Origin of the sequence: Halalkalicoccus paucihalophilus (assembly GCF_001593955.1) — an archaeon.
Taxonomy (GTDB): Archaea; Halobacteriota; Halobacteria; order Halobacteriales; family Halalkalicoccaceae; genus Halalkalicoccus; species Halalkalicoccus paucihalophilus.
Genome location: NZ_LTAZ01000004.1, coordinates 1 through 436382, shown reverse-complemented (window position 1 = coordinate 436382; position 436382 = coordinate 1). Strand labels below are relative to the sequence as shown.

Sequence of the window (436382 nt, the reverse complement as noted above, 5' to 3'; positions counted from 1 at the left end):
CCCTTCGAGGTCGGTCGCGCCTACACACGGATCGACGCCGATCCGACCCCCGAGTCGGTCGTCGAGGCGATCCGGCGGGGTCGCGTCGAACCCGAGGTCGCGGGCGGACCGTTCGCCCGCCTCCTTCGGCGGGGCTATCAGCAGGTCCACGAACGCAAGGGCCAGCTCACGGAGACCACACCGGGGATCGGGACGCCGCCGGAGAGCTAGCGGGCTAGCGCTGCTCGTCGAGGATCAGCCGTGTCGTGGTACTGACGATCTCGTCCATGTCCCGGGCACGCGTGATGAGGTCGTTGACGCCGGTCGTGTCGGCGGCGTCGACGATCAGGACGACGTCCGCCTCGCCGCTGACCTGCCAGACGAAGTCCACAGGATCCCACTCGGCCAGTCGCCTGGCGACCCCGGTGGTGTCGACCGCGACGTCGACGCCCAGTTCGATCATCGCCTTGATGTTTCCCGTTCGCGTGGCGACAGTAAAGCGCTCGATAACGCCCGTCTCGAGCATCCGGTCGACCCGGTTTCTGACCGTCCCCTCGCTGGTGCCCACGCTATCGGCGATTTCGGTGTAGGGGATTCGCGCGTCGCGTCGGAGCACGTCGAGGATCTCCCGATCCAACTCGTCCATTGAGGTCTTCGGCTTAGTCGCCCGGCCGCTTTATCGTTACGAAATTCGTAACTTCGCTTCGAAAGCAAGGTTTATACCCGGTCTGTTCATACGCTTCTCGTAATGTCGGACGCCTACCTGGCACTCGAGGGGGGTCGTGTTCTGGAAGCGCGCGCGCGTGCACCGGGGACGGCCCGAGGGGAGCTAGTCTTCACGACCGCGTATACGGGCTACGAGGAGAGCCTGACCGACCCCTCCTACGAGGAACAGGTGTTGACCTTCTCCTATCCCCTGATCGGGAACTACGGCGTTCGAGACGAGCGATTCGAATCCGACCGGATCCACCCCACCGCGGCCGTCGCGCTCGAACTGACCGACGACGTCGCCGAGTGGCTCACGGCGGAAGGAGTCCCCGCGATCGACCACATCGACACGCGCGATTTGGTCACCGAGATCCGCGACGAGGGGGCGATGAAGTGTGGGATCGCTGCCGGTCCCGAGGTCACGCCCGAGGACGCACTCGCGGAACTCGACGCCTGCAAGGGGATGAGCGAGCACACTGATATCGGCGCGCAGGTCAGTGTCGACGAGCGCTACGTCGTCGAGGGTGAGGGCGAGTACGACGTCGCGCTGATCGACTGTGGCGCGAAGGGGTCGATCACCTCCTCGCTGACCGACCGGGGCGCGGACGTCCACGTCCTGCCCTACGACACGACACCCGCGGAGATCCGCGAGCTGGATCCCGACGTGCTCTTCATCTCGAACGGGCCGGGCGATCCAGCGAACTTCGGGGCCGCCCAAGAGTTGGTCGAGGAGTTCGTCGGCGACCTGCCGATCGCGGGGATCTGTCTCGGCCAGCAGGTCGTCGCCCGGGCACTCGGCGGCGAGACCGAGAAGATGGTCTTCGGCCATCGCGGCGTCAACCAACCAGTCAGGGATCTGCGCTCCGGACGGGTGGTGATGACGACGCAGAACCACGGTTACACCGTCTCGGAACCCGGTGATCTCGACGTGACGCAGGTCAACGTCAACGACGACACGCCCGAGGGACTCGACAGCGACGAGTTGGGCGTCCTCACCCGCCAGTATCACCCCGAGGCCAACCCCGGGCCCCACGACTCGCTGGATTTCTTCGACAGGGTCCTCGAACTGGTCGACAGGCCGGTCGCGACCGCCGATTAGGGCTTCCGGCAGGGGTGGTATCGTTCGTCGAGTCGTGGGCGACACCCCAGCCGAGGGGCGATCAGAACGGTGGTCGCCGCGAGGAGCGCCAGGAGTATCCAGTCGGGCAGGTCCCCCAGAACACCGAGATCTGAGAGGAATCGACGAGCACGAGTACCCCTCCGATGGTCACAGAGAGGTCTCCAACGAGACTCCCGACGAGGGGAGCGGTTCTATCGTCCTGTGATACGAGGGCAGTCGTCTCACTGATGAGCCACGTCCAGTGGCGGTGTTTGACGAGGTATCCGACGACGAGGAGGACGCCACCGACGACTAGATTCCCGCCACCAGTTGTCAGTCCGAACGCCACACTGGACGGTGCGCAAAACGGGCTATTAACCCTTCGGCCGGGAGAGCGCCCGAAGCGGAACGCCTCCCGAATCGAGAACGGGGGTCCGGTGTTTTAGCGACGGTCGTCCGGTCGGATTCTAGACCGCGCTCGGTTCGGTCCACGTCATCCGAACCGTGTTTCGGGGCGTGCCCCTGAGCCCCTCGTGGCTCACGACCTCGAGGGTGCGATCCTCCGCGTCGGGCGTGAAGGGTGCAGCGATCATGAGGCGGGCGACGTCGGCCCGCGGGATCCGCCCCGAGACCGAATCGCCGCCCTCCCCGACGACGACCTCGCCGGTCGGCGGGCCGTTCGTCAGCCCGCCGGGCCGGAGGATCGTATACGTCAGCCCCGACTCCCGGAGGTGGCTCTCGGAGTCGTCTTTCGCCCGCAGGATCGGCCCGATGAGGAGCCGAGCGGGAAGCGGTAGCCCCGCCTTCGCGTCGCCGACGCCAAGCGAGGACTCGAAGACGAAGTGTTCGACGCCCTCCTCGCTCGCGGCGTCGACGAGGTTGATCACGCCCTCGCCGTCGACGAACTCGCCGAAAAGCGCGTCGAGCCCGGGTGTCGTCCCCACGGCACAGAACACGGCGTCGACGTCACGCACCGCCCGGTCGGCGTCGGCCAGATGCAGGAGGTTCCCGACGATCACCTCGTCGGCTCCCAGGCGCTCCAGTCGACCGACGTTCGCCGGGTCGCGCGTCATCGCGCGCACGTGGAGGTCGGTGTTCCGAAGGAGGTTCAGGACCTCGCGACCCGTCTTCCCGCTCGCGCCCGCTACCAGGACGGTTTCGATAGCCATGGCTCGACTGAGAGGCCCGAGCGGGTTGAAGGTTTACCCGGCAGTTACCGGCCCCACTCGGCCTCGCGCACGGGGCGATCGGAGACCGCCCGCACGTCGAGGGGATCGTCGCGCGCACGGAGCGCCTCGAGGGCCGCCTGCACGCTCGGGGCCGTCGAGTAGTAGGTGACGTCCTCCTCGACGGCGGTGTGGAGCGACTCACGGTCCCGCGTGATCACGAGATCGACCTTGCCCTCGCGGATCGCCTCCGGCACGTCGTCGAACTCCTTGACCTCGTAGAACTCCTCGAACCCGTCGACGTCGAGGTCGATCACGGCGGTTCCACCCCGCGGCAGGACGGCCCCGGCGGCCTGCTGGGCCTTCCAGTAGGCCTTGCCGAAGGAGTCAGCGGTGCCCATGACTTCCCCGGTCGATTTCATCTCGGGGCCGAGTCGCGGGTCGGAACCGGGCAGGCGGTCGAACGGCAGAACGACCTCCTTGACGCTGGTCTGTTCGGGAATCCCCTCGTGCACATCGAGATCGTCGAGGCTCGACCCGGCCATCACCTGTGCGGCGACCTTCGCGATCGGGACTCCGGTAGCTTTCGAGACGAAGGGAACGGTACGCGAGGAACGCGGATTGGCCTCCAAGACGTAGACGTCTCCCTTGTAGACAGCGAGTTGGACGTTGAGCAGTCCTACCGTGTCGAGCGCGCGGGCGATCTGTTCGGTCACCTCGCGGATGCGCCCCATCGCGTCGGCCTCGAGCCAGCGCGGCGGGATCATACACGCCGAATCCCCCGAGTGGACGCCGGCGCTTTCGACGTGCTCCATGATCCCGCCGATCAGCACGCGCTCGCCGTCGGAAACGGCGTCGACGTCGAGTTCGACGCCGCCTTCGAGGAACTTGTCGACGAGGATCGGCTTGTCGGGGGCAACCCGCACCGCCTCCTCGATGTACTCCGTGAGTTCCGCGTCGGAATCGACGACCTCCATCGCCCGCCCGCCCAGCACGTAGGAGGGGCGAACGAGCACGGGATAGCCGATCTCGTGGGCGAGATCGAGCGCCTCGGCCTCGCTCGTGGCAGTGCCGCCCTCGGGTTGGGCGATGCCCAGTTCGTCCATGAGTCCGTTGAACCGGTCGCGATCCTCCGCGAGGTCCATCGCGTCGACGGCCGTACCCATGATCTCACAGTCCAGCCCACGACGCTCGATCTCCTGCTCCAGCGGTTCGCCGATGTCGACGGAGGTCTGGCCGCCGAACTGGATCATCGCGCCGTCGGCACCCGTGGCCTCGATCACGTCCGCGACCTCCTCTGCGGTGATGGGTTCGAAAAAGAGCCCGTCGGAGGTGTCGTAGTCCGTCGAAACGGTTTCGGGGTTGTTGTTAACAACGTGGGCCTCGATGCCGTTCTCGCGGAGCGCCTGGACGGCGTGAACCGTACAGTAGTCGAACTCGACGCCCTGCCCGATGCGGATGGGGCCACCCCCGACGATCACGACGCTCTCGACGTCGGTATCGACCTGCACCTCGTCGCGACCCAGCCGGTCGCCGCGGGCGCGTGCGGAGTAGTAGTACGGCGTCGAGGCGGCGAACTCGCCGGCGCAGGTGTCGACCTGTTTGAAGTCCCGCTCGGGCGCACTCGCCTCGACTGCGTCGATCGCGCCGCCGTCGGCCTGTGGGATCGTCGAGGCCTCGCTGGCGTCGATCCCCGCGGCGACCTGTGCGTTCGTAAAGCCGATCTCAGCCGCACCCGCGAAGTCGCCGTTCTGAGCGGCGTCGGCCGCCTCGGCGACGTTCTCGTAGCGCTCCGTGTACCACTCCTGAATGCCGGTGAGCTCGCACACTTCCTCGACCGAGTAGCCCCGCGAGAAGGCCTCGAACATCCCGTAGTGGCGATCCGGCGAGGGCGTCTCGAGGTAGTCCCGTTCGAGTTCCTCGTCCGAGAGGTCGTCCCACTCGACGTTGGGGTCGTATTCGGTGGAACGAAGCGCCTTCAACAGCGACTCCTCGAAGGTCCGCCCGATTGACATCGCTTCTCCCGTACTCTTCATCGCGGTGCCGAGTTCGAAGTCGACCTCGTCGAACTTGTCCTTGGGCCAGCGCGGGACCTTCGTCACGACGTAGTCGATCGCGGGCTCGAAGGCGGCGGTGGTCTCGCCGGTGATCTCGTTGTCGATCTCGTGGAGCCGTTTGCCCAGCGCGACCTTCGCGGTCACGCGCGCGATCGGGTAGCCCGTCGCCTTCGACGCCAGCGCCGACGAGCGAGAGACCCGTGGGTTGACCTCCACGACGCGGTACTCGCCGCCGGGCGTGCCGTCGTCGCGCCAGGCGAACTGGATGTTACAGCCGCCCTGGATGCCCAAGTCCCGAATGACCTCCAACGCGGCCGAACGCATCTCCTGGTGGCCGTCGTCCGGGATCACCTGCGAGGGCGTGACCACGGTGGACTCGCCGGTGTGGATGCCCATCGGGTCGATGTTCTCCATGTTGCAGATGATGATACACGAGTCGTCGGCGTCTCTCATTACCTCGTACTCGAGTTCGACCCAACCCGAAATGGACTCCGTGATCAGCACCTCGCCGTTCCGGGAGAGGCGAAGCCCCTTGCGAACGGACTCCTTTAGCTCGTCCATTTCCTCGACGACGCCCGATCCGCTCCCACCGAGCGTGTAGGTCGTACGCATGATCACGGGCAGGCCGCCGACGGCCTCGACGGCGTCCTCGACCTCGCCGACGGACTCGATGGTCCGCGAGCGGGGCATCGGCTGTCCCAACTGCTCCATCCGGTGGCGGAACTGGTCGCGGTCCTCGGTCGCGTAGATGGTATCGAGGGGCGTGCCCATGATCTCGACGTCGTGTTCCTCGAGGATGCCCTCTTCCGCGAGCTCGGCGGTGACGTTCAATCCGGTCTGGCCGCCCAGCCCCGCGATCACGCCGTCGGGCTGTTCTTTCCTGATTATCTCCCCGATGGCTCCAGTGGTGATGGGTTCGATGTATACTTTGTCGGCCATCTCGGGGTCGGTCATGATCGTCGCGGGGTTCGAGTTGACGAGGACGACTCGGACGCCCTCCTCCTGTAGTGCTCGGCAGGCCTGCGCGCCCGAGTAGTCGAACTCGGCGGCCTGTCCGATCTGAATCGGGCCGCTCCCGATGAGAAGGATCGTCCGTTGCTCCCCGTCGACCGTGTCCTCGTCGGTCATCACCCGAACCCAGTTCGCACATCGTAATAAGAGAAACGATACGTTGTGAAAAGCGAAGCCGAATTTCGAGATTCGAAGCCTACTCCGAGGGTTCGACTTCGACCTCGACGGCGTTCGGCAGAAAGGCGTTCGCGGCGTAGCCGCCCTCGTTCCAGGGATACCGGCCCGAATCGAGGGCCCCAAAGCCTTCCTCGGGCGTGCCGATCGTTGCGGGCTGGGTTCGGCCCCGGTCGTCGCTCGCCCGCGAGACGAGCGTGTGGGCCCCCGGCGTCGCCTCCCACGAGGTCCGAAAGAGCCGCCACGCGCCCGCATAGTCGGGACCGAAGCGCTCGGCTTCCGTCCAACTGTCCCCGCCGTCGAACGAGACTTCTACCTTCTCGACCGAATCGTCGCCCGCCCACGCGACCCCGCAGACGTCGACCGAGCCCGCGCGGACCGGTTCCTCGCCGTCGGGCGCGCCGATCAGCGACATGACATGCTGGTCGAACGTGTAGGGGTGATCGATTTCTTCGGAGCGCAGTTGGTCCCACGTGTCGAACGTCTCGACGGTCGCCATCGGCTCGGGACTCTCGCCCGCGGGGTGGATCCGGTAGTCCTCCTGTTGCCATCTCGCGTGACTCCCCGGCCTGTCGAGAGCACCCTCCGTCACCATCGAATCGGCCAGACGGAGCTCGTCGAGCCATTTCACGCTGTTGACGCCGTACCAACCGGGGACGAGAAGCCGGACGGGATAGCCGTGTTCGGCGGGGATGGGTTGCCCGTTGACACCCACGGCGAGGATACACTCGTCGGTCGCCTTCTCGAGGGGGATCGACCGGGCGAAGACGCCCTCCTCGCCGGGGTCACCGCCGATCGCGGTCAGCCAGCCCGATTCGGGGAGGTCCTCGGCATAGGCGCGTAGCACCGAACTGAGGGGAACGCCCGTCCAGACGGCAGTGGCGGCGGCCTCGAAGCCCCACTGAACGCTTGCGGTCTCGGGGTCGTGCTGTCCGCGACCGTTTCCCGCACACTCCATCGTGTGGGCGACCGCGACCGTCGGGAAGCGCTCAGTGAGCTCGGCCACGGAAGCCTCGCCGTCGAGACCGCCCGAAAAGGAGACGGTCCACGAGTCGTCCTCGATCTCGGGGATCGCGTTGCGATGACAGACGAAGTGCTCCTCGACGGGCGTCAACCAGTTCGCATACGTTCCCCGGCTCGCGGCCCCGACGACGGTGTAGCGGTCGGCCTCGTCGCGGACCTCGCGGACGCCGGGTTTCCGTTCGAGGATCGCCTCGATCTCCTCGCGGCGTTCCCGCGAGCGGTCGATGGTAGCCATACATCCAAATGAACGTTCGGCCACAAACCGTTTGTCCCGCCTCAGGCCGGCCGGTCGTATTCGCTCTCGAACTCGCGAGCCTTTCGATAGTCGTCGACGAACGCCTCGACGTCGAACTCGAGCATCTGCTCCTCGAACGAGGTGGCGGCCTCGTCGTCCTCGCTGTGGCTGATCGCATGATCCATCAGCTCGACCAGCAACTCGACGACAATGACGTGGAGTCTTCGAGAATCGAAATCCGTCAGCCAGAGCATCGAGTAGCCCACCTGGCCGTTCTCCGAGACGTCCTCGGCGACGACCTCCTCGGGGAACTCCTCTAGGACGATCCCCATGACGTGGGGCGTGCCGAACTCCCCGAACTCGTCTTCGGTCTCGACGGTCTCTCTGAGCACCTCGACGATCGCCTCGGGGACGAATCTGGATGGAGGGTGGACGTCCATCACGACGGCGTGGCGCTCCCCGCAGGAACAGGCGTACTCGCGCATCCCCATGTCCAACTGGGCGAGCGAGACCGACTCGCCACAGGGGAGTTCGATCGCCTCGTCGCCGGGAACCCGGGGCGTTGCCATCGCTCTTTCTTACCTCGTCAATCGGTTAAAGGGCGCGTTTCCTACCACTCGACGCCGGCGGGGTCGTCCCACTTGTCATCCGGCTCGAAGTCCGTGGTCTCCGGTTCAGGATCGGCCGGCTCGCGAAGCTGGACGAACGCTCGGGCCGAGGCGGCGAGCCAGAAGACGTTCGCGACCGCCGCAAAGGCGATCGAGACGACGGTCCCGACGACCGAGACCATCGCTCCCGCGACGGGAAGCGCCGAGAGGGCAAGCGCGCCGAGCGAGCCTGCCAGCGAGATCGCGACGTAGACGACGACCGCGCCGAGCAGTACCCCGAGGATCGCGACCCGATCGCCACGCGAGAGCCGCCAGCTCTCGATCATCGAGTCGATCGCGTTGCGGTCCTCGATGGCGATCAGCGGCCGGACGAAGTAGAAACAGATCGCGAGGAAGATCCCCGGGAGAACGAGGGCGACGAACCCGATGGTGATGAGCGTGAGGACCACGATCCGGGCGAAGACCTCGTTGACCGTCGCGAACGCCAGCCGTCGCGAGAGCAGGTCGTCGGGGATCCCGCTCGTGTGCTCGCTCGCCATGACGCGCACGGCGAGGACGCTCGTCGCGGCCCACGCGAGCAGCCAGATCAGAAGGAGGAGGGTAATGACCGCGCCGGGGAGATCGAGAGCGAGCGGCGTCGCCCCTTCGGGCAGGGTAGTCGGCGGAGGCTGGCCCGTCTCGGCGGCCAACTCTGCGGTGAGGGCTTCGAGCGCGACCGTCGCGCTGTCGAGGGCGACGTTTCCGACGACCGCGATCAGCGCGAAGGCGACGACGAAGGCGAGGCCATTGCGACTCGCCAGTCGGCCGAGCCCTTCTTTCAGGGCCCGCGAAACGTCGAGTTCCATACTAGTCGCTTCCTCGTCGATACAATAAACCTGCCCGGTTCAGGGCCAGTCGTCCCGTTCGTCCTCCGTGGGTTCCGGTTCGGGGGCGTCGGCCGCGAGATCCCAGCCCGCCGCATCGGCGGCGTCCTCGACGGGCAGGTACTCCCAGCCGACGCGCTCTGCGAGTTCGCGGTCGTCATCGCCCGTGCCGACGAAGACGTGCCGGTCGGTGTCGAACTGCTCGCGAACGCTCTCCAGACTCTCCTCGCGTCCGCGCGGGCCCGAGAAGAAGTCCTGTCGGATCCGGTGTTTGCGCGTGAAGTTCGTCACGACGTAGGTCGGCTTCTCGCTGACGACCCCGACGTACTCGGTCCACTGCCGGGCGTCGGTGAACACGCGGTCAGGTTCGGCCAGTTCCTGTAAGGCCGCCAGGTCGAACGCGAGGGTCATGTCGGCGTCCCCGTTCATACCCGTACTCCGCCGGGGCGACCGAAAACGGTACCGCTTCCTACTCTAGCCTGTTCATCTCGTCCTCGGAGAGTTCGATCCCCGAGGCCGCGACGTTCTCCTCCAGATGGTCGACGCTCGAGGTTCCCGGGATCGGCAGCGTCACCGGCGAACGCTGGAGCAGCCACGCCAGCGCGATCTGCGAGTCGCTCGCGTCGTGGGCCTCGGCGATCTCCGCGACGACGTCGGCCTTGTCCCCGAAGTCGTCGTCGCCCGAGCCGATGGGCGACCACGGGATGAAGCCGACCCCGGCGTACTCACACGCTTCGAGTACATCCTCGTCGCTCCGGTCGCCGACGTTGAACTCGTTCTGGACGGTCGCGACCTCGACGATGTCGCATGCGGTCTCCAACTGTTCGACCGAGACGTTGCTCACGCCGACGTGCTCGATCAGCCCTCGATCCTTGAACTCCGCTAGCTGCTGGACCGACTCCTCGAAGGGCACCTCGGGGTCGGGCCGGTGGAACTGATAGAGGTCGATCGAGTCGACGCCGAGGCGATCCAGACTCCCCATCAGGGCGTTCTGGAGGTACTCGGGGTCGCCACAGGGCGGCCAACTCCCGTCCAGCGTGCGCCAGAGCCCGCCCTTGGTGGCGACGACGACGTCTTCGTAGTCCGGTCCGTAAGTCTCGCCGATCAGACGCTCGCTGACTGCGGGACCGTAGGAATCGGCCGTGTCCACGAAATCGACACCGATCTCGCGGGCGCGTTCGAGGACCTCCCGAGCCACCTCCTCGTCCTCGGGCGGGCCGATGATCTCCTCGCCGGTGATCCGCATCGCGCCGAATCCGAGTCGGTGGACGGTCAACTCGCCGCCGATGTCGAACGTGTCGCTCTCGTTTTCTACCATCGCCTCGGAACACGGGCCCCGGGGACTTCGGTGTGCGGCTTGAAGCGGGCTTACCAGTAGTCGTAACGTGATTTCGTCGTTCCGATATGGGCTGATCCAGCGAACTGGTATGTATCGCTGCGAACGGAACGTTAAGTGGTCTATCAGATACCGGTGATACCGCGAGAGTCGTGTTGAACACAGGGCACGAGTCAGTCACTGGCGATTGCGTCCTCTGCCTCGATCAGAATTGCTACAAACAGAGTCCTTTATCGTTACAGGGGAAGGATGTACGCACCGATGGGAGTCCCTGAGATAGGTCCGGCCGTGGCATTCGGATCGCTGACGATGGTTTCGTGGGGGATCTGGATCGTCATAGGGAACGCTGCCTCGGAATCCATCGACCCGACGACGGCTGCCGCCATATCGTATCTCGTCGCAACCTTCCTTGCAGTCGGGTTCGTTCTCGTGTCAGGTGCCTCGCTGGCCATCACGCCACGGGGCGGGGCGCTCGCTGGCGTGGCTGGACTGTTCGCCGGAATCGGCTTCGTCTCGATGTACGTCGGTCTCTCACAGGGATCAACGACGGTCGTTTCGACCCTCGGAGCCATGTATTTCGTCGTCGCAGCGTTCATCGGGATGGTTGCGCTCGGAGACGAGATCACCACGACGAGAGTCGCAGGGCTCCTGCTCGCAGGTGTCGCTGTCGTCCTCGTGGCTCAATAAACAAGCCGCTCGCACTTCGCCCAGAGGGACGATCAGTTGACGAGTTCGGCGACGATCGTTCGTCGTTTCAGAACACCGAACCCCGCTGCAATCAATACGAAGCCCACGAGTGCTAACGACGGGAGCGCCTCGCCGAACAGCACGTACCCCGCTACGATCGCCACGACCGGGAAGAGATAGTGGATCAGGTTGGTCTCCACGGCAGATCGCCGGTCGATGAGGATGAAGTAGATGACGTATGCGAGCGCGGTCGAGGCCACCGTCAGATACCCGAGGGCGAGTACGACCGTGGCGTTTACTGTCACGTCCGCCGGCGACTCGCCAATGACTGGACTGAACGCGTGCATCAGTCCGGCGCCGAGAAGCATCGACCATGCGGTCACTGCAGGGGTAGAGATACCGTTCTCTGCCCGTCGGATCAGGACACTTCCCAGCGCGGTTCCGATTGCCGAAACGAATATCACCAGTTTACCGACGGCGCCCTGGTTGACGAGCGAGGTGGCTCCGGGCACTAAGGTGAGGAGTACACCCACGAACCCGATACCGAGCCCCACGAGGCTCTCCCTCGTCACCCGGTCTTCGGGGATGAGCACCCACGACCAAGCAGCGGTCAACAGCGGGATGAGGCTGGCCATCAATCCGGAGAGGGCGCTCGTAGTGAGCGCCTGACCGATGTACCAGATGCCCTGTCCGAACGGGAAAAACAGCGCCCCACCACCCACGATAGCGAGCAGATCACCGCGAGTGGATGGCCGCCAGCTATCGGTGGTCATGATGGCGTACCCCAATAGAAACACCCCGGCGAGGTCAAACCGGAACGCCGCGATTAGCAACGGAGGCATGTAGGAGAGGGCTGTCTCGACGGCAGGAAACGCTCCACCCCCCATCAACGAAAGGGCGACGAACAGCGCGAGATCGCGGCGCTGGGTCGGATCCACGACCGAATACTCGAAAGGAGGAGTCATAAAAGCAGGCCCGGTCGTTGACACCTGTAGCGTCGATGGGCCGACTGGGCCCCAGAGATACTGCCAGATAAATCGGCCGTAGACGAGCGTCGGAAACGCGAGAATCGCCAAACCGACGAGCACGACCGGGGCGAAGAGATACAACAGCCACCATTCACGTGTGCCGGTGTCGGGGAGCGCGGTTTCTACACGTCCGCTGGCTCACGACTCGCTCACATCCAGTCGCCACGTCGTACTCTTCGAGCGACACGCCGCTGAGTTCCTCCTCGACTGGCTGAGATACTGGGCGGCAGCTTTCGGTGGTGCGTTTAGACCACTGGCGATCTCACAAGCGCGGGTACGTCGGCTCAGTGCTGGCCGTCTCAACGAGATACGCGTGCAGCGTTTGGCGGGAAATGTTGGACATCGGTCGAGCGGGTGACGTTCAGCGGAGTCGACCGAGCAACTCGTAATCGTGGTCGGGGGTGTACCGGCGGAACAGCAGGCTGTTCGACAGCACCGACACGCTAGAGAACGCCATCGCACCAGCGGCGAGCACGGGCTGGAGTAGACCCATCGACGCCAGCGGGATCATCGCCGTGTTGTACCCGAGCGCCCACACGAGGTTCTGCTTGATCTTTTTGAGCGTCGCGTCCGAGATACGGATGGCCTTCACCACGTCGAGCGGGTCGTCGCGCATCAGCGTGACGTCCGCCGCCTCGATGGCCACGTCCGTGCCCGAGCCGATGGCAGTCCCGACGTAGGCGACGGCGAGCGCTGGCGCGTCGTTGACGCCGTCGCCCACCATCATCGCCTTGCGCCCCCCGTCTTGGATGGCCTCGACGGCATCGGACTTGTCCTCGGGGAGGACCTCCGCGTGGACGTTCTCGGGGTCAATCCCGACCTGCTCGGCGACAGCACGGGCCGTCCGCTCGTTGTCGCCCGTGATCATCATCACGTCGACGCCGCGCTCTTGCAGTTGGCTCACGGCGTCCTTCGCACTCTCTTTGATCGTATCGGCATCGGCGACCACGCCGACGAGTTCACCCTCTGCTCGCGGCGAACCGCCGCTCGCATCGCGGTTCTCGCTCCGCTCCGAACCGCGCAATGCGACCAGCATCGCCGTCTTCCCCTCGTTCTCGAGGCGTTCCATCGTCTCCTGAGCTGGCGAAGGGTCGATCCCGTTGTCACGGAGGAGCTTCCGATTGCCGACCAGCACCTCGTCGTCACCGACAGTCGCTTCGATACCGTGTCCGGGGACGTTCTCGAAGTCGTCGGGGTCGGTCACGTCGAGACCGCGGTCTTCGGCCCCGTTGACGATGGCCCGGGCGAGCGGGTGTTCGCTCCCGCTCTCGGCGGTGGCCGCGAGTCGAAGCACGTCGTCCTCGCTGAGGCGCTCCTGTGCAATTAGCTGGCCCCCATCGGTAGCGGGATCCCCGCCGTCCGCGACGGGCTGGCCGTCGCCATTGAAGACGACCACGTCGGTCAGTTCCATTTCGCCTTTCGTGAGCGTCCCTGTCTTGTCGAAGACAACGGTGTCGATGTCTTTCGCGCGCTCAAGGACGTCGCCGCCCTTGAACAGGACGCCGTTCTGTGCACCAAGGGTCGTCCCGACCATCGTCGCAGCGGGCGTCGCCAATCCCAGCGCACAGGGACAGGCGATCAACACGGCGGATGCGAACACGATGATCGCGAACTCGAAGACCGAGACCCCGCCGGCGGCGACGGGACCGCCCGCAACGAGGCCCCACAGTGGGAGCCCGTTGACGACCCCGGCGAGGACCGCGGGGAACAGGTACCAGACGACGCCCCACAGCAGGGCATTCAGGATGACTGCGGGCACGAAGTACGCCGAGATGCGGTCGGCGAGGTTCTGGATGTCGGGCTGGCGCGACTGCGCTTCCTTCACCGTTTGAACGATCTGCTGGAGGGCCGTGTTCTTCCCGACCTTCGTCGCTTCGATGACGAGGACGCCGTTCTCGTTGATCGTGGAACCGACGACTTCGTCGCCCTCGCTCTTCTCGACGGGGACGGACTCGCCAGTGACCATCGACTCGTCGACCGCGCTCTGCCCGTCGGCGACGATGCCGTCCGTCGGAATCTGTTCGCCGGGGCGGACCTTCATCCGGTCGCCGACCTCGACGTCTTCGAGCGGAACTTCCTTTTCGTTTCCATGGTCGTCAATGACGGTAGCGGTGTCTGCCTCCATCTCGAGGAGCTTCCGGAGCGCCTCGCCGGCCTGGCCCTTCGAGCGGGCCTCGAGGTAGTTGCCGAGCGTGATGAACACGAGGATGAACGCCGCCGTGTCGAAGTACAGCCCACCAGCGATCATCCCGAGCAAGACCGCCACGGAGTAGACGTACGCGGTGGTCGAGCCCAGCGCGATCAGCACGTCCATGTTGGCACGGCCGTTCTTGACGAGCGCCTTGTAGGAGTTCCTGTAGAACGGCTTGCCGAGCACCAGCTGGACGGGCGTCGCCAGCGCGAACGCGATCCATCCGGACGGAAGGCCGAAGAGCTCGTCTCCGACGAGCCTGAGCGCCAGCAGGTGATCGGCCATGAACACCAGCAGGGGCAGGGACAGTACGGCGCCGAACAGCGTCAGGCGCAACTGTCGTCTGATCTCGTCTTGCCGGGCGGCCTCTCGGGCATCTCCTTCCGACCCGTCCTCGGTTTCAGCGTCCTCGCGGACGGGCGAGTAACCCGCGTCCTCGATGGCGTCGTAGAAGTCCGTGCGGCTCGCCTCGGCCGGGTTGTACGTGACCTGTGCCTCGTCGGCCGCGAAGTTCACGTCCGCCGTGACGACGCCCTGCGTCCGCTCGAGTGCGTCCTGCACCGTGTCCGAGCAGTTCGCACACGACATGTCCGTAATGCCGATCGTCACCGAACCCGTGATTGGCGTGTATCCAGCCTCCTCGATGGCGTCGAAGATCCGAGCGAGTGAGATCTCGTCCGGGTCGTACTCGACACTCCCCTCGTCGGTCGCGAAATTGATGTTCGCGTTCGAGACGCCGTCTAGGGACGTGACGGCGTCGGCGATGGTCTGCGAACAGTTCGCGCAGCTCATCCCCTGGATGTCGATTTGGCTTCGGCGCTGATTCATTAGATACTCATACGGGCCCCTCGTTCAATCGGTTTCCCCTTTCAAATGTTCGGTGACAAAGCGTCTAAAGTTTCGAATTCAAACCAGTCTGGCGAACGCACCCTCGAATCAATCGTATCCCGGCTGAAGCTGCTCGTATCGTTCCGCCAATCGGGACTCACACGACGGACAACAGAACTGGTACAACTCCCCGCCGATGCGGGTCGTTGTCCCCTCGCCGCGCCGAGTTCGCGCCGCTTGCCGAGCGGCACGCACAGCGCTGTAACTCTTTGACGGTGCCTGAGACACCACAGTCCGACTTCACGAGTCGGACTCCCGAGTTGCGAATCTAGATGGTATAACTGGGTGAGGAGTGTACCACGGATCTATATATCTGTGACCCTATACTAGTCTGCCGGTAGGGACCGGTTGTCAGAGGCACAACTATCCCCGTCTCAATTAAGCGATTGTCAGCCGGGGAAGGATGAGCTCATCCACGAGCCGACTCAGGGTGATGTCAGAGGCAGTCTGAGTCGAGATCGCCTTCCTCCCCTGGGATCCATCACGCCATGAGCGCACAGTGTGACGGTCCATCTACTCTATCGGCCTCCTCCAATACCAATCACCCACTTGGTCAACCAAGCTTAAGATTCAAACGACAATAAAAAGTGTTGGATTTAGTCTACTGACCACACACCCTCTGTGCCACGAGGCTGCGTACCGTCGTACGTTCCGTACGGCGACTGTGACAGACACATCATTTCCTTCGTGAGATAGCCGCAGTCTTCGATTTTCATAATCATTGGTAGCGGGTGGATCGGCTGAGAGGCACTGTGTTGCGTCTCGAGCGACGTCTCTGTGGAGTTGATCGGGATTTACCCGAAAAACGCACTCACTACGCACGTAGCGTACTACGGGTTCGAGATCAGTCGCCGCCGAGTTCGTTCCTCGTGGTTCATGATCGACTCTGTTTCGACTATTCGATTGGCGAGTTCATCTATCCAAACATATAGCACGTTTCCTGCACTACTGAGACATGGCTATCCAGTCGTGATAGTCCGGGGAAAACGGGCGGTGTGTCAGAGGCACCCGTGAACGCCCCATCACGTAAACCATGAGCGCAGGGGGGTGCTGTCTTCTACTCCCCTCCTCCCATCTGTGAAAGGCGTTCACTCGTAGGTAGGAGATTTGAGGCAGAAAGCAGTAGGGTTGACGAGGAAATACGTTTATATGAGTGGATCTCCGACGAGTGTACCAGCCACAGCTGCTCATGAGTATCATCGCCGAATTCACCGTTCCGGCGGAACAGTTCGCATTGTATGAGACACTGTGTCGGGCGACGGAGATGGTCGTTGAGGTCGAGCGCGTCGTCACGCATGGGCCTGATCGGATTATGCCCTATTTTTGGACGAGGGATGGGGATCGGGAGACGTTCGAGACGGCAGCGAGGAACGATCCCTCCGTCGAAGATCTCACGAAACTCGATGAGTTGGATCAAGCGGTGCTCTATCGGGCGAATTGGATCCAAGACGTCGAGTCAGTTGTGTACGCGTACACAGAGACAGGAGCGATACTGCTCGATGCAACAGGGCAGAACGAGCGATGGGAGCTGCAATTACGATTCGATTCAGAGGGCGACGTTACACAGTTTAACAACTATATTGACGAGAGCGAGTTCGTCCTCGATCTCACTCGCCTGTATCATCCATCACATCCGACAACAGATTCTCACTGCCCACTGACGGAGGTACAGCGAGAAACGCTCGTTGCAGGATTGAAATCGGGCTACTACGAGATTCCCCGCGAGACAACGCCGAGTGAGTTGGCCGAGCAGTTCGGGATTTCCCGACAAGCGCTCTCGAAGCGATTTAGACGAGTACACAAGACGTTAGCAGAGAACGAGGTCAATGCATCTCTTGATGGCGTGGATTAACTTCTCGAGCGGTATCTCCTACGTCATCGGGTCATCTATCAGATCTACCATCCTCTCTGAGTAGTGCTCGCCACTCGAGTCCAGCGGCGAGCCGAACGGTAGTGGTCGCAATGGCTAACCCCATACGGATCCTACACGATTACTCATGACTCATCGGAACGAGTGGCTCCGTGGCTTCACAGACGGCGTGCGTTCACTTGACTCCGGAGAGATCGCCAAATTCGTCTTCTATGCGTACGATGACCTCTTCCTCTCGCTGACGTCGAGACATCCCTTCGGGACGAACGTCTTTGAAAAAGAGTGGGACGTTCTCGTGGTACTCGATGCGTGTCGAACCGATGCGCTTCACGAGGTCGCCCCCGAGTATCCATTTCTAGGCGATCTCGGATCGATTTGGTCCGTTGGCTCGACGTCACACGAATGGTATGTCAAAACGTTCGTAGAGGAATACCGCGAAATCCTCGCTGAGACGGCCCTTATTTCGTCAAATCCGTTCGCAGAACACACGCTGGTCAATGGCGAGTATCCCCCCAGACATCCTCGCCCATTTGACCTCACTGCTTGGAGGACAGTATCCGACGGGGATCTGGCGTATTTCGAACAAACCCGCCGACACGACCGGCCGTTCGCTGACGTCACTGACCTGGCACCTCATTCGACAGCGGTCCAGGACCCCTCGTACGTCACGGATCGGGCAATCGTTGCTGGCCGCGAGGAGTTCGGGAAGGTCGTCGTTCATTACTTTCAACCCCATCGGCCCTTTATCCACAACCTCGTCACGAATAACGCGCGTATGACAGTGCTCGAAGACGAACCGTATGAGGCCGGCCGATCAGGCAACGCTGATATCACCGATATCTGGCCGTTGTATCTCGACAACCTTCGGCTGGTCCTCGATTCGGTTGGGGAATTACTCGAGAACATCGATGGCACCGTTGCCCTCACCGCGGACCATGGCGAACTGTTCGGTGAGTTCCATCAGTACGGACACTTCCAGAGCATCCCCCATCCAAAACTGAAGAAGGTTCCCTGGGTAGAGATGAGTGGGACGGACACGAAGACCAGACAACCAGAGCGTGCCTTTTCGCCGATTGAAAAACACGGGCTCAATGAACGACTGACAGACCTCGGGTATCGATGACGTACTATCTTATTGATACCTCCATTATCTGTTGATTTAGAGCAGTACAACTACAAGTCGAGAGTTGCCGGTTCTCAGGACTGATCGGAAGCGGTAACGGTTCCTCGTCGGTAGTGATCTATGCGATTTTCGAGGGCCAAACGCCCCCCAAGGACGACAACCCATCGGCCTACAAGACCGATTCCGTACGCGAGTGATCAGAATCGAAACTACGACCGTCAGCATGCCCGTGGGTGCACCGACGCCAACGACCACGAATACCGCGATTGGCCTCCTCACGCCGGTAGTGTCACAGCGTACCAAGCAAAAGTTCACTTGGACTATTTCAACTATATGTGTTCTTTTTTACCCACAATAACTATATTACTAATGAAATTAAATAAAATTATTATTTTTTTAATAGAATATAATTAACGCTATTACACGGGAGAACGACCATCGATTGTTGATGGTTAACAACAAACCGGGTCCCGGAGAGATCACAGAGCCAGAAGGAGGGAGGGCACAAAAACGATCCAAGAGGTTCGAGGTCCTCGATGATCGGCCCGTCAACGAGGACGGGATCGTCGAAGAGTGGCCAGAAGTGGGATTCGTCGCGATGGAATCCCCTGATGATCCGGACCCCTCGATAACAGTCGAAGACGGAACGATCGTCGAAATGGACGGAATTGAACGCGACGAGTTCGATTTCGTCGATCAGTTCATCGCCGACTACGCGATCGATCCGGAAGTGGCTGAAGAGGCACTCGAAATCGACTCGGTCGAGTTCGCGCACATGCTGGCGGACATCAACGTCCCACGCGAGGAGATCAAACGGCTGGCGACCGGGATGACGCCGGCGAAGCTCACCGAGGTCGTCAACCAGATGAACACCGTGGAGATGATGATGGCCCTCCAGAAGGTGCGCACCCGCAAAAACCCCGGAAACCAGTGTCACGTCACGAGCGTGAAGGACCATCCCGCACAGCTGGTCGCCGATGCGGCCGAATCCGCCCTTCGGGGATTCGACGAAGCCGAGACGACGGTCGGGATCACGCGTATCGCACCGTTCAATGCACTCTCGCTGTTGATCGGGACCCAATGTGGCCGAGGTGGCGTCCTGACCCAGTGTGCCGTCGAGGAGGCGACCGAACTCGAACTGGGTATGCGCGGGATGACCAGTTACGCCGAGACCGTCTCCGTCTACGGCACCGAGGACGTGTTCAAAGACGGCGACGACACCCCGTACTCGAAGGCGTTTCTCGCCTCCGGCTACGCTTCGCGCGGGGTGAAGATGCGATTTACGTCGGGATCGGGCTCCGAGGTGAACATGGGCCAAGCGGAGGGCAAATCCATGCTGTACCTCGAGACGAAATGCGTGCTGGTGACGAAGGGCTGTGGCGTCCAGGGGCTCCAGAACGGGTCGATCAGCACCGTCGCGATCCCAGCGGCGGTTCCCTCCGGGCTCCGGTGTATCCTCGCGGAGAACCTCATCGCGGGGATGGTCGACCTGGAGATGGCCTCCGGGAACGACCAGACCTTCACGCATTCGGAGACGCGCCGGACGGCCCATATGATCCCCCAGATGTTTCCCGGGACCGACTTCATCTTCTCGGGCTACAGCGCCGTGCCGAACTACGACGACATGTTCGCCGGCTCCACGTTTGATTCGTCGGATTTCGACGACTACAACCTCATTCAACGGGACTTCAAGGTCGACGGCGGGACCAAAGACGTCGAAGAAGAGGAGGTCATCAAGTATCGCAACCGGGCGGTCAAAGCCCTGCAAGCGGTCTTTGAGGAACTGGGCTTTCCGCCGATCACCGATGAGGAAGTCGAGGCCGCGACGTACGCTGACGGCAGCGACGACATGCCCGATCGGAATCAGGCCCAGGACATCGACGCCGCACAGGAGATGATGGAACGGGAGATCACCGGCGCCGATATCGTCTCCATCCTGGTCGACCGCGGGTTCGAGGAGATCGCGGAGAACATTCTCGGCGTGCTCAAATCGCGCGTCTCCGGCGATTACCTCCACACGTCGGCGATCCTCGACGAGGATTTCAACGTCGTGAGCGCGGTGAACAACCCGAACGACTACGAAGGCCCCGGCACCGGCTACCGGATGAGCGAGGAGCGCTGGGAGGAGATCAAGAACTACCGCCATGCCGTTGACCCAAAGGACGTCTAATATGCCTCTCAGCACTCGCTGCAGCGAGCGTCGGGGATCGCCGGCCGAGCACGAACGAACACGAGCACGAGGACGAGGACAGTCACTACCATGAGCCAAGCGACACAACGGGAACGAACGGTCACATTGGAAGACGCCGGCCCAGCCGAGAAGGGAACGGCTCCGGACGAAGTCATCATCGCCCTGAGCCCGGGCTTTGGCGAGATCAGTACGGAAACACTCTCCGGAGTTTCCCACGCCGAAATTCTCCGTGAGACGATGGCCGGTATCGAAGAAGAAGGCGCCTCGATGCGTGTCGTTCGGGTGTACGATACCGTCGATTTGGGGCGAATGGGGCTCGTCTCCTCGAACCTCAGCGGGTCCGGTATCAGTATCGCGATTCAATCGAGAGGGACCACCCTGATTCACCAAGAAGACCTGTTGCAACTCGACAATCTGGAGCTTTTTCCCCAAGGGCCGCTACTGGTGCCCGAGACGTTCCGCGCGATCGGGCGAAACGCCGCTCGGTACGCGAAAGGGGAGAGTCCCGCACCGGTCACGGTCGAAAACGACCCGATGACGCGACCGAAGTTCCAGGCGATGGCGGCGATCTGGCACATCAAAGAGACACAGTGTCTCGACGAGGAGCGTGGACAGATCGAACTAGACATCGACTTCAGCTAATACACTACTAATGAGCAATCCAGACGAGATCGAATACCCGCTGTCCGACAACCCGGAACAGGTCGAAACGCCGAACGGAACGGCGCTTTCGGAGATCACGCTCGATGCGGTCGTCGATGGCGATATCGACGGCGACGATATCGCGATCTCACCGAATACCCTCGAAAAGCAAGCACAGGTAGCCGAACAGGAAGGACGACCACAGTTAGCGGAGAACTTCCGACGAGCGGCCGAGCTGACGGCGATTCCCGACGAGCGCATCCTCGAGATCTACAACGCCCTTCGGCCCAGCGGGGCGGACAAGGAGACGCTCGAAGCGATGGCCGACGAACTCGAAACCGAGTACGACGCTCAGATCAACGCCGCACTGGTTCGAGAGGCGATCGAGGTGTACGAAAAGCGCGGCGTCGTCTGAACCGGATCGCGACCGACAGCGCATGGAAACGGGAACGAATTATCAGGGCGGAGCACGACCGGGACTTAATCAGAGAGAACATGGAGTACATCGCAGGCGTAGATATCGGCAATTCGAGTACCGAAGTCGCACTCGTTCGGAACGACGACGGCTACGAGTTCGTCGCAACCAGCCTCTTTCGAACGACCGGACTAAAGGGGACCGTAAAGAACGTCCCCGGGGTGGTAAACGCCCTCGAACGAGCGGCCGAGAAGGTAGAGATCTCCGTCGACGACATCGATCGAATCCTCCTCAACGAAGCCGCGCCGGTTATCGGGGACGTCGCAATGGAGACGATCACGGAGACCGTGATCACGGAATCGACGATGATCGGCCACGATCCATCGACACCGGGCGGGGCCGGGCTGGGGACCGGGACGGTCGTCGATATTACTGCGGATTGTGACACAATCACGGACGAGACGTCGGTGATCGTCGTCGTGCCGTCGGCGGTCGACTTCGCGGACGCCGCCGCGATCATCAACGAGTGGCTCGAATCGGGAACCGACATTCAGGGGGCGATCGTTCAGAAGGACGACGCGGTCCTGATCAACAACCGCATCGACCGGGAGATTCCCATCGTCGACGAAGTGAGTAAGATCGAGGAGGTCCCACGGGGCCAACCGGCCGCCGTCGAGGTCGCGAGCAAAGGCTCCGGCCAAACGATCGACCAGCTCTCGAATCCGTACGGTCTCGCGACCCTCTTCGATCTCTCCGCCGAGGAAACCCAAAAGATCATCCCTGTCTCACGAGCGCTCGTCGGGAACAAATCCGCAGTCGTCATCAAAACACCCGCCGGCGACGTCGAAGAGCGGACGATTCCCGCGGGTTCAGTGACTGTTATCAGTCAACACGGGAATTCGGTGTCGATCGATATCGATCGAGGTGCCGACGAGATCATGGCACAGGTCGAGGACCTCTGGCCGATCGCCGATATTCAGGGAGAGCGTGGATCGAACATCGGCGGTATGTTGAGCCGGGCGCGCGAACAGATGGGTGAGGTAACCGGACAGGAACTCTCGGAGATCAACATTCGGGACATCATGGCGGTCGATACGCTCGTCCCGCAAGCCGTCGAGGGATCGGTTGCCAGCGAACACAGCATGGAGACGGCCGTCGGGCTGGCGGCGATGGTCAAAACGAGCGAACTCCCCATGCAACAGATCGCCGACGAGGTCGAAAACCGGTTGGGAACGACGGTCCACATCCAGGGCATCGAGGCGAACATGGCGGTTTTGGGTTCGCTCACTACCCCTGGAACGGACGTTCCGTTCGCCATTCTCGATATGGGTGGTGGCTCCACTGATGCTGCCTACATCAATCCGGACAACGAGATCAGTTCGATTCACCTCGCTGGAGCGGGCGATATGGTGACGATGCTGATCGCCTCGGAACTCGGGCTTGACGACTGGGAACTCGCCGAAGGACTCAAGAAACATCCCGTCGCAAAAGTCGAGACGCTGTTCAGCATCCGCCACGAGGACGGTACCGTCACCTTCCTCGACGAGGCGGTTGATTCGGAGACGTTCGGACGGATCGTTCTCCTCAGGGACGATGACGACATGGAACCCGTTAGTATCGACGAATCCGTAGAGAAGGTTCGGCGTACCCGACGGCAGGCCAAAGAGCGAGTATTCGTTGCGAACGCCAAACGTGCATTACGGCAGACCTCACCCACGGAAAGCGTCCGATACCACTCGTTTGTCGTGATGGTCGGACGATCCGCGCTCGATTTCGAGATCCCGGAGATGATCTCCGATGCGCTCGCCGAATACGGCATCGTCTGTGGCCGAGGGAACATTCGTAGCACGACCGGTCCACGAAACGCAGTCGCGACCGGGCTGTGCCTCTCCTACGTCGGCGATCAAACGTCGCTTGACGGGACAGTCCCCGACGGCCTCGCGAAATCCGTTGGCGTGGCCGAACTCGCCAGCGACACTCACCCATGAACCTTCGATCGCTACCCCGGAGGTGGACCACGTGAGTACCTCCCGACGGTCGGAACCATCGGACGGTGATGTCCCACGGATCAGTATTCAGTATTGTGGGCCGAAGCCGGCGACTGTCGAGTATATCGAGTATGGTATCGAAGAGGAGGGCGTTCCATGGAGGAGCCGATCTATTGCGGACGAACCTCCCTCCGGAAGGACCGCCACCGAAGTCGCATATCGAGCGGCTTCGGACTCGGGATTGAAAATCGGAATCGGGATCGCCCCGGACGGTACCCATACGATCCATCATGCTCGCCTCCCACCGGAGGACCCGATCGCAAACGTCACCCCCACAACGAATGCACAAGCGAGGACGATCGGGACGAACGCGGCCCGACTGGCCAAACGGATGCCGCTCGAACCGATCGAATAGTCCCCCTCTTTGTGTCTCCGGATTCGAAGCGATAGTTCGTAGCGAATCACCGGGCCATAGCGGCCGTCCGTCGTACCTCGTTGATGACTATCTAGAGGTGGGGATGAGCGTCAACCGCTCGCATATGCCGACACCCGATCGTCCCGACGCCGATATCGGTACTACGACACGTACACCCGGATACCGTCCCACCCGAGAGTTCGACGGTGTACGTTCCGGTATCGTTTCGGCGTGATGTCACACGGACGATCCCGTCGCCACTCAACACGAACCGAAACAGCATCGAATACCGGTCCCAGGTATTCGGCTTGTTTCGATCGATCGTTTCTAGTATCCTCTCTATCGGTTCGCTTGGAGGGTTCCGTTCGGTCATGAGTCCCTCTCGTTCTCGGCGACCAATGATCCTTCCGTCGTTCAGATCCACCGTATTCGTTCGATTATTGCCGTCCATCGCGAGTACGCGACAGGTGGCTATTCGAGTGCGTCGAGACCCGCTCGAGCGACCGTCATGTCTTCGTCGGGCGACCCACCACTCACGCCGATCGCCCCGATCACGCTCCCGCCGGATTCGATCGGGAACCCACCGCCGAACGTCACGATACGACCGTCATTGGTGGTCCCGATACCGAACAGGGGCGCTCCGGGTTGGGCGGCCTCCCCGATCTCGTCCGTCGGCATCTTCAGGGTCACCGCACTGTACGCTTTGTTCCGTGCGATCGAGATACTCGCAAGCAACGCACCATCGACGCGATGGAACCCCACCAAGTTCGCTCCCCCGTCGACGACCGCGATACACATCGGTACGCCGATCTCGTCGGATCGTTCTTCTGCCGCCCGAATCATCCCCTTTGCATCGTCGAGTGTTATCTCATCCATAGTGTCACTAACTACGAGACGACCCGTAGTTCGATCCGATAACGAACCCCATCGTAGTATAACTACGCGTTGTGTGTTCTCGATTGACGACCGAACCGGCACGCGACATTGTCGTCGGTGCCGACCGGAGAGCACTGGTGGCCTATCCGTTCCTTTCCGGAGCCGCCAGTACTCGTTGGTTTGAGTCGCCGCGCAACGGTCTCGATCCGATCGTTGCGGTCGAGCACTGTCGTCATTGACACGACCGTCCTATTGAAGACACTAGTCGCTACTGTCCTCGTAGGGACACTCCGGTGGGAACACTAAGTAGTAACTTCATACGTTTCGTACGATGTGCTATGGCACCAGAGACGGGCGAGGACTGGGTTCGCGTATGGCTCGTTGAGCGTGGCTACAACGACCGGGATCTCATCATCCTCAAATACGCGACACCGAACGGGGAGCGAGTCTTCCGAAGGGAGGTCGCCTCACAAGCGCTCGATACGGTGACTGCTGCGAAGGACGTTTCTCCTGATGACCTCGGACGCGTTGATGAACCCGACGTACAGGAGCGCTACGCCGCTGAAGTGACACGAATGAAGGAGAAACACGAGCCGGACGATCCGGTGTAATCGATCCCGGCGAACAGGGAAGCGACCGCTCTCGACAGGGCGAACCACCGTCCGAGACACGATAGCGGTCGGTTGGCGGTGGGCGTGCAGCTATTTGTGAGTTGACGTGTGAGTACGAACCATGGTAGTTCTGCAGCTCGGGGATCCTCCGTGGGATCGTCGTCCATTCGGTGCGTGGCGTACGGACCGTTCTACCCCCGCACTCGGAGGGCGATGAACCGGTGTCCATTCACGTTACTCTCGACGTTATCGCCCTCGTCGCGGCCATCGTCGGCCTTGGCGTGGCAGCGCAGTTTCTCGCCGCGAAGTATCGGGTACCGAGCGTGTTGTTTCTCCTCCTTGCAGGTGTCGCCGTCGGTCCCGAGGGCCTCGGACTGATAAGGCCCGACACCTTCGGCGATTCGCTCTCAACTATCGTCGGCGTGAGCGTCGCCATCATCGTCTTCGAGGGAACGTTTCGCCTCGAATACAGGGCTATTCGAGACGCGTCGAAGGTGGTCGACCGGATGATCACTATCGGGGCGATCATCGCGTTCGTCGGGACAGCACTGACTGTACGCCTCGTGCTGGGAGCGAACTGGGACATCGCGTTTCTCATCGGCGCGCTGCTGATTGCCACCGGGCCGACGGTCGTCGCGCCGGTTCTCGCTGTGGTTCCCGTTCGCGAGGAGGTCGCGACGACGCTCGAAGTCGAGGGAATCGTCAACGACGTGACGGCCGCGGTACTGGCGACCGTCCTCTTCAAGGCGATGACGGCCCAGTACCTCGCACCGCAGGGATACGTGTGGCTTTTCCTCCAGCGTCTCGCATTGGGGATACTCGTTGGAGTCCTGATCGCCGGAGTCGTCTGGTATCTCCTCACACGGGTCGAACTCCCTTCGGAGGCCGCACCACAGACGGCTCGGTTGCTCGCGCTGGCCGGTGCCGTCATCGCGTTTGCCGCCGCCGACTCGGTGTTCTCGGAGGCCGGAATCGTGGCCGCCGCCACTGCGGGGTTCGTTCTCGGAAACCTCGACCTGCCCCATCAGGAGGGAATCCTGCAGTTCAAACGGGACGTAACGGTGTTGGTTCTCTCGTTCGTCTTCATCACGCTTGCAGCGTTGCTCGAGTTCGAGGAACTGTTCGCACTCGGGGTCGCCGGACTCGTGGTTGTCGCGGCCCTGATGACTGTGATCCGTCCGTTGGCTGTCTTCGTTTCGACGGCCGGGACTGGTTTCACGACGAGCGAACGACTGTTTATGAGTTTCGTCGGTCCGCGAGGGATCATCCCGGCGTCGGTCGCGACGTTGTTCGCGGTTCGGCTACAGACGGAGGCACCTCCGTCGGATCCTGCGGGGGCGACGATACTGCTCGGCACCGTCTTCCTCGTTATCCTCGTCACGGTCGTCCTCGAAGCGGGCTTCGCGAGACGGTTCGCCGGTGTGCTTGGAGTGACCGAGTCAGACTAGTGAGTCCCGAATTCGAGTTGTAAGTCTCGAGTACCCCCTGAGAGACGGAAAGACTGGGACTCCACACCATAGCGGAATAATCGTCATAATAGTTCGCGATTAGACTCGTATCTAACTCGGAGAACGCGGGGACCAAACCCGAGACGGCAAGTACCGCGATAGAGATTCGCTCTCCGAGCGGCGTGGTGGTACCTATGGCATCGCTGGCACGGTAGACGATCCGATCGAGCGGTTATACGAGAACGGGGCCGCCAATCGAAACTCGGCAGGATGTCTGTATCCGAGTAAGCCATCAGGAAGCTACGGGACAGAACTGTCTTCTCCCGGGCCCCAGTGACTTCGATAGTCGAACTCGGCGGATCGATCGTCGAACCGATCGAGTCGGAACTGAACCAGTGGAAACGGAGGGGTCTCACCAGTAATCAGTGATCGAACGGCACGTCCGGTGACGGGCGAGAGCATGACACCCCGACCGTGAAGGCCAGTCACGACCGTGAGCCCGTCGGGTCCCTCCTCGGGGGTGTCGATGACGGGACGGCCGTCGGGCGAGGCACAGTCCGCGGTCGGACAACAGTCCTCGCGACGAACCTCTCCCGAGGCCACGCCGCTGAGTAGCGGCGCGACGTCCTCGACCACGCGTTCTCGGAACGAGGGCTCGACACCCATCGGCGTCCCCTCGGGATCGCTGAGGAGGTGTTCGTTCCCGCCGACGAGCACGTTCCCCCGATCGGTGGGTCGCCAGTACACCCGCAGTGTCGGTTCGGACCCCATGGGACAGTCGGTCGGAAGCGGTTCGTCGGGTTCGATGACGACCGCGTTCCACCGAAGCGGTCGAACCGGGATCTCGACGTATTCGGCGAGGAGCTCGCGCGTCTTCCACCCGGTCGCATAGACGACGTGATCGGCGTCGATACGACCGTACTCCGTCTCGACACCGGTCACCGTGCCGTCTTCGACTCGGAGGTCCGTGACTTCGTGATCGCGGAAGACCTCCGCTCCGGCCCGTTCTGCGGCCCACTTCAGCGTCATCGCGTAGTCGAGCGCATCGAGGGAACCGGTCCCGTCGTAGACGAGCCCACCGCCGTATGCCGAGAGATCACTGAACGAGTCGGGATAGCGCCCCTCCAGTTCGGATCGAGTGAAAAAATTCCCACCGCCGGGCGCTTGATCGGTGTAGAGATCGGCGTTTGCTGCGGGAACGAGGCGGACCGTCTCGCGCTCGGTGAACGAGAAGATACCCTGTCCGTCGAGGTCGCGAAACTGCGAGAGGGCGAACGACGCCCATTCGTCGGGAAACGGTTCGAGCGAGAGCGAGATCATCCCGGAGGCTCGGGATGACGTATCAGCGGCGATACCGCCCTTGTCCAGGACGATAACGTCGTGATCGGGTGCGAGTTCCCGAGCAATGGCAAGGCCCGAGACGCCGGCTCCGACCACGACGATTCGATCGTTGGTTGTCGACATAGTGCTACCCGGTTCCTCGGAGAGGGACCACAAAACCCTACGGATCGCTCGGTGGGACTACGATGTCCGGAGCCACACGCAGTCATACGAGCGATCGATGCGTCACACGAGTACGTTCGAGAGTCGATGTCGTCGAGCGCGGTAGTGAAACGGAAACCCCATCGGCAGCGAGACCATCGGGTTGAAGAGGTAGACGCTCACGTACCGTTCTCGGGCATCGTACGCGTGTACCACCACGCCCAAAGAACGAGGACGCCTTGAAACGGGAGACGGGCCCACAACCCGACCCGGGCACTGTTCGTCGCCCAGTCTGGAACCGATTCAGGGACCATATCGCTGGTCGCCATATGGACGTTCGCTGGAAACACGGCGAGCAACAGGGCTATTACTCCCCACGCACAGCGGCGGCGCGTTCGCCGAAACAACAAGCCAATGCCGAGACCGATCTCCGCGATTCCGGAGAGGTAGACGAGTACGGTTGGACGGGGCAATCGAGGCGGGACGATTCGAGCGAAGGCTCGCGGAGTGACGAAATGCATCACGCCTGCAGCGGTGTAGAGGAAACTCATCACGTAGAGAAGCGGCCGTTTGAATCGAACGGAAACGCGATCGGTATCGGTACTCATCCTGTACTGTGAATTACTCGCCCGGGACCGATAAAGGACCGACGAACACGGCCCTGCTCTTATCGGGGATTCTCCTAGAAGATATACTCGACCCGACTTCGAGTTATGAGTTAACAGTGCATCTATGTGGTCCCATACCGTGATAGGAATATGGATACGGCAGAGACTCGTGGGATGGCACTCAGTATCGACACGCTCGACGGCATCCACTGGCTCGGCATCCTCTCCGCCCTCGTCTCGGCGGGCGTCCACCTCCTGATCGGGGCGTGGTTTTTCCCCGCGCCGCTCGGCATCAGTTTCGTCCTCGCTGGCCTCGGCTTCATCGGGGCCGTCGTCCTCGTGCTCGTCGACTTCCACCGGAGAGCGGTCTACGCCGTCGGCATTCCGTTCACACTGGTCCAGATCGTCCTCTGGTACTGGGTCAACTTCGTGGGAATGGACAAGTCTTTCCCCGCCGACATCGGCACGCTGGACGCCGTCGACAAGATCGCGCAGGTCGTCCTCCTCGCCGTGTTGGTGGTCCTGTTGCGCCGATAACCGGTGACCGCGCGTGTGGTCCCCATGAGTCTCGAGTAACGCGCTCGTCCGCCGCTGTCGTATCGGTGCTTCAACCAGTGAGATTAATCCGGCACGGCAAGTAGCGTCGGGGTATGGACGCCGTCCGTGCTGAACTACTGGAGTTCGTCGTGTGGCTCGACCACCGGGTCGTCGAGTTGACGTTAGCGGTGCGAAACCCGCTCCTGACGGAGGCGATGACGTCGATCACGGGCCTCGGGTCGGCCACCGCGGCGATCGTGTTCCTCGGTATCTGTTATCTCGCAGGGTGGACCGACGAACTCCGCGTGGCCACACTCGCGATTGCACTCACCGGCGTCGTCGTCGGAACGCTGATGTGGACGATCCACCGGCCGTTCCCCCCGGGCCCGGTTTGTGTGACTGGCGGGGCCGAAACGGTCACCTCGTCGTTTCCGTCCGGACACGCGGCCGCTGGTACGATCTACGCGATGAGCGCTCGTCGTTCTTCCCTGTTACCCTTCGGCGCCGTCACCGTCCTGGCGGCCGCGATAGCCGTCTCCCGGGTCTATCTCGGGACGCACTACTTCTCGGATACCCTCGCCGGCGTCGTGGTCGGCGTCGGGACGTTCGCACTCGCCGCCTGGCTCCACGATCGATTCGACCTCGACGCCGTTGTCGCGCAGTACCGTCGATAGAGCGCCTCTCGGGCTGGTCACGACGTCTCCCACACGATCACGACGTCCGACGAAACGGTTCACAGACCGGCTCGGGACCCGATCGAACGACAACACGACGTCACCACGAAAGCCCTGTCGCCTGGATAGGACGATCGGCCGCGGGGGATACCGACGACGGATTCGCCGATGGACGGGGCAAGGCGTTCAGGTCGGTTTCGCGACGTCACTACGATCGGCGGTCTCGTGGCCCCGTGTTCGACGGGACGACGATACATCCGACGGGTCGACGCTCCGCGAGCGAGGGGAGGCAGGTCAGTTCCCGAGCGGATCGTCGGTTATCGCGACCTGGCCGCGGTCCGCCGACTCGCCCAGCCCCGTGGGACTGATGTCGAACTCGAAGACGTCCTTGGGGATCGCGAGCGTCGAACAGGCGTTGGGGATGTCGACCATCCCGCTCTGGCGTCCCTCGACCGGTACGGTCGAAAGCAGCATGTAGGCCTGCTCGCCGGTGTAGCCGAATTTCTTGAGGTACTCGATGGCTTCGAGGGCGGCACGGCGGTAGGCGACGTGCGGGTCGATGTAGTGTTGCTCGCCGTCCTCGGTCACGGAGTACCCCTCGAAAACGACGTAGTCCTCGAAGTTGGGGCCGCGGTGGCCGGGTTCGAAGATCGGGTGGTCGATTCCATGCGTGTCCATCCCGTCCTTGATGAGATCGAGTTCGATATCGAGATAGCCCGCCATCTCGATGGCCCCACAGAACGTGATCTCGCCGTCGCCCTGCGAGAAGTGGATGTCGCCCATCGAGAGCTTTCCCCCCTCGACGAACACCGGGAAGTACACGCGAGTGCCGAGCGAGAGGTCCTTGATGTCGCAGTTACCGCCGTTTTCCCGCGGTGGAACCGTCCGGGCGGCCTCTTGGGCGGCCGCCTCGGCCTCGTCGTCGGTCAGCTCACCCATGATCGCCGCGTCCGTATCCGGCGGGTTGGCGACGGGCGGGTTCTCCTCGCCAGTGGGGTGGTTGTGGATCGATTCGGGGTCTTCGGCGTGCTGATCCATGAGCGCCTGCTCGCGGTCGTTCCACGCCTCGAGCAGTTCCTTCGAGGGCGCGGTCCCGACCAGTCCGGGGTGGATCATCCCTTCGAAGCGCACGTCGGGGATGTGCCGGGAACTCGTTTTCGTCCCGTGGAGGTCCCAGATCGCCTTCGCCGCATCGGGGAAGTGATCGGTGAGGAATCCCCCACCGTTCTGCTGGGAGAAGATGCCGGTAAAGCCGTACTCCCAGCGCTCGTTGAGCGCGCCGATATCGAGGATGTCCATGACGAGGAGGTCACCGGGCTCGGCACCCGCGACCTCGATCGGCCCACTCAGGTAGTGGACCTGATTGAGATCGACGTCACGGACCTCGTTTGCGTTGTCGTCGTCGGTGATCTGACCGCCGGTCCAATCGAGGCACTCGACACGAACCCGATCACCCGGATCGACCGTCACCACCGAGGGGATGTCCGGATGCCACCGGTTGTGGACCGACGTCGGTTGGTCGTCCGGTGGGGCCTCTACGTCGACTTCTATTACGGTTTCTGGCATACGACAACATACGACATGATACGAGACACCTTATAGATATCCAACTATTGTATTCCGAGCAGTATCCGTCTTCGGAGACACCCACACAGCACAGCACAGCAGGGTTCGCCGACGGGACGTCGTGCGATATCGGTCCGATCCGGAGCGTTAGTGTCCGATCGCCCACGGGTAGCCACCGCTGTCCGAACTCGTCCCGTGGTCGTGGCCGTGACCCTCCGCCGACCGGCTGGCTGCGATAACGTCGTCCACGCGCAAGAGCGTGTTCGCCGCTTCGGTGGCGTTTACCAACGCTCGCTGTCGCACACGGAGCGGGTCAAAGACCCGTTTCTCGGCCAGATCCCCGATTCGACGCGACTCGACGTCGATACCATCGTACTGGTTCCCTCGGTCGTGTTCGGTCCGGAGTGCGAGTATCGTATCGATGGGATCCATCCCCGCCGTGCTGGCGAGCGTCCGTGGAACGGATTCGAGGGCGTCCGCGAACGCCCCGACCGCGAACTGTTCGCGACCGTCGACACCGTCCGCATACGAGCGCAGACGGTACGCGAGTTCGATTTCGGGTGCGCCACCCCCCGGAACGACGGCCGACTCCTCCAGCAACGCCACGAGGCTTCGAATACACGTCTCGACGATCCGTTTCGTTTCTTCGGCGACGTGGACCGTCCCACCGCGGAGGATCAACGACCGGTGTTCGGCTGCAGGCGTCCGGACGACGATCAGTTCCGTCGTGTTGATCGGCCGCCGTTCGACGGTCGTCGCGCGTCCGACCGATCGGGGGCCGAGTTCGTCGGTCGATTGTACCGGCTCCGCTCCGGTCGTCCGAGCGAGTTTGTGCAGTTCGTCCTGCCGTGTGCGTTCGACCGGGACGATTCCCGCGTTGGCCAACAGCGATCGGACGGGTTCATCGATCGATTTCTGGCAGAAGACGACGTCGACACCGGCGTCGACGAGATCGGTCACGTACTCCGAGTAGATCGACTCCTCGTACTCGGTGAACGCCGTCCGGTCGTCCGGGCTATCGATACTGACCCGTGAGACGGCATCGGCCGTCTCGATGGTCAGTTGGTCATCGATCAGGGCGATCCTCGCGTCCTCGAAGACCGTCGGGAGTTCGGCGTCGGGCGAGACGAGCGTCGTCGAGGAACTCCCCAGATCGATCGCCAATCCCTCCACGAGTTCCGCGTCCGCGAGCGAACCGCCGGGAAACGCTTTCAGTGTCAGGCGATCGAGCCCCGCTTTACCGCCGCCCTCGACGGACCGAACCGCTCGCACGGTCAACGCCGCGAATCGCGCTGCTGCGTCCCGATCCCACTTTCCCGTAACCGCCGTCTGCACGGTTCGTTCGAGCGTGTCGGTGTCGTCCCGATCGACCTCGATCGCGTTCGCCGCCAGCGTTGCCGTCGCATGCTTCGACGCCAGTTGATAGCCGTTCGTTATCGCGGTCGGGTGGATCCCGCGATCGAGCAGGCCGGTCGCGTTCCGGAGGAGTTCGGCCGCGACGATCACCGCGGTCGTCGTCCCGTCACCGACGCGGGCGTTCTGGCTCGCCGCGGTCTCTACGAACACCTTCGCGGTCGGATGATCGATCCCCATCCGATCGAGGATGCTGGCTCCATCGTTCGTGACGACGATCCGTCCGGAATCGACGAGCATCTTGTCGAGCCCGTTCGGTCCCAGCGTCGTCCGAACCAGATCCGCGACAGCGATTCCCGCATCGATAGTGAACTCCTGAGCGTCGCGGTCTCGAAGGCGATGCAGCTCCCCGTTGAGGCGCGTCAACCCGATCTGCCCGTGATTCATGCTCTCACCAGTTCGGTTGCGGGGCTCGCACATAAAGATGACATTCGATTCACACCATTCCCCTCGTTGATTGTGTCACAGACCGTTATGGGTAGATCATAATTAATTATAAATGTGAATAGGACAACAGTTCAGCAACAGTCACGGCAGGTAGAGCGCGCCGTGAGACACGCCGGACACCGATACAATGCCATACGGAATACTGGGGATGGGACTGCTTTTCGTCGGAGCCGTGCTGATCATCAACGGGATCTGGTTGTTGGGTCGCGCAACGGGTGACGACGTTGCGATCTTGAACTTCTTCGTCGGCGCTCTCACCTTCCTGATCGCGATGTGGTGGGCGTTTGGAGAGCTCTGGGCGTTCGGCGAATACCGGACCGCCGACGCGTTCAACGCCGCCGGGACGCTCCTGTTCTCGTTTACGTATCTCTGGGTCGGCGCGAACGCGATTCGGGGGATCGATGATCAACGCTCGTTCGGATGGTACTGTGCGTTCGTGGCCGCCGTTGCGGCACCGACCGGCTACATCGTTCTGCTGAACGGCGATCTCGGACTCGCGGGGCTGTGGTGGATTTGGGCGGTCCTCTGGGCCGCGTTTTTCGTTCTCTTGGGCCTCGAGCGGAACGAATACACGACACCGATCGGGTGGTACACTGCGATCGTCGGTATCGTGACGGCGGGCGCTGGGTTCGTGATGGCGGGCGGTTGGTGGCCGTGGGCATAACGCCGACAGCGACTCCGACTCGAACGTTCCTCCCTCAGTTCCGCTCCCATAGTCCACGAGTGACCGTATTCGCCTCCGCGTCGGATTCGAACGCGAACTCTCTCACCGACTCCCCCACCCACCAGACGTAGAGACACGCGATTCCCAACCCGACTGTCAGCCCGATTGAGACCACCTCCTCCAACGAGAGCACGAACGGGACCGGACCGACCCACTCGATTGCGCCCGTTACCAGCAGTCCGTCAACCAGTACTGAAGCCATTAATTTTAGTTAAAAAATTATATTATATAATGGTTGCCGTTTCGTGGCTCAACTACGTACTCGAACCGACGTCACTCGTTTACGGGTCCAGCGAGCGACCCGGAGTGGCTGGGAGCCACGCCACGCTTCCCGCAGGGGCGACTGGCGGGACGGATCTCCCCCGGAACGAGGGTGGATTCGTCCACTACCGGGGGATCGATCACGACCGGTTTTCGGTCAGGCGGTCGCGCTCAGGGTTTGTCGGTTTCGTTCATCCACTCGATCGCCGCGCCTATCCCCTCGTTTTCGCGGATCTCGAAGAACGTCTTCCCGTACTCCGTCTGGTGTGACAGCGTCGCCATGTACCCGCTGTTTCTGACTGCCGGTCGGTATCCCTGCATCTCCACGACGTCATTGAGCATGTGCTTCGTGATCCGAAGGGTCGCACGCGGCGTCTTCTTGATCGCGTCGACCTCCTCGAAGGCCGCGTCCATGAGTTCCTCGTCCGGGACGGTCCGGTTCACCATGCCGATCCGCTCGGCCTCCGCGGCGTCGATCGTCTTGCCGGTGTACATGAGTTCTCTGGCGTGTTTGATCCCCATGACGAACGGATAGACGAGCGACAGCGACAGGCCACCCATCCGAACGCCGGGGTAGCCGAACGTCGCGGATTCGCCGGCGATCGTCAGATCACAGGTGAGTGCGAGGTCCGATCCGCCCGCGAGCGCGTGACCGTTGACCGCCGCGATCACCGGGACCGGGAGCTCGTGGATCGTCTCGAACACTGGAAGGACGCGTCGCTGGCGGTCGAGTCCGTCCTCGACCGATGGAAGCGATCCCGACTCGGGTGTGCCTCCGGACTCGGTCAGATCGTAGCCCGACGAGAACGCCTCGCCGGTGCCGGTCAGCACCACCGCTCGAACCCCGTCGTCGACCGCTCGGTGCATCCCCGCGTCGAGTTCGGCGACGAGCGCCTCGCTCAACGCGTTGAGCTTCCCGGGGCGATCGAGGCGAATCAGGGCCGTGCTGTCTTCGATCTCGTAGGTGAGGTGTGTCGGGTCGAACATCGGTCGACCGTCGGCGGCCAAACGAGTTATACGTGATAGACTGTGACGGGTGCACACGTATCACGATAATCGCCGTCGATCACGGGAGCATCGTGACCGTGTTCGGAACGCGCTCCGTCGGACGAACGTCAGACACATGTGCGATTTGTTACGATACATTGACAACATTCCGGCGCTATCGGTAATGTGCTGTGCGAAACGTCAGAGGCACTGCGATTCTCCCTCTCGAACCGGTCTCTCACTACGACTTCTCGTAGCCCGGCCCGTCACCGTCCAACCGGCTCCCGGCTGGTGTTTCGTCCTCCGAGACGTCGTCGGTGGTCGTCAGCGGCCGGGAAGCGTTCCGAGGGGTCACTCCCAGAACTTCGGCACCGTCGCATCGATCTGATAGCCCCCCGCCTGGAAACTGTCGGAGACGAGCGTTCGCCGGTCGCCGTCCATCGACAGCGGCCCCATGACGTTCGAGAGCAGGATCTCGCGGGTCTCGGTCCGGTGGAGTTCATACCACTCGTCGCCGTCGACGCTCGCGAGCACCACCGAGTCGCTCGCGGTGTCGTGCATGGTGGAGTACCCGAATGGCATCAGGCAGAGTTCGCGTCCCTCCTCGAGGTTTTCACGAACGTGCCAGCGCCGCCGGGCGTACAGCTCCATGACGTCATCGTCGGGGTCGGTCTCGATCTCGACGTGGACGCGCTCGAACGAATCGGCGCCGTCGGGCTCGTCGTCGGGACCGTCACGCTCCCAGCGCATGATCCCTTCGGGGACGCCGTCGGTATCGAGGACGACGCAGTCTTTGAACGCGGCGACCTGCGTGACCATCGTGATGTCGCCCCGGTCGTCGATCTCGCTCCACGAGTCGCCCAGATCGTCGCTCCAGTAGAGTTGGGAGTTGCCGTGATCGCCGATCGCGACCCAGATGCGTTCCGCGTACGGGTCGTACTCGACGTCGTGGATGTGGTGGTTCGCCGCGTCGGTGGTGTGGAGTTCGGGTTCGAGGACCTTCTCGAAGGATTCTCCACCATCGGTCGAGAGGATCACCTCGTTTGCGTGTCTGCCCGCACCGAACTGCGACAGCGCGTACGTGCCGACCACGACGATGTCGCCGTAGACGGCGTGACCGAACTCGTTCGAGACGCGTCCGTAGTCGAACTGGTAGAGCAGTTCCGCACCCTCGAGGTCCTCGTCGATGAGGTGGACCTTCCCGCCGGTCTCGCCTCGCCCCCCGGTCGCGGCGATGATCCGTCCGCTGTCGGGAACGATGACCATCTGGACGTACTCCTCTCTGGTCCCCTCCTCCTCGAAGGAGTAGAGCACCTCGGTGGTCTCCCACCAGTCGTCGCTGACCACCACGCGAGGACTGTCACGCCCGTAGATGCGTCCGTGCTGATCGACCCAGACGGGATGGCCCATCGATCGTTCGTCGAGAACGTCGAGGTCGTAGTGCGTGAACGGGCGACCATCGCCGCCTTCCGGTTCGGGTTTTTCCTCCTCGGACTCGTTTCCCGCGGGCTCATCGCCAGTCTCGATGTCGTTCTCGGCGGGCTCTCCGTCCTTGATCTCCTCGCTCGCCATACCTCCTGCAAGCGCGACGCCCGTTCCCGCCGTTGCGGCCGTCAGTTCGATGAATCGTCTCCTATCCATACGATATATAATATATTTCTAGACATATAGATATATTGACCGTTTCGCAAGCCGTCGGTCGGGGAAGCACTACACCGGCAATGCCACGGTAGGGGTTCTAGACGGCTTCTAACGGCGGTCTGTCGGGTCGGTGGTTCTCGCCGCTCGGGTCGCTCACTCGCGTCGGAGGTCGACGCTGAGCCGGCGGTCGGTCGCGGAGCGGGCCACGTCGACGACGAACGGTCCCTCCGAGTTCCGCCAGCCGTCGTCGCCGTATCGGACGAACGCCTGTTTGTGGAGGTCGATATCGACCGCGACCGACTCCCCTGCAGGGACACGCACGGACGCGAACCCGGCGAGTTCCCGTCTCGGTTCGTCCGCGCGCCCCGCTCCGGTCGAGCGCACATACGCCTGTACGACCTCGCGGCCCGCCCGCGAGGACGTGTTCTCGACGGTGACACGCACCGTCGAACCGTCCACCTGCTCGGCGTCGCGGTAGGCGAACGCCGCGTACGAGCGCCCGTGCCCGAACGGGTAGACCGCCTCGTGTTCGGTGGCCTCGAAGTGCCGGTAGCCGACCAGGCGTCCCTCGGTATACTTGACGACGCCGCCCTCACCCGGGAACCGGGCGGTCGTCGCCGTCGGATACGCCGACTCCGCCGCGAACGTCACCGGAAGCCGGCCGCCGGGGTCGCTGTCGCCGTAGAGCACCGACGCGATGGCGTCCCCGTGGGCCTGCCCCGGATACCAGTTCTCGATGATCGCGCCCACCTCCTCGCGCCACGGGAGTTCGACCGGCCCGCTCGAGTTGATAACGACGACCGTCCGGTCGGTGGCCTCGGCGACGGCCTCGATCAGGTCGTCCTGCTCTCCCGGGAGGCGCAGGTCCGGGCGGTCTCGGGCTTCGGTCGCCCGGTCCCGGACGAACACGACCGCGGTGTCGGCCCCACGGGCGGCCTCGACGGCGTCGTCGATCGATCGGTCGTCCGACGCGGCCGTTTCCCCGTCTTCGGACGTGGTCGCGTCGAAAAACGACGGGTCCGCGATCGGCGGGAGGCCGTGCGCGACGGTCACGTCCCCGTCGGCGCGCTCGGTCACGCCGTCGGCGGGGCTCGACCGGACGAACGGCGTGACCTCCGAGGACCCGCCGCCGCCGAGGATCGCGGTGTCGACGTTCGAGCCGACGAGTGCGACGTCCGCGTCGTCGTCGAGCGGCAACACGCCGTCGTTCGCGAGCAGGACGGTCCCGCGCACGGCGATCCGCTCGGCGAGCGTGCGGTGGGCGGGCGCATCAAGCGATCCCTCGGGGCGCTCGCCGTCGAGGCGGCCGATACGTTTCATCCCGGTGAGCACGCGTGCCACCATGTCGTCGAGTCGCTCGCGCGGGACGTCGCCGGCCTCGATTGCGGCGGCGAGGTTCGCCTCGAACCGCGCGATGTTCGCCATGTCCGGCATGCCGCCGTCGGACTCCCCGGACTGGTCGTTTTCGCCGTCGTCCATCCCGACGAGGGCCGCGAACGCCTCGCCGGAGATACCGGGCATTTCGACGTCGAGGCCGCCGGTCGCGGACCGGACCGCGTCCTCGGTGCCGAACCAGTCGGAGGTGACGAACCCGTCGAACCCCCACTCGTCCTTGAGAACCCCCCGAAGCAGACGCTCGTGCTCGCTCATCGGCGTCCCGTCGACGGCGTTGTACGCCGCCATGACCGACCCGACGCCGGCGTCGACGGCCGCGCGGAACGCCGGGAGGTAGAGCTCTCTGAGCGTCCGCTCGTCGACGGCGACGTCGACCGTCGTCCGGTTCGTCTCTTGGTTGTTCGCGACGTAGTGTTTCACGCAGGCGAGCACGTCCTCGGACTGGATCCCCTCGACGACCGCGCGGGCGAACGAAAGCGAGTGGACGGGGTCCTCCGAGAAGTACTCGAAGTTCCGACCGCAGTGGGGGACGCGCACGATGTTGGTCCCGGGACCGAGGAGGACGTCCTGATCGTGGGCGTTCGCCTCGCGGCCCATCGCCGCCCCCTGTTCGCGCCCCAGACTCGGATCGAACGACGCCGCGAGCGCGAGGGAGGCCGGAAACGCGGTCGCCTTCCGACCGGGGATCCGAACGCCGACCGGCCCGTCGACGAGGCGCAGCGGCGGGATGTCGAGACGCTCGACGCCCGGCAGATAGCCGGTTGCGGTGCCGGCGGGATCGATCGCGCCGTGGACGAGGCTGACCTTCTCCTCGAGGTCGAGTTCGTCGAGGAGGGCCGTCACGTGATCGGTCATTCCGATAGATGTGATCCGGGCCGGGATAAGGGTGGTCCTGTGTGGACGGTGGCGGCGGTTCCCGCCCACCGACCGACCGGGACCCGTTGGCCGGTCCAAACAGCCAAGGGGACGCCCCGCGGACGGGAACCGATGACCGATCGGTCCGTCTCACGCCGGGTTGCACGAGTCGAACCCCAACAGATCCGCCGGCTGTTCGACCTCGCGAACGAGCACGACGGCGACGACGTGGTCCACCTCGAACTCGGCGAGCCCGACTTCGCCACGCCCGAGCACGTCGTCGAAGCGGCGGTGGTGGCGGCGCGCGGCGGCGAGACGAACTACACGCCCAACGCGGGGATCGACCCGCTCCGGAGAGCTATCGCCGAGCGGGCGCGCGCCCGCGGGATCGATGCCGACGCCGAGCGGGTCGTCGTGACGACCGGCGGCGTCGAAGCGCTCTACTTGACGCTGCTGACGGTGACCGATCCCGGCGACGAGGTGGTCATGCCGACGCCGGCCTGGCCGAACCCGTTGTCGCAGGCGCGTCTGGCGGGCGCCGACCCCGTCGAGGTGTCGCTGTCCCCCGCCGACGGCTTCGCGTTCGATGCCGACCGGATCATCGAGGCCATCACCGACCGGACCGGCGCCGTCGTGCTCACCTCGCCGTCGAACCCCACCGGTCGCGTGTTCGACGTCTCGGAGATGAACCGGGTCGTCGAGGCCGCCGCCCGCCACGACGCCCATGTCGTCGCCGACGAGGTGTACCACGAACTCACCTACGACGGGACACCGAGGAGCCTCGCGGCCGTCACGGACCGTCCGGACCGCGTCGTGACGATCGACTCCTGCTCGAAGACGTATGCGATGACGGGGTGGCGCGTCGGCTGGCTCGTCGGTCCCGAACCGGTGACGGCGGCGGTGACGAAGATCCACGAGAGCACCACCTCGTGTGTGAACACGCCCGCCCAGCACGCCGCCCTCGCGGCGCTCACCGGCCCCGACGGACCGGCCCGGGAGATGAAGGCGGCCTTCGAACAGCGTCGTGACGCCGTCGTCGACCGACTCCGCGAGGTCCCGGGAATCTCGGTGACGCCGCCGGAGGGGGCCTTCTACGCGTTCGTCGACGCGAGCGGTCTGCCGGGATCGAGCATGGACATCGCCGAGCGACTGCTCTTCGAGTACGACGTGGTCGCCGCGCCGGGAAGCGCCTTCGGTCGCGGCGGGGAGGGACACGTCCGCTTCAGCTTCGCCAACGACCTCGAACGCCTCGAACTGGGTGTAGAGCGCTTCGAGCGGATGGTCCGTACCGAGACCTCGCCGGTGTGACGACCCCACTGAATCGGGGACGGGGCGACCGTTCACGGGCAACTCCACACAGCCGATCGCCTCGATCCGTCCTCGGATCGGTAGTCTCGGGCGGGGAACACTACCGAAGTGCCATTCGGCCGTCACGAGCCGAGACGGCGGTCTTCGGGACCGCGATACGCGACGATGTCGATTATGTGTGGCTTTAACGGGGACGTAGCTGAAGCGTACCGGTTTCGAGACGCTCTCCATCCACCGACTACTGTCGCCGGATCAACGACCGTTCTACACCGTCCGTGATCAGTATGGGTCGCCTGCAGTCGGCACCACGCTGGCGGTTCGGAACGACCGGCCGTTAAGGACCTGCTACGATCCCCGGACAGCACCGGCTCTCGTAGGCGACCAATTACAATCGGGCTGTCGCGAGTGGACAGGAGTGCTGGAAGCGGTATACCAGTATCGGAGGGAACAATGTCAGACAACTCGAAACAGCCTACAGCCGACGAGCCAGTATCGACACCGACGACCAACTCCTCACGGCGACGTGTGTTACAGGCGGTCGGTGGGACGGCCGCCGCACTCGCGTTCACGGGCAGTGTGAGCGCAATGGATGACGACGACGTCGAGTACACACCCAGTGAGCATCAGCGCCCCGAGGGCCCGCTCGGCGAGGGCAAAGGCCTCTCGTACAGTCGCTTCAGCGATCAGGTCACGGACGGCACGTACGTGATCGTCGACGAGGGCAACATCACCACCGAGGAGGGTGGATTCATGTCGGTCCATATCGCGCGTCCCGAGGAGGGGATCGCGGACGTGGGCTTCATCAATCCGGAGACCGGTGAACCGCAGAACGCTGCGGCGACGATCATCGGCTACTCGGAGTACCTCGAACCGGGACTCCATCAGAACATCAAGGTCCCGATCCTGCAGGACGAGGAACTCGACGCGGTCTCGGGCGAGCTCGACCGGCTCCCGGAGCCAGCCGTGTTAGTCTCGTTGCCCCACGTCGACAGCAACGAGAACGAGGAGTGGGACTTCTTCGACGAGGGTGACGAGGACGGCGCCTACGGCTTCGAGGACATCGGCGCGCCGACCGACGGCTCGTTCGCCCCGCCCGGACCCGACCGCCCGACCGACATCGCGGCGGTCGTCCCGCTCGAGGAGAACGAGGACGACTTCCACATCTCGCGTCCCGACGACGACCTTCACAACGGCGAGGTCGAGGACGACGACAACAGACACCCCGACCACGACTGAAGCCCCGTCCACAGGGCTTAGACTCTGAGACCGGACGACCGTGTCCACGGTACTGCCCCCGAGTGACGGGGGTGCTTTCACTACGGTATTCGTGAGCGAATCCCGACCGGCGGACTCGGAGCCGGGTCGCCCTTATAAGGCCGGTATCGACGGGGGAGAACAGTACCGACAGTCCATAATGTAACTAACACGGATCGTGAAACGGACGAATCCGCTCACGATCGGGGCCCGTCGTCACGTCCGAGATCCTTGGATCTGAATCGTTGAAACGGCGGTAGGTGGCACCCCTCGGGGACTCCGCTCTTGTGCCAGTTCCCCGGAGTGAGCCAGTCGTCCGACGAGCGGCCACTCCATCGCGGCTCTCACTCGCTCCGTGATCTCGACGCGAACTCCCCGGAGGGTGCCCGTCCGTTCGCGTCGGTTCCGTACCCCGAATCTCGGACGCCGCCCGCCGGATCAGTACTCGACCGAGACGAGGACGATGAGTACTACCACGCCAGCGAGCCCGGCGACGCCGAGAAACGCCTGGTCGAAGTACCCTCGGTCGGCGACCGCTCCGAAGAGAACCGGGCTCAATGCGCCGAGCCCGATGTAGACCGTTCGGAGCGCACCCAGATTCGTCCCCCGCGTTCCGTCCGGCAGTCGCCGGGTCAGATCCGAGATCACGATCGTCTCGAACCCGAGGACGCTGCTTACGAGTACGGTCAGGGGGACGAACAGCCACACCCCCTCGACGAACGGGAGCGCACCGAGCGCGATGCTGGTCACTCCCATGATCACCAACAGGGGGAACTGGACTCCGATCCGATCGTAGGCCCGGCCCGCGATCGGCTTCATCAGGATCCCGAGCGCGAAGAAGAAGCCGAACAGCACGGTCGCGACCGTCGCTGAGAGCCCCTTCTCGTCGATCAGATACGTCGGGTAGAACCCGATGAACACCTGCATGATAACGCTCCACAGCATGAGCAACACGGTTCCGCGCAACACGTTCGGCCGAAGCAACGTCGAGACGACGCCGTCGAGCGCGAGGCTCTCGCTCAACGAGGTGGTCGCAGACTCCGGTCTGGGAAGCGTCGCCCAGAGGCCGATCGCCGCGAACACGAACAGCGGAACGGCGGCCCCGAAACTGTACTGCCAGGCGACCGTCACGGCGATGAACCCCGCAGCGGGGGGCATGATCGCGTTCCCGAGGTCGCCGGCGGCCAGCGTCACACCCGTCGCCGTACCGAGCTGGTCGGGGTAGATCTCGTTGAGGATCGTAAAACGCGAGACGCCGTACAGCGCCGTTCCCAGACCGAACAGGGCCGTCGCGCCGAAGAGGACGAGCGACGAGTTCGCGACGACGACGAGCACGAGCATCGTCGCCGCCGAGAGGGAACTGGCGATCAACAACAGCCGTTCGCCGACCCAATCGGCGAGGATCCCGCCGGGGAGCTGTCCGCACGCGTAGGCGACCCACAGAACGGTCAGGAGCAGCCCGGCGGTCGTGAGCGTGAGGCCGTACGCATCGCGGAGATGCGGCAACAACGCCGGGTAGATCATCCGGACGCTGATCGACAGAAACCAGCCGAAGGCGACGGCGAGGAGCGCCTTCCCCCGCCCGCCGCCTCGGAGGTCCGCGATCGCCTGTTTCGCCGTCGAGATATAGCGCATGGACGTATCCGTTCCCTCGTCTATGCGTTCTCCCTCACGCTGTTCAGTCTTCCCGTTCGGGATCGTTCCGGAACGCTTACTGGCCGGTGTCCGATTCGCCTCGACCCCCTACACGCGGTCGACCCACCGCGTCACAGCCCGTCGACACCTCGACTTCGGAACTCCGACGGCGCGGTCTCAGTGGAGGCGATCGAGCCAGCGCTGGCCGGTTCGGAGGTCGTCCGGGATCGCTTCGCCGAACGCCCACCGTGCGCGTTCCGCTCCACACGGGGCGCCCATCCGGATCTCGATCACCGGCGAGCCCCCCTCGAAGACCGCCGAACTCGCCGTCGTCAGTTGCCCGAACGCGTGCGGTTCGTCCGTCCCGGGTTCCGGATGGCGACAGATCGACTCGTCGCCGGGGCCGTTCGCGTGATCCCGGGCGACCGCCCACAGGTCCTCACGACCGAGTCGGGCTTCGCCCGCGAGCAGTTCGAGCGCGCGTTTCCGCCGCTTGGTCGAACTCCCGGTCCGCGTCGAGGCCGAGTCCACGAAGTGGTTCGTTCGGATCGTGATGGGGCCGTCGTCGACGGTGATCCGCTCGGCAACCGGATCGATCTCGAGTAGGGCGCTGGCGCTGGCATCGGCCAGAAACAGCGTCTGGCCACACAACCGACGCGTCCGATGGGAGTCGAGCAGGCTTCGGGCTTCAGAAACGGTGGCACACTCCTCTAAGAGCCGCCGGATGACGGTCCCGTTTCGGAGTTGATCCTCCGGATCGATGTCGTCCCGGGTCCTGTCGATGTAGGTGTTGGCCGCGACCAGTCCCCGATCGTTGACGCCCTTGAACGTCGAGATCGTGCCACACGTATCGACCGTCAGGAAGCCGTGATAGTCGTCGATCGGGGGCTGTTCGATGACGGATTTCGGTCGCGTTCCCCGACCCGCGATGTCCCGGTTCTTGAGCACGAGCGCCCCGGGACCGTCGGATTCGGCGTCGGCGGAATCGGCATCGAATCCGGCGTCCGACTCGAGTTTCGACGGGGCGACCAGTACGTTCGTACACCCCTTCGGATGCTTCTCGGATCGTCCCGTCCCGTCGGCCAGTTCCTCACAGAGCTCCGCGTAGGCGAACACGTAGACGGCGTAGACGTCCGAGGAGACGTCGAGGACCTCAGCCATCGTCTCATACGCCCGCAGGTGGCGGTCGGGCAGGCTCTTTCGGCTTCGCCGGGCGTATTCGAGTAACGGTGCGAGGTCGACGTCCTGCTCGCCGATGACCCGTGTGAGTTCGTCGATGGCCCACTCGACGGCCTCCCGTTCGGTCTCGGCCCGCCGTCGTGCCTGTTCGGCGAAACCGACACCGTCTCCGCCAGCGACCTCGGTACTGTCGGCGGTCGTGTCGTCCATACCGGCCCGTTGAACTCCCGCGGATTGTATGTTTGGCCCGGCCGTGAGAGAGGCGAAGCGGTGATCGGCCGAGTCCAGCAGGTGAACGACGTCCAACTGGGGACCCGCCCATGTGTGCGTTCCGTTGACAGAACCCTTTTCCTTGTTCATCGATAGCTAGGATCATGAACGCATCCGTTCCGTCACCCTCGACCGTCCTCGAGGAAGTCGATCGGCTCGCCCCACCCGGGACGCCCCTCACGACCCCGGAGGTCGCCGACGGGTTCGACTGTACGGATCGCACCATCTACAACCGGCTGGACACGCTCGTCGACACCGATGTTCTCGAAACGAAGAAGGTCGGTGCGCGCGGGCGGGTGTGGTGGCGGCCCCCCGACGACCGCGGCTTCGCGTCCGCTGTCGAACCCGCGCCGGCGGCCTCCGTCACCGATTCCGGTGACTCCGACGGGACGGACGATCGAGCCGACGGGCGCGAGGCGGAACTCGCGGCCGAACTCGATGCAACGAAGCGGCTACAGGCGATCAGCACCAGACTGATCCAGAAGGACGATATCGATACCCTCTACGACGAGATCCTCGAGGCCGTCGTCACGGTCATGGACGCCGATTTCGCGCGCCTCCAGCTGCGCGATCCCGATCGGGGCGACCTCGAACTCTTGGCCCATCGGGGGTTCGACGAGACCACAGCGCTGTGGGATCGGGTGGGCCCCGAATCGAACGGGCCCTGTAGCGTGGCACTGGAGACTGGCCGTCGAGTCGTCGTCTCGGACGTCGAGACCTGTGGGTTCATGGCCGGGACGGAGGATCGGACGACGCTTCTCGAAACCGGCATTCGGGCCGTCCAGAGCACACCGCTCGTCTCGCGCTGTGGCGACGTCGTCGGGATGCTCTCTACTCACTGGGAAACCCCACACGAACCGTCCGAGCGCGATCTGCGCTCACTGGACGTACTGGCGCGCCAAGCCACCGACCTCATCGGACACCGTCAGGCCAAGGAGGCCCTGCGCAGGAACCGGGAGCTGTTGGCGGGAGAAAAGCGCGTCCTCGAGACGCTCGCTCGGGGTGCCAGCTTGGACGACGTACTGAGAACGCTCGTCGGCGTAATCGAAGGGTACACCGACGGGATGCAGGGGTCGGTCCTCGTGATCGAGCCGGGCGAGGAGCGGTTCGGGACGGTGATCGGGCCGAACCTCCCGCCGTCGTACGTGGCGGCACTCGACGGGGCGTCCATTTCGCCTCCGTACATGGGCCCGTGCGGCAAAGCGGCGCACGTGGGCGACGCCGTGGTCTGTGAGGACATCGCCCCCGACACACGCTGGGCGTCGGAGTGGCGCGATCTGGCGCTATCGAACGACCTCCACGGGTGCTATTCGACGCCCATCGTCGGTGCCGACGGCGAGGTGCTCGGTTCGTTCGGCCTCTATTCGACTCGATCCGGTGACGTGGTTCCCGACCCGGACGTCCGGGAGGTGGTCTCCGACATCGCCGGCGTCGCGATCGAGCGCAAACGAACCGAGGAGGCGCTGCAGAAAAGCGAGGAGCGCTATCGGGAGCTGTTCGAGTCGATGACCGAGGGATTTTGCGTTCTCGAGAAGGTCGATACCGCTCCGGAGGATCCGGTCGACTTCCGCTACGTCGAGGCGAACCCGGCGTTCGCCGAACAGTCCGGCCTCGAGGACGTCGTCGGAAAAACGAGGCGAGACGTGATTTCCGACGAGGCCTCCGACTGGGCCGAGGTCTACGACACCGTCGTTCGGACCGGCGAACCGATCCAGTTCGAGCGCGAACTCGCGTCACAGGGGAGGATCCTGAACCTCCACGCGTTTCCGGTCGGCGATGGAACGAAACGGCGGGTCGGCGTGGTCTTTCGGGACGTCACCGAGCGCAAGCGACGCGAGGAACGCGAGCGGTTCCGCACTAAGCTGATCGATACGCTCCAACCGATCTCCGACCCGATCGAGATCCAGTCCGAGGCCGCCCGCGTCCTCGGCGAGCATCTGGACGTCGATCGCGCCCTCTACAACGAGGTTCTCGCCGACGAAACCACCGGCGTCGTCCATACCGACTACCACTCCGAGGGGCTCTCGTCCGTCGTCGGTACCCACCGGTTCGACGACTCCGGCGAACACGTCTCCGAGGCGTTCCGGTCCGGCGAAACGCAGGTGATAACCGATTATGCGACCGTTCCCGGTCTGAGCGACGAGGAACGGGCTGCGTACCGAGAGCTGGACCTGCATTCGTACGTCGGCGTGCCGCTGGTCAAGGACGGTCGGCTCACCGCCTTTTTCGCCGTCAATCAGGCGACCCCTCGCGAGTGGACGGAGACCGAGATCGAGATGATCGAGGAGACCGCCGAGCGTACATGGCACGCCGCCGAGCGTGCCCACGCCGAACAGGCGCTCAAGCGGGCTAACGAGGGCCTCGAACGACTCACGACCGTCAGCCGCGAGCTGATGGACGCGAGTCCACGGACCATTAACCGAGCGGCCGAACTCACACGGACCGTCCTCGACGTCGAGTACACGGCCCTCTGGCGCTACGACGGGACCACCGGCGAGTTCTCCCGGCACGCCCACCATACCCCGTCGGGGACGGACCCCGACTCGGTTCGGCTCCCCGAGGGACTCTCGAAGCGGGTCTGGCAGGCCTTCATTGACGACGACCTCGCCGTCGAGAACGATCTCTCGACTCCTGAAGACGAAGGCGAACACGAAAGCGAGGGTGAATGCGCGTCGGGGACGCCGCTTCGGAGCCGAATGCTGATCCCGCTCGGCGGACACGGCGTCGTCTGTGTCGGGTCCACTCGCGCGGGGGCGTTCGACGAGCAAACGGTCGATCTCGCGACCACGCTCGGCGCGACCCTCGAAACGGCGTGGGACCGGGCGTCGGGCGAACGGCGACTGGCGCGGCAAAACGAGGAGCTGGCGCGTCTGGATCGTCTCAACGGCCTCATCCGTGAGATCGACAGCGCGCTCGTCGAGGCCGATAGTCGCGCTGCAATCGACCGGGCGGTCTGCGATCGGCTGGCGGCCTCGGATCACTACGAATTCGTCTGGATCGGCGAGCGCGATCCGGTCGCCGAAACGATCACGCCACGGGAGTGGGCGGGCGTCGACGGGGGCTACATCGACGAACTCGCGATCCCGATCGACGCGACCACGACCGGTCGGGATCCAGTCGCCGCCACGGTGCGCACACGCGACCTTCAGGTGGTCTCGGACATCGCGACCGAGACCCGGTTCACACCCGAACGCGAGGCGACCCTCGAGCGGGGTGCGCGCTCGTGTATCAGCGTTCCCCTGATCTACAAGGACTCGCTGTACGGCGTTCTGGCGGTGTACGCCGACCACCCCCAGCCCGACGAGCGCGATCACGCCGTGCTGGCGGAACTCGGTCGCACGATCGGCCACGCGATCAACGCCGTCGAGACGCGAGAGACGCGCCACACGAACCGTGTCGTCGAACTCACACTCACGTGTCGAGGGCGGATCACACCGCTGTGCCGCCTCGCACACCGAGTCGGGTGTGACGTCCGGTTCGAAGGACTCGCACACCGGTCGGACGGCGAGCCGGACGTCTTCTTCACTGCGAGCGACGTCCCGTCGGCGGAGCTCCTCGCGGCGAGCGAGCAGGTAAGCGCGATCACGGAACTCCTCTGTCTCGCCGACCGGGACGAAGAGGCTCTGTTCAGGGCGCGCGTGTCCGAGCCGACGCTCGCCTCACGGATCGTCGAGCAGGACGCGGTCGTGCGCACGCTCACGATCGAAGGCGGGGTTGCGACCGCGGTCGTCGACGTCCCCCACACCGCGACCGTCCGCGAGTTCGTCGACCGACTCCGACACGGTGGTCCCGATCCCGAACTGCTGGCCCGACGGACGCGGGATCGCCCTCTCAAGACACGAAGCACGTTTCGGACGATCTGTGCGGAACGTCTGACGGCCAAACAGCTGGCAGCGCTCGAGACGGCGTACTTCAGCGGGTTCTTCGAATCGCCGCGAACGCAGACGGGCCGGGAAGTCGCCGCGTCGCTGGACGTCTCACAGCCGACGTTTACGACCCAACTCCGGGCGGCCCAACGGGGGATCTGTGATCTCCTCTTCGCTGCGGGCGGGACGACTGTGGACTCCTGATCGTCCGCCGATCAGTCGCGTGCTAGTTCGTCCCGTCTCAGGCGGTCGACCCACGTTTCGAGGACGTGATGGGGCCAGTAGCGAACGAGCCCGTCGCGGGTATCGAAATCGACGACTCCGACGTCGGCGAGAACGGGGAGGTGCCAGTGGTACAGATCGGCAGCCGTCTCTCGGTATCATTCGCGGGTGAGCGCTGTGTGTGCGTGCGCTGCTTCGAGTGTCGCGACGTCCTCGATGAGCGTCTCGAAATCGCTGAGATCGTCGGTCGCATCGACGAGGACGTAGAGAGCGAACCGTCGACGTCGGTTCGCTGCGAGCTCTAAGACCGTATCGAGCGAAAGGGCCGCCCCGACTGCAGGGCTCTCTTCCGGGCTAGACTGGGTCATGGGGGACGAACGGTACCATTACTTCTCCGAAGAATATCTGTATGATATAACTCTGTTGTCTCGCTCCGAAGGGATGCAGCCGGTATCGAAGGTCGTGGACGCTCGAAGCCCGTTCCGTCATACGGCTCGCTCTCGGAGCCCCGCTCCGCTGGCGCCGTGTCGCTCCTATCGATCGCCCTGCATGGGACGGTTGCGAATTGCCTGCAGAGAGGTCACGGAGTAGGCCAAGTGGAGGCTAGTAACCCGAGTGGTTTAGTTGGCAGCACAGTTGTTCGGGCCGAGTTCGAGCGCCTTGACGTCATCGCCGGGTTGTTCCTTGCCCCAGTTGATCTGCTTGATCTCGTTGTAGTTCGCGGGTTCGTCCGCGAGGCTTTCGACGATGGTCTCGACGAACGCCTCCTCGTCGTCGTCCTCGACGTAACTCAGGAGCTCGTTCGTCGTTTCTTCGTGAAGTTTCCCGAGTTCGGTAGCGAGCGGACGGGTCTCTTCGTCGCTGAAGTGACCGGGGAGGACGACAGTCTCGTCCTCCAAGTCCGTCAGGGTATCGAGACTGTCGAACAGCCGGCCGGCAGCTTCACGGACTGCCTCTTCGGAACTGTCCTCGAGATCGGGGCGACCAACGCTGCGCAGAAACAGCGTGTCCCCGGAGAGAAGCCCATCGTCGAACCGGAACGAGACGCTACCGGGCGTGTGACCAGGGGTATGGATCACGTCGAGTTCGCGGTTTCCGATAGGAATCGTCCCTCCGTCTTCGAGTTCCGTGGCGCCGTCGAGTTCGCCAGCATCGTCCCCGTGGAGGTAGTACGGCACGTCGAGTTCACCGGCGAGCCGGCGAGCACCCGACACGTGATCGGCGTGGGCGTGCGTATCCGCCACGCCGACGATCTCGAGACCGCGGTCGTCGGCGATAGTGAGGTACTCGTCGATGTACTGGCTCGGGTCGACGACGACGGCCTCGTTACCGCCGTAAACGAGATGCGAGACACATCCCGTCCCGGGTCGGACGATCTGGACGATGCCATCGGCGTTCTCGAGGTCGTACTGGCGGTGGACGCGACCCCAGCCGTTCATTCCGTCGTCGATCGACTTCGCGTCGAAGCCACGTTCACGGAGGAACTGGGCGGCGCGCGACGATGTGACTCCAGCGACACAGACGACGACGATCTCCTCGCTTTCCGGCAACTCGTCTAGATGGGACTCCAGCGTGGAGTAGTCGTTCTCCAGCAGCTCGTCGTAGACGGGAATGTTCGTACTCCCGGGGATCTGCCACTCCTCGTAATCGTCTTCGTTGCGGACATCGAGGACGAAGAGATCCTCGGTCCCCTCTTCCTCGATGCGGCGGGCGACTTCCGAAGGGGCGATATCAGTATTGCTCATTACATCCAATACTATACAACGAAGGGTATTAAACCCATTGATCAGAATAACCGCGATCTTCCACGTTCGATTAACTCCACGCCGTTTGACGGCCAGAACCCGATATTCGATGGACGGACGGCTCGAAGCTTCGAGTGGGCAGGATCCGGTTTCTCGAAGTGATGCTGCTAGGCCGTTCGACGTTCGATCAGGACTGCGAACTACGGGCCGTCATTCGTTCCCGATCGAACGGCTCCAGTGGCCGGAAGACGCACCATTGCACTACCTGTGCCGCTTTGCCGAGGGACTCTCTTGGAAGGTCGCTCCCTGTGAACTACTTCGACCTGTTCCCCCGCGCCGAAGGCGCTCGTGAAGGAAGAAGGCTCATCCGCCTGCAACTCAGCTAAACGGTACCGTCACCGATCTCAAGGGCGGAATCGGTTTCCGGACCGACGATCTTGCACACCCGCAAGCTGGATGTCGCCATTAGCGACTGAGCGGCCGGAGTGACTCCGGGAAGCCGGCCCGCCGCTGGACGACTGATTCACGGACGAAAAGGCGGCGCCCTCGTGCCAGAACCGCGGCTTCGGGTCCGAAAGGAGGATGGAGGCTCCGAGACGTTCGTTCTCGCCTGTGTACGATACGAGAGACGGTTCAGCTTTCGACGGGGGATGGCGGGTTTAGTTCCTCCGCGTATTTTTCGCTGAATTCGCCGATGAGTTGGCCCATCTTCGCGTACCAGTCGTTGAGCATCCGCTGCATCTCCTGGGCGATCTCCTCGGCGTCCCGCGGCCGATAGACGTGATAATAGCCGCCCTGCTCGTAGTTGATCTGCTCTTTCTGGATGAACCCGACCTGCAGCAAGCGCTGAACGGATCGATAGGCCGTCGATCGCTCGCGATCGATTCGGTCCGCGATCTCGTCGACCGTGAGCGGGTCCTCGGTCTCGTTCAACATCCGAAAGACGTTCTTGTCGATTTCCTTGAGATCGTGGAAACACTCCAGTAGCCCCTCACACTGCATGTCCTGGCGGAGCATTTCACTCATCGAGTTAGCCATTGGTTACCAATATTATGTAATGGAGACTCAAAACTGTTTGCATAGTATGTACAATACTGCCGCTATCTATGACGAGACCAACTGACACCACGATTCGGCCCCATCGTAACGGAGCGCACAGATCGCAGCAAGTACGATCGCTGCGCTGACGAGGACCGTCGCACCGAAGATGAGCACGATACTCACCGTATTGAGCGCCTCGATACCGAGTTGACCGCTCAACTCGTTCGCTCCAACGGACAGGCTCCCCGCGAGTAACATGGCGGCGAAGTAGCCCTTGATGTCGTCCTCAGCGACCAGTTTCGTCGCGCCCGCCCCGATACGCGCGCCCATCGCACTCCCAGCGAGGAGCGACCCGACCACCGGGAGGGCGATCGAACCGGCCTGTGCGTAGACGAACGCACCGTACGCCCCGGAGACGGTGATTTGGAGGATATCGGTTCCAACCGCGACAGCAGCAGGAATGCCGAGGCCGTACATCATCGCCGGCATCAGCAGGAAACCGCCTCCGACGCCGAGGAACCCGGAGAGAACGCCGATCGCTCCACCGACGGCGAGGACGATCCAGACGGAGACGGTAACGCTACCGGACAGTGAAACCATCGGCGGAAGTCGGATCGATTGCACTCGCTCGGCGAGATCGGTACCGTCAGATCCGCCGGTCTCGGTACGTGCATCCCGTAGCGTGAACAGGCCAACCACGGCAAGTAGACCGACGTAGGCGATGCTGACTACGAGATCAGCCGAGCCGAGCTCCTCCAGGAGGAAGACGACTCGTTTGCCGAGTTCGATACCGATGGTCATTCCGAGGGTCATCAGTGCGGCGAGTCGATAATCGACCTGGCCGTGATCGCGATGTTTGAGTGCGCCGATAACGCTGGTTCCGAAGACGAACGCGAGCCCGCTTCCGACCGCAACCTTCGCCGGATAGCCCAACACTAGCAGTGCTGGCGTGATGAGGAACGAGCCACCCATACCGAAGAAGCCGAAGAGGATCCCGATGAGGAACCCGAACCCAACGAAGAGGGCGATCATCGCGAGACTCAATCCGAACACGTCCACGACTACTCACCTCCGAGCAATTCGAGAGCGGCTGGACTCACGAGACGAGTTACCGCGCCATAACCGAGGTACAGCGTAATTGCCTCCGCGAGGACGAATCCGACGGTCGTCACTGCCTGGACGGAGCTCCCTAGCACGTCGAGACCGATCATCTCACACCACCGTTAGTATCGACTAGTCGATCCATATCTGCACAATACTGCTGGCGAGAGGGTGATGACGAGTGTTGTTGGAGCATGATTGATCAGTCCGAGGGTGTTTCCGTGGCAGTCTCTGCAGTGGTTGATCGAAGCGTTCGCCAGTAACCCTGCGCATACGCGCCGATGAACATCCCGGCGATGGCCCACAGGATCGGGTAGTTACCGATTCCGACGCTCGCATAGGCTGCCCCGGGACAAATCCCCGAGAGGCCCCAGCCGACGCCGAAGATCGACCCGCCGATCACGACATTGCGATCGAACGATTTCAGCCGTCGTTTGTATGTGTCGCCGGTCAGTGGTGCGCGGTCGAGGTACCGTGTCGCAACGGCGAAGGTAATTCCGGTCACGATGGCAGCCCCGCCCATGACGAACAGCAGGCCGAAGTCCTCGAATTGGAGGAAATCCAGTACGACCTCAGGTTTAGCCATGCCGCTGATGGCGAGCCCGACCCCGAAGATCAATCCTCCGAGGTAGATCACCAGGAGGAACAACGAGTTTCGTCCGGTCCCGCTCATGGTGCCACCCCCAGGGCCTGAACCAGTTGTGCGGTCCCGATCGCGAACACGAGGAACGTCGCGACGTTCACCAGCGACGTATTCGAGAGCGAACCGACACCACAGACGCCATGACCGGACGTACACCCTTTTCCGAGGCGAGTACCGACGCCGACGAGGACACCGCCGACGAGCAGCCGCCACCACTGAACGTCAGTCGTCCAGACGCCGCTGCCAGAGACAAGCATATAGACGGTCGCGCCGCTGACGATACCCGCCGTAAAGACGAACCGCCAGCCCCGTGAGTTGACGTACTTGAAGCGGTTGAACCGCTCGACCGAGGAGACGTACGACAGGGTCGATTCGAGGAACGTGCTCGCGCCGGCGATGATCCCCGTCGAGAGGTAGATGACGGACGCTCCGAGGCCGACGAGGAGCCCACCGACGAGGTACGGAAGGACCCCTCGCGGGAAGGGGTCTCCGAGCGCGAGCAGCGAGACGAACGCGTTCATCTCAGTTCGTCAGCGCCTCCTCGCTGGCCGCACAGTTGTTCGGCCCGAGTTCGAGCGCGAATGCCTCCTCGTCATCGGGCGACTTTCGGCCGAGGTTCGTAGCGATGATCTCCTCGTAGTTGGCGGGCTGGGGGGGCATCCCTGATACGATGAACTCGACGAACGCCTCCTCGTCCATCGAGAGCGCATCCATCCGGTCGATCAGATCGCCGAGTTCGGCCGTGTAGGTACCATCATCACGAGGCGTCGCCGCGTCGCTGAAGTGTGCGGGCGCAACGACCGTCTCGTCGGGCAGTAAAAGGACCTTCTCGGTGAGGCTCGTGTACAGCGTCCGTGCAGCGTCCTTCGCTTTCTTCGGGTCCTCGAGGTCCGGACGGGCGACGCTCTCGGTAAAGAGCCCGTCACCGGTGAACAGCACGTCCCCGACCCGATAGGCGGTCATGCCGGTCGTGTGGCCGGGCGTGTGAATCACGTCGATCTCTACGTCGCCGACCGCGAGCGAGGCCCCGTCCACGACGGTCTCGTAGGGGACCCCGTAGTCGATACCGCGTGCCGCCGCCGGCTCGGGAACCACCACGGTTGCGTCCGTTCGTTCGGCAAGCGTCCGAACCCCGGAGATGTGGTCTGCATGGACGTGTGTATCGAGCGCGTATACGAGGTCGGCACCGAGAGTCCGCACGTCCTGGACGTACTCGTCGGTGAACGCACGTAACGGGTCGATGATCGCAGCTTCACCGTCTGAGACGACGAGGTACGCGAGACAACCGCTCGAGGGACGGCGGTACTGTGCGATCGTCGCGTGGCTGTCGACATCCAGCTCGGCGTACTCGTAGATCCCCGCCCAACCGTTCATCCCGCGTTCGAGATGGTCGACGTCATAGCCCTCTCGTTCGATATGCTCGGCAACCATCTCGCTGGAACCGCCTTTCGCACAGAGGACCGTGATCGTTCGATCCTCTGGAAGCTCTGCGAGAAGCTCTTTTGGAATTCCATCCAGAAGCTGGAAGTAAGGATAGTTCACGATCTCGACGTTTTCACCCTCGATACGCCATTCCTCGAAGTCACCACTCGAGCGGACGTCGAGGAGGAACACGTCCTCGTCGTCGTCAATACGCTCTTTCAGCGTCTCAGGCGTAGTCGACTCGACTTCTCCTGTTGTGGTAGTAGGGTTTCCGTCGGTCATTGTCACTTCCCTCTATAATCGACTCAGTAATAAGACTTCGCATAGTAATTCCATAGACAAGCAATACTATATCGCTATATAGCCGAATAATAGCGTCAAAGTCCTATTCACGACAGATGGGAGTGAACAGTTATGTACTCTTTTAGGATTTCCGCCGATGCACTTTTACTGGTGGGCGTAATATTGGGGAGTGAGGCCAATACCATGACTGAATACGACACAACCGAGACGCTCGACGTGAAGGGGCAGAACTGCCCGATGCCGGTCGTCAAGACCAAGCAGAGCATCGACCAGCTCACCGAGGACGACGTTCTCGAGGTCCTCGCGACTGACGCTGGGAGTATGAGCGACATCGCTGGCTGGGCAGACACCACTGACGGCGTTGAACTCGTCGATCAGAAAGAGGACGGCGACGTCTACAAACACTACGTACGGAAGACGGAGTAATCGATGAGTTCCGAGACCAACCAAGCAGCCGAGACGACGCCTACTTCGACCGATGGGAACGAGTCTCACAGCCGCGCAGAACTCGAAGCGCGTATCGAGCAGCTAGAGGATCGCCTCGCTGACATGGAGGCTGAGTCGGACGATGAGACGCCGAAAATGTCCATCATCGCCACGAAGGGGACCCTCGACATGGCCTACCCGCCGCTCATCCTCGCGAGCACCGCCGCCGCCTTCGGATGGGACGTAACGGTCTTTCACACGTTCTGGGGACTCGACATCCTCCACGAGGACCGCTCGAAGAACCTGAAGCTGAGTTCGGTTGGTAATCCGAACATGCCAGTGCCGAACGCGATCGGAGCACTGCCCGGAATGGATCGTGTGACGACGAAGATGATGGAAAAACGGATCAAAGACAACAACACCGCCACCATCGAGGAACTCCTCGAGACGTCGCTGGATATGGGCGTCGAGTTTCAGGCCTGCCAGATGACCATCGATCTGATGGACTACGACGAGGACGACTTCTACGACGGCGTCACGACCGGTGTCGGCGCCGCGACGGCACTCCAGGACATGGCTGACGCGGATATCCAATTGCTCATCTAGGATCGGTAGGCGAGCGTTCCCAAGAACTGTTCGATCAGCGCTAAACCGGTCAGAAGACTACTGGTGTCTTCGTCCGATGAGTCGACGCAGGTTGCTCGTGGAGAGTCGGTTGCACACGGTAGTTTAATTGCTGTATGCTAGTAGATGGACCCGAAGAGTGCATCCGGAGGAGCTCTGTCGTGCTGACCAACGCCCACTAGGAGCGTGTCGCCAGTCTCGAACTCTCGAAGTACCGCAGCACAGACCGTCGCAATAGCGGTATTATTCGCCGATTTCTGGAACAGCAGCCAGGCAGTCGTTTCGGAGTATATCGCGCCATACCGGGCTTTTACTGGTTTTTACCGGATTTGAGACCGGCCCGTCTATGCACAGTTCTCACCGGCTACCGGGGGACCATATGTTAGACGCCCGTTTCGACGTCCGTTGAGGCAGCGGTCGGTTGTCGTTACTGACCCGCTCTTCGATTCAGAAACGATGGGTACGAGTAAATCTCACGTCGACATCGAACAGTTCGTTACGAACCTTCTGGATTTCCACTACCGGGAGGTGATGATGACGAGTGCGACGCTCGCCGTCATCACAGCGGCAATCGTGTTCTTTCCCGGTGTGGAGAACATCACGCAGGGGATTCAATCGGACGTTTCAGTAGGACTCCTCGTCCTGTTCGTCGGCGTCGCGATCCTCGCCGGGACGGTCATGGGAATGCTCGGGTTCGGATTCTCGCTGATCGTGACACCCGTCTTCTCGAGCGTCATTGATCCGACGCTTACGGTTGTCGTTCTCGCCGTCCCGCCGTTGATGGTAAACGTGTTTCAGATGGGTGAAACGGGGACCGGTACCGAGTTCGTCCGCGAGGAGTGGCCATTGCTGGGTTTGGCGATCATCGGCACTATCATCGGTGTGGCCTTTCTCTCGTGGTTTAGTACCGGCCCGATCGTCCCATTTCTCATCGGCCTTATCGTCCTCGGCTATGTGTTATTTCAGGTGATTCGGAACTTCGTCGTCATCGAGGAAGCCCATCATCCAGTCGCACTCGGTGGTATCGGACTCATCGAGGGGTTCCTACTTGCTGCCGCAAACCTCGGTCCGGTTCTCCCGGCGTATTTCCATACCTTCGAACGCGACGCAGAGCGATACATCGGCGGATTGTCGATGACGCTCGGGACGATTTTCGCCACTCGTCTCGTGGTGATGACGTTCTTTACCGACCTGATGACACCGTATCGTCTCTGGCTCGGGTCGACTATCGCCGTCATTACGATCATCGGCTTGTTGCTTGGCACCTACTTACGGCGCCTCGAGATCGACGAGCAGAAATTTACCTGGTTCGTCATCGCGCTTCTGTTCGTCATCTCGCTTAACATCTTCCGGAACACGGTTCCGGCACTGTTCTTTTGACTCGTATGGGCGGCTGGAGGTCCGTCTCTCGAGGTAGGAGTGTGTGATTCGCCGTAACGTCCAACAAGGCCTGGGCACTCAAGTAGTCCGCAACGACTGCTTGACCTCCTTCAGTCAGCGTATAGATCGTCGCTGGAACCCCTGTCTCGTTGCGTTCCGACTGGCGCACTGATATCCCACGCGTCAAGAATCGAAAGCTGAGAGTCACTGTCTTTAGTTCGGGCGTGCAACCGGCTCACTATCGGGCTCGACGCTCCGATCATCGACCATATACATCGACTTGATAGCGCGTTCGAACTGGTCAACACCACGTTTCACTGCCACGGGGACGAGCACTGTCGTGAAAACCCTATCACTTGAGCTGAAAACACAGCAGTGAGCAGGGATTTTTTGGTGCGATCGACAGGATAGACAGTATGAACATTACACTCCTCGGGACAGGTGGGACTATCGCTAGCACCGACACTGACAGCGGTGCCACGCCGAACAAATCAGGCGCTGATCTCGTCGACGCAGTGCCCGAACTCGAAGACTACGCGTCGATTGCCGTCCAAGAGATCCTTCAAGTCCCGAGTTTCGAACTCGATGGGGAGGCTCTCGAAACGATCGGGGAAGAGGTAGCGAGAGCAGATCGTAATCAGGACGTCGATGCTGTTATTATCACCCATGGAACGGACACGATCGAGGAGACCGCCTACTATCTCGATGTCGCACTCCACCCCTCAACGCCAGTGTTCCTCACGGGCGCACAGCGGCGCCCGGATGAGACGAGCCCGGACGGGCCAGCGAATCTGCTCACGACAGTCCGGGCGGCGCGGGCCTTCCACAACCGTACTGCCAGTGGCGTTTTTCTTGCGTTCAACGAGGAAATACACGCTGCTCGACGGGTCACGAAAACACACACTTCCAAACTAGAGACGTTCAGTTCCCCGTCAGCGGGGCCGGTCGCTACTCTTGATCACGCTGGTGTTCGACTGCACCGCTCACCGACCAGCGAGAGTGACCACGTCCCGGCGACCGAATTGGACGCCGTCGTGCCAATGGTCAAGAGTGGGATCGGGGTGGCAGGCGATCGCATCAGAACCGCACCTGAGAGGGATGTTGATGGTCTCGTCGTCGAGGGAACCGGTCTCGGAAACGTGACGGCAGATATCGGCGCTGCTATCGAGCAGGTCGCGGCTGATCTCCCTATCGTTGTCACATCACGGTGTCTCGCCGGCCGAACGGCATCCGTCTACGGAAGCGTCGGTGGCGGTGACCGGCTCAACGACTATGGGGTCGTCTTCGCTGCCGACCTTCCCGCACACAAGGCCCGCATCAAACTCCAGTTAGCGCTATCCGCCTTCGATCGCGTTGAAAAAGTCAACGCAGTATTCGCCGATTAAACGTACTGTCCCTCTGGTTCGTAGACCGACGGGTCGTCCTTGTACTTGCGAGCCACTTCTTCAAGAGTCTTGAACTCGGCGTTTTCGTGCCCTTTGACGTACGTGATGAAGTCCTCTAAATGAGGAATCATGTGAGGCAACCCATGCAGATCCGGGTGGATCGTGAAGGTGTAGACGCCAGCTCCTCGCCGATTGTAGAGATAGTCGAACTGCTTCTTGTAGTACTGTTCGTACATCATTTCGGGATCCTTGTAGCCGGCGTGGTAGTTCGGCTGCTTGATGAACAACATCGCAGGGATGTCGTCACGATACCAGCTGATCGGGATCTCGACGATATCCGTCTCCTCTCCGTACTGGTAGGGTTCTGTCCACGTCTCGGGATCCTCCTCATACCTGATCTTCTCCCAGCTGTCGCCTTTGCGCATCCAGCCGGGTTCGAACTCACGTTCCATCAGGCTGCTATCGTACAGGAAGTCGTGTTTTTCGACGAGTTCCGGGGTGTTCTCGCTAAATTCCCACCAACTCGCCCGGTGGCCGACCGGTTCCTGTCCGGTTACGTCCTCGATGAGGTCCTTCGAGAGCTGGATGATTTCGTCTTCCTGCTCCCTGGAGAGGTCGGTCGGATTCTCGTGAGAATAGCCATGAACACCGATCTCATGGCCGGCGTCCGCGACAGCCTGCACCTCCTCGCGGAACGTTTCGATCGTATGTCCGGGGATGTACCACGACGTATCGATGCCCTCGTCCTCGAACAGTTGTACCATTCGAGGGATACCCTCAGTTCCGGCTGAAAGGCCCCGTGACAGATCTGCTGGCGAGTCTTCGCCACCATAGGAGCCTAACCAGCCAGCGACACAGTCTGCGTCGACACCGATAGTTACGTCAATATCACTCATGATTCACAAGGATGGTACTTTCCCGGAGGAAATAGTTGTATGTCTACCAGTACTTTTGTCTGATTCCACTGCTGGTCGACGAGTAGTTTGGGTTCGTTGCGTAACCCGTTGTCGAGGTCGAGTGCATAAGAGACTGGCACTCACCAGATCCTACTTGACGTCGAAGAGCAGGTCAAACGCTGGGCAATTGAGTGGTCGATCCACGAATTCGAGGGGGACCACGGTCTAAACGTCGCCAGTCCGTGTTTCCTGGACTTCCCTCAAAAGCGAACAGCGAGGGATCCGTCACCGAGAGGTAAGAACAGACAAGCGCATGAGTTCCACCGGACAACCGACTGAGGCTACGGATACCTCCGACAGCGACACAATGAGTTGAGAGCGAACACCAGTTGAACCGGTTATACGCTAATTAGAATCTCGGAACGGAGAGAGGTGGTCGAAAATCCCCTCAATTGAACGAACTGCCTAGCTTGCTTTTGCACAGTTATCGTCCTCGTCGTCACTGTCATCGCTGTCGCCATCGTCGGTCGAGCCCTCGTCATTATCATCACCGGCATCACTATCGCCATCATCGGTAGAGTCATTGCCATCTTCGTCCGATGTCTCGACTTCGAAGACGGTCTCTTGGACGCCGTTTTCTGCGTCACTCATGATCCCGAGCGTCTGTTCCTGGTCGCGCACTTCGACATCGAAGAAGGTAACGTCAGTCGGTTCGAACGAGCGGAGTTCGATCACGACCTCTCCATCGGCGTTCGTCTCGTGTGTTTCCGTACCGTCCTCCTCAACGGTGCCGGGCGGCCAGACCGTTACGGGCTCGCCCTTGACAGGGTCGCCGTTCTGATCGACCACGCGGATAATCCCGGTTGCCCGACCGTTGGTCGTGTCGAGTGTTACACTTACGTCGGTATCCCCATCATCGACAGTGACCGACGTGGACGCTGGGCCAATGACATCATCGTGGTTGACGATGACGTCGTACTCGCCGCTCTCGATGTCGAACGAAACCGTGCCATCGCTATCGGTGTCACCGCTCGCGATTTCGTCGCCGCCGTCGGACACAACGACGCTCACGTTCGCGTCCCCAACGGGATCGTCGTTCTCGTCGCGGACGGTCACGGTGATCGTATTCTCGTCGTCGGCCTGCGAATCTTCTGTCTCCATTTCGGCCGTGATGTCCGTATCCCCATCGACCTCAAAAGACGTATCCTCTGAAGCCTCCTCGTAACCGGGGATATCGTAGACGTTGTACGAGTATTCGCCCTCCTGGCTCACTTCCCACGTCGCCTGGCCGTCTTCATCGAGTTCTCGTTCGCCGATGATGTCGCCATCCGCACTGCCGATGACCGTTGCTTTTCCTTGAAGTGGATTGCCATCCTGATCGACAGCGGTGAGCGTGATTACGTAGTTCGAGTTTTCGTTGTTCTGGGCGAAACTAGCCGTTGAGAGACCAGCGACGCCGGTCGCAGCGACAAGACCAGTTTTCAAAATGGTACGTCGGCGATGCGTCCCGTCCGATTCGCTATTAGTTCGAACCATCGAAGTTCGTAATGATTCCCACAAACGAGGCAAATAAATCCTATTAAACTATTTGTTGTTTGTTTAGATTCATTGACCACCGATCGACAATATTGTACATAGATAGGTCACCTGACTACACAGTCTCTATGGATTACTCGAAAAAATCAACCAAACTACGTCCTTGTGGCTCAGTAAGGACCCCTTCGAATAGAAAACCGAATCCGCAGCGACTAGTACGCCTTACTGCGAGACCGCGAGCTGATCGAGGTCGATCTCCTCTTCGAGCAGGACGTCGGTCTGCCCCTCGACGCTCGTCTCCTCGCGCATGAGCTTCTTCAGGCGGGTCTGGGGGGCCAGATCCCCGATCAGCACGCCGCCGACGACCTTGCCGTCCTTGATGGCGATGCGGCGCCACTCCGTATCGGAGTACTTGCGCTCGACGTACTCGTCGCCGATGGTGGGGTGGCCAAACGAGAGGAAGGGAAAGTCGAAGTGGGTGATGGAGTACGACGATACCCAGCGAAACGCCTCGCTTTCGGCGTCGGCGGCCATGTTAACGCCCGCGACCTTGCCCTGTTCTTTCGCCGAGCCCCACGAACCGTTCTGGGCGTACTCGCCGAGGATCGTGTCGTAAAACCGGGTGAGGTCGCCCGCGGCGTAGATGTCGTCGACGTTGGTCTGCATGTACTCGTCGACGACGACGCCCTCGTCCTGTTCGATCCCCGACCCGCGGAGGTACTCCGTGTTGAAGTTCAGCCCGATGGCGATCCCGACGAAGTCGGTCTCGAAGCGCTCGCCGTTGGGGTCGATCGCCGCGGTGACACGCCCCGAGTCGTCGGTCTCGAAGTAATCGACGCCACTGTCGAAGACCGGCTCGACACCCTTCTCCCGCAGGCCGTCGTGGATGATCTCCGCGCCGTCGAGCGAGAGGGCATACCGCCACCAGCGGTTGCCACGCATCAGATACTTGCCCGCGACATCCTGTGCCCCGCAGATCGCTGCCAGATCGATGCCAAGCAGGCCCGCGCCGACGGCGACGCCCTTCTCGGCATTGCTCGCGTCCTCCTCGATTTTTCGAGCGTCTTGGAACGTCCAGAAGTGGTGGATCCCCTCCGCGTCGCTGTTCTCGACGGGCAGTTGGGTCGGAGTGCCGCCGGTCGCGATCAGCAGTTTGTCGTACCCGAGGTCGTCGCCCTCGTGGGTGTGGACGACGTGGGCTTCGGGGTCGATGTGCGTGACGTGGGTGTTGAGCGAGAGGGTGATGTCGCGGTCCTCGTACCAGCTCTCGTCGTGGATCGAGATCGGGGCTTCGGGGAGTTTGCCCTTGGCGAACTCCTTGATGAGGATACGGTTATAGAGCGGTTCGCCCTCGTCGGTTACGACCGTGATCTCCGCGTCGGGGTCTTTTTCCCGGAGGGTCTCGGCGGCGGAACTGCCCGAGATCCCATCGCCGATGATCACGTACGACTGGGTCATGTCGAGGGGATTCGACACGAGGGGTAAAGTCGGTTGCTATTCGGACGGCCGTCAGCGGGACGTTCAAGGTATTCGCGTCCCAACCCCCGTCCATGAAGATCCGACAGAACCCGCGCCACTGGGCCGCGAAAAAGGCGCTGTCGACCCCCGGCGTCAGCACCGTTGCCACGTACGGACTGGTCAAGATGCACACGCGGATCTTCCTCGGAAAGGCCGAGGAGAGCCGTCGGGAGGAGCGCCGCGAGCACCTCGACGCCTTCTTCGACGCGACGATGGACACCTACCTGCGCGCGCTCGAGGAGGACTTCGACGAGGCGAGCGCGCGCGAGATCACCCACATCCAGGCTAACTTCGACTTCTACAACCACGGCTGGACCGAGATGATGGAGATCCCGGTCGAGGAACTGGAAAAACACTACGAACGGTACGCCAACTTCTTCGAGCGTTACGACATCACTATCGACGATCCTCTCGGCGCATTTCGGCCCGAGGGGGGAATCCCCGAGGCACCCGCGACCCTCGAAAAGCTCGACGATCCCGAGCATCCTCACGCCGAGAGCGGGTTCGCCGACGACCTCTACGTTGAGGACGAACGCGGCGAGGTCGGTGTCGGCGGGGGCGAGGAACCCGAGGACGTGGACGTAGGGAGCGCGCCGGGCGTGCGCGAGGAAGGCGACGCGTAGGCGCGGAGACGCTACCTTTTTGCCCGCCCTCCGGGAACGAGGGGCATGGTCACCGTGCGGGCCCCCGCGACGAGCGCGAACCTCGGCAGCGGCTTCGACGTCTTCGGTGCGGCCCTCTCGCAGCCCGCCGACGTCGTCCGGGTCGAACCCGCCGCGGAAACGACGATCGAGATGTCCGGCGCGGGCAGCGAATTCATCCCCGAGAACCCCGAGAAGAACGTCGCGGGAGCGGTCGCGAAGGCACTGGACTCGCCCGCACGGATCGAGATCGACAAGGGGGTCCGACCCTCATCGGGGCTCGGTTCGTCTGCGGCCAGCGCCGCCGCCGTCGCCGTCGGGATCAACGCGGCGTACGATCTGGGACACAGCCGGGAGGAACTGGTGCCCTACGCCGCCGAGGGCGAGGCGCTGGTCTCGGGCGAGGCCCACTCCGACAACGTCGCGCCCGCGATCATGGGCGGGTTTACGATCGCCACCCCCGAGGGGGTCACGCAGGTCGACGCCTCGATCCCGCTGGTGGTCTGTCTGCCCGAGATCGTGATCTCGACCCGTGACGCCCGGCGGGTCGTCCCGCGCTCGGCGCCGGTCTCGGAGGTCGTCGAGTGCGTCGGCCGGGCGGCGACGCTCGTCGCCGGGATGTTCCGGGACGACCCCACGCTGGTCGGTCGGGGAATGGAGAACGGGATCGTTACGCCCGCGCGCGCCGAACTCATCGACGGCTACGCCGACGTGCGCGAGACCGCCCTCGAAGCGGGCGCGACCGGCGTCACGGTCAGCGGCGCGGGCCCGGCGATCGTTGCGGCCTGCGACGGGAACCGACGAAAGCGGATCGCGAGCGCGATGCTCGATCGCTTCGCCGAGGAGGGGATCGAGGCCCGCGCCTACCAGACGCAGGTCGGACACGGTGCGGAACTGTTCTGAGAGCGGTCAGTCGAGGGTAACGACTTCGCCCCGCTCGGCGCTCTCGGCGAGCGCGTCGATGGCCTCCATGTTTGCGACCGCCTCCGCGCCGTCGGTCTGCGGGGACTCGCCCGACTCGACCGCCGAGGCGAAACTCTCGACCTCGAGGCGGAACTGATCGACCGGGTCGAAGGTCTCGATCCCCTCGCGGCCGTCGACTCGATACGTGAGTTCGGTGAGTTCGTCGGTCGGCGCGTCGAAGGCGTCCTCGACCTCGATCCAGCCGTTTTCCCCTTCGACGCGGTAGCGCTGGACGAGCTGTGAGTCGAACCCCGAGGCGATCCGGGCCGAAGCGCCGCCCTCGAACTCCAATACTCCTGCGAGATCGGTGTCCACGCCGGCTCCCCGCGAGTCGTGGACGCTCGCGAAGGCTCTCTCGGGGTCTCCGAGGAAGAGCCGCGCCACGGAGACCGCATAACAGCCCACGTCCATTAGGCTCCCGCCGGCCAACTCCGGCGAGAGACGCACGTCCTCGGGATCCGAAAGCGGGAACTTGAACGTCGCCGACACCGAGTGAACGCCCTTGAGTTCCCCACGGGCGAGTTCGACCGCGCGCTCGGTGCGGGGGTGATACCGGTACATAAAGCCCTCCATCAGCGTCACGCCCCGCTCGCGGCAGTGCTCGACGACCCCGCGGGCCGCCTCGGCGTCCGCGGCGAGGGGCTTCTCACAGAGTACGTCGAGGTCGGCGTCCGCGGCCTTGCGGGTCCACTCGCCGTGCAGCCCGTTGGGAAGCGGGACGTAGACCGCGTCGATCCCTTCGTCACCTAACAGCGCCTCGTAGCTCCCGTAGTGGCGCGGAATCGCGTACTCCTCGGCGACGTTTCGCGCTCGCTCGCCGTCGCGCGAGGCGATCGCCCCGACCGTATGCTCGCTTGCCTCCACCGCCGGGAGGAACGCCTTCCGTGCGATACCCGCCGTACTCAGGACTCCGAACTCCATGCCGGACGGTTGTGCGGTCGGTATAAAAACCCCGAGACGATTCCCCGAGTCCCGTCGACCGGCCGTCCCGAAACACGAGTCGCGACGTAACGTATAAATTCCCCCATGCTAAATAGAGAATTAGAGATGTCTAATCCGTCTGGCGGAGCCTCGAACGAGGGGCGTGAGTCGTATGTCTGAACCGATCGAGATCCTCGTCGGGTCGGTTCGCGACGGGTTCGTTCAGGTGAGCGCGTTCGTCGCGATCACGGTGGTGGTGTTCAGCTACGTGCAGTACCGGACCGGCGGTCGCCTCGTCGAGCGCCTCGAACGCAACGAGCGCGCCCAGCCGCTGATCGGCTCACTGTTGGGACTGACGCCGGGCTGTGGCGGCGCAATTGTGATGATGCCGCTGTACGTCCGCGGGCGCGTCAGTTTCGGGACCGTCGTCGCGACACTGATCGCCACCGCCGGCGACTCGGCGTTCGTCCTCCTCGCGCTCGCGCCCGAGGCCGCGCTCTATGCGTATGGGATCTCCTTTGTCGCAGCGATCGTCTCGGGGTACGCGATCGACCGGTTCGGCCTCGGTGTCGGGCGAATCGACCGCGCGGTCGCGCGACTCCGCACGACCGCCACCGACGGCGGGACGATGGCCCGCGCGAACCCCGCGGCTAACCCGGGCCACGAGTACGACGGCGTCGCGTGTAGCCACGACCACGGGAAAAGTCGGGAGACGGGAGTCATGACGTGGCTCAGCCACGGGGCCCACGTCGCGTGGTGGGCCACCGCGCTCGTGGCGTTGGTCGCCGGCACCGTCTACCTCCTGCGGGGCGCACCCGACGTGGCGATGACCGTCGCGCCCACCTTTGCGGGGGTCTTTACCGTCGCCGGGATCGTCGGGTCGGTCCTCTCGATATACCTCTACGCGATCGGTCGGCGGTACATCGGCGAGGGCGGGGTCGGTCACGTCCGCGAATCCTTCGAAAGCGCCTACGACACCTTCCAGCACGCGGCGATGGAGACGAGTTTCGTCACGGTCTGGGTGATCGCGGGCTACCTGCTCTACGAGTACGTCGTCCTGTTCGGGAACGTCGATATCGCGGCCGCCGCGGCCGCGGCAGGGCTGCTCGCGCCGGTCGGCGGGGCGCTCGTCGGGCTGATTCCGGGCTGTGGTCCCCAGATCGTCCTCGCGGGCGTCTACGCCGAGGGCGCGATCCCCTTCTCGGCGCTCACGGCGAACGCCATCAGCCAGGACGGCGACGCGCTGTTCCCGCTGATCGCGATGGACAAGACCGCGGCGATCGTCGCCTCGATCTACACGACGGTCCCCGCGCTGGCCGTCGGAATCGCCCTCCACGCCGTTTTCGGGCCGCTGTTCGGGTTCGGGGTGCTCTGAGTTCGAGCCGATCGAAAACGGCGTCAGCTCGTTTAGACGCCCCGGCCCTGCATCTTTTCGTCCTCGGGGAGGTCGACGTTCGCGTCGCCCTTCATGCTCTTGCCGACGTTCGAGGCGATCTCGGCGAGTTTGTCAGGACTGTCCCAGTTGGTCGTCGCGGCGACGATGGCGTCGGCCATCGCCTCGGGGTTCTCGGCGCCGAAGATGCCGCTGCCGACGAAGATACCGTCACAGCCGTGGTGCATCATCAGTGCGGCGTCGGCGGGCGTCGCGATCCCGCCCGCCGCGAAGTTCACCACGGGGAGGCGGCCGGCGTCGGCGGTCTCGTGGACCAGATGGGCCGGCGCCTCGATCTCGCGGGCGAACGCCTCGCGCTCCTCGTAGGTCATTCCCTCCAACTTGCGGATCGCCCCCTTGATCCGGCGCTGGTGGTGGACGGCCTGGTTGACGTCGCCGGTCCCGGCCTCGCCCTTCGTGCGGATCATCGCCGCGCCCTCCTCTATCCTCCTGAGAGCTTCGCCCAGATCGCGCGCCCCGCAGACGAACGGCGCGGTGAAGTCGCGCTTGTCGATGTGGTAGGCGTCGTCGGCGGGAGTGAGGACCTCAGACTCGTCGATCATGTCGACACCCACCGCTTCGAGGATCTGGGCCTCCTTGGTGTGGCCGATGCGGGATTTTCCCATCACCGGAATCGAGACGCTCTCGACGATCTCAGAGACGTCGGCGGGATCGGCCATCCGGGCGACCCCACCGCGCTTGCGGATGTCGGCGGGGACGGCCTCCAGCGCCATCACCGCGACCGCGCCGGCCTCCTCTGCGACACGGGCCTGCTCGGCGTTGACGACGTCCATGATGACGCCGCCCTTCTGCATCCGTGCGAACCCGCGCTTGACGAGATCGGTTCCCCGCTTTAGCTCCTCGATGTCGGTCTCCGCGGCCATGTCGGGACGGTGGGACGGACGCGGGTAATACGTGTCGGTGTGCCATGCGTCGCCGCTTCGCTACCGGGTCCCCATGCCCACCCCGACGGCGACCCCGAGTGCGACCCCCATCGGGAGCCACAGCGCGAGGTCGTCCGTCGCGATTCCGATCGCAACCCCGAGCCCGATACCGATCGCCAGCCCGGACCCGAGGTTCGCATCGGACTCCTCGTCCGTCGGTTTCGACTCTCGACCCGTCGACATACGTTCTACTCACCGCGATCCGATATATCAGTTCTGCCGTCCCGAGATCAGTCGAGGACAGTGGCGAGCGCGTCCATCGCCCGATCGACCCGCTCGATGTCGGCGTTGTAGCCCATGTGACCGACCCGGAGGATCGTCTCCGAGTACTCTCCCAGGCCGGTCGCGAGGACGACGCCCTCCTCGGCGACCCGCCGCTGGAGATCGGTCGCGTCCTCGACCGAGAAGGCGGTGACGGTCGACGAAGCCGATGCCGGTGCGAATGGCTCCAGTCCGAGGGCACGCCCGCGCTCCCGACAGCGTTCGGCCGCCCGCTCGTGGCGCTCGAAGACGTCTTCAATGCCCTCCTCCAGCAGGCGATCGAGCGCCGCATCGAGCGCGTACAGGTCCGACACCGAGTGGGTGTAGGGGAAGGCGGCGGGCGGCTCCTCGAAGTCGAGGTCGCGCCACGGTTCGAGGTTCAGATAGAACGAGCACTGCTCGACGCGCTCGATCCGCTCCCACGCCGCCTCGCTCACCGACAGCGTCGCCAGTCCGGGCGGCGCGCTGAAACACTTCTGGGACGCCCCGAGACAGATATCTATGAATTCGGTCGGCACCTCGACGCCGCCCAACGAGGAGACCGCATCACAGATCGTGAGCACGCCCGCCTCGTCGAGAATTTCGAGAACCCCGTCGAGACCGTTCAGGACGCCGGTTGGCGTCTCACAGTGGACCATCGTCGCCACGCCGGGATCGTGTTCCTCGACCGTCTCTCGTACCGCCTCGGGATCGAACCCCTCCGTGGGCGGGACCTCGTGGAGCACGGGCTCGCCGCCGTGGAGTTCGGCGAGGTCCGCAAAGCCCGCCCCGTAGATCCCGTTGGCGAGACAGAGGACGGTATCGCCCCGCTCGATCAGGGAGGCGACGCTCGCCTCCAACCCGACCATCCCCTCGCCCGCCAGCACCACGAGGTCGTCGTCTGTGTCGTAGACGTCGGCGAGCTTTCCAAGCAGGTCGCGGTAGAACTCGGTGAACGCCGGTTCGATGTCGGGGTTCTCTATCGGGCGGGCCATCGCTTCGCGGACCTCCTCGGGGAGTGCGGTCGGCCCGGGGGTCATGACGAGCGTCTCTCGGTCCATGAGCGTTCGTCGGCCGTCGTCGCCTAAATCGGTATGGGTCGCGGGGAACCGGCAGGTCTTTGGTTCACTCAATCACCCTTCGGGATAATGACCGGGCCGACACTCCCCGCGTGGCTCGCGCCGCTTCCCCGCCGGCTGGAGGACCTCGCGCTTCGTTACGCGTGGGCCATCGTCGCGATCAACCTCGTAGGGACCGCCTTCGGCTTCTGGTACTACCGCTTCCAGTTCTCGGGGACGCCCCTCGCCATCTGGCCGTGGGTGCCCGACAGCCCGCTTGCCACCCTCTTCATCGCGGCGAGCCTCGCGCTCTGGAAGCTCGACCGGGGGAACGAACTCGTGGACATGCTCGCCTTCTTCGGCAACGTCAAACTCGGGCTGTGGACGCCGTTCGTCCTCGTCGTCTTCAACGACGCTTTCCTCGCGGGGACCGCACCCCCGATGTATGCCTTCCTGTTGGTCAGCCACCTCGGGATGGTCGCCCAGGCCTTTCTGATCCAGCGCTACAGCGACTTCTCGATCCCGGCGATCGCCGCCGCGCTCGCGTGGTACTCCTTCGACCTCACGGTGGATTACTTCGTCCCGATCTTCGGTGAGCCACACCACACGGTCCTGCCCTTTTCCGACCCGACGGCCGTCCCGATGGCGGGCAACACGACGGCGTTTCGGGTCGCCGCGCTGGGCGCGACGATGCTCACGATCTGGATTACCTTTTTCGCGCTCTCGACGCGCGCTGAGAAGGCGGCGGCCGAGTGAACTCACTCGGCGCTGGTGTGGGCCCGGACCCAGAGTTCGCCGATGCGCGAGAGCCGGGTCCGGTAGGACTTGCCGTGTTCCTCGCGTTCGACGTAGCCCTTTCCGCTCGGGCCGAGACGGTCGACGTTGTAGATGACCTTCGAACGGAAGCTGTCGGTGTACTCCTCGTCGAGTTCGTCGGCGAGGGCCTCGGCGAGTTCGCTGACGCTCTCGAAGACGCCGTCCTCGCCGAGTTTGAACAGGATGAGTTCCTCGAACGGTTTGACGTTCGAAAAGGAGGCGATCGGTAGTTCGACGATATGGCCGCCGTCGATCTCCTTCGCGCCGATGGTGGTGCCCCGCTCGTCGAACTCGCTGAGCAGTCCGCGGACCGATTCGAGGCGCTCGGCGATCCGTTCGGGGTCGACCTCGCCCGAATCGAGGTCCTCCAGTAGGCCGACCTCCCGGCGGAGCTCCTCGGCGAGTTCGGTCTCGAGGTACTTCTCGGGGGCGGTGTAGTAGGTGTGGACCTTCCGGCGGTCGTCCTCGCGTTCGACCATCAGCGAGTTGGCGGCGGTCGCGACCGCGAAACTCACGGTCCGAGGCATCGCGCTGACGTTGACCCAGACCTCGTTGCCGGCGTCGAGTTCTGCGTCGATCAGTCGGTAGGCCTGCTCGAAGGCCGCGTCGTAGTCGTAGACGTCCGCGAGCACGAGGCGTTCGGTATCGGCCCCCAGCAGGTTGCGAAAGTCCGTCTCGAGTTTCCGCGAGAGGTCCCGCGAGTACTCGACGTTGGCCTCGCTCCCGACCGCCCCCTCGATGAGGACCACGCGGTCGACGTCGAGTTGATCGCGCACCAGCGGCGCGATCAGCCGATCGTAGTCGAAGCCGACCGGCACGATGTGCGTCTGCATACACGCCGGTGTGCCCGTGAGGGGCTAAGGGCTGTCGGATAGGACCAGAACTAACACGGGTCGGGCCGACCGTCGGGTACATGACGATCCCACTCAGCGAAGCGCTCGAGGAGGCCCACTACGTCACCTTCAGCGGTGACCGACGGGTGATGGCCGTCTGGTATGGGGCACACACCGTCAGCTTCTTTCTGGCCGACGACCCGGCGGCGATCACCCACGTCGAGAGCGTCCCGATCGGGGAGTACCGCTTTGGCGAGACGAGCCGCGAGGATGCCGAGGGGACCATCGAATCGACCTTCGCGGAGTACCGAGGCGAAATCCCATAGGCACCCGTCGCATCGACCTCGGTCCCGGCGGTTCAGTACACCCGGCTTCCGTTTTCGACCTCGCGTTCGGGCTGGAGGTGGACGACCTCGCCACCTCCCGTGTCCACCCCGGTCACGAGACACTCGCTTTCGAAGCCCGCGATGGTGACGGTTCCGAGGTTCACGACGGCGACGACCTGCCTGCCGACGAGGTCGTCGGGGTCGTACAGGTCGGTCAGCCCCGCCGCCGACCGTCTGGTTTCGGAGCCGAAATCGACCGTCAGCTTGTAGACGTCCTTTCTGGCCTCGGGAAACCGCTCTGCGGAACGGATCTCGCCGATTCGCATCTCGACGTCCTCGAGGAACCGTTCGGGACTGATGTCGGCTTCGTCGATACCCATGTGTGATCGCTTCGTGTCGCCGTCTATAGTAGTTCCGTCGGCGACAGACGGCAATTATTTTCCCCGTCGGGCGCGAACTAGACGGCGTCATGGAGGCGTTCATGACAGTTACCAATGACACTCAACGATACTGCGAAATACCTCATTCACGCGGACATCACGGCCGACGGGGTGGTCGAGCGGAGTGACGTCGTCGGCGCGGTCTTCGGCCAGACCGAGGGACTTCTGGGCGACGACCTCGAGATCCACGACCTCCAGCAGTCCTCGAAGGTCGGGCGGATCGACGTCGAAATCGCGAGCCAGCGCGGCCAGTCCGCCGGGACGATAACCGTCGCGAGCAGCATGGACAAAGTCGAGACCGCCGTGCTCGCGGCGGCGCTCGAAACCATCGACCGGGTCGGCCCCTGCCGGGCGACCATCGAGGTGAGCCGGATAGAGGACACCCGTGCGGCCTCGCGCCGCGAGGTCGTCAGACGGGCGCGAGAGCTGCTCTCGACGGCGTTCGACGAGACGGTGCTCTCGAGCGACGAACTTCTCGATCGGGTCAGAGAGAGCATCCGAATCGAGGACATCACCGAATACGAGGGCTATCCTGCCGGGCCTCGCGTAGCCGACGGCGACGCGATCATCGTCGTCGAGGGGCGCTCGGACGTGCTTCAGCTGTTGAAATACGGGATCAAGAACGCCGTCGCCGTCGAGGGGACGAACGTTCCCGAGGCGGTGGCCGAACTCACCAAGGAGCGCACGACGACGGCCTTCCTCGACGGGGATCGCGGCGGCGAACTCATCATGAAGGAGCTAGAGCAGGTCGGCGAGATCGACTCCGTCGCCTTCGCCCCCGCGGGCCGCTCTGTCGAGGAACTCTCCCGCGAGGAGGTGTTCAACGCGCTGCGCGAGAAGGTCTCCTACGAGGCGCTCTCCGAGACCGGCACGCGGCGGTTCGTCGCCGCGACCGATGGCAGCGCCCGGCCCGCTCCCGACGGCGAGTCGGCGATCGAGACGACCGAGACGACCAAATCGCCCGAGACACCCGCCGAGCCGACGGATCCCGACGCGGATGTGTCGCCGGACGACGGGAATCGAACGGAGGCGAGCGAGGAGCCGGCGAGTCTGCGCGAACACGCCGAGGCGACCATCGGCAAGGGGACCGGAACGGTTCGAGTCCTCGATGGCGAGTTCCACGAGATGGCGAGCGCACCCGCCGAAGATGCGTTCGAGACGATCCGCGAGGCCGAGGAACCGCCATACGCACTCGTTATCGACGGCGAGTTGAGCCAGCGAGTTCTGGATATCGCCGCCCAGCGCGGCGTCTCGCAGGTGATTACACGCGAACGAGGACAGTACACGAAACGGCCCACCAGCGTTCGGATCCGCACCTTCGAGGAACTGGTCGGGCCCGCGTAGACCGGCCTTAGAACAGCCCGGCGAGCGCCGCGAGTGCGACGGCGACGAGCGCTCCAACAAGCGTCGCGAGGAAGTTCACGCCCTGATTGTCGAGCCAGCGGTTTTCGACGGTCGCACCCAACAGGCTGTCGGCGGTCATCCCCGCGACCCCGCCGGTGGCGATCAACGCCGCCCCAAGTGGGGAGATCACGTCGAACAGGACGAACGCCGGCCCGGCGACCGCGATCGCGCCGACGAACCCCGCGAGTTCGCCCTGCCACGTCACCGCACCGTCGGTGCCGGGCGGGACCCGCTCGCCCGTCGTGACGAGCCGAGGGCCGTCGTAGACACCGCCGATCTCGCTGGAGAGGGTGTCGGCCATCGCCGTCGCGATCGACCCCGCGAAGGCGAAGAAGAAGACGCCCGGCGGGACCGAAAGCGGATCGGGCGTCGCGGCGTACCCGAGCACTGCGACGAGCGCGACCGCGGAGTTGCCCAGCACGTTGCCACTGCCGCGTGCGCCGTCGTTGTCCTCGGCGACTCCTCGGGCGCGTTTCCGGTCGTAGCGGAACTTCGAGGAGAGCCCGCCGATCGCGAAAAACGCGATCAGGAGGACGAACCACGCGTAGCCCCCGAGGACGATGGTGACGAGCCCGAGCAACATCCCGGTGACCATTCCGGGGACGGAGGCGGTCCCGAGCGCGTACGAGACGTAGCCCAATAGTGCCGTCACCGCGATGGCGAGGGCGATCTCTGTCGGTGTGGTCTCGATGCCGAGGTCCGCGATCACCCACAGTACGAGCCCCACGCTGAGGAGTACCAGTGGATCGTCGCGCTGGTAGAGGACGCTCCGGAGCAGTGAACCGATAAGCGCACCACAGGCCGCGAGAAACGCCGCCGATGCGGGCGCGACGCCGAGCGAGAAGGGGGTGACGAGCAACTGGGCGGCGGTCCCGGCGAGGAAACCGCCGGCGACGAAGCCGACGGCGGACGCCAGATCGTCGGTACGGCGGGCTACAACCGTCTGCTGGAGGAGGTTACCGCCGGCGAGCAGGCAGACGGTTCCGGCGAACAGCTCCGGGGGGAAGCCGACGATCACGAGCAAGGCGAGGCCGGTCGCGGCCAGCGAGAAGCCCGCGAGCCCGTAGAGGGTGTGGTCCTCGTGGTCGCCGGGGCGCGCAAAGAGGTCGAAGACGGGGCCGCCGTCGATGACGAGGGCGGCAAGCAGGCCGACCGTGGCGAAGGGGACGAACGCGGCGGGGCCGAGAAACGGCGCAGCGAGCGAGAGGCTGCCCACGAACGCGAACGCGCCTGCACGCCGGACTCGGCCGGTCACACCGGTTCGGTTTCGGGGTTGAACACTTATACTATCGGATATGGTTCGAAACGCGGGGTCGGGCGTTCCGGCGAGGAGCGGAGACGGCGGATCCGACCTCGAATCCGGGTCGTGGGTCGTGAGACTTACGGGGCCACCGGCGAGAGCACGTGTGTGGGCCTGTACGACCGGTATCTCGCCGCCCGCGTTCGGCGTCACGACGGCACGCCGCCGAGCCACGTCGCCATCGTGATCACCGAGCGCGACCTCCTCGAACGCGGTGCCTACGAGACCCTCGAGGACGTCCTCGAATGGGCTTTCGAGTACGAGGCCGACCGCGTGACCGTCTACGTGAGCGTGCTCGACCCGGCGGCCGCACCCACGCTCGTGAGCGAACTCGAAGGGGTCGACGCCCCTCGGCCCGTCGACGTCCGCGGACCGGACGACACCCGGCGGGTGGATGCTCCGATCAGCGTCGGGATCGGGCTGGGCGGGAAACGCGAGTTCGCCCGCGCGGTGCGCGGACTCGCCCGTGAGGTCGAACGCGGCGAGCGCGACCCCGACGGCATCCGCGACGAGGACATCGAGTCCCAACTGGTCTTCCCGGACGAGCCCGATCTGCTGATCAAAACCGGGGCGGAACGGCTCTCGGATTTCATGATCTGGCAGTCGGTCTACGCCGAACTCTACTTCACCGACGTCAACTGGCGGGACTTCCGCAAACGGGACTACCTGCGGGCCGTCCTCGATTACAAGAAACGAAGCAGGCGATTCGGACGGTAGGTGGCCGGGAGCTACTGTTCGATCGGTGTCGTGGGTTCCCGTGTGGTCTCTCCTTCGCCGTCGAGCACGTCGCGGGCCTTCGGCAGGTCGACGTCCGAGAGCGCGCCCACAAGCGCCAGCGCACGCCGGATTCGCGTCCGCTGCCAGGAGGCCTCTCGGTACTGGTAGGTTCGGACGGCTCTGAGGAAGTCGACTTTCGAGAACTCGGGCCAGTAGGGTGCACAGAAGAATACGGCAGCCTCGTTGCCGTTTGCGTGCCACGGCAGGAAGTTCGAGGTCCGCTCGTCCCCGCCGGTGCGGATGATCAGGTCGACGTCCCGGAGCTCGTCGTCGTAGAGCTGACAGTCGATCGTTTTCGCGTCGATCTCCCCCGGTTGTAGTTCGCCCGCCTCGACCGCGCGGGCGACGTCGCGGGCAACACCCAGCAGTTCGGCTCGACCGCCGTATGCCAGCGCGATGTTGAGGACGAAGGTATCGTACTCCCGGGTGCGTTCCTCGGCGTACCGGGCGGCCTCGCGGACGCGTTCGGGGAGCAGGGAGAGGTCGCCGATCGCGCGGATCCGCACCCCGCCGTCGTGGACGCGTTCGGCGTCCGCGAACTCCCGGAGTTTCTCACAGAGCAAGTCATACAGCGCTTCTCGCTCCCCTCGGGGGCGTTCTAAGTTCTCCGTCGAGAACGCATACAGCGTGAGCTCCTCGATGCCGAGCTCCTCACACCAGTTGAGCACCCGTTCGGTGGTCCGCGCGCCCGCACGATGCCCGTCGGAGATTTCGGCGCCCTGTTTGCGGGCGTACCGTCGATTGCCGTCCTGAATGACGGCGACGTGGGTGGGTCCGTCGTCGATCTCGCGCAGGAGGAGGTTCTCGTACACGCGTGAACCAAGCGAGCGTGCGAGCGATGCCATCTACATCCGCCGACGCCACCCGGTGCAATGAGCCTTGTGCCCGGTCGATCCGTGCGCACATTTTTAAGGGTGGGTGTCGAAGAGGGAATTGCAATGGCGAAAGGTACGGTTGATTTCTTCAACGACACCGGTGGTTACGGCTTTATCGACAGCGAGGATTCCGAGGAGGACGTCTTCTTCCACATGGAGGACGTCGGCGGCCCCGACCTCGAAGAAGGGCAGGAAGTCGAATTCGACATCGAGCAGGCCGACAAGGGCCCGCGCGCAGTCAACCTGCAGCGACTGTAATCGGGTCGAACCGATCGTTCGGGGCATCCGCCCGTGAATCACGTTCTGTTATTTTCACCCACGAGAGCCGTGCGTATCGTGAACGGTATAGGGCCGGCGCGCCCACCGACCCTATGAGCGAGACACTCGACGACGACCTCTACGAGCGAACGAAACGGCTCCTCGAACCCGGCGAGATCGAGCTAGTAGGAGCGATCGTCCACACCGACCTGGGGAGCGACGAGGACATCGAGATGCACCAGGCGACGGTCGATATCGGCGAGATTATCGCCGAGGGGGCGGGCTACGACCCGACCGATACCTACGTCTATTCGGGGACGAACGATACGGACTTCTCGTCGAACCAACACCAGGGACTTGCTCTGGAGGACGACGGGTTCGTCTGGGAATGCCAACAGCTCCTGCGCGAGGGCACCTTCGACATCGTCTTCTACTACGAGGCGTCGGCCGACCACGAGGGGATCCTCGAGTCGATCCGCGAGGCGGGCTTTCGGGTCACCGGCGTCGAGGAGTAGCGAGACGCGAGCGCGACGCTTATCACACCGGAACCCCGAGCGTCGCGTATGACTCGGGCCAAGGTCGAGGAGCTCGATCGCGTCGACCGCGCCCTGATAAACGCCTTTCAGGGCGGGTTTCCGGTCTGTGAACGCCCCTTCGAGCGGGCGGCGGCGGCGCTGTCGGATCGGGGCGTCGGGATCGGCGGCGAGGGACTTCTCGAACGCGTCCAACGACTGGACGAGGCGGGTGTCCTCACCAGGTTCGGCGCGCTCGTCGACGCCCAAGAGATCGGCGGGACGGCGACGCTTGTAGCGATGCACGCCCCCGAGGAGCGCTTCGAGGAGGTCGCCGAAGCCGTCAACACCCATCGGGAGGTCGCACACAACTACGAGCGCGAGCACCCCCATCTCAACATGTGGTTCGTCGTCTCGGTGGCCGACGAATCGCGTGTCGAGGAGGTCCTCTCGGAGATCGAGGAGGAAACGGGACAGGAGACCTACAACCTACCCAAGCAACGGGAGTTCCGCGTCGAGGCGAAGTTCATGCTCGACGGGCCGATCCCGGAGGGCGATATCGATCTCTCGAATCTCGGCCCCGACGTGGAGCCGACGGACCGCGGGACGCTTTCGCCAGCCGAGCGCGACCTCGTACTCGCTATTCAGGACGGCTTTCCGATCGTCGCCGACCCCTACGAGGCGATCGCCGCGGAGCTCAGTATGGATCCCGACTGGGTCCGTGAGACGATCAAGCGGTTCGACCAGGAGGGGAAGATCAGGCGCGTGGGGGTAATCCCGAACCACTACGCGCTCGGCTACACGGAAAACGGGATGACCGTCTGGGACGTCCCCGACGACCTCGTGGGCGAGGTCGGCCCCGCAATCGCTTCCTTATCCTTCGTCACGCACTGTTACGAGCGCCCGCGTCACGAGGGCGTCTGGCCGTACAACTTCTTCGCGATGACCCACGGACGCAGCGAGGCCGAAAGCGAGGACCGCATCGAGCGGGTCCGCGACCGAATGAGCGAGTTCTGGGACGTGGGCGAGGACGATTGGGACACGCTATTCTCGACGCGCATCCTGAAGAAGACGGGCATCAGATTGGAGGAACGCGCCGAGGCCAACACCGAATGAGGGCACTATGATTCCGCTGCTTCACGACTTCACCGGCCGGACCGTACTGGTCTTCGGTGGCGGGCGCGTCGGTGCCCGAAAGGCCCGGCGGTTCTCGCGGGAGGCCCGGACCATCGTCGTGAGTCCCGACTTCACGGGGGAGTTCGACGGGAGCGAACTCGTTCGCGCGGCACCGGCCCCCGAGGATGTTCCGGGCTGGTTCGAGCGCGCGCGGCCGGGGCTGGTCGTCGCGGCGACCGACGACCGGAAACTGAACGCCGCGATCGAGCGTGAGGCGCGCGAGCGGGGGGTGTTGGTCAACCGCGCCGACACACACGGCTCCCGGGAGCCCGGCAGCGTCGTCGTCCCCGCGACAGTTCGGGACGGCCCGGTAGTAGTCTCGGTCTCGACTGGCGGGCGGAGTCCGGCGCTGAGTCGGGAACTCAGGAAACGAATCGAACCCGAACTCGCGGGTGCGGGCCGGATGGCCGAATTGACTGCCGAGTTGCGCGAGGAACTCGCGGAGCGACCGGCCGCGGACCGACGGAAGGCACTCAGGGCGGTGGTCTCCTCGTCGGCGGTTTGGAAGGATTTACGTAGGGGCGACACGAAGCGCCCGCAAGTGGTTGCAGACGTGATCGACAGTGTCGATATGGGGGGTGAATCGCCGTGAGTGCCGGTGTCATCACGGGCGTCCGGATCAGCCATAGGACCGCCTCCGTCGACGAGATCGACGCCGCCTGTACACTCGACCAGAAGGGACTCGTCGAGGACCTCCTGAGTCGCGAGGGGGTGTGTGAGGCCTTCGCCCTCCAGACGTGCAATCGCGCCGAAGCGTACGTCGTCACGACCGATCCGGCGACCGGACGGGCCGCGCTCGACCCGTGGGTCGAGGAACTCCCGACCGACTCCGAGATCTGGTCCGATCACGAGAACAGTTTGGAGCATCTCCTGCGGGTAGCCGCCGGCCTCGAATCGCTCGTGGTGGGCGAGGACCAGATCATCGGCCAGGTCAAGGAGGCCTACGCCGACGCCCGCGGGATCGGTGCGCTCGGCGAGATACTCGACGACGCCCTGTTGAAGGCGATCCACGTCGGCGAGCGGGCTCGAACGGAGACGGCGATCAACGAGGGCGTCGTTTCCCTCGGCAGCGCCGCCGTCTCGCTGATCGCGAGCGAGCGCGGGGTCGACGGTGCGAACGCGCTCGTGATCGGGGCCGGCGAAATGGGGACCCTCGCCGCACAGGCGCTCTCGCGCCACGACCTCTCGAAACTCGTCGTCGCCAACCGGACGCGCTCGCGGGCGACACGCGTCGCGGAGGACCTCCCGGTCGATGCCGAGGCCCGCTCGCTCGAGGCGCTCGCCGAGGTGGTCGCCGACTCGGACGTGGTGATCGCCGCGACCGGCAGCGACGAACCGGTGGTCGATGCCGGGGCGTTCGATCCGGGGACCTGTGTCGTCGATCTGGCGAAGCCGCGCGATATCGACCCCGCAACGGACGCACTCGAATCGGTCACGGTCCACGACTTAGACGACCTCCGGACGGTCACCGAGCGGACCGAGACTAAGCGCGCCGTGGCGGCCTCGCGGGTCGAGGCGATGATCGACCGAGAGCTCGAGCACCTGCTGACGCAGTTCAAGCGAAAGCAGGCGGACGACGCGATCGGCGGGATGTACGAGGGCGCCGAACGGACGAAGCGTGCGGAGTTATCGACGGCGCTGGCGAAACTCGACGCACAAGGGGGGGTGACCGACGAGCAGCGAGAGACCATCGAGGCGATGGCCGACGCCCTCGTCGGCCAGTTGCTCGCCGAACCCACACGGAGCCTCCGTGAGGCCGCCGCCGAGGACGACTGGGAGACGATCAACACCGCGATGCAGTTGTTCGACCCCACCGACGGCGGCCCGTCGGGACCGCCGAACGGGATCGACCCCGAGGAGGGAAGCGAGATGCCCCCCGGAATCGCCGCCCGACTCGACGACGATTGAGGCCCGACTTTTATCCGCTCGCGCGTTCTCGATCCGGTATGGCAGAACTACTCGACGACGAGGAGATCCAGTCACGGCTCGCCGAAGACTGGGAGCGCGACGGCGAGGAAATCGCCCGCACCTTCGAGTTCGACGACTACCTCGACGGGATCGAGTTCGCCCGCGAGGTCGGCGAACTCGCGGAAGAGGAGTTCCACCACCCGGAGATGATCGTCGGCTACCAGCAGGTCGAGGTCCGCTTTACGAGCCACGAGGAAGGTGGGATCACCGAACAGGACATCGAGATGGCGAAGCGGGTCAACGACGGGGCCTGATGGCACGCTACGTCTTCTCGGTGCGGTTTCGCCTCGATCCCGGATCGGGAGTACGGGTCGATCCGGCGACCTTCGAGACGACGCTCTCGAAGGAGGCCGCCCCGCCCGGCGAGGACGAGTGGCTCTTCTTCCGTGACAACCTCTGGCGTGGCGAACTGAACGCGCCGGGGCACATGCGCTCGCTCGCGGAGGAGACCCTCGGCGTCCCGGTCGAGGGCGTCGAGTACCGCCGGTTCGAAACCACGGAGGCGGAGTACGCCGCACTCAAGGCGGCGATCGCGTCGGATCTGGACCTCTTCAACGCCGAGGACGGAAGCGAGGTGCTGAACAAGTACTTCGGGAGTTCGATCGAGGTCGAACCCGAGGAGTGAGCGCCACGCAGTCACAGGCGATACGCTGATATGGTCGTGAGGGCGTAGGTACTCCCCTCGATGATCGGTAGCGCGCCCGACTCCGACTACGACTTCTGGTTGCTCGATCTGGACGGCACGCTCGTCGATGTCGAGTGGTCCTACGTCCGCGAGACGTTCGACCGCGTGGGCGAGCGCCTCGGGCGGGAGTTCTCGGATACGGACGCCCGGGGACTCTGGTACGGTCTGGGTGCCGACCGGGAGTCACAGATCGCCGCGCTGGGCCTCGACAGCGAGCCGTTCTGGGCCGCCTTCGACGCGGTTGAGGAGCCCGCAGAGCGCGTCGAGGCGACGGCACTCTACGAGGACGCGGCGTTCGTCGCGGACCTCGACGCGCCCGTCGGGCTGGTCACCCACTGCCAGCCATTTCTCACCGAGCCCGTCCTTGAACGCCTCGACATCGCCGACTGGTTCGATACGGTGGTCTGTTGTTCGGACGAGTTGGGCTGGAAACCCGATCCCACGCCCGTCGAGCGGGCCATGGGGGACCTCGGCGCCTCCGGCCGGGGCGTGCTCGCGGGCGACGGCGCGAACGACGTGGGCGCAGCGTGGAACGCCGGGCTCGACGCGATCCACGTCGAACGCCACGGTGCGGAGAGTCGCGGCGTCTGCGTGCTGGGCAACCACCGCGTGCGGAACTTCTCGGAACTCGAACTCTCAGCGCCCGACACCCGGTAGCTCTACCGGGGCGTTCTCGAGTGCTTCCCGGAGCGCCTCGACGCCCGGTTTTTCGAGTCTATCGGCGTTCGCGAGCACGCGTACCCGTTGCTCGTCCAACGAAACGAATCCCAGATCGAGTTTTTCGGCTGTCGCGCGCAGTCCGAGCCCCGCGTCCGCGCTTCCGTCGGCGACCTTGCGTGCGGGACTCTCTAGTGCGCGGGCGGCGAGTTCGAACCCGTCGATCAGTTCGATCAGCTCGGTTCGGGACTCCCCGCGCGAATCGGCGAGCGCGTCGAGCGCCTCCGAAAGGGCCGTTCTGAGCCCCGAGTCGGTCGGCCGGTTGACGAATCGCAGATCGCGATCGACGAGGTCCGTGAGCCCCTCGATCCCCTCGGGGTTGCCCGCCGGGACGACGAGCCCCCACTCACGGGTCCAGTCGCCGAGTTCGGTCGCCTCGGTGTCACCACCCTCCCCGGTGACGACGGCGAAGTCGGGCACGCCCTGAGCGAGTCGTCGTCGGCCCTGACGCGCGCCGATAGCGAGGTATCGCGGCCGATCGAGGTCGTCGAGGAGGATCGAAAGGAGGGGGTCGTCCTCGCCGACCCCGAATATCGTGGGTGGACGCACGTCCGGCGAGAAGAGCGTCACCGTGACGGATTCGCCCGCGCCGAGGTAGGCCGTGTCGGGGTCGACCTCGACGATCCCGTCTGCCTCGACGAGGCTGGTGGTCGCGCCCGAGCCCTTATCGACGGGATACGCGAGGGGGCGCCCACCGTTCCCGACGAGGCCGACCGGCATCAGCCGGGTTCGGCCCTCCCCGTAGCGCTCCTCGATGGCCATCTCGGCCCCCACGGTCGCCGTGGGCGGTTCGGGGACGCCCGCGGCACGGCGGATCGCGCCCGCGACGAAATGCCGGAAGATCATGAGCGCCGAGACGGGGTAGCCCGGCAGCCCGACGTATGCGGAGTCGGGGAACTCGCCGACCAACATGGGTTTGCCGGGCTTGATCGCCACGCCGTGCAGCAGGAGTTCGCCCCGTTCTTCGATCACACGGTAGATCACGTCAACGGCGCTGGCCGACGTCGAGCCCGACGAGAGCACAAGGTCACACTCCGCGGCGGCCTCCGTGAGGATCCGCTCCATCTCGTCGTAATCGTCGCCCGCGTGGGGATACAGGACGGCTTCGCCGCCCGCCTCCTCGACCGCGGTCGCGATCGTATAGCTGTTGACGTCGTAGATCTGCCCGCGTTCGCTGTGGAGTTCCTCGCCGGGCCGGACGAGCTCGTCGCCCGTCGAGACGATCCCGACGCGCGGTTTCGCACGTACGGGTACCTCATCGACGCCCAGCGCCGACAGCAGGCCGATTTCCCTCGATGTCAGTCGGATGCCGGGCCCGAGTGCGCGCTCGCCGGCGGCGACGTCGGCCCCGGCGAGCATGACGTGATCGCCCGGCGCGAGCGACGTGCGGATCTCGACCGCCTCGCCACCGTCCCGTTCGTCGGTCCGTTCGACCATCACCACGGCGTCCGCACCCTCGGGCATCACCGCACCGGTCGAGATCTCGGCCGCCGTGCCCTCCTCGATGCGGACGTCCGGTTCCTCGCCGGCATGGACCGCCCCGGCGAGTTCGAGGAATGCGGGGTCGGCCTCGCCGGCGCCGAAGGTGTCCCGGGCGCGCACGGCGTAGCCGTCCATGCTCGCGCGGTCGAACCCCGGCACGTCGAGGGTGGCGTCGACCCGCTCGGCGAGCACGCGTCGGCGCGCCTCGCGCAACGGGACTTCCTCGGTGTCACCACCGAGACCGAGCGATTCGATCGCCTCGTGGGCTTCCTCCGGCGGAACGAGATCGCGAAACTCCTTTCGACTGCTCATGCGAGTACCTCCGGTGCGAGCGTGAGTACGTCGGTCGCAGCCTCGCGAACGTCGTGAGCGAGTCGTCCGACGGAACTCATGGCGACCACTCCCAGTTCTCGACGGCGACAGTTTCGCCCTCGGCGATCCCCTCGCGGTCCTCGGGGACGACCACCCAGCCGTCCGCGAGCGCCACGCTCGAAAGCACTCCGGAGCCGCTGACGCGGGTAGGGCGGGCGGTCGTCTCGTCCCCTCGATCGAGTTTCACCCGCGCGAACGTCCGGATCCCGGGTTCGCTTCGGATCTTACGTTCGAGGGTCGCCTCGGTGGTCGGGTGGTCCTCGCAGGGCATCCCGCCGGCGCGTTTCAGCGCGGGCCGGAGGAACTGCACCGCGTTGACGATACAGGCGACGGGGTAGCCCGGCAGCATCAAGACGGGAGTGTCCTCGACGACACCCAACGCGACCGGGTGGCCCGGCTTCAGCGCGACGCCGTGGACGAGCACCTCGCCGATGTCGTCGACGACCTCGGGGATGAGGTCGCGTTCCCCGACCGAGGACCCACCCGTCGTGACGATCAGGTCCTTGGTCAGGTCACGCTGGATCGCCGCCCGTAAGGCCTCGTGGTCGTCGGTGACGATATCCCGGTAGGTGGGGCGAGCCCCCCAGCGATCCGCGAGCCGCGAGACCGTCAGGCCGTTGGTCTCGATCACTTCCCCGGGGGCGGGATCGGATTGGACGAGTTCCTCGCCGGTCGGGATCACCGAGACTGTCAGCCGCTCGTGGACTTCGAGTTCGGTCAGTCCCACCGACTTCAGCAGGCCGAGATCGGAGGGCCGGACCCGGTGGCCCGGCTCGTAGAGCGTCTGACCCGCCGCGACGTCTTCCCCTACCGGCCCGACGTTCTCGCCCTCGGCGACGGCGTCGCCCACCTCCAACTCCCCGCCCCGCTCGCCGACTTGCTCGATCATCACGACCGCGTCGGCACCTTCGGGCAGTTCGCTTCCCGTGTGGACCCGAACTGCCGTCTCGGGTCCGATGTCCTCGCCAGTCCGCAGGAGGTTCGGCGAGCGATCGCTCGCCCCGAAGGTGTCCTCGGCGCGCACCGCGTAGCCGTCCATCGCCGCCCGGTCGTAGCCCGGCACCGGGTTCGGAGCGTCCACGCGGTTCGCGAGCGTCCGGCCGTCCGCGCGCGCAAGCGAGACCCGTTCGGTCCGGTCGTGCGGCGTGACCCGATCGAGCAGGCGCTCGCGGGCCGCGTCGATCCGTGTGCGCTCTTTGAATCCCGAGCGCTGGAGGTCGTCGTGGCTCATACGGGTGGGTTACAGGCCCGGGAATAAAAGCCCCCGTCGCCGGTACGTTTATTTCACGAGTATAGATGCTAGTTCGTAGTGATTTCCTCGCCGTTCGTCCTCCTCGTGATCGGGCTGGGCGGGCTCGTCGCTCTGGGATCGGCCCTCGTCGCCGGCCGCGAGTTCCACACCGCCTACCGGGTGTTTTCGACGCCTACCGGGCGGGTGAGCAACCTGCTCACCGATGCGGAGGGAGTGATCGAACTCCACGGGACGGGACGACCCGCCGACCGGACCCTCTCGGGACTCGTTACCGGCGAGGCGTGTCTCGTCTGTGAAACCGTCGTCGAGGAGTACGAGTCCGGTCAGTACGGGGGTTTGTGGAACGAGATCGATTCAGCCGTCCAGTCGGTCCCGTTCCTGCTCGCTGACGACTCGGGGAGCGTGCTCGTCGGCCCCCGGATGGCCGACGTGCGCCTCGTCGCGGATACGGAACGGATCGAGGTCGACGGCGGGAGCACTCCACCTGAGCGGGTACAGGCGTACATCGAGGACAACGCCGGCGTCTCGTGTGAGAACTCCCGGCTCGACCTGGGACCGTTCTCGCTTCCGATGGGGTCGGATCGCCGCTACATCGAACGACGACTTCGACCGGGCGGCGAGGCGTACGTCCTCGGAGAAGCGCGATCCGGACCGGGACGGGCGGGCAGCGTCAACGCCGTGGTCGGGTACGGGACCGACGCCCCGGTGTTCCTGATCGCGGATCGCTCCCCGTGGGCGACGGGGCTTCGCACGCTAGCTCGCGGCGGGCTGTATCTCGTTCCGGGGCTGCTCGCTGGGGGCGTCTGTCTGCTCGTCCTCGTCGCATGACCGCGGGCTTTTTCGCCCCCGCAACCCTAGTCGGGGATATGTCAGCCCTGCGCGAGGCACTGCGAGAGTTGCCCGAGGCGGTCTTCGCGGATCTGCTCGACCGCGACGAGGAGTATCTAGTGGTGATCGACCTCCCGGGTGCGACGGGCGAGACCACCGACATCACCGCCGAGGACAGCCGCGTGCGGATCGAAGCGCGCCGCGAGAAGGACGCTCCACAGGGCTTCGAGTACCTCCGAGAGGATCGCCCGCTGTTTTTGGACCTCGAACTCCCGCTGCCCCCGGACGCGATCGGCGAGGAGTCCCACGCGACGCTCGAACAGGGCGTCCTCGAACTCTACGTTCCCCGTCGCGAGCCGGCCGGAGAGACGACCATCCCGATCGAGGACGCCTAGGCGGGGATGGTACGGCTCCGTGCGTACCGGCGATTCTTCGTCGTCGCCTGGCAGTTTCTGCCGTTGCTGTGGGCGTACACGCGTGATCGTCACCGGTTCGTGTTCTTCGGTCCCGGACGGCAGGTCGACGTCGAGACCCAGCGAGAGCGCGCAAACCGGCTGCTGGAGTCGCTTCTCACTCTCGGGCCGACGTTCATCAAGCTCGGCCAACTGCTCTCGACGCGCCCGGACGTCCTCCCGCCCGCCTACATCGACGAACTCTCGAAACTACAGGACGAGGTCCCGCCCGCCGAGTGGGAGGACGCGAGGGTCGTCCTCGAGGAGGATCTGGGCCCCGTCGAGGAACGCTTCGAGGAGTTCAACCGCGACGCGATCAGCGGTGCGAGTCTCGGACAGGTCTACCGGGCCTATATCGACGATCGGCTCGTGGCGGTGAAGGTCCGGCGACCCGACATCGAGTCGCTGATCGAGGCCGACCTGCGGGTGATCAAGTTCTCCCTTCCCCTCCTGCTTCGGTTCGTCCAGGACGCTCAGGCGTTCTCGCTCGAGAACCTCTCCGACGAGTTCGCGAAGACGATCCGCGAGGAGATGGACTATTCGAGGGAGGCCGACATGCTCCGGGAGATCCGCGGGAACTTCGCGGATAACGACCGGGTTCGGATCCCCGAGATCGTCGAGAGTCACTCGACGGGCCGCGTGCTCACGATGGAGTACATCGGCGGGACGAAGATCAGCAACGTCCGCGAACTCGACGAAAAGGGGATCGACCGCCACGAACTCGCAGAGACTCTGCAACGGACGTACCTCCAGATGATCGTCGACGACGGGGTCTTCCACGCCGACCCCCACCCGGGCAATCTCGCGGTCCGGGAGGACGGGGCGATCGTCTTCTACGACTTCGGGATGAGCGGGCGAGTCGATTCGTTCATTCAGCACAAGATCGTCGAGTTCTACATCGCGGTCGCGAACCAGGACATCGACGCCATTCTGGACACCCTGATCGAGATGGGGACCCTCTCTCCGGAGGCCGACCGGCAGGTGATGGGCGACGTGATGGAACTGGCGATCGCTGACGTCCGCGGCGAGGAGATCGAGCAGTACCGCGTCAACCAGATCATCAGCCAGATCGAGAACACCATCTACGAGTTCCCCCTCCGCCTGCCCTCGAACCTCGCGTTGGTCCTTCGCGTCGCGACGGTCGTCGAGGGCGTGTGTGTCACGCTCGATCCCGATTTCGACTTCATCGAGACGGCGACGGAGTACCTCACGGAGGAGGGCTATCGCGAGGAGACGGCAAAACAGGTCGCAGAGGAGACCGGCCGGGAGCTGTGGGACTCGACGCGGGCGTCGATCCGCCTGCCCCAGACCGCGGACCGCACGCTGACGAAACTCGAACGCGGGAACGTCGCGGTCAACGTCGACATCGAGGACCCCAACAACGTCTTCGACCGGTTCGCAAAGCGGCTGATCTATGGACTACTGCTCTCGGTGACGCTGATTTCGACCTCCATCATCTACGCGTTCCGGGCGTGGCAGCCCGCGCTCGTCCCTGCACTGATCTCCGTGTTCATCATATATGTACTGTACCGGTCGTTCAAAAAGCGCCGCAAGGGGATCCGCGCCCGGCCGCAGTTCACCCGCCAGAGCATGCGCCAACGCCGTGAGGAGTAATCGTCATGTCCCACCCATCCTTCGTTCAGCCGTGAGCTACGAGATCGAAACCGAACCGCCCACGCCCGCGGAGTTCGTCTCGCTTCGCCGGGCCGCGGGGCTGAATCCCCACACCGAGGCGGCGGCCGAGCGCGGACTGGGTGACGAGCTGTTCGCGGTGACGATCCGCGACGGGAGCGAGGCGGTCGCGATGGGACGGATCGTCGGCGACGGAGCGACCGTCTACCAGATCGTCGATATCGCGGTCCACCCCGACCAACAGGGCGAAGGTCTCGGCCGGCGACTGATGGAAGAACTGCTCGCGTATCTCGACGAGCACGCCCCCGAGACGGCCTACGTCAACCTGATCGCGAACGTTCCGGAGTTCTACGAGCGATTCGGGTTCGAGGTATGCGCCCCCGAACTTGTCGGAATGGATCGACGATAATCGGCAGGGTTGATAACCACTCCGGCGTAGCCGTTGTATGGAGATCGCTTCCTTCGGGCTCGAACGCTGGTTCGACGAGTACGAACACGACGCCGATATCATGCTCGCCGAGAGCGGGATCCGCAGTCTGGATGCGGATCGGTTCGACACCGATCCCGGCGAACTGGGCTACGTCATCCCCACGGACGGCGATCCCGACTTTCGCGCCGAAGTCGGCGAGCGCTACGACCGCTCGACCGAGGAGGTCTGCTTTACCTGCGGCACGCAGGAGGCGAACTACCTCGTCTTTCGGTCGCTGCTCGACCCCGATGATCACGCAGTGGTCGTCACGCCGACCTATCAGGCGCTTTCTGCGGTCCCCGAGTCGATCTGCGACGTTTCGAAAGTGAGCCTCTCGGTGCCCGACTGGGAGCTCGACCTCGATGCCGTAGAGGACGCGATCGAACCCGAAACCCGCCTGCTCGTGCTCAACAACCCGAACAACCCCACAGGGAAATACCACTCAGAGGAAACGGTACGGGCGCTGTACGAGTTGGCCGAGGAAAACGACGCCTATCTGCTGTGTGACGAGGTCTACCGACTGCTCGCGGAGGACCCCCTTCCTCCCGTCGCGTCGCTCGGCGAGTACGGGATCAGCACGACGAGCCTGACGAAGGCCTACGGGCTGGCCGGACTGCGTTTCGGCTGGATCGCCGGGCCCGAGGAGGTAATCGAGGGTGCGGTCCGCTGGAAGGACTATACCACGATCTCGCCCTCCGTTTTCGGCCAGCACGTCGCCAGACAGGCGCTCGGCGAGCAGGAAGACGAGATCCTCGCGGCAAACCGCGAGTTGGCCCGCGAGCATCACGACCGGGTCGCGGAGTGGATCACGGAACACGGCCTGTCGTGGCATGATCCAGTGGGAGTCAACGGGTTCGTGACCATCCCCGAGGCGTTCGGCTCCGGGAAGGGGTTCTGCCGGGCGGTCGTCGAGGCCGAAAGCGTCGTGCTCGCGCCGGGGGAGTTCTTCGGGTTCGAAGGCTATTTCCGGATCGGATTCGGCCTCGAAACCGAGGCCTTGAAGGAGGGTCTCGACCGGGTCGGGCGTGTGATCGAGCTCCACGAGTAGCGTGTTCCAAACCACTTATACAGCTACCGTGGATACCGAAGCCTATGGTAACGCAGCAAAAGCAGGTCCGCGATCTGCAGGAGGGCGGCTACGTCATGATGGACGAGGCGGCGTGTAAGATCACCCACTACAGCACTGCGAAACCGGGCAAACACGGCAGCGCAAAGGCCCGCGTCGAGGGCAAGGGCGTCTTCGACGGCAAGAAGCGCAGCTTCTCCCAGCCCGTCGACGCGAAGATCAGAGTCCCGATAATCGAGCGAAAGCAGGGCCAGGTCATCAGCGTCGAGAGCGACACCGTCGCGCAGGTGATGGACCTCGATACCTACGAAACCATCACGATCAGCACACCCAACGACGCGGACCTCTCGCCCGAGGACAGCATCGAGTACCTCGAAATGGAAGGCCAGCGAAAGATCGTCTGATGTTCCCCGGCGCGTCGGCACCGCGTTCGGAGGCGAACTACGTGGTCGTCGGCGCGCCGCTCGACGTCTCGACGAGCTTTCAGCCCGGCACTCGCTTCGGGCCCGACCGGATCAGGAAGTTCGCCGAAACGTTCGACGACTACGACGGACGAACCGATCGCCGATTCTCGGACCTCTCTGTTCACGACTACGGCGACGTTCACGCGTGGAACGACGTCCCCGAGTACGTCAAGCACCTCTCGGGCGTGCTTCGCGACGTCGTCTGGGACGACGCCGTCCCCCTCCTTCTGGGTGGCGAACACACCGTCAGCGCCGCCGGCGTCCGGGCGACCGACCCCGACCTGTTCGTCACGATCGACGCCCACCTCGACCTGCGCGAGGAGTACGACGGCGACGAGTGGTCCCACGCCTGCGTGACCCAGCGCGTCCTCGAAACCGCCGCGGAGGCGATCGTCGTCGGTGCGCGAACCGGTAGCGAAGCGGAGTGGGCGCGTGCCGCAGAAGGCGACGTCACCGTCGTCCCGCCCGAGGATACAGGTGCATGGCTCCGGGCGGTCGCCGAGGGGGAGCGCGATCCGTTTGCGGGGAACACGACGTATCTGAGCGTCGATATCGACGGTGCGGATCCCGGTTTCGCCCCCGGAACGGGAACCATGGAGCCGTTCGGGCTGACCCCCCGCGAGATGCGCGATGTCGTCCGGGCGGTCGCGCCCTCCTGTGTGGGGTTCGACGTGGTCGAGGTCAACGACCGCGACGACGGACAGGCCGCGGCGCTCGGCGGAAAACTGCTCAGGGAGTTCGTTTATGAGCGTGCGGCTACCCGAACTGGGAGTCGATAAAAGAACGCCGTCGATCGTCCGAGATCACTTCGAGGAGCCGTTTCGTCGGACGAGCCGCCGTGCTTTGCTCTTTATGCGTCGTCTGACGCTGCGCGGCAGTCGTCGCCATGTCCGCATGGCTTTCCGAAGCTTGCCCATCTGTCATCACCTCGTTGGATCGAGTACGTTCACGAACCGCACTGTGAGCTCACGGACACACGTTCTTAACGATAGCGATGGAATTCCCCGCCATGCAACAGTCGGAACTGTGTGAGCGCTACGACGAGCGGCTCCGAACCGACGACTTCGCCGGGATCGATGCCAGTGCGAACGGGTTACAGGTCGGCGGTGGGGGGGAAATCGAGCGCGCCGCGTTCGCGGTCGACGCCGCCGCAGAGACCATCGAGCGAGCCGCCGAGGCGGGCGCGGACGTCCTCTGCGTCCATCACGGCCTCTCGTGGGGCGGCATAGAGCGGGTGACGGGCCGGACCTACGACCGGATCGCCGCGCTGATCGAGAACGACCTCGCGCTGTACGTCTCGCATCTCCCGCTCGACTCCCATCCCGAACTCGGAAACGCCGCCGGGGTCGCCGACCGCCTCGGACTCAAGGCCCGCGAGCCGTTCGGCTCGCTCGGCGGCGAGACGATCGGTCTGGCCGGGCGTGCGTCCTCGACGTACGACGTGGAGGGACTCGAAGCCGGGCTCTCGGATCTCGATACCGGCACCGAGGAGGTCCGGGTGCTGGAGTTCGGTCCCGACGAGATCGAGGAGGTGGCGATCGTCACCGGAAGCGGATCCGACTGGCTCTCCGAGGCCATCGAGTCGGGTGCGGACGCGTTCGTGACCGGCGAAGGGAAACAGCAGGTGTACCACGAGGCCAAGGAAGCGGGAATCACGGTCGTCCTCGCGGGCCACTACGCGACCGAGACGTTCGGTGTGCGGTCGCTTCAATCGCTCGCCGACGACTGGGGGCTCGAAACGACGTGGATCGGCGCGCCGACCGGGATTTAGTCCATACGAGAGAACTTCAAAAATCGTCGGTGTTCGGGACGATAAATGGGTCACTAACCCGCTCCGAGATAAAATCTCCACCAAACTTTCTGTATTTAATTGGTGGATAGTAATAGGCTATCGGCGAGGAGGCTGTAGTGTATTCCCCGTCTGGGTCCCCCTGACCCGAACGGCGGAGTACGATCGGTCGACAGCACACATCGGACCTTCGTTCGCCCGACGACCGGGGCATCCTGGCAGAGCCCGATCCCGGCGAACGAACCGAGGAAACGACCCGTCCCATCCGACGGGTCCGTTCCCTGGCTACTCTCCCCTTTCCCATCCGAGTTTATCGAACGCTTGAAACCGCTCCCGGACACAGGTGTGTCATGACCGACGAAACCCCACCTCGCGAGGAGTTCTCACCCGACCCGATCGAGCACACGAGCGTTCACGCGGGGATGAGCGTCGGCGAACTCGCCGCCGAGTACGGCAACGCGGGCATCGGCGCGACCGATCTCAACCGGGCGGTCGGGATCACCGAGCGGATGTTCGGCGACGAAGACGTCAGCGTCTTCTTCGGGCTCGCGGGCGCGATGGTCCCCACGGGTATGCGCCAGCTCGTCGTCGACCTGATCCGCGACGGCTACATCGACGCGCTGGTGACGACGGGCGCGAACCTGACGCACGACACCATCGAGGGGATCGGCGGCAAACACCACCACGGTCGCACCGGACCACACGACCCGCACGAAGACGGGGAACACGAGGAGAGGACCGAGCGCGACCACGACGAGGCCCTCCGGGACGAGTGGGTCGACCGGATCTACAACGTCTACCTACCCCAGGAACACTTCACACTGCTGGAGACCCACCTCCGCGAGGAAGTGTTTCCGGCGTTCGAGGGGACCGTCTCGATCCGGGAACTCACCGCCGAACTCGGGCGCGCGACCGCCGAGGTGAACAGTACGAAGGGGATCGACGAGGACCCCGGGATCGCCGCGGCGGCCTACGAGGAGGACGTCCCGATCTACTGTCCGGCGATCCAGGACTCGGTACTCGGGCTCCAGTCGTGGATGTTCTCCCAGACCTCGGCGTTCTCGCTCGACGCCCTCTCGGATATGACCCATTTGAACGATCTGGCCTACCACGCCGACAGGGCGGGGGCGTTCGTCGTCGGCGGGGGCGTCCCGAAGAACTACGTCCTCCAGACGATGCTCGTGACGCCGACGGCCTACGACTATGCGGTTCAGTTGACGATGGACCCGCCCCAGACCGGCGGGCTATCGGGGGCGACGCTCGACGAGGCGCGCTCGTGGGGAAAAATCGAGAAGGCGGGCGAGAACGCGTCGGTGTACGCCGACGCGACGATCACCCTCCCGCTCGTGGTGGCGGCTGTCCGCGAACGGGTCGAACAGTAGGGAAGGTGGATGAACCCGGTCGGTGCCTCTGACATCACGTTCGGGTTCGGGCGGCGGTGACACACACACCCATACACGAATCCGACGAACGTACGGGGCGGTTTCTCGAGGGCTTCGTCGGGCCGCAACCGAGTGTAGCGGTTCTCGGGATATCGGTCTATCCGTTCATCCCTGAAGAGAGTTATATACTCACGCCGGAAACGCCGTCAGCCCGGCGTGTTCGAGCAGCGTGGCCTGGCCGCGTCTGAGTCGGCCCGCGACCGCCCGCGCGGAGATGCCGAGTTCCTCGGCGATGTCGCCCAGCGTCGCGCCACGAGGCTCCTCGAAGTAGCCCCGTCGATAGGCGACCGCGAGCGCCTCGCGCTGTTCGGCGGTGAGCCCGTAGCGCTCGGGTTCGGGAGAACACGACGTCGAGAGCCGGTGGAGGACGAGCGGGACGTCCCGTTCCCGGCAGAACGTTCGAAACTCGGCGGTGGCCGCCCGGTCGGCAAAGCGGACCTCGAAATACCACTCTTCACACGTCGCTCGCGCCTCGAGCAGCGTTCCCTCGCTTCGGACGATGGCAAAGAGCGTCCCGGCGGATTCGCGGTTCCACCGTGCGGCAAAGAGGGTTCCCTCCTCGACCCGATCGACGACTGTGAGCTTCTCGATCGCCGCTTCGGTCTCGGCGGCCGCGGCGAACACCTCTGGATCGAGGTTCCACACCCAGAAGAACGGCATGACGGTGTCGTCCGTCGGGACGACCCGGTCGAGCTCGAGGAGCGCGGCGGGGTCGTTGCCGAGCGACCGGCCGAGCGCACAGGAACTCGCGGGGACGGTGAACTCGATGACGGTACTCATCGGCACCACGTGGGTGCCCAACGGAAATATCCCTATCGCCTATCGGGAAATGGGATCGGAGGGGGAACCCTCTTTGTTCCGCCGCGGGAACTCGAACCCGGCCGATGACGAGCACCCCGCCCGAGCGCGTCTAGGCAGCGCGCGATGAGGAACCCTATGAGTGCCGAGGCCGCATTCTCTCAGAAGACGTCACGCCACGAAACGCGATCGCGTGTACTCCCGATGGACTCGTCCGTCTTCACTACTCACCCCGAACCCAAGCCTATACATCTCCGACGACAATGACGACCGATGTACGAGCGCATCCTGCTTCCCGTCGCCGAGGACGCATCGCCAGACGAGGGGTACGAGCCGATCTACGCGCTGGCCGAACACCACGGCGCGACAGTGATGGTCCTCTCGGTCGCCGACACCAACCGCGACAGCGTGACGAACCTCGGCGGCGAGGTGATCGACACCCTGGAGAGCGAGGCGACCGACGCGGTCGAGCGCTTCGCCGACCGGGCGCGCGAGCGCTCGATCGCGGTCGAAACGGAGGTCATACAGGGCGTTCCCGACGAGGAGGTCGTGGCGTACGCCGACGCCCACGACGCCGACCTGATCATCATGCGAAAGCGCGATCGCGGTCGGCTTCAGGAGGCGTTGCTGGGTAGCGTCACCGACCGCGTGATCCGGCTCGCCGACCCGCCCATGCTCGTCCTCTGAGCCGACGGTTCACGCCGCCGAGGCGGCGGTGGTCTCGTCGAGCTCGTCGAGCGGGTCCTCGAGTTCGCCGACGACGGCCTCCATCGCGTCCGTGGCGGTCACCAGCCCGACGAGATCGCCGTCGGCGGAGCGAACGAGCGCGAGTTCCTGGCTCGCCTCCTGGAACCGGTCGATGACGTCGCTGACGCTCGTCTCCTCGGGGACGGTCAGCGGCGCGGCGGCGATCTCCTCGAGGCTCGTTTCCCCTGTCTGGAGAGCGTCGATCTCGTCGAGAGCCGCCGAGACGTAGACGATCCCGCGGAAGTCGTCGGGGTCCTCGCCGATCAGCGGATAGCGGTTGTGCAGCGACCCCGAGAGGCGTTCGAGGTTCTCCGCAAGGGGCAGTTCCGTCGAGAGGAAGACGACGTCCTCCCGATCGACCATGATGTCACCAACGGTCATCCGACCGGCCGCGAGCGCGCTCAGTACCTCCTCGTAGCGCTCGTCGTCAAGGTCACCCTCCGCGAGCAGCGAACGCAGCCGGTTGCGCAGGTCGGCCCGGCTCTCGATGCGGTCCTGTTCGGTCTCGAGCCACGCGCCGGTCATCTCGATGCCGAACAGTTTGAGGGTCCCCTTTGCCACCCAGTCGCCGAGCGTGATCAGCGGGGAGATCAGCCAGTGAAACCAGTACAGGGGGGTCGCCCCGTACCGACAGACCCACCGTGAGCGCTCGACGCCCAGATACGTCGGGGTCTGTTCGCCGTGGGTCAGGTGGACGAGGTTGATGATCAGAAACGAGAGAATCGCGGCCGATCCGACTGACGCCAACAGGGTCCCCTCGAACAGCGGTTCGAAGAGCGCGGCCAGCGCGGGTTCGGCGACGATTCCGACCGCGATGCTCGAGGCCGTGATCCCGACCTGACAGGTCGTCAAGTACAGTTCGAGGTTATCGGTCATTTCCCAAGCACGTTCCAAGGCGGGGTTATCACCGATGAACTCCTCTTCGCTGAACTGCCGGGCGCGGGTTAGCGCGAACTCGATGGCGACGAAAAACGCGTTCGCGAGGATGAGACCAATTCCAGCGACGAGTCTGGCGCCGACCTCTAGAGTTACCATTCGCCCGGATCATGACGGCAGAGACTCAAAGGGCGTTCGATGGTCTCCCAGCGAGGTGACTCGGTAAATGAAAAGCCATATTGTCACGACCCCTAACAACGAGCCATGGTAACTGGACAGGGGAGCGACCCGGACACGACGCGTGAAGGACCGTGAGCGAGCGATCACCCACCGGACTCGAACGCGCGCGGTCGGCCGTCTCGCGCAACCGGGTCCGGATCCTCTTTGCGGCGCTCATCGTCCTCTCGGTCGCCGTCCTCGTCAGCGGCGCGACCGCGGGCGGGCTCTCGACGGCGACCGAGGAGGACGTGCCGACCGCACCCGAAAGCAACGGCCACACGGTCATCACCGAGTCGGGACGGGCCGGAACGATCACCGCCTATGAGCCTGACGGAAGCATCCTCTATTACGAGAACGAGCGCACCAAATACTTCGATGTCGACCCCGTGGAGGGTGAACCGCTGACCGTCGAGTACGCGGCGACCGACACCATCCATAGCGAGGGACCGACCTGTGGCTCGCCGCCGTGTTCGAAGAACGTCATCGAACGTACCGACCTCGAGACCGGCGAGACTGAGGTGCTCGTCGAACGCTACGAGCCCCAGGAGATCGCCGCCGAGTGGCACGACGTCGACCGGCTCGACGAGAACCGCTTTATTGTTGCGGATATCCATGCGGACGAGGTGTTCATCCTGAACACTGAAACGGGAATGAAAGAGTGGACCTGGGACGCCCAAGCCGACTACCCCGTCGAGGGTGGGGGACCGTATCCCGGTGACTGGACACATATCAACGACGTCGAGTACATCGAAAGCGAGGGCGATCCGATGGACGGCAATATTATGGTCAGCATGCGCAATCAGAACCAGGTCGTTTTCATCGATCCCGACGAGGGACTACAAGAGGAGTGGACGCTTGGTACGCAGGACGACACCGATCCGCTGTACCAGCAGCATAACCCCGATTACATCCCTACCGACCAAGGCGGCCCCGCGATCGTCGTCGCCGATTCAGAAAACGGCAACGTTGAAGAGTTCCAGCGTGAGAACGGCGAGTGGACCCAGACGTGGACGTGGTCCGACGAGCAGATACAGTGGCCTCGCGATGCGGATCGACTGCCCAACGGCAACACGCTCATTACCGATAGCCACGGCAATCGCGTCATAGAGGTAAACCCAGACGGCGAGATCGTCTGGGAGGTCGGCTCGACGATGCCCTACGAGGCTGAGCGACTCGAAAGCGGCGATGAGAGCGAGGGTGGCGAGAGCGCCCAGCAGCTCGGACTCAACTCCCGAACGCCCGACGAAGACACCGAGAGCGGAAGCGCCGGGAGCGAGAGCGGGTTCGATCCGCTTGGCGTGATCGTCGGGCTCTTCGACGAGATCGGCACGTTCGTCGAATCCCTGTTGCCCCACCGGATCCACAACGCGATCCTCTTCATCAGTCCGGTGTGGATGGGGACGGCCCACTTCGCGGCCATCGGCGTCGGGATCCTGACGGCGCTCGCGTGGGTCGGGACCGAGGTCGCCTGGCAGCTCCGGGATGCGGGGGTCAGGGCGCGCCTGCCGGTCTACCGGGAGCGATAGCCCGGAGCAGCGTTCAAAAGTAGATCCGTTTAGCCCGTTGAAATCCCGGCTACTACTAGGACGGAGCGAGGAATCGGTAGATAAAGGAGGAATGCTTATCGTCGGTGTTGTTCGATTAGATGATGAATGACCGATTGGGAATCGGTGAAACAGGAACTCCGAGAAGCGGACTACTCTGGGTTCAAGTTCGAAAGTGGAGAGACCCCTGTTCCGGGTTTATCAGGGGAGTGGATCGAAGGAGAGATTGCGCGTGAAGGTGGTCTAAAACGCGAGAATCAGCCGCTTTGGGCGAGGATTCTCGATACCCTATCATTTAGCGGCGGTGCTGTAGACGCTGACCCGAATCATGCCCCGGAATCCATTCGTAAAATTGCAACTCAATACGGATTGGAAGTCGTGATAATTAGTATCTCTAAAGATATGGCCCGTGTTGCACTCTGTGATCCTTCGGAGTGAAGCGCTTCCATACAGCGGTAGATTCGCACCAACTACCTACCGGCTATCGCACTCGTAGAAGCGGTGAACGACTAGGAATTCAACGGAGCCGTTCGTTTTCGCTCGACCGTTTCTCGTATCGGGGAACTCCTCAGACGAGCAGGTAGTTATCGAGGACGAACTGGTAATCGACCAGCAGGTACAGCGCCGCGAGGATCGACTGAAAGGAGAGCGACCCCAGCGCCGAGAGGACGACGAACACCCGACCGTCCATGTCCGAGAGGCCGGCGGGGACGGTGAGCAGGCCGCGGACGAACAGCATCGTGTTGCTCACCGGGACGGCGACCGGCCCCCAGCGTTCGAACCAGCCGTCGATCCGGTCGAGGCGGGACTCGCTGATGGGGAACCAGCGCTTCCGAAGGATGTAGTTCCGACCGCCGCGCCGGACGAGCGAGAAGAGGACGAACTGGCCGATCGTGGTCCCGACGACCGTCACAAGAACGATCGTGATCACCTCCGAGATCGACGAGCCGATCAGCAGGATAGCGGTCGGAACGACGAGTTCACTCGGCATGAACCGGAGCATCATCGCCCCCTCGAGGATGGCGATAGCCAACAGCACGGCCAGTGCGAACTCGGAGGTGAGCAGCGCCTCAACCTCCGTCGGGGTCCGGTCGAGTTGTAACGGGAACGGGTACACTGGCGAGACAGTATCGCGGAAGCGGGGTTAAGCCTTGTCTCTCGGCGGTCCGCCGACCGCTCAGGCCACCGTGCGGGCACCGAAGGCCGCCATCGAGCTTCCGCCGATCAGCACCGGCAGCCAGTAGATCGTCCCCCGATAGATCAGGACCGCGGCGGTGACGGTCGCGGCCGGGAGCCCCGTCGTCGGGACCAACAGGCCGACGAAGGCCGCCTCGATCCCGCCCAACCCGCCCGGCAGCGGGGCTGCCCCGGCGAGGTTGCCGAGCGGGATCACGAACAGCGCGACGTAGATCGGAACGCTGTAGCCGATGGCCGCGAACGCGGTCGACAGCGCAACGACCTGAAAGAGCCAGCCGAGCAACGACAGGCCGAACGCGACGGCCAGCCGGCGCCGTTGGGTCGTCATCCGCTCGATGTGATCGAAAAACCGGTCCAGCCGCTGCGAGAGGTCCTCGGCGATCGTCTCGGGGTCGGATCCCCCGATCGGAAGCCGGGCGACCGTGTCCGCGACGCCCGACGAGACGGACTCGATGAGCGTCTCCTGGTACTGCCAGGCGAGATACATGAGGAGCCCGACGGCGACGACGATCGCGAGTGCCGACGCGACCGCGGTCTGGAGGCGCTCGCCGATGATCGCGGTCGTCGCGTAGTAGCCGACGCCAACGAGGATCAGCGAGAGCGACGAAACGACGTTGAGCACGTCCACGGTCGCGATCCCGGCCAGTCCGGTCTCGTAGCGGGCATCGGAAACCTTCGAGATGAGCAGCGCCGCGATCGGCTCGCCGCCGGCCTGCCCGAACGGCGTGACGTTGTTCGCGAAGACGGCGCTGGCGTAGACGAAGAACGCCCGCACGACCGGGATCTCGATAGCGAGCGTTTCGAGGACGGTTCGGAGCACGAGGGCCCACGCACCGAGCCACAGGAGGGCAACGGCGAGCGTCGCCGCGACGAGCGTCGGGTCGGCGTGAGCGAGCGAATCGAGGACGTCGCCCGCGCCGACGAGGAAGAACAGGCCGACGAAGAGGGCGATCGCTCCCGCAAAACCGACGATCAGCGCCCGCCAGTTTCGACCGTTCATACCCGAGGGAGGTGTGAGTCCGTCTTGAAACGTCTGATCTCGACTCGCGTCCCGGTCCAGTCACGACCGGATGTCGACCGATTTATCGGCGCGGACCACCGAGTGACGGGGAAATGGGCCGCCACCAGCCATCCAACGTCCTCATGGTCGTTCTGGATACGGTTCGAAAGGACCGCCTCACGCCCTACGGCTACGACCGCCCGACGACCCCCGAACTGAACGCGCTCGCCGAGGAGGCGGTCGTCTTCGAGTCGGCCGTCGCGCCCGCCCCGTGGACGCTGCCCGTGCACGCCTCGATGTTCACCGGACTCTATCCGAGCCAGCACGGCGCGGATCAGGAGAGCCCGTATCTGGAGGACGCCCCGACGCTCGCGTCCGTACTCTCGGCGGCGGGCTACGATACGGCGTGTTACTCCTCGAACGCCTGGATCACGCCCTACACCGAACTCACGCGTGGGTTCGACGAGCAGGACTCGTTCTTCGAAGTCCTGCCCCAGGACCTGCTCTCAGGGCCGCTCGCGCGGGCGTGGCGCCTCGTCAACGACAACGATCGGCTCAACGAGATCGCGACCCGGCTCGTCAGGCTGGGTGCCCAGGCCCACGCCAAACTCGCAAGCGGCGAGGGAGCGGACTCGAAAACACCAGCAGTAATCGACCGGACGCGGTCCTTTATCGAGGGCAGCGAGAGCGAGGAAGGGTGGTTCGCGTTCGTCAACCTGATGGATGCCCACCTGCCGTACTACCCCCCGGAGGAGTACCGCGAGGAGTTCGCGCCGGGCGTCGATCCCTCGGCGGTGTGCCAGAATTCGAAGGAGTACAACTCCGGGGCGCGCGACATCGACGCCGAGGAGTGGGAGGCCATTCGTGGGCTGTACGACGCCGAGATCGCCCACATGGACGCCGAACTCGGCCGGCTGTTCAGGTGGCTGCACGAGACGTGCCGGTGGGAGGATACCACGGTGATCGTCTGTGCCGATCACGGCGAACTCCACGGCGAACACGACCTCTACGGCCACGAGTTCGCCCTCTACGACGAACTCATCAACGTCCCGCTACTCGTGAAACATCCGGAGATCGAACCGGGGCGAAACGAGGACCTCGTCGAACTACTCGATCTGTATCACACCACCCTCGATTCGCTCTCGGTCGAGGCCGAGGCGGTTCCGGGCGCGGTCGGGTTCGATCCCACCCGCTCGCTCGTCTCGGGCGAGTACCGGGCGTTCGACCGTGCCACTGACCCCGATGTCGGCCAGCGCGCGGTACTAGGCGGGGAGGGCGACGACGAGGACTACGCCTTCGTCGAGTACGCCCAGCCGGTGATCGAACTCCACCATCTGGAGGAGAAGGCGAGCGAGGCCGGGATCACCCTTCCCGAGGATCATCGGGCATACGCCCGGATGCGCGCCGCACGCAGCGAGGACGCAAAGTACGTCCGGGCCGACCGCATCCCCGATGAGGGCTACCGCCTCGACGACGATCCCGAGGAGGACTCGACGCTCGGACCCGAGGAAGACGAGCGGGTCGCGGCCGCCGAACGGGCACTCACCCGGTTCGAGGGCGAGGTCGGCGGGGCGTGGACCACGCCCGCGGAGGCGGGCGCGAGCGACGTCCTCGACGAGGCCGACGCGGAGACGAAAGACCGCCTGCGAGAACTGGGGTATCTGGAGTGAAAAACTCGAAAACGATTTCGCTCCGATCGGGTCGAAACCAATAGGAATACATGCTCATGACGGGAATCGACGGCAACTAATGGAGGACCACCGATTTCTCGAATCCGACTGGGACTACTGTGTGGTGCTCGATGCATGCCGGTACGACGTCTTCAGCGAGGTCTACGACGAGTACCTCGACGGCACGCTCGAGAAGCGCCGGAGCAACGGCTCCTCGACGCCCGAGTGGGCCTACCGGACCTTCACCGGCCAGCACGACATCGCGTACTTCTCGGGCAACCCCTTCATCAACAGCCTCGGCATCCCGCTGAACGAACTCAAGTGGGGGGCCAGTTGCGACTACGAGTGGGCCGCCGCCGACCACATCAGCGAGGTGTTCGACGTCTGGAAACACGGCTGGGACGACGAGTTGGGCACGGTTCCCCCCGAGAGCCTCGCCGCGTCGTTTCGCGAGCACCCCGAAGCCGTCGAGGACGCGGAGCGAACGGTACTGCACTACATGCAGCCCCACGCCCCGTATCTCGGGCGCGGGAAGGGCCAGAAGTTAAAGCAGATCCGCAAGGGGATCGACCGACAGGGCCGGGAGGCGAGCGCCGACGGCGGGGGCGCACTGTCGTCGGTGAGCGACGCCGTCCGCCCGAAGGTCGAGAGCGCCCTCGACGGGAGCAAACTCGCCCAGAAGGCGGGACTGTGGCTCGAACTCGACCCCGCCGATCTGGTACGAAACGGAACCCGCGAGGCGGCGATGGAACTCTACGAGGAGAACCTCCGGATCGCGCTCGAATCGGTCGCCGATCTCGTGGACAACCTCGACGGCCGAGTCGTCGTCACCGCGGATCACGGCGAGGCCTTCGGCGAGGAAGGCGTCTGGGAACACCACATCGAGACGCCGATTCCGGCGCTGATCGAGGTGCCGTGGCTCGAACTCGAGTGAGCCTCCGAACCGAGTAGTCCGGTCCAAGCAAAGAATTGATACTATCTGTTGACGATGCGAGATCGGGGAGGACGAGACGGTCGAGAACGGCGATCGGTGAGGTGATACTGAAAGATTCATACTGTCGCTTTCGAATCAGCTAGTGGGAACCGGGATGAACGTCAGTCACTACTTCGAGTTCGAGGACCACGTCACTGGCGGGATCCGCGAGTCGGTCAGACACCAGCGAAAGATGCTTCGTCGGGTCGGAGTCGATCCGGCGACGGCCCCGTCGCTCGACTCGGACGTGCTGCACCTCAATCTCATGGGACCACGATCGGTCTGGTACGCGAGGCGGGCTCGTGACCACGGCGTGCCGGTGATCGCCCACACCCACGTGACCGCCGAGGACTTCGGCGACAGCTTTCGCTTTACGAACGCCCTCGCAAAACCCCTCAAACCGTATCTCCGGTGGGCCTACGGGCTCGCCGACGCGCTGGTCTGTCCCTCGGAGTACAACCGCCGACTGATACGGGAGTACACCGACACGCCGACGACCGTGATCTCGAACGGCGTCGATCGGGAGAAGCTCGAAGGGTTCGAGGCGCTTGAATCGGAGTACCGCGAGCGCTACGATTTGGATCCACCCGTCGTCTTCGCCGTCGGACACGTCCTGAAACGAAAGGGGCTCGAAACCTTCGTCGAGACGGCTCGTCGGATGCCCGAACTGGAGTTCGCGTGGTTCGGCCCCCTCGACCGCTCGCTGAAAGGACGTGAGACCAAGCGGCTGATCGACAAGTCGCCCGAAAACTGTACGTTTACGGGCTTTGTCGACGACATCCGGGGCGCGTACGCCGCCGGCGACGTCTTCTTCTTCCCGACCCACGAGGAGAACGAGGGGATCGCGCTGCTGGAGGCGATGAGCACCGGCCACCCCGTGGTCGTCCGGGACATCGAGACGTTTTCGTGGCTGGAGGACGGCCACGACTGTCTCAAGTCGACGGGGTCGTTCGAGGACGAACTCGAAGCGTTGAAACGCCCCGAACACAGAGAGCGACTCGGAACCAATGCGGTCCGAACCAGCGAGCGCTTCGCCCTCTCGAATACGGCCGATCAGCTCCGAGAGCTGTACGAGGAGGTGATCTGAGTGCGGATCGGATTTTTCACCGACAGCTACTTCCCCGAGATCGACGGCGTGACCTACACCATCCAGCTCTGGCGCGAGCGACTGGAGCACGCCGGCCACGAGGTGTACGTCGTCTACCCCGACGGCGAGTACGAACCGGACGAGCGGGAGCTCCCCGTCGCCTCGCTGCCGAACCCGTTTTACGGCGGCTATCGGATCCCGCTGTTCAGACGGCCCTCGACCCTGCCGGAACTCGACCTCGTCCACTGTCATGGTCCGGCCCCGGTCGGGATGTTGGGCCGGTATTACGCGCGAAAACACGACCTCCCGACGGTCTACACCCACCATACCCCCCTCGAGGAGTACTTCCATCAGAGCGTCGGATCCGACACGCTGGCGCGAGTGTTGGGGAAGGCCTACGTCCCGCTTGAGAACGCCTTCCTGCGGAGTTTCGACGCCGTGACCGCCTCGACCTCGCGGATCGATCGCGACGTCGAGCACGTCGAACTCCCGGTCGGCATCGACATGGACTTCTTCCAGCCAACGGCGAAAGAGCGGTTCTCGGACCGGACGGTGATCGGCTACAGCGGTCGGCTCAGTATGGAGAAGAACGTCGAGGAGATCCTCCGACTGGCCGAGCGGCTACCGGAGTACGAGTTTCGTATCGTCGGTGAGGGACCGTTTCGCGACCGCCTCGAACGCGAAGCACCCGAGAACGTCGCTATCCGTGGATTCCTCCCGCGCGAACGGCTCCCGACGTTCTACAGTTCGATCGACACCTTCGTCACCGCCTCGACTGCGGACACGCTCGGGCTCTCGACGCTCGAAGCGAACGCCTGTGGGACGCCCGTCGCCGCGGTCGACGCCCCGCCGTTCGATCGGACTATCGGCCCCGAGAACGGTGAACGCTTCGAGCCGGGGGACATGGCGTCGATGATCGAGGCCGTCGAGACGTGTCTCGATTCCGAGAAACGAACGCGCTCGGCCGTCGAGCGATACTCGATCCACCACACGATCGACCTCCTTGAAACCCTCTACCGGGAGATCACGCCCGCGAACGACGCGTCCGCCGTCGAGACCCCCAGTCGAGTCGAACTCCCCGAACGATCCCGACGCTGATCGCGGTTCCGAGCGACCGAACGCCCGGCCCGACTCGCCCTCTGGCGAACCGCCCGTCGACCACAGCCAAACGGGTGAGAGGATTCCGACGGCAACAACCGAACCTACCCGAACATTCATTATAGTTCGTGCTCTCGGGTGAGATACAGATGTCGGTAGTACGTGTACACGACTGATTCTCGCCCCGATAGCATCGTTTCTCGACTACGGAAGCCGACAGCACATGAGTAGCACGTACCCACAATCCCAGCCAGCCACGACCGAATCACCATCGATCACCACCCCCGCGGACGATATCCGGGACGCCGACGCCGGCGCGCCAGCCACGTTCGATACCGGCTGTCGCCGACGGCTCGTCTGCCTGATGGACGCCGAAAACGAATCCGTCTCGCCCGCCCACACCACTCGACGCGAGTAACACTTCCGGTACCCGACGCACACGGACGTTCGTGGATTTCTATATGTCCTTCGTTTGTTTAAGGACTGTTCTTATATTCCTCCGAAAGAACGAGAATATCGTGAAAAGAGAACGTATCAACGGTATCTCGGAGATATATACGACGAACGATCGATTAGGAACTGATCGCCACGAGGAGGGGTTTCTGACGGACCCCATCGAGGCCGAGCGGGTTCGAGCGGAGGTCGTCTCGTTCGTTCGTCAGTGTGTCGAGGAGGCGGATGCGGAGGGCGTCGTCGTCCCGATGAGCGGCGGTATCGACTCGACGGTGACGGCAGCCGTCGCCGCGGCGGCGCTCGAACCCGACCGAGTACTGGCTTTGGGGCTCCCCTGCCACAAGACCGAGTATCCGGACACGAGCGACGCCCGGACGATCGCGACGGGGTTGGGAATCGAGCACCGGGAGATCCAGCTTCGGGGACTCCTCGACCGCTTCGAGGAGCGGGTCGCATCGACGTTGGGGTCGACGGCCGACCAAGACGTGACCGGGAACGTCGTCGCGCGGTTGCGAATGGTCTGTGCGTACTACGCCGCGAACACGCGCTCGGCGCTCGTGCTCGGAACGGCGAACCGCTCGGAACTCCTGCTCGGGTACTTCACGAAGTACGGCGACGGCGGGGCCGACCTGTTCCCGCTCGGCGACCTCTACAAGACCGAGATACGGGCGCTCGCGCCGCGCGTCGGCGTACCCAAACGGATCATCGAAAAGGATCCGACCGCGGGGTTCTGGGTGGGCCAGACCGACGAAGAGGACCTCGGTGCGACCTACGACGTGATCGATCGGATCCTGTTACGTCTCGTCGACCGGGACGAACACCCCGAAACGGTCGCCGCTGAACTCGATGTCAGGGTCGACGCCGTCGAGGAGTACGGCCACCACTGTGTGGCCTCCGCCCACAAGCGAACGTCGCCACCCACGCCCGGAATCGGTGACCGGGTGTCCTCGACACCGGCTCGATGAGCGAGACCAAATAGAGCCGTACCGATGCCGACTCCGTCTCCGTGACGGTCGTCACTGGCGGAAAAGTCTCTCCTGGCGTTTCGATACACGGTAGCTCCGGCCGCCGCGGAACGGCTCCGCCGGTGGCGGCCAATGCCGAGGATTCACATGGCAGGTGGGGTTCGGATCGCGGCCTCTACTGTTCTCCAAGCGCCGTTCGTGTGTGTTGTTCTATCATACCATGCCATGAGTCTCGAATCCACTCGTATAAACCTATCCGGTGTATGATATAGACGTATTAGGATTCCTAATATCGATCATACCGGCGCTCACAACGAGACCCGTCGGAGGTCGCTTTCGACCTCCTCGACGTGATCGTTGTACGCCTCGACGAACCCGCCAAACGCGGGGGTGTGTTCGCGGATGTCGGTCGCCGAGGGCGGTTCGTACTGCGAGAGCAGGTAGACGCCGCCCGAGCCGCCGATTCGGAGGTAGGAGGTCGTATCGCCCTCCCACTTCAGCTCCCAGCGCGTCCCCGACACCCGCGTCGTGAACGTCCCGTAGTCGCCGCCCTCGTAGCGGTGGAGTTCGCCCGCGATCCGATCACAGACCTTTCGGATCCGGTCGAGGACCCGATCCCGCTGGGCGACCACGTCGTCGGTCGTCTCCACGGCCGGGAACGACGTCTCCACGCCGTCGAGGACGCCGTCGAGCGAGCGGACGTACTCGTTGTACGCCTCGACGAAGGCCCCGTAATTCGAGAGGGCCTCCGCGAGCGCCTCGGGATCGGGCGGCTGTTTCGTCGAGACGACGTAGGTCTCCGAGCCGGAAGTCGGGTCGTATCGGAGGTACTGCAGGTCGCCGGCCTCGTACTTGACGGTCCACTCGCCGCGCGAGGTGGCAAAGGACCGCTGGCCGTAATCGCCGCCCTGCAGCCGGGCGAGCTGGTAGGCGACCTGCCCCGCGTGGTCGCGAACCGCCGCCACGAGGTCGTCGCGTCGAGCAGCGATCTCCCCGATATCTGCGTCGAGAGCCGGCAACGAGGTCATACCGGAACATAGGCATCGAGGGGGATAACGCGTGCGTCTCTCACGTCACCGGTCACCGGCGCGCACGCGTTTTCGTAGCGCTGGCGTCGGGATCCGGACTGCGACGGCGACGATAGCGACGCCCGCGATCAGCGCAACGGCGACCAACAGCGCGTGAATCGCGGTCAGTTCGCCGACCGGGACCGGCAGCAACGTCCAGAGGATCCCGATCGCACCGAAGACGACGCCGAAACCGGCGAGCCACTCGCCGATCGGCGTTCCCGTCGTCCACCGAGCGATCCGGATCAGCGCCCCACAGACGAGCGCACTGACGACCACGATCGCCAGCAGGAAGGTCCCGAACTCGAGAACCGAAACGGACGTCTCGGGCATCGAGATGCCCGCAAGCGTATCGATCGCCCACGCGATCGCTCGTCCGACCGCGGCGAATACGGCGTCGATCGCACCGGCGACGGCGAAAAACGCTCCTACTGACACATCGACGGCCGTTTCGCGCACGCTCGCGAGTGCGGCGGCGTCGAGGTACGCCGTCCAGTAGGCGACGGCGTGGACGGCCCCGATCAACCCGCCGACGGCGAGAATTGCCAGCGGCCGCTCCCATGCGGTTCGCGCGACGATCGCCACGAGCACGAGCGCGAGCACTACCGTTCCCCCCGTCACCGTGATCCCCCATAGTTCGAACATCGTTCCCCAGTCAACTGTCCGATTGATCACCCAGCGTAGAGAACCTTCCGCTCTCAGGGGTCCAGTTCCGTCCGCAGCGCCTGCAGGAGGTCCTCGCGGGTGATGATCCCGACCAGTCGACCGTTTTCGAGGACCGGCACGCGGTTGATGTCGCGCTCCTCGCCCGCGAGGATCGAGAGCACCTCGCCGACCCCGGCGTCGGCCTCGACGGTGACCACGTCGCGGGTCATGATCTCACGGACGTCCTTGCGGGCGTTCTTCACGAAGTCGATGCCCAGATCCAGTTCGTCGAGCGAGAAGTCCACCGCATAGGGCAGCGTCTCGCTGAACGGCGGCACTCCGATAGGGATCCAGACCAGCCGGTCCTTCTTGCGAAAGAGCCGCACGAGGTCGCCCTGCGTGACGATCCCGACCACTCGATCGCCCTCGACGATCGGAAAGCCGTTGAAATCCGCCTTCGCGAGGCGTTCGAGCACGTCGCCGACCTCGTCGTCGGGGTGGGCGGTCTCGACGTCGGTCGTCATGATGTCGCGGGCAACGAGGTCCATGTGAAGTGGTGGCCCGGCGGGGGGCTATGTCTTGTGGTCGGGCGGTGCAACGGAAAGCCTCATCGGCGTCGCGCGAGTAGCGCCGACAATGAGTACGGCCGCCGAGGGTGGCGACGAGGGATTTCTCACGTTCTACCGCGAGTACGCCCACACCGGTATCCACACCATCACCGCGACCGCCCTGACCGCCTTCGGGCTGTTGACGTTCGTCCACCGGGGATTCGTCGTCCTAGCCATCGCAGTCTACGTCCTCCCACCGGTCTACCTCTACCTGACCCGCAACGGGAAGACTCCGGAGCCGGTCGAGACGGACGGCACAACGGGCGAAGCGGCCGGTTCGGAACGGTCGGCCGTCTCCGAATCCGTCTCCGAGAGGAAATCTGTAGACCCCGACGACGGAACCGCAACGCGCGACCGAGGACCGTCACGGCCCGGAGAGACGGCGGACGCCGGGGATCACGGATCGACCGCCGCAGACGTGGCTGACACCAGCGAGAACGACGGGGAAACGCCGGGAGCGACGGGCGCGGGGGGGTCTGCGACCGCCGGGACCGAAACCGGATCAGCGAACGAGGGGAGCCCGGAGACCGCACCCGACCCGTCCGGCGAAGGTGCCGGGGACGAACCGACGCCGGCGGGCGCTACGGACGACGAACCCGCCGACGGGGACCTGCAGGACGAGGGATCGGACGAATGGACCGGGATCGACTCTCCGACCGAGGAGACGCTATTAGACGCCGTCGTGGCGGGCGAGAGCGCGTACGCGGTCGGAACGAACGGCGTCCTGCTCGCACGCGATCCGGTAGACGGGTGGGAGCTCGCACTCGAGAGCGGTCCGGGGGCCGCCTCGGAGACGCTCCGTGGGGTCGACCCGACCGCCGACGGCGGAGCGGTCTGGATCGCGGGCGACGGCGGCGTCCTCGGGCGCTACGATCCCGAGGCGGACCGTCATACGGATCACTCGGCGCCCGAGGGGATCACCGATAACTGGGCCGACCTCGCGGTCGCCGGGGCGGCCGGCGGCGAGCGCCTCGCGCTCGTCAACGGGTCGGGCCAGGTCCTGCTGGGTAGCTACGACGGGTCCGAGATCGAGTGGAACGACCCCGTCAAACCGGGCAGCGGCTCCTCGATGAGCGCCATCGAGTTCGTCGACGACTCGCTCGGCTACTGCTGTGACACCAACGCCGGTGTCTACCGGCTTCAAGGGGAAGAGTTCGAGCAGGTCGGAATCGAGGACGCGAGCGGGTTCGACGCGCTCGCGGTCACCGACGAGATCGTCGCCGTCGCGAACGGTTCCGGGGTCGTCCAGCGCTTCGACGGGAGCGTCTGGACGCCGGTCCGCGTCGCCGAGGCCGCGCTCTCGGGGCTCGCGGTCGGCGATAAGGAGTGGCTCGCGGCCGGCGCGGGCGGGGCGATCTACGAGAACCGAGAGGGGGACTGGGAGCGCGTCGATTCGCCGACGGAGGCGGACATCCACGGGATCGCCATCGGTGGGGTTTCCGTGGCGGTCGGCGAGGGCGGAACGGTCCTCGAACGGGATTAGCGTCCGCTGGTGACGTTCGTGCTGTTGCACTCGGGACACTGGGTGAGCCGCCCGAGTTTCGGTACCTCGACTTCGGCCCACTCCTCGCCCCCCGAGGCGGCGGTAAAGCCGCAGCTCAGACACCGCGAGTCGGTTCGTGCACTCGCCATACTGTGATCTACGGTAGCGGACCACATAGTCGTTTTCGTTCGGTCAGTTCGTCGAAACGATCTCGATAACGTCGCGGTGTTCGAGTTCGTGGCTCGAACCGACCTGTCGGTTGCTCCGGCAGTCGATCCCGTGGAGCAGCCCCTCGCCGATATCGGAGTGCAGGAAATAGGCGAAGTCCTCGGTGGTCGAACCCTCGGGCAGGACGAAACAGTCGCGCATGAACGTCCCGTCCTCGGGTTCACCGTTCGCCGAGCCCGGAAACACCGCGATGGCGTCGAGTTCCTCGAACAACGCGGTCTCCAGGGCGCGCTGGACGCCCGTGCCCTCGAACTCGTGGACGAACTCCTGTATCTGGCTCAGTCCCGCCTCCTGATCGGCCGAGAGCTCTCCCTGGATCTCGAAGTCGCCGTCGCCGGGCCGGTAGTCGACCGCACCCTGCTCGTCGGCGCGTTTCAGCGCCTTCTCGGCGTGGGCGCTCGCGGGGACGATCGTCAGGTGCTCGTAGTCGGGATCCGACGTGATCGCCTCGTAGTTCTCCCGGGCTTTCGGGGTGTCCATCTTGTTGGCCGCGATCACCATGGGCTTCGTCTCCGTTCGGATCTCGCGGGCGAGCGCTTCGCGATCGTCGGGATCCCACTCGATGGGGTCGAAGCCGATGTCGAGCCGGAGGATCAGCCGTTTGATCTCGTCCTTGTTCGTCCGGAAGGCGCTCATCTGTTCGGCGAGTTCGACCTCGATGGCCGCCTCCTTGCCCGCGTACCGGTTTGAGAACTTCTCGATACCCTTCTCGAGGATTTCGAGGTACCACATGTCGAGTTCGGTCTCTAGGAAGTCGATGTCGTCGCGCGGATCGTGGCCCTCGGTGGGTTCGCCCTCGGCGTCGGTCGTCCCCGAGAAGTCGACGACGTGGACCAGCACGTCCGTCTCGTTGAGGTCGGTCAGGAACTGGTTTCCGAGCCCGTTGCCCTCGTGGGCACCGGGGATCAAGCCAGCGACGTCGACGAGTTTCGTCGGGACGAACCGAACCTCGTCCCGGCAGAAGCCCGTCTCGGGGGTACACGCGTGGTCGAACTCGGGGGCGGCACACTCGACACGGACGTACGCCTCGCCCACGCTCGGGTCGATGGTCGTGAAGGGGTAGGCTCCCTCGGGGACGTCGTTCATGGTCGCGGCGTTGAAGAAGGTCGACTTGCCTACCGAGGGCTTGCCGACGAGGCCGATTCTGTAACTCATTACCCGAGGTGGTCGGACGGCGACCGAAAGGGTTGCGAACCCGTTGCTTAGCGGTCCGTGCTGGCACACCACCTAGCCGGGTTCGGCGAAGGAGACGACGGGAACCGTTTTGTATATGTTCGTTGTTAGCACACATATGTCCAGGGAACGAAGCTACGCGTTCGAGGGAGAAGAGCCGGAAATCGATGGGTCGGCCCGCGTCAGCCGCGAGTCGACGCTCGTGGGCGACGTGCGAGTCGCCGCGGACGCGAGCGTCTGGCCGGGGGCGGTCCTCCGGGGCGATATCGGTCCCGTGAGCGTCGGGGAACGGTCACACGTCGGGGACAACGCGACGATCCACTCCTCCACCCTCGGCGACCGGGTCATGATCGGCCACGGGGCGGTGTTGAACGACGCGACGGTCGAGGACGGCGCGCTCGTGGGATTCAACGCCTCGATCAACTCCCACGTCACCGTCGGGGCCGGTAGCATCGTTGCCAGCGGAACCACCGTACCGGAGGGCTACGAGATCCCCGAAAAATCGTTCGTTCGGGGGGTGCCCGCGGAGGTGACGCCGCTTTCGGAGACGACGATCGACCCCGAGGAGATCTTCGAAGAACACTCCTCGGGTGCCTATACGGACCTCGCCGAACGCCACGACGAACTGTTCGAGTGACTATCGGACCCGTTCGACGGTGTTCAGGACGTTGATCCGGCCCGCACCGAACTCGGGACCGGATCGCCCGTTGACAAGTTCGGCGCCGTGGGCGACGGCGCTCTCGACCCGGTTCGCGTTCATGTCGGGAGCGAGTTCGCGGACGAGGCCGACGAGCCCGGCGACCTGCGGGGCGGCCATCGAGGTGCCGGCCTTCCAGCCATAGGTCTCGTCGGGTTCCGTCGAGTAGATGAGATTCGTCGGATACGGCCACTCGACGTCAGCATCGGGATCGAGCGTCTCCTCCAGCGTTTCGTACCCGCCGCCGGGTGCGCCGACCTCGATCGCGTTCGTTCCGTAGTTCGAGTAGAACGCGAGTTCATCGTTCGGTGTCGTCGCCGAGACCGTCATCACACCCTGGACGGTGCCAGGGAGATAGTGCCAGTTGTCGCAGGTCTCCACCTCCACTTCCTCGCCGTCCTCGTTTTCTTCTACGAACGTTGTACACGACTGGCCCTGCTGGAGGTTCGTCTCGGCGTTGCCCGAGGAGACCGTCTGGACGGTTCCGCGCCGGACGGCGTCCTGCATCACCCGCTGGATCGCGACACGAAGCCCGTCGCTGTTGGCTTGCGGCGGGAACGGCCCCGCACCGAGGCTGAAGTTCGCGGCGTCGGCCCCGATCTCCGCCGCGTAGTCCGCCCCGGCGAGGACATCGGCGAAGGTGCTGCTATCGGGTCCGAGGACCCTAACAGAAACGAGTTCGGCGTTCGGGGCGGTACCGGTGACGCCGACGTCGCCGGTCGCCGCCGCAGTTCCGGCGACGTGGGTGCCGTGGTCGCCGCTATCGCCGATGTGGGGGCCTTCCTCGCCGCCGTTGACGAACGAGACGCTCAGCTCCTCGTTGAAGTTCCCCGCGAGATCAGGGTGGGTGCCGTCGACGCCGGTGTCGGCGATGACGATCCTGGAGCCCTCGCCGGTGGCGTAGTCGTGGGCCGCGAACGTGTCGGTGATCTCCTTGTCCCACTGGAGATCGGTGAAGGCGGCGTCCTCGGTCGTCTGCGGCGCGGTTTCAACCGGTTCAGAGAACTCGACCTCGAAGTTCGGCGTCACGCCGCTGACGCCGCCGACCGAACCGAGTTCGTCCGCCGAACCCGCCGGTCCCGAAACGATCAGTACCGAGCCGCCCGCGAGCTCCCGCGTCACCGAGAACTCGGCGTTCTCGATTCGATTCCGCGATCCACCGGTCACGATATACGTCTCCACGGAATCGGCGCTCGCCGTCCCGACCGTTCCCACTGTCAGTCCCGCCGCGGCGATCCCGCGGAGGAGTCGTCTTCGGGTCGTGTTCTCGTTTATCATTATTTCAGTCGATAGGAGAACATGTGAAACGAAAACTCTTTTCTAGTTTTGAGATTAATAAATATAAACTAATTATTTTATGAATGTTTCTAGAGGAGGTGGCGTGGCAAGCGAACGATTCAGGGGTGTTCGTCCCGTAGATCGGCCGTGTCCACTGCAGACGCCCCGACGATCGGGCTCGCCTACGACGACGACGGCTCCGGCCCACCGCTCGTGTTCCTCCACGGCGGGTGGCTCTCGGCCGAGAGCTGGGATCCCCAGCGTGAACGCTTCGGCGAGGAGTATCGAATCGTCACCCCGGACCTCCGGGGCCACGGCCGAACCGGTCCCTCCGAGGCGCGTCGCTATTCGATCGGCCTCCTGACCGAGGACCTCGATGCGCTCCTCTCCGAACTCGAAGTCGACGAGGCCGTGATCTGTGGGCTCTCGCTCGGGTCGATGGTCGCCCAGTCGTACGCCGCCCGACACCCCGAACGAGTCCGTGGACTCCTGCTCGCGGGCGCGGTTCAGACGTTCCCGCCGGTGTCGATCCCGGGGCCGATGAAACGCCTGCTCACGCCGCTTCCCATGCTGGCGAGTTCGCTTTCGTTTACCGGCAGCAGAACGACCTTTCGCTCGCTGCTCTCGACCATTCGTCCGTTGAACGGCGGGCCGTGGCTCGCCCACGACCCCGAGGTCCGGGCCGTGGCCCTCGAAACCGTCGATCGGATGCCCGAAGACGAGTTCAAGAAGGTGTTTGCGGCGCTCTATCGATTCCGCCCGCCCGAACTCGACGGGCTCTCCGTACCCGCCCGCGTCGTCTACGGCGAACACGAGGTTTCGCCGGTCAAACGCCAGAGCGCAGACCTCGCACGGGCGCTCGGCTGTGACGTCTACGAGATCCGCGACGCCGCCCACCTGGTCAACCGGGACAATCCGGAGGCGTTCGACGAGGTCCTGTCGGGACTGCTCGACGAGGTCGAGGGTTGAGGGCGTCGAACGACCCTACCGGTCCGGTTGCGCGACCCCGTTTCTGAGCGTGCCGACGCCCTCGTAGGTGATCTCGATTTCGTTTCCGGGTTCGATGGTTCCGGGATTTGCGGGGCTGCCGAAGGCGATCGCGTCGCCCGGCGAGAACGTGAAACGCTCGGAGAGATAGGAGACGACCTCGTAGGGGTCGAAGAGCATCAGTTCGGTGTTGGCCTCCTGACGGCGCTCGCCGTCGATCTCGGTGTGCATGTCGATCCCCCGCGGGTCGAGGTCCGTCTCGATCCACGGTCCCAGCGGGCCCGACCCGTCGAAGGCCTTTCTCGCAGTGCGCCCCTGCTGGTCCAGCGCGTCGACGTCGTTCATGATCGTATATCCTCGAACCACGTCGGGGACCTCCTCGATCGGGACGTTCTTACACTTCTGGCCGATGATGGCGACGAGTTCGCCGGCGTACGTGACCTCCTCGGAGAACGTCGGGTACGGAATCGGCGTGTCGGTTGGAATCACGGAGACTGGCGGCTTGATGAAGAAGTCGGGCTCTTCGGGGCGCTCGTAGTCCATCTGGTCGAGCGTCTCGGCGTAGTTGCGCCCGACACAGTAGAGCGCCGAGGGCACACAGGGCGCGAGCAGGTCCTCGCGGTCGATCTCGTACTCGTCGGTATCGGTACTGAGCGTGCCGTCCTCGAACTCCCCTTCCTTGGGGCCGTCGTCGGTCAGGGCGCGAGCGAGTCGCATACCTCTGCTCGGAACGGGGGGACCGTATGCTATTCGCTTGTGATCGGGATCACGAAGGCGGGCTACGTTGCCGACCCCGCGTCCGGCTGGAACGCCTCGTAGTCGCCCCGACAGATCACGGGCAGGTCTTCTAAACTTCCGATTTCGTAGGTCGGCGCGGCGGGCAGGTCGTAGTCCTCGCGATGCGGGCGGCGGATGAACGCACAGTCGAGGCCGACCTCGTTTGCCGCCAGCACGTCGACCCCGCTGTCGCCGACGTAGAGCGCGTTCCGGGTGTCGAGATCCGAAAGCGCGCGCTCGATGTAGTAGCCACTCGGCTTCTTCCGGTCGATCCCCGCCAGCGTGGGCTCGCGACCGTAGTGGGTCTCGAAGTAGGGGTGCAGGTCGTAGTGATCGAGGATGAACTCGATGGTGCGGTGTTGGTTGTTGCTGACGACGCCCAGCGCGGGCGAGAGTTCGTCGAGTGCGGCGATGTCCCCGTAGAGGGGCTTTCCGCCGTTTCTGATCGACTCGCACTGGGCGCGCGAAGTGATCATGTCGCGGCGATACCAGAGGTCGTCGGCATTCAGATCGTACTCGGCCGTGAGTTCGGCGATCGACTCGCGTGTGACCCCGAGCAGCGCTTCTACCTCCTCCTCGCTGGGCGAGACGCCGAACTCGTCGTAGGTCTCGCGGATCGCTCCGCGGAGCACCGCTCTATCAGTGCGTTCGACGAGCACGCCGTCGTTGTCGAAGACGACCGCGTCGTACTCGGCCTCAGACATCCGCGGCCTCCCGAACGAGTTCCGGCGAATCGTTTCCGGGGCTGTTGACCGCCGTCGAGACGGGGTACGTCCGTAACTCCTCGGCGGGCGCGAGCGAGAAGGGCTCTCCGGAGAGCCACTCGCGTTCGTGCTCGCGGGAGAGGATCACGGCCATCCGGTGGTGGAGTTTCTCGACCACCTCGTTGGGTTCGGTGGTGACGACCGCGAAGGTCTCGATCGCCGCGGGTTCCTCGGAATCGGGACCGCCTCCCGAGAACGAATCGAGGCCCGTCTGTTTCGTCGGGGGCTCCCAGCGTGTCCGGAGGCCGGCCATCGCGAAGGGGTCGCCGTCCCGGCGGGTGACGTAGTAGGGCCGCTTGCCGCCGTCGGCCTCGACCCACTCGTAGAAGCCGTTCGCGGGGACCAAACACCGCCGGGCGTCCCTGAAACTCGGCTTCTCCTCGATGGTCTCGGCGCGGGCGTTGATCAGGTCGCGTTCCTCGTCGGCCCATTCGGGGGTCAGTCCCCAGCGCGCGAGGCGGATCTCCTCGGCGTCGTCGGGGACGATCGGCAGGTGCTGGCTCGGCGCGGCGTTGTAGGTCGGGGAGGTTTCGGGAACGGGAACCGAAAACCGTTCGGCGAGTTCGTCGGGCGGGGCGAAGAGCGCGTAGCGTCCACACATGGGTGAACGGAGGCATCGAGACACCATAAGCCCCCGGCGTCACACAACGACACCGGTTTACTCGCGGGACGAAACCGGGGAGACGATGTGGACGCTCGCGTGGTTCGTGGCCCTCGCGCTGTTCGGAACCGCCGTCGTCTGGCGGGCCAGCGGCTGGCTCGAAACGTCCGCCGACCGGCTCTCGGCGTACTACGGCCTGCCCGCGATCGTTCAGGGGGCGATCGTCGTCGCGGTCGGTTCCAGTTTCCCCGAACTCATGACCGCCGTGATCGCCCCGCTGATCCACGGCGAGTTCGAACTCGGCGTCGGCGCGATCATCGGGTCGGCGATCTTCAACGTCTTCGTGATCCCGGGGCTGGCGGCGACCTTCAGCCCGGGGGCCCTGGACGTGGGTCGTGACGTCGTCTACAAGGAAGCGCAGTTCTACATCATCTCCGTCGCCGTCTTCCTGCTGATGTGCTCGTTCGCGGTGATCTACTACCCGGTCGAGAACGGCGTCTCGGGAACCATCACGCCGACGCTCGCGCTGATCCCGATCGGGACGTACCTCCTCTACGTCTTCATCCAGTACCAGGACACGATCGAACACGACGCGCCCGACGTCTCGGAGGTCGGTGTGAGGAAGCAGTGGGCGTACCTGCTCGCGAGCCTCGTGCTCATCACGGTCGGCGTCGAGGCGCTGGTGCGGGCCGCGATCGGGTTCGGCGGCGTCTTCGGGACGCCGAGTTTCGTCTGGGGGCTCACGGTTGTCGCCGCCGCGACAAGCCTCCCCGACGCCTTCGTCAGCGTCGCGGCCGCCAAACGCGACCACGACGTGACGAGCATCGCCAACGTCTTCGGGAGCAACGTCTTCGACCTCCTGGTCGCGGTCCCCGCGGGGGTGATCGTCGCCGGCGCGGTGACGATCGACTTCGGGGTGGCCGTCCCGCTGATCGCCTTCCTCACGCTCGCGACCATCGCGCTGTTCGCGCTCCTCAGGACCGAGTTCGCGCTTGCTGCCTGGGAGCCGGGTGTGGTTTTGGGACTCTATCTCGCCTTTCTGGTCTGGCTCCTCTTCGAGACCGTCGGGCTGGTCGGCGTGCTCGTATAGCGCAGGGGCTTTCACCCGAGCGCCTGTGTCTCCGGTATGAGCGTCTCGCGAACCGTCGAACTGGAGGGGCACATCATCGACTCGGGCGTGATGGGGCGGTGTATGGGCATCGTCATGGACATGGACGGCTGGTTCGACGTCGAGGAGTTCGACGTCGGAACACGGAAACACGAGGAGAGCTACGCCCGGATGCGCGTCTCCGCCGAGGAGGAGGAGACGCTTCACGAGATCCTCCACCAGCTCAACCAGACCGGCGCGACCCTCGAGGACCCGATCGACGCCGGGATCGAACCCGCGCCCGCAGACCGGGTCGTTCCCGCGGGCTTTTACTCGACGACGAACCACCCGACTGAAATCAGGTACGAGGGGAAGTGGATCGAGGTCGAGCGCATCGAGATGGACTGTGCGGTGGTGGTCGACCCGGAGGGGGGCGACCACGACGGCCCGCGCGCGTACACGAAGGTGCTCAACGCGATCGAGAAGGGGGACCTCGTCGTCACGGGCAACACCGGCATCCGCGTCCACCCGCCCGAGCGTCCACGCGATGCCGGGGGGGCGTTCGGCTTCATGCAGGGCGGGGTCAGCAGCGAGCGCCCCGCGACCACGCAGATCGAGAACGTCGCGAACGCGATCGCCGAAACCAAAGACCGGGGCGGGAACGTGATGGTCGTCGCCGGCCCCGCCGTGATCCACTCGGGGGCGCGAAACGACCTCGCGAGACTGGTCGGCGAGGGCTACGTCGACGCGATCAGCGCGGGCAACGGCTTCGCGGTCCACGACCTCGAGCGGGACCTGTACGGTACTTCACTGGGGATGGACGTCGAGACCTTAGAGCACCCTCGGAAGGGCCACAAGCACCACATCTACACGATCAGTGAGATCATCCGCTCGGGCGGGATCAGCGAGGCCGTCGCGGAGGGAAAGATCGACTCGGGAATTATGTACGAGTGTGTCGAAAACGACGTCCCGTTCGTGCTCGCGGGCTCGATCCGGGACGACGGCCCGCTTCCGGATACTATCACCGACTCGATCGCGGCCCAGAACGCCATCCGTGAGCAGGCCCACGACGCGGACCTCGTGTTGATGCTCGCGACCCTCCTGCATTCGGTTGCGGTCGGCAACTGCCTGCCCTCGACCACCCGGGTCGTCTGCGTCGACATCAACCCCGCCACTGTCACCCAACTACAGGACCGCGGGAGCGCCCAAACCGTAGGAATGGTCACCGACATCGGTACGTTCGTCCCGCTGCTTGCCGACGCGCTGCTCGACGGAAGCGAATGATACCGTCGGTCATGGGAGGATGACCTGCGATGGCATGATTCGACGGGCACCAGCACGTTTTCGACCGTCTCCACAGTCGATTCACGTAGTTATGACCGACAGTACGAGACGACGGCAGTGGCGGTCGACCCCGCCGACGGTGTGTCATATACTGCCAATATTATTAATTAACGATCATGGAGGATCCTTTGTCTATATAAAATGATTAATCGTTATAGTTAAGTAGCAGTTCGGAGTCCACCATATTGTCGTGAAAAATCGTGTACGAAAGCGATTCGCCGCCCGATCGCACCGCCCACAGACCGCCCGAAACCGACACCCAATGTACACCGACACCGACAACACCGGCGTCCCGATCGTTCCACAACTGACCCCCGCGACCACCCCGCGAGACCGCCGCGAGACCATGGAGGAAGAGGTCTGGAGCCACCTCATCGAGACCCCCACGGAGGAAGCGCGATGATAGAGAAGATCGGCAACACCGACACGACCCTCAGGGACATCGACAACCCGGCGGGACGAGAGTTCCGCCGCCAACTGGAGGATCAGCAGTTCGTCTTCGCGCCCGGCGCCTATCACGCACTGGACGCCCGGCTCGCCGAGATGACCGGTCACGACGCGATCTATATGAGCGGCTATTCGACCGTGCTCGGCCAGTTCGGCTTCCCTGACCTGGAGATGGTCTCGATGACCGAGATGGTCGAGAACGCCGAACGCATGGTCGACGCCTGCACTATCCCCGTGATCGCGGACTGTGACACCGGATATGGCGGCGTCCACAACGTCCGACGCGCAGTGCGCGAGTACGAGAAGGCCGGCGTCGCCGCGATCCACATCGAGGACCAGACCACGCCCAAGCGCTGTGGGCACATCGCGGGCAAGCAGATAGTCTCACGTGAGCAGGCCGAAGCCCGCTTCTCGGCGGCGGTCGACGCAAAACAGAGCGAGGACACCGTGGTCATCGCCCGAACGGACGCCTACGGCTCCGCGAACGGCGACTGGGAGGAACACTTGGAACGCGGTCGGCTGTATGCCGACTGTGGGGTCGATCTGGTCTGGCCCGAGATGCCCGATCCGAGCCGGAAGGACGCGACGAAGTACGCAGAAACGATCCACGAGACCCACCCCGATCTGGACCTCGCGTTCAACTACTCCTCGTCCTTTGCGTGGTCGGATCAGGAGGACCCGCTGACCTTCGAGGAGCTGGGTGACCTGGGCTATAAGTACATCTTCATCACCCTGTTCGGGCTGCACTCGGGTGCCCACGCGGTGTACGAGGACTTCAAGCAGCTCGCCGAGGAGGACGAACAGGCCCAGTTCGACCTCGAACAGCGGTATATCGGCCACCCGACCGAATCGCACCACGAACTCTCGCAGGTCAGTCGGTATCAGGACGTCGAGATGGAGTTCGACGCCGAGGCCCGCGCACGCATCGAGGGTTCCGAAGGGTTCGCCGAGGAGCGAGACACCCTCCAGACGACAGAGGAAGGGCCCGAAAACGCCGAAGCGGAGGGCGACGACTGATCGAGCGGTGGTAGGAGGGTACAAACAACTAATAATCGGGCGTCCCTAGGCGGAATCAGGGATCAATGCCCGAAATGGTAGAGAGAGACCACATCGAACAGAGTAAGGCGATTCACCGACGGACCGGTCGAACCTTCTACTACGCGACCCGGCTGCTTCCGGGTCGCGTTCGGGAGGCGACGTACGTCCTGTACGCGTTCTTTCGCGTCGCCGACGAGGTCGTCGACGACGCCGACGGAGTGCCCCCGGGGGAGCAGCGCCAACGGCTCGAATCCTTGCGCGAACAGGCGCTCGGGCGGGCCGACCCCGACGGCCCCGTTCTCGAGGCGTTCCAGTCCATCAAGGAACGCCACGACATCGCCGACGAGGACATCGAAGTCTTCATCGACGCCATGCTGACCGATATCGAGAAACGCCGGTACGGGACCTACGCGGAGCTCGAATCGTACATGAACGGCTCGGCGGCGGCCGTCGGGCGGATGATGACCGCCGTTATGGATCCCGAGGACCCCGAGGCCGCACTCTCACACGCGACCGCACTGGGTGAGGCGTTCCAGTTGACGAACTTCGTTCGAGACGTCCGCGAGGACGTGATCGAGCGCGACCGGATCTACCTGCCCCAGAGTACCCTCGAAGCGGAGGGCGTCTCCGACGAACGGATCGAACGCTTCGAGATGGACGAGAACGTCGCCCACGCGGTCAAGACGGAGCTCACGCGCGCGGAGTCGCTGTACCGCGAGGGCGTCGCCGGCATCAAATACCTCCCGCGGGACTGCCAGCTTCCCGTCCTGCTTGCGGCCGTCCTCTACGCCGAACACCACCGCCTGATCCGCAACTGCGAATACGACGTGTTGAACAACGAGCCCGAACTGGGGACGGCCAGAAAGCTCTGGTTGGTCGTCCGGGTTCGCTGGCACTGGCAGTGGACCACCGACCCCGAGGCGGTCTTCGACCGAGTCAGTGCCGTTCCCGACCGGACGGATCGACGGACCGAACGCCACGGCGAACGGCTCCCGACCCGTTAGGTCCCGAGCACGTTGAAGTCGAACCAGTCGCTCGCGAGGAGAGTCACCAGAAGCGACAACGACAGTGCCACCGGGATCCAGTTGCCGACGGAGGCGTTGATCAGCCCCCAGAGCACGAGAAAGCTCACCAGATCGTCGAGGAAGAAGCCACACCGTTCGAGACGGGCGAGGACGGCCTCGTGGTCGAACGAGAACTGGAGGATCGCGATGGCGACCGATCCGCTGAGAGCCCACCCGAGGTAGTTGATCGCGGGCACGCCGTAGTACCCTCCGGGCACCTCCCACCCCCAGAAGCCGAGCGCGACCGCGCCGGGATCGAGGATCAGATCCAGCGCGAGCACGATCCCGAGGGTGAGCACAAAGCGGCGGAGTAAGGAAGGAGTACCGAGGAACAACAGCGCGAGCAGGTAGCTGTTCAGGAGGATCGGGAAGTAGAAGACTGGAAGGCCGAGGGGTACCAGATCGAACAGCATCGGGCCGAGTTCCACCCCATAGGAGAACTCGCCGTAGGGAAGCCCGGTGAGGACGCCCGCCAGTTCGATCCCCCACGTAAAGAGCGCGAGCACGGAGAGGCCGATGGCAGCCCGCCGATCGATCAGCGGGACGAGTCCGGCCACGAGCGGCGAGACCATTACCAGATTGGCCCCGATCAGCAGGTAGGGGTTCATGGCGAGTTCGGCGGGGATCAGCTCCGCCCGCCCGGCGAGTAGCATCGCGACCCCGACCAGCGGAAAGGTGACGGCGATGGTAAACCTGTTTTCCTCGACGACGCGTTCGAGGGTCGATTCGACTCGCGCTCGCTGGGTCGCCACAGCCGTCTCGCTCACGACTCGCCACCCGTCGTCATATCGAGGCGTTCGGACGGCGGGCACTTAGCACCGTTCGTTTCCTCCCCGCTTAACTCACTCCGGACGTGTTGTAGGACCGATTGCCTGTTAGGTAGTTCGTGTGTGCAGTTCCCTTTACTATCCAGGCATGAACTCGTCCTGTCGAAAGGAAATAGCTATCACATTTACTGATTGGGATTGAACGCGTAAAAGAGAATAGCCAGTGTGAAACCCGTTGTGAGGGCCTCAATGATCGTTGAGTCACCAAAGAGGGCGCCAACAAGCAGGACAGACACCACGGATACGACGCCAACAAGACCAGCATAGCCAATACGCGACAGATTCCGTGCCCACTCATCTACACGATGATAGAGCCGTTTCGTATTGCCCATAGTTCATGTTTCAGTTACTAGGATCTTAGCGTTGTTTCTGACCAATATACGCTCTAACGGTAGACCAGCAGCCACAACCCACCCATCGTGAAGAGCGCACCGACGACGACGTTGATAACGGGAAACCACCAGTAGGCCCGTGAAACGTCGATCTCGGTGAGTGAGACGGCGAGAACGAGCGTCGGGTAGACGAGAAACAGCGCGCCCAGCCGACCGTCGAGCGCGCCGAAACAGAGCGCCGAAAGCGTCCAGCAGGCCCCACAGTAGGCGTAGGTCCAGGACTCGCCCAACAGGGTCGCTGTCGTCTCGATTCCGGCCGCGCGGTCGGGGCCGATATCGGGAATCGCGCTGAAGGTGTGCATCCCCATCGTCCAGAGCCACCCGCCGGCGATCGCGAGCAGGGGCGGCTGGCTCCCCGCGAGCGCGACGTAGGCCGCCGCACCCGGCGCGAGGTAGAGCCCGTTCGAGATCGAATCCAGCAGAGGTGTGGTTTTGAATCGGGCGGGCGGGGCGCTGTAGGCCGCCCCGAGGAGCAGAAAGACGGCGAGCCACACCCACGTGCCCGGCGGGAACAGGGAGAAGAACGCGAGCGGGACGAGCGCACAAACGACCACGGCGATTGGGACGACCCGCTGGCCCTCGAAGCGCGCCTCGCGACCCTCCTTTTTGGGGTTTTTCGCATCTATCTCCCGGTCGTAGACGTCGTTGATGCCGTACAGAAAGACGTTCGCGGGCAGGAGGAAGTAGAGGAACAGCGCGAGCAGGGGAACTGAGAGCAACTCGTTGACCCGCTCGGCCCCGAAAACCGCGCCCACGAGGACCGGTCCCGCGAGATAGAACCAGAAGCGCGGCCGAGAGAGCGCAAGCAGATATCGGAGGGTCACTGGTTCGGGTAGTCCGCGGCGACCGCCTCGGCGGTGAGTTGGCCGCTGATCAGACACATCGGTACCCCGATTCCGGGGGTCGTGTACGAGCCCGTGAAGTAGAGCCCGTCGACCTCCTTCGAGCGGTGTGGCGGGCGGAACACGGCGGTCTGATCGAGCGTGTGGGCCAACCCGAGGGCCGTTCCTCGCATGCTGTTGTAGCGCTCGGCGAAGTCGTCGATCGTGAAGACCTCCTCGAAGACGATTCTATCCTTCAGATCGACGCCGGTGTGCTCGGCGATGTCCCGGAGGACGAGGTCGCGGTAGCTCTCACGGATCACGGGCCGGTCGTCGAGGCCGGGCGCGATGGGGACGAGCGCAAAGAGGTTCGAGTGGCCCTCGGGAGCGACCGAGTCGTCGGTTTTCGAGGGAACACAGAGGTAGTACGCGGGGTCGTCGGGCCACTCGGGCTCCTCGAAGATCTTCTCGAAATGGGATTCCCAGTCGGTCGGCAAGACGAGGGTATGATGGGCGAGTTCCTCCACGTCGCCCTCGACGCCGAGGTAGAGCAGGAACGCCGAGGGCGCGTAGGTCCGTGATTCCCAGTACTCCTCGCTATACCCCCGCTTCTCCGGGGGGAGGAGGTCGAGTTCGGTGTGGGCGTAGTCGGCGTCCGAGACCACCAGATCGGGGAGGAACGTATCGCGGGCCTCGACCTTGAACCCGCCCGCCCGGCCCTCGATCGCGGTCACGGGCTGGTCGGTGCGGTAGGTCACGCCGAGCTCCTCGCCGAGGGAGGCGATGCCGTCGACGACGCCGCCCACCCCTCCGTCCGGATAGTGGACGCCGAGGTTGAAGTCGACGTGGCTCATCAGGTTGTAGAGCGCGGGCGTGTTGTTGGGCGATCCGCCCAGAAACACGAGGGTGTACTGCATGATCTGCTGGAGTTTCGGGTGCTCGAAGTACTCCTCGACGTGGTCCTGCATCGAGCCGATAAGCGAGAGCCCGCGAGCGTTTTTCAGCACGTTGAGGTCGGCCCAATCACGGAAGCGAGGACGGTCCTCGTAGACGAAATGCTCCATTCCGACCTCGTAGTTGAGCTCGCTCTTTTCGAGGTACTCTTCGAGGGACTCGCCCGCGCCCGATTCGTAGGTTTCGAAGGTCTCTTTGGTCTCCTCTATATCGGGCGAGATATCGACCTCGTCGCCGTCCTTGAAGAAGATCCGATAATGGGGATCGAGCTGTTCGGTCGTGTAGTAGTCGTCGGGTGAACGTCCAAAATCGCCGAAGAATCCCTCGAACACGTCGGGCATCAGATACCACGACGGCCCCATGTCGAAACGAAAGCCGTCGGTCTCCAATCGAGACGCGCGCCCACCGACCTGTTCGTTCTTCTCGACGACCGTCACGTCGGCCCCGGCGTCGGCCAGATAGCACGCCGTAGACAGGCCGCCGAACCCGCTCCCGATCACGACGACTGACTGCTCCGACAGCTCCATGTCGATACTCGGGACGACGACGGTATAAATCCGGGTGACGCGGCGTGACGGGAATTCGATACCCTACCCCGGATCTGTACCGATGGCGGCGAGCGAGCCGGTCGATCGCCGGTACTTTCGTCGAATCGACGCGTACGGTAATAACAAGAAATATATGTAAGTATGATATATATTATCTGCTGACATACGTCAGCCACGTGGGGAGCGTCGTACTGCCCGGTTCGACGCGTCCCCGTGTCTCTGACACTTCCGAACGCTCTAGCCGCCGGTGTGTCGTTGAGGAATTCCTTGGGAAGGGGGGACCGGTGGCCGAGTCGCGGATCGGGCGGAGCCGTCGCCCTGCGGGTCGAGTGTGGAGGGCGGGTCCGTCTCGATCACAGGGATGTTTAGTATACCGGTACGTACATCGAACCGATGAACGAGGGCAGCGACGGTTCGAACGATATCGACGGCTCTCGAAGGCGTCTTCTCCGGGCGAGCGGCGCGCTCGCCGGCGTGCTCTCGATGATGGCGGGGACGGCCGCAGGCGGGCCGATCGCTCGTGGCGGCGAGCGTCTCCCGTTCGAGGGCGAACCGGTCGGCGCGCCCCATCCGGCCTGCGAGGATCCGCCGCCGGAACCGACTGCGAGCGACCCCGACGAGCGATACCGCGAACTGCTCGAACGGGCGCTTTACATGCGCGAGTCGTACCGCTCCACCCTCGACCACGATGCGGTTCGGGCGGTGCTTCGGAATCGAAACGACGGGTTCGACGGCCATCTCGTGTTCTTCGCCGCGAGCGACTTCGGCGAACCGCTCGTGTTCCTCCCCGAGGGGGTATCGGATCGGGACGCGGCGCTACAGGCGATCCTCGACCGGCTCCACGAGCGCAAGTGGCGCGCTCGAAACCCCGAGCTCCGGGACGTGCGCCACCGGCTGTTCGAGGAGGTACGGGGGATCCACCAGGGACTGCCCGCGCTCTATCGGAGCGATGGAAACGCCGGCTACGACATCGATTACCCCTGGAACCGAACCTACAACTTCGTCACGATCCGACAGGCCGTCGGCCTCGTCGACTGGGTGACGAACGCGAACGAACCGTGGCTCGACGGGCTCCGTCGGACCTATTAGCCCGTGTTCTTCATGCCTGCGGCGATCCCCTTCACCGTGAGCCGGAGGGTCCGTTCCTCGGCGTCCGTGCGGTGGGTCTGACCCAACAGGTGGGTCTGCAGCAGGTTCAGCGGGTCGACGTAGGGATTGCGCCGATGGAGGCTCTCCTCGAGCCAGTCACGCCGTACCAGCGAGTCGCGGCCCGCGATCTCGGTCACCAGCTCCGCCGCGCGTTCGTACTCCCCCTCGATTCGGGGGAAGAACGTCTCGCGCAGCGAGGACTCGGCGAGGCCGGCGTACTCGGCGGCGATCTCCGGTTCGGTTCGGGCGAGCGCCAGCGCGGCGTTATCGAGCGTCGTCCGGAAGAAGGGCCACTCGTCGTACATCTCCCGGAGGGTCTCGATGTCGCCGCCCCGGTTCGCGGCGTCGCCGCTTGCCTTTTCGGCGGATTCCGAATCCCCACCCTTTAGGTAGGCGTCGATTCCGGCCGCGAGCGCGTACCAGCCCGGCAGGATACACCGCGACTGGGTCCACGAGAACACCCACGGGATCGCCCGCAGGTCCTCGACGGTGCGCTCCTCGCTTCGGGATGCGGGCCGAGAGCCTAGGTTGAGTTCCTCGATCACGGTGATTGGGGTCGCCTGCTCGAAGTAACGGACGAACCCCTCGCTCTCGAGCAGGTCGCGGTACTCCTCGCGGGCGGCACTCGCCATCGTCTCCATCGCCTCGACCCACTCCTGCTCGACCTCCTCTTCGGGCTCGTGCAGCGCGCGCTGGCGTGCGCGCACCTGCGCGTTGACCATCTGTTCGATGTTTCGCTCCGCGATCCGGGGGTTGGCGTACTTCTCGGCGATCGACTCGCCCTGCTCGGTGAACTTCACCTGCCCGGAGACCGACTCGTTGGGCAGTGCGAGCAGCGCCTCGTTCATCGGCCCGCCACCTCTGGAGATCGACCCGCCGCGCCCGTGGAACAGCCGCATCGTCACGTCGAAGTCGTCGGTGATCTCGGCGAGGCGGCGCTGGTTATCGTACAGCGACCAGTTCGCGGCCAGAAAGCCGTTCTCCTTGTTCGAATCGGAGTACCCCAGCATGATCTCCTGGGTATCGCCCCGCGCGGCCAGCGCCTGTTCGTAGGCCTCGTTCTCGAAGAGGGTACCCATGATCCGGCGGGCGCCCGACAGCGCGTACTCGGTCTCGAGGAGGGGCACGATGTCGATCCCCGAGTGATCGGGCAGGGCGATAACGCCGGCCTGCTCGGCCAAAAAGAGCACTTCGAGGACGTGACTCGGCTCCTCGGTCATCGAGATGGCGTAGGTGTCGATGGCGTCGTCGCCGTACTCGGCCTGCCAGTCGGCCAGCCGGGCGAACAGCTCCAATACCGTGCGGGCGGTCTCGGAGATGTCGGCGTCCTCGTCGCGATACAGCGCCGCGGGATCGATGACCGCCTCGTCCTGCAGGACGGCCTCGGTGAGCGTCTCGGTGCGTTCCTCTTCGGAGAGATCCCGATAATCGATCCCCTCGAGCGCGAGCGCTTCTGCGACGGCCTCGGTGTGGTTTTCCTGGTGGTCGCGCAGGTCGAGGCTCGCAAGCGAGAAGCCGAACGTGTCGACCTGCCGGCGAAGCGGGTCGACGTGGGCCGAAACGACGCTTTCGGCGCCGTTTTCCTCGGTACTCTCGGCGAGCACGTCGAGATCGGCGCGGAACTCCGCCGCGCTCTCGTAGCCGCCGGGACGGACGTCGTCGATCCGGTTTATCCGCTCGCGCATCAGCTTCAGCTTCTGGCGGTACGGTTCGCGCGGGTACCGCTCCTCGGCCTCGCGGGCGACCTCCGGGAGGCGCTCGCGATCGGCCGAGAGCGACTTCTCGAAGTCCTCTCCGACGTCGATCCGGCCCCCGTCCTGACTCAGCACTCCCGAGAGGCGTTTGAGCGCGTCCCGGTAGCGTTCGAGGACGACCCGACGCTGGCGATCCAAGGTTTCCGCGGTCACCTCGGGGGTGACGTAGGGGTTGCCGTCCCGATCGGAGCCGGCCCACGAGCGGAACTCGAAGAGTTTCGGTACGTCGATGTCGTGGCCCGCCTCCTCGAGGGCGCCCTCGAACTCGTCGTAGACCTCGCCGACCACGTCGAACAGCGTGTTCTCGAGGTACCACTGGACGTTGATCGCCTCGTCGGTGGGTTCGGGGCGGCGGTTTCTGACCTGCGGGGTCTGCCAAAGACTGACGACCTCGCTGTCGATGTCGCGCTCGACGTGCCCGCGCTCCTTGTCGGTGAGCGCACGCTCGTCGAGGGTCTCCAGATCCAGTGCGACCGTCCGGAGCTTGGATTTGACCGTCTTTCGTCGCGCTTCGGTGGGGTGGGCGGTGAACGTAGGTTCGATAAGCACGTCCTCGAGGATCCGTTCGGCCGTCCGCTCGTCCTCCTCGGCCAGCGCTTCGGCGGCGACCTCGAGGCTGTCCCCGAGCGAGCGTTCCTGAGAGCTGGTACGGATCGCGCGGACCCGCTCGCGCTCCTCGGCGAGGTTGATCAGTTCGAAGTAGGTGGTAAATCCGCGCGCGACAATGCTCTCTCGTTCGGGCGGGAGTCGGTCGAGGACCTGATGGAGCCCCTGTCTCGAGTCCGCCTCGCCGTCGCGGTAGGCGATCGAGGCGGTTCTGAGGGTCTCGACGGTCTCGAAGTCGTCGCGTGAGGCCTGTTCGCGGATCGTGTCCCCCACGAGCGCGCCGAGCTCCCGAACGTCCTGGTTGACGGTCCGGTTGTGCAACTCGTCGTCCATGCGTGTCCACAACACGGCCCCCCTCTAAAAGCCCCTGTTATCCGCGAACGTTGTCTCAAATTAGAGTTAATTATAATCGTCAAAATCGATAGCTCTCCACATAGTAGAATATAGACAGGGTCAGAAGAATAAAATAATTGGAAGGGGATCAGAAGAGAGATGGAGAACATTGAGGAACGATTACGCAAATACTCTGTCTCAATAATTTTCGTAGGAATTGCAATCATCATCTTACTAGATCTCATATTTCCAAACACAATTGTCATTGACTGGCCTACTGTAGCTCTAATTGGGTTACTCATCATTCTCCCCTACGTACAGTATATAAATCGGGTTCGTTGGCGAACATTCGAGGCTGAACTACAACCACAGATTGAGGAAGCAAAACAGAGCGCTAGGAGGATACCGGATATCGGTACGCAAGAACAAGCCAAACAGAAGCGTGATGAGGTCGCCCAGAAATTATACCGCTATCTAGAGGAAGATCCGAAGGTCGCTATCGCAATGTTGGGGATTGAACTCGAAAAACCTCTGCGAGAAATAGCAAAAGAAAACTCTCTACCACAAATAGAACACGCTCCATTGACCAACTTAGTTGAAGAATTGTCGCGTTGGGAGTCAGACATTATTACAAAGGATGTGTATGAGAACCTTCATAAGATCCAAAATTTGCGAAACAAAGCGATACATGGAGGTGAAATTAGTAGAGAAGACGCTAAAGAGATCATTGATTTAGGATTGCGGCTTCTTGGATATCTGTACTACTATACAGATGGTCCCGGAGATATAGAGGTTATAAACGAACCAAGGTACTGATCAGAGTCAGATTCAATTGTACTCGCGCCACCGATACCCACACTCCTTGCATTTGAAGAATCGCGTCGGCGGCTCGTCGGCCGCACCGGTCTGTTTGATGGTGTACCACGCCTCGCCGTGGCCACACTCCTCGCAGGTCACGTCCTTCGCGGTGGGTTTACCCTCGAACTCCACGCCCTCCTCGGTCTCGATGAGTTCGTCGCCGCTCTGTGTCTCCGTGGAGACGAACTCGGATTCGGCCTCGCGGTCGCGGGCGACCGTCTCCCCACACGAGCCACAGACCCACTCCTCGCCCTCGGCTTTCATCATCGACCCGCATTCGGGACAGAACTGCATGATGGCGGGCCTATGCGGGTCGAAGCCACAACGCCCCCGAAAGCGGCAACTTTCGTCGCCGCCGAGTCCGCGTGCGATTACATAACACGCCTGCGTCGGCAAGTAGGCGTTTCATTATCCTTCGTAGAGAGTATCGGGTGATGGTAACAGATCCCAGAGACGACGAGGAGACCGAGGAGGACGACGAGTTCCGGTGTGCAATCTGTGACGAGACGTTCGACAGCCAACAGGAACTGGAAGAACACGGCGAAGAAGAACACGAGGGGGACGAAGACTACAGTAAACAGCCCTGAGGGAAACCGGGAGACTCCCCAAAGGAAGCGAATCAGTCGATTCGAGCACCCTCGTTGCGACCCGCGACCACGCAAACGGCTCCCTCGACACCGGCACGCGAGAGCGCCCGGCGCCCGGCTTCGCGTGCGGTTTCGGCGCGCTCGCGGTCGGTGACGCCGTAGACGACCGGCCCCCACGAGGACTGGCCCGCCCCCTCGATCGCGGGATCGGATTCGAGTTCACGGACGACCTCCCTGACCGGCGGGCGGTACACCCCGCCCTGGGCATCGGCGTACCACGCGCCGTTGAGCCTGCCGACCGCCGCGACGCCCGAACCGAACGCGGCGAGATTGCCCTCGACGACCGCCGGCAGCACGTTTCGGAACGCGATGGCGGTGACTTCGTCCGCGATCCCCGGACTCGCGCGCTCGACGACCGCTCGCATGTCCTCGTCCTCCTGCTGACCGCTCTTTCCGGGTTCGAGGTCGGGAATCACGAGCAGGAAACGCCACTCCTCGGGGATCGAATGGCGCGCAAGGATCGGCGGTACCTCCCAGTCCCCATCGCTGGGTCGTTCGGCGGTAAAGCGCGTCGACGGGTGGCCCCCGTCGCAGACGAACCCTCCCTCCCGAAAAGTGGCGATCCCGACGCCGCTTCGTCCGCCGCGGCCGAGGCGGGGCGCGCGCTCGCGAACCCGCGTCTCGCGGTCGTACGCGCGGGCGACACCCGAGAGGACGGCGAGTGCGAACTGGGTGCCGCTGCCGAGACCGGCGTGGCGCGGTAGCGTCTCGTGGATCGAGACGCGCGCGCCGGGCACGTCGAGGAGGTCGACGACACGCCGGGCGTAGCGCTCGGCGTCCGGGTGGTCCGTGTGGATCCCCTCGGCACGCTCGCACTCGACGACCAGCCGCGGCCGCTCCACTGCGAGTCCCAAACTCCCGTAGAGGCGCTCATGAGCGAGCGAGAGGTTCTGGAACCCGAAGTGGAGCCTGCCGGAGGTCGTGACCCGAACCGTCATCGGCGGGGCTTCGGGGACCCGGAAGAAGGGCGTTTCGACGGTGGCAATCGGTCTACTCGTCGGGTCGGACCAGCATCACCGGCGTCGTGGCGTGGCGCGCGACCTTGCCAGCGACGTCGCCGAGCAGGAACTTCCCGACCGCGCTGCGCCCGCGCGCGCCCATGACGATGAGATCCATCCCCGCCTCGGCGGCGTAGTCGGTGATCACCTCGGCCGGATCGCCGCTTCTGACGACGCCTTCGGCATCGAGGCCCACCTCGCGTGCGCGCCCGGTGATCTCGTCGGTGAGTTCGGCGCCGGCCTCCTCGCGGCGCCGCTCCATCTCCTGGCGCTCGGGGGCGTCGTGCGAGAGTTCGTTGATCGACTGCGACATGCGTCCCGTGCTCCGATCGTCAAGCACAGAGAGCGCGTGGACGGTGCTTCCGAACTGGCGGGCGATCTCGATGGCGTGATCGGCTGCCTCCTTCGACTGGGGGCTCCCGTCGGTCGGGACGAGAATCGTCTCGTACATGGCTGTTACATCGACCATCCCACACATAACTGCTGGGGCGACGGGACCGACGAGACGGCCGTCCGCGGTCGAAGGGGTGCGAGCGTGAGCTAAGTGCGTTCCTACCGTCTCACGCGTCGTCTTCGGCCCCGAAATCGAGTCGCTCCATCGTCTCGCGTTCGGCCTCGAAGAACGCCGAATTACGGTACTTCTTGTAGAGGCGTTTCAACCCCGGACGATCGAGTTCCTGCTCGGCGCTCCACTCGCGGGCGAACGACCCGTTGTCGATCCCTTGGAGCTGTTCCTCGTAAAACTCCCGCAGCGGTTCGGGATCGAACTGATCGAACCGGCTGAGCTGGCCGTACTGGCTCGTCCGCGAGTGAAAGGGAAGCTGGCCGAGGTAGCCCCGTTCGGCCATCTCCTCGAAGATCTCGGCCATCTCGTAGGAGAGGTACAATTCCGACATGACGATCTTGGGGGGGATCCCGTGGGCGACCTCCACCTCGAACTTCGTGGTCATCGCGGCCATCATAATGGGCAACAGCGCCTGCTCGGAGAGGAGGTCGATCTTCGTCTCCATGTCCGCAGTGCCCTCGATCACCCCCGCACGGGTCGAGCCGATCCCCTTCGCCATCGCCAGTGCGGTGGCCTTCGCATCTCCCGTGTAATCCTGCTCGACCGCCAGCACGCTCGGGAAGCCGTCGCCGGACTCGTAGAGTTCTCGGACGGCCCATCCGCCCATTCGTGGGGCGACGAGCACGACGTCGGCGGTCTCGGGGGGCTGGAGCAGATCGTAGGTGAGGTTGTAGCCGTGGGAGACGTAGATCGCGTTCCCCTCATCAAGTCCGGGTTCGATCTCCGTGTCGAACACCTCAGGGGCGACCTCATCGGGAATGAGCAGACAGATCACGTCGCCGCGCTCGGCCGCATCCGCGATCGATAACGCCTCGAAGCCGTCGTCCTCGATCCGTTCGCGATACTCGTCGTCGCGATTCCCCACGACGACCTCGACGCCCGAGTCGCGGAGATTGAGCGCCTGAGAGCGCCCCTGATTCCCGTAGCCGATCATCGCTACGGTCGCGTCGTCGAGCACCGAGAGGTCGGCGTCCGAATCGTAGTACGTGGTTGATTCTGTCACACACGAATCCTAGATCCCAACCGCTTATCTTTACCGGTCACTCGACTATCCTGTTCGTAATCGAGCGACGATGATGGGCTCTCGACCCTCATATTTTATTATCCATGGTAGCAACACTCACGGAAAATGGTGCTCGAAAACCCGTTGATCCCGTTCACCGTGGGATTGCTGACCGTTATCGTACTGCTCGTCTGGTTGAAACTGCCCGCGTTCGTCGGGCTGATCATCGCGACGTTCGTCGTCGGGATCGTCACGACCGAGGTGCCGATCGTGGAGGTTCCAACGGAAACGGCCGAAGCGTTCGGCGGGATACTGGTCGGGATCGGGATCCCGATCCTGATGGCGGCGATCATCGGGAAGACCCTCATGGAAAGCGGTGCCGCCGAGCGTATCGTCCGTGGGTTTCTCGGACTCACGGGACGGGACAACTCCGAATTCGCCCTGCTCGGAAGCAGCTACGTCCTCTCGATTCCGGTCTTTTTCGACAACGTGTTCTACTTGCTCGCGCCGATCGGCCGGTCGATGCGCGCACGGACCGGCGGAAAGTACGCGATCTACATCTCGGTGCTCGGAGCCGGCGCGCTCGGCACACACATGCTCGTCCCGCCCACGCCGGGCCCGCTCGCGATGGCGGAGGAGCTAAACGTCGATCTCGGTCTCGCGATCGTCGTCGGCATGTCGGTCGCCCTGCCGACGACACTCGTCGGCGGCGTCGTCTATGGGCGGTGGATCGACCAGCGAATGGACATCCCGCTCCGGGAGGCGATGGGCACGACGACCGAGAGCATCCAAGAGACCGCCGACAAATCGACGGCCGATCTCCCGGGATTGGCCGAGTCGTCGCTGCCGATCGCACTTCCGGTGGCCCTGATCGCCGCGAACACCATCGCCGGCGTCGCGGTCCCGGAGGGCTCACCGATCCTCTCGGCCACGGGGTTTTTCGGCGATCCGAACATCGCGCTGACGTTGGCGGCGCTCGCTTCGATGGGGACGTTCTACCGGATGAGCGACCTCGACAAGGGGGCTCTCGGCGACGAACTGACGGAGGCGCTCAAAAGCGGCGGGAACATCATCGCGATCACGGCCGCGGGCGGTGCGTTCGGCGCGATGCTCCAGAACGCCGGCATCGGCGATTACATCGCCAACGGGCTCGGCGAGGTCGGCATTCCGCTGCTTCTGACGGGGTGGCTGATCGCCGGCCTGATCCGCGTCGCACAGGGCTCGGGGACGGTCGCGATCCTCACCGGCGCGGCGATCATGGCGCCGCTCGCCGGAGGGGCGTCGGTGCATCCGGTCTGGATGATGATGGCCGTCGGCACCGGCGGGATGCTCTTTGCATGGTACAACGACAGCGGCTACTGGATCGTCAAGGAGGTCTCGGGCATCACGCAGGCTGAAACGTTCAAGACCTTCTCGGCGGTGAACTTCGTCATGTCGGTCACCGGGATCACGGTGGTGTTGATCCTCTCGACGCTGTTCCCACTGACGTAACCCCGAAATCGGTCAGATCTCAAGCGCCCGGTCGACGGCCTCGCCGATCTCCTCGCGTGCGTCCTCATCGAGCGAGACCAACGGCGGCTTGACGTCCTCCGAGGGAATCACGTCCCGATGGACCAACGCGGCTTTCGTCGCCGGGGCGAAGCCGTACTCGACACAGAGTTCAAAGAGCGGCGCGACCGCCTCGGATTGGAGTTCGGCACCGCGCTCGGCGGCGGCCGAATCGAGCAGTTCGGCGAAAACCTCCGGGATGACGTTCGCAAGCGCGTGTACCCCGCCGTTCGAGCCCATCCGCAGAGCGGGCACCAGCAGGGTGTCGAACCCCTGAAAGAGGACGAACTCCTCGGGGGTCCGACGGTCGACCGAGAGGAAGTACGACAGATCGCCGCTGGTGTCCTTCATCCCCCGTACGGAGTCGTGTTCGGCGAGCGCTCCCACCGTCTCGGCGGGGATCTCGTTGCCGACATACATCGGGATGTTGTAGAGATACAGCGGCAGGGAACTCCCGTCGGCGACCGCCTCGAAGAATCGCTCGGTCCCCGCCGGGTCGTTCGCGGTGTGGAAATAGGGGCCGACGATCGCGGCGGCGTCCGCGCCCGCCGCCTCGGCCTCCTCGATACGCTGGAGGGTCTCGGGCACGCTCGTGCCCGCCGCGCCGGCGATCACGGGTGCGTCGCCCGCGGCCTCGGCGACGGTGCCGATAACGCGGCTTCGCTGCTCGGGCGCGAGGCTCGCGAACTCGCCGGTGGTGCCGCAGGGAAAGAGGCCGTCGACGCCGCCGTCGAGGATGAATTCCGTGAGCGAGGCGAGCGATTCCTCGTCGACTTCGCCCCCATCGAGGGGGGTGACGATCGGGCACAGGACGCCGGTGAACGAACTGTCGAGCGTTGGCATGTGTCCGGATCCGTGGACCACGATAAAAGACCTTGTCGTCCCGGTAACGTCACTCGAGCGGCGCGAGTGTCCCGTCCTCGAATCCAAGCGGTTCGGGCTCGCCAACCGAGACGTCCTCGCGACCCTCCAACTCGCGGGCGACGGGCTCCGAGACCAGCAGGTCGTCGGGCTCCATCGTGTTCTCGATTCGTGCCACCCGAAGCTCCGAGGGGCCGGCGACGCCGGTGGTCGAGCAAGCTAGTACGAGAGCGGTCAGGTCGTCGGGGACGAGGAGGGGGATGCGCGCCCGCGTGGTCTCGCCGCTGGTGACGATGTTGACGTACATGTCCTCGAGGTTCAGTTCGTCGACGACGCTCCGATGAACGAAGTCGGCGAGGCCCACTCCCACGCCGTTGCCGTGGGAGGCGGGCGTGAGCGAGCGCGCGTAGATCCGCGTGATTCGTGGAGAATCGGGTTCGTCCTCGCCGTGAAACAGCACCCGCCCGATCACGTTGGTGTCCATGCCCGTTCCCGAGACGTCCTTGCCCATCTCGTCGAGGATCAGAACGTCGAGATCGTCGACGGGGAGGGTCGGGAGTTCCTCCCGAGCGATATCGAGGAGTTCGGGCTCGCGCTCCGTAATCCTCTCGGCGGCCACACCCTCGATATGGGTCGCCCTGTCGGCGGCGTCCTCGATCAGCCCGATTCCCCCGATGACGGGGCTCTCCTCGAGTATCAGTTCGGCGCGTTCCTGGATGACCTCGCTGAAGTCGGAGGCTAGCCCTGCGTTGTGCAGCGACTCCGCCCCGCGGTGCTTTCCGAGGCCGATCACCGCCATCTTACAGAGCCCGCTCTCGACCGGTCCATGAAAGTCGGTGTGAGGTTTGATACGGTTCGCGAGGATCACCGCGTCCATCGCGAGGGCGTCCTCGGCGACGTAGACCGGCCGGCCCAAACTATCCGTTCCGACCTCCGCGACCTCCATCGAGGTGTGGATCGAGCAGTTCAAACGGTCCTCGGTGATCCCCAGCGCCGCGAGCGTCTCGCGCTGGCCCTCGCTCGTCGCACCTCCATGAGAGCCCATCGCCGCGATCACGGCGGGGTCGAACCCCCGCTCGCGCAGTTCGTCCACGGCCGCCTCCAGCACCGCGGGCATGTCGTGGATACCGCGGCTCCCGGCGGTGATCGCGACCTCCGCGCCGCGTTCGAGCGTGTCGAGGGGCAGGTCGGCGACGGCCTCGCGGGCGGCGCTCTCGACGTCCTCGATAGAGTCAAGGTCGCGCTCGCGGGTGGCGCGCGCGAACCGTGGCAGGTCGTCGGGTTCGACGTCGTTCGCGGCCCGGAGGGTGTCGCTGTCCGGAAACTCGAGGTTCACGCCCTCGCACCTCCCGATTCGACCCGCGTTCGGCCCCCGGCCATCCCGGCCGCGACCTCGACGGCCTGTAGCAGGCTCCGCTCGCTGGCGATCCCCTCGCCCGCGATGTCGAAGGCGGTGCCGTGGTCGACGCTCGTGCGGATGATCGGCAGGCCGATTGTGACGTTCACGCCCGAAACCGCTCCGCCCTCGGCGAAGCCCAGCATTTTGATCGGGATGTGCCCCTGGTCGTGGTACATCGAGACGACGCAGTCGGCGGCCCCGCGGGCCGCTTGCACGTAGACCGTATCCGGCGATTCCGGTCCGAAAACGTCGATTCCCTCTTTGCGGGCGCGCGAGACGGCGGGTTCGATCTCAGCGCCGTCCTCCGACCCGAGCAACCCCCCGTCACTGGCGTGGGGGTTCAATCCGGCGACGGCGATCGTCGGTTCCTCGACGCCCAGTTCACGGAGCGCCTCGTCGGTCACTCGAATGGTGTCGAGCACCGACTCCTCAGTCACGAGGTCGCAGGCCTCCCTAAGGGAAACGTGGGTGCTGACGTGGGTCACCCGGAGGTCTCCCTCGATCAGCATCATCGAGTAGTTTTCCGTACCCGTGTAGTCGGCGAGCATCCCCGTGTGGCCGGCATAGTCGCTGCCCGCGAGTTCGGTCGATTGCTTGTTGATCGGGGCGGTGGTGATGGCGTCGATCCCGCCCGACTGTGCGAGTTCGATCGCCCGCTCGATGTACTCGAGGCTCGCGTTCCCGTAGGCCTCGCGGACGACACCCCGCTCCAGGTCGTCGACGTTGGCCAGATCGAGCACGGGGATTCGGTCGTCCCTAAACGAGGCCTCCTCGGGCGAGCCGACCCGCTCGACCGCGAGGTCGGACTCGCAGACCTCGCAGGCGCTTTCGACGACCGCGGCGTCGCCGATCACCAGCACGTCGGCCGTCTCCCGGAGCTCGCGGTACCCCGTGACGACGATCTCCGGGCCGATCCCCGCCGGATCGCCCATCGTGATCCCGATCGTGGGCTTACTCATGGTCTCCACCGAGGTACCGCAGACAGTTAACCGCTGTCTCCCTTTCCCCGAACCCGCCCGCCTTGGTGACGACCGGGAGCCCGTCGGCGACCCCTCCATCGAGGCGACTCACGGGGATTCCCGCCTCGACGGCCTCGCCCGAGAGCGAGAGCGATCCGACGGCGAGCGCGTCGAAGACCGCCATCGCGACGTCCCCGCCGGTGACGAACAGTCCCGAGGCGTCCGCGATCCCCGCACGCGCCGCGCTCGCGAGCGCGGTGGCGACCCGTTTCCGGACTGCCTCGCCGACGAGCCCCCGCTCCCGGCCGAGTTCGAGGGTGCGCTCGACCGTTTCGCGGTCCGGCGCGGCCGTGACGACGGCGTGCTGGCCGCCCGCGAGACGCCCCGTGGCCCGTCGGCCCGCCTCGCGACCCGCTCGCTCAGGATCCCCGAGCAGCGTTTCCGGACTGATCGCGATCACCCAGTCCTCGGACAGGGCCGCGAGCTGGTCGAGCGAGCGCTCGCTGACGCTGCCGACGATCCCGAGCGCGCCGCCGTCGCCGATCGCGGTCGATCGTGGGGCGGTGCCGTCGGAATCGCCCGGCACGGCGACGCCCTCGGCGAGCCCCGAACTGCCGACGAAGAGCGCCGCGCGGTCGAGTTCGTCGCCCGCCCGTGCGATCGCTTCGAGGTGGCGCTCATGGGTCGAGTCGCAGGCCACGACCGCACCCGGCGAAACGGCGCCGAGCGCCTCTCGGACGGCCTCTGGGCCGGCGGCGACCGTCCCGATCCCGAGGTGCTCGACGGGGCGGCCCGATCCCTCGAACAGCGCCGGCAGGCGGGCGCTCGTGGGGCCATTCGGGTCGTCGACGTACTCGGTGTCGGCCAGCAGGCGGCCGTCAACGAGGTGGGTGCCGCAGACAGTGAACCGGCCGACGGCGGGCGAAGCAGGCGCGAAAATCGCGAGGTCGAACCCGCTCATGGCGGCCTCGACCTCGATCGTGATGTTTCCGCGAAGGGTGGAGTCGACCTTCTTGTAGACGACCGGCGCGTCGGTTCTCGAGATCGTCCGGCGGACCCGCTCGGCGGCTGTCCCGGGGTCGGCGTATCGGGAATCGGTGTTGACCGCGAGAACTGTCGAATCGGGCGGCGCTCCCTCGGGGGCGACCTGTACGTTCGTTCGGTACCCCCGCTTCGCGAAGGCGTGGGCGGTGTCGGTCGCGCCGGTGAGGTCGTCGGCGACGACCAGCGCGCGTGGCATGGGTACGCTTCGATCCCCCATCTGAAAACGGGTTCTATCGAGCCGATCCTACAGCGACACGAACGGGATCGTCGCGAGCGACTCGGCGTCGTACTCGAGCGCCGTCGATTGATCGATCCCGTCCGGCGTCAGGAGGTCGACGATCCGCGGGGCGTTCCCGACCGCGCCCTCGCGCGCGCCGCCGAAGACGAACGGTTCGGCCTCGACCGCGACCGGCCGGAGCGTGCCGTTGTCCTCGCTGCCGACGAGCGGTGCGATCTCGGCCTCGGTGATATCGAACTCGCCGAGCGCCTCTTTCTCGACCGAGACCATCACCGTGTCGCTCTCGAAGTCGACGACGAGGCCGGGCGTTCCCAACCCGGTGCCCTCGGCGTCGGTCACGCCGCTTCCGAAGCCGCTGGCGTCGGCCCGGTAGTGCCACGGTTCGGCGAACTCGGCGGTGAGTTCGAGGTCGCCCAGTTCCGTCGTCCGCCCACCCGAACGCGACGGATCGCGCAGGTAGAGCAAGAAGTAATGCGGCGAGAACGCCCCGCCGAATGTGTCGTAGAGGTTCTCGACCTCGAGAACGAAACGGTACTCCGCGTCGGTCTCGTAGACGCCGACCGACCGCAGATCGAACGCGCCGTCCTCGAAGGCGCCATCGGTCGGGTAGACGTACCCGCCGGGGCCGTGGTCGTCGCCGCTCGGGTCCGCGAACTCGGCGATGGACTCGCCCGGATCGACGCTAACGGTCCCCGAAGCGAGTTCGCTCCCGTCCTCAGGATCGCGCACGACCACGTCGTAGGTTCCGATGGAGTCGATCCGATAACCCAGTTCGACCGTTTCCCCGGATGCGCCCGGCGGGAGCCGGACGTTGTCGACGGTCGCGAGTTCGCCATCGACGATGATCTCGACGGTCGTCCCGCCGACGAACTTCCCGTCGTTCGAGCCGGTCGCCGTGATGAACGCCTCGTTCAGTCCGGCCTCCGAGTCGATCGCGTAGGTGAGGTCCTGTTCGGGGCGCTCGTAGGTCGGCAGCTCACCTCGCTCCCGGCCGCTGGCGGGCCGGAGGCGGATCGCCGTCCCGCCGCTCGGTGCCATCGAGGCTACTACTGTCGAACTCGGGTCGACGATCGCCTCGTCGATCCGCACGTCGGTGAGGTCGGCGTCGACGCCGCCGCCGACGCCGTCGGAGTAGATCTCGGCGACGTACTTCGGACCGCGCGGACCCCGCCCGCGGCCGGCGTCCTCGGACTCGCCAGGTGCGAGAAAGTCGAGGGGCACGTCGACTGCGCGCCCGCCCGCGCCGGTCATCGCGCCGACGTACCACTCCTCGCCCGTCCGGCGGGCGGTGACGTCGTACTCGCCAATCGCCGAATCGACCACGCGGGTCTCGTCCCACCCGGCGGCCGAGACCTGCTCGATGAACGCGAACTCCGGTTTCGTCTCGAAGTTCTCGTTCTCGGGCGTGTAACCCTCGTACTCGGCGGGAACCGGCGAGGGCGCACCCGGTTCGGTGACCGCCACGGTGTTCAGGTTGAACCCGCCGACGTCACCCTCGAAGGGCTCGCCGTCCTCGTAGTGCAGTTCGATGGCGACCTCGTTGTCGCCGGTCTCGAGGTCGATCTCGGTCGTGAACACGTCCCACTCGTCCCAGTACTCGGTGAATTCAGGGGAGATCTCCTCGGTCGTGTCGTTGACCCGTAGGGTCGCTTGCGGCCCGCCGGCCTCGATCACGCGCTCGGCGTTGTCCTCGGGCGCGCTCGCATAGCGCACGTGCAGGTCGTAGGTGCCCGCCGATTCGACGTTTTGCACCGTGAACGAGACCGACGACCCGCTCGGGACGCGGTTCGGGTCGACCGCGACGTGGTTCGTCCCGAAGGCGTTTCGCCACGAGTCGTCGGTGATCATCCCGTCGAGGTCACCGGAGGCCGCCTGGAGGCACTCCCCGACCGCGAAGCCCGAATCGACGTAGGCCTCGATGCGGTCGGCGGCCATCTGGAGCCCGCCGAGGTAGGTCGGGTACATCGCGAGCTGTTTGGCCCGCGTCGTTTGGATCCGCCCGCCGCGGTCGTCGTTGAACGTCAGATCGAAGATGCCGGGCTGGTAGCTCGTCGGCCCGGCGAGCATCCGCGTGAACGGGAGGATGACGTGGTGGTCCCGGCCGACGTCCGAGCCCAACTGGCCGAACCCGTCGTACTCCTGGGCCTTGACGACCTCGCGGGCCCCGACGTTGGGGTACGTGCGGATCTCGCCCGTGGGCTTGATCCCCTCGTGGATCTCGAGGATCTGGCGGTTCTTCGCCGCCTCCCGCATGACCAGTCGGTGGTGGTTGACCGCCAGTTGGTTGTGCTGGTTGTGCGTCGGCTGGGGGTTCGCGTCCTCGTCGGTGATGATGAGCCCCGGATCCGAGACGTAGCCGTTCTTGATCGTGTGGATCCCCTCGTCCTCGTACTGCGCGAAGATATCGTCCTCCGCGATCTGTTCCTCGTACTGCGGGAGGTTACCCGCCGTCTCGTTGTGAATGGTCATCTCGACTTCCTCGTCGAGACTCCGGCCGAAGTCGGTGACCTCGGGCACGTCGAAGTCGGGGTAGGAACCGTCGACCGAGAAGTCCAGTCCCGAACCGTCGCCGGGATACGTGTCCCAGCCCTCGTTCCAGCCCTCGACGAGCACGCTGTCGATGCCGTTCTCGCCCGCAAAGGTCATGTAGCGTTTCATCCGTTCGGTCCGCGCGCCGTGGATGTAGCCCGCGGCTTCCTCGGGGCTCTCGAAGGAGTCGTCGGGGCGGTACTCCCAGTTCGCCGACCCAGCGATCATCGTCCACCAGATGCCGACGTACTTCCGGGGCGTGATCCACTCGGTGTCCGATTCGCCGCCGACTTCCGGGAGCGCCGACTCGTCGAGCGGGTCGGCAAGCAGAGGGACCAACTGGGACTCCACGAGGTCGCCCGGCGAACTGCCGACTTGGATCGTCCGCCACGGCGTGGCGTGGGGCAGTTCGAGGGAAACCTTCGTCCCGTCGGGCAGCGGCGTGAGTTCGGTCGCGAACTCGGTCCCACCCTCCTCGCGGGGTGCGAGCGTCGCCGCGGCGTAGTCCGCGAGGTTCGACTCGTGGACGCTCAGGTAGACGTCACCGTCGCCCGCCTCGACCGTCAGCGGCGTGTGCGCACCGTTTCGCATCGGCGTGGCGGTCGGGCGCGTCTCGCGCGTGCCACCGGGGATCTCGCTCAGGGCCGACTCGGTGTACTCCTGTTCGAACCGCGGGTTGGTGACCTCGTTTCTGATCCACCACGCCGTGTAGTCGTCGGCGAAGGCGAAGCCGGTGTTCTCCGAGGTGACGACCGCCCTCTCGGCGTTGCGCACGAAGTCCTCGCCGAGGACGACCCGGAACCCGATCCCGTCGTCGAAGACCCGGACCTCCAGGTTGGCCGACCGACCGGGCTCGCCCGTCTCCTCCAATCCGACGACGAGCGACTCGTACTCGGCCGAGACGCGGTCTGTCGCGCCCCAGACGGGCTCCCACTCCTCGGTGGCCGACTCGCGCTCGCTGCCGGTCACCGCGAGGTCGGTTCCGCCTTCCTCGCCCTCCGCCGAGGCGCCGAAGGAAGGTTGATTCTGAAAGTCGAAACCGAGCGTCGAGGGTTCGACGTAGGTCGTCCCGTTGCAGGCCACCTCGTAGCTCGGTACCCCGCCCGAGACGTCGAGCGTCACCGAAATCGAGCCATCGGGCGATTCGATCCGCTGGACGGCGCCGTCCTCGTCGTTCGTGACCCGGGCGGCCACCGCCGCGGGCACGTCCCGACTGTAGGCAGCCGCGGCGACCAGTGCCCCGATACCCCCGAGAAACCCCCGTCGACTCGACTCCCCATTCGTCCTATGTGATCGCTTCTCACTCATTTTCGAGTGAACGTCGATCACCATTATTAATAAATTTAGGTGTAAATATTAGATAATATAGGAGTGTGGTCCGGGTACGACCACGGGATACACGCGGGCCGACGCGATCGGAAACACCCTCCATCGGCAGTTATTAATCCCTTCGAACCGCCCGACTGAATATGAGTAACACGCCACAACAGGAGCATCGGCGCGAGAAACGGGAGGACCTACCGAGCCGCGAGGTGACCGAGGGGCCCGAGCGGGCGCCCCACCGGGCGATGTTCCGCGCGATGGGCTACGACGACGAGGACCTGTCCTCGCCGATGGTCGGCGTCGCCAACCCGGCGGCGGACATCACGCCGTGTAACGTCCACCTCGACGACGTGGCCGACGCGGCGATCGAGGGCATCGACGACGCCGAGGGGATGCCAATCGAATTCGGGACGATCACCATCTCCGACGCCATCTCGATGGGGACCGAGGGGATGAAAGCCAGCCTGATCTCCCGGGAGGTCATCGCCGATTCGGTCGAACTCGTCGCCTTCGGCGAGCGCATGGACGCGCTGGTGACGGTCGCGGGCTGTGACAAGAACCTCCCGGGGATGATGATGGCTGCCATCCGCACCGACCTCCCCTCGGTGTTCCTCTACGGCGGCTCGATCATGCCCGGAGAGCACGACGGGCGGGAGATAACAGTGCAAAACGTCTTCGAGGGCGTCGGCGCCGTATCGAGCGGCGAGATGAGCGAGGAGGAGTTAGTCGAGATGGAACACGAGGCCTGCCCCGGCGCGGGCTCGTGTGGTGGGATGTTCACCGCCAACACGATGGCCTCGATTTCGGAGGCGATCGGGCTCGCACCGCTCGGTAGCGCGGGCGCGCCCGCCGAGACCGACGAGCGCTACGAGGTCGCCCGCCGGGCCGGCGAACTCGCGCTCGACGCCGTGGAAAACGACCGCACGCCCTCCCAGATCCTCTCGAAGGAGAGCTTCGAGAACGCCATCGCGGTGCAGGTCGCGATGGGCGGTTCGACCAACGCCGTGTTACACCTGCTCGCGATGGCAGCCGAGGCCGGGATCGATCTCGAAATCGAGGAGTTCGACGAGATTTCCAAGAGAACGCCGAAGATCGCGAACCTCCAGCCCGGCGGCACCCGCGTAATGAAGGACCTCTGGGAGCAGGGCGGCGTCCCGGTCGTGATGCGCCGTCTGCTCGAAGCGGGCCACGTCCACGGAGAGGCGATGACCGTCACCGGACGCACGATCGAAGAGGAACTCGAAAATCTGGAGGACGCAGGCGAGATTCCCGAGGACAGCGAGGTGGACGCCGACTTCATCTACACCACCGACGACCCCTATCAGGACGAGGGCGCGATCAAGATTTTAACCGGTAACCTCGCGCCCGACGGCGCGGTACTCAAAGTCACCGGCGACGACAAGTTCCACCACGAGGGGCCTGCCCGAGTGTTCGAGAACGAGGAGGACGCGATGGAGTACGTCCAGGAAGGGCACATCGAGAGCGGCGACGTGCTCGTCATCCGCAACGAGGGTCCGCGCGGCGGGCCGGGGATGCGCGAGATGCTCGGCGTGACGGCGGCGGTCGTCGGGCAGGGCCACGAGGACGACGTGGCGCTGCTGACGGACGGCCGCTTTTCGGGTGCCACCCGTGGCCCGATGATCGGTCACGTCGCGCCCGAGGCCGCCGACGGCGGCCCGATCGGGCTGGTTGAGGAGGGCGATACGGTCACTGTCGACATCCCCGACCGAACGCTCTCGGTGGACGTGAGCGACGGAGAGCTGAGCGACCGCCTCGAGAAGTGGGAACGGACGGAACCCCAGTACACCACCGGCGTGCTCGCGAAGTACGGCGCGCAGTTCGGCTCGGCGGCAAACGGTGCGGTAACGAACCCGGGCGCGAAGCGGGAATAGTTCAGCGGTTCACGAGGACGAGCCCGACCAGCGCAATCCCCACCAGCGGGATCCCGATTCCCGAGAGGCCGGTGCCGTAGGCGAAGTCGGCGACCGTGTGGACGACGCCGACGAACGCGAGCGCGAGGAGGACGAGACTGACCACGAGCGACCGTTTGTCCATGTCGATTGGGGAGGACCGGATCGGCATCAACCCGTCGTCGATCGATTGAACCGACCGACCGCTTTTATGCGGCTGGCCGAACTCAGTGAGGGTATCTCCGATGGGATCGAGCGACGAGAGGTCGGACGAAACGCGACGACCGCGTCGTGAGCCGTCGCGATGATCCGGCCGGCCGTCTCCGGGCTTCCCGTCTCGGATCCCGTCCTCGTCTTCGCGCTCGCGATGATCGTCTTCCTCGCCGCACCCCTCCTCTTTCAGCGGTATCGCCTGCCCGGGATCGTCGGGGTCATCCTCGTGGGAGCGGTGATCGGGCCGAACGCGCTTGGCGTCCTCGAACGCGGCGAGACGATCGTTCTGCTGGGTGAGGTCGGGTTGATCTACCTCATGTTCGTCGCCGGCCTCGAGATCAACCTGAACCAGTTCTTCGAAAACGCCGACAGAAGCGTGGTCTTCGGCCTGCTCTCGTTCGTGATCCCGCAGGCCGCAGGGACCGCCGCCGGCGTGTTCGTGTTGGGCCTCTCGGTGCCAGCAGCGGCGCTGTTCGCGTCGATCTTCGCTTCGCACACCCTGCTGGCCTATCCGGTGGCCAATCGGTTGGGCGTCGTCGGCGACGAGGCGATCACCGCGGCCATCGGCGGGACGATCCTCACCGACACGCTGGCGCTGCTCGTGCTTGCCGTGGTCGCAGCCTCGGCTCAAGGGGCGCTCGATACGGCCTTCTGGGCGCGGTTGGGGATCGGTCTCGTTCTCTTTTTCGCCGGCGTCTGGGTCCTCGTCCCACGGCTGGGCGCGTGGTTCTTCCGGACCGTCAACGAGGAGAGCTACTTCGAGTTCCTCTTCGTCATGAGTGCCCTGTTCGTCTGTGCGTTTTTCGCCGAGGTGGCGGGCGTCGAGCCCATCGTCGGGGCCTTTCTGGCGGGATTGGTTCTCAACCGGCTGATCCCCGAACACGGCACGCTGATGAACCGCATCGAGTTCGTCGGCAACGCGCTGTTCATCCCCTTCTTCCTGCTCTCGGTCGGGATGCTCGTCGACGCCCGCGCGCTCACCGAGGGTCCGCGGACGCTGCTCATCGCGGGCGTTCTCGTCGTGAGCGTGCTGGTCACGAAGTTCGCGGCGGCGTGGGTCACGGGAACGCTCTACGGCTACAGCAGGGAACAGGTGCGGGGGATGTTCGGGCTCTCGTTGGGACAGGCCGCCGCGGCGCTGGCGATCGTCCTCATCGGCTTCGAACTCGGGATCGGCGGCTTCGACCGGGAGATGGTCAACGCGGTCGTGGTGATGATCCTCGTCGCGAGCGTGGTCAGTCCCGCGGTCGTCGAACGGGCCGGAAAGCGACTCGCGCTCGCCGCCCGCGAAACCGACGATCCGGGCGAGCGCCCACAACGGGTGTTGATCCCGTTCTCGACGGCATCGGAGCACGGGGAACGGCTCGTTGATCTGGCGCTCGCGATCCGCGAGCCCCGGTCGGCGGAACCGCTCCGGGTGCTGACCGTCGTCGAACCCGGCGAGGGTGCCTCCTCGCGGGTGGCGCGGGCGGAATCGACGCTGGATCGGGTCACCGAGTACACCGCGGGGGCGGAGGTGGCCGTCGACACACAGACCCGACTCAACTACAACGTCGCCTCCGGGATCGTCAACGCGGGCGTCGAGAACCGGATCACGACGTTCGTCATCGGCTGGGACGGCGCCCGCTCGCGCAGACAGCGGGTGCTCGGCGACGTGATCGACCAGGTGCTCGGGCGGACCTCCCAGTTGGTTCTCGTCTCCCGGATCCGAAAGCCCCTCACCACGGCCCGTGAGGTCGTCCTTCTCCTCCCGCCGGAGATCGATGGGAACGCGGGCTTCGCCGAGGCGGTCCACATGATCAAGACGCTCGCGGACCGGACCGGTGTGGGGGTTCGCGGCGTCGTCGTACGCGACGACTCCAGGAGCTACGAACGGGCCGTCGACCGAATCGGACCGAACGTCGACGCCGACTTCGAGGGCGTTCCCGACTGGAAGGCACTCGTGGCGCTGCTCCGTGACGACGTCTCCTCGAACGACCTCGTCGTCTGTCTGAGCGCCCGCCGCGGGACCCGTGGCTGGCACCCCGAACTGGGAACGCTCCCCAAGAGCATCTCGACGCTCTGTTCGGGGACCTTCCTCGTGGTCTACCCGGCGACCGCAGAACGGGCCGACGACCGGCAGTTCCTCAGGTTCCGGTAGTCCGGGAAAATATAAGCGGGCGGCTCCCGAATCCGACGACATGTCCGTCGAGCAGTTCCTGAGCGAGTTCACCGAGCGCGACTGGCAGGAGCGCGAGGAGGGAACGGTCCGCCTCGCGATGGTCGGGATGGGCTGGTGGACGACCGAGGAGGCCATCCCCGCGATCGAAGGGAGCGATTTCTGTGAGACGACCGTGGCGGTGAGCGGTTCGATCTCGGATCCAAGCGAGGTCGAGGGGACTGACGTCGAACGCGCCATCGACTACGAGGCCTTCGCCGACGGCGAGGCCACAGACGTCTACGATGCCGTCTACGTCGCAACACCCAACGCGCTCCACCTCGATCACGTCCGGGCCGCCGCCGAACTCGGCAAGGACGTCCTCTGTGAGAAACCGATGGAGGTCTCCGAGGAACGCGCCCGCGAACTGACCGCGGTCTGCGAGGCCGAGGGCGTCACTCTGATGATCGCCTACCGGGTCCAGACCGACCCCGCGACCCGCCGGGCACGGGACCTGCTCCGGGAGGGCGTCATCGGCGAGCCCGTGAGCGTCTCCGGAGGTATGTCCGACGATATGCTCTCGTTCGTCGACGGCCCGGACCACTGGCGCCTCGACCCCGAACTCTCGGGCGGGACGACGATGAACGACATCGGGATCTACCCGCTGAACACGACCCGATTCGTCCTCGATCGGGACCCCGTCTCGGCCTATGGGCGGACCCGCACGGACCGACCCGAGTTCGAGGGGACCGACGAACACGCGAGCTTCGAGTTCGAGTTCGAGGACGGGATCCTTCTCACGGGTTCGGTCAGCCACAGCGCCACGGAGGAGAGTCACCTCCGCGTGGTCGGCACCGAGGGGCAACTCCTGCTGGACCGGCCCTTCTTCCCCGGCCGGCCCCGGAAGCTCCTCGTCGAACGCGAGGGGACCCGCTCGACGGTGGAATTCGACCAGCGAAACCAGATGCGCGAGGAGTTCGACTACTTCGCCCACTGCCTCCTTACCGACACCGAGCCGGCACCCGACGGCGAGCACGGTGTCCTCGACATCCGGGCGATCGAGGCCGTCTACGAGTCCGACGAGACCGGCGAGCGCGTCGAGCTATAGCGACTGTAGGGACTCGCCGTCGAGCGGGCTTTCGACCTCGATTTCGTTCTCGGCGAGCAACCGGATCGCCAAGCGGTCGTGGAGGAACGCCTGCTGATCGACGTCCAGCCCGCGGTAGGTGACCTCGGTGATCCACCCCTTCGTCCCGAGGTCGCTTCCCGCCTTCATCGCGGCCATCAGGTGGGCCTGGTCGCTCTGTTGGATGTCCTCGTCCTCGACCCGCGCCGCCCGAAAGGCGTACTCGGGGTGCTCCTCAAGAAAGTCGGCCATGACTTCCTTGTTCATGTACTCGACGGCCGTCTCGGCGGCCTCGCTCGATCCCTCGGCGGGCGAGGAGAACACCGTCTGGCCGACCGCGCCCTCGTCGACCCTGAGGATCCCCCGCGAGGTGTGCATGTCGATCAGGCAGTCGGGGTCGTACTCCTCGATCTCCGCCCAGAGCGCGCGGGCGATCTCCGTGGTGGGCTCCTCCCCGATGGGAAACTGGCGGTTGAGATTACCGTCGGGACCGTTGCGAGTCCCCTCGTCGACCGCCGGCTTGTTGGCCTCGGGGATCACGACGAGCCGTCCCGCCACGAGGTCGTACTCCGTGGCGACGTGGGCGGCCTCGACCCCACCGACCTCGTTGCCGTGGACGCCCCCGAGGACCATCCCCGTCGGGCCGTTGCCCGCCGTCAGGACGTGAACCGCAGTCTCGTAGGCGGTCCCCTCCATCAACGGATACGTTTCGCGTCCGGTTTCGGCGGACTCGTCGTCGTTTCCGTCCGAGGGACGTCCGTTGCGGCCGCCGATACAGCCGGCGAGAGTTGCTGTGAGGCCGCCGCCGACGGTTTCGAGGACGCTGCGACGCGAGGGACGGACGGGAGGTGTCATCTACCGCGCAATGGGTACCGGTGGAAAATAAACGCCGCGTGACGGCTATCGCCCGTACCGCCAGCCCGATCAGAGCAGCGCGTAGCCGACCGCGAAGGACAGTCCCGCGAGCGTGATCGCGGCCAATCCGGTGAGAAGCGGCGTCAGCACCCCCTCGGAACGCGCTGGCCATCCGGTCCCGACGGTCCCGAAAGCGGGCCAACCCCGATCGGCCGCCCGAAACGGCCGGGACACCTGCCGGGCGAGCGGTGCGGGGCCGACGACGCCGACCGCGAGAACGCTGAAGACGAACCGGTAGGCCGAATCGACGGTCGGTGCGGGAAGGGCCAGCACGGCACCCGCGTAGGCGACACCGAGGGCCGCCCGCCAGTGAACGTGCGCCAGAATCGACCGGTCGGTCAGCCGGCAGTAGACGGCCGCGGCCAGCCAGATCGTCGCCAGTTCGAGGCCGAACGCCCCGAGGAGGTGGACCGTCGGGTCCGCGCTCAGGAGCACGCGCTCAGCGACGGGGTGGACGTCGAGCGGGTAGAGGAACAGCGGCGGCTCGCCGGTGAGGAGGTCGCCGAACGGGTGGCTCAGTAGCCCGACGAGCGCCGCAGATCCGATCGCGACGGGCCCGAAATCAGTAAGTCGAACTGCCGCCGTCGTGACTGCGAGGCCGGCGAGGACGAACGCCCCCATCACCGCGAGTCCGAGCGGGCCGCTCGTGGCCCCAGCGACCGCGACGAGGACGAGGAGGGTCGCGAGTCCCGCGGCGGGACGTGCCCGCCGCGACCCGAGAAATCGCTCGGTCGGCCTCGGCGAGGTGAGGCCGGCCGCACAGAGGGCGAAGCCAAGAGCGCTCGCCACGCCGACGAGAAGCGAGTGGGTAGAACCGCGGTGAACGAGCGTGCTCGCGCTCCAGAACCCCTCGACGCCGCCCGTCTCGCCGACCAGTCCCGACAGCGCATACAGCATGTCGACGTCCGGGACGGTCGCGAACGCTCCCGCGAGGACGCCCAGCGTCAGCGATCGCTCGCGCGAGCGCCCGAACAGGCGCGCGCCCCCGGCGACGAGGGCGAACCCGAGCATGGCGTGGCCGACGAACATACGCTCCGAACGCACCTGATGAATATAAGCGATTCGCGCCCCTGTTCCTGAATACCACGCGACTCACCCGTTCTCGAGACGGGCCGTGATCGAGCCGACGAGATCGTTCAGGTGGGGGGTGCCCCAGAGGGCGACGATGGCGGCCCCGATGGTGTTGAACACCAGATCGAACATCGTGTCCTCGAGGCCGTACTGCGTCAGGACGGTCCCGAGCCCGAACCACGGACCGATCCCCGCGATGGCGAACTCGAGGACCTCCCAGAAGACGCCGAAGGCGAGGACGAACAGGAGGATGAAGACGAACATGAACCGGGAGGGGAGGTGGATCTCGTCGCTGTGGATCTCGACGGCCCGTGCGGTGGCGTAGCCAGCGGCGGCGACGACCGAGGCCGACAACCCGTGTGTGAGGTGGTCCCACCACCAGATCGATCGATACAGGTTGAGCGGGCTTCCAGGCAGTCCCACCGTCCCGACCGCGTGGAGGAACACGGCGGCGGTGATCCAGAGGGTCAGCCCCGCGTCCATCGTGATCCCGTACTCGCGTTCGAGCAGCGGCGGGAGCTGGATCACTACGAGTGCCACACCGGTGTTGACGAGGATCCCGGTCTCGCCCCGCTCCAGCCCGATGAAGAACATCCCGACGAGCGCGACCTCCATGAGCCACGCGAGGTGGCGTTGTCGCTCCGACGAGATCCCGAGGCGCTCGCGGACGTTCACAGGGCCTCTCCCTCCACTCGGCGTTCGATCGCGCGCGAGCGTCGCCGGAAGTACAACTCGAAGACGACCCCGGCCACGAGGCCGGCGGCCGTCGAGGCCACGAACTCCCACATGAGCGCCTCCTCGCTCTCGAGAAACCCGGTTGCAAGGTAGAGATCCGCGATCCAGCGGACGACGGCCCACGCGCCCGCCGTCGCCATCGTGGCAATGACGACGAACACGACCGCGAAACCCGAAGTCATCTTGACCGGCGTGAACACCTGGAGTTCGACCGCCACGAGCAGCGCGATCGCCGCAACCGAGATGTAGGTCGCGAACTCGCTCACCTCGCCGGAGCCGAACGTTCGGACGAGGAGCGGCGCCGAGGCGAGCGCGAGCACTTCCCACGGCAGCGTCACCCGTCGGGTTCGGAACGCGAGCGCGGGGAGCACCGCGAGCGCCCCGACACACACCGCAAAGCCGGCCCAGAGGAGATCGCCGACCAGCAGGCTTCCGCCGGCGACGACGACGACGAACCCGGTGAGCAGCCACGCCGCTATCGCGTTTCGGGATTCGTTTTCGATCAGCGCGTCGATCGCTGTCAGATCCATCCGATATCGTTGACGTCCCTATCCAGCCCTCGACGTATATGCCTCGTGTTTTCATGCACGGGTATCGCCCGATACCACAGGAGGGCTGGCGGAGACGTATCGCCCACTCACGGGCGTTTCCGGGCGTCGTGAGCGGAATGAGACGATGTTTAGCACTCTTGTAACGAATTCGCGCGGTGCGAGAGTGCGTCACGCAGAACGAGTGGGACCATCGCCGCACAGAGCGCGGCGTATTCCCGTTTTCCTTCGGAAAAGTGGGACCGCTGAGAGTCTAACAGTACAAGCCGTTCCTACTCGCTCGCATACGCTCGCTCCGTGGGCTGCGACTTGCTGGCTCGACACTCCGCTCTATCCATAATTCTGCTGCTCGCGGAGTTGCTCGCAGCAGAATATGGGACCGCTGAGAGTCGAACTCAGGTCCTACGGACCCCATCCGCAGAGGATACCACTACCCCACGGTCCCGTGTTTCGGACAACGCTCGTCGGTCAATTAAGGGTGTCGTTTTCCGGCTCGTGATCGTCGAGTTCGGCCGCCGTCTCGACGACCCGGCCGAGCAGCTTTCGTTCGGCCCGACGGAGGTTGTTCGAGACGGCCGTATCGGAGATCCCGAACCGATTCCCGAGCGAGGAGAGGGTTTCCCCCCTTGGGGTCTCGAAGTAACCCCGGTCGACCGCGACTGAGAGCGTCTCGCGTTCGGTCACGGAGAGCGACCGACAGGCCGAGAGTAGATCCGCGGCGGGCCCGGCGTTTCTGAGCACGTCGAACAGCTCCTCGGGCGAGATCGCCTCGCGGTCCGTGACCGAAAACTCGTTTTCGCGTTCGAGATCCGAGAGCGTGTCGTCGGCGATCCGCTCGTCGTCGAAGCCGACCTCCCAGCACTCCCGGCCGTCCTCGATCTGAAACGGGCCGGTGATGTAGCCACCGTTCTCGCGGATCGTCCGCATGGCGTTGGTCTGGTCGATTACCGTTCGCACGAGGCCAGTGTCGCCGTGTTTCATGAACGTATCGCACTCGTGGAGCCGGTCGTGGTCCCGGAGTGCCGCGAGCGCGCGTTCGAGTTCGACGTGCGAATCGGCCTCGGCGATCATCCGGGTCTCGAGGCGCTCACTAGCGGTGTCGAAATGCCAGTGGATCGCGGAGAACGTTATCCCGTGGTCGTCCGTCGTGTCGATGAAGGGGCAGTCGTACTGCTCCATGTCCATCGCGAGGTCGATCATGCCTGGATCTCCGCCCCGGAGTACATAACGATTGTTCCTGTCGGCATCGAAACACACTCTATGGCCCCAATCGAACCGTTCGACATGGAACCCACCGAGCGGTACGCCGACGCTAGCGGCTACCGGATCCGTTACCTGCAGGCCGGCGAGGACGGCCCGCCCGTCCTCTTGCTCCACGGCGGGCTGATCGACGCCGCCCACTGCTCGTGGGGCGCGGTGATCGAACCGCTCGCCGAGCACTGTCGCGTGTTCGCGCCGGATCTGTTGGGCTACGGGGACAGCGACTGCCCCGAGATCGCCTACAGCACGAAACGCCACGTGGCCGTCATCGAGTCGTTCATGGACGCGATCGGACTCAACCGGACGAGCCTCGTGGGGCTGTCGGTCGGCGGAAGCGTCGCGCTCGGCCTCGCGCTTCGCTCGCCCGAACGGGTCGATCGGCTGGTGTCCGTCGCGAGCTACGGCCTCGGCGGGGAGCTACCGAACGGTCGTCTCACCTACGCCCTCTCGCGGCTGCCGGCGTTGAACCGGCTCTCGGTGGCAGCGCTCCGACGGAGCCGGCGATTGACGAAGGCGAGCCTCTCGGGGATCGTTCACGATCCAGAGTCCCTCCCGCCGGACCTCGTCGATGCGGTCTACGAACTCGTCCGGCGGCCGAACCCCGGCCGTGCCTACCGAAGTTGGCGGCGTCACGAGGTGGATTTGGGAGGGTTTCGGACGGACTACCGACCCCGGCTCGGGGAGATCGAGGCGCCGACGTGGTTCGTCCACGGGCGCGAGGACGAGGTGTTCCCGCCCCGGTGGTCGGCCCGGGCCGCCGACCTGACGGGCGCCGAGTGCTGGATCGTTCCCGATACCGGACACTGGGTGCCCCGCGAGCGTCCCGAGGAGTTCGCCGAGCGGCTACTGGAGTTCCTCGACTAAACGAGCACGCGTTCGAGCGCGACGACCCTCCCTGAATCGGCGTCGGGATTCCCTACTAAGCGGCCCAGACAGATCGCCGATCCAGTGGGGGTATAGCAGGCCACGAGCGGCTCCTCGTCAGGGTCACCCTCGGCGTCGATGACGCCCGGCGCGTAGACCTGCGCGCCGTGGGCGACCTCGCGGGCAGCACTCGGCGCGATCGTCACCCGGGGGAGGTGGGTGAGCGCCCGCTCGCCGGGTTCGATGACTTCCCTGAGCGCGTCCTCGTCGCCCTCCTCGGCGAAGGCGATCGCGTCGGCAAGATCGTAGAGCGAACACAGTGAGGTGTCGTCGAACGGGGTCGTCGCGGTCCGCCGGAGATGGCCCATGTGCGCGCCCGTCCCCAGCGCGAGGCCGACGTCGTGACAGAGCTTCCTGACGTAGGTCCCGCTCTCACAGCGGATCCGCAACAGCGCCTGTCGGTCTTGGACCTCGAGCAGGTCGAGTTCGTGGACGGTTCGGACCCGAAGCCGCCGGGAGACCGCGCTTTTCCGTGGTGGTTTCTGGTAGAGGTCGCCCTCGAACTCGGAGACGACCGATTCGATGTCCGTCGGGGCCGGCCCGTGGAGTTTGAGCACCGCGACGTACTCCTTTGTCCCTTCGAGAAAGGCGGGCGCGAGTCGGGTTGCGGTGCCGGTCAGAACGGGCAGACACCCGGTGACTTTCGGATCGAGCGTACCGGCGTGGGCGGCCTTCTCGACGCCGAGCATGTCCCGCAGCCAGCCCGAGACCTGATGGGCCGAGGGGCCGGGCGGCTTGTCGAGGTTGACGACGCCGAACTCCACGAGGGATTCGAGCGAGCGCTCGTCGGGCGGATCACGGCACATTAGAACTCGTAGCGAACGTCGGTCACCGGAAAGCCCCCCTCGTCGCTGGCGGGGTCGTAGCGCTCGGCGGCAGCCACGAGCAGGTCGGTGGTCTCTCCGGGCCCCCAACGAGCGGTATTGACCGCCAGATCGTAGATCGAGAGATCGTTGATATCGATCCCGTAGTACTCCTCGTACCTGCTGGCCTCGCTTTGGGCTCGCGTGATCGTCTCGGATTTCGCCTGCTCGACGGGTTTGTCCTCCCGATCAGCGATCCGTGTCGCCCGAACCTCGACGGGGGCGTTGAGCCAGACCCGAAGGTCGGCGTGCTCGGCGGCCATCCAGCCCGCCAGTCGGGACTCGAGGACGAGGTCCTCGCGCTCGGCGGCGAGTTCCCGGAGTCGCCGGTCGAGGTCCCGGTCGATGGTGTCGTCCTCCTCGGCGAGCGCATTGAACTCCGAAAGCGAGAGGCCGCGCTCGGCCGCGAGTTCGCGAAAGACGTCGCCGCCGCTTATGTGCTCGTAGCCGAGCGCATCGGCCAGCCCGGTCGCGGCGGTGCTCTTGCCGCTGCCCGGCGGGCCTGAAACGGTGAGTAACATATCCACTCTCGCTCGGAGAGGCTAAAAGGAGTTTCTATCCGCTCAGCCCGTCGGCGTCGTACTGATGTTGAGCGACTTGCGCATGAGCTGGGTGAACGCCATCGAGCAGACGAAGTACCAGACGATCCACGCCTGCATCGGGCCGATGACGCCGCTGGTCCACTCGACCTGTCCCGCGAGCGGCATCACGATCCCGCCGATCTCCTGGAGGTGCGCTTCCGCGCCACGGGCACCGATCATCCAGTACATCCAGAGGAACACGGGGATGGTCAGCAGCATGATCCAGACCATCGGGCGGAACTGCTCTTTGAGCATGCCCATCTGCTCGCCCATCGCCTCCATCTGCTCCTGTTGGATGCGCTCCATCGCCTCGTCGTCGCCGCGCTCCTTCGCGCGCTCGCGTTTCTCCTGGATCGCCTTCATCTTGCCCTGATACTCGCTCATCTTCGAGGTGTCCATCAGGTTCGCCTGCAGCAGCGAGGAGTACAGCCCCGTCAGCAGCGCGAGCACGAGGATCACGGCGTAAAACGGAAGCACGTCGTTGAGCGGGCCCAGAAACAGGTCCATCGTACTGCCGATGGCGTCCCGTGCGGGTCCCCACGCGTACCCCAGGAAGGTCAACGCGACCCCGCCGGCGGCCATCTTATCCCACTTCGACCAACTGGACTCCTCGTCGTCGTCGCTGCTCGTGGACCCCGTCGTCGGCGTGGAAGTCGTTCCATCGGCGTCGACGACGGACGCGACTTCCTCGCGGTCACGGACCTCGAACCCCTCGTAGCCGTCGACGAGGATCCCCTTCTCGATCAGCCGTCCCCACTGCCCGCTCGAGATCTCGTCGCGGACGTCCGCCCATTCGACCTCCCCGTCGCCATCGGACTCGCGCAACACGACCGCGATGGCGCCTTCCATGTTCGGGTTCTCGTCGATGAGAGTCTGTACCTTCTCCGCGGTTCGTCCCATTACCCCGCTGTAAGAAATCGTGGGTAATCAACCTGTTCCTCTCGGTTTCGACCGATCGCTCGCCACATGCCGAATCGGGAAAAAGCGACCTGCGGGATGGGCCGTGGGTACCGAGAGGGTTCCACTGAATCCGAGCGACCGTCGGTGCGGAGTCACCCACAGTTATTTCAGTTACCGTAGTAGTTCGATCATGGGCAGTTCCAGTACCGAAAGCAGCTACGACATCATGGAGATCTTCATCATCAAGTTCGTCCTCGCCGATGTCGTCATCGTCGCGGCGTTGCTGCTCGCCGACCCCATCTACGCGGTCGCCATCACCGCCCTGCTCGTGGTCAGCGTCTTTCTCACGTGGTATCTCACACACCGGATCAACGGCGAGACGACGGGCGGAACCGCAGATTCCGAGCGCGATCCCGTCACCAACCTCCAGGAGCGATACGCCGCCGGAGAACTGACCGAATCCGAGTTCGAATCCGCGCTCGATCGGCTGATCGACGCGAACGAACGGGCCCAGCGAGCGGGCGTAGAGACCGAGGAGCTGTCGATCGAACGATCGTCCTGATCGAACAAACGGCCGGATGCATCGATCGCTCGGCGGCATCGGTCGTACGGGGAAATTCGAACGGGATCAGATCGTCGTAGCGGTCCGGGGGACGAAGACGTCATTCGCCACTGTCGAGCGAGCGCGCTCCATTGCCTCGTAGACGCCATCAGGGTCGTCGATCGCCGCCCGGTCACAGCGGATATCGAATCGACAGGGGCGCTCGACGACGAGTTCGTCGGCGGTCAGGCGAACGTCGGAGACGGTTTCCCACGGGACGAACCGCCGTTGCATCGGACGGACGATGGCGATTCCGGCCTCGTGAACCCGCAGTTCGGGAAGCCACTGCTCCGTCGACTCCGCCAGCCGATCGGTATCGAGAACGCGTCCGGCCCAGCCGTCCCGATCCGGTTCCCGGAAACCGAAGCGCAGTTCCACGCCCCGATACAGGGCAAAAACCCCCCACGCGATGACCCACAGGATCGAGTTCCCCGATGTGAACTCCCCGGTCGCAAGCACCCACGCACCGTAGCCGCCGAAACAGAGCACGCCAAGTGCGAACCACCGGCGGTCCTGGTTCGGTTTCAGTCGAGTAGTGGCGGCGATCGGGTCCTCGGGAGCCATCGCTCGTGCATACCGGGTCCGTGCCATCGTCACGATCGCGAACGCGACCACGAGCGTGATCGCCGCGCCGGTCCCGGCCCCGAGGGCAACGACCGGTGGAAGCACGGGGAGCGACAACGCGACGAGAGCGATCCCGACGAGGATTGCGGGCGGGACGAACGGCACGAGCAACCGCCGTCGTCGCTGACCGAGACGTTCGGGCAATCCCGCGACGAAACTCGCCGCTACGCCGCCGGCGATGAGGCCGACGGTCGCCGCGGTCGAAACGCCACCGAGGACGGTCGCCACAGACGCACCGACCGCGGCCGCGACCGTGAGAACGGCCGCGACGAGGACGGCCGCGACGTACGCACCCGCGGCGGCCATGAACCCGGCATCGGGCGTCTCGAACGTCTCGGGGGGGAGCGTCGTGCCGTGCCGGTGGGACATGAATACGGTCGTATATGTTAGTCAGGGTAAAATACCTTCGCCGGGCGAACGTCCCGCGGGTAGAAGTCAGTACGCTACGTGATCGCAACCCGTCGGTAGCATCCGGTCGATGCCCGTCCTCACGAGTATACCGACGATGTGCTGAATCGAGCCGTGCTAGTCGACGCGCTCGTCGACCGCCTCGTTGATGTCGTCCCAGACCTCTTCGGGGGTCTGTTCGCCGTCGATCCGGACGAAGCCCGCGTGGTCCTCGTAGTGTTCGATCACCGGCGCGGTGTTCTCCTCGAAGACCCGAAGGCGCTCCTGGACGGTGTCCTCGGTGTCGTCGTCACGCTGGACGAGGCGCTCGCGGACCTCCTCGTCGTCGGGCATGTCGTATTCGGTGTGGTAGTTCTCGCCCGTCTCGGGGTCGACGCGCCGTCCGGTGAGCCGATGAACCAGTTCCTCGCGGTCGACGTCGAGATACAGCACCACGTCGAGGTCCGTAATCGATTCGAGGTACTCGACTTGCGACTCGTTTCGCGGGTAGCCGTCGAGGACGTAGCCGTCGGCCGACTCTAAGGCCTCGCGGACGATCTCGTTGACCAGTTCGTCGGGGACGAGTTCGCCCGCCTCCATGTACTCCCGTGGCGTGCCGTGTTCGGTCTCCATGTCCTTGTTCGCACGCAGCGCATCGCCCGTCGTGACGTGTTCGATGCCGTACTCTTCGACGAGGTTCGCACTCTGTGTCCCCTTTCCTGCGCCGGGCGCACCGACGATGAGGATCTGTGGCTGTGCCATAGTCCCCTCTCCTGTGTCCAGCATTAAAGAGGTACAGGAACCGTTGTGGCACCGACAGGGTCGTTACAGGTCACAGCAACTCTCGCCGGCCGAAACGACACGGTGAAGTCGGTAACACGGGAGAGTACAAGCGAGAATGGTTCCGGAACAGAGCTCCGAATCGACCCCAAACGCGCGGATCAGTGCGTACTGGGCACGAATCGACCGAGGATGGCGGGCAGTGATACTCGGCCTCGCGGTCGTCGGAGTACAGTGGCTTCGGCAGTTGATCTGATGGGGTTTCGGCAGCATCTTCCGGGACTCGTGACGCTTCTCGTCGTCGGTATCGCCGCTCGAAGCCTCGCGACGCTGATCGGAATTAACGACCTCGTCCTTGCGATCGGTATGGGTGTCCTGATCGGCAACCTCGTCGGGATACCGCCGTGGGCCGTCCGGGGTATCGAGAACCACAAACTCCTCCTCGAGACCGGGATCGTCCTGTTAGGGGCCGCGATCGCGATCGAGGAACTGATCGGGGCCGGCCCGCTGGTGATCGTCCTGGTCGTCGGAACGGTCGCGTTCAGCCTCCTGCTCGTCGAGGCGATCGCCCGCGGCATCTTCGGACTACGCGGGAGGACCGCCTCGTTGCTCGCGGCGGGGACGAGCATCTGCGGGGTTTCGGCGGTCGCGGCGGTCGGACAGGTCGTCGACGCGCGCGGCGACCAGCTCACGTATGCGGCCGCGACGATCGTCTTCTTCGACGCGATCACTCTCGTGGCCTATCCCGCTCTCGGCGATCTACTGGGGCTGAGCGCGCGGGAGTTCGGCGTCTGGGCCGGCCTGAGCATGTTCAGCACCGGCCCGGTCGCGGCGGCGGGCTTCGCCCACTCGCCGGAGGCGGGTCAGTGGGCGACGGTGACGAAACTCGCACGGAACACGATGCTGGGGGCGGTCGTCGTCGCGTACTCGATCGGTTACGCGACGCGGAAGGCGAACGATCCGGGGATCCGGCGCCTCTGGCTCCAGTTCCCGAAGTTCCTCGTCGGGTTCCTGTTGGTCGCGTTGATCGCAAACATCGGTGTGTTGACGCCCACCTCGCTCGATGCGATCGGTCGGACTTCCGAGTGGCTGTTCGTCCTCGCGTTCGTCGGCCTCGGATTCGAGATCCGACCGGCCCGAATGCGAGAAAGCGGGCTGACGCCGGTCGCGATCGTCCTGTGTGCCTTCTGCGTGATCAGCGTCGTGACGCTATTCGTCGTTCGGACGCTCCTGTAGTCCGGCGGTCTTTTGTCCATGCTCGCGTAGTCGGAGTATGACGCGATTTCGCGCCGAGTCCGAAACGGAACGCCGCGCCCTGTTTACGGACGCGATCACCGCCCATCGGGCTCGCGACAGTCCGTTCTGTACGTTCGAGGTCGAGACCGAGGACCCGACGTGGATTCAGGTCGGTGAGGACGTGTTGAACCTCGACTGCACCGACGAGGAACTCGACCGGCTCGAATCGCTGTTGAACGGGTTTTCGGCCTTCTCGATCGAGGAACTCATCCGACCGGAGGACGCCGACGGAACGAACGTCCGAATACAGGCCTACGCCGACGAGGAACGCCTCGGGGGGTTCGTCGAACGGTGTTTCCGTACGGTCTACGGACAGCCGGCGGAGTACGTCGTCTGGGCCAGCGAAGTCTGAGGGACGATCACTGTTCGATCTCGACCGGCCGGGCGGCGAACAGCCACGCCTCCGCGGAGGTCGCGTCCCTGAGTTCGAGGCCGTTGGTTCGGTAGTACGCCGATACGCGATCGACCGCGTCGTGCCGAAGGGACATACGAAAAACATCGTTGTATTGATGTCTTACTATGAACCGGCTAGACGTCATCAGCTGCACGCGGCCAGCCTCCCGACGAACCCGCCCTCGTCCTTCAATAGTACGGTACTAAGTTTCGACGAGGAGCGCCGAGACCGGTAGCGGATCGCACGCCTCGCCGGTTCGGCAGCGACTTCGGACAGTCGGCTCGCCGTGTCCCCACCGACGAGCAGACGGACCGAGAGTACTCGTCGAGTCCGTCGAACGCTGAGGTGACGGGTCGGTTCGCTGTCCGAACGACGCCTCGAGTTCGCGTGTCGATTGCTCCGAGACGATCTCGACAGTATCTGTTCCTCAAAATCGGAGGTGTGAGGTCGAACTCGGCGCGTCCCCGCCATCGTCATCGTTCCGGCTCGGTCCCTCGTAGAGGAAGCGGACGTCGTCGTCAGTCAAGTAAACCTGTCCGTCTTCGACGGTGATGTCGATCGCAGGAAGCGTCGTTTCGGCCGCCGGTCCGTTGTCACAGTAGCCAGAACAGGTATCGAACGCCGAGCCGTGTTTCGGACAGACGATCGATCCCTCACGGACCACCGCCCCCACGTCCTCGCGATAGAGCGCCTGAGCCTCGTGGGTACAGCTGTTGATCCACGCCTCGATTCCGTCCGCCTCGTCCGCACAGGGGACGAGAAACACTTCCACGTCCTCGTCGTGATCGTCGCGAACCGTGAACAACCACGCGTCTTCCTCTTCGACGGTTTCGACGGTCGTCAATCGGTGGCGGCCACTCATATTCGCACGGTCGGTATAGGGGCAGTTTAGCCTCCCGGTTGGAGGACGTTTCGTGTCCACCCCCGAAAACGAGGCATCGGAGGTATCCGTTCGACCGGACTTTCCCGGTCGGTTGACTACGACCGCACCGGTGTGCGTCTCCGCCTCTCGTCCTTATCCCTCCTTCCCTCAGAAATAACGTACAGCAAAGGAATTGATCGGAACGATCATTGTTCCGCGAGGGGTGTGATACTTCGTCGCAAGCCATGAAAGAGACAGCCCTTCGATTCACGATCCGACATAGCCGTCTCGTCGTTCTCTTGACGGTTGTCGCGCTGTTACTGCTCGTCGGCGCTGCCGGTGAAGTCGCTGCACACAATCCGGCGGGCGTCAGTGTACCCGCATGCGAAAAAGGCGCCGAGGCGGCGGCTCACAGCAATCCTACCTGTCACGGGTGAGGGTCGGGCCAAAGCTCGTAGCCGGAGAGGAACTATAATCGGGTACTGAACCCGTCCGTTTTTCGTCCCGCTACCGTCCGCCGAACATCTGGCGCATCATCGGGTGCATCTCCATGAGCTGTTCTTCGGCGATCTCCTCGTAGAGCTTGTAGGTGATCGAGACCGCAAGCAGCAACCCGGTACCCGAGACCGCGCCGATCGTGCCGAGCATGTTCGCCATCACGGCGAGCAGGCCCACTAAGGCACCGCCGATGACGGTCACCTGCGGGATATATCGATCCAGAACCTTCTCGTAGACGCCGATGTTCTGTCGAAAACCGGGGATCTGCATCCCCGAGTTTTGGATCTGTTTCGCGGTCGCCTCGGGACCCATATCGGTGGTTTCGACCCAGAATATCGCGAAGATCGCCCCACCGATGATCATCACTGCCAGGTCGATCCCGACTCGGAGCATGATCTGCCAGACGGCCTGACTCGCCTCGCCGAGCCACCACATCCACTCCCCGGGGGCCTGAATCGGGTTCAGGTAGTAAAACAGCCCGCTGACCGGCTGGCCCTGGTCGTTGTAGATCCCGAGCCACGCGGGCATCCCCGCCCACCGGGCGTTCAGGATCCGCCCGAGAAATTGGATGTTCATCTGTACGGCGCGAACGAGGATCATCGGGAGGACGCTCGCGTAGATCAGTTTCACGGGGAATCGGCCCCGAGCACCCTTCACACGGGCGTGAGAGAGTGGGATTTCGACCCTGACGGATTCGGCGTAGACGACCACCACGAAGATGAACACCGTCGTGATGATCGCGAGCAACGCTCCCTGACCGAGAAAGAGCGCCTGAAGCCCCTCGCCCGTCAGCAGCGACGGGAAGGAGGCCTGTCCGAGGAGGATCGAGAACCACGTCGGGATGATCCCGGCCTCGCCGGGAAGCCCGCCCCACGCGAACAGCCCGCCGATGAGACGCTGGCTCACGCCGGCGATGATGAACAGCCCGATCCCGCTGCCAACACCCCATTTGGAGACGATTTCGTCGAGAAACAGGATGATAATCCCGCCGACGAACACCTGCGCGAAGATGATCGTCTGGATCGTCGTCTGTCCGTAGATCGCTGCGAGTTCGGGACTCGCCGGAAGGAAACCGCCGAGAAACACCATCGGGAACGCGGTCAGGGCGACCATCACGATCACCAGCAGTTTCTGCAGGCCCTGATAGAGCACCTGATCGCGCGGGTCGCTGGTGTCCAAGCCCAACAGACCGGCACCGCCGAGCAGTTGGAGCACGATGCTTGCAGTGACGATCGGTCCGATCCCGACCTGCAGGATCGTCCCCTGACTACCGGCCAGTATCGATCGGAACTGTCCGAAGATGTCCTGACCCGCGTCGGCCGATGGGAGCCCCCACAGAAAGACGTTCGTCAGGAAGAAGTAAACGATGAGCACACCCGCCGTCCACGCTAGCTTGCGCTTGAACGGGACGTGCCCCTCCGGACGGGTGACGCCCGGCATTCGCGTGAGGACCGGTTCGGCGGCTTCCTTCCAACTCATTGATTACGCTTCGTCAGCCGTTGGTTCAATATCTTCCGGTTTTGATTCGTCCTCGTCGGCCTCCTCGTCGACCTGGCCGCGCTCGGAGACGACGGCCTCGCCGCCGTTCTCCTCGATGAGCTCGACCGCGTTCGCCGAGAAGGCGTCGGCCGTGATCTCGAGGCTACTTCTGACCTGCCCGCCGCCGAGCACCTTCACGGCGTCGGCGTCGTGGCCGTCCTCGACGAGATCACGGGCGTCCATCCGGTAGCCGTCGTCGGTCTCCTCTGCGAGACCGTCGGCGGCGAACAGCGGCGCGTCCTCGTCGAGTTTCTGGACGTCGACCGTCAGGACGGTGTCCTGTGCCTTCTCGGGCCGTTTGAAGCCGTGTTTACCGAGCGGCCCGTAGTTGTGGAACTCGTGCTTGCTACGTCCGGCGGCGCCGCGTCCGCCACGGTGACCGGCCCCCCGTCGGTTCTTGTGGGTGCCGCCTCCGTGGGTCCGCGAGCCACGCTGGCGTCGTTTCTTGCTTGTCATGGTTATCGCATCGCGACGAGGAGTTCGTCGATCCCCTCTGTCGAGTGTTTGCCGAGCTGACCACCCTCCGCGGTGACGTGCTTGATGCCGTCGTGGCCGCCCCGTGGCGGATGCAGTCGAAGCACGGGCGTCAGCCCCTGTTCTTTGAGCGTCGTTTCCTCTGCGATCAGTGCTTCGGCGAGCGCCTCGATCGAGCCGTACTCGGTGTTTGCTGCGAGCCACTCGTCGTCGATGTCGTCGCTACCCTCTGCGGGCTCTGCACGCGTCCGAAGGAGCGTCTCGACGGTCTCCTGGCTCGGCTCGCCGTGGGCGACGTAGTCGTTGACCTTCGTGATCATCCCGCGGAACGTCTCGTGTTCCGGGACGAGCGCACAGTGATTGACCCGATGGAGGTTGAGCATCGAGAGGGTGTCCTTGACCGTGTAGTCCATGTTGACCTCGCCGCGCAGTTGGACGACCGCCTGCATCACTCGATCACCTCGCGCTGAGCGGCGGCGTGCTCGGGGACGCGGGCCTCGGCGGTGTTACGAAGCGCGTTGAACGTCGCCTTCGCGAAGTTGACCGTGGTCCGGGTCTGGCCCGACGACCGGGTCCAGGCGTCCTCGATACCCGCAAGCTCGAGGACGTTGCGGACGGTCTCCCCGCCCGCGAGCCCCAGTCCGCGGGGTGCGGGCAGCAACTCGACTTCGACGCTGCCGGCCTTGCCCGTCGTGCGAAGCGAGACGGTGTGGGGGCGACCGCAGCCACACTCCCACGAGCCACACCCACGGGAGACGTCGATGATGTTCAGTTTCGCGATACCGATCGCCTTCTGGATGGCCCCGCCGACCTGGTCGTCTCGGCCCTCCGCGTAGCCGACGTAGCCGTCGCGGTTGCCGACCGCACAGACACAGCGGAACTTGACTCGGCGACCCGAGTCGGTCATCCGCTGGACCATGTTGATGTCGAGTACCTCGTCCTCGAGGCCGGGAAGGAGTTGGTCGACGATCTCGACCTCCTTCAGCGGCAGCCCCGAGTTGAGCGCCTCGTCCATCGTCTCGATCTCGCCGTCTCTGACCTGGCGACCGAGACGGGTCACGGGCTCCCATCCGTCGTTTCGTGCCATTGTTAGTCCTCCATGATGGTCTCCCGAACCGAATCGAAGTGCTCGGGAAGCGTCGTTGCGTCGAACTCGCCGCTGTAGAGCGGCTCGTCGAGACTCTCTGCGTACTCGGCGATGTGCTCGCCGCGGGTCCGATCCCAGTCAGCCAGAACGCTGTCGTTGTGCGGGACCTCGAGTCCCGCGTCGATCGCGCCCTCCTGGACGGCGAACACCTTGTTGCCGGGTGTCGCCGTGTGCAGACCGATGTCCAAGACTGCCTCCGAGAGGCCCGCCTCCATGGCGCGGGTTCCCGCAAGCAAGCCGGTCAGATACGCCGCCGGCAGGTTCCCCGTCGGAGCCTCCCAGCCGTACTCAGCGAGGTCGCTCGAATGAGCGCTCGCGAGGGTGTCGTCACCCTCGGGGCTGGTCGTGATCAGCTGCGCCCTGATGTGGTTGTTGCTCGGTCGAGCGACAAGCCGTGGCTTGTCGGATTTCAACAGGCGCAACCTCTGGTGGTAGTCGGTTCGGACTTCGCGGCGCCGCCGCATCGGCACCTTATAGCGTGGTCCTGTTGCCATTATTCGTCACCGTATTGGTTCTCGATGTAGTTGGTCATGTACCGGACGGTTCGGAACTCCCCGCCGCGAGCCTTGTTGTAGAGCTCGCGGTACTGGGTCGAGTCGATCTCGCCCTCCTCGCGGAGTTCGCGCAGTTTCCGGCGCTGTGCTCTGATCTGGTTCTTCCATTCGTCCTTCTCGTTCTGGCGCGCGCCGGCCTTCCCTTTGCGCTTGCCGGCTCCCTTTCGGTGACCGTAGGCGCGCTTTTCCTGTCGCTCGCGCGCCCGACCGCGGGAGTTGCCCGTGGCGTCTTTCGACTGAATGGTACCCTGGGCGACGAGCTCGCGGATCTCCTCGCGGGTGATCGCGTCGGCGATCTCGCCTTGGGCCTCGGGATCGAACCAGACGCGGTTCTTCCCGACGTCGAGGACGTCGGCCGCCAGTCGTTTCTGTGCTTTGAGATCACTCATCTGCGTTCACCTCGACTTCGACGTAGGTGGGGTTGAGAACGCGGATACCCGCGCTTTCTGCGTCCTCCTCGATGCGCTCGCGCTTCCGGCCGCCGACCGACGACCCGATCCGCACCGCCTGGGTGTCGCCGTCGACGCCCTCGAGGTCGGACGGGTTCTCGACGTAGACCTCCTCGAAGCCGCTCGGGTGCAGTCCGCGCACCTCGGTCGGCGTCCGGTAGCCGGCCTCGACGACCGGACCCCGGCTCTTGAAGCGCCGTCGCTGCTTCGAGAGGCCGCCGCGGGGGCGGCGCCACGATTCGGGCGTGCGCTTCTTCTTGTGGTACTCCTGGCGCTTGAACGCCGGCTTGTTGATGCGGTGGCGCTCGCCGAGCAGGCGTGCCTCCTCGTCGTCCAACTGGGGGGTCTTCTCGGTCAGCCCCCGGGCTTGGAGTTCCGTCTCGACGTCCTCCTCGGCTTCGGTCTCGTCCTCGGTGCCCTCGTCTTCGACCTCGGCCTCGGTCTCCTCGTCGACCTCGAGACCGCCGACGTCGGCTTTGATCCGTGCCGCGAGCGCGTTGCCGACGCCCTCCACTTCAGCGAGGTCGTCCTGACTCGCGGCCTTGACGTCCTCGACGCTCTCGAAACCGGCCTCGCGCAGCGCGTCGGCCTTCGACTCGCCGACGCCGCTGATATCGGTTAGTTCGGTGGGTTCGGTCCCCGAAGCCGTCTCCTCGAGGTCGTCACCGTTCGTCTCTTCGTCGGAGTGCTGTTCCGGGTCTTCGTCAGCCATTTAGACGCCTCCTTTGGGTTTCTCGGTGATGTACACACCGTCCTGGAACACCCGCGTGTCCTTGCCGCTGACGCGGGTGAGCTGTTCGATGTCCGCGGCCGTCTGGCCGACGTCCTCCTTGTTCGGTCCCGAGAGGACGACCTCCTCGCCGTCGACGTCGACCTGCGTGTCGCCATGGATCGTCGTCCGACGATCGGCGCGCTCGCCGAGGAAGTTCTCGATGACGACCTCCTCGCCGTCGACGGCCACCTGCATCGGGAAGTGCGAATAGAGGACCTCCATCCGGTACTCCCAGCCCTCGGTGACGCCCTCGATCATGTTCCTGACGTGGCTCTCGAAGGTGCCGATCGTGGCGTTGGTCTTCGCGTTGTCCGTCCCGCTCTCGATGACGAGCGCCTCGACCTCGCGCTGTTCGGTCTCGTCCTCGTCGGTCTCGACCTCCTTAGTGACGGTCTCGGTCGAGACTGTCACGTCGGGGTACCACAGGCGGCGAGTGACCTCGCCGTCGGGCCCCGAGATCGTCACGTCGAGGTGGTCGATCTCGCAATCGACCCCGTCCGGTAGTGTGATTTCTGTTCGTGGCATGTTAGTAGACGTACGCGATCACCTGACCACCGATGCCCTGTTCGCGGGCCTCGTAGTGGCTCATGATGCCGTGGCTGGTCGTGACGACGAGCGTCCCGTAGTCACGGGCGGGGAGGTATCGCTTCTCCCACTGTTCGTACTCGTCTGCCCCCACCGAGTAGCGGGGTTTGATCGGGCCACATTCGTTGATCGCGCCCTTCAGTTCGACCTCGAACCGTCCCGCTCGGCCGTCCTCGACGAACTCGAAGCCGTCGATGTACCCGCGGTCGTAAAAGACCTCGAGCACGGAGCCGATCTGGTTCGAGGCGGGCTGTATCGTGTGTGTCAGATGTCCCACGCCCTCGGCGTTGTCGATCCCCGAAAGCGCGTTACTGAACGGATCACTCGTCGTCATTTGTACTTCTTGAATCCCATGTTGCGGGCGATCTCGCGGAAGCACTGTCGACACAGCCAGATGTCGTACTTCCCGACGAGACCCTGTTTGCGGCCACAGCGCTGGCAGTCTTCGAGCTGGCCGGTGCGCTTTGTGGCGTGCTCGCCCGTCTCGTGTTCTGTCTCTGATTCACTCATTCGTCTCCTCCTGTCCGATACCGGCATCGAACTCCTCGTTTAGGTACGCGATCGCCGCCGGAGCGTCGAGCCGGTGGTTCGACGGGATCCCTCGCGAAGCGATGTCGCGTTTCTTCACCCGGTAGCCCGGGCGTACGAGGTTGACCGTCACGTCCATCCCGAAGATCCCGATGTTCGGGTCGTACTCCTGACCGGGGAACTCGGTGTGTTCCTCGATCCCGAAGCTGACGTTGCCGGTCTGATCGAACTGCCCGCCGGCGATGTCCGCGATGTCGAGTGCCGTCTCGAGGAACTCGCGGGCCGTCTCCTCGCGGAGGGTGACCTTCGCGCCGATCGGGTCGCCCTGACGGATGCCGAACTCGGGTTTGGTCCGTTTCGCCTGCGTCCGGACGGTCTGCTGGCCCGTGATCTCCTCGAGAATCTCCTCTGCGTTCGCGAGTTCGCGCCCGCCGGTGCCGACGCCCATGTGGACGACGACCTTCTCGACGGTCGGCTCTCGCATCTCGTGGAACTCGCCTTCGGCCTCGTTTTGGCTCTCGCTCATTGCTCTTCACCCTCCACGAAGTTCTCGTCGATCACGACGACGTACTCCTCGAGCGTCTCGAACTCGGTGTCCTCGCCGACGATGGAGACGGTATTCGGTGCGCTCGATTCGATCACGCTGATCTCCTCGATTTCGCCGACCTCGCCCGCGTGCTGGCCCTGTACCGCCGTGACCAGCGCGCCTTCCTCGTAGACGAAGTGCGCGAGGATCTCGTTGTCCCAGTCGATGACGATCGAGTCACCGCCGGAGTACTCGCTTCCCTCGCCGACGCGCAGGTTGCGCCCGTCGTGCAGTTGGAGTTGGGTCTCGCCGCCGGGGACCTGGCGTTTGTCGACGATCTTGCCGAGTTTGCCGTCGGCCGCGCTCTCCTCGATCGGCGTCAGCGCGAGCCGACCGCCCTCGTCGGGGAAGACCCGATAGAACTCCTCGCGTTCCTCGAACCCGAGGATGTCGAACATCCCGATGGGGCGACGGACGTCGCTCACCGATTCGCCGTTGACGAGGACGTTGCCCTCGTTCGTGGCGTACATTGCCTCCTTCTTCGAGTCGACGTATCCCAGCACGTCCCGCAGTACGATCAGGAGCGGAACGCCGTCCTCGCCGTGGGGGCCCGCGCGGGCCTTCACGGTGTACTTGGCAGTCTTGCGCTCGACCGGCCACGAGTTCGGTACCGAGAGTCGTTTCTGGTGTCTGCTCATTCGTTATCACCCGAGAGTCGCGCCTCTCGAACCTCGTCCTCGAGGTTCAGCGCCGTGATCCGGAGGTTGCTCGCCTCGAGCGGGCGGGGGACCTCCTCGCCGTCGGCCTTCTCGATGACGGCGTCTTCGACGTGGACGACGCCACGCTTGAGATCGGTCGCGACGACCTCGCCGGTCTCACCGGCGAAGTCCCCCCGCATGATCTCGACGGTGTCGCCGACGTTGACACGGGCCCGACGGGTACCGTGATCCTCACGGAGCTCCGCGTCGAGCGACGCGTTGAGCTGTCGGTGGCGCTCGTGCAGCGGCGCGTTCTGTGCGTCGTTTCGCTGTTTGCGTGGTTGCTTGCTCATGGTTCTATACTCTAGACGATCATCGTCGCCGTGCTGGCGACGCTTCCGAAGCGTTCTGCGACCTCGCGTGCGATCGGGCCTCTGATCTCGGTCCCGCGGGGGTCTTCGGCGTCGTCGATGATGACCGCCGCGTTGTCCTCGAACTTCACGCGCGTGCCGTCGGGCCGGCGGATCGATTTCCGCTGGCGGATGACGACCGCCTCGAGGACCTGCCGGCGCATCTCGGGGGTCCCCTTCGTGACCGAGACGGTGATCTTGTCACCGACGCCGGCCTGGGGCTGGCGGTTTTTCACGCCCGAGTAGCCCGAGACGCTGAGCAGCTTCAGTTCGCGGGCACCGCTGTTGTCCGCACAGTTGATGAGCGCGCCCTTCGAGAGGCCCTTCGTGACGTTGGCTTTCAGCGCCTCCATCACTGCTCACCCGCCTGTGCTTCTGCGCTTTCGGTTACATCGCCCTCGGTGCCCTCGTCGCTTTCGGCCTCGTCAGCCGCTTCCGTCGGGTCGACGGGGCCGAGTTCGAGCTCGTCCGCCGTGACCTCGACGACGACGTGGCTCTTCGTCTTCGAGAGGGGTCGTGTCTCTGCTATCTTCACGCGATCGCCGACCGAGACGTGATCGAGCACGCCCGGCACGTGGGCCGGGACGCGCGATCGACGCTTCATGTACCGATCGTATTTCGGCACGAAGACGTCATACTCTCGCTCGACGATCACGGTCTTGTCCATGTCCGCGCTCGCGACGATCCCGTCGAGGATCTGGCCTCGAACGGAGAGCTCGCCGTAGAACGGACACTTCTCGTAATCATAGTCCGGATCGTCCGGTTCTGGTGGTGTTTCTACGTCTAATCCTATCGCCATGGTGAATCACCTGTGGTTTCGGTGCGTCGGGCGGGTCGTGAGAGCAGTCTGTCGCCATCCACCGTAACGTAAGCCGCCGGGTCGCAGTCGTGTTCCCCGGCGGTCTCGGCTCCCTTTCGGGAACCCGCGGCTTCATCTGTGGCGTCGAGTCGGAACTCGAACGTCGTACCCGATTTCGGCACTCGCTTGTCCCGGACATCGCGGATCGAGAGCGTCTTCTCGCTCTCGGAGACGACACGGCCGGCAATCCCGACGAAGTCGGGACTGTCGGCGGAAACGACCCGTACGCACAGGCCGTTGAGCTCGTGTCGCGCGATCGTCTCGGGTGTGAGTGCCATGGTTCGTTTACTCCTCGGTGCTGTCCGTATCCGCATCCACGTCGTCGCCTTCCTCGCCCTGAATCGTCTTCACGCGGGCGATGGTGCGCTTGAGTTCCCCGATCCGTCCGGGGTTCTCGGGGGCGCCACCGGCGGCCTGCACGGCCTTCATGTTCAGCAGCTCCGTATGGAGTTCCTCGACTTCGGCCTCGCGCTCGGCGGGCGTCATGTCGCGGATCTCGTCGGTGTGAAGGATCGCCATCAGTTATCGTCCTCCTCTTCGGCTTCCATCTCGGCGACCAACTCCGCGGCTTCGGCCTCGATGTCCTCTTCGAGTTCGCTCTCCGCTGCGTCGGTCGCGTCGCCGTCCTCGATCTCTTCGCTGACCTCTTCGATGATCTCCTCGTCGACGGGCTCTTCCGTGACCTCCTCGTCGATCTCGGTCGCTTCGACCTCGCCGTCGGTGTCTGCGGTTTCGGCGACCGGTTCCTCGCCGGGCACCTCCTCGACGTCGTCGAGGATCTCCTCGACGCCCTCGTCGGTTTCTGCGGTGTCGGCGATCAGGTCCTCGACGTCGGCGTCGTCGTGGATCCGGAAGTCGTCGGGCAGCTGTGCGCCCGGCGGGATGATCTTGACGTTGACGCCGATCGTGCCGAGCTTCATCACGGCAGTACCCAGTCCATGATCGACGATGTCCTCTGCGGGCTCGCCGTTGTGTTTGACGTAGCCGCGGTTGAACTTCTCGACGCGCGAACGCGCGCCCGTGACTTTGCCCGAGAGGACGATCTCCGCGCCGAGGGCCCCGGCGTCCATGATCCGGTCGATCGTGGTGTGACCGGCCTTCCGGAAGTACCACCCTCGTTCTAAGGCGTTCGCGAGGCGGTCGGCGACGATCTGGGCGTTCAGGTCGGGCTCGTCGACCTCCTGAACGTCGATCTGGGGGTCCTCGAGGTCGAATCGCTCCTCGAGCTGGCGGGTCACCTTTCGGATGTTCTTCCCGCCCTTCCCGATCACCATGCCGGGCTTTTCGGCTTTGAGGACGATCTGTGTCCCCATCGGGGTCTTTGCGACCTCCATGCCGCCGTAGCCGGCACGCTCGAGTTCCGTCGCGAAGAACTCGTCGATCTGGGAGCGCTGCATCCCGTTCTGGATGAACTCGTGTTCGTCTGCCATTAGTCCTCCTCCTCCTCCTGGTCTTCGAGGATCAGTTCGACGTCGACTTGTGGGGTGTTCCACGCCGTTGCCCGTCCCATCGCCCGTGGCTTTCGGCCCGGACTCTCGCCGACCTTGTGGGCGGCGACGTGGGCGATCCGCATCGACTCGCCGTCGAAGCCCTGATGGTCCGCGTTCCCGACGGCGTTTCCGAGCAGGTCGAGAAACGCCTTCGAGACCTTGTTGGGGTACCGGCCGGCGTCCCAGCCGTCGATGTCGTTCCGGTGGCCGACGCCGCTGTTGTGCGATTTAAAGGGCACCGACTGTTCCTCGGCGACGACCGCTTCGAGGTACTCGATGGCCTCGCCGGCGGTCTTGCCCTTGATCTCGCGGGCGACCTCCTTGCTGTGCTTGTGGCTCATGGGACGCTCTCGGAGCATGGCTTTCGCCGTTTTCTCCGGATCCGCGTCCACGCTGTAGCTGATTCCCATTCTGGTCACCTCATTTCAGTGGCACGAACTTCGAGGAACGGGTCGCGCCGATCCCGGCCTGTCCGTGTTCGACGGACTGGCGTGTGAGCTGGAACTCGCCCAGGTAGTGGCCGAGCATCTCGGGGCGAACCTCGACGCGTTCGAAGCTCTGGCCGTTGTAGACCTCGAAGGTCTTGTTGATGAACGCCGGAACGATCGGCATGTCCCGCAGATGTGTGCGGATCGGGTTGTTCGCGCTCTCTTCGGGGGCGCGGTCCTCGGCCTTCTCGAGCAGTTTCTGCTTCTCGACCGACAGGCCCCGCGTGATGCTTCGCCGCTGGCGAGCGGGCAGCAGTTCCGCGACTTCCTCTAGCTCCATCTCCTGTAGCTCCTCGACTGTGTGACCACGGTAGGTGAACTCCCCCTCGTGGCCGGTTCTGTAATCGGATGAACTCATTTGTTACCACCTCGTCCCGTCCGCCGGGAGGAGATATCGCCCACCTTCCGTCCCGGGGGTGCGTCCGACGAGACGCTCTTCGGTCGACCGGGATGTTGGCGACCGCCGCCACCGAACGGGTGGTCGACGGCGTTCATCGCCACGCCGCTGACGCGGGGCCACTTCGTGCCTCGCGCCTTCATCTTGTGGTACTTGTTTCCGGCCTTGACGAACGGCTTCTCGGTGCGGCCGCCGCCGGCGACCACGCCAATCGTCGCCCGGCAGTCGGGCGAGAGCCGTTTGACCTCGCCGCTTGGAAGCTGGACCACGGCGGCGTTCCGGTCGTGGGTGATCAGCGTCGCGTTGACGCCGCTCGCTCGTGCGAAGCGACCGCCGTCGCCGGCTTTCGACTCAACGTTACAGACCGGAACACCCTCCGGGATCTCCGCCAATGGTAGGGTGTTGCCGGGCTTGATCTCCGCGCTGATGCCGACCTGGATCTCCTCGCCGGTCCCGATCCCCTCGGGAGCCAACACGAGCCGCCGGTCACCGTCCTCGAACTCCACGTCGGCGACGGGTGCCGAGCGGGCGGGGTCGTGTTCGATCCCGACGACCGTCCCTTTGAGGACGTCGCCGTCCTCCGAGCGCCGGTGTGAGAGGTCGGCCTTGTATCGGTGCGAGGGTGCACGGAACACCGAACCACCACGGCCACGTCGCTGGCCCCTGATTCGCTGTCCCATTCTAGAACACCCCGATTCGGGAGGCGACTTCCTGTGCGTCGTCCTCTTCGGAGAGGCGCACGGTCGCCTTCTTTGTTCCGTTCATGGTTACCTGCGTGTTTACCTTGGTGACCTCGACGTCGTACTGCTCGCCGATCGCGTCGCGGATCTGCGGCTTGGTCGCGTCGAGATCGACGATGAACTGGAGCTTGTTCTCGAAGTCCATGTCGTTCATCGCCTTCTCCGTGATGAGGGGGTGCTGGATCGTCATCGATCCGCCACCTCCTCGATCGCGCTCTCGGTCCACACCGTGAGTCGACCCGGATGCGTCCCGGGCGCGAGGTCTTCTGCGCTGACTTCGCGGGCGGTCGCGACGTCGACTCCCGCGAGGTTGCGCGCGGCCTTCGACGGGCCGGCCTCGCTCGACGTCACGAAGAGGATCGATTTGGGCTGTTTGTACTTGCGACCGCGGGTCTTTCCGCGACCCGCACGGACCGACCGCCCCTCGTCGGCGCGTTCGATGTCGTCGGCGAGCCCGACGCTCTCGAGGAACGAGAGGACCTCCTTAGTCTTGATCAGGTCCTCGAACTCGTCTGAGACGACCAGCGGCAAGGAGACGTCCTCGCCGAAGCGGTGGCCCCGCTCTGCGACGAGCTCGGCGTCCGTCGTCGCGGCGATCGCGCTTCGGGTCGCGAGCTTTCGTTCCTTCTTGTTGATGTTCAGCGAGCGGTCCTTCTCGGCTTTCGGGGGGTGTGCCCGGCGGCCGCCGACGGCCTGGGGCACGCGTTTTCCCTGCCCGTTCGAGCGGGGGACACGCGCCATTCCGCGACCCGTCCCCAGCGACTCGGCCGAGGTGCGCTTGCCCGCGAAGGGGTCCGCGCCGTAGTCCTGCTGTCTGTTTGCCTGGGCGGCCAGCACGGCGCGCTTGATCAGGTCCGGCCGGTAGGTCGTCTCGAAGACCGCCGGCAGGTCGATCTCGCCCGCCTCGGTGCCGTCCAGGTCGAGTGTGTTTGCGTTCATGTTATCCCTGGTTCGATGCGGTGGAGACGTACCGGACCTCGGGGTCCAGCCGCGGTTGGTCGTTTGGCCGGATCGCGGGGCGGAACCGGAGCAGCCGTTTGTCCGGCCCCGGCAGCGAGCCCTTGATCAGCGCGTAGGGGCCCGAAACCTCGCCGTAGTTGACGAGCCCGCCCTCGGGGTTGACGTCGTCTTCCTCGCCGAGCGCGATCAGGCGCTTGTTGAGTTCGGTACGCTGATGGTAGCCGGTCTGGCCCTGCTGGGGAACCGTCGAGCGAACTCGGCTCGGGTTCCACGGACCGAGGTTGCCGATCCGTCGGCGCCAGCCTTGGCGGGCGTGTTTGCCCTTTCGCTTCTGGACGCCCCAGCGCTTGACGGGGCCCTGGGTGCCCTTGCCCGTGGTGACGCCGCTGGCGTCGAGGTACTCGCCGGCGCGGAACACGTCGTTCACGTCGTGTTCGCCGCCCTCGTCGAGCAGACCGAGTGCGAACTCAGCGCGCTCTTCGAGCGAGCCCCCGCCGACGCGGGTCTCCATAATGTCGGGTTTCTTCTTCGGGACGCCTCGAACCGACGCGGGGGAGGTGTGGGTGATGACCCGGAGGTCATCGACTTTGCCCTCCTCGAGTGCGGTTTCGAGGTCGTTGCGGGCCGACGGGTCGGCCTCCGAGGGGAGGTCCAAGGCGCGATCGAGTTCCTCGTCGAACTCCTCGGCCCAGACCTCGCCGCGGGGCTGTAGTCCGTAGGCGGTCTGTTCGTACGCGCGCAGAGCGACCGCCCGCATGGGCGGGGTCTCCACGATGGTGACGGGCACCGTCTGTTCGGTGCCTTCGATGGGCGAGTTGGCCTCGTCGTTGACCATCACCACGTGGCTCATACCGGCCTTGTAACCGGCGAATCCCTGCAGCGCTGGCTGTCCGTCGTCGTCCGGCCACGAGTTAAAGCGCGGGACTTCGCTCGTCGCGCGCGTCCGTGGGCCGAACCCTAACGAGCCTTTGCGTGGTCTGCTTGGTTGTGGCATGTGACTCTCACTCCGTGAGTGTCAGGCACGCGAGCGAGGCGAACATCGCTTCCTCCGTTCGCACCGTCTCGCTGCCCTGATGTGGGATCGTGTTGAGCCAAAGGTCGAACCGTTCGGATCCGTCCGAACCGGGTTCGACACCGTCCGCCGGCTGGTCGCCGACGGCCTCGGCGTTCACGTCCAGTATGTCCGGCAGGCCGCGGCCCGGCGAACCGAAGGCGACGGTCATTCCGTCGTCCTCGATGCGCGCCGAAAGCCCCGGGAGACGCCTGATCGAGAGCTCCTCGCCGAAGCGAGAAGTCGCGATCCGGACGCCTGCGTCGGGGCGGCCGAGCGCTGCCGCGAGGTCCGTGTGCTCGACTTCGAGCCCCGCCGGCTCCTCGGTGAGCTTTGCACGGACCGGTCGTCGCGAAGATATCCTGACGGTCACGCGTTCCCCCTGCTCGACCTCCATACCGGGAGGCGTAATGAGGGAGAGTGGGTGTTGCAGTCCGCAATTGACCCGTACGCGCCCTTCAGGTCCGACCTCGGTCACGAGTCCCTGTCTTAACGACCCCGAACCGTTCGATCCGGAGCCGGTCCGTGACACGGCGCGAAGCGGGGGCAAAACCCCAGCGAACTCCAGTTCGTCCCGCATCTCCCACACCTCGGTTCGGAGGTACGGGGGCGTTGCGGCGTACCGCAGTACGATTTCGACGAACCCGCCACCCCACCTGCGCTCCCCATCGGCGTCGGGGAAGACACACAGGCGGTCGGCCCGGAAGACGGTCGCCGCGCGGGCGATGTAGCCGAGTTTGCGAGTCGCCTCGCGTTTGTCCTCGGCCTCCCGAACCACTGATGACGGCACGAGTATGCTGACGGTCATGCCAGCCACTTTCGCGCCTCGCCACTAGACTGTGACGAAGCTATCTCATCCGGACCTAAAAGGGTAGCGTTTTCTCGATCGGATGTGTGCGCTTCACACGCGTAAGAACGCCGATATCAGCGGATTCGGAGAGAAACGGATGACTCCGATCCGGAAGCCTTATACTCCTCTCCGGAATATCCGGAAATGCAACAGGGCGCTGGTAGTGTAGTGGTATCACGTGACCTTGCCATGGTCACAACCTGGGTTCAAATCCCAGCCAGCGCACTTTTACGGCGAACAATTCTGACAGCGATGGCGAGCGGTGGCGAGGCTCGCTGTCCACGCCGTGAACCGTGAATACGGAACGCGGGGTTTGAGCAGACCAGTCGCGCGCAGCGAAGCGAGCACGTCTGTGCGAGTTCGAATCCCAGCCAGCGCATCTCTCCGAACTCGACTATCTCACGAGCGACCCACTTAGTTCGACGACTCCGGTTTGCCCTCTGAGTCCTCCGTCTCCTCCTCCCGAACCACAACGGTTGAAATCCGGGTCCCGTCGACCGCCTCGACCGAGAGCCGGTAGCCGCCGGCCGAGACCTCGTCGCCGACCTCCGGGACCCGACCCAGTCGGTCAAGTACGAGCCCTCCGATGGTCTCGTATTCGGCACGCTCGAACTCGGCGTCGAGTGCGTCGTTGACGTTCGAGAGGGAGACACCCCCGTCGATGGCGTAGGCACCGTCCTCGAGGCGTTCGACCGAGGGTTCGCGCTGTTCGACCTCGATGTCGAACTGGTCTTGGATGTCGCCGACGATCTCCTCGACGATGTCCTCGATGGTCACGATTCCTTCGAAGGCCCCCCATTCGTCAATCACCGCGGCCATCTGGCTGCGGTCGCGCTGGAACCCCGAAAGGAGGTCGTCGATACGGCCCGTCTCGGGGATGATGATCAACTCGCGTGCGAGGTCGCGGGCGGTCGTCCCCTCGTCCGCGCCGTCCTCGATCGCCCGCAGTACGTCCTTGACGTCGAGGAACCCGACGACCTCGTCGTTGTTCTCTCCCTTCAAAACGGGATAGCGGGTGTGGCCCGCCTCGACGATGGTCGACCGGAGTTCCGAAAGCGGGAGGTCGGCCGGTAGCCACACCACGTCGGGTCGGGGGATCATGACCTGCCGGACGGCGGTGTCGTCCAGATCGAAGACGCGTTCGATCATCTCGACTTCCTCGATGTCGACGGCCCCCTGCTTGCCCGAGCGCGCGAGCACGAGCAGGATCTCCTCCTCGCTGAGCGTCTCGTCGGTTTCGGACGCGGGAGAGACGCCGACCAGTCGGGTGAAGAAGTTGGCGGTGCCGTTGAAAACGACGATCCCCGGAAGGAACAGGTAGTAAAAGACCTTCATCGGCGGAGCGACCAGCAGGGAGATCCGTTCTGCCTTCTGGATCGCGATCGTCTTCGGCGCGAGTTCCCCGAAGACCACGTGCAGGAAGGTGATGAAGCCGAAGCCGATCGCGAACGCGACAAGCGAGATGAGGCCCGGTGGGAGAACGGATTCGAGCACCGGTTCGATGAGTGCCGCGATGGCGGGTTCTCCGACCCACCCCAGCCCGAGCGAGGAGATCGTGATGCCGAGTTGGGTGACCGCGAGGTAGTCGTCGAGGCTGTCGATGGCGTTCGCGAGGGTCGCAGCACCCGCTTTGCCCTCCTCGACGAGCGTCTCGACGGTAGTCGATCGGATTCGGACGAACGCGAACTCCGCGGCGACGAAAAAGCCGTTCAGCGCCACCAGAAAGAGCGCGAGGAGGAGGCCGCCGACAGAGAGGGCGTCTACCATTCGCTCCTCCACGAGCGATCCGCACCGAGATGCAAAGTGTAGGCTCCAGACACGCATAGCCCTACTCGGGGCCACCACAAAACGGTAGCGCCGGACGACCCCCAGCTATACCACCGTTGGCCCCGTTTTCCGGGTATGGGACAGTCACTCGACGAGATCGAAACGGAACTCGCGGAAGCGACCGAGATCGAGGACGACGAGCGCGCTCACGACCGTCTCGAAGCCGTCCGCGGGGAACTGTCGGACCTCCGCGAGCGGGGCGACGTGGACGAAGAGCGCGTCGACGCCCTCGAAACCGAGATCTCCCAGCACCTCCGGGCGATCGAGGAACGCGACAGCTACGACGTCGATACGATGGGGGCGGCCAGAGAGCCCGACGACGAGACCGCCTGAGTACTCGAACGTAACCCCCTTACCCGCCGATCGCGTTCTCCCGGCGATGACCGACCCACACGAGGCCCTCTCCGAGCACGCGGCCTACGAACGCGGCGCGACGGGACACGAACTGACGACGACCCCGTTCGAGGCGGTCGTGGAGGTCGAGGAGAACGGGGAGACGGTGTATCACGTCGTCGTCCGGCTGCCGACGCTCGACGCCGTCGTCGAGGGCGAAACCGTCGCACAGGTGGTCGAGGACGGCTGGTTCGAGACGCTCGAACGCCGGCTCGAGGGTCCCGAGCAGGTCACGAGCGGATTGGAGTCGATCGATTCGGAGGTGCGCCGGGAGGGGGACGAAGTGCGCGTCGAACTGACGTTTTCGAGTGCGACCCCCGAGCGAGCGGCCGAGAACGCGAAGTCGCTCGTCGAGTTCGTCGAGGGGACGTGGGTTCAGGGGATCGTCCCCGGCTACGAGTACGGCGAGCCGGCGGCGTCGCTGCTGGATCGGGCGACCCGAAACTACGATGACGGGGGTGCGTAGCGCCTAGTCCATCGCGATATAGGTCCGCGTGTCCTCGACGCCGGAGATCCCCTGGATGCCGTCGGCGGAGATTACTTTGACCTGTGCGGGCGAGTCGACGCTCAGTTTGGCGATGATGTCGACGTCGCCGGCGACGATGTGGGCCTCGTTGACCCCTTCGATCTCCTCGATCGCGTTCTTGAGTCGGTCCGCCTCCCCCGTGTTCGCTTTGACCATGACGTATGCTTTAACCATGTTTAGATACCTCCGGCCGCTGCCCGTTTCGCGTTGCCGACGATGAGCTGTCGGACGTCATCGAGCACCTCGAAGTCCGCGAGCACCGCGAGCCGATCGCCCTCCTCTAATGACTCGTCGGACGAGGGGATCGCGAGCGGACGGTCGTTCTTCCCGAAGGCCAGAAACGTCGCGTCGGCGGGCAGCGAGATCTCGCTGATCGTATAGCCCTTCATCGGCGAATCGGGTTGAACGGTGAGTTCGACCACCTGCAGGTTCTGTGCGATGTCGGCGATCGCGCGGATGTCGCCCCCGAGCAGCGCGTTTTTCGCGCCGATCGCGCCGAGTCGCTCGGGGTAGACGATCTCGTCGACCTCGTCGGCGTACTTCCTGTAGATGTCCTCGCGGTAGTCCTCGTCGATCCGAAGGATCGTCCGACAGCCGTAGTGTTTCGCGATCATGCATGCCGCGAAGTTCGTGTTGAGGTCGCTCGTGAGCGCGCCGAAGGCGTCTGCATCGTCGATTCCCGCCTCCTCGAGGACCGACTCGCGACTGCCGTCGCCTTCGACGACCTCGTAGCCTTCGGTTCGGGCGCGATCCGCCATGTCCGCATCACGCTCGACGAGGACGACCTCGTGGCCCTCCGCCGAGAGCACGCGCGCCGTGCGCAACCCGACCCGACCGGCACCGATAATAACGAATCGCATGGACCACCATACGCCGGGGGGTATGAATAATGTTACCCATTCAGGCAGTGGTTTCCACTCGGCGAAACGGGGAAACGATGGCGACGACGCGAGGCGTCCGTCCGCGATGGGGACGGCCTCAGTCCACTAGCTCATGTGGGTTGTCGTAGACGACCTGCCGGATCGTTTCGATATCGAGCCCCATCCGGTACATCTCGAAGACCGTCCGTTTGAACGCGAAGACATCGCTGCGAAGAATGCCTGCACTATCCGTCTCGACCAGTACCCGATCGGGTCCGTACTCGGCGACGACTTCGGCGACATGGTGCGGTTCGACGCCCAACAACCAGGGGTAGCTAACGGTAAAACTCACGTAGCAGTCGGTGTTCTCCAACACGTACGGCGCGACCGTCTTGTCGGCGTGGGAAAGCACTACCCGTTCCTCGGGCAGTCCCGCCTCCGCGGCGAGTTCGACGTCGATCTCGATCGCCTCGCGTTTCGGGTTCTCGCCGGTGAGCACGGGCTCGGTCTGTAGGGAGGAATCGACCTCGTAGCCGGGGATCGAGCCGTGAACCCGGTCGGGAAAGTCGGCGTCCCTGAGATCCGCGGGCGTGTGCAGGATCGCCGGCAGGTCGTAGTCGGCGGCGATCTCCAGTTGGCGGCGGGTCACGTCCCTCTGTCCTTCGAGGTCCCACCCGGCGACGTGCTGGGACTCGGTGATCCCGATCTCGCCAACGGCACTCACCTCGTCGAGTTCGCAGTACTCATGCATGACGTCGAGGAGTTCCTCGTAGTCCTCGACGCGCGCGCCGGTGTGGATCCCGACCCCGAGCGAGGCGTCGAAGGGGTGGGCGTCGCGGATCGGCCCGAGGCGGGCGAGCGCGTCGTCCCAGAGGTACCGGACGTCTTCTGGTGCGACGGGTTTGTAGGGCGTCCAGTAGTAGGCGGCGGCCATCATCACCATCGAGTGACAGCCGCTCAGCGCGAACTTCTCGCGGTCGTTCCACGAGAGCGTATGGGCGTGGTTGTGGACGTCGATCCAGGGGATGGTCGTCAGCTCGGCTGGGAGGTCTGCGGCCGCCTCGTCGGAGCGGTGCTCGCGGTCGGTCGGCCGTCGCGTGGGATACTCGTGGGCCATCGGACTCAGGTGTGCCGACAGGTGTTGGTCAGTTCGCCGATCCCCTCGACCCCGACGGTGACGCTGTCGCCGTCCTCTAAGAGGACCTGCGGCTCGCGGAAGTAGCCGACGCCGTCGGGCGTGCCCGTGTAGATCAGGTCGCCCGGCTCGAGGGTGAACGCCCGGCTACAGAAGGAGACGAGCTCGGCGATATCGAAGATCAGGTGGCGGGTGTTCGAGTCCTGCAGGCGCTCGCCGTTGACCTCCGCCCAGATATCGAGGTCGCCGATATCGTCGATCCCGTCGGGCGTGACGAGGTCCGGTCCGAGGGGCGCGAACGTATCGAGGCTCTTGCCCCGGACCCACTGCTCGTCGGCCATCTGGAGGTCCCGCGCCGAGACGTCGTTGCCGACGGTGTAGCCCGCGACATAGTCGAGGGCATCCTCATCCGAGACGTTTCGCGCCCGTTCACCGACCACGGCGACGAGTTCGGCCTCGTAGTCCACTGCCGAGGTGAGCTCGGGGTCCCACTCGACGGGCTCGTCGGGACCGGCGATCGACTGGGGGAACTTCGAGAACAGTACCGGCTCGTCAGGAGCTTCGAATCCCCCTTCATCGGCGTGGTCGGCGTAGTTGAGTCCGATACAGATCACCTTCTGGGGATCGGTGATCGGCTCGCGTTGGGTGAGGTCCGCCCGGTCGTAGAGCCCGACCCCGGTTTCGAGGGCATGCGTGAGCGCGAGGTCGACCTTCTCGCGCCAGCCCCATTCGCCGAGGACGCCACAGAGATCGTTCGGAAGTCTGATTCCGGCGGCGTCGGCCGCCTCTCGGAGATGGACGACACCTTCCTCGTGGCGGACGCCCGCCCACGGTTCGTTCTCAGCCTCCGATTCGAACTGGCCGAGCCTCATCGTTCCGCCTCGCGTTCGTCGCTGGTATTCATGGTCCACCATGTGACGCACAGCCACATACGTCTTACCATCTGGTAGATCTCCAGCGCGGTGAGTATAAACGCTCGAACCGCGATAGGTCGGTATGAGCAGTCCCGACGGGCGGGCGTCCTCGGAGGGGACACGAGAGGCAATTATGGAGGCGACCTTCCGCGCGCTCAGCAAGCATGGCTACGCGGACCTGCGGATGCGGGACATCGGCGAGGAGTTCGAAATGACCCGACCCGTGATCCACTACCACTACAACAGCAAACACGAGTTGATCTCGTCGTTCCTCGAGTATGTCATCGCCCAGTACAAGGACGACGACACGATCGGCGCCGAGGACCACTGGGAACACCTCGGGATCCGGATCGACCAGTGCATGTTCGGCCCCGACATCGACGGGTTCGACCACTGGGAGCGCATGAAGGTGTATCACGAGCTGTTCTCGCAGGCCCAGCACAACGAGGCCCATAGAGAGTTGTTCAACGAACACTACGAGGGGATGGTCGTCGGGCTCGCCGAGGTGATCCAGGCGGGGATCGACGACGGCACCTTCGCGGACGTCGACGCCATGGAGTTCTCCCAGCTGTTGACCGACGTCATCCACTCCGCCCGGGCACGGCGGATTTCGCTGGGCCAAAAGGAGGCCCCCGAGCAGGCGCGTGCGGCGATCGACCGGTTCGTCCTCCCCCGTCTCGTCCCGAACGTCAGTGTGGAGATTCCCACCGAAACCCGATAACGCCCGGGGACGGGTTCAGTCGACGGTGATGTCAGGGAGCTGTTCGTCGATGTACTCGATGTCGACGTCGAGCCAGTCGGGTACCCGGAGGTTCTCGCCGAGTTCCGAAACGTCCTCGTCGAGGGTGACGCCCGGTCCGGTGGTCGCGAACTCGAAGATCGAGCCGCCTGGCTCGGTGAAGTACATCGACCAGAAGTAATCCCGGTCCTTCCGGGAGGTGGTGATCAGGTCGGCGTCGCGAAAGCGCTCGCTCCATTCCCTCTGTTCCCACTTCTCGCCGGCGTCGAAGGCGACGTGCAGGAAGGTCCCCGTTCCCATCACGCCCTGGGGAGCGTTCGGACGGATCAGCACGTCGACGAACTCCGCACCCCTGCTGTCGCCGGGGGCTTGGAACCGGACGCGGTCACCCGCCTGCGGTTCGTCGTGGCGCCCGACTCGGTTCCAGTCCATCGTCTCGAGCGCCCGGAAGCTCCCGGCGGGATCGTTCGAGTGAACGGTGACGCTGTGAAGCCCCTGAATCCCGTGTTCTGCGGGGACCGGACCGTCGCCCCACGCCTCGATGTCGGACTCGCCCGTGACGAGTTCGAAGGGAGTTCCATCGGGGTCAGTGAAGCTGATGGCCGCCTCGTCGAAGCGCTCCTCAACGGTGTACTCGACGTCGTGTTCGCCCAATCGGTCGGTCCAGTACTCGACCGAGCCGTCGGGAATCACCAACCCGGCGGCGCTGAGCTGGCCCTTCCCGACGCTCCCCTCCGGCATGTCGGTGACCGGGAAGAACGTCACGATCGATCCGGCCGAGCCCACCTCGTCGCCGTAGTAGAAGTGGTAGATCTCCTCGGGAATGTCGAAGCGAACGGTCCGCTTGACGAACCGGAGTCCCAGCACCGTCCGGAAGAAATCGAGGTTTGCCTGTGGGTCGCTCGCGAACGCGGTCACGTGATGTAAACCGTTGATCTGTCCCATAATTTACGTTCTTACCAAGTGGTAAATCTATAAATAGCTACCGACCGGAAGGGGTGTATGGGAGACAAACGAAAATCGAACTCCATCGCGACGAAACGGGACCCGCCTGCACTGCTCGGCCGACTACTGTTCGGCGGGATGTTACTCGCCGCTGCGATCAACGCCTTTCGGGGAATGGAGGGACAGATCGCATACGCCGAATCGAAGGACATCACGTACGCAGACCGCATCGTCCCGCTGACGAGCGGGATGCTCGCCCTCGGGAGCGTCGGGATCGTCCTCTGGCGGTTTCCGAGGCTCGCGACGGGTGCCGTCGTCACGTTCCTCGCGGGCGTGACCCCGACGATGCACGACTTCTGGAACGTCCCCGACGAGCAGAAGCAAAACGAGATGAACCACTTCATCAAGAACGGCGCGATGCTGGGGGCGGCGCTTGCCTTCCTTCACCGAGCGTTCCAGCGGAAGCAGAAGTAACGGCGGTCACGAGCCGAGACGGCCGCTCACCGACGGGCAAAGGCTTTTGATCCACGATAGCGTATGTCAATGACGATGGTTCACGCGTTCGTCATGGTGAAGACGGTGGCGGGGAAAGCCGAAGCGATGGTCGATGCCGCCCGCGAGATCGCGGCGATCTCGGAGGCCCACATCGTCGCCGGCGACTACGACATCATCGCCGAAGTCGATACCGAGGAGGTCTACGACGTGTTGCATACGGCCTCCTCGGAGCTACAGGGTCTCGACGGCGTCGCCGAGACGAAGACGTACATCTCGCTCGACTGAGGCTACCGGTCCAGTCGCTGGGGGTCGTGTTCTTCGGCGTACTTGAGCAGCCACTCGCGCTGGTTCTCCAATCGGGGCGGGATCTCCGCGTAGACCGGATCGAACACCTCTTCCGGGCGGACCTCGGGTCCCGACTCGGCCCGCTCGACTGCCTCCTGCAACTCCGCTTCGACCGTCGTTTCGAGTTCGTCGACGAACTCGTCGTCTATGACGTCCTCCTCGCGGAGATATCCCTCGTAGCGTTCTACGGGGTCGGCGGTCCGCCACGCGGGGAGGTCCTCCTCCCCACGGTAGCGTGAGGGGTCGTCGCTCGTGGTGTGAGCACCGCGCCGGTAGGTGAGGCTCTCGACCAGCACCGGTTCGCCCTCGCGTGCCTTCGAGAGCGCCCTGCGGACCACGGCGTAGACCGCGAGCGGGTCGTTGCCGTCGACTCGGGTACCCGTGATGCCGTAGGCGTCGGCCTTGATCGCGATGGATTCGCTTGCGGTCTGGCGATCCCTCGGCATCGAGATCGCCCAGCCGTTGTTCTCACAGAAGAAGACCGTCGGGGTGGCGAACACCCCCGCAAAATTCAGCGCCTCGTGGAAGTCGCCCTCGCTGGTCGCACCGTCGCCGAAACAGCAGAGCACCGCCGCCTCGTGGTCGGAATAGTCGATCGCCATCCCCAGCCCCGCGGTGTGGGGGAGCTGGGAGGCGATGGGGACGGCTTGGGGGAGGATCGGGAGATCGTGGTCCGACGTGTATTCGGGATAGCCCCGGCGAAAGCGGAGGAGATCGCTCATCGGCACGCCGCGAGCGATCTGGGCGGCGTTCGACCGATAGGTGGGAACGAGCCAGTCGCGTTCGGACAGCGCGTGGGCCGCGCCGACCTGCGAGGCCTCCTGGCCCGCAAAGGGGGGATAGCCGCTCATCCAGCCGCGTCGCTGGAGCGAGAGGGCGCGCTCGTCGAACCGCCTCGTTCGAACCACGTCCCGGTAGAGCGCGCGTGCGCGCTCCTCGCCGATCTCGGTCGCCGAAAGGGGGTGTTCGTCGATGACGCGGTACATGGCCGGCCCGACTCGCGGGGAGGCCAAAGCGATTCCGATACCGAAAAGGGCGCGTCCCTCCTACACCACCCATGCTCAGCCTCGGGACGGTCGTCGGCCTCGCGGTCATCGTCGGGGTCCACACGGTGATCGCATCGGTTCTCATTCGCTTCTTCCGACTGCGCCTCGACACTCGCGGTGGGATGGTAGTCTTCTCGCTGTTTCTCGTCCCCATCGTGCTGGCGTTCTCGCTCCTCTTTTTCGGGCAGCTACCGATCTTCGGGACGATCGACCGCGGGACCGTGCTACTGGTGGCGATCCTCATGCCGCTGCTTCTGGGGTTCGCGATCGACCTGTTCTGGATGCCCTCGCCCGAGGAGGTCGAACTCGCTCGGCGGGGTTAGACCGCCGCCGAGAGCACCTGCTCGACCCTCTCGACGACCACCTCGGGTGATCGGGTCGCGTCGACCCGGACGAACCGCCCCGGTTCCGCCGCGACGAGGCGCTCGTAGTTCGCTCGCACCCGCCCCAGATAGTCCGACTGCTCGAACTTGTTCGTCGCGCCGCTCCGTCTCGCGCCAGTCTCGGGGTCCACATCGAGGTAGATCGTCAGGTCGGGCGGGCGGGTAAACGCCGCGTGGATCCCGCGGACGTACTCCATCGGGCGGTCGACTACACCCTCCAGAGCGACCCCTTGATAGGCGTAGCGCGAGTCCGAGTAGCGATCCGAGATCACCAGTTCCCCGGCGTCGAGCGCGGGGCGTACTGTTCGAGAGAGGTGATCGGCGTGGTCGGCGGTGTACAGGAAGAGTTCCGCGAGCGGGTCGGCCTCGTCGTCGGCGATCGACCGCGCGACGGCCTCGCCGTACCACGAGTCGGTGGGTTCGCGGGTGAAGACGGCGTCGGGGTAGGTATCCTGAAGTGCCTCGTGGACGGTGCTCTTACCGCTGCCGTCGAGGCCTTCAAGGGTGACGAGCATACCCGGGATTCTACTGGCCCCGGTATAGTCTGTCGGATACGGAGTTCGGACGCGACGCCGGCAGTAGGTTTACGGCGGATCGGATACACATACGAGATATGAAGGTTCTCGTGACCGGCGGAACGGGATTCATCGGACGACACCTGTGTGCCGAGCTGGACGAACGGGGTCACGACGTGACCGCGCTCGCACGCTCGCCGGACGCGAGCGGGCTCCCGGCCGGCGTTTCGGTGGTCCAAGGCGACGTGACCGACCGTGCCTCGCTGGACTTCGAGGGACAGGGGGTCGTAGTGAACCTCGTCGCGCTCTCCCCGCTCTTTCAGCCGACGGGTGACACCACTCACGAGTCGGTCCACCTCGACGGGACCAGAAACGTCGTCAGCGAGGCGACCGACGCGGGCGTCTCCCGGATCGTCCAGATGAGCGCGCTCGGGGCCGATCCCAACGGGCCGACCGAGTACATCCGCGCGAAGGGGAAGGCCGAAGCGGTCGTCGAGGAGTCGGCGCTCGACTGGACGATCTTTCGACCCTCGGTGGTGTTCGGCGACGGCGGGGAGTTCGTCGAGTTCACCAAGAAGCTCACCCCGCCGTATCTCGCGCCGCTACCGGGCGGCGGACGGACCCGATTCCAGCCCATTTGGGTCGAGGACATCGCTTCGATACTCGCGGATGGTGTCGAGGACGAGCGTCACGCCGGCCGGACCTACGAGATCGGCGGCCCCGAGGTGCTGACGATGGCGGAGGTGGCGAAACTCGCCCATCGGGCCGACGGGCACTCGGTGACCGTCGTCCCGGTCCCGATGGCGCTCGCGAAACTGGGATCGGCGGCGATCGATCCCGTTCCCTTCATTCCCTTCGGGTCGGATCAAGTCCGCTCGCTGGAGTTCGACAACACCACGCAAGGGAACGATATCGGGGACTTCGGCCTGAACGAGGGAGATCTGTTGAGGCTCTCGTCGTATCTGAACCGGCGATAACCCACGCGGTACCGACAGGGGTCGTCGCGAACCCGACGCCATCTCCGTTCCAACCGGGTCACGAGCCTCGTCCGAAAGGCTGCGCTCGGACGGTGGACGCTGTTCTGCGAAATCCGGGGGACCGAACGCGCCGTGTTCGTGATGGCCGGCCCGCCACGGCACTTGAACCGGGAGGGTATCGAGCGCGGGCGCACGTGGATCGGGGAGCAGACCGGCAGCATGGAGGTCCGGGACGGGGACTACCCCGTCTCCGGTGCAGAGGGGGTCTCGGCGGTCTCCTCGGAGATCAAGACGTCCTCCGGATCCGCGAACTGTAGCGAGTCGTCGTCGAGTCCCGGGACGACACCGACGACATCCGGTCTGAGCACGACGCGAACCCAGAGAACCCGTCAACGACGACGGCGACGAACTCGACCCGTGTTCGAGGATCGTCGCTCCCGGTGTGGCCCCGTGTCCCTTATTAGTGCCCGTCGCCGACCGGCGAGCGATGCGCGTCGTCGTCCCGTTCGCCACGAACGACCCGAAGACCCGGCTGTCGGACCGTCTCAGCCCCGCGGAACGTCGCGAGTTCTCGCGGGCGATGCTCGAAGACGTCCTCGAAGCGATCCGTGGGTCGGGCGGCGAAATCGAGGTGCTCGCGACCGCCCCTCTCGACATCGACGCGCCCGTGACGGTCGACGACCGCCCGCTCACAGATGCGGTCAACGCGGCGCTCGTCCCCGAAACGGCGGTCGTGATGGCGGATCTCCCGCTGATCACGGTCGCCGTCCTTGAGGAACTGTTCGAGACCCCCGGCGACGTCGTCCTCGCGCCGGGCCGTGGCGGCGGGACGAACGCGCTCGTCTCGCGTCAGCCCGACTTCCGCGTCGACTACCACGACGGCTCGTTTCCGAAACACCGCGCGAGCGCGGCCGAACTCGGCTCCGTGGCGGTCGTCGACTCCCACAGGTTGGCCACCGACATCGACGAACCCGCGGATCTGGTCGAATTGCTGATCCACGGCGAGGGGCGGGCAACGGACTGGCTCCGGGACGCGGGGTTCGAACTCGCTCGGACGGAGAGTCGACTCGGGATAGAGCGGGAGTGAGGCGGGTCGTCCCGGCCTCGATGGTGACCGGTAGCCGTGGGTTTTTGTCGCTCGGGGGTCGAACGGGAACCGATGATCCCGGGGGCCGAGGCGTACGACATCGACATCGGGTTCGACGGGCGCGAGATCGAACGGGCGCTCTCGGTCGGCCCCGAGGACGTCTCGCCCTCCTCGGAACTCACCTTTGCGCGCAACGTGTTCGTCCCGCTGACGACCGCCTGTCGGTACACCTGCACCTACTGTACGTACTACGACCCGCCGGGCCAGGCGAGCCTGCTCTCCCGCAAGGAAGTACGGAAAATCCTCGAAACCGGCGTCGAGGCCGGCTGTACGGAGGCGCTCTTCACCTTCGGCGACGACCCCGACGACCGATACACGGAAATTCACGACCAGCTCGCGGCGTGGGGCCACGACTCGATCCACACCTACCTGCGCGAACTCTGTGAACTCGCCCTCGACGTCGGGATCCTGCCCCACTCGAACCCCGGTGACCAGACCCGCGAACAGATGCGAGCGGTCGCAGACGTCAACGCGAGCATGGGCGTGATGCTCGAGACGACCGCTGACGTGACTGCCCACGGCGGGCCCCGGGCGAAGTCGCCGGGCCAGCGACTCGCGACCATCCGCACTGCGGGCGAACTCGGGGTGCCTTTCACGACGGGGATCCTCGTCGGGATAGGCGAGGGCTGGCGCGATCGGGCCGAAAGCCTGCTCGCGATCGGGGAGCTCCACGAGCGCTACGGCCACATCCAGGAGGTGATCGTCCAGCCCGTCTCGAACAACGAGCGCTGGCGTGAAGGCTCGCCGGATCTCGAAGCCATGCGCCGGGTCGTGGCGATGGCACGGGTCGTGCTGCCCGCGGAGGTCTCGGTGCAGGTGCCGCCGAACCTCGCGCCCGTCAGGGAGCTGCTCGATTGCGGGGTCGACGATTTGGGGGGCGTCTCGCCGATCACCGACGACCACGTCAACCCCGATTACGCGTGGCCCGCACTCAGGGAGCTAGAGGACATCGCGTCGGGGGTGGGCGTCCCCCTCGAGGAGCGTCTCCCGGTCTACAACCGCTACGTCGAGGAGGGCTGGGTCTCCGAGCGCGTGCGCCGGAGGATCGAGTCGATCACTCGGAGTCCTTCATCCAGTCGGGCGTGAGGTCGGGCATCCGCTTTCTGATCGCCGTGTAGCCGACAGATACCCCCAGCGCCGCGAGCATGACGTTCCTGACGACTCCGTCGTAGAGGATCAGTACAGGAAGGGTGACCACGCCCATCAGCGCGAGGTCCTCGGGCGCGCCGTCGTAACGGATCCACCGCCGGGGAGCGATCCAGCGACCGAGCGGGTGGGCGTAGACCGCCCGCTTTGAGGTCCGCTCCCACGGGCGGAGTTCGTGGCCCGCGCCTGCGGCGTCGGTCACGGCGTGGACGGTCGCCCCGAGGGCGAAAAACGCCGTTCCGACGCTCACGAAAGAGGGCACGAGGACCGCCCAGACGGCCGCGGGCAGGGCGAGGAGCCACCCGACGATCGGGAAATGGAGGGTCTTCCTGTGGGTCCCGACGAAGAGATCGAGGTCGGGAAAAACGCTTCCCAGCAGGGCACCGACGGCGGCGATCACGGCGAACTCCGGGGCCACGAGGACCGTCACGGACGCCATCGCAACGCCGATGGCCCCGTGCGTGGTGTTCATCATCCCCCTATCCTACGTCGCAGAAAGGATAGGTGTTCCGAACCGTGCGGTCGGGTAGCGCGGGTCAGTCGACGACCATCGGGGAGCCGTCCGCACGCGGCCCCAACTGCGGCCCGTGTGGACCGTCGTCGGGGTCGACCCGCCGTCTTTCGCGGTAGTCCGTCGAGCGCTCGACGGGTACCCTTCCTATCGAAGCGATCATTTCGACGAGATCCGAGACGTCGCGGAACTCCCCGTGTTCACCGCCCGCCCGTTTGGTGATCTCCTCGGAGAGGATCGTCCCCATGAAGTCGTTCGCGCCACACGAGAGCATCTTCAGGCCCTGCTCGTCACCGTACTTCACCCAGCTCGACTGGATATTGTCGATGTTGTCGAGGAAGAGCCGCGAGACGGCGATCATGAGTTCGTCCTCGTCCGTGCTCGCGCCCCCGGTGACCACACCGCGTTCGTACAGCGGGGTCGACTGATGGATGAAAGAGAGGGGGACGAACTCGGTGATCACGCCGGTGCGGTCCTGGAGGTCCCGGAGACGTTTCAGATGCATCACGCGGTGGGCCTCGTTCTCGACGTGGCCGTACATGATCGTCGAGGTGGTGTCCAACCCGACGTTCGCGGCGGCCTCGATCGCCCGCTCCCACTCGTCCGACCCTATTTTGCCCGGGCAGATCACCTCGCGGACCTCATCGACGAGGATCTCGGCGGCCGTGCCGGGGACGCTGTCGAGTCCCGCCTCGGCCAGTCGGCCGTAGACCTCCTCGTAGCTCCAGTCGGTCCCCCGGCGGGCGTGGTAGGCCTCCTCGGGCGTCATCGAGTGGACGTGGACGTCCCCGACGCTCATCGCTTCGATCTGCTCGGCGTAGGTTCGCGGGTCGGTGGCGTATCGCTCTGGGGGCTTGAAGTTCAGTTCGGGGTCCTCGTCTGTCGCTCGAAGGATCTCAAGGTGCTCGGGATCGAGCGCGAACGCCGGGTGGAGCCCCGAGACCGAACAGACCTCGTAGATCCCCATTTCGAGGGCGTCCGAAACGATCTCGCGGGACTGCTCGGGCGTCTTCGTAAAGCCGGGATGTTCGACTTCCGAGTCTACTTCAAAATTGCTCGCGGTGTCCTTGAAGTTACAGAACAAGCAACCAGTATTGCAGGCGGTCGTGACGTTGTTGTTGAGGTTTGCGACGAACGTGACCTCCTCGCCGACGACCTCGGCACGCCGGGCGTCGGCGGCTTCGAGGACGAGCTCCTTGCGATCGGGGTCGATTCCCACGCGTTCGGAGCCGGTCGTCATGAGTTCGATCCCGTCGTCGACCGTGAGCCGCTCGCCCGCGCGGGCCTTCGCGAGCGCGTTCTCGAAGGACTGGTCGGTTGCCGATCGGTGGTCGAACGCGAACTCGCGCTCGGTCTCGGGCGTGACGGCCATCACCGTATGACGCCACCCCACGAACAAAAGCCTGATCGATAGCGGTAGGTTTCGGTCGGTGGGATGGACCGTCCATCGACACCGATAAGCCGTGCTGGTCGGTACCTCCTACCGATCCGATGGACGCGATCTTCTTCGACATCGGCGGCGTGCTCCTCGATTCGGCGTCGGTTCGACGGGCCCACGAGCGCTTTATCGCCGATCTCCGCGACGAGTACGATCTCGACGCCGGGAACCCCCTCGAGACGTGGCGCGCGGAGCTGGGTGCGCACTTCCGCGAACGAGAGGGGACGGAGTTCAGATCCGCACAGGCGGGCTACGAGCGGGCGATCGACACACTCGGCGTCGGTGGGGACTGGGAGTCGGTCTTCGAGCGCGCGCTGGCCGAGACGATCGATCCGAATTCCGGGGCGGTCGAGGTCGTCGAGACGCTCGCCGAGTACGACCTCCATCTCGGCGTGATCAGCGACGTCGATGCGGCGGAGGGACGGCGGATCCTCGCCACCTTCGGCGTCCTTGAGGAGTTCGACTCGATTACCACCTCCGAGGAGGTGGGACGAACGAAACCCGATCCGGCGATGTTCGAGACGGCACTGAGAAAGTCGGAAACCGTCCCGGATCGCTCGCTGATGGTCGGCGACCGGTATCGCCACGATATAGCGGGTGCGAAGGACGCCGGAATGGTCACGGCGGCCTACGGTGCCGAGGAGGGTCCAGCGGTCGATCACCGACTCGGCGATCTGCGTGAGGCCCTAGACCTCGTTTAGGGGGCGAGGACCTCGATCGTCCGTTCGGTCATCTCCTCTCCCGCATTCGACGGCACCACGACGATCGGCTCGGTGATCGGTTCGGTTTCCGCGACCCGCTCGAACCGCTCGCGTGCCTCATCGGGGGTTCCCGCGACGCCCAGCGCGTCGACCATCGCTTCAGTGACCGCCTCGCGGGCGTCGGCGCGCTCGCCCGCCCGCCACGCCTCGGCGATCCGTTCTGCCTCCTCGGGGAACCGTTTCGAAACCGCCTTCCGGTAGCCCTCGCCGCTGCCGACGTAGTAGGCGACGTGCCCGCTGATCGCCTCGCGGGCCTTCTCGGACTCGTCGGCGACTGCTGCGGGGACGTACGGCGAGACGGCGAGTGCGGGATCCCGACCCGCCTCCCGGGCGGTCCGCCGGACCGTCTCGAAGGCCCCCTCCAGATCGCCGAAGGGGATCATGTGTGGCAGCCAACCGTCGGCCGTTCGCCCGGTCGCCCGTCGGCTGGTCTCGCCTAGCGCGGCGGCGTAGACCGACACCTCGCCGTCGAGCGCCGGGAAATCCTGTACCGAGAACAGCTCGCCGTCGTATTCGACGCGGCCCTCGCCGTCGGTGAACGCCCGGACGAGTTCGGCCGTCTCGTGGAGCCGACGGACGGGCCGGTCGTACGGGATCCCATGTAGATCCTCGATCGCTTTCGGCGTGCTCGGGCCGACCCCCAGCCTGATCGGCCCCGAGGCGAGATCGGAGAGGGACGAGGCCGCGCCCGCGAGCACCGCCGGCGACCGGGAGAAGACGTTAACGATGGCCGTCCCGAGCGCCGCGTCGGTGTGGGGTGCGACCGCCGCGAGCGTGACGAACGCGTCGTGTCCCCAGAGTTCGTTGGCCCAGATCGAGTCATACCCGTGAGAACCCATCCAGCGGGCGAAGTCGGGGGTCGGTTCGGCGGAATCGGGCAGCAGAACGCCGCGTGTCATAGAGCCCCGTTCGATACTGGGGACCATGAATCCCGAGGTGGGTATAAGCCCGTCTCGTCCCAACGGTGGGTATGGTCGATGCGACGATCACGCCGATAGACCGCGGGCGGGTGCGTGCCGATAAGAACTACATGATCGAGGGCTACAAGCTCGCGTCCGCGAGCGATCCGAATCCCGACGCTGAGATCGTCGAGACGCCCGTCTACGACCTCGTGATCGAACACCCCGAGGCGACGATCCTCTGGGACACCGGCTCGCACCCCGAGGCCGGCGAGGGCTACTGGCCCGCGTACCTCTACGACGCCTTCGAGCACTACGATGCGGGCGAGCATCCGCTGGAGGCCGATCTTGAGGATTCGGGCTACGCGCTCTCGGAGATCGATGCCGTGATCCAGAGCCACCTCCACCTCGATCACGCCGGCGGTTTACACAACTTTGCGGGGACGGACGTCCCAGTCTACGTCCACGAGGAGGAGTTGAAACACGCGTACTACAGCGCGAAGACGAGCGAAGGCGACCCCGCCTACCTCGCGGCGGACTTCGACCACGATCTGAACTGGCGGGTAATCCACGGCGAGCGAGAGACGCACTTCGAGGGCATCGAGTTCATCCACCTGCCGGGCCATACCCCCGGATTGATGGGACTTCGTCTGACCCTCCCCGAGGCAGGTACGGTACTCGTCGCGGGCGATCAGGCCTACGTCGCGGAGAACTACACCGACGAGCGCCCGCTTGGTCCCGGCCTGCTCTGGAGCAAACGGGACTGGTACGAGAGCCTCAGGATGCTACAGGAGACGGAGCGCCGCGAGGACGCGACGCTGTTTTTCGGTCACGATCCTGACTCACTGGCTCGTCTCGAAGGCGGGCTTCGCTAGGCGTCCAACCGCGCTACGAGCGCGGGCAGGACCTCGGTCACGTCCTCGCGGACGAGGACGTCCGTCCGGTCGTCGTGGGGCGTCGGATCGAAGTTACAGATCGCCAGTAACCCGTCACGCGCGCCGGCTTTCGGGAGCGAGGCGGCGGGTTCGACGGTGAGCGAAGAGCCGACGGCGAGGAAGACGTCGCTCTCTCGGGCGCGGCGCTGTGCTTCGGCCATAATCGCCTCGGGCAGGGACTCGCCGAAGAGCACCACGTCGGGTTTGAGGAGGCCGCCACAGTCACAGAGTGGAGGCGACTCGCCCTCGCGAACGCGCTCGCGGACGGAGGCGGCGTCGATTTTCCGTCCGCAGTCCATGCAGACGATGCGATGGGCGTTGCCGTGGAGTTCGAACAGCTCCTTCGAGCCCGCCGCCCCGTGCAATCCGTCGGTGTTCTGGGTGATGAGGGCGTCGAGCCAGCCCTGTGATTCCAGTTCGGCGAGCGCTTCGTGGGCGGCGTTGGGTTCGATTTCTCCCGGGAACATCGCCTCGTGGAGCTTCACCCTGTCCTCCCAGAACCCGGCGGGATCCGAGCGAAAGCGTCCGACCTGAAAGTCCGCGGGATCGAACTGCGCGTTCCAGATCCCGTCTTCGCCCCGGAAATCGGGGATCCCCGAGGCGGTACTGACTCCCGCGCCGGTCAGCGCGACCGTCGAATCCGCCTCGCGGATCGCGCTGGCGAGTCGGTCGAGCGCGTCGTCCATGGGCTCGATAGGTGGGCTGGCCGAATAACGATCCGGATCTATCGCCGAACCGCGAGGAGGCGTGCGACGGCGGATCGAGCCCGGAACCGGACGGCGGGAACGCCGAGTCGGAACCGAAGCGAGTCCCACGCGAAACGGAGCCGATACTCGTAGTCGGCGATCCGGTGGGCGATGGGTGCGTCGTGGCGACCACAGTGAGTGCACTCGCCGTCGAGCATCAACGGACAGTCGACGCCACGGGAGACACAGTCAGGGCAGAACTGGACATCCATACCCGTTCTCCCGTCGGGATAATAGTAGTTATACAGACATGAAGGGACGTTAGGCGGCGGCTAACGCCGCGAACGGGAAACGTTCATGCCGGGGCCGAAACGACGGACACCATGGGCGAGAAAGAGCATGACGAGCGTTAAGGAGTTCCACATCGAGCGCGAGCCGACCGATTCGTCGCCGGGAAAGGGGTCGTTCGTCTTCACGGACGCCTACTCGGTGTTCGACTGGGGGCGGATGCCCGATACCATCCCCCGGAAGGGCGCGAGCCTCTGTACGATGGGGGCGTTCAACTTCGAACGGCTCGAATCCGAGGGGATCGCGACCCACTACCGGGGTGTCGGCGAGGAGGCGCAGGCGCTCGGGGCGGTCGAGAACCCGCCGACCCGGATGGCGATCGACCTCGTACAGGTCCCGGACCTCCCACACGACGGACGCGAGTACGACTACGACGCCTACCATTCGGGCGCGGGCGAGAACTACCTAATACCCTTGGAGATCGTCTTTCGCAACCAGGTTCCCGCCGGATCGAGTCTCCGACGGCGAAGCGAGCCTGCCGCTCACGGTCTCGCCTACGAGGAGTGGCCCGACGGGGCCGTCGAACTCGACGAACCGATCGTCGAGTTCTCGACGAAGTACGAGGAGAGCGATCGATACCTCGATCGCGCGGAGGCCGACGAGATCGCCGGAAACGCCGATATCGCCGACCTCGAAACCGTTGCCCGAGAGGTCAACCGCGTCGTGAGCGAGCAGGCGCGCTCGAACGGCTTCGTCCACGAGGACGGCAAGATCGAGTGTTGTTACGTCGACGGCGAGATCCGGGTCGCCGACGTGGTCGGCACCTTCGACGAGAACCGGTTTTCCTACGAGGGTCAAGAGCTATCGAAGGAGGTCCTCAGGGGGTATCACAAGCGCACGCAACCCGAGTGGGTCGAGGCGGTCACGTCGGCGAAAGAGGAGGCGAAATCGAGAGATATCGCCGACTGGCGAACGCTCTGTGAGCACGATCCCGAGCCGCTCTCGACCGAGGTGATCGATCTCGTCTCCGAGATGTACGCCTCGGGGACGAACGGCTACATCGGCGAGGAGTGGTTCGCCGCACCACCGGTAGAATCGGTCGTCGGACGGGTTCGGGGGCTCTAATCGGTCAGGACGCCGCCGATCCCGTCGATCGGTCTGTCGGGGTTGATCTCGTCGAGCGCCCGGTCCATGCCGAGCTGGTAGTCGCCCTCCCCCCGGAGTTCAGTCCGTCCCCGGTGGACCGCGATCGCCTTATCGAGGTGGAGACGGACGGCTTCGAGGAGGGCGTCGGCCTCCAGCGGCTGGCCGCGGCGCTTGATCTCCGCGAGGTCCGCGTCGTCGGGGAGGGTGAAGGCTCGCTGGGTGATGATCGGTCCCTGATCGAGGTCGGTGGTGACGTAGTGGGCACTGACGCCCGCGACGCGAACGCCCTCCTCGATCGCCTGACGATACGCTTCCGCACCGGGAAACGCCGGGAGCAAGCTCGGGTGGACGTTGATGATGCGGTCCTCGTAGCGGAAAACGACGTTCGGCGAGAGGATTCGCATATATCGGGCGAGGACGATGAGGTCGACCTCGTACTGATCGAGGAGTTCGAGCAGGCGCTCCTCGCTCGCGCTCCCGCTCTCGGTGCCGATGTCGTGAAACGGGACGCCGTAGTGTTCCACGAGCGGCTGCATATCGGGGTGATTGCCGATCACGACCGAGATGTCCGCGCCCAACTCGTCGTTGGCCCACGCCTCGAACAGCGCTTCGAGACAGTGGCTCTCCTTGGTGACGAGCACGGCGATCCCCTGTGTCTCACGGTCGGCAGGGAAGCGAACCTGGACGTCGACCCCGAGGTCCGCACCGAGATCGGCGAGGGCGTCGCGGAGTTGCGCCTCGGTACACGTCATCCCGCTCGCGTCGACGTGCATCGTCATCCGGAACAGCCCGTCCCGCACGGCCTGATCGAGGTCCTCGATGTTGATGTCGCGTTCGAACAAAAGCGTCGTCACGCGAGCGATCAACCCGGTCTTGTCGTCGCCAACGACCGTGATCTCCGTCAGCGGCGGCGTCATCGTCGCCACCTCGTGGTCGGCGTCATTGTCCCCTCTCGGCGAGTCACGGCAAAAAGCGTGTTCGTCCGCCGAGTTTCACGGGAGTATCACACGTTCGTGTATTACATCGGAGAGTAGAAAGAGCTTTTGAGCACGACCACGCCTCTCCGGGTATGACCGCCTACACCGCGATCGTGACGGTTCGCCTCAAAGCGGGCGTGCTCGATCCCGAGGCCGAGACGACGAAACGGGCGCTCGAACGCCTCGAGTTCGATCTGCAGGCGCTTCGGTCGGCCGATCGCTTCGAGATCGATCTCGACGCCGACTCCGAGCAGGCGGCCGAGCGCCGGGCGGACGAGATGGCCGAACGACTGCTTGCGAACCCGACGATCCACGACTACGAGGTGGAGGTCCGACGGCGATGATCGCGATCGTTCGCTTCGGCGGGTCGAACTGCGACCGGGACGCGGAACGCGCGCTCTCGGCGATGGGTATCGAGAGCGAGATCGTCTGGCACGAGGACGGACTGCCCGAGGGGACCACCGGGATCGTCCTTCCCGGCGGGTTTTCGTACGGTGATTACCTCCGTGCGGGCGCGATGGCCGCCCGCTCGCCGATCCTCGCGGCGGTTCGAGACGCCGCCGACGAGGGCATCCCCGTCCTCGGGGTGTGTAACGGCGCCCAGATCGGCAGCGAGTCAGGGCTCACTCCGGGGGCCTTTACGACGAACGCGAGCGCGCGCTTTCAGTGTGAACACGTCCACCTTCGGGTCGAGAACGCCGACACGCCGTGGACGGCGGCCTACGAGGCGGGCGAGGTGATCGAGCTGCCGATCGCCCACGGCGAGGGCCGTTTCGAGATCGATGAGGCGGAATTGGATCGACTGGAAACGGAGGGACGGGTGCTGTTTCGGTACTGTGACGCCGAGGGGCGGGTGACACAGGCGGCGAATCCAAACGGTTCGGCGGGCGGCGTCGCGGGCGTCCGTGGGGAGCGCGAGTCGGTCGCAGTGCTCATGCCGCATCCCGAACGCGCCGTCCTCGACGATATCGGCGGAACGGACGGTCGGGGAGTCCTCGCGGCGTTCGCCTAACGACAGATATCGACGGGGGAGTCACTCGCGAGCCACTGGGCGGGGTCTTCGGTGTTTCTGATGATGAACCAGCCGTCCGCGTGGACGACCGCTTCGTCTGTCTCGTGGGCCATGTGTATCGCCGCCGTCACCGACGGTAGTTCATATACAGCCCGAGCGTACTTCGTTAATCACCGCCGTAATTCCTTTAGCAGGCGATTAACTCACCGAGCAAGCGGCATGTTGTAGCCCATCTCTCGTCTCATCACCGCCTCCCACGTCGCCTCACACTCACACGAGACCTGCTCGAACACCGACGGGTCCTGCCGGAGATCGAAGTCCTTGATCGCGCGCTGGACGCGGTCGTCACACTCCCCGCAGTTGTGCGGGCCCCGATCCGAGCCGTGGCCCACCGGGTCCGAGACGACGATGGCGTCAGCGTCGGCGGTTGATTCGAGTACCTCCGCGACCGACCAGAGCCACGGCGGGCGGTAGCCCCCCCGGAAGTAGAGTTCGTCGACCATGGTGTAGCGCTGGACGTTCGTCGGGTTCATCGAGACGGTGTGGGCGTACTCGGCACACCGCCGGATCGACCGCTTCATGTCCTCGACGGCCTCCGATTCGGAGAGGAACGGCGGTTTCATCAGGAGGTAGGCCTTGATCCCCGCGCCCGCGGCCCCGGCGGCCTCGCTCGCCTCGATGAAATCGGCGAAGTCGAAGTACTTGTTCACGCAGTCCCGACGCACCCTGTCGGTGGCCGTTTCGAGACCCACGGCCACGTCCGTCTCGAGGCCTCGGTCGGTGAAATCGGCGACCCGCTCGCCCTCGACGAAATCCGGCAGGCTTTCGACGACGATACGCTCACGATCCCCGAAGGTTTCGGCGATCGCCTCCCGCGAGCGCGCCCCGACCTCACGCTCGTCGAGGAAACTCCCGGAGGTGTAGATCTTGATCAACGGGCTCTTTTCGTCGGCCTCCTCGCGCTCGTGTTCGAGACAGACCTCGATCTGGTCCATCAGCGCCTCGTGGGAAACCGACCCCCCCTCGACGCTTTCGGCGACGTAGCCACACATCGTACAGCCGCCCGCACGCGCCCACCGACAGCCGCCGGTGTTGAGGATGATCGTCAGCGACTGGCGGACGCCGTCGGGCGTGTTGTCCTCGTCGAGCCAGACACGCGTAGGCTCGTGGGGGTCGTAGGTTCGATCCTTCTTCGCGCGAATGGAGCGCATCACCTGGTTGTGCGCGTCCATCCCGCGCCCCTGCTCGTAGACCTCGGGGGTGGGCTTGCTCATTGGACGCGATAGCCGCCCGCGGCCTAAAGCGGCTTCGTCTCCCCTCGCCGGGATTACTGTTCGGGTTCCTCGTCTTGGGCCTCGACGAAGACGGCCTGCTCGACGAACTCCTGACCGCCGCCCGTCCGAAGCTGAATCGTTCGTCCGGGGAGGTCGGTGTCGTCACCCTCGGCGTCGTCTTGGGGGACCGAGACCGCGGCGACCCCGCCGACTGTGACGGTTCGACGCTGGATCGGATCGCCCTCGTATTCGACGGTTTCCCACGTCTCGACGTCGAAGTCCTGGATGTTCTCGCCGAAGTACTCCTCGCTGTCCTTGTTCACGGAGTCTTCGGTCTGGGACTCGCCGGTCGTCCGGTTGTCGTCGAAATCGACTTCCTCGTGTTTGTACTGGTGGAGATGGACAAGCATACCACAGAGGGGTTCGGCGACTCAACACATAAACGGTGTCACGGGAGGTGCCGGTCGTTTAAACATGAGAAACTCTTACAAACCATGACAGAGAGAAGGGAGTATGGTAGAGTTTCAGATCTATCGGGAGCTCGACGGGTCGATCAGTCACGACGAACTCGACGACGCCGCGGCCGAATCGGGGCGCGTCCTCGAGGAAATGCGGGAGGAGGGAACCGACATCAGGTGGAACGAATCCGAAGTACTCACCGACGAGGAGGGCGACGTGGTCGGGACGTTCTGTCAGTACGAGGCCGAAAGCGAGGACGCCGTCGAGGAACACGCAGAGCGAGCGGGTCTCCCGGCGACGACTATCGCACGCCGTGGGAGCCCGCTCGACGGGGAGTAGGGCGGAGTCGTTTTATCCCAGGGAGAGCAACTCACGGTATCAATGCGCACGCGAGAGTTCTGGGCACTCGACGATGACGATCAGGGGGTGATCGACCGGTTGGCACCGGGGATCGGCGACGATCCGGCCCGCGTGCTCGCGTACCTCCTCCTTCGCTCGGGGATCGAAGAGGACCCAGCAACGGAGCTGACCCTTCGGATCGGGACGGAGCTAAACCGAACCGCGATCACGGCGGCGATCGCGAGCCTCGAATCGGCCGGCGTCGTCGAGCGGACCGCCGTCCGCGACGACGGACCCGGACGGCCGCCAGCGGCGTGGCACGCCGCGTCGGATCTCGAATCCACGGCCCGAACCGTCCACCAGCACCACGCAGTGGCGCTGCTACAGCGGGCGCGCGAACGACACGAAATCGAGCGAGAAGGCACCCGCAAAAGCGGAGCGGACGGCGAGCTCTCACTCGGGCTGAACTGGCGGCCGAACGGGCTTCATCTCCCGTTTTACGCCGCGGAGGAACGAGGAGAGGAATTCGATCTCGAACTCGACATCGAGCACCACGAGGGGTCCCACCGGGCGCTCGAATCCCTCGTTTCGGGCGAGACGGACGTCGGATTGGTCGGCGCTGCGACCGCCCTCCGGGCGCGGGCGGCGGACAAGCCGGTGGTGGCGATCGCGGTCGCCTACCAGCGCGCGATGGCCGTCCTCTATACGGTTCGCGAGACGTTCGGCGAACCGCTCACCAGCGTCGCCCAGCTCCGGAATCGTCGGATCGGCATGCCTGCCCGGTCCGAGACGGGGATACTCGGGCGGCTCTTCTTGAATCAGGTCGCCCTCGACGGCTCGGTGCGGATCGTCGACACCGGCGGCGAGGAACGGGACGCGCTGCTCTCGGGGGAAGTCGACGTCGTCACGGGCTCGTTCTCGGATCCGCGGGATCTAGAGGGGGAAGGGACGACCGTCGACACGCTCGCGGTGGCCGACCACTTCCCGATCTACGGACCGACGCTCGTCGTCCGCGAGGAGACGCTCGAAGAGCGCGAGAGGGCACTCGAAGCGTTTCTGGCCGCAACGACTGCCGGCTGGGCGGCGACGTGTCTCGATCCGACGGCCGCCGCCGAGCGGGTCGCCGCCCGTTCGGACGAGCCGAGCGAGCGACTCGCCCGGACGTTCGAGACCGCCTCCCGAGAGTTCTGCCCGAGCGAAGCGGTCGAGGAGAACGGCTGGGGCTGGCAGCGCGAGGGGACATGGGATCGCCTCCGGACGGCGCTCGAACAGGGGGGCCTGCTCACGGGGTCGGAGGCCGCATGATCGACCTCGACGGAGTGGGTGTCGATTTCGAGGGCGTCCGGGCGCTCGAGGGGATCGACCTCCGGATCGAGGACGACGAGTTCGTGACGGTCGTCGGCCCCTCGGGCTGTGGGAAGACGACGCTGCTGCGGGCGATCGGTGGGCTACAGGCGCCGACGGCCGGTGCGGTACGAATCGACGGCGACTCCCCCGCGGTCGCACAGGCCGGCGCGCGTTTGGGATTCGTCTTCCAGAACCACACCCTCCTGCCCTGGAAGAGCGCCACGGAGAACGTCACCTTCCTCCGGGAGATGGCCGGGGAGGAGCCACGGCGCGAGGAAGCGCAGGACCTGCTCGCGAGCGTCGGGTTGGAGGGGTTCGAGGACGCGAAGCCCCGGGAACTCTCGGGCGGGATGAACCAGCGGGTGGCGATCGCGCGTGCGATCCACCTCGGCGCGGACGTGTTGTTGATGGACGAGCCCTTCGGCGAACTCGACGAGATTACGAGGGACGAACTCGGCGTCGAAGTGCGAGACATCTGGCGCCGGGAACGAAAGACCGTCGTGTTCGTCACGCACAGCGTTCCGGAGGCGGTCTTCCTCGCGGATCGCTGTGTAGTAATGGGCGCGACGGGCCGCATCGAGCGGGTCTTCGAGATCGACCTGCCCACCTCCCGCGACGAGGACGTGTTCGGATCCCGCGCGTTCCAAGAGCAGGTCGCCGCCGTCCGGCGGACCCTTCACGAGAGCTATGCCTGAGGCCACCCGTTTCACCCGTCACGGTCGCGGGTGGATCGAACGAGCGTCGTATCCGGTTGGGGCGCTCGCCCTCGCGGTCGGCGTCTGGTGGGGGCTCACGCTCGCCTTCGAGATCCCGCCGTTCCTCCTGCCCCCGCCCGAGGCGGTGGCGGCACGCCTGCTGAACGATCCCGCACTCTACGCCCGAAACGCGCTGTTCACGCTGGAGAAGGTCGTCTACGGGGGATCGGTTGGAATCGTGGTCGGGTTCGCCCTCGCACTCGGCGTCGCCTACCTGCCGTGGTTCCGCCGGGCGATCTATCCCTACCTAGTGACCGCACGCGTCCTCCCGAAGGTCGCGATCGCGCCCGTCCTGTTGATCTATCTCGGAACGGGACTGATCACGGCGGTCGTCTTCGTCGCGCTGATCGCCTTCTTTCCGGTGGTTCTCAGCACGGCGGCGGGCCTCTCGAACGCCCCCGCCGAACACCACGACCTGCTCGAATCGGTGGATGCGGGGTGGATCCGGCGCGTGGTTTACGTCGACCTGCCCTACGCGCTGCCGGATGCGTTCGCGGGGCTGAAACAGGCGGTCACGCTCTCGGTCGTCGGCGCGGTGATCGCCGAGTGGATCGCCGCGGACAACGGCCTCGGGTTCGTGATCCTGATCGCCTCCGAGAACGTCCGGGCCGACGTCATGCTCGCGGCCCTCGCGGTCCTCGTCGTCGAGGGGCTCGCGCTCTACGGGGCGGTGACGCTCGCCCAGCGGGCGGCGGGGCGCTGGAGCGCGCTCGAGTGAGCTACCACAAGACGCGTTCGAGGGCGACCGGCAGCAGGTAGAAGGCGATCCCCAGCACCGAGAGCGCGACGAGCGCGGCAAACGACTCGGCGGTCCGGAGGTAGGTCGCGGTGTAGAACACGCGATAGCCCAACCCGGCGTTCAGCGCGACGAACTCGGCGACGACCGCCCCGATCACCGAGAGCGTCGCGGCGATCTTGGCCCCGGCGAGGACGCTGGGCATGGCCGCCGGGATCCGGACGTGGACGAAGACCGTCCAGTCGGACGCCCCGACCGACTCCATCAGGGCGAGGTACGGCTCGGGGGTGTTCCGGAGCCCGTCGAGCGTGGCGATCGTCATCGGAAAGAGGGTGAGCGAGGTCACGAGCAGCGCCCGTGCGGGGATCCCGCGGCCGAACCAGAGAAACAGGAGGGGGGCGATGGCGATCAACGGCGCGATCCGCAGGGCCACGACATAGGGCAGTACCGTCCGGGCAAGCACCCGCGAGAGCGTCATCGAAAAGGCGAGAACGAGACCGATCGCCGTCCCGGCGAGCAGCCCGACCCCGGCGGTGACGGCGGTGACGGCGGCGTCGGCGAGCAGGAGGGGGTACGTCTCCGCGAGCGCCCGGGCGACCTCGGTCGGCGAGGGCAGGATCAGCGACGGGATCCCGTAGACGACTATCGCTCCCTGCCAAACGAGCAGGATCCCGACGAGAACCGCGATCGGCGGCCCCGTGCGGGCGAGGAGGGCACGCCCGTTGTGGAGGGCCGAGGAGTCCCCGGCGGGCGCCTGTGAGGGGAGATATCGTCGTCGACGGTCCGACTCCCCGTCAGTCATCGACCGGCGACCTCATTCCTCGACCATGCTGGCGTAGTCGGCGATGTACTCCGAGCCCGTGTCGAGGTAGTCGTTGGTCCACACCGCGTCGGGATCGACCTCGCTGTCGAAGAACCCACCGGCGTCGAGCGTTTCATACGTGTCCTGCCACGGCCCGGGCGCGCTCACACCCCAGCCCTCCTCGCGGACGGTCTCCGAAACCATGTACTCGGTACGCATCACGTCCCACTTCTCGCGCTGGCTCTCCCTGACCTCCTCGAGTTCCGGCTGGGCCGCGACGAGCGCGTCGATCGCCTCCTCGGGGTGGTCGGTGGCCCACACGGCCCCACGAGCGGTCGCCCGGAGGAACGATTCCACCGTATGAGGGTTGTCCTCGCCGAATCCGGCGTCGATGGCGACCAGGTGCCCGTAGGAGGGGATCGCCTCGGCGACCGACAGGGTGTCGATCTCATAGCCCTGCTGTCGGGCGTCGACGACGTCGCTGAAGACGCCCGCGGCGGCGTCGATCTCGCCCGCCAGGAGCTGTTGGACGGTGTCGAACCCCGAGTCGACGTACTCGATCGCCCCGAGGACGCCCGCGCTCTCAAGGTACGCCTCGGTCATCCCGCGGACCATACCGGGACCACTGCCGAGCGTGCGTCCGCGAAGCTGCCGTGGATCGGTCAACTCCTCGCCGAAGGTCTCCTGCGAACTGAAGACGACGACCGGGTTTCGCTGCATCACGACCCCCGCACACTGCGGTGAGAGTCCCTTGCTGGTGACGTTGAGCACCTGATCGCTGCTCGTGATCGCGAACTCCGTGTTGCCAATGGCGACCTGTTGAGCGGCGAAATCCGAGCCCTGTCCGCTCTCGATGTCGACGTTCTCGAAGCCCTCCTCCGCGTAGAACCCGTTCTCCTGGGCGGCGAAATAGGGCGCGTGGAGCCCCCCGATCCGCCAGTTGAGCACGAGCGAGACCGAGGCGACCTCCGGTTCGGATGCGCCGCCCCCGTCGCCGGCGTCCGATCCCTCCCCGTTGGTACCCTCCGATCCGATACCGGGATCGCGCTCGCCGGAACAGCCCGCGAGTGCGACACCCCCGATGGCCCCGACGGCCCCGATGAACGCACGCCGTGTCTGCTGCATGATGGCTTTCACCCGATAGTGGGAAGTCTCCGGTATAAACTATACGGGAAAATAGTTAAGTAGCACCGACGGTCCAAACGCCGGAAGACAATCGACGCCGAGCTCCCCGACCCTGTTTCACCCCTCGTGTCGCTGTTCGACGGTCCGGCGCTCGATACCGGCGTCGACGACCGCCCGGTCGGGCAGTTCGGGATCCGGTTCCCGGCCCACGGTGAGCAGGCGCTCGGTGAGGGTGAGCTCCTCGGTGGCCGGGTTCGGCTTCTCGATCCGTTCGTACTCGACGGCGACGGTGTCGCCTCCGGGTTCGAGGCCGATCCGGATCGCACACAGCTGGAACGACGGGTAGAACACGGGGGGCAACAGGCCGACGATGCCGTCCCGGCGGTGGAGGCGTTTCAGCCAGGTCCCCGTGTTGACCAGGAGTCCGCCTCCGACCTCCTTCATCGTCGGGCGGTGGGTGTGGCCGTAGCAGAAGACGGCCGTCTCGGGGCGCTCCTCGAAGACCTCGCGGGCGGCGTCCTCGTATGGCTCGTTGGGGTCGACCGTGAGTTCCGTCTCGAAGACCCCGAAGCGGTCGATCGTCTTCCGGAGGTCCCGCCGGATGAAGTAGAGGGGGATGCCGACCAGAAGGAGGAGGCCGGCGACGGCGACGTTGACGGTGAGGAACCACCAGAGCGCCGTCCCAGCGGTACCGAACTGACCGAGAAACGCCGTGCCGCGCTCGATGGGCATCGACCAGATCCCCGCCAGATCGAGGCCCGCGAGCACCGCGAGGACGGCGCTGACGTTGAACAGGAGGAGGAAGGGGACGATCGAGTAGCGCAGCAAGGGATTCATCTCGCGGTAGAAGTACTTCGAGACGAGCCAGACGGGCATCCGCTCGGTCGGGGTCACGGCCTGGACGTCCTTCATCCAGTTGTAGCGACCCCGATCCGAGAGCTGGCCCGCCCGGCTGGTGACGAGCGTATTGTAGTAGTAGCCGAGCGGCGTCGCATAGGGGTTACCGAAGTCCTCGATACGGTTGTTCGGGTCGCGCTGCATGCCGTGTTCGAAGTGGATCGTCCGCCCGCCGATCGGGCGGGTGATCGACTCCTCCTGGATGAGATCGACGTTGTACTCCGCGAATCGCTCGACGTACTCTTCATAGGCGGCCAGATCGTGGTCGTGATTTCCCGGCAGGAGCGTGATGGGAACCGACTCGCCGGTCGCCCGCAGCTGGGCGAACAGTTCGGGATAGCTCTCGACCAGCGCGTCGAACTTCTCGATCCCCTCGATCCGCGTGAACTCCCAGAGCCCGAACGCGTCGCCGTTGACGATCAGCTCCGCGTTCTCGTCGACCCCTTCGAGATGTTCGAGAAACGCGATGAGTTCCTCGAGGAACTCGACGTGCTCCAACTGCTCGTCGCCGCCGATGTGGAGGTCGCTGATCACGTAGTAGGTCGGCTCCCTGTCGCCGTCGTCGGCCATGACGATTTCATACCGGCAGGGGCTGAAATCAGTTGTCATGCGGTCGTTACCGGCTTGTGGGTCGGCGAGACGGTGTTCTCGGCGGCGTTCGGGGGACAGATGCAGGAGGAACTCAGATACATGCAAACCGACCGCGCGACCGACGACCTGGAAGACCACGTGATCATCTGTGGCTACGGGATGTTCGGTCGGACCATCGCGGATCGGCTCGACGACGACGGCGAGAGCGTCGTCGTGATCGAACTCGACGAGGCCGAGTTCGAACGGGCGCTCGACGACGGCGTACTGGCGCTACAGGGCGACGCGCGGCGCGAGGAGACCCTCCACGAGGTGGGTATCCGGGCACGCACCCTCGTGACGGCGATCGACGACTCGAACGCGAACATCCAGACTGCGATCACGGCCGGCCAGATCGCCCCGACCGTGCGCCTGGTGGTCCGGGTCGGCGACGCGATGTACGAGCCGCTCGCGCGGCGGGCGGGGGCCGACGAGGTGATCATCCCCGAGGTCGTCAGCGGCGAGCGGGTCACCGAGTCGCTGTAACTCACTCGACGTCGTCGTGGGTCAAAAGCGGCCGCTCGCGCTCGCCCGCGGGCGGGTCGTAGGTGATGACCTCGAGGAGATTGCCGTCCGGATCCAGGAAGTAAAACCCCTCGAACTCGCCCCAGTCGTACGGTCCCTGTTTGGGAAACTGGCCGTCGAGCTCCTCGGAAAGCGCGTCGTACTTCTCTCGGGGGGCGTCGAAGGCGATATGAGCCTTGTCGAGCGGGTGGTCGATGCCACGCTCCGTCCAGCCGTCGGCGCGTCCGGTCTCGGCGAGCGTCAGCACCGTCGAACCGGCCCGGAACATGACGTGTGCTCCCTGGAAGTCCTCCGGGGGACGGAGCAGTTCGAGGTCAAGGACCTCGCGGTAGAACTCGTAACAGCTCTCCAGGTCGTCCACGTCGACGTTGATGTGATCGACGGCGTCCATACCCGGTATCGGTACCGGACCCACAAATAAACCGTCACCGCGAAGGGCCGAATCCGGTTCGGACGGAACCACGAACCCGACGCCGGCCGCGCCCGTGTATAGATATTCATGAACGATTACACACGATGTGTGGGTTATATGATACCGACCTGCATATCCGAGGGCGATGTCACGCCGACGGTTCGTCACGTTGTTGCTCGTCGTATTGCTCACCGCCTCGGTGGTCGCCGTCCCCGTGATGGCACAGGAGGACGGCGAGGAAGGTGAGGAAGGAGGTATCGAGGGTGCCATCGAGGGCTTCATCGAGGGCCAAGGACTGCTCGGGGCCGTGCTCGTTCTGGCCTTCGGGGTGGTGCTACTGACGGTCTGTGTCGAGAAGCTGATCAGTTACCTCGCCCGCGCGGCGATCGGGATGAAGATGTCGCTGTTCGCGCTCGCCATCGTGTTTACCGGGTTCGAGTTCGACGACACGATCCTCGGGCTCGTGCTCGCCTCGGGCGGACTCGAAGGCGCCGCGCTCGGGACCGCGCTCGGTACCGGCCTGGCGATCATCGGCGTGACGCTCGCGATCGCGGCGATCGTCCGGCCGTTCCCGGTCGACCTGCCGAACGACTACATCGCCCTGTTCGCGCTGGCGCCAGTGGTTTTGATCCCCTTCGTCATGCTGGGGACGCTGACGCTCGTTCCCGGCCTCGTGTTGCTCGGATTTTTCGTCCTGAGCTTCGCCTACTTCATCGTCCGGGAGCGCGGGCGCGACGTACCGGTCTTCCGGAGCACCGAACTCGGGGCGGCGATCGAACCCGACGGCGGCACGGAGGTCCGGCCCGACGGCGGGACGGCGTTCCCCGAACCGCTTTCCGAGATCCCCGAGGACCGCCTCGTCGGGGATCGATCGGGGTGGATCTGGATCGGTTTCTCCGTCCTCGCGCTGGCCGGAGTCGTCTTTGCGGCGATGTTGCTAGAGGGGGGCTCGGAGGTCGCCATCGAGGGCTTCGGCATCGAGGGGACCGTCTTCGGCGCGACCTTCCTGACGCTGATCCTCACCTTCGAGGACATCATGCTGACGATCGAGCCGGTTCGTCGGGGCCTCCCGGAGATCGGCGTCGGCAACGTCATCGGGAGCGTGCTCTTCTCGATGACGGGCAACATCGGGGTGCTCACGCTCGTCAGCACGGTCACCATCGCGCCATCGGTCCTGACCTTCCACCTCCCGGCGATCATCGTCGTGACCGCGCTGTCGGCGTACTTCATGTATCGTGGCGAGGTGAAGCGCTGGCACGGGGTGTTGCTCCTCGGACTGTACATCGCCTACTGGGTCATCGCACTGACCGTCTTCGGGGGCGTACCCATCGGAGAGTGACTCACAACAGGTAGTTCACACCCCAGTAGGCCGCGTACAAGCCAAGGAGGGCGAATCCCTCCGGGCGACCGACCCGCCCGCGGACGAAGACCGCCGCGACCGCCAGCAGCGCAACGAGAAAGAAGGGCCAGTGGACGGTCATCACGGTCCCGCTCGTGTCGATCGGGCCGAAAAGGGCGAGGACGCCGACGTTCGCTGTCACGAAAAACAGGACGCTCCCGACGACGTTGCCGACCCCCAGATGAGGACGGCCCTGTCGGGCGGGCTCGACGGTCAGAAACAGCTCCTCTAGCGAGGCGACGAAGCTCATGACCGTCGCGCCGAAGACCAGCCCGGTGACCCCGAGCACCGACAGCAGGTCGCGCGCACCCGTCACCGCGAGCTCCGAGCCGACGGTCATCCCGACGGTGGCGACGAGCGCGACCCCCAACTGATACCACCCCTCGTATCGCTCGCGAAACGAGTCGCCGCCGGAGGGCTCGTCGTCGTCTGTCTCGGATCCCCCTTCGAGGGCTTCTTCGACCTCCTCGGCCGAGAGGTACCGGGTCCCACGATTGCGTTCGAGGGCGTAGACGGCCCCGAGAAGCGGGAGAAAGGCCACCGTAAGGAACGCGCCATCGACTCGGGAGAGCGTCCCGTCGAACGCGAGCGCGAACAGGAGCGACGGGGCGAGGAGAACGAGCAGGAGGTACGACCGCGGCACCGAGGTCTCGAAGGGAGTGAGCACACCCGCGAGCCCGACGGCCGCGCCAAGCACGAATAGCGCCTCCCCGAAGACGGTGCCGAGCGCGAGATCCGGGAGCCCGTCGGCGACGGCAGCGAGGCCAAGGATCGCGTTCTCGAGGTCGGTCCCGGCGAGGACGACCGTCAGGAAGAAACCCGAAAGACCGATCGAGAGGGCGCTCTCGGCGACCGCCTCGATGAACGTCTCGACGCTCGCGATCACCAGCACGACGCCGGCGAGGAAGAACGCGAGGGCGATCAGTTCCGCCGGGAGTCCGAACGGCATGCTCGGCATCGACGCGACGACGGGTCATAAGTGCGGCCCCGAAGTGGATCCGACGCGACTCGCCGGGGCGCTACCGGCCGATCCGGTCGGCGTACTCGGCGATCGCCGGAGCCTCGTTGTCGAGGTGCTCGTTCGTCCAGACCGCTCGGGGGTCGATCTCCCCTTCGAGCAGGTCGGTCTCGGCGAGCGTCTCCCCGAGGCGCTCCCACCGCGCGGCGTCGTGGTTCCCCCAGCCCTTGCGGGCAACGTGCTCGGTGAACTGGAGCTTCTCGGCGGCCGTCTCGAATTTGATCCGCTCGATCTCCCGGTCGCGTTCGAGGGTGGCGTTGCGCGCGACCAGCGCGTCGATCGCCGCCTCGGGATTGGCGGTCGCTTCCGCCCACCCGCGGGCGGTCGCGAGCAGGAACCCTCTGACTACCTCGGGGTTCGACTCGGCAAAGTCGGGATTCGTTACGAGCGTCATCCCGTAGATCGGGAGGTACTCGCCGATCGGGAGTTCGTCGGCCTGTCGGCCGTGTTCGCGTTCGAGTTCCGTTCCATTAGTAACGACGCCGACGGCGGCGTCGACCGACCCATCGAGCAGCTGGTGTTCGACGCGGTGGTGGGTGTGGGGGTCCACATCGAGGAGGTCGACCTCCTCGCGAATCCCGGCGTCCGAGAGGAGTTGGGCCGCGAGGATTCTGGTCTTCGTCGCCGAGGGCGCGACGGTCCGGCCCGCGAGCTGTGTCGGGTCCTCCAAGGGTTCGCCGAAGACGTCCCGAAGCGTGTAGACCGCCGCGGGCGTCTTCTGAGTGAGGGCGGCGACCGCCAGCGGCTCGTGGCCCCGGCTCTGCACCGAGAGCACCGCGCTCGCGCCCGCGAGAGCGAAATCGGCCCGACCGCGGGCGGCCTCCTCGGCGGCGAAGGGCGAGCCGTGACCCTCGACGAACCTGACTTCTATCCCCTCCTCCTCGTAGAAGCCCCGCTCGCGCGCGAGGAAGTAGGGGGCCTGAAAGCCGTTCGGTTCCCAGTTGAGCTGGAAACTGATGGGGGTCATTCGGGGACCTCCAGTCGGAACAAGCCGTCTGGAAGATGGTCGACCCCGATGGCCTCGGCTCCCGCGACGTCGAGCAGGTGGTCGAACAGCTGGTCCATCCCATTTACTGTTTCCTCGTCCCAGTCGTCGACGACCATGTCGCGCCAGCCGTCCCGGACCGCGCGGATCACGGCGGGGTCGTTCTCGTACATGAGCTCGTCGCCGATGGTCTCCCAGAGCTCGTCGTCGCTTCTCAGCTGGTCGACGGCCTCGCCGTAGGCACGCTTGAACCCCCGAATCGCCTGCGGGTTGTCCTCGAAGTAGTCCTCGCTGGTAAGGAACGTCGAGATCGGGAGCTTGTTGTCGGTGCCCGAGAGCCGTTGGACCAGTTCGGAGACCGGAAACGCCTCCCGATAGGGGCCTGTCTCCGTGATCTCGGGAACGATCGGCCAGAACTGAAAGACCCCGTCGACCTCGCCGTCGTGTAGCGCCTCGGTCAGCCCGACCTTCGAGCCGATTTCGATAGGCGTCGCCTCCTCGTCGGGGTCGAAGCCGTGGAACTCTCGGCACGCGGCGCGCGTGAGGATCCAGTTCTTGTCGAGCCGGCGGACGACGCCGAGGCGTTTGTCTCGGAGGTCTTCGAGTCCCTCGATGTCCGAATCCTCGCCGACGACGAGCCCGCCGACCGTGCGGCCGTAGGGGTGGAAGGCGACGATGGGTGCGCCCTCCGCGCGCTCGCGGGCGGTCGATATGTAGTCGATATCGATCAGGTCGGCGTCGCCCTCTTGGAGCTTGGCCTCGACGGTTTCGACGCCCCCTTCGAGTTCGTCCGAAACGAGTCGCACGTCGAGGTGGAAGCCGTGATCGTGGTCGAAGCCGAACTTCTTGATCGTGTAGAGCATGTACCGCGGGCTGCCGTTGTGCTCGAAGCGCGCCCGAAGGACGGGCAGGTCGCCGGGGTCGTCGTGGAGGGCGTCGAGCGCCGCCTGTTGGGTCTCGACGTCCATGTCAGTGCGAGGCGACGATCCGGTCGATGTCGGCACTCTCGTCGACCAGCTTCCGTTCCTTCATCCACTCCAGATGGCCGTCGAGCTCCGTTCTATCAGCGCGCTCGGGCACCTCGTAGCGGGGGACCGAGAGGTCCGCGCGGACCGCCTCCATGTCGACGTCCTCGAAGAGGTCGGGTGCCACTCTCGAATCCTTCTCGAGCATGTCGAGGTACTCCTCTCGATAGTTTTCGGGATTGGCGTTGATCTCCATTGCCGCCCGGTCGTAGGCGGCCATGAACGCGTCGAGGACGTGCTCGTCGATCCCGTCGCCGCCGACGATCCCCATGTGGTTGTCGAAGGAGAGGACCTCGCGGAAGCCCATGTGTTCGGCGAGCGTGCTCTGGGGGTCGAGCAAAATCGCGGCCTCGACCTCGCCATCCCGGAGCGCCCGCAGACGGTCGGTCGGCATCCCGAACCCCTTGAGGGTCACCTCCTCGGGGGTCATGTATTCCTCTAAGGCCCGCATCGCGGTGTACTCCTGACCCGTCCGTCGGTTGACCGCGACCGGGACGCCCGCGATGTCGGCCGGCTCCTCGATATCAGAATCGGACCGGACGAACACGGTGTAGGGGAGGTCCGCGAAGGTGCCCTTCGCGACGATCCGTCCGTCGTCCATCTCCCACGTGCGCTTGATCGACTCCCACTTGCAGATCGGGTAGAGATCGACCCCGTGATCGCCCGTCAGGCTCGACTCGCTGGGGATGTACTTCACGTCGACCGATTCGCGCTCGCGTTCGATCAGTTCGACCGTCAACCCCGCCTCCTCGAAATACCCCCGCTCGTGGGCTACCCGCTGGGGGAGCATAAACGAGAACGGGAGGTGAAACAGCCGAACACTGTTACCAGTTCCCATGTCTCTAGGTCGATGGGGAGTGTTCCACTTAAAAATTCCTCCAGAATGTTTATTAGGAAATCGAACCACGACTCACGGGAACGGATATCATGGAACGGATCAGCACCGAGGGGGCGGGCATGGAGGAGGTTGCGGAGGGCGTGTCTCTGGGCGATTTGGCGACGGGCGAGCGCGCGGGGATGAAGTACTGGCGCGTCGAACCCGGCGCGACCCTGCCGGCCCACCGCCACGACCACGAGCAGATCGGCTACATGATCAGCGGGGAGCTCGTCGCGCTCGTCGAGGGCGAGGAGGTCCTTCTGGAGCCGGGCGACTCCTATCGCTTTTCGAGCAACGAACACCACGGCGCCGAGAACAGGGGCGACGAGCCCGCCGTCGGCGTCGGAATCCTCGCGCCGCCACGGGGAAAGCCCGCGTGGGGCGACTCGCAGACGGCGGAGGCGGACACGCCACGATAGAGTGCTCGCCACATCATGCTTCACGCAACCGGGCCCCTTCTGACGATCGATGTCGCGGAACGCACCACCAAGACGAGCGACATCGACGACCTCCTCGCGGAGTTCATCGGCGGGCGCGCGGTCGCGACCGCACTCGCCCACGAGCGGATCCCCTTCGACGCCGACCCCTTCGGGGCCGAGAACCGCGCGTACCTCTCGACCGGCCCGCTCCAGACCGGCCGGATGAGTTTTACGGGACGAACGAACATGACCGGGCTCTCGCCGCTGACCGACGGACTGGTCTCGACCAACGCCGGAGGGTATCTCTCGCGGAACTTCGCCGCCACCGGAGTTTCGGTCGTCGAGGTCGTCGGCCGCTCGGAGGAACTCCTCGCGATCCACGTCACCGACAACGGAGTGACCTTCGAGGAGGTCTCGGAACTGGCGGGTGCGACGGTCCCCGAGACCTCGGTATATATGGCCGAACACCACGAGTTGGGCCCCGAAAACTGCATCGCGATCGGCCCCGCGGGCGAGAACCTCGTTCGGTTCGCGAGCGTGATGACGTTCGACTCGCGGGCGTTCGGGCGGGGCGGGCTGGGCGCGGTGCTGGGGTCGAAGGGGATCAAGTGCGTCACGTTCGCGGGCGATTCGACCCCCGAAATCGAGGTCACAGACGTTCAGAAGGAAGTCCACCGCGAGGCCGCGACCAGCGACGACCTGATGCGCCGGCAGGGTACCACCGGGAGTACGGAGTTCATCAACGACAACTTCGCGCTGCCCACGAGATACTTCCAGGAGTACGAGTTCGAGGGTATCGAGGGGATCGGCGGCGACGCCGTCGAGGAGAAGAAGTACGAGAAGGGTGCCTGTTCGCAGTGTGCCTACGCCTGTAAGCTACCCACGAGGGACGAGGAGGCGGGGATCGAGACGGAGGGCCCGGAGTTCGAGACTGTCTTCTCCTTTGGCTCGTGTCAGGGCGTCGGCGACGTCGTCGACGTGATGAAGGCAAACGAGCTGTGCGATACGCTCGGGATGGACACCATCTCGGCGGGCGTGACGGTCGCCGCGTATCTCAAAAGCGAGGACGCCTTCGGCGACGCCGAGCTCGCACGCGAGGTCACGGAGAGGATCGCCTATCGGGAGGAGGGCGACGAACTCGCGGACCTGCTGGCGGAAGGGGTCGACCGCGCACACGAGGAGCTCGGCGTCGAGAACTACACGGTCAAGGGCATGGAGTTCGCGGCCCACGACGGGCGTGTGCTCCACGGCCAGGGGCTCTCGTATGCCGTCGCGAACCGCGGCGCGGATCACATGTACGGCGGGATGCTCTCGCTCGAGTACAGCGGCGACCTCGATCCCGAGGGGACACTCGGGAAGGCCGAGCGGCTCGTCCACGAGGAGAACAGGAGGGTAGTACGGGATTCGGGGATCGTCTGTGCCTTCGCGAGCGGCTACGTCACCCGCGACCGACTCGAAACCCTTCTGGAGACCGACTACGACCACCTGCTCGCTATCGGGGCGCGCGTCGTCGCCCGCGAACGCCACTTCAACAATCAACGGGGGAAGGACGCCGGCGACGACCGCCTGCCCTACGCCGAGGAGGTTCCCGATCTGGAGAGGGCGATCGGGGAGTACTACGAGGTGCGCGGCTGGAACTCCGATGGAACTGTCCCATCGGACGCGCTCGATTCGGTCCCTGCGAGCGCGATCGGCGCGAGCGTCGTCGCCGACGACTGATCCCTACGTCCCGACCGATCGTCCATTCACCCGCCGTAGACCGACGGCGTCAGCCGAATCACGTCACCCTCGTCCAGCCCAGTTGCGATGCCGTCGAGATGTCTAACGTCCCGTTTCCCCTTCGTGACGACCGTCGAACCGGCGATTCCCTCACCGTCGACCAGTCGCCCGTCGAGGGCGGGATACGCTGCCGAAAGCTCGTCGAGTAGTTCGCCGACGGTCCGGGCGTCGGTCTCTCTGAGCACCCGCCTCTCGCCGATGTCCTCGCGGAAGGGGCCGTAAAAGCGACACTCGATCTGCATGGGTCGTCGTACGTGGTCCGTCGGGTTATACCACCCACCCTCACCCGAGGAACTCCCCGAACCGGCCGGGCCCCTCGTCCGCGCTCGGATCGACCGCCGAGAGGGCGTCCTCGAAGCCCGCGCGGGTCAGGACGATCGACTCGACGTCCCCGCCGTCGTGGACGTACTCCCGGACGGCGGCGGTCGCGGCCTCCCGACAGACCGCCTCGATATCGGCCCCGACGTAGCCTTCGGTTTCGCTTGCGAGCCAATCGAGGTCGACGCCCTCGGCCAGCGGTTTTCCGCGCGTGTGGACCGCGAAGATCTCCCTCCTCGCCTCCTCGTCGGGCTCGGCGACGTGGATATGTCGGTCGAGCCGTCCCGAGCGAAGCAGGGCGTCGTCGATCAGTTCGGGACGATTGGTGGTCGCGATCACGACCACGTTTTCGAGCTCTTCGAGCCCATCGAGTTCGGTCAGCAGTTGGGAGACCACGCGCTCGCCGACGTTCGAGCCGCCGGGCCCGCCGCCGCGTTCGGCGGCCAGCGCGTCGAGTTCGTCGAAGAAGACCACAGTCGGCGCGTTCTCCCTCGCTTTCGCGAAGATCTCCCTGACCCCGCGCTCGCTCTCGCCGACGTACTTATCGAGCAGCTCGGGACCCTTGATCGAGATGAAGTTCGAGTCGGCCTCGTTCGCGACCGCTTTGGCGAGCAGGGTTTTACCGGTGCCCGGCGGACCATAGAGGAGGACGCCCGTCGCGGGCGTGAGCCGGACCCGCTCGAAGGCCTCGGGGTAGGAAAGCGGCCACTGGACAGTCTCCTGTAGCCGGGCTTTCGTTTCGTTCAACCCGCCGACGTCGTCCCAGCTCACGTCGGGGAGTTCGACGAACACCTCCCGCAGCGCCGAGGGCTCGATCCCCCGAAGCGCCCGCCGGATGTCCGCGTCCGTGATCCGCAGCGAATCGAGGACGCCGGGGTCGAGCGACGTCGAATCGAGGTCGAGTTCGGGACGGACCCGCCGCAGGGCGGCCATAGCGCTCTCGCGGATCAGGTTCTCGATGTCGCCGCCGACGAAGCCGTGCGTGCTCTCGGCGTACGCCCCGAGGTCGACGTCCTCGGCCAGTGCCACTCCTCGCGTGTGGATCGAGAAGACCTCCTCGCGACCCGCCCGGTCGGGGACGCCGATCTCGATCTCCCTATCGAAGCGCCCGGGCCGTCTGAGCGCGGGGTCGACCTCGGCGAGGCTGTTGGTCGTCCCGATGACGACGACGCGCTCTCGGGTACCGAGCCCGTCGAGCAACGAGACCAGCCGGGCGACCTCGCGGCGCTCGGCCTCGCCACGGTCGTGGTTCGGGGTGATCGCATCGAGTTCGTCGATGAAGAGTATCGCCGGGGCGTTCTCCTCCGCCTCCTCGAACACCTCACGGAGCCGTCCTTCGGTCTCGTCGGGATGGTTCGCGAGGAGTTCCGAGGCCGAGAGCGTCCGGACGTAACCCTCGGTTTCGGTCGCGATGGCTCGTCCGAGCAGTGTTTTGCCGGTGCCGGGCGGGCCATGAAGGAGGACGCCACGGGGTGGGTCGATCCCGAGGGCATCGAACAGTTCGGGGTGTCTGAGCGGGAGTTCGGTCATCTCGCGCAGCTGCGTGATCTCGCCGTCGAGCCCGCCCACGTCGTCGTAGGTGATCGCGTCGGGGTCGCGACCGCCACCGCTCGTCATCGAGAGGTCGCTCGCGGGCGTGTCCGAGATCGTGATCCGGGTCCACTCCTCGACGAGGACGGATCCGGCGGGGTCGGTCGAGACCACCCTCATGGGGACGTACTCGTTCGATCCCGCCGCAGAGGTGCCTTGCAGGGTGGCGACGACCGTCTGGCCGCTCGTGAGGACGCGGTCGACGAGCGCCCGACGGGTCCGAACGTTGGGGTGTTCCTCGAGCGGGAGGTCCTCCGGCAGCGCGACCGTCACCCGGTCGGCCGGGCGGACCGTCACCTCCTCGACGGTCACCGAGTCGCCGGTCGAGACGCCGACCGCCCGTCGAAGGTCCTCGTCGAGCCGGATCGCACCCTCGGGCGTGTCGTTGAAACTCGGGCGGACTTTCGCGACCGCTCTGCTCCCGTTCTCGCCCTCGATGGCGACGTAATCGCCACGCTCGAGGCCGAATTCTTCGAGGGTCGTGCTCGCGATCATCGCCAAGCGCTCCCCGACCGCACGTTTCTCCATCGGCTTGACGAGCAAGGTCATCGTTCCCATGGGTCGTAGATCGTCACACGACGGGTAGTCGCGTCCGCTATATGAACCCACGGGCCCGTCCTACCCTCAACCGAGGCGATCGGAACGACGAGTAAGCGAGGCGTCAAGCGAATCGTATGGTCTCAGTAGCCCTCTCGGACGCCGATTGTCCGCCGAACGGAGCCCCCGTCCACCGGGAATATTCCCTGATTTCGTCATCACGTCCGCCGAGTGAATAACACCAAGAACTATGATGGACCCCTCCATAGGTTGCGGTGGTCCATGGCAAAAGTAAACAGGCCGCAAGTATCGGTCGAGGACCACGAGCGATTGGCGCGGAAACTCGGGGTCAGTTCGGCGGGCGAGGAACTGACGGTCGAGGAACTGCGCAGGGTGATCGATACGAGCGACGACGAGGAGTTCGCCTCGATGGGCGAGGCCGTTCGCGACGAACTGCGCGGCGAGCTCGACGACGACCTCATCGAACGGGAGCTGTCGGAGCTGGCGACCCAGCTCCAGCGGCTACCGGAGGTCCGGGAGGCCGGGATCCCCGACGGGGAGACCGAGCCCGAAACCCTGTATCGAGAACTCGTCGCGCCGGGATGGCGGATCTACGACCATCTCGTCGAGACGGGATTCTTCGAGAGCGTCGAGGCCGCCCTCCCACGATTCACCCCGGAACACATCGAGCGGACGGCCCACGGGCTGATCCGCTCGGAACCGCTCGCGGCGGCCCTCGAGGAGTGTGGGTTCGACGAGCGAGAACGAACCGTTCTGGTGATGAACGTGGTGAACAACAACAACCGCCTCGCACGGTGGACGCCCACGAAGGACATCCCCGACGAGGTCGAGTTCAACGTCGAGGACGTCCCGCCGCTCCAACAGCGCGCGATGGGCGGTTCGTTGCTCTGGGTGAAGAACCTCGACATCCACCTCTGGCAGAAGAAGTTCCTCATCACCGACGAGATCCTCGATGACGGCTACTGGGACGTCAAGGCGATGCTCGGGGGGCTGTACGTCATGGCGACGGCCGCCCATGCGATCGCGACGGACGGGTCGCTTTCGGACGAGCAGTTGGCAGCGGCGCTCTCTGCGAGCACCGCGATCATGATCACCAATCAGGAGGAGATCGTCAAGGACATGTTCTGGATCACCGAGGAGATGCGAAAACCGAGTACATTGCGATAACACATAACACATAACAATGTCAATAGACGAAGACAGGGCCGTCAAGGCCGCACAGGACACGGTTGTACGGGAGACGGACAACGGCTATCGGGTGCTCGGCGCACCGGAGAAATCCGTCACCCACCAACACGACATCGATCGCATTCCCGAGAAAGACGTCACGCAGGAGATGCTCAGCGAGAGCGGGCAGAACCCCGAGGCGTGGCTCGTCTACGGCGGGAACTACGAACAGCACCGCCATACGACCTGCGAGATCATCACGCCCGAGAACGTCGGCGAACTCGAACTCGAATACGAGATGTCGGTCGGGTCGGGATCGAGCATGGAGGGGACCCCCCTGATCGTGCCGGGCGACCCGCCGATCATGTACCAGTCGAACGGGCCAAACCACATCAAGGCCATCGACCCACGCGAGGGCGAGGTCCTCTGGAGTTACACATACGCGGTGCCAAACGACGTGGTACTGTGTTGTGACGACAACAACCGCGGGCCGGCCGTCTACGAGGACAAGGTGTTCATGACCACCCTCGACTCGGGGGTCGTCGCGCTGGATCGCTACTCCGGCGAGGAACAGTGGTACCACAGCACCGCCGACCACGAGCGGGGCTACTCCGCGACGTGGGCCCCACAGGTCTACGAGGGCACCCTCTTTACGGGGAGTGCCGGCGGCGAGTACGGGGTTCGCGGGTTCCACACCGCCATCGACACCGAGACCGGCGACGAGGTCTGGAACACGTTGCTCTCGCCCGAAACCGAATGGGTCGGCGATAGCATCAACCAGTCCGGGACGACCAACTGGATGGGCGCGACCGTCGACGAACAGCGTGGCAAACTCTACCTCCCGATGGGCAACCCCGGGCCGGACTTCGACGGCTCGGTCCGGCCGGGGCCGAACCGCAACAGTATCGGGACGATGTGTCTCGACATGGAGACGGGCGAACATGAGTGGTTCCACCAGGAATCCGCCCACGACGTCTGGGACTACGACTCGGCGATGCCCCGGATCGTCATCCGGGACGTCGAGATCCGCGGGAAGGAACGCGACGTCACCGTCTCGGTGGGTAAAACCGGCTGGCTCTACACGACGGACGCCGAGACCGGCGAGTTGCTGGTCCGCAGCGAGCCGCTGTGCCAGCAGCTCAACATGTTCCGGATGATCCCCCACATCGACGAGGGGCGCCGTGTGCCCTTTATGCCCGGCGGCATGGGCGGCAACGACTGGCAGCCCGGCACCTACAACCCCGAACTCGGCATCTCGTATCACAAGCTCCACAACTCCTTCCAGGAGGCGTGGTGGCGCTTCGAGGAGTTCGAGGCCGGCAAGAAGTACTGGGGCGGTATCCTCGAGGACGAGACCGAGGCCGAACCCGAGGGCTACAACGGTCACATCAGCGTGATCACCGCCGTCAAACCCCTGACCGGCGAGGTCGTCTGGCAGGACTGGATCGACAGCGACGTCTACCTCTGGGGCGGCACGATGTCGACCAAGACCGGACTCATGTTCGCCGGCAACCAGAACGGCGAGATGGTCGGCTACGACGGCGAATCGGGCGAGCGCCTCTGGGAGTACGACGCCGGCGACGCGCCGATTTCGGGCGACCCGATGAGCTGGTACGATCCGGGCACCGAAAAGCAGTACGTCGCGATCCAGGTCGGCGGCAGCGGCTGGCTCCGCCGTGGCAAGCGCGACGACCGGCTGCTCGTCTTCTCGATGGAGGAGTAAGTCAACACCGCGAATCGGATTTTTTCGAGGCGAAACCGGCACCATCGACCGGTTTGCGATCCGTGTATCGATCGAGAGGACGTGGCGCGTCCCGTTCACCGTTCGCCGAAGACCGCGTACTATCCCGGATAGATATATATTCGTACAAATATAACGTTTCAACATGTCCTCGCTCGTGAGAGTACGGCGAACTCTGCTCGGGCGTGACGTTGCGGTCGCTTATGCAGTCATCATGGCACTCTATCTCGTGAGAACCGTCGGGTTTCAACCGCTACAGATTCCGGCCTACCTCCTGATCGTCGCATACGACGTCGTCGAGGTCGTCCTCCCGTTCCTGACACCCTACTATCCTCTCGGATTCCTCCTCTTTCTCTACTTGCTAGCGATCGCCGGGGCGGGAGCTGCCCGCCGATTCCAGTCGAGGGACGGATCGACCGTGAGCCGGACGGTCGGTGGTGTCTGTCTAATCGTCGGAACGGTCTCGCTTCTGTTCGGCGCGTCCATCGGTGGCCCGCTCGTTACCCCTAACGACAATCCGACGCCGTTGGTCATCACCGCTACAACGGGGGGCCTCTTTGTGGTCACCGGCTGGTGGTTACTCGGTCGTCCACTGCGAGGAGGGAGGCTGTCACGGCGTGGCAGCTGACGGAGTGAGCTGCCGTCTCTACCACTCCATCAGTATCGAGCGCCGCCCGACCAGTACCGTGTCACTCGATAGGCGCGGCGACGAGCACGATGTACGGCTCGCCGCCGCGCGTTCGCTCGACCCGTCTCACCGTTTCTACCGCAAAGCCAGCCTCGGCGACCCGCTCGCGCCAGTACGTCTCGGGATCGCTTCCGGTCCCCTCGGGGACGATCGGCAGTTCGAGAACTCCTACAGTTCCGTCGGGCGCACAGACCCGGTGGATCTCCTCTAACGCGCACCCGTGATCCTCGGCGGGCAGGTCGTGCAGGACGCGACAGGCAGTCACGACTTCTTGCGAGCGCGACGCCAGCGGAAGCCGGGCGGCGTCACCTCTGACGGGCGTGACGTCGATTCCAGCCTCGCGGGCGTTTCGCCGCGCGAGCAGCGGGGCGTTGCCGAGGATCACCCGACTGTCGAAGACGTCGAGGCCCACAACTGAAGCGTCCTCGGACAGGTGGGGTGCGAGCCCGACGAGCGACCGGCCCGTGCCACAGCCGATATCGAGGACGCGGGCCGCCTCCCCGAGCGGGAGTTCGTCGGCGAGCGCGTCGTACTTGTAACGTTCGAGCGCCCACGGCGGGGGTCGGAGCAGTTTCGATCCCGCCCGGCCGGCCCGCAAGAGCGCCGGAAGGGAAAGCGCCGCGACGAGGAGGCGAACGCCTCGAGAGGGGGTTGCCCGTCGGAGCAGGGCGAACGCGAGAAGCGAACAGCAACCGACGAGTACCGAGCGGAGGCGGCTTCGCCAGTGGTACAGGCCGAAGTAGTACATTCGAGACGAGTCACTCGACGCTGAGGCCGCTCCCCTCGCCGCCGCGGGCCTCGGAGAACTCCACCTCGATCTCGAGTTCGCCCTCGCGTTTCTTCGAGAACTCGACTTCGACCTCGATGGGTTCGCGGTACTCGAAGGGGATCTCCCAGTCGCTCCCCGAGACGGTGATGGAGGTGTCGCTCTCGATGGCGTCGGCGAGGTTATGGAGGAACGCCGCGGTTTCGCCGCCCGAGAGGCGGATCTCGCGCTCGAAAAACCCGCTGGTGATCGTCTTTCGTCCGTGGTCGCTTTCGTCCGGGAACTCGATGTCGTTACCCATGTGGATAGCTACCGTTCTACCCACTTAACTCCGGGCGCTCGGAACCAGGAGATGGAAGTAGCAACGACTATGGGGAAACCTCACAAACGAGGAGGCGTGTCATTGATCGACGCGCTGGGGAGTACGCCGCGGTTGAAGATCATCCGCGAACTCTCCCACGGGCCGCGGTACGTCTCCGAACTCACGGAGGCCGTCGGGATGGACGGGAAGACGGCCGCCCACCACCTCTCGACGCTCGAAGACGCCGAGATCGTCGAGCACTATCGCCGCGGTAATCGCAAGTACTACCGCCTCGTTCGGAAGATCGAACTCCGGATCGCCCCGCCCCCCGAACGGACGTTCATCCTGCAGGCGACCGAGCTACAGGACGCCCCCGCACAGGACTGACCGACCCGTCGGGCCAAAAGTATATGGTAAATCGTGCTGATTGTGCGCATATGTCTACGGGTGACGGTGTCACGGTCGAGGCGAACGACGGGGAGAAAACGACGGTCGACTACCAGATCGAGGAACTGATCGAGCGACGCACGCAGGCGCTGGCCGAGGAAATCGAGGAACTCGAAAGCGAACTGGAGGACCTCGACAACTTCGCGCGGATCAGTCTGGCCGAGCGGCGGGTCAAAGGCAACGAAGCGAACCTCGCTGAGTTCTCGAACTCGCTGACAGGGTTCGCCGAACGGACATTCTCCAAATTGAACACGATCGAGAGCCGCCTCGACACACAGACGCTGTTGCTCGCGGCGGTCGTCGAGGCGCTCGCCGATGCGGACGACGTCGAGATCGATCTCTCGGAGGTCGAAAAATACGGCGAGGAGCAGCTGGTGGTGAGCGCCTCGCCCGAAGAGCGCCTCAAGGAAGCGATCGACGAGGCGAGTTAGGTCAGACCTCCCGAACGCCGACGATGTTCTCCTGAAGGTAGTCGTGGTGCATGGCGTTGTAGACGATCTTGACCTCGTCGCTCTTCGGGATCGACTGACAGCTCAGGTAGATGTTTCGCTCCTCGACCTCCTCGTCGGTGAGTATCAGGTCCATGTCCATCTTCACGTCGCCCTCGTAGAGGATCATCGTACAGTACGCACACGAGGCCGCGCGGCACTCGAAGGGCCATTTCTGGTCGGCGTCCTCCGCGCCGTCGAGGATGTAGCGTGTCCCGCGGATCTCGAAGGAGCCGTGGTCCTTCTCGCTCAGGTCGGCGGCGGCGGCCTTCTCGAAGAGGTCCTCGTCGTCGATGTCCCAGCCGTGTTCGGGGATCGCTTGGTAGTTCAGATACTCGACCTCGTAGACGGGGAGGTCCTCGGGGTCCATGTCGGCTTCGGCGTCGCGGCCGACTTTGATGTTCGGAAGGCTGCTTGACATACACGGACGATAGTGATACACGTACTTAACTGGCATGCCAGCAGATACCACGAGACGAGCGTTGAACGAGGGCACACCGCTCGGAGAGTGACGGGGAAGCTCGAAACCGGTGTGTGGCGCGATGGCAGTCGCGCTACATTCCGTTCCCGGTAGTCGTCACAGGAGGGGGACGAGTTCGTCGTCCTCGGCGGTCGGGACGGATAGTTCGGCGAGCAGCGAGCCACAGTCCGCACACTCGGACCAGACGACGGTGTAGGCCCGCTGGCAGCACGGGTCGAGGCGCTCGTCGTCGCGCTCCACGGAGCCACCACACTCGGGACACGTTTCGACCAGAAGCCGGAGTCGCTCGAAGAGGTCTCGGCGGCTGTCGCTATCGAGTGCCTCCCAGTCCTCGAAGCGCTCGCGAAATACCGCCGCGGCCGCGACGTCGGCGACGAGCGCGGCCCGCGAGTCCCAGCGAACGAGCTGGTTGCCCTCGACGGAGTACGCCCGGTCACCGCGTTTCGCGGCGGATCCGACGCCGAGGGTGCGCTCGACCGCCCGCTCGTCGAAGTCGTCGTCACGAACCCGATCCATCTCTGCGAACCAGCGCGAGCGAAACCCGTCCGCAAGCGAGGGCTCGCCCTCTCGTGTGAGGAGCCCGGCCGTTTCGAGGGTTGTCCACAGCGCCTCGTTTTCGAGGTCGCCCAGCGTCTCGGGGACGGGCTCCTTGCCGAACAGCCGGAGCACCACGGCTGGAAGGTACCGCTTCGTGAGTTCGGGCGTCCCGGGAACGAGATACCCACGGAGGTAGATGGCGAGGGAACTACCGACGAGTATGAGCGCGCCCGCCGGCGGCGAGAGGACCGTAACGGGTATCGCGAGCGCCACGGCGAGCAGGACGTTCACGATCGTACACGGGGTACAGCGGTTCTCGCCGGTGTATTCGGGCTGGCGGACAGTGGCAGTAATTTCGGTTACGTTCACTCTCATATCTTCCGCTCGTCTCGGATCGCCGCGATGCGCCGTCCTCCGACGGCAGACTGGCAGCTCCATGCGGCTGCGTTTGCTACTACGACACACATACAGAGAGCCACGGATTCACGAATCGTAAAGCTGCCGCCAGCCGATCGGCACTGGAAGATTCACGCGATAGAGGCCATAACAACGGCGAAATAGAGCGAGTAACCGATATCAGTTACACTCTGGTGAGAAGAACTAACACGTCTCGGAGCCAAAGTAACGATCGTAGATTACCATGACAGACTTAGGCGGATTCCAAGACCACGTCGCGCGAGTCGACCTCTCCTCGGGCGATGTGAACTACGAGAGCATCGACGACGAGGACGCGAAGAAGTACATCGGTGCGCGCGGACTGGGCGTCAAGTACGTCTTCGACAACGGCCCGGACGTCGACCCGATGAGCGAGGAAAACCTCATCGCGTTCATGAACGGCCCGCTGACGGGCACCCAGACAGTGATGAGCGGTCGGATCGCCGTCTGTACGAAATCGCCGCTGACGGGCACCGTCACCGATTCGCATCACGGCGGCTGGTCGGGAGCGCGCCTCAAGTGGTCGGGCTTCGACGGACTGGTGTTCGAGGGTACCTCGGAGGACCCAGTGTACGCCGTTGTCGAGGACGGCGAACTCGAACTCCACGACGCCTCGGACCTCTGGGGCAAGGGCACCCACGAGACCCGCGAGATCTTAGAGGAGCGCCACGAGGGAGCCTACGGGAAGAACATGTCGTTCATGGGCATCGGGCAGGGCGGCGAGAACGGCGTGAAGTACGCCTGCATCATGAACGAGGACGACCGTGCGAGCGGTCGGGGCGGCACCGGCTGCGTAATGGGCAACAAGAACCTGAAGGCCATCGTCATCAAGTCCGGGACGAAGATGCCCAAGCCGGCCGACCAGGAGACGTTCATGGAGGGCCACCAGCAGGCGATGCAGCTCATCCAGGAATCGGACGTCACCGCGCCCAACGAGGGCGGCCTGTCGATGTACGGGACGAACGTCCTGATGAACATCACCGAGGAAATGGACGGCCACCCGACCAAGAACGGGCAGTACACCTCGGGCGTCTCCTATAACGAACACGAGGAGGACCGCCCACACGATCTGGACGCAGAGCGGATCAGCGGGGAGAACGTTCGGGAGAACATCCTCGTCGACGAACCGACCTGTCACTCCTGTCCCGTCGCCTGTAAGAAGGAGGTCGAGGTCCAGACGATGCACAAGGGCGAGGAGATGAACGTCCGCATGGAGTCCTTCGAGTACGAGTCGGCGTGGGCCTTGGGTACTAACTCCGCGAACGACGACCGCGACAAGATCGCCGTGATGATCGACCGGTGTAATGACGTGGGCGTCGATACCATCGAAGTCGGCAACATCATGGCGATGACGATGGAGCTGACCGAGCGCGGCAAGCTCGAGGACGTCGGCGACGGCGACGGGATCGACTGGGGCGACGAGGAAGAGATGATCGACATGATCACCCGGATCGCGAACCGCGAGGACGATCTCGCGGACCTGCTTGCGGAAGGCCAGCACGGCCTCGCAGAAGAGGTCGACGGTCACGACAGCAAGCTCTCGGTTAAGAACCAGTCGATCGCGGCCTACGACCCCCGCTGCATGAAGGGGATGGGCATCGGCTACGCCACCTCGAACCGCGGCGCGTGCCACCTACGCGGGTACACGCCCGCCGCGGAGATCCTCGGAATCCCGGAGAAGGTCGACCCCTACGAGTACGAGGGGAAAGGCGAACTCACCGCGACCTTCCAGGACCTCCACGCGATCTCGGACAGCTTCGACATCTGCAAGTTCAACGCCTTCGCGGAGGGCATCGAGGAGTACGTCCTCCAGTACAACGGGATGACCGGCCTCGACGTCAGCGAGGACGAACTCATGGAGGCCGGCGAGCGCGTCTACAACCTCGAACGGTACTACAACAACCTCGTCGGCTTCGACGGTGCGGACGACTCCCTTCCGGAGCGGTTCCTCGAAGAGGGCGGCAACCCCGGTCAGGGCGCAAGCGAGGGCGAGTACTGCGAACTCGACGAGATGAAGGAGGAGTACTACGAGCACCGCGGCTGGGTCGACGGCGTCGTCCCCGACGAGAAGCTCGACGACCTGGGCATCGATGTCGGCCCCGGAACGGGCGTCTCTGCGGGCGACTCGCCGGCCCCCGCCGACGACTGAACTCGCGCGGATAACACAACCGTTTTTTCGGAGATGTGTGGACTTCGAGTATGACTCCCGAGCACAGCGGACGCGCCACCTCGCGGTGGACCCGCGAACACGCCTCGACGATCGAGCGGACGGACGAGACGGTCGCGCCGATCATCTACCCGCCCCGCGAGGACGCCGCACCCGAGATCAACGGCTGGGACACCTGGTTTCTCAGGACCCGCGACGGTTCGATCGCCACCGTCGGCGGGTGGCGCGTGATATTTTCCCTTACTGCGCCCGCGGACCTCCTGCCCGGAAAGCGCCACGACGTCGCCGAGATCCGGTATTTCTACTCGAAGGACGGCGAGACGTGGCACGACGGCGGTCCCGTCTTCGAGGGCGGGGTCCGTGGCTCTCGGCAGTGGGCCGGCTCCGCGCTGCTCGACGACGGGGAGCTCTACGTCTACTACACCGCCTCGGGCCGGGCCGGCGAGGAGGAGCTTACCTACGAGCAGCGTCTCGCGGTCGGCTTCGGAGGGACCATCGCGATCGATGAGTCGGGACTTCGCATCGACGGCACCTTCGAGCACGAGATCCTGCTCGAACCCGACGGCGATCGCTACGAGCGCAAGGACCAGTATCGGGGCATGATCTACACTTTCCGGGACCCGTGGTTTTTCGAGGATCCCGCGGACGGAGAGACCTACCTCCTGTTCGAGGCGAACACCCCCGTCCCCGAGGGCGAGGGCGTTTGTGCGGAGCCGGTCTGGGAGGAGTTCAACGGCAGCGTCGGGATCGCACGCTCGCGAACGGGCGATCCGACCGACTGGGAACTCTGCGATCCGCTCTTGGAGGGAGTCTGTGTCAACCAGGAACTCGAACGCCCGCATGTCGTGGTCCATGACGGGCGGTACTACCTCTTTATTTCAAGCCACGACCACACGTTCGCACCTGGACTGGAGGGACCGGACGGCTTGTATGGATTCGTCGCCGACTCCCTCCGGGGAGAGTATCGCCCGCTCAACGGCTCGGGGCTGGTACTCACCAATCCAGAGAACGCGCCGTATCAGGCCTACTCGTGGCTCGCCTTTCCCCACCGCGAGGAATTGCTCGTCAGCGGCTTTTTCAACTACTACGACCTCGGAGGACTCACGCTCGACGACGTCGCGACCCTGCCGCCCGACGAACAGCGCGCGAAGTTCGGCGGGACGCTCGCGCCCACGGTCCGGGTGGCGCTTTCGGGCGATCGAACCCGGATCACGGGGACGCTCTCGCACGGACGGATCCCGCTCGAATCCGAGGAGCTACCCGCGTTTCCCGAAGAACGGCTGGCCCACCGCGAGGAGACCCGACGAGGTTACGGCGGCTACTGATCCGGTATCGGCCCGCGCTCGGTAGCGTTCCACGCCGACCCGAGCGTCCAGATCTCGAGTTCCTCGAAGCGCACCGATCCCTCGTGTGCGTAGACCGAGAGCCCGTCGCTGTCGGGTCGGGTGGGATACACCCGCGTCGAGAGGGTGCGACGCCCGTTGACGAACACCTCCAGAACGGAGCCGTCGAGAAAGACTCGAAGATCGAGCGGGCGTTCGAGGTCGTCGATCGGGAGTTCGCGGGGGTCGACCGACGACGACGCGAGGCTCGAGTCCTCACGGTGGACGACCAGCCGGTCGCCCTCTACCGCGATCCGCGTGCGCTCGACGCAGTCGGGCGATTCGAACACGCCGAAACCGGCCTCGCTCGCGTCGGCGTGGACTCTCGCCCGGAGTTCGATCGCCCGCCCGCGGACGTCGAGTTTCTGCGAACCGTTCTCGACGTCGAGGCCGACGTGGCGGGCGTGGGAGCGCCGGAGCGTCTCGAGTTCGGGGGCGGGACGCTGGCGTAGCTGGTCGTTTTCGACGGCGAGTTCCCGCGGGATCGAGAGGGTGCCCGACCAGCCGGCGTCCCACTGGGCGCGCTCGTCGCGGAGTTCGGGGATCCAGCCCCACAGCACGTAGCGCTCCTCGCCGAACAGCGACTGGGGGGCGTAGAGGTCGCCGTGATCGAGCAGTCCTCGCCGGTCGGCGTGGAACTCGCCGTCCCGGAACTCCCCGAGGAAGTAGAGTACGTCCTCGTAGTTCGAGACGTGAAGCAGGTCACGCTCGCCGAGTTCGAGCAGTTCGGGACACTCCCACATCCCGCCGGTCTCGCCGTCGCCGACCAGCAGCGGGCCGACGTACTCCCACTCGCGGAGGTCCGCGGAGGTGTAGTAGAACACCGCCCCGCCGACGTCCCGTAACCCGGAGCCGATCAGATGGTGCCACAGCCCGTCGGCGAACCAGATACAGTGGTCGCGGAACTCCGCCTCCCAGTGGTCCGAGCCGACGACACCCTCGGGCACCTGCTCGATCACCGGGTTGCTCGGGTCCTTGTTCCACCGCCGGAGGCCAGGATCGGCCGCGTCCGCCCGGCAGGGCAGTTGGACGGGGCCTCGCCCGCCAGTGTAGAAGACCGTCGCCGTACCGTCGTTCTCGACCGCACAGCCCGACCAGCAGCCGTCGCGGTCGGGACCGTCGGGCGAGGGGGTCAGCGCGACCGGTTCGTCCTCCCAGTGGACGAGGTCGTCACTCACCGCGTGGCCCCAGTGAATCGTCCCGTGCATCGGGCCCGCGGGGTTGTACTGGTAGAAGACGTGATAGCGGTCGTCCCACTCGATGATCCCGTTGGGGTCGTTGAGCCAGTTCGCCGGCGGCGTGAGGTGGTACTGCGGGCGCAGCGGGTCCGCCGCGAGGCGCTCGCGCATCGCCGTGAGTCCCGACACCGAGCGGGGATCGGAAACGCCGAGACGTGCACCTTCGGCCAGCCCCGAGAGGAGCGATCCGACGAACTGCGAGCGGTTGCTCGCACAGATACCGTCGGCGGGGCCGTCGAACGCGAGCGTGCTCCCCGCGCCCACCACCGACCCGTCCCCGACCGACCACGAGACGAGCGACAGCCCGTGAAATCGGTCCATGCCACCGTCGACCGTCGCCGCGAGTGCCTCCCCTCGTTCGGGGAGAACGCGCTCGTAGCGGGCGTATGGAACCTCCTGACCGGGCTCGCAGGTGTGGATCCGGAGGTCGTCGAAGGCCGCGAACGGCGGGTCGTCGGCGTAGATCGACTTCGCCAGATAACCAATCGGCTCCCCGCTCTCCTCGACTCCCGTCAGATCGGGGGCGACGGGGTCGATTTCGAGGGGGTCAACCGCCGAGAGCGCCCGCAGGCTGAGCAGGAGTCCACCGCCGCGTTCGAGATACGACCGCAGGGCCGGACCGGCGTCCGCCGTGGAAGCACCGAGGTCGTCGAGCGGCGCGGCGCGGTGCCACCAACAGACGTCGTAGCGGTCGAGATCGGCGGTGCCGGCGGCGATTTCGGGAATCGAAACCGTCTCGACGAACGGGGCGACGGCTCGACACCACTCCAGGGCGGCCCGCTGCTCGGCGGAGAGGTCGCCAGCGTGGAGGAATCCGACGGCCACTGCGGGATCGAACATCGACTCGTGGTTGCACGCTCGCGAGTAAAACGTGTGCGATACGGTTCAGGCGGTTTCGGCCTCGCGTTCAAGGACGTTCACGCCCTTGTTCTGGAGGTGTCTGAGCTGTCCGCGGACGAACTCCTCTTCCTCGGTGCCGCGGGTCGCGAGCATGTATACCTGCGCACCCCCCACCGGACGCATCGTCCGACCCACGCGCTGAGCACCCTGACGCCGGGAGCCGCCGAGTCCGCTCGCGACGATAGCGACGGTCGCCGCCGGCAGGTCGATCCCCTCGTCGCCCACTCGCGAGACCAGCAGGGTGTCGCGGGTGCCGTGGCGGAATTCCGAGAGCAGACGCTCGCGTTCCGCGTAGCGTGTCTCGCCGCTCAGGAAGGGGATATCGAGCGCCTCGGCGTACTCCTCGCCCTGTTCGAGCCAGTCGACGAAGAGCAACACCTGTTCGCCCTCGTGGGAATCGAGCAGGCGGCGGATCTCGTCGAGTTTCGCGGGGTTGGCGGCGGCGACCTGTCGGCGCTCGTGACCCAGCGCGCTGGCGTACTCCGATTCGGCGGCCTCGCTCGCCCACGGGACGTAGCGGATCTCGACGTCCGGTTCCATCACGTAGCCCGCCTCGAACAGCGCCGACCAGTCCGTACCGATGGGCGGGCCGATCAGCGTGAAGATCTCGACCTCGTCGTCGCTTTCCCTGACGGGCGTCGCTGACAGCCCGAGCCGGTGTTTCGACTGGAGGTCCGCGCTCTGTCGGAAGATCGGCGCGGGGATGTGGTGACATTCGTCGTAGACGATCAGTCCCCAGCGGCGTTCGTCGAACAGCCGTCTGTGGCGATCCATGCCCGCGGTCTGGTAGGTCGCGATCGTCACGGGTCGGATCTCCTTTCGACCTCCGTGATACTCGCCGATCTGGCTCGCCGAAAGCGAGGTCGATTCAAGCAGCGACTCGCGCCATTGGGCCGCGAGTTCGCGGGAGGGGACCAAAATGAGAGTCTCGCCGCCGACGGTGGCCATCGCACCTATGCCAGCGACCGTCTTGCCGCTACCGGGCGGCCCCACGAGGACGCCCGCCTTCCGCTCGACGAACCGGTCGACCCACTCGCGCTGGTAGTCCCGGAGTTCGAGCGCGAGGTCGATCTCGAGGTGGTCGCCCGTATCGAGGTCGCGGGCGTCCCGGACGGGGTAGCCCTCGTCGTAGAGGATTCGCTTGATCTCGCCCTCGCTGCCCTCGCGCACCCAGCTCTCGGTATCCGAGATGGGCGCGTGAAGCTGCTCCTCGCCGAGGGCCTGTCGGGCGACGTTGCCCATCAGGCTCTCGCTGTCGGCCTCGAGGACGGTGTACCCGTCCTCGTGGGTCCGAAGAACGAACTGCCGGGCGCGCTTCCACTGGCTCGTGATCCACTCCTCTAAATCCTCCAGGCGCTCGCCGGTCACCCGTCGGAGGGCGAGAAGCAGGTCAGCCAGATCGTCGTACGGTGCTCCCCAGACGTCCTCCTCGCGGATACGGTAGATGGAATCGCCCGATCCGTTCGAATCGACGAGGTAGGCGAACGTCGAGAGCCGAGCGCGCGTGAACTGCTCGGGATGCGAGACGACGAGTTCGCGGCGGTTCGGGAAGGTGACGACCCGTTCGCGCCCCGCCTGCTGGTCCCACTCCTTGGGGTACCAGATCACGGGATCGCGTTCGACGTCCCGCCGTCCCACCAGCCCGGCCTCGGCGAACTCCGTGAGCCGGCGGTCGGCCTTCTCCTGGGTACACTCGCGGGCGCGAGCGAACTCCTCGGCGGTGAGGACCGGCTGGCCGAGTTCCTGCATCGCATCGAAGAAATCGTCGAGCGTGTCGTCGGTCACTGACGGGCATAGGACACCGAGGACTAAACGGCTTTCAGTTCGCCCGCCCAATGACGGCCGCAGAACGCACCTCGAGCGCCGTCTCGAACTCCTCGCGTCGCCCCTCACGCTTTCCGAGACGTTTCAGTTGCTCCTCGTGGGTCCGCCGGATCGCGCGGTACTCGCGACGCTCCAGTCCGAGGTCCGAACCCACCGTTTCCCAGTGGTCAGCCGGAACGAAAAAACAGCAGGCGTCGTCGGTCTCGACGGCGAGCTCGTAGCGCCGCCGGTAGGCCTCGAGTTCGGGACCCAGTTTTTCCTGAGCCCGTTCGAGCAGTTCGGGCAACCGACTGCCGGGAACGCTCGCCTTCGCGGCAGCGAGCAACACCACCTGTCCGTCGATCGGGTGGCTCATCCGCCCGCACGCATCGCCTTCTGGGCGAAGTCCTCGATCAGCGGTTCGAGGACCTCCTCCTCTCCCTCGAAGACGACCGTCACCTCCGTCAACGACATGCTGGGACCGATCGAGACCTTCCGTGAGGAGAGGTCGGCCTCCCAGCCCTCGCCGACGACCCGGTCGTCACTCTCCTCCTCGCCCCCGAGGTTCGAGAGGTAGTGGCGGGCGAGTCGCTGGCTGATTCCCCGAAAGGAGCGTTCTACCCTCACGCGGACCCTCCGGCGACCGGCGGGAAGAGGCTCACCGTATCGCCCGCCTCGAGCGGTGTCTCGGGGCCCTGTGCGTGGGTCACGTCCCGACCGTTCTTCAGGATCGACAGCTGTGGCTGGATCTCGCCGTCGTCGTCGAGCAGTCGCCCCTCCAGCCCGTCGAACTCCGATTCGAGATCCGCGAGGACCGCTCCCACGGTGGCGCCCTCTTCGTACTCGCGTTCGATCGTCTTCTGGCCCATCGCCTCCCGGAACGTCGCAAAGGAGCGCAGCTCGAGGTTCATACCCGAAGCAGGGACGCCGAGGGTATAAATGCCGGCCGTCGGGCGGCGACGCCCCGTGCCGCGGGGCTATCCCCTGAGACGGACCCCGAGTTCGCCGCTGAGCGCACCGAAACACAGTGCGAGCAGTCCGAACGCGACGAACGCGGCCGTGGAGAGCGTCTCGTAGGCGAGGACGAGCGGGACCCGCGAGAGCGAACCGATCCCATAGGTCATCGACACCGAGACGGCGACCATCAGCCCCGCCGTACCGAGGACGACCGCGACGCCTTGGACCGCGCCGCTCGAGCTCGTGTGGGTCAGATAGCCCGCCACGAGGCCGCCACAGAACAGACAGAGCGCGGTAAACGAGAGGCGAAACCCGGCCGAGAGCGGCCCGGCGGTCGAGACGAAGACGGCGAAGACGCCGAAACAGAGCCCGGCGGCGACCGCCCCGCCGTCTATCGCTCGCGCCCTCCCGCCCTCGGTGCGGGGCCGTCGGGCGTAGGCCGGGTCCTCGTCGCTCATACCGCGTCGCTCAACCGGATGCCGTCGTCCACGAGCCGGGCGTGGCGCTCCTGATCGAGCGCGTCCGCCAGCTCCTCGTGGTCGTACAGTTGCTGGATCAGCGCGTACTGGAAGTCACACCACACCTCCGCGTAGATCGACGACTGGCCCCACGCCCGGAGTTCGGCGATGAGCCCGTCGTACTGCTCCCAGCGCTCCTCGATCCGATCGAGTACATCGGCGGCGGCGCTCGCGGCCTCGCTTTCCCCCTCGGCGATGGCCGCGTTGATGTAGCCCTCGTACTGGTCGATCTCGCGTCCCATTGCCATCAGCGTCTCGTCGCTGTCCTCGGGCAGGGTCTCGCCGAGTTCTCGGGGTACCGCCAGCGTAATCTCGTCCATGGAGGCGCATGGGACGCATGGGATAAAGACCTGTCCGACGGCGGTCAGTGACGACGCCGTCGATACCGGTGATCGCTCAATCCGTGTCGATCTCCGTGGTCGTCGCGTACTCCTCGTCCTGATAATCGCGTTCGATCGCGGTTATCGCCGACGGGAGCGACTCGAACTCGAGACGGACCTCGTAGTCGTCCGAACTGAGGCCGTCGGTACACACCTCGTCCTCGTCGCTCGTATCGACCCACGTCACGACGACGGTCACCGTATCGGAACCGTCGTCGGAAGTGATCTCATCGAGGATCGCCTCGTTGCACGACCCGGAGCGTCCCGGTTACCGTGGCGCTCTCTTCCTCGACGTTGACCTCGATCATAGGATCGTCCTGCGAACGTTCGTCGCTTCCGTCCGAGAACTCGAAGCCGACCTCAGTCACCGGTTCGGGCGTCTCGACCCCGTCAGAGGACCCGCCGTCGAACCGTCCCAAACACCCGCCGAGGGAGAGGGCTACTCCGACAAGAGACGCCTTACAGAGGTGACGGCGGTGCATGGTCGTTCCGTTCTTCGGCGGTCGCTATGTTTTTTTTTGGCCGTTTTCGTCCGATCGGCCCCGATAACGGGAACTAGAACGGATAGTCCACCACTGGACAGAGCACGGAGAAACGTTATTGCTCCTCGACGTGGCGGACGTCGACCGCCACCCCCCGAGTGCTCTCTGCCATCTCGCGGCCGAACATCTCCGCGCGTCCGACCGCAAAGGCCTTCGGACCCTCGACGACGACCTCGTCGCCCGTGCGAATGGTCTCGTCGGCCTCCAGGACGCCCGGTGCGAGGACGTTTCCGTGCGGGACGAACCCGTCGATCTCGACGCGCTTGGTGGGGACGTCGCTCTCGATCCACCGCCGGGCGCCCGCGAGCGTCAGCGCCAGCGTTCCGTACTGGGGTACCATCGCCGCCAGCTGCTCGCCCTCTTGGGTGTGTGCGCGGAACTTCGGGTACCGGCTCTGGATCGAGAGGTCATCGAAGAGTTCCTCGCCCGCACCCTCGCCGAACTGGTAGTCCGCGATCGCTTTCACCGTGTTGTGCTGGCGCTCTCGCTTGCCGTACTTGAGTTCGCCGTCGAGGGTCCGCATCAGGTTCGCGATCGAATCGGTGGTGGTTGGGTGGTCCTCGACGGTGTACTCGATTCCCGTGTCGATATGGGGCTCGACGCGCTCTGTGATCTCGCGGTAGTCCTCGGGCAGGTGGGCGATGATTCTCGGATACTCGTTCCGTTCGAGATACCGCCGCAGGACGCGGGCGACGAATGCGATCTCGGTTTCAGTCCACCTTCCCGTAACGGCGGTGTCGTAGTGCTGGGCGGGGTAGGTCGTCTCGAGTTCCTGGGGAACCACGCCGATCGGCGAGGTCATCGAGACCAGATGGGCCCGGTACTGGATCGCGTCGTGGAACTGGCCGTGGCTCTGGGACTCGCTGTAAGGTTTCGTGGCCGAACACGGCACCAGCACGAGCGGGTTGTCGAACCGGTTTCGGTATCTCGACGTGACCCGGTCGGCGAAGCGCTGGATCTCGACCCGTCGGAGGGTGTCGTCGGTCGTCGCGCTGATTTCACTGGTGCGGTAGATCGGAGTCCGTTCCTCCACGTAACTCCATTCGTCGTCGAACTCCCGGAAGAGAGCGGTCAGCCACGGTGCGTGGCGGGCCTGGCCCTCGACGTAATCGCGCAATCGCCCCGCGCGGATCCGTTCGCGCACGGTCGCGAGTTCGGCCCTGAGGGCGTTCTCGTTGTGTTCGACACAGTCCTCGCGGGTGAACTCCTCGATCGGGCGCTGACAGGCCGCACAGGCACACGGCAGTTCCTCCAGATCCGAGAGGAACTGCTCGTCCTCGCTCGTGAGATACTTGCCCTGGGTGCCCTTTACGACCGCACGATGCGAATCGAGCAGGTCGACGCCGATGTAGGCCAGCAGTGCGGCGTTTCGGGGCGTCGCGACGCCCGAGAGGTAGAGTGCGGTGTCGGCGGGGATCACCTCTCGAATCGCGACGATTTCGTCGCGGAGCGCGCTGGCGTGGCCGACGCTCCCCTGTGCGGTCGAGAGGACGTAGGCGTCGGTGTCGTGGTTCGTGGCGGTCGTGGGCGAGACAACCGCGGCGCTCGGGTACTCGACGTCGGGCTGTGAGACCGCGAAGGCCTCCTCAACCTCCTCGTCGGTGCCGCTCGGGAAGGCCCTGTGGGGAAGGACCGTCACGCGATCCTCGCGACCCTCGGGCAACTCACGGTCCTCCGACCAGAGGCTGCCCGCGTCCTCGACGTACTCGTCCGCGAGCGCCGGGGTAGTGAGGGGGTCGGCGAGACGCACCTCGCCGAGGCGGGCGACCCCGTCGCGCCCGTGAACCTCGAAGTATTCGGTCATACGGGTCATCGGAGAGTGTCGCGAAAGAGAGTATCGATAGGGAGTTTGGCCCCAGTCAAGCGAACCGAGTCAATCGAGAAGATACAGCACGCCGACCGAAACCGACAGTACTGCTGCGGTGACGAATGCGAAGAAGATACTGTCGCCGTTATCGAATACGGTGAAAAGCACCAGCATTAGTACGATGATCCCGGCTCCCGTGAGCTTCTGTGAAAGCATCCCCCGGTAGGTGTGTTCGACACCTGCGACAGAGAGAGCCATAGCGATACCGGCTATCGCCGGAAGGACATGAACGCTGGCCCCGGTCAAAAGCCATCCGTAGGCCGCCAAAACGGTAACGATAGTACAGAGAAAGATTACGCTCCGTTTCATTGGCTATAACACTTCGAAGTGCACGCCGGGAACACGTTTCAATGAAGGGACTTGCGATCGCCCTGCGCTGTATTGGCTAGTCACTCCGTGGCAGATGTTTTCGTAATTTAAATAGCCATGGTGACAGTCCCACGCTCCCCATGTTCCGGTACTACCGGACGGATTAATGTGGTCAAGAAAGAAGCGGCCGATTACGAAGCACCCGATGCCACCAGCCGCAGCACTAGCCATGCCGCCTTTGGCACCAAGAACCGCACAAATTCCTGCCTCAAGTGATCCTCCCGTGATGCTGTCCCACGTTTCGCCGAGTTCGATCGAGAGAGCTACGTAATAGTGATTTCGATAGAGGTGTCCGCCACAGGAACCAAATTGTCTCACCTGCACATCGGAGCGGGAAATAAGCTCATTGTGTCCCATCGTGCTTATGCCACACTTGAGACGGCTCTGACAGCACCCGTGTTTTTGTCTACTCGATAATATTCTGTTTCGTCGTCTTTCGTAACCGCAACGATGTGGTACTCATCGCCTTCGTCAACTACCTCGTGACTCATCTCTGAGTCATTGCCCGATCGTTCGGAGTCTGTTTGAGGAGAGGCTTTGCCTTTCTGTACGCCCAGTATAGGGAGGCTTCCTGCAGCACTAATTCCTATCGCAGCTGATTTTAATACAGATCGCCGATTTTGTTGTTTTTTCTTCATAACATACACTCCCTTAATGTATATATGTATCTTGTGGCCATCATTGGTAGAAATGGGATAATCGTATCTGTATGGTTTCTAAAACAGCCCTCAAACAGGGACCTACATGTCGTGAACTTGCTAGGAGATTAATATGCAGTTGGTATGTTCGGGCAGGGCCGCGAGCGCCACCTCGGGCCAGCCCGCGACGAGCGTGACCTCGCAGTCGGGGTTCGCCTCGGCCAGTCGAGCGACCCCGCGGGCGGCCAGAGCGTAGGCCTCGCCGTCGAGCCGGTCGGGGAGTTCGGCGTTCACGGGGTAGGTCTCGGAGAGTTCCGGAGGGACGGGGCCAAAGGGCGGGCGCACGGTCCAGACCTCATCGGCCTCGATCCCGTCGACGGAGCCGTCGGCGAGCAACAGCGAGTCCGGTACCGAAAGGCGTTCGAGCCGTCGGTGGTGACGGAGCACCTCGGGTCGGCGGGCGCTCTCGCCCGAGAGATAGAAGAACGTCGACTTCGAGGCGGGATCAGTGCGTTCGAGCTGTTCGGAATGAGCGAGCAGCGCCCGGTAGCCGTCGAGCATCGCGGGATGACCTCTCGCTCGCGTTTCGACGAGTTCGAGCAGGTTCCCCTCGCGGATCGCCGCCTTGATCCGTCGGATCTCCGCGAACGTGACGTACAGGTTGTGCTCCGAGAGCAGGCGCTCTCGCTCGTCGCTCGCCTCAACCCCCGCGGGGGTGTGTTCGGCACAGACGGGACAGGAACACGGGAAGTACTCGAGCTCCTCCAGGTGTTCGGTGCCCCGAACCGTGAGGTAGCGCCCGTCGCGCGCGTAGATAGCGTAGGCCGCCGAATCGAAGAGGTCACAGCCCGCCGCGACCGCCAGCGCGAACATCATGGGGTGGCCCGCGCCGAAGAGGTGGACCGGAGCCGCGGGCCCGAGCCCCCGTTTGGCGGCCATCACGACGTCGATCATCTCGCCGTAGCGATAGTCGTTCATCAGCGGGACGACCGCGCCGACCGGAAAGACGTCGAGACCAGTTTCGGCGGCGTGCTCGCCCGCCGACTCGCGCAGGTCGGTGTAGGTCGAGCCCTGAACGGGCGCCGAGACGAGCATTTTTCCTGAGCTGAACTCGGCGGCGGCGTCGAGACGCTCCTGTGTGGTTCCGAGCTCGATCTCGACCGCCTCCCGCTCGGTGTCGGGTGCCGTCGGGATGTCGACAGGCGTCGCGATGTCCGAGCCGATCTCCCGTTGAAAGTCGAGGATCTCCGCGCTGGTGACGTCGATCTCGCCGTATTCCGAGAGCTGGAACGAGCCCGAATCGGTCATGATCGCACCGGGGAAGTCAAGCAGGTCGTGCAGGCCCTTCTCGAGGGCGTCCTCGCGCAGATCGTCGCTACCGTGGAGGATGTAGGAGTTCGTGATGAGGATCTGTGCGCCGAATCGCTCCGCGAGCTCGCGGGGCGGGATCGTCTGGATGTGGGGGTTGACCACCGGCATGATGGTCGGCGTCTCGACGGTGACGCCCGCGCGAGGGACCGAAAGCCGGCCGATCCGCCCGGCGGCGTCCCAGTCGTGGGCCTCGAAGATGTCGTTCATTGGCCGGGGTTAGACGGAGTTCCGGGTAAGGGTTGCGAGTCAGTCCTTTCTGGCGACCAGCCGAATGTCCGTCGCGTCCTCCGTGATCTCCATCGGTTCCTCGTAGCGGACGACCCGCAGGTCGAGGGTGGCTCGCAGGAGGTCGTTCGGCCGGAATCGAAACGTGTGGGAGCCGTCGCCGGGCGGGTGGAGGCGATGTTCGTACAGCAAGACGCCCCCGGGCGCGAGCGCGCGCTTGAAACCGGGTAGCGCGTTCAGACTGTAGTAGTGGCTCACGACGATTACGTCGTACACCGCGGCTGGAAAGTCGTGGTCCTCGACGTCGCTTCGGACGAACTCGATGCGCTCCGAGAGACCACGGTCCTCCGCGCGCTCGCGGGCGATCCCCAGTCCCTCCTCGGAGACGTCGATCGCGTCGACCGCGTAGTCGTGTCCAGCGAGGAAGATCGCGTTGCGCCCGCCGCCGGTCGCGACGTCGAGCGCCCGACCCTCGGGGAGGTCGTCGATCCACTCCCGAAGCAGGTCCGAAGGCTCGGTCGGGGGCTCACGCTCGCGATACCGCTCGTTCCAGTGGGCGCGCTCGTCATCAGTCATGTCGAGAGCGCGTACTGGAGGACGCCCGTCACGGTCCGGCCGTCGCGGACCTCGCCGCTTTGCACGTCCGCGAGGAGCGCCTCCCAGTCAGTCGTCGCCACCCGGATCGATTCGTTGAAATCGAGTTCCTGCTGGCCGGTCGGCTCGCAGTCGTGGGCGACGAAGTAGTGGTGGACCGCATCGAGCAGGCCGTTTGCGGGCTCGACGCTGGCCAGGAACTCCATCTCGCCGGCCTCGTAGCCAGTCTCCTCGACGAGTTCGCGGCGGGCGGCCGTTTTCCTGTCTTCGCCGGGTTCCATGCTCCCCGCGGGAAGCCCCCGGTTGACCCGTTTGACCGCCTGGCGCCACTCCTCGATGAGCACGACCTCGCCCCCGGAGGTAAAGGGCAGGATCACCGCCGCCGGTGGCTCGCTTGCGTAATCGAAGTCCGTCTCGGTGCCGTCGGGCAGGCGGACCTCCTCGTGAATCACGTCGAAGCCGGGACACGAGTAGGCGACTGACTCGTCCAGCGTCTCCCACTCGAGGGGATCAGTCATATGAGGGTCTACGGACGGTCGGGTCCAGAAGCTTCCGACACGCCGGCGAAATAGTGGTGATGATGGCCCGCACAGCCGGGATTGAACGCCGCGCCGCAAGCGGGGCAGGCGTCGTCACACGAGAGGTACTCCGAGATCGTGAGTTCGGCCCGACAGACCCCACACAGCACCGCCCGCGAGGAGCGGGCATCGGCGGGCCAGCGCTCGGCGTCGTGGTCGGCGCGGACGGCGTGACACTCGTAGCAGGCGTAGTACTCCCCACAACAGGGAAACCGGATCGCGATCACGTCCCGTGGCGAGTCGTAGTGGGCACACCGTGTCTCGGAATCGAGGTCGATGCCACGGACAGCCACGTCGTCGACCATTGTCGATCGGTCGGCTCAGGCGATCATCAAACCGTCGCTATCGCGGCCGGCGGCGACCGGATCCGGCGCGTATCGTGGCCGATTCTGACCCATAAGATGGTTTCAAATGGTTGTGAATGGTATTCTGGGGCAACACTTAACCCGCCGAACGGCGTACGTTCGGATGATGACCGATCAGCACACCCCGATGACCGCGGCGTTCGAGATGCAGCGACTGGCGATCGAGCAGGGCCAGCGTGCGTTCGAACGGGGCGTTGACGCCCAGCGAAACGCGAACCGGATGGCGCTCAGCGGCTTCGAGATCCAAGAGGAGCTCCAACACCAGAGCCTCGAACTGATGCGCGAGACGACCCACGGCTATCTCGATGCCGTCGAGTCGACGGTTCCCGGCGGGCGAAGCGGGTTCCGGCAGCTTCACCGCGCCGTCGACCAACAGTTCGACAGCATCGAAGAGGGCCACGATCAGCTCCTCGAGAGCCTCGAATCCGGGTTCGAGGAGGGGACTGAGGCGTACGACGAGGCCCTCGAACAACAGGCCGACGTGATCGAGGAGCAGACCGAGACGCTACTCGACGCCCAAGAGGAAACCCGGGAACAGGCCACGGAGGTCTCCGAGGAGTTCCGCGAACAGCTCGAAGAGTCCCAGGAGCGAATGCGCCAGCAGTCGGAGCAGTTCCAGGAGCAACTCGAGGGACAGTCCGAACAGTTCCACGAGGAGATGCAGCAGTTCCAAGAGCAACTGGCCGAGCAGCTCGAAACGCTCCAGTCGGAGATGCTCGAGACCCAAGAGCAGGCCGAAGAACAGGTCGAGGACACCCAGACACGGCTCCAGCAGCAGACCGAGGAGTCAGGGGAACGGATCGAGCAGATCCAGGGGCTCGGCGAGACCTACGCCGACCGACTGCACGAGGCCGGCTTCGAGTCGATGGAGGCACTCGCGGAGGCCAACGCCGAAGCCGTTGCCGAGGCCGCCGAGGTCTCCGAAGCGCAAGCCGAGGAGTGGATCGACGCCGTCGAATCGAACCAGTCCTAAGCACCGGCGGCCAACCGGTGAGAGCGATCGTCCCGTCTGATTCCGTTATCCCTGACCCCGCTGACGCTGACACCGTCAAGTTTTTAGGCCATCCTAAAAGATATCGTATCGACATGGGCCGCGAGATCTGCGTCATCATTCCGACAATCCGGGAGTACGAGTGTCTGCGCGAGTACCTCCGAAACGCGCGCGATCACGGGTTCGACACCTCGCGGCTCCACGTCCTCCTGATCACGGAGGACTTCTGTGAGGGCGACGCGATGGCGGCGATGCTCAAGGAAGAGGGCGTCTCCGGGGAGGTCTTCGACGGGACGCGCCGGGAGGAGTGGTACGAGGAGCAGGGAATCGCCGAGTACGGCCACCTCGTCCCGGCGGCGAGCCACGCCGAGACGAGTTTCGGGCTGCTGTACATGTGGGCAAACCCCAAGTTCGAGTACGGCGTTTTCATCGACGACGACACCCTCCCGCACGAAGACGAGGACTTCTTCGGCACCCACATGGAGAACCTCGCTTTCGAGGGCGAGGTCGAGACGGTTTCCTCGGACGAGCGGTGGGTGAACGTCCTCCATCGGAACGCGGACGACCACGGGCTCTACCCCCGCGGGTATCCCTACGCCGCGATGGACGAGACGGTCGAGACGAACAGGAAAAACATCGGAAACGTCGTCGCCTCCCAGGGGCTGTGGACCAACGTACCGGATCTGGACGCCGTGCGCATCCTGATGGACGGCGACCTGCAGGGACAGGCCCGGACGCGGACGAGCCGCGAGGACTTCGGGGCGGACTTCGTCGCCGCGCGCGGCAACTATCTCACGGTCTGTTCGATGAACCTCGCCTTCCGCCGGGAGGTGATCCCCGCGTTCTACCAGCTCCCGATGGACGACAACCGCTGGGACGTGGGCCGGTTCGACGACATCTGGAGCGGCGTGTTCCTCAAGCGCGCCTGTGACCTCCTCGGGACGCGGATCTACAACGGCGCGCCCCTCTGTGAGCACAACAAGGCCGCCCGCTCGACGTTCGACGACCTCCACAACGAGGTCGCCGGCCTCGAACTCAACGAACACCTCTGGGAGGTCGTCGACGACGTGGAACCGGCCTCCGAAACCCGACCGTCCGGGGACGCCGAAGCCGACGACTACGCCGCGGTCTACGAGGCGATGGCCCGGGCACTCGTTGACGGCGAGTTCGGCGAGTACCGAAACGGGGCGTTCTTCAATCACGTCGGCGAGCACATGCAGGAGTGGCTCGCGTGTCTCGACGCGCTGGACCGGATCCCCGCAGTCGCCGACGATTGAAACAGCAGCTATAAGTTGATTTAGGTAGGCCTAAACCATATGACGCGAAAAACGCCGAGTCGAAGCGGTCGCCGACGGTTCCTGATCGGAACGGCAGCGGTCGGGACGGCGGGGCTGTCGGGCTGTACGGGCCTGTTCGGCGGCAACGGGAACAACGAAGACGAGAACGGGAGCGAGGGCGACCCGTCGATCGGTCAGATCGGGTCGGGACGCGAGGGTCGGGGCGCTCCCGGCGGGACACCGATGGAGGAAATGCCCCCCCTTGAGGGTGAACTCACCGTCTACTCGGGTCGGGGCGAGTTCCTCGTGGGCGATCTGGTGGGCTACATCGCGGACCTCTACGACGGCTTTTCCCTCGACGTTCGGTACGGCAACTCGACCGACCTCGTCAACCAGATCCTCACCGAGGGGAACGGAACGCCCGCCGACGTGTTCTACTCGGTCAACGCCGGATCGCTCGGCGCGCTGGCGGCGCAAGGACGGACCCGGTCGCTTCCGAACGACCTCCTCGAGATGGTCCGTGAGGAGTTCCACGCCGAGGACTGGATCGGCACCTCGGGGCGTGCCCGAGCGGTCCCGTACAACACGGAGGCGCTCTCGGCCGAGGACATGTCGAACAGTATCGACGACTACGCGAGCGGGTTCGCCGGATCGCTCGGCTGGGCCCCCTCGTACGGCTCCTGTCAGGCGTTCGTGACCGCGATGCGGCTTCTGCGGGGCGAGGCGGCGACCCGCGAGTGGCTTCAGGGCGTCGTCGACGCGGGCATTGCCGACTACCCCGACGAGTTCGCGGTGTGTCAGGCGATCGCCGACGGCGAGATCGATGCCGGCTTCACGAACCACTACTACATTCAGCGCGTGCTCGACGGCTCGCCGGAGGCCCCCATCGCCACCTCGTTCACCGAGGGCGACGCCGGGGCGATCTTCAACGTCGCGGGCGCGACCGTCACCGACGCGGCCGCCGAGCCCGACCTCGCGGTGAACTTCATCCGCCACCTCCTGTCGGCGGAGGCTCAGGACTACTTCGCGCGCACGACCTTCGAGTACCCGGTGATCCCCGACGTCGAACCCATCGGGGACCTCCCGACGATCGACGAACTCAACCCGCCCTCGGATCTCGATCTGACCCAGCTGTCCGACCTCGAACCGACGATCAACCTGATGCGCGACGTCGGCATCGACGTCTGATCGCACCGCCAGATGAATCGCCCCTCGGGCCGATGGCCGGACCGCGAACCGCTTTTAGCCGGCTGTATCGCGGCCCTCGCCGCCGTCGCCGTCTTCGCCGTCGCCAGCGTCGTCTTCCCCTATCACTCGGTCAACCACGACGAGGGCGTCTACCTCCAGCAGGCCGCGATGTTGCTCGAGGGACAACTCCAACTGCACGCGGGCGACCTCGCGGGCGCGTTTCGCCCGTGGTTCTTCGTCGAGGACGGCGGGCGGCTCTACCCGAAGTACGCGCCGGTGCCCGCGGCGATGTACGCCGTCTCGATGGCGCTGTTCGGCGAACCCCGCGTGACGCTCGCCGCGATCGCGGGCGGGAACGCCCTGTTGGTCTACGTTCTTGGAACGATGGCGTTCGACCGCCGGGTCGGCGTCGTCGCCGCCGCGACGTTCGCGGCCGCGCCGATGACGCTCGTGACCTCCTCGGTGTTCCTGCCCTACGCCCCGACCACGCTGTTGAACCTGCTCTTTGCCGTCTGGTATCTCCGAGGGGCACGGCGTCGTGACCGCCGGTACGCCGCCGCCGCCGGCCTCGCGATCGGCCTCGCCTTTTTCGCTCGCCCCTACACCGCCGTGCTCTTCGCCGCGCCGTTCATCGCCCACGCGCTCTGGACGGTCGGGTCGGCGCTCCACGAAAAGGGGCTCCGACCGCTGCCCGGCCCGCTCGTTCGTAACGCCCTAACGGCAGTCGGCGGGCTTTCGTTCGTCGGGCTGACCCTCGCGTACAACGCCGTCCTCACCGGATCGCCGCTCGTCTTTCCGTTCGCGGCGTTCGCGCCGATGGACGGGCCGGGCTTCGGCCGGCGGCGCATCCTCGAACACGCCATCGAATACACGCCCGCGCTCGCGCTGGAGGCCAACGCCCACGTCCTCCAGTACCTCGCGACGCGATGGTTCACCGCGGGCACGCTCGGGACCGCGTGTGCGGCCTGTGGGCTGGTACTCGCAGCCCGCCGGTGGCGCGAGCCGGAAGATCGGGTCGCTGGCCCGATCCTCTCGGGGCTGTTCCTCACGGTTCCGCTCGGGAACGTCTTCTTCTGGGGGAACTTCAACATCCTGGCGACGATGGGCGATCCAAACGACGGCCTGATCGCGTCGCTGGGCCCGTTCTACCACTTCGACCTGCTCGTTCCCCTGTCGATTTTCGCGGCGGCAGGAGTCGTGGCCGGCTGGCGGTGGATCGCGGTGCGGGTCCGCGAGCGGGCCTCGCGACCGGTAGCTCGCCCCGTACTCGCGGCTGTCCTCATCGCGAGCCTCGCGCTCGCGGGGGCCGCGACCGCCCCGCTGGTCGCCGAGCCGATCGAGCGGAACGCCGAGTACACAGCGAAGTACGAGACGGCTTACGAACCGATCGAGGCGGCCGAGTTCGACGAGGCGCTCGTCTTCATGCCGACCCCCTACGGCGAGTGGCAGAACCACCCCTTCCAGTCGCTGCGCAACGACCCCGGGTTCGACGGATCGGTGGTCTACGCGCTGGATCGCGACCCGGCGGAGGACTTCGCCGTCCTCGACGCGTACCCCGACCGAACCGCTTACCGCTACGCCTACCGCGGCGAGTGGACGCCCGACCCCGACGAGCACGTCACCCCGAAACTCGAAACCCTCTCGGTTCGATCGGGCGATCGGCTCGCGGGCGAAACGACCGTCGGCGTCCCCGCGAACGTCGACCGTGCAACGGTCCGTCTCGAGTCCGACGGTGAGGTCGCCGAGTACGGGATCGACGGCCCCGGCGAACGGATCACGGTGAACTGGACGCTCGAACCGGGTGCGGCCCGACTGGAAGGAGCCGACTCGACCGTGGGCGTCGAGGGAACCGAGGAGGTCGTCCTCACGGTCACGCTGGTCCAGCCCGACGGCTCGACGCTGACCTACCGCCAGGAGACGGCCGTCAGGGAGGAGGACAGGCGCGTCGAGGCGATCGCGCCGCCCGAGCGCACCGTCTGCACGCTCGTGACCCGGTGTGGGTCCGAGGGAACGTACCTCCCCGAGAACCCCAATGCCCACCGCGAGGGCGTCTCCTTCGAGACGCGGATCGAACCCGCCTAGCGAAGGCGTTCCTCGATACCGGCCCGCAGGATGGATTTCGCGATCGCCGCACCACCAGAAAAGGGATCGAGTTTCGTCTCGCCGGCGCGCTCGCGGTACTCGATGGGCATCTCCCGGACCGCGTAGCCCCGCATCAGCGACCGGATCAGCAGTTCGGCCGACAGGCCCGTGTTCTCGGTCCACTCGATCGACTCGACGACTTCGCGTCGATAGGCGCGCATCCCGGTAGTGGTGTCGTGGACCCGCTCGCCCATCAGCGCGCTCGCAAGCCACGCGAACGCCGCATTGCCCAGCCGGTTGGTCGCCGGCATCGCGTCGGCGCCGTGGTAGAGGCGGTCCCCGCTGACAACGTCGTAGCCGGCGTTGATCCCGGCGAGGAACTCCGGTAGGCGCTCCATCGGGTAGGTGTCGTCGCAGTCGGTCGTCACCACGACAGGTCGCTCGGGCGCGAGGAGCGCCGCCCGAACCGCGACGCCGTACCCTTGGGGTTCCTGTTCGATCACGCGCGCGCCGTGCTCGCGGGCGATCTCCGGGGTGCGATCCGAGGAGCCGTCGACACAGACGACCTCGGCTCGTCCGTCCGTGACCCGGTCGATGTCGGCGATCACGGTGCCGACGGCCGCCTCCTCGTTGTACGTCCCCATCACGACGCTCACGTCCTCGAAGGTGTACTCCCCCCCTTCGACCGCCGATGTCTCCGGACTCGCTACCGACCGTTTGAGCCCCGAATCGTCGGCCCGGTGAACCTGACTCATTGCCGTCCGTTTCGGTCGGGGGGACTTATTCTTTTAGGTTTGCCTAAACGAGGATTCACAGCGCGTCGTCGATGTTCTCCGCGGTCTTCAGCGCCAGCGCGGCGATGGTGAGCGTCGGGTTCACCGCGCCGCCCGTGGGAAAGACGCTGCTCCCGGCGATCCAGCAGTTCGAGAGGTCGTGGGTTCGGAGGTCGGGGGTAACGACGCTTCCCTCCGGGTCCCCGCCCATCCGGGTCGTACCCATGTGGTGGAAGGCTGGACCGGTGTTCTCGGGGCCGACCGTCCACGTGATCTCGGCACCCAGTTCCCCGAGGATCTCGCGCTGGACCTCGTTCGCGCGTTCGAGGGTCCGGAGCGCCCGGTCGTCGACGCTCCAGTGGACGTCCGGGACGGGGAGGCCGCGGTCGTCGGTCACGTCGGGATCGAGGTCGACGTAGCTGTCCTCGCTCGGGAGCTGTTCGACCAGCGCGCCGACCCCGACGTGGGTGCCGTAGCTCCCGCGCAACTGGTCGAGCAGCGCGTCACCCCACTGATCGCCCGTGAGGGCCTCCTCGACCGGCGAGGGACCGGCGTAGTTGAAGAACTCGAGTTTGAAGGGGGCGAGGTCGGCGTCGGCCTCGTCGTAGAACTGGTGGCTCTCGCTGGTGAGGAAGCCGACGTGGTTCTGTCGCGTGGGCTCCTCTATCGTGCCGCCCACTCCCGCGAAGAGGTGCTCCATGAAGGACTTGCCTACGAGCCCGCTGGAGTTCGCGAGGCCGTCGGGATACCGCTCGGACTCGGAGAGCAACAGTAATCGGGGCGTCTCGACGCCGCCACAGGCGACGACGAACGCGTCGGCCTCCTGTGTGTGGATCTCGCCCCCCGGGATCGTGTAGCGCGCCGCGGTGACCCGGTCGGCGTCGTGTTCGAGCCGGCGGACGGGCGCCCGGTCGATCACCGTCGCGCCCCTCTCCTCCGCACGCTCGACGTGGACCGAGGCGTCGTACTTCGCGCCGGAGGGACAGACCGGCTGGCAGGTGCCGTAGCCGGCGCAGGCCCCCCGGCCGTCGTAGGACTCGGAGTTGCGGGCGTTGGGCACCGAGTGCATCGCGATCCCGAGTTCCTCGCAGGCCCCGGCGAACAGCGAGTCGCTGTACGAAGGGGGAAACGCCGGCATGGGAAACGGTTCCTCTCGAGGTGGGCCGAACGGGTTGTCGTCCGCGCCGGCGACGCCCAACTCTCGCTCGGCGGCGACGTAATACGGGCGCAGGTCTCCGTAGTCGATGGGCCAGTCGATTCCGACCCCGCGGGCGCTCTCCGAGCGGAAGTCGTCCTCGTGCAGGCGCATCACCATCCCCTGCCAGTGCAGCGTCGAACCGCCGACCCCCTTCACGCGGGCGTGGTTCAGCGGGTAGGACCGGTCGCCCGAATTCGAGTGGGCGTCCCGGTCCCCACCCATCCCCCAGACGCCGGGGCGGTCGTAGGCGGGCCGGAGCGCCCGTTCCATGCGGTCGAGCCGATCCGCCGGGTCGAAGCGGGGACCAGCCTCGAGTATCACGACCTCACGACCAACGTCGGCGAGTCGGTCCGCCACGAGCGCGCCGGCCGGGCCCGCCCCGATCACGCAGACGTCGGCGTCCTCGATCGGGGTTCGAGCGCTCACACCTCTGGCCCCTGCCGGTAGCTCTCGATTCCGCCGGGGTGGCCCTGCGGGTTCTCGATATCGACCAGCTTCCCGCCCGTCGGCGAGCTGTAGAGCGCGAGCAACAGCTCGTTGACCACGTAGTAGCGCACTCGTTCTGCGGTCGTTCCCGCGGGCTTTTCCTCGGCGGTGTCGGCACCGATCTCCCGGAGCAGGCGGTCCCGATCCGCGGGCGACAGCGCCGAAAACCGCCCATCGTACCATTCCGTCGCGGCGTCGTCGAGGTCGGAAACCGCCGCCCGGAGCCCCTCGGCGTGCGTGTCGTCGTCGAGACGCCCCGTCAGGAAGGTCTCGACGAACTCGCTCACTCCACTGACTTCCGAGGGGTAGACGACTTCGGCGGCCGCGACGAGCGTCTCGCGAACCCGTGCCTCGGGTTCCTCGTCCTTCGAACCGGTGCGTTCGCGGACGCCGACCGCCGCCGCACCGACCCCCAGCGCCCCGAGCGCGGCCATCGCGTCGCGTCTCGACAGCTCCATGCAACCGATTAGGCTAACCTAAACCTTATATCCGTTGAACCACCATCGTCGTTCGAGAGGCCGGGCGATTCCGGATACCTCGATCATCGATGAGATCCGTCGTTCCCACCGCGATACGCACACGGTTCGATAGCGTCCCGCTCGGACTGGCACTGGTCTGTGGAGTGATCGCCACGAGCGTGGTGTTTCCGCTGACCTGGCTCGTGATCCGAGCGACGAGCGTCGATCCGTCTCGCACGCTGTCGATGCTGACCCGTCCGGGAACCCTCGAAATCGTGGTCAACAGCCTGCTGCTCATGGCCGCCGTGACCGCTCTTTCAGTGTTGCTTGGCGTCCCGCTCGCGTATCTCACGGTGCGGACGGACCTGCCGTTCCGGCGGTTCTGGTCGATCGCCGTCTCGCTGCCGCTCGTGATCCCGAGCTACATCGGCGCGTTCGCGTTCGTTTCGGCGTTCGGCCCGCGCGGGGAGTTCCACTCGATCCTGTCCCCGCTCGGGATCGAGCGCCTGCCCGAGATCTACGGGTTTCCCGGCGCGATCGCCGTCATCACCCTCTATACGTACCCGTACGTGTATCTCACGACCCGGGCCGCGCTGCTGTCGTTCGACACGACGCTCGTCGACGCCGCGCGGACGCTGAACCACGGTCAGTGGTCGGCGTTTCGTCGGGTGACCCTGCCCCACATCCGGCCGGCGATCGCCGCCGGGGGGTTGCTCGCGGCGCTGTACGCCGTCTCGGATTTCGGGACGCCGACGATCATGCGCCTGCCGGTGTTCACCCGCCAGATCTACGTCGAGTACAACGCCTTCGGACAGGACTACGCGGCGCTGCTCTCGCTGCAGTTGCTCGCGGTCGTGATCGTCGTGCTGGTGCTCGAGCGGTGGGTGCGCTCCGGGGCGACGATCCACAGCGACATCGGGGAGGCCGCCGGCGAGAGCACCGTCACCCTGGGTCGGTGGCGCTGGCCGGCGACGCTCCTCCCGGCGGCGGTCTCGGGGATCGCGCTCGTCGTCCCGATCTGGATCCTCGGTCTGTGGCTCGTCACCGCCAAGACGGGCGGGCGGGCGTCGCTCGCCTTCCAGTGGTCCTTTGCGTTCAACTCCGTCTGGGTCGCGGGGCTGGCGGCGCTCGTCGCGACGCTCGCCGCGCTGCCGGTGGCGTATTTCGCCGCCTCCACCGACTCCCTGCTCGCGACCGTCTTCGAGCGTGCGACGTACGTCGGCTTTGCCGTCCCGGGGGTCGTGCTGGCGCTCGCGCTGGTGTACTTCGGGACCGGCTACGTTCCGGCGCTCTACCAGACCATCCCGCTTCTGGTCTTCGCCTACACCGTTCGCTTCATGCCACAGGCCGTCGGCGCGATCCGGACGACGACCCAGCAGGTCGACCCCCGGTACGTCGAGGCGGCCCGGACCCTCGGGGAGCGCCCCGCCCGTGCCTTCCGGCGGGTCACCCTCCCGCTGATCGTTCCGGGCGTGATCGCGGGCGGGGCGCTCGTCTTTCTGACGACGATGAAGGAACTGCCCGCGACGCTCATCCTGCGACCGACGGGCTTCGAGACGCTCGTGACCCACATCTGGCGCGCACAGGAGGCCGCTTACTTCCAGTACGCCGCCGTTCCCGCGCTCGTGCTCGTGGCGGTTTCGGGACTGTCGATGGTCGTCATGCTGTCCCAAGAGCGCGGGGACTGACCGCACATCGGTCGAAAAACGGGGGAAAACGGATCGAACGTCGGTCGATACCCGAGCGGCGGCGCTACTGCTAGTTGGCGACGGCCCTCGCGACGATTACGAGGGGAACGACCGGGATCGCCAACCCCGTGACGATGAGGAAGACGAGGATCACCGCCTTCTCCAGTCGACTGGAGTCGTCCTAGATCGAGCGAGACATCTCGTCGATCGAATCGGCCGTGCGCTGGATGAGTCCCGCCATCGCCGTATCCGAGACGATCGACCGTTGTAAAGTCCCCGGAGACCGCGACGGTAGCGGCGCTCCCCGGCGGTGGGATGCGGGACGAAAAGTGGGCCGGCTCAGATTCGAACTGAGGTTACGGCCACCCGAAGGCCGAAGGATACCAAGCTACCCCACCGGCCCGCGCTCGGAAGAAAGCCGGTGGCGTTGTTAAGCGTTCCGGAACGGCTCCTCAGTACCGGCGGTAGCCCTCAGTGTCGAGCCAGTTGTGCGCCACCGTGATCGCGTGGTTCGCGTGCAGGCGCTCGGGACCGAGGCGCACCCGCGCGTCGGCGCGCTCGTCGAGCAGGTCGGCCTCGTGCACCGTGAAATCGTGGTGATCCGAGAGGACGAACACGGGATCCTCGGGCGGTTCGACCTCCACGACGGGGTCACCGTCCTCGTGGAGTTGGACCACGGTCCCGTCCTCGGCGGCTCGTTCGAGGATGGGTTCGAACCCACGCCGCGAGAGGTATACCCCGGGGGAGGCCTCGACCTCCATGTGGCCGATGGCCTCCTCGCGCTCCTCGAGGGCGTTTCGAACGAGCGCCGCCGTGGAGCGCTCGTCGGGGTTCAATCGTCTGAGTTCGCGTCCCTCGAACCGAAGCGTGAACTCGTCGGCGAGCACCAGATAGGCCCGGACGTCCTCACGGATGGCATGCGAGAGGAAGAAGGCCGAGGAGACGCACCGACAGAGCACGTCCAGACGGCCCGCACCGCCGGCGAGGTCGGAAAGCGAGAAGTCGGGAGTGGTCGGAACGTCGTGGCCCGAGACGATGAACTGGCGCATACCCGCCCTCGCCGCTCGGCGGGGATATAGCCGTGGATCCCCGCCGCTCGTCGGGCGAAAACGTCAGGCCCTTAGCCGCCCCCCTCGAAAATCCCGGTATGCACACGGTCGAGCAACGGCGACACTCCCATTCAACCGGTGTCGCGAAAACGGCGGGCGTGGAGGCGGAGCGATGAGCGTTCTCGAAGACGCTCGAGAGATCGTCGCACAGGACCCCGTCTGCAACGCCTGTCTGGGGCGGGTCTTCGCCGACCGGAGTTTCGGGCTGACCAACGACGAGCGCGGTACCGCCCTGCGCACGGCGCTCGCCCTCGAGGACGACGAGCCCTACGAGGTACCCGAGATCGAGGACTGTTGGGTCTGTGAGGGCTACAGCGGCGCGTTCGACACGCTGGCCGAGCGCGTCGTCGAGAAGCTAGAGGGCGTGGGCTTTTCGACCTATCAGGTCGGCACGCGGGTCCCGCCGCTGATCGAGGAGAACGAGCATCTCCTGCGCGAGAGCGCGAACCTCCCCAAGGACGCCGGCGAGGCGTTCAAATCCGAGTGCAACCGCGAGGTCGGAAAGCGGGTCGGTGCGGCGACAGACACGGAGGTGGACTTCGAGCGCCCGGACGTGCTCGCGCTGTGTGCCATCGAGGGCGAGGGTCCCGAGTCGATCTCGTCACATGCCGTCGACCTCCAGATCAACCCGGCGTTCGTCTACGGCCGGTACCGAAAGCTCGAACGGGACATCCCCCAGACCGAGTGGCCCTGCCGGGAGTGTGGCGGGTCGGGCAAACAGCTCTCCCGGGACGGCGGCGAGGAACCCTGCGAGCACTGCGGGGGTTCGGGCTACCTCTACGATGACAGCGTCGAGGGATTTACCGCTCCGGCCGTGGTCGAGGCGATGGACGGCGAGGAGGGCGTCTTCCACGGCGCGGGCCGCGAGGACGTCGACGCGCGCATGCTCGAGTCGGGCCGCCCGTTCGTCCTCGAGGTCAAACACCCACGGAAGCGTGACCCCGATCCGGCGGCGCTCGAAGCCGAGATAAACGAGCGAGCCGGGGGGTCGGTCGAGGTCGAGGGGCTCGAACTCGCGACCCACGAGATGGTCGAGCGGGTGAAGGGCTTGGAGGCGAGCAAGACCTACAGAATGGACGTCGAGTTCGCCGAGCCGGTCGATCCCGAGGCCTTCGAGGAGGCCCTCGAGGTACTCGACGGCGCGACGATCGAACAGGACACCCCTCAGCGGGTTTCGCATCGCCGGGCCGATCTCACCCGCGTCAGGGAGGTCTACGAGATCGAGGGCGAGCTTCACGACCCCGAGCACGCCGAACTCACGGTCCACGGTGCGGGCGGGCTCTACGTCAAGGAACTGGTCAGCGGCGACGAGGGCCGGACCGATCCCAGCTTCGCGGGGCTAGTGGGGGTCGAGAGCGTGGTCACGGCACTCGACGTGATCGACGTCCGTGGCGAGGACGAACCGTTCGACGATCCCGACTACCTCCGGGAGTGATCGCGTAGTCGACGGCGGACGAGGCCGGGACGAACTCCGTAGCAGACGCTCGTTAGCGAAACGGGTAATCGATACGATCTAGAACAGTTCGTCGAAAGACACGTCACCGAAACGAATATATCTTGTGGTGTGGTACCAGTTCGTATCACGTCGAGGGAACCGCGGCACGGGCGGTCTCACGGCGTGAGAACGCCTCTCGGGAGGAGGACGTTCCACTGGAGGCGACTGATACGATGAGTACGACAGACGCGGACATCGACGGGGAACTGACGGACGACCGAACTGAACTCGGAGCGTCCAGCCGGTCACGGTGGCCGGCGGTCGGCGGTACGGCCCCCCGGTCGTCGCGATTGCAGCGCGGTGCGTCCGAGACGGGCGCGCCGACGCACCGAGTCGGGCGGCGACGGGTCCTGCAGGCGCTGGGCGCTACGAGCGCTGTGGCGCTCGCGGGTTGTCTCGGCGGCGGATCCGGTTCGGGCGGCACTAATGGCGACACGAGCGGAGACGATGGGAACGGAGGCGGAGGCGCCGAGGCGAGCGCGCTGTTCGGACAGAGTGCCCGGTTCGCCGACTCCTATGCCTTCGAGATGCGGAGCCTCGAGACGGGGGAAACGTTGGGGTGGAGCGGACGGATCGACGGGGAGGACAGCTACATGCGAATGGAGGACGAGGGTGGGGTGATGGAGTTCTACTCTATCAGCGACGAGACCTACATCGTTCAGGACGGAGGGTGTTTCCGAATGCGTCCCGGCGAGAGCGAAGGGGTCGAGGGCGGGGACGTCGACGAGCCGAACATGGGGGCTCACGAGGGGGAGGCCGCGGCGCACCCGGAACTGGAGGCGGTCGGTCGGGACACGATCGACGGCGAGGAGGTGTACGTCTTCGAACTGTCGGCGAGCGAGGTCGCGGAACACGACGGTGCCGTCACCTACTACGTGAGCGTCGAGACCGGCTACCTGCGCCGGGTGGAATCCGAGGGCACCGCCATGGACTTTCACTCGTGGGGTGACGTCGACCCGATCGAGCCGCCGGAGATAGAGTGCATGGAGATGGGCGGCTGGGACGAACCCGGGGAGATGCCGGCGGTCGGCTTCCCCGACGAGGGGTGAGCGATGGCGCTCTACTTCGGGAGGGCCACGAAGGTCTTCTTCGGGACGCTCCCGTTCGTCGCGCTCCGGATGGTCGTCGGGGCGCTGTTCGGCCTCGTCACGGTGGTGTACTTCGGGGTCGTCGGCTGGTCGGTGCTGACCCTGCTCGACGCGGGGACGATCTCGGGTCCGATCGGCGGGATCGGGCTACTGGTCGCCACCCTCGCCTTCCTCGCGGCGATGCGCTTCGCGAGGCGGTACGTCCTCTACATGGTCGCCGCGGGCCACATCGCCGTCATCGCCCACATCGTCGAGACCGGCGAGACCCCGCCGAACCAGATCGTGTTCGGGACGAACACGGTGAAAGACGACTTCGCGGTGGCCAACGCGCTGTTTGCCGTCGACCAACTGATCAAGGGGGCCCTCAAGCAGTTCAACGGGACGGCCCTCCCGTTCTCGCGCGGGGTGCGTTTCGTCCCGGCGCTCGAACACGTCCTGACGGTGCTCCGTCGGGCGCTCTCGCTCGCGGCCACCTACCTCGACGAGGCGATCCTCGCATACGTCTTCCTGAACGACAAGGGGGACAACTGGCGGGCGGCCCGCGACGGCGTGGTGCTCTACGCGAAGACCTGGAGGTCGGTGCTGGGGTCGACCCTGCTGATCGTCCTCGGGATGTACGCGGTCGCGTTCGCGCTCCTGCTGTCGCTGACCCCGCTCGCGGCCGTCTTCGGTGGCCTCTCGCCGACGTTCGAGGTCCTCGGGTGGGTCGTCGTGGCCGGCGTGGCGGTGGCGCTCTACCTCGGCGTGCTCCGGCCCTGGGTCAAGACCGTCGTGATCACGACGTTCCTCCTCGAATTTCGGGGGTTGACGCCCGACAGCGACATGATGGGGTTCATCGCGAGCCGATCGGACGAGTTCGGACGGCTCGTGGCCAACGCCGAGGCGGGCGAGCGCGACGAGTATCAGAGCAACCGCGACCCGCTCGGCGAGGGACGAAGCCCGAGTTGAGCGAAAGCCCGCCGATCGGTCGGGAGAGTACCGTTGGACCGTCCCGTCACCTACATTATCTACGCGCGCCAGCGGCGGGTATGGAACGCTTCGGGATCGACGAGGCCGGCAAAGGCCCCGTGCTTGGGCCGATGGTCGCCGCCTGCGTGGTCGCCCCCGAGGGAGCCCTCCCCGAGGGGATCGACGACTCGAAACGCCTTGCGCCCGCTCGCCGGGAGGAACTGGCACGGCGACTACGAAAGGACGACCGGATCACGGTCGGTTTCGCCGCCGTCACGCCGGACCGGATCGACGCGCCCGACACCGACATGAACACGCTGACCGTCGCCGCCCACGCCGAGGCCGCCCGGGAGGTCGTCGAGCGCGGGATGACGGGAATCTGTGACGCGGGCGACGTGAACGCCGCGCGGTTCGTCCGTCGGGTGGGAGAACACCTCCCCGAGGGCGTCGCGCTCGACGGCGAACACGGCGCCGACGGGAACCACGTGATCGTCGGCGCGGCCAGCGTCGTCGCGAAGGTCGAGCGCGACCGGCGGGTTCGTGAACTCGAATCGGAGTACGGCGAGGTGGGAAGCGGCTACCCGAGCGATCCACGGACGAGGGCGTTCCTCGCCGAGTACGTCGCCGAACACGGCGATCTTCCGGCGTGTGCCCGGTCGTCGTGGAAGACCTGCGCGGACGTGCTGGCGGCCGCAGAGCAGGAGACGCTCGCGGAGTTCTGAGCGTGTGACCGTGGTACTATACGTGCGGTAGACGATATCGGGACGATGAGCGACGGGAGGCGAAAGCCGGTGTACGCAGGCGATGACCGACGGACGGGAGACGCACTCCACGAACACGAGGCGTTCTACGATCTCTTCGTCGACTTTATTCAGGGTGGGCTCGCCCAATTCGCGTTCCTCTCCGCGCCAGCGCTCTGGTTCGTCGCCGCGACGCCGGTCTACACCGTCGAGGTCGCGACCGCCGCCGGGAGCACACTCGTCCTCGTGCCGTTCCTCCTGACGATGGCTCGCGGCGGGCACCTACCCCTAGGCCGGTCGTGGCCGGTGCTCACGAACAGGCGACTCGGGACGACGGGCTGGCGGGCGTTCCTGACGCGGTCGGTCTACCTCTCCTCGACGCTGTTGCTCGCCACGATCGGTGGCGTGCTAGCACAGGTCGTAAGCGGCGCGCCTCTCGCGAACGTCCTCGTCGCCGGAACGCTGAGCGCCGCGGCGCTCGCCGCGCTGCCGTCCTTGTCGGGGTCCTCACGACGGGTACGGATCGCCCGGTTCTCATACTGCGTTCTAGGGATCGCCGCAGCGATCGCCGTCTTCGTCCTCCCGTCGGGTACCGACTCGACGGGCGCGCTCGCCGTCGTACTCGTCCTCGTACTTGCGGTCGTCGACACCCGACCGCTGGCCGCGGCGACTCGCCGGTAGGCCGAGCGATCAGCGGTCGGTCGTCAACAGCACCCGGAGGACGTCGCCGTAGGCCGGCCGGGTGACGAGCACGCCGATCAGGACGCCGACGATGGTAAACAGCGCGAAGCCGGTCAGGTCGCCGAGGCTCAGGAAGGCCAGCGGCGACATGGCGATGATGGTGGTCGCGGCCGCGGCACCGATCACCCAGAACGCCTTGCGGAAGCGGCTCTCGAACACCCTTCCCGTACTTACGTCACCCTCCTGGAGGATCTCGTCGGCGATGATGATCAGGTCGTCGACGCCGGTGCCGACGACGGCGATGAAGCCCGCGATCGCCGCGAGATCCAGCGGGTAGCCGACCGCCGCGGCGAAGCCGAGCAGGAGAAAGACCTCGGCGGCCGCAGTCAGGATCATCGGGCCGGCGATCCGCGGGCGGCTGTACCGGAACGCGACCGCACCCGCGACGGCGACGACGGCGACGAACCCGGTGATCAGCGAGTAGAGCTTGAAGTCGTCGGCGAGGCTGGGTTCGAGGTAGTACTGGGTTCCCGCCTCGATGTCGAGCGGTGCGGGCGTCTCCCCGGCCAGCAGGTTGATCCGCAGCTGGCGGACGTCCTCGATCGACTCGCCGCTCATGACGAACCGGGGGTCGTCGACGTACGCGCCCGACTCGATGCTCGCCGCGAGGCTCTCGCCGAGGCTCGCCGAGTAGACCACCTCGCCGTCGACGACCGTCAGCAGGCAGTAGCCCGGATCGTCCCGGTTCTGGTCCCACCGGCAGGACTCGACGCCCTCCTGTGTGAAGCCCGTCTCCTGCATCACCCGCGAGAAGTCCTCGGCTCCCGCCTCGTTCAGCGTGATGCTGATGTGGGGGCCATAGGGCGGTTCGTCCGTCGGTTCGCCGATCGAGTTGATGTCGTCGGGCTGGATCGCCGTAGTGTTTTCATATCCCACCTCGGTCGGATGATGAGCGTAGACCTGGACGAACCCGCGGTCCTCGATCAGATCGATCACCGTCTCGCGGTCCTCGCCGGGCACCTCGATGACGACGAAGTGCTCGCCGGTCGACGAGGTCGATTTCCGGACCTCTCCCGCCGCGAACGGCGACCGACTGATCTTCTCCTCCAGTACCTCGACGGCGTCGTCGACGGTGTCCTCGGTCACGCCCCGTCGGACGTCGCCCTCCTCGACGTCGTAGTTGCTCGCCCGAAGCGCCGCGAGGAACTCCTCCTCGGTGACGGTTTCAGTCGTGATCTCGATGGTCCCGTCGTCCTCGACCTCGGGTTCGCCCGGGTAGGCGTTGACGTTCCGGACGCTGATGCCCAGTTCCTCGGCGACCTGGGATTCGATTTCGGTCTCCTGGCCGGCTTGGACATCTAGTCCCTCTGCGGTGAGGCCGGCAAGCGGCGCGCGGATCCGTGTCCCACCGGAGAGTTCGAGACCGAACTGGAGGTTCGTCGGGCCGGTGTCGGCGGTGGGTTCGCCGCCGGCGTCGTCGGGCCCGAACCCCGGGGCGAAGAGAACGACCGCGCTGATCGCCACGAGCACGACCAGCAGGCTGATCCGCCAGTGCTTTCGGACGAGGTCGAGTGCGCTCATCGCCCGACCCCCTCGTACTTGTACCAGCGAAGCAGGCTCACGTTGAGCAGGTAGGTGTTCATCAGGTCCGCGAGCAGGCCGAAGACGAGGACGATCCCGATCGCCGGGAGCAGCGGGATCGCAAACAGCGTCGCGACGCTCGTCATCACGAGCATCGCGAGGATCGACGTGACCGTCATCGTGATCCCGGTGCGCATCGCCCGATGGGTGCTCTCGTAGAAGTCGCCGCGACGGCGCAGGACGTGGTTGTTGAGAAGCAGGTCCGAGTCGACGCTGTAACCGATCAGCATCAATAGGGCCGCGACGGTTCCCAAGGAGAGTTGGATGCCGAAGAGGTTCATCAGCGCAACGGGGATGACGATGTCGCTGAAGGCGGAGAGTACGACCGCGATCGAGGGGACGAACGTCCGGAACATGAGGGCAACGAGGACGCTCATCCCGACGAAAGCGATGGCGACGCCGACGACCGCCTGGTACTGGGTCTCCGCGCCGAAGGCCGCAGAGGTACTCGATATCGAGGTGACGGTGAAGCCAGCCTCCGTGGCTTGTTGCTCTATCGCTCCGGTATCGGTCGATTGGAAGGTGACGATGTATTCGCCCTCTTGGGTGGCGATCGACTGAATCGAGACGGGTTCGGTCTCGAAGGCGGCCACGATCTCCCCCCGGGGGGCGTCGGTCTGAATCTGGAGTTCGGTGCCGCCGGTGAAGTCGATCCCGGGATCGACCGGCGTCCCCGTGGCAACCCACATCCCCGCGATGACGAGAAGCGAGAGGGCGAGAAGAGCAATAGGGACCGCCGCGAGTTGACGGTTCGAGTACCGGGAGTATTCGACCACCGGCACCGTCGAATCGAGCATGGTTTTCGGTGTGATGCGGCCAAAAATAAACGTTTGTATCCGATCAGGTGTGGCGTTTTTGCCCTTCGAGCCCGTATCCGGGCTATGGCACCGAACGACGCGGCAAGAGTCGTCGTCTCCTATCCCGAGGACCTGAGCGACTGGGGCAGGTTCCAGGTCGAGAAACCCGCGTTCCGGGCGTATCTCACGAAGACGCTCGGGGAGGTCCGCGAGGGCGACGAATGGGAGGAGTTCGTCGGCGTGGGCTGCTGTGGCAACACGCTCGACGTCCCGCTGAGAATCGAGCGAGTCAAGGGCGGCACCGAGGTGACCCGCGACACCGGGATCGAGTACGTGGTTCGCGAGGCCTGCGGGATTCAGGGTGGGTGGTTGGTCCAAAGTGCCGGCGGCCCGACGGCTTAGGGCAGATATCGTATGCTGACGATCCCCTCCTCGGCACGGATCTCGACCCGGTTGACGCCGTAGCGCGCCGCGCGTGCGAGCGTCTCCTCGTCGGCGAGGACCTCCGAGACGGCCTCGTCGGTCCGCTCGGGGGGTACCGTCAGAACGTGAATCTCGCCGGTCCCCGCCCGCTCGGTCCGGGTGACCTCGCCCACCCCCTGTCCGGCGGCGATCTCGCGCTCCTGGTTCGTCGGAGGCTCCTCGCTCTCGGCGACCGACAGCACCCGGCGCTCGTCGATCTCCCGGAGTTCCCACGTCGCCTCGACCGGCAGTTCGGGCGCGATCTCTCCCTCGATGGCTTCACCCTCCTCGAGACCCGGGTTGGTAGAGAGCGTGTGAACCTGCCCGGTCTCGACGTCCCTGAGAATCGCGGCGTCCTCGTCGACGTGCGTCACCAGAAACGTCCCGCGCGTCCCGTCCGTGTCGACCATACCCGAAAGAGATCGCGGATCCCTTTGTCGATTTCGCCTACCGAAAGCGGCGGTGGAGGACGAGGACGAGAGCGGCCGCGAGAAGCGGCGGAACGAGCCCCAGCAGGGACGGGAGGGCGTAGAGCGCGCCGACGACGGCCCCCAGACCGCCGCCCGTCGGCTCCTGGAGGTCGGGCGGGACCGAGATCACGAGGCCGAGATAGAGCGCACCGATGAAGAGGAATCCACCGACGGCGAGGGCGGTGTCGTAGGCGGTGCCCGAGCCGAGGCGTTTCCTGTGGCGCCGTGCGACCAGCAGGACTGGCGCGAGGATCGGCGCGATGACGAGCAGTCCCACGAGGACGAAAAACGAGCGCACGAGCGTGATCGTCTCGGAGGCTCCGAGGGTCGAAGCGACGATGCCGATCAGCGCGAAGGTAAACAGCAGCGTTAACGAGAGCGAGAGGAGGGCGCCGACGACGACGTAGGCCTTATAAAGGATGGAGTCGCTCGCCCCGTAGGAGTAGCGAAACGACCCGAGCAGGCCCGAATACGTCCTCTCCTCTCCCATTACCGGAGGTTGGGACGGCGATCGAATAAGCGGCCCGGTCACGAACCGAGGAGGGTCACAACCCTTTTGCGCCGTCCGTGCGCGGTCGACGTATGGAAATCGACATCGGCAACGCCTTGCACTCGGTCGCCACCCCGGGCGTCTCGCGCGAAACGCTGGAACGCCTCGACGAACGGGTCGCCGACGCCCACGACCGGATCGGGACGGGAATCGACGGACGCGAACACGGCTACGCCGCACTCGCGCTGCCCGAGACCGCCGACGCGGAGGCGATCCGGACGGCGGTCGACCCGATCGACTGTGAGGCCCTCCTCATCGTGGGGATCGGCGGCAGTGCGCTCGGCGCGGCGACGATCGCCGACGCCCTTGACGTCGATATCGACGTCTACACGCTCGACAACGTCGACCCCGAGTATACCTCCCAACTGCTCGACTCGCTGGACCTCTCGCGGACGGCGCTGCACGTCGTCTCCCGGTCCGGAACGACCGCCGAAACGCTCGCGAACTTCCTCGTCGCCCGCGAGGCGATGGAGTCTGTGGGAGTGGACTGGACCGAACGCACCCTCGTCACGACGGGCGGGGAGGGGAACCTGAGAGCGCTCGCCGAGCGCCACGACCTGCCCGCTCTGGACGTTCCCGCAGGTGTTCCGGGCCGGTTTTCCGTGCTCTCGACGGTGGCACTTCCGGTCGCGGCGCTGGGCGGGGGCGACGTCGAGGGACTGCTCGCGGGGGCGGGTACGGAGGCCGAAACGCTGTCGGGTTCGCTGTTCGAGACCCCCGCCTACGCCTACGGTGCGACGACCTACGCGCTCGCCGAGCGGGGCTGGACGGTCAACGCGATGATGCCCTACGCCGAGTCCTTAGAGACCTTCGCCGAGTGGTTCGCACAGCTGTGGGCCGAGAGCCTCGGCAAGGACGGCGTCGGGCAACTGCCGGCGCGCGCACTCGGCGCGACCGATCAGCACTCCCAGCTCCAGCTGTATCGGGCGGGCCCCCGGAACGCGATGGTGACGCTCGTTCGACCCCGAGAGCGTGCCGATGTGACGATCCCCGAAACCGAGCTGGAGGGGCTGGCGTATCTCGGGGGCTCCTCGCTCGGCGGGCTACTCGACGCGGAGTTCGAGGCGACCGAGGCGAGCCTGGCGGCGGCGGCCCGACCCTCGATCCGGATCGAACTCGAGCGGGTCGACGCCCACGGACTCGGTGAATTGCTCTACGGCATGGAGGCGGCCTGCATCCTCGCCGGGGAGCTGTTTTCGGTGCCGACCTTCGAACAGCCGGCCGTCGAGTGGGGCAAACGGGCCGCACGGGGCCTGCTGGGCGGCGGGGAGTTCGAGGAGGCACGCGCCGTCGAGGAGAAGACCCGGCTCGTAATCGACTGAGCGGATTTGGTTAATATTTCGACATGTAATCCGCGCAGAGATGTTCTGGAAGTCTGACATAGATTTATATCTATTGCCGTCGTAGGATGAACCATGTCCCAGCGGTACAGCCTCGTGTGTGACGATCGACTGGCGGCGGAAGTCGACGCCATCGCACGGGAGTACGAACTCACCGAGACGGAAGTCCTCCACCAACTCGTCACGATCGGACTCGAACGGCGCGAGACGGCCGCGCGCTAGTTCGGGTTCTTGCGTGCGAGCGGGCTCCCACAGATCTCACAGCGGTCGCGCTGCTCGTCGAACTCCCGACCACAGCCCTGACACTGGAACGTCCAGCGGCGCTGTTCGGTGATCCCCTCGCGGGCGATCACCTCGACGTCGACGTTGAGTTTCTCTGCGACGTTCTGCATCGCGTAATCGTCGGTCACGAGGGTCCCGTCGAGTTCGAACGTGGTCGCGACCAACCGGATGTCGGTATCGGAGAGTTCCTCGAGGTCGCCGAGTTCGGCTGCTGCCCTCCTGACCGTATCGATCGTTTCGTCGGTCGGGATGTGGATATGCATCCCCGAACCCTCCATCGCGTCGTAGCGGTAGGCGCTCTCGTCTTCCAGTTCCTCCCTGACGAGCGGGATGCTCGCCGTTTGGTTCGTGGTATGATACTCGTGGATAAAAGCCGAGGAGTCGAGGACGTACATTTACCGCTGGACGACGATGTAGTCTTTGACGGCCTGCACCCGAGAAACGGGCAGTCTGAGGCGGTTTTCGTCGTCGAGTTCGAGGCCGAAATCCGCCGCGGTGATGTCGTCGTTCGGGGTGACGACGAGGTCGTGGAGCTCGCCGCTTTTGATATCCATCGTGATGTTGTACAGCATTCCGAGTTCGGCACCGTCCGCGCCCATGACCGCCTTTCCGGAGAGGTTCTCCGCCAGTATTTGGGACATACCCCACAGAAGAGAGCCGACGCTAATAAACGCCACGGGGCCGATTTTTCGGGGTTCGCTCGCTACGATGGACTTAACTACCGCGCCCCGTTCGGCTAGAACACGAACTTCTCGGGTGGTAGGATGTCGGATACAGATACAACACGGACGTCATCGTCGGGGCTCAGAACACCGATCGTCGCCGTTCTCGGACACGTCGATCACGGAAAGACCAGCTTGCTCGATAAGATCCGCGGCTCGGCAGTGATCGAGGGCGAAGCCGGCGCGATCACCCAGCACATCGGGGCGACCGCCGTCCCCTTAGAGACCGTCTCGCGGGTCGCCGGCCGACTCGTCGACCCCGACGACTTCGATCTTCCGGGGTTGCTCTTCATCGACACGCCGGGCCACCACTCCTTTACTACCCTCCGGTCACGCGGGGGCGCGCTCGCCGACATCGCGATCCTCGTCGTCGACGTCACCGACGGCTTCCAGCCCCAGACTATCGAGGCGATCAACATCCTTCAGGACTCCTCGACACCGTTCGTCGTCGCCGCCAACAAGATTGATACGGTACCGGGCTGGAATCCCCGGGAGAACAGCCCCGTCCAGGGAACGTACGACGCCCAGAGCGATCGGGCGCGCTCGCGACTCGACGAGCGCCTCTACGAACTCATCGGCGAGCTCTCTGATCACGGCTTTTCCGCCGACCTCTACTGGCGGGTGCAGGACTTCCAGAAGAACGTCGGGGTCGTCCCCGTCAGCGCCGAGACCGGGGAGGGAGTTCCGGACCTGCTCACCGTGTTGATGGGGCTCTCCCAGCGATATATGAAAGACGCCATGCAGATCGACGTCTCGGGGCCCGGCGCGGGCACGGTGTTGGAGGTCAAAGACGAGAAGGGCTTCGGGGCGACCGTCGACGTGGTGCTGTACGACGGCACGATCCGGGAGGACGAGACCATCGTCGTCGGCGGGACCCACGAGCCGATCGTCACCGACGTCCGCGCGCTGCTCCAGCCCCGACCGCTTGCCGAAATCAGAGCGGAAAGTCGGTTCGACCGTGTCGACGAGGTGGGTGCGGCGGCGGGCCTGAAGATCGCCGCGCCCGACCTCGAGGAGGCGATGGCGGGTGCGCCCGTTCGTGTCGTGCGAAACCGCGAGATCGACGACGTGATCGCGGAGGTCGAAGCCGAACTCGCGGAGGTCGAAGTGAGTACCGAAGAGGAGGGCGTCGTCGTCAAGGCCGACACCCTCGGGAGCTTGGAGGCAATGGCCAACGCGCTGGCCGAAGCCGAGATCCCGATCATGCGCGCGGAAGTCGGCGATATCGCACCGCGGGACATCTCGGTCGCGAGCACCGCCGATGAACCGGTTCACCGGACGATCCTCGGGTTCAACGTGGACGTACTGGGTGATGCGAGCCGTCACGCAGACGAAAGCGAGGTCCGGATCTTCCGCGACGACGTGATCTACCAGCTCGTCGAGGAGTACGACGCGTTCGTCGAGGATTCTCGACGGGCTCAACAGGAAACGATCCTCGAGAACATCACGCGACCGGGCCGGTTCCAACTGCTCATGGACCACACGTTCCGCCAGAACGACCCCGCCGTCGTGGGCGTCGAAGTGTTGGGCGGTACGGTCAGGAACAACGCGCAGGTCGCGAAGTTCGAGGGCAACGAACCCACGCGTGTGGGACGGATCAAGGGGATTCAAGAACAGGGCGACGACGTCGACGAGGCCCGACAGGGAAAGCGCGTCAGCGTCGCCATCGACGGACCGACCGTGGGCAGACAGATCGAGGAGGGCGACGAGCTCTGGATCGAAATCCCCGAGAAACACGCGAAGATCTTAGAACAGGAACTCACCGAGGACATCCCCGCCGACGAGCGCGAAGTCCTCCAGATGTACCTCGACAAACAGCGCCGCCGGGACCCCTTCTGGGGGAAGTGAGGTCGAACGCCGTCGAAATCGGGACTACCGCGCGGTCGGCGAGACGTCGTCGCTGATCGCGTGTTTGACCTGAAGGGCGGCGCTCGCGGCCAGTCCGCGGGCAACCTCCTCGCGGTCGTTCTCGGTGATGTACTCATCGCTCTCGAGGTCGGGCTGGAAGCCGGCGCTGATCGGGTGGCCGACCGGCGGCTGAACCGCCACCATCGCCTCGGGGCCGCCCTGACCCTGACTGACTTCCGCCCCGACGACGTACTCGTCGGGCAGGTACTCGCGGACGCGACGGGTGATCGCCGAGAGATCGGCACGGAGCGTCCGGCGTTGATCCGCCGTGAGTTCGGGCACCTCCTCGGGCATGCGCTGACCGGCGGTCGTCGTCTCCGGCAACCCGGCGTACGGCGTATTTCCGTTCATGAACTGGAATCACCCGCGATAGGCGCCCCCACATCAAAAGTCCGTCGGCCCCTCATCCCGTCGCCTCCACGAGCGCGACGATCCGCTCGCGAAGCTCCGTGGGGTCGGTCTCGAGCCCGAGGAGGGTCCCGATGTCGAGTCCCGCGGCGGTGGGGACGAACCTCCCGAGGGCGTCCTCGGCGGGGTAGACCCCGCCGGCGACGTAGGCGGTGTCGTTTTCGGGCATCCAGACCGCGAACACCCCCTCCGCGTCGAGGGGGTCGCCGTCGGATTCGATCGTCGTCGAGACGCCGTAGGCGTCGACCTCGCGGGAGAACGACGGGATACCGATCTCACCGCGATACTCGACGATCTCGCCGTCGACCGCGGGGAGGGGGTCGGTCGTCTCGACGCGCTCGATCGACTCGAGGCCCTCCTCGCGGAGTTCGGACTCGATCCCTTCCATGGCGTCGTCGACGAGCCGCTCCGGGGTGGCAAACGGCCGGCCGATTCCTTCGAGCGTCATGCGCGAGGCGACGAACCGCGCGAGGCTGCGGTCGATCTCGTTGCCGGTCAACCCGGCGACCGAGTCACGCAGTTCTGTGTACTCGTACGAGTAGCGCCGCTCGTGGACCGAGAGGGCCTCGATCCCCCAGTAGGAGACGCCGTACTCGTCGCTTCGCTCGTAGAGACGGTCCCACCCCGCTAACGCCTCCTCGTCGACCGTCGGCCACGGATACGCCTCACGGGCGCTCCCGAGACACCCGCTGAGAGCGAGCGCACCCGCTCCGGCGACGCCGCCGAGGAGTTCTCTGCGTTTAACGACCGGAGAAACTCGAAACGAACTGATAGTTATGGAGCGCCTATCGGATCGGACGCCCCTCGCCGTAGACCGCGAGGACCAGCGCCGTCGCGAACCCCTCTTCGGGTTCGATAGCTGTGACGGCGCTCTCGACGCCCCCTCCCGACCACCCCCGGAGGTCCATCCCGGCAGCGATACCGTCTTCGACGCGTTCACGCGATTCCGCGGGCGATTCCTCGCCGGCGGCCTCGTAGAAGAGGCCGGGACCCGCCTCGCTTTGCGCCCACGCGAGGGCGGCGCTGACACGGTGATCGGCGCTCGTCGCGCGGGCCTCGACCACCGTGAGACCGTCCCCGATGGATCCGAGATCGGGGGCCGTATCGACGAACTCGACGCTCGCGTCGGCGGGGATGACGGAGGAGACATGCGTGAGGTTGTAGTTGTGGACGTTAGCCTCGGCGAGGGCAGCGTCGTACGAGGCCATCTCGGTGGGGGCGGTGGCACTGCCCCGAACGATACGGATCTCCATGTCCGCACTCGGCCCGAGCGAACCAAAGGGGGTTCGGTTTAGTAGACGTAGTATCGCGGGTCGTTCTCGGCGTCGGTCGCGACCTTCTCGAGGGCCTCCTCGAAGTCCCCGGTCCGGACCTCGGTGCGGTCGTCGCGAACCGCGAACATCCCCGCCTCCGTACAGAGGCTCGCGAGTTCCGCGCCGCTGAATCCGGCGGTGTCCTCCGAAAGGGCCTCGAAATCGACGTCCTCGGCGACGTTCATCTCCTCGGTGTGGATCTCGAGGATCCGTTCTCGTCCCGCCGCGTCGGGTTCGGGGACCTCGATGAGGCGGTCGAACCGGCCGGGTCGGAGGATGGCCCGATCGAGCATGTCGAAGCGGTTGGTCGCCGCGATGATGCGGATCTCGCCGCGCTCGTCGAACCCGTCCATCTCGTTCAACAGCTGCATCATCGTGCGCTGGACCTCCGCATCACCGGAGGTTTTCGACTCCGTGCGGGTGGCGGCGATGGCGTCGATCTCGTCGATGAAGACGATCGCGGGTTCGTGTTCGCGCGCGAGTTCGAACAGATCGCGGACGAGGCGCGAGCCCTCGCCGATGAATTTCTGAACCAGCTCCGAACCGGCCATCTTGATGAAGGTCGCGTCGGTCTCGTTGGCGACGGCCTTCGCGAGCATCGTTTTCCCCGTGCCCGGCGGTCCATACAGGAGCACGCCGCCCGGCGGTTCGATCCCGACCTCCTCGAACTGCTCGGGAGAGTTGAGCGGGTCCTCGACGGCCTCCCGTACCTCGCGGATCTGCTCGTCGATCCCGCCGATATCCGAATAGGAGACCGCGGGGCTCTCCTCGACGGTCATCGCCTGTGCGCGGGCGTCGGTCTCGACGTCGAGGGCGGTCTCGACGCCGAAGGAGTCGTTGACCGCGACCCGATCGCCCGCCGAGAGCTCATCGGCGAGCGCGGGATCGATCTCGGTCACGACCTCCTGGTTGGTTCCGTGTTGCTTGATGATCGCCCCGTCCTCGGTGAACTCCTCGACCGTGGCGACGTACAGCGAGGCGGTCTTCAGCGCACCGTTCTCGCGTTCGAGTTCGTCGACGCGCTCGTGGAGCGTCTCGCGGCGGTCCGTCGCGTCCTCGATTCGCTCCTCGAGCTGGTCGTTGATCCGGACGATGTCCGTGTAGTGTTCGCGCAGGGCGGCGAGCTGTTCGCCCTCGGACATCTCGGGGTCGAGGTCGAGGCGCGGCCGGTCGGGAACAGAGGGGCTATGGGCCATTGATGTCCCCTCTAGGAAAGCGCGTCAAAAGTGCCTTTGGGTGTCGGCCGATCCTACAACAGCGATCCCATCTCGTCGAGGTACTCGTCGTACACCGAAAGCGCCTCGGCGATCGGCTCGGGCGAGCGCATGTCGATTCCCGCGATCTCGAGCAGTTCGAGGGGATACTCGGTCGATCCCGACCGGAGGAACTCGCGGTAGTCCGCGGCCGCGGGTTCGCCCGCTTCGAGGATCCGCTCGGCGAGCGCGACTGCGGCGCTGATCCCCGTCGCGTACTGGTAGACGTAGTACGCTCGGTAGAAGTGGGGGATGCGCATCCACTCGCGGGCGATCCGGTCGTCGACGATCACGGGCTCGTAGAAGTCGCTTTTCAGCTCGCCGTAGAGTTCCTCAAGCGCGTCGGGGGTGAGCGCACCGCCGTCCTCGTCGATCTCGTGGGCGCGGTGTTCGAACTCCGCGAACATCGTCTGGCGATACAGCGTCGAGCGAAAGCGCTCGAGGTACTCGTTCAATACGTGCAAGCGGAACCGTTCGTCCTTGACGGTGTCGAGCAGGTGATGCGTCAAAAGCGCCTCGTTTACGGTGGAGGCGACCTCGGCGACGAAGATCTCGTAGCCGCTGTAGACGTAGGGCTGGTGCTCGCTGGTGAGTTGCGAGTGAAGCGAGTGGCCGAGTTCGTGAGCCAGCGTGTACATCGAGGGGATATCGTCCTGATAGTTCATCAGGATGAACGGTTGGGTATCGTAGGTGCCACCCGAGTACGCGCCCGCCTGCTTGCCGGCGTTCTCGTAGACATCGACCCAGCGCGAGTCGAGTCCCTCGGCGACCCGGGACTGGTACTCCTCTCCGAGCGGCGCGACGGCCTCGACGACGTACTCTGCGGCCTCGTCGTACGCGATGTCTGGGCTTTCACCCTCCGCGACCGGCATGTAGAGGTCCCACATCCGTAGTTCCTCTACCCCGAGCGCCTCGCGTTTCAACTCGCTGTGGCGATGGAGCGTATCGAGATTGTCGTGAACCGTCTCGACGAGGTTGTCGTAGACCTCGACGGGGATGTTCGGCCCGTCCATCGCCGCCTCGCGGGCCGTATCGTAGTTTCGCGCTCGGGCGAGTTTCACGTCGGCTTTCACGCTGTTCTTGTACGCGCTGCCGACCGTGTTTCTGACATCATCCCACGTGTCGTAAAAGGCCTCGTAGACCTCACGGCGGAACTCCCTGTCCCGACGCTTCTGCAGTTTCGTGAAGTTGGCCTGCGTGATCTCGATGGCTTCGCCGTCGCGCTCGACGGTGGGAAACTCCAGATCCGCGTTCGAGAGCATGTTGTAGATCTCGCCCGACGCCCCGGTGACCTCGCCCAGTTCGGCAAGGAGGCCCTCGATCTCCGCCGAGCGGGTGTGGGGTTTCATCCGCAGTACGTCGTCGAAGTAGTGGGCGTACTCCTCCAAGGCGGGTTCCTCCTCGATCAGTGCGTCGAGTTCGTCCTCCGAGAGCGCCTGCAGTTCGGGCTCGATGAAGCTCGCGGCGCTCGACGTTTCCGAAGCAAGCGACTGCGATCGGGCGGTTAGCGCCTGGTACTCCTGATTGCGGGTGTCCTCGTCGCGGCGCATGCGCGCGTAGGCGGCGACCTGCGAGAGGTCACGCATCACGTCCTCGCGGAGCGTGAGTAGCTCGTACAGCGTCTCGCCGTCGTCGGTCGTCTGCCCCTCGTAGGCTTCGAGCTCCGGGATTCGCTCGGTGAGCGACTCGTAGGCGTCCTCCCAGTCGTCGTCGCTCGCGTAGATACTCTCGAGATCCCACGTGTACTCCTCGGCGATCTCCTCGCGTTCGGGAACCGAACTCATTACACATGATAGGTGTCAGTACGGACTAAACACTAGCGGTTCACCCACACGGAACGCAACGACCTTGGCGTGGGCGCGATACCGGACGATCATGACGGAGATCGACGCGCTGCTTGGCGGCGCGTGGCACGACGACGCTGCATGGGAGCTGCTGACCCGGCTGACCGAACTCCCCGAGCGCATGGGGGGCCACCCCGGCGAACGCCGCGCCGCCGAGTACGTCGCCGAGAGCTTCGAGGACGGTGGCGTCGACGGGATCGGGATCGAGGAGTTCGGAATGAATCGATGGGACCGCGGGCGCGCCGAGTTCGCCCTCACCGACCCCGTCGAGCGCTCCTTCGAGACGCTCGCGCTGCCGTACTCGGCGGCGGGCGAGGTATCGGGAGAGCTCGTCGACGTCGGCTACGGGACGCCCGAGGAGATCGAGGATGCCGACGTCGCGGGAAAGATCGCCGTCGCGAGCACGACGACACCGCCCGAGAAGGGACGGTTCGTCCACCGCATGGAGAAGTTCGGCCACGCGGTCGCGGCGGGCGCCGAAGCGTTCGTCTTCGCCAACCATATTCCCGGCCAGTTGCCCCCCACTGGAGCGCTCCGGTTCAACGGGGAGGCCGCCGCGCCGGGCGTGGGCGTCTCGAAGGAAACGGGCGCGTGGCTCACGGAGTACGCCCAACGGGGCGGGCGGGCGAAGCTCTCGGTCGAGGCGAGTACGGAAACGGGAACGAGCCAGAACGTTCATGGACACCTCGGCGAAGGCGACGAGGAGATCGTTCTGGTGGGTCACTACGACGCCCACGACATCGCGGAGGGCGCGCTCGACAACGCCTGTGGGATCTCCGTGGTCGCTGGTGCGGCCCGCATCCTCGCGGAGATGGAGCTTGACTGTCGGGTCCGGGTCGCGGGCGTCGGCTGCGAGGAGGTCGGGCTGATCGGTGCGGAGGCGCTCGCCGACTCCCTTTCGCTCGATTCGGTTCGCGCCGTCGTCAACGTCGACGGCGCGGGCCGATTTAGAAACCTGAAGGCGTACACCCACGGCTCGGAGCGGATCGGGGACCTCGTCGAAACCGTCTGCGGGGAGTGGGGCCAACCGGTTTCGTTCTCGCGTGATCCCCACCCCTACAGCGACCACTGGCCGTTCCTCCAGTGCGGCGTCCCGGCCCTCCAACTGCACAGCGAGCGCGCGCGACCCGCGGGCGGCGCGCGGGGCCGGGGCTGGGGGCACACTCACGCCGATACCCGCGACAAGGTCGACCCGCGGAACCTCCGCGAGCACGCGATGCTGGCGGCGTTGCTGGTCCGTGAACTGGCCCGGTGTGAGGTCCCCCGGGTCGACGAGGACGACCTCCGCGAGCAGCTACGGGAGAGCGACGCCGAGATCGGGATGCGCGCGGCGGAGGTCTGGCCCGATCACTGGGAGTAGGGGCCTTCGGCCAGCGCGATCCGCACGACGAGGACGAGCGCGTTGACGACGAGCCACCAGCCGGCGAAAAACAGGTCGGCAGCCACGACCGTCCCGACGACCAACACGGCGAGGGAGCCGAACCCCATTGCGAACGCGAACGCGTTCAGGCCGAACCCGGCGACGATAGACCCCGCAGTGAGGGTCACCGCGGTGTCCGTTTGCCCGCTCGAATCGCCCAAAATACGTCGGAAATCCGCCATGCGGACCCACGTCAGGATGGCGCCATAGCCCTTGTGGCTACCCGTCGACGCCGCGTTCGATCAGCCCGGCGACCCGCGCGCCCGTCTCGCGTTCGACCCGCGTCGTTCCGAAGACCTCCCGGGCGCTCGCTGCGGCCTCCTCGTCGATCTCGAAGGCGAGGTCGTACTCCACGTCGGTCAGCACGAGCGGCTCCGGTGGAGCAGAAGCGACCCCCTCAGGTCCCGAAAGACGCTCCTCGGAGAGAACTCGCCCAACGAAATCGGGCCCGCTGGTTCCGGCGGCGACCTCCGAAACCAGCGAGACGATTCGACGAACCAGTCGCTGGAGGAAGCTGTCGGCCCGAAGCGTGATGGCGACGAACTCCCCCTCGCGAACGGCATGGGCCTCGAAAATCGCCCGCGTCGTTCGGCCGTCCTCGGGCGTGAGGTTGTGGAAATCGTGGGTGCCGGAGAGCCGCGACAGGACGTCTCGGATCGGGCCGATCTCGGCCGTCGGAGCGTGGAGGTAGTAGGTGTACTCTCGCGATTCGGCGTCGTATCGCGTGTGAAAGTCCGAGGAGGCGTCCGCCATCGCCCACGCTCGGATATGGCCGGGGAGTTCGCTGTTGAACGCGGCGGGCGTGAGCCACTCGGGGGCCTCGAAGCCGACGGTCTGGGCGAGCGCCGACACCCCCCTGTCGGTCCGTCCGGCGGCGGCGTAGCCGGCGGGTTTCGCTCCCGTAAAAACGCCGAGCCGGTCGAGTGCACGGAACAGCGCCCCCTCGACGGTCTCGACGTCGGGCTGGCGCTGAAAACCGTGGTAAGAAGTACCGTCGTAGGCGATACGAAACGCGCGCATAGCCGATCACTCGGACGGCCATGTCATCACGTCGTCGAAGTCTTCGGCGGACCCGGTACTCGGAGGCTACGCGAGGTCGTCGTAGGTCGGCCGGTCGGAATCGGGAAACGACTCGACGGGCGCGGTCGTTTGTTCCCCAGAGTGCATGTCCTTGACCGTGATCTCGCCGGATTCCAGGTCGCGCTCGCCGACGATCACGACCGTCTCGGCACCCACCGAGTCGGCGTAGTTCATCTGTGCGCCGAAGCTCCGCCCCGAGACGTCGGTCTCGACCATGTTCCCGCGCTCGCGCAGATCGCGGGCGATCCGGGCGGCCACGGGTCGGGTGTCGCCCACCGTGAGGACGTAGTAGTCGGTACCGAGGGCCCCCTCGGCGCGAGCGTCGGCGCGATCCAACAGGAGCGAGAGCGTCTCGTGGCCGACGGCGAACCCCACCGCAGGCGTCGGCTGGCCGCCGAAGCCCTCGATCAGGTCGTCGTAGCGGCCGCCGCCGAAGACCGACCTGCTCACGTCGCCCGCCGAGTCGAAGCACTCGAAGACCACACCCGTGTAGTAGTCGAGCCCGCGGGCGGTCTCGAGCGAGATCGTACAGTAGTCACGCGCGCCGAAGTCCGCAGCCGCGTCGAGAACGTTTTCGAGGTTCTCGACGGCCGCCTCGACCCGGTCGGTACCCGCAAACTCGACGAGTTCGGAGAGGTCGTCCGTCGAGAGCAGGGCGTCGAACTGCTCGGCCTGCGATCGGGCGAGTCCGGCATCGGTCAGCAGGCCGTAGTACTCGCCCGTCTCGATCTTCTCGCGTTTGTCGACCGCACGGATCGCCTCACGGACCTCGACCTCGCTGTCGAAGGCTTCGAGCAGGCCCCCCAATATGTCGCGGTGGGAGACGCGGAACTCGAAGTCCTCGCCGTCGAGCCCCAACCCGGTCAGGGCGTCGGCACAGTACGCGAGGACCTCGGCGTCGGCCTCCGGCTCCGAAGAACCGAAGATATCGACGTTCGTCTGGTAGAACTCCCGAAATCGGCCCTGCTGGACCTGCTCGTAGCGCCAGAACGGTCTCGTAGAAAACCACTTGATCGGCTTCGGGAGCGCCTGCTGTCTGGCGACGACCATCCGCGCCACCGTCGGGGTGAGTTCGGGCGTCATCGCAACGTCACGGCCGCCCTGATCGGTGAAGTTGTAGAGTTCGTCGGTGATCTCCTCGCCACTCTTATCGACGTAGAGTTGGGTTCGTTCCAGCGCGGGCGTGCCGATCTCCCGGAAGCCGTAGCGCCGGGCGACGTCCTCAAGTTCGTCGGTCACCGCGCGGCGCGCGCGCATCTCCTCGGGGTAGAAGTCACGAAATCCCTTGATCCGCTCGTACATGCGCGTGGGTTGGAGGGAGGGGCGCTTCAATCCTCTCACTCGCGGTTCACAGCGCGATCAGCCCCACCCCACAGACCGCGAGGGCCGCCGCGATCAGCCGGGTTCGGAACGCCCGCTCGTCGAGGAGCACTCCGCCGAGCACGACGGCGACGACCGCCTGCGTGTTGATGATCGGCGAAGCGACACTCGCCGGGACCAGCGAGAACGCGAGCGCCGTGAGGTGTTCTGCGACCGCGACCAGCAGGCCCGCCGCGAGGAACTTCGGAGCGTCCCCGTCGATCCCATTCCACGTGCGGACGGCAAGCGGCGAGAGGACGAGTGCCATCCCGGAAAGCAACCCGAGAACGAGAAGTCCTGGGGGAAGTGCGAGCTCCTGTAGCGTGACCCGCCGACCCACGTCGCCGACGGCATACAGCGCCGCACTGAGGAGCGCAAAGCCCGCCGCCCGCGAACGAGCGGCGTATCTGATCGGCTCCAGAAGCGATCCCCCGGTGAAGTTCGCGACGTAGACCGCGAGCGTTACGAGCGCCACCCCGAAAAGCTGAATCGGTGTGAGATACGCGCCGAGAAAGACGATCTCGATGGGGAGGACGAACGCCGGGACGATCTTGCTGATGGGCGCGACGTAGGAGATCTCGCCCGCCTCGATCGCCCGGATGAACGCCATGAACGCGAGCGAGTTGGTGACGACGATGGTCGCAAGGCCCGGCCCACCGGCGACGAGCGCCCCGACAGCACCCCGCGGGACGGTCGCGAGCGCGACCGGCAGATAGAACGCGATGGCGATCGAGTGAACGACGACGATGATGACGCTCGCAGAGTAGTTCGAAAAGAAGCGTTTGAGCGCGAAGAGATAGCTCCCCCACAGCAAGGCGGCGAGAACGCTGGCGACGAGACCGAGGCTCATATCGGGTGGTCGCCGCTTCGTACAATGAACGGTTCGTTATCGAAAGCCGGTGACTGAGGTCTGTTCGTGGTCCGGAAACGTCTCGAAAACGGCCTCCCGACCGGCACGCTCGGCGAGCAGTGCCCGGAGTTCGGCCTCGTAGTCCGCCCGCGGGATCGACTCGCTGGGGCCGGATTCGACGGCGAGGTGTGCGTCGACGAGCCGGTCGACTGCCCTCCGGCCGAATCCCGAGAGGGGCGCGATGTAGTCTACCTCATGGCGGTCCTCCAAACTCTGTGCCTGTGCCCGCGAGACGGAGGGGACCCGGTCGTCCCGGCGGGTGCCGTCGGCGATCGCCGAGAAGTCCTCGCCCGCGAGTTCCTCTAGGGCGTGGGTGTGGACCTGCTGGATCGCGTGTCTGGGAAAGCCGTCGTTCTGAAGGCGGTCGACGGCCTCCTCGGCGACGGCGGGGTCGAGGTCGAGCGTCCGAAACTCGAAGCCGGTCGAGTCGGCCGACCGCCGGGCGTGTTTCCAGTCGTCGGTGATCCCGAAGGTCGCGGTGACGAGGGTCACGCTGTAGAACGAATCGAGCAACAGCGCCGCGAGCGAGGAGTCCTTACCGCCGCTGTACAACAGCCCGAGGTCCATCTCAGCGCCGCTTGATGTCGAAGCTCTTCTGATCCGGAGTGAGCTCCTGGAGCAGTGCCTTCATCTTCTGCTCGTCGATCTTGCCCTGGATCCGCCCGCTCTGAGCGAGCGAGAGGACCTGACGTTCGACCTGCTCGGCGAAGTCGGGCTTGCTCATGCGCACGGAGTTGAGGCGCTTTCGCGCGCCGTCGGTCAGGTGCTGGCGCAGCATCGCCTTCTTCTGGGCGTCGGCCTGCTGTTGGGCCTGTTGTTGGGCCTCCTCGGACCCGCCGCCACCGCCCTCCTGTTGGTCCTGAAGCTGTTCGAGTTTCTTCTGTCGGAGCTCCTCCAGCCGGTCGTCGTCGGGGCGTTCGCTCATGCGTACTCGTTCCCGCGCCGGCGACAAAACGATTACGGAGCTATCAGGCGTAGCGTTCGAGTTCGGGGCGGTCCTCGGCGAGCGAGGAGAGGACCTCACCGGCGACCTCATCGAGGAGACTTCGACCCTCGGCGGTCGCGATCCGACCGGCGTCGCCCTGCTGGGAGACGAGACCCTCGTCTTCGAGCTGCTGGAGGATCGTCCGGATGACGTTATCGCTGCCGTCGGTCTGTTTCGGTGGGGCGACCGTATAGCGGTTCGATCCGCGCTTTGCGCTCCCGTAGTGGGTCGCGAGGCGCTCGACGCCGACGGGACCGTCGATGGCGACCCGTCGGAGGAGGCTCGCCGCACGGACCGTCCAGAAGTCCTCGCGTTCGGGCGGGAGTTCGCGGCTGGCACCGGTCTTCGCGTAGGCGGCCCAGTCGGGCTGGTCGATGCGATCAGCGAGCCGATCGGAAAGCGCCTCGATGAGTTCGTCCGCCGGCACGTCGTAGAGCGTCGTCATTGCCCGCATTTCGGCGCTGTCGTGTTTAAAAGCATCGTTGTCCCGTTTCGATCGGGCCGTTTTTGCATCCCTCGTCGGATAAACGGGTATGGACGAACGCACCGCCTTGGAGATGCTCTCGGGGGCGCTCGCGCACGCCGGTGACGACGCCGCAGTGATCGAAGATCTGGTGCTCACGACGGACATGCTCCACGAAACGACGGACTTCCCCGATGGAACGACACGCTACACCGCGGGCTGGCGAGCCGTGGGCGCGTCGCTTTCGGACGTGGCGGCGATGGGCGCGGCGGCGACGGCCGCAGTCGCCGTCTACGCGGCTCCGGAGTTCCGAGAGGAAGAAATCCGAGAGTTCGTCACGGGCGCGAGCGAGGTCTGCGAGGCGGTCGGCGGGGCGTACGTCGGGGGCGACCTCGACACCCACGAGGAGTTCACCGTCGCGACGACCGTCGTCGGTCGCTCCCGGAACCCGGTCTACCGCTCGGGCGCACGGCCGGGCGATGCGGTCTGTGTCACCGGCACGCTGGGACGCAGCGCGGCGGCACTCCGACTGTTCGAGCGCGGCGAATCGGCGAGGGCCAACCGACTCTTCCGGTTCGAGCCCCGCGTCGCGGCTGGGCGCGCGCTCGCCCCACACGCGAGCGCGATGATGGACTCGAGCGACGGGCTGGCCCGGTCGCTCCACCAGCTCGCAGAGACGAGCGGTTGTGGGTTCTCGGTCGAGAGCGAGGAAGTTCCGATCGACGGGGCGGTCCGGGAGGTCGCGGACGGGAGGGACGAGGCCTTCGAGATGAGCGTCTTCTTCGGCGAGGACTTCGAACTCGTTTGTACGGTTCCCAAGGACGAACTGACGGTGGCGCGGGACGCCTCACCGACGCCGATTACGGTGATCGGGGAGGTCACGGAGAGGGGTGTCGCGATGGACGGCGAGTCGCTTCCCGACCGCGGGTTCACCCACGGATAGCGCGTCTCGTCTCAGCCGACGACCTGGATCGGGACCGGCGTGAAACACAGCAGCCCGAGGGCGATGGTGAGCACGCCGATGGCGATCCGGCCCGCCCCGAGTTCGCGGTCGTCGATCGGGGTCGCGGAGCCGACGAAGGAGAACACGAGCGCGAGAACGCCCCAGAACGCCCAGATGAACGCGGCGTCGCCGGGGATCCCGCGGACGTAGTAGAGGTAGGCCGCAAGGGAGAAAAGCACCATTGGAACGAACGCGGCGATCCGATCGGATCCCTCACCGAGGATCGCCCGCAGGACGTGGCCGCCGTCGAGTTGGCCGACCGGGATCATATTCAGGAAGGTGACGAACATCCCGACCCAACCGCCGATCACGACCGGGTTGACCGACGTCGCGGGGTCCTCGTACCGGAGGGGTTGATCGACCAGCCACGCGAGCGCTTCGAGCAGGGGCGGGTAGCCGAGTTCGATCTGGACGGCGTTCGGGTCTCCGACCAGACTCGCGGGAGCGGTCACGGGCGGGAGGTGCAATCCGATCACGGTGACGACGACCGTCGCGACCAACCCCGCGAGCGGGCCGGCGACCCCGATATCGAACAGCGCCTTCCGACTCGGGATCTGGCCTTTCATCTTGATCACCGCCCCCATCGTCCCGATCAGGGTCGGAATCGGGATGAAATACGGGAGCGAGGCGCTGACCCGATGATACCGGCTCAGAACGTAGTGGCCGAGTTCGTGGATCCCGAGCACGCCCATGATCGCAAACGTGAAGGGCCACGCGTGGAGGACCTCCGGCGAGAAGGGGTCGAGGTGATACCAGATCGACCCCGCAAACAGCGTCGAGGCGACCGTCAGACAGAACAGGACGACGTTGGTCCAGGGGATCCCGTCGATACCGACGTCGATGGGGTCGGCGATCAACACCCACTCGCCGTATTCGCGCGTCAGGCGGATCTCGTAGCCCCGTTCACGGAATACGGGCCAGAGTTCCTGCATGACGGTGCGACCGGAGACCCGGGGCGTGCCGTAATACTGGAGGGACTCGCCGTCGATCTCGGTCTCGTAGACGTAAAACACGTCCTCGATGTCCGTGACCGGGGGGCCCGTCTGGGGCTCGCTCATCACCCGTGGTTAGTCTCCCGGTAATATAAGGGTTCGATGGAGCGACGGTGAAGGGTAACGCCAGCGGGGATCACTCCTGTCTCACGCGACCGGCGTCACACGCCACGTTGTCGCGCTCGTGTACGACCACTTCTCGATCTCCAACTCCTCTGCGGTGTCGCTGAGTTTCACCATCAACGCGCCGATCTCTTTTGCGGAGAGGCCGACGTCGTCGGCGATGAACTTGCTCTTGAAATAGAGTTCGCCGTTGGCCGCACGCTGATTAAGGTACTGTTTAAGCCGGGCTTCCTTCGATTCCGGGGCAATGGAGGGCTGTGTGGTGGTACTCATCGTGTTCCTCACCACTTCTTTAACGCCCAGATAATGTTATAAGTAGAGGATGTTTAGAATGGATTCTATTTCCTTTGCCAAAAATTATACTAAAACTAATTATTCAAAACGTTTTAGATACGCCGTAGACGTTTTATTATCGCGTCTCAGGTCTCTGTTTACTAGTACGGGACCCCGACATACATACCTGTCGTTTCCACCTCGAAAGGGATCTCGAACCGGGTCAGGTCCTCAAACGCGGGTGTGGACCCAGAACTCCTCGTCCGTCGTCACCTCCTTTTTGAAGATAGGGACCTCGTCTTTGAGCCGGTTGATACCGTCCTCGACGGTCCGAAATGCCTCCTCCCGGTGGCCCGCAAGTACGACGACGAAGACGATGTCCGCGCCCGACTCGATCACGCCGGTCCGATGGTGCATCAGGACCTCGTAGACCCCCTCGCGCGCCTCTAGCTCCTCGCGGATCGCCGTGAGACGCTGTTGTGCGATCTCCTCGTAGGTCTCGAACTCGAGGAACTCCGTCGGGGCGTCCTCGGCGCTGTCCTTCTTCCGGACTCGTCCGGTAAACGTCGCGATGGCACCCGCACGGTCCGCCTGCGGCGACGCCTTCACACGCCGAACCAACGACTCGAGCGTCACGTAGGGCTCCGTCGATTCGAGCGACTCGATCACCGCCTCGAGGTCGATAGCCGTCGCGTTCTCACCGGTCGCGAGCGTCTCGCCCGCGTGATCGCGCTCACCGAGGACGACCGTCGGGATCGCGGCGTCGGCGACGCCCTCGATAAGGACGTAGTCGTGGGTGGGCGCGAGACCGTCGAGTGTGTCGGCGAGCGTCCGATTCTCGCCGGTGGCGAACCACCCCGCGTCCGATAGTCCGTAGGTCGACGACGCGCCCGCCCCGCGGTGGCGGTCGGTGTCGGTCCCGGCGGTGTCGATATCGGGCGATTCGTTGCAGTGTTTGACCGTTGCGACCCGTCCGCGTTCTCGAAGACGGGTCACGAGCGACTCGACGAGTTGCGTCTTCCCGACGTCCGAGGGACCGACGATCCCGAGTACGTACATACCTCGAAAAGGAAGGGTTCGGCCTTGTACGTGTCGCCGACCGGGAGTTGACAATCCTTAAGCCAAGGACGGGGCTACCCGGGTGCAAGCATGAACGTGGTCGTTTCTATCGGCGGCAGCGTCCTCGCACCGGATCTCGGTGCGAACCGAGTCGAGGATCACGCCGAGGTCATCCGCGAACTCGCCGACGAGGGCTGTTCGATCGGCGCGGTCGTCGGCGGCGGCGGGGTCGCCCGCGAGTACATCTCGACGGCGCGCGATCTCGGTGCCAACGAGATCGAACTCGACACGATCGGGATCGACGTCACCCGACTCAACGCTCGCCTGCTGATCGCCGCCCTCGGCGAGGCCGTCGTTCCCGCACCCGTGAAAACGTACGAACAGGCGGGCGAGGTACTGCGGGACGGCGACGTCTGCGTAATGGGCGGGGTCGCCCCGGCCCAGACGACCGATGCAGTGAGCGCCGCCCTCGCCGAATACACCAACGCCGACCTGTTGGTCTACGCCACGAGCGTTCCGGGCGTCTTCGACGCCGACCCGAACGAGGACCCGGACGCCGAGCGCTTCGAGGAGATCACCGCCGCCGACCTCGTCGACACCATCGCCGACATCGAAATGAGCGCGGGCTCTTCCGCACCAGTCGACCTGCTCGCGGCGAAGATCATCGAGCGCTCGGGGATGCGCACGATCGTCCTCGACGGCACCGAGCCCGAGCGGATCGCCTCCGCAGTCAGGTACGGCGACCACGAGGGAACGGATGTCGTCCCCGAGGGCGTGGGGGACGAACCGACCTACTGGGCCGAGGATGAGCGATAACGCCGATACGGATGCGGACCCCTACACGCTCCACGATGGGGACGAAGGAGAGAACGGCGAGCGCGGGTTCGTCTTCTGGGCCGACGAGATGGCCGACGAGATAGAGGTGAGAGCGCCCGAGGAGCCGATCGTCATCAAGGGCGGGATCTCGCCCTCCGGAGTGCCCCACATCGGCAACGTCAACGAGATCATGCGCGGGTATTTCGTCGCCGAAGTCCTCCGCGAACGGGGCCACGAGGTCCGACAGGTCTTCACCGCCGACGACAAGGACCGCCTCCGGGGACTGCCACGCAAGCTCGCGGATCTAGAGGGGAATATCGTCGACCTCGGCGAGGTCGATGCGGGAGCGCTCGGACGCAATCTGGGGAAACCCTACACCGCGATTCCCGATCCCTTCGGCTGCTGTGACTCGTACGGCGATCACTTCTCGATGCTCATCGGACGGAGTGCCGACCTGTTGGGAGTGCCCATCGAAATCGAATCGAACACCGCGATGTACGAGGAGGGCGAGTTCGAAGAGAGCACGCGATACTTCCTCGAGAACCGCGAGCGTGCCCACGAGGTCCTGTCGAAGTATCAGGACGGCGTCGACGAGTCGTACATCCCGTTTCTCGCCGAATGCGAGAACTGCGGACACCTGACCGACCAGATCACGAGCGTGAACCTCGATTCGAACACGGTAGAATACGAGTGCGTCGACGTCGAGGCCGGCGAGCAGGTCATCGAGGGCTGTGGCCACGAGGGGACCGCGACGCTGCGGGAAGGTAAGCTCCCGTGGCGCTTCGAGTGGGTCGCCCAGTGGAAGGCCCTCGGAGTGGATTTCGAACCATTTGGGAAAGACCACGCGGAGGGCTCGTGGCCCAGTGGGCAGGATATCGCCCGGAACGTCTTCGACTTCGAGCCGCCAGTCCCGATGGTCTACGAGTGGTTTACCCTCGACGGCGAAGCGTTCTCGTCCTCCGCGGGCAACGTGATGCTCGTCTCGGAGGTGCTCGATCTGATCGAACCCGAGGTTCTCCGGTACTTCTTCGCGAAGGATCCGAGCCGCGCTCGCGATTTCAACGTCGAGCGGATCGATCTCCTCGTCGACGAGTTCGACAGGCTCGAACGGATCTACTTCGGCGAGGTCGAGGCCGACGACCGCGAGGAACAGCGCGCCGAGCGGATCTACCCGTTCTGTGTCGAGGAGGTATGCGAGGCCCGGATCCGCCTGCCGTACACCTTCGCCGCGGTGTTGGGCATGACGGACGATTCCGACCTCCGCGAGGAGATCGCACGCCGCGAGGGCCACATCCCGGAGGAAGCCCCCGACTGGGCCGTCGAAGAGGCCCTCTCGCGCGTCGAATCGGCCCGGAACTGGGCCCGCGAGACCGAAAACGAGTACGACTACGACCTCAAGCGGACCGAACTCCCCGACGTCGAGGTCGATGGGAATACCAAGCGAGCGCTCGAAGAACTCGCCGACTTCGTTGAGGAAGGCCACACCCCCGAGGAGATCCAGGGCGAGATCTACGAGGCCGCGAAGCGAAACGACGTTCCTGTCGGGGACTTCTTCGCGACCGGCTACCGGCTGTTTTTCGATCAAGAACAGGGCCCGAAGCTGGGACAGTTCCTCGGCAAACTCGACCGGGAGTTCGTCCTCGCGCGGCTGCGCCGGGAACGCTGAGGCGGAACCACGACGGGGACAAGGTTTTTGTTTCGTGGTATTGTGTGTCATTCATGAACGAGACGTTCGTTCGACTGTTGTGTCCGGACTGTCAGAAAACGTGGGAGCGAAAACCGAACCAGCTTCCGGCACACACGGACCGGTTCGCGTGCGACGGCTGTGAGGCCGAGTACCGGACCGCCGAGTTCACCCGAACCGACCGCGACCTCGACGTACTGAAACAGTTTCAGTAGCGCCGGAACCAAACCCATTTGAGCGGCGCCCGCCGAAGGAAGGTAATGAGCACGCTCACGTGGGTCCTCGTGGGTGTCGCGATCTACTGGGTGATCTTGCTCTCGTTTCGCAACCGGGGGCTGTTGCCCAGCTACGTCGGGACACAGGGCCCGATCATCACCCTCCACACGAAACGCGGCCGGATCCTTCTCGATCGTCTCGCGCGCCCGAAACGCTTCTGGCGGGCGTTCGGCAATATCGGCGTCGGGATCGCGCTCGTCGTCATGGCGCTGTCGTTCGCGTTCGTCCTCTTCGCGGCGGTTCAGGCGCTCTATACCCCCGAAACGACCGCGAGCGCCGTCACCGAGCCCCGAAACGTCGTCGTCATCCCGGGCGTCAACGACTTCCTTCCCCTCTCAGTGGCCCCGGAGATCGTTTTTGGACTCCTCGTCGCGCTGGTCGTCCACGAGGGCGCTCACGGACTCCTCTGTCGGGTCGAGGACATCGACATCGAGTCGATGGGCGTCGCGCTGCTCGCGATCGTCCCGATGGGCGCGTTCGTCGAGCCGAACCACGAGAGCCAGGAGAACGCGGACCGCGGCGGGAAGACGCGGATGTTCGCCGCTGGCGTCACCGCGAACTTCATCGTCACCATCGTCGCCTTCGGGCTGCTGTTCGGCCCGGTCGCCGGTTCGATCGCGGTCGCGCCCGGTGTCGCAGTCGGCGGCACCTTCCCCGGTTCGCCGGCCGACGAGGCCGGGATCGGCGAGGGCGATCGGATCACCGCCGTCGACGGCCAGTCCGTCGCCGGCGAGACCGAACTCGCCGAGGCGCTCTCGGAGGCAGGAGGGGAGGTCACGCTAACGATCGACGGCGAGCGCGACGTGACGGTCGAGCGCGAGGTGAGCGTCACCGAGGCCGTCGAGAGCGGCCCGAGCGGGCTCGCCGCAGGCGACAGTATCGCCTCGGTGAACGGCCAGACGGTGACGACCGAAACCGAGTTCCGCGAGGCGCTCGCCGGGGAGCCGATCGTGACCGTCGAAACCGCCGCGGGCGAGGAACACACCTTCGCCGCGGGCACGCTCTCGACCGTCGCCGAGGACGGTCCTGCGGCCGCTGCCGGTATGCCCGCGGGCGAACAGGTCGTGATCACCGCGATCGACGGCGAGCGGGTCGTCGACAGCGAGGAGCTGACGACCGTTCTTCAGGACACCGAACCCGGCCAGACCGTCGAGATCGAGGCCGTCGTCGACGGCGAGGTCGAGACCTACTCCGTGGAACTCGGCGAGCATCCGAACGGGTACGGACAGGTCGGAATCCAGGTCCAGCCCGGCATTACTGGTCTCGTTCTCGACGATATCGGGGTCCAACCGTATCCCGCTGAGACGTATCTCGGGCTGGTCGGCGGCGAGGGCAGCGGAACCTTCGTCGGCGCGATCGCGACTGCGTTGATCCTGCCGATCGCGGGGATCGGCGGGTTCGGCCTTCCCTTCAACTTCGCGGGCTTTACCGGCTACGTCACGGAGTTCTACGTCGTCGAAGGGGCGCTCGCCCCGCTCGGTAGCGGCGTCTTCTTACTCGCCAATCTCCTCTTTTGGACCGGGTGGATCAACCTCAACCTCGGGTTTTTCAACTGCATTCCGGCGTTTCCGCTCGACGGCGGGCACATCCTACGGACGAGCACCGAGGCGATCGTCTCCCGACTCCCGATCCGGGGCAGTTACGAACTGACGAAGACGGTGACGATCTCCGTGGGCGTGACGATGCTGTTCGGCCTGCTGGTCATGATCTTCGGACAGGGCCTACTCGCCTAAGCCGAATCGCTCGGCGAACTCCTCAGGGGTCGCTTCGATCCGCTCGAACTCGCCGAAGTCGCGCTCGTAGTGGCGGATTACCTGTTCTGCGATCCACGCGCTGAAGGTCTCGTCGAAGCGCCACTCGCTCTCGACGGCGGGAAGCGAGAACCGCTCGTCGGTCGCGAGCGCGACGTAGACGTGATAGAACCCGAGGATCACATCCGCGAACTCCCGGCCCGTGGTCGCGATCTCCGTTCGTTTCCCCGCCAGTTTCTCGCGGCCGGCGTCGGTGAGTTCGAAGTACTTGCGGTCGGGTTCGTCCTCGCGGTCGAGGCGTTCGGCCCAGCCCTCCTCCTCGAATTTATAGAGGATGGGGTAGACCGACCCGTAGGACGGTTCCCAGTGGCCGCCGCTGATCTCGGTGATCTCCTTTAAGATCTCGTAGCCGTACCGGGGCTTCTCCTCGAGGAGTTCGAGAACGAGATACGAGATAACCCCCTTCGGCGGCCCACTCTTTCGCATTGGCCACAGTTCAGACGGGCGAGGTGAAAGCGTTTCGTTTCCGATACTCACGGCGTCGTACGGGCCGTTTCGGAAACCCGCCGTGCCAAGGCCGTGTAGAAAAGTCCTTCCGGGACGCCTCCCAACCGCGGGTATGGACCGACGCGAGCCGCCACGCACCGAGGAAGGATTGTACGTGCTCCACGACCTCCGGCGGGTCGACTGGGACGCCTGGCGCGACGCCGGGGAACGCGACCGCGAGGCTGCGATCGAGGAAGGCGTCGAATACCTCGAAACTCATGCGGACATCGAGCAGGGCGACACCGCCGTCTTCAGCGTGCTCGGACACAAAGCCGACCTGCTGATCCTGCACCTGCGGCCCACGCTCGAAGCACTCGACCGCGCCGAACGCGAGTTCGAGGGCTGTGCGCTCGCGGAGTTCACCGACCGGGCGAGTTCCTACGTCTCGGTCGCGGAGGCGTCGGGGTATACCGAGGCCGCGGCGGACTACTTCGATCCCGACGCCGAGGCCGATCCGGGCCTCCAGCGCTACATGGACTCGCGGCTGCATCCCGAACTCCCCGACACCGAGTTCGTCAGTTTCTACCCGATGTCCAAGCGTCGGGACCCCGAGTACAACTGGTACGACCTGCCCTTCGAGGAGCGACGCGAACTCATGGCCGCCCACGGCGACATCGGGCGCGAGTATGCGGGGAAGGTCACCCAGATCATCTCCGGCAGCATCGGGATCGACGACCACGAGTGGGGCGTCACCCTCTTCGCCGACGACATGACCGACATCAAGCGCCTACTCACCGAGATGCGCTTTGACCCCTCCTCCTCGAGATACGCCGAGTTCGGCCGTTTTTATACTGGACGGCGCTTCGCGCCCTCCCAGTTGGAGGCGTTTCTCGCCGGCGAGTCGGTCTCGATCGACGGAGTCGACGAGAGCGGAAACGGGGGTGCCGTCGACAGCGAACTCGCGGCGGAGTTCGGCCGTCTGGGCGTCACCGTCGACGCTCCCGAGGGCGCACACGGGCTCGTGCTCCGATCCGAGGCGGCTGTCGAAACGGTACGAGAGGAGGTCGACGGGCTCCGCGGGAACTTCGAGCACTACGACAGTCACGTGCTGACGGAGGTGAAAGACGACGAGGGGGAAGCGGCGATCGTCAGCGTCTGGGAGACCGAACGCGCCGCGGGCACCGCACGAGGGTTCCTCGAAGAACTCCCCGGCGTCCACGAGGTGATCGCGGGCGCACTCGCAGACGAGGAGGTCGAACCCGAAGAGACCGGTGAGGCCGAAAGCGGGGACGACATCCGCGGCGAACTCGCGGACCTGGACATCTACGCCGGAAAGCCCCACGGCGAGGACGTCTACGCGATGGTGCTGTACTCGGAGACGGATCCCGACGAGTTGACCCCCGCGGTCGAGGACCTCTCGGAAGGGTTCGACCGCTACGACACCCACATCAAGACCGCGACCTACCGGGCGGAAGGCGGGGGGCGCTCGGCGGTGGTCAGCATCTGGGAGACGGCCGACGCTGCCGACACCGCTGGCGGTTTTCTGGCCGACCTGCCCGGCATAGTCGCGCGGGCGGGGGAGGAATCGGGCTTCGGCACGATGGGGATGTTTTACACCGTCAAGCCGGAACACAGGGACGATTTCGTCGAGAAGTTCGAGGTCGTCGGCGGCCTGCTGGCGGAGATGGACGGCCACCACGAGACGGATCTGATGGTCAACGTCGCCGACGAGAACGACATGTTCATCGCCAGCCAGTGGCGCTCGAAGGAGGACGCGATGGCCTTCTTCCGCTCCGAAGCCTTCCGCGACACCGTCCAGTGGGGCCGTGACGTGCTCGCGGACCGGCCGCGTCACGTCTTTCTGGCATGAGCGAGGGGCCGACGGAGGGCCGCTCCGCCGGAACGCTCCGAATCGCGGTGATCGCGGGTTTTCCCGTCGTCGTCGCGTTCCTGATCGGGCTGCTGGGTGGGAACCTCCGCTCGGGGCTGGTGATCGGCGCGGGGATCGGTCTCGGGCTGGCGTTCGCGGTCGTCATCTACGGGCGACTGGTGGGCTGAGGAGCCGACGGTTCAACGTCCGAGCAGTGCGTATCCGGCGACACCGCCGAGTCCGAACACGAGGGTGAGAACGACCCACTGCCCCGCAGGGCGGCCCCGTCGCCGGGCGTGGACGAAAACCAGCGCGGCCAGAACCGCGTGGAACACGGCGGTACCGACGAGGAACCTACGCACGTCAGTCGGCGGGCTGTTTCTCGATGTCGGCCTTCCGGAGATCCGCGCCGTCGACGGAGGAGCGAAGCGAGTCCATCCCGTCGTCGCGGTCGATCCCGAAGTTCGTCGTGTAGAGTTCGGCGACGCGGTCGAGTTCTTCCTCCGAAAGCGCCGGCACCTCGCCCGCGTCCGCCCACTCGTCGATGTCCTCGGTGGTGCGGAACGTCGGCGTCACGCTCGCGACCGCGTCGTGGGCGAGCAGCCATGCGATCGAGGCCTGTCCCATCGTCCGCTCCCCCTCCCGTTCGAGGAATCGTAGCGTCTCGAGCTTCTCCCAGCCCGTCTCGTACCACTCGTCGGGCCGAAAGCCCCGGTGGTCGCCCTCGCCGAGTTCGGTTTCGGGGGTGACCTGCTCGTTGAGCAGGCCCGAGGAGTGGGGCACGCGGGGAATCAGGCTCGTTTCGGCGTCGAGCTCATCGATCGTCTCGAGGAAGTGAGTTCCCACCTCCTGTTCGAGCAGGTTCCAGACCAGTTGGACCGAATCGAACCCCTCGGCGATGGCCCGATCGCCCTCTGCGAGCCACCCGATCGAGGGGCCGAGCGCCCAGCCGGTCGCCCGGATCAGCCCCTCCTCGCGGAGTTCGTCGAGGGTTTCGAGGATATCGTCGTCGACCTCCGAGACGTCCGCGTTGTGCAGTTGGAGGACGTCGACGTACTCCGTATCGAGGCGGTCGAGGCTCTTCTCGACAGCCTCGCGGAGGTATTCGGGGATGATCTCCTTTGGGATCTCGCCGTGACCTGCTTGGGGATTGTTGTAGAAGTCGTAGCCGACCTTGGTGGCGAGTGTGACCTCCTCGCGTCTGTCCGCGAAGGCCTCGCCGACGAGTTCCTCCGAGCGGCCGTGGCCGTAGACGTCGCCCGTGTCGAAGTAAGTGATACCCCGGTTGAGGGCGTGTTCGAGCATGTCGAGGGCCTGTTTCTCGCCCCTGTCGCCCCACCAGTCGGTGCCCACGACCCACGCGCCGAAGCCGACCTCGCTGACCTCGACGCCCGAGTCGCCGAGCGTTCGATAGTGCATACTGGGAGTATGGAACGGGGATACTTAGCGGATGCGGACCCCGCTCGGTCGCCGGCGTGCGAGATGTGGTGCGTGTTACAACCGAACTCCATTTGAACGATCGTATCGAACGACACCTATGACGAAACGTCACGTCTCGCTCCCCGAGGAGGCAGAACAGGGAGTAGAGGCGTTCATCGCGGAGGTCGATGACCGGCTGTCGGGCGAGGAGGACACCTGCGAGGTCGTCCGTGACACGCTCGTGGATCTCTACGGTGACCGGGCGGCCTACGAGCGCTGGCAGGCGGGCGAGGACGTCTCGCCCGCAGAGCGGGTTCGCCTGCAGGGGTACGATCCGTGTAACTCGACGCTCGAAAGCGAGTATTACGCCGAGAAAAACGAGGCAAAGTTCAGACGCTCGAAGCACCTCCAGTGGCTCTGGCGGCAGTTCGATGCCACGCCAATGGCCGACAACGTCGCGTTCGCACTGCGGTTCCGGGCGATGCTCGCCGACCATCTCTTCGAAGAGTGTGGCGAGGGGTGTCGCTTCTTCAAGGGGATCAGCTTCACCTACGGCCACAACATCACGGTCGGCGACAACACGGTCGTCCACGACGATGTCCACCTCGACGACCGGGGACGACTGGAGATCGGAAATAGAGTCTCGATCTCCGACGGGGCGCACATCTACAGCCACGACCACGACGTGGTCGATCAGACCGAGGTGACGAACTTCCGCACCGTCGTCGAGGACGACGCGCGCGTGACCTACGACGCGATGGTCCGGGCGGGCTGTACAGTGGGCGAGAACAGCATCGTCGGGGCACGCGCGATCGTGCAGGGGGACGTCCCGGCTCACCACGTCGTCGTCGGGACCCCCGCGAGGAGTGTGCGGATCAAGCCGGGCTTCGAGGAACACGCCGAACCCATCGGGGACAAACTGACGAACCGGCAGGACGACCGCGAGATCGACTACGAACTGCCCCCCGACGTGGAGCCGTTCGACGAGTTCGGCCGGACGCTCGAACCGGAGGGAAGAGCCAAGTAGTACGGTGGCGTGTATCGCGTGAGATGCCCCGAGCCGTCGCGATCAACGTGGGGGCGAACACCTCACTTCCGGGGTTTCGAGGGACGATCTACCCCGACGGCCGCTTCGAGTACGTCCCGATCCCCGAGCACGAACCCGTCCGTGAGCCGGTGCCGACCTACGCCGACCTCGAACTTCCGATCGAGGTCCCCGATTCCCTTCTGGACCGCCGCGTCCACTCGACCCTTCCTTCGCGGAGTACCCCCGCTGTGAGGCCTACACCTACGGCGACGAACACGCGGTAAAGGCCGGCCCGCTGTCGGAACTCGAAGCGGGCGACGTCGTCTTCTTTTATGCGACGCTCTCGACGGTCGGCGAGGACCCCGCCCCGTGGATCACTCCCGACTGGGGCGCGTACGTGATCGGATCGTTCGTCCTCGCGGCCGATTCGGGGCGTGGGCCGTGGTGGCGCAGGCCGCTGCGGTTCGACGCTGATGCCACCGACCGACTGCTCTCGTTGTCGCCGACCGATCTCTGCCCGTAGTTCGGATCGCGCCTGCCGGTCGTGCTTTTAAGCGTCTCGACGGAGTAGCGACGGACGATGCAACTACGACAGTACGTGCCGCTTGCGATCTCGGCGGATAGCGAGGACAAAATGCCAGCGAGCGTGCGTTCGGCGGTCGAGACGCTCCGACCGATCGTCGTCAAACACGGTCGGATGGGGACGCTCTCGCTGCTCGCAGGTGGGTTCACGGTCCTGAAGGGGCTGGCGTCGCTTCGCTCGAACAAGGGCCGGGCGCTCCGTCAGATTGCCGTCGGCGCGGGCTGGATCGCCATCGGGCGTGCCCAGCAGCAGGCCTCCGAGGGCGACGTTGAGGTCAGCGAACCGTGGAGCAGCGACGACCCCGAGGAGGAGGAAAGCGGCGTGATCGCCGACGCGAACACCGAGTCACCGCGGGACTTCGGCGATCCCGATACGGGCGAGACCCCCGAGGCCGAGGGTGCCGGCGAGGAGGCCGAGATCGCCGGCCCGACCGAGGGCGATGCGGTCCCGGAAAACACTAAAGAGGGCGGTTCCGAGGGGCATCCCGCCGACGACGTCGAGATGGTCGATCCCGACGCCGAGGAACTCAACGAGGGAAGCCTCCAGACCGACGAACAGGAAGCGGAGGTCGCCGAGGACGACGACGAAGACGACACCGAGGAGTAGTCGTTACTTGCCGTCCTCGAGTTCGGTTTCGTCGCCCTCACCGTCGTCATCACCGTTTTCGCGGAGTTTCTCGACTTCCTCGTAGTCCTTTGCGAGTAGATGGAGCTGTTTGACGGGCGTGTAGTCCGCCAAGTCATCGGGTTTCTCGAACTCGACGAGCCGGTAGTTCGGCGGATAATCGCTGCCGGTGCGGCCGTCCCAGCGGATCTCCCAGCCGGCGTCGAGCAGTTCCTTGACGTCCTCCAAGGAATCGGGTGCTGACATGTCTACCGGGAACTGTCTCGGACGGTCGTTATAGGTGTTGGGCCGAACGTGGTCGCTCTCGACGTTTGCTCGGTAGAATGCGCCGGCCGGGAGTTGAACCCGGGCTATGAGCTTGGGAAGCTCATGTCCTACCACTAGACCACCGGCGCTCGTCTCGTTTTACCCCGTCGCGTCACTTGAACGTAGCGCTTCGTCCCGGTGGACGCACATCCAGTTTCTCGCCGACGGAGGTGACTATTAGGCGCTGGGGTCGCTACGGGCACCCATGATCGACCTGCGATTCTCCGAGGAGGAACTCGATACCGTTTACGACCGAATAACGGGCTTTATCGCCGATACCGTCGCCGAGGCGGGCGCCGACGGGGCCGTACTGGGTCTGTCGGGCGGGATCGACAGTACGCTAACGGCGTACTTGGCCGTCGACGCCCTCGGTTCGGAGAACCTCCACGGACTCGTGTTGCCGGGGGAGGTAAGCAGCGAGGGGAACATGAGCGACGCCGAACGAGTCGCCCGGGATCTCGAGATCGGGTACGACGTGATCGAGATCAATCCGATCGTCGAAACCTTCGTCTCGGCGCTCCCCGAGGTCGAAGGTGATCACGTCGCGGTCGGCAACGCCCGAGCGCGCACCCGGGCGGTGCTCAACTACCTGCTCGCGAACCACGAGAACCGGGTCGTACTGGGGACCGGAAATCGTGCGGAGGCGGCGGTGGGTTATTTCACGAAGTACGGCGACGGCGGGGTCGACTGTCATCCCATCGGCAACCTCTACAAACAGCAGGTCCGCCATCTCGCCCATCACCTGGGGGTCCCCGAGGACCTCGCCGAGAAGACCCCGACCGCCGAGCTCTGGGAGGACCAGACCGATGAAGGGGAGTTGGGGATCGACTACGACACGCTCGATGCGGTCCTCGCGCTGCACGTCGACGGGCCGCTGTCGGTCGCGGCGACGAGTCGTGTCGTCGGTTGTGAGGAGGACGTGGTTCGGGATGTCGACTCGCTGTACGAACGGAGCGCCCACAAGCGCACGGTGCCGCCCGCACCCGAGCGCTAACGGCGGCGTTCGATCAGTTCGGCGAACGCCACCGCCTCGGCGGCTTCCTGTTCTGCCGTCGAAGAGTCATCGCGCAGTCGTTCCTTGGTCAGCGCGAGCGCCCGGTGGTCGTTGTCTGCGACCTCGCGGGCGACCGCCTCGGGATCCTCGACGATCCGTGAGACCAGCCCCATCCGAAGGGCTTCCTCGGCGTCGACGACTCGACCCGATAGCGAGAGGTCCATCGCGTCGGCCGAGCCGATCAGCCGAGGAAGGCGAACGGTCCCGCCCCACGCGCCGAACAGGCCGAGGCTGACGCCGGGCTCGCCGAACGTCGCCTCGGGGGTCGCGATCCGCAGGTCACAGGCCAACGCCATCTCGAGACCGCCGCCGCGTGCGGGGCCGTCGATACCGGCGACCACGACGCTCTCGGCCGCCTCGATCGCGCTGGCGGTTCGCTGGCCCCGCTCGGCGAACGCCCGGCCGTCTTCGAGGTCTTCGACTACCTCTAGGTCCGCGCCCGCACAGAAGGCCGAGCCCGCCCCCGAGAGGTAGACGACCGGTTCCGTTGCGGTCTCGACCGTGCGGGCCAGATCGTCCAGACCTTCGGGAGTGAGTGCGTTTCGGCGCTCGGGGCGCGCGAGCGTGACGTGGCGAACGTCGCCTTTCGAGTCGGTTTCGATCATGCAGACGGGTGGTTTCCAAAGGTCTTTGCCCCTTCCATCCCTACCGCAGTCAAATGGAACAGGCCGAGTTGGCACGCCGGGGCGCACGCGAGGCCCTCGCCGACATCGACCCACCGCGGCTGGCCGACCGGATCGACTCGGTCCTCGCGGCGGCCTCGATGGCCCCCGGCGCACTCGTCCTGTTGATCGCCCAGCGGGCCGACCCAACGGTCGATCCCGAGGCGCTCGCCGAACGCGCCGCTGGCGTCCAGCTCATCTACGAGGGACTCCGGCTTACCCGCACGCTCGCCCACGAGGAACCGTGGGCCGACACCGATGAGCAGACCGCAGCGAACCTCGACGTGCTGGCCGCCGACATCCTCGTCTCCCGTGGCTTCTATCTGCTGGCGATGACCGACGCAGCCGACCGGGCCGTCGAGACCATCCGGGCGTTCGGCCAGGACCAGACCCACCGCCGGGAACCCGACGCGGATCGGGCGGCGCTCGACGCGAATCTGGAGAGGGGCGTCCTCGAACTCGCGGGCGTCGCCGGCACGAGCGCGGTCGACCCGCCCGTCCCGACCCCCGTGCAGGGCGCGCTGGATCGGCTGGTACGCGAGGCCGAAGCCCCGCTGCCCGATGCGGCGGCGCTGTTTCGCGGGACGGCGCTGCTTCCGAGCGCAGATGGGCACGCCCCGCCGTCGGCGACCGACCCCTAACCGTGCGAGGGAACGCGGATGGAAACCCTTAAACACGCTCCACGGGAAGGAAGCGATGCGCGCCTGGGTAGCTTAGCGGTAAAGCGCGTCCTTGGTAAGGACGAGAGCCCGGGTTCAAATCCCGGCCTAGGCTCTATATGACAGAGCCCAAAACCGCCCGGCATCTGTCTCGTCGCTGTATCTTCTAGTCGATTTTTGGATGGACGATGTTATTCCCGGCCGTAGTGAACCGATACTGGCTCGCGTCGGATACGATCACCAGAACTGTCCGCCCGACAGCTCGGTTCACAGCGGCCCGCATTAGAGACCCACAATCACTAGATCATTATTACGATAATCATTACCCAGATAATGATCCTCTACGGCAGATAAGATGAGCTCGCGGTCCTCGAAACCACGTTTGACTTTCAGTAACTACTACTGATCCTCCCCGTCCTGATGCTCCTCCAACCCATGCGCCACCAGTGCGTCGCGCTTCTCGAAGCGCTCACCACACAACTCACAGACGAACTGCCGTTCCATCACTCCGGTGCGTAGTCGTCGTGGATGCGGTCCATCCGCGCGGCCATCACGAAGTCGCTCTTGTGCAGGCCGTCGATCTTGTGGGTCCACATCTCGACTCGTACCTCCCCCCACTGGAGATGCAGGTCCGGGTGGTGCCACTCCTCCTCGGCGAGTTCGCCGACCTCGTAGGTGAACTCAAGCGCATCTCGGAAGTCCTCGAACGCGTAGGTTCCCTCCAAATGGTGCTCCTCCACTACCTCCCAGACCTCGTCGTCGAGTTCCGTCAGATACTCCGCGTACCCCTCCTCGGAAAGCGGTTCGTCCTCGGAGGTACATGCCTCACAGGCCTGATCCGCGAGTCGCTGTGCCATACTCGATGGTAGACCGCCCCGGTGTTTGTAGCTTCGCCCCGGTCAGCTCTCGCGGTCCTCGTCGGCCTCGCCGGGCCAAGTCACGCCCTCCATGAACGGCACGCCCATGCGCTGGGCGGCGCGGGCGATCATGTGCGCGCCGGTCGGCACCGTCAGGAAGAGGAAGAAGACGCCGATCAGCGAGGCGAGGCCGTTCCCGCCGGGGCCGAAGTGGACGAACCCCGCGAAGAAGATCGCGGCGGTGCCAAGCGTCGTTGGCTTGCTGGTTGCGTGCATCCGGTTGTAGACGTTCGGAAACCGGAGCAGGCCGATGGTCCCCACCGTCAGGAAGAAACACCCGACGGCGATCAGTACGGTGATCAGAACCGATTGGAGCGTGCTGAGCATTATTCGATGATGTCCCCCTCGGTGACGAACTTCGCGACGCTGACGGTGGTAATGAAGCCGATTATCGCGAGCACGAGCGCGCCCGTGATGAAGAGGCTACGCCCGGTCAACAGCGCGAACAGCACTGCGATGGCGACGACGTTGGTGACGATGGTGTCGATGGCGACCACGCGGTCGGGGACCGTCGGTCCGGCGATCGCGCGATAGGCACACAGGACACAGAGCGCGCTGACGACCACCAGTCCGGCCCGAATCGCGAACACGACGAAGTCGGGATCGGTCCCCTCAACGACCATCGTTCTCACCCCCGTCGATGACGATCTCCGGGGCGGGCGACCCGGGGTCGAGTTCCTCCTCGAAGATCAACAGCGCGTAGTCCTCCCAGCGCCGGATGGGTTCGACCACGGCCTCGGGGTCTCGCCCGTCGATTACGTGGACGTATAGCGCGTTCGCCTCCGCGTCGTAGTCCTGGGTGATCGTCCCCGGCGTGATGGTGATGCTGTTTGCGATGGTCGTCACGCCGAAATCGCCCTGGACGCGAAGGGGGATCAGGATGACTTCGGGATCGATGGTCGATCCCGGCGCGAGCACGCGGTAGGCGACGTCGAGGTTGGCGACGACCACCTCCCGCGAGAAGGTCAGGACGTACAACAGGACGTACGGGATCGCCCGGATGATCTGGCCGAGATCGATTCGCTCGTCGTAGAACCGTCGGAAGAGGAAGGCGATCGGGAGTCCGACCGCGAGCCCCATGAGGAACTGTCCGAGGAACGCATCAAGGGTCGGCCCGACGTCCCGGACGAACAACCACAGCACGCCGAGACCGACGCCGACGACGGGCCACGTTCGCACCCTCATGCGCCCGCACCCCCAGTCAGGCCGACGGCGTCGATGTACGCGCCCCGATCGGTCGCCGCGGTCGCGGCGGCGTCGGCGAAGCGATAGACCGGATCGAAACCGACCCCGACCGCGACGATACAGGCCGCGAGCGCGACGACGACCACCAGTTGGACGCGAGCGGGACTCGACGCCGCGACCGCCGGCGACGCCTCGCCCCAGAACGCACGGTTCCACACCCGCGTCGTGTAGGCGATGGTCAGGCCCGTCCCGCCGAGCAACAACGCCAGTCCGAACGCCGACTCCGCGCGCAGCGCGACGTCGAACACGAGCAGCTTTCCGAAGAAGCCCGTCAGCGGCGGGATCCCGACGAGCGAGAGCGCCGCGACGAAAAAGACCCCCGCGAGGGCGGGCGAGTGCGAGGCGATGCCGCCGAGGTTGCGAAGCCGACTCGTTCCGATGGCGCTCCTGACCGTCCCGGCGGCCATGAACAGCGTGCTCTTGGCCAGCGCGTGGTTGAGCGCATACACGAGCGCCGCGAGGATCGCGAGATGCTGGATCGCCGGCCTCGCGGAGGCGGCCCCGATCGCAAGCGGGACGACGATGAACCCGATCTGACTGATCGAAGAGTAGGCGAACACGCCCTCGAGTTCGTCCGCAGCGAGCGCGCCCAGTCCCCCGACGAGGACGCTCGCCGTCGCCAGACAGAACAACACGACCCCGTAGAACGCGAGCAGCGAGTCGCCGCCCACGCCGGGGATCGACACCGAGAGTCGGGTCGCCCCGAAGACGGTGAAGTAGAGCCGAACGATGGCGTAGAGGCCGACCTTCTTCGTGACGCCCGCCAGCAGCGCCGTCACCGGGAGCGGGGCGGCGCGGTAGGCGGCAGGCACCCAGAACTGGAACGGGACGAGCCCCGCCTTGAGCGCGAACACCGCGAACAACAGCGCCGAGAGCCCCACGACGGCCTCGACCCTGATGCCGAAGGCCGCGGGGTCGGCGAGCCGGCGGGCCATGTCGGCCATGTTGAGCGTACCGGTGATCGAGTAGAGCCCGCCGATGGCGACCAGCATGACGACGCTGCCGACCAGGTTGAGCACGACGTACCAGAGCGCGGCGCGGGTGTGCTTTTTCCGGCCGTAGAAGGCGACGAAGACGTAGCTCGACAGCAACATCACCTCGAACCAGACGAAGAGGTTGAACAGGTCGCCCGTGAGGAAGGCTCCGCTGACACCGAGCAACAGGCAGTGAAACAGCGGGTGATAGAACACGCGCTGTTCGTCGGGCGTCATGTAGCTCACCGAGAAGACGAGTGCCGCCAGCCCGACGACCGCGACCATGCTCAGCATGAACGCCGAGAGCGCGTCGGCGACGAGCGTGATCCCGAAGGGGGCGGGCCAGCCCCCGAGTTGGTAGGTCACGGGACTTGCGCCCGGCGAGAAGACGACCCGCCAGACGATAGCGAGGACCGTCCCCGCGTACGCGAGCGCGCCAGCGACGCTTAGGGCGATCTGCGTACCGAGACGCCGACGGGTCCCAAGGGTGAGCACGATCGAGACGAGCGCCACGAGCATCGGCGCGACGACGAATTGGTCGGTCACGGCTCCCCCTCGAGGGTCGTGGTGTCGAGCGTGCTGTGCTCCTGATAGACGCGGTAGGTCAATACGAGTGCGAAGGCGGTCATGGCGAAACTGATGACGATGGCGGTCAGGACGAGCGCCTGAACGAGCGGGTCGGTCGTCTGGGGGACGTGTTCGCCGTGACCCGCGAGAACGGGGACGCCGTCGGCCGAAGGCTCGACGATGCCGCCCATGGTCATGAGATAGACGTTCGCGGCCTGACTGAGGACCGTTACGCCCCAGACGATCCGAAGGACGTCACGGCGGAGCAACAGGAAGGTCCCGGCGGCAAAGAGGATCCCGAGAACGGTCGCGAGGACGAACGCGGTCATTCGGCTCCCACCACCGACAACACGGTGAGAAGGCCCCCGACGACCACGAGGAACACGCCCAGATCGAACACGAGCGCGCTCGCGAGTTCGATCTCGTGGTAGATGGGGATATCGTGGAGGATCACGTAGGTCTGGGAGAGGAAGGGCAGATCGAACAGCAGGGGGACGAGCCCGCCGCCGACCGCGATGGCCAGTCCCGACAGGAACGTCCGGCGATAGGCGACGACGACGGGGTCCTCGAAGACGCTTTCTGCGGGTTCCATCTCGTGGCCGAGCACCCGTGGGAAATCGAGGCCGTAGGCGATGTAGACGAGCGCGAACGCCGTCGTGGTGAGCACGCCGCCGATGAACCCGCCGCCGGGCAGGTTGTGACCCTGGAGGAACAACGAGATCGAGACGATCAGGATGATCGGAACGACGACTCGCGCGGTCGTTCGCATGATGACCGTCGTCACGTGGCGTCACCTCCGTCGCGCACGGTCATAAGCACGAGCACGGCGACCGCGGCGATCGCGATCACCGTGATCTCCCCGAGCGTGTCGAAGCCGCGGAAGTCGACGAGGATCACGTTGACGACGTTGGTGCCGCCCCCACCGGGGACCGCCTGCTCGGTGAAGTACCGGGCGATCGACTCGCCCCCACCCGGCGGCGTGCGCGTCGTCAACAGGACCGTGAGAAAGACCGTCGCGCCGACGACGACCGAGAGGCCCACGTCCCGAAACGCGACCCGGCGGTCGATATTGCCGTAGAACTCGGGGACCTCCTCGAGGACGAGCAAAAAGACCAGCAGTGCGAGCGTCTCGACGACGAGCTGTGTCAACGCGAGATCCGGTGCACTGGCCAGGACGTAGAAGACCGCGATCATGACCCCGAGGATCGAGACCGTGAGCACGCCCGCGATGTGCGAGGGTGCGACCGCGACCGCGATAGTCACGGCGACTGCGACGACCAGCACCAGGACGATCGGGAGCGAGACGCCGACCCCGTCGTAGGCCGGTATCGAGACGCCCGCTACGGCGTAGCCCGCGAGCGCGAGCGCGCTGGTCGCAGCGAGCATCCACGTCACGGAGGTGCGCAACAGCCCGTTCTGGATCGTCGGGATCAGCCGCGCGCTCCCCGAATCGAGGCCGGCCAGCGCGGCGTCGTACCACCAGTTCGGGCGCAGTACCCGGACCGAGGCGAGCGTCCGGACGGCGTCCCGAACGCCGGCGTAAAACGGGTAGGCGACCGCCCCGAGGCCGATCGCCGCGACGGACATCGCCACCGGCGGGGAGAGCGACGTGGGCAGGCCGGCGTGCATCTCGTGGGCCTCCAGCGCGGTCGGTTCGACGGCCCACCCGACGAAGCTATCGACGGCGAACTGGGGGTCAATCCCGACGAGGGCCGCGACGGCCGCGAGGACGGCCGGCGGGACCAACAGGGTCAGCGGCGGTCGATGGACGGTACCCAGCCCGTCGGGACGTGCCCCGAAAAAGAGCGCGAGGAATCGCAGCGAGTACAACACGGTAAAGACGCTCGCGAACACCGCGACGACGGGATAGAGCCACGCCAACCCGCCCGCGGCGTGGGCGACCTCGTAGGCCGCCTCGAACAGCAGTTCCTTCGAGTAAAACCCGTTAAAGGGCGGGAAGCCGGCCATGCCGAGGGCCGCGACGGCGGTAATGAGCGCAGTCACGGGAAGGTCGTGGCGGAGCCCGCCCAATTCGTCGATCCGGCGGGTGCCGACCTCGTGGGAGACGATCCCGGCGACGAGGAACAGCGGGGCCTTGAACAGGGCGTGGTTCAGCAGGTGAAAGACGCCCGCTTCCGCACCGTAGGGCACTGTGAAACCGAAACCCGCGATCATCAGCCCGAGGTGGCTCGCCGTCGAGTAGGCGAGCAGTTCCTTGATGTCCGTGGCGGCGACCGCCAGCATGGCGGTGATCGTCATCGTCGCCAGTCCGAGGGTCGCGAACAACAGCATCCACTCGGAACTCTCCAAAAGCGGTCTGAGCCGCCCGACGAGGTAGACGCCGACCTTCACCATCGTCGCCGAGTGGAGAAAGGCCGAGACGGGCGTGGGCGCCTCCATCGCGTTGGGGAGCCAGAAATGAAGCGGGACCTGTGCGGATTTCGAGGCCGCCCCGACCGCGACCAGAAACAGCGCGGGGACGAACAGGCCCGCCTCGCGGAGCGCTGCCCGCATCGCTTCGGGCTCTTCGAGCATCGCCACGAGCGAGAACGTCTCGGTTCCAAGCGCGCTACCGGAGACGACGAACAGGGCGAGAAATCCCACGAGGACGAACAGCCCGCCTCCGACCGTGACGACCATCGCCATCCGGGCGGCGTACCGCGAGGAGGCCTCCTCGGTGTGGTGGCCGATCAACAGGAACGAACAGACGCTCGTGAGCTCCCAGAACAGGAAGAGCGCGATCAGGTCCGCCGACAGCGCCACCCCGAGGATCGATCCCATGAAGGCGAGCAACGCGCCGTAGTACCCCACCAGCCCGCTCTCGCCGTGCATGTATCCCACGGAGTAGGTGAAGACGAGCGCGCCGATCCCGCTCGCGAGCAGGGCAAACAACAGCGCCCAGCCGTCGACGTACAACCGCAGCGAGACGTCGAGTGCGGGGATCCACGGGATCGAGACGGCCGCCTCGGTCCCGAGTTGGGTAAGAAGCAACCCGAAACAGACGAGCGCAACGGCCGCCCCGGCGTAGCCGGTTCGCTCGCCGAGCACCCCGTAGACGGGTCGAACGAGCGCCGCAGCGAGAAAGGGCAGGCAGACGACGAGAAACACGACCTCCGTCCCTAGGGAGAAAACCATACACCTACTCTGGCTACGGAGGCTCCTTAGCTATTGTCCATTCGTGCGAAACCCGCCTCGAAACGACCCGCGGATCGAGGGGACGCTCGTCGCCCACGGAGCGACGGGGCCACCGGTCGTTCCGGCGTTGAATCCTCGCCTCGATAGGAGCATATAACCCACTGGCGGGCACATCGGGCGGTATGCGGACCGAACACGCCCTCCACGCCGGTGACGCACGCGACCTCGCGCTCCCGGCTGACGCGGTCGATCTCGTCGTCACCTCGCCGCCGTACCCGATGATCGAGATGTGGGACGAGGCGTTCGCGGGCCTCGATCCCGCGGTCGGCGACGCGCTCGAAGCGGGCGATGGCGACCGCGCGTTCGAGGCGATGCACAGAGTGCTGGACTCGGTCTGGGACGAACTCGACCGGGTCCTCCGGGAGGGGGGAATCGCCTGCATCAACGTCGGGGATGCCACCCGGACGGTCGAGGACACCTTCCAGACCTACCCGAACCACGTTCGGGTCACCGAGGCGTTCCGCGAGCGGGGGTTCGTCTCGTTGCCCGGGATCCTCTGGCGCAAACCCACCAACAGCGCCGCGAAGTTCATGGGCTCGGGGATGGTCCCGACGAACGCGTATCCGACCCTCGAACACGAACACGTGCTGGTCTTTCGCAAGGGCGGCCCCCGCCGGTTCGAGCCCCGCTCGGAGGCGCGCTACGAGAGCGCGTACTTCTGGGAGGAGCGAAACCGCTGGTTTTCGGACCTCTGGAGCGATATTCGAGGAACCGACCAGCGCCTCGACGGCGAGGCCCGCGAGCGCTCGGGGGCCTTCCCGTTCGAACTCCCCTACCGGCTGATCAACATGTTCTCTATCTACGGCGATACGGTCTGTGACCCGTTCTGGGGGACCGGGACGACGACGCTCGCGGCGATGGTCGCTGGGCGCGAGTCGGTTGGCTACGAACTTGATCCCGACCTGATCGAGGCGTTCGACGAGCGACTCACAGGGCTCCCGTCGTTCTCCCAGGAGGTGATCGAAAAGCGCCTCGCGGCCCACGAGGCGTTCGTCGAGCGGGTCGGACCGGGGGAACTGGGCTACGACGCCGTCCACTACGGGTTCCCGGTCCGGACGAAACAGGAGCGAAACGTCCGGTTTTACGCCGTCGAGCGGGTCGAAGAGGCTACTCGGGGTTACGAGGTGGTCCACCACCCCATCGAGTGCGAAACGGACGGGTGAGGACTGTCGGCGTTCGGGGAGGGTTCGGTCGAAGTCGGGGGCTAACGTTTTTCTAGCGGGTCGTCATAGAAGGGCCATGAAGTTCGTTATCGTCGGGTACGGACGCGTCGGGATGCGCACGGCACGGATCCTCGACGAGGAGGGTCACGAGGTCTCGATCGTCGACAACGACCACGACAAAGTGGAGCGCGCCCGGAAGTCGGGGTTCGACGTCGTCGAGGGCGACGGCGGGAACGAGGGCATCCTCGAAGAGGCCGGTGTCGAGGGTGCCGACGCGCTGGCGGGGCTGACCGGCGACCTCAACACCAACTTCGCGGCGTGTATGGTCGGCAAACACTTCGGCTGCCGGACGGTCATGCGGATCGATCACGACTACCGCGAGGAGATCTATCATAAGTACGCCGACGACGTTGACGAGATCGTCTACCCCGAACGGCTGGGTGCGGCGGGGGCGAAGACCGCCCTCCTCGGGGGCGATTTCAACCTCGTCGCAGATCTCACGGAGAAACTACAGCTCATCACCGTCACCGTTCCCGACGGCTCGCCGGCGATCGGAAAGCGCGTCAGCGAGATCGACCTCCCGGAAGGGGCCCGCATCTATGCACACGGGACGAACCACGAGGCGATGACGATCCCGCTCCCGCGAACGACGATCGACGAGGGTGACCGCGTCGCCGTCATCGCCGAACAGGAGAGCGTCGAAGGGGTCAGAGCGGCGCTCCTCGGAACCGAGGAGCCGGTGGGCGCGTGACGTGTGGGTGATGTGGGGAGTGATCCCGCGCCCTGTCTCCGGGTGGATCCATTCGGGCTTAAAAGTATGTCAGACGATCGCATGACACGTATCAGCTGGCGGGAACTCTTCGAACGGGCCGGTCCACCGGTCGAACGCGGAGCAATCCGGCGGCGACTCGAGCACCTCCGTGATGAACGAGCCTGACCCCTCCCGTGTGGTCGCCGACGCGGACGTCCTCGTCGCGGACCTCCTCGGGGACGAGACCGCACGCGAGGCCCTGGACGTCGTCCGGAGCCACTCGTGGCTCACGCTCGTCGTCACCGAACGGCTACTCGACGACGCCGAGGCGATCATCGCCGACCTGCGCGGGGAGGATCTCGCGCTCGCCTGGCGGGTGAACGTCGAGGGACTCGCACGGATCGTCGAGCAGTCGACCGGCGACCATCCCGCGCTCGCGGCGGCCTACCACGGCGACGCCGCCCAGATCCTCTCGTTCGACGAGGACCTCCAGAGCGCTCACACGGGAGCGACGCTCAAACCCCGCCTCTCGACGAGCATTCGCTCTCCCGACGCCTTCCTGACGGTCTTCGACCCCGAACGGCTCTACACGGTCGTAGTGGGCGGGGAGTACCCTGGCCCGGACCGGGACCCGTCCGGGTAGCACAATGATTATAGTCCAGTACTATAATATATTATTTTATATGGGAACTAAATCCGTACCAAACACGGGACGGCTCCCGATCCTCGGCGGTATGACGGCGGGTGGCCTGTTGGTCGTCCTCATCGCGGTCGGTCTGGCCGGGTTCGTCGGACCGGCCGCCGGAATCGAAACGACGGTCTCTCACGCCGGGCCACCCATCGCTGCGGTCGGCGTCCTGATCTCGACGGTCGCGATCCATCGATTCGGGTGATCAGCGCTCGGCCAGCCAGTCGCCGAACGCCGCGAGCGCCCGCCCCCGGTGGGAGACGGCGTTTTTCTCCTCTATTGCCATCTCCGCGAACGTCGTTCCGCGGTGTTCGAAAACGGGATCGTAGCCGAAGCCCCCGTCGCCGCGCGGCGCGACGATCCGGCCCCGTACGACTCCCTCAAACGTCTCGACACCCTCGCCGTCGGCGTAGGCGACGATCGTCCGAAAGCGTGCCCGGTCGGTCGACTCGCGCTCGGTGAGTTGTTGGACGCGCTCGATCCCGAGTTTCTCCTCGACGTACGAGGAGTACGGTCCCGGAAAGCCGTCGAAGGCGTCGATAAAGAGCCCCGAATCGTCGACGAAGACGGGCTCGCCGATCTCCCGGTAGGCGTCGCGTGCGCCCGCGGCGGCGATCGCTTCCAAGCTATCGGACTGGATCTCGGGGTAGTCGTAATCGACCCGTTCGACCTCTTCGGGGAGGTACTCGCGGGCTTCGCGGGCTTTGCCGGCGTTACTCGTGACGAATCGGAGCACACCGGAAGCTTCGGGCGCAGCGAAAAAGCGGCGTCGATCAGTCGTCGACGACGACTTCGACGGGTTCCTCCTCGTCGGCCTCTTCGGGCTCGGCCGAGGCGCTTCGCTCGTTGTAGAGCAGGCCCGCGGCCACGAGGAGGACGACCCACGAGCGCCAGCTCGCGAGGTTCAGCGTGTAGCCGACGCCGAACGGTTTCTCGACGAGCATTCCCTTGCCCGGCTGCCAGTACGCCGACAGCAGTCGGCCGACGCTCGGTCGCTCGAAGTTGTACGGCAGTCCGAACAGCGTCCCCGAATCTGGTTTCTCAGCCATACCCCGACCAACGTTCGCCCGCATTATAAAGCCTCAGGGACTACCGATAGCGCCCCCGGCCCTCGATCGCTCTGAGCTGGTCGATCACGGCACGGTCGCCGACCTCGCAATAGCCCGCCTCGAACGCCCCCACACAGGCCTCGAAATCGGCGGCCGTGCCCGCGAGCGAGCGCTCGAAGACGTGGAGGTCCATCGCGTAGTCCTCGATCTCGTCGGTGTGATAGCCCAACCCGAAGTCGATGCAGTAGAGCCGTCGGTCCGAGACCCTCGCGTTTCTGGGTGTCGGGTCGCCGTGGACGACCCCCGCGTCGTGGAGCGTCGCCAGATGACGCCCCAGTTCGCGGACGCGTTCGGGCGTGAGGTCGGCGCTCAGATCGGCCTCGCCAACGTGCTCGAAGACGAGCGTTCCCTCCCGGAGGTCGATGTCCCGAATCGCGGGCGTCGGAACACCAGCGCGCCGTGCGAGGCTCGTCAGTCGGGCTTCGCTCGCGGTGCGCTCGCGTCGAAGCCGGGCATCGAGGGCCGGATGGCGGTAGGTCTTCGGGCGGCGGCGCTTCCGTACGTCCTCGTCGAGTTCTACGACCGCTTCCGCGCCGATCACCTCGTGTTCTTCGTTCATCGGTCGCGAGACGGACTCCGCGCCGCGCCACGTCACGTCGACCTGATCGGGACGGAAGTTCGAATCGACTCTCGACTCGTCGATCTCGAGGATGTCGCCCGCGTCGGCCATCGTCGCACCCAACACCGCGATCATTCCCGCGTTGTCCCGGAGGAATCGGGGTTCGGGGGCGTAAAACGACGCGCCGCGAGCCTCACACATCTCCGCGAGCATCTCTCTGAGTCGAGCGTTCTGTCCGACCCCACCCCCCAAAACGAGTTCGTCGCTTCCGGTGAGCGAGAGGGCGCGTTCGCTGACCTCGGCGAGCATCGCGAAGACGGTCTCCTGCAGTGAGAAACAGACGTCCTCGATGCGCTCGCTGGAATCGACGGCGTCCTTCGCCGCGCTCATGATCCCCGAAAACGAGAAGTCCATCCCCTTGACGACGTACGGCAGGTCGATATACTCGCCTCCTCTCGCTCTCTCCTCGATCTTCGGCCCGCCCGGATGGCTCCACTCGAGGTGGCGCGCGAACTTATCGAGTGCGTTCCCGACCCCGGTGTCCATCGTCTCGCCGAGCACCTGATACCGGCCGTTGTGATAGCCCAGCACGTGGGCGTTCGCGCCGCTCGCGTTGAGACAGACCGGATTGGAGAAACCAGAGCGGTGCCGGCCGATCTCGAGGTGAGCGACCATGTGATTGGCGCCCACCAGCGGCACGTCGAGGGATTGGGCGAGCGCGCGGGCAGCACTGGCGACGATTCGCAGACAGGGACCCAGCCCCGGGCCCCGTGAGAACGCGACCGCGTCTACGCTGTCGGCTTCCGAGAGCGCCCGCTCGATCACCGTTGGGAGCGCCCCGGCCATGTGTTCTGCGGCCTCACGCGGGTGAATGCCGCCGCTTTCGGGCTGGTAGGGATCCGAGTCGATGAAGACGTCACCGGTCTCCGTATCGAAGTAGGCGGCGCTCGCGGCCCACGCCGTCCCCTCAATCCCGAGAACGCGCATCTATCACTGACTCCGCAACGCCACTACTGCCACTCGGTGTAGCTACAGCGCCCGCAGTGCATTCGGTCGCCGTGGTCCGCGAGATACGCGTCGCCACACCGGGGACACTGCTCGCGCTCTACCGAACCGTCCTCCTCGTAGAGGTCGTAGCGGGCCATCTACGCCTCCTCCCCCTCGTCGGCGGTGTCGCCCTCGCCGGCGCTGATCTTGTTGCGTTCGAGCATGTGCTCTTGCTCGACGTCGCGCGCGAAGTCGGGGCTCTCGTAGACCTTCGCGTATCCGACGGTCGTGCGCATCCCGAACTTGGTGTTCATCTCGCGGATAACGACCTCTTCGGCGTCCTTGTTGAGCTTCGCCGCGAGGCTGTCCCTCACCGACAGGCGCTCGGGCGTGGCCTCCTCGTGGGTGATCTCGAAGGTGACGTCCGTACGGTGCAACATCGGGTTTTCCTCCTCGGAAACGATTGAGATGTCCATGATACTCAGTTGCCTGTACTTCTCCCTGAAGCGGGTAAAAGGATTTCGGGACGCACTTTTTTCTGCGTCGGGTTTCCTCACGCTAGCGCGCTGCGGGAACCGCTCCTCGAAAAACCTGCACTAAAAAGCCGAGCGCGCTCTGCGCGCTCGGCCAGCACAGCCTACGCCCCGGTCAATTCGTCGACGTCCGCTAACCCCGTGTCGGTGATCCGGAACTGGGCCGACTCGCCGGCGGGCTTCGCCCGGTGTTTCTCCAGCGTTGCCCGGCGCTTTCCCCCGCGGAATCGATCGATTCTGAGCACTGTACCGGTCCAGTGTTCGAGCGTGTTCCCCCCCAGCGCGCGAACCATATCCGAGTCGGGATCCGAGAACACTTGATTGGTGATGAGTACGGCGAGATCGTGTTTTCGCGCGAGCGCGAGCAGGTGAGTTACCTGACGGGCGACGGATCGAAGCGCGTCGCCCTCGCGCTCGTCCTCGGTGCGCTGCAGTCGGTAGAAGCCGGTCGCACTGTCCAGCACGATCAGCGACACCTCTTCTGCGAGGTCCTCGACGTCCCGGACGGCCTCCTCTTGCTCCTCGAACGTATGGGCCTCGCTGATGACGATTCGGGAGGACAGCGTCTTGATGTCGTCAGAAATCACAGATTTCTGACTTCTAACCGGATCGTTTTGCAATCCGGTGTTGTCGTCGCTTCGGGCACGGAGCAAGTCCTCGAATCGGTCGGGCGAGAGCCCCTCGGTGTCGATGTAGGCGACCCGTTCGCCGGCCGCGGCGCACGCGACGGCGGCACACAGCGCGAGGTTCGTCTTGCCGGCGGCGGGCGGGCCGTAGACCTGCGTGACGGTCCCGCGCTCGACGCCGCCGCCGAGCAGGTCGTCGATCGGGGGACACCCGACTGGAATGGCGTCGTTCACGCCGGAAATCGGGCCGACGGGGGCAAAAACGCCCCGGTCCGCGAAAACGTTTAGCGAGCCGACGGCGAACCCCGAGCGTGATCGTCGTCGCAACCGAGGACTTCGAGGTGTATCACGGCGTCGTAGGCGAACTCCGCGAGCGCGGGGTCGCGTTCACGACGATCGAACCCGGCGACGAACTCCCCGAGCGCACCCGGGTCCTGATCGGCGGACCCGACGACGAACCCCCCGACGGCGTCGAGTCGATCCGGGCCGACCCCGACAACCCCCGCGAAGCGGTCGAGGCGGCCCTCTCGGCGCTCAGAACGGGCGACGGCCGGACGATCATCGGCGTCGATCCCGGGGATCGACCGGGGATCGCGGTCCTCTCGGGGGAGACGGTCGTCGCGGCCTTTCAGGTGCCGCTCGCCGACGCTGCGGAACTCGTCATCGAGGAGGTTCGAGGGGGCCTCGACCCGCTCGTGCGGATCGGGGATGGGGCGCGCCTTCAGGGCGCGACGATCGTCAACGCCCTCGACGGCGTCCGAGTGGAACTCGTCGACGAGACCGGGACGACCCCCTCGCTGGGAACCGGTGCCCGCGGGATGGGTGACGTGCTCGCGGCGGTCAACATCGCCCGGATGGAGGGCGAGGCCATCGAGCACCGCGAGATCGAGCCGACCGAGGGCGAACTCACCGTGATCAAACGCCGTTCCCGGGAGCGCTCGCCGGAGAACCGCGAGATCGACGAGGCGCTGGCCAGACGGGTCGCCCACGGCGAACTCACCGTCGAGGAGGCCTTGGAGAAACACCGCGAGGAGTAAGTGGACGCTCAGAACCCACACTCGGGGCAGTCGAGCAGTCCTTGGACGTTGATCGCGGTCGCGCCACAGTAAGGGCAGGTACCGCGTTCGCTCGGGTCGTTCGTGGTCGCCGTCGGTTCCTCCGGCCGCGAGACGAGTTCCGGGGTCATCGGTAACCACTCGACCCGCCTCGGACATAATCCTAGTCCTGATAATGATATGATAATACTATGTGTTTATTTCAGTACTAGGTTCACGTGAGGTCGTGCCATGCCACCTCCGCGCGGGTCAGGACCTCGCGGATCGGTAGTCCGGTCTCGCGAGCGACGGCCGCCGCGTCGTCGTACTCGGCGCTTGTGTCGTAGACCTCGCCCGACTCGTCGCTCGCGATTTTTACGTCGATCCCGTACGTTTCGCCACCGATGTCGAGCGAAACGGTCTCGATCTCGCGGCTTGCGACCCAGCGGTGGATACCGGGAGTCGAGCGCACCCCCAGCGTTCCGGTCTCCTCGGCGAGACGGCACGCGACGCGTTCGGCGTCCGGGGGCCGGCAGATCACCTTCACGAGGTGACCGGGCCGGGACTTCTTCATCGTAGCCGGGAGGATCGAAACGTCGCGCGCGCCCGCCTCCACGAGGGTGTCCTGAAGCCCGCCTAGCACCTCGGGCGAGACGTCGTCGACGTTGGTCTCTAGCACCGTGATCTCCTCGCGGGCGAGGTCCCCCTTCTCGCCGACGATCGCCCGCAGGACGTTGGGGTGGTCCTCTATATCCCGGTCGCCCGCGCCGTAGCCCGAGCGCTCGACACGGAGATCGGGCAACGTCTCGCATCCTTCGGCGACGTGCGCGAGGATCGCCGCGCCCGTCGGGGTCAGGAGTTCGGCCTCGACCGGGCCGCCCCGGACCGACCAGTCGGCCCGTGCTGCGATCTCGACGACCGCCGGCCCGGGAACGGGGTAGGTCCCGTGGCTCATCTCCACCGTCCCCCCGCCCGACGAGAGCGGCGTCGTCACCACCCGATCGGGAGAGAGGTCGGCAAGGAGGAGGACGGCACCGACCACGTCCGCGATGGCGTCGTCGGCACCGACTTCGTGGAAGTGTATCGAGTCGAGGTCCTCGCCGTGGACAGTGGCTTCGGCCTCCCCGAGGAGCTCGAAGACCGCGAGCGCGTCCTCCTCGACGTCGGGATCGAGGTCCATCGACTCAACGAGTCGGCAGACCTCCCGATACGAGCGGTGTGGTCCCGCCCCCTCGGCGTGAGCGTGATCGTGTTCGGTGTGATTCCCGTGATCGTGACCGTGCGATCCGTGATCCGCGTCGTGATCGTGGTTTCCATGGTCGTGTCCGCCCGCCAGCGTCACGTTCACGCTCGTCGCGCTGATGCCGTTTTTCACCACGTCTTGGACCTCGTAGCGCACGTCGAGGGCCCCCTCGATCGGGGCGAGCGCCCCGGGATCCCCACCGGCGGCCAGGAGCGCCCCCAGAATCATGTCGCCGCTCGCACCGGTCCGTCCGTCGAACGCAAGCGTTCTCATACCCTAGCCCTCGTGGTCGCGGACAAAAAGCGTCCGATCGGGGTGGCGATTCGTCACGAACGGACCCCGTGAAAGCCTCATCCAAGCAGTAGGGTTTTGTACCCGCTCGTGCGTAGAGTATCGTGCGAAGGAGTAACACAGCCGCCGGTAGCGCACGCAACACAAGACCTATCGGCCCCGGAAACCGACAAACACCCATCCCCGCAGCCCCATCATGAACGAAGTACAACTCGAGGTGGCGAAAGCCTACCCGAACGACTCCGGGAGAGGCATCGCCCGCCTCGACCCGGACACGTTGTTGCACCTGAAGCTGAGTCCCGGAGACATCATCGAGATCGAAGGCGGCGACACCACCGCCGCGAAGGTCTGGCGCGCCGACCGCCAGGACTGGAACACTGATACTGTGCGTATCGACGGCTTCACCCGCCAGAACGCCGACGTCGGCATTGGCGAGCGCGTCACCATCAGGAAGGCCGACGCGACGAAGGCCGAGAAACTGGTGCTCGCGCCCCCGGAAGAGGCGTCGGTCCAGTTCGGCTCGGACGCCGCCGGCATGGTCAAACGCCAGATCCTCAAACGTCCGGTCGTCGAGCGTGACATCGTCCCCGTCATGTCCTCGACGAACCACCCCTTCATGCGCTCGCCCGGTCAGGCGATCCCCCTCATCGCCGTCGAAACCGACCCCGAAGGCGTCTGTCTCATCACCGAGGACACCGACGTCGAGCTGCGAGAAGAGCCCATCTCGGGCTTCGAGAAGGCCGGTTCGGGCATCACCTACGAGGACATCGGCGGCCTCCAGAACGAGATCCAGCGCGTGCGCGAGATGGTCGAACTGCCGATGAAACACCCCCAGATCTTCAAGAAGCTGGGGATCGAGCCGCCCCAAGGGGTCCTCCTCCACGGCCCGCCCGGGACGGGGAAGACGCTGCTCGCGAAGGCGGTCGCAAACGAGACCAGCGCGAGCTTCTTCTCTATTGCGGGACCGGAGATCATCTCGAAGTACTACGGCGAATCGGAACAGCAACTGCGGGAGATCTTCGAGGACGCGAGTGAGGAGGCCCCGTCGATCATCTTCATCGACGAACTCGACTCGATCGCGCCAAAGCGCGAGGACGTCACCGGCGAGGTCGAACGACGGGTCGTCGCCCAGCTTCTGACGATGATGGACGGCCTCGAAAGTAGGGGACAGGTCATCGTCATCGCCGCGACCAACCGGGTCGACAGCGTCGATCCCGCCCTTCGTCGGCCGGGGCGCTTCGACCGGGAGATCTCGATCGACGTGCCCGACGAAACCGGGCGCGAAGAGATCCTCCAGATCCACACCAGAGGAATGCCCCTCTCGGACGACGTGAGCCTCTCGGAACTCGCCGACGACACCCACGGGTTCGTCGGCGCGGACATCGAGAGCCTCACGAAGGAGGCCGCGATGCGCGCCCTGCGGCGGTATCTCCCGCAGATCAACCTCGACGAGGAGGAAGTGCCCCCCGAACTGATCGACCGGATGATCGTCAAGCGTGGGGACTTCCGCGGGGCGCTCGGCGAGGTCGAGCCGAGCGCCATGCGCGAGGTGCTCGTCGAGCTGCCGAAGATGTCCTGGGACGACGTCGGCGGCCTCGAGGACGCCATCGGCGACGTCAAAGAGAGCGTCGAGTGGCCCCTGACCAATCCCGAGCGCTTCACCCGGTTGGGGATCGACCCGCCCGCGGGCGTTCTGCTCTACGGTCCACCGGGCACCGGCAAGACGCTGATGGCGAAAGCTGTCGCCAACGAGACCAACGCCAATTTCATCTCGATCCGCGGACCTCAACTGCTCAGCAAGTGGGTCGGCGAATCCGAGAAGGCGATCCGTCAGACCTTCCGGAAGGCCCGGCAAGTGAGCCCCACGGTGATCTTCTTCGACGAACTCGACAGCCTCGCGCCCGCACGGGGCCAGGACGTCGGCTCGAACGTCTCCGAGCGGGTTGTCAACCAACTCCTCACGGAACTCGACGGGCTCGAGGAGATGGAGAACGTGATGGTGATCGCCGCGACTAACAGACCGGACATGATCGACCCCGCGCTGATTCGCTCGGGGCGGTTCGACCGGCTCGTCATGGTCGGCCAGCCCGGCGAGGAGGGTCGCGAGGAGATCCTCGAGATCCACACGCAGGACATCCCGCTTGCGGCCGACGTCAGCCTGCGCGAACTCGCGGAGATCACCGACGGGTTCGTCGGCAGCGATCTGGCGAGCATCGCCCGCGAGGCCGCGATGACGGCGCTTCGCGAGGACAGCGACGCGGAGGTCGTCGAGATGCGCCACTTCAGGGGGGCGATGGAGTCGGTCCGGCCGACGATCACCGACGACATCCTCGAGTACTACGAACAGATCAAAGACGACTTCGCGGGCGGCACCGCCGAACCCGGTCGGAACAGGCAGGGTAGCCGGATCGGGTTCCAGTAGCCCCCGCCGTTCGGCCCGTCGAACCGTCCTTCCGTACACCTGTTTGGACTAGCTATCCGACTGTCTATCTACTGAGATTTATAATAAATTATATTGCTTCGTAGGAAATAAAATAGTATGCAGACGCAGGAGTCGGTCGGCGAGCGGGTGTCGACGGGTATCGAGGGTGTCGATTCGATCCTTCATGGCGGATTCCTCCCCGAACGAACCTACATGGTCCGGGGCGATCCGGGGACCGGAAAGAGCCTGTTGGGGCTTCATTTCCTCCTCCGGGGGACCGAACGCGACGAGGAGGTCCTCTACATTAACCTGGAGGAATCGGAGGAGAACATCCGCCAGAACGCCGTCTCCTTCGGGTTCGACATCGAGGGGATAGAATTTCTGGATCTGAGCCCGGATTCGGAGTTCTTCTCGAAGGACCTCTCCTATGACATATTCAGTCCCGATGAGGTCGAACAGGAGTCGCTGACCGCCGAGATCGCAGACCGGGTCGAGACGCTCACCCCGGATCGGGTGTTCGTCGACCCGCTGACCCAGCTTCGCTATCTCGCACCCGACGACTACCAGTTCCGAAAGCAGGTGCTCTCGTTCATGCAGTTCCTCCACGGCGAGGGCGCGACGGTGCTGTTTACCTCACAGGACACGACGCCCCAGCCCGACGACGACCTCCAGTTCATGAGCGACGGAACGATCACGCTCACACGCGACGCGCGCGAGCGACTCCTCGAAGTGACCAAGTTACGCGGCTCGGACTTCGAGGACGGGCGTCACTCGTTTCGAATCCGAGAGGGAAGAATGTGCGTCTTTCCCGACCTCATCCCGCGCCAGCACGGTCGGGAGTTCGCCGACGAGACCATCCCCTCGGGGGTGCCCGAACTCGATCAGTTGCTGTATGGCGGTCTCGAACGGGGTACGGCGACGATCATCACCGGGCCGACGGGCGTCGGCAAGACCACCACCGGGATCCAGTTCATGAAGGAGGCCGCTGGTCGGGGCGAGCGTTCGGTGGTCTATACGTTCGAGGAGGGAAGGGAGACGCTGATCCACCGGTGTGAGTCGATCAACATGCCCGTCGGAGAGATGCTCGAGAAGGGGACGCTGCGGATCGAGGAGATCGAGCCGCTCGAACTCTCGGCCGACGAGTTCGCCTACCGCGTGCGTCAGGAGGTCGAAGAGGAGGGCACGGAGATCGTGATGCTCGACGGGATCGTGGGCTATCGCCTCTCGGTGTACGGAAACCACGACGACCTGACGCGCGAGATCCACAAGATCGGCAAGTACATGAAGAACATGGGCGCGACCCTCCTCCTGATCAACGAGACCAACTCCATTGCCGGCAACTTCGAGGTGACCGACGAAGGCGTGAGCTACCTCGCGGATAACATCCTCTTCTTGCGCCACTTGGAGATCGGCGGCGAGATGCGAAAGGCGATCGGTGTCCTGAAAAAGCGAACGAGCGACTTCGAGCGCACGGTTCGAGAGTTCAAACTCGACGAGTACGGCATCCGCATCGGCGAGCCGATGACGGATCTCCGAGGGATCTTGAACGGTACGCCCGAGTGGATCGACGGCCCGAACGAACTGATACGCGACGGCGGTCCGGAGGACGAGCGGTGAGCGCCCCTCACGCGCTCGGTCGCCGAGGGCACCGGACCGAAACGCTCATCGAGGCCGGTTGAATGGCCGAGATACTCCTGTTGATCGACCGCGACGAGAACCGCCGGCTACTCGTCGAGTGGCTCTCGAATCGACACGAGGTTACAAGCGCCATCGACGAGAGCGACCCGGAGCGCTCGCCGGATCTATGTATCATGGACCGGGTCTCGCTCGAACGCCACGCGACACGGCTCGCGAAACGAAAGACGGCCGCCGAACCGGTTTTTCTGCCCTACCTACTCGTCGTCTCCCAACAACACCTCGGGGAGATCAGCTCCGAGATCTGGTCGCAGATCGACGCCGTCGTCCAGGAGGGTGTCGACGAACTCATCACCGCCCCGGTCAAGAAGACCGAGCTACACGGCCGGATCGAGAACCTCCTTCGGACCCGCGAGTTCTCGGTGGATCTGCGCGACCGAAACGACGAGCTTCGGACGTTGAATCACATCAACGCCGTCATCCGAACCGTCAACGGGGCGCTCGTGACCGCCGTCACTCGCGAGGAGATCGAACGCGAGGTCTGCGAACAGTTGGCGAACGCCCCGCCCTATCGCTTCGCGTGGATCGGCGAGCCGGCCGTAACGGGGAGAACCGTCGAGCCTCGAACCGCCGCCGGCGTCGAGTCGGGATATCTCGACGCCCCGATCCCGGTCGAAATGGATGGCGAACCGACCGGGACCGCTCTCACGGCGGGCGAGTCGCGGTTCGTCCGACCCACCGAGACCACGGCGGCGTGGGCCGAGGCCGCCCTCGATCGGGAGTACCGCTCGATCGCCGCGATCCCGCTCGTCTACGGCGAGACCGTCTACGGGGTTCTGGGGGTCTACTCCGATCGAACCGAGGCGTTCGGCGGGGAAGAACGGACAGTGCTCGACGAACTCGGGCGGACGATCGGTCACGCGATCAACGCCGCCGAGAGCAAGATGGCGCTCGTCGCCGATACCGTCACCGAACTCCGGTTCGGGTTCGCGGACACGCCCGAACCCCTGATCGCCCTCTCGGAGGAGGGCTACGAGGTGTCGCTCGAAGGCACCGTCTCCGACGAACACGGCGACGTACTGGAGTTCTACGCGATCGAAGGGGACACAGAGGCGGCTCTCGATCGGCTCTCGTCGTCTCCGGCGGTCGAGAGCGCGCGGGTCGTTACCGACGGGACGGACGCGGCGCTGGTCGAACTCCGCCTCGCGGAGTCGCTGCTCGCCGAGTTCGCCGATCAGGGCGCGACCGTCGAGTCGCTGTTGGTGAGCGAGGGAGCGTGTCGCCTCGTGGCGACGCTTCCCCAGTCGGTCGCGGTCAAGGCGGTGATCGAGGGGATCCTCGCGAACCATCCCGACGGGGAGTTGCGCGCACGGCGCCAGGTCGAACGCTCGGGGACGAACCGGCAGGCGTTTCGGGCCGTCCTCGAGGCGGACCTCACCGAACGCCAGCGCGAGGTGTTGCAAACGGCGTACCTCTCGGGCTTTTTCGGCTGGCCCCGCGAGAGCACCGGCGAGGAGATCGCCGAGTCGCTCGGGATCACCCCCTCGACGCTCCACCAGCACCTCCGCGTGGCAGAGCGCAAGCTGCTCGACGCCTTTTTCGATCGTGACGATCAGTCCGATACCTAATTGATTAGGCCGTATTCTTTTTATAATATATCTATTAATACGTATGTAATGGGAACGAAGACCGGCAGTTCGACGCCAGCGGCGACGGAGGAAGCACCAAGCGATCTCGACATCGCGCTGCGAACGCTCGCGAAACCCCAGCGACGGTTCGTGCTCGAACGGATGTGTGAACACGGCGGACCGATCGACGCGACCGACCTCGCAGCGGCGATCGCGGCCGCGGATTCGGACGGGGCCGCGATCGAGGACTCCGATCGGGTCCTCCGATCGCTCAGGCACATCCACCTCCCGAAACTGACCGATGCGGGGCTGATCGAGTACGACCGGGTGAACGAGACGGCGACCCCGACCGAGATGGGCACACAGGTGCTCACCTCGCTCGCCGAGTCCCTCCGGTAGCACCGGTCGGTTTTAGGTTCGTGGCCCGCGTCAGGTCGCGTATGACCGTCATCGCACTGCTGAGCGTCGCACCCGTGGTCGAGGGGAGCATGGCCGGGGAGGTCGCGAAGGCAGTCGACGCCTTGGAGGAGTTCGACGTCTCCTACGAGACCAACCCGATGGGGACCGTCATCGAGGCCGAGAGCACCGAGGAGCTGTTTGCGGCCGACGCGCCGCCCACGAGGCGGTCGACGGCGACCGGGTCAGCACCGTGTTGATGATCGACGACAAACGGACGAGCACCGAGGGGGCAAGCGAGAAGGTCGCGGCCGTCGAGCGCGAACTCGGGCGCGAACCGCGGGGCGACTGACGGACCGATATTTCCAAGGCAACCCCTCGCGCAATCGGGGTATGGACAGCCTCAACCGCATGGCGCTCGAACTCGTCGACGAGGCGATCGACTTCGCCGACGAACTCGACCTGATCGTCTCGGAACTCGACGGCGAGACCACGGTACTGGATTTCGGCGTCGAGGCCGAGGGCGGACTCGAAGCCGGCCTCCTGCTCGTCGAGATCCAGACGGCGGGCCTTGCGACCGTCCAGACCCGGATGGACGAGGTCGGCGGCGTTCCGATGCCGTTCGTCGAGTTCTCGACCGACCAGCCCGCGCTCTCGGTGCTGTGTTCGCAGAAGGCCGGCTGGGAACTCGGCGTCGAGGACTTCGAGGGACTGGGTTCGGGGCCGGCCCGCGCGCTGGTCGCCGAGGAGGAGGAGTTCGCCCGCGTGGGCTACGAGGACGTCCTCGACTTCGCGGTGCTCACGGTCGAGAGCGAGGACCTGCCCACAGCGTCGGCCGCCCGGCAGGTCGCCGAACTAGCCGAGGTCGACACGGGCGCGCTCTTCCTCCCCGCGTTCTCGACGGCGAGCCTCGTCGGGAGCGTCAACATGGCCGCCCGGGGGGCCGAACTCGCCGTCTTCCGGCTCTCGGAACTGGGCTACGACCCGCTGGACATCGTCACCGCGAGCGCGAGCGCGCCCGTCGCACCCGTCGCCGGCAGCGAGGAGGCCGCCATCGGCCGGACCAACGACGCGCTGGCCTACGGTGGGCGCGCCCATGTCGTCGTCCGCGAGGAGTTCGACCGCTTTTCCGAGGTGGCCTCCACCGCCTCCGAGGAGTACGGCCGGCCGTTCGCCGAGATCTTCGAGGACGTCGACTGGGAGCTCTACGACGTTCCCGAGTCGATCTTCGCGCCCGCACAGGTGACGATCGACGTCCTCGGCGGGGGGACGTATCACTACGGCCAGCGAAACGAGGAGCTTCTCACCGATAGCTTCGGGCTATGAGGACGAAGCCGGTGCCCGAACCGCCCGGCAACCTCGCGGAACTCGAGCGGATCCACGAGGCGGTCCCGCTCGTCCCCGAACCCGAGGAGAGCTGCTGTGAGCGCCTCGCCTCGCGCACCGACGTCGACCCCGACGCGGCGAGCGACTGGCTGACGTTCCTCCGGGGACTGGGGCTGGTTCGAGAGGGGGAGTCGGGGTTCTACCGGTCCCACGGGGAGCCCGATCCCGCCCTGTCTGAGGCGTTGCTCGCGGGTGTCTACGGCGCCCGCGAGGTGACCGAAATCCTCTCGGCGGACCCGCTTACCCCCGAGGAGGTCTTCGAGCGCTTCGAGGCGGTCCCCCGGTGGGAGCGCCATCGGAACCCCGACTGGAAGGCGCTCTGGCGCAAGCGGGTCAAGCGACTTCTCGGGTGGTTGGTGCTGGTCGACCTCGCGGAACGCCGAGAAGAGGGATACGTCAGTCGCTCGGGTTTACGTCCGTGACGGTGCCGACGCCCTTGGAGCGCCCCTCGCGGAAGACGAACCGCTGGCCCTCCTCGACGAGGTAGGGGCGGAACTTGAAACGCACACGGGTGGTGCCGGTATCGCCCGGGAGGAGGCGGCCCTCCGTAGGGGTGAACACGCCCGCCTCGCCGATCGTTTCGAGGTGGACGACCGGTTCGTAGCCCGTCCCGATCCGCGTAGGGTGGTTGAGTACCATCACCTCGGCGTCGAACTCGCGGACTGGTTCGGGGTCGGCCTCCCGTGGAAGGAGCACCATTCCGCGTTCGATGTCGGCCTCCCGAACCCCCTTGAGCGCGATGCCGACGATCCGGCCCGCCCGAGCCTCCTCAACCCGGTGGTAGTGCATCTCGATCGAGCGCACCTCGACCTCGGCGAACGTCCCGTCGGCGAGCGGCCCCAACAGCAGTTCGTCGCCGACCTCGACGGCGCCGGATTTCACCGTCCCGGAGGCGACCGCGCCGACGCCGGTGATGGAGTAGGTCCGGTCGATGTACAGCCGAAAGTCGCCCTCGTCGCTCGCGCGCTTGGGAAGCTGCTCGAAGATCGCATCCAGCGTCTCCATCCCCCGACCGGTAACGGCGCTCGTCTGCAGGATCGGGACGACCGTCTCGTTTATCTCCTCGATCGCCGCGTTCACGCCGTGGCGGACCACCGGCAGCGGGGTGCGACCCACGTCCCGCAGCAGGCGCTCGACCTCGCGGGTGACCTCCTCGGCCCGCTCCTCGTCGACCAGATCGATCTTGGTGATCGCAACGATGGTGGGGAGGTCGGTCGCGAGCAACACCCCGAGGTGCTCGCGGGTCGTCTTCGTGGGGCCGTCGTCGGCCGCCACCGTGAGCAGTCCGTAATCGAGCTTCTGGCCGACGAGCCCACGGATGGTTGTCCTGAGCCACGGCTCGTGGCCCACCGTGTCGACGAAGGAGACGAGGCGGTCGGACTCGCGAACGACGCCCGCTCGGTCGTCCTTGCGGTGGGGGTTGTCCATTCGGACGGGCTCTCCCCCCCGGAAGCCGTAGACGGCGTACGAGAGGTCCGCCGAGAGGCCGCGTTCGACCTCGTGGGGCTGGACGTCGAGAAAGCCCCGAGTCCCGCCCTCGCCATCGTCGCGCTGGCCGGTGACCAACGAACCGACGAGCGTGCTTTTGCCGTGGTCGACGTGGCCCGCCGTGCCGATGACGACGTGTTCGTCGTCGGTTTCGAGCATCGCCCCGCGTCGGAGGGTCGCGACTCCCACGAGGCCGTCCTCGCCGTCGACGCCGTCGGCGGCCCACGTCTGGACGTCGTGGATGTGGGCGCTCGCCTCTTCTGCGAGCAGCGAGAGGACGTCCATCGACTCGGAGAACGCCTCGTGGGTGATCCCGGCGATGCCACCGGAATCGGTGACGCCGACGACGTAGGTCGCCTCGCCGTCGCCCGAGAGTACGCGGTGGCGAAGCTGGGCCGCCAGACTCTCCATCCGACCTCCGTGGAGGTGCTCGGCCCGGGTGAGTCGCTCCTTGAACTCGACGCTGCCGCCCTCGCGCTCGCCGTGTTCGATCGCCTCGCGCAACACGGCTCGGTCGGCGCTCATGAGTGGGCGTTAGTGGGAGTCGACAAAAACCACTCGTTTCGTGGTATCATTGAACACGGAGTCGATCCGGTGTCATCCGTACTCATTCGGAGAGGCGCTCGTAGGCGCTCGTGACCTCCTTGAACGCCGCCTCGTCGCCGCCGCTGTCGGGGTGGGTCGTTTTGACCTTCTCGCGGTAGGCGCGTCTGATCTCCGACCGCTCGGCACCGGGGTCGAGGCCGAGGGTTCGGTAGGCCTCCCGGCGGGTCGGCCCGGTGGGGGGCTGGCGTGGCGGACGACGGCGGTTCGCCCGCGTTCGCTCCCGGGGTCCGGTTCGGGTTCGGGTGTGGGTTCGACCGTCGGGTCGGCGGGCGCGTTCCCGTATCCGGGCGGCGAGCCGGCCGGTCCCCTGATACCACAGCAGGTAGCCGGTGACGCCGAACGGAAGCGCGATCGCGAGCGGTACCGGCGTCCGGTAGGCCGACGCCACCACGAGCATGAGAGCGGCGACTCCGACGAACACCGACGCGAGTCCCACGAGCAGCCGCGATCCGGTCACACGGAGGCTAGGGAAGCGGGGACCGTAAACGTCCCGGCGGCGGACTGAAGGGGATCGATGCTGTAGGCTCCCTATGAGCCAGTCGGGACTCTGCCAGCACTGCGAGAACGCGCCCGCCAGCCACACCTGTCCGAACTGTGGGAGTCTGGTCTGTGAGCGCCACTTCGACCGGCAGCACGGACAGTGTGCGAGCTGTCTTGGCGGACGACAGTAGTCGGTTCGTCGGCCGGTCGATCAATCGCGGGTCGTCCGAACCGCGTCAAGGACAGTTTCGTGGACGTGACCGTTCGAGACCACGAGGCCCGTACTGTCGTGACGCCAGCGCTCGCCCTCGACGTCCGTCGCTTCGCCGCCCGCGTTCCGCAGGAGGTGGACGCCCGCGACGGTGTCCCACGGGTTCGGGCGGACGTCGCTGAGCGCCCCGTCGAGACCGCCGTCCGCGACCAGCGAGAGCGTCGCCTGCGCACAGCCGAACCGGCGCACGTCGCCGAAGCGCTCGACGACTCCCCGGACGACCCGGGCGAACGCCTCGCGCTGGTCGAAGTCCCACCACAGCGTCGGCGCCACCGTACAGGCCTCGGGGTCCGTCCGGTCGCTCACCCGAACCAACTCCCCGTTCAGCCGCGTCTCGTCATCGTCGGCCACGTAGTAGTCGTCGATCGCGGGCATCGCGTTGGTCGCGGCGACGGGTTCGCCGTCGATCGTCGCCGCGACGCTACTCGCCCAGATCGGGACGTCGCGCACGAAGTTGCTGGTGCCGTCGATCGGGTCGATCACCCACGCCGCTCCCTCCGCGGGGACCTCCTTCAGCGCGTCTTCCTCCTCGCCGACGATCGCGTCGCTCGGGAACTCCTCGCGGATGACCTCGATGGCCCGGTTCTGGGCGTCGCGGTCGGCCTGCGTCACTACGTCGGTCTTGCCGTCTTTGGTCTCGACGGTGATGTCGGTCCGAAACCGCGAGAGGGCGAGGTCGCCCCCGGCGCGGGCGGCGCGTTCCGCGACCGCGGCCCTCGTTTCCAGATCGTTCATGGGGATACGGCTCCGTCGAGCCACATAAGGATGGGAGTCGGGGCTACCGATACCGGTTCAATCGTTTTTTGAGGCGTTTGGCCGCCTCGCCGGCGGCCTTCGCGAAGTCGTCGCTCTCGCCGTCGATTCCGGATCGTCGCTCCGAGTCCTGCTCACCGGCGAAGATGATCCCGCGCGAGGAGTTGACGACGCCGACCCCCTCGCTCAGTCCGAACTCGACGGCGGCTTCGGCGTCCCCGCCCTGCGAGCCGACCCCGGGTACGAGGAAGGGGAGGTCGGGGACCTGCTCGCGGAGTTCCTCTATCTCCTCGGGTGCAGTCGCACCGACCACGAGGCCGACGTTCCCGTTGGCGTTCCACAGGTCACAGAGCGCGGCGACCCGCTCGTAGACGGCCTCACCGGAGGCGAGTTCGAGGTCCTGAAGGTCGCTTCCCCCCGGATTCGAGGTCCGACAGAGCACGAACACACCTATCCCCTCCTGTAAGAGGAACGGTTCGAGCGAATCGCGGCCCATGTAGGGGTTAACGGTGATGGCGTCCGCGCTATGGGAGTGGTCAGGATCGACGAGTTTCGCGTACTGTCTCGCCGTATTGCCGATGTCGGCGCGTTTGGCGTCGAGGATCACCGGCACGTCCTTCCCGTGGGCGTAGGCGATCGTCTCGGTCAGCGCGCGCCACCCGTCGGGGTCCTCGTAGAAAGCGGCGTTGGGCTTGTAGGCGGCGGCATGGGAATGGGTCGCGTCGATGATCCGGCGGTTGAACGCCCACCGGGGAAGGTCGCGATCCCGAAGGTGCTCGGGGATCCTGCTCGGGTCGGGGTCGAGGCCCACACAGACGACGCTGTCTACCTCCTCGATCCGCCCGGCGAGTCGCTCGAAGAAGCTCATAGGCGCCCATCACGGGGCGACGACTACAACGTTCCCGTTTCGGTCCCGATGGTCGTATCGCCGACGGACCACGTCGAACCCGTTCGGACGGTCGGAGTCGATAGGATACCCTCAAATGCCGGGCGTTCGTATAGGGGGTATGGCACCCAGAGCGGTCGTGTTCGACCTCGATTACACCCTTGCGGTGGTTTCACGCGACCGGTCTACGCTGCTTTCGGAGGCGTCGGAGTCGGCCGGGATCCCCGTTGGGTTCTCCCGAGAGGAGTACGGCGCCGCCCACCAGCGCGCCCATTCTCACGAGACTCGCGGGCCGATCTTCGCGGATTTGCTCGAAGAGGAAGAGGCCGGCGAGGCGCTCGCCGAGGCCTACCGGAACGCGATCGCCGACAGCCTCGAACCGGTCGAGGGGGTCGAATCCTTGATCGGGGACCTCCGACAGCGCTACGCGGTCGGCCTGCTGACCAACGGGCCGGTCGTCGCCCAGCGCGACAAACTGCGGACGCTCGGCTGGGAGGGGCTGTTCGACGCGGCGGTCATCACCGGCGAACTCGAGGCGGGAAAACCCCATCCGAGGGCGTTCGAGGCGATTCTAGGCGCGCTCGAAATCTCCCCCGAGGAGGCGGTCTACGTTGGCGACAGCGTCGAGGCGGACGTCACGGGCGCCTCGGAGATCGGTATGACGGTCGTTCAGGTCCTCTATCCGGGCGGCCCCGACCCCGATCCACGAGCCGACGCCCACCTCGACAGGGAGGACCTCGTCCGCGACCTGCCCGACCTCGTCGCTCAGTTCGACTGAACAGCCCGTCCGAGCACCGACACCGCGCGTTTTACCTGCGCGCCGTCCTCGACGAACACGAGCGTTTTCGGGGGACGCGTCGCCTTCGGGCGCACCCGCAGTCCCTCCGATTCGGCGGCCTCGACGACCGTCTCGCTCGCCGAGAACTCTACGTGTGCGCGGTCGGGATGGACGTAGACCGCCGCGAGCCGGTCGCCGTCGGCTTCGATCGCGTAGGCAAAGGCGCCGTTTGCGGTCGGCTCGACCTCGGGATTCGCCCCGCGAACCGAGAGAGTATCGAGAATCCCGGCGACGCGGCCGTCGACCTCGCTCGCGAGCAACTGGGCGATCCGCGTCCCGTCGGCGAGTCGTTCCTCGACCATGTCCCTGGTACTCGCGGCGGCTTATAGGGGTTGTCGTAGCTAACCGGATAGTTCGACTCCCGGGAGCCGACGCCGTGTTTCGATCCACGGACGGGAACTTTATGGGTTTCTACGACACCCCCTATCACTCCCGGTTCAGCGTCTCGCGGATCGCCGGGACGTTCTCCGAGACGTCCACACCCTGCCTGCGCGCGAAGACGACCGCCGCGACCTCGATGGTGACGCCCAGTTCGCGCTGGAGTTCGTTGATGCGGGCGACTGCGGTCCGTTTCTCGACGCCCGCTGCCACGATCGCCTCCAGCACGCGCTCGAACGGCGAGCGCTCGACCAGCAGGTCCTCCTCGGGGGAGAAGTCCTCGGGGATCTCGACGGCGTCGACCGGAAAGGTCGCCTCGAGGCCCGCGTCGGTCCGGTCGAGCAGTCCCTCGCTTACGGCCACGTCGATCAGGCGTTTTGCCTGATCGGGCGAGAACCAGTTCCGATCCAGCGACAGCGAGACGACGAACCGGCTCTCCTCCATCGTGCGTGTGCCCGCACCCTGAAACGGCGCGGCGACGGCGACCCGGAGACTCATCCGTCGAGGGTGCTCCCCGAGGGGAGGTAAGCGGTTCGGATGCGATCCCTTTTAGTAGCCACCGGCGCTGCTCACAGGTATGAACGATCACGGCCGTTCGACGCGAAAGCGAACCGGCGGACGACTGCGCCCGATGTCGAAGCGAAAGAAACACCAGCTCGGACGCGGCCCCACCGAGACACAAGTGGGTGAAAAGAAGTTCAAGACCGTCGACGCACGGGGCAACAGCCGGAAGGTCCGCGCGATCGCGACGGACCTCGCGAGCGTCTCGGTCGGCGGCGAAGTCACGAGCGCGACGATCGAGGACGTCGTCGAGAACCCCGCAAACCCCAACTACGTCCGCCGGAACATCATCACGAAGGGCGCGCTCATCGAGACCTCCGAAGGGAAAGCGCGCGTCACCTCCCGACCCGGTCAGGACGGACAGGTCAACGCCGTCCTCGAGGAGTAATCGACCGTTTTTCGATCCGGCCGTCCAACCACTGGCGGATACGTCGATATCGACGACAAGGAACTAGGGCCGTGGCGCGGCCTTCTGAAGCGCCGTCTCGGCGATGTTACCCCCGTAGTCGGCGGTACGGGAAAGCGAGTCGACGACGAGCCCGAGGAACTGTGCCTGATGAGCGTCGTCGAGGTTCCTGATCCTCTCGTCGGCGCTCCGGGTGTGTCGATCGATCGCTTCGACGTCCTCTCGGGCCTGATTCGCAAGTCGAGTCCCCCGCGAACTGTCCTCCTCGAGAAAGGCATCCATCGCCTCCTCGACGACGGCGACGCTGTCCTCGTGGAGATCATCGAGCGCCGTTGCGACCTCGTCGGGGATCTCTCCGAGGTCGAGTGCGATGTTCGCGATCTTCGCCGAGTGGTCGGCGATTCGTTCTAACTGGCGGGCGCTCGAGTGGTAGTCGAAACACGCCTCCCGTCCCAGTCCGATCTCGGCGGCCGTACCCGGGTTTCGGAGGGTGGAGCGAAAGACCCGCGAGACCATGAACCAGAGGCGGTCGACGTCGTCGTCGCGCTCGATGACGTCCGCAGCCAGATCGTCGTCGTCCTCGACCAGCGCGCGCACCGCGTCCGCGAGCATCGTCGTCGCGATCAGGCGCATTCGCGTGACGGCGTTGTGGACCGAGAGCTGTCCCGAGTCGAGCAGGTCCTGTAACACGACGTGTTCGCCGGTCTCCTCGACGACCTCGAGGCCCACGAGCCCCTGGGTCGCGTCCCGAACGCTGCGGCGCTGGTCGGCGGTGACTTGACCCGTCTCCAGTCGAATAACGTCGAACCCGCTGACGTACATCGTCACGACCGCGCGCGTGAGGTCGCGACCCCGCAAGTCGGCGATGTCGAGGGTCCCCTCGACGATCTCGTCGCCCCGACGCGGCGAGAGCAACAGCGAATCGCCGTCCTGATAGAAGGAGACCTCCGTCCCCGCGTCGATCCCGTTGTCCGTCGCCCACTCCTTGGGGATCGAGACGGTGAAGGTCGACCCGCCCGTGATCTGCACCTTTCTGGTGTCCATACGCAGCCGTATCCGTGGATTAACGTAAATCTGACTATGAATATATAGGCCACTACTGCCGACCGACTGTGACCGCGTCAGGTCGGGATTCGTGCCGGTAACGCCGACGATCGGGGGAGAGTCCCGGGCGGGATCGACGCCGGGCCTCGTCGGTCCGGTCGAATATATGCTACTATATAGTAATCATAGTAGGGTATTTAGTATTCAGACGGCCACGTTCCGGTGATGTCGAGAGACCCATCGGGGTGGGCGCCCCGCTCCGTATCCAGGCGCGATTTCTTGGCCGCGACCGGGGTGGCGGGCGCGATCGGCCTCGCCGGCTGTACGCGGGCGGCCAGCAGCGAACCGAAGGAAGTGAACATCGCCGGGAGCAGCACCGTCTTTCCCATCGCGGAGGCGGTCGCCTCGGACTTCGTACAGGAGTACCCGGACATCAACGTCTCGGTCAGCCAGACCGGCAGCGGTGGGGGGTTCTCGAACTTCTTCTGTCCGGGGATGACGGACCTCAACAACGCCAGCCGATCCATCGCTGAAGACGAACAGACCCAGTGTAGCGACAACGGGATCGAACCGATCGAGTTCACCGTCGGCACGGACGCGCTGACCGTGGTCGTGAACCCGGAGGCCGACTGGGTCGACTGCGTGACCATCGACGAGCTCCGCCAGATCTGGCGGGCGGACGGCGCCGAACGCTGGAGCGACGTCCGGGAGGACTGGCCCGACGAGCCCTTCGAGTTCTACGGCGCCGCGACGGTCAGCGGCACCTTCGATTACTTCCGCGAGACCGTCATCGGTGAGGACGCGAACCACCGCAACGACTACTCGGCGACCGAGAAGGACCGAACCATCGTCCGGGGCGTGAACGGATCGCCGTACGCGATAGGGTATTTCGGCTTCTCGTACTACAGCGAGAACCCGGATGCGATCAAGGCGCTCGCCATCGACAACGGCGAGGGCTGTGTCGAACCCTCGCTCGAGACGGCGAAGTCCGGGGAATATCAGCCCCTCTCGCGGCCGCTGTTTACCTACGCCGCGAAGGAATCGCTCGCGGACCCGGCCGTCGAGAAGTTCGTCCGGTACTTCATCGAGAAGGCGGCGACTGACCTCGTCTCGGACGTCGGGTACGTCCCGATCACCGAGGAGGAGAAACGGAAGAACCTGGATCGACTCGATACGGCACTGGAGGACCTAGCATGACCGGGATCAGTTTCGACGACCAACGACGGGATCGATCGACGAAGAGAGGGGAGAACACGCATGAGTGACGCGACAGCCCCGGATCTCTCGCGACGGAGCGGACAGAACACGCGCGAGTTCGCCTATCGGGCGGTCTTCTTCGTCTGTGCGTTGCTGTCGATCCTCACGACGCTCGCCATCGTCCTCACGCTGCTCGGCGACGCACTCACGTTCTTCGCGGAGGTCTCCCCGATCGCGTTCCTGACCGGGACGACGTGGAGCCCGGCCAACGACCCCGTCAGCTTCGGCGTGCTCCCGCTGATCACCGGAACGCTCGTCATCACGTTCGGTGCCGCGGCGATCGCGCTGCCGGTCGGACTACTGACGGCGATCTACCTCGCGGAGTACGCGAGCGATCGCGTCCGATCCGTACTGAAACCCGCGATCGAGGTGCTCGCGGGCGTGCCGACCGTGGTGTATGGCTACTTCGCGCTGGTGTACGTGACGCCCGCACTGAGCGTCGTCTTCCCGACGATCAGCACGTTCAACGCGCTGAGCGCCTCCATCATCGTCGGGATCATGATCATCCCGATGGTCTCCTCGATCAGCGAGGACGCCATGAGTTCGGTGCCCGACTCGCTCCGGGAAGCCAGTTATGGACTGGGCGCGACGCGCTTTACCGTCTCGACGAGCGTCGTCGTTCCGGCGTCGATCTCGGGGATCGCCTCCTCGTACATCCTCGCGCTCAGCCGCGCGATCGGCGAGACGATGGCGGTGACCATCGCGGCGGGCAACACGCCGCGACTGGTCGATCTCACGGATCCCGCGGGGGTCTTCCTCAACTCGATCCAGACGATGACCGCCGCGATGGTCCAACTGGGCGCGAGCGACGTGACCGGCCAGTCGCTCGCCTACAGGAGCCTGTTTGCGGTCGGACTCACGCTGTTCGTCATCACCTTCCTCATGAACCTGATAAGCGAATGGGTGGCCTCGCGCTACCGGGAGGAGTACCGATAATGGCCGCCGAAACCCGCACTGACGAAACCGACTTCGGCGAGGTCAGCCGTCTGAAAGACAGGGTCTTCGAGTCCGTGACGCTCGCGGCGGCGCTCTTTGGCATCGTCACGCTCGCGGTGTTGCTGGTCTACGTCACCGTCGATGCCGTCGGCTGGCTCGACTGGCAGTTCCTCACGAGCCCGCCCCATCCCCTGGCCGAGGAGGCGGGGATCTTCCCGGCGCTGGTCGGGTCGATCGTCCTGATGGTGCTGATCGCGCTGGTCACGTTTCCGTTGGGGGTGGGTGCGGCGATCTACCTCGAGGAGTACGCCTCCGACGGCCGCCTGACGCGGTTCATCCAGCTCAACATCGCGAACCTCGCGGGCGTCCCCTCGGTAGTCTACGGGCTGTTGGGACTTGGCCTGTTCGTCCAACTCCTGAGTTTCGGCTACGGCACCCTGCTGGTGGCCGCGTTTACGGTGTCGCTGCTGATCCTCCCGATCGTCATCATCGCCGCACAGGAGGCGATCCGGTCGGTGCCCGACTCGCTGCGGCAGGCCTCCTACGGCATGGGCGCGACCAAGCGCCAGACGATCCGCAACGTCGTCCTGCCCCGGTCGCTGCCGGGGATCATGACCGGGACGATCCTCGCGCTCGGGCGGGCAATCGGCGAGACCGCGCCGCTGATCATGATCGGCGTGCCGACGACGGTCTTCGGCGTGCCGAACGGGCTGTTCGCGAAGTTCAGCGCCATGCCGATGCAGATCTACACCTGGTCGAGCTACCCCGATACGGCCTTCCAGTACGGCGTGGTCTCGGCGGGGGTCGTGACGCTGCTGGTGGTACTGCTCTCGATTAACTCGATCGCGATACTGATCCGCAACAAGTATCAGACGGAGCGTTCATAATGACACAAGACATGACGACATCGGATCCGGACGAAAGCGACGGAACGACCGCCTCGACGAGTCCGGATCCCGGCGGATTCTCGGAGGCACGCACACAGACCACCCAAGAGGGGACCTCGACGGCACCGACGGTCGTCGAGAGCCGGGATCTGGCCGTCTACTACGGCGACGAACAGGCCCTCCAGCCCACCACGATGGAGATCCCCGAAAAACAGGTAACGGCGATCATCGGTCCCTCGGGCTGTGGGAAATCCACGTTCCTCCGGTCGATCAACCGGATGAACGATCTGATCGACGTCGCCCGCGTCGAGGGCGAACTCCGTTTTCGAGGCAAGAACGTCTACGACGAGGACGTCGATCCCGTCGCGTTGCGCCGCCGGATCGGCATGGTCTTCCAGAAACCCAACCCTTTCCCGAAATCCATCCGCGAGAACGTCGCCTACGGCCTGAACGTTCAGGGCAAGGAGGTCACCGACGAGGCGGTCGAGACCGCGCTCAGACGGGCAGCGCTCTGGGAGGAAGTCGAGGGAAAACTCGATTCGTCGGGACTCGATCTCTCGGGGGGCCAACAACAGCGTCTGTGCATCGCCCGCGCGATCGCGCCCGACCCCGAAGTGATCCTCATGGACGAACCCGCAAGCGCCCTCGATCCGGTCGCGACCAGCCAGATCGAGGACCTCATCGAGGAACTCGCGCGCGATTATACGGTCGTGATCGTCACCCACAACATGCAGCAGGCCGCTCGGATCTCCGATAAGACCGCCGTGTTCCTCACCGGCGGCGAACTCGTCGAGTTCGGCGAGACCAACCGCATCTTCGAGAACCCCGAACACCAACGGGTTGAAGACTACATCACTGGTAAGTTCGGATAAGAATGGCACGGAAGGAATACCAACAGAAGCTCGACGCGTTGCGCGAAGACGTCCTCTACATGGGCGAAGTCGTCCAAGAACGCCTACGGATGGGGCTTGCGGCATTGGAGGACAAGGACGAGGAGCTCGCCGAGGAGGTCATCACCCGCGACGCCGAGGTCAACGAGATGTATCTCGAACTCGAACGCGAGTGTACGGACCTGATCGCGCTCCAACAGCCCGTCGCGGGCGATCTGCGCTTCATCGCCGCCTCGTTCAAGATCATCACCGATCTCGAACGTATCGCCGACCTCGCGACCAATCTGGGCAACTACACTAAGCAGGCGACCCGGAACCTCTATCCCGACGTCGACGTCCAGGGGATCGGGTCGGTCACACTGGAGATGATCGAGGCGTCGCTTGCCGCCTACGCCCACGAGGACGTCGCGGCCTGCTACGAGATCGCACAGCGAGACGACGACCTCGACGAACGCTGTGAGCGCGCGAGCGAAGTCGTCGTCCGGGACCTGATCGAGACGGAACTCGGCGACGGTACCGACGAAGAGGAAGTGGAGAACATGCTTCAGGACGTCTCCCGGCTCCTGTTGACCATCCGGGACCTCGAACGCGTCGGCGATCACGCAGTAAATATCTCCGCGCGTACCCTGTACATGGTCGAAAACGACGACGAACTCCTATTCTAGGGCCTTTTTGCGGCGAGCGGTTCCCGCAGCACGCCGCAGGCGTGCGAGGAAACCCGAGCCGTAAAAATCCCCTCCAAAAAAGCCGGCGCGGCGAAGCGCGCCGGTCCGCCACGTCGTTGGACGGATCAATCGAGGCCAGCGGGGCGTTTCAAGAGATAGACCCCGAGGACGACCAGTCCGGGGAGCACCCCCAGCAGACCCCGGTGCGCGGTCGACTCCTCGGTTCGTCCCGTCGATGTAGGGCCAGTAGCTCGTCGAACCGGCGAGCAGCAGGAGGACGGACACCCCTCACGAAGGTGTAGGTCCCATCGGTCTGCAGCGGAAGTATAGTCGTGAGTACGGGTCGCCTCCCTATTACCGACTAGCCGGAGAACACCGGACATCTCGTAGAGTAAGGGGGTGTGTTATTGACAGGCCACCGTGACTACGACCTCTACGCAAATATTTAATAAAATTTATGTGTTTAATTACCGTGGTATTTACATGAATAGACGCCGTTTTCTCGCTTCGATATCCGGTGTCACAGCTCTTGGTCTATCTGGATGTGTGACGGTAACGCGTCCGGTGCCGATCGAGTTCACGATGTTCAATTTCACTGATCAGGCCCACGAAGTAGAGTTCGAACTACTTGAGCACGAGAGCAGGTTCAGCAGTGGTTTCACGCTGCCGGCCGAGTACGATGAGTACGTCGATATTATCGAGGAGAGACACGACATCCGTGCCAATAACGAGTACACGTTTCGTATCGAACTTACGGTCGACGGCGGAACGGTCGATGTCCCTCTATGTAGGGTCGAATGCGCACACGAAGACGACAGCGTCTGGTTCGGTCTAGATCTGAAATCGTACGGCTCCGATTACTTTCGAGTGGAGAAGCTTGAGGACGGTTGTCGATCTCCTGCCGGAGTCGGGTTCAGAATCGGCTAAGAACGTATAGATACGAGGAAAGGTATTTGAATCACCTGAACGTCGTTCGCTTCGCTCACTCGTCCCGTACTTCAAATCCTTCAGTCCGATTTTCACGACTCTCACGTCCGTTCGAGAGGAAAAATGCGAGGGAAGGGATTTGAACCCTCGAACCCCTACGGGAGCGGGTCTTAAGCCCGCCACTTTTGGCCAAGCTCAGCCACCCTCGCGCATACTCTCCTCTCTCCGTCGCTCAAAAGTGCGTTTCGGTCCGAGAGCGCAGGGAGCTACAACTACTGACTAAATAACGGGAGGACTGGCGCGGCTCCGCCGCGCCAGTTTTTCGTTACCAGACGCCAGCGGCGTCCGGTAGCTAGCAGGAGCGAAGCTCCTGCGATGTCGCCAGAAACCGGAGGTTTCTGGCTGCTAACCAGAACGTTTCGCGTTCTGGTAATGGAGGAGATTTTTCGAGGAGTGGTGCCCGCAGCACGCCGCAGGCGTGCGAGGACACCCGACGACGAAAAAGGTCCGTTTCTAGACGCTACGGCGTTCCTTGGCCTTCGCGCGGAGCTTCCCGTAGCCGCATTTCCGGCAGCGGTCGGCGTCCTGTGGGTTTCGCGCGTTACACTTCATACATATCTGTTTGTGCAGGGTCCGGCGTTCCGCCGTCTCGAATGATGCCATACCCCCGTTTTTTCGCCGGCGCAGTTAAGGCTTCTCAGTCCGCGAACTCGAAGTAGATCGCCCGTCGCTCGCCAGGGGCGGACGTCGTGAGCCACGAGACGCCGAGGGTCAACGCCAGTCCGAGTGCCATCCCGAACAGCGACGCGCCCCACCCTCCGTAGGCGGTCGGCACGAACGGGAGGAAAACGCTCGCCAGGTAGAACGCCTGACTCCCGGCGATTCCGGCGGTGATCCCGGCCCGGGTCGTCCCCGTCCAGTAGAGCGCGACGATCACCGGGAGCGCGAGCTGGGCGAACCCGCCGAAAGCGGTCGCGCCGATCTCCAACAGGGTTCCGGGCCGAAGGAGGCTCGCGAGAAAGGCCCCGGTCGCGAAGACGACCACCCCGGCGCGCCCCAGCAGGTCCTCGCGCCGTTCAGTGGCCTCAGGGTTAATGAACGGACGGTAGATATCGCGCGTGAAGTACGACGAGCCCGACAGCAGCATCGAGTCCGAAGAGGACATCATCGCGGCGACCGCCCCCGCGATCACGAGCGCCCCGAACCAGACCGGGGTGTACTCCGCGAGCAACAGGGGCAGGACGTTCGCGCCCGGAGCGGCCTCGATCCCGAGCCCACGGGCCCACGCCCCGAGCATGAACGCGGGGACGAAGAGGGCAAGGACGAGCACGGGCCAGAGCGCGAAGGTACGCTTGAGCACTGTCCTCGACCGGGCGACGAAGAAGCGCTGGTTGACCTGCGGGAACATCGCCACCCCGAAGGCGATGCTGACCGCCTGCGTGACGACGAACGCCGGGGTGTAGAAATCGCCACCCAGCGCCGTGAACTCGGGAGCGACGCCGACGAGGTCGGCGGTCGCCGCCGACGGGCCGTCGGCGACGGCGAGGATCCAGAACAGAGCCGCCCAGACGGTCACGAGCATGAACGCGCCTTGGAGCGTGTCGGTCCAAGCGACCCCACGCATCCCCGCGAGCACGACGTAGACGATCATGAAGACGGTGATCAGGCCCGCGCCGGCCCAGTAGGGCACCGCACCGTTTGTCAGCGCCGTGAGCGCGGTACCCGCGCCCATCTGCTGGAGCATCACGTACGGGAAGAGCCAGAAGAGGCTGATCCCGGCGACGAGCCCTCTCAAACGATCCGACCCGAAGCGATCGCCCAACATCTCCCCGAGCGTGAGGTAACCGTGTTCGCGCCCGACGAGCCACTGTTTGTATCCCACCAGATACCAGAGGACGGCGAAGATCACCCCGTCCATGACGCCCATGACGAGGATCCACTCGGGACCCTCCCGGTAGGCGGTGTTGGGTCCGGCAAAGAAGGTGAATGCCGACAGCAGGGTCGCGAACGTCGTAAACAGCAACACGACCGTGCCGAGGGTCCGACTCGCGAGGTAGTAGTCCTCGGCGGTCCGATCCGTCAGCCGATAGGCCGCGACCCCGATCAGCAGCGCGAGGATCAGGTAGCCGACGATGATCCCCAACTGGACCGCGAGGCTCACGTCGTCCCCTCGATCCAGAGTCCCCACGCGCGCCGGGAGAACAGCCAGAAGGCGAGCGAGGCCAGCCCCATCCAGCCGACGTGCCACCAGAGCCAGACCGGCAGTCCCCGGATCACTCGCGCGTCACCCCAGAGGAACCACGGCACGGCGAAGACGACGAGCACGACGAACACGAGACCCCACGCGTATCGCTCATATGTCGACACCATTGTGGGTAGTTGAGCGCTCAAATGGGTATAAAAGTTGCTGACGCGCTTCTATTTTCCGGTTCGAATAAAATATACCTTCAATATCGCTCAGAACAGGTCTATCGATTTCGATCCGGGTTCAGGGGTCCTCGCCGCGGTCGAGGTACTCGCCCTGAATTTCTACGACTTCCGTCGAGTCCGTACAGGCGGCGTAGCGCCGTAGCGGCTCGTCGTTGAGCTCCAGAAAGGTGTGGCCCCAGCGGAACTTCGAGAGGATCGACTCGGCGTGTTCGCGCTCCCCGAGGACGACCAGCCCGGCCGCGAGCGCTTCCACGGTCGTGAGGCGAAACGGCCGGCCGAAGTTCACGGGGTTGGCGGCGACCAGATAGGGGAGCGCGCGGTGCTCGCCGGCCATCGAGAAGAGCGCCTCGCCCGCGCTCTCCCACGAGCAATCGAGCGCGACGAGTCGGGCGCCCACTTCCCGATCCGCGGGCGAGAGCGCCCGCTCTGCGTGGGGGTTGAGCACGATCCCGTAGGGGGTCGCCCGATCAGAGCGGTGAAGCTCCGCGAGATCGAACCGGGCGAGCTTGCGGGCCGTACATTTCTCGGGGTCATCGTCGCCCTCGTAGCGGACGTGAAGCTGCACTACCGGAGGGGAGACGGCCGGCGAGTAAAAGCGCCCCGTCCCGAACGTTCTTTTCGGGTCCCGCCGAGGAGCGCGTATGAACGCCGCCCGCGAGTACTATCGCACGATCGATTCACACGCCTACGACGACCTCGCCGAGCTGCTCGCGCCCGATTTTACCCACTATCGCCCGGACCGGACCATCGAGGGGCGGGCGGCGTTCGTCGAGTTCATGCGCGAGGGCCGGCCGATGAAAGACACGTCCCACGAGATCCGCGCCGTCTACGAGGCCGACGAGGGCGTGGCGGTCCGGGGACGACTTATCGATAGCGAGGGCGGGGCGCTGTTCGACTTCATCGACGTCTTCGAGTTCGCCAGCGGCGCTATCGGCGCCGTCTACACCTACACCCGCTGAGTGGCGAGCCACGTCGCCGCGATCAGAAAGGCCGCGCCGACGATCAGGACGACCGGAACGGTCATCGCGACCTCGATCCCGTAGATCCCTGTGAGCACGCCCATCGCGGTGGGGACGACGGCCATTCCGATGTACGTCGCGCTCGTGCTGATCGCGTTGACGGGGCCGCTGTACTCGCTTGCGGCCTCGACGCCGACCGCCGACAGCAGGGGGAACTGCCCGCACATACAGAGCCCGAGGCCGAACACGGCCGCGAGCATCGCATACCCGTCAGTGGCGACCAGCGCGACGTACATCACGGGGATCGCGGGAATCGCGAGCGCGAGCGAGAGGGGCGCGTAGCCGACCCGTTCGGCCAGCACGGTGTACGTGACCCGCCCGGGGACGTACGCGAGCAGGTACGCAGAGAGGGCCAGCGGCGCGAGCGTCGCCGGAAGCGACGTGCCGGCGTAGTACGGCAGCCAGGTGAAGATCGCACCCTCGATCCCGCCGACCAGCAACAGCGCGCCCGTCATCCCTAGAATGGTCGGGTCACGCATTAGCTCCGTCGCGCCCGTAAGCGAGATCGGGCGCTCGTTTTCCATGCGCTCGGGCAGTGGGAGGGTCCGGATCGAGAGCGCTACGGGGAGAAACCCAAGTCCGAGGAGCACGAACACAGCCCGCCAGTCCGCGACGGAGATCACGAGGGCGGCGAGTGCCGGCCCCGAAACCGCCCCGAGCGCCCACGCCAGCGAATGCAGCGTGAAGATCCGGCCCCGGCGCTCGGGATACAGGTGACTCAACAGCGCTCGATCGAGGGCGCGAACGCCGCCGAGTGAAACCCCGTGGAGGACGAGCGCGCCCAAAAAGAGGGGGTAGATCGGCGCGCCGCTCATCACCAGCAAGAACGCGCCCGCACCGAGAACACCGAGCAGAAGGGTTTTGTGTACCTGAATCCGTCCGGCGGCGAGGCCGACCACGAGCACGGTGAGGAAGAAACCGGCCGTACCGGCAGGCGCGACGAGGCCCAGAAGCCCCGGCGAGACGTCGAAAGCCGCCTCGAACTGCGGGAGGAGCGCGCCGCGGATTTGGAGGCTCGCGGCATCGAGCGCGACGAAAACGAAGATCGCCGCCGTCCACCGGGTGCGTCGCTCCATATCCCGGCCACCGAGCGAGCGCCTAAATACGTCCGCGTCGATGCCGATCTCTCCGGTAGTTCACTCGCCTTCGCCCGCACCGAGCGCGCTCTCACCGACCGGGCGGTGGCCCTCGATGAGTTCTTGGCCGTCCATATAGGGGCGAAGTGCCTCGGGAACAGTAATAGAGCCGTCGTCGTTCTGGTAGTACTCTAGGATCGCGACCATCACACGCGGGACGGCGACGCCGGAACCGTTGAGCGTGTGCAGGTACTGGGCGGATTTGTGGTGTTCCGGGCGGAACTGGATGCCCGCCCGCCGGGCCTGGAAGTCCTCGAAGTTCGACACCGAGGAGACCTCAAGCCAGCGCCCGCCCTCCTCGGGGCCCTCTGCCATGTCGTCGCCGGGGGCCCACACCTCGATGTCGTATTTCTTCGCCTGAGTAAAGCCCATGTCGCCGGTGCACATATCGAGCACGCGATACGGGAGTTCAAGACGCTTCAGGACCTCTTCGGCCTCCGAGAGCAGGCCCTCCAAGCGGTCGTAGCTCTCCTCGGGCCGGACGAAGTTGACCAGTTCGACCTTGTTGAACTGGTGGACCCGGACGTACCCGCGCGTCTCGGTGCCGTGTTCGCCCGCCTCGCGGCGGAAGTTCGGCGAGTACGCCTGGTGTTTGAGCGGGAGGTCCTCATCGAGCAGGATCTCGTCGCGGTACATGTTCGTGACGGGCACCTCTGCGGTGGGCAAGAGCCACAGATCGTCGTCGTCATACTCGTCGTCCTGTCGCGCGCCGACGCGGTAGGCGTCCTCTGCGAACTTCGGGAGCTGGCCGGTCCCGCGCATCGAGGCGCTGTTGACCGGGATCGGCGGGAACACGTCGGTGTAGCCCTGCTCGCGGTGAACCGAGAGCATGAACTGGATCAGCGCGTGTTCGAGGCGTGCGCCGTCGCCCTTGACGAACTGATACCCCCCGCCCGTGACCTTCGCGCCGCGCTCGAAGTCGAGCAGGTCGAGTTCCTCGCCGATGTCGTAGTGGGGAACGACCTCCTCGGGGAGGTCACGGAGGTCGTCGAACCCCTCGCGGTAGCGCTCCTCGTTGTCGGCTTCGTCCTCGCCGACGGGGACCGATTCGTGGGGGATCTGGGGGAGTTCGAGCAGCGCGCGCTCGAAGCGTTCTTCGAGTTCGTCGGCCCGCTCTTCGATCTCCTGAAGTTCGGTTTTCAGTTCGCCCGAGCGCTCGATGGCCTCCTGAGCCTCCTCCTCCTTTCCTGTCTGTTTGAGTTCGCCGATCTCGCTGCTCACCTCGTTTCGCTCGTGGCGGAGTTCGTCGCCTTTCGCTTTGAGTTCGCGCCACTCCTCGTCGATCGCGAGGGTTTCGTCGAAATCGACGTCGACGCCCTTGACGTCGAGCGCCCAGCGCACTTTCTCGGGGTCCTCGCGGAGAATCGAACGGTCGAGCATTCTTGTCCTCGCTTCAGCGTCCGGGGAAAAGAGCGTATCGGCCTCCGTCGCCGGATGACGAACGTTTTTACCCCTCGGCTCGCGGATTCGGGTATGGCAATCGGTGACTCCTACCCCGTGGACGGCTGTCAGGACTACTACTACCTCGATACCGGGATGTACGATACCGAGCGCTACGGCGCAGTCTACATCGTTGACTCCGAGCGCCCCGCCGTGATCGACACCGGGATCGGTACGAACTACGAGTTCATTCTGGAGGCGATGGACGGGATCGGCATCGCCCCCGAGGACCTCGAAATTATCGCACCCACCCACGTCCACCTCGACCACGCGGGCGGGGCGGGTTATCTCGCCGCCGAATGCCCGAACGCCGAGGTCTACGTTCACGAGATCGGCGCGCCCCACCTCGTCGACCCCTCCAGACTGATCGCGGGGACGAAAGCGGCCGTCGAGGACCAGTGGGAGTACTACGACGAGCCGAAGCCCGTCCCCGAGGATCGGATCGTCGAACTCTCCGATGGAGATACGATCGACCTCGGGAACCGGAGTCTGGAGGTGTATCACGCGCCCGGCCACGCGCCCCATCAGGTGATCTACTACGACCCCGACGCCGCCGCCGTCGCGACGGGTGACGCCGCGGGGATCTGGGTGCCCCAACTCGAAACTGTGCGCCAGACCTCGCCGCCGGCGAACTTCGATCTGGAGGCCTGTCTCGACGACGTCGAGACGATCCGCTCGCTCGATCCCGACACGCTCCTGTTCGGTCACTTCGGGCCCGCGCCTGCGAGCGACGACCTGCTCGACACCTACAGGGAGGTCCTCTCCGAGTGGGTCGCGGCCGTCGAGGAAAAGCGCACGGAACTCGGGGACGACGAGGCAGTGATCGAGCATTTCGTCGAGACCACGGAGATGGCGGAAGTCTGGGGCGAGCGAAAGGCCCGCGCCGAGGAGCGCCTGAACACGCGGGGCGTGCTCGGCTACCTCGACGCCCAGTCGTAGCGCTTCCAGCACGGACCGCTCCGGCCACACGAGAGGTGTGTACAGTCCTCATCGAAGGGCCAGCACCGACACGGGGCCGTGGGAGGGGTGATACGAGTAAACTCCGCGGTCGATGTGTCGCGTTGGCGGCATACTTTTCGTGCTGTGTCGGCTACCCACACGCCATGCACTGGCGCGAGGCCGAACGCGAGTACACCGACGCGGTGATTGGCGAGTCGCCGCTTCCCCGCCTGTTCGAGGAGAGCGTCGCCCGGAACGAGGGACGAGTCGCTCAGCGCTACAAGGGCGGCGTTCACGACCGCTCGTTGACCGACGGCCCCCTCGAATCGGCCCCGAACGGCGAGTTCGCGACGCTGACCTACGGCGGGATGGCGTCGGTGGTCAGGAACCTCGCGGCCGGCTTTCGCGAGCTCGGCGTCGAAGGCGGCGACCGCGTGGGGATCTTCGCCGACACCCGCATGGAGTGGGCACAGGCGGACTTCGGGCTGCTCGCGGCGGGGGCGGTCGTCACGACCGTCTACGCCGGCTCGTCGCCCAACCAGGTCGAGTACCTGCTGTCGGACGCCGGCGCGACGGGCGTCGTCGTCGAAAACGAGGAGCGCCTGGAGCGGGTACTCGCGGTCGAGGACGCCCTCGACCTCTCCTTCGTGGTCGTCATGGACCGGATCGAGGGATACGGCGAGCGCGAGGACGTCCTGACGCTCGCGGAAGTCCACGACCGGGGCGAGGCGACGTTCGACCGCGAGCAGTATGGGGACTGGATCGACGCGGTTTCACCCGACGATCTGGCGACGCTGATCTACACCTCCGGGACGACGGGCCAGCCGAAGGGCGTCGAACTCACCCACGCGAACCTCCGGGCGAACGTCAACCAGTGTCGCAAACGGTTCGGCCCGCGCCCCGACAAGGAATCAGAGGGCCTGCCCGCCATCGACACCGACACCCGGACCGTCTCCTTTCTGCCGCTTGCCCACGTCTTGGAGCGAACCGCCGGCCATTTCCTGATGTTCGCGAGCGGGGCCTCGGTGGCGTACGCGGAGAGCCCCGACACGCTTCGTGAGGACTTTCAAGCCGTTCGACCCACGACGGGCACGAGCGTCCCGCGGGTCTACGAGAAGATCTACGACGCGATCCGCTCGCAGGCGAGCGAGTCCGACGTCAAACGGTGGATCTTCGAGTGGGCCGTCGGGGTCGGCAAGGATTACCACCGCAAGCCCTCGCCGGGGCCCGTTCTCAAAGGGAAGCAGGCACTCGCGGACCGCCTGGTGTTCAGCCAGGTCAAAGAGGCGCTGGGCGGGGAGATAGAGTTCCTCATCAGCGGCGGGGGGAGCCTCTCCCCCGAGCTTTGCTCGCTGTATCACGGGATGGGCATGCCCATTCTAGAGGGGTACGGCCTGACCGAGACCGCGCCGGTTATCTCGGTCAACCCTATCGAGGCCCCCGAGATCGGCACCATCGGCCCGCCGCTGCCCGACGTGGAGGTCCGGGTCGACGAGTCGGTCGTCGGCGAGCGCCAGCGCCGGGAGGCCGACGGTGAAGTCGGCGAACTCCTCGTACGCGGGCCGAACGTCACCCGTGGCTACTGGAACAACGAGGCGGCCACCGCCGAGTCGTTCGCTGAGGACATCCCCGCACGCGGCGTGAGCGGGGAGTCGGATGACGAGTCCTCCGGACGGTGGTTCCGCACGGGCGACATCGTCGAGATCCGCCCGGACGACTACGTCGTCTTCCGTGAGCGGGCCAAACAGATCATCGTCCTCTCGACGGGCAAGAACGTCGCGCCCGGGCCCATCGAGGACGCCTTCGCCGCGAGCGACCTCGTCGAGCAGTGTCTGGTGATGGGCGACGGCCGGAAGTTCATCTCCGCGCTGGTCGTCCCGAACGTCGCGGGGGTTCGCGAGTGGGCCGCGAACGAGGGTATCGACCTGCCCGACGACGAGCGCGAGTTGTGTCGGGACGACCGCGTGAAAGAGCGGATCGAGCGGGAGGTCGAGCGCGCAAACGAGGAGTTCGAGTCCCACGAGCGCATCAAGCAGTTCCGGCTGGTGCCCGAGGAGTTCACCGAGGACAACGGCATGCTCACCCCGACGATGAAGAAAAAACGCCGGACCATCTTGGAGCGTTTTGCCGACGACGTCGAGGCGATCTACGCCGAATAGGGTTCAAGGGAGCGGCTTATCCGGTCGGGTTCCGTAGACCGCACCACATGACCGTCACTGCGAACGTCGTCGAGCGCACTGGAACGGTATCGGCGAGTGTCACACTCCGATGACCGGGTCATCGGTCCCCTTCCAGCTCCTCCCGGTCGACGTCGAGCCGAACCTGCTGTTGATCGTCGCCTCGATCGTCGCACTCGGGGTGCTCTCGCAGGTGCTCGCCGACCGGTATCGGGTGCCGAGCGTACTGTTTCTCATCCTCTCGGGGATCGTCCTCGGGCCGAAAGTCCTCGGGGTCGTCACCCAAAGCGCCTTCGGGGGCTCGCTGTCGACGATCGTCGGCCTCAGCGTCGCGATCATCGTCTTCGAGGGGGCCCTTCACCTCCACGTCGACAAACTGCGCCAGTCGCCCGTGGCCGCCGTTCGCCTGATCACCATCGGCTCGCTGATCTCGTTTCTGGGGACGGCGGCGGCCGTCTACTACCTGCTCGGCGCGGATCTCGGGATCGCGCTCGTCGTCGGCGCACTGTTGATCGCGACGGGGCCGACCGTCATCACGCCCATCCTCGAGATCGTGCCGGTTCGCCGACCCGTTGGGGCCGCCCTCGAGACCGAGGGGATCGTCAACGACGTGACCGCGGCGATCCTCGCGGCGGTCATCTTCAAGGCCGTCACCGCCCAACAGATCGATCCCCGGAACTTCCTGATCGGCTTCAGCGAGCGGCTGGCGGTGGGGGTCGGGATCGGCCTGCTGGTCGCGGGCATCCTCTGGTACGTCCTCACGCACGTCGACCTCTCCTCGGGGAACGCCCCCGAGAACGCACGCCTGATCACCTTCGCGGGCGCGCTGATCGCCTACAGCGTCGCGAACACGATCGCTACCGAGGCCGGGGTCGCCGCGGTCGCGACCGCCGGGATCGTCCTCGGCAACGTCGACCTCCCCTACCGCGAGGAGATCGAGGAGTTCAAAGGCACCATCCGGCTGCTCGTCCTCTCGTTTATCTTCATCGCGCTGGCGGCGCTGATCGACATCGACACGCTGCTGTCGATGGGGATCGCCGGGGTCGCCGTCGTCGTCATCGTGGCGCTCGTGTTGCGCCCGTTCGGGGTCTTCCTCTCGACGGTCCGAACGGGCCTCTCGTTCCGGGAGAAACTCTTCGTCAGCGCGGTCGGCCCGCGGGGGATCATCCCCGCCGCGATCGCGACGCTGTTTGCCCTCGAACTCCAGCACATCGCGACACAGCAGGGTCGGCCGTCGCTGATCGCCCAGTCGAACATCCTCGCGGGGACGGTGTTCATGGTAATCGTCGTCACGGTCGTCCTGCAGGGCGGACCCGCAAGATGGATCGCCGAGCGCCTCGACATCCTCCCCATGCGCATACTCATCGTCGGTTCGGGCAAGGTCGGTCGATCGCTCGCAGAACGCCTCGACGAGCGCGGCGAGGACGTCGTCGTCATCGAGGAGGACCCGGAGATCATCGAATCCTCGCGGTCGGCCGGTTTCACCGTCAAAAAGGGCGACGGGACCGATACGGACGTGCTTCGCAGCGCCGGGATCGGTAACGCGAAGATCGTCGTCGCGGCGACCGGTGACGACGACACGAACCTGCTGGTCTCGCAACTCGCCCGAACGAGCTTCGACGTCGAGGACGTCATCGCCCGGGTGAACGACCCCAAAAACGTCGATCCCCTCGAAGAACTCGGCGTGCGGACCATCTCCGGGACCGACGCGACCGCGTGGGCGATCGACAACGCCATCGAGCGCCCCGCGCTGTCGAACTGGATGACCGAACTCGGGCGCTCGGGCGACGTCCAGGAGATCACCGTGACCTCCGAGGAGACCGCCGGCCGGACCATCGGCGAACTCGAGGACAGCATCCCCGACAGATGCCAGCTCGCGCTGATCAGCCGCAACGACGAGAACCTCGTTCCCGACGCCGACGTCACCGTCGAGCAGGGCGATCACGTCACGTTCCTCGGCCAGCGCGACGCCGTTGAGCAGGCCGTCGATCGGTTCCACCCCCACGACTGACCACTACCTGGCCCGGATCGAAAGGACCGAGGGATCCGGACGGTGAACTGCGGTATGCGCCGCCCACGTCGTCCCCGCTTTCGCCCCTCCGACATCGCCCAGCAGGTCGTCGGCGGCTTCCTGCTTGCGGGCCCGTTCGTCGTCACCGAGGAGGTGTGGTGGCTCGCGGCCACCATGGCGATCTGGCAGACGCTCGCTATCGTCGGCCTCGTCGGTCTGATCGGCTACGGCGCGCTGTACGCGGCCGACCGCGAGCGCGACCCCGAGGCCGAACGCGAGGTCGCCGGTGTCCCCCTGCGCTTTCTCTCGCTGATGGTCGTGGCCTTCGGCTCGGTAGCGCTGCTTGCGGTCCTGTTCGACGCGCCCGACACCTTCGATGCGGGCTGGGGGGTTTCGCTGCGGGCAGTCTGCATCGGCGCGGTGTTCAGCGTCGTCGGCGCGGCGACCGCCGACAGCGTCTTCTAGACGGACCTTTTTACTGTGGGTCCTCGCTCTCCGGTCGCTCGAAACGCTTGTAAAAATCTCCTCGAAAAAACCGCTCGTCGCTTCGCTCCTCACGGCCGCGGTGCCTGCTCCGACAATGCTTCGTAAATTTCCACAACGCTCTCGAAATACGCGCCAGTCATCAACCGGAGATTCTGAACGCGATGGAAGTCCTCACAGACGAACCGGGTTTCCACACCACCCAGTCAGGAGGCGTGAAACCCGCCGCGTCGAGCTCGGTCTGCGCCCTCTTTCATTCCTCCCGCGCTCTACCGAGACGAGAGCCGGGTTTCGTCCGGACGGCGTTCGAGGTTCGGCGTCGAGTCCGGTATCGCCGCTCCGGACGACTCCGAAACCGCACTGACGTCGTAGAACACTGCCTCGGGATCCGGGTCGCGACGCCAGCGCCACCAGGTCCGAGCCACCAGTTTCAGCCGCGTCGTCGTCCCGAGTTCCGGCCGCGTAGAGAGCACGTCCCAGCCGTTGACCCTGATGAGGCGGTGGTGTTCCGCGTAGAGGACGGCCGCCAGCACGATGGCGAACTGAGAGTCCTCCGGGAGATATCGGATACCCACGACCCCCTTTCTGTAGAGCCGTTCGGCCCGCTCGAGTTCGGTCCGCATCGCGGCGGCGAACCCCGGCGAGAATTGCCCGGACGCGAGGTCGGCCTCGCTCACCCCGTGGGCCCGGAGCGTCCGGCGGGGGAGGTAGACCCGACCGTACTCGTCGATGTCCTCTTTGACGTCCCGGAGGAAGTTGGTTAGTTGGAACGCTTCGCCGAGCGCCTTCGCATGGGGTCGCGCCGCCTCGCCTTGAGTGGGATCCAGCACCGCGAGCATCATGTACGCTACGGCGACAGCGGACTCGCGCAGGTACGTCTCCAGGTCCTCGTAGGTCTCGTAGCGCGTCTCCGAGACGTCCCGCTCCATCGCGTCGAGGAAGACGTCGATTTCCTCGGCGGGGATGTCGTGTTCACGGCGCAGGGCCCGGACCGCACGCAGGACGGGCTCCTCGACCGCTCGGTCGCCGAGCACCGCGGTACGGATCCGCTCGAGTTCGGCCCGCTGGGCGCTCGGATCGGTCTCCACGGTCGTATCGACGACGTCGTCGGCGATGCGGAAGAAACCATAGAGCACGTAGGTCGGCTCGCGATAGCGGGGTGGCAACAGCCGCGTCGCCACGTGGAACGTCGGTCCGGTCCGGCGCTGGATCTCCCTCCCGACCCGACGCTGTTCGTCGTCGATCGGTCCGCCATCGTCGTCTCGGAGGTAGTTCCTGAACACGGGTCGATCGAACTACGCACGGCCGACGGATCAGAATACTACCTTACTAGTAGGATACTACTGTGGCTGACGGCGATTCGTCTCCTCTGTGGCTCGCGTCGTCGGGGCGATACACGGGTAGCTCCCGCATCCAATAATCGTGTATGCGAGTGGGTGCGGGATCGTCAGCGCGACCGGAGACCGCCAACAGACGGTGGAACCGTGCCGACGGTCGCAACCTACTCGGCGGCGAACTTCTGCTCGAGAAACCGAACGAGCAGGTACGCTCCCAACCGCCCTGTCCCCTCGGTCGGGTCGTAGGTCGGCGCGACCTCCATCAGGTCGACCGCGCCGACCGCTTCACTACTCCCGAGGACGTCCATCGTCGAAAGCGCCTCCTGTGCGGAGAGCCCGCCGGGAACCGGCGTCCCGGTGCCGGGAGCCACGGACGGATCGACCGCGTCGATGTCGAAGGTGACGTAGACCGCGTCCGTTCCCTCGGCGGCCGCTTCGACCGCCCGCCCCGTGATCGCTCGAATTCCCTCCTCGCGCACCTCGTTCATCGTGTAGAGGTTCAGTCCCACCTCGTCGGCGAAGTCGAAGAAGTCTGGGCTCTCGTAGCCCCTGATCCCGACCTGACTGACATTCTCGTACTCCGCGTACTCCGAATCCGCGATGTGGTGGGTGCTCGATCCGTGAAAGTGCTCGCCGAAGACGGCGCTCTCCGCGACGGTGTCGGTGTGGGCGTCGATCTGGACCAGCCCTACGGAATCGGCGTCGATCCCCTCGGCGAAGCCCTCGAAGGAGGGGTACGTACAGTAGTGATCGCCCCCGAGCAGCACGGGAAACGCCCGTTGGGCGACCGTCGCGACGTGGGCGGTGATGCTTTCCGCAGTCGTCTCGCGGTCCATCGGAAAGACGGGAATATCGCCACAGTCGGCGACCGACAGGTTCGAGAAGTCGACCTGTTCTCCCGTCCCCATGTTCGTCAGCCCGCCCTTGTACCCCGAGAGGTACGCCCACCACGCGCTGGCCCGCCGGATCGCCTCGGGGCCGTAGCGCGTCCCGGGGCGGTTGCTCACCGCGCCGTCGTAGGGCGCGCCGAGCACGCCGACGTCGACCCCCGAGAGGTCCTCGACGTCGCGGGGTTCGCCCTTCAGGAAGGTGTTGAGCCCGGCGTAGGCGAGTTCGACGTTCGATTCGGGAACCCGCTCACGAAAGCGCGCGGCGGGCGAGTCCTCGCTCATCGCTCGACCTCCGTCCCGGTCTCGTCGGGGCCGGTCATGTCGGGAGTGGCGGCGGGCGGCCGCTTATACGTTCCGTGATCGGACGGGGGCGCAATCGAACCCCGCCCGTCGACCAACGACCGTCGCCCGGGATCGACGTATCTATACGGGTCGCTCTGACAGTCGACCTATGGTAGCGTCACCCATCGATGGCGGGATCGTCGTGCTCTATCTCATCGGGATGGTCGGCGTCGGCTACTGGGGATATCGCCGTTCGGGGTCGCTCGAGGAGTATCTCGTCGCGGGGCGATCGATTCCGCTATGGATGTACGTCCCGGTGATGTCGGCGGTGATCCTCGGGGGCGCCTCGACGATCGGGGGTGGCGGGCTCGGCTACCAGTACGGGATCTCCGGGGCGTGGCTCGTCGTCTGGCTCGGGCTGGGCGTCGCCGCGGTCGGCCTGCTCATCTCGACCCAACTGGCGAACCTCAAAGCCTACACCTTGGGCGAGGTGCTCGAACGCCGGTTCGACACGTACTCGGGAACCGTCGGCGCGGCCGTCGCGGGCGTCTACGCGCTGACGATCGCCATCACGCAGGTGATCTCGATCGGCACGGTTTTGAGCGCGCTCTCGGGGTACGGCCTCACCGAGATGACCGTCGTCGCGGGTGCTATCGTCGTCGCCTACACGGCCCTCGGTGGGATGCTCTCGGTGACGATCACCGACTTCTTCCAGTGGCTGATCATGACCGTCGGGATCTTCGCGCTCGCCCTGCCGCTGGGACTCATGGAGGTCGGCGGGATCTCCGGACTGACGAGCGAACTCGATCCCTCCTACTTCAGTCCCACCGGAATCGGCCTTGAGACGGTGTTCACCTACTTCCTGCTGTACTTCCTCGGAATCATGATCGGTCAGGACATCTGGCAGCGGGTCTTCACCGCCGACAGCCCCCGTACGGCGAGGGTCGGCAACATCGCGACAGGGGCGTACGCGGTCGTCTACGGGATCGCGACGGCACTGTTGGGCATGATCGCGCTCGTGTTGTTCCCGGCGATCGAGAACCCCGACCTCGCGCTGCCGACGATGGTCCTCGAAACCGTCCCGGTCGGCCTCTCCGGGCTGATCCTCGCCGGGTTCATCTCCGCGATGATGTCGACCGCCGATTCGGCCCTGCTGGCTTCGAGTACGCTGTTGACGAACGACGTCTACCGGCGCTTTATCGACCCTGACGCGAGCGAGAAGCGCTACACCGCCGCCTCCCGGATCGGCATTATCGTGTTGGGTGCCGTCTCGATCTGGGCTGCGGTCGTCATCGGCGACGTGGTAAACGCGCTGACGCTCGCGTACAACCTGCTGACGGGCGCGGTCTTCGTTCCCATTCTGGGCGCGTTCTTCTGGAAGGGGGCGACTTGGCAGGGAGCGCTCTCGGCGATCGTCGGCAGCTCGCTCGTGGTCGTCGCGAGCATGGCGCTGTATGGCTTCGGCTCGAACCTCCCGATCATCTACGGGCTCGCGACGAGCCTCGTCCTCTTCGTCGGCGTGAGTATCGTTACGGGTCCACCACCGCGCGAGAAGCTCGAACGATGGCTCGCCGATACGTCCTCGGCGCCGACCGTCGAGTGAGGCGGCTGTATAGCTTTATTGGCCGGGCTCGCAAAGACCGAGTATGCTTCACGCAGAGGGGGCGCTGCTCTCGATCGATCTCGGAGCGCACAGCCACGACACCGAGGACATCGACGACGTTCTTTCGACCTTTATCGGCGGGCGGGGCGTCGGGACGAAACTCGCCTTCGATCGGGTTCCGTTCGACGCCGATCCCCTCGGGGAGGAAAACAGGCTCTACTTCACGACCGGCCCGATGCAGGCTAGCCGGATGAGTTACACCGGCCGGACGAACGCGACCGCCCTCTCGCCGCTGACGGGCGGGCTCGTCTCCTCGAACGCCGGCGGGTTCGTCTCCCGGAACCTCGCGGGAACGGGCTACGGCGCGATCGAGTTAGTGGGAAGAAGTGACGAGCCGGTCGCGATCCACATTACCGATGAGGGAATCGAGTTCGACCCGGTCCCCGAACTGGAGGGGGCGCTCGTCTCGGAGGTGACGGAATACGTCGAGACCGAACGCGACCTCACCGAGGAGAACGCCGTCGCGATCGGTCCCGCCGGCGAGAATCTGGTGAAGTTCGCCTCGATCATGACTACCGAATCGCGTGCGTTCGGCCGGGGCGGGCTCGGTGCCGTCCTCGGCTCGAAGAACGTCAAGGCGATCACGTTCGACGGCGATTCCCACCCCGAGATCGAGATCCCCGACGTCCAGAACGAGGTCCATCGCGAGGCCGCGACCACCGACCATATCATGAAGCGCCAGGGAACGACATCGGTGACGGACCTGGCGAACGAGGTCAACGGCCTCCCGACCCGCTACTTCTCCGAGCAGCAGTTCGAGGGGGCGGAGGGGATCAACGGCGATCGCGTCGAGGAGAAGAAATTCAAGAAGGGGACCTGTTCCGCGTGTGCCTTCGCCTGCAAGCTCCCGACGAAGGACGAGGAGCGCGGCGTCGAGACCGAAGGGCCGGAGTTCGAGACCGTCATGGCGTTCGGCTCGAACTGCGCGATCGACGACATCGTCGACGTGATGCAGTCGAACGAGCTCTGTGACGAGCTCGGCCTCGACACCATCTCCTGTGGCAACACCATCGCAGGGTATCTCGCCAGCGAGGACGCCTTCGGGAATAGCGAGTTGATCCACGAGACGGTCGAGAAGATCGCCCACCGGAAGGGGATCGGCGATACACTCGCCGAGGGGATAAGCCGGGCTCACGAGGAACTCGGAGTGGGTAACTGGACGGTCAAGCACCTCTCGTTTGCGGGCCACGAGGGTCGAACCTTGCATGGGCAGGGACTGGCCTACGCCGTAGCGAACCGCGGTGCGGACCACATGTACTCGACGTTCTATGCATGGGAGTATCCATTAGTCGGCAAGGACGACGCCTTCCCGCAGGGCGGGTTCGAGGGCAAACCCGCGGCGATCGCCCGCCAGGAGAACACCCGCGCGCTGGAGGACTGCGGGATCGTCTGTCGGTTCTCGCGGGGGATCATGAATCCCGACCGGTATGAGAACCTGTTCTCGGCGGAGTACGAGGACCTACTGGACGTGGGCGCTCGCGTCGTCGAGATGGAGCGGGAGTTCAACAACCACCGCGGGTTCGACCGGAGCGACGACACGCTTCCGTATGCCGACCAACTGGAGGGGTTCGACGACGCCCTCAGCGAGTATTACGAGATACGGGGCTGGAACGACGACGGCACCGTTTCGACCGCCTCAGCGGACGACTGATCCGTGATCCAGCGATCAGTCGTCCGATTCCCGCGGCACGATGATTTATTGTGTGGGATTCGGATAGGGAGGTATGGCGCTCGAGTACGAGGAAGAAATCGCGGCGTTCGAGTGGGAGATCCCCGAGGAGTACAACCTGCCCGAGGTGATCCACGAGCACGCCGAGTCGTTCGGCGAGCGGACGGCGGTCGCGTTCGTCAGCGCGTCGGGCGGGCGAAACGAGCGCACCTACGGCGAGCTTCGCGCCGACATGAACCGTTTTGGAAGCGCGCTTTCGGACCTCGGGATCGGGACGGGCGACCGGGTGATGCACCTGCTTCCGCGCCACCCTGACGTCTTTTCGGTGCAGTTGGGCGCGCTCGCGGCGGGTGCAGTGCTCGTGCCCTGTTCTGCGATGCTCAAGCCGAAGGACATCGCGTTTCGCGCCGAGGACTGCGGAGCCGAAACGATCGTCTGTCACGAGTCGCTGATCGAGATGGTCGAGCCGGTCGTAGACGACACGCCGGTAGAGCGGGTGATCGTCCTCGGGGGCGCGCGCCGCCCGCCGGAGGGTCGCGAGGACAGTGTCGACAGCGAAGAACGCCCCGAGGGCTGGTACAAGTACAGCGATCTGGTGGCCGAGTCCACGGCGGAGTTCGAGGGCCCGGATCTGGGCGCCGAGGACCCGATGACGATCAACTACACCTCCGGGACCACTGGGAAACCCAAACCCGTCCTTCACAAACACCGCTGGATGCACTGTTTCAACCGGATCAACGGTCCCTACTGGTGGGGGCTGGACGAAGAGACCGACCTCGACTCCGAGCTGCTGTGGGCGACCACCGGAACGGGATGGGCCAAGTGGTTCTGGAGCCCCGTCGGCGTGGCGCTCACGTCGGGGGCGACCCAACTGCTCTACGACGGCGAGTTCGATCCTGATAGATTCCTCTCGCTGATCGAACAGGAGGGCGTCACCCGGCTGTGTGCGGTGCCGACCCAGTACCGGATGTTCACGCAGACCGATCTCTCGGAGTACGACGACGTTCAACTGACGGACGCGCTGTCGGCGGGCGAGCCATTGAATAGAGAACCCATCGAGGCCATCGAGGAGGCCTTCGGTGTCATCCCACGGGACGGCTACGGCCAGACCGAAACAGTCGCGCTCGTGACGAACTACCCCGGGATCGAGGTCAAGCCCGGCAGCATGGGCAAGCCCACGCCGGGGATGGGGACGACGATCATCGACACCCAGGAGGAGGAAGTGGAGGACGGCGAGATCGGCGAGGTCGCCGTCCCGGTGGGGTGTCCCGGGATTTTCGACGGCTACTACGAGAAACCCCGTCTCGACGAGCGGACCTTTCACGGCGAGTACTACCGGACCGGCGACCTGGCGAGTCGCGACGAGGAGGGCTACTTCTTCTTCGAGGGACGGGCAGACGACATCATCATCTCGGCGGGCTACCGAATCGGCCCCTTCGAGGTCGAGGACGCGCTCGTCTCTCACGAGGCGGTCGCCGAAGCCGCCGCAGTCGAGAGCCCTCACGAGGAGCGGGGCAACGTCGTAAAGGCCTACGTCGTCCTCGCGGAGGGCTACGAGGGGAGCGACGAACTGAAAGCGGAGATCCAAGAGTTCACGAAGGAGGAGACCGCCCCCTACAAATATCCTCGACGAGTGGAGTTCGTCTCGGAACTTCCCAAGACGTCGAGCGGGAAGATCCGCCGGATCGAACTTCGAGAGCAAGAGCAGGCGCAGTTCGGGGAGTAGCCGCTCTCCCGTCAGCGGTCGAACTCCGACCGGTCTATCGCGAGAACTCGATCGCCGCACCCTGTCCGAAGCCGACACAGAGCGTCGCCAGCCCGCGGTCGGCGTCGCGCTCGATCAGTTCGTGGATCAGCGTCACGGGCAGGCGCGCACCGCTTGCACCGAGCGGGTGACCCAGCGCGATCGCCCCGCCGTTGACGTTCAGCCGGTCCTCGGCGATCCCGAGCTCTCTCCGAGAGTACTCACACTGGCTCGCGAACGCCTCGTTGATCTCGACCAGATCGTACTCCTCGATCTCTCTACCAGTTCGTTCGAGCAGGCCCTCGGTCGCCGGGACCGGCCCGATTCCCATCACGGTGGGGTCGACGCCCGCGACGTTGTTCGAGCCGACTTCGGCGAGAACCTCTAAATCGTGGTCCTCCGCGAAGGCGCGGCTGGTCACGAGCGTCGCCGCCGCCCCGTCGGTCAGCTGTGAGGCGTTGCCGGGCGTCACGGTACCGTCTCCCTTGAATACCGTCGGGAGGCCCGCAAGCGTCTCCATGTCGGTGTCGCGGCGGATCCCCTCGTCCTCGCTGACGCTCCCATCGGGGGTTTCGATCGGGACGATCTGGTCGTCGAAGCGACCCTCGTCGGTGGCGGCGGCCGCTCGCTGGTGGCTTCGCAGCGCGAACTCGTCCTGTTCTTCGCGAGAAACGTCGTACGTTTCTGCGACCTTCTCGGCGGTCATGCCCATCTCGAGTTCGCCGATGTTGTACTGCTCTGCGAGCCGCGGGTGGAGGTGGGCGTAGGACTCGCCGTCCATCGGGACGTTCGACATCGACTCGACGCCGCCGGCGATCACGGCCTCGCGCTGGCCGGCGCGGATCGCATCGGACGCCGAAATGATCGCCTGCATCGAGGAGGCACACCAGCGGTTGATCGTGGTCGCCGGGGTTCCCTCGCCAAGTTCCGAGAGCAGCGCGATCACGCGCGCGACGTTGTTGTCCTGCTGGCCGCGCTGTTGGGCGACGCCCCACATCAGGTCGTCGATATCGTCGCTTCCGAGTCCCGTGTCGGCGAGGATCTCGTTTATCAACGGGATCGAGAGGTCCTCGCTGCGGACGTCCGCGAAGACGCCGCCTTCCTTGCCGAACGGGGTCCGAAACGCCTGTACGACGACGGGGGTGGTGTCCGATGACATTACACTCGCTTCGAGTGGCAGAACCTTAAACGGCGGCACAACGGCGCGCGCCGGGAGAGGAGTTCATTCGTTGGCAGCCGAGTTCGAGGGGACCTCCTGGCCGTTCTCCCGACAGGCTTCGAGACGGTCGCGGGCCCACGCCACGGCCGCGTCGGCCTCGGTCGTGATCGCCCCGCGGATGTTGCCGGTGTCGTCGTAGACGCCGATCCAGACCGACGACCCGTCGGCGAGGGCGATCCCCATGTTCGGACAGAGCGATTCCGAGAGCCGAAACATGGTGAAGTTCGGGGCCGAAAACGCCTCGCGTAGCTCCTCGGTGTAGCCCGAGACGAGCCGTTCGATCAGCGGTTCGTCGAGGAAGAGTTCGATCTCGGTGTCGGTCCGCGTAACCTGGTGATGGAACAACGAGACGTACTCCGGGACGGCGATCGGCGAGTAGCCAACGAGGCTGTCGGCCCCCTCGACCAGACGTTCGAGTTCGCGGGCGGATTCGCGGGGGAACCGGTGGTCGGCGTGGACGACGGTCGCCCCGGCGAGCACGTCGGTGTCGATGCGGGTATCGGGCGGGAGATGCACGAGGAGGTCGCGGGCGAGACAGAGCCGCTCGTAGGCGGTGAGCAACGACTCGAACTCCCGGTAGGCGAGCTCGCCGACGAGCGTCAGTCGATACCCCTCGTCGGTGCGCTCGACGATGGCGACCGATTCGAGTTCACGGACAGCCCGGTCGACGGTCTGTCGCGAGACGTCGAGTCCCTCGGTGAGTTCGCGTTTGTCGCGCAAACCGCCACTGAGACGCTCGATAACGGCCGCCCGCCGTGTGACGGTTTCGAGGAGGCTGTGCGCAGGGGAAGCCATATATATGGCGGTAGATGGCCGCACCCAAAAGGGTACGCACACGAGGCGACGAAAGGGTGTCGCGGACCGCCGTCGGCGCGGTCCGACGGCGCGATCGGAATCGCGTGTCGATGGCGTTAATAATATCGGGCGATAACGGTATTGGGAATGAGCAATCCGGCGCTTTCGGTGGTCGAGTTCCTACTGACGGCCCACGCCTACAGCACCGACCGGCGCTTCGACGAGAACGACCTCCCCGCGGAGTACCGCAAGGTGTTCTGGCAGGGCGGGTCGATCGAGCGACCGCTCTCGGTGACCGAGGAGAACGCTCGGGAGGCGACGGACGTCGACGAGCCCTGGGAGGCGGTCTCGGACCTCCTCTTTACCACGCGCGAGGAGTTCTCGGGCGAACTGGCGCTTTCGGATCCCGATCTCGCAACGGAGTGGTTCGGGAAGCGTGCCGACGAGGGACGACTCGCAGACAATCCCACACTCTCCGGCTTCTACGAGGACCGCGAGATCGACGTGCCCGTCGACTACGAGCGCGCACGCGAGAACGCCCGCCCGATCCAGGCCGACCGCGTCTGGATTGACAACCTCCTCGAAACGTACTTCGATCCCGACGACGAGGAGGAGGCGGAGATGCTCGATCTCGTCGACATCCGCGCGCCCGAGGAGATCGAGATGACCCTCAACGATCTCGTATTGACCGGCCAGCAGGAAGCCGAGATCGAGAAGATCGTCAAGGCCATCGAACACCGCGACTATCTGGCACAGATCGGGCTGCGCGAGATCGGCAAACTGCTGTTCGTCGGGCCGCCCGGAACCGGCAAGACGACCACCTCGCGGGCGCTCGCACACGATCTGGACCTCCCGTTCGTGGAGGTCAAACTCTCGATGATCACCTCGCAGTACCTCGGCGAGACCGCGAAGAACGTCGACAAGGTCTTCGAGGTCGCAAAACGCCTGTCTCCCTGTATCCTCTTCATCGACGAGTTCGACTTCGTCGCGAAAACCCGCCGCTCGGACGAACACGCCGCGATCAAGCGCGCCGTGAACACCCTGCTGAAATCGATCGACGAGGTAAGCCTGATCCAGGACGACGTCCTCCTCATCGGGGCGACCAACCACCCCGACCAACTCGACGCGGCGGCGTGGCGCCGGTTCGACGAGATCGTCAACTTCCCCAAGCCCGACGAGGGGATGCGCACGGACATCTTCTCCGTCATCACCCGCGAGATGGAGATCACCGGATTCGACCCCGGGGAGATCGCCGCAGAGACCGAGGGACTCACGGGGAGCGACCTGCGGATGGTGCTCCGCGAGGCAGTCCTCGAGGCCCTGACCGAGAACCGCCGCACGCTGACCCAGCGGGACCTGCTCGATGCGGTCGTAGATTTCGAGGAACGGGACACCCTGAAGGATCTGGACATGATCGAGGGCGACCACGAGGCGCTGGTCGCCGGCGGCGATCCCGGGGGTCACGATCACGACCACGATCACGACCACTGATGGAGGTAACGCTGCTGGGGACCGGCGACACCACCGGCACCCCGACGCCGGGCTGTGAGTGTGGGACCTGCCAGCGCGCCCGCGAACTCGGCGTCGAGCGCAGTCGGTACTCCGTCCACGTCACCAACGAGGAGACCGGCGAGTCGCTGCTGGTCGACGCGAGCCCCGACTTCCGGTACCAGTTTCTCACGCAAGAAGTGCCTCTCCCGGATGCGATGGTCATCAGCCACATCCACTTCGACCACCTCGACGGGCTGGGCAACGCCTACCGGCTGTTCGAGGACCTTCCGGTTCACGCCGCAAACGAGGTCGACCCGAAAACGGGTGAAAGCGTCGCCGACACCATCAGGGGGAAGTACGACTACCTCGACCGGATCACGGTCCACGATCACGCGCCCTTCGAGACCGTTCGGAGCTGTGGGTTCGACCTGACGCTCGTGCCGGTCGACCACCCGCCGCTGGTCTGTTACGGGCTCGCGATCGAGAAGGGGGACACGAAACTCTCGCTGACGGGCGACACCAGCTACGCCATCCCCGACCGCTCGAAGGAGGTGCTTTCCGATCCGGACCTCCTGTTGGCCGATGCGATCGTTCCGGCCTCGCTGTGTGAGGACCACCCGATCGGCGGGCGACACCACGACCCCGAGGGCGTACCGCGGACCTTCGGCACTAAACACATGACCCGCGAGGGAGCCCTGTCGCTCGCCGAGGAACTGGACGCCGAACGAACCCGCCTCGTCCACCTCGCGCACTTCTACCCGCCCGAGGAGGCCTTCGAGGAGCCGCTCGCGGTCGACGGCGAGCGCTACGGGATCTGATCGAGGCGCTCGATCTCGGTGAGGAGTTCCGCGAGTCGCTCGCCCCGCTCGGTGAGGCCATACCGGACTGCCGGCGGGGAGTCGTCCTTGACCTCACGGGAGACGATCCCGGCCGATTCGAGGCGTTTCAGGCGATCCGACAGGGTGCTCGTGGGGGTCCCGATGGCGCGTTCGATCCCGTTGAATCGCGCCTCGCCCTCGGCGAGATGCGAAACGATCCGGCGGGTCCACTTACAGCCGAGCACGTCCCAGAGGTCTTCCGCCATCGCTTCGATATCGTGGACCTACTCGCTTGGCTCTTACTCCTCTATTTACAGGTTCACCCGTGGTAGTCAGTGACGCGATGGCTCAGGAGATCCCCGGCTACGACTACGGCGACGAATCGCTCCCCGAGGCGCCCTACGACGAGGAGGACCTCGAGAAACTGCAGGCGGCGGTGCTGTTCGACGAAGGAGACGAGGAGGCGCTTCGAGAGGCCGGCGAGGTACTCGAACCCCAGATCGAGGAGATCCTCGACCTCTGGTACGACTTCGTCGGCGCGAACGACCACCTCGTCTACTACTTCACCGACGGCGAAGGGAATCCGGATGAGGAGTACCTCGATCGGGTTCGCGCGCGTTTCGGCCAGTGGATACGGGACACCTGCAACCCGCCGTACGACCAGGAGTGGCTGAACTACCAGTACGAGATCGGGCGCCGCCACACCCGCGAGAAGAAGAATCGAACTGATGACGCCGACGCCGTTTCCCACATCCACGCCCGGTACCTCATCGCCTTCATCTACCCGATCACCGCCACGATCAGGGAGTTCCTCGAGAACGGGGAACACAGCGAGGAGGAAGTGGAGGCCATGTTCCACGCGTGGTTCAAGAGCATCACCCTGCAGGTGACGCTGTGGACCCAACCGTACGTCCGGGCGGGCGATTGGTAGAGTTAGGCGTACCGAAAACGGAAAGCGTTATGTGTCTTTAGGCAGGCCTAAATCATATGGCCGACAGTTCGCGGCGGAGGGTGACGCGACGGGACGTACTGCTATCGGGCGGTGCGGCGACGGGACTCGCGCTGGCCGGCTGTACCGGCGGCGGTTCCGACGGTGGGGACGGAACCGGTACCGGTGGCGGGAACGCGAGCGATGACGGCGGTGGGTCTTACACCGTCTCGATGGCACCGGTCGGCGACGTCGAACTCGAATCGGTGCCCGAGCGGGTCGTGACGTACTTTCCGGGCTACGCCGATATGTGTGTCGCACTCGGCGTCGAGGATTCGCTGATCGCGATGGCCGAGACGAACCGCTATCACACGGGCTACTACGACGAACTCGACAGGGTTTCGGTCGACAAACCCCAGGACATCCTCGGCGAGAGCGGGATCGACAGGGAGATCTTCTACGAACTCGGCGCCGATCTCCACCTGATCGACCCGCAGTGGCTCACGAACAACGAGTTCTTCGGCCTCGACGAGAGCGACGTCGAGGACGTCCGAACGAACGTCGCACCCTTCCTCGGGAACGCGATCTTCCGGCGAACCGACGAGTGGCACGACTACGAGTACTACACGCTCTACGAGGCCTTCGAGACGGTCGCGCAGGTCTATCAGGCGGAGGAACGCTACGAGGCGTTCGCCGCGTTCCACGACGAGTTCGTCGCGGGCGTTCAGGACCGACTGCCCGAGGAGCGCCCGAACGCGCTGTTGGTGTTCGGCGACGGCGACGAACCCGAGGCGTTCTCGCCGTACCGCCTCGCCGACGAGGGAACCAACAAGAAGCAGTTCCACGACCTCGGGATCGAGGACGCGCTCGCGGGAACGGGCATCGAGGGACTCTCGACGAGCGATCGCGGGCAGATCGACTACGAGACGATGCTCGAGGTCGATCCCGACACCCTGTTGGTGCGGGGTCACGAGGACAAGTCGGCGGCGGCGTTCGAGGACACGGTCCTCGCGTTCATGGAGGATCACCCGGTCGCGAGCGAACTGACCGCCGTTCGAGACGGGAACGTATTCCGCGGTGGGCCGATCTATCAGGGGCCGATCCAGAACCTCTTTACGACCGAGCGCGCCGCCCACGACTTCTTCCCCGATGAGTTCGGCGAGGAAGAGCTGTTCGACCGCGCCGAAATCGCAGGGATCGTCGCCGGCCGATGAGAACCCACGTCGAGCGGGCGTGCGAACGCGTCGACCGCGAGCGCGAGGCGGTCGAGGCGAAGCGCGAGGCCTACGGCCGGTTTCGCACCCGGCTCGGATCGATCTCCCCGCGAACGGGTTCCGAGGCGCCCGGCGAGACGCTCGTCTCTCCGGCCGGCGGGACGGTCTCTCGGCCGATCCGCGAGGCGTTTGCCGGGACGGTCGGGCCGGTCTGTGAGAATCGCGCGCACGAGGAACTGCTCGTGGCGGAACTCGGCGAGGACATCGCGCACGCACTCACGACGGGCGGAGCGACGCCGGGACTCCGTCGTGCGGTCCGCGCCGAGACCGACCGGCGTCGGGCCGAACTCGCCGCGATGGACCGCGCGCTCGAGGCGGAGGCCGACTCGCTCTCCGGTGCGGACGCTATCATCGAACCGATCCGCGAGTGGCTGCTCGAGGGGAACGAGACGCCGCTTTCCGCCCACGGGTTCGAGGAGCTCCGAGAGCGCCACGCGTGCCTCGCGGCGTTCCGCGCCGACTGTGACTCGCTCGTACTCGACCGACAGTCACACTTCGGTCGGACGACCGGCGCCGACGGAAAGGCGGGGGTGCGCCACGGTGACCTCTGTGGGTATCTCTACGACGGGTTCCCAATCGACTACCCGGTACTCGTGACCGCGGTGCGCCTCGACGAACTGTGTGGGAAAGCCCAACGGGCGGTCCGCGATCACCTCGTGAGGCGGGTCTGAGATGGCGGGCGAGGACCGGGTCGGGCGGTCGACTCGACTGGAACGCTTCGCGTGGCTGGCCGACACCCGCCTGCTGACGCTCGCGCTCGCGAGCACGCTGATCGTCGTGGTCGCGGGGCTGGTGCAGGTCAGCTTCGGCGCGTACTCGATGAGCCTCGCGGAGGCGTGGCGGGCGGTGTTCGACCCGACGGTGTGGACGAACCCGGGCGTGGTCGCCGAACTACTGCTTGGCGACGGGCTGGCGGCGACCCTGGGACTTTCATCGGCGGGGATCGAACTCTCCCGCGAGACGCTGATCGTCTGGAACATCCGCCTGCCGCGGGTGCTCGTCGGCGCGTTCGTCGGGATGAACCTCGCGGTTTCGGGGGCGATCTTCCAAGCGGTGACGCGAAACGAACTCGCGAGTCCCTTCATCCTCGGGGTCTCCTCGGGCGCCGGTCTCGCGATCCTGTTGACGCTCGTCGTCTTCAGCGGGCTGTCGACGCTACTGCCGGTGATCGCCTCGGTCGGCGGCGCGCTCGCCTTCCTACTCGTGTACGCCATCGCCTGGAAGGGCGGGACGAGTCCCGTCAGACTGGTGCTCGCGGGCGTCATCGTCGGTACCGTCTGCAACTCCCTGCAGACGGGCATCTTCTTCTTCGCCGACGACATCGGCGTGGTTCAGAACGCGATCGCGTGGACGACCGGCTCGCTGACGGGCACCGACTGGCGGCAGGTCCGGATGGTCCTGCCCTGGACGGTCGTGGCGATGGGCCTCGCACTCGTGAGCTCCCGCCAGCTGAACGTCCTCCTGCTGGGCGAGCGCACGGCCAGCGCGCTCGGGATGTCCGTCGAGAAGGTCCGCTTCGCGCTCTCGGGGGTGGCGGTGCTGGCCGCCGCGGCGAGCATCGCCGTCGCCGGGATCGTCGGTTTCGTCGGCCTGATCGTCCCCCACGTGGTCCGGAACGTCGTCGGGAGCGACTACAAGCGGCTGGTGGTGGGCTGTCTGTTCGCCGGGCCGGCGCTGCTGGTCGCCGCTGACGTCGGTGCGCGCCTCGCGCTGTCGCCGGTCCAGCTTCCCGTCGGGATCGTCACCGGACTCGTCGGCGGGCCCTATTTCCTCTATCTGATGCGGAAAACCGAACAATTGGGTGAGATCTGATGGTCAAACACGTGAACACGAACCTGAACACACGACTGGGGACGGCCGTATCGAAACGCACGACACCGACCGCCGACGCGACCGGGGGCTCGGGTGCGGGCGCGACCTTCGCCGGCGAGGACCTCGTCATCGGCTACTCGAAGGACGACCCGGTAATCGACGGCGAGTCGCTCGTCGTCCCGCCCGGCGAGGTGACGGCGCTGGTCGGGCCGAACGGGTCGGGAAAGAGCACGCTTTTGAAGGGGCTCGCCGATCAGCTCGCGCTCGATGGGGGCTCGGTCGTCCTCGACGGCCGGGAGATCCACCAACTGGGAGCCAAAGAGCTGGCCCGCAAGCTCGGCCTGCTCTCCCAGGAGAACGTCTCGCCGGGGTCGATCAGCGTCGAGGAGCTGGTCTATCACGGTCGCTATCCCCATCGGGGGTTTTTCGATAGCGTCGGCGAGGAGGATGAGTGTGCGGTCCGGGACGCGATCTCGCTTGCGGGGGTCGACCACCTGCACGAGCGAGAGGTGAGTAGCCTGAGCGGCGGGCAGAAACAGCTCGTCTGGATCGCGATGGTGCTGGCCCAGGACACCGACGTCCTGTTGCTCGACGAGCCCACGACGTTCCTCGACATGCATCACCAACTCGAAGTGATGGAGATCGTCCGCACTCTCCGGGAGGACCGCGAGATCACGGTCGTACTCGTGCTCCACGACATCGAGCAGGCCGCCCGCTACGCCGACCACGTAGTCGCGCTCAAGGGCGGCGAGATTCAGGCGCGGGGCGCTCCCGAGGAGGTCGTCACCGAGGAACTGCTCGCGGCAGTCTTCGGAATCGACGCCGAGGTCGAACTCACCGACCGCGGCCCGCGGGTGACACCGATTCGCGCGTGTCACCACGACCCGTAAAGCCGCGAGGGGAGCCGCGACACCACGAACTGCCGTCGAGGAGTGTCTACCAGAGAACCCCGATCGACGAAATTTTGGCAGGCCTAAAAACCGGAGGAGTTATCGTGTTTTAGGCTAGCCTAAAAATATGTCGAGAGCCACGATGTCGCTCGAAGCACCGACGCGCAGGGAGTACGTGAAGTACGGCGGGACGGTCGTCGCCGGTGGGCTACTGGCGGGCTGTACCGGCGACTCGGGCGATGGGGCCGGAACCGACGGAAACGGGAATTCCGGGGGGTACACCGTCTCGATATCGCCGGTCGGCGAGGTGACCTTCGAGTCACCCCCGGAGACCGTCTTCACGAGGCTGACCCACCACGCGGACATGGCGCTCGCGCTCGGACGCGGCGACGGGGTCACCGCGCTGCACGCTCCCGACTACTACGACGGGCTGTGGAACCAGTTCGTAGAACGGCTGCCGGGCGTTTCGCTCGACTGGTCGGGGCTGTACTCCTCGTGGGAGCCCGACAAGGAGACGCTGTACGAACTCGACAGCGACGTCCACCTCGCGGACCCGGCGTGGGTCACACAGGTGGAGGGGTGGACCCGGGAGGACGTCGAGGAGATCGCCGAGAACGTCGCCCCGTGGTTCGGCAACTCGCTGAGCGACCGCCACCAGGAGCCGCCCGCAGAGTGGGCCGAGGGCTACGAGTACTACGGCCTGTGGGAGCAGTTCGAACTCGTCACGACGGCGTTCGACGAGATCGCGCGGTTCGAGGAGTTGGCGGCGGTGTACGAGGACCTGCTCGCGACGATCGAATCGGGACTCCTACCCGCCGAGGAGCGCCCGACGGCGGTCATGATCGCCTCCGCGGACCTGAAGTCGATCTACGCGTACACGTTGGGCAATCCGGGGTTTTTGACGGCCCACACCCGCCCGCTGGGGCCACGCGACGCCTTCGAGGGGACCGTCGAGTCGGGCGCGACCGTCGACTTCGAGACGCTGTTGGAGGCCGACCCCGAGGTGATCCTGTTTCTCGGTGGGATGGAGCCCGACACGAGCATGCCCGACACCCGCGCGGCGCTCGAATCCGATCCGGTCGCCGCCGAGATCACCGCGGTGCGCGAGGGGCGCGTCCACCCGCAGGGCGCGCGGTATCAGGGCCCGATCCTCAACCTCTTCCAACTGGAGATGACCGCGAAACAGCTCTATCCACAGGAGTTCGGCGAGTGGCCGACCTACGAGGAGGGACCGTATCCCGAACTCCCCGCCGAGGAGCGGCTGTTCGACCGCGAGCGGGTCGCGCGGGTAATCGCCGGGGAGGTGTGAGGATGGATGAAAAGGACATCGAGGACCGACCGCGTCCAGCCGGATCGAAGTCCCGACGCGGGACGAGGGCGTCGATGCGTGCCCGGGCGTGGACCGTGGCGTACCGGTACGCCGACCCGGAAGACTACGGGATCCCGGCGCTTCCCGACTGGCGGGTCGTCCGCGACGACGACGGGCTGGCGCTCGCCGAGGAGGGGGAGAGCGACCCGTTCATCCGGGCCGAACGGCCGATGCGGGTCCGGCGGTAGGGGAGTCGGGAGCGAGTCAGGTCGAAAACCGGTCGAGGCCGGCCTGTCGCCGTTTCCGCCCCGCCGGATCCGCCACCCACGGGGTCCGGCGCTCGCGTTCACCGGTCAGATCGACCGCGGGCGACTCGCCGGGTTCGTAGCCCGGACACGCCGGACCGCACTCGCCGGGATCGACGATCCGGCCGTAGTACGAACAGAAAGGCACGCTCGCGCCGGCGGCCTCGCCGAGCGCGCCGCGAGCGCAGGCGGGCGGCTCGACCCGCCAGCCCTTGCCGTATGCGCGCTCGGCGATGCGTCGGCGCTTTCTCGCCTTTTCGGCGGGCGAGACCATCGCGACGTCGGTCCGGATCGGCGTTCGATCCCGGAGTTCGACGCCCCACCCGGTGGGATCGAGGGGCGTCGGCTCCCGGACGACCTCGCGCTCGCCGTCGACGACCCGCCAAACGCCGACGGGGTCGGGAAGCCGGTTCAGGTGAGCGCGCGTGACGTAGCTCTCGGTCGCGAGGATCACCCGGTCGACCAGCCCCAACGAAACGTCGAAGCGGAGCTGGCGGTCCAGATCGCCCGGGGTCGAGAGATCCGGTTTGTTCTCGATGGCCGTGATCGGGCCGAACCAGTCGGGGTATCTCGTCGTTTGCCGGACGTACTCCCGGCCGCCGCGGCGCTCGCGCTCGAAAAATCCCACGTCGACCGCGCGCTCGACCACGCCCCGAGCGCGGTCTGGGTGGATCGAGAGGGCGTCCTTCCAGTAGCGCGCCCTGCCGGTCTCGACGGCGGCCTCGATGGCCGGGCCCGGGATCTCCTCGGGGGTGATCGCCGCCCGCGCCTCGAACTCCGGGCCGGGTTCGATGTGGACGGTATCGAGGATCCGGCCCCCCGGAGAGGCGACCGCGCCGCCGAGCTGTCTGGCGACGATCCCTCCCTCGCGTTCGAGGCGGGCACACAGCGACAGTTCGAAGCCGAACTCGCGCACGGGCAGGGTAGGGAGTCGAGCGAGAAAAGGCCGCCGGAGCGACAGGCCTAACCCGTCTGCCCCGAACTCCCGTTTATGAAGGGATTCTCCCGGCGGGCGCTGCTCGCGAGCGCCGGCGCGCTCTCGGCGGGCGGGCTCGCGGGCTGTCTCGGCGGTTCAGGTGGCGGCGGCGACGAGCACGAGTGCTCGGGCGAACAACGCAGCGTCGAGGTGCCGCCCGCGGGCGACCCCGAGAGCGACGTGACGGTCACGGCCTACGAGGACTTCGCCTGTCCCCACTGTCGCCGGTACGCCGAGGACACCGCTCCCGAGATCAAGGCCGACTACGTCGAGACCGGCGAGATCGCCTACGTGCACCGCGACCTTCCGATTCCGATGGACGAGACGTGGTCGTGGGCGGTCCCCAACGCCTCGCTCGCGGTCTTCGAGGACGCGGGTGCGGACCCGTACTACACGTTCGTCGAGGAGGTCTACCAGTTCCAGGACGAGTACTCGGCTGACAACGTCGCGGGGCTCGGCGCGGAACTAGGCGCCGACGAGGAGGCGGTACGGACGGCGATCGAGAGCGGCCCCTTCTGCGAGCAGGTCAAAGAGAGCAAGGCCGAGGCCGAGCAACGGGGCGTCTCGGGCACTCCCACCGTCTTCGTCAACGACACGCAACTGGAGGCCCCAAGCACCGACGAACTCCGAGAGGAGATCGAGTCGGCACTGGGCTGATCTACACGGTGACTGGGATCAGTTCCCGGAGCCGTCGCCGCCCGTGACCGTCACCTCATCGGTCCCCGAATAGCCGTGTTCGCCGGACTCGTCGCGCTCCCAGACGAGCCGTCCCTCCGTGCTGTCCTCGTCGAAGCCCGTCTCCTCCATCGGGAAGTGAAGCACCAGCGCGCCGTCGGTGTCGGATCCATCGTGGCCGTCGTGGGCGGGTCGGGCGCCGCCGCCGTCCTCGACGACGGCGGGCGCGCCAAAGCGATAGCGCACGGCCTCCTCGATCGGATCGAACCGGACCGTCTCGCCGTTCTCGTCGGTGAACTCCGTCGACATGACGGCGACCGGAACGACGCCGCGACTCCGCGGATTGATCCTGTTCTCCTCGCAGTCGGGTCGGATGTCGATATCGAGCCGGTCGGGGAAATGGGCCGCCGCCGATCCGCTGAGAAGCGGGACGGCTCCGACGGCCGCGAGCGCTCCTGCTCCCGTCTTGAGAACGCGTCGTCTCGTCGTGTCGGTACCGTTCGTGTCGTCGGTCGAAGCTTGTGATCTGTCTGTCATACGGTATCGAATATCGACCTCGAACTAGGCTATAGGTTCTGGTTCGATCATCGAATCCGACGGTCGGGGTCCCGTTCAGTTGGACTGGGGCGGGTGCTGGTGGCCGGTCGGGCCGCTCAGATAAATGGCTAAGAGGACGAAGGCCGCGATGAGGACGTCCAACCCGTGGCCGACCAGGTGGTGGATCGACATGGGGACGAGCGCGAGGACGGTTCCCAGCCCGACGACCGAGCGAACGACGAGCGCGCCGAGCGCGACCGTAACGAGCAGGTACTGGCGGGTGCGGCGCCGCACGAACGCCAGAACGCTGAGGGCGAACAGCGTCGCCGTCCCGAGACCCGCGGCGAGGATGATCCCGATGAGCGGCAGCGAGTAGTGCACTCCCGACCACTCCGTCGCCGCGGGGACGAACGCGGTGAGCGGTTCCATGCCCGTCTTACGGGGACTGTCCGTATCATTTTGCCGATCCAGCGACGGCGAACGAAATCGAAGACGGCACGCAGTGGGCGTTGAGGCCCTCACCCGTTTCACTCCTCGCGGGTTTCGAACAACCGGTCGGTGAGCCGGACGAACCGATCGACGAACCGATCCGGCGTCGAGGGACGGATCTCCCGGAGGAGTTCCATCGTCCGTTCGGGACGCAGTAGCGCGATCGTCACCCGATTTTTCGAGTCGTACCGTTTTTCCAGTATATCGTGGGCGACGAACTGATCGAGGTGCCATTCGAGCGTGCTCCGTGCGATGTCGAGGTCGGCGGTGATCGTCGCGGGAGTCGTCGGCCCGTCTTTGAGGAGGTACAACAGGACCTCCCGGGCAGTTTCCCGACGGAACAGCGCCAGCACGCCGCGCTCCCAGCCGTCGTACCCCGGCGGGTAGTAGTGGGTCCGACCGGAGATCCGTTCGAGCACGATCCCCTCGTCGAGCAGTTTCCGGACGTGATACTGGACCTGCCCCGGCGCGATATCCAGCGTCCGGACGATGGCGTTGAAATGTACGCCCGGGCGGGCGGCGATGTGATCGTGAATCCGTTGGCGAGTGTCGTTCATGGTTCTGTAGCCGATCGGACGGGCTCAGACGACGTATCGAGCGCCTCGTTCGAACGTAGCGCGATGGGCGTAAAGTCCCCTTCGGTCCCCCTCGACCCCGGACGAGGACCGGACGGCGAGCGGCCGTTTTCGGTCGCGGAGGGGTGCGGGACGGCTCCAGCAGCAGCGACGGTCACGCGGGTTCGACGGGCGAACCAGAACCCCCAATGGCGTGGGGACCCAGGCGTCGACATGGACCGGCGTACGTACCTGGGCGCTGTGGCGGCGACCGCAGGGGCCTTCAGTGCTGGCTGTCTGGGGCGGGGCACGCAGAACACGGCCCTCGGCAAACCCGAGGACCAAGGGGCGGACAGCGAGGACCTCCCCTATCCCGCCTTCGGGGAGGAGTTCCCCGAGTCGACGCTTCCGGACCCGCTTCGGAATCGAACGGTCACGACGAGCGACTTCGAGGGCGAGCGGGTCGTCCTGATGACCTTCATCTACACCCGATGTCCCGACGGGATCTGTCCCGCGCTGACGCAGGTGCTTCGCCACGCGCAGGCCGACGCCATCGAGAACGGTTACGAGGGCGAGGCCGCGTTCCTCGCGACCACCTTCGACGTCGAGCGCGACACCGCCGAGGTCCTCCGGGAGTACGGCGAGGCACAGGGCGTCGACTACGAGGCCGAGAACTGGCACTTCCTCCGACCCGAAAGCGAAGAGCGCGCCCGCGAGGTCGTCACGGACACCTACGGCGTCGAGTACGAGCGGATCGACCCCAGCGAACTGAAGGGCGACCACTCGGGCCACGACATGGGCGAGTACGCCTTCGATCACTACCCGATCACCTACCTCGTCAACCGCGAGGGCTACGTCGAGCGCGCCTACGCCGGGGTGCCCGAGACCTCGCGCGTCGTCGAGGACTTCTCGGCGGTCGCCGAGGGCTGATGCGCCGACGCGACCTACTGGCGGGCGCGGCGAGCGCCGGCGTCCTCGGGCTGGGCGCGTGGACCGTCTCCTCGAACTCCCTGGGAGGTGGCTACGACCCCATCACCCTCGAGACGATCGAGGCTCCCGGCAGCGAGGCCGGCGAGGTTCGGATGCCCGAACGAGGGACCGTAAACTTCCTCGACTTCTTCGGGACGTGGTGTGGGCCCTGCGAGACGCAGATGCCCGCGCTCGTCGAGACCCACGACCGGGTCGAGGGGGTCCAGTTTCTCTCGATCACGAACGAACCCGTCGGGACCACGCTCCCGCCCGAGGAGGTCGCCGAGTGGTGGGCCGCCCACGACGGAGCGTGGACGGTCGCCCACGACGCCGACCACGAACTGACCGAGCGCCACGACGTGACACGGCTGCCGACCGCCGTGGTACTGGACGTCGAGAACACGGTGACGTGGTCGCACACGGGGCTGGTGGAGGCCGACCGACTGCTCGAAGCGATCGAGGACGCCCAGTAGATGCCCGACCTTGAACTCCTCGGAACGATGGGCTTCGCGTTCGGGGCCGGGGTGGCGACGTTCTTCTCGCCGTGTGCATACCCCCTGTTGCCGGGCTACGTCGGCTACTACGTCTCGCGGGCCGAGACGGGGAACCGCCGGCCGGTCGGCGGCGCGCTCCTCAGAGGATTGGCCGCCGGCGCTGGCGTCCTCGCGGTGTTCGGTGCGTTCGCGGCGGTGGCGGTCGGGGTCGGCCAAGCGGGCTTCGAGCGGCTCGTGTTGCTCGAGCCCGTCATCGGGGCAGCACTCGTGGTCTTCGGGCTGCTCGTCGTTCTCGATCGGGGTCCCTCGTTGCGGGTCGCCCTTCCGGAGCGTCGGACAGGGATCCTCGGGTTCTCGATCTTCGGCGCGGTCTACGCGCTGGCCGCGGCAGGCTGTGTCGTGCCGGTCGTGCTTGGGGTGTTTCTGGGCGCGATCGCCCGGCCGCCCCTTGAGACCGCGCTCGTAATGGGCGCGTACGCGGGCGGCGTGGGCCTGTTGATGGTGGCAGCGACCGTCGCGACCGGGGTCGGCGTCGCGCTCGGCACCGAACGGCTGGTGGGCTACGGCGATCGATTGAAACGGCTGGCCGGCGCGGTCATGGTCGTGGCCGGGCTCGGCCAACTGTACCTCTCAGTGTTCGTCCTCGACCTGTTCTGAACGGGAGCGAACGGGAGCGTTTTTGTCGACCCGCCCGTATCGAGAGCCGAGCAATGGACCCCGAACGGAGCAGCCGACGGCGGTTTCTCGGTCTGACGGGTGCGCTGGGTATCGCGGCGCTCGCCGGCTGTACGGACGACGAGAGCGACGGGAACGGCGGCGGCGAGGAGAACGGGAGCGAGGAGGGAGCCGAGCGCGAGGGGACGGGGGAGAACACGGAAGTCGACGAGAGCGGATCGGAGAGCGGCGCGGAGCACGGGAACCCCGAAAGCGAGAACGACCTGCCGAACGTCGAGGGGACGAACCTCTTCGTGCGGGTGGTCGACGGGGAGGGCGCCGCGATCGAGGGCGCGACCGTGACGGTCACCGGCGGGGCGTTCGACGCCGAGGCGTTCGAGACGGACGCCGACGGTCGGGTCATCGAGCGGGGCGTCGAACCGGGCGAGTACACTGTGACGGCGGCACTCGACGGCGAAGAGGCCGAGGAGTCGTTCACCCTCTCGGAGGGTGACGACGAGAGCATCGCGCTGACGCTCGCGCTCGCCGGAGCCGAGGGCGAGGGCGAGGAGGCGGACGACGGGGGCGAAAACGAGAGCGACGGGACGGCGACGAACGAGAGCGACGGGGCGTCGGACTGATCCCGAGACGAGTCGTGTGGGTGGACGAGTAGCGGGGGACGTTCACACCAACCAAAGGTAGGAGAACAGTAGGTTTATCAGTCGTTCGGGGCGAAGATTCACCAAATTACTATGGAGGCTACATTGGCGGAGAAACAACGGCAACCGGAGGTGAACATCGGACTGGTCGGCCACGTCGACCACGGGAAGACGACACTGGTACAGGCCCTCTCGGGGTCGTGGACCGACCAGCACTCCGAGGAGATGAAACGCGGGATCTCCATCCGGCTGGGCTACGCCGACGCGACCTTCCGGCGGTGTCCGGGCGTCGAGGAACCCGACTGTTACACCGTCAAGGAGACCTGCCCCGACGGCGAGGAGAGCGAGGTCGTCCGCACTGTCTCCTTCGTCGACGCGCCGGGCCACGAGACCCTGATGGCGACGATGCTCTCGGGAGCCTCGATCATGGACGGGGCGGTCCTCGTGGTGAGCGCCACCGAGGAGGTGCCCCAGCCCCAGACCGAAGAGCACCTGATGGCGCTCGACATCATCGGGATCGAGAACGTCGTCATCGCCCAGAACAAGGTCGACCTGGTCGATCGCGACCGGATCGAGCGAAACTACGAGCAGATCAAGGAGTTCGTATCCGGTACTGTGGCCGAGGACGCCCCGATCGTCCCGATCAGCGCCCAACAGGAGGTCAACATCGACTACCTCATCGGCGCGATCGAGGAGGAGATCCCCACCCCCGACCGAGACCCCGACGCCGAGGCACGCCTCCACGTCGCCCGGAGCTTCGACATCAATCGCCCCGGAACCACCTGGGAGGACCTCACCGGCGGCGTGATCGGCGGCAGTCTCGTCTCCGGGCATCTCGAGGTCGGCGACGAACTCGAAGTCCGGCCGGGTCGCGAGGTCGAGGAAGGAGGACAGTCCTCCTGGAAGCCGATTCGAACGGACATCCGCTCGATTCAGGCCGGCGGCGAACAGGTCGACCGGGCGGTGCCCGGCGGTCTGCTGGGCGTGGGCACCGGACTAGATCCCAGCCTGACGAAGGGCGACGCGCTCGCGGGCCAGATCGCCGGGATCCCCGGGACGCTCCCGCCGACGTGGGAGTCCTTTACGATGGACGTCGACCTCTTAGAGCGGGTCGTCGGCGCTGACGAAGGCGATTCGATCGACGAGATTTCGACCGGTGAGCCGCTGATGATGACGATCGGCACCGCGACCACCGTGGGCGCGGTCACGAGCGCCCGCGAGGGTGAATGTGAGGTGAAACTCAAGCGGCCGGTCTGTGCGCCCGTCGGCGCGAAGATCGCCATGAACCGCCGGGTCGGCACGCGCTGGCGGCTCATCGGTATCGGAACGCTCGTCGAGTAGATGGCCGTCGTCTGCATGGACACCAACGCGTTGATGATTCCGGTCGAGTGTGACGTGCGGGTGTTCGAGGCGCTCGATTCGCTCGTTCCCGGGGGGGAACTCGTCGTGCCCGATTCGGTCCTCCGGGAGCTGCGGAACCTCGCCGGCGGTGCAAGCGAGGAGGCGGTCGCCGCCTCGGTCGGGTTGGATCTCGCACAGCGCTGTCGATCGATCGAAGTCGAGGAATCACACGCTGACGACGCCATCGTCTCGCTTGCACGGGCGGGCGAGGTCGAGTACGTCGTCACGAACGACGGCCCGCTGCGCGAGCGCCTGCTCGATGCCGGCGTTCCAGTAATTGGTTTAAGGGGCCGGAACGAACTCGCAGTCACTCAGCCACAACATGTATAAACGGGTTACACTCACGGACACGGTCGAAGTCCCCGCACGGGAACTCGGCAGCGTCACGACCGATCAGATACGGCGATTACTTCAGGACAAACTCGAGGGACGGATGGACTCCGACGTCGGAAGCGTCGTGACCATCACCGAGGTCCACGACATCGGCGAGGGCGTCGTTCTCCCCGAGCGGGAACGCCACGAGGGATCGGTCTTCTACGAGGCGGAGTTCGACGCCGTCACCTTCGACCCCTCGATGCAGGAGGTCATCGACGGGACGGTCGTGGAGGTCGTGGAGTTCGGCGCGTTCATCGGGATCGGTCCCGTCGACGGCCTGCTGCACGTCTCACAGATCTCCGACGAGTACCTTTCGTACGACGCGGAGAACCAACAGCTCGCCTCGACCGAGTCCAACCGCACCCTCGGGGTCGACGACGCGATTCGGGCCCGGATCGTTACCAAGAGCATCGACGAGCGCAACCCGCGGGACTCGAAGATCGGCCTGACCGCGAAACAGCCCGGCCTCGGCAAACACGGCTGGCTCACCGAGGAACACGAGACGCGCCAGCAGGCGGCAGGTGACGACTAAATGGCGCGCAACCGGAAGGTCTGTCGGGACTGTCATCGCGTCGCCGATCCCGACACCAACGCCTGTCCATCGTGTGGGTCGACCTCCTTTACCGAGGACTGGGCGGGCTACGTCGTGATCGCCCACCCCGAGGAGAGCGAGATCGCCCAAGAGATGCAGGTCACCGAACCGGGCGAGTACGCGCTGAAAGTCCGCTGATGGCAGACGCCGAGGTCCTCGTCCGACTGCCCGAGTCGCTCCGGGGCGCGTTCAAGGACCCGATGGGGCCGGTCGAAACCGACGCCGAGGTCCTTCTGGGGGACGTCTCGGGATCCCTGATCGCGGTGGGTGACGTCGTCGCCTACCACTTCGAGCGGATCGGCCGTACGCCCGACGTCGCCGTGGTCGACGGGCTGACCGAACGCGACGCGGTCGACCCCGAGGTCGCGGACACCCTCGAGGCGAGCGGTGCGCGCCGTCTCGAAGCGACGAACCCGGCCGCGGCGCTCTCGGCATCGATGGTTCGGGCGCTTCGGGAGGCCGTCGAGAGCGAGGAGCCGGTCGCCATCGACGTGGAAGGGGAAGAAGACCTCGTGACTCTACCCGCGCTCGCCCTCGCACCTGAGGGCGCGAGCGTCGTCTACGGCCAGCCCGGCGAGGGGATGGTCCACGTCCGGGTCGACGAGGCGACCAGAGAGCGGGCACGCGATCTCTTGGAGCGCATGGACGGCGATCACGAACGGCTGTGGGAACTGCTCGACGCGAACGTGTGAGCACTCCCGGACACATCGGGCTGGAGAACCAGTCGAGGACACCGGAGCATGTCTAATCCACGGAGTGACGAGGGGAGCGGCGACGCCGATTCGAGGACGGTCACGTTCGGTCGTCACGGGGTTCGGGCGGGCTTTCTCACGGCGCTTCCGATCGCGCTGGGGGTCGGGGGCTACGGGATCGCCTTCGGGGTGCTTGCCGCCGGTGCGGGGCTGAGCGCCGCGGAGGCGGGGCTGATGAGCGCCACCGTCGTCGCCGGGACTTCCCAGATCGTCGCCGTCGAGCTCTGGGCCGACCCGATCCCCGTCGTGACGGTCCTGCTCGCGGTGTTCGCGATTAATCTCAGATACTCGCTGATGGGGGCGGCCCTCCAGCCGTGGTTCAGTCGGCTCTCGGCGAAACAGGCCTACGGGAGCCTCTTCCTGATGGCCGACGAGAACTGGGCGCTGACGATGCGCGATCTGGGCTCTGGCAGCGGCCGGGGCGCGTTCCTGCTGGGCAGCGGGATCGCCGTCTGGACGTTCTGGGTCGGCTCGACGGTGCTCGGCGTTCTCGCGGGCGGGGCGATCGGCGACCCCGCCAGGTATGGAATCGACTTCGTCCTCGCGGCCGTCTTCGTCGCGCTCGCCGCCGAACTCTGGGAAGGGAGGTCGTCCCTCGTTCCGTGGACCGTCGCGCTCGCGGGCGCGCTGCTTGCGGCCGAACTCCTCCCCGGCCAGTGGTACATCCTCGTCGGGGGGGCACTCGCCGGCGGCGTCGAGGTGATCCGCTACGATGGCTGAGGTCCTTTCGCTCGATCCCCGGGTGGTGGCCGTGATCCTCGCGATGGCCGTCGTGACCTTCCTCACGAAGGTCGGCGGGCTGTGGCTGTTGAGCCGATTCGAGGTGAGCGACCGGCTCGAAGCCGGGATCTCGGTCCTCCCGGGCGCGATCGTGATCGCGATTCTGGGCCCCGAATTCGCTTCCGGTGGCCCCGCCGAGTGGGCCGCCGGCGGCCTGACGCTGCTTGTGATGTGGCGCACCGGGAACATCCTGCTCGCGCTGGTCGCGGGCGTGGTCGGGGTCGTCGCGTTCAGGGCGGTCGGCTGAGGGGCCTACCGACGGGAATCCAGCGCCAACAGCGTGAGAAACGCCACGACGAGTACCGCCGAGAATACGATTACCAGTTCTATCCCTGCAACGGGGCCGATCAGGAGCGGTGTCATCCAGAGGGCGGCCAGTCCGAGGACGACCGACGCGACGAGGTAGAGGACTTTCGTCGCAAGCGACGACTCCGTCTCGACAACGCGTTCCGTACTCATGCGCCTAGTTATATTTGATTTACAATAACTATTCTGGCCGACCTATCGACAGGGAGGTCGAAACGAGGCCTATATCTCGTTGAGCTTTCTGAGCAACTGCCCCTCGTACTCCTCGTCGGACTGCATCCCTTTCATCTCGAGGACGTTTCGCTCTAGCTTGTCGAGTGCGACGTGGAACGCGGCGTTGGCGCCGTAGCCCTCGCCGGTGCCGGCGACCTGCCCACGGTTGGTGCGAAGGCGGATCTGACAGTGGATCAGCGGGGTGCCACGCAGTTTCTCCTTGTGTTCCTGGAACCGCACGTGGGCGTGCTGGACCTGCATCCGGCGGTACTTGTCGGTGACGCCCGCGATATCGGTGCGGATGTCCTCGCGCGCGAGGGTATCCAGCAGGTCGATGTTGGTGATCTGGACGTCCATGTGCTCGTCCTCGGTGAAGGTGAGAGCGCGCAACACGTCGGTTTTCGTGACGATACCCGTGACCTGCCGGTCGTTCGCGTCGGCGGTGACGATCAGGCCGTTGTAGTCGTGTTCGAGCATGCGCTCGACGGCGGTGCGGGCCGTCTCCTCGCGGTCGGCGGTCTCGACGGGGCTGTTCATCACGTCGTACACCGGGATATCGAGGATGCGTTCGAGGTCGCCGCCCCGGTCCCCGACGGTGGCCTTGTCCATGTCGCGGATGATCACGTCCCGCAGGTCGTGGGTGGTGACGACGCCATCGAGTTGGCCGTCGTCAGCGAGTACTGGGAGGCGGGAGATGCCGTGTTCGCGCAGGAGATTGATCGCCCGGCCGACGGTGGTGTCCGCGTTGATCGAGACCACGTCCTCGGTGTAGATCTGCTCGACGGTGATCGCATCGAGGTTCTCGAGGACGCTTTCGAGGATGGCGTCGGCGGTGACGATCCCCCAGAGGTCCTCGTCGTTGAAGACGGGCGCGACCATCGTCCCGCCCTCGACGAGCATGCGCGCGACCTCGCGAAGGTCCTCCTCGCGGTCGATCCCCGGCGCAGAACGCATGAATGCCGAGGCCTTGGTGTTGTCCTCGACGTGGGACTGGAGGATCTGGCGCTCGGTCACGATGCCGGCGTACTCGCCGTCGTCGGTGATCACGATCGCTTTGGGGTTGGTTTCCTCGAAGGCGGCCCGGATCTTTCCGAAGCGCTCGCCGACGTCGGCTTCGGTGTAGTCGGTCGTGGCTATATCGGCAATATCCATCGTATCGGTTGTGTTTGGCCGTCCACCGTAATCAACGTTAGTCATTCACACGGCGATACTGTTTAGCATATGCCATCCGTCGAGGACGGTATGCGATTCGATATTACGGTTCTCGGGCGCTATACCTATCTCGCGACCATCGTCTTCTGGGGAGCGATCGCCGGAGCGTTGCTCCGACGGGCAGGGGCGCTCAAACGGGCCGCGAAGACGATCCTCGTGCTCTACCCGGTCGCGTACGTTTGGGACTGGTACACGCTGGAAGTGGGCGTCTTCGATATCATCGAGCGCACCGGAATCGAGGTCGCCGGGATCCCGCTCGAAGAACACTGCTTCATCGTCGTGGTTCCCTCGCTCGTGCTCGGCTTTCACGAGACCCTACACGACCTCACGGCGGCCAAAGCCGACGGGGAGTAACGCGAGGGCGGTTATCCGAACCGCGCGCCACACTCGACGCAGCTCTCCATCCCTGCGGCGTTGATCCCCCCACAATCCGGGCAGCGAACCCTCCCCGGAGTCGTGGCGGTGACCTCCTCGACGAACCCCGCAAGCGAATGGGACCGTTCGATTCGGCGCAGTTCCTCTTCGGTCATGAGCCGGTAGATCAGGTCCTCGTCGCGCATCCGGTTCAACAGGCGGACGAGCCCGAGGAACATGAGCGTCGGCGTGACGATGACGAAGACCGCGACCGCGAGCCGAGCGAGCAGTCCGGGGTCGGGAAGCATGGCGTCCCCTAGGGATGCAGGGAGTAATCGGTGTCGCCGGTCGTCCTACTCCGGCGAATCGGCGGCGAACCCGCCCCCTGAATCGAACTCGATCCTTCCGGGCTCCTCGACGACCCGCAGGTCCTCGCGCTCGCGGGCGGCCTCACAGAGCGCCGCGGAGGCGTAACAGCGCTGCAGGCGCATCGTGTCCGTCACCCGGAGGGCGCGGACGTCCGAACCGGCGACGGGGCCGATCGTTCCGAGGGCGGCCGTCAACCCCACCCGGTCGGTTCCGACGACCGGCGGGAGGCGTACTCCTCGAACCGTGCTCGCGGTGATCGCGTTGATCAGCGTCTTCGAGGGTTCGAGTCCCTCGAAAACGTTCTCGTGAACGAAATCCGCCGCACCCATGCCCATCGCGTTGCCCTTCGTCTTCTTCGTAAATCCGCGGACGTAGATCCGCTTTACCTCGGGGGATTCGGGTTCGGGTTCGTTGATCGTGAAGTGCCGGCGGCCGGTGACGTTGGTGTCCATGCCCTGTCCGCTGACGTCCTTTCCTATTCGGTCGACCACGAGCACGTCCAAGTCGTCGAACGGGAGTTTCGGCATGTGCTTCCACGCGGTTTCGAGGAGTTCTGCCTCGCGTTTCAGGAAGCTCGATGGGGGAATACCCTCGATTCGATCGGTGTCGTCGTGTTCGTTTTCGAGGACTGCGACGCCGCCGGCGACCGGGAGTTCTTCGAGGAGAATCTCGGTAATCTTGGGGAGCATGTTGCGCAGGCTCCAGTCGACCGCCCAGTCGTGAGCGGTCTTCGCGCCGCGCTGCTTGCCCATCCCGATGACGAGCATCTTCGAAAGGCCGCTCTCGACTTCGCCGCTGAAGTCGGTGTGGGGTTTGATCCGATTGACGGGGACGATCGCCTCGGCCTCGACCGCGTTTGCGGCGGCGTAGACGGGTACGTCGCGCTCGGGCGTGCGCCCGACCTCGACGACCTCCATCGTCGCGCGGATCGGACATCCTATCGATTCCTCGGTGACGCCGAGCGTCGAGAGCTTGTCGACCTGTCCCTCCGCCGTCGCGCCACCGTGCGATCCCATCGCCGGGAAGACGAACGGCTCGTAGCCCGATTCCTCGACGCCCCGGACGACCCCGCGGACGATCTCGGGCAGGTTCGCGATTCCCCTACTACCGGCCCCGACCGCCACCTCGCCACCTTCAGGGACGTCCTCGAAGGAGAGATCCTGTACTGCATCTGCCGCCCGGTTCTCGATTTCGTCGGTGGGGATGGGATCGGTCTCCCAGGCCTGTTCGATGACGCCCATTCGCGGGAACTCGACCTCCCCGCAGGCTTCCTGTATGGTTTCCTCGGGTACCACGAGATCAGTTGGCATACTTGGTGGAAGGGACGGAGAGGGTAAAGAAACCCGCGGCACTACTATCTATTACGAGTGAAACATAACAGAAACGGGTTGGGGCGGATTTGAACCTCGGTCGTTCCACTCGCTCTGCTCGTTTCACTCCCTGCTTCAAATCCTACCAACGTGACGAATTTGCGCCTCGCGAAAGTGCTCGGCGCAAAATTAGTGGGTTGGGGCGGATTTGAACCGCCGGCCTCCTCCATGTCAAGGAGGTGTCATAGCCAGACTAGACCACCAACCCTCGCTGCCTCGTGCACTTCCGGGTAGCCCGCCGGAGTAATTGAAGCTTTCGACTCGGGGAAAGCGGCGACGATACGCTTAAGTTGATGTACTGATTTGTGCATTACAAGCCGAAATCGTACATCGGAGTTTACTCATGAAGGATACCATCGAGCGAGTAACGGAGGGCGAGGACCTAACACAGGACGAAGCACGGGAAGCGGCGACGGCGGTCTTCGAGGGGGCCACGGAGGCCCAGATCGGTGCGCTGCTGACCGCGCTGCGGGCGAAGGGCGAGACCGAAGCCGAGATCGCGGGCTTCGCGGAGGGGATGCGCGGGGCGGCCCGGACCATCGCGCCCGAGCGCAGTCCGCTCGTGGATACCTGTGGCACCGGCGGAGACGACTACGATACGATCAATGTTTCGACCACCAGCGCGATCGTCGCCAGCGGCGCGGGCATCCCGGTTGCGAAACACGGGAACTACTCGGTCTCCTCGAACTCGGGGAGTGCGGACGTGCTGGAGGAACTGGGCGTCGAGATCGACGCCGAACCCCCGGCGGTCGAGCGGATGATCGAGGACCAGGGGATCGGGTTCATGCTCGCACCGGTCTTCCACCCCGCGATGAAGGCCGTCATCGGCCCGCGAAAAGAGTTAGGAATGCGCACGATCTTCAACGTGCTCGGGCCGCTGACCAACCCCGCGGGCGCAAATGCACAGGTCGTCGGCGTGTACGATCCCGACCTCGTCCCGGTGCTCGCTCGCGCGCTTTCCCACCTCGATGTCGAACGCGCGCTCGTGGTCCACGGCGCAGGCATGGACGAGATCGGACTCCACGACGAGACCCGTGTCGCCGAAGTTCGAGGGAGTGAAATCGAGGAGTACACCCTCGAACCGGCGGACCTCGGACTCGAATCGCACCCTGTGAGCGCGGTGGCGGGCGGTACGCCCGCGGAGAACGCCGCCGACCTAGAGGGGATCGTGACCGGCGAGGTCGGGGGCGCGAAACGCGAGATAATCCTCGCGAACGCGGGCGCTGCGATCTACGTCGCCGGCGAGGGCGACTCCCTTGCGGAGGGAGCGGAGATCGCGGCCAACGCCATCGACGAGGGTGAGGCCACCGAGAAACTCGAATCGATGCGCACGACAGTAATACAATGACCCGCGTGAAAGTCTGCGGGCACACCCGCGAGGCGGACGTCGCGGCTTCAGTCGAGCGGGGCGCGGACGCAATCGGCGTCATCAGCGGTGTGCCGGTCGACAGCCCTCGCGCCGTGGACGCCAAGCGGGCCGCCGACCTCCTCGAAGAGGTCCCCCCGCTCGTGACCGGCGTGCTCGTAACGATGCCCGAAACCCCCGGAGAAGCGATCGACCTTGTCGAACGAGTTCGACCGGACGTCCTCCAGATCCACGGCCCGTTTTCGCCGGCCGATCTCGAGGAAGTGAAAGAAGTGGTATCACGGCCGGTGATAAAATCGGTCGATGCGAGCGATCCCGAGGAGGCCCACGAGTTCGATGGGATCGCGGACGCCCTGTTGGTGGATTCGGCGGACGCGAGCGGGGCGGGCGGCACCGGGCGGACCCACGACTGGGAGCATACCCGCGAACTCGCAGACGACCTCGACTCGCCGGTGGTGCTGGCGGGTGGACTCACCCCCGAGAACGTCGCCGAGGCCGTCGAAGTCGCCGAGCCCTTCGGTGTCGACGTTGCCAGTGGGGTCGAAAGCGAGGGAGGGCTGAAGGACCACGAGAGAGTCGAGCGGTTCATCGGGCGAGCGAAGGGGACGAGATCGGAGGTCGCCGCGCGATGATCGACCGCGAGACGTTCCGCGACCGAGCGACCGTCGAGGAACCGTCGGTCGTCTATATCGGAGTCCACATCGATGCCGAGACGACGCCGCTCGGTGCGTACGCCGCGCTCAATACGGAGTACGGCTACCTACTCGAGAGCGCCGAAAAAGTCGCCTCCTCGGATCCCGACGGGGCCTTCCAGCCCGCGAGCGCGAGCGCCACCCGCCACGCCCGCTACTCCTTCGTGGGCTACGACCCCGAAGCGGTCGTCACCGTCCGGCCCGAGGCGACCGACCTCGACGTGCTCGGCGACGAGCGTCTCGGGGGACTGATGGAGCCGAACGGCGGCGACACCCTCGACAGCCTCCGGGAGACACTTCCCGCCATCCCGCGGCTCGGCTTTCCCGAGGACAATCACCTCCACGGCGGCCTCGTGGGGTTTCTCGCCTACGACGCGGTCTACGACCTCTGGCTCTCGGAAGTCGGGGTCGAACGACCCGAAAGCGAGACGCCCGACGCCCAGTTCGTCCTCAGTACGAAAACGCTCGTCTTCGATGACCTCGAGGGCACGCTCACGCTTTCTCTCACTCCCGTCGTCTTCCCCGAGGACGATCCCGACGACCTGTACGACGCGCTGGAAGCGGAGGTCGAGCGCGTTCGAGAAGCCCTCGAACGGGCCGCCGAACCGGAGACGGGCGGGTTCGTCCGTGAGGGCGAGTCGGCAGGTGCCCGCGAGGAGTACGAGCAAGTGGTTCGGGAGACGAAAGAACGCGTTCTGGACGGGGACATCTATCAGGGCGTGCTCTCGCGGAAACGCGAGCTCGTCGGCGAGGTCGATCCGCTTGGACTGTACGAAGCTCTCAGAGAAATCAACCCCTCGCCGTACATGTACCTGCTCGGCTACGGCGAGCGAACGGTCGTGGGAGCGAGCCCCGAGACGCTGATCTCCGTGCGGAACGGGCTGGTGACGAGCAACCCGATCGCGGGCACCTGCTCGCGGGGGTCGAGCCCCGTCGAGGATCGCCGGCTCGCCGGCGAGATGCTCGCCGACGACAAGGAGCGGGCCGAACACACGATGCTCGTGGATCTGGCCCGAAACGACGTCCGGCGGGTGAGCGAGCCCGGTTCGGTCCGGGTCGAAGAGTTCATGAACGTCCTGAAATACAGCCACGTCCAGCACATCGAGTCCACGGTGACGGGCCAGTTGGCCTCGGAACACGACGCTTTTGATGCCACACGAGCGGCGTTCCCCGCCGGCACGCTCTCGGGGGCGCCGAAGATCCGCGCGATGGAGATCATCGACGAGCTCGAAGCCGAGCCCCGAGGGATCTACGGCGGCGGCGTGGGCTACTACTCGTGGACCGGCGACGCCGACACCGCGATCGCGATCCGAACGGCGACCATCGAACATGGCGAGCGCGACGAGATCACCGTCCAGGCGGGTGCGGGGCTGGTCGCCGACAGCGATCCCGCAGCGGAGTACGAAGAAACCGAGAAGAAGATGGGCGGCGTCCTCGACGCGATTGAACGCATCGAGGTCGAGCCGGGGGCGGGGGTGGTTCAGTGAGCCTCGCCCGCGAAAAGCGCGTGCTGTTCGTCGATAACTTCGATTCGTTTACCTACAACCTCGTCGAGTACGTCTCCGAACAGGGTGCGGAGACTGAGGTCCTTCGCAACACCGCGTCGCTCTCGGAGGTTCGGGCGGTCGATCCGGACGCGGTCGTGATCTCGCCGGGGCCGGGCCACCCGAAGAACGAGCGGGATGTGGGCGTCACGCTCGACGTACTTCGTGAGCTGAGTCCCGAGATCCCGACCCTTGGGGTGTGTCTCGGCCTCGAAGCCGCCGTCTACGCCTACGGCGGGTGCGTGGGACGGGCACCGGAACCCGTTCACGGGAAGGCCTTCTCCGTTTCTCACGACGGTCGGGGCGTCTTTTCGGGATTGGATCAGGGCTTTCAGGCCGGTCGGTACCACTCGCTGATCGCGACCGAGATACCGGACTGTTTCCGCGTGACGGCGACGACCGACCACGCCGGTCAGCAGTTGGTCATGGGCGTGCGACACCGCGAGTACCCCATCGAATGCGTGCAGTTCCACCCCGAAAGCGTTCTCACGGGTGTCGGCCACGACGTGATCGAGAACTTCCTACACCAGCGCGAACACTGAGGGGAGGACGACGGTCACGGCGTAAAACACGACGATCCCCACGGTCGTCATCGCGACGAGCCGCCACGCGAGCTTCAACAGGAATCGACCGACGAGGACCACGACGACCAACACCGCCAGCACGAGCAACACCAAACTCGAGTCGGCGGCGAGGGCGGCCTCTAACGGGACTTGGGTGTCCATAACCCCCAGTAAGTATATGAATAAATAAATATTTTCCGTTGGACGTGTGACGGGCGTCGGACAGGGGAAGGGACGTTCACTTTCGCTCCGGTTTGGACAGGTTATAGTAGGCGCCGAGCGTACCCTCTGATAACCGGCGAGAATGAGGAATCGCGCCCACCAAATAACCAGCTACAGCTCCATTATTCTTTCATCAATTCCCTTTCTGGAAAGTAAAGCTTCATACGACTGGCCGCGTATTCGACTGCCGTCACAAATGGTACGTAGCCGAAATCATCTACGCCGTCAAATCGTAGGCCAGTCTGTCGCTACCGGTAACGGGGAGGTTCGCGCGTGAGCATGGATACGGACGCGACCGAGGTCACCCTACCGGTAAAACGCACCGAGGGTGAGACCTTAGAGGAGCGCCTGACAGCGAACGCCTATCAGAACATCCTCCCCGCTCGCTACCTCCGGAAGAACGCGGAGGGCGAACCGGTCGAATCGCAGGAGGACCTCTTCGCCCGCGTCGCGCGGAACATCGCGCTCGCGGAGGCCGTTTTCGAGGCCGAGCGACAGGGGGTCGAACTCAGCGTCTCGCCGGATCAGCTCAAGCCGGACCACCCGCGCCGGGACGAACTCGCAGCGGAGGTCTTCGGAGCGGGCGTAACGGCCGAGGACAGCGCGGAGACGGAACTCTCCGTGTACAACGTCAACAAGTTCGCCTACGAGACGCTCGTCCCCGAACTCCCCACCGAGATCCGCGAGCACGTCGAGGCGAAAGCAGCGGAGTTCCAGGAGCTGATGGAACGGCTCTCCTTTATTCCCAACTCGCCGACGCTCATGAACGCGGGCGACGAACTCCAGCAGCTCTCGGCGTGTTTCGTCGACTCGCCCGACGACGACATCTCGGATATTCACCAGACCGCAAAGGAGGCCGCCGAGGTCTTCCAGTCGGGTGGTGGTATGGGCTATGCGTTCTGGCGCCTGCGCCCCTACGGCGACAGCGTGGGCAGCACGGGCGGCATCGCGAGTGGCCCGATCACGTTCATGCGCACGTTCGACCAGATGTGCGAGACGATCGCGCAGGGCGGTGCCCGACGGGGCGCCCAGATGGGCGTCATGCGCGTCTCGCATCCGGACGTCATCGAGTTCATCCACGCGAAAAACAAGGACGTCTCTCTTGCACACACCCTGCGACTCAACGACCCGGACGACTACACCTACACCACCTTCTCCGAGGCGCTCGAGGAGGCCCGCGGGCTGATCGACGACGACGGGAGGGTCCCGAAACACCTCCGGAACGCCGTCGAGGGGCACCTCTCGAACTTCAACATTTCTGTCGGTGTGACCGACGGGTTCATGCAGGCGCTCTACAACGACGAGGAGTTCGTCTTCACCAACCCTCGCACCGAGAAACCCCATATCGCGACCGCCGAGACCAAGGAGATGTACTCCCGGTACGACCTCGGCGACTATGTTGAAATCGGCGAGGAACTCTCGATTCCTGCTGAGCTGATCTGGGAGCGCATCGTCGGCGGCGCCTACGAGAACGGCGAACCCGGCGTGATCTATCTCGAACGGGTGAACAAGGAACACTCCTTCGACGTGGAGGCCCACCCCGACCACCGCATCCTCGCGACCAACCCCTGTGGCGAACAGCCCTTAGAAGAGTACGAAGCCTGCAATCTCGGTCACATCAACCTCTCGACGCTCGCGGACGAGGGTGCCCCCGACTGGCGGGTCTGGCACGCCGACCACGCCGAGGAGTACGACTCGCTCGATGACGCAGTCGAGGCCTACCTGGAGGAGGCCATCGACACGGCGGAGTTCGAACGCCGGATCGAACTCGGGACCCGATTCCTCGAAAACGTCGTCACAATGTCGGACTTCCCCGTCCCCGAGATCGAGCGGAAGGTGCGGGAGATGCGAAAAATCGGGCTCGGAGTCATGGGGCTCGCCCAGCTCTACATCCAACTGGGCGTGCGCTACGGAAGCGAAGAGGGCAACGAGATCGCGAGCCAGCTCATGACCCGGATCAACCACGGCTCGAAACGGACGAGCCACGACCTCGCCGAAGAGCGCGGCGTCTTCGACGACTGGGCCGACTCGAAGTACGCGAACCCGACCGAGTACCGCGAGTGGTTCGAGCGCCAGACCGGATTGGACGCCGACGAGTGGGCCGATGGTTTCCCGATGCGCAACCACAACACGACGACCATCGCGCCCACCGGAACGACCTCGATGGTCGGCAATACCACCGGGGGCTGTGAGCCCATCTACAACGTCGCCTACTACAAGAACGTCTCCGACGACGTGCAGGGCGACGAGATGCTCGTCGAGTTCGACGACTACTTCCTCAGGGTTCTGAAGGCCAACGACATCGACGTCGAGGAGGTGAAACGCGAGGCCCAAGACCAGATGAGCGAAAACGAGTTCGACGGCGTCGAGGGGCTCTCGACCGTGCCCAACGCCATCGGCGAGCTCTTTGTCGTCACGAGCGACCTCTCTGGCAAGCAACACGCCGCCGTCCAGTGTGCCTGCCAGACGGGCGTCGACAGTGCGATCTCGAAGACCTGTAACTTCCCCAACGACGCTAGTCGAGAGGACATGGAGGACGTCTTCAGGTTCATCTACGACAACGGCGGCAAGGGCGTCACCGTCTACCGGGACGGCACCCGCTCGAAGCAGGTGCTCACGACGCGTGCGGACAACGCGGAGTTCGCCGACGAGGAGGAGGCCGCAGCGGCGCTCGTTGAGGGGATCACGGAGGTCTTCGGCGGGATCGATGAGTTCCTCAGCCACGAGGAGGTCCGTGCGGTCCTCAACGACGACTTCGACCTCACCCCCGAGTCCGGTCAGTACGCCGAAAAGCGCGCTCGACCGGACGTTCTGCACGGTGTGACCCAGCGCATCGATACGGGCTACGGCAAGCTCTACGTCAACATCAACGAGGACAACGAGGGGCACCCGTTCGAACTGTTCGCGAACATCGGCAATTCGGGAGGATTTACCGCGAGCTTCACCGAGGCGCTCGCCAAAACCATCTCGACGGCGCTTCGCTCCGGGGTCGACCCCGAGGAGATCGCGAGCGAGCTCCAGGGGATCCGCTCGCCGAAGGTCGCCTGGGACAAGGGCCAGCAGGTCAACTCCATCCCGGACGCGATCGGGACGGCGATGCGACGATACCTCGACGGCGACATCGAGCGCGCCTACCCCAAACAGCAGAACCTCACCGAACTCGAAGAGGAGGGCGAACCGGGCCGAACGCAGCCGACCTCCGACGGCGGAACGGCGGTCGATTCGGGGGCCGCCGAGGACGCCCATCAGGACCTCATCGACGCGGGCGAGAGCCCCGAGTGTCCCGACTGTGGGTCGATGACGCTGTACTATTCGGAGGGCTGTAAGACCTGCGAGTCCTGCGGTTGGTCGGAGTGCTGAAGTAGGCGGTCGGGTTTTTTCGATCGATAGCGGCTATCTCACGCTCGCGACGACAAGAGTTAATAACGAGGTATACGGTTTCCGTGTATGGATCGTGATACCGCGGAGCCGAGCGTGCAGCGACTCCCCGGGGAGCGGACGCGCGAGTGGGTCGAGTACCACCACCGGTACTCCGCACCCAGCGAGCACGCCCACGAATTCGCATGGGACATATCGGGGGAGGCAGAGGGCCCGTTCTGTACCGACCTCGACGGCAACGTCTTCCTCGATTTCACCTGCCACATCGGGGCGGCTCCCTTGGGATACAACAACCCCAAAATCACCGATCGGATGGCGGAGTTCGATCTCGTCGACCCATTGAAAATCGCCGGCCAGGACTTCTACGCCGGGTCGGCGGGCGGTCCCGCCGAGCCCGAGATCCCGGGAGCGGCCCAACTCATGGAACGACTCGTCGAGAGCGCCTCGCAGTACGACATGGACACGGTCTTCCTCTCGAACTCGGGCGCGGAAGCCATCGAGAACGCGATGAAGATCGCGTATGCGAACACCCCCGAGCGAAAGTACGGGATTACCTTTCTGGGGGCGTTTCACGGCCGCACGCTCGGAACGCTCTCGATGACGCGGGCGGGCGACGTCTACACGCGCGCCTATCCCGAAACCGCCGGTACCCGGACGGTACCCTTCTGCGAGGACCGCACCTGCGAGGAATCGACCTGTTCGTGCGGCTTCTTCGCAGGCGGGCGCTCCCAACTGGAACGGATGCTCGACCCCGAGCGGGGCTATATGGATCCCGCCGAGGTCGCCTTTCTCGTTCTCGAACCGATCCAAGGTGTCGGCGGCTATCGGTTCCCGAGCGACGCGTTCATGGAGGAGGTCCAACGGGTCTGTGAGACCGACGACATCCACCTGATCGTCGACGAGATCCAGTCGGGGGTCGGCCGTACCGGGAAGATGTGGGCCGCGGATCACTACGCGATCGAACCCGACGTGATCTGTAGCGCGAAAGCGCTCCGATCGGGGGCGACGATCTCCCGCTCGGACGTCTTCCCCGAGGAGAAGAACCGACTGGGCTCGACGTGGGGCGGTGGGGATCTCGTCGCGGCGGCCCAGGGCGTGTTCACCCTCGACGCGATTCGGGACTACGACCTCCTCGACAACGCCGTCGAACGCGGCCAACAGGTGAAAGAACTGCTCGTCGATGCCGATCTCCACGGAGTCGAGGACGTTCGTGGGAAGGGACTGATGCTCGCGATCGAGTTCGACTCGAAAGAGCGGCGCAACGCCGTCGTGAAGGCGGGGCTCCAGCGAGGACTGCTCACATTGGGTTGTGGCCACAGCACCATCCGCCTGTTGCCGCCGCTCGACGTCACGGAACGCGAGATCGAACTGGGGGTCTCGCTGTTCTGCGACGCCATCGACTCGACGTAATTACACGGATTCCGTTATCAGAGTACACAAAAAGCATAAGTGCCGGGACCGAGAGATCGGTCTTGTTAGTGATTATCGTGCAGGTGTTCGAGCGATCCGAGTACGAGCGGCGGATGGAACGGACCAAAGAACGCATGCGGGAGGAGGGGATCGAGACGCTCTTTCTCACGGACCCCGCGAACATGAACTACCTCTCGGGCTACGACGGCTGGTCGTTTTACGTCCACCAGGGGCTCATCGTCTCGCTGGATCACGACCAGCCCGTCTGGGTGGGCCGCGACATGGACAAGAACGGGGCGAAAGCCACCGTCTGGATCGACCACGAGAACCTCTACCCCTACAGCGACGACCACGTCCAGTCGCCCGTGGGCAAACACCCGATGGACTACGTCGCCCACGTCATCGAGGAGATGGGGCGGGGCGACACCCACATCGGCGTCGAGATGGATGCCTACTACTATACCGCCAAATCCCACCAGCGCCTGCAGGAGAAACTGCCCGAAGCGACGTTCTCGGACGCCACGTTGCTCGTGAGCTGGGTCCGGGTGGTCAAATCCGAGCGGGAGATCGAACTCATCGAGGAAGCCACCCAGCTCTCGGAGGCTGCAATGGAAGCGGGGATCGAAGCGATGGGCGAGGGCGTCCCGGAATCGACGGTGGCGAGCGAGATCTACCGCACCCTCGTCGCCGGAACGGAAGCCTTCGGCGGCGATTATCCCGCGATCGTACCGCTGATGCCCTCGGGCGAGCACACCGGGACGCCCCATCTCACATGGTCGGACGAGCCGTTTTCCGATGGGGATCCCGTGATCGTCGAACTCGCGGGCTGTCGCCACCGGTATCACTCGCCGCTGGCCCGGACCGCCGTCGTGGGTGAGATCCCCGACGAGATGGCACGGGTTTCCGAGGTCGTCGTCGAGGGGTTGAACGCGGCGCTCGACCGGGCGGCACCGGGCGTGACCTGCGAGGAGGTCGAACTCGCGTGGCGCGAGTCGATCGCGAGACACGGCATCGAAAAGGAAGACAGGATCGGCTACTCGATGGGCCTTGGCTACCCGCCGGACTGGGGCGAGCACACCGCGAGCCTCCGGCCGGGCGACGAAACCGTATTGAAGGAAGACATGACGTTTCACATGATCCCGGGGATCTGGACCGACGAGTTGGGCGTCGAGATCAGCGAGTCGTTCCGCGTGACCGCGAACGGGGCCGAGCGCTTCTCCTCGTTCCCCCAGAAGGTGTTTTCGGTCTGAGAAGAGGGGCGCAGCGGCGATCGTATCCGGGTTCGACCGAATTGAGGCTTGGTAACGTTTCTACCGACCGATACCGACATAGAAAAGTAGTCGACACCCCACCACCAGAGTGGAAACGGCCGTCGTGAAGGAAGGTTTTCCATTATGGTAGAAAAATACGACCTCGTCATCGTCGGCGGAGGAATCAGTGGGGCAGCGCTGCTCTATACCGTCTCGAAGTTCACCGACATCGAGCGGGTGGCGCTCTTGGAGAAAGAAGAGGATATCGCGGCGATCAACTCACACCACACGAACAACTCCCAGACGCTCCACTTCGGGGACATCGAGACCAACTACACCCGCGAGAAGGCCGAGGAGGTAAACGAGGGTGCCCAGATGCTCGCGGGCTACCTCGAAAACGAGGACCCCGACCGTGAGATCCACAGCAAGCGCAGCAAGATGGTGCTGGCGGTCGGCGATGAGGAGGCCGAGGAACTCCGCCACCGGTATCACGACGAAGGGTTTTCGGACCTGTATCCGAAACTGCGGGCGATCGACCGCGAGGAGATCGCCGAGATCGAGCCCAACGTCGTCGAGGGACGGGACCCTGATACCGAGTTGCTCGCCCTCCAGACGCCCGACGGCTACGTCGTCGACTACGGCGAGACCGCACAATCGTTCATCGACAACGCGAGCGGGGAGGACGGGATCGACGTCTACACCGGCAGCGAGGTAAAGCGCCTCGACGAAACCGACGACGGGTTCATCCTCGAGAGCGAGGCGGGCTGGTTCGAGGCCGACACCGCCGTCGTCGCGGCGGGCTCACACAGTATGCAGATCGCAAAGGAGATGGGCTACGGCGAGGACATGTCGCTGCTGCCCGTTGCGGGCAGCTTCTTCCTCGGGAACGACCTGCTGAACGGCAAGGTCTACACCCTTCAGATGCAGAAGCTCCCCTTCGCGGCGATCCATGGCGACGCGGACGTCCACGACCCCTCGATCACGCGCTTCGGCCCGACGGCCAAGTTGGTGCCCGAACTCGAACGCGGGGAGCTCTCGACGGTCGAGGACTTCTTCGACGTCTTCGGGCTGAACGTCGATTCCCTACTGAGCTACGGCAACGTGCTGGCCGACCGGATCCTGCTGCCGTACGTGCTCAAGAACCTCGTCTACGACGTTCCCGGGGTCGGAAAGCGCGCCTTCCTGCCCCACGTGAAGAAGGTCGTCCCGAGCGTCGAACTCGACGACATCGAGCGGGCGAAGGGCTACGGCGGGGTGCGTCCCCAGATCGTCGATACGGACGGAAAAACGCTCGACATGGGCGAGGCCAAAATCACCGGCGAGGGGGTTATCTTCAACGTCACGCCCTCGCCCGGGGCCTCGACCTGCCTGAAAAACGCCATGCGCGACACCGAACAGCTGGTCGAGTTCCTCGACGGCGAGTACGCGTTCGACGAGCGGGGCTTCCGCGAGGCGACGGTCGGGAACTTCCCCGAAAAGCGGGCGATTCCGGCCGACGACGACTGAGTTATTCGGGCGACACCACGAGGTTGTCGAGGTCCCCACCCCCGTCGAGCGCCTCGACGTTTCCGGCGACGATTTCTGCCAATCGTTCCCAGTGTTTCGGGGTGTGACCGCCGGTGTGCGGCGTTATCAGCACGTTCTCGAACCCCCACAGCACGTGCTCCGGCGGGAGGGGTTCGGGGTCGGTCACGTCGAGCGCCGCCCCTCTGATACTATTGAACTGGATCGCCCCGACGAGCGCGTCCGTGTCGACGATCGGCCCGCGGGCGGTGTTGATCAGGACCGCCTCGGGGGGCAGGGTCGCGAACTCGTCCTCGCCGATCAATCCTCGGGTCGTTTCCGTCAGCGGACAGGCGATCACCAGGTAGTCGGTGCGCGCGAGCGCGTCGTGGAACTCCTCCTCCTCGAACCCGATCACCTCGTCGGTCGGCCCGCCCTTTTCGGGTGAGTAGCGCACCCCGATCGTCTCGACTTCCATCCCCTCCAGTCGCTGGACGAGCGCCCGCCCGATGGAGCCGAGGCCGACGATCGTGACAGTGCTTCCCGTGAGTTCGCCCGACTGGAAGTGGCGCCACTCGCGGTTCCCCTTGCGCCGCCAGCCCTCGTGGAGTCGCCGGGCGAAGACGAGCATGTTGCCCAGAACGCCCTCGGCGAGCCCCGGTGCGTGGATTCCGCCGGCGTTTGTCACCGCCACGCCCCGCTCGCGGAGCGCCTCGGTCGGGAGGTGTTCGGTGCCCGCGAAGGCACACGCGAACAGTTCGAGGTTCGCTGCGTGCTCCAGCAGTGCCTCGTCGATTCGAACCCCGGTGGCGACCCGGGCGCCCTCGATCAGGTCGCGCTCCTCGCTTGGCGTCCGGGCCCGTCGGACCTCGTGATCGGGCAGTCGCTCGCGGAGTTCCTCGGCGTACGGTTCGGTCGAGAGGCCCTCGGTCCCCTCACGCAGCACCACCACGTCCGGTCGTTCCTCGGTCATAGCTATCACTCCTCCCGATCGGACGCCCGGCGCTAAAAACTTCGTATTCGCTATCAACGAATTCTGTGTATTTTTAAGTGACTGGGGCGACGAGTTCGCGAGAGAATGTCACGGACGATACGCGACGGGATGAGCGAGTGTCGACGGACGTTTCACAGGTATCCCGAACCGGCGTGGCGGGAGTTCTACACGACGAGCCTGCTGATCGACGAGATCGAGCGCGTGGGGGTAGACGAACTCGCGGTAGGCCGGGAAGCGATGGCCCCCGACGAACGGATGGCGGTCCCGGGAGACGAGAAACTGGAGGAATGGTTCGAGCGGGCGCGTGCGGCCGGCGCGCGCGAGGACGTCCTCGAGGCCTGCGAGGGGGGGTATACGGGCTGTGTGGCCGTCCTCGACCGTGGCGAGGGGCCCTCGATCGGCCTCCGGGTCGACATCGACGCGCTCTTCATCGAGGAGGCATCGGACGAGGGGCACCTCCCCGCACGCGAGGGGTTTCGCTCCGAACACGAGGGGCTGATGCACGCCTGCGGGCACGACGCACACATGACCATCGGGCTCGCGGTGCTGGAAGCGGTGAAGGAAAGCGACTTCTCCGGCACTCTCACCGTCTTCTTCCAACCCGCAGAGGAGGACGGCGGCGGCGGGCGGCCGATGGCCGAGGGACCCTACACGGAGGGGATCGAGTACCTGCTGTGTGTCCACGTCGGGCTCGATCACCCCACCGGCGAGGTGGTCGCAGGCATCGAAAAGCCGCTGGCGATGAGCCACATACACGTCGACTTTTCGGGAAAGTCCTCCCACGCGGGCCAGGCGCCCGAGAAGGGGGCGAACGCGATTCAGGCGATGGCGACGGCGGTGAGCGAGGCCTACGCGATTCCACGCCATGCCGGGGGGATGACGCGGGTGAACGTCGGGCGGGTCGAGGCCGGGACGACGAGCAACATCATCGCCGAGAACGCGCGGATCAGCGCGGAGGTACGCGGGGAGACCACCCGGTTGATGGAGTCGATGAAGGAGCGTTTCGAGCGGATCTGTGCGTCTGCCGCCGAGATGCACGGCTGTGAGGCCGACCTGCAGGTCCACAGCGAATCCCCGCGCGCCGACAGTGATCCCGAACTCGCGGCGCTGGTCGACGGGGTCGCACGCGGGGTCGAGGGGGTCGACAGACCCGTCGAAGCGGCCGATTTCGGTGCGAGCGAGGACGCGACGTTCCTGATGGAGGCGGTCCAGGAGGCGGGCGGATTGGCTACCTACACCATCGTCGGCACCGATCACCCCGACAGCCACCACACCCCACATTTCGACGTCGACGAGCGCACGCTGGGGATCGCACTTGACGTGCTGACCGGCTCGATCGAGCGGATCGAAGCCGAGCGGCCCTAGTCGGTCAACTCCTCGATACGCCGGTCGCGTTGGGTGGCGGCCTCCTCGGCCCGCCGTGCAAAGTGATCCATCTGACCCTTGATCTCCTCGCGCAGCGGCGCGGGCGAGAAGTCCTCGCTCTCGGCGAGCAGGCGAACGAACGCGCGAAGCTCCTCGTCGGTGATCTCGTCGAACGACCCCCGATCGAGCTTCGCAACGACCTCGTCGACGTCGATCCGACCGACGGGGTCGACGTTGAACTCGACGTTGACCATGCGGTAGTCAGAGCCCGCGAGCTCCTGTTCTCCCTTCGAGACGCCGCGGGCGAGCATCTGTTTGAACGGCGTCGAGTAGCCCATCGTCCCCAGATGCAGGAAGGCAAGCGTATCGGTGATCCCGCGGGTGTAGGCGTCCCGTTCGTCGTCCTCGGGGTCGAACACCGTCTCGCGGTCGCGCTCGTCGAGGTGATCGAAGAGGATCGTGAAATCGAGGATCGCGTTGCGGACCCGCCGGCGGATCCGGTTTCGCTTCTGTTTCTTCGAGTGCTCCGTATAGTCGGTCTTGCGTCCGAGCAGGAACGCCCGGTCGCTCGGGGTCAACACGCCCCGATCGCGGTCGGGAGCGAACGCGAGATCGGCGGCCGACTCGCTACCGGTGGTTTCGTCCTCGTCACCCATACACAGAAACTGTATACGATAATGGAAAACGGTTCCGAATAGCGTCGATCAGTCGTCGTCGTTGGCGGCGGTCGGCGTGTCGGCCGATTTCGAGCGATCGGGACCGGGGCCGACAATCCACGCGCCGTCCTGCAGGATCACGCGGCCGTGGGTCGCGCTGAAGTGCTTTGCAAGCCCGAGCATGGCGAGGAAGCAGACGAACGCGAACGGGGCGCCCGTGATGATCGCCGCCGACTGGAGCGCCTCGATCCCGCCGATGATCATGAGGATCGCCGCGGTCATCCCCAACACCACGCCCCAGAAGATCCGGTTGATGTTCGAGGGCTGGGCTTTTCCTCCAGTAGTCATCATCGAGACGGCGAGCGTCGAGGAGTCGGCGGAAGTGATGAAGAAGGTCGTCACGAGGATCATGAACGAGATCATGAAGACGGTCCCGAGCGGGAACGCGTCGAACAGGATGAAGCCCGAGACCTCCGGACCGACCTCGCCGGCGATGACGGCGCCGAAGTCAGCGACACCGTTGTGCTGGGCCCAGACCGCCGTGCCGCCGACGAACGTGAACCACGGAATGGTCGCCGCGGAGGTCGCGGCGATACCGGTGAAGGCGACCTCTCTGACTGTTCGTCCCTTCGAGATCCGCGCGATGAACACGCCGGCGAAGGGCGACCACGAGAGCGCCCACGCCCAGTAGAAGACCGTCCAGGCGTTGGCCCACTCCGTGCCGCCCTCGACGCCGGCACCGGTAAAGAGGCTCATCGAGACGAAGTCGGTGATCATGCCCCCGACCGCCTGCGTACCGAGCAGGACGAGGAAGACCGACGGTCCGACGATGAAGGTCGCGACCATGAGGGCGACGAACAGCGCCATGTTGAAGTTCGAGAGCCGGCGGATCCCCTTGTCGACGCCGAGTACCATCGAGATGGTGAACAACAGCGTCATGGTCGTCACCACCAGCAGGATGCCGGCGTTGCCCAGATCGATCCCCCACTGGAAGCTCAGCCCGCTGATGAACTGGCTCCCGATGAATCCCAGCGAGGTCGCGACGCCGCCGATGGTGGCGAACACCGCGAGGATGTCGACCAACTTGGCGATCGGGCCGTCGAGGTTGTCGGCACCGAGGATCGGCGTGAGCGCCGAAGAAACCCTGAGTGGCACGTTCTCGTAGTTGTAGGTGAAGTAACCGATCGCGAGCCCCATGATAGTGAAGACCGCCAGTTGGGGCAGCGCCCAGTGAAACAGCGTCTGTTGGATGGCGATGGTCATCGCCGCGGCCGACCCTCCCGAAACGTCGAACAGCGGCGAGGGGTTGGCGTAGTAAAACAGCGCCTCGGTCGGCCCCCAGAACACCACGCCAGCGGCGAACCCCGCCGAATAGAGCATCGTGAAAAACGAGATGAAACTGTACTCGGGCGGGTGGTCCCCGAACTTGATCTTCCCCCACGGACCGACGATCAAGAAGAGCAAGAAGAGGACTATCAGGAAGACGATCACGAGCAACGCCCAGTTCAGGTACTGGAGCATCGCCCCATTGAGGTAGGCGATGGTGCTCTCGACGGTGCCGGGACTGGCGAAGAACGTCGCGATGATGCCCACCGTCAGTCCGGCACCGAAGAGGAAGACCACCGGATCGATCTCCTCGCGGAAGCGCCCGACCGGCCCGAGGTCGTCGTCGGGCACGGTCAGATCCTCCTCCCGACGCCGAATCGACCCTCGCGTTCGGGCGAGCGATCGACAGCGAGACGGTCGCGCACGGCACCCCCGCCGGTTGCGAACCGGTTATTAACTCTTGTCATGGTGTGTGGTGTCACCTGTCATTCACAATCGACGAGGACGGTAATAACGGTTCCGATTACTGTAGATGGCACACACATATTACGTATACTAAGGACCGAAAAGAGAGGGCAGAAACGGCCGTCCGGATCGAGGTTCGTCAGACCGACTGGGTAGGTGTCGCGTGTTCGATCGCCTCACAGACCACGTCCATCGCCGTCTCGGCGAGTTCGTGGGTGAGCACGAGCGGCGGGAGTAGGCGAAGGACGCTGCCGTGGCGACCGGCGGTCCAGACGAGCACGCCGTGTTCGTAGCAGTACTGCTGGATCGCGTCGACAGCGTCGTCGGCGGGCTCGCCGTCCTCGCCCGCGAACTCCGCGCCGATGAACAACCCCTTTCCGCGGACCTCCGCCAACAGTTCGTTGTCCTCGCCGGCCTCACGGAGTCGCTCGCGGAGATACTCGCCCAGTTCGCGGGCATGCGCCAGCAGGTCGTGGGCCTGGATGTACTCGATGGCCCGCGTGCCCGCACGCATCGCAACGACGTGCCCGCGATAGGTGCCTGCGTGGTCGCCCGGCCCCCACGTGTCGAGCTCCTCGCGGTACATCGTCGCCGAGAGGGGGAAGCCCGCGCCGCCGAGGGCCTTGGCCATCGTCATCGCGTCGGGCGTCACGTCGTAGTGCTCGCAGGCGAACCACTCGCCAGAGCGTCCCAACCCGGATTGGATCTCGTCGAACACCAAGGGAAGGGCGTTGTCGTCGGCGATCTCTCGCAGGCCCTCCAGAAAGCCCTCGGGCGGGACGACGACCCCACCTTCTCCTTGTATGGGTTCGGCGAAGATCCCCGCCGGGTTCGCGAGCCCGCCGTAAGGGTCCTCGACGATCGCGCGCACCTCTTCTAAGGCGTCCTTCACCGCCTCGTCCTCACTCTTGCCCTGTCTGAGGGGGTAGGGATAGGGCGCGTGGACCACGTCGGGCAGCAGGGGCGTGTAGTGGCCCTTGAACTTCTTGTTCGAGGTCAGACTCATCGGGCCGCTCGTGGGGCCGTGATACGCCCCTCGAAAGGCGATCAGACCCGTGCCGCCGGTGTTGTACTTCGCGAGCTTGATCGCGGCCTCGATGGCGTCGCTGCCGGTCGGCCCACCGAAGATCACTCGATTGTCCCCAGCGAGTTCGCCCGGCGCGATCTCGTCGAGCTTCTCGATGAGTTCGAGGCGTGCTTCCGACGGGAAATCGACGGTGTGGACGAGCTTGTCGGCCTGCTCGTGGACCGCCTCCATCACGTAGGGGTTGGCGTGGCCGACGTTGAGCACGCCGATGCCCGCAAAGAGGTCGATAAAGGTGTTGCCGTCGGCGTCGCGCAGCGTCGCTCCCTTCCCCTCCTCGAAGGCCAGCGGCATGTCGTTGGGGTAGGCGACGGCGCTACTGTCGATCTCGCGCTGTTTCCGGACGAGTCTGTCTGACTCGGGGCCCGGCACCTCCCCGACGTCGGGCGCGTCGTCGAAGTGGAGCTCCTCGATCGGTGGTCCTGCCATGTGCCACCTCATGACGACCGCCCGTAAATAGCTTATCAACGATTACCGAAAGAGTCGTACACAGTATTCGATACTGGTATCGGCGTCCCGCGACTGAAGGAACCGTACTCGCTGTCAACGGTCGCTGTGTACAGTTAAGTGTCGGGCGCGGCATGGGCCGGTATGTCGACGCTACGCACGGGCGGCGAGGGGATCGCGGATGACGGATGAGCCCCCGGTCTCGATCGGGGACGTCGAGGCGGCCAGCGAGCGCCTCGAAGAGGTGGTCCACCGGACGCCGCTGGACCGCTCGACGACGTTCGCGGGGATGAGCGGGGCGGCCTCGGTGGGACTCAAACTCGAGAACGCCCAGCGGACGGGGTCGTTCAAGATCCGCGGGGCGTACAACTGCATGGCCCAACTCTCCGACGAGCAGCGCGAACGGGGCGTGATCGCGGCGAGCGCGGGCAACCACGCCCAGGGGGTGGCGCTGGCCGGGCAGTTGTTGGGGATCGAGACGACGATCGTCGTCCCCGAGATCACGCCCGCGGCGAAGATCGCGGCCACGCGGGGCTACGGCGCGGCGGTGGTCGTCGAAGGCGATATCTACGAGCGCTCCTACGAACACGCCCTCGAACTCGCCGAGCGCGAGGGATTGGAGTTCGTTCATCCCTTCGACGACGAGCGGATCATCGCCGGGCAGGGGACGGTGGGACTCGAACTGTTCGAGCAGTACCCCGAACTCGATACCGTGCTGGTGGCGATCGGCGGGGGCGGGCTGATCGGCGGGATCGCGACCGCGCTGAAGGCCCAGGACCGCGACATTCGGGTGCTCGGCGTCCAGCCAGAGGGCGCGGCCCACGCGGGTCGGTCGCTCGAAAACAATGAAATCTACGAGCGCGAGTCGGTCGACACCGTCGCCGACGGGATCGCCGACACCCGACTCCTCGAGACCACCTTCGAGACGATGCGCGGGCGGGTCGACGGCGTGGTGACCGTCGCGGATTCGGGGATCGCGGCCGCGGTGGCGTTGCTGGCCGAGCGGGCGAAAACCGTCGTCGAACCGGCGGGTGCGGCACCCCTCGCGGCGCTCCTGTCGGGGGCGGCCGAGTTCGAGGACGAGGACGTCGCGGTCGTGATTTCGGGGGGCAACGCCGACCTCACCGACCACGCCGACCTCGTTCGGCAGGGATTGATCGAACTCGGCCGGTACGCGACCCCCCGGCTCGCCGTTTCGAACCGTGGCCGGATCGGGCCGGTCACGGATCGACTGGACGAGTGTGGGGCGAAACTCGACGGGGTTCGGGCCGGCCGGCGGATCCCGGGCGACGACCCGAACCGCCGGCCGATGGAACTCGGAATCGAGGCGAACGGCCCCGATCACCTTCGGGAGGCAATCGAGGCGATCGGATCGCTCGACGGGGTCGAGGTGCTCGAACCCGGTCTCGAACCCGAGCGGGTGTTCGAAACGACAGACTGAGGGACGGGGCGAGACGAGTAGAAGTATGAGCGACGAGGTGCCGGCGGGACGGCCGTGTCCGCGGTGTGGGACGCCGATGTACCACCGCCACTGCAAGTACGTGTGTCCGAACCACGGCGTGATCTACGACTGTGCGGACACCTTCTACTGAGACGGCGAACCGAGCCGTGTGGGAAACGCTTTGTGGATCGCATCGGTACTGGCGGTGATGAGCGATCCGGTCGAGATGGGCTGTGAACTCCTCGAGAACTGCGAGGACGACTCTCTGGAGCTGTCGGAAGCCGTCGACCGGCTGGAAACGATCACGACCGATCCGCATCTCACCCGCGAGATCCTCGACACCGCCGAGAAACGCGGGATCATCGCCCGCGAGGACGGGCTGATCCGCCCCAAACGGAGTACGTTCGTCAGTTTCGAGAGCGAAGTGGTAACGAAAGAAGGGGACTTCACCTGTCGGCGCTGTGGGGCCGGGCTGTCGACAGGGCATTTCATCCGGTTCGAGTCGGGCGAACACGGTCCCTTCGGCTCCTCGTGTATCCGAAAAGTCACCGGCCGGGAGTGAGTGGAATGAGAACCTTAAAGGTCGCCAGCCGATAACCGACGAACGCGCCCGGGTGGCTTAGCTGGACATAGCGCCGCACTCATAGGGTTTCAGAGTCGAGGCGGCTGCCTTGGAAGCCTCCCATGCCCACGCGCCGTGCCACGGCTCGAATCTGGGTCATGCGGAGATCGAGGGTTCGGAGCCCTCCCCGGGCACTGGCTTTCTACGCGAGTCCGAATGGTAGAGTGACGAGTCCGATACCGTCAGGAGTCTCGAGATCACCGGCGCAGGCGGAGTCTCGACGCCTGAGTCCATCCGAGCCCGAAGGCTACGACAGGGCCGTCCCGTCCTCGAACTCCCGGATCATCGCGTCGGTTCCAGCCACCAGAAGCCGATCGGTATCGCGGATGGCGGTCTTCTCGTCGGTCAGGTACTCGCCGTCGCGTTCGACGCCGACGATCACCCAACCGGTCTCGGAGCCCGCGTTGACCTCGTCGATCGACCGGCCCGCGAGGGGGGCTGCGTCGGTGCGGATCATTCTGATCTGGCTCACCGGCGAGATCACGTCCTCGCCGTAGACCTCGCGGGCGAGCAGCCGTGCGGTCGCCTGCTGGATCGACAGCACGTAGTCCGCGCCGCCGCTGAAGGCCGTTCGGACCTTGTCCTCGTCGGTCACGCGTGCGAGGATCTCGATGTCCTCGTTGAGCGAGCGGGCGAGTGCGACCGTGAGTAGTGCGGTGGCGTCGTCGTCGACGGTGACGACCAGTGCCGTGGCCTCGTCGAGTCCGGCCTCGGTCAGCGTCTCGGGGTCGCCGACGTCCCCGACGAGGTCGACCCCGTCGTGGTCCTCGACGTCGACCGTCGTCGTCGAGACGTCCTCGGGGAGCGTTTCGACGACGGCCCGCCCGCCCTCGCCCGCGCCGGCGACGACGACGGAGGTGTGATCGCGGGTGGTTCGGAGTCCCGTTCCCGACAGTTTCTCGCTCACGTCGTCGATAGCCCCCTTCGGACCGGCCAAGAGCAACACCGTGTTCGGCATGAGCCGATCGGTCGGGTCCGGTGGGAGCCGGAGGTCCCCGTCGAACCAACCGGCCACGAGCGTCAGGTTCGGATGATCGAAAAACGGCGTATCGCGCACGGCCGTCCCCCGCAACGGACTCCTCCGACGAACGAGGACCTCCCGGATCTCGACGTCTTCGCCCAAGGCGGTCCCCTCGGGGAACGACACCGACGTGGTGGCCTTGTGCGCAAGCCGCCGCCCGATCAGGACGTGCGGAGAGATCACGCTGTCGACGCCGATGCGTTCGAGCGCGGCGTTCCGTCGGGTCGACTCGGTGAGGCTCGCCACGCGGAGGTCCGCGTTCAGGTCCAGCGCCGACAGCGCGATGCTGGCGTTGCGATCGCCCGCGTCCGTCACCAGCAGATCCGCCTCGTGGATGGAGGCGCGTTCGAGGGTTTCGACCGTCTCGGGATCGCCGTTGATCGCCTGATAGCCGTCGTCCGAGAGTCGCTTGGCCTCCTCCTCCTCGGAGTCGATGAGGACGTAGTCGATCCCCAACCGTTCGAGTTCGTCGAGCAGGACGCCGCTATCGCGTCGGTACTCGCCGATCACGACGTGGTCGTCCTTCGAGGTGAGCCGATCGTCGAGATCGAGGGACGTCCGCTCGAACAGCGGGATGACCAGTACCCGGAGAGTGAAAAACCCGATCGCGATCCCCGACAGCTGCATCGTGACGACCAACGCGTTCATCCACGGGGTGGTCCACGGCGAATCCGCGCCGTATCCCGTCGTCGTCATCGTCTCGACGACGGTCTGGAACGATCGGAACAGCGAGTGGGAATCGCCCTCGAGCGTTCGCATCCCGGTGTTGTAGACGATCGTATAAAACAGGACGACACAAACGAGCCCGAACACGTAGCCGATCAGCAGTCGCTGGCGGCGGGACAGGTCCTCGGGCGACCGAACGTCCGCAAAGTCGGTAAGCGATCTCACAGGCAACCACTGGGAGTGTACCTAACGGGCGGGCAAAAACACGCTGCATTACATCGAATCGGACCCACAGCCACGACGGCGTGCGGACGGTGCAGTCCGGTCCTACTCGCGGGTGGGGCTTCGCTCGCGAAACGGCCGACGCCGCCTGTGACGAGAGATCACCAGAGGCGTCGACTACGGAGCCTGAGATACCACGACGCGGCGACTTCCGCGATCATCAACCCGACGACCAACGGGACCAACAACGTCATCGTCTGTACGGGAACCATCGTTCACCTCCGTATTATCATGTAGTCGACTAGAATAAAAACATTGTGTTTTTCTGAAATATTAAATCGGAGGGCAGGGGGAGGTCGTCGCGTCTCGGTGGCACCGGTCTCGCGAGCGGGACCGGGATCGGGATCGGGGGGTGCAACGGGAGCGACTGTCGACGCTCGCTCGCGGTGGATCGGTCCCGATCAGAGGTAGCCGCCGTCCCACTCGTCGGGTTTGTTCAGGTTGCCGCAGGTCCCACACTCGATTCGGTCCATGCTGTCGACGGCCTCGACCATCGACTCGCAGTTGCCACAGTAAAAGCCGTACTGCTCGTCGTAGTCCTCGTCGGCGTAGGTGACGAAGAAGGGACCGTCCTCGCCGGCGAGTTCCTCACTCCGGTCGATGTACACCGTTCCGTCGTCGGTTTCGACGGTCTCCTGGGGTGGGCTATCGGTCTCGTCCTCGCCCTCGGTCTCCGATTCGCTCTCGGCGTAGATCTCGACGACGAGGTCCTCGCCCGCGATCTCGATGCGGTCCTGTTCTGCCTTCTCGAATCCGAAGTACTCGAAGAACCCCTGTCCCTCGGCGTTGTCGGCTAGTTCGCGCGCACGGACGCTCTCGATGCCCGCCTCGTGGAGCCGGTCGCGGGCGGCCTCGAACAGCTCCGAGCCCGCACCCATCCCACGGAACTCGGTGGCGACGTGAAGCCACGTCAGGGTCCCCGTCCCGTCGTCGATTTCGGCCTCGACGAATCCCGCGACCTCGCCGTCCTCCCTTGCGACGAGCAAGACGGTGTCGTCGCTCTCGGCCTGTGCGGCCAGTCGTTCGGAGTTGAACTGCTCGTTCAGGATCGCTTCGAGCGTGTCGGGGCTGACCGCATACGAGGCCTCCATCGACCGTTCTGCGACGTCCTTGATCGCTTTCGCGTCCTCGCCGGTGGCGTCCGTGATTTCCATACCGCTCCTTCGACGCCCGAGCGGATAAAAGGCCACCCGGCGACCCGACCGAGGTCGGACGATATATTTATCAATACCTATACCATTTGTTTCGGTAATCTACGCTCGAGAGGTGTTTCCAGCAAGCAATCATGTTCGCAATGACAGAGAGCGTTTCGGCCGACCTGTGGAATGTCGTGTTTCCGGAGACGAGCGGGCCGTCGTTTCCTACCACCCTACTCGAACGGACCGAATTCGAGCGGTGGGCGGGCTTTTCCTCTGGACGGGCGGCGCTGTGGTACGCGCTTCGGGATGCCGGGATCGAGGGCGACGACGAGGTCCTCACCCCCTCCTATTCGGATCTCTCGGTCGACCGGGTCGTCGAGGACGTCGCCACCCCGATCCACGTCGATATCGACGAGGGCTACACGATGGACCTCGATCACGCTCGAGAGCGCGTCACCGACCGGACGAAGGCGATCATCCCGACCCATCTCTTCGGCGAGCCCTGTGACATGGATCGGGTCGCGGACCTCGCCGCCGAGTACGACCTGACGGTGATCGAGGACGCCGCTCACGCACTCGGGGCGATGCACGTAAACGACGGGATCGGCCGGCACGGCGACTACTGTCTGTTCAGTTTTCGCTTCACGAAGGAGGCGACGATCTACAAGGGCGGGCTGTTGTTGGGCGTCGATCCGCCCCGATCGGCCGCCCCCCGACCCGACATCCGCACCGTCGCGACGCTCGGCGGGATCGTCCTCGGCGAGACCGTCATGCGGGCGCTTCCGGGACCGGTCTACGGGGCGCTCCGTTCGACGCTGCTCGATCCGTACTTCCGGACGAGTGCGGGGTTCCTCGACCGGGGAACTCCCCAACGCTTTACGGATCGCCAGCACGCGATGCTCCGGACACAGTTCCGTGACCTTTCGAGTGCCGTCGAGACCAGACGCCGCCACGCCGAGCGCTACCGTCGCGGGCTCGCGGACGGTATCGACCGTCCGCCGGCCGCGGAGGACCACGCCTACTTCCGGTACCCGATTCAGGTCCCACGCTCCCGACGCGAGTCGATGGCGAACGCGCTCCAGCGCCGCGGCGTCGGCTGTTCGAAGTCCTACTCGTACATCCTCGGTCCGCCCGGGGAGTGTCCGAACGCCTATCGGGCCTCCGGGCGGGTGATCGACCTCCCGATCCACGCCCGCCTCGACGCGGAACAGGTCGATCGCGTCATCGAGACCGTCAACGAGGTCTGGGCCGGGTTCAGCTAGTCCTCGGGATACTTCGGCTCGCGGCGCTCGGCCCGTTCGAGCGCCCGCTCGATCACGCCCCGGACGTCGCCGTGGAACTCCCCGCCGTGGCCCGAGTACATGTCTTCGACACCCTCGGGCAGGCGATCGAGGAGACGTCGGACGCTCTCGATCAGTTCCTCGCGGGACTGACCGGCCATGTCCGTCCGGCCGAAGCTGCCGCCCTCGAACGCGCCGTCGTCGTGGACCACGACGTCGCCGCTGTATACCGTCGTCTCGCTCACGAACGAGAGGTGGTCGTCGGCGTGACCGGGTGTGTAGATCGCCTCGCACTCCTCGTCGCCGATCACGACGACATCGCCGTCGTCGAGTGCGTGGGTCCGATCGGGGTGATCGGCGTAGGCGTACAGGTCGGGATCGAACGCCTCTAGCACCGCGTCGAGGCGTTCGACGTGATCGCTGTGCTGGTGGGTGAGGACGACCCGATCGAGGTCGTCGGTATGCTCCCGGATGGCGTCGACGATCCCCGGCATCGCCCCGGCATCGACGAGTGTCGTCTCCTCGCCGGTGACCAGAAAGACGTTACAGGTGAACGTATCGGCGTCCGCGGTCAGGTTGTAGACGGCCATACCGGTAGCTCGTCGGCCGTTCGTATAAGGGTTGTACCGGCGTGTGGTCGCCCGCGGCCGGTTCAGGCCGTAGTGTTGTTGGTGAGATCACGACAACTGTCTCGGCGGCGTGGATTTTTAGTGAACGGGGCCAGTAAAGACACATATGGGCTTTGGGAGCTACGATGAAACCGAACAAGAGAATCAAGACTACGACACCGACTTCGAGGATGGCGACGGTGTCGACACCAACGAGAACACCCACGACGGTGCGATCACGTTCGACAACGGGGCGTCGAACGACGAACTGCTCTCCAAGCTCGAAGAGATCAAAGAGGAGTGAAAGCCGGAAGCCGGGTGTTGGGCATCGCCGAGTCCTATCGCGGCGACCGATCCCCGGGTGAGGCAAGCACGCTGGCCGGTGCGGTCGTGCGCGCCGATCGAGTCGTCGACGGCCTCGTTTTCGGATCGATCACCGTCGGCGGAGAAGACGCCACCGACGCCGTTCGTGGGCTGTTTTCCGAGCTGGACCGCGAGGACGTCCGGTATCTCCTGTTGTCGGGTATCGCACCCGCGTGGTACAACGTCGTCGATCTGCCCGAGATCGCAGACCAGATCGGTCGCCCGGTCTGTGCCGTGAGCTTCGAGGAAAGCGAGGGACTCGAAGGACCGGTCAAACGGGCCTTTTCGGGGGACGAACGCGACCGGCGGCTCGCGACCTACGACCGCCAGCCCGCACGCGAGCGAATCGAGGTGAACAGCGAGACGCTGTACTGGCGCGGCGTCGGTCTCGATTCCGCGGAGGCCCGTGAACTGCTTTCGACCCTGACGCCCGAGGGCGGACGGCCCGAGCCGCTCAGAGTCGCGCGACTCGCGGCCCGGGCCGCGGATCGCTTCCGAGAGGATTTGTAGCCCGCTCTCGAAGCGGGAGTATGGAGAACATGGAGGGACCCCGCGTGACCGACTGCGAGCGCTGTCCCGCGCTCGTCGAATCGCGCTCGCGGATCGTCAACGGCGTTGGTCCAGAAGACGCCGACCTGCTGATCGTCGGGGAGGCCCCGGGCGAACAGGAGGACCGCGAAGGCGAGCCCTTTGTCGGCCGGAGCGGGACGCAACTCGACGAGAAGCTTCGCGAGCACGGGATCGCCCGCGAGGACGTGCGGATCACCAACTGCGTGCGGTGTCGCCCGCCCGAAAACCGGGATCCCACGAAGGAGGAACTCGAGAACTGCCGGGGCTATCTCGAACGCGAGATCGAACTGATCGATCCCGAACTCGTTATGACCGTCGGGAAGGTCCCCACCGAACACCTGCTGGAACGTGACGTGGCGGTAACGAAGGAGGCCGGAAGCGTCGCGGAACACCGGATCGGCGGCGTGGCTCGAAAAGTCCTGATCAGCGTTCATCCCGCCGCGATGCTCTACGACCGCTCACAGGAGGCGACGCTCGATTCGACGATCGAGGAGGCCGCGGCGCTGATCGGCGCGGAAAGGAGCGATCAGTCCCGACTGGACTCGTACTAGCGCGACGGAAAGGGACTTTACCGGGAGGGACATACGACGAGTTATGAACACGAACACGCAGACTCCGCGGGCACCCACGACCCTCGCTGAGGTCGTCGTCGTCGACTACGGGCTGGGAAACCTCCGGAGCGTCACCCGGGGGCTGGAACGCGCCGGGGCGGAGGTGGAAATCACCGACGACCCCGACGCCTTTTCCGAGGCCGACGGGATCGTGCTGCCCGGGGTAGGCGCGTTCCGCGAGGGCGTCGAGAACGCCGGGCCGTACCGCGAACCGCTTCTCGAAGCCGCCGAGCGGGGCCAGCCGACATTCGGGATCTGTCTGGGGATGCAGATGCTGTTGACCGACAGCGAAGAAGCCGCCCACGACGGCGAGGGCGACGTCCGGGGACTGGACCTGATCCCGGGGACGAACCTCCGGTTCGACGGGGGCCAGAAGGTCCCTCACATGGGCTGGAACGAACTCTCGATCGAGCGCGAGCACCCGCTCGTGGAGGGCGTCGACGGCGAGTACGCCTACTTCGTCCACTCGTACTACGCCGAGCCCGAGGATCCCTCCAGCGTGGTCGCGACCACCGACTACGGGATCGAGTTCCCCGCGGTCGTCGCAAACGAGGCGGGCAACGTCTTCGGGACGCAGTTCCACCCCGAGAAGAGCGGCGAGACGGGGCTTGCGATACTGCGGAACTTCGTCGGGATCTGTGCGGAGGACTGAACCGCTCCTGTAACGGCTACTCGAGTTCGTCACGCTCGCCGCGGATCTCGACGGGGTCGCCCACCTCCACCTCGCCGTCGTCCTGAACCCGGGTGTTGACCATCAGCCGGAAGGGGTGGTCGAACCGATCCGAGTCGGTCCACTCGGGCAGCGTTTCGCGGCGCTTCGCGACGAACCGCTCGCGAAACCCGTCGAGTTCCTCACCGGTGTCTGGATCCCGCGAGGGTACCACACAGCGCTGACACGGGTTCACTCCCGAAAGGCGGACGCCTCCTACAGAAAAGTCGACGACGCGACCGTGATCCGAAAAGAGACGGTCCTCCCAGAAGGCGGGGACGCCCCCGATTTCGAGGTTTGCGCGAAAGCGCCGACGCACGTTTTCGGGCGCGAGGTCGAACCACGAGGCGACTGTCTCGATCGTCGCGGTGCTGATGACCGTTGGACCCGGAATCTCCGTGTCATCGGGCAGTCCTGTTTCGTCGCGGATCAGTTCGATGGGATACTCGAAGTGTTCGGAGAGGCGCGCGGCGAGTTCCTCACGGTCGGCCCTGAGGTCGAACTCGTCGGCATCGCTTTCGAGCATCGAGAGATCGGCTCGGTCGGGATCGTGGTAACTCGCCCGCAGCCGATGGACCGCCGGTGTACGTTTGCCGTTTACGTACTCGCCCTCGTTATCGACCATCGCATACCGTCTGTCGCCCGCGATAGGCCCCTCAGAAGTGACCTCGGCGCGCTCGGGCTCGAAGGCGTCGAGGGATTTGATCGGAAACAGCGAGATCCGCGCGAGCCGTGGGTCCATGGTGGGAGCTAGAAGCGAGACGGCTTCGATTTATCGACCGAGGTGCGGCGGCCGGCGTGAGGGCGGTCGCCAACTCGGCGACCGCATGAGCGGGGCGGGGAAAGGCAGGTGCTCTACGCAGCCGGGTAGCCGCCCGGCTGCGTATGCGACCTGGCGGTCCTCGGAAATCGAAGATTTCCGGGACGCCGAGAGAGCGCGGAGCGCTCTCTCGTAGCGACATGAAAAGGGCGAGAAATTCGCGCCAGTGCGTTCCGAGGGCTTTCAGAGGAAACTGCGGACTTCCGAGTACCACATGTCGTGTTCGTCGACCCGTCCGGTGGCCTCTGCGATGACGACCGCCAGCGCGTGCCAGCAGCGTTCGGCCGGATCCTCGGGATCGAGGTTGTACTCTGCGTCCTTGCAGGTACAGCCCCGACCCTCGACGACGTACTCCTCGTCGTGGCCGACGACGACCGTGAAATCGCGGTATTTCTTGACTCTACCCTCGGTGACGGCCTCGATTGCGCGCACGCCCCGGTCACCGTGGACCGCGATGATCCGCTCGGCTACGGAGCCGGTCAGTCGGCCCGCGCTCGCGAGGTCCGCCGTCCACGTCTCGACCGGGTCTGCCACGCTCGCCCTTGGGACGGACGGGGCTAAACCGGTTCGGTTCTCCCGTGTGGATCGCATGGCTTTTCCCCCGCTCGCCACCGACAAGGAGTCATGCGCGTACGCGAGGGTGGGGTCGAAATCGAGACCGGCGAGGCCTTTTACAACCCCGATCAGGAACTGAACCGCGACCTGACGATCGCCGTCCTCCGAGCGTACCGCGACCGGGAGCCCCGCGCACAGCGGTATCTCGACGCGATGAGCGCGTCGGGGATCAGGGGCGTGCGGGCGGCCGCCGACGGTTGGGAGGCGACGCTCTGTGATTACAAGACTGAAAACGCCGCCCTCTGTCGTGAGAACCTCAAACGAAACGGGTTCGAGAGTGACGTGGTGAATCGGGACGCGAACGCCTTGCTCCACGAGGGGCTGTTCGACGTCGTGGACCTCGACCCCTACGGCACGCCGATCCCCTTCGCGGACGCCGCGTTCGCGAACGCCCGCAACATGGTCTGTGTCACCGCGACCGACACCGCACCGCTGTGTGGCGCACACTTCGAGAGCGGGGTCAGGAAGTACAGTGCCGTTCCCCAAAACACCGACTACCACCCCGAGATGGGCCTGCGAATCCTGCTGTCGGCACTCGCCCGCACCGCCGCGCGCTACGACGTCGGAATCGTCCCGGTCTTCAGCCACGTCACCCGCCACTACGTCCGGACCTACCTCGACCTCGAACACAGCGCCACCGACGGGAACCGCGCGATCGAGCAGTTGGGCTACATCGACCACTGCGAGGACTGTCTGCACCGCGAGCACAGCGAGGGATTGATCGCCGACCCGTGGGAGGCCTGCCCGCTGTGTGGCTCGAATCGGGTGCTGACGGCGGGACCGGTCTGGCTCGGCTCGATCCGGAACCGGGAGTTCAGCGAGCGCGTGGGCGAAAACATCGACGAAGAGTGGGGCAGCGCGAAGCGCGCCAATCGCTTGGTAGCGGCGCTCTCGGGGGAACTCGAGTATCCGACCCACTACGACCAGCACCGCCTCTGCAAGGAGTGGGGTCGGCCCGCCGAATCGATGGACGAGTTCCTCGGGACGCTCCGGGAGTCCGGGTTCGCGGCCTCCCGGGCGCACTACCACGGAACGGCGTTCAAGACCGACGCGACCGTTGAAAAGATGCACGACGCGGTGACGAGGGCGGGGGCTTGCGAATGACATCCCCCGAGTATTTGTATCTGCCCGACCCAATCCCGGTGTGAATCGCCGCATGACGAACGCCGTCGGGATCGGCCGCGACGTCGTCGAGGAGGTGCAGGAGAACGAGGCCACGTTTCTCGCGGCGAGCATCGCGTACTACGCCTTTGTCTCCCTCATTCCGCTGTTGCTGTTCACCTTCGTCGCCGTGAGCGCGGTCGGCGGCCAGGCGCTCGCAAACCAGATCCTCGATCGGACGAGCGAGTTCCTCGCGCCGGCCGGCCAGGAGGCGATCGAGGGGGCGATCACCGGTGAAGCCGGCCGCGGTGGGGCGACGATCGCTAGCTCGGTCGTCCTGCTGTGGAGCGCGCTGAAACTGTTCAGAGGCCTCGATACGGCCTTCTCGATCGTCTACGACTCCGGGCTCGATAAGTCGATCGTCGCCCAGATCGCGAACGCCCTGATCGTCTTCCTCTCGATCCTGCTGGCGGTCGTGGGCATGCTCGTCCTCGGGACCGTCTACGCGATCCTTCCGGCGATCCCCTTCATCGGCTATGTGACCCCCTTGTTCGCGCTGATCGCGCTCTCTGTCGTCTTCCTCCCGATGTACTACTTCATGCCCGATCTCGACGGGATGACCGTCCGCGATGCGATCCCGGGGGCCGTCCTCGCGGGCGCGGGGTGGGCGGCCCTGCACTCGGTGTTCGGGTTGTACGCCTCGAACGCCGGCCAGTACGAGGCCTACGGCGTGATCGGCGGAATCTTGCTCTTGCTGACGTGGCTCTATATCGGCGGCGTTCTGATCATCCTCGGTGCCGTACTCAACTCAGTACTCATGAATCGCGACAACGATACGGACGGCGCAGGCGAAGAGACCACCGAAACGACCACGGCGGCCGACGGGAAGGGCACGCGTGCAGTGACCGATTCCCCGCGCGAACCGGGTCCGGATATCGGTGCCGAGACCGACGAGGCCACCGAATCGACCCGGACGGCCCACGACGAGGCCGGGACCGGAAAACGCGGACCCGCACCCGACGTCGTCGGCCTGCAGGACGAGGTCCGATCGCTCAGGACCGACCTCGATACCTTTCGGGCCGATATCGAGGACCGAACCGTCGGGAAGGAGGACGTCGAATCGGACCTGAAGAAGTACGTCAGAAAGCGGATTCGGCGCGGTCACGCCACCGGCTGGGGGCCGTATCTCGTCCTGTTGTACGGGACGGTCATGACGCTCGGGGCGTTCTTCTTCCTCACCGGCGGGTGGGCCATCGCCGCGATGCTCGTCCTCTGGCTCTCGACGCTCGGCCTGTACGTCGTGATGGTCACGGTCGGCACTGGTTTGGGAGTCCTCGGGTTCCCCGGTCGTATCAACGACGCGATCCGTAACTGGCGCGGGAACTGACGGTCCCGACAGACTGCCCCGTCGCTGAACCGGAATCGTCATGGCCTCACCGCGAGAACGCACTCTCGACCCCCCACGTCGTGGGTCCGGGCGATGGAGTCCGCCCGCCCCAACCGCCATCCTCGGCTGATGACTCCTTTTCATCGAGAGCCATGTCAGAGACGACCCACCATCCGCTCGTTCGACTCGAATCGCTGGCGCTGATCGCCATCGGCGGGTTCGCCGGCTCGAACCTCCGGTATCTCGCCGATACCCTCCTGCCGGGTCTGTACGGCACGCTCGCGGTCAACGTCCTCGGGAGCTTCGCGCTCGGGTTCGTCCTGTACGAAGCGCTGTACGCGGGCGTCTTGGCCCCCGAAACCCGGGCAGTCGTCTCGACCGGGTTCATCTCGTCGTTTACGACCTACAGCACCTTCGCCCTCCAGTCGGCCCAGTCAGCACCGACGTGGCTGGTGCTGAACGTCCTCGCGAACTACGCGCTCGGCTTTTCGGGCGTGCTCCTCGGGCGCTGGCTCGCGCGCTCGACCGACCGGCGGTGGTCGGCGTGATCGAGTTCGACCCCGCCCACGTCGTCGGTACCGGCGGTGCGATCGGCGCGTTGCTCCGACAGTACGTCAGCGCGCTCGTCGACGTCAAGGGGTATCCCACGGGAACGTTTACGGTGAACGTCCTCGGGAGTTTCGCCCTCGGATTCGTCACGTTTCTCGGTGCGGACACGACGCTCCTCCTGCTGTTCGGGACCGGCCTCTGCGGGTCGTTCACGACGTTTTCGTCGTTCTCCTTCGAGACCGTCCGTCTCTGGGAGACGGGCGAGCCCGGTCAGGCGATCGGCAACGCCGGAGGGAACCTGCTCGGTGCCGGAATCGCTATCGGGCTAGCGTGGGCGCTCGTCGAACTGCTCGCCTGATCTCCCCGTCGGTCGGATCGGGGGGACGGTAAGACGCCGAAACGCGCTCAAAAAACGATCGCGCTGATGCGCACTCGATTCGGATCGAAACCGCTTTGGAGACCACCTCAGAACTTCTCGAGGTACTTCTCGGTCTCCCAGCTGCTGACGTGAGTCCGATAATCGGCGTAGTCGGCACGTTTCGCCTGGATGAACTTCTCGGTGACGTGCTCGCCAAGCGCGTCGGTAACCACCTCGTCGGCCTCGAGGGCGTCGACCGCGCGCTCGAGGTCCGGCGGCAGCGTCGTGATGCCGTACTCCTCGCGTTTGGCGTCGTCGAACTCGTAGATGTCCTCGCGCACGGGTGAACCGGGATCCGCGTCGGTCTCGATGCCGTGCAGGCCCGCGCCGATGATCGCCGCGAGCGCGAGATAGGGGTTACACGACGGGTCGGGGTTGCGGACCTCGAAGCGCGAACTCGCGCCCGCGGCGTCGGGAACCCGGATGAGCGCGGAGCGGTTGACGTCCGACCACGCGATGTAGACGGGGGCCTCGTAGCCGGGGACGAGGCGCTTATAGGAGTTGATCGTCGGGTTGGTGACGGCGGCAAACGCTTCGGCGTGGTTCAGGATGCCGCCCATGAACTTGTAGGCGAGTTCGGAGAGGTTGAACTCGTCGCCGTCGTCGGCGAAGGCGTTGCCGTCCTCGTCGAAGAGGCTGATGTGGGTGTGCATCCCCGAGCCGTTGATCTCGGCGATCGGCTTGGGCATGAAGGTAGCGTGCAGGTCGTTCTGTGCGGCGACCGCACGGACCACCGACCGGAAGGTTGCGATGTTGTCCGCCGCCTCGAGCGCGTCCTCGTACTTGAAGTTGATCTCGTGTTGGCCCTCGGCGACCTCGTGGTGGGAGGCCTCGATCTCGAATCCCATGTCTTCCAGCGCGAAGATGATGTCCCGGCGGACGTCGCTCGCGAGGTCACGCGGCGCGAGGTCGAAGTAGCCGCCCGTGTCGTGGGGGACGGTCGTCGCGTTGCCCTCCTCGTCGGTCTTGAAGAGGAAGAACTCGGGCTCGGGGCCGATGCTGACCGTATAGCCCATCTCGTCGGCCGTCTCCAGAACGCTCTTGAGGACCTGTCGCGGGCCGCCCGCAAAGCGCGTGCCGTCGGTGTTGACGACGTCACAGATCAGGCGCGCGCTCGCGACGTCGCCGTCGGATCTCCACGGGAGGACCTCGAACGTCGACGGGTCGGGTTCGAGGCGCATGTCCGACTCCTGGATGCGGACGAACCCTTCTATCGAACTCCCGTCGAACCAGATCCCCTCGTCGAAGGCCTTCTCGGCCTGACTCGCGGGGATGGCGACGTTCTTGACCGTGCCGGTGATGTCGGTGAACTGCAGGCGGAGGAAGTTGACGTTCTCCTCGTCGATACGCTGCAGGACCGATTGTTCCTCAGATGTAATGTTTCCGTTTGCCATTGTTCTCGACACTCTCTCTGAACACAGTTGCCACCAAAATACTATCGCTCTGCGCAAGTATTCCGTTTCCCAAATAGAACTGGATATTCGTAAACTTCTAATGGATGCAGTGGATGGGTAGAAGTGATGACGTACGAAAATCTCGACTCGAAGTTGGTGAACGCGCTGCTGGACGACGGTCGTGCGAGTCTGCGCAGTCTCGCCGAGGAACTGGACGTGTCCGTGACGACCATCTCCAATCACCTCTCGGACCTCGAAGAGGAGGGTGCGATCACCGGCTACACCCCGAAGCTCGACTACGGTCTCTTGGGCTACGACGTCACCGCGATCCTCCAGCTCAAGGTCGAAGGGAACGCCCTGCCGGACGTGACCGAACGCCTCAGGGAGTCGGACCGAATGATCAGCGTCTACGAGGTCACCGGCGACCACGACATCATCGCCGTCGCGAAGTTCGAGGACACCGACGCCATGAACGACGGGATCAAGTCCCTGCTCGTGGACCCCGACATCCGCGAATCGAACACCAGCGTCGTGCTGAACGCCCCCATCGAGAACCGCCAGTTCCCGCTCGAACTCGAGGAGTAGGTCCTATTTCTGCTGAAACGTTGCGTTTCGCAACCGGCCCCTACCTACATGTCCGTCCGGTCCCTTCGCCCGAATCATGAGAGGACTGGCGTTCCAGGCGGGGATCTCCGCGCTCCTGTTCGCATGCGTGGGACTGCTGGCAATTGTCGCTCTATCGCCGCCGCTTCCCCTGTCGGGCTGTACCGAGGTCGCCGCGGTCGGCGAACCGCCGGGCGGGCCGGTGATCTACGGTTTCGACGGTACCGACCTCCGCTATACGCCCGACCGCGGCTTCAACGAGTGTTCGACCCACGTCGCCGTGCCGGGATTCCCGGTCGCGTTACTGGTACTCGGTGGGTTGTCGATCGCCGCCTCGCTGTTCGGGCGCGACTGATCACTTCGATTCGGCTCCACGAGCCGGCCAGAACAAAATATTTTGTCAGTGTTATGTTAATATATGGTTGAAGTGATCTTCTGGGTCTTCTGGAGTCTGATCGTGTTCGTGTTCCTCACCAGCGCGATCTACGTCGGCGTACTGCGGGCGCTCGACGTCTATTTCAACGAGAACGAGGACAGCCTGTTTCTGAGCGACGAGCCGCGCCGCTGATCGATCGGAAACGGGAAGAAGTCGATTCGTCGGTCGGGTGGTTGGTCGATGGTACGGACGTGTGACCTATTTCACATCGCGCCGCCCATGCCGCCCATTCCACCCATACCGCCCATGCCGCCCATTCCGCCGCCGCCCGGGGGCATCTCGTCGTCGCCGCCGTCGTCGCCGTCGACCTGCCCGCCGGAGAGGTCGCCCGCGGCGATGACGTCGTCGATACGCAGGATCATCACGGCCGCTTCGGTTGCGCTCTCGATGGCCTGCGTCTTGACTCGGAGGGGCTCGACGACGCCTTCGGCTTCCATGTCGATGACGTCACCGGTGTAGGCGTCCAGCCCCGCGGCGGTCGCGCCGCCGTCGTGCTGGCTGCGCAGTTCGACCAGCGAGTCGATCGAATCGAGACCCGCGTTCTCCGCGAGGGTGCGGGGGTTGACCTCGAGTGCGTCCGCGAAGGCCTCGACGGCGAGCTGTTCGCGCCCGCCGACCGAGTCGGCGAAGTCACGCAGCGCGAGCGCGAGTTCGATCTCGGGTGCGCCGCCGCCGGGCAGGACCTTGCCGTCCTCGAGGGTGACGCGAACGACGCCCATCGAATCGTCGATGGCGCGCTCGACCTCGTCGACGACGTGCTCGGTGCCGCCGCGCAGGATCAGCGTGACCGATTTGGCCTCCTCGACGTCCTCGACGAAGATGCGCTGGTCGCCGCCGATGTCCTTCTGTGCCACGGAGCCGGCGAAGCCGAGGTCGTCCTCGTCGAGGTCGTCGACGCTGGAGACGACGCTCCCACCGGTCGCGCGGGCGAGTCGCGAGAGGTCCGAGTCCTTCGCGCGCCGGACTGCGATGATGCCCTCCTGTGCGAGGAAGTGCTGGGCCATGTCGTCGATGCCGCTGCCGACGAAGACGACGTCCGCGCCGACGTCCTTGATCTGCTGGACCATCTCCTCGAGCTGGGACTCCTCCTGGTCGAGGAACTGCTGGAGCTGGTCGGGATCGGTGACGTTGACTTCGGCGTCGATCTCGGTTTCCTTGACTTCGAGTGCGCCGTCGAGCAGCGCGACGTTCGCGTCCTCGGCGAAGTAGGGCATGTTGTCGTGGACGCGCTCCTTGTCCACGATGACACCCTCGATGAGCTCGGACTCGGCGGTCGCGCCGCCGACGACCTTCTCGACTTTGACGTTCTCGGTGTCGATGCCGTCCTCGTCGGCCACAGCCTGAACGGCGTCGACGACGAGTTCCGCGAGCACGTCGCGGGCGTTCTCGGCGCCCTTGCCGGTCATCGCGGTCGCGGCGATCTGGGTCAGGACGTCGGTGTCCTCGGCGTCGACGTCGATCGCGATCTCGTCGAGGACCTCCTTTGCCTTCTCTGCGGCCTGTCGGTACCCCTGTGCGAGCGTGGTCGCGTGGATGTCCTGATCGAGGAGTTCCTCGGCCTGCTTCAGGAGCTCACCCGCGACGACGACTGCCGAGGTGGTGCCGTCCGCGACCTCCTCCTCTTGGGTCTGGGCGACCTCGACGATCATGTTCGCGGCGGGGTGCTCGATGTCCATTTCCTTCAGGATCGTGACGCCGTCGTTCGTGACGACGACCCCACCCGAGGAGTCGACGAGCATCTTGTCCATCCCTTTCGGGCCGAGCGTGGTTCGTACGGACTCGGCGACGGCCTTCCCGGCCGTGATGTTCATCGACTGTGCGTCCCGTCCGGACGTGCGCTGGCTGTCGTCCGAGAGTACGATAAGGGGCTGGTTACCCATCTGCTGAGCCATGGTCAGGAGAAGGATTGTTTGTGCTTCTATATAAAAGCACCGGAACCGGTCGTCGCAGGCGTGGGAACTGCTGTCTTCCCACGTCGTGACAGGTTATCGCACGGATGTTTATATACTACGCCGACTCCCCGCCGGAGAAGCGGTGGTAGCTCAGGTCGTCGCGTTTCTGCTCGTTGTGTTTGCGTTCGAGGAAGGAGTAAGCCGCGCCGTGAGGGGCCCCCTCTAGGAGCATCTCCGCCGCTTCGCGGACCATAGAGACCTGTTCGGGCCGCCCGATGACACCCATCGTCGACCCGTAGATGACGACGTTCGCTCCCGAGAGCTCCTCCATGATCTGGCGGGTTCGCCCGCCCTCGCCGATGAGCCGGCCCTTCTTTCGCTGGAGGTCCTTCTTGTTGCGGGCGGCGGCGTCGATGTCGATCAGGTCGAACAGCATCACGTCGTCCTCGAGCAGTTCCATGGCGTCCTCGGGGGCGAATCCGCGCCCGATCGCTCGGACGATCTCCGGGCCCTTGAGTCCAGTCACGGGGTCGCCGACGGTTTCGACCTGCACCGCCCCGTTCTCCGAGTCGACGTCGAGGCGCACCTCCGCACGCGATTCGATCTCTCGCAGCGTCTCACCGCCCGCACCGATCAGCGCGCCGACGCGGTCCTGCGGAATCTTCACGTGGTTCATATCCGATCTACTGGCTCGGTTAGGTTAAGCGTTCGGCCATCGCTCGACGGATCCGGCTCTATCGGCCCGTCGAAGGCGGGACGCCCACGGGATGCGAACCGCCCTCGTACTTATGCGACCGCTACGCGTAGTGGGAACGAACCATGACACCCGATTCCGACGCCGGCGACGACCGCGTGCGACGGAACTCCCTCCGCGCCACCGTCGAGGACGGCGGTGTCGCGCTGGGGGTGCTCGACGACCTCTACAGCCCCGAAATGGTCGAGGTCTACGGCGAGTTGGGCTTCGACTTCGTCTGGCACGACCTCGAACACGCCGGGCCCTCACCCCGCGACGCCGACGCGCTCGCGGGTCTGCTCCGGGCCGCGGAACTTGCGGGAACCGAACTCCTCATTCGGGTTCCCTCACCGGACCCGGCGACGATCCGCAAGGCGCTCGATACCGGCGTCAGGAACCTGTTCGTCTCACACGTCGAATCCGCCGAGGAGGTCCGTCGGGCTGTCGAGGCCGCGCGCTTTTCGTACGACGGCGCGCCCGGAAAGCGGGGCTTCGCGAACCCGCGGGCGAGCCGGTGGGGCCGAACGAGGGACTACGTCGAAGTCGAGGACCGCGAGACGATGATCGGCGTCACGGTCGAGGAGCCGGCGGCCGTCGAGGAAATCGAGGAGATCCTTTCGGTCCCCGAACTGGGGTTCGTCTTCCTCGGCCCGCTGGATCTGGCGGTGGCGATGGGCCATCCGGGCGAACCAGATCACCCCGAGGTCGAGGAGGCCGTCGGGACGGTCGTGTCGGCCGCCCGCGACTCGGATGTCGCGATCGGCGGGCTGGGCTTCGGCGAGGATGACGTCGCCGAGAAAATCGACGACGGCTATCAGATCCTACACACGGGTTCGACGACCGCCGCCGCCGCGGGGGCGCTCGAATCGTGGCCCGAACGGTTCGGCGACCGCTGAGCGTCCGAGCGTGACCGTCTCGAAGGCCGATTTCAATCAGTCTCAGCCGGTGGTCTGGAGGATCAGGCGCGTCGCCTCCTCGGGACGGTCCCAGTGGGGGTAGTGGCCGGCCTCGTCGAACCAGTACAGCCGAGCGTCGGGGAACCGTTCCATCGCCCGACCCGCCTGACGGGGAAGGGTGAGGCGGTCCTTGCGCCCCCAGCCGATCACGACCGATCCCGGCGTGGAGTCGGCTCCCTCCTGTGGGGGCCCGAACGCCAGCCGATCCACCAACTCGTCGAACACTGGCGAGTCGGCGAAGGTCCGTAGCTCCTCGAGCGTGACGTCCGCGGGCAGGTCCCACGGGCGCGCCGAGAGCTGTGCCAGAAGCAGTGTCCGGCCCACGGCGCTCGCGGTGAGTGTCTCCATGACGGGCTGGAGCGCCCGGACGAGGCGGATCGACGGGGCGATGGTCGCGAAGAAGAAGTACTGCTCCCAGCCCTCCCAGAACCCGCCGGGATCGAGCGCGACGGTGTCACCGACCTCACCCCGGCGTGCGAGTTCGAGGACGAGCCGTCCGCCCATCGAGTTCCCGACCACGTCGACCCCGGCGAGGTCCCGAGCCTCCATGAACCCCTCGACCGCATCGGCGAGCGTGGCGATGGACGTCTCGCCGTCGAGCGGCGGGGTATCGCCGTGACCGGGCAGGTCGAGCGCGATCACCTCGCGCTCGGCGGCCAACCCGTCGAGCACCGGCCCCCACGACCGCCAGCTCCCGCCCAGCCCGTGGATCAATAGGAGCGATTCACCCGTGCCCCGACGGACGTGGTTCAGCTCCATCGGTCGGCCTCTCCCCTGCGGGGATGTCCGACCGTTCGACCGCCGTTCATCGGCTCGGTCGGTCGGCAGTCATCGCTACCGTCTCCGGCGCGGATCATAGGGGGACCCTATATGACATACGAGAAGTACTGTCGGTACGCGTAAAAGTGTGTGCCAATCAGCAGTGTCTCCGATCCTCCAGTACGGCCGTAATCGTATCCTCTCTGTGAATCACTCCTCGGCCACGGACTCGCCGGTGACGAAGGCGTAGAGGTCGTCGGCGTCGGTTTCGAGCCCCTGTCGGGTGAAGAAGTTCGTGACGTTTTCACAATCGCGCCGGAGGAACGCCTCGGAGTTAGGGTGATGAACGGTGACGGCTTGGCCCATATCGAGGAAGACGAGTTGGCCCTCGTGAAAGACGATGTTGTACTCGGAGAGGTCGCCGTGGACGAGCCCGGCGTCGTTGAGCCGGCGCATGTACTCCCGGACGACGTTGTAGGCCGTTTCGGGGTTCTCGATCTCGACTTCATTGAGGCGCTTTGCCCGCTCGCCGTCGGTCGCGATGTACTCCATTACCAGTACATTCCTCTCGACGGCGATCGGCGTCGGCACCCTGACGCCCGCCTTGCGCGCTCGTTCGAGGTTCGCGTACTCCTTTCGGGTCCACGCGAGCACCACCCGCTTTTTGTCCCCGCCGAGTTCCTCGAACCGGGGGTCGCCGATGAGGTACTCGCGCATGTCCTTGAAGTCGCTAGCGTTGATCCGGTAGATCTTCACTGCGACCTGTTCCTCCGCGCCGAGTGCCTCGTAGACGTTCGCTTCCTTTCCGGTGGAGATCGGCCCGCCGAACGCCTGGATGTGGCCGTGATGCACTAACCGATAGAGCGCCCGCAGGGTCGCCTCGTCGAAGACCGACGCCTCGACCTTGAACTGGTCTGCGTCCTTGATGCGCTTTCTGAACTGGTTGAACTCCCGGTCGCGTTTTCGTGCGACGCGGTCGGCCTCGGTGTCGGTGACGTCGATCTCCTCCCACTCGTCGCCAACCCCCTCCGCGCCGTCCGGATCGAGCAGGTCGAACTCTCCCTCCGTGTTGCCCATGGCACATCTACAGGTGCCAGCGATAAAAGTCCGGGTCCACACCGCGACCCAATCCGAAGGCCGAACGACGTGAGCTACCGGATGTGTCCTTCACGTCGGAGCTGGTCGGCATCGCTCTGCTCGTAGCGCCACGTCACGTCGGCCTTCTCGTCCTGCCAGTCCCACGGCTCGACCAACACGACGTCGTCCTCGCGGATCCAGACGCGCTTTCGCATCCGCCCTGGAATCCGTGCGGTCCGTTCGACCCCGTCGGCACACCGGACCGTGACCCGGTTCGCGCCGAGCATCTCGGTCACCGTGGCGAACACTTCGCCCTCCTCGGGCATCCGGAGGTCCTCTCGTCCCCCGTTTCCGTCGTCGCTCATACGCCGGGCTTCGACAGGTTGCGGTTTAAACCCGCCGGAGCAGTGCGTCAGGGGGTTTATACCGGCGGCGTCCCCAGCCCCGTCATGTTCGATCGACTCGGTCTCGCCGGTATCGTCGGCCTTCTGCTCGTTCTGGTCGGGCTCGCGCTCGTCGCCGTCGAGAGCCCACTGATCGCCGCCGGTCTCGGACTCGTGCTCGTCGGCCTCGGGCTCGCCGTCAAATCGCTCGTCTCGGGGATGCTCTCGGCTTTCGGGATGGGCGGGATGTTCTAAGCGGTCGTCACGCAGTCAGCGACTCTCGGCGCGGTGCTCGCTGATGACCTGATCGACCATCGAGGCGTTCTGCTCGCGGCGGCGCTCCTCCGCCCGGTCGCGCCAGCTCTCGATGACGGCCTCGACCTCGCTTTCGCGGGCGACGGCGAGTTCGTCGACCTCCTGAACCGTCACCTCGCTTGCATCCCCCACAGGAATTCCCGCCTCGAAGAGGATCTCGTCGGCGCTATCGGAGAGCCCGCCGTTCTTGAGGACGACCCGTGGCGGACTCTCGGCGAGCCGGCGGGCGGTCTTCGGCCCCGCCCCGCTCGCGTCTCGGAGCAGGATCACGTCGCCCTTCGAGAGGCCGTAGGCTTCCTCGGCGCGCTCGATCGCATCCATCGTGAACTTCTCAATGGGTTTTACCGGAATCAGATCCCGTTTCTCGCCGTCGACGTCCGCGAAGTTCGAGTGATCGAGCTTCCAGAGCTCCTTGAGCCGGTCGAGTTTTTCCGATAGCGCGTCGCGCTCCTCGCGGGCCTCGTCGCGCTCGCGTTCGAGGCGATCGGTCTCGCGTTCGAGGCGCGTGATCTCGCGTTTTCTCCTGATCTCCTTTCGTTCCTCGCTGCGACGCTTCGAGAGGTCGTCTTCGAGGTCCGCGATCCGCTCGTCACGTTCCTCGACGGTGCCCTTCAGGTCGTTCGTATGGTTCTTGAGTCGCTCGACCTGCGTTTCGAGGGTCGCGATCCGCTTCTGTTCGGGGCTGCGCTCGGATTCGGTGTGTTCCGTCGAGCCCTCCTCGCCCCCGCCGTCGTCCTCCCGGTAGGAGTCGAAGACGGCCTCGAGGCTCTCGCCACCGACTACGCGGGCGATCACCTCGCCGGTGTCGATTCGTGCGGGTGTCTTCCGGGCGATCCGCTCGAACTGATCGGCGTGGTCGTCGTGGGCGAACAGCGCCGCGGCCAGCGCGTCGCGCTCGTGGTCGTTGTCGTAGCCCACCTCGCGGGTCCGGTGCTGTTTCTCGTCGATCGGGAGGTCGGTTCCGGGGACCCAACTCGCCGCGTCGAAGCTCCGGCGGATCTTCTCGACGGTGTTGGGCATCGGCCTGACGTCCGCGGCGACGACGAACGGTCGGCCCCGCTCGATGATCCACTCGATGACCGCGGCGGTGTCGGCGGTTCGCGTGCTCAGGACGTCGAGCACCTCGCCGTCGATGCCGACGATTGCCACCGCGGTCGTGGTGCCGGGGTCGATCCCCACGAGGACGTGATCGCGACGTTTCGCGAGGGGCTCGAACTCGATGCCGTCGGTGCGCTCTCGCTCCATCTCGACTCGGACGTCGCCCGCCCGCCCCGTCGAGACAGGGATCTCGTGAGGATCGGCCTCGACGACGAAGACGGCGCTCGAATAGCCGCCGTACTTCTCCGTGACGTTCTGTTCGTACTCCAGACCCGCCCCGTCGAGGTTCGACTCGATCTCGCGGGCCCGTTTCCTGACCGCGCCGTGGATCCGTCGGGTGTAGCGATCCGCACTCCAGCCGCCCTTGCCCGTCGAGCGACCCCGAGAGACCTTCACCCGCGTGGTGTTGGTAAAAGCGCTGACCTCGTGGCCGACGTTGCCCGCCGCGAGCCGGGCGGCGGCTTCGGCCTCCTTCATCGGTTTCTTGCCGTACGGGACGCCGTGGCGCGAGGCGACCCGCGAGAGGGGTTCGGGTCGCTGTGCGCCGGTGACCTGCACGAGCGTGGTGTCGCTCGGAAGCTCCCTGAGAAAGCCCACGAGGGCGTCCTTGTCGGCGGCCAGTTCGTAGACGTTGTCCGTCGCGAGGATGTCGGGTTCCTCCCGTCCGATCAGCCGCCGGAGCTTCCGGTAGGAGACGACGTCCTTGTCGATGTGTTCGCCGTCGAATGCCACGACGGCATACGAGGGCGCGTCGCCCCGGACGTCCCCGCTTTGAATGTCGACGCCAAAAATCAGCGTATCGAGGGCACTCGTTCGCGCGCTCACGAACGGATGTACGGAAGCGAGATATATTAACGCCACGCCCGTTACGAAACGGCTACGATATGGGCCGGAGCTGCCCGGTTCGAAACGGTAGCATTCTCCCACATCGTCGATCGGTCTCCCGGACGATAGCTTCTATTCCGGGAACGGGACCTCGATCTCCATACCGTCCTCGGCGACAAAGGCCTCGTCGTGTTCCTCGCCGGCCTCGCGGGCGAGCCGGGAGGCGTCGCCGGCATATCGCGAGGAGATATGCGTCAGCGCGAGGCGTTTCACCCCGGCACGGGCGGCGAGCTCGCCGGCCTCGCGGGCGCTCGCATGCCCGGTCTCCCGGGCGCGCTCGGCCCAGTCGTCCCCGAAGGTCGCATCGTGGATCAGCAAGTCGGCGTCCTCGCTCGCGTCGACGGTTTCCTCGGTCGGGCGCGTATCGCCCGTGTACACGACCCGCCGTCCGGGACGGGGTGGGCCGACCACCTGCTCGGGCTCGATAACGGTGCCGTCCTCCAGTTCGACGGGCTCGCCAGCGTGGAGTCGCCCGAACGCCGGACCGACGGGCACGCCCAGCTCCTCGGCGCGCTCGCGGTCGAACCGGCCCTTGCGATCCGATTCGGTCAGGGCGTACCCCACCGACCGGGTGCGGTGTTCGGTCCGAAACGCACGGATCTCGTACTCCTCGCCCTCGCGAACCGTCTCGCCGGGGGCGACTTCACGGACCTCGAGGGGGTAGCCCAGCCGGGCGTCGAGCGCGCCCACGAGGTCCTCGACCGTGCGGCGGGTCCCACGAGGGGTATGAATAGTGAGCGACTCGGCCCGATCGTTGAAATCGAGCGTCTGGAGGAGTCCGGGGAGGCCGAGGACGTGATCGCCGTGGACGTGGGTGAGGAAGATCGCCGAGATCGAGAACCCCGTCCGAAAGCGCATCATCTGGCGCTGGGTGCCCTCCCCACAGTCGAAGAGCACCTCCTCACCCTCGCGGTTGACGTGGATCGCGCTCGGGTTCCGCTGGGCGGTGGGAACCGCGCCGCTGGTCCCCAGAAAGGTCACGCGTAAGGTCATTGGCGGCTCTGCGGGTGGCGCGCCTAAACGGGTGTCGGATCCGTCCTCAGTCGCCGTTGAACTCCTCCTTCAACGACCCCAGTTCCGCGACACGCTCGGCGTGGGCGTTGTGCTGGTGGATCGACTCGTCGTTGGACTGTTTCATCGTCACGACCGCGTCCTCTGGCAGGTCGGGGAACTCCCGGATGACGCCCTCGGCCATCGCGCGCACGCAGTCCTCGACGAACTTCGCGTCGGCGTGGGCCTCGTAGGTCATGTGGTCCTCGTCGGGCCGTTTCGCGAGGTTGTAGATCCGCGCGCTCATCGAGTCGCGAGCCACGTCGATCAGGTCGTTCAGGTCGACCTCGGGTGCGCCCTCGCTTTCGACGGTGATGGTGGCATGGCCGCGCTGGGAGTGGCCCGCCTGGGGTACCGTATCGAGGAACTCGGTGATGACCTCGTCGTCGACGTCGAGGTCTTCGAGAGTTCCGCGGGCGCGGGCGGCGGACATCCCCTGCGAGCACGGACAGACGGTCATTCCAGTGACTCGGGTCCCGATCTCCTCGCGGGTGCCCTCCTCCGTGGCGGTCGCGCCCGCGATGATGTCGACGGTGCCCTGCGTTTCTCGATTCGATTCGGGTGTGCGGTCGCGGGTCATGTACTCCGCCTCCATCGAGACCTCCGCCCGCGAGGTGTAGTCGTGCCGGGACAGCAGGCGTTCTGCGGCGTCGCCACAGACGTCCTCGACCCGGTAGGTCGGCTCGCTCACGGCGTCCTCGAGGATCTCGTTGATGACCTCCATGTTCCGACTCATGTCCGCGCCCTTTCGCCAGCTGGGGAGGTCGACGAACACGGAGAAGTCGGCCATCAGGACGATCGGGCGCTCGTCGGGGCGCGCGACCTTGACGAGTTTCTCGACGCCGGTAACCCCGACCTGGCTCAGTCCGACGGTGACCTCGGGGCTATCGGCTTGTACGTCCGGCAGTTGCCTGCTCATTGACTATGGGCTAGGGCCGACGGCGATTCAACGTTTCCATCTGGGGTCGTCAATCGAGTTTGCCCAGCGCCTCGAAGAAGTCCACCGGAGGGCCCGCGAGGTGTGCCGGCTCCGCGGCGAGACCGATCTCGATCTGTGCGGGGGGCTCGATGGCCCGCTGTTCCTTGCCGTCGCCGATGACGTAGGCCAGATCGGCGTCGTCGACCCGCACGGAGAGGGAGCGATCGTCGCCGACGACCAGCGACGGCATCGCCTCGGCGGCACACATCTCGGTGATCACGATCCCCGAGACCCCCGGATGGACGAGCGGCCCGCCCTCGCTCAGGTTGTAGGCGGTGCTGCCCGTCGGCGTCGAGAACAACACGCCGTCGGCGTGCCCGCCCGTATAGAGCGAGCCGTCCACCCGGACCTCGACCGTACAGCCCTGTCCGTGGCCCCGCTGGGGCCCCTGAACGACGATCTCGTTGACGGCGGGCATGAGCGACCAGTCCTCGCCACGGGCCTCGATCCGGGGGACCGGCCGCGAGCGGACGGTTCCGGTGCGACGGGCGTATGCGATTTCTTCCTGAACTGCGGCGACGGCGTCGGCGGGTGAGACGGCGTTCAGAAAGCCCACTTCACCCAGATTCACCCCCAGAATCGGGGTCGCGCCCACTCCACGGGCGGTAAAGAGGAAGGTACCGTCGCCGCCGATGCTCACCACGAGGTCACAGTCGCGCATCGCCGAGGGGTCGACGCCCGACGTCGAGAGGGCCTCGGCGGTCGCGGTGTCGATCCGAACGTTCGCCTCCTCCCCGCGGAGCGTTTCGATGAGCTCGTCGGCCAGGTTCGCCGCGCGGGCGTTGTCCTTCTGGGCGACGATGCCGACGTCCATACCGACCTTCCGCCCCGGCCGCCTAAAAACGCCTCGCCCGACGAGAATCAATCACTGAATCCGCCATTCGCGCCGCCGGATCGCCCCGTCCTCGACGGTGAGCACCCGTCCCAGATGGGGCTCGGGGAGGTCCTCACGTTCGATACGGAGTGCGGCGTCCGCAAGCACGGCGTAGGCGGCCTCCCGTTCTGTGACCTCGCCGAGTGCATCGACGACGACCGCCTCCCCCGTGCCGACCCGACAGAGCACCCGCCACGGCCGATCACGCTCCGTCAGTTCACCCACCAGACTCGGGCCGTCCTCGCGGGCGAGTTCGATCCGGTCGGGAGCCCTTTGCGTCCACGACCACCCCTCGGGGACTGTCGGTGGTTCGACGGTCATGCCCCCACGTTCGTCCTCGGCGTCTGTCGGTGTTCTCCCTGCGCTCGCCTGTGTACTATAGTTCCGGCCGAACGACTGTGGACGAATCGTACTCGACGGGAGAAAACGCCCCGCCCGGGATCGCTGTATGGTGCCTCTGACGCGTCCTCGAGAAACGCTGCCGTGTTTCCAACGGCGACCCGAAGTCGGGCCGATCGCCACTTAATTTCCACGATATCATAGATACATATAAATCTATTGACGAGTGGTATTTCGATTCGTTCACGTTCAGTAAGGGGTCAGACGCGAGGGTGAACGCCCAGAGGCGCGGTGTAGGATGTAGAAACCCCTATCATTATGCGTGGTTTTAGATGGACTATGGCGACGATCACCGATTTTCAGGTCCCCGTCGAGCAGTTCGCCCTCGCTGAGACCTTCGGGCAGGTCTCCGGTCTCTACGTCGAGATAGAACGGTTCGCCGCACAGGAGTCCGATTCGGCGATGCCCTTCGTCTGGGTCAGCGCAGACGACTTCGAGGCGTTCGAGGAGGCGCTGTCCGGGGATCCCTCGGTCGAGACGTTCGACGTCCTCGCCGAGTTCAACGACGAACGCTTCTATCGCATGAGCTGGGTCGACGAGGTCGAACTCGTGATGCATCTCCTGCTCGAAGAGGAGGGTGCGATCACGCAGGCGCGCTCGAACGGCGACACGTGGAGCCTGCAGGTGATGTTTCCCGATCACGACTCGCTGTCGCGGACCTACGACTTCTGCGAGGAACAGGGGTTGGATCTCACTGTCGACTCCATCTACCGCCTCGACAACGACGACAAATCACAGTTCGGACTGACGGAATCGCAGTACACGACCCTCGCGGAGGCCAAAGACATGGGCTACTACGACGTGCCACGCGAGGCGACGATGTCGGAACTCGCAGACAGCCTCGACGTCTCCCATCAGGCGCTCTCCGAGCGTCTCCGGCGGGCCCACGGGAACCTGGTCGATCGGGCGCTCTCGGCGTCGAACGCGAAACAGGAGGAGCGACAGTCGCTCGAAGAGCCCAACTGACGGCGCGTCACCAGTCGACGCTCAACGTCCCGTCGCCGTCCGGGTCGGGCGCGATCTCCTCGTCCGTGCGCCGGTCGACGACGTGGATCACGCCTCGGTCCTTCTTGGCGGGACACAACTCCGCCGCCCGGACGTTCTCCTCTAACTCCTCCTCGGTGATGAAGTACGACCGGGGTTTCGCGATCCCCGTCTCGAGGTCGAGTTCCCAGTTTCGCGACGCTTCGGCGCACTTGCCCGCCCCGAAGCACTTGTTCGCCTCGAAGACGATCTTGTAGGGTTTTTCCTCGATCGGCGGGGCATCCGATTCGCCGATCTCGCTCGGGCGGACGGCTTCCTCGCTGTCGCTCATACCCGGAAGACGGGCCGGGTCGGCTTTCGGGTTACGGTTCGGGCCGGTAGCGATATGCCGGTCCGTAGAGGATTTCGGATATGTCGCTCGCGCTCGCTGTCGTCCTCTGGATCAGCGGGTTCGTGACGATCGGACTCGGGCTACTGATCCGCAGCGGCCATCCCGAACTGATCTCGGGCTACGATCCCGAAACCGTGAGCGACCCCGAGGGATTGACGGCCTTCGTCGGCCGGTGGACGATCGCACTGGGGATGGTCCTCGTCGCGAGCGGGTTCGTTCCCGAGGCCCGCTGGGACAGGGGCTTTGCGGTCGCGTTCGTTGCCGTGACGCTCGCGGTCTCGCTGTGGATGCTCGTCGGCGCGCGCCGGTACTCGTAGTCAGTCGTGCTCGATCGTGACCGACTCGATCTCGATGGTCGTCGTCGGCTTGTCCTTCCCGTCGGTTTCGGTCCCCCCGATCGCCTCGACGACGTCCATCCCCTCGATTACCTCCCCGAAGACGGCGTGGCGGTCGTCGAGGTGCGGAGTGGGCGCGAGCGTGATGAAGAACTGCGAGCCGTTGGTGTTGGGACCGCTGTTAGCCATCGAGACCGTCCCCGCCGAGTCGTGGCGCAGCTCGTCGTGGAACTCGTCGTCGAAACTGTAGCCGGGGCCGCCCCGACCCGTTCCGGTAGGGTCGCCGGTCTGGATCATGAACTCGTCGATCACGCGGTGGAACTCGACGCCGTTGTACAGGCCGTCCCCGCGGGTCTCGCCGGATTCGGGGTCCTCCCACGTGGTGGTGTCGGGCGCGGGCTCGTCGCTTGCGGCCGGGTCGTGTTCGGCGAGGTTGAGGAAGTTCTCGACCGTTCGGGGCGCGCGCTCGTCGAACAGTTCGATCTCGATGTCGCCTTCCGTCGTGTGCAGCGTCGCGGTCGTAGCCATGGCTGGTCAGTCGTCGAGGCCGCGTAAAACGCTGGTGGTCGTCGGTTAACCCGTCCGCGGCGGGTTCAGCGCGACCGCGTCCGCGATGGCGAGCGCGCCGACGAGCGCCGCGTGGACGCCGATCGCGAGCGCGTTGCTCGTGACGAACGCGAGCAGGAACGCCACTGGGATCGTCACCAGCAGGAGGTCGTACCGCGAGAGGGAGGCGAGTACTTCTCGAAACCGCTCGATCGGATACCGCGTAGGTTCGTAACATGTCTGCCGAGTTATCGATCTCACCCCGCCGTACGATTCGTGATGGATTTACAAAAATCCGGTGCGGGATCGGCGAGATTGATGTGGGAGCCGACCACAGGGAGGGTATGGCAACCCACCGGAGCGATCGGATCATCCTCGCTCGCCTCCCCTCCGGGATCGACGTCGAGACGACGGTCCACCACTATCGGGGCTCCGACGGCCCCACGCTCTACGTTCAGGCCGCCCAGCACGGTCGCGAGGTGAACGGCGTCGAAGTCCTCAGGCGGCTCCACGACCGGCTCGTCGCCGCCGATCTCGCGGGCGAGGTGATCGCCGTCCCCGTCGCCGATCCCCTCACCTTCGACCGGGTCTCGTACACCACGCCGGAGGAACTCGACAGCATCAACGCGAACATGAACCGGGCGTGGCCCGGCGACAACGAGGGAACGCTCCACGAGCGCATGGCCGCGACCCTCTGGGAGTACGTACGGGAGGCCGACGCCGTCGTCGACCTCCACACCGGAAGCCCCGGGATGTTGACCCACGTCGTCTTCACGGCCGGCGACGACGGTTCGAGGGACCTCGCCGGCACGTTCGGGACCGACCTACTGCTGGCCGAACGCGCCGGCGAGGCGGCGAACGAGGAGTGGGGCCAGCGCGGTTTCGACGGCAAACTCCGGGTCGCGGCGTCGCGGGCGGGGATCCCCACGATCACGCCCGAACTCGCACACAACAAGCAGATCGTCGAGGAGGCCGTCGAAACCGGCGTCGCCGGCATGGTGAACGTCCTTCGCGATCGGGGGGTCTTGGAGGGTGATCCCGAACCCATCGGGAAACGCCGGCTCGCACGCAACCACCTCGGGCGCGTGACGGCGACCGACTCGGGGCTGTTTCGTGCCGACCCCGAGCGCGAACTGGGTGAGGAGGTCACGGCCGGGACCCGGCTGGGAGCACTCTACGACCCGACGAGCTACGAGGTCCTCCAGGAGGCGGTCGCCGACCGGGACGGCGTCCTCTATGCGCTGACGAGGGAGGCGACCGTCACCGGCGGGGAGAAGCTCGCGAACGTCGCCCTCCCGATCGAGGAGGATTAGAGCGCGGCGACGTCCTCGCGCAGGCGCGCGGCGTACTCGAGACGCAGTTCGCGGGCGCGCTCGTGATCGATCCGCTCTCCGGCCGCGATCTCCTCCGAAAGCGGGGAATACCTGCCCGAATCGATCCCCATCGCGTCGAGATACGCCTCGACGGCGGGGGTTCGACCCTCGACGATGGCCTCGCGAGTGAGGTCACGCAGCTCCTCGAAGGCCGGGACTGTGACCGTCTCCCCGTCGATATCGGGCTCCTCGCCGATCTCGAGGGAGCGCCCGTCGAGGGCCGAGACCGCCGTCGTAACGTCCTCGAGGAGCGCGAGCAACTGGCTCGGGAGGGCGGCGTCGGGCGCGCGCCACTCGACGGTCGGCGAACCGAGTCGGAGGCGAACCGGCGTGAGGACGCTGTTTTCGGGTTCGATGTGTCGCTCGAAGGTCGCCTCGTCGATCCCGCGCTCGGCCGCGAGGACGCGAAGTTCCTCGTAGGTATCGGCCAGACGGGTGTTCCACTCGTTCATCGAGTCGGTGTACTCCCAGAGGTCGCGATACCGGGAGAACTCCCGGCCCGTCTCGTAGCGATAGACGTACGCCCGCGAGGAGTGTGCGAGACGTTGGCCGTCGTAATAGGGCGAGGAGGCCACCAGCGCGAGCACGGGATCGAGCGCCGTCAGCAGGTTGAGCTGGTCGGGCACTGCCCGCTTGTCGAAATGGACGTGCGTGCCCGCACAGTGTTTGGCGTACTCGATCCCCTCGCCGTAGAGGCGTTCGAGCAGCCGCCCGCGCTCGGAGATGGCGGGCATCGTCTCGCTGACGAGTGGCGTCCCGAGGGGAACGAGGTGTTTGTCCGCGTCCGTGGCGGCCTCGGTCCCCGCTTCGAGGACCTCCCGCAGGTCACGACACACCGTTTCGAGGTCGTCGCTCGGGGGCGTCTCGAACTCGACCATCGGCGCGACGAACTCGTGGCAGATCCGGTCGTGGGCGGCGACGACCTCCTCGCCGGCACAGAGGCGCCCCGCCCCGTCGATCACCCAGTACTCCACTTCGAGTCCCAGAGCCATCCCCTCCATTCGTCGTAACAGGCCGGAGACGTCCAAGAAGGTTCCGTCGGATCCGGCGAAACGACCGAGCGTGGCGGTCTTTCATCCGCCACCGTCAACGGGGCCGGTCGACCGCCGACCGAACGACTCGTCCGGGACTGGCGCCCGACGCCGGTATATAGGAGGGTATGACCACCGATTACCACCGGCTACGCCCGGTAGGGAGCGCATACCGATATCCTCGGGGGGAGGTACTGTTCACATGCAGGAACCGTCAGTCGGGAACGGGACGGGTAGCGCGTCGGTCGAACCGTCGCTCTCTCGACGACGGTTCGTCGGGATCGCCGGAGCGGTCGGTCTGGTCGGTCTCGCAGGTTGTATGGGGGACAGCCCGAACGACGAGTCGAGCGATGCCGGCACGGGATCCGACGGGAACGGGAGTGGACAGTCGAGCAGCGCGAATCAGAGCGAAAGTGACGGCGAAAGCGGCGGATCGAACCGGAGCAACGGAAGCGAAACCGGCGACACCGGGTCGGGACCCTACACGCTGACGGTGACCGTCGAGGACGAAGCGGGCGAGCCGATTCCCGGCGCACGGGTGGAGGTCGACGAGTTCGACGAGGCCGACGAGACGGCCGATTCGGATGGGCGGATCAGTTTCGAACTCCGAAACGGCCAGTACCGCGTCGAAGCGGAGGCAGCGGGCTTCGAGAGCGTCGAAACCACCGTGACGATCGACGGGGCGGACGAGGCGGTCACGCTGACCTTGCCCGCGGACGACTGATCGGGGCTCGCCCTTCAGAACGCCCGCAGGTCGTCGAGGACGGCCCCGGCGCTCCCCTCGTCGATCGACCCGCGAGCGAGTTCGAGCCCCTCGTCGATAGAGGCAGCGTCCCCACGGGCGTAGATCCGGAGTGCGGCGTTGAGCGAGACGGCGTCGGCGAACAGGTCCTCGCGCTCGCCCGAGAGGACCTCGCGGGTGATCCGTGCCGAATCGCCGGCGACGTCCCCCACTGCGAGGTCCTCGCTCTCGAAGCCCATGCCGTATTCTCCAGTTTCGATCTCGAAATCAGAGAACGTCCCGTCGTCCCATTCGGCGACCTTCGTCAGGCCGGGCCGGACGTCGTCGTAGCCCTCCATTCCCTGGAACATCAGCACACGCGAGAGGTCCTGTTCGCTCCGCCCGAAGGTATCGACGATCCGTTTTGCGAAGGGGAGGTGATAGAAACTCCCCAGATGGATGTCGGCGTTCGCGGGGTTCGCGAGCGTTTCGACGGTGTTGAGGAAGGTGCGGACGCCCATCGCGTCCCGACGCTCGAACAACCCGTCGATCTCGGGGTTGAACGCGGGCTGGTAGTAGAACCCGAAGCCCGTCTCGTCGACCATCTCGGCGCTCTCCTCGGGATCGATCTCCGTGCGGACGCCGAGTTCGTCGAGGACGTGCTTGTAGGCGGTCGCCTTCTGCGTGGGAACTCGATCGCCGGAATGGGTGACGACGGGAGTGCCCGCGCCGGCGGCGACACAGCCCGCGGCGACGCCCAGCAGTGCGGACGTGTGCTTGCCGTCGTAGTTCGCCCCGCAGTCGACGGGATCGCAGTCGGGTTCCGCAGTACGAACCGACTCGCGCATCACGTCGGTAAAGGCAGCCAGTTCCTCGGCGGTGTTGCGTTTCCAGCGGTTCGCGAGCCAGAAAGCCCCGAGAGTAGTGTGATCGGGTTCGTCGCCGAGGATCCGACGGAACGCATCGCTCGCCTGCTCGTAGTCCATGTCGTCGGCCGATTTGTGTCCCGAGCCGACGACCTCGCTCATCAAACGCTTGAGCGGCCACTCGCCGTACTCGTGGGTCGCTTGTGCCATATCGGTGGTTGGAACGGCGCGCGCAAAAACGCTCGCCTTCGGTCCCCGAGCGCCACACCGTGGGACACGCTATCGCGCGGTTGCAACGGGAAGGTTTCCCCGGTTGCTGGTCGTTTATTCGGGTAGGTCCCGTATCGACGAGCGCAATGGTAACGACTGGCGAGACGGCACCGTCGATCACCGCGACGGTCGCCAACGGCGAGCTAGCGTCCTTCGAACTCGACGAACACCTCGGCGACGGACCGATCGTCCTCGCCTTCTTCCCCGGCGCGTTCACCCCGCCGTGTTCGAACGAGATGGTCGCCCTCCAGAACGAACTCGGGGAGTTCGAAAAACGAGGTGCGACCCTCTTTGGAGTCAGCGCCGACTCGGCGTTCTCGCTGAACGCCTTCCGCGAGGAACACGGCATCGAGTTCGACCTCGTCAGCGACACGAGTCGCGAGGCGATCGACGCCTACGGGCTCGAAATCGACATCGAGGATCTGGGGCTGTACGGCGTCGCGAACCGCGCGGTCTACGTCCTCGACGACGACGGTGAAATCGTCTACGAGTGGGAAGCGGAGTCCCCCGAGAACGAACCCGACTACGAGGCGCTCCTCGAGGCGGTCGCGTCGGCCTGAGACGGGGCGACCGGTCGACGGGCGGAGAGCGAAACTGATACTCGATATCGGTCCGTAGTGAGTGTAATGACACTCACGGCGGACTGGCGAGCCGACCTCGACGGGGTCGATACCGCCCTCATCGACGGCTATCAGAGCGGGGTTCCCGTCGAACCGCGGCCGTTCCGATCGATCGGGGAGGCACTCGGCGTGGACGAACGGGAGGCGCTCGCACGCGTCGAGGCGCTCGTCGAACGCGGGATCGTCCGGCGCTTCGGCGCGGTGCTCAACCCGCCGGTGATCGGCTCCTCGACGCTCGCGGCAGTGAAAGCGCCCGAGGAGCGCTTTTCGGAGATCGCGACCGTGATCAACTCCTACCGGCAGGTCAACCACAACTACCGCCGGGACCACGAGTGGAACATGTGGTTCGTCGTCACCGCCGGGTCGCGCGAGACCCGCGACCGGATCATCGACGAGATCGAGGAACGAACCGGTTGTGAGGTCCTCAACCTCCCGATGCTGACGGACTTCTACATCGATCTGGAGTTCCCCGTCGTGAACGCCGATCGGTTCGCCCGCGAGTCGGCCTCGGAGGCGGGAGCCGTCGAGGCGACGGCGATCAGCGAGGAGGCGACGGGCGACCTCTCCGCGCTCGACGCCGCGGTCCTGCTCGAGATCCAGGAAGGGTTGCCCCTCTCGCTTACCCCGTACGCGGACGTGGCGGGGGCGACGGGATACGAGACGACGGCGGTGATCGAGTCGGTCACCCGGCTGCTCGAGAACGGCTGTATCAAGCGGATCGGCTGCGTCATCAACCACGTCGTGACGGGCTTTACCGCGAACTGCATGGTCGTCTGGGACGTCCCCGACGAGGAACTAGAAGAACGCGGCCGGGCGGTCGGAGCGCTCCCCTTCGTCACGCTCTGTTATCACCGCCCCCGCAGGAGCGGCCTCGGCTGGGAGTACGACCTCTTTACGATGATCCACGGCCGGGATCCCGAGGCGGTCGACGCCCGGATCGACGACCTCCACGACGGGTACCTGCCCTACGAGCACGAGCGGCTCTACTCGACAGAGACGCTGAAACAGACGGGTGCACGGTACGACGAACTTCTCTCGTCCGATTGACCGTGGTGGTGCGGTTTTTCGAGGCGGTGTTTGCGTCAATGCGGGACCTTCGGTCCCGCGGGCCATGCGAACGGACGCTTCGCGTCCGTGAGCAGAGAGTGAGCGAAGCGAACGAACGGAAAATGGTCCGCGGGAACAGACGGGTGTACGGTACGAACTGGTGTCGACGGGGAGCGACCGAGAGGACGAAAGCCCAGCGGGTCCGGAACGGTTCGGGTCAGTCGCGCGCGGTCGTATAGAGGATCGGGCCGATGAAGAGGAGTGCCACCCCAAGGAGTTTGTACTCGACCGAGGAGATGGTGTTGGGGACCAACAGGAACAACAGACCGAAGAGGATCACGTTCAACGACAGCAGTTTCTTCGAGAGGGCGAAGGACCCGAGCACCGAGAGGACGAACACGGCGACGAGTACCTGCCCGAGATGGTAGCTTTGGACGAAATCGTCCACGGGCTGAAGAGGGACGAACTCAAGCATTCTGTCGGGAACTGTGTTCGATTCAGTCTTTAACCTTCCGTTCCGCCTCGTCGGGGTCGAGTTCGGGGCCCGTAAGCTCTAGCGGACGGAGCCACCCGTACCAGATCACGGCGATCATCAGGGTATACCCGAGCACCCAGACCAGCCGTCCGAGCATCTGCTGGCCCAGTACAACCGAGAAGACGTAGTTCATCACGCCGGGGACGACGATGCCCGTCACCAACACGAGGACGAACGCCGCCTTGCTCGAAAGCGCTACCATACCGTCGTTTCGATTCCCAGCCCCCTCAATCGCTCGGTTCGAGCGGGCGGCCTCGCAGGGTATATGGCAGCGGCACTCGAACCCTCCACGAATGTCGGTCCGCACCGTCGTCGGGTTCTATCGCGCCCACTGGCTGTCGTTGACGCTGTGTCTGGGGATCATGGCGCTGTATCTCACGAGCGCGCTCGTCCACGAGGATTACTGGCACGCGCTGGCGGGCGTGGTGCTTCTCGCACTGGGCGTGGGCTGGCTCTGGCGCCGGTACGACCCGCCGGCCCCAGCGTAGTTGTTTTGTACGCGCTGGCTGAATAGCCGCCATGCGATCGAACGAGACCATCCGGGAGCGTATCGCTGAACTCGAATCGCTCTACGACGATCAGGACCCCCCCTCCTCGCCGCTGGAGGACGAACAGGAGGCGGTACTGCTACGGGCGATCGAGGAACTCGAATGGGTCCTCGAGGAGCGCGAGGGACCGCCGGGTTACTGATCCCGATCGTCGAACTCGAGGGCGGCGGAGTTGATGCAGTAGCGTTCGCCCGTGGGTTCGGGTCCGTCCTCGAAGACGTGACCCAGATGGCCCTCGCAGTTCGCACAGACGACCTCGACCCGCTCCATCCCGTGGCTGTGGTCCTCGCGGAACTCGACGGCACCCTCGTTCGCGTCCGAGAAACTCGGCCAGCCACAGCCGTGTTCGAACTTCGTGTCCGAGTCGAACAGTTCGGCGCCACAGCCCGCACACCGGTAGCTGCCGTCCTCGAAGAGGTCGACGTACTCGCCCGAGAAGGGCCGTTCGGTCCCCGCCTCCCGCAGGACACGGTACTGCTCGTCGCTCAGTTCCTCGCGCCAGTCGGCGTCGCTCGTCGGGATCTCCCGGTCACTCATACCCCGCCTACGGTACGAGGAGCGAAAAACCTGTCCGACGGCCACCGAAGTCGGACCTCCGTCGGCCGTGTGTCGGACACGGCAGGGACGACGGCCGAAAACGGAAACCCGCCGCCGAAGGCGGGTAGAAACCCGGATTTCGTCGGATAAATCGTGCGGGATTGCAGCGAACGTAGCCCGCAGGATGAAAGACATAAGTGTCAGTCCGCCGATTCGGTGAGGTATGGACTCGTTACCTGCAGTCGTCCTCGCCGCCGGGGAGGGAAAGCGCCTCCGCCCCCTAACGCATCATCGGCCTAAACCGATGTTGCCCGCGGCGAACAAGCCGATCCTCGCGTACGTCTTCGACGGGCTGATCGAGGCCGGCGTCAGCGACATCACCGTCGTCGTCGGCTACGGTCGGAGCCGCGTTCAGGACCACTTCGGTCCCACCTATCGGAACGTCCCGCTGACCTACGTCGTTCAGGAGAAACAGTTGGGGTCGGGCCACGCGCTGCTCTCGGTCGAGGACCGGTTCGACGGGCCGTTCCTCGTCGTCTACGGCGATCAGATCCTCGACTCGCGGATCATCGGCGACGTAATCGAGGCGACCGGGGAGGGCGCGGTGACCCTCGGAGTGCTCGATCACAACCGCGTCGAACACTACGGGGGCGTGATCATGGATAACGGTCGGGTCGTCGACCTCGTCGAACGGCCGACCGACGAACGGAAATACCGGCTCAACGCCGGCGTCTACGGCCTGAATCCGCGGATCTTCGAGGCGATCCGGAACGCCGAACCGCGCGACGGCGAACACTCGCTGATCGACGCGCTCTCGTGGCTCGTCGACACCGAGGCCGAGGTGAGGGGAACGCTCACGGAGGGGCTGTGGGTCGACGCGACCTACCCGTGGGACCTCCTCGAAGTGACCCGGGACCTGATCCAGGCGGGCGTCGTCGGGGAGAGCCGCGAGGGGCGGATCGACGACACAGCGAGCGTTCACGACACCGCAGTGATCCGCGATCCGGTCGTGATCGGGGCCGACGCCGAGGTCGGACCCGGGGCCGTTCTGGGACCGTACACCTGTCTCGGCGAGAACGTCACCGTCGGGTCCGGCGCGGTCGTCGAGGGGTCGGTGCTCGATTCCGACACCAGGGTCGAGCCGAACGCGACGCTCATCGAGTGTGTCACCGGGCAGGGTGTTCACATCGGCGCGGCGACGACCGTCCCGGGCGGGCCGGGCGACGTCCGGATCGGCAACCGGGTGTTCGAGCGCGAACGCCTCGGCGCGCTGTTCGCCGCTCGGGCCCACGTGGGTGGGGGAGCGACGTTCGTCCCCGGGGCGATGGTGGGGCCGGACGCGACCGTTCGGGCGGGCGCTCGGGTCGAGGGAACGATCGCGGGAGAGACGGAGGTGCGATAACCATGTGTGGGATCATCGGCTACGCCGGCGACGGACGCGACAGGGAGGTCCTCGACGTGCTCCTGACGGGGCTGTCGGGACTGGAGTATCGGGGGTATGACTCGGCGGGGATCGCCCTCTCGGACGAGGCGATCTCGGTCTACAAGAGCGAGGGCGAACTCGAGAACCTCGAATCGCTCCTCGACGGACAGGAGATTCCGAGCGTTCCCGTCGGGATCGGCCACACCCGCTGGAGCACCCACGGCCCGCCCTCGGACCGCAACGCCCACCCCCACGCCGACTGCGAGAAACAGGTCGCGGTCGTCCACAACGGCATCATCGAGAACTACGAACCCCTGCGCGAGGAACTGGCGGCGGACGGTCACACCTTCTACAGCGAGACCGACACCGAGGTCGTCCCCCACCTGATCGAACACTACCTCGACGAGGGGCTCGACCCCGAATCGGCGTTCCGCACGGCCGTCTCCCGGCTGGAGGGCAGTTACGCGCTGGCGGCCGTCTTCGAGGGTTCGGAGACGATCCACGCTACCCGACAGGACTCCCCGCTCGTGTTGGGTCTCAGCGAGGGTGGCACCTATCTGGCGAGCGACGTCCCCGCGTTCATCGAGTACACCGATCGGGTGATCTACCTCGAGGACGGGCAGTTCGCCGCCCTGACCGACGACGAGATCGTCGTGACCGACGCCGAAGGCACCGTGTTGGAACCGCCGGTCGAGCGGGTCGAGTGGGACGCCGAGGACGCCGGCAAGAGCGGCTACGACCACTACATGCTCAAGGAGATCAACGAACAGCCCCGCTCGCTGCGCCAGTGTCTGCGCGGCCGGGTCGACGAACTCGAAGGGAGCGTGACCATCGAGGAACTCGCCGGACTGCCGACCCCGAAACGAGTCCAGTTCGTCGCCTGTGGCACCTCCTATCACGCCGCGCTCTACGGCGAACTCACCCTCCGGGAACGGGGCGTTCAGGCCCAGACGTTCATGGCCAGCGAGTACGACCGCTCGTCGGTGCCGATCGACGACGGCACGCTGGTGATCGGCGTCACCCAGAGCGGCGAGACCGCGGACACGCTGCGGGCGCTCCGGCAGGCCGGCAGGGCGGGCGCAACGACGGTGGCGGTGACGAACGTCGTCGGCTCGTCGGCGGCCCGCGAGTGCGATTACACGATGTACATCCGGGCCGGTCCCGAGATCGGCGTCGCCGCCACGAAAACCTTTGCGAGCCAGCAGACCGCGTTGACCCTCCTGGCCGACGCAATCGAGGACGGCGAACGACGGGAACTGCTGGGCGCACTGCGGGACCTGCCCGATCACGTCCAGTCGATCCTCGACAGTTCGCCGGCCAAGGAGATCGCCGCCGAGTACGAGGACGCGGGAGCGTACTTCTTCATCGGCCGGGGCTACAACTATCCGGTCGCGCTCGAGGGCGCACTGAAGATGAAGGAGATCACGTACAAACACGCCGAGGGCTTTGCGGCGGGCGAACTCAAACACGGCCCGCTCGCGCTCGTAACGGGCGAAACGCCGATCTTCGCCGTGGTGACCGGCGACGACGAGCGCGCGACCAAGACCATCGGCAACGTAAAGGAGGTCGAGGCCCGCAGTGCGCCGGTCATCGCCGTGACCGACGGCCAGTCCGACGTCGAGCGCTACGCGGATCACGTCCTCTCGATCCCCGAGACGCACGGACGGGTGGGACCGATCCTCGCGAACGTCCAACTCCAGTTGGTGTCGTACTGGCTCGCGAACCGTCTCGGCAGGTCGATCGACAAACCGCGCAACCTCGCGAAAAGCGTCACCGTCGAGTAGCCCGGTTCAGCCGGTTCCTGTATCGTTCTTCGAGCACCACCCGAACAGCGCGAGCGCCACGTAACAGACACCGATCACACGCGTCAGGGGAACGACCCACGGCTTCCACTCGGGGCGTCCGTCCTCGTAGATCAGCGGCGTCCAGTACTCCAGATATCCATCGGGCGAGAGCGCGGCCATCAACCCGTAACAGCCGAGTACCGCTCGGATCGGCCCCGAGAACGCCCGCGGTTTGGCGAGCGCCGCGAGAAAGAGCAGTCCCTCGAGGCGGGCGACGGGAATCACCCACGATTCGAGCGAACAGTCCTTCGGGTTCTCGAGGGCATAGCCCTCCCAGAACTCGATGAATCGACGGGGAACGAGCAGTTCGACGAGGCCGAGGACCGCGAGCACTCCTTTTATCATGTGAGACACTACCACAGGAGACGACAAGAACCTACTGCCGTTCGGCACCAACTGAGGAGTCTCGCACAAATCACCGACGCCGAGATGTCGGAATTTTCGTTCCAACTTAGGTAATTATCACACCAGCAACACTAAACGCACGCGACGGGTAGGCGGAGGCGAATGTGGCCGTGGGGACATGCGGCGCTCGCGTACGTCCTGTATTCGGTGCTGAGGCGGCGTCGGGGCGAATCGCCGGACGGCGTCGCGACGATCGTGGTGGTGTTCGCGAGTCAGTTGCCGGACCTGATCGACAAGCCGCTGGCGTGGAATCTGGGGGTGATCCCGTCGGGGCGGATGCTCGCACACGCGCCGGTCGTCGCGCTCCCCCTGTGTGTGGCCGTTTACTGGTATTTCGCGCGCCGGTCGAGGGCCGAGTACGGCGTCGCATTCGGCCTCGGTTACCTCTCTCATATCGCGAGCGACGCCGTGCAGTCGGCGCTGGCCGGCGAGTACGCATACACGCGATTCCTGCTCTGGCCGCTGCTTTCGGTCCCCGAGGACAGCCAAGCGGGAGTTCTCGCCGAACTCAGTGGGTTCAGCCTCACCCCCTCGCCGGCGCTGATCGTCTCGGCGTTCGTCGGACTGGCGGTTGCCGGCCTGTGGATCAGGGACGGCACTCCCGGGGCCGGCGTGCTCCGGAGACGGTTTCGAGCGGTCGCTCGGGCAGCATGCGACCGTTCGTGAGAGAGTCCGTCGGTCCGGTGGAGGCGTGTGTACCGTAGAAGGATCAACTCCGGTTGTGGAACACCAACTCCGGTTTGTTAACAGTCAACAAGGTTAAGCTATTCTGTGGAGCTAGAACGGGGTATGGCGACGATATCTCGACGAGAGGGGGAGTTCGATTCCCTCCGGGCGCTGTTGGCGAAGGCCAACGAGCGAAAGACGGGCGACGAACTGGCGGGGATCGCGGCCGACTCCGACGCCGAGCGGGTCGCGGCGAAGAAGGCGCTCAGCCGCGTGACGCTTCGGGAACTACGGGAGAACCCGGTCGTCCCCTACCAGGAGGACGAGGTGACGCGAGTCATCCAGGACGCCGTCCGCGAGCCGATCTACGAGCGGATCAAAGAGTGGTCCGTCGCGGAACTCCGGGAGTTCCTCGTCGACTCTTCTACTACTGACCGCGAGATTCGGGCAATCCGCGAGGGGTTGACCAGCGAGATGATCGCCGCGGTGGCGAAGCTCATGTCGAACATGGATCTGGCGCTCGTCTCCTCGCGGATGACGATCACCGCCCGGTGTAACACGACCATCGGCGAGCCCGGCACCCTTTCGTTCAGATTGCAGCCCAACGACCCCGCCGACGACGTCGAGAACGTCCTCGATTCGACCCGCGAGGGGCTCTCGTACGGGACGGGCGACGCGGTGATCGGAATCAACCCCGTCGTCGACAGCGCCGAGAACACGGCGGCGATCCTCGAAGCGACCCACGGGTTCATCGAGGAGTGGGCGGTGCCGACGCAGAACTGCTGTCTCTCGCACGTTACCACGCAGATGGAGGCGATCCGCGAGGGTGCACCCGCCGACATGGTCTTTCAGAGCCTCGCCGGTACGGAGGCGGGCAACGAGGAGTTCGGGATCGACGTCTCGCTGCTCGACGAGGCCGACGAGCTCGCCCGGCGGCGCTGTAGCTCCTCGGGGCCGAACGTCTGGTACTTCGAGACCGGCCAAGGCGCGGAACTCTCGGGCGACGCCCACGAGGGGGTCGACCAGCTCACGCTCGAATCGCGCTGTTACGGGCTCGCGAAGCGCTACGATCCGTTCCTGCTCAACACGGTGGTCGGGTTCATCGGCCCCGAGTACCTCTACGACGGCCGGCAGGTCATTCGGGCAGGGTTGGAAGACGTGTTCATGGGCAAGCTACACGGGATCCCGATGGGGATCGACGCTTGCTACACCAACCACATGGAGGCCGACCAGAACGACATCGAGACGCTCGCGATCACGCTCGCGGCGGCCGGCTCGAACTACTTCATCACCGTCCCGATGGGCGACGACGTGATGCTCAACTACCAGTCCAACAGCTACCACGACGCGGCAACGCTCCGGGAGCTGTTTGGCCGCGAACCTATCGAACCCTTCGGGGAGTGGCTCCGCGAGATGGGGATCACCGAGAACGGACGGCTGACCGAGCGGGCCGGCGACCCGACGGTGTTCGCGTGAACATGAGTGACAAACGAGCGAAGGACCGGCTCGACGGGCCGCGGGATCCCGACCTACTGGAACGGATCACGGATCGAAACCCCTCGCGGCTGGGCGTCGGGCGGGCCGGCTCGCGCCCGCGGACCGACACGCTACTCGAATTCCGGGCCGACCACGGGATCGCCCGCGATGCGGTACTCACGAACGTCGACGAGGGGTTCATCGAGGAGACGGGGCTGGTGAAGATCGGCACGCTGATCGAGGACACCGAGGAGTACCTCGCGCGGCCGGATCGGGGACGGGAGATCTCCGCGGAGACCGCCGAATACCTCCGTGAGCACTGCGAGGAGGGCCCCGAGGTCCAGTTGGTCGTCGCCGACGGGCTGAGTTCGAGCGCCGTCGAGGCGAACGTTCCCGACCTGCTGCCGATCCTGCTCGACGGCCTCGCCGACCGCGACCTGCGGGTCGGCACCCCCGTGTTCGTCGAGTACGGCCGCGTCGACGTGATGGACGCGATCGGCGAGGAGCTCGACGCCGATTGCTGTGTAATCCTGATCGGCGAGCGCCCCGGCCTCGCGAGCGCCGAGAGTCTGAGCGCGTATCTGGTCTACGGACCCGAACGCGGCGGGCCGACCGCGAAGAAGTCCGTGATCTCGAACATCCATCAGGGAGGGCTGCCGCCGGTCGAGGCGGGGGCCCAGCTCGTCGACCTGATCGCGGAAATGTGCGAGCGCGAGCGAAGCGGGATCGACCTGCGCGAGGACGACCGGGAGTTCGTCACCGACTGAGATGAGAAGGATTGGATCCGGGCGATGAGCGAACACCGGCTGACGAGCGTCGGGATCGACGTCGGCACTACGACGACGCAGGTCGTCGTCAGCGAGCTAGAGGTGAGGGAGCCCGCCGGCGCGGGGAAACTGGAGATCGTCTCACGAGAGATCAGGTATCGGGGGACGATCCACGAGACGCCGCTTTCCGGGCCGGAGACGGTCGACATCGACGCGGTCGCGCGGATCGTCGAGGACGAACTCGCCGCCGCGAGGGTCGAGCCGAGCGGGATCGAGACGGGGGCGGTGATCGTCACCGGCGAAACCGCTCGGAAGGACAACGCCGAGGCGCTGGTCCACCGGATCGCGAGCGAGGGCGGCGAGTTCGTCGCGGCGGCGGCCGGTCCCGCGCTCGAAGCGGTGCTCGCGGGGCAGGGTTCGGGAGCGGCGACACGGGCGAAAGAGCGCGGGGAGATCGTCGCGAACGCCGACGTGGGCGGCGGGACGACCAACGTCGCGCTGTTCGACGCCGATGGCGTCCGCGACACGCGCTGTCTCGATGTCGGCGGACGACTCGTCCGGTTCGATTCGGAGGGAGCGATCACGGGCGTTTCGGAGGCGATACGGGGACTGGCCGACGATCTGGGGGTCGACCTCGAACCCGGCACGGAGCCCTCGACCGAGGACCTCGATCGGCTGGCGGGCGCGATGGCCGACTGCGTGATCGACGCGATCACGGGCCCGCCGTTCTCGGATCGCACCGCCAGCCTCGCGATCGGATCGCTCCCAACCGACCCGATCGAGGTCGACGGGGTCGCCTTCACCGGTGGGGTCGGTCGGCTCGTCCACGGCGATCCCACTGACCCGTTCGAGTACGCCGATCTCGGGCCGACGCTCGCGGCGGCGATCCGCGAACGGGCGGCCGAACTCCCGCTTCTCGACCTCGACGAGACTATCCGGGCGACCGTCGTCGGGGCGGGGACGCGAACGACCGAACTCAGCGGTCGGACGGTCGAGGTCGACGAGTCGCTGCTCCCGCTTCGGAACCTCCCGGCGATGGGTGTCGGCGACCTCCCCGAGGAGGACCTCGAAACGCGCCTCGAAGGGGTGATCGGGGAGGCGACCGAGCGGTACGGCCCGGACGAGCCGGTCGTACTCGCGATCGACGACGTCGGTCCCCTGACCTACGACCGGCTCACGCGGGTCGCGGCGGCGATCGATACCGTCTGGACCGCGGATGGAGGCGGTCGACCGCTCCTCGTGCTCACCCGACAGAACTGTGCGAAGGCGCTCGGACAGGCCCTCCGACGGCGATCCGACGGCCGGCCGCTCGCCGTCATCGACGAGGTCGGCGTCGCCGACGGCGAGTATCTCGATATCGGGCGGCCCCTCGACGGTGGCGAGACGGTTCCCGTCGTGGTGAAGACACTGGCGTTCTGATACGGCGGTTTCCGTTGCAGGGGGCAGGTATTAGTGACACGGCGTGTCATGGACCGTACATGGTTCGAATGTCCTCGATCGTAATGCTCATCGGCGTCGTGCTGTTGTTCGTGCCGATCCCGCCGATCGCGACGATCGCCGGGGTGCTCGTGATCCTCGCGGGCGCGCTCTTACGGCTGTTGACCGACAAGTGATCGGCTCGGAGGAAAAGGAAGACCCCAGCCGTCCGAGCGATGTGGAGCGACTGTAGACGACCGATCAGCGACCGGTTCGTGGCCGCCACGACCGCTTTCGCTTCTCGAAGCGGTTCAGTATTCGAAGACGGTGTAGCGGCTGTTCCCGCTCACACTCAGGTCGTCGGTCTCGACCGAGCCCGCACCGCCCGTGATCGAGACGCCGTCCCGAACGGAACTCGAGAGGTCCATGTCGACGTCGTGAATCGACGCCGAGTCGACCCCGGGCATGACGCGGATGGCCTCGGTCTGGTCGATACTCATGTCGATCTCGACATTCGAGACCTCGAGTCCGGAGCCGCCGTCGAGTCGGATGGGGCGCTGGCCGCCGAACCCGTCGAAGTGTTCGTCGTAGACGAACTCCGTTCCCTCGAT

At 65.3% G+C, this 436382-nt stretch carries 474 protein-coding genes, 8 tRNA genes, 6 pseudogenes and 1 riboswitch (1 of these 489 running past the window's edge); of the genes and pseudogenes, 226 read left to right on the top strand and 262 right to left on the bottom strand.

Going from position 1 to position 436382, the window contains the following annotated elements:
• Positions 1 to 210, top strand: the 3' portion of a protein-coding gene (locus tag HAPAU_RS07385) for a CehA/McbA family metallohydrolase (RefSeq protein ID WP_066381162.1). The gene continues 483 nt to the left of window position 1, outside the view; 210 of the gene's 693 nt are visible here — the last part of the coding sequence; the start codon falls outside the window, past its left edge; its stop codon occupies positions 208 to 210.
• 4 nt (positions 211 to 214) lie between these two features.
• On the opposite strand, the gene HAPAU_RS07380 is transcribed toward HAPAU_RS07385, so the two are convergent.
• The gene (locus HAPAU_RS07380) at positions 215 to 625 is read right to left on the bottom strand and encodes an Lrp/AsnC family transcriptional regulator (RefSeq protein ID WP_066381160.1); all 411 of its coding nucleotides are present in this window, start codon (positions 623 to 625) and stop codon (positions 215 to 217) included.
• Positions 626 to 727: 102 nt separating this feature from the next.
• Here HAPAU_RS07380 and carA point away from each other — a divergent pair, with 102 nt between their 5' ends.
• Entirely contained in the window at positions 728 to 1786 is a 1059-nt protein-coding gene (carA, locus tag HAPAU_RS07375; protein ID WP_066381159.1) for a glutamine-hydrolyzing carbamoyl-phosphate synthase small subunit, read from the top strand.
• A gap of 61 nt (positions 1787 to 1847) precedes the next feature.
• On the opposite strand, the gene HAPAU_RS07370 is transcribed toward carA, so the two are convergent.
• The 8 genes from HAPAU_RS07370 to HAPAU_RS07335 form a co-directional block, all read right to left on the bottom strand.
• Positions 1848 to 2135 (bottom strand): hypothetical protein, encoded by a 288-nt coding sequence (locus HAPAU_RS07370; protein WP_066381158.1) that lies wholly within the window; start codon positions 2133 to 2135, stop codon positions 1848 to 1850.
• Positions 2136 to 2253: 118 nt separating this feature from the next.
• On the bottom strand, positions 2254 to 2955 hold the full coding sequence (locus HAPAU_RS07365; protein ID WP_066381156.1) for an SDR family oxidoreductase: 702 nt from the start codon (positions 2953 to 2955) through the stop codon (positions 2254 to 2256).
• Positions 2956 to 2999: 44 nt separating this feature from the next.
• Complete coding sequence (gene carB, locus HAPAU_RS07360) at positions 3000 to 6137, bottom strand: carbamoyl-phosphate synthase large subunit (protein WP_066381154.1); 3138 nt, start codon at positions 6135 to 6137, stop codon at positions 3000 to 3002.
• Positions 6138 to 6216: 79 nt separating this feature from the next.
• On the bottom strand, positions 6217 to 7452 hold the full coding sequence (locus tag HAPAU_RS07355) for a molybdopterin-dependent oxidoreductase (RefSeq protein ID WP_066381152.1): 1236 nt from the start codon (positions 7450 to 7452) through the stop codon (positions 6217 to 6219).
• A gap of 41 nt (positions 7453 to 7493) precedes the next feature.
• Positions 7494 to 8021 (bottom strand): DUF5815 family protein, encoded by a 528-nt coding sequence (locus tag HAPAU_RS07350; protein ID WP_066381149.1) that lies wholly within the window; start codon positions 8019 to 8021, stop codon positions 7494 to 7496.
• Positions 8022 to 8062: 41 nt separating this feature from the next.
• Positions 8063 to 8905 (bottom strand): hypothetical protein, encoded by an 843-nt coding sequence (locus tag HAPAU_RS07345; protein WP_066381147.1) that lies wholly within the window; start codon positions 8903 to 8905, stop codon positions 8063 to 8065.
• A 39-nt stretch (positions 8906 to 8944) separates the two neighbouring features.
• Positions 8945 to 9352, bottom strand: coding sequence for a DUF7124 domain-containing protein (locus tag HAPAU_RS07340; protein WP_066381145.1), 408 nt, complete (start codon positions 9350 to 9352; stop codon positions 8945 to 8947).
• Positions 9353 to 9392: 40 nt separating this feature from the next.
• Complete coding sequence (locus HAPAU_RS07335; RefSeq protein ID WP_066381140.1) at positions 9393 to 10241, bottom strand: aldo/keto reductase; 849 nt, start codon at positions 10239 to 10241, stop codon at positions 9393 to 9395.
• A 279-nt stretch (positions 10242 to 10520) separates the two neighbouring features.
• Between HAPAU_RS07335 and HAPAU_RS07330 the strand changes: the two genes are divergently transcribed.
• A complete protein-coding gene (locus tag HAPAU_RS07330; RefSeq protein ID WP_066381955.1) occupies positions 10521 to 10946 on the top strand; it encodes an EamA family transporter in 426 nt (141 codons plus the stop codon).
• 32 nt (positions 10947 to 10978) lie between these two features.
• Here HAPAU_RS07330 and HAPAU_RS07325 read toward each other — a convergent pair whose 3' ends face one another.
• From HAPAU_RS07325 to HAPAU_RS23265, 3 genes are all read right to left on the bottom strand, one after another.
• Entirely contained in the window at positions 10979 to 11884 is a 906-nt protein-coding gene (locus HAPAU_RS07325) for a DMT family transporter (protein WP_211263540.1), read from the bottom strand.
• 451 nt (positions 11885 to 12335) lie between these two features.
• The gene (locus HAPAU_RS07320) at positions 12336 to 14993 is read right to left on the bottom strand and encodes a heavy metal translocating P-type ATPase (protein WP_066381138.1); all 2658 of its coding nucleotides are present in this window, start codon (positions 14991 to 14993) and stop codon (positions 12336 to 12338) included.
• Between the two features lie 108 nt (positions 14994 to 15101).
• Positions 15102 to 15248, bottom strand: coding sequence for a hypothetical protein (locus HAPAU_RS23265; protein ID WP_449267234.1), 147 nt, complete (start codon positions 15246 to 15248; stop codon positions 15102 to 15104).
• 1069 nt (positions 15249 to 16317) lie between these two features.
• On the opposite strand from HAPAU_RS23265, the gene HAPAU_RS07315 reads away from it, so the two are divergent.
• From HAPAU_RS07315 to HAPAU_RS07285, 7 genes are all read left to right on the top strand, one after another.
• Entirely contained in the window at positions 16318 to 16905 is a 588-nt protein-coding gene (locus tag HAPAU_RS07315) for a helix-turn-helix domain-containing protein (protein WP_245634048.1), read from the top strand.
• Positions 16906 to 17050: 145 nt separating this feature from the next.
• On the top strand, positions 17051 to 18046 hold the full coding sequence (locus tag HAPAU_RS22215; RefSeq protein ID WP_066381135.1) for a hypothetical protein: 996 nt from the start codon (positions 17051 to 17053) through the stop codon (positions 18044 to 18046).
• A gap of 448 nt (positions 18047 to 18494) precedes the next feature.
• Entirely contained in the window at positions 18495 to 20216 is a 1722-nt protein-coding gene (locus HAPAU_RS07305; protein ID WP_066381131.1) for a propanediol/glycerol family dehydratase large subunit, read from the top strand.
• 18 nt (positions 20217 to 20234) lie between these two features.
• Positions 20235 to 20879 (top strand): propanediol/glycerol family dehydratase medium subunit, encoded by a 645-nt coding sequence (locus tag HAPAU_RS07300; protein WP_368085882.1) that lies wholly within the window; start codon positions 20235 to 20237, stop codon positions 20877 to 20879.
• 10 nt (positions 20880 to 20889) lie between these two features.
• Positions 20890 to 21294 (top strand): diol dehydratase small subunit, encoded by a 405-nt coding sequence (locus HAPAU_RS07295; protein WP_066381128.1) that lies wholly within the window; start codon positions 20890 to 20892, stop codon positions 21292 to 21294.
• A gap of 80 nt (positions 21295 to 21374) precedes the next feature.
• Complete coding sequence (locus HAPAU_RS07290; protein WP_066381126.1) at positions 21375 to 23282, top strand: diol dehydratase reactivase subunit alpha; 1908 nt, start codon at positions 21375 to 21377, stop codon at positions 23280 to 23282.
• 22 nt (positions 23283 to 23304) lie between these two features.
• Positions 23305 to 23697 (top strand): glycerol dehydratase reactivase beta/small subunit family protein, encoded by a 393-nt coding sequence (locus tag HAPAU_RS07285; RefSeq protein WP_066381124.1) that lies wholly within the window; start codon positions 23305 to 23307, stop codon positions 23695 to 23697.
• 471 nt (positions 23698 to 24168) lie between these two features.
• Here HAPAU_RS07285 and HAPAU_RS07275 read toward each other — a convergent pair whose 3' ends face one another.
• Complete coding sequence (locus tag HAPAU_RS07275; protein ID WP_066381120.1) at positions 24169 to 24573, bottom strand: GlcG/HbpS family heme-binding protein; 405 nt, start codon at positions 24571 to 24573, stop codon at positions 24169 to 24171.
• A 338-nt stretch (positions 24574 to 24911) separates the two neighbouring features.
• On the opposite strand from HAPAU_RS07275, the gene HAPAU_RS07270 reads away from it, so the two are divergent.
• Positions 24912 to 25184, top strand: a complete 273-nt coding sequence (locus HAPAU_RS07270; protein ID WP_066381118.1) for a hypothetical protein — start codon at positions 24912 to 24914, stop codon at positions 25182 to 25184.
• Between the two features lie 221 nt (positions 25185 to 25405).
• Positions 25406 to 26632 carry a cation:proton antiporter gene (locus tag HAPAU_RS07265; RefSeq protein WP_066381116.1) on the top strand — a complete coding sequence of 409 codons (1227 nt, stop codon included), beginning with the start codon at positions 25406 to 25408 and terminating at the stop codon, positions 26630 to 26632.
• Positions 26633 to 26932: 300 nt separating this feature from the next.
• Here HAPAU_RS07265 and HAPAU_RS07260 read toward each other — a convergent pair whose 3' ends face one another.
• Positions 26933 to 28096, bottom strand: a complete 1164-nt coding sequence (locus HAPAU_RS07260; RefSeq protein WP_066381114.1) for an NAD(P)/FAD-dependent oxidoreductase — start codon at positions 28094 to 28096, stop codon at positions 26933 to 26935.
• A 197-nt stretch (positions 28097 to 28293) separates the two neighbouring features.
• Positions 28294 to 28722: a DoxX family protein gene (locus tag HAPAU_RS07255; RefSeq protein WP_066381113.1), complete on the bottom strand. Its 429-nt coding sequence runs from the start codon at positions 28720 to 28722 to the stop codon at positions 28294 to 28296.
• A gap of 150 nt (positions 28723 to 28872) precedes the next feature.
• On the opposite strand from HAPAU_RS07255, the gene HAPAU_RS07250 reads away from it, so the two are divergent.
• Together HAPAU_RS07250 and HAPAU_RS07245 are read left to right on the top strand one after the other, a co-directional pair.
• Positions 28873 to 29259, top strand: coding sequence for a DUF7475 family protein (locus HAPAU_RS07250; protein ID WP_066381112.1), 387 nt, complete (start codon positions 28873 to 28875; stop codon positions 29257 to 29259).
• Between the two features lie 113 nt (positions 29260 to 29372).
• Positions 29373 to 29933 (top strand): phosphatase PAP2 family protein, encoded by a 561-nt coding sequence (locus tag HAPAU_RS07245; protein WP_066381108.1) that lies wholly within the window; start codon positions 29373 to 29375, stop codon positions 29931 to 29933.
• Between the two features lie 294 nt (positions 29934 to 30227).
• Here the strand turns inward: HAPAU_RS07245 and fmdA are convergent, their stop codons facing one another.
• Together fmdA and thsA (HAPAU_RS07235) are read right to left on the bottom strand one after the other, a co-directional pair.
• Positions 30228 to 31499, bottom strand: coding sequence for a formamidase (fmdA, locus tag HAPAU_RS07240; RefSeq protein ID WP_066381106.1), 1272 nt, complete (start codon positions 31497 to 31499; stop codon positions 30228 to 30230).
• Between the two features lie 147 nt (positions 31500 to 31646).
• A complete protein-coding gene (thsA, locus tag HAPAU_RS07235) occupies positions 31647 to 33299 on the bottom strand; it encodes a thermosome subunit alpha (RefSeq protein ID WP_066381105.1) in 1653 nt (550 codons plus the stop codon).
• Positions 33300 to 33486: 187 nt separating this feature from the next.
• Between thsA (HAPAU_RS07235) and HAPAU_RS07230 the strand changes: the two genes are divergently transcribed.
• On the top strand, positions 33487 to 34023 hold the full coding sequence (locus HAPAU_RS07230; RefSeq protein WP_245634047.1) for an AmiS/UreI family transporter: 537 nt from the start codon (positions 33487 to 33489) through the stop codon (positions 34021 to 34023).
• A gap of 34 nt (positions 34024 to 34057) precedes the next feature.
• On the opposite strand, the gene HAPAU_RS07225 is transcribed toward HAPAU_RS07230, so the two are convergent.
• The 4 genes from HAPAU_RS07225 to HAPAU_RS07210 all read right to left on the bottom strand — a co-directional run bounded on the left by HAPAU_RS07225 (position 34058) and on the right by HAPAU_RS07210 (position 39222).
• Positions 34058 to 34285, bottom strand: a complete 228-nt coding sequence (locus tag HAPAU_RS07225) for a hypothetical protein (protein ID WP_066381102.1) — start codon at positions 34283 to 34285, stop codon at positions 34058 to 34060.
• 230 nt (positions 34286 to 34515) lie between these two features.
• Positions 34516 to 35331, bottom strand: coding sequence for an enoyl-CoA hydratase/isomerase family protein (locus HAPAU_RS07220; protein ID WP_066381101.1), 816 nt, complete (start codon positions 35329 to 35331; stop codon positions 34516 to 34518).
• Positions 35332 to 35682: 351 nt separating this feature from the next.
• Entirely contained in the window at positions 35683 to 36972 is a 1290-nt protein-coding gene (locus HAPAU_RS07215; protein WP_066381100.1) for a glycosyl hydrolase, read from the bottom strand.
• Between the two features lie 153 nt (positions 36973 to 37125).
• Positions 37126 to 39222 (bottom strand): beta-glucosidase, encoded by a 2097-nt coding sequence (locus tag HAPAU_RS07210; protein WP_066381097.1) that lies wholly within the window; start codon positions 39220 to 39222, stop codon positions 37126 to 37128.
• 132 nt (positions 39223 to 39354) lie between these two features.
• Here HAPAU_RS07210 and HAPAU_RS07205 point away from each other — a divergent pair, with 132 nt between their 5' ends.
• Positions 39355 to 40530, top strand: coding sequence for a pyridoxal phosphate-dependent aminotransferase (locus HAPAU_RS07205; RefSeq protein WP_066381950.1), 1176 nt, complete (start codon positions 39355 to 39357; stop codon positions 40528 to 40530).
• Positions 40531 to 40980: 450 nt separating this feature from the next.
• Positions 40981 to 41766: a DUF7282 domain-containing protein gene (locus HAPAU_RS07200; protein ID WP_245634046.1), complete on the top strand. Its 786-nt coding sequence runs from the start codon at positions 40981 to 40983 to the stop codon at positions 41764 to 41766.
• 456 nt (positions 41767 to 42222) lie between these two features.
• On the opposite strand, the gene HAPAU_RS07195 is transcribed toward HAPAU_RS07200, so the two are convergent.
• Together HAPAU_RS07195 and HAPAU_RS07190 are read right to left on the bottom strand one after the other, a co-directional pair.
• Positions 42223 to 43419 (bottom strand): MFS transporter, encoded by a 1197-nt coding sequence (locus tag HAPAU_RS07195; protein ID WP_066381095.1) that lies wholly within the window; start codon positions 43417 to 43419, stop codon positions 42223 to 42225.
• Between the two features lie 177 nt (positions 43420 to 43596).
• On the bottom strand, positions 43597 to 44808 hold the full coding sequence (locus HAPAU_RS07190; protein WP_066381093.1) for a C45 family autoproteolytic acyltransferase/hydolase: 1212 nt from the start codon (positions 44806 to 44808) through the stop codon (positions 43597 to 43599).
• Between the two features lie 164 nt (positions 44809 to 44972).
• Here HAPAU_RS07190 and HAPAU_RS21990 point away from each other — a divergent pair, with 164 nt between their 5' ends.
• Positions 44973 to 48938 carry a GAF domain-containing protein gene (locus HAPAU_RS21990; protein WP_084383679.1) on the top strand — a complete coding sequence of 1322 codons (3966 nt, stop codon included), beginning with the start codon at positions 44973 to 44975 and terminating at the stop codon, positions 48936 to 48938.
• Between the two features lie 11 nt (positions 48939 to 48949).
• Here the strand turns inward: HAPAU_RS21990 and HAPAU_RS23260 are convergent.
• The 9 genes and pseudogenes from HAPAU_RS23260 to HAPAU_RS07150 form a co-directional block, all read right to left on the bottom strand.
• Positions 48950 to 49096: pseudogene (locus tag HAPAU_RS23260) on the bottom strand (DUF7344 domain-containing protein); the annotation flags it as partial.
• Between the two features lie 18 nt (positions 49097 to 49114).
• Positions 49115 to 49324, bottom strand: a complete 210-nt coding sequence (locus HAPAU_RS22210; protein ID WP_245634045.1) for a hypothetical protein — start codon at positions 49322 to 49324, stop codon at positions 49115 to 49117.
• 252 nt (positions 49325 to 49576) lie between these two features.
• Positions 49577 to 50701, bottom strand: coding sequence for an MBL fold metallo-hydrolase (locus HAPAU_RS07175; RefSeq protein WP_066381089.1), 1125 nt, complete (start codon positions 50699 to 50701; stop codon positions 49577 to 49579).
• 633 nt (positions 50702 to 51334) lie between these two features.
• On the bottom strand, positions 51335 to 51739 hold the full coding sequence (locus HAPAU_RS07170; RefSeq protein ID WP_066381087.1) for a helix-turn-helix domain-containing protein: 405 nt from the start codon (positions 51737 to 51739) through the stop codon (positions 51335 to 51337).
• Positions 51740 to 51805: 66 nt separating this feature from the next.
• Positions 51806 to 52774 (bottom strand): sulfite exporter TauE/SafE family protein, encoded by a 969-nt coding sequence (locus HAPAU_RS07165; protein WP_211263552.1) that lies wholly within the window; start codon positions 52772 to 52774, stop codon positions 51806 to 51808.
• A gap of 29 nt (positions 52775 to 52803) precedes the next feature.
• A complete protein-coding gene (locus HAPAU_RS21610; protein WP_169802631.1) occupies positions 52804 to 52953 on the bottom strand; it encodes a DUF7512 family protein in 150 nt (49 codons plus the stop codon).
• 92 nt (positions 52954 to 53045) lie between these two features.
• Positions 53046 to 53516 carry a DUF6691 family protein gene (locus HAPAU_RS07160; RefSeq protein ID WP_066381086.1) on the bottom strand — a complete coding sequence of 157 codons (471 nt, stop codon included), beginning with the start codon at positions 53514 to 53516 and terminating at the stop codon, positions 53046 to 53048.
• The gene (locus HAPAU_RS07155; RefSeq protein ID WP_066381084.1) at positions 53513 to 54007 is read right to left on the bottom strand and encodes a YeeE/YedE family protein; all 495 of its coding nucleotides are present in this window, start codon (positions 54005 to 54007) and stop codon (positions 53513 to 53515) included. Before HAPAU_RS07155 ends, HAPAU_RS07160 begins: the two co-directional genes overlap by 4 nt.
• A 1-nt stretch (position 54008) precedes the next feature.
• Complete coding sequence (locus HAPAU_RS07150) at positions 54009 to 55190, bottom strand: MBL fold metallo-hydrolase (protein WP_066381082.1); 1182 nt, start codon at positions 55188 to 55190, stop codon at positions 54009 to 54011.
• Positions 55191 to 55394: 204 nt separating this feature from the next.
• On the opposite strand from HAPAU_RS07150, the gene HAPAU_RS07145 reads away from it, so the two are divergent.
• The 4 genes from HAPAU_RS07145 to HAPAU_RS07130 all read left to right on the top strand — a co-directional run bounded on the left by HAPAU_RS07145 (position 55395) and on the right by HAPAU_RS07130 (position 59026).
• The gene (locus HAPAU_RS07145; RefSeq protein ID WP_066381944.1) at positions 55395 to 55637 is read left to right on the top strand and encodes a sulfurtransferase TusA family protein; all 243 of its coding nucleotides are present in this window, start codon (positions 55395 to 55397) and stop codon (positions 55635 to 55637) included.
• A 3-nt stretch (positions 55638 to 55640) separates the two neighbouring features.
• Positions 55641 to 56243, top strand: a complete 603-nt coding sequence (locus tag HAPAU_RS07140) for a DsrE/DsrF/DrsH-like family protein (RefSeq protein WP_066381081.1) — start codon at positions 55641 to 55643, stop codon at positions 56241 to 56243.
• Positions 56244 to 56717: 474 nt separating this feature from the next.
• On the top strand, positions 56718 to 57641 hold the full coding sequence (locus HAPAU_RS07135; RefSeq protein ID WP_066381079.1) for a sulfite exporter TauE/SafE family protein: 924 nt from the start codon (positions 56718 to 56720) through the stop codon (positions 57639 to 57641).
• 416 nt (positions 57642 to 58057) lie between these two features.
• On the top strand, positions 58058 to 59026 hold the full coding sequence (locus tag HAPAU_RS07130) for an asparaginase (RefSeq protein ID WP_066381077.1): 969 nt from the start codon (positions 58058 to 58060) through the stop codon (positions 59024 to 59026).
• On the opposite strand, the gene HAPAU_RS07125 is transcribed toward HAPAU_RS07130, so the two are convergent.
• From HAPAU_RS07125 to HAPAU_RS07115, 3 genes are all read right to left on the bottom strand, one after another.
• Positions 59023 to 59922 (bottom strand): polysaccharide deacetylase family protein, encoded by a 900-nt coding sequence (locus tag HAPAU_RS07125; protein WP_066381075.1) that lies wholly within the window; start codon positions 59920 to 59922, stop codon positions 59023 to 59025. The two genes, HAPAU_RS07130 and HAPAU_RS07125, sit on opposite strands and share 4 nt — an antisense overlap.
• Before the next feature lie 465 nt (positions 59923 to 60387).
• The gene (locus HAPAU_RS07120) at positions 60388 to 61407 is read right to left on the bottom strand and encodes a carboxypeptidase-like regulatory domain-containing protein (protein ID WP_066381072.1); all 1020 of its coding nucleotides are present in this window, start codon (positions 61405 to 61407) and stop codon (positions 60388 to 60390) included.
• A gap of 273 nt (positions 61408 to 61680) precedes the next feature.
• Positions 61681 to 62916: an NAD(P)/FAD-dependent oxidoreductase gene (locus HAPAU_RS07115; RefSeq protein WP_066381943.1), complete on the bottom strand. Its 1236-nt coding sequence runs from the start codon at positions 62914 to 62916 to the stop codon at positions 61681 to 61683.
• Positions 62917 to 63008: 92 nt separating this feature from the next.
• Here HAPAU_RS07115 and HAPAU_RS07110 point away from each other — a divergent pair, with 92 nt between their 5' ends.
• Both HAPAU_RS07110 and HAPAU_RS07105 read left to right on the top strand, forming a co-directional pair.
• Complete coding sequence (locus tag HAPAU_RS07110) at positions 63009 to 63599, top strand: DUF6149 family protein (protein WP_066381070.1); 591 nt, start codon at positions 63009 to 63011, stop codon at positions 63597 to 63599.
• A gap of 45 nt (positions 63600 to 63644) precedes the next feature.
• Positions 63645 to 64520 carry a homoserine kinase gene (locus HAPAU_RS07105; protein WP_066381068.1) on the top strand — a complete coding sequence of 292 codons (876 nt, stop codon included), beginning with the start codon at positions 63645 to 63647 and terminating at the stop codon, positions 64518 to 64520.
• Positions 64521 to 64526: 6 nt separating this feature from the next.
• Here HAPAU_RS07105 and HAPAU_RS07100 read toward each other — a convergent pair whose 3' ends face one another.
• A complete protein-coding gene (locus HAPAU_RS07100; protein ID WP_066381066.1) occupies positions 64527 to 65501 on the bottom strand; it encodes a Gfo/Idh/MocA family protein in 975 nt (324 codons plus the stop codon).
• Positions 65502 to 65673: 172 nt separating this feature from the next.
• On the opposite strand from HAPAU_RS07100, the gene HAPAU_RS07095 reads away from it, so the two are divergent.
• Entirely contained in the window at positions 65674 to 66876 is a 1203-nt protein-coding gene (locus HAPAU_RS07095) for a putative manganese transporter (protein ID WP_066381064.1), read from the top strand.
• 32 nt (positions 66877 to 66908) lie between these two features.
• Here the strand turns inward: HAPAU_RS07095 and pdxS are convergent, their stop codons facing one another.
• Genes pdxS through HAPAU_RS07080 form a run of 3 tightly spaced genes read right to left on the bottom strand, consistent with a single transcriptional unit; the run spans position 66909 to position 69178 of the window.
• The gene (gene pdxS, locus HAPAU_RS07090; RefSeq protein ID WP_066381062.1) at positions 66909 to 67817 is read right to left on the bottom strand and encodes a pyridoxal 5'-phosphate synthase lyase subunit PdxS; all 909 of its coding nucleotides are present in this window, start codon (positions 67815 to 67817) and stop codon (positions 66909 to 66911) included.
• 60 nt (positions 67818 to 67877) lie between these two features.
• On the bottom strand, positions 67878 to 68060 hold the full coding sequence (locus HAPAU_RS07085; RefSeq protein ID WP_066381060.1) for a hypothetical protein: 183 nt from the start codon (positions 68058 to 68060) through the stop codon (positions 67878 to 67880).
• A 47-nt stretch (positions 68061 to 68107) separates the two neighbouring features.
• Positions 68108 to 69178, bottom strand: coding sequence for a pyridoxal-phosphate-dependent aminotransferase family protein (locus HAPAU_RS07080; protein ID WP_066381059.1), 1071 nt, complete (start codon positions 69176 to 69178; stop codon positions 68108 to 68110).
• A gap of 87 nt (positions 69179 to 69265) precedes the next feature.
• Here HAPAU_RS07080 and HAPAU_RS07075 point away from each other — a divergent pair, with 87 nt between their 5' ends.
• Positions 69266 to 69931 (top strand): DUF1405 domain-containing protein, encoded by a 666-nt coding sequence (locus HAPAU_RS07075; protein ID WP_066381057.1) that lies wholly within the window; start codon positions 69266 to 69268, stop codon positions 69929 to 69931.
• Positions 69932 to 69933: 2 nt separating this feature from the next.
• Here HAPAU_RS07075 and HAPAU_RS07070 read toward each other — a convergent pair whose 3' ends face one another.
• Positions 69934 to 70824 carry an HFX_2341 family transcriptional regulator gene (locus HAPAU_RS07070; protein ID WP_066381055.1) on the bottom strand — a complete coding sequence of 297 codons (891 nt, stop codon included), beginning with the start codon at positions 70822 to 70824 and terminating at the stop codon, positions 69934 to 69936.
• Between the two features lie 80 nt (positions 70825 to 70904).
• Between HAPAU_RS07070 and HAPAU_RS07065 the strand changes: the two genes are divergently transcribed.
• Positions 70905 to 71150 carry a hypothetical protein gene (locus HAPAU_RS07065; protein WP_066381053.1) on the top strand — a complete coding sequence of 82 codons (246 nt, stop codon included), beginning with the start codon at positions 70905 to 70907 and terminating at the stop codon, positions 71148 to 71150.
• A 32-nt stretch (positions 71151 to 71182) separates the two neighbouring features.
• Here the strand turns inward: HAPAU_RS07065 and HAPAU_RS07060 are convergent, their stop codons facing one another.
• A complete protein-coding gene (locus HAPAU_RS07060) occupies positions 71183 to 71530 on the bottom strand; it encodes a tRNA-binding protein (RefSeq protein ID WP_066381051.1) in 348 nt (115 codons plus the stop codon).
• Positions 71531 to 71644: 114 nt separating this feature from the next.
• Between HAPAU_RS07060 and dnaG the strand changes: the two genes are divergently transcribed.
• Positions 71645 to 72934 (top strand): DNA primase DnaG, encoded by a 1290-nt coding sequence (gene dnaG, locus HAPAU_RS07055; RefSeq protein ID WP_066381050.1) that lies wholly within the window; start codon positions 71645 to 71647, stop codon positions 72932 to 72934.
• Between the two features lie 7 nt (positions 72935 to 72941).
• On the opposite strand, the gene HAPAU_RS07050 is transcribed toward dnaG, so the two are convergent.
• Entirely contained in the window at positions 72942 to 74249 is a 1308-nt protein-coding gene (locus HAPAU_RS07050) for a DUF92 domain-containing protein (RefSeq protein WP_066381046.1), read from the bottom strand.
• Between the two features lie 153 nt (positions 74250 to 74402).
• On the opposite strand from HAPAU_RS07050, the gene HAPAU_RS07045 reads away from it, so the two are divergent.
• Entirely contained in the window at positions 74403 to 75011 is a 609-nt protein-coding gene (locus tag HAPAU_RS07045) for an undecaprenyl diphosphate synthase family protein (protein ID WP_066381942.1), read from the top strand.
• Positions 75012 to 75022: 11 nt separating this feature from the next.
• Here the strand turns inward: HAPAU_RS07045 and uppS are convergent, their stop codons facing one another.
• Complete coding sequence (gene uppS, locus HAPAU_RS07040; RefSeq protein ID WP_066381044.1) at positions 75023 to 75916, bottom strand: polyprenyl diphosphate synthase; 894 nt, start codon at positions 75914 to 75916, stop codon at positions 75023 to 75025.
• 93 nt (positions 75917 to 76009) lie between these two features.
• Between uppS and HAPAU_RS07035 the strand changes: the two genes are divergently transcribed.
• The 8 genes from HAPAU_RS07035 (at position 76010) to HAPAU_RS07000 (ending at position 81202) form a co-directional block, all read left to right on the top strand.
• Positions 76010 to 76204, top strand: coding sequence for a cold-shock protein (locus tag HAPAU_RS07035; RefSeq protein ID WP_066381042.1), 195 nt, complete (start codon positions 76010 to 76012; stop codon positions 76202 to 76204).
• Positions 76205 to 76317: 113 nt separating this feature from the next.
• Positions 76318 to 76719: a DUF5778 family protein gene (locus HAPAU_RS07030; RefSeq protein ID WP_066381040.1), complete on the top strand. Its 402-nt coding sequence runs from the start codon at positions 76318 to 76320 to the stop codon at positions 76717 to 76719.
• A gap of 48 nt (positions 76720 to 76767) precedes the next feature.
• Entirely contained in the window at positions 76768 to 77832 is a 1065-nt protein-coding gene (ahbB, locus tag HAPAU_RS07025) for a siroheme decarboxylase subunit beta (RefSeq protein ID WP_066381038.1), read from the top strand.
• A gap of 7 nt (positions 77833 to 77839) precedes the next feature.
• A complete protein-coding gene (locus HAPAU_RS07020) occupies positions 77840 to 78484 on the top strand; it encodes a precorrin-2 dehydrogenase/sirohydrochlorin ferrochelatase family protein (RefSeq protein ID WP_066381037.1) in 645 nt (214 codons plus the stop codon).
• On the top strand, positions 78481 to 79800 hold the full coding sequence (hemA, locus tag HAPAU_RS07015) for a glutamyl-tRNA reductase (protein WP_066381036.1): 1320 nt from the start codon (positions 78481 to 78483) through the stop codon (positions 79798 to 79800). Before HAPAU_RS07020 ends, hemA begins: the two co-directional genes overlap by 4 nt.
• 38 nt (positions 79801 to 79838) lie before the next feature.
• Complete coding sequence (locus HAPAU_RS07010) at positions 79839 to 80114, top strand: 4a-hydroxytetrahydrobiopterin dehydratase (protein WP_066381034.1); 276 nt, start codon at positions 79839 to 79841, stop codon at positions 80112 to 80114.
• Positions 80114 to 80485 (top strand): LWR-salt protein, encoded by a 372-nt coding sequence (lwrS, locus tag HAPAU_RS07005; RefSeq protein ID WP_066381032.1) that lies wholly within the window; start codon positions 80114 to 80116, stop codon positions 80483 to 80485. Before HAPAU_RS07010 ends, lwrS begins: the two co-directional genes overlap by 1 nt.
• A 60-nt stretch (positions 80486 to 80545) precedes the next feature.
• Complete coding sequence (locus HAPAU_RS07000; protein ID WP_066381030.1) at positions 80546 to 81202, top strand: HAD family hydrolase; 657 nt, start codon at positions 80546 to 80548, stop codon at positions 81200 to 81202.
• On the opposite strand, the gene HAPAU_RS06995 is transcribed toward HAPAU_RS07000, so the two are convergent.
• Both HAPAU_RS06995 and HAPAU_RS06990 read right to left on the bottom strand, forming a co-directional pair.
• The gene (locus HAPAU_RS06995; RefSeq protein WP_066381029.1) at positions 81182 to 83056 is read right to left on the bottom strand and encodes a molybdopterin biosynthesis protein; all 1875 of its coding nucleotides are present in this window, start codon (positions 83054 to 83056) and stop codon (positions 81182 to 81184) included. The genes HAPAU_RS07000 and HAPAU_RS06995 overlap by 21 nt on opposite strands.
• A 76-nt stretch (positions 83057 to 83132) precedes the next feature.
• Entirely contained in the window at positions 83133 to 84347 is a 1215-nt protein-coding gene (locus tag HAPAU_RS06990) for a molybdopterin molybdotransferase MoeA (protein WP_066381024.1), read from the bottom strand.
• Between the two features lie 78 nt (positions 84348 to 84425).
• Here HAPAU_RS06990 and HAPAU_RS06985 point away from each other — a divergent pair, with 78 nt between their 5' ends.
• From HAPAU_RS06985 to HAPAU_RS06945, 9 genes are all read left to right on the top strand, one after another.
• A complete protein-coding gene (locus tag HAPAU_RS06985) occupies positions 84426 to 85196 on the top strand; it encodes a GIDE domain-containing protein (protein WP_066381019.1) in 771 nt (256 codons plus the stop codon).
• Positions 85197 to 85234: 38 nt separating this feature from the next.
• The gene (locus tag HAPAU_RS06980) at positions 85235 to 85591 is read left to right on the top strand and encodes an Hsp20/alpha crystallin family protein (protein ID WP_066381941.1); all 357 of its coding nucleotides are present in this window, start codon (positions 85235 to 85237) and stop codon (positions 85589 to 85591) included.
• A 6-nt stretch (positions 85592 to 85597) separates the two neighbouring features.
• Positions 85598 to 87262, top strand: coding sequence for an ABC1 kinase family protein (locus HAPAU_RS06975; RefSeq protein ID WP_066381018.1), 1665 nt, complete (start codon positions 85598 to 85600; stop codon positions 87260 to 87262).
• A 31-nt stretch (positions 87263 to 87293) separates the two neighbouring features.
• Entirely contained in the window at positions 87294 to 87689 is a 396-nt protein-coding gene (locus tag HAPAU_RS06970; protein WP_066381017.1) for a GNAT family N-acetyltransferase, read from the top strand.
• Positions 87690 to 87726: 37 nt separating this feature from the next.
• Positions 87727 to 88797: an aminotransferase class I/II-fold pyridoxal phosphate-dependent enzyme gene (locus tag HAPAU_RS06965; RefSeq protein WP_066381016.1), complete on the top strand. Its 1071-nt coding sequence runs from the start codon at positions 87727 to 87729 to the stop codon at positions 88795 to 88797.
• Positions 88798 to 88841: 44 nt separating this feature from the next.
• Positions 88842 to 89219 carry a translation initiation factor IF-5A gene (locus HAPAU_RS06960; protein ID WP_066381013.1) on the top strand — a complete coding sequence of 126 codons (378 nt, stop codon included), beginning with the start codon at positions 88842 to 88844 and terminating at the stop codon, positions 89217 to 89219.
• Positions 89219 to 90058 carry an agmatinase gene (speB, locus tag HAPAU_RS06955; RefSeq protein WP_066381011.1) on the top strand — a complete coding sequence of 280 codons (840 nt, stop codon included), beginning with the start codon at positions 89219 to 89221 and terminating at the stop codon, positions 90056 to 90058. Before HAPAU_RS06960 ends, speB begins: the two co-directional genes overlap by 1 nt.
• Before the next feature lie 230 nt (positions 90059 to 90288).
• Positions 90289 to 91050: a Nif3-like dinuclear metal center hexameric protein gene (locus tag HAPAU_RS06950; RefSeq protein WP_066381939.1), complete on the top strand. Its 762-nt coding sequence runs from the start codon at positions 90289 to 90291 to the stop codon at positions 91048 to 91050.
• 368 nt (positions 91051 to 91418) lie between these two features.
• Positions 91419 to 92450: a deoxyhypusine synthase gene (locus HAPAU_RS06945; RefSeq protein ID WP_066381009.1), complete on the top strand. Its 1032-nt coding sequence runs from the start codon at positions 91419 to 91421 to the stop codon at positions 92448 to 92450.
• A gap of 189 nt (positions 92451 to 92639) precedes the next feature.
• Here the strand turns inward: HAPAU_RS06945 and HAPAU_RS06940 are convergent, their stop codons facing one another.
• Entirely contained in the window at positions 92640 to 93290 is a 651-nt protein-coding gene (locus HAPAU_RS06940) for a helix-turn-helix domain-containing protein (RefSeq protein ID WP_066381007.1), read from the bottom strand.
• Between the two features lie 291 nt (positions 93291 to 93581).
• Here HAPAU_RS06940 and HAPAU_RS06935 point away from each other — a divergent pair, with 291 nt between their 5' ends.
• Complete coding sequence (locus HAPAU_RS06935) at positions 93582 to 93995, top strand: universal stress protein (protein ID WP_066381005.1); 414 nt, start codon at positions 93582 to 93584, stop codon at positions 93993 to 93995.
• 9 nt (positions 93996 to 94004) lie between these two features.
• Here the strand turns inward: HAPAU_RS06935 and HAPAU_RS06930 are convergent, their stop codons facing one another.
• A complete protein-coding gene (locus tag HAPAU_RS06930; RefSeq protein ID WP_066381004.1) occupies positions 94005 to 95090 on the bottom strand; it encodes a CNNM domain-containing protein in 1086 nt (361 codons plus the stop codon).
• 152 nt (positions 95091 to 95242) lie between these two features.
• Here HAPAU_RS06930 and HAPAU_RS06925 point away from each other — a divergent pair, with 152 nt between their 5' ends.
• Positions 95243 to 96676 carry an arylsulfotransferase family protein gene (locus HAPAU_RS06925; RefSeq protein WP_066381003.1) on the top strand — a complete coding sequence of 478 codons (1434 nt, stop codon included), beginning with the start codon at positions 95243 to 95245 and terminating at the stop codon, positions 96674 to 96676.
• Positions 96677 to 96802: 126 nt separating this feature from the next.
• Positions 96803 to 97132, top strand: coding sequence for a hypothetical protein (locus HAPAU_RS06920; RefSeq protein WP_066381002.1), 330 nt, complete (start codon positions 96803 to 96805; stop codon positions 97130 to 97132).
• Between the two features lie 130 nt (positions 97133 to 97262).
• Here the strand turns inward: HAPAU_RS06920 and HAPAU_RS06915 are convergent, their stop codons facing one another.
• The gene (locus tag HAPAU_RS06915; RefSeq protein ID WP_066381001.1) at positions 97263 to 97811 is read right to left on the bottom strand and encodes a DedA family protein; all 549 of its coding nucleotides are present in this window, start codon (positions 97809 to 97811) and stop codon (positions 97263 to 97265) included.
• Between the two features lie 60 nt (positions 97812 to 97871).
• Positions 97872 to 98891, bottom strand: a complete 1020-nt coding sequence (locus HAPAU_RS06910) for a lysylphosphatidylglycerol synthase transmembrane domain-containing protein (protein WP_066381000.1) — start codon at positions 98889 to 98891, stop codon at positions 97872 to 97874.
• A gap of 113 nt (positions 98892 to 99004) precedes the next feature.
• Here HAPAU_RS06910 and HAPAU_RS06905 point away from each other — a divergent pair, with 113 nt between their 5' ends.
• The 6 genes from HAPAU_RS06905 (at position 99005) to HAPAU_RS06880 (ending at position 105137) form a co-directional block, all read left to right on the top strand.
• Positions 99005 to 100561 carry a sulfatase gene (locus HAPAU_RS06905; RefSeq protein WP_066380996.1) on the top strand — a complete coding sequence of 519 codons (1557 nt, stop codon included), beginning with the start codon at positions 99005 to 99007 and terminating at the stop codon, positions 100559 to 100561.
• A gap of 79 nt (positions 100562 to 100640) precedes the next feature.
• A complete protein-coding gene (locus HAPAU_RS06900) occupies positions 100641 to 101495 on the top strand; it encodes a hypothetical protein (protein ID WP_066380995.1) in 855 nt (284 codons plus the stop codon).
• A gap of 121 nt (positions 101496 to 101616) precedes the next feature.
• Entirely contained in the window at positions 101617 to 102621 is a 1005-nt protein-coding gene (locus tag HAPAU_RS06895; protein WP_394327290.1) for a glycosyltransferase family 4 protein, read from the top strand.
• On the top strand, positions 102622 to 103719 hold the full coding sequence (locus HAPAU_RS06890) for a glycosyltransferase (RefSeq protein WP_066380993.1): 1098 nt from the start codon (positions 102622 to 102624) through the stop codon (positions 103717 to 103719).
• A gap of 223 nt (positions 103720 to 103942) precedes the next feature.
• Positions 103943 to 104137 carry a hypothetical protein gene (locus HAPAU_RS06885; RefSeq protein ID WP_066380992.1) on the top strand — a complete coding sequence of 65 codons (195 nt, stop codon included), beginning with the start codon at positions 103943 to 103945 and terminating at the stop codon, positions 104135 to 104137.
• 124 nt (positions 104138 to 104261) lie between these two features.
• On the top strand, positions 104262 to 105137 hold the full coding sequence (locus HAPAU_RS06880) for an NAD+ synthase (protein WP_066381938.1): 876 nt from the start codon (positions 104262 to 104264) through the stop codon (positions 105135 to 105137).
• A gap of 308 nt (positions 105138 to 105445) precedes the next feature.
• Here HAPAU_RS06880 and HAPAU_RS06875 read toward each other — a convergent pair whose 3' ends face one another.
• The 3 genes from HAPAU_RS06875 to HAPAU_RS06865 are packed head-to-tail and all read right to left on the bottom strand — an operon-like array spanning position 105446 to position 107397.
• A complete protein-coding gene (locus tag HAPAU_RS06875) occupies positions 105446 to 106165 on the bottom strand; it encodes a hypothetical protein (protein WP_066380991.1) in 720 nt (239 codons plus the stop codon).
• A gap of 45 nt (positions 106166 to 106210) precedes the next feature.
• Positions 106211 to 106849, bottom strand: coding sequence for a hypothetical protein (locus HAPAU_RS06870; protein WP_066380990.1), 639 nt, complete (start codon positions 106847 to 106849; stop codon positions 106211 to 106213).
• Between the two features lie 53 nt (positions 106850 to 106902).
• Positions 106903 to 107397 (bottom strand): CBS domain-containing protein, encoded by a 495-nt coding sequence (locus HAPAU_RS06865; RefSeq protein ID WP_066380989.1) that lies wholly within the window; start codon positions 107395 to 107397, stop codon positions 106903 to 106905.
• A gap of 88 nt (positions 107398 to 107485) precedes the next feature.
• Here HAPAU_RS06865 and HAPAU_RS06860 point away from each other — a divergent pair, with 88 nt between their 5' ends.
• Positions 107486 to 108940 (top strand): HVO_0234 family beta-propeller protein, encoded by a 1455-nt coding sequence (locus HAPAU_RS06860; protein WP_066380988.1) that lies wholly within the window; start codon positions 107486 to 107488, stop codon positions 108938 to 108940.
• On the opposite strand, the gene HAPAU_RS21605 is transcribed toward HAPAU_RS06860, so the two are convergent.
• Both HAPAU_RS21605 and HAPAU_RS06855 read right to left on the bottom strand, forming a co-directional pair.
• The gene (locus HAPAU_RS21605; RefSeq protein WP_169802630.1) at positions 108937 to 109089 is read right to left on the bottom strand and encodes a hypothetical protein; all 153 of its coding nucleotides are present in this window, start codon (positions 109087 to 109089) and stop codon (positions 108937 to 108939) included. The two genes, HAPAU_RS06860 and HAPAU_RS21605, sit on opposite strands and share 4 nt — an antisense overlap.
• A 43-nt stretch (positions 109090 to 109132) precedes the next feature.
• Complete coding sequence (locus HAPAU_RS06855) at positions 109133 to 110323, bottom strand: redox-regulated ATPase YchF (RefSeq protein ID WP_066380987.1); 1191 nt, start codon at positions 110321 to 110323, stop codon at positions 109133 to 109135.
• A gap of 136 nt (positions 110324 to 110459) precedes the next feature.
• Between HAPAU_RS06855 and HAPAU_RS06850 the strand changes: the two genes are divergently transcribed.
• Entirely contained in the window at positions 110460 to 110978 is a 519-nt protein-coding gene (locus HAPAU_RS06850; protein WP_066380986.1) for a gamma carbonic anhydrase family protein, read from the top strand.
• Here HAPAU_RS06850 and HAPAU_RS06845 read toward each other — a convergent pair whose 3' ends face one another.
• Positions 110979 to 112316, bottom strand: a complete 1338-nt coding sequence (locus HAPAU_RS06845; RefSeq protein ID WP_066380985.1) for a S8 family peptidase — start codon at positions 112314 to 112316, stop codon at positions 110979 to 110981.
• A gap of 147 nt (positions 112317 to 112463) precedes the next feature.
• Between HAPAU_RS06845 and HAPAU_RS06840 the strand changes: the two genes are divergently transcribed.
• Positions 112464 to 113285: an alpha/beta fold hydrolase gene (locus HAPAU_RS06840; RefSeq protein WP_066380981.1), complete on the top strand. Its 822-nt coding sequence runs from the start codon at positions 112464 to 112466 to the stop codon at positions 113283 to 113285.
• Positions 113286 to 113300: 15 nt separating this feature from the next.
• Here HAPAU_RS06840 and HAPAU_RS06835 read toward each other — a convergent pair whose 3' ends face one another.
• From HAPAU_RS06835 to HAPAU_RS06825, 3 genes are all read right to left on the bottom strand, one after another.
• Complete coding sequence (locus HAPAU_RS06835; protein WP_066380979.1) at positions 113301 to 114020, bottom strand: fumarylacetoacetate hydrolase family protein; 720 nt, start codon at positions 114018 to 114020, stop codon at positions 113301 to 113303.
• Positions 114021 to 114082: 62 nt separating this feature from the next.
• Positions 114083 to 114784, bottom strand: coding sequence for an HAD family hydrolase (locus tag HAPAU_RS06830; RefSeq protein WP_066380975.1), 702 nt, complete (start codon positions 114782 to 114784; stop codon positions 114083 to 114085).
• Positions 114777 to 115445 (bottom strand): SOS response-associated peptidase, encoded by a 669-nt coding sequence (locus HAPAU_RS06825; RefSeq protein ID WP_066380973.1) that lies wholly within the window; start codon positions 115443 to 115445, stop codon positions 114777 to 114779. Before HAPAU_RS06825 ends, HAPAU_RS06830 begins: the two co-directional genes overlap by 8 nt.
• 85 nt (positions 115446 to 115530) lie before the next feature.
• Between HAPAU_RS06825 and HAPAU_RS06820 the strand changes: the two genes are divergently transcribed.
• The 5 genes from HAPAU_RS06820 to HAPAU_RS06805 all read left to right on the top strand — a co-directional run bounded on the left by HAPAU_RS06820 (position 115531) and on the right by HAPAU_RS06805 (position 120365).
• A complete protein-coding gene (locus HAPAU_RS06820; RefSeq protein ID WP_066380971.1) occupies positions 115531 to 116535 on the top strand; it encodes a sodium:calcium antiporter in 1005 nt (334 codons plus the stop codon).
• 36 nt (positions 116536 to 116571) lie between these two features.
• The gene (locus HAPAU_RS06815) at positions 116572 to 117816 is read left to right on the top strand and encodes an ornithine cyclodeaminase (RefSeq protein ID WP_066380970.1); all 1245 of its coding nucleotides are present in this window, start codon (positions 116572 to 116574) and stop codon (positions 117814 to 117816) included.
• A 322-nt stretch (positions 117817 to 118138) separates the two neighbouring features.
• Positions 118139 to 118279, top strand: a complete 141-nt coding sequence (locus HAPAU_RS21600; RefSeq protein ID WP_169802629.1) for a hypothetical protein — start codon at positions 118139 to 118141, stop codon at positions 118277 to 118279.
• Positions 118276 to 119340, top strand: a complete 1065-nt coding sequence (gene aceA / locus HAPAU_RS06810) for an isocitrate lyase (RefSeq protein WP_066380968.1) — start codon at positions 118276 to 118278, stop codon at positions 119338 to 119340. The genes HAPAU_RS21600 and aceA overlap by 4 nt, the downstream gene beginning before the upstream one ends.
• A gap of 74 nt (positions 119341 to 119414) precedes the next feature.
• Positions 119415 to 120365, top strand: a complete 951-nt coding sequence (locus HAPAU_RS06805) for a phytoene/squalene synthase family protein (RefSeq protein WP_066380966.1) — start codon at positions 119415 to 119417, stop codon at positions 120363 to 120365.
• On the opposite strand, the gene cruF is transcribed toward HAPAU_RS06805, so the two are convergent.
• The 3 genes from cruF to HAPAU_RS06790 form a co-directional block, all read right to left on the bottom strand.
• Positions 120362 to 121192: a bisanhydrobacterioruberin hydratase gene (cruF, locus tag HAPAU_RS06800; RefSeq protein WP_245634042.1), complete on the bottom strand. Its 831-nt coding sequence runs from the start codon at positions 121190 to 121192 to the stop codon at positions 120362 to 120364. The genes HAPAU_RS06805 and cruF overlap by 4 nt on opposite strands.
• A 445-nt stretch (positions 121193 to 121637) precedes the next feature.
• Entirely contained in the window at positions 121638 to 122468 is an 831-nt protein-coding gene (locus HAPAU_RS06795) for a prenyltransferase (RefSeq protein ID WP_066380964.1), read from the bottom strand.
• Positions 122465 to 123946, bottom strand: coding sequence for a phytoene desaturase family protein (locus HAPAU_RS06790; protein ID WP_066380963.1), 1482 nt, complete (start codon positions 123944 to 123946; stop codon positions 122465 to 122467). Before HAPAU_RS06790 ends, HAPAU_RS06795 begins: the two co-directional genes overlap by 4 nt.
• Positions 123947 to 124360: 414 nt before the next feature.
• Between HAPAU_RS06790 and HAPAU_RS06785 the strand changes: the two genes are divergently transcribed.
• Complete coding sequence (locus HAPAU_RS06785; RefSeq protein ID WP_066380961.1) at positions 124361 to 125056, top strand: hypothetical protein; 696 nt, start codon at positions 124361 to 124363, stop codon at positions 125054 to 125056.
• Here the strand turns inward: HAPAU_RS06785 and ppc are convergent.
• Positions 125053 to 127809: a phosphoenolpyruvate carboxylase gene (ppc, locus tag HAPAU_RS06780; RefSeq protein WP_066380959.1), complete on the bottom strand. Its 2757-nt coding sequence runs from the start codon at positions 127807 to 127809 to the stop codon at positions 125053 to 125055. The two genes, HAPAU_RS06785 and ppc, sit on opposite strands and share 4 nt — an antisense overlap.
• 159 nt (positions 127810 to 127968) lie before the next feature.
• Between ppc and HAPAU_RS06775 the strand changes: the two genes are divergently transcribed.
• Complete coding sequence (locus HAPAU_RS06775; protein ID WP_066380957.1) at positions 127969 to 128625, top strand: DUF4145 domain-containing protein; 657 nt, start codon at positions 127969 to 127971, stop codon at positions 128623 to 128625.
• Between the two features lie 12 nt (positions 128626 to 128637).
• Here HAPAU_RS06775 and HAPAU_RS06770 read toward each other — a convergent pair whose 3' ends face one another.
• Complete coding sequence (locus tag HAPAU_RS06770; RefSeq protein ID WP_066380955.1) at positions 128638 to 128961, bottom strand: transcription factor S; 324 nt, start codon at positions 128959 to 128961, stop codon at positions 128638 to 128640.
• Positions 128962 to 129101: 140 nt separating this feature from the next.
• Here HAPAU_RS06770 and HAPAU_RS20860 point away from each other — a divergent pair, with 140 nt between their 5' ends.
• Positions 129102 to 129254 carry a C2H2-type zinc finger protein gene (locus tag HAPAU_RS20860; RefSeq protein ID WP_157078430.1) on the top strand — a complete coding sequence of 51 codons (153 nt, stop codon included), beginning with the start codon at positions 129102 to 129104 and terminating at the stop codon, positions 129252 to 129254.
• 32 nt (positions 129255 to 129286) lie between these two features.
• On the opposite strand, the gene HAPAU_RS06765 is transcribed toward HAPAU_RS20860, so the two are convergent.
• The 3 genes from HAPAU_RS06765 to ilvC form a co-directional block, all read right to left on the bottom strand.
• Complete coding sequence (locus HAPAU_RS06765; RefSeq protein ID WP_066380954.1) at positions 129287 to 130252, bottom strand: beta-ribofuranosylaminobenzene 5'-phosphate synthase family protein; 966 nt, start codon at positions 130250 to 130252, stop codon at positions 129287 to 129289.
• A gap of 52 nt (positions 130253 to 130304) precedes the next feature.
• A complete protein-coding gene (locus tag HAPAU_RS06760) occupies positions 130305 to 130763 on the bottom strand; it encodes a universal stress protein (RefSeq protein WP_066380952.1) in 459 nt (152 codons plus the stop codon).
• 109 nt (positions 130764 to 130872) lie between these two features.
• The gene (gene ilvC / locus HAPAU_RS06755) at positions 130873 to 131880 is read right to left on the bottom strand and encodes a ketol-acid reductoisomerase (RefSeq protein ID WP_066380950.1); all 1008 of its coding nucleotides are present in this window, start codon (positions 131878 to 131880) and stop codon (positions 130873 to 130875) included.
• 126 nt (positions 131881 to 132006) lie between these two features.
• Between ilvC and HAPAU_RS06750 the strand changes: the two genes are divergently transcribed.
• Positions 132007 to 133371 carry a GntP family permease gene (locus HAPAU_RS06750; protein WP_066380948.1) on the top strand — a complete coding sequence of 455 codons (1365 nt, stop codon included), beginning with the start codon at positions 132007 to 132009 and terminating at the stop codon, positions 133369 to 133371.
• 12 nt (positions 133372 to 133383) lie between these two features.
• Here HAPAU_RS06750 and HAPAU_RS06745 read toward each other — a convergent pair whose 3' ends face one another.
• The 5 genes from HAPAU_RS06745 to HAPAU_RS06725 are packed head-to-tail and all read right to left on the bottom strand — an operon-like array spanning position 133384 to position 141766.
• A complete protein-coding gene (locus HAPAU_RS06745; protein WP_066380946.1) occupies positions 133384 to 134271 on the bottom strand; it encodes a dihydrodipicolinate synthase family protein in 888 nt (295 codons plus the stop codon).
• 49 nt (positions 134272 to 134320) lie between these two features.
• A complete protein-coding gene (locus HAPAU_RS06740; protein ID WP_066380944.1) occupies positions 134321 to 135625 on the bottom strand; it encodes a lactate racemase domain-containing protein in 1305 nt (434 codons plus the stop codon).
• Positions 135622 to 136647 carry a 4-hydroxythreonine-4-phosphate dehydrogenase PdxA gene (pdxA, locus tag HAPAU_RS06735; protein ID WP_066380942.1) on the bottom strand — a complete coding sequence of 342 codons (1026 nt, stop codon included), beginning with the start codon at positions 136645 to 136647 and terminating at the stop codon, positions 135622 to 135624. Before pdxA ends, HAPAU_RS06740 begins: the two co-directional genes overlap by 4 nt.
• The gene (locus HAPAU_RS06730) at positions 136640 to 137887 is read right to left on the bottom strand and encodes a four-carbon acid sugar kinase family protein (RefSeq protein WP_066380940.1); all 1248 of its coding nucleotides are present in this window, start codon (positions 137885 to 137887) and stop codon (positions 136640 to 136642) included. The genes pdxA and HAPAU_RS06730 overlap by 8 nt, the downstream gene beginning before the upstream one ends.
• A gap of 48 nt (positions 137888 to 137935) precedes the next feature.
• Positions 137936 to 141766 (bottom strand): glycoside hydrolase family 97 catalytic domain-containing protein, encoded by a 3831-nt coding sequence (locus tag HAPAU_RS06725; RefSeq protein WP_066381935.1) that lies wholly within the window; start codon positions 141764 to 141766, stop codon positions 137936 to 137938.
• 161 nt (positions 141767 to 141927) lie between these two features.
• Between HAPAU_RS06725 and ilvD the strand changes: the two genes are divergently transcribed.
• The gene (gene ilvD, locus HAPAU_RS06720) at positions 141928 to 143673 is read left to right on the top strand and encodes a dihydroxy-acid dehydratase (RefSeq protein ID WP_066380938.1); all 1746 of its coding nucleotides are present in this window, start codon (positions 141928 to 141930) and stop codon (positions 143671 to 143673) included.
• 1 nt (position 143674) lies between these two features.
• On the opposite strand, the gene HAPAU_RS21595 is transcribed toward ilvD, so the two are convergent.
• On the bottom strand, positions 143675 to 143836 hold the full coding sequence (locus HAPAU_RS21595) for a hypothetical protein (protein WP_169802628.1): 162 nt from the start codon (positions 143834 to 143836) through the stop codon (positions 143675 to 143677).
• A gap of 159 nt (positions 143837 to 143995) precedes the next feature.
• Here HAPAU_RS21595 and HAPAU_RS06715 point away from each other — a divergent pair, with 159 nt between their 5' ends.
• Together HAPAU_RS06715 and gfo6 are read left to right on the top strand one after the other, a co-directional pair.
• Positions 143996 to 146044: a cation:proton antiporter gene (locus HAPAU_RS06715; RefSeq protein WP_066380936.1), complete on the top strand. Its 2049-nt coding sequence runs from the start codon at positions 143996 to 143998 to the stop codon at positions 146042 to 146044.
• Between the two features lie 40 nt (positions 146045 to 146084).
• Positions 146085 to 147149 carry a D-xylose 1-dehydrogenase Gfo6 gene (gfo6, locus tag HAPAU_RS06710; RefSeq protein WP_066380930.1) on the top strand — a complete coding sequence of 355 codons (1065 nt, stop codon included), beginning with the start codon at positions 146085 to 146087 and terminating at the stop codon, positions 147147 to 147149.
• Here gfo6 and HAPAU_RS06705 read toward each other — a convergent pair.
• The 6 genes from HAPAU_RS06705 to HAPAU_RS06680 form a co-directional block, all read right to left on the bottom strand.
• On the bottom strand, positions 147144 to 148022 hold the full coding sequence (locus HAPAU_RS06705) for a succinylglutamate desuccinylase/aspartoacylase family protein (RefSeq protein ID WP_066380928.1): 879 nt from the start codon (positions 148020 to 148022) through the stop codon (positions 147144 to 147146). The two genes, gfo6 and HAPAU_RS06705, sit on opposite strands and share 6 nt — an antisense overlap.
• A 69-nt stretch (positions 148023 to 148091) precedes the next feature.
• Positions 148092 to 149111, bottom strand: coding sequence for a metal-dependent hydrolase (locus tag HAPAU_RS06700; RefSeq protein WP_066380926.1), 1020 nt, complete (start codon positions 149109 to 149111; stop codon positions 148092 to 148094).
• A gap of 63 nt (positions 149112 to 149174) precedes the next feature.
• On the bottom strand, positions 149175 to 149828 hold the full coding sequence (locus HAPAU_RS06695; protein ID WP_066380923.1) for a hypothetical protein: 654 nt from the start codon (positions 149826 to 149828) through the stop codon (positions 149175 to 149177).
• Positions 149825 to 150418 carry a hypothetical protein gene (locus HAPAU_RS06690; RefSeq protein ID WP_066380921.1) on the bottom strand — a complete coding sequence of 198 codons (594 nt, stop codon included), beginning with the start codon at positions 150416 to 150418 and terminating at the stop codon, positions 149825 to 149827. Before HAPAU_RS06690 ends, HAPAU_RS06695 begins: the two co-directional genes overlap by 4 nt.
• A 392-nt stretch (positions 150419 to 150810) precedes the next feature.
• Positions 150811 to 150881: transfer RNA gene (locus HAPAU_RS06685), tRNA-Pro, on the bottom strand.
• A 23-nt stretch (positions 150882 to 150904) separates the two neighbouring features.
• On the bottom strand, positions 150905 to 151636 hold the full coding sequence (locus HAPAU_RS06680) for a helix-turn-helix domain-containing protein (RefSeq protein WP_066380920.1): 732 nt from the start codon (positions 151634 to 151636) through the stop codon (positions 150905 to 150907).
• 60 nt (positions 151637 to 151696) lie between these two features.
• Here HAPAU_RS06680 and HAPAU_RS06675 point away from each other — a divergent pair, with 60 nt between their 5' ends.
• On the top strand, positions 151697 to 152560 hold the full coding sequence (locus HAPAU_RS06675) for an alpha/beta fold hydrolase (RefSeq protein ID WP_066380918.1): 864 nt from the start codon (positions 151697 to 151699) through the stop codon (positions 152558 to 152560).
• On the opposite strand, the gene HAPAU_RS06670 is transcribed toward HAPAU_RS06675, so the two are convergent.
• The 3 genes from HAPAU_RS06670 to HAPAU_RS06660 are packed head-to-tail and all read right to left on the bottom strand — an operon-like array spanning position 152557 to position 154964.
• Positions 152557 to 153426, bottom strand: coding sequence for an RNA-guided pseudouridylation complex pseudouridine synthase subunit Cbf5 (locus tag HAPAU_RS06670; protein ID WP_066380916.1), 870 nt, complete (start codon positions 153424 to 153426; stop codon positions 152557 to 152559). The two genes, HAPAU_RS06675 and HAPAU_RS06670, sit on opposite strands and share 4 nt — an antisense overlap.
• Complete coding sequence (gene cmk / locus HAPAU_RS06665) at positions 153426 to 154004, bottom strand: (d)CMP kinase (RefSeq protein WP_066380910.1); 579 nt, start codon at positions 154002 to 154004, stop codon at positions 153426 to 153428. The genes HAPAU_RS06670 and cmk overlap by 1 nt, the downstream gene beginning before the upstream one ends.
• Before the next feature lie 42 nt (positions 154005 to 154046).
• Positions 154047 to 154964 carry a DUF106 domain-containing protein gene (locus tag HAPAU_RS06660; RefSeq protein ID WP_066380909.1) on the bottom strand — a complete coding sequence of 306 codons (918 nt, stop codon included), beginning with the start codon at positions 154962 to 154964 and terminating at the stop codon, positions 154047 to 154049.
• A gap of 190 nt (positions 154965 to 155154) precedes the next feature.
• Between HAPAU_RS06660 and HAPAU_RS06655 the strand changes: the two genes are divergently transcribed.
• Positions 155155 to 155526 carry an SHOCT domain-containing protein gene (locus HAPAU_RS06655; RefSeq protein WP_066380906.1) on the top strand — a complete coding sequence of 124 codons (372 nt, stop codon included), beginning with the start codon at positions 155155 to 155157 and terminating at the stop codon, positions 155524 to 155526.
• Between the two features lie 66 nt (positions 155527 to 155592).
• Here HAPAU_RS06655 and HAPAU_RS06650 read toward each other — a convergent pair whose 3' ends face one another.
• Together HAPAU_RS06650 and HAPAU_RS06645 are read right to left on the bottom strand one after the other, a co-directional pair.
• Positions 155593 to 156558, bottom strand: a complete 966-nt coding sequence (locus HAPAU_RS06650) for a PH domain-containing protein (RefSeq protein ID WP_066380904.1) — start codon at positions 156556 to 156558, stop codon at positions 155593 to 155595.
• Between the two features lie 156 nt (positions 156559 to 156714).
• Positions 156715 to 157338: an adenylate kinase gene (locus tag HAPAU_RS06645; RefSeq protein ID WP_066381933.1), complete on the bottom strand. Its 624-nt coding sequence runs from the start codon at positions 157336 to 157338 to the stop codon at positions 156715 to 156717.
• Between the two features lie 273 nt (positions 157339 to 157611).
• Here HAPAU_RS06645 and HAPAU_RS06640 point away from each other — a divergent pair, with 273 nt between their 5' ends.
• Positions 157612 to 158592: a YeiH family protein gene (locus tag HAPAU_RS06640; RefSeq protein WP_066380903.1), complete on the top strand. Its 981-nt coding sequence runs from the start codon at positions 157612 to 157614 to the stop codon at positions 158590 to 158592.
• Positions 158593 to 158629: 37 nt separating this feature from the next.
• Positions 158630 to 159004: a hypothetical protein gene (locus tag HAPAU_RS06635; RefSeq protein ID WP_066380902.1), complete on the top strand. Its 375-nt coding sequence runs from the start codon at positions 158630 to 158632 to the stop codon at positions 159002 to 159004.
• A 7-nt stretch (positions 159005 to 159011) separates the two neighbouring features.
• On the opposite strand, the gene HAPAU_RS22755 is transcribed toward HAPAU_RS06635, so the two are convergent.
• The 27 genes from HAPAU_RS22755 to HAPAU_RS06505 form a co-directional block, all read right to left on the bottom strand.
• A complete protein-coding gene (locus tag HAPAU_RS22755) occupies positions 159012 to 159140 on the bottom strand; it encodes a hypothetical protein (RefSeq protein ID WP_281177871.1) in 129 nt (42 codons plus the stop codon).
• Positions 159141 to 159473: 333 nt separating this feature from the next.
• On the bottom strand, positions 159474 to 159908 hold the full coding sequence (locus HAPAU_RS06630) for a Rieske (2Fe-2S) protein (protein ID WP_066380901.1): 435 nt from the start codon (positions 159906 to 159908) through the stop codon (positions 159474 to 159476).
• Positions 159909 to 160415: 507 nt separating this feature from the next.
• On the bottom strand, positions 160416 to 161885 hold the full coding sequence (gene secY, locus HAPAU_RS06625) for a preprotein translocase subunit SecY (RefSeq protein ID WP_066380899.1): 1470 nt from the start codon (positions 161883 to 161885) through the stop codon (positions 160416 to 160418).
• Between the two features lie 3 nt (positions 161886 to 161888).
• A complete protein-coding gene (locus tag HAPAU_RS06620) occupies positions 161889 to 162401 on the bottom strand; it encodes an uL15m family ribosomal protein (protein WP_066380897.1) in 513 nt (170 codons plus the stop codon).
• A 2-nt stretch (positions 162402 to 162403) separates the two neighbouring features.
• Positions 162404 to 162868, bottom strand: a complete 465-nt coding sequence (locus HAPAU_RS06615; RefSeq protein ID WP_066380895.1) for a 50S ribosomal protein L30 — start codon at positions 162866 to 162868, stop codon at positions 162404 to 162406.
• A complete protein-coding gene (locus HAPAU_RS06610) occupies positions 162868 to 163506 on the bottom strand; it encodes a 30S ribosomal protein S5 (protein ID WP_066380893.1) in 639 nt (212 codons plus the stop codon). Before HAPAU_RS06610 ends, HAPAU_RS06615 begins: the two co-directional genes overlap by 1 nt.
• A gap of 2 nt (positions 163507 to 163508) precedes the next feature.
• Positions 163509 to 164060: a 50S ribosomal protein L18 gene (locus HAPAU_RS06605; RefSeq protein ID WP_066380889.1), complete on the bottom strand. Its 552-nt coding sequence runs from the start codon at positions 164058 to 164060 to the stop codon at positions 163509 to 163511.
• Positions 164060 to 164509 carry a 50S ribosomal protein L19e gene (locus tag HAPAU_RS06600; protein WP_066380886.1) on the bottom strand — a complete coding sequence of 150 codons (450 nt, stop codon included), beginning with the start codon at positions 164507 to 164509 and terminating at the stop codon, positions 164060 to 164062. The genes HAPAU_RS06605 and HAPAU_RS06600 overlap by 1 nt, the downstream gene beginning before the upstream one ends.
• Positions 164502 to 165281 (bottom strand): 50S ribosomal protein L32e, encoded by a 780-nt coding sequence (locus HAPAU_RS06595; RefSeq protein WP_084383676.1) that lies wholly within the window; start codon positions 165279 to 165281, stop codon positions 164502 to 164504. The genes HAPAU_RS06600 and HAPAU_RS06595 overlap by 8 nt, the downstream gene beginning before the upstream one ends.
• Positions 165282 to 165866: a 50S ribosomal protein L6 gene (locus HAPAU_RS06590; RefSeq protein ID WP_066380884.1), complete on the bottom strand. Its 585-nt coding sequence runs from the start codon at positions 165864 to 165866 to the stop codon at positions 165282 to 165284. It lies immediately after the preceding gene.
• Between the two features lies 1 nt (position 165867).
• Positions 165868 to 166260 carry a 30S ribosomal protein S8 gene (locus tag HAPAU_RS06585; RefSeq protein ID WP_066380882.1) on the bottom strand — a complete coding sequence of 131 codons (393 nt, stop codon included), beginning with the start codon at positions 166258 to 166260 and terminating at the stop codon, positions 165868 to 165870.
• Positions 166257 to 166436 (bottom strand): 30S ribosomal protein S14, encoded by a 180-nt coding sequence (locus HAPAU_RS06580; protein WP_066380877.1) that lies wholly within the window; start codon positions 166434 to 166436, stop codon positions 166257 to 166259. The genes HAPAU_RS06585 and HAPAU_RS06580 overlap by 4 nt, the downstream gene beginning before the upstream one ends.
• Complete coding sequence (locus HAPAU_RS06575; protein ID WP_066380876.1) at positions 166429 to 166980, bottom strand: 50S ribosomal protein L5; 552 nt, start codon at positions 166978 to 166980, stop codon at positions 166429 to 166431. The genes HAPAU_RS06580 and HAPAU_RS06575 overlap by 8 nt, the downstream gene beginning before the upstream one ends.
• Positions 166977 to 167678, bottom strand: coding sequence for a 30S ribosomal protein S4e (locus HAPAU_RS06570; RefSeq protein ID WP_066380874.1), 702 nt, complete (start codon positions 167676 to 167678; stop codon positions 166977 to 166979). Before HAPAU_RS06570 ends, HAPAU_RS06575 begins: the two co-directional genes overlap by 4 nt.
• On the bottom strand, positions 167675 to 168031 hold the full coding sequence (gene rplX, locus HAPAU_RS06565; protein ID WP_066380872.1) for a 50S ribosomal protein L24: 357 nt from the start codon (positions 168029 to 168031) through the stop codon (positions 167675 to 167677). Before rplX ends, HAPAU_RS06570 begins: the two co-directional genes overlap by 4 nt.
• A gap of 11 nt (positions 168032 to 168042) precedes the next feature.
• Entirely contained in the window at positions 168043 to 168441 is a 399-nt protein-coding gene (locus HAPAU_RS06560) for a 50S ribosomal protein L14 (RefSeq protein ID WP_066380870.1), read from the bottom strand.
• Entirely contained in the window at positions 168441 to 168887 is a 447-nt protein-coding gene (locus HAPAU_RS06555; protein ID WP_066380869.1) for a 30S ribosomal protein S17, read from the bottom strand. Before HAPAU_RS06555 ends, HAPAU_RS06560 begins: the two co-directional genes overlap by 1 nt.
• On the bottom strand, positions 168878 to 169225 hold the full coding sequence (locus HAPAU_RS06550; RefSeq protein ID WP_066380868.1) for a ribonuclease P protein component 1: 348 nt from the start codon (positions 169223 to 169225) through the stop codon (positions 168878 to 168880). Before HAPAU_RS06550 ends, HAPAU_RS06555 begins: the two co-directional genes overlap by 10 nt.
• A 7-nt stretch (positions 169226 to 169232) precedes the next feature.
• A complete protein-coding gene (rpmC, locus tag HAPAU_RS06545; protein WP_066380867.1) occupies positions 169233 to 169466 on the bottom strand; it encodes a 50S ribosomal protein L29 in 234 nt (77 codons plus the stop codon).
• Positions 169466 to 170377: a 30S ribosomal protein S3 gene (locus HAPAU_RS06540; RefSeq protein WP_066380865.1), complete on the bottom strand. Its 912-nt coding sequence runs from the start codon at positions 170375 to 170377 to the stop codon at positions 169466 to 169468. Before HAPAU_RS06540 ends, rpmC begins: the two co-directional genes overlap by 1 nt.
• Complete coding sequence (locus tag HAPAU_RS06535; protein WP_066380863.1) at positions 170377 to 170847, bottom strand: 50S ribosomal protein L22; 471 nt, start codon at positions 170845 to 170847, stop codon at positions 170377 to 170379. The genes HAPAU_RS06540 and HAPAU_RS06535 overlap by 1 nt, the downstream gene beginning before the upstream one ends.
• Before the next feature lie 10 nt (positions 170848 to 170857).
• Complete coding sequence (locus tag HAPAU_RS06530) at positions 170858 to 171283, bottom strand: 30S ribosomal protein S19 (RefSeq protein WP_066380862.1); 426 nt, start codon at positions 171281 to 171283, stop codon at positions 170858 to 170860.
• Positions 171280 to 172002, bottom strand: a complete 723-nt coding sequence (locus HAPAU_RS06525; protein WP_066380860.1) for a 50S ribosomal protein L2 — start codon at positions 172000 to 172002, stop codon at positions 171280 to 171282. Before HAPAU_RS06525 ends, HAPAU_RS06530 begins: the two co-directional genes overlap by 4 nt.
• A gap of 1 nt (position 172003) precedes the next feature.
• A complete protein-coding gene (locus HAPAU_RS06520) occupies positions 172004 to 172252 on the bottom strand; it encodes a 50S ribosomal protein L23 (RefSeq protein WP_066380859.1) in 249 nt (82 codons plus the stop codon).
• Entirely contained in the window at positions 172249 to 173001 is a 753-nt protein-coding gene (rpl4p, locus tag HAPAU_RS06515) for a 50S ribosomal protein L4 (protein WP_066380857.1), read from the bottom strand. The genes HAPAU_RS06520 and rpl4p overlap by 4 nt, the downstream gene beginning before the upstream one ends.
• A gap of 1 nt (position 173002) precedes the next feature.
• Positions 173003 to 174016, bottom strand: coding sequence for a 50S ribosomal protein L3 (locus tag HAPAU_RS06510; RefSeq protein WP_066380856.1), 1014 nt, complete (start codon positions 174014 to 174016; stop codon positions 173003 to 173005).
• Between the two features lie 7 nt (positions 174017 to 174023).
• A complete protein-coding gene (locus tag HAPAU_RS06505) occupies positions 174024 to 174881 on the bottom strand; it encodes a putative RNA uridine N3 methyltransferase (RefSeq protein WP_066380854.1) in 858 nt (285 codons plus the stop codon).
• Between the two features lie 196 nt (positions 174882 to 175077).
• On the opposite strand from HAPAU_RS06505, the gene HAPAU_RS06500 reads away from it, so the two are divergent.
• Positions 175078 to 175148, top strand: a tRNA-Gly gene (locus tag HAPAU_RS06500).
• Between the two features lie 189 nt (positions 175149 to 175337).
• Here HAPAU_RS06500 and HAPAU_RS06495 read toward each other — a convergent pair.
• A complete protein-coding gene (locus HAPAU_RS06495; protein WP_066380853.1) occupies positions 175338 to 176690 on the bottom strand; it encodes a hemolysin family protein in 1353 nt (450 codons plus the stop codon).
• Positions 176691 to 176825: 135 nt separating this feature from the next.
• On the opposite strand from HAPAU_RS06495, the gene HAPAU_RS06490 reads away from it, so the two are divergent.
• Positions 176826 to 177083 carry a hypothetical protein gene (locus HAPAU_RS06490; RefSeq protein ID WP_066380852.1) on the top strand — a complete coding sequence of 86 codons (258 nt, stop codon included), beginning with the start codon at positions 176826 to 176828 and terminating at the stop codon, positions 177081 to 177083.
• Between the two features lie 46 nt (positions 177084 to 177129).
• The gene (locus HAPAU_RS06485; RefSeq protein ID WP_066380851.1) at positions 177130 to 177609 is read left to right on the top strand and encodes a DUF5813 family protein; all 480 of its coding nucleotides are present in this window, start codon (positions 177130 to 177132) and stop codon (positions 177607 to 177609) included.
• A gap of 3 nt (positions 177610 to 177612) precedes the next feature.
• On the opposite strand, the gene HAPAU_RS06480 is transcribed toward HAPAU_RS06485, so the two are convergent.
• The 4 genes from HAPAU_RS06480 to HAPAU_RS06465 form a co-directional block, all read right to left on the bottom strand.
• Positions 177613 to 177843 (bottom strand): Lrp/AsnC family transcriptional regulator, encoded by a 231-nt coding sequence (locus HAPAU_RS06480; RefSeq protein ID WP_066380849.1) that lies wholly within the window; start codon positions 177841 to 177843, stop codon positions 177613 to 177615.
• Positions 177844 to 177845: 2 nt separating this feature from the next.
• Positions 177846 to 178529, bottom strand: coding sequence for a potassium channel family protein (locus tag HAPAU_RS06475; protein ID WP_066380847.1), 684 nt, complete (start codon positions 178527 to 178529; stop codon positions 177846 to 177848).
• 118 nt (positions 178530 to 178647) lie between these two features.
• Complete coding sequence (locus tag HAPAU_RS06470; protein ID WP_066380845.1) at positions 178648 to 179646, bottom strand: TatD family hydrolase; 999 nt, start codon at positions 179644 to 179646, stop codon at positions 178648 to 178650.
• A 5-nt stretch (positions 179647 to 179651) separates the two neighbouring features.
• Positions 179652 to 180536, bottom strand: a complete 885-nt coding sequence (locus HAPAU_RS06465; RefSeq protein ID WP_066380839.1) for a fumarylacetoacetate hydrolase family protein — start codon at positions 180534 to 180536, stop codon at positions 179652 to 179654.
• A gap of 124 nt (positions 180537 to 180660) precedes the next feature.
• Between HAPAU_RS06465 and HAPAU_RS06460 the strand changes: the two genes are divergently transcribed.
• The gene (locus tag HAPAU_RS06460; RefSeq protein WP_066380837.1) at positions 180661 to 181299 is read left to right on the top strand and encodes a TetR/AcrR family transcriptional regulator; all 639 of its coding nucleotides are present in this window, start codon (positions 180661 to 180663) and stop codon (positions 181297 to 181299) included.
• A gap of 15 nt (positions 181300 to 181314) precedes the next feature.
• Here HAPAU_RS06460 and HAPAU_RS06455 read toward each other — a convergent pair whose 3' ends face one another.
• Positions 181315 to 182262: a VOC family protein gene (locus HAPAU_RS06455; RefSeq protein ID WP_066380834.1), complete on the bottom strand. Its 948-nt coding sequence runs from the start codon at positions 182260 to 182262 to the stop codon at positions 181315 to 181317.
• A 57-nt stretch (positions 182263 to 182319) separates the two neighbouring features.
• Here HAPAU_RS06455 and HAPAU_RS06450 point away from each other — a divergent pair, with 57 nt between their 5' ends.
• Together HAPAU_RS06450 and HAPAU_RS06445 are read left to right on the top strand one after the other, a co-directional pair.
• Positions 182320 to 182736 carry a DoxX family protein gene (locus HAPAU_RS06450; RefSeq protein WP_066380832.1) on the top strand — a complete coding sequence of 139 codons (417 nt, stop codon included), beginning with the start codon at positions 182320 to 182322 and terminating at the stop codon, positions 182734 to 182736.
• A gap of 75 nt (positions 182737 to 182811) precedes the next feature.
• Positions 182812 to 183042: an Lrp/AsnC family transcriptional regulator gene (locus HAPAU_RS06445; RefSeq protein WP_066381929.1), complete on the top strand. Its 231-nt coding sequence runs from the start codon at positions 182812 to 182814 to the stop codon at positions 183040 to 183042.
• A 2-nt stretch (positions 183043 to 183044) separates the two neighbouring features.
• On the opposite strand, the gene HAPAU_RS06440 is transcribed toward HAPAU_RS06445, so the two are convergent.
• Positions 183045 to 184088 carry a thiamine pyrophosphate-dependent dehydrogenase E1 component subunit alpha gene (locus HAPAU_RS06440; RefSeq protein ID WP_066380827.1) on the bottom strand — a complete coding sequence of 348 codons (1044 nt, stop codon included), beginning with the start codon at positions 184086 to 184088 and terminating at the stop codon, positions 183045 to 183047.
• Positions 184089 to 184159: 71 nt separating this feature from the next.
• Here HAPAU_RS06440 and HAPAU_RS06435 point away from each other — a divergent pair, with 71 nt between their 5' ends.
• A complete protein-coding gene (locus tag HAPAU_RS06435) occupies positions 184160 to 184471 on the top strand; it encodes a hypothetical protein (protein ID WP_066380826.1) in 312 nt (103 codons plus the stop codon).
• Here the strand turns inward: HAPAU_RS06435 and tmk are convergent.
• Positions 184468 to 185046, bottom strand: coding sequence for a dTMP kinase (tmk, locus tag HAPAU_RS06430; RefSeq protein ID WP_066380825.1), 579 nt, complete (start codon positions 185044 to 185046; stop codon positions 184468 to 184470). The two genes, HAPAU_RS06435 and tmk, sit on opposite strands and share 4 nt — an antisense overlap.
• A 98-nt stretch (positions 185047 to 185144) precedes the next feature.
• Here tmk and HAPAU_RS06425 point away from each other — a divergent pair, with 98 nt between their 5' ends.
• The 4 genes and pseudogenes from HAPAU_RS06425 to cofG all read left to right on the top strand — a co-directional run bounded on the left by HAPAU_RS06425 (position 185145) and on the right by cofG (position 188256).
• A complete protein-coding gene (locus HAPAU_RS06425) occupies positions 185145 to 186023 on the top strand; it encodes a complex I NDUFA9 subunit family protein (protein WP_066380823.1) in 879 nt (292 codons plus the stop codon).
• Between the two features lie 48 nt (positions 186024 to 186071).
• Positions 186072 to 186438, top strand: a pseudogene (locus HAPAU_RS22205) (cell division protein); the annotation flags it as partial.
• Positions 186439 to 186510: 72 nt separating this feature from the next.
• Entirely contained in the window at positions 186511 to 187110 is a 600-nt protein-coding gene (gene cofC / locus HAPAU_RS06420) for a 2-phospho-L-lactate guanylyltransferase (protein WP_066381926.1), read from the top strand.
• A 72-nt stretch (positions 187111 to 187182) separates the two neighbouring features.
• Entirely contained in the window at positions 187183 to 188256 is a 1074-nt protein-coding gene (cofG, locus tag HAPAU_RS06415; RefSeq protein ID WP_066381925.1) for a 7,8-didemethyl-8-hydroxy-5-deazariboflavin synthase subunit CofG, read from the top strand.
• On the opposite strand, the gene HAPAU_RS06410 is transcribed toward cofG, so the two are convergent.
• Positions 188225 to 188791 carry a hypothetical protein gene (locus HAPAU_RS06410; RefSeq protein WP_066380821.1) on the bottom strand — a complete coding sequence of 189 codons (567 nt, stop codon included), beginning with the start codon at positions 188789 to 188791 and terminating at the stop codon, positions 188225 to 188227. The two genes, cofG and HAPAU_RS06410, sit on opposite strands and share 32 nt — an antisense overlap.
• 61 nt (positions 188792 to 188852) lie before the next feature.
• Complete coding sequence (gene cofH, locus HAPAU_RS06405) at positions 188853 to 190199, bottom strand: 7,8-didemethyl-8-hydroxy-5-deazariboflavin synthase subunit CofH (RefSeq protein WP_066380819.1); 1347 nt, start codon at positions 190197 to 190199, stop codon at positions 188853 to 188855.
• Positions 190200 to 190318: 119 nt separating this feature from the next.
• Between cofH and HAPAU_RS06400 the strand changes: the two genes are divergently transcribed.
• Positions 190319 to 190966, top strand: coding sequence for an HAD family hydrolase (locus tag HAPAU_RS06400; RefSeq protein ID WP_066380817.1), 648 nt, complete (start codon positions 190319 to 190321; stop codon positions 190964 to 190966).
• Here the strand turns inward: HAPAU_RS06400 and HAPAU_RS06395 are convergent.
• On the bottom strand, positions 190963 to 191925 hold the full coding sequence (locus HAPAU_RS06395) for an LLM class flavin-dependent oxidoreductase (protein WP_066380816.1): 963 nt from the start codon (positions 191923 to 191925) through the stop codon (positions 190963 to 190965). The genes HAPAU_RS06400 and HAPAU_RS06395 overlap by 4 nt on opposite strands.
• Positions 191926 to 191996: 71 nt before the next feature.
• Here HAPAU_RS06395 and HAPAU_RS06390 point away from each other — a divergent pair, with 71 nt between their 5' ends.
• Positions 191997 to 192800 carry an N-acyl homoserine lactonase family protein gene (locus HAPAU_RS06390; protein ID WP_066380815.1) on the top strand — a complete coding sequence of 268 codons (804 nt, stop codon included), beginning with the start codon at positions 191997 to 191999 and terminating at the stop codon, positions 192798 to 192800.
• Here HAPAU_RS06390 and HAPAU_RS06385 read toward each other — a convergent pair.
• Together HAPAU_RS06385 and HAPAU_RS06380 are read right to left on the bottom strand one after the other, a co-directional pair.
• Positions 192797 to 193546, bottom strand: coding sequence for an SIR2 family NAD-dependent protein deacylase (locus HAPAU_RS06385; protein WP_066380813.1), 750 nt, complete (start codon positions 193544 to 193546; stop codon positions 192797 to 192799). The two genes, HAPAU_RS06390 and HAPAU_RS06385, sit on opposite strands and share 4 nt — an antisense overlap.
• Positions 193547 to 193584: 38 nt before the next feature.
• Positions 193585 to 193818 carry a hypothetical protein gene (locus tag HAPAU_RS06380; RefSeq protein WP_066380811.1) on the bottom strand — a complete coding sequence of 78 codons (234 nt, stop codon included), beginning with the start codon at positions 193816 to 193818 and terminating at the stop codon, positions 193585 to 193587.
• 127 nt (positions 193819 to 193945) lie between these two features.
• Between HAPAU_RS06380 and HAPAU_RS06375 the strand changes: the two genes are divergently transcribed.
• Complete coding sequence (locus HAPAU_RS06375) at positions 193946 to 194959, top strand: phosphoribosylaminoimidazolesuccinocarboxamide synthase (RefSeq protein WP_066380809.1); 1014 nt, start codon at positions 193946 to 193948, stop codon at positions 194957 to 194959.
• Here the strand turns inward: HAPAU_RS06375 and HAPAU_RS06370 are convergent.
• On the bottom strand, positions 194956 to 195897 hold the full coding sequence (locus HAPAU_RS06370) for a formyltetrahydrofolate deformylase (protein WP_066381923.1): 942 nt from the start codon (positions 195895 to 195897) through the stop codon (positions 194956 to 194958). The genes HAPAU_RS06375 and HAPAU_RS06370 overlap by 4 nt on opposite strands.
• Before the next feature lie 152 nt (positions 195898 to 196049).
• Between HAPAU_RS06370 and purS the strand changes: the two genes are divergently transcribed.
• Both purS and purQ read left to right on the top strand, forming a co-directional pair.
• The gene (gene purS / locus HAPAU_RS06365; RefSeq protein ID WP_066380806.1) at positions 196050 to 196301 is read left to right on the top strand and encodes a phosphoribosylformylglycinamidine synthase subunit PurS; all 252 of its coding nucleotides are present in this window, start codon (positions 196050 to 196052) and stop codon (positions 196299 to 196301) included.
• Complete coding sequence (gene purQ, locus HAPAU_RS06360) at positions 196298 to 196969, top strand: phosphoribosylformylglycinamidine synthase I (protein ID WP_066380804.1); 672 nt, start codon at positions 196298 to 196300, stop codon at positions 196967 to 196969. The genes purS and purQ overlap by 4 nt, the downstream gene beginning before the upstream one ends.
• Before the next feature lie 203 nt (positions 196970 to 197172).
• On the opposite strand, the gene HAPAU_RS06355 is transcribed toward purQ, so the two are convergent.
• Together HAPAU_RS06355 and HAPAU_RS06350 are read right to left on the bottom strand one after the other, a co-directional pair.
• Positions 197173 to 198243: an archaeosine biosynthesis radical SAM protein RaSEA gene (locus tag HAPAU_RS06355; protein ID WP_066380803.1), complete on the bottom strand. Its 1071-nt coding sequence runs from the start codon at positions 198241 to 198243 to the stop codon at positions 197173 to 197175.
• Positions 198244 to 198296: 53 nt separating this feature from the next.
• The gene (locus tag HAPAU_RS06350) at positions 198297 to 198653 is read right to left on the bottom strand and encodes a hypothetical protein (RefSeq protein ID WP_066380802.1); all 357 of its coding nucleotides are present in this window, start codon (positions 198651 to 198653) and stop codon (positions 198297 to 198299) included.
• 103 nt (positions 198654 to 198756) lie between these two features.
• On the opposite strand from HAPAU_RS06350, the gene HAPAU_RS06345 reads away from it, so the two are divergent.
• The 4 genes from HAPAU_RS06345 to HAPAU_RS06330 are packed head-to-tail and all read left to right on the top strand — an operon-like array spanning position 198757 to position 201861.
• Positions 198757 to 199041 (top strand): DUF4242 domain-containing protein, encoded by a 285-nt coding sequence (locus HAPAU_RS06345; RefSeq protein WP_066380800.1) that lies wholly within the window; start codon positions 198757 to 198759, stop codon positions 199039 to 199041.
• Between the two features lie 42 nt (positions 199042 to 199083).
• Complete coding sequence (locus tag HAPAU_RS06340) at positions 199084 to 200346, top strand: ABC transporter substrate-binding protein (protein WP_066380798.1); 1263 nt, start codon at positions 199084 to 199086, stop codon at positions 200344 to 200346.
• Positions 200343 to 201083 carry an ABC transporter ATP-binding protein gene (locus HAPAU_RS06335; protein ID WP_066380796.1) on the top strand — a complete coding sequence of 247 codons (741 nt, stop codon included), beginning with the start codon at positions 200343 to 200345 and terminating at the stop codon, positions 201081 to 201083. Before HAPAU_RS06340 ends, HAPAU_RS06335 begins: the two co-directional genes overlap by 4 nt.
• Positions 201076 to 201861 carry an ABC transporter permease gene (locus tag HAPAU_RS06330; RefSeq protein WP_066380794.1) on the top strand — a complete coding sequence of 262 codons (786 nt, stop codon included), beginning with the start codon at positions 201076 to 201078 and terminating at the stop codon, positions 201859 to 201861. The genes HAPAU_RS06335 and HAPAU_RS06330 overlap by 8 nt, the downstream gene beginning before the upstream one ends.
• A 1-nt stretch (position 201862) precedes the next feature.
• Here the strand turns inward: HAPAU_RS06330 and HAPAU_RS06325 are convergent, their stop codons facing one another.
• The 3 genes from HAPAU_RS06325 to HAPAU_RS06315 form a co-directional block, all read right to left on the bottom strand.
• Positions 201863 to 202681: an ABC transporter permease gene (locus tag HAPAU_RS06325; protein WP_066380792.1), complete on the bottom strand. Its 819-nt coding sequence runs from the start codon at positions 202679 to 202681 to the stop codon at positions 201863 to 201865.
• 12 nt (positions 202682 to 202693) lie between these two features.
• Positions 202694 to 203806: an ABC transporter substrate-binding protein gene (locus tag HAPAU_RS06320; RefSeq protein ID WP_066380790.1), complete on the bottom strand. Its 1113-nt coding sequence runs from the start codon at positions 203804 to 203806 to the stop codon at positions 202694 to 202696.
• Positions 203807 to 203923: 117 nt separating this feature from the next.
• On the bottom strand, positions 203924 to 205273 hold the full coding sequence (locus HAPAU_RS06315) for a metallophosphoesterase (protein ID WP_066380788.1): 1350 nt from the start codon (positions 205271 to 205273) through the stop codon (positions 203924 to 203926).
• Between the two features lie 42 nt (positions 205274 to 205315).
• Between HAPAU_RS06315 and HAPAU_RS06310 the strand changes: the two are divergent.
• Positions 205316 to 205816 (top strand): annotated as a pseudogene (locus HAPAU_RS06310) (potassium channel family protein); the annotation flags it as partial.
• Between the two features lies 1 nt (position 205817).
• Here the strand turns inward: HAPAU_RS06310 and HAPAU_RS06305 are convergent.
• The gene (locus tag HAPAU_RS06305; protein WP_066380786.1) at positions 205818 to 206246 is read right to left on the bottom strand and encodes a VOC family protein; all 429 of its coding nucleotides are present in this window, start codon (positions 206244 to 206246) and stop codon (positions 205818 to 205820) included.
• Positions 206247 to 206412: 166 nt separating this feature from the next.
• Between HAPAU_RS06305 and HAPAU_RS06300 the strand changes: the two genes are divergently transcribed.
• Entirely contained in the window at positions 206413 to 207606 is a 1194-nt protein-coding gene (locus HAPAU_RS06300; RefSeq protein WP_211263539.1) for a sodium:calcium antiporter, read from the top strand.
• Position 207607: 1 nt separating this feature from the next.
• Here HAPAU_RS06300 and HAPAU_RS06295 read toward each other — a convergent pair whose 3' ends face one another.
• The 4 genes from HAPAU_RS06295 to HAPAU_RS06280 all read right to left on the bottom strand — a co-directional run bounded on the left by HAPAU_RS06295 (position 207608) and on the right by HAPAU_RS06280 (position 211532).
• On the bottom strand, positions 207608 to 208615 hold the full coding sequence (locus HAPAU_RS06295; protein ID WP_066380785.1) for a sodium:calcium antiporter: 1008 nt from the start codon (positions 208613 to 208615) through the stop codon (positions 207608 to 207610).
• A gap of 70 nt (positions 208616 to 208685) precedes the next feature.
• The gene (locus HAPAU_RS06290) at positions 208686 to 209651 is read right to left on the bottom strand and encodes an ABC transporter substrate-binding protein (protein WP_066380783.1); all 966 of its coding nucleotides are present in this window, start codon (positions 209649 to 209651) and stop codon (positions 208686 to 208688) included.
• Positions 209648 to 210637, bottom strand: a complete 990-nt coding sequence (locus HAPAU_RS06285) for an ABC transporter substrate-binding protein (RefSeq protein ID WP_066380781.1) — start codon at positions 210635 to 210637, stop codon at positions 209648 to 209650. Before HAPAU_RS06285 ends, HAPAU_RS06290 begins: the two co-directional genes overlap by 4 nt.
• 1 nt (position 210638) lies before the next feature.
• Positions 210639 to 211532 (bottom strand): ABC transporter substrate-binding protein, encoded by an 894-nt coding sequence (locus HAPAU_RS06280; RefSeq protein WP_066380779.1) that lies wholly within the window; start codon positions 211530 to 211532, stop codon positions 210639 to 210641.
• Between the two features lie 89 nt (positions 211533 to 211621).
• On the opposite strand from HAPAU_RS06280, the gene HAPAU_RS06275 reads away from it, so the two are divergent.
• Positions 211622 to 211990, top strand: coding sequence for a cupin domain-containing protein (locus tag HAPAU_RS06275; protein WP_066380777.1), 369 nt, complete (start codon positions 211622 to 211624; stop codon positions 211988 to 211990).
• Between the two features lie 15 nt (positions 211991 to 212005).
• Positions 212006 to 213709, top strand: a complete 1704-nt coding sequence (locus HAPAU_RS06270; RefSeq protein WP_066380775.1) for an aldehyde ferredoxin oxidoreductase C-terminal domain-containing protein — start codon at positions 212006 to 212008, stop codon at positions 213707 to 213709.
• A 26-nt stretch (positions 213710 to 213735) separates the two neighbouring features.
• Here the strand turns inward: HAPAU_RS06270 and HAPAU_RS06265 are convergent, their stop codons facing one another.
• Positions 213736 to 214011 (bottom strand): MoaD/ThiS family protein, encoded by a 276-nt coding sequence (locus HAPAU_RS06265; RefSeq protein ID WP_066380773.1) that lies wholly within the window; start codon positions 214009 to 214011, stop codon positions 213736 to 213738.
• 40 nt (positions 214012 to 214051) lie between these two features.
• Positions 214052 to 216235 (bottom strand): CDC48 family AAA ATPase, encoded by a 2184-nt coding sequence (locus HAPAU_RS06260; protein ID WP_066380769.1) that lies wholly within the window; start codon positions 216233 to 216235, stop codon positions 214052 to 214054.
• Between the two features lie 261 nt (positions 216236 to 216496).
• Here HAPAU_RS06260 and HAPAU_RS06255 point away from each other — a divergent pair, with 261 nt between their 5' ends.
• From HAPAU_RS06255 to HAPAU_RS06245, 3 genes are all read left to right on the top strand, one after another.
• Entirely contained in the window at positions 216497 to 217402 is a 906-nt protein-coding gene (locus HAPAU_RS06255; RefSeq protein WP_066380767.1) for a hypothetical protein, read from the top strand.
• 16 nt (positions 217403 to 217418) lie between these two features.
• Complete coding sequence (locus HAPAU_RS06250; protein WP_066380766.1) at positions 217419 to 219125, top strand: pyrroloquinoline quinone-dependent dehydrogenase; 1707 nt, start codon at positions 217419 to 217421, stop codon at positions 219123 to 219125.
• Positions 219126 to 219288: 163 nt separating this feature from the next.
• Entirely contained in the window at positions 219289 to 219771 is a 483-nt protein-coding gene (locus HAPAU_RS06245) for a hypothetical protein (RefSeq protein WP_157078428.1), read from the top strand.
• Positions 219772 to 219832: 61 nt separating this feature from the next.
• On the opposite strand, the gene HAPAU_RS06240 is transcribed toward HAPAU_RS06245, so the two are convergent.
• Positions 219833 to 220579 (bottom strand): class I SAM-dependent methyltransferase, encoded by a 747-nt coding sequence (locus tag HAPAU_RS06240; protein WP_066380762.1) that lies wholly within the window; start codon positions 220577 to 220579, stop codon positions 219833 to 219835.
• A 10-nt stretch (positions 220580 to 220589) separates the two neighbouring features.
• Positions 220590 to 220898, bottom strand: coding sequence for an amphi-Trp domain-containing protein (locus HAPAU_RS06235; RefSeq protein ID WP_066380761.1), 309 nt, complete (start codon positions 220896 to 220898; stop codon positions 220590 to 220592).
• Between the two features lie 96 nt (positions 220899 to 220994).
• Here HAPAU_RS06235 and HAPAU_RS06230 point away from each other — a divergent pair, with 96 nt between their 5' ends.
• Together HAPAU_RS06230 and HAPAU_RS06225 are read left to right on the top strand one after the other, a co-directional pair.
• Positions 220995 to 221285 carry an ArsR/SmtB family transcription factor gene (locus HAPAU_RS06230; protein WP_066380760.1) on the top strand — a complete coding sequence of 97 codons (291 nt, stop codon included), beginning with the start codon at positions 220995 to 220997 and terminating at the stop codon, positions 221283 to 221285.
• A gap of 50 nt (positions 221286 to 221335) precedes the next feature.
• Positions 221336 to 221776: a hypothetical protein gene (locus tag HAPAU_RS06225; RefSeq protein WP_066380759.1), complete on the top strand. Its 441-nt coding sequence runs from the start codon at positions 221336 to 221338 to the stop codon at positions 221774 to 221776.
• A gap of 1 nt (position 221777) precedes the next feature.
• Here the strand turns inward: HAPAU_RS06225 and fer are convergent, their stop codons facing one another.
• Together fer and HAPAU_RS06215 are read right to left on the bottom strand one after the other, a co-directional pair.
• On the bottom strand, positions 221778 to 222203 hold the full coding sequence (fer, locus tag HAPAU_RS06220; protein WP_066381920.1) for a ferredoxin Fer: 426 nt from the start codon (positions 222201 to 222203) through the stop codon (positions 221778 to 221780).
• 207 nt (positions 222204 to 222410) lie between these two features.
• A complete protein-coding gene (locus tag HAPAU_RS06215; RefSeq protein ID WP_245634039.1) occupies positions 222411 to 223226 on the bottom strand; it encodes a hypothetical protein in 816 nt (271 codons plus the stop codon).
• Between the two features lie 265 nt (positions 223227 to 223491).
• Between HAPAU_RS06215 and HAPAU_RS06210 the strand changes: the two genes are divergently transcribed.
• Positions 223492 to 225435 (top strand): aldehyde ferredoxin oxidoreductase family protein, encoded by a 1944-nt coding sequence (locus HAPAU_RS06210; protein ID WP_066380757.1) that lies wholly within the window; start codon positions 223492 to 223494, stop codon positions 225433 to 225435.
• Positions 225436 to 225485: 50 nt separating this feature from the next.
• The gene (locus HAPAU_RS06205; protein ID WP_066380755.1) at positions 225486 to 226778 is read left to right on the top strand and encodes a glycoside hydrolase family 68 protein; all 1293 of its coding nucleotides are present in this window, start codon (positions 225486 to 225488) and stop codon (positions 226776 to 226778) included.
• Here HAPAU_RS06205 and HAPAU_RS06200 read toward each other — a convergent pair.
• The 16 genes from HAPAU_RS06200 to HAPAU_RS06130 form a co-directional block, all read right to left on the bottom strand.
• Positions 226772 to 228913, bottom strand: coding sequence for a glycoside hydrolase family 32 protein (locus tag HAPAU_RS06200; RefSeq protein WP_066380753.1), 2142 nt, complete (start codon positions 228911 to 228913; stop codon positions 226772 to 226774). The two genes, HAPAU_RS06205 and HAPAU_RS06200, sit on opposite strands and share 7 nt — an antisense overlap.
• Before the next feature lie 45 nt (positions 228914 to 228958).
• Positions 228959 to 230758 carry a DEAD/DEAH box helicase gene (locus tag HAPAU_RS06195; RefSeq protein ID WP_066380751.1) on the bottom strand — a complete coding sequence of 600 codons (1800 nt, stop codon included), beginning with the start codon at positions 230756 to 230758 and terminating at the stop codon, positions 228959 to 228961.
• A 34-nt stretch (positions 230759 to 230792) separates the two neighbouring features.
• A complete protein-coding gene (locus HAPAU_RS06190) occupies positions 230793 to 231152 on the bottom strand; it encodes a hypothetical protein (RefSeq protein WP_066380749.1) in 360 nt (119 codons plus the stop codon).
• Positions 231149 to 231403, bottom strand: coding sequence for a hypothetical protein (locus HAPAU_RS06185; RefSeq protein WP_066380747.1), 255 nt, complete (start codon positions 231401 to 231403; stop codon positions 231149 to 231151). The genes HAPAU_RS06190 and HAPAU_RS06185 overlap by 4 nt, the downstream gene beginning before the upstream one ends.
• Positions 231400 to 231687, bottom strand: coding sequence for a ubiquitin-like small modifier protein 1 (locus tag HAPAU_RS06180; RefSeq protein WP_066380745.1), 288 nt, complete (start codon positions 231685 to 231687; stop codon positions 231400 to 231402). Before HAPAU_RS06180 ends, HAPAU_RS06185 begins: the two co-directional genes overlap by 4 nt.
• Positions 231688 to 231753: 66 nt before the next feature.
• On the bottom strand, positions 231754 to 232191 hold the full coding sequence (locus HAPAU_RS06175; protein WP_066380743.1) for a hypothetical protein: 438 nt from the start codon (positions 232189 to 232191) through the stop codon (positions 231754 to 231756).
• Positions 232188 to 232571, bottom strand: a complete 384-nt coding sequence (locus tag HAPAU_RS06170; protein ID WP_066380741.1) for a hypothetical protein — start codon at positions 232569 to 232571, stop codon at positions 232188 to 232190. The genes HAPAU_RS06175 and HAPAU_RS06170 overlap by 4 nt, the downstream gene beginning before the upstream one ends.
• Positions 232572 to 232647: 76 nt before the next feature.
• Entirely contained in the window at positions 232648 to 232830 is a 183-nt protein-coding gene (locus HAPAU_RS06165; protein WP_066380735.1) for a hypothetical protein, read from the bottom strand.
• A gap of 28 nt (positions 232831 to 232858) precedes the next feature.
• Entirely contained in the window at positions 232859 to 233113 is a 255-nt protein-coding gene (locus tag HAPAU_RS06160) for a hypothetical protein (protein WP_157078426.1), read from the bottom strand.
• Between the two features lie 115 nt (positions 233114 to 233228).
• Complete coding sequence (gene arcS / locus HAPAU_RS06155; protein ID WP_066380731.1) at positions 233229 to 234977, bottom strand: archaeosine synthase subunit alpha; 1749 nt, start codon at positions 234975 to 234977, stop codon at positions 233229 to 233231.
• Positions 234978 to 235046: 69 nt separating this feature from the next.
• Positions 235047 to 235238 (bottom strand): hypothetical protein, encoded by a 192-nt coding sequence (locus HAPAU_RS22200; RefSeq protein ID WP_245634038.1) that lies wholly within the window; start codon positions 235236 to 235238, stop codon positions 235047 to 235049.
• Between the two features lie 533 nt (positions 235239 to 235771).
• A complete protein-coding gene (locus tag HAPAU_RS20855; protein ID WP_157078425.1) occupies positions 235772 to 236047 on the bottom strand; it encodes a hypothetical protein in 276 nt (91 codons plus the stop codon).
• 120 nt (positions 236048 to 236167) lie between these two features.
• On the bottom strand, positions 236168 to 237625 hold the full coding sequence (tgtA, locus tag HAPAU_RS06145; RefSeq protein ID WP_066380727.1) for a tRNA guanosine(15) transglycosylase TgtA: 1458 nt from the start codon (positions 237623 to 237625) through the stop codon (positions 236168 to 236170).
• Between the two features lie 39 nt (positions 237626 to 237664).
• Entirely contained in the window at positions 237665 to 238219 is a 555-nt protein-coding gene (locus HAPAU_RS06140) for a class I SAM-dependent methyltransferase (RefSeq protein WP_066380725.1), read from the bottom strand.
• On the bottom strand, positions 238216 to 238755 hold the full coding sequence (locus HAPAU_RS06135; RefSeq protein ID WP_066380723.1) for an NUDIX hydrolase: 540 nt from the start codon (positions 238753 to 238755) through the stop codon (positions 238216 to 238218). Before HAPAU_RS06135 ends, HAPAU_RS06140 begins: the two co-directional genes overlap by 4 nt.
• Before the next feature lie 8 nt (positions 238756 to 238763).
• A complete protein-coding gene (locus HAPAU_RS06130; RefSeq protein WP_066380721.1) occupies positions 238764 to 239120 on the bottom strand; it encodes a CHY zinc finger protein in 357 nt (118 codons plus the stop codon).
• Positions 239121 to 239286: 166 nt separating this feature from the next.
• Between HAPAU_RS06130 and HAPAU_RS06125 the strand changes: the two genes are divergently transcribed.
• The 4 genes from HAPAU_RS06125 to HAPAU_RS06110 all read left to right on the top strand — a co-directional run bounded on the left by HAPAU_RS06125 (position 239287) and on the right by HAPAU_RS06110 (position 244718).
• Positions 239287 to 240153 carry a helix-hairpin-helix domain-containing protein gene (locus tag HAPAU_RS06125; protein WP_169802627.1) on the top strand — a complete coding sequence of 289 codons (867 nt, stop codon included), beginning with the start codon at positions 239287 to 239289 and terminating at the stop codon, positions 240151 to 240153.
• Between the two features lie 113 nt (positions 240154 to 240266).
• Positions 240267 to 241448 carry an alpha-1 4-glucan-protein synthase gene (locus tag HAPAU_RS06120; protein WP_066380718.1) on the top strand — a complete coding sequence of 394 codons (1182 nt, stop codon included), beginning with the start codon at positions 240267 to 240269 and terminating at the stop codon, positions 241446 to 241448.
• A 39-nt stretch (positions 241449 to 241487) separates the two neighbouring features.
• Positions 241488 to 242636, top strand: coding sequence for an extracellular solute-binding protein (locus HAPAU_RS06115; protein WP_066380716.1), 1149 nt, complete (start codon positions 241488 to 241490; stop codon positions 242634 to 242636).
• 12 nt (positions 242637 to 242648) lie between these two features.
• Complete coding sequence (locus tag HAPAU_RS06110; protein WP_066380714.1) at positions 242649 to 244718, top strand: DUF7846 domain-containing protein; 2070 nt, start codon at positions 242649 to 242651, stop codon at positions 244716 to 244718.
• Here the strand turns inward: HAPAU_RS06110 and HAPAU_RS06105 are convergent.
• The 3 genes from HAPAU_RS06105 to HAPAU_RS06095 form a co-directional block, all read right to left on the bottom strand.
• Complete coding sequence (locus HAPAU_RS06105) at positions 244715 to 245362, bottom strand: dolichyl-phosphate hexose transferase (RefSeq protein ID WP_245634065.1); 648 nt, start codon at positions 245360 to 245362, stop codon at positions 244715 to 244717. The genes HAPAU_RS06110 and HAPAU_RS06105 overlap by 4 nt on opposite strands.
• 166 nt (positions 245363 to 245528) lie before the next feature.
• Positions 245529 to 247115 carry a GMC family oxidoreductase gene (locus tag HAPAU_RS06100; RefSeq protein ID WP_066380711.1) on the bottom strand — a complete coding sequence of 529 codons (1587 nt, stop codon included), beginning with the start codon at positions 247113 to 247115 and terminating at the stop codon, positions 245529 to 245531.
• The gene (locus tag HAPAU_RS06095; RefSeq protein ID WP_066380709.1) at positions 247112 to 247633 is read right to left on the bottom strand and encodes a gluconate 2-dehydrogenase subunit 3 family protein; all 522 of its coding nucleotides are present in this window, start codon (positions 247631 to 247633) and stop codon (positions 247112 to 247114) included. Before HAPAU_RS06095 ends, HAPAU_RS06100 begins: the two co-directional genes overlap by 4 nt.
• A gap of 89 nt (positions 247634 to 247722) precedes the next feature.
• Here HAPAU_RS06095 and HAPAU_RS06090 point away from each other — a divergent pair, with 89 nt between their 5' ends.
• Positions 247723 to 249321 carry an ABC transporter permease gene (locus HAPAU_RS06090; protein WP_066380707.1) on the top strand — a complete coding sequence of 533 codons (1599 nt, stop codon included), beginning with the start codon at positions 247723 to 247725 and terminating at the stop codon, positions 249319 to 249321.
• A gap of 330 nt (positions 249322 to 249651) precedes the next feature.
• On the opposite strand, the gene HAPAU_RS06085 is transcribed toward HAPAU_RS06090, so the two are convergent.
• A tRNA-Pro gene (locus HAPAU_RS06085) sits at positions 249652 to 249724 on the bottom strand.
• Between the two features lie 49 nt (positions 249725 to 249773).
• Positions 249774 to 250370: a tRNA (pseudouridine(54)-N(1))-methyltransferase TrmY gene (trmY, locus tag HAPAU_RS06080; protein WP_066380705.1), complete on the bottom strand. Its 597-nt coding sequence runs from the start codon at positions 250368 to 250370 to the stop codon at positions 249774 to 249776.
• Positions 250371 to 250542: 172 nt separating this feature from the next.
• Between trmY and HAPAU_RS06075 the strand changes: the two genes are divergently transcribed.
• The 5 genes from HAPAU_RS06075 (at position 250543) to HAPAU_RS06055 (ending at position 255382) form a co-directional block, all read left to right on the top strand.
• A complete protein-coding gene (locus tag HAPAU_RS06075; protein WP_066380703.1) occupies positions 250543 to 251865 on the top strand; it encodes a tRNA pseudouridine(54/55) synthase Pus10 in 1323 nt (440 codons plus the stop codon).
• A gap of 233 nt (positions 251866 to 252098) precedes the next feature.
• Positions 252099 to 252974: a hypothetical protein gene (locus HAPAU_RS06070; RefSeq protein WP_157078424.1), complete on the top strand. Its 876-nt coding sequence runs from the start codon at positions 252099 to 252101 to the stop codon at positions 252972 to 252974.
• Between the two features lie 3 nt (positions 252975 to 252977).
• Positions 252978 to 253961 (top strand): hypothetical protein, encoded by a 984-nt coding sequence (locus tag HAPAU_RS06065; protein ID WP_066380698.1) that lies wholly within the window; start codon positions 252978 to 252980, stop codon positions 253959 to 253961.
• A gap of 80 nt (positions 253962 to 254041) precedes the next feature.
• Entirely contained in the window at positions 254042 to 254683 is a 642-nt protein-coding gene (gene rnhB / locus HAPAU_RS06060; protein WP_066380696.1) for a ribonuclease HII, read from the top strand.
• 45 nt (positions 254684 to 254728) lie between these two features.
• Entirely contained in the window at positions 254729 to 255382 is a 654-nt protein-coding gene (locus HAPAU_RS06055) for a hypothetical protein (protein ID WP_066380694.1), read from the top strand.
• A gap of 9 nt (positions 255383 to 255391) precedes the next feature.
• On the opposite strand, the gene HAPAU_RS06050 is transcribed toward HAPAU_RS06055, so the two are convergent.
• Together HAPAU_RS06050 and secF are read right to left on the bottom strand one after the other, a co-directional pair.
• The gene (locus HAPAU_RS06050; protein ID WP_066380692.1) at positions 255392 to 256963 is read right to left on the bottom strand and encodes a preprotein translocase subunit SecD; all 1572 of its coding nucleotides are present in this window, start codon (positions 256961 to 256963) and stop codon (positions 255392 to 255394) included.
• Complete coding sequence (gene secF / locus HAPAU_RS06045; protein ID WP_066380690.1) at positions 256960 to 257820, bottom strand: protein translocase subunit SecF; 861 nt, start codon at positions 257818 to 257820, stop codon at positions 256960 to 256962. Before secF ends, HAPAU_RS06050 begins: the two co-directional genes overlap by 4 nt.
• 84 nt (positions 257821 to 257904) lie before the next feature.
• Here secF and HAPAU_RS06040 point away from each other — a divergent pair, with 84 nt between their 5' ends.
• On the top strand, positions 257905 to 258222 hold the full coding sequence (locus tag HAPAU_RS06040; protein WP_066380688.1) for a hypothetical protein: 318 nt from the start codon (positions 257905 to 257907) through the stop codon (positions 258220 to 258222).
• On the opposite strand, the gene HAPAU_RS06035 is transcribed toward HAPAU_RS06040, so the two are convergent.
• Together HAPAU_RS06035 and HAPAU_RS06030 are read right to left on the bottom strand one after the other, a co-directional pair.
• Positions 258219 to 258692 carry a DUF5812 family protein gene (locus tag HAPAU_RS06035; RefSeq protein ID WP_066380686.1) on the bottom strand — a complete coding sequence of 158 codons (474 nt, stop codon included), beginning with the start codon at positions 258690 to 258692 and terminating at the stop codon, positions 258219 to 258221. The genes HAPAU_RS06040 and HAPAU_RS06035 overlap by 4 nt on opposite strands.
• Before the next feature lie 37 nt (positions 258693 to 258729).
• A complete protein-coding gene (locus HAPAU_RS06030) occupies positions 258730 to 259242 on the bottom strand; it encodes a hypothetical protein (RefSeq protein WP_066380684.1) in 513 nt (170 codons plus the stop codon).
• A gap of 92 nt (positions 259243 to 259334) precedes the next feature.
• Between HAPAU_RS06030 and HAPAU_RS06025 the strand changes: the two genes are divergently transcribed.
• The gene (locus tag HAPAU_RS06025) at positions 259335 to 260624 is read left to right on the top strand and encodes a glucose-6-phosphate isomerase (protein WP_066380682.1); all 1290 of its coding nucleotides are present in this window, start codon (positions 259335 to 259337) and stop codon (positions 260622 to 260624) included.
• Positions 260625 to 260717: 93 nt separating this feature from the next.
• Positions 260718 to 260864 (top strand): CopG family transcriptional regulator, encoded by a 147-nt coding sequence (locus HAPAU_RS06020; RefSeq protein WP_066380680.1) that lies wholly within the window; start codon positions 260718 to 260720, stop codon positions 260862 to 260864.
• Here HAPAU_RS06020 and HAPAU_RS06015 read toward each other — a convergent pair.
• On the bottom strand, positions 260861 to 261319 hold the full coding sequence (locus HAPAU_RS06015; protein WP_066380678.1) for an NOB1 family endonuclease: 459 nt from the start codon (positions 261317 to 261319) through the stop codon (positions 260861 to 260863). The genes HAPAU_RS06020 and HAPAU_RS06015 overlap by 4 nt on opposite strands.
• Positions 261320 to 261565 (bottom strand): PRC-barrel domain-containing protein, encoded by a 246-nt coding sequence (locus HAPAU_RS06010; protein WP_066380675.1) that lies wholly within the window; start codon positions 261563 to 261565, stop codon positions 261320 to 261322.
• 123 nt (positions 261566 to 261688) lie between these two features.
• Between HAPAU_RS06010 and infB the strand changes: the two genes are divergently transcribed.
• Positions 261689 to 263494 carry a translation initiation factor IF-2 gene (gene infB / locus HAPAU_RS06005; RefSeq protein WP_066380672.1) on the top strand — a complete coding sequence of 602 codons (1806 nt, stop codon included), beginning with the start codon at positions 261689 to 261691 and terminating at the stop codon, positions 263492 to 263494.
• Between the two features lie 24 nt (positions 263495 to 263518).
• Here the strand turns inward: infB and HAPAU_RS06000 are convergent, their stop codons facing one another.
• From HAPAU_RS06000 to pepF, 4 genes are all read right to left on the bottom strand, one after another.
• Positions 263519 to 263905 carry a DUF5811 family protein gene (locus HAPAU_RS06000; RefSeq protein ID WP_066380671.1) on the bottom strand — a complete coding sequence of 129 codons (387 nt, stop codon included), beginning with the start codon at positions 263903 to 263905 and terminating at the stop codon, positions 263519 to 263521.
• Between the two features lie 842 nt (positions 263906 to 264747).
• A complete protein-coding gene (locus tag HAPAU_RS05990) occupies positions 264748 to 265215 on the bottom strand; it encodes a pyruvoyl-dependent arginine decarboxylase (protein ID WP_066380670.1) in 468 nt (155 codons plus the stop codon).
• A 38-nt stretch (positions 265216 to 265253) separates the two neighbouring features.
• Positions 265254 to 266471, bottom strand: coding sequence for a proteasome-activating nucleotidase Pan2 (gene pan2, locus HAPAU_RS05985; RefSeq protein WP_066380669.1), 1218 nt, complete (start codon positions 266469 to 266471; stop codon positions 265254 to 265256).
• Positions 266472 to 266524: 53 nt separating this feature from the next.
• Positions 266525 to 268312 carry an oligoendopeptidase F gene (pepF, locus tag HAPAU_RS05980; RefSeq protein ID WP_066380666.1) on the bottom strand — a complete coding sequence of 596 codons (1788 nt, stop codon included), beginning with the start codon at positions 268310 to 268312 and terminating at the stop codon, positions 266525 to 266527.
• Between the two features lie 91 nt (positions 268313 to 268403).
• On the opposite strand from pepF, the gene HAPAU_RS05975 reads away from it, so the two are divergent.
• Positions 268404 to 269732 carry a M28 family peptidase gene (locus HAPAU_RS05975; RefSeq protein WP_066380663.1) on the top strand — a complete coding sequence of 443 codons (1329 nt, stop codon included), beginning with the start codon at positions 268404 to 268406 and terminating at the stop codon, positions 269730 to 269732.
• On the opposite strand, the gene HAPAU_RS05970 is transcribed toward HAPAU_RS05975, so the two are convergent.
• From HAPAU_RS05970 to HAPAU_RS05940, 7 genes are all read right to left on the bottom strand, one after another.
• On the bottom strand, positions 269720 to 269974 hold the full coding sequence (locus HAPAU_RS05970; protein ID WP_066380658.1) for a hypothetical protein: 255 nt from the start codon (positions 269972 to 269974) through the stop codon (positions 269720 to 269722). The genes HAPAU_RS05975 and HAPAU_RS05970 overlap by 13 nt on opposite strands.
• A gap of 37 nt (positions 269975 to 270011) precedes the next feature.
• Positions 270012 to 270812, bottom strand: coding sequence for a tRNA pseudouridine(38-40) synthase TruA (gene truA, locus HAPAU_RS05965; protein ID WP_066380656.1), 801 nt, complete (start codon positions 270810 to 270812; stop codon positions 270012 to 270014).
• 66 nt (positions 270813 to 270878) lie between these two features.
• Positions 270879 to 272174 carry a histidine--tRNA ligase gene (hisS, locus tag HAPAU_RS05960; RefSeq protein ID WP_066380654.1) on the bottom strand — a complete coding sequence of 432 codons (1296 nt, stop codon included), beginning with the start codon at positions 272172 to 272174 and terminating at the stop codon, positions 270879 to 270881.
• A 46-nt stretch (positions 272175 to 272220) separates the two neighbouring features.
• Positions 272221 to 273081 carry a DMT family transporter gene (locus HAPAU_RS05955; RefSeq protein WP_066380651.1) on the bottom strand — a complete coding sequence of 287 codons (861 nt, stop codon included), beginning with the start codon at positions 273079 to 273081 and terminating at the stop codon, positions 272221 to 272223.
• A 36-nt stretch (positions 273082 to 273117) separates the two neighbouring features.
• Entirely contained in the window at positions 273118 to 273708 is a 591-nt protein-coding gene (locus HAPAU_RS05950; RefSeq protein WP_066380648.1) for a DUF7411 family protein, read from the bottom strand.
• A 1-nt stretch (position 273709) separates the two neighbouring features.
• Positions 273710 to 274066: a DNA-binding protein gene (locus HAPAU_RS05945; protein ID WP_066380646.1), complete on the bottom strand. Its 357-nt coding sequence runs from the start codon at positions 274064 to 274066 to the stop codon at positions 273710 to 273712.
• Positions 274067 to 274109: 43 nt separating this feature from the next.
• Positions 274110 to 274571 (bottom strand): 30S ribosomal protein S19e, encoded by a 462-nt coding sequence (locus HAPAU_RS05940; RefSeq protein ID WP_066380643.1) that lies wholly within the window; start codon positions 274569 to 274571, stop codon positions 274110 to 274112.
• An 88-nt stretch (positions 274572 to 274659) separates the two neighbouring features.
• On the opposite strand from HAPAU_RS05940, the gene thiL reads away from it, so the two are divergent.
• A complete protein-coding gene (gene thiL / locus HAPAU_RS05935) occupies positions 274660 to 275532 on the top strand; it encodes a thiamine-phosphate kinase (RefSeq protein WP_066380642.1) in 873 nt (290 codons plus the stop codon).
• 11 nt (positions 275533 to 275543) lie between these two features.
• On the opposite strand, the gene HAPAU_RS05930 is transcribed toward thiL, so the two are convergent.
• From HAPAU_RS05930 to HAPAU_RS05920, 3 genes are all read right to left on the bottom strand, one after another.
• Positions 275544 to 276650, bottom strand: coding sequence for a site-2 protease family protein (locus tag HAPAU_RS05930; protein ID WP_066380641.1), 1107 nt, complete (start codon positions 276648 to 276650; stop codon positions 275544 to 275546).
• 81 nt (positions 276651 to 276731) lie between these two features.
• The gene (locus tag HAPAU_RS05925; protein WP_066380640.1) at positions 276732 to 276980 is read right to left on the bottom strand and encodes a DUF7123 family protein; all 249 of its coding nucleotides are present in this window, start codon (positions 276978 to 276980) and stop codon (positions 276732 to 276734) included.
• A 231-nt stretch (positions 276981 to 277211) separates the two neighbouring features.
• Positions 277212 to 278039 carry a molybdopterin synthase gene (locus HAPAU_RS05920; protein WP_066380638.1) on the bottom strand — a complete coding sequence of 276 codons (828 nt, stop codon included), beginning with the start codon at positions 278037 to 278039 and terminating at the stop codon, positions 277212 to 277214.
• Positions 278040 to 278129: 90 nt separating this feature from the next.
• Here HAPAU_RS05920 and pyrH point away from each other — a divergent pair, with 90 nt between their 5' ends.
• Genes pyrH through HAPAU_RS05900 form a run of 4 tightly spaced genes read left to right on the top strand, consistent with a single transcriptional unit; the run spans position 278130 to position 282548 of the window.
• Positions 278130 to 278855 (top strand): UMP kinase, encoded by a 726-nt coding sequence (gene pyrH / locus HAPAU_RS05915; RefSeq protein ID WP_066380637.1) that lies wholly within the window; start codon positions 278130 to 278132, stop codon positions 278853 to 278855.
• On the top strand, positions 278845 to 280521 hold the full coding sequence (gene lysS, locus HAPAU_RS05910) for a lysine--tRNA ligase (protein WP_066380635.1): 1677 nt from the start codon (positions 278845 to 278847) through the stop codon (positions 280519 to 280521). The genes pyrH and lysS overlap by 11 nt, the downstream gene beginning before the upstream one ends.
• A 53-nt stretch (positions 280522 to 280574) precedes the next feature.
• Positions 280575 to 280754, top strand: a complete 180-nt coding sequence (locus HAPAU_RS05905; protein ID WP_066380634.1) for a DUF7836 family putative zinc-binding protein — start codon at positions 280575 to 280577, stop codon at positions 280752 to 280754.
• A gap of 45 nt (positions 280755 to 280799) precedes the next feature.
• Entirely contained in the window at positions 280800 to 282548 is a 1749-nt protein-coding gene (locus HAPAU_RS05900; RefSeq protein WP_066380633.1) for a site-2 protease family protein, read from the top strand.
• Here the strand turns inward: HAPAU_RS05900 and HAPAU_RS05895 are convergent.
• A complete protein-coding gene (locus HAPAU_RS05895; RefSeq protein ID WP_066380631.1) occupies positions 282537 to 283052 on the bottom strand; it encodes a PadR family transcriptional regulator in 516 nt (171 codons plus the stop codon). The genes HAPAU_RS05900 and HAPAU_RS05895 overlap by 12 nt on opposite strands.
• Positions 283053 to 283185: 133 nt before the next feature.
• Here HAPAU_RS05895 and HAPAU_RS05890 point away from each other — a divergent pair, with 133 nt between their 5' ends.
• A complete protein-coding gene (locus tag HAPAU_RS05890; protein WP_066380630.1) occupies positions 283186 to 284922 on the top strand; it encodes a heme-binding protein in 1737 nt (578 codons plus the stop codon).
• The gene (locus HAPAU_RS05885; protein WP_066380627.1) at positions 284919 to 285110 is read left to right on the top strand and encodes a hypothetical protein; all 192 of its coding nucleotides are present in this window, start codon (positions 284919 to 284921) and stop codon (positions 285108 to 285110) included. The genes HAPAU_RS05890 and HAPAU_RS05885 overlap by 4 nt, the downstream gene beginning before the upstream one ends.
• Before the next feature lie 12 nt (positions 285111 to 285122).
• Here HAPAU_RS05885 and HAPAU_RS21580 read toward each other — a convergent pair whose 3' ends face one another.
• Complete coding sequence (locus tag HAPAU_RS21580; RefSeq protein WP_169802626.1) at positions 285123 to 285284, bottom strand: hypothetical protein; 162 nt, start codon at positions 285282 to 285284, stop codon at positions 285123 to 285125.
• A gap of 1 nt (position 285285) precedes the next feature.
• Positions 285286 to 286341 (bottom strand): aldo/keto reductase, encoded by a 1056-nt coding sequence (locus tag HAPAU_RS05875; protein WP_066380623.1) that lies wholly within the window; start codon positions 286339 to 286341, stop codon positions 285286 to 285288.
• 118 nt (positions 286342 to 286459) lie between these two features.
• On the opposite strand from HAPAU_RS05875, the gene HAPAU_RS05870 reads away from it, so the two are divergent.
• The 3 genes and pseudogenes from HAPAU_RS05870 to HAPAU_RS05860 all read left to right on the top strand — a co-directional run bounded on the left by HAPAU_RS05870 (position 286460) and on the right by HAPAU_RS05860 (position 288557).
• Positions 286460 to 287368: an acyltransferase gene (locus HAPAU_RS05870; protein WP_066380621.1), complete on the top strand. Its 909-nt coding sequence runs from the start codon at positions 286460 to 286462 to the stop codon at positions 287366 to 287368.
• A 23-nt stretch (positions 287369 to 287391) separates the two neighbouring features.
• Positions 287392 to 287891, top strand: a pseudogene (locus HAPAU_RS05865) (Nmad3 family putative nucleotide modification protein).
• Positions 287892 to 287948: 57 nt separating this feature from the next.
• Positions 287949 to 288557: a hypothetical protein gene (locus tag HAPAU_RS05860; RefSeq protein ID WP_066380620.1), complete on the top strand. Its 609-nt coding sequence runs from the start codon at positions 287949 to 287951 to the stop codon at positions 288555 to 288557.
• Between the two features lie 3 nt (positions 288558 to 288560).
• On the opposite strand, the gene HAPAU_RS05855 is transcribed toward HAPAU_RS05860, so the two are convergent.
• Together HAPAU_RS05855 and HAPAU_RS05850 are read right to left on the bottom strand one after the other, a co-directional pair.
• The gene (locus tag HAPAU_RS05855; protein ID WP_066380618.1) at positions 288561 to 288821 is read right to left on the bottom strand and encodes a hypothetical protein; all 261 of its coding nucleotides are present in this window, start codon (positions 288819 to 288821) and stop codon (positions 288561 to 288563) included.
• 78 nt (positions 288822 to 288899) lie between these two features.
• Positions 288900 to 288970 (bottom strand) — tRNA-Gly (locus tag HAPAU_RS05850).
• Between the two features lie 116 nt (positions 288971 to 289086).
• Between HAPAU_RS05850 and HAPAU_RS05845 the strand changes: the two genes are divergently transcribed.
• Positions 289087 to 289875 carry an NAD+ synthase gene (locus tag HAPAU_RS05845; RefSeq protein ID WP_066380616.1) on the top strand — a complete coding sequence of 263 codons (789 nt, stop codon included), beginning with the start codon at positions 289087 to 289089 and terminating at the stop codon, positions 289873 to 289875.
• Here HAPAU_RS05845 and HAPAU_RS05840 read toward each other — a convergent pair.
• Entirely contained in the window at positions 289872 to 290540 is a 669-nt protein-coding gene (locus HAPAU_RS05840; RefSeq protein ID WP_066380614.1) for an enoyl-CoA hydratase/isomerase family protein, read from the bottom strand. The genes HAPAU_RS05845 and HAPAU_RS05840 overlap by 4 nt on opposite strands.
• A 53-nt stretch (positions 290541 to 290593) precedes the next feature.
• Here HAPAU_RS05840 and HAPAU_RS05835 point away from each other — a divergent pair, with 53 nt between their 5' ends.
• Positions 290594 to 291238: a DUF7114 family protein gene (locus HAPAU_RS05835; protein WP_066380613.1), complete on the top strand. Its 645-nt coding sequence runs from the start codon at positions 290594 to 290596 to the stop codon at positions 291236 to 291238.
• A 61-nt stretch (positions 291239 to 291299) separates the two neighbouring features.
• Positions 291300 to 291371, top strand: a tRNA-Thr gene (locus tag HAPAU_RS05830).
• A 388-nt stretch (positions 291372 to 291759) separates the two neighbouring features.
• Here HAPAU_RS05830 and HAPAU_RS05825 read toward each other — a convergent pair.
• The 8 genes from HAPAU_RS05825 to mbhE are packed head-to-tail and all read right to left on the bottom strand — an operon-like array spanning position 291760 to position 298094.
• A complete protein-coding gene (locus HAPAU_RS05825) occupies positions 291760 to 292113 on the bottom strand; it encodes a 4a-hydroxytetrahydrobiopterin dehydratase (RefSeq protein WP_066380611.1) in 354 nt (117 codons plus the stop codon).
• A 42-nt stretch (positions 292114 to 292155) separates the two neighbouring features.
• Positions 292156 to 292500, bottom strand: a complete 345-nt coding sequence (mnhG, locus tag HAPAU_RS05820) for a monovalent cation/H(+) antiporter subunit G (RefSeq protein ID WP_066380605.1) — start codon at positions 292498 to 292500, stop codon at positions 292156 to 292158.
• Positions 292500 to 292796 carry a monovalent cation/H+ antiporter complex subunit F gene (locus tag HAPAU_RS05815; RefSeq protein ID WP_066380603.1) on the bottom strand — a complete coding sequence of 99 codons (297 nt, stop codon included), beginning with the start codon at positions 292794 to 292796 and terminating at the stop codon, positions 292500 to 292502. Before HAPAU_RS05815 ends, mnhG begins: the two co-directional genes overlap by 1 nt.
• Complete coding sequence (locus HAPAU_RS05810; protein WP_066380598.1) at positions 292786 to 293358, bottom strand: Na+/H+ antiporter subunit E; 573 nt, start codon at positions 293356 to 293358, stop codon at positions 292786 to 292788. The genes HAPAU_RS05815 and HAPAU_RS05810 overlap by 11 nt, the downstream gene beginning before the upstream one ends.
• The gene (locus HAPAU_RS05805) at positions 293355 to 294911 is read right to left on the bottom strand and encodes a complex I subunit 5 family protein (protein WP_368085880.1); all 1557 of its coding nucleotides are present in this window, start codon (positions 294909 to 294911) and stop codon (positions 293355 to 293357) included. The genes HAPAU_RS05810 and HAPAU_RS05805 overlap by 4 nt, the downstream gene beginning before the upstream one ends.
• 23 nt (positions 294912 to 294934) lie before the next feature.
• Positions 294935 to 295288 carry a sodium:proton antiporter gene (locus HAPAU_RS05800; RefSeq protein WP_066380594.1) on the bottom strand — a complete coding sequence of 118 codons (354 nt, stop codon included), beginning with the start codon at positions 295286 to 295288 and terminating at the stop codon, positions 294935 to 294937.
• On the bottom strand, positions 295285 to 295743 hold the full coding sequence (locus HAPAU_RS05795) for an MnhB domain-containing protein (RefSeq protein WP_066380592.1): 459 nt from the start codon (positions 295741 to 295743) through the stop codon (positions 295285 to 295287). The genes HAPAU_RS05800 and HAPAU_RS05795 overlap by 4 nt, the downstream gene beginning before the upstream one ends.
• On the bottom strand, positions 295740 to 298094 hold the full coding sequence (gene mbhE / locus HAPAU_RS05790; protein ID WP_066380590.1) for a hydrogen gas-evolving membrane-bound hydrogenase subunit E: 2355 nt from the start codon (positions 298092 to 298094) through the stop codon (positions 295740 to 295742). Before mbhE ends, HAPAU_RS05795 begins: the two co-directional genes overlap by 4 nt.
• A gap of 182 nt (positions 298095 to 298276) precedes the next feature.
• Here mbhE and HAPAU_RS05785 point away from each other — a divergent pair, with 182 nt between their 5' ends.
• The 4 genes from HAPAU_RS05785 to HAPAU_RS20850 all read left to right on the top strand — a co-directional run bounded on the left by HAPAU_RS05785 (position 298277) and on the right by HAPAU_RS20850 (position 300961).
• A complete protein-coding gene (locus HAPAU_RS05785; protein WP_066380588.1) occupies positions 298277 to 299317 on the top strand; it encodes a DNA-methyltransferase in 1041 nt (346 codons plus the stop codon).
• Between the two features lie 76 nt (positions 299318 to 299393).
• Complete coding sequence (locus HAPAU_RS05780; protein ID WP_066380587.1) at positions 299394 to 300068, top strand: potassium channel family protein; 675 nt, start codon at positions 299394 to 299396, stop codon at positions 300066 to 300068.
• A 172-nt stretch (positions 300069 to 300240) separates the two neighbouring features.
• The gene (locus tag HAPAU_RS05775) at positions 300241 to 300711 is read left to right on the top strand and encodes a DUF7384 family protein (protein WP_066380585.1); all 471 of its coding nucleotides are present in this window, start codon (positions 300241 to 300243) and stop codon (positions 300709 to 300711) included.
• Between the two features lie 40 nt (positions 300712 to 300751).
• Positions 300752 to 300961, top strand: a complete 210-nt coding sequence (locus HAPAU_RS20850; protein WP_157078423.1) for a hypothetical protein — start codon at positions 300752 to 300754, stop codon at positions 300959 to 300961.
• On the opposite strand, the gene HAPAU_RS05770 is transcribed toward HAPAU_RS20850, so the two are convergent.
• The 6 genes from HAPAU_RS05770 to radB all read right to left on the bottom strand — a co-directional run bounded on the left by HAPAU_RS05770 (position 300962) and on the right by radB (position 304804).
• A complete protein-coding gene (locus HAPAU_RS05770) occupies positions 300962 to 301492 on the bottom strand; it encodes an XTP/dITP diphosphatase (RefSeq protein ID WP_066380583.1) in 531 nt (176 codons plus the stop codon).
• 37 nt (positions 301493 to 301529) lie between these two features.
• A complete protein-coding gene (locus HAPAU_RS05765) occupies positions 301530 to 301805 on the bottom strand; it encodes a DUF5808 domain-containing protein (protein WP_066380581.1) in 276 nt (91 codons plus the stop codon).
• A 40-nt stretch (positions 301806 to 301845) separates the two neighbouring features.
• Entirely contained in the window at positions 301846 to 303411 is a 1566-nt protein-coding gene (locus tag HAPAU_RS05760; protein ID WP_066380578.1) for a bifunctional N(6)-L-threonylcarbamoyladenine synthase/serine/threonine protein kinase, read from the bottom strand.
• A 23-nt stretch (positions 303412 to 303434) separates the two neighbouring features.
• Positions 303435 to 303569 carry a 30S ribosomal protein S27ae gene (locus HAPAU_RS05755; RefSeq protein WP_066380576.1) on the bottom strand — a complete coding sequence of 45 codons (135 nt, stop codon included), beginning with the start codon at positions 303567 to 303569 and terminating at the stop codon, positions 303435 to 303437.
• Positions 303570 to 303887 (bottom strand): 30S ribosomal protein S24e, encoded by a 318-nt coding sequence (locus HAPAU_RS05750; RefSeq protein ID WP_066380574.1) that lies wholly within the window; start codon positions 303885 to 303887, stop codon positions 303570 to 303572.
• A gap of 161 nt (positions 303888 to 304048) precedes the next feature.
• Positions 304049 to 304804: a DNA repair and recombination protein RadB gene (gene radB / locus HAPAU_RS05745; RefSeq protein WP_066380572.1), complete on the bottom strand. Its 756-nt coding sequence runs from the start codon at positions 304802 to 304804 to the stop codon at positions 304049 to 304051.
• 77 nt (positions 304805 to 304881) lie between these two features.
• On the opposite strand from radB, the gene HAPAU_RS05740 reads away from it, so the two are divergent.
• On the top strand, positions 304882 to 305607 hold the full coding sequence (locus tag HAPAU_RS05740) for a hypothetical protein (protein ID WP_066380570.1): 726 nt from the start codon (positions 304882 to 304884) through the stop codon (positions 305605 to 305607).
• Positions 305608 to 305615: 8 nt separating this feature from the next.
• Here HAPAU_RS05740 and HAPAU_RS21575 read toward each other — a convergent pair whose 3' ends face one another.
• Positions 305616 to 305756: a hypothetical protein gene (locus HAPAU_RS21575; protein WP_169802625.1), complete on the bottom strand. Its 141-nt coding sequence runs from the start codon at positions 305754 to 305756 to the stop codon at positions 305616 to 305618.
• Positions 305757 to 305839: 83 nt separating this feature from the next.
• The gene (gene larC, locus HAPAU_RS05735) at positions 305840 to 307120 is read right to left on the bottom strand and encodes a nickel pincer cofactor biosynthesis protein LarC (protein WP_066380568.1); all 1281 of its coding nucleotides are present in this window, start codon (positions 307118 to 307120) and stop codon (positions 305840 to 305842) included.
• A 214-nt stretch (positions 307121 to 307334) separates the two neighbouring features.
• On the opposite strand from larC, the gene HAPAU_RS05730 reads away from it, so the two are divergent.
• The 7 genes and pseudogenes from HAPAU_RS05730 (at position 307335) to HAPAU_RS05700 (ending at position 315027) form a co-directional block, all read left to right on the top strand.
• A complete protein-coding gene (locus HAPAU_RS05730) occupies positions 307335 to 309560 on the top strand; it encodes a CDC48 family AAA ATPase (RefSeq protein WP_066380566.1) in 2226 nt (741 codons plus the stop codon).
• A 117-nt stretch (positions 309561 to 309677) separates the two neighbouring features.
• On the top strand, positions 309678 to 311177 hold the full coding sequence (locus tag HAPAU_RS05725) for an ATPase domain-containing protein (RefSeq protein WP_066380564.1): 1500 nt from the start codon (positions 309678 to 309680) through the stop codon (positions 311175 to 311177).
• A gap of 62 nt (positions 311178 to 311239) precedes the next feature.
• The gene (locus tag HAPAU_RS05720; protein WP_066380562.1) at positions 311240 to 312823 is read left to right on the top strand and encodes a bacterio-opsin activator domain-containing protein; all 1584 of its coding nucleotides are present in this window, start codon (positions 311240 to 311242) and stop codon (positions 312821 to 312823) included.
• A gap of 48 nt (positions 312824 to 312871) precedes the next feature.
• Positions 312872 to 313222, top strand: coding sequence for a DUF7344 domain-containing protein (locus HAPAU_RS05715; protein WP_066380560.1), 351 nt, complete (start codon positions 312872 to 312874; stop codon positions 313220 to 313222).
• A gap of 41 nt (positions 313223 to 313263) precedes the next feature.
• A pseudogene (locus HAPAU_RS05710) lies at positions 313264 to 313571 on the top strand (thiamine-binding protein).
• A gap of 41 nt (positions 313572 to 313612) precedes the next feature.
• Positions 313613 to 314545, top strand: coding sequence for a methenyltetrahydromethanopterin cyclohydrolase (gene mch / locus HAPAU_RS05705; RefSeq protein WP_066380556.1), 933 nt, complete (start codon positions 313613 to 313615; stop codon positions 314543 to 314545).
• Positions 314542 to 315027 carry a hypothetical protein gene (locus HAPAU_RS05700; protein WP_066380554.1) on the top strand — a complete coding sequence of 162 codons (486 nt, stop codon included), beginning with the start codon at positions 314542 to 314544 and terminating at the stop codon, positions 315025 to 315027. The genes mch and HAPAU_RS05700 overlap by 4 nt, the downstream gene beginning before the upstream one ends.
• Here the strand turns inward: HAPAU_RS05700 and HAPAU_RS05695 are convergent.
• Both HAPAU_RS05695 and HAPAU_RS05690 read right to left on the bottom strand, forming a co-directional pair.
• Complete coding sequence (locus tag HAPAU_RS05695; RefSeq protein WP_066380553.1) at positions 315002 to 316618, bottom strand: GTPBP1 family GTP-binding protein; 1617 nt, start codon at positions 316616 to 316618, stop codon at positions 315002 to 315004. The genes HAPAU_RS05700 and HAPAU_RS05695 overlap by 26 nt on opposite strands.
• Before the next feature lie 82 nt (positions 316619 to 316700).
• Positions 316701 to 317156, bottom strand: coding sequence for a J domain-containing protein (locus tag HAPAU_RS05690; protein ID WP_066380552.1), 456 nt, complete (start codon positions 317154 to 317156; stop codon positions 316701 to 316703).
• Positions 317157 to 317229: 73 nt separating this feature from the next.
• On the opposite strand from HAPAU_RS05690, the gene HAPAU_RS21570 reads away from it, so the two are divergent.
• A complete protein-coding gene (locus tag HAPAU_RS21570; RefSeq protein ID WP_169802624.1) occupies positions 317230 to 317370 on the top strand; it encodes a hypothetical protein in 141 nt (46 codons plus the stop codon).
• A gap of 20 nt (positions 317371 to 317390) precedes the next feature.
• Here the strand turns inward: HAPAU_RS21570 and HAPAU_RS05685 are convergent, their stop codons facing one another.
• Both HAPAU_RS05685 and pyrF read right to left on the bottom strand, forming a co-directional pair.
• Complete coding sequence (locus HAPAU_RS05685) at positions 317391 to 318185, bottom strand: inositol monophosphatase family protein (protein ID WP_066380549.1); 795 nt, start codon at positions 318183 to 318185, stop codon at positions 317391 to 317393.
• Between the two features lie 43 nt (positions 318186 to 318228).
• Positions 318229 to 319071, bottom strand: coding sequence for an orotidine-5'-phosphate decarboxylase (pyrF, locus tag HAPAU_RS05680; RefSeq protein WP_066380547.1), 843 nt, complete (start codon positions 319069 to 319071; stop codon positions 318229 to 318231).
• Positions 319072 to 319210: 139 nt separating this feature from the next.
• Here pyrF and HAPAU_RS05675 point away from each other — a divergent pair, with 139 nt between their 5' ends.
• The gene (locus tag HAPAU_RS05675; protein WP_066380545.1) at positions 319211 to 319867 is read left to right on the top strand and encodes an HAD family hydrolase; all 657 of its coding nucleotides are present in this window, start codon (positions 319211 to 319213) and stop codon (positions 319865 to 319867) included.
• Here HAPAU_RS05675 and HAPAU_RS05670 read toward each other — a convergent pair.
• Positions 319855 to 320229 carry a hypothetical protein gene (locus tag HAPAU_RS05670; protein WP_066380543.1) on the bottom strand — a complete coding sequence of 125 codons (375 nt, stop codon included), beginning with the start codon at positions 320227 to 320229 and terminating at the stop codon, positions 319855 to 319857. The genes HAPAU_RS05675 and HAPAU_RS05670 overlap by 13 nt on opposite strands.
• Before the next feature lie 124 nt (positions 320230 to 320353).
• Positions 320354 to 320803, bottom strand: coding sequence for a DUF2240 family protein (locus HAPAU_RS05665; RefSeq protein ID WP_066380542.1), 450 nt, complete (start codon positions 320801 to 320803; stop codon positions 320354 to 320356).
• Between the two features lie 79 nt (positions 320804 to 320882).
• Here HAPAU_RS05665 and HAPAU_RS05660 point away from each other — a divergent pair, with 79 nt between their 5' ends.
• Positions 320883 to 321254 carry a 30S ribosomal protein S8e gene (locus tag HAPAU_RS05660; RefSeq protein ID WP_066380540.1) on the top strand — a complete coding sequence of 124 codons (372 nt, stop codon included), beginning with the start codon at positions 320883 to 320885 and terminating at the stop codon, positions 321252 to 321254.
• A 63-nt stretch (positions 321255 to 321317) separates the two neighbouring features.
• On the opposite strand, the gene HAPAU_RS05655 is transcribed toward HAPAU_RS05660, so the two are convergent.
• The gene (locus HAPAU_RS05655) at positions 321318 to 322316 is read right to left on the bottom strand and encodes a phosphate signaling complex PhoU family protein (protein ID WP_066380538.1); all 999 of its coding nucleotides are present in this window, start codon (positions 322314 to 322316) and stop codon (positions 321318 to 321320) included.
• 225 nt (positions 322317 to 322541) lie between these two features.
• On the opposite strand from HAPAU_RS05655, the gene HAPAU_RS05650 reads away from it, so the two are divergent.
• From HAPAU_RS05650 to HAPAU_RS05625, 6 genes are all read left to right on the top strand, one after another.
• On the top strand, positions 322542 to 323513 hold the full coding sequence (locus HAPAU_RS05650; protein ID WP_066380535.1) for a phosphate ABC transporter substrate-binding protein PstS family protein: 972 nt from the start codon (positions 322542 to 322544) through the stop codon (positions 323511 to 323513).
• A 60-nt stretch (positions 323514 to 323573) separates the two neighbouring features.
• The gene (gene pstC / locus HAPAU_RS05645; RefSeq protein ID WP_066380533.1) at positions 323574 to 324509 is read left to right on the top strand and encodes a phosphate ABC transporter permease subunit PstC; all 936 of its coding nucleotides are present in this window, start codon (positions 323574 to 323576) and stop codon (positions 324507 to 324509) included.
• A complete protein-coding gene (pstA, locus tag HAPAU_RS05640; RefSeq protein ID WP_066380532.1) occupies positions 324509 to 325396 on the top strand; it encodes a phosphate ABC transporter permease PstA in 888 nt (295 codons plus the stop codon). Before pstC ends, pstA begins: the two co-directional genes overlap by 1 nt.
• The gene (gene pstB / locus HAPAU_RS05635; protein ID WP_157078422.1) at positions 325396 to 326268 is read left to right on the top strand and encodes a phosphate ABC transporter ATP-binding protein PstB; all 873 of its coding nucleotides are present in this window, start codon (positions 325396 to 325398) and stop codon (positions 326266 to 326268) included. The genes pstA and pstB overlap by 1 nt, the downstream gene beginning before the upstream one ends.
• Before the next feature lie 2 nt (positions 326269 to 326270).
• Complete coding sequence (phoU, locus tag HAPAU_RS05630; protein WP_066380531.1) at positions 326271 to 326951, top strand: phosphate signaling complex protein PhoU; 681 nt, start codon at positions 326271 to 326273, stop codon at positions 326949 to 326951.
• Between the two features lie 564 nt (positions 326952 to 327515).
• Complete coding sequence (locus tag HAPAU_RS05625; protein WP_157078421.1) at positions 327516 to 327878, top strand: hypothetical protein; 363 nt, start codon at positions 327516 to 327518, stop codon at positions 327876 to 327878.
• 124 nt (positions 327879 to 328002) lie between these two features.
• Here HAPAU_RS05625 and HAPAU_RS05620 read toward each other — a convergent pair.
• The 5 genes from HAPAU_RS05620 to HAPAU_RS05605 form a co-directional block, all read right to left on the bottom strand.
• Positions 328003 to 328087 (bottom strand) — tRNA-Leu (locus HAPAU_RS05620).
• Positions 328088 to 328391: 304 nt separating this feature from the next.
• On the bottom strand, positions 328392 to 328541 hold the full coding sequence (locus HAPAU_RS19635) for a 50S ribosomal protein L40e (RefSeq protein WP_084383672.1): 150 nt from the start codon (positions 328539 to 328541) through the stop codon (positions 328392 to 328394).
• A 34-nt stretch (positions 328542 to 328575) separates the two neighbouring features.
• Positions 328576 to 330039 (bottom strand): sodium:solute symporter family protein, encoded by a 1464-nt coding sequence (locus HAPAU_RS05615; protein WP_066380529.1) that lies wholly within the window; start codon positions 330037 to 330039, stop codon positions 328576 to 328578.
• The gene (locus HAPAU_RS05610; RefSeq protein ID WP_066380528.1) at positions 330036 to 330248 is read right to left on the bottom strand and encodes a DUF3311 domain-containing protein; all 213 of its coding nucleotides are present in this window, start codon (positions 330246 to 330248) and stop codon (positions 330036 to 330038) included. Before HAPAU_RS05610 ends, HAPAU_RS05615 begins: the two co-directional genes overlap by 4 nt.
• Positions 330249 to 330366: 118 nt before the next feature.
• Positions 330367 to 330873 (bottom strand): DUF367 family protein, encoded by a 507-nt coding sequence (locus HAPAU_RS05605; RefSeq protein WP_066380524.1) that lies wholly within the window; start codon positions 330871 to 330873, stop codon positions 330367 to 330369.
• 76 nt (positions 330874 to 330949) lie between these two features.
• Here HAPAU_RS05605 and HAPAU_RS05600 point away from each other — a divergent pair, with 76 nt between their 5' ends.
• Complete coding sequence (locus HAPAU_RS05600; RefSeq protein ID WP_066380522.1) at positions 330950 to 331267, top strand: nuclear transport factor 2 family protein; 318 nt, start codon at positions 330950 to 330952, stop codon at positions 331265 to 331267.
• Here HAPAU_RS05600 and HAPAU_RS05595 read toward each other — a convergent pair.
• Both HAPAU_RS05595 and serS read right to left on the bottom strand, forming a co-directional pair.
• Positions 331255 to 332403: an MFS transporter gene (locus HAPAU_RS05595; protein ID WP_066380518.1), complete on the bottom strand. Its 1149-nt coding sequence runs from the start codon at positions 332401 to 332403 to the stop codon at positions 331255 to 331257. The genes HAPAU_RS05600 and HAPAU_RS05595 overlap by 13 nt on opposite strands.
• Before the next feature lie 60 nt (positions 332404 to 332463).
• Complete coding sequence (gene serS / locus HAPAU_RS05590) at positions 332464 to 333843, bottom strand: serine--tRNA ligase (protein ID WP_066380517.1); 1380 nt, start codon at positions 333841 to 333843, stop codon at positions 332464 to 332466.
• Between the two features lie 93 nt (positions 333844 to 333936).
• On the opposite strand from serS, the gene HAPAU_RS05585 reads away from it, so the two are divergent.
• The 4 genes from HAPAU_RS05585 (at position 333937) to HAPAU_RS05570 (ending at position 339495) form a co-directional block, all read left to right on the top strand.
• Positions 333937 to 334842: an MBL fold metallo-hydrolase gene (locus tag HAPAU_RS05585; protein ID WP_066380516.1), complete on the top strand. Its 906-nt coding sequence runs from the start codon at positions 333937 to 333939 to the stop codon at positions 334840 to 334842.
• Positions 334843 to 335006: 164 nt separating this feature from the next.
• Complete coding sequence (locus HAPAU_RS05580) at positions 335007 to 337001, top strand: AMP-dependent synthetase/ligase (protein ID WP_066380514.1); 1995 nt, start codon at positions 335007 to 335009, stop codon at positions 336999 to 337001.
• Positions 337002 to 337110: 109 nt separating this feature from the next.
• Entirely contained in the window at positions 337111 to 339030 is a 1920-nt protein-coding gene (locus HAPAU_RS05575) for a cation:proton antiporter domain-containing protein (RefSeq protein WP_066380512.1), read from the top strand.
• Positions 339031 to 339084: 54 nt separating this feature from the next.
• Positions 339085 to 339495, top strand: coding sequence for a DUF2391 family protein (locus HAPAU_RS05570; RefSeq protein WP_066380510.1), 411 nt, complete (start codon positions 339085 to 339087; stop codon positions 339493 to 339495).
• A gap of 287 nt (positions 339496 to 339782) precedes the next feature.
• Here HAPAU_RS05570 and HAPAU_RS05565 read toward each other — a convergent pair whose 3' ends face one another.
• Complete coding sequence (locus HAPAU_RS05565) at positions 339783 to 340757, bottom strand: phytoene/squalene synthase family protein (RefSeq protein ID WP_066381910.1); 975 nt, start codon at positions 340755 to 340757, stop codon at positions 339783 to 339785.
• Between the two features lie 257 nt (positions 340758 to 341014).
• A complete protein-coding gene (locus tag HAPAU_RS05560) occupies positions 341015 to 342022 on the bottom strand; it encodes an agmatinase family protein (protein ID WP_066380509.1) in 1008 nt (335 codons plus the stop codon).
• 169 nt (positions 342023 to 342191) lie between these two features.
• Here HAPAU_RS05560 and HAPAU_RS05555 point away from each other — a divergent pair, with 169 nt between their 5' ends.
• The 3 genes from HAPAU_RS05555 to HAPAU_RS05545 all read left to right on the top strand — a co-directional run bounded on the left by HAPAU_RS05555 (position 342192) and on the right by HAPAU_RS05545 (position 347080).
• Entirely contained in the window at positions 342192 to 343625 is a 1434-nt protein-coding gene (locus HAPAU_RS05555; RefSeq protein ID WP_066380507.1) for a sodium:solute symporter, read from the top strand.
• Between the two features lie 43 nt (positions 343626 to 343668).
• Entirely contained in the window at positions 343669 to 345336 is a 1668-nt protein-coding gene (locus tag HAPAU_RS05550) for an aldehyde ferredoxin oxidoreductase family protein (RefSeq protein WP_066380505.1), read from the top strand.
• A gap of 73 nt (positions 345337 to 345409) precedes the next feature.
• On the top strand, positions 345410 to 347080 hold the full coding sequence (locus HAPAU_RS05545; protein ID WP_066380504.1) for an acyl-CoA synthetase: 1671 nt from the start codon (positions 345410 to 345412) through the stop codon (positions 347078 to 347080).
• A 34-nt stretch (positions 347081 to 347114) separates the two neighbouring features.
• Here the strand turns inward: HAPAU_RS05545 and HAPAU_RS05540 are convergent, their stop codons facing one another.
• Positions 347115 to 348257, bottom strand: coding sequence for a thiolase family protein (locus tag HAPAU_RS05540; RefSeq protein ID WP_066380503.1), 1143 nt, complete (start codon positions 348255 to 348257; stop codon positions 347115 to 347117).
• A 63-nt stretch (positions 348258 to 348320) separates the two neighbouring features.
• Complete coding sequence (locus HAPAU_RS05535) at positions 348321 to 349112, bottom strand: helix-turn-helix transcriptional regulator (protein WP_066380501.1); 792 nt, start codon at positions 349110 to 349112, stop codon at positions 348321 to 348323.
• Between the two features lie 147 nt (positions 349113 to 349259).
• On the opposite strand from HAPAU_RS05535, the gene HAPAU_RS05530 reads away from it, so the two are divergent.
• On the top strand, positions 349260 to 350603 hold the full coding sequence (locus tag HAPAU_RS05530) for an ATP-binding protein (RefSeq protein WP_066380500.1): 1344 nt from the start codon (positions 349260 to 349262) through the stop codon (positions 350601 to 350603).
• Complete coding sequence (locus tag HAPAU_RS05525; RefSeq protein WP_066380498.1) at positions 350603 to 351421, top strand: MBL fold metallo-hydrolase; 819 nt, start codon at positions 350603 to 350605, stop codon at positions 351419 to 351421. The genes HAPAU_RS05530 and HAPAU_RS05525 overlap by 1 nt, the downstream gene beginning before the upstream one ends.
• Here HAPAU_RS05525 and HAPAU_RS05520 read toward each other — a convergent pair.
• Positions 351409 to 351687, bottom strand: coding sequence for a winged helix-turn-helix transcriptional regulator (locus HAPAU_RS05520; protein ID WP_066380496.1), 279 nt, complete (start codon positions 351685 to 351687; stop codon positions 351409 to 351411). The genes HAPAU_RS05525 and HAPAU_RS05520 overlap by 13 nt on opposite strands.
• A gap of 59 nt (positions 351688 to 351746) precedes the next feature.
• Here HAPAU_RS05520 and HAPAU_RS05515 point away from each other — a divergent pair, with 59 nt between their 5' ends.
• The 7 genes from HAPAU_RS05515 to HAPAU_RS05485 all read left to right on the top strand — a co-directional run bounded on the left by HAPAU_RS05515 (position 351747) and on the right by HAPAU_RS05485 (position 357882).
• Positions 351747 to 352352, top strand: a complete 606-nt coding sequence (locus HAPAU_RS05515) for a protoglobin domain-containing protein (protein WP_245634037.1) — start codon at positions 351747 to 351749, stop codon at positions 352350 to 352352.
• 56 nt (positions 352353 to 352408) lie between these two features.
• Complete coding sequence (locus HAPAU_RS05510; protein ID WP_066380492.1) at positions 352409 to 353563, top strand: ABC transporter substrate-binding protein; 1155 nt, start codon at positions 352409 to 352411, stop codon at positions 353561 to 353563.
• A complete protein-coding gene (locus HAPAU_RS05505) occupies positions 353560 to 354294 on the top strand; it encodes a DUF7260 family protein (RefSeq protein WP_066380491.1) in 735 nt (244 codons plus the stop codon). The genes HAPAU_RS05510 and HAPAU_RS05505 overlap by 4 nt, the downstream gene beginning before the upstream one ends.
• Position 354295: 1 nt before the next feature.
• A complete protein-coding gene (locus HAPAU_RS05500; protein ID WP_066380490.1) occupies positions 354296 to 355435 on the top strand; it encodes a FecCD family ABC transporter permease in 1140 nt (379 codons plus the stop codon).
• The gene (locus tag HAPAU_RS05495; RefSeq protein ID WP_066380489.1) at positions 355435 to 356325 is read left to right on the top strand and encodes an ABC transporter ATP-binding protein; all 891 of its coding nucleotides are present in this window, start codon (positions 355435 to 355437) and stop codon (positions 356323 to 356325) included. The genes HAPAU_RS05500 and HAPAU_RS05495 overlap by 1 nt, the downstream gene beginning before the upstream one ends.
• Before the next feature lie 127 nt (positions 356326 to 356452).
• Positions 356453 to 357634 (top strand): ABC transporter substrate-binding protein, encoded by a 1182-nt coding sequence (locus tag HAPAU_RS05490; RefSeq protein ID WP_066380488.1) that lies wholly within the window; start codon positions 356453 to 356455, stop codon positions 357632 to 357634.
• Between the two features lie 2 nt (positions 357635 to 357636).
• Positions 357637 to 357882, top strand: coding sequence for a hypothetical protein (locus HAPAU_RS05485; RefSeq protein ID WP_066380487.1), 246 nt, complete (start codon positions 357637 to 357639; stop codon positions 357880 to 357882).
• A 16-nt stretch (positions 357883 to 357898) separates the two neighbouring features.
• On the opposite strand, the gene HAPAU_RS05480 is transcribed toward HAPAU_RS05485, so the two are convergent.
• Complete coding sequence (locus HAPAU_RS05480; protein WP_066380484.1) at positions 357899 to 358855, bottom strand: DUF5787 family protein; 957 nt, start codon at positions 358853 to 358855, stop codon at positions 357899 to 357901.
• A gap of 75 nt (positions 358856 to 358930) precedes the next feature.
• Between HAPAU_RS05480 and HAPAU_RS05475 the strand changes: the two genes are divergently transcribed.
• Positions 358931 to 359572: a DsbA family protein gene (locus HAPAU_RS05475; protein ID WP_066380482.1), complete on the top strand. Its 642-nt coding sequence runs from the start codon at positions 358931 to 358933 to the stop codon at positions 359570 to 359572.
• An 18-nt stretch (positions 359573 to 359590) separates the two neighbouring features.
• Here the strand turns inward: HAPAU_RS05475 and HAPAU_RS05470 are convergent, their stop codons facing one another.
• From HAPAU_RS05470 to HAPAU_RS05460, 3 genes are all read right to left on the bottom strand, one after another.
• On the bottom strand, positions 359591 to 360127 hold the full coding sequence (locus tag HAPAU_RS05470) for a hypothetical protein (protein ID WP_066380480.1): 537 nt from the start codon (positions 360125 to 360127) through the stop codon (positions 359591 to 359593).
• A 75-nt stretch (positions 360128 to 360202) separates the two neighbouring features.
• Complete coding sequence (locus HAPAU_RS05465) at positions 360203 to 360556, bottom strand: DUF7471 family protein (protein ID WP_066380479.1); 354 nt, start codon at positions 360554 to 360556, stop codon at positions 360203 to 360205.
• Positions 360557 to 360654: 98 nt separating this feature from the next.
• Positions 360655 to 361173 (bottom strand): winged helix-turn-helix transcriptional regulator, encoded by a 519-nt coding sequence (locus HAPAU_RS05460; RefSeq protein WP_066380478.1) that lies wholly within the window; start codon positions 361171 to 361173, stop codon positions 360655 to 360657.
• Positions 361174 to 361404: 231 nt separating this feature from the next.
• Between HAPAU_RS05460 and HAPAU_RS05455 the strand changes: the two genes are divergently transcribed.
• The 11 genes from HAPAU_RS05455 (at position 361405) to HAPAU_RS05405 (ending at position 368093) form a co-directional block, all read left to right on the top strand.
• Entirely contained in the window at positions 361405 to 362100 is a 696-nt protein-coding gene (locus HAPAU_RS05455; protein WP_066380477.1) for an SCO family protein, read from the top strand.
• Complete coding sequence (locus HAPAU_RS05450; protein WP_066380476.1) at positions 362100 to 362612, top strand: TlpA family protein disulfide reductase; 513 nt, start codon at positions 362100 to 362102, stop codon at positions 362610 to 362612. Before HAPAU_RS05455 ends, HAPAU_RS05450 begins: the two co-directional genes overlap by 1 nt.
• Positions 362613 to 363290 (top strand): cytochrome c biogenesis CcdA family protein, encoded by a 678-nt coding sequence (locus tag HAPAU_RS05445; RefSeq protein WP_066380473.1) that lies wholly within the window; start codon positions 362613 to 362615, stop codon positions 363288 to 363290. It abuts the gene before it with no gap.
• Between the two features lie 53 nt (positions 363291 to 363343).
• Positions 363344 to 363928, top strand: coding sequence for a carboxypeptidase-like regulatory domain-containing protein (locus HAPAU_RS05440; protein ID WP_066380472.1), 585 nt, complete (start codon positions 363344 to 363346; stop codon positions 363926 to 363928).
• Between the two features lie 111 nt (positions 363929 to 364039).
• A complete protein-coding gene (locus tag HAPAU_RS05435; protein ID WP_084383670.1) occupies positions 364040 to 365287 on the top strand; it encodes a translation initiation factor IF-2 subunit gamma in 1248 nt (415 codons plus the stop codon).
• The gene (locus HAPAU_RS05430) at positions 365288 to 365677 is read left to right on the top strand and encodes a DUF188 domain-containing protein (protein WP_084383669.1); all 390 of its coding nucleotides are present in this window, start codon (positions 365288 to 365290) and stop codon (positions 365675 to 365677) included.
• On the top strand, positions 365670 to 366254 hold the full coding sequence (locus tag HAPAU_RS05425) for a DNA-directed RNA polymerase (protein ID WP_066380471.1): 585 nt from the start codon (positions 365670 to 365672) through the stop codon (positions 366252 to 366254). The genes HAPAU_RS05430 and HAPAU_RS05425 overlap by 8 nt, the downstream gene beginning before the upstream one ends.
• Positions 366255 to 366452 carry a transcription elongation factor subunit Spt4 gene (gene spt4 / locus HAPAU_RS05420; protein WP_066380469.1) on the top strand — a complete coding sequence of 66 codons (198 nt, stop codon included), beginning with the start codon at positions 366255 to 366257 and terminating at the stop codon, positions 366450 to 366452.
• Positions 366452 to 367006: a GTP-dependent dephospho-CoA kinase family protein gene (locus tag HAPAU_RS05415; protein WP_066380468.1), complete on the top strand. Its 555-nt coding sequence runs from the start codon at positions 366452 to 366454 to the stop codon at positions 367004 to 367006. Before spt4 ends, HAPAU_RS05415 begins: the two co-directional genes overlap by 1 nt.
• Before the next feature lie 48 nt (positions 367007 to 367054).
• On the top strand, positions 367055 to 367786 hold the full coding sequence (locus HAPAU_RS05410) for an AzlC family ABC transporter permease (protein ID WP_066380466.1): 732 nt from the start codon (positions 367055 to 367057) through the stop codon (positions 367784 to 367786).
• The gene (locus HAPAU_RS05405; RefSeq protein ID WP_066380464.1) at positions 367779 to 368093 is read left to right on the top strand and encodes an AzlD family protein; all 315 of its coding nucleotides are present in this window, start codon (positions 367779 to 367781) and stop codon (positions 368091 to 368093) included. The genes HAPAU_RS05410 and HAPAU_RS05405 overlap by 8 nt, the downstream gene beginning before the upstream one ends.
• A gap of 5 nt (positions 368094 to 368098) precedes the next feature.
• On the opposite strand, the gene HAPAU_RS05400 is transcribed toward HAPAU_RS05405, so the two are convergent.
• Both HAPAU_RS05400 and HAPAU_RS05395 read right to left on the bottom strand, forming a co-directional pair.
• On the bottom strand, positions 368099 to 368305 hold the full coding sequence (locus HAPAU_RS05400) for a hypothetical protein (RefSeq protein ID WP_066380462.1): 207 nt from the start codon (positions 368303 to 368305) through the stop codon (positions 368099 to 368101).
• A 69-nt stretch (positions 368306 to 368374) separates the two neighbouring features.
• Positions 368375 to 369517, bottom strand: coding sequence for a CBS domain-containing protein (locus HAPAU_RS05395; RefSeq protein WP_066380460.1), 1143 nt, complete (start codon positions 369515 to 369517; stop codon positions 368375 to 368377).
• A 90-nt stretch (positions 369518 to 369607) separates the two neighbouring features.
• Here HAPAU_RS05395 and HAPAU_RS05390 point away from each other — a divergent pair, with 90 nt between their 5' ends.
• Entirely contained in the window at positions 369608 to 369931 is a 324-nt protein-coding gene (locus tag HAPAU_RS05390; protein WP_066381905.1) for a lycopene cyclase domain-containing protein, read from the top strand.
• Positions 369932 to 369942: 11 nt separating this feature from the next.
• On the opposite strand, the gene HAPAU_RS05385 is transcribed toward HAPAU_RS05390, so the two are convergent.
• The 3 genes from HAPAU_RS05385 to HAPAU_RS05375 all read right to left on the bottom strand — a co-directional run bounded on the left by HAPAU_RS05385 (position 369943) and on the right by HAPAU_RS05375 (position 371878).
• Positions 369943 to 370239, bottom strand: coding sequence for a hypothetical protein (locus HAPAU_RS05385; RefSeq protein WP_066380459.1), 297 nt, complete (start codon positions 370237 to 370239; stop codon positions 369943 to 369945).
• Positions 370240 to 370284: 45 nt separating this feature from the next.
• Positions 370285 to 371610, bottom strand: a complete 1326-nt coding sequence (locus tag HAPAU_RS05380) for a hypothetical protein (protein WP_066380458.1) — start codon at positions 371608 to 371610, stop codon at positions 370285 to 370287.
• A gap of 193 nt (positions 371611 to 371803) precedes the next feature.
• A tRNA-Val gene (locus tag HAPAU_RS05375) sits at positions 371804 to 371878 on the bottom strand.
• 135 nt (positions 371879 to 372013) lie between these two features.
• Between HAPAU_RS05375 and trpD the strand changes: the two genes are divergently transcribed.
• The 4 genes from trpD to trpG are packed head-to-tail and all read left to right on the top strand — an operon-like array spanning position 372014 to position 375814.
• The gene (gene trpD, locus HAPAU_RS05370) at positions 372014 to 373018 is read left to right on the top strand and encodes an anthranilate phosphoribosyltransferase (RefSeq protein WP_066380457.1); all 1005 of its coding nucleotides are present in this window, start codon (positions 372014 to 372016) and stop codon (positions 373016 to 373018) included.
• Entirely contained in the window at positions 373015 to 373668 is a 654-nt protein-coding gene (locus HAPAU_RS05365; RefSeq protein ID WP_066380456.1) for a phosphoribosylanthranilate isomerase, read from the top strand. Before trpD ends, HAPAU_RS05365 begins: the two co-directional genes overlap by 4 nt.
• Entirely contained in the window at positions 373665 to 375215 is a 1551-nt protein-coding gene (trpE, locus tag HAPAU_RS05360) for an anthranilate synthase component I (protein WP_066380455.1), read from the top strand. Before HAPAU_RS05365 ends, trpE begins: the two co-directional genes overlap by 4 nt.
• The gene (gene trpG, locus HAPAU_RS05355) at positions 375212 to 375814 is read left to right on the top strand and encodes an anthranilate synthase component II (protein ID WP_066380453.1); all 603 of its coding nucleotides are present in this window, start codon (positions 375212 to 375214) and stop codon (positions 375812 to 375814) included. The genes trpE and trpG overlap by 4 nt, the downstream gene beginning before the upstream one ends.
• On the opposite strand, the gene HAPAU_RS05350 is transcribed toward trpG, so the two are convergent.
• Entirely contained in the window at positions 375794 to 375997 is a 204-nt protein-coding gene (locus tag HAPAU_RS05350) for a hypothetical protein (protein ID WP_066380451.1), read from the bottom strand. The genes trpG and HAPAU_RS05350 overlap by 21 nt on opposite strands.
• 339 nt (positions 375998 to 376336) lie before the next feature.
• Between HAPAU_RS05350 and HAPAU_RS05345 the strand changes: the two genes are divergently transcribed.
• The 4 genes from HAPAU_RS05345 (at position 376337) to HAPAU_RS05330 (ending at position 383601) form a co-directional block, all read left to right on the top strand.
• A complete protein-coding gene (locus HAPAU_RS05345; protein WP_066380449.1) occupies positions 376337 to 379417 on the top strand; it encodes an adenosylcobalamin-dependent ribonucleoside-diphosphate reductase in 3081 nt (1026 codons plus the stop codon).
• Positions 379418 to 379504: 87 nt separating this feature from the next.
• Positions 379505 to 380845: a class-III pyridoxal-phosphate-dependent aminotransferase gene (locus HAPAU_RS05340; protein WP_066380447.1), complete on the top strand. Its 1341-nt coding sequence runs from the start codon at positions 379505 to 379507 to the stop codon at positions 380843 to 380845.
• Between the two features lie 113 nt (positions 380846 to 380958).
• Entirely contained in the window at positions 380959 to 382095 is a 1137-nt protein-coding gene (locus HAPAU_RS05335) for a M24 family metallopeptidase (protein WP_066381903.1), read from the top strand.
• 144 nt (positions 382096 to 382239) lie between these two features.
• Positions 382240 to 383601, top strand: a complete 1362-nt coding sequence (locus tag HAPAU_RS05330) for an FAD-dependent oxidoreductase (protein ID WP_066380445.1) — start codon at positions 382240 to 382242, stop codon at positions 383599 to 383601.
• Between the two features lies 1 nt (position 383602).
• Here the strand turns inward: HAPAU_RS05330 and HAPAU_RS05325 are convergent, their stop codons facing one another.
• Positions 383603 to 384571, bottom strand: coding sequence for an NAD(P)-dependent oxidoreductase (locus tag HAPAU_RS05325; protein WP_066380443.1), 969 nt, complete (start codon positions 384569 to 384571; stop codon positions 383603 to 383605).
• 105 nt (positions 384572 to 384676) lie between these two features.
• On the opposite strand from HAPAU_RS05325, the gene HAPAU_RS05320 reads away from it, so the two are divergent.
• Entirely contained in the window at positions 384677 to 385957 is a 1281-nt protein-coding gene (locus HAPAU_RS05320; protein ID WP_066380441.1) for an amidohydrolase, read from the top strand.
• On the opposite strand, the gene HAPAU_RS05315 is transcribed toward HAPAU_RS05320, so the two are convergent.
• From HAPAU_RS05315 to HAPAU_RS05305, 3 genes are all read right to left on the bottom strand, one after another.
• Complete coding sequence (locus tag HAPAU_RS05315; protein ID WP_066380439.1) at positions 385954 to 386613, bottom strand: hypothetical protein; 660 nt, start codon at positions 386611 to 386613, stop codon at positions 385954 to 385956. The two genes, HAPAU_RS05320 and HAPAU_RS05315, sit on opposite strands and share 4 nt — an antisense overlap.
• 48 nt (positions 386614 to 386661) lie before the next feature.
• Positions 386662 to 388290, bottom strand: a complete 1629-nt coding sequence (locus HAPAU_RS05310; RefSeq protein WP_066380437.1) for a BCCT family transporter — start codon at positions 388288 to 388290, stop codon at positions 386662 to 386664.
• 253 nt (positions 388291 to 388543) lie between these two features.
• On the bottom strand, positions 388544 to 389917 hold the full coding sequence (locus tag HAPAU_RS05305; RefSeq protein ID WP_066380435.1) for an aspartate aminotransferase family protein: 1374 nt from the start codon (positions 389915 to 389917) through the stop codon (positions 388544 to 388546).
• A 199-nt stretch (positions 389918 to 390116) separates the two neighbouring features.
• On the opposite strand from HAPAU_RS05305, the gene ilvA reads away from it, so the two are divergent.
• From ilvA to HAPAU_RS05290, 4 genes are all read left to right on the top strand, one after another.
• Positions 390117 to 391376, top strand: coding sequence for a threonine ammonia-lyase (gene ilvA / locus HAPAU_RS05300; RefSeq protein ID WP_066380434.1), 1260 nt, complete (start codon positions 390117 to 390119; stop codon positions 391374 to 391376).
• Between the two features lie 25 nt (positions 391377 to 391401).
• Positions 391402 to 391527, top strand: a complete 126-nt coding sequence (locus tag HAPAU_RS22750; RefSeq protein ID WP_281177864.1) for an HVO_2523 family zinc finger protein — start codon at positions 391402 to 391404, stop codon at positions 391525 to 391527.
• 57 nt (positions 391528 to 391584) lie between these two features.
• Positions 391585 to 391938: a DUF5830 family protein gene (locus tag HAPAU_RS05295; RefSeq protein WP_066380433.1), complete on the top strand. Its 354-nt coding sequence runs from the start codon at positions 391585 to 391587 to the stop codon at positions 391936 to 391938.
• Between the two features lie 46 nt (positions 391939 to 391984).
• Positions 391985 to 392132: transfer RNA gene (locus HAPAU_RS05290), tRNA-Met, on the top strand.
• Positions 392133 to 392245: 113 nt separating this feature from the next.
• Here HAPAU_RS05290 and HAPAU_RS05285 read toward each other — a convergent pair.
• Positions 392246 to 393910: a potassium channel family protein gene (locus HAPAU_RS05285; protein ID WP_066380432.1), complete on the bottom strand. Its 1665-nt coding sequence runs from the start codon at positions 393908 to 393910 to the stop codon at positions 392246 to 392248.
• Positions 393911 to 394368: 458 nt separating this feature from the next.
• Positions 394369 to 395121: a GNAT family N-acetyltransferase gene (locus tag HAPAU_RS05280; RefSeq protein WP_066380431.1), complete on the bottom strand. Its 753-nt coding sequence runs from the start codon at positions 395119 to 395121 to the stop codon at positions 394369 to 394371.
• A gap of 140 nt (positions 395122 to 395261) precedes the next feature.
• Here HAPAU_RS05280 and HAPAU_RS05275 point away from each other — a divergent pair, with 140 nt between their 5' ends.
• A complete protein-coding gene (locus tag HAPAU_RS05275) occupies positions 395262 to 396368 on the top strand; it encodes a DegT/DnrJ/EryC1/StrS family aminotransferase (protein WP_169802623.1) in 1107 nt (368 codons plus the stop codon).
• Here HAPAU_RS05275 and HAPAU_RS05270 read toward each other — a convergent pair.
• Positions 396365 to 396976 (bottom strand): MBL fold metallo-hydrolase, encoded by a 612-nt coding sequence (locus HAPAU_RS05270; RefSeq protein WP_066380425.1) that lies wholly within the window; start codon positions 396974 to 396976, stop codon positions 396365 to 396367. The genes HAPAU_RS05275 and HAPAU_RS05270 overlap by 4 nt on opposite strands.
• A 145-nt stretch (positions 396977 to 397121) precedes the next feature.
• Between HAPAU_RS05270 and HAPAU_RS05265 the strand changes: the two genes are divergently transcribed.
• Genes HAPAU_RS05265 through hisH form a run of 4 tightly spaced genes read left to right on the top strand, consistent with a single transcriptional unit; the run spans position 397122 to position 399190 of the window.
• Entirely contained in the window at positions 397122 to 397298 is a 177-nt protein-coding gene (locus tag HAPAU_RS05265; protein ID WP_066380423.1) for a DUF5786 family protein, read from the top strand.
• On the top strand, positions 397295 to 397867 hold the full coding sequence (locus HAPAU_RS05260; RefSeq protein ID WP_066380420.1) for an endonuclease dU: 573 nt from the start codon (positions 397295 to 397297) through the stop codon (positions 397865 to 397867). The genes HAPAU_RS05265 and HAPAU_RS05260 overlap by 4 nt, the downstream gene beginning before the upstream one ends.
• Before the next feature lie 20 nt (positions 397868 to 397887).
• Positions 397888 to 398478 (top strand): uracil-DNA glycosylase, encoded by a 591-nt coding sequence (locus tag HAPAU_RS05255; protein ID WP_066380419.1) that lies wholly within the window; start codon positions 397888 to 397890, stop codon positions 398476 to 398478.
• A 43-nt stretch (positions 398479 to 398521) separates the two neighbouring features.
• Complete coding sequence (gene hisH / locus HAPAU_RS05250; RefSeq protein ID WP_066380418.1) at positions 398522 to 399190, top strand: imidazole glycerol phosphate synthase subunit HisH; 669 nt, start codon at positions 398522 to 398524, stop codon at positions 399188 to 399190.
• Between the two features lie 16 nt (positions 399191 to 399206).
• Here hisH and HAPAU_RS05245 read toward each other — a convergent pair whose 3' ends face one another.
• Positions 399207 to 399989 carry an MOSC domain-containing protein gene (locus tag HAPAU_RS05245; protein WP_066380417.1) on the bottom strand — a complete coding sequence of 261 codons (783 nt, stop codon included), beginning with the start codon at positions 399987 to 399989 and terminating at the stop codon, positions 399207 to 399209.
• 261 nt (positions 399990 to 400250) lie between these two features.
• Entirely contained in the window at positions 400251 to 400658 is a 408-nt protein-coding gene (locus tag HAPAU_RS05240; RefSeq protein ID WP_066380416.1) for a hypothetical protein, read from the bottom strand.
• Positions 400659 to 400691: 33 nt separating this feature from the next.
• On the opposite strand from HAPAU_RS05240, the gene HAPAU_RS05235 reads away from it, so the two are divergent.
• The 4 genes from HAPAU_RS05235 to crcB all read left to right on the top strand — a co-directional run bounded on the left by HAPAU_RS05235 (position 400692) and on the right by crcB (position 404077).
• Positions 400692 to 401786, top strand: a complete 1095-nt coding sequence (locus HAPAU_RS05235; RefSeq protein WP_066380413.1) for a tRNA (guanine(26)-N(2))-dimethyltransferase — start codon at positions 400692 to 400694, stop codon at positions 401784 to 401786.
• Positions 401787 to 401838: 52 nt separating this feature from the next.
• The gene (locus tag HAPAU_RS05230) at positions 401839 to 403170 is read left to right on the top strand and encodes a YihY/virulence factor BrkB family protein (RefSeq protein ID WP_066380412.1); all 1332 of its coding nucleotides are present in this window, start codon (positions 401839 to 401841) and stop codon (positions 403168 to 403170) included.
• A gap of 80 nt (positions 403171 to 403250) precedes the next feature.
• Positions 403251 to 403316: riboswitch (Fluoride riboswitch) on the top strand.
• A gap of 6 nt (positions 403317 to 403322) precedes the next feature.
• Entirely contained in the window at positions 403323 to 403718 is a 396-nt protein-coding gene (locus HAPAU_RS05225) for a CrcB family protein (protein WP_066380411.1), read from the top strand.
• Positions 403715 to 404077 (top strand): fluoride efflux transporter CrcB, encoded by a 363-nt coding sequence (crcB, locus tag HAPAU_RS05220; RefSeq protein ID WP_066381901.1) that lies wholly within the window; start codon positions 403715 to 403717, stop codon positions 404075 to 404077. The genes HAPAU_RS05225 and crcB overlap by 4 nt, the downstream gene beginning before the upstream one ends.
• Positions 404078 to 404184: 107 nt before the next feature.
• On the opposite strand, the gene HAPAU_RS05215 is transcribed toward crcB, so the two are convergent.
• Positions 404185 to 405531 (bottom strand): glutamine synthetase family protein, encoded by a 1347-nt coding sequence (locus tag HAPAU_RS05215; protein WP_066380410.1) that lies wholly within the window; start codon positions 405529 to 405531, stop codon positions 404185 to 404187.
• Positions 405532 to 405657: 126 nt separating this feature from the next.
• Between HAPAU_RS05215 and lrp the strand changes: the two genes are divergently transcribed.
• The 3 genes from lrp (at position 405658) to HAPAU_RS21565 (ending at position 406702) form a co-directional block, all read left to right on the top strand.
• Positions 405658 to 406116 carry an HTH-type transcriptional regulator Lrp gene (gene lrp / locus HAPAU_RS05210; RefSeq protein WP_066380408.1) on the top strand — a complete coding sequence of 153 codons (459 nt, stop codon included), beginning with the start codon at positions 405658 to 405660 and terminating at the stop codon, positions 406114 to 406116.
• Between the two features lie 76 nt (positions 406117 to 406192).
• Positions 406193 to 406489, top strand: a complete 297-nt coding sequence (locus HAPAU_RS05205; protein WP_245634034.1) for a hypothetical protein — start codon at positions 406193 to 406195, stop codon at positions 406487 to 406489.
• A gap of 63 nt (positions 406490 to 406552) precedes the next feature.
• Complete coding sequence (locus HAPAU_RS21565; RefSeq protein WP_169802622.1) at positions 406553 to 406702, top strand: hypothetical protein; 150 nt, start codon at positions 406553 to 406555, stop codon at positions 406700 to 406702.
• Between the two features lie 71 nt (positions 406703 to 406773).
• Here HAPAU_RS21565 and thsA (HAPAU_RS05200) read toward each other — a convergent pair whose 3' ends face one another.
• Positions 406774 to 408450: a thermosome subunit alpha gene (gene thsA / locus HAPAU_RS05200; RefSeq protein WP_066380406.1), complete on the bottom strand. Its 1677-nt coding sequence runs from the start codon at positions 408448 to 408450 to the stop codon at positions 406774 to 406776.
• A 127-nt stretch (positions 408451 to 408577) separates the two neighbouring features.
• Complete coding sequence (locus HAPAU_RS05195; protein WP_066380404.1) at positions 408578 to 409138, bottom strand: KH domain-containing protein; 561 nt, start codon at positions 409136 to 409138, stop codon at positions 408578 to 408580.
• 143 nt (positions 409139 to 409281) lie between these two features.
• Between HAPAU_RS05195 and HAPAU_RS05190 the strand changes: the two genes are divergently transcribed.
• Entirely contained in the window at positions 409282 to 410091 is an 810-nt protein-coding gene (locus HAPAU_RS05190) for an HpcH/HpaI aldolase family protein (protein WP_066380402.1), read from the top strand.
• Positions 410092 to 410133: 42 nt separating this feature from the next.
• Here HAPAU_RS05190 and HAPAU_RS05185 read toward each other — a convergent pair whose 3' ends face one another.
• The 3 genes from HAPAU_RS05185 to eif1A all read right to left on the bottom strand — a co-directional run bounded on the left by HAPAU_RS05185 (position 410134) and on the right by eif1A (position 412352).
• Entirely contained in the window at positions 410134 to 410910 is a 777-nt protein-coding gene (locus HAPAU_RS05185; protein WP_066380400.1) for an alpha/beta fold hydrolase, read from the bottom strand.
• Between the two features lie 210 nt (positions 410911 to 411120).
• Entirely contained in the window at positions 411121 to 411987 is an 867-nt protein-coding gene (gene rio1 / locus HAPAU_RS05180; RefSeq protein WP_066380398.1) for a serine/threonine-protein kinase Rio1, read from the bottom strand.
• A 74-nt stretch (positions 411988 to 412061) separates the two neighbouring features.
• The gene (eif1A, locus tag HAPAU_RS05175; RefSeq protein ID WP_066380396.1) at positions 412062 to 412352 is read right to left on the bottom strand and encodes a translation initiation factor eIF-1A; all 291 of its coding nucleotides are present in this window, start codon (positions 412350 to 412352) and stop codon (positions 412062 to 412064) included.
• Positions 412353 to 412436: 84 nt separating this feature from the next.
• Between eif1A and HAPAU_RS05170 the strand changes: the two genes are divergently transcribed.
• Complete coding sequence (locus HAPAU_RS05170; RefSeq protein WP_066380395.1) at positions 412437 to 412625, top strand: DUF7470 family protein; 189 nt, start codon at positions 412437 to 412439, stop codon at positions 412623 to 412625.
• A gap of 15 nt (positions 412626 to 412640) precedes the next feature.
• Here the strand turns inward: HAPAU_RS05170 and HAPAU_RS05165 are convergent, their stop codons facing one another.
• The 5 genes from HAPAU_RS05165 to HAPAU_RS05145 form a co-directional block, all read right to left on the bottom strand.
• Positions 412641 to 414608 (bottom strand): DUF460 domain-containing protein, encoded by a 1968-nt coding sequence (locus HAPAU_RS05165; RefSeq protein ID WP_066380391.1) that lies wholly within the window; start codon positions 414606 to 414608, stop codon positions 412641 to 412643.
• Positions 414609 to 414740: 132 nt separating this feature from the next.
• Positions 414741 to 415661: a ribonuclease Z gene (gene rnz / locus HAPAU_RS05160; protein WP_066380389.1), complete on the bottom strand. Its 921-nt coding sequence runs from the start codon at positions 415659 to 415661 to the stop codon at positions 414741 to 414743.
• Between the two features lie 46 nt (positions 415662 to 415707).
• On the bottom strand, positions 415708 to 416637 hold the full coding sequence (gene mptA / locus HAPAU_RS05155) for a GTP cyclohydrolase MptA (protein ID WP_066380388.1): 930 nt from the start codon (positions 416635 to 416637) through the stop codon (positions 415708 to 415710).
• Between the two features lie 49 nt (positions 416638 to 416686).
• A complete protein-coding gene (locus HAPAU_RS05150; protein WP_066380386.1) occupies positions 416687 to 417511 on the bottom strand; it encodes an NAD(+)/NADH kinase in 825 nt (274 codons plus the stop codon).
• Between the two features lie 51 nt (positions 417512 to 417562).
• The gene (locus HAPAU_RS05145; RefSeq protein ID WP_066380384.1) at positions 417563 to 417892 is read right to left on the bottom strand and encodes a hypothetical protein; all 330 of its coding nucleotides are present in this window, start codon (positions 417890 to 417892) and stop codon (positions 417563 to 417565) included.
• Positions 417893 to 418249: 357 nt separating this feature from the next.
• On the opposite strand from HAPAU_RS05145, the gene HAPAU_RS05140 reads away from it, so the two are divergent.
• Positions 418250 to 418936, top strand: a complete 687-nt coding sequence (locus HAPAU_RS05140) for a helix-turn-helix domain-containing protein (protein ID WP_066380383.1) — start codon at positions 418250 to 418252, stop codon at positions 418934 to 418936.
• Between the two features lie 7 nt (positions 418937 to 418943).
• Here HAPAU_RS05140 and HAPAU_RS05135 read toward each other — a convergent pair whose 3' ends face one another.
• Complete coding sequence (locus tag HAPAU_RS05135) at positions 418944 to 419285, bottom strand: ferredoxin (protein WP_066380381.1); 342 nt, start codon at positions 419283 to 419285, stop codon at positions 418944 to 418946.
• An 80-nt stretch (positions 419286 to 419365) separates the two neighbouring features.
• Here HAPAU_RS05135 and HAPAU_RS05130 point away from each other — a divergent pair, with 80 nt between their 5' ends.
• Complete coding sequence (locus HAPAU_RS05130; protein ID WP_066380379.1) at positions 419366 to 419662, top strand: DUF3784 domain-containing protein; 297 nt, start codon at positions 419366 to 419368, stop codon at positions 419660 to 419662.
• Here HAPAU_RS05130 and HAPAU_RS05125 read toward each other — a convergent pair whose 3' ends face one another.
• Both HAPAU_RS05125 and HAPAU_RS05120 read right to left on the bottom strand, forming a co-directional pair.
• A complete protein-coding gene (locus HAPAU_RS05125; protein ID WP_066380377.1) occupies positions 419663 to 420208 on the bottom strand; it encodes a peptidylprolyl isomerase in 546 nt (181 codons plus the stop codon).
• 45 nt (positions 420209 to 420253) lie between these two features.
• A complete protein-coding gene (locus tag HAPAU_RS05120; protein WP_066380375.1) occupies positions 420254 to 420487 on the bottom strand; it encodes a hypothetical protein in 234 nt (77 codons plus the stop codon).
• A gap of 83 nt (positions 420488 to 420570) precedes the next feature.
• Between HAPAU_RS05120 and HAPAU_RS05115 the strand changes: the two genes are divergently transcribed.
• Positions 420571 to 421539 carry a succinylglutamate desuccinylase/aspartoacylase family protein gene (locus HAPAU_RS05115; RefSeq protein WP_066380373.1) on the top strand — a complete coding sequence of 323 codons (969 nt, stop codon included), beginning with the start codon at positions 420571 to 420573 and terminating at the stop codon, positions 421537 to 421539.
• On the opposite strand, the gene HAPAU_RS05110 is transcribed toward HAPAU_RS05115, so the two are convergent.
• Positions 421536 to 422600, bottom strand: a complete 1065-nt coding sequence (locus HAPAU_RS05110) for a glutamate-cysteine ligase family protein (protein ID WP_066380371.1) — start codon at positions 422598 to 422600, stop codon at positions 421536 to 421538. The two genes, HAPAU_RS05115 and HAPAU_RS05110, sit on opposite strands and share 4 nt — an antisense overlap.
• A gap of 232 nt (positions 422601 to 422832) precedes the next feature.
• On the opposite strand from HAPAU_RS05110, the gene HAPAU_RS05105 reads away from it, so the two are divergent.
• A complete protein-coding gene (locus HAPAU_RS05105; protein ID WP_066380368.1) occupies positions 422833 to 423354 on the top strand; it encodes a carboxypeptidase-like regulatory domain-containing protein in 522 nt (173 codons plus the stop codon).
• Between the two features lie 14 nt (positions 423355 to 423368).
• Here the strand turns inward: HAPAU_RS05105 and HAPAU_RS05100 are convergent, their stop codons facing one another.
• Positions 423369 to 424427 (bottom strand): anthranilate phosphoribosyltransferase, encoded by a 1059-nt coding sequence (locus HAPAU_RS05100; RefSeq protein ID WP_066380366.1) that lies wholly within the window; start codon positions 424425 to 424427, stop codon positions 423369 to 423371.
• A 146-nt stretch (positions 424428 to 424573) separates the two neighbouring features.
• Here HAPAU_RS05100 and HAPAU_RS05095 point away from each other — a divergent pair, with 146 nt between their 5' ends.
• Together HAPAU_RS05095 and ahbB (HAPAU_RS05090) are read left to right on the top strand one after the other, a co-directional pair.
• Entirely contained in the window at positions 424574 to 425047 is a 474-nt protein-coding gene (locus HAPAU_RS05095; protein ID WP_066380364.1) for a redoxin domain-containing protein, read from the top strand.
• Between the two features lie 66 nt (positions 425048 to 425113).
• Positions 425114 to 426154 (top strand): siroheme decarboxylase subunit beta, encoded by a 1041-nt coding sequence (ahbB, locus tag HAPAU_RS05090; RefSeq protein WP_066380362.1) that lies wholly within the window; start codon positions 425114 to 425116, stop codon positions 426152 to 426154.
• 217 nt (positions 426155 to 426371) lie between these two features.
• Here the strand turns inward: ahbB (HAPAU_RS05090) and HAPAU_RS05085 are convergent, their stop codons facing one another.
• Positions 426372 to 426629 (bottom strand): hypothetical protein, encoded by a 258-nt coding sequence (locus tag HAPAU_RS05085; RefSeq protein WP_066380360.1) that lies wholly within the window; start codon positions 426627 to 426629, stop codon positions 426372 to 426374.
• Between the two features lie 22 nt (positions 426630 to 426651).
• Complete coding sequence (locus tag HAPAU_RS05080) at positions 426652 to 426891, bottom strand: hypothetical protein (protein WP_066380358.1); 240 nt, start codon at positions 426889 to 426891, stop codon at positions 426652 to 426654.
• Positions 426892 to 426982: 91 nt separating this feature from the next.
• Between HAPAU_RS05080 and HAPAU_RS05075 the strand changes: the two genes are divergently transcribed.
• Both HAPAU_RS05075 and HAPAU_RS21560 read left to right on the top strand, forming a co-directional pair.
• The gene (locus HAPAU_RS05075) at positions 426983 to 427177 is read left to right on the top strand and encodes a hypothetical protein (RefSeq protein ID WP_066380355.1); all 195 of its coding nucleotides are present in this window, start codon (positions 426983 to 426985) and stop codon (positions 427175 to 427177) included.
• Between the two features lie 31 nt (positions 427178 to 427208).
• Complete coding sequence (locus tag HAPAU_RS21560; RefSeq protein ID WP_169802621.1) at positions 427209 to 427379, top strand: hypothetical protein; 171 nt, start codon at positions 427209 to 427211, stop codon at positions 427377 to 427379.
• Here HAPAU_RS21560 and msrB read toward each other — a convergent pair.
• The gene (gene msrB / locus HAPAU_RS05070) at positions 427373 to 427774 is read right to left on the bottom strand and encodes a peptide-methionine (R)-S-oxide reductase MsrB (protein ID WP_066380350.1); all 402 of its coding nucleotides are present in this window, start codon (positions 427772 to 427774) and stop codon (positions 427373 to 427375) included. The two genes, HAPAU_RS21560 and msrB, sit on opposite strands and share 7 nt — an antisense overlap.
• 223 nt (positions 427775 to 427997) lie before the next feature.
• Between msrB and HAPAU_RS05065 the strand changes: the two genes are divergently transcribed.
• Both HAPAU_RS05065 and glmS read left to right on the top strand, forming a co-directional pair.
• Positions 427998 to 429176 carry a sugar phosphate nucleotidyltransferase gene (locus tag HAPAU_RS05065; RefSeq protein WP_084383668.1) on the top strand — a complete coding sequence of 393 codons (1179 nt, stop codon included), beginning with the start codon at positions 427998 to 428000 and terminating at the stop codon, positions 429174 to 429176.
• Between the two features lie 2 nt (positions 429177 to 429178).
• A complete protein-coding gene (gene glmS, locus HAPAU_RS05060) occupies positions 429179 to 430981 on the top strand; it encodes a glutamine--fructose-6-phosphate transaminase (isomerizing) (RefSeq protein WP_066380346.1) in 1803 nt (600 codons plus the stop codon).
• A 6-nt stretch (positions 430982 to 430987) separates the two neighbouring features.
• Here glmS and HAPAU_RS05055 read toward each other — a convergent pair whose 3' ends face one another.
• Positions 430988 to 431386 (bottom strand): hypothetical protein, encoded by a 399-nt coding sequence (locus HAPAU_RS05055; protein ID WP_066380344.1) that lies wholly within the window; start codon positions 431384 to 431386, stop codon positions 430988 to 430990.
• Between the two features lie 162 nt (positions 431387 to 431548).
• Here HAPAU_RS05055 and HAPAU_RS05050 point away from each other — a divergent pair, with 162 nt between their 5' ends.
• The 5 genes from HAPAU_RS05050 (at position 431549) to HAPAU_RS05030 (ending at position 435968) form a co-directional block, all read left to right on the top strand.
• Positions 431549 to 432112 (top strand): metal-dependent hydrolase, encoded by a 564-nt coding sequence (locus HAPAU_RS05050; protein ID WP_066380342.1) that lies wholly within the window; start codon positions 431549 to 431551, stop codon positions 432110 to 432112.
• Between the two features lie 123 nt (positions 432113 to 432235).
• Entirely contained in the window at positions 432236 to 433588 is a 1353-nt protein-coding gene (locus tag HAPAU_RS05045; protein WP_066380340.1) for an ethanolamine ammonia-lyase subunit EutB, read from the top strand.
• 2 nt (positions 433589 to 433590) lie between these two features.
• Positions 433591 to 434355, top strand: coding sequence for an ethanolamine ammonia-lyase subunit EutC (gene eutC / locus HAPAU_RS05040; protein WP_066380339.1), 765 nt, complete (start codon positions 433591 to 433593; stop codon positions 434353 to 434355).
• A 24-nt stretch (positions 434356 to 434379) separates the two neighbouring features.
• Positions 434380 to 435774, top strand: a complete 1395-nt coding sequence (locus HAPAU_RS05035) for an ethanolamine ammonia-lyase reactivating factor EutA (protein WP_066380338.1) — start codon at positions 434380 to 434382, stop codon at positions 435772 to 435774.
• 59 nt (positions 435775 to 435833) lie between these two features.
• Complete coding sequence (locus HAPAU_RS05030) at positions 435834 to 435968, top strand: transporter (RefSeq protein WP_066380337.1); 135 nt, start codon at positions 435834 to 435836, stop codon at positions 435966 to 435968.
• A 114-nt stretch (positions 435969 to 436082) separates the two neighbouring features.
• Here HAPAU_RS05030 and HAPAU_RS21555 read toward each other — a convergent pair.
• Positions 436083 to 436382: pseudogene (locus tag HAPAU_RS21555) on the bottom strand (hypothetical protein); the annotation flags it as partial.

Bases quoted from the DNA above. Each gene is read 5' to 3' on its own strand.
- HAPAU_RS07380 (WP_066381160.1), bottom strand. From the start codon at position 625: ATGGACGAGTTGGATCGGGAGATCCTCGACGTGCTCCGACGCGACGCG.
- carA (WP_066381159.1), top strand. From the start codon at position 728: ATGTCGGACGCCTACCTGGCACTCGAGGGGGGTCGTGTTCTGGAAGCG.
- HAPAU_RS07365 (WP_066381156.1), bottom strand. From the start codon at position 2,955: ATGGCTATCGAAACCGTCCTGGTAGCGGGCGCGAGCGGGAAGACGGGT.
- carB (WP_066381154.1), bottom strand. From the start codon at position 6,137: ATGACCGACGAGGACACGGTCGACGGGGAGCAACGGACGATCCTTCTC.
- HAPAU_RS07355 (WP_066381152.1), bottom strand. From the start codon at position 7,452: ATGGCTACCATCGACCGCTCGCGGGAACGCCGCGAGGAGATCGAGGCG.
- HAPAU_RS07350 (WP_066381149.1), bottom strand. From the start codon at position 8,021: ATGGCAACGCCCCGGGTTCCCGGCGACGAGGCGATCGAACTCCCCTGT.
- HAPAU_RS07345 (WP_066381147.1), bottom strand. From the start codon at position 8,905: ATGGAACTCGACGTTTCGCGGGCCCTGAAAGAAGGGCTCGGCCGACTG.
- HAPAU_RS07340 (WP_066381145.1), bottom strand. From the start codon at position 9,352: ATGAACGGGGACGCCGACATGACCCTCGCGTTCGACCTGGCGGCCTTA.
- HAPAU_RS07335 (WP_066381140.1), bottom strand. From the start codon at position 10,241: ATGGTAGAAAACGAGAGCGACACGTTCGACATCGGCGGCGAGTTGACC.
- HAPAU_RS07330 (WP_066381955.1), top strand. From the start codon at position 10,521: ATGGGAGTCCCTGAGATAGGTCCGGCCGTGGCATTCGGATCGCTGACG.
- HAPAU_RS07320 (WP_066381138.1), bottom strand. From the start codon at position 14,993: ATGAATCAGCGCCGAAGCCAAATCGACATCCAGGGGATGAGCTGCGCG.
- HAPAU_RS07315 (WP_245634048.1), top strand. From the start codon at position 16,318: ATGGTCGTTGAGGTCGAGCGCGTCGTCACGCATGGGCCTGATCGGATT.
- HAPAU_RS22215 (WP_066381135.1), top strand. From the start codon at position 17,051: ATGACTCATCGGAACGAGTGGCTCCGTGGCTTCACAGACGGCGTGCGT.
- HAPAU_RS07305 (WP_066381131.1), top strand. From the start codon at position 18,495: ATGGTTAACAACAAACCGGGTCCCGGAGAGATCACAGAGCCAGAAGGA.
- HAPAU_RS07295 (WP_066381128.1), top strand. From the start codon at position 20,890: ATGAGCAATCCAGACGAGATCGAATACCCGCTGTCCGACAACCCGGAA.
- HAPAU_RS07290 (WP_066381126.1), top strand. From the start codon at position 21,375: ATGGAGTACATCGCAGGCGTAGATATCGGCAATTCGAGTACCGAAGTC.
- HAPAU_RS07275 (WP_066381120.1), bottom strand. From the start codon at position 24,573: ATGGATGAGATAACACTCGACGATGCAAAGGGGATGATTCGGGCGGCA.
- HAPAU_RS07270 (WP_066381118.1), top strand. From the start codon at position 24,912: ATGGCACCAGAGACGGGCGAGGACTGGGTTCGCGTATGGCTCGTTGAG.
- HAPAU_RS07260 (WP_066381114.1), bottom strand. From the start codon at position 28,096: ATGTCGACAACCAACGATCGAATCGTCGTGGTCGGAGCCGGCGTCTCG.
- HAPAU_RS07255 (WP_066381113.1), bottom strand. From the start codon at position 28,722: ATGAGTACCGATACCGATCGCGTTTCCGTTCGATTCAAACGGCCGCTT.
- HAPAU_RS07250 (WP_066381112.1), top strand. From the start codon at position 28,873: ATGGATACGGCAGAGACTCGTGGGATGGCACTCAGTATCGACACGCTC.
- HAPAU_RS07245 (WP_066381108.1), top strand. From the start codon at position 29,373: ATGGACGCCGTCCGTGCTGAACTACTGGAGTTCGTCGTGTGGCTCGAC.
- fmdA (WP_066381106.1), bottom strand. From the start codon at position 31,499: ATGCCAGAAACCGTAATAGAAGTCGACGTAGAGGCCCCACCGGACGAC.
- thsA (WP_066381105.1), bottom strand. From the start codon at position 33,299: ATGAATCACGGGCAGATCGGGTTGACGCGCCTCAACGGGGAGCTGCAT.
- HAPAU_RS07230 (WP_245634047.1), top strand. From the start codon at position 33,487: ATGCCATACGGAATACTGGGGATGGGACTGCTTTTCGTCGGAGCCGTG.
- HAPAU_RS07225 (WP_066381102.1), bottom strand. From the start codon at position 34,285: ATGGCTTCAGTACTGGTTGACGGACTGCTGGTAACGGGCGCAATCGAG.
- HAPAU_RS07220 (WP_066381101.1), bottom strand. From the start codon at position 35,331: ATGTTCGACCCGACACACCTCACCTACGAGATCGAAGACAGCACGGCC.
- HAPAU_RS07215 (WP_066381100.1), bottom strand. From the start codon at position 36,972: ATGGATAGGAGACGATTCATCGAACTGACGGCCGCAACGGCGGGAACG.
- HAPAU_RS07210 (WP_066381097.1), bottom strand. From the start codon at position 39,222: ATGACCGATCACGTGACGGCCCTCCTCGACGAACTCGACCTCGAGGAG.
- HAPAU_RS07205 (WP_066381950.1), top strand. From the start codon at position 39,355: ATGACCGATCGGTCCGTCTCACGCCGGGTTGCACGAGTCGAACCCCAA.
- HAPAU_RS07200 (WP_245634046.1), top strand. From the start codon at position 40,981: ATGTCAGACAACTCGAAACAGCCTACAGCCGACGAGCCAGTATCGACA.
- HAPAU_RS07195 (WP_066381095.1), bottom strand. From the start codon at position 43,419: ATGCGCTATATCTCGACGGCGAAACAGGCGATCGCGGACCTCCGAGGC.
- HAPAU_RS07190 (WP_066381093.1), bottom strand. From the start codon at position 44,808: ATGGACGACACGACCGCCGACAGTACCGAGGTCGCTGGCGGAGACGGT.
- HAPAU_RS21990 (WP_084383679.1), top strand. From the start codon at position 44,973: ATGAACGCATCCGTTCCGTCACCCTCGACCGTCCTCGAGGAAGTCGAT.
- HAPAU_RS22210 (WP_245634045.1), bottom strand. From the start codon at position 49,324: ATGACCCAGTCTAGCCCGGAAGAGAGCCCTGCAGTCGGGGCGGCCCTT.
- HAPAU_RS07175 (WP_066381089.1), bottom strand. From the start codon at position 50,701: ATGAGCAATACTGATATCGCCCCTTCGGAAGTCGCCCGCCGCATCGAG.
- HAPAU_RS07170 (WP_066381087.1), bottom strand. From the start codon at position 51,739: ATGGCTAACTCGATGAGTGAAATGCTCCGCCAGGACATGCAGTGTGAG.
- HAPAU_RS07165 (WP_211263552.1), bottom strand. From the start codon at position 52,774: ATGATCGCCCTCTTCGTTGGGTTCGGGTTCCTCATCGGGATCCTCTTC.
- HAPAU_RS21610 (WP_169802631.1), bottom strand. From the start codon at position 52,953: ATGATCGGTCTCGACGTGCTAGGGAGCTCCGTCCAGGCAGTGACGACC.
- HAPAU_RS07160 (WP_066381086.1), bottom strand. From the start codon at position 53,516: ATGAGCGGGACCGGACGAAACTCGTTGTTCCTCCTGGTGATCTACCTC.
- HAPAU_RS07155 (WP_066381084.1), bottom strand. From the start codon at position 54,007: ATGAACGCGTTCGTCTCGCTGCTCGCGCTCGGAGACCCCTTCCCGCGA.
- HAPAU_RS07150 (WP_066381082.1), bottom strand. From the start codon at position 55,190: ATGACCGACGGAAACCCTACTACCACAACAGGAGAAGTCGAGTCGACT.
- HAPAU_RS07145 (WP_066381944.1), top strand. From the start codon at position 55,395: ATGACTGAATACGACACAACCGAGACGCTCGACGTGAAGGGGCAGAAC.
- HAPAU_RS07140 (WP_066381081.1), top strand. From the start codon at position 55,641: ATGAGTTCCGAGACCAACCAAGCAGCCGAGACGACGCCTACTTCGACC.
- HAPAU_RS07135 (WP_066381079.1), top strand. From the start codon at position 56,718: ATGGGTACGAGTAAATCTCACGTCGACATCGAACAGTTCGTTACGAAC.
- HAPAU_RS07130 (WP_066381077.1), top strand. From the start codon at position 58,058: ATGAACATTACACTCCTCGGGACAGGTGGGACTATCGCTAGCACCGAC.
- HAPAU_RS07125 (WP_066381075.1), bottom strand. From the start codon at position 59,922: ATGAGTGATATTGACGTAACTATCGGTGTCGACGCAGACTGTGTCGCT.
- HAPAU_RS07115 (WP_066381943.1), bottom strand. From the start codon at position 62,916: ATGACCCAGTCGTACGTGATCATCGGCGATGGGATCTCGGGCAGTTCC.
- HAPAU_RS07110 (WP_066381070.1), top strand. From the start codon at position 63,009: ATGAAGATCCGACAGAACCCGCGCCACTGGGCCGCGAAAAAGGCGCTG.
- HAPAU_RS07105 (WP_066381068.1), top strand. From the start codon at position 63,645: ATGGTCACCGTGCGGGCCCCCGCGACGAGCGCGAACCTCGGCAGCGGC.
- HAPAU_RS07100 (WP_066381066.1), bottom strand. From the start codon at position 65,501: ATGGAGTTCGGAGTCCTGAGTACGGCGGGTATCGCACGGAAGGCGTTC.
- HAPAU_RS07095 (WP_066381064.1), top strand. From the start codon at position 65,674: ATGTCTGAACCGATCGAGATCCTCGTCGGGTCGGTTCGCGACGGGTTC.
- pdxS (WP_066381062.1), bottom strand. From the start codon at position 67,817: ATGGCCGCGGAGACCGACATCGAGGAGCTAAAGCGGGGAACCGATCTC.
- HAPAU_RS07085 (WP_066381060.1), bottom strand. From the start codon at position 68,060: ATGTCGACGGGTCGAGAGTCGAAACCGACGGACGAGGAGTCCGATGCG.
- HAPAU_RS07080 (WP_066381059.1), bottom strand. From the start codon at position 69,178: ATGGACCGAGAGACGCTCGTCATGACCCCCGGGCCGACCGCACTCCCC.
- HAPAU_RS07075 (WP_066381057.1), top strand. From the start codon at position 69,266: ATGACCGGGCCGACACTCCCCGCGTGGCTCGCGCCGCTTCCCCGCCGG.
- HAPAU_RS07070 (WP_066381055.1), bottom strand. From the start codon at position 70,824: ATGCAGACGCACATCGTGCCGGTCGGCTTCGACTACGATCGGCTGATC.
- HAPAU_RS07065 (WP_066381053.1), top strand. From the start codon at position 70,905: ATGACGATCCCACTCAGCGAAGCGCTCGAGGAGGCCCACTACGTCACC.
- HAPAU_RS07060 (WP_066381051.1), bottom strand. From the start codon at position 71,530: ATGGGTATCGACGAAGCCGACATCAGTCCCGAACGGTTCCTCGAGGAC.
- dnaG (WP_066381050.1), top strand. From the start codon at position 71,645: ATGACACTCAACGATACTGCGAAATACCTCATTCACGCGGACATCACG.
- uppS (WP_066381044.1), bottom strand. From the start codon at position 75,916: ATGGCATCGCTCGCACGCTCGCTTGGTTCACGCGTGTACGAGAACCTC.
- HAPAU_RS07035 (WP_066381042.1), top strand. From the start codon at position 76,010: ATGGCGAAAGGTACGGTTGATTTCTTCAACGACACCGGTGGTTACGGC.
- HAPAU_RS07030 (WP_066381040.1), top strand. From the start codon at position 76,318: ATGAGCGAGACACTCGACGACGACCTCTACGAGCGAACGAAACGGCTC.
- ahbB (WP_066381038.1), top strand. From the start codon at position 76,768: ATGACTCGGGCCAAGGTCGAGGAGCTCGATCGCGTCGACCGCGCCCTG.
- HAPAU_RS07020 (WP_066381037.1), top strand. From the start codon at position 77,840: ATGATTCCGCTGCTTCACGACTTCACCGGCCGGACCGTACTGGTCTTC.
- HAPAU_RS07010 (WP_066381034.1), top strand. From the start codon at position 79,839: ATGGCAGAACTACTCGACGACGAGGAGATCCAGTCACGGCTCGCCGAA.
- lwrS (WP_066381032.1), top strand. From the start codon at position 80,114: ATGGCACGCTACGTCTTCTCGGTGCGGTTTCGCCTCGATCCCGGATCG.
- HAPAU_RS07000 (WP_066381030.1), top strand. From the start codon at position 80,546: ATGATCGGTAGCGCGCCCGACTCCGACTACGACTTCTGGTTGCTCGAT.
- HAPAU_RS06995 (WP_066381029.1), bottom strand. From the start codon at position 83,056: ATGAGCAGTCGAAAGGAGTTTCGCGATCTCGTTCCGCCGGAGGAAGCC.
- HAPAU_RS06990 (WP_066381024.1), bottom strand. From the start codon at position 84,347: ATGAGCCACGACGACCTCCAGCGCTCGGGATTCAAAGAGCGCACACGG.
- HAPAU_RS06980 (WP_066381941.1), top strand. From the start codon at position 85,235: ATGTCAGCCCTGCGCGAGGCACTGCGAGAGTTGCCCGAGGCGGTCTTC.
- HAPAU_RS06975 (WP_066381018.1), top strand. From the start codon at position 85,598: ATGGTACGGCTCCGTGCGTACCGGCGATTCTTCGTCGTCGCCTGGCAG.
- HAPAU_RS06965 (WP_066381016.1), top strand. From the start codon at position 87,727: ATGGAGATCGCTTCCTTCGGGCTCGAACGCTGGTTCGACGAGTACGAA.
- HAPAU_RS06960 (WP_066381013.1), top strand. From the start codon at position 88,842: ATGGTAACGCAGCAAAAGCAGGTCCGCGATCTGCAGGAGGGCGGCTAC.
- speB (WP_066381011.1), top strand. From the start codon at position 89,219: ATGTTCCCCGGCGCGTCGGCACCGCGTTCGGAGGCGAACTACGTGGTC.
- HAPAU_RS06950 (WP_066381939.1), top strand. From the start codon at position 90,289: ATGCAACAGTCGGAACTGTGTGAGCGCTACGACGAGCGGCTCCGAACC.
- HAPAU_RS06945 (WP_066381009.1), top strand. From the start codon at position 91,419: ATGACCGACGAAACCCCACCTCGCGAGGAGTTCTCACCCGACCCGATC.
- HAPAU_RS06940 (WP_066381007.1), bottom strand. From the start codon at position 93,290: ATGAGTACCGTCATCGAGTTCACCGTCCCCGCGAGTTCCTGTGCGCTC.
- HAPAU_RS06935 (WP_066381005.1), top strand. From the start codon at position 93,582: ATGTACGAGCGCATCCTGCTTCCCGTCGCCGAGGACGCATCGCCAGAC.
- HAPAU_RS06930 (WP_066381004.1), bottom strand. From the start codon at position 95,090: ATGGTAACTCTAGAGGTCGGCGCCAGACTCGTCGCTGGAATTGGTCTC.
- HAPAU_RS06920 (WP_066381002.1), top strand. From the start codon at position 96,803: ATGACCGATTGGGAATCGGTGAAACAGGAACTCCGAGAAGCGGACTAC.
- HAPAU_RS06910 (WP_066381000.1), bottom strand. From the start codon at position 98,891: ATGAACGGTCGAAACTGGCGGGCGCTGATCGTCGGTTTTGCGGGAGCG.
- HAPAU_RS06905 (WP_066380996.1), top strand. From the start codon at position 99,005: ATGGGCCGCCACCAGCCATCCAACGTCCTCATGGTCGTTCTGGATACG.
- HAPAU_RS06900 (WP_066380995.1), top strand. From the start codon at position 100,641: ATGGAGGACCACCGATTTCTCGAATCCGACTGGGACTACTGTGTGGTG.
- HAPAU_RS06885 (WP_066380992.1), top strand. From the start codon at position 103,943: ATGAGTAGCACGTACCCACAATCCCAGCCAGCCACGACCGAATCACCA.
- HAPAU_RS06875 (WP_066380991.1), bottom strand. From the start codon at position 106,165: ATGACCTCGTTGCCGGCTCTCGACGCAGATATCGGGGAGATCGCTGCT.
- HAPAU_RS06870 (WP_066380990.1), bottom strand. From the start codon at position 106,849: ATGTTCGAACTATGGGGGATCACGGTGACGGGGGGAACGGTAGTGCTC.
- HAPAU_RS06865 (WP_066380989.1), bottom strand. From the start codon at position 107,397: ATGGACCTCGTTGCCCGCGACATCATGACGACCGACGTCGAGACCGCC.
- HAPAU_RS06860 (WP_066380988.1), top strand. From the start codon at position 107,486: ATGAGTACGGCCGCCGAGGGTGGCGACGAGGGATTTCTCACGTTCTAC.
- HAPAU_RS21605 (WP_169802630.1), bottom strand. From the start codon at position 109,089: ATGGCGAGTGCACGAACCGACTCGCGGTGTCTGAGCTGCGGCTTTACC.
- HAPAU_RS06855 (WP_066380987.1), bottom strand. From the start codon at position 110,323: ATGAGTTACAGAATCGGCCTCGTCGGCAAGCCCTCGGTAGGCAAGTCG.
- HAPAU_RS06850 (WP_066380986.1), top strand. From the start codon at position 110,460: ATGTCCAGGGAACGAAGCTACGCGTTCGAGGGAGAAGAGCCGGAAATC.
- HAPAU_RS06845 (WP_066380985.1), bottom strand. From the start codon at position 112,316: ATGATAAACGAGAACACGACCCGAAGACGACTCCTCCGCGGGATCGCC.
- HAPAU_RS06835 (WP_066380979.1), bottom strand. From the start codon at position 114,020: ATGCGACTCGCTCGCGCCCTGACCGACGACGGCCCCAAGGAAGGGGAG.
- HAPAU_RS06830 (WP_066380975.1), bottom strand. From the start codon at position 114,784: ATGTCTGAGGCCGAGTACGACGCGGTCGTCTTCGACAACGACGGCGTG.
- HAPAU_RS06825 (WP_066380973.1), bottom strand. From the start codon at position 115,445: ATGTGTGGACGCTACGCGCTCTTCGCCCCGCCCGACGAACTCGCCGAA.
- HAPAU_RS06820 (WP_066380971.1), top strand. From the start codon at position 115,531: ATGTGGACGCTCGCGTGGTTCGTGGCCCTCGCGCTGTTCGGAACCGCC.
- HAPAU_RS06815 (WP_066380970.1), top strand. From the start codon at position 116,572: ATGAGCGTCTCGCGAACCGTCGAACTGGAGGGGCACATCATCGACTCG.
- HAPAU_RS21600 (WP_169802629.1), top strand. From the start codon at position 118,139: ATGTACACCGACACCGACAACACCGGCGTCCCGATCGTTCCACAACTG.
- aceA (WP_066380968.1), top strand. From the start codon at position 118,276: ATGATAGAGAAGATCGGCAACACCGACACGACCCTCAGGGACATCGAC.
- HAPAU_RS06805 (WP_066380966.1), top strand. From the start codon at position 119,415: ATGGTAGAGAGAGACCACATCGAACAGAGTAAGGCGATTCACCGACGG.
- HAPAU_RS06790 (WP_066380963.1), bottom strand. From the start codon at position 123,946: ATGGAGCTGTCGGAGCAGTCAGTCGTCGTGATCGGGAGCGGGTTCGGC.
- HAPAU_RS06785 (WP_066380961.1), top strand. From the start codon at position 124,361: ATGAACGAGGGCAGCGACGGTTCGAACGATATCGACGGCTCTCGAAGG.
- ppc (WP_066380959.1), bottom strand. From the start codon at position 127,809: ATGGACGACGAGTTGCACAACCGGACCGTCAACCAGGACGTTCGGGAG.
- HAPAU_RS06775 (WP_066380957.1), top strand. From the start codon at position 127,969: ATGGAGAACATTGAGGAACGATTACGCAAATACTCTGTCTCAATAATT.
- HAPAU_RS06770 (WP_066380955.1), bottom strand. From the start codon at position 128,961: ATGCAGTTCTGTCCCGAATGCGGGTCGATGATGAAAGCCGAGGGCGAG.
- HAPAU_RS20860 (WP_157078430.1), top strand. From the start codon at position 129,102: ATGGTAACAGATCCCAGAGACGACGAGGAGACCGAGGAGGACGACGAG.
- HAPAU_RS06765 (WP_066380954.1), bottom strand. From the start codon at position 130,252: ATGACGGTTCGGGTCACGACCTCCGGCAGGCTCCACTTCGGGTTCCAG.
- HAPAU_RS06760 (WP_066380952.1), bottom strand. From the start codon at position 130,763: ATGTACGAGACGATTCTCGTCCCGACCGACGGGAGCCCCCAGTCGAAG.
- HAPAU_RS06750 (WP_066380948.1), top strand. From the start codon at position 132,007: ATGGTGCTCGAAAACCCGTTGATCCCGTTCACCGTGGGATTGCTGACC.
- HAPAU_RS06745 (WP_066380946.1), bottom strand. From the start codon at position 134,271: ATGCCAACGCTCGACAGTTCGTTCACCGGCGTCCTGTGCCCGATCGTC.
- pdxA (WP_066380942.1), bottom strand. From the start codon at position 136,647: ATGAGTAAGCCCACGATCGGGATCACGATGGGCGATCCGGCGGGGATC.
- HAPAU_RS06730 (WP_066380940.1), bottom strand. From the start codon at position 137,887: ATGCCACGCGCGCTGGTCGTCGCCGACGACCTCACCGGCGCGACCGAC.
- HAPAU_RS06725 (WP_066381935.1), bottom strand. From the start codon at position 141,766: ATGAGTGAGAAGCGATCACATAGGACGAATGGGGAGTCGAGTCGACGG.
- ilvD (WP_066380938.1), top strand. From the start codon at position 141,928: ATGAGTAACACGCCACAACAGGAGCATCGGCGCGAGAAACGGGAGGAC.
- HAPAU_RS21595 (WP_169802628.1), bottom strand. From the start codon at position 143,836: ATGGACAAACGGTCGCTCGTGGTCAGTCTCGTCCTCCTCGCGCTCGCG.
- HAPAU_RS06715 (WP_066380936.1), top strand. From the start codon at position 143,996: ATGATCCGGCCGGCCGTCTCCGGGCTTCCCGTCTCGGATCCCGTCCTC.
- gfo6 (WP_066380930.1), top strand. From the start codon at position 146,085: ATGTCCGTCGAGCAGTTCCTGAGCGAGTTCACCGAGCGCGACTGGCAG.
- HAPAU_RS06705 (WP_066380928.1), bottom strand. From the start codon at position 148,022: ATGACACCTCCCGTCCGTCCCTCGCGTCGCAGCGTCCTCGAAACCGTC.
- HAPAU_RS06700 (WP_066380926.1), bottom strand. From the start codon at position 149,111: ATGTTCGTCGGCCACGCCATGCTCGGGTTCGCCCTCGTCGCCGGGGGC.
- HAPAU_RS06690 (WP_066380921.1), bottom strand. From the start codon at position 150,418: ATGGATCTGACAGCGATCGACGCGCTGATCGAAAACGAATCCCGAAAC.
- HAPAU_RS06680 (WP_066380920.1), bottom strand. From the start codon at position 151,636: ATGATCGACCTCGCGATGGACATGGAGCAGTACGACTGCCCCTTCATC.
- HAPAU_RS06675 (WP_066380918.1), top strand. From the start codon at position 151,697: ATGGCCCCAATCGAACCGTTCGACATGGAACCCACCGAGCGGTACGCC.
- HAPAU_RS06670 (WP_066380916.1), bottom strand. From the start codon at position 153,426: ATGTGCCGTGATCCGCCCGACGAGCGCTCGCTCGAATCCCTCGTGGAG.
- cmk (WP_066380910.1), bottom strand. From the start codon at position 154,004: ATGTTACTCACCGTTTCAGGCCCGCCGGGCAGCGGCAAGAGCACCGCC.
- HAPAU_RS06660 (WP_066380909.1), bottom strand. From the start codon at position 154,964: ATGGGACGAACCGCGGAGAAGGTACAGACTCTCATCGACGAGAACCCG.
- HAPAU_RS06655 (WP_066380906.1), top strand. From the start codon at position 155,155: ATGGGCAGTTCCAGTACCGAAAGCAGCTACGACATCATGGAGATCTTC.
- HAPAU_RS06650 (WP_066380904.1), bottom strand. From the start codon at position 156,558: ATGTCCCACCGGCACGGCACGACGCTCCCCCCCGAGACGTTCGAGACG.
- HAPAU_RS06645 (WP_066381933.1), bottom strand. From the start codon at position 157,338: ATGGCACAGCCACAGATCCTCATCGTCGGTGCGCCCGGCGCAGGAAAG.
- HAPAU_RS06640 (WP_066380903.1), top strand. From the start codon at position 157,612: ATGGGGTTTCGGCAGCATCTTCCGGGACTCGTGACGCTTCTCGTCGTC.
- HAPAU_RS06635 (WP_066380902.1), top strand. From the start codon at position 158,630: ATGACGCGATTTCGCGCCGAGTCCGAAACGGAACGCCGCGCCCTGTTT.
- HAPAU_RS22755 (WP_281177871.1), bottom strand. From the start codon at position 159,140: ATGTCCCTTCGGCACGACGCGGTCGATCGCGTATCGGCGTACTACCGA.
- HAPAU_RS06630 (WP_066380901.1), bottom strand. From the start codon at position 159,908: ATGAGTGGCCGCCACCGATTGACGACCGTCGAAACCGTCGAAGAGGAA.
- secY (WP_066380899.1), bottom strand. From the start codon at position 161,885: ATGAGTTGGAAGGAAGCCGCCGAACCGGTCCTCACGCGAATGCCGGGC.
- HAPAU_RS06620 (WP_066380897.1), bottom strand. From the start codon at position 162,401: ATGACAAGCAAGAAACGACGCCAGCGTGGCTCGCGGACCCACGGAGGC.
- HAPAU_RS06615 (WP_066380895.1), bottom strand. From the start codon at position 162,868: ATGCAGGCGGTCGTCCAACTGCGCGGCGAGGTCAACATGGACTACACG.
- HAPAU_RS06610 (WP_066380893.1), bottom strand. From the start codon at position 163,506: ATGGCACGAAACGACGGATGGGAGCCCGTGACCCGTCTCGGTCGCCAG.
- HAPAU_RS06605 (WP_066380889.1), bottom strand. From the start codon at position 164,060: ATGGCAACAGGACCACGCTATAAGGTGCCGATGCGGCGGCGCCGCGAA.
- HAPAU_RS06600 (WP_066380886.1), bottom strand. From the start codon at position 164,509: ATGAGTGATCTCAAAGCACAGAAACGACTGGCGGCCGACGTCCTCGAC.
- HAPAU_RS06595 (WP_084383676.1), bottom strand. From the start codon at position 165,281: ATGGCTGACGAAGACCCGGAACAGCACTCCGACGAAGAGACGAACGGT.
- HAPAU_RS06590 (WP_066380884.1), bottom strand. From the start codon at position 165,866: ATGCCACGAACAGAAATCACACTACCGGACGGGGTCGATTGCGAGATC.
- HAPAU_RS06585 (WP_066380882.1), bottom strand. From the start codon at position 166,260: ATGACGACGAGTGATCCGTTCAGTAACGCGCTTTCGGGGATCGACAAC.
- HAPAU_RS06580 (WP_066380877.1), bottom strand. From the start codon at position 166,436: ATGAGTGAATCAGAGACAGAACACGAGACGGGCGAGCACGCCACAAAG.
- HAPAU_RS06575 (WP_066380876.1), bottom strand. From the start codon at position 166,980: ATGAGCGAGAGCCAAAACGAGGCCGAAGGCGAGTTCCACGAGATGCGA.
- HAPAU_RS06570 (WP_066380874.1), bottom strand. From the start codon at position 167,678: ATGAGCAGACACCAGAAACGACTCTCGGTACCGAACTCGTGGCCGGTC.
- rplX (WP_066380872.1), bottom strand. From the start codon at position 168,031: ATGAGCAAGCAACCACGCAAACAGCGAAACGACGCACAGAACGCGCCG.
- HAPAU_RS06560 (WP_066380870.1), bottom strand. From the start codon at position 168,441: ATGGAGGCGCTGAAAGCCAACGTCACGAAGGGCCTCTCGAAGGGCGCG.
- HAPAU_RS06555 (WP_066380869.1), bottom strand. From the start codon at position 168,887: ATGGCGATAGGATTAGACGTAGAAACACCACCAGAACCGGACGATCCG.
- HAPAU_RS06550 (WP_066380868.1), bottom strand. From the start codon at position 169,225: ATGGCACTCACACCCGAGACGATCGCGCGACACGAGCTCAACGGCCTG.
- rpmC (WP_066380867.1), bottom strand. From the start codon at position 169,466: ATGGCGATCCTTCACACCGACGAGATCCGCGACATGACGCCCGCCGAG.
- HAPAU_RS06540 (WP_066380865.1), bottom strand. From the start codon at position 170,377: ATGGCAGACGAACACGAGTTCATCCAGAACGGGATGCAGCGCTCCCAG.
- HAPAU_RS06535 (WP_066380863.1), bottom strand. From the start codon at position 170,847: ATGGGAATCAGCTACAGCGTGGACGCGGATCCGGAGAAAACGGCGAAA.
- HAPAU_RS06530 (WP_066380862.1), bottom strand. From the start codon at position 171,283: ATGAGTTCATCCGATTACAGAACCGGCCACGAGGGGGAGTTCACCTAC.
- HAPAU_RS06525 (WP_066380860.1), bottom strand. From the start codon at position 172,002: ATGGGACAGCGAATCAGGGGCCAGCGACGTGGCCGTGGTGGTTCGGTG.
- HAPAU_RS06520 (WP_066380859.1), bottom strand. From the start codon at position 172,252: ATGACGATCCAGCACCCCCTCATCACGGAGAAGGCGATGAACGACATG.
- rpl4p (WP_066380857.1), bottom strand. From the start codon at position 173,001: ATGAACGCAAACACACTCGACCTGGACGGCACCGAGGCGGGCGAGATC.
- HAPAU_RS06510 (WP_066380856.1), bottom strand. From the start codon at position 174,016: ATGCCACAACCAAGCAGACCACGCAAAGGCTCGTTAGGGTTCGGCCCA.
- HAPAU_RS06505 (WP_066380854.1), bottom strand. From the start codon at position 174,881: ATGACCGTCAGCATACTCGTGCCGTCATCAGTGGTTCGGGAGGCCGAG.
- HAPAU_RS06495 (WP_066380853.1), bottom strand. From the start codon at position 176,690: ATGGTAGACGCCCTCTCTGTCGGCGGCCTCCTCCTCGCGCTCTTTCTG.
- HAPAU_RS06490 (WP_066380852.1), top strand. From the start codon at position 176,826: ATGGGACAGTCACTCGACGAGATCGAAACGGAACTCGCGGAAGCGACC.
- HAPAU_RS06485 (WP_066380851.1), top strand. From the start codon at position 177,130: ATGACCGACCCACACGAGGCCCTCTCCGAGCACGCGGCCTACGAACGC.
- HAPAU_RS06480 (WP_066380849.1), bottom strand. From the start codon at position 177,843: ATGGTTAAAGCATACGTCATGGTCAAAGCGAACACGGGGGAGGCGGAC.
- HAPAU_RS06475 (WP_066380847.1), bottom strand. From the start codon at position 178,529: ATGCGATTCGTTATTATCGGTGCCGGTCGGGTCGGGTTGCGCACGGCG.
- HAPAU_RS06470 (WP_066380845.1), bottom strand. From the start codon at position 179,646: ATGGCCCACGAGTATCCCACGCGACGGCCGACCGACCGCGAGCACCGC.
- HAPAU_RS06465 (WP_066380839.1), bottom strand. From the start codon at position 180,536: ATGAGGCTCGGCCAGTTCGAATCGGAGGCTGAGAACGAACCGTGGGCG.
- HAPAU_RS06460 (WP_066380837.1), top strand. From the start codon at position 180,661: ATGAGCAGTCCCGACGGGCGGGCGTCCTCGGAGGGGACACGAGAGGCA.
- HAPAU_RS06455 (WP_066380834.1), bottom strand. From the start codon at position 182,262: ATGGGACAGATCAACGGTTTACATCACGTGACCGCGTTCGCGAGCGAC.
- HAPAU_RS06450 (WP_066380832.1), top strand. From the start codon at position 182,320: ATGGGAGACAAACGAAAATCGAACTCCATCGCGACGAAACGGGACCCG.
- HAPAU_RS06445 (WP_066381929.1), top strand. From the start codon at position 182,812: ATGGTTCACGCGTTCGTCATGGTGAAGACGGTGGCGGGGAAAGCCGAA.
- HAPAU_RS06440 (WP_066380827.1), bottom strand. From the start codon at position 184,088: ATGTACCGCGTCATCGACGAACACCCCCTTTCGGCGACCGAGATCGGC.
- HAPAU_RS06435 (WP_066380826.1), top strand. From the start codon at position 184,160: ATGCTCAGCCTCGGGACGGTCGTCGGCCTCGCGGTCATCGTCGGGGTC.
- tmk (WP_066380825.1), bottom strand. From the start codon at position 185,046: ATGCTCGTCACCCTTGAAGGCCTCGACGGCAGCGGTAAGAGCACCGTC.
- HAPAU_RS06425 (WP_066380823.1), top strand. From the start codon at position 185,145: ATGAAGGTTCTCGTGACCGGCGGAACGGGATTCATCGGACGACACCTG.
- cofC (WP_066381926.1), top strand. From the start codon at position 186,511: ATGCGCGTCGTCGTCCCGTTCGCCACGAACGACCCGAAGACCCGGCTG.
- cofG (WP_066381925.1), top strand. From the start codon at position 187,183: ATGATCCCGGGGGCCGAGGCGTACGACATCGACATCGGGTTCGACGGG.
- HAPAU_RS06410 (WP_066380821.1), bottom strand. From the start codon at position 188,791: ATGATGAACACCACGCACGGGGCCATCGGCGTTGCGATGGCGTCCGTG.
- cofH (WP_066380819.1), bottom strand. From the start codon at position 190,199: ATGGCCGTCACGCCCGAGACCGAGCGCGAGTTCGCGTTCGACCACCGA.
- HAPAU_RS06400 (WP_066380817.1), top strand. From the start codon at position 190,319: ATGGACGCGATCTTCTTCGACATCGGCGGCGTGCTCCTCGATTCGGCG.
- HAPAU_RS06395 (WP_066380816.1), bottom strand. From the start codon at position 191,925: ATGACACGCGGCGTTCTGCTGCCCGATTCCGCCGAACCGACCCCCGAC.
- HAPAU_RS06390 (WP_066380815.1), top strand. From the start codon at position 191,997: ATGGTCGATGCGACGATCACGCCGATAGACCGCGGGCGGGTGCGTGCC.
- HAPAU_RS06385 (WP_066380813.1), bottom strand. From the start codon at position 193,546: ATGGACGACGCGCTCGACCGACTCGCCAGCGCGATCCGCGAGGCGGAT.
- HAPAU_RS06380 (WP_066380811.1), bottom strand. From the start codon at position 193,818: ATGGATGTCCAGTTCTGCCCTGACTGTGTCTCCCGTGGCGTCGACTGT.
- HAPAU_RS06375 (WP_066380809.1), top strand. From the start codon at position 193,946: ATGACGAGCGTTAAGGAGTTCCACATCGAGCGCGAGCCGACCGATTCG.
- HAPAU_RS06370 (WP_066381923.1), bottom strand. From the start codon at position 195,897: ATGACGCCGCCGCTGACGGAGATCACGGTCGTTGGCGACGACAAGACC.
- purS (WP_066380806.1), top strand. From the start codon at position 196,050: ATGACCGCCTACACCGCGATCGTGACGGTTCGCCTCAAAGCGGGCGTG.
- purQ (WP_066380804.1), top strand. From the start codon at position 196,298: ATGATCGCGATCGTTCGCTTCGGCGGGTCGAACTGCGACCGGGACGCG.
- HAPAU_RS06355 (WP_066380803.1), bottom strand. From the start codon at position 198,243: ATGAGCAAGCCCACCCCCGAGGTCTACGAGCAGGGGCGCGGGATGGAC.
- HAPAU_RS06350 (WP_066380802.1), bottom strand. From the start codon at position 198,653: ATGCTTGTCCATCTCCACCAGTACAAACACGAGGAAGTCGATTTCGAC.
- HAPAU_RS06345 (WP_066380800.1), top strand. From the start codon at position 198,757: ATGGTAGAGTTTCAGATCTATCGGGAGCTCGACGGGTCGATCAGTCAC.
- HAPAU_RS06340 (WP_066380798.1), top strand. From the start codon at position 199,084: ATGCGCACGCGAGAGTTCTGGGCACTCGACGATGACGATCAGGGGGTG.
- HAPAU_RS06335 (WP_066380796.1), top strand. From the start codon at position 200,343: ATGATCGACCTCGACGGAGTGGGTGTCGATTTCGAGGGCGTCCGGGCG.
- HAPAU_RS06330 (WP_066380794.1), top strand. From the start codon at position 201,076: ATGCCTGAGGCCACCCGTTTCACCCGTCACGGTCGCGGGTGGATCGAA.
- HAPAU_RS06325 (WP_066380792.1), bottom strand. From the start codon at position 202,681: ATGACTGACGGGGAGTCGGACCGTCGACGACGATATCTCCCCTCACAG.
- HAPAU_RS06320 (WP_066380790.1), bottom strand. From the start codon at position 203,806: ATGCAGCAGACACGGCGTGCGTTCATCGGGGCCGTCGGGGCCATCGGG.
- HAPAU_RS06315 (WP_066380788.1), bottom strand. From the start codon at position 205,273: ATGGCCGACGACGGCGACAGGGAGCCGACCTACTACGTGATCAGCGAC.
- HAPAU_RS06305 (WP_066380786.1), bottom strand. From the start codon at position 206,246: ATGGACGCCGTCGATCACATCAACGTCGACGTGGACGACCTGGAGAGC.
- HAPAU_RS06300 (WP_211263539.1), top strand. From the start codon at position 206,413: ATGTCACGCCGACGGTTCGTCACGTTGTTGCTCGTCGTATTGCTCACC.
- HAPAU_RS06295 (WP_066380785.1), bottom strand. From the start codon at position 208,615: ATGCCGTTCGGACTCCCGGCGGAACTGATCGCCCTCGCGTTCTTCCTC.
- HAPAU_RS06290 (WP_066380783.1), bottom strand. From the start codon at position 209,651: ATGACCCCCATCAGTTTCCAGCTCAACTGGGAACCGAACGGCTTTCAG.
- HAPAU_RS06285 (WP_066380781.1), bottom strand. From the start codon at position 210,637: ATGGACGTCGAGACCCAACAGGCGGCGCTCGACGCCCTCCACGACGAC.
- HAPAU_RS06280 (WP_066380779.1), bottom strand. From the start codon at position 211,532: ATGGGAACTGGTAACAGTGTTCGGCTGTTTCACCTCCCGTTCTCGTTT.
- HAPAU_RS06275 (WP_066380777.1), top strand. From the start codon at position 211,622: ATGGAACGGATCAGCACCGAGGGGGCGGGCATGGAGGAGGTTGCGGAG.
- HAPAU_RS06270 (WP_066380775.1), top strand. From the start codon at position 212,006: ATGCTTCACGCAACCGGGCCCCTTCTGACGATCGATGTCGCGGAACGC.
- HAPAU_RS06265 (WP_066380773.1), bottom strand. From the start codon at position 214,011: ATGCAGATCGAGTGTCGCTTTTACGGCCCCTTCCGCGAGGACATCGGC.
- HAPAU_RS06260 (WP_066380769.1), bottom strand. From the start codon at position 216,235: ATGGGAACGATGACCTTGCTCGTCAAGCCGATGGAGAAACGTGCGGTC.
- HAPAU_RS06255 (WP_066380767.1), top strand. From the start codon at position 216,497: ATGGCAAAAGTAAACAGGCCGCAAGTATCGGTCGAGGACCACGAGCGA.
- HAPAU_RS06250 (WP_066380766.1), top strand. From the start codon at position 217,419: ATGTCAATAGACGAAGACAGGGCCGTCAAGGCCGCACAGGACACGGTT.
- HAPAU_RS06245 (WP_157078428.1), top strand. From the start codon at position 219,289: ATGTCCTCGCTCGTGAGAGTACGGCGAACTCTGCTCGGGCGTGACGTT.
- HAPAU_RS06240 (WP_066380762.1), bottom strand. From the start codon at position 220,579: ATGTACTACTTCGGCCTGTACCACTGGCGAAGCCGCCTCCGCTCGGTA.
- HAPAU_RS06235 (WP_066380761.1), bottom strand. From the start codon at position 220,898: ATGGGTAACGACATCGAGTTCCCGGACGAAAGCGACCACGGACGAAAG.
- HAPAU_RS06225 (WP_066380759.1), top strand. From the start codon at position 221,336: ATGTCTACGGGTGACGGTGTCACGGTCGAGGCGAACGACGGGGAGAAA.
- fer (WP_066381920.1), bottom strand. From the start codon at position 222,203: ATGGACCCCGAGGACCTCCCCGTCTACGAGGTCGAGTATCTGAACTAC.
- HAPAU_RS06215 (WP_245634039.1), bottom strand. From the start codon at position 223,226: ATGAGAGTGAACGTAACCGAAATTACTGCCACTGTCCGCCAGCCCGAA.
- HAPAU_RS06210 (WP_066380757.1), top strand. From the start codon at position 223,492: ATGACAGACTTAGGCGGATTCCAAGACCACGTCGCGCGAGTCGACCTC.
- HAPAU_RS06205 (WP_066380755.1), top strand. From the start codon at position 225,486: ATGACTCCCGAGCACAGCGGACGCGCCACCTCGCGGTGGACCCGCGAA.
- HAPAU_RS06200 (WP_066380753.1), bottom strand. From the start codon at position 228,913: ATGTTCGATCCCGCAGTGGCCGTCGGATTCCTCCACGCTGGCGACCTC.
- HAPAU_RS06190 (WP_066380749.1), bottom strand. From the start codon at position 231,152: ATGAGCCACCCGATCGACGGACAGGTGGTGTTGCTCGCTGCCGCGAAG.
- HAPAU_RS06180 (WP_066380745.1), bottom strand. From the start codon at position 231,687: ATGAACCTCGAGCTGCGCTCCTTTGCGACGTTCCGGGAGGCGATGGGC.
- HAPAU_RS06175 (WP_066380743.1), bottom strand. From the start codon at position 232,191: ATGAGCGACGAGGACCCGGCCTACGCCCGACGGCCCCGCACCGAGGGC.
- HAPAU_RS06170 (WP_066380741.1), bottom strand. From the start codon at position 232,571: ATGGACGAGATTACGCTGGCGGTACCCCGAGAACTCGGCGAGACCCTG.
- HAPAU_RS06160 (WP_157078426.1), bottom strand. From the start codon at position 233,113: ATGCACCGCCGTCACCTCTGTAAGGCGTCTCTTGTCGGAGTAGCCCTC.
- arcS (WP_066380731.1), bottom strand. From the start codon at position 234,977: ATGACCGAATACTTCGAGGTTCACGGGCGCGACGGGGTCGCCCGCCTC.
- HAPAU_RS22200 (WP_245634038.1), bottom strand. From the start codon at position 235,238: ATGGCTCTCTCTGTCGCAGGTGTCGAACACACCTACCGGGGGATGCTT.
- HAPAU_RS20855 (WP_157078425.1), bottom strand. From the start codon at position 236,047: ATGAAGAAAAAACAACAAAATCGGCGATCTGTATTAAAATCAGCTGCG.
- tgtA (WP_066380727.1), bottom strand. From the start codon at position 237,625: ATGAACGACATCTTCGAGGCCCACGACTGGGACGCCGCCGGGCGGATC.
- HAPAU_RS06140 (WP_066380725.1), bottom strand. From the start codon at position 238,219: ATGACTGATGACGAGCGCGCCCACTGGAACGAGCGGTATCGCGAGCGT.
- HAPAU_RS06135 (WP_066380723.1), bottom strand. From the start codon at position 238,755: ATGACTGATCCCCTCGAGTGGGAGACGCTGGACGAGTCAGTCGCCTAC.
- HAPAU_RS06130 (WP_066380721.1), bottom strand. From the start codon at position 239,120: ATGGTCGACGACGTGGCTGTCCGTGGCATCGACCTCGATTCCGAGACA.
- HAPAU_RS06125 (WP_169802627.1), top strand. From the start codon at position 239,287: ATGACCGATCAGCACACCCCGATGACCGCGGCGTTCGAGATGCAGCGA.
- HAPAU_RS06120 (WP_066380718.1), top strand. From the start codon at position 240,267: ATGGGCCGCGAGATCTGCGTCATCATTCCGACAATCCGGGAGTACGAG.
- HAPAU_RS06115 (WP_066380716.1), top strand. From the start codon at position 241,488: ATGACGCGAAAAACGCCGAGTCGAAGCGGTCGCCGACGGTTCCTGATC.
- HAPAU_RS06110 (WP_066380714.1), top strand. From the start codon at position 242,649: ATGAATCGCCCCTCGGGCCGATGGCCGGACCGCGAACCGCTTTTAGCC.
- HAPAU_RS06105 (WP_245634065.1), bottom strand. From the start codon at position 245,362: ATGGGGACGTACAACGAGGAGGCGGCCGTCGGCACCGTGATCGCCGAC.
- HAPAU_RS06095 (WP_066380709.1), bottom strand. From the start codon at position 247,633: ATGGAGCTGTCGAGACGCGACGCGATGGCCGCGCTCGGGGCGCTGGGG.
- HAPAU_RS06090 (WP_066380707.1), top strand. From the start codon at position 247,723: ATGAGATCCGTCGTTCCCACCGCGATACGCACACGGTTCGATAGCGTC.
- trmY (WP_066380705.1), bottom strand. From the start codon at position 250,370: ATGCGCCAGTTCATCGTCTCGGGCCACGACGTTCCGACCACTCCCGAC.
- HAPAU_RS06075 (WP_066380703.1), top strand. From the start codon at position 250,543: ATGAGCGTTCTCGAAGACGCTCGAGAGATCGTCGCACAGGACCCCGTC.
- HAPAU_RS06070 (WP_157078424.1), top strand. From the start codon at position 252,099: ATGAGTACGACAGACGCGGACATCGACGGGGAACTGACGGACGACCGA.
- HAPAU_RS06065 (WP_066380698.1), top strand. From the start codon at position 252,978: ATGGCGCTCTACTTCGGGAGGGCCACGAAGGTCTTCTTCGGGACGCTC.
- rnhB (WP_066380696.1), top strand. From the start codon at position 254,042: ATGGAACGCTTCGGGATCGACGAGGCCGGCAAAGGCCCCGTGCTTGGG.
- HAPAU_RS06055 (WP_066380694.1), top strand. From the start codon at position 254,729: ATGAGCGACGGGAGGCGAAAGCCGGTGTACGCAGGCGATGACCGACGG.
- HAPAU_RS06050 (WP_066380692.1), bottom strand. From the start codon at position 256,963: ATGAGCGCACTCGACCTCGTCCGAAAGCACTGGCGGATCAGCCTGCTG.
- secF (WP_066380690.1), bottom strand. From the start codon at position 257,820: ATGCTCGATTCGACGGTGCCGGTGGTCGAATACTCCCGGTACTCGAAC.
- HAPAU_RS06040 (WP_066380688.1), top strand. From the start codon at position 257,905: ATGGCACCGAACGACGCGGCAAGAGTCGTCGTCTCCTATCCCGAGGAC.
- HAPAU_RS06035 (WP_066380686.1), bottom strand. From the start codon at position 258,692: ATGGTCGACACGGACGGGACGCGCGGGACGTTTCTGGTGACGCACGTC.
- HAPAU_RS06030 (WP_066380684.1), bottom strand. From the start codon at position 259,242: ATGGGAGAGGAGAGGACGTATTCGGGCCTGCTCGGGTCGTTTCGCTAC.
- HAPAU_RS06025 (WP_066380682.1), top strand. From the start codon at position 259,335: ATGGAAATCGACATCGGCAACGCCTTGCACTCGGTCGCCACCCCGGGC.
- HAPAU_RS06020 (WP_066380680.1), top strand. From the start codon at position 260,718: ATGTCCCAGCGGTACAGCCTCGTGTGTGACGATCGACTGGCGGCGGAA.
- HAPAU_RS06015 (WP_066380678.1), bottom strand. From the start codon at position 261,319: ATGTACGTCCTCGACTCCTCGGCTTTTATCCACGAGTATCATACCACG.
- HAPAU_RS06010 (WP_066380675.1), bottom strand. From the start codon at position 261,565: ATGTCCCAAATACTGGCGGAGAACCTCTCCGGAAAGGCGGTCATGGGC.
- infB (WP_066380672.1), top strand. From the start codon at position 261,689: ATGTCGGATACAGATACAACACGGACGTCATCGTCGGGGCTCAGAACA.
- HAPAU_RS06000 (WP_066380671.1), bottom strand. From the start codon at position 263,905: ATGAACGGAAATACGCCGTACGCCGGGTTGCCGGAGACGACGACCGCC.
- HAPAU_RS05990 (WP_066380670.1), bottom strand. From the start codon at position 265,215: ATGGAGATCCGTATCGTTCGGGGCAGTGCCACCGCCCCCACCGAGATG.
- pan2 (WP_066380669.1), bottom strand. From the start codon at position 266,471: ATGGCCCATAGCCCCTCTGTTCCCGACCGGCCGCGCCTCGACCTCGAC.
- pepF (WP_066380666.1), bottom strand. From the start codon at position 268,312: ATGAGTTCGGTTCCCGAACGCGAGGAGATCGCCGAGGAGTACACGTGG.
- HAPAU_RS05975 (WP_066380663.1), top strand. From the start codon at position 268,404: ATGACGGAGATCGACGCGCTGCTTGGCGGCGCGTGGCACGACGACGCT.
- HAPAU_RS05970 (WP_066380658.1), bottom strand. From the start codon at position 269,974: ATGGCGGATTTCCGACGTATTTTGGGCGATTCGAGCGGGCAAACGGAC.
- truA (WP_066380656.1), bottom strand. From the start codon at position 270,812: ATGCGCGCGTTTCGTATCGCCTACGACGGTACTTCTTACCACGGTTTT.
- hisS (WP_066380654.1), bottom strand. From the start codon at position 272,174: ATGTACGAGCGGATCAAGGGATTTCGTGACTTCTACCCCGAGGAGATG.
- HAPAU_RS05955 (WP_066380651.1), bottom strand. From the start codon at position 273,081: ATGAGCCTCGGTCTCGTCGCCAGCGTTCTCGCCGCCTTGCTGTGGGGG.
- HAPAU_RS05950 (WP_066380648.1), bottom strand. From the start codon at position 273,708: ATGGACCTCGGGCTGTTGTACAGCGGCGGTAAGGACTCCTCGCTCGCG.
- HAPAU_RS05945 (WP_066380646.1), bottom strand. From the start codon at position 274,066: ATGAGCGAACGCCCCGACGACGACCGGCTGGAGGAGCTCCGACAGAAG.
- HAPAU_RS05940 (WP_066380643.1), bottom strand. From the start codon at position 274,571: ATGACGACGCTCTACGACGTGCCGGCGGACGAACTCATCGAGGCGCTT.
- thiL (WP_066380642.1), top strand. From the start codon at position 274,660: ATGGACGAACGCACCGCCTTGGAGATGCTCTCGGGGGCGCTCGCGCAC.
- HAPAU_RS05930 (WP_066380641.1), bottom strand. From the start codon at position 276,650: ATGAGCGAGCCCCAGACGGGCCCCCCGGTCACGGACATCGAGGACGTG.
- HAPAU_RS05925 (WP_066380640.1), bottom strand. From the start codon at position 276,980: ATGAGTACCACCACACAGCCCTCCATTGCCCCGGAATCGAAGGAAGCC.
- HAPAU_RS05920 (WP_066380638.1), bottom strand. From the start codon at position 278,039: ATGTACGTACTCGGGATCGTCGGTCCCTCGGACGTCGGGAAGACGCAA.
- pyrH (WP_066380637.1), top strand. From the start codon at position 278,130: ATGAACGTGGTCGTTTCTATCGGCGGCAGCGTCCTCGCACCGGATCTC.
- lysS (WP_066380635.1), top strand. From the start codon at position 278,845: ATGAGCGATAACGCCGATACGGATGCGGACCCCTACACGCTCCACGAT.
- HAPAU_RS05905 (WP_066380634.1), top strand. From the start codon at position 280,575: ATGAACGAGACGTTCGTTCGACTGTTGTGTCCGGACTGTCAGAAAACG.
- HAPAU_RS05900 (WP_066380633.1), top strand. From the start codon at position 280,800: ATGAGCACGCTCACGTGGGTCCTCGTGGGTGTCGCGATCTACTGGGTG.
- HAPAU_RS05895 (WP_066380631.1), bottom strand. From the start codon at position 283,052: ATGCGAAAGAGTGGGCCGCCGAAGGGGGTTATCTCGTATCTCGTTCTC.
- HAPAU_RS05890 (WP_066380630.1), top strand. From the start codon at position 283,186: ATGGACCGACGCGAGCCGCCACGCACCGAGGAAGGATTGTACGTGCTC.
- HAPAU_RS05885 (WP_066380627.1), top strand. From the start codon at position 284,919: ATGAGCGAGGGGCCGACGGAGGGCCGCTCCGCCGGAACGCTCCGAATC.
- HAPAU_RS05875 (WP_066380623.1), bottom strand. From the start codon at position 286,341: ATGCACTATCGAACGCTCGGCGACTCGGGCGTCGAGGTCAGCGAGGTC.
- HAPAU_RS05870 (WP_066380621.1), top strand. From the start codon at position 286,460: ATGACGAAACGTCACGTCTCGCTCCCCGAGGAGGCAGAACAGGGAGTA.
- HAPAU_RS05860 (WP_066380620.1), top strand. From the start codon at position 287,949: ATGCAACTACGACAGTACGTGCCGCTTGCGATCTCGGCGGATAGCGAG.
- HAPAU_RS05855 (WP_066380618.1), bottom strand. From the start codon at position 288,821: ATGTCAGCACCCGATTCCTTGGAGGACGTCAAGGAACTGCTCGACGCC.
- HAPAU_RS05845 (WP_066380616.1), top strand. From the start codon at position 289,087: ATGATCGACCTGCGATTCTCCGAGGAGGAACTCGATACCGTTTACGAC.
- HAPAU_RS05840 (WP_066380614.1), bottom strand. From the start codon at position 290,540: ATGATCGAAACCGACTCGAAAGGCGACGTTCGCCACGTCACGCTCGCG.
- HAPAU_RS05835 (WP_066380613.1), top strand. From the start codon at position 290,594: ATGGAACAGGCCGAGTTGGCACGCCGGGGCGCACGCGAGGCCCTCGCC.
- HAPAU_RS05825 (WP_066380611.1), bottom strand. From the start codon at position 292,113: ATGGCACAGCGACTCGCGGATCAGGCCTGTGAGGCATGTACCTCCGAG.
- mnhG (WP_066380605.1), bottom strand. From the start codon at position 292,500: ATGCTCAGCACGCTCCAATCGGTTCTGATCACCGTACTGATCGCCGTC.
- HAPAU_RS05815 (WP_066380603.1), bottom strand. From the start codon at position 292,796: ATGGTCGTTGAGGGGACCGATCCCGACTTCGTCGTGTTCGCGATTCGG.
- HAPAU_RS05810 (WP_066380598.1), bottom strand. From the start codon at position 293,358: ATGAGGGTGCGAACGTGGCCCGTCGTCGGCGTCGGTCTCGGCGTGCTG.
- HAPAU_RS05805 (WP_368085880.1), bottom strand. From the start codon at position 294,911: ATGCTCGTGGCGCTCGTCTCGATCGTGCTCACCCTTGGGACCCGTCGG.
- HAPAU_RS05800 (WP_066380594.1), bottom strand. From the start codon at position 295,288: ATGACCGCGTTCGTCCTCGCGACCGTTCTCGGGATCCTCTTTGCCGCC.
- mbhE (WP_066380590.1), bottom strand. From the start codon at position 298,094: ATGGTTTTCTCCCTAGGGACGGAGGTCGTGTTTCTCGTCGTCTGCCTG.
- HAPAU_RS05785 (WP_066380588.1), top strand. From the start codon at position 298,277: ATGCGGACCGAACACGCCCTCCACGCCGGTGACGCACGCGACCTCGCG.
- HAPAU_RS05780 (WP_066380587.1), top strand. From the start codon at position 299,394: ATGAAGTTCGTTATCGTCGGGTACGGACGCGTCGGGATGCGCACGGCA.
- HAPAU_RS05775 (WP_066380585.1), top strand. From the start codon at position 300,241: ATGAACGAGCCTGACCCCTCCCGTGTGGTCGCCGACGCGGACGTCCTC.
- HAPAU_RS20850 (WP_157078423.1), top strand. From the start codon at position 300,752: ATGGGAACTAAATCCGTACCAAACACGGGACGGCTCCCGATCCTCGGC.
- HAPAU_RS05765 (WP_066380581.1), bottom strand. From the start codon at position 301,805: ATGGCTGAGAAACCAGATTCGGGGACGCTGTTCGGACTGCCGTACAAC.
- HAPAU_RS05760 (WP_066380578.1), bottom strand. From the start codon at position 303,411: ATGCGCGTTCTCGGGATTGAGGGGACGGCGTGGGCCGCGAGCGCCGCC.
- HAPAU_RS05755 (WP_066380576.1), bottom strand. From the start codon at position 303,569: ATGGCCCGCTACGACCTCTACGAGGAGGACGGTTCGGTAGAGCGCGAG.
- HAPAU_RS05750 (WP_066380574.1), bottom strand. From the start codon at position 303,887: ATGGACATCTCAATCGTTTCCGAGGAGGAAAACCCGATGTTGCACCGT.
- HAPAU_RS21575 (WP_169802625.1), bottom strand. From the start codon at position 305,756: ATGACCCCGGAACTCGTCTCGCGGCCGGAGGAACCGACGGCGACCACG.
- larC (WP_066380568.1), bottom strand. From the start codon at position 307,120: ATGAGAACGCTTGCGTTCGACGGACGGACCGGTGCGAGCGGCGACATG.
- HAPAU_RS05730 (WP_066380566.1), top strand. From the start codon at position 307,335: ATGAACGAAGTACAACTCGAGGTGGCGAAAGCCTACCCGAACGACTCC.
- HAPAU_RS05725 (WP_066380564.1), top strand. From the start codon at position 309,678: ATGCAGACGCAGGAGTCGGTCGGCGAGCGGGTGTCGACGGGTATCGAG.
- HAPAU_RS05720 (WP_066380562.1), top strand. From the start codon at position 311,240: ATGGCCGAGATACTCCTGTTGATCGACCGCGACGAGAACCGCCGGCTA.
- HAPAU_RS05715 (WP_066380560.1), top strand. From the start codon at position 312,872: ATGGGAACGAAGACCGGCAGTTCGACGCCAGCGGCGACGGAGGAAGCA.
- mch (WP_066380556.1), top strand. From the start codon at position 313,613: ATGGACAGCCTCAACCGCATGGCGCTCGAACTCGTCGACGAGGCGATC.
- HAPAU_RS05700 (WP_066380554.1), top strand. From the start codon at position 314,542: ATGAGGACGAAGCCGGTGCCCGAACCGCCCGGCAACCTCGCGGAACTC.
- HAPAU_RS05695 (WP_066380553.1), bottom strand. From the start codon at position 316,618: ATGAGCGCCGACCGAGCCGTGTTGCGCGAGGCGATCGAACACGGCGAG.
- HAPAU_RS21570 (WP_169802624.1), top strand. From the start codon at position 317,230: ATGAGCCAGTCGGGACTCTGCCAGCACTGCGAGAACGCGCCCGCCAGC.
- HAPAU_RS05685 (WP_066380549.1), bottom strand. From the start codon at position 318,185: ATGAACGATCTGGAAACGAGGGCCGCGGTCGCGGAACGCGCCGCCCGC.
- pyrF (WP_066380547.1), bottom strand. From the start codon at position 319,071: ATGAGCTTCTTCGAGCGACTCGCCGGGCGGATCGAGGAGGTAGACAGC.
- HAPAU_RS05675 (WP_066380545.1), top strand. From the start codon at position 319,211: ATGGCACCCAGAGCGGTCGTGTTCGACCTCGATTACACCCTTGCGGTG.
- HAPAU_RS05670 (WP_066380543.1), bottom strand. From the start codon at position 320,229: ATGGTCGAGGAACGACTCGCCGACGGGACGCGGATCGCCCAGTTGCTC.
- HAPAU_RS05665 (WP_066380542.1), bottom strand. From the start codon at position 320,803: ATGAGTCTCCGGGTCGCCGTCGCCGCGCCGTTTCAGGGTGCGGGCACA.
- HAPAU_RS05660 (WP_066380540.1), top strand. From the start codon at position 320,883: ATGAACGATCACGGCCGTTCGACGCGAAAGCGAACCGGCGGACGACTG.
- HAPAU_RS05655 (WP_066380538.1), bottom strand. From the start codon at position 322,316: ATGGACACCAGAAAGGTGCAGATCACGGGCGGGTCGACCTTCACCGTC.
- HAPAU_RS05650 (WP_066380535.1), top strand. From the start codon at position 322,542: ATGTCGAGAGACCCATCGGGGTGGGCGCCCCGCTCCGTATCCAGGCGC.
- pstC (WP_066380533.1), top strand. From the start codon at position 323,574: ATGAGTGACGCGACAGCCCCGGATCTCTCGCGACGGAGCGGACAGAAC.
- pstA (WP_066380532.1), top strand. From the start codon at position 324,509: ATGGCCGCCGAAACCCGCACTGACGAAACCGACTTCGGCGAGGTCAGC.
- pstB (WP_157078422.1), top strand. From the start codon at position 325,396: ATGACACAAGACATGACGACATCGGATCCGGACGAAAGCGACGGAACG.
- phoU (WP_066380531.1), top strand. From the start codon at position 326,271: ATGGCACGGAAGGAATACCAACAGAAGCTCGACGCGTTGCGCGAAGAC.
- HAPAU_RS19635 (WP_084383672.1), bottom strand. From the start codon at position 328,541: ATGGCATCATTCGAGACGGCGGAACGCCGGACCCTGCACAAACAGATA.
- HAPAU_RS05610 (WP_066380528.1), bottom strand. From the start codon at position 330,248: ATGGTGTCGACATATGAGCGATACGCGTGGGGTCTCGTGTTCGTCGTG.
- HAPAU_RS05600 (WP_066380522.1), top strand. From the start codon at position 330,950: ATGAACGCCGCCCGCGAGTACTATCGCACGATCGATTCACACGCCTAC.
- HAPAU_RS05595 (WP_066380518.1), bottom strand. From the start codon at position 332,403: ATGGAGCGACGCACCCGGTGGACGGCGGCGATCTTCGTTTTCGTCGCG.
- serS (WP_066380517.1), bottom strand. From the start codon at position 333,843: ATGCTCGACCGTTCGATTCTCCGCGAGGACCCCGAGAAAGTGCGCTGG.
- HAPAU_RS05585 (WP_066380516.1), top strand. From the start codon at position 333,937: ATGGCAATCGGTGACTCCTACCCCGTGGACGGCTGTCAGGACTACTAC.
- HAPAU_RS05580 (WP_066380514.1), top strand. From the start codon at position 335,007: ATGCACTGGCGCGAGGCCGAACGCGAGTACACCGACGCGGTGATTGGC.
- HAPAU_RS05575 (WP_066380512.1), top strand. From the start codon at position 337,111: ATGACCGGGTCATCGGTCCCCTTCCAGCTCCTCCCGGTCGACGTCGAG.
- HAPAU_RS05570 (WP_066380510.1), top strand. From the start codon at position 339,085: ATGCGCCGCCCACGTCGTCCCCGCTTTCGCCCCTCCGACATCGCCCAG.
- HAPAU_RS05560 (WP_066380509.1), bottom strand. From the start codon at position 342,022: ATGAGCGAGGACTCGCCCGCCGCGCGCTTTCGTGAGCGGGTTCCCGAA.
- HAPAU_RS05555 (WP_066380507.1), top strand. From the start codon at position 342,192: ATGGTAGCGTCACCCATCGATGGCGGGATCGTCGTGCTCTATCTCATC.
- HAPAU_RS05550 (WP_066380505.1), top strand. From the start codon at position 343,669: ATGCTTCACGCAGAGGGGGCGCTGCTCTCGATCGATCTCGGAGCGCAC.
- HAPAU_RS05545 (WP_066380504.1), top strand. From the start codon at position 345,410: ATGGCGCTCGAGTACGAGGAAGAAATCGCGGCGTTCGAGTGGGAGATC.
- HAPAU_RS05540 (WP_066380503.1), bottom strand. From the start codon at position 348,257: ATGTCATCGGACACCACCCCCGTCGTCGTACAGGCGTTTCGGACCCCG.
- HAPAU_RS05535 (WP_066380501.1), bottom strand. From the start codon at position 349,112: ATGGCTTCCCCTGCGCACAGCCTCCTCGAAACCGTCACACGGCGGGCG.
- HAPAU_RS05530 (WP_066380500.1), top strand. From the start codon at position 349,260: ATGAGCAATCCGGCGCTTTCGGTGGTCGAGTTCCTACTGACGGCCCAC.
- HAPAU_RS05525 (WP_066380498.1), top strand. From the start codon at position 350,603: ATGGAGGTAACGCTGCTGGGGACCGGCGACACCACCGGCACCCCGACG.
- HAPAU_RS05520 (WP_066380496.1), bottom strand. From the start codon at position 351,687: ATGGCGGAAGACCTCTGGGACGTGCTCGGCTGTAAGTGGACCCGCCGG.
- HAPAU_RS05510 (WP_066380492.1), top strand. From the start codon at position 352,409: ATGGCCGACAGTTCGCGGCGGAGGGTGACGCGACGGGACGTACTGCTA.
- HAPAU_RS05505 (WP_066380491.1), top strand. From the start codon at position 353,560: ATGAGAACCCACGTCGAGCGGGCGTGCGAACGCGTCGACCGCGAGCGC.
- HAPAU_RS05500 (WP_066380490.1), top strand. From the start codon at position 354,296: ATGGCGGGCGAGGACCGGGTCGGGCGGTCGACTCGACTGGAACGCTTC.
- HAPAU_RS05495 (WP_066380489.1), top strand. From the start codon at position 355,435: ATGGTCAAACACGTGAACACGAACCTGAACACACGACTGGGGACGGCC.
- HAPAU_RS05490 (WP_066380488.1), top strand. From the start codon at position 356,453: ATGTCGAGAGCCACGATGTCGCTCGAAGCACCGACGCGCAGGGAGTAC.
- HAPAU_RS05485 (WP_066380487.1), top strand. From the start codon at position 357,637: ATGGATGAAAAGGACATCGAGGACCGACCGCGTCCAGCCGGATCGAAG.
- HAPAU_RS05475 (WP_066380482.1), top strand. From the start codon at position 358,931: ATGAAGGGATTCTCCCGGCGGGCGCTGCTCGCGAGCGCCGGCGCGCTC.
- HAPAU_RS05470 (WP_066380480.1), bottom strand. From the start codon at position 360,127: ATGACAGACAGATCACAAGCTTCGACCGACGACACGAACGGTACCGAC.
- HAPAU_RS05465 (WP_066380479.1), bottom strand. From the start codon at position 360,556: ATGGAACCGCTCACCGCGTTCGTCCCCGCGGCGACGGAGTGGTCGGGA.
- HAPAU_RS05460 (WP_066380478.1), bottom strand. From the start codon at position 361,173: ATGAACGACACTCGCCAACGGATTCACGATCACATCGCCGCCCGCCCG.
- HAPAU_RS05455 (WP_066380477.1), top strand. From the start codon at position 361,405: ATGGACCGGCGTACGTACCTGGGCGCTGTGGCGGCGACCGCAGGGGCC.
- HAPAU_RS05450 (WP_066380476.1), top strand. From the start codon at position 362,100: ATGCGCCGACGCGACCTACTGGCGGGCGCGGCGAGCGCCGGCGTCCTC.
- HAPAU_RS05445 (WP_066380473.1), top strand. From the start codon at position 362,613: ATGCCCGACCTTGAACTCCTCGGAACGATGGGCTTCGCGTTCGGGGCC.
- HAPAU_RS05440 (WP_066380472.1), top strand. From the start codon at position 363,344: ATGGACCCCGAACGGAGCAGCCGACGGCGGTTTCTCGGTCTGACGGGT.
- HAPAU_RS05435 (WP_084383670.1), top strand. From the start codon at position 364,040: ATGGAGGCTACATTGGCGGAGAAACAACGGCAACCGGAGGTGAACATC.
- HAPAU_RS05430 (WP_084383669.1), top strand. From the start codon at position 365,288: ATGGCCGTCGTCTGCATGGACACCAACGCGTTGATGATTCCGGTCGAG.
- HAPAU_RS05425 (WP_066380471.1), top strand. From the start codon at position 365,670: ATGTATAAACGGGTTACACTCACGGACACGGTCGAAGTCCCCGCACGG.
- spt4 (WP_066380469.1), top strand. From the start codon at position 366,255: ATGGCGCGCAACCGGAAGGTCTGTCGGGACTGTCATCGCGTCGCCGAT.
- HAPAU_RS05415 (WP_066380468.1), top strand. From the start codon at position 366,452: ATGGCAGACGCCGAGGTCCTCGTCCGACTGCCCGAGTCGCTCCGGGGC.
- HAPAU_RS05410 (WP_066380466.1), top strand. From the start codon at position 367,055: ATGTCTAATCCACGGAGTGACGAGGGGAGCGGCGACGCCGATTCGAGG.
- HAPAU_RS05405 (WP_066380464.1), top strand. From the start codon at position 367,779: ATGGCTGAGGTCCTTTCGCTCGATCCCCGGGTGGTGGCCGTGATCCTC.
- HAPAU_RS05400 (WP_066380462.1), bottom strand. From the start codon at position 368,305: ATGAGTACGGAACGCGTTGTCGAGACGGAGTCGTCGCTTGCGACGAAA.
- HAPAU_RS05395 (WP_066380460.1), bottom strand. From the start codon at position 369,517: ATGGATATTGCCGATATAGCCACGACCGACTACACCGAAGCCGACGTC.
- HAPAU_RS05390 (WP_066381905.1), top strand. From the start codon at position 369,608: ATGCGATTCGATATTACGGTTCTCGGGCGCTATACCTATCTCGCGACC.
- HAPAU_RS05385 (WP_066380459.1), bottom strand. From the start codon at position 370,239: ATGCTTCCCGACCCCGGACTGCTCGCTCGGCTCGCGGTCGCGGTCTTC.
- HAPAU_RS05380 (WP_066380458.1), bottom strand. From the start codon at position 371,610: ATGCCAACTGATCTCGTGGTACCCGAGGAAACCATACAGGAAGCCTGC.
- trpD (WP_066380457.1), top strand. From the start codon at position 372,014: ATGAAGGATACCATCGAGCGAGTAACGGAGGGCGAGGACCTAACACAG.
- HAPAU_RS05365 (WP_066380456.1), top strand. From the start codon at position 373,015: ATGACCCGCGTGAAAGTCTGCGGGCACACCCGCGAGGCGGACGTCGCG.
- trpE (WP_066380455.1), top strand. From the start codon at position 373,665: ATGATCGACCGCGAGACGTTCCGCGACCGAGCGACCGTCGAGGAACCG.
- HAPAU_RS05350 (WP_066380451.1), bottom strand. From the start codon at position 375,997: ATGGACACCCAAGTCCCGTTAGAGGCCGCCCTCGCCGCCGACTCGAGT.
- HAPAU_RS05345 (WP_066380449.1), top strand. From the start codon at position 376,337: ATGGATACGGACGCGACCGAGGTCACCCTACCGGTAAAACGCACCGAG.
- HAPAU_RS05340 (WP_066380447.1), top strand. From the start codon at position 379,505: ATGGATCGTGATACCGCGGAGCCGAGCGTGCAGCGACTCCCCGGGGAG.
- HAPAU_RS05335 (WP_066381903.1), top strand. From the start codon at position 380,959: ATGGAACGGACCAAAGAACGCATGCGGGAGGAGGGGATCGAGACGCTC.
- HAPAU_RS05330 (WP_066380445.1), top strand. From the start codon at position 382,240: ATGGTAGAAAAATACGACCTCGTCATCGTCGGCGGAGGAATCAGTGGG.
- HAPAU_RS05325 (WP_066380443.1), bottom strand. From the start codon at position 384,571: ATGACCGAGGAACGACCGGACGTGGTGGTGCTGCGTGAGGGGACCGAG.
- HAPAU_RS05320 (WP_066380441.1), top strand. From the start codon at position 384,677: ATGTCACGGACGATACGCGACGGGATGAGCGAGTGTCGACGGACGTTT.
- HAPAU_RS05315 (WP_066380439.1), bottom strand. From the start codon at position 386,613: ATGGGTGACGAGGACGAAACCACCGGTAGCGAGTCGGCCGCCGATCTC.
- HAPAU_RS05305 (WP_066380435.1), bottom strand. From the start codon at position 389,917: ATGGCAGGACCACCGATCGAGGAGCTCCACTTCGACGACGCGCCCGAC.
- ilvA (WP_066380434.1), top strand. From the start codon at position 390,117: ATGACGGATGAGCCCCCGGTCTCGATCGGGGACGTCGAGGCGGCCAGC.
- HAPAU_RS22750 (WP_281177864.1), top strand. From the start codon at position 391,402: ATGAGCGACGAGGTGCCGGCGGGACGGCCGTGTCCGCGGTGTGGGACG.
- HAPAU_RS05295 (WP_066380433.1), top strand. From the start codon at position 391,585: ATGAGCGATCCGGTCGAGATGGGCTGTGAACTCCTCGAGAACTGCGAG.
- HAPAU_RS05280 (WP_066380431.1), bottom strand. From the start codon at position 395,121: ATGGAAATCACGGACGCCACCGGCGAGGACGCGAAAGCGATCAAGGAC.
- HAPAU_RS05275 (WP_169802623.1), top strand. From the start codon at position 395,262: ATGACAGAGAGCGTTTCGGCCGACCTGTGGAATGTCGTGTTTCCGGAG.
- HAPAU_RS05270 (WP_066380425.1), bottom strand. From the start codon at position 396,976: ATGGCCGTCTACAACCTGACCGCGGACGCCGATACGTTCACCTGTAAC.
- HAPAU_RS05265 (WP_066380423.1), top strand. From the start codon at position 397,122: ATGGGCTTTGGGAGCTACGATGAAACCGAACAAGAGAATCAAGACTAC.
- HAPAU_RS05255 (WP_066380419.1), top strand. From the start codon at position 397,888: ATGGAGAACATGGAGGGACCCCGCGTGACCGACTGCGAGCGCTGTCCC.
- hisH (WP_066380418.1), top strand. From the start codon at position 398,522: ATGAACACGAACACGCAGACTCCGCGGGCACCCACGACCCTCGCTGAG.
- HAPAU_RS05245 (WP_066380417.1), bottom strand. From the start codon at position 399,989: ATGGACCCACGGCTCGCGCGGATCTCGCTGTTTCCGATCAAATCCCTC.
- HAPAU_RS05240 (WP_066380416.1), bottom strand. From the start codon at position 400,658: ATGCGATCCACACGGGAGAACCGAACCGGTTTAGCCCCGTCCGTCCCA.
- HAPAU_RS05235 (WP_066380413.1), top strand. From the start codon at position 400,692: ATGCGCGTACGCGAGGGTGGGGTCGAAATCGAGACCGGCGAGGCCTTT.
- HAPAU_RS05230 (WP_066380412.1), top strand. From the start codon at position 401,839: ATGACGAACGCCGTCGGGATCGGCCGCGACGTCGTCGAGGAGGTGCAG.
- HAPAU_RS05225 (WP_066380411.1), top strand. From the start codon at position 403,323: ATGTCAGAGACGACCCACCATCCGCTCGTTCGACTCGAATCGCTGGCG.
- HAPAU_RS05215 (WP_066380410.1), bottom strand. From the start codon at position 405,531: ATGGCAAACGGAAACATTACATCTGAGGAACAATCGGTCCTGCAGCGT.
- lrp (WP_066380408.1), top strand. From the start codon at position 405,658: ATGACGTACGAAAATCTCGACTCGAAGTTGGTGAACGCGCTGCTGGAC.
- HAPAU_RS05205 (WP_245634034.1), top strand. From the start codon at position 406,193: ATGAGAGGACTGGCGTTCCAGGCGGGGATCTCCGCGCTCCTGTTCGCA.
- HAPAU_RS21565 (WP_169802622.1), top strand. From the start codon at position 406,553: ATGGTTGAAGTGATCTTCTGGGTCTTCTGGAGTCTGATCGTGTTCGTG.
- thsA (WP_066380406.1), bottom strand. From the start codon at position 408,450: ATGGGTAACCAGCCCCTTATCGTACTCTCGGACGACAGCCAGCGCACG.
- HAPAU_RS05195 (WP_066380404.1), bottom strand. From the start codon at position 409,138: ATGAACCACGTGAAGATTCCGCAGGACCGCGTCGGCGCGCTGATCGGT.
- HAPAU_RS05190 (WP_066380402.1), top strand. From the start codon at position 409,282: ATGACACCCGATTCCGACGCCGGCGACGACCGCGTGCGACGGAACTCC.
- HAPAU_RS05185 (WP_066380400.1), bottom strand. From the start codon at position 410,910: ATGGAGCTGAACCACGTCCGTCGGGGCACGGGTGAATCGCTCCTATTG.
- rio1 (WP_066380398.1), bottom strand. From the start codon at position 411,987: ATGGGCAACACGGAGGGAGAGTTCGACCTGCTCGATCCGGACGGCGCG.
- eif1A (WP_066380396.1), bottom strand. From the start codon at position 412,352: ATGAGCGACGACGGAAACGGGGGACGAGAGGACCTCCGGATGCCCGAG.
- HAPAU_RS05170 (WP_066380395.1), top strand. From the start codon at position 412,437: ATGTTCGATCGACTCGGTCTCGCCGGTATCGTCGGCCTTCTGCTCGTT.
- rnz (WP_066380389.1), bottom strand. From the start codon at position 415,661: ATGACCTTACGCGTGACCTTTCTGGGGACCAGCGGCGCGGTTCCCACC.
- mptA (WP_066380388.1), bottom strand. From the start codon at position 416,637: ATGAGCAGGCAACTGCCGGACGTACAAGCCGATAGCCCCGAGGTCACC.
- HAPAU_RS05150 (WP_066380386.1), bottom strand. From the start codon at position 417,511: ATGGACGTCGGCATCGTCGCCCAGAAGGACAACGCCCGCGCGGCGAAC.
- HAPAU_RS05145 (WP_066380384.1), bottom strand. From the start codon at position 417,892: ATGACCGTCGAACCACCGACAGTCCCCGAGGGGTGGTCGTGGACGCAA.
- HAPAU_RS05140 (WP_066380383.1), top strand. From the start codon at position 418,250: ATGGCGACGATCACCGATTTTCAGGTCCCCGTCGAGCAGTTCGCCCTC.
- HAPAU_RS05135 (WP_066380381.1), bottom strand. From the start codon at position 419,285: ATGAGCGACAGCGAGGAAGCCGTCCGCCCGAGCGAGATCGGCGAATCG.
- HAPAU_RS05130 (WP_066380379.1), top strand. From the start codon at position 419,366: ATGTCGCTCGCGCTCGCTGTCGTCCTCTGGATCAGCGGGTTCGTGACG.
- HAPAU_RS05125 (WP_066380377.1), bottom strand. From the start codon at position 420,208: ATGGCTACGACCGCGACGCTGCACACGACGGAAGGCGACATCGAGATC.
- HAPAU_RS05115 (WP_066380373.1), top strand. From the start codon at position 420,571: ATGGCAACCCACCGGAGCGATCGGATCATCCTCGCTCGCCTCCCCTCC.
- HAPAU_RS05110 (WP_066380371.1), bottom strand. From the start codon at position 422,600: ATGGAGGGGATGGCTCTGGGACTCGAAGTGGAGTACTGGGTGATCGAC.
- HAPAU_RS05105 (WP_066380368.1), top strand. From the start codon at position 422,833: ATGCAGGAACCGTCAGTCGGGAACGGGACGGGTAGCGCGTCGGTCGAA.
- HAPAU_RS05100 (WP_066380366.1), bottom strand. From the start codon at position 424,427: ATGGCACAAGCGACCCACGAGTACGGCGAGTGGCCGCTCAAGCGTTTG.
- HAPAU_RS05095 (WP_066380364.1), top strand. From the start codon at position 424,574: ATGGTAACGACTGGCGAGACGGCACCGTCGATCACCGCGACGGTCGCC.
- ahbB (WP_066380362.1), top strand. From the start codon at position 425,114: ATGACACTCACGGCGGACTGGCGAGCCGACCTCGACGGGGTCGATACC.
- HAPAU_RS05085 (WP_066380360.1), bottom strand. From the start codon at position 426,629: ATGCTTGAGTTCGTCCCTCTTCAGCCCGTGGACGATTTCGTCCAAAGC.
- HAPAU_RS05080 (WP_066380358.1), bottom strand. From the start codon at position 426,891: ATGGTAGCGCTTTCGAGCAAGGCGGCGTTCGTCCTCGTGTTGGTGACG.
- HAPAU_RS05075 (WP_066380355.1), top strand. From the start codon at position 426,983: ATGTCGGTCCGCACCGTCGTCGGGTTCTATCGCGCCCACTGGCTGTCG.
- HAPAU_RS21560 (WP_169802621.1), top strand. From the start codon at position 427,209: ATGCGATCGAACGAGACCATCCGGGAGCGTATCGCTGAACTCGAATCG.
- msrB (WP_066380350.1), bottom strand. From the start codon at position 427,774: ATGAGTGACCGGGAGATCCCGACGAGCGACGCCGACTGGCGCGAGGAA.
- HAPAU_RS05065 (WP_084383668.1), top strand. From the start codon at position 427,998: ATGGACTCGTTACCTGCAGTCGTCCTCGCCGCCGGGGAGGGAAAGCGC.
- glmS (WP_066380346.1), top strand. From the start codon at position 429,179: ATGTGTGGGATCATCGGCTACGCCGGCGACGGACGCGACAGGGAGGTC.
- HAPAU_RS05055 (WP_066380344.1), bottom strand. From the start codon at position 431,386: ATGATAAAAGGAGTGCTCGCGGTCCTCGGCCTCGTCGAACTGCTCGTT.
- HAPAU_RS05050 (WP_066380342.1), top strand. From the start codon at position 431,549: ATGTGGCCGTGGGGACATGCGGCGCTCGCGTACGTCCTGTATTCGGTG.
- HAPAU_RS05045 (WP_066380340.1), top strand. From the start codon at position 432,236: ATGGCGACGATATCTCGACGAGAGGGGGAGTTCGATTCCCTCCGGGCG.
- eutC (WP_066380339.1), top strand. From the start codon at position 433,591: ATGAGTGACAAACGAGCGAAGGACCGGCTCGACGGGCCGCGGGATCCC.
- HAPAU_RS05035 (WP_066380338.1), top strand. From the start codon at position 434,380: ATGAGCGAACACCGGCTGACGAGCGTCGGGATCGACGTCGGCACTACG.
- HAPAU_RS05030 (WP_066380337.1), top strand. From the start codon at position 435,834: ATGGTTCGAATGTCCTCGATCGTAATGCTCATCGGCGTCGTGCTGTTG.